Genomic DNA, 422,739 nt, shown 5'->3' on the forward strand with positions numbered 1-422,739 from the left:
CCTGTAACCTTTCAAAGGCTACAAGCTGTGGGTATTTACCTGCTTAGTTGCAAGTACAATATCTGCTAATCAATATGTATACCTGGCCTAACGTCACAAGCGTGGACGTATGCGGTAGCGGAGGGATAACTTGTATTTGCGATCCAGACTTACTAGGTTTTAAAAACTTCGTAAGTCTTAACTCTCTGCAAACCATTTTATATTCAGTAAGTTTACTTAATGACCCAATGACCCAATGACCCAATGACAGTATCCTTAAAAAGCGCCGCAGGTAAATGGGTAATGGTATCAACCATACTGGCATCGGCTATGGCATTTATTGATGGTACCGCGCTAAACGTGGTACTGCCCTCGCTGCAAAAGAGTTTAAATGCCAGCGGCGCCGACCTGTTTTGGATCCTGAACGCCTACCTGTTGATGCTGGCCTCGCTGATATTAATTGGCGGCGCCATGGGCGATAAGCTGGGCCGAAAAAAAGTATTTATGGCCGGCATCTTTATATTCATCATCGGTTCGGCGGCTTGCGGTTTTGCCAGTAGTGTGCTGTTACTGGTTGCTTTCAGGATCATCCAGGGAATTGGCGGGGCGCTGATGATACCCGGCAGTTTGTCGCTCATCTCTACATCCATTAACCCTGCGGAGCGTGGCAAGGCCATTGGTACGTGGTCGGCATTTACAACGGTTGTTACTATGGGAGGGCCTGTATTAGGCGGGGCCTTGGCCGATGCTGGTTTATGGCGGTATATCTTCTTTATCAATATCCCCTTCGGCGTAGCGGCATTGGTGATGCTGTGGCTGAAAGTAAAAGAAACCCGGGATGTGGATGCCGACCGCTCCCTGGATTTTTCCGGGGCTGCAGCTATCGCCTTCGGACTCGCATTTTTAACCTTCGGCTTTTTACGCATCCCGGCGGTGGGTTTGTACCACTGGCAGGCCTGTGGTTCGCTGGCGGCGGGTGTGTTGCTGCTCATCGTCTTTATCATGATCGAACGTAAAAGCAAACATCCCATGATGCCTTTGCAGCTTTTTGCCAACGCCACCTTTAGCGGGGCTAACCTGCTCACCTTCTTTTTATATGCCGGACTGGGTGCTGGTATGCTGTTCCTCTCGCTTAATATGGTGCAGGCGCAGGGTTATAGCCAACTGCAATCAGGATTAACATTTCTGCCTTTTACGGTGCTGATGATCACTCTTGCGCGTTTTGCCGGCGGACTGGCAGATAAATACGGCCCAAGATGGCTGTTGATTGCTGGCCCGGCCACAGCGGGCGCAGGTTTGCTCATCTTATCCTTTGTAAAACAAACCAACGGCCCGGCCGATTATTGGACGACGTTTTTCCCGGGCATATTGGTTTTTGGTTTAGGCATGTCCCTCACCGTTGCGCCCCTGACTACGGCAGTAATGGCATCCGTAAGCGATCATTTTTCGGGTACGGCATCAGGGATCAACAACGCCATGACGCGTATTTCCAACGTATTTGCTAACGCGATATTCGGCGCGCTGGCAGTATTGTTCTTTGCCGGAGCTTTGCAGCAGGAAATTAAACCGCTTAAACTGGATGCTAAAGAAACCCAGTCGATTATGCAGCAAGCCAACAACCTGGGCAATGCCCAAATACCAAAAGGCACCGATGCCCAACACAAAGCAGACTTAGATAAGGCCTTCCGTAACAGTTTTATTAATGCCTACGGCAAGATCATGAAAATATCGGCCGGGTTAGGATTTTTAGGAGCTTTGATGGGGGTTGTATTTATCCGTAAAAAGTGATTAGTCACGGGTTATTAGTCATTTTTTTTCAAATCTGTAAAACAAACTATCATAAGTCAAATTCCACTAATGACTAATGACTAATGACTAATGACTAATGACTAATGACCCATTAGGGTTATAACAAAAAAGAATACCGATTGCTCCTTACAAATTGCTAAATGATTTGTTATTAGGATATTGTAACTAAATCATCAGCCAATTAATCAGGTCAGTCATGAAAAAATATACATCTGTAAATAGTGTATCTGCAGCATCAGTTTGTTTAATGCTACTGGCGGTATTGTTTGTCGCCTGCTCATGTCGAAATAACGGCGACACCGGTGGCGCAACAGAACCACCGGTAACAGGCGGCGGCACAGGCGCGCCTGTAGAAACGGCCGCAAAAGTAGCCCCCAATCAAACACCTGCTTTTGAGGGGCAAACGCGTGTAGGCAGCGTAAAAACCACAGCAGCCATTAAAGTAAGTGTGATCACCAGCGGCTTATCCTATCCCTGGGGACTGGCATTTTTGCCCGATGGCCGCATGTTGGTAAGCGAGAAACCCGGCCGTATCCGTATTGTAACCAGCACCGGCGCCATAGGAAGCCCTATTACCGGGGTGCCGGCGGTAAGCTATGCAGGCGAAAGCGGTTTGCTGAGTATAGCGCCCGATCCTGATTTTGCTACCAGCCGCCTGGTGTTCTGGACGTTTACAGAGGTTGTTACCGGTGGTGTTACCATGAGCGTGGCCAAAGGCAAACTATCGGCCGATGAAACAGCTTTTGAAAATGTACAGGTGATCTATCGGGCCACACCCGCTTATAGCGGCACCACTAACCATAAAGGATCTAATTTATTGTTCGATAGTCAGGGGCGCTTATATGTGAGTTTCGGCGAACATTCTGCCGATGATATCCGTGTGCAGGCGCAATCATTAGGTGCAACCATAGGTAAAATCATCCGTATTAATAAAGACGGTACGGCGGCGGCCGGTAACCCTTTTGCGGGTACTGCCGGGGCTAAGCCCGAGATCTGGTCGCTGGGGCACCGTAACCCGCAGGGACTGGCCTTTAATCCCGTAACCGGCGACCTATGGGAGAGCGAGCACGGTCCGCAGGCAGGCGATGAGATCAACCTGATAAAAGCCGGCAGTAATTACGGCTGGCCAACCATAGCTTACGGACTGGAATACAGTGGCGCCAAAGTGGGCAACGGCACCCAGCAAGCCGGGATGGAACAGCCTGTATATTATTGGGACCCTTCTATCGCGCCAAGCGGAATTACTTTTTATACCGGCAACCTGATACCCGAATGGAAAAACAACCTGTTTGTGGCATCGCTAAGAGGAATGCACATCGTTAGGCTGGTGATCAGTAATAATAAAGTAGTTGGCGAGGAGCGACTGCTCAGCGATCAGGGCCAGCGTTTCCGTAAAGTAGTACAAGGGCCGGATGGCGCTTTATATGCTATTACCGATATGGCCCAGGGGCGCATATACAGAATAGGGATATAGTTTACTAATGCTTACCGGTAAATTTATGCGGGAAACCTGCTTTAGATAAAAATGCGATTGCCAATAATATGGCGGCAATACCAAAAAGGATGCAGCTTAATTTGATTGCGGGGAAGCTGTTAGCATGATTTGCTACTATTAAAATATGTTTCATAGACAGAGGGTTAGGTATAGTTATTAATTGGTTAAAATCACCGCTGATATGGTGCAATTAAGACAATAGCGGCGGTGATTTTACTTATACGATAAGCCTGTAAAAAGGTTTTGGCACATTTAAAATAAAAAAGCCGGGAGCTGATTTGCCTTTAACCCTTAAAGTTTCTTGATCTCGACCCTGCGGTTTAGCGCGCGGCTGGCCTCGTCGGTATTTTTTGATATGGGGTTTTGCTCGCCATAGCCTTTGGTGGTTAGTATGTCGCCGCTTACGCCGCTGTTTACCAGGTAAGTTTTTACCGAGTTGGCCCTTTCTTGCGATAGCGCCAGGTTATGCTCGTCGGTACCTTCGGCAGATGCATAGCCGTTGAGCGCAAACTTGGCGGACGGATCTTTTTTTAACTCCCGCGATGCTTTATCTAAAATAGCATAAGCATTGGTTTTTAATACCGCCGAATTAAACTCAAACTGGATATTACTGAAATTATAATCGGGCGCTGGAGCCGGTGTTGGTGCAGGTGCGGCCTGCTGCTGAACGGGTTCCGGCTTTTTCTCTTCAACAGGCTGGGCAACTGGTTTGGCGGGCTCTTCAACCGGGGCCGACTTTTGCACTAATGGCTTTTTTGATTTACAGGCAGGCGCTAATAATACTGCTAATAATAATAAAGAAAGGATACTGATGTTTTTCAAAGAAGTCATGTTTTAATCGTTTTGGTATGGATTTAAAACGTTTTTTGAGGGAAAGATATTGTAATCCTTTAACAAGTCCGATAGTTTAAACCTGTCGCGCCGCTTCATTTCGGGGTACATGGGCAGGTACACCAGGTCTTCCAGCAGCAGGTCGGTATCGGGGGCAATACTTGCTGGTAAAGCTACCAGGCTGGATGCTTTTTTGGTGGCATCAAAGTCATTGGCTCTTAAATAACTGATCAGGGCATCGGTATCTTTGGTTTGCACCGGCAAAACCCAGTAGGAGTGGCGTAGATTAAACGAACCTATCTTCATGGCATCGGGAACATTCAGCAAAATATCATGTGCTACCTGTTTCCTTTTATTAATGCGTTGCGGATTAAACATCGCGAGTCTTTTCCCCAGTAGTTTTTTGTTAGCGTCACTCAGTCCAAACCTAATACTTTGCAGGATATCCGCCCCTGGGAAGCCACGGGTAAATCCCGAAAGCGCCTGGTCAAAATCCTTACCAAAACCAACCGTAATTTTATAAAACAGGGTATAGATCAATTTGGTAGTGAGTATTTTAGCTAATAAGGCTTTCCATACTTTTTTAATGAAAACTCCTGACAGTTGTTTGGGCAATTGCGCGTTTAATTGCGTGACCTGGTTATACAGACCAGGCTGATTGATTTGCAGCACGGCACCGCTTAGTGTGGTGTTGGTTTTAATAAAGCCAAAGCTAAACATTACCACATCGGTATTGGGGTTGCCTGTGTACCCATCGCCAATAAATGCCTGGGCACAATCTTCAATAATTAGCAGGTTGTGCTTTTTGGCAATGGCCCCTATTTCGGCGGTATCCATAATGCCGCCAAATAAATGGGTAATGAGGATGGCTTTTGTAGCTGGGGTAATGGCGGCCTCCACTTGCTGCGGCGTATGGCTTAAGGTATGCTTGTTTAAACACAGCGGGACAGCCGCCAGGCCATGCGCAGTGATAATGGCAAACATATCCGGGATACTGATGCCGGTTACGATGATCTCTGTACCGGGTGGGTAGTTTAAGGCGCTAAGTGTCAGATCGAACCCGGTACGTACCGAAAGGCAGGTAAGCTGGTTGCTGGGTAAGGCATTTTTGGGATCGCTTTTAGCATTGATCAGTGCATAGTATAGTCCCCTGAAAATATCAGCATAAGTGATGTCGGGTTGACCGCGGGGAACCATGGTTTAAAGATGCGATTAAAAATGGGAATAAGCATTTTCAGTTTACCTACTCCCGAAAAGCCTATTCGCACGTCACTCTATAAATTCTCATCAATAAACCCTACCTTTGCAAAAAATTATTTCTTGAAAAAGGGCGCTTAATTTCGATGCTTTCTGCTTCAACGACAATAAATTAAGATTTGTAATATGAAAAAGATTGTTGATTACAGGAAACTTTTAGGCGTAACCAGGGAAGCAGAACTACAGGAATTGAAAACGGTATACCGCAGTTTAATGAAAACCTGGCACCCGGATAAGTTTAATGATAGCGCCGAACTGAAGACCGAAGCCGAAGAAAAAAGCAAGACCATTATTGAGGCTTACCACTTTTTGGTAAGTATAGCCCCCGAAACAGTAAATCAAACATTGGAGGCTTATACTGAAACCACGCAATCGGGTATCCTGGATTTTGAATATAAATCGCAGGTATTGAGGTTTGATTTTGCCGATGGCAGCGCGTACGAATACTTTGATGTACCGAAAGCGGTTTACACTAAACTCATCAATGCCGACTCGCCAGGACGCTTTGCCCGCCGCCATATTTTTAACGAATACGTTTACCGTAGCGTAAGCAAGCTGGTAGCAAATGCTTAGAACAGTGCCCAGTGGTGTTGAAACAACTGTTTATTAGGTAGCGGCGATTAGCTTATTATTCAATTCAAGAAGTTTACTAATTAAATAACCAAATGATTGGATATGATTATCGTCCCAAAAACGGTTACATAATTGCTCGATATAGGCTTCTTCACAAACTGCTGCTGGTCTCCTTTTTGAATAATTTTTTCTATTCCCCCTAATCATTTGTTTTAGGTAGGAATAATGATATGATGAATGATTGTCAAATTCAGGAGATTTATATCTCATGTTTTCTGGATCATTTATCTTAACGTTATAAAATCTGTTAAATACTAACATATCTTGATTAGTAGAATTCTGTTTGTAATATCTTTTATTTCCTAAAAACCACGTTTCAATACATCTATTTTGTATGATGAGAGTAATCTCACAAAACTCATCTATGTTCAAGCCTTTTTTTATTAAATTATTATAGATTATATCAAATTCGTCTTTTCTTTCTTGTATAGATAATTCGTCTGCGTCTAAGCAAATAAATAAATTCGTATAATCACGATATTGGAGAATATCTCTAATAGTGTCAGTTAAAATATGTGTATAGATTTGTGGGTAACCATTACCACTTAATAAAAAATATGAGTTTTTTATACTATTTACGTCATAGACATGGTCTATTTTTGATAGCCGATCCCCGAAAATAGCCTTGATTAATTCAGGATAAAATTTTGTTTCTGTACTTGCCCCTTCTAATAGAAAATAAATATTCATTACTCTTCTATACCAGTAGTAAATTCGTGCAATTGAGTTAATTGAATAAATGCTTTTTGTTTTGATTTTTCAAAATCTATGTATTTTGATGCATCATAAGCTTTTACCGAGCTTCCATGTCTGGTAACTAATTTCCAATTAGATACTTCAATGCGATTAATAATATAAGGATGATGGCTCGTAATGATAAATTGTAAGTTTCTTCTTTCTCCGCTTAATAGTTCTGAGGTTAATTCATCTAAACAATTCACTCCTAAGCTATTCTCAAATTCATCTATTAATAAAACTGTTCCTTCAGAACACAAGTGTATAGCACTAATTTGCATCAATGTTCTTATCATTCCTGAAGAAATTCTAAAATGAGGAATCCATTTGTCAACATTCATTTCCTTTATTTGAATGACTGGCAAATCTTTAAAGAAAGCAGGGATATTTTTATTTTGATTTTCCAGTGGGGAAAATTTTAAATCAGTAACAAATGGAAAAACATCAATAAATCTATCTTTTATTTGGTTTGATATCCTTTTCGATTTATGAAAAGCTAAATACAATTTTGTTTGTAAATCTTCTTTTGATTCTCTAATACTTTCTACAGTATTGTATTTTTTCAAAAGCTGTTCTTTTTCGATCAAATCTGTGTTAAAGTATTCTCCTCTCTTATTAGATTCTGTATGCTCTGTAAAAATAACGTTTTGTAATGCGGTAAATATCGGTTTTATTAAATCCTCTTCCTTTAGGAGATTTAGAGCACTTAAATGTGGTGCTAATTTTGGAATTTTATAATCGAGGAAAATTATTTTGTCTTTTTCCCTTTCAATGACAGTTTTAGAATTGATAGTGAATTTTTCATCGATTAAGTTTGGTTGATTTTTGTCATTTTCTTCCTTGAAATTAAAATAATTTAAACCTTTACTTTCGTAGTGACCATTCCATATACACGTTTTACCATTATTAGTTGTAAATTCTAATTCCCATTTCACCCCAGAAAAAGCATTTCCATTAGAAATGCTTTTTAATTTCATAATAGATTCTAAAATTTGAGTTTTCCCCACTCCCGATGCCCCAACGAGAAGTGTCGTGTTATGAAATAATACATTGTCAAGTGTCCAGTCACTATCTAAATCTTCATATTTTAAACGAATTATTTTCATTGCTTAAATTTTGCATTGTAAATATATGAAAGTAATTAGCAATGATTAAAGCTATTTAAAGAGTATTAAGCAAATTAGAATATGCCACACGTATCTGTATTATATTCTACATTGGTTTTGTTATAATGCAATTTGGATATACAGTTGATATAGATGCTAAGATATATTATTGTTACATGCATGAAATTTATTTAAATTTCATCGATATTTGATTGTACCGGTAACGCTTACCGGTTTTTGTAAACCGATTACCTAATTTTCAAGAAAAACATTAAAGCATGGAAAAATCACGCCGTACTTTTATCAGGCAGGCTGCAGTGGCCGGTGCCGGTGTATTGTTGACCAAAACCGGTTTTAGCGCCAAAAGCTATAATCGTATTATCGGGGCTAACGACCGTGTGCGGGTTGGCGTTGTAGGCTTTTCCGACAGGCACAAGTCATCGCATATCCCCAGTTTCATGAACCACTATAAAGAATTAAATTTCGAGGTGGTTGCTGTATCTGATATCTGGAACAGGCGGCGTGAAGAAGGCGCGGCTATATGGAAAGAGAAAATGCAGAACCCGGTTAAAGCCTTCCGCAATAACGAGGAGATGTATGATAGTAAATCGGTCGATGCCGTATTTATCAGCACCGCCGATTTTCAGCATGCCCGTCACACTATCGAAGCGGTAAAAGCCGGTTGCGATGCTTACGTGGAAAAACCGTTTGCCGAAACCATGGAAGATAACCGCTTAGCCCTGAAAGCCGTGAAGGAATCGGGTAAAATAGTGCAGATAGGATCGCAACGCCGTAGCGGACAGAACTATCATGCCGCTAACGATTTTATAAAATCGGGCAAATTTGGTCCAATCACCATGGTTGAACTGACCTGGAACGTGAACCAGCCGGGCCGTTGGCGCAGGCCGGAATTGTTGGGCGTTTTAAAAGAACAGGATACCGACTGGAAGCGCTTTATTATGAACCGCCCTTACGAGAAATTTGATCCGCGTTATTATTTGGAGTATCGCCTGTTTTGGCCATATTCATCGGGCCTGCCCGGCCAATGGATGAGCCACCAGATAGATACCGTGCACTGGTTTACTGGCCTTAAACACCCGCGCAGTGTAGTGGCCAACGGTGGCATTTACCAATGGAAAGACGGACGCCGTAACTGGGATACCATTTTAGCGGCGTTTGATTACGGCCCGCTGGACGACCCTTCTACCGGTTTCCAGGTAACTTTTGGTTCGCGCATGCATAATGGCGATGAACACCCTGCCGAAATTTACTACAGCAACGGTGGCGAACTGAATTTAAATACCAATAAAATATCGCCGAAAGGCGGTCTGACCGAAAAAATGGCTGCTGCCATGAAAATGCAGGCCAACCTGCTGCCCGAGATCAGCCTGAAAAACACTGAAACGGTGGTAGCATCGGCCAATACCGGCGGCGATATCCTGACATCAAACCACGTACGTAACTGGATGGAATGTGTGCGCAGCCGCAAAACACCAAACGCCCCTGTTGACGCAGGTTACAGCCACTCGATAGCCAACATCATGACCAATGCCGCCGTACATACCGGCTTTAAAGCTACATTTGATGAAAAAACGCAGGAAGTAATGGCTAATGGTAAAGTGTTTAAATATTAGTATCATGAAGTTTAAAATATTGGGCTTAGCCATAGCTATAACTGGTATGACCATAACAGCCATGGCGCAAAAGCAAGCAGTCACCGTTGTAAAATCCGATAAAGACCGGAAAGTAGATATCCTGATCGGCGGCAAGCCTTTCACTACATTTATGTATCCTGATACGCTGGAGAAACCAGTACTGTATCCCCTGCATGCAGCTAACGGTACGGTGGTTACCCGCGGCTTCCCGCTAAATCCTAAAGCCGGCGACCCAACCGATCACCCGCACCATATCGGCATCTGGTTTAATTTCGAGAATTTGAACGGATTGGACTTTTGGAATAACAGCTATGCCATACCGGCGGCTAAAAAAAGCCAGTATGGGTGGATCCGTACAGATAAGATCCTTGAAGCAAAAGGCGGCCAAACAGGAACCCTGGCTTATCATGCCAACTGGACTAACCAGGCCAAGGATGTGATATTGGAGGAAACCACCCGTTTTGAGTTTAGTGGTGATGCCCACCAGCGCATTATTGACCGGGTGACTACCCTCAAAGCAGATATGGATGCCGTTTTTAATGATGCGAAAGACGGTATGCTGGGCCTGCGCTTAGCGCACGAATTGCAAATGCCCACCAAGCAGGACCAAAAGTTTACCGATGATAAAGGTATTGTAACCATAGTAAAAGGTGGTACGGATAATGTTGCCAATGGTAACTACTTAACCAGCGCCGGCAAAACCGGGGACGACGCCTGGAGCACCCGTGGCGTATGGTGCAAGGTATACGGTAAAATGGGCGCCGATTCGGTTAGCATAGCTATTATCGATCATCCTAAAAACCCTAATTATCCTACCTTCTGGCATGCACGCGGCTATGGCCTGTTCGCTGCCAATCCACTGGGCGAAAAGATCTTTACCAACGGTAAATCAGCCAAAAATCTGACCTTGAAAAAAGGCGAGTCGGTAACCTTCAGGTATCGCGTGGTGATCAGCAATGGCACAGAAACCCTAAGCGCACCAAAGCTGAATGCTATGGCTGAGGTGTATGGGAAGAAGTAGAAGAGAAAATTGAATTAACAGAAAAGCCACCGAAGGGTGGCTTTTCTGTTTAATGTCATGCCGAACTTGTTTCGGTATCCCACTTGCAAGGTGAAATGCAAGGTCGCACTAATCATATAGGGTGCCGAAACAAGTTCGGCATGATCGTGTCAAATCTCAATCCTCCTCCGTATACTTCTTAAAACTATCCAATATCGCTTGCCAGCCGCCGCGCTGCATTTCAATTGGGTTTTGGGTTTCGGGGTCGAAGGTTTCGGTTACTGTGGTGCTGTTGCCTAAATCTTCAAAGGTTACCTTCACCTGGCGGCCGTCGGCCATGGCATAGGCCATCAGTTTGTTTTCCTGTACTTCGCTGTAAACGCCTTCAAAATCAAAGCTAAAGCTACCGTCTTTCGCGGCCATAGTGGTTTTAAATTTGCCGCCGGTGCGTGGGTCATTATCAGCATAAGGCGCATGCCAGTCGGGCGATGCCTGGCACCATTTGGTAATGTGTTCGGGTTGGTTCCAGTAAGCCCAAACTTTAGCTATGGGTGCATTTACGGTTGCTGATACTGTAATAGCGGTGGTGTTTGCTGTTTCCATTTTTTTGTTTTTAATTGATTATAGTTTTGATAATGTAAAGTTAGCACACTATCTAAAACCCTGTGATGGGTAAATGCGACAATTGTGGGGCGTAATTTACAAGCCAAAATCCATCTGTCTATTTTCAAATCATTTTGGGCTTATTGTTGTTTATCTACCAGTAAATTAAAGATATATGCCCATAAGTACGCAGCTTGCCTGGTTGTTTTTGTTAGCCATCCCCATAGCCTGTGTGGCATGGACGGTTACCCACGAGGAAGTTTTTAGGGAAATACGCGAGTATTGCATTAAACGCTGTCACAAAGGTAAAACCATTGCCGAGCGAAAATTCTTTTACCTGTTTACCTGCGAGTATTGCTTTAGCCATTACGTTACCGTGGCATTTTTATTCCTCACTAATTTTCATTTATTATTAGATGATTGGCGGGGTTATGTTATTGCCGGTTTTGCTTTGGTATGGATAGCTAATATATATATGAGTGTGTATGGCCTTATCCGCCAGTTTATTGTTATAGAAAAAGCTGAGGCGGAGATATTAAATGAAAAATCTGAAAACGATGGCTGATATAAACTAATAGTTAAACATAAAAAAAATTGGTATCAGATTGATTTTCAAGACATGTAATTATTTGACAATCAATTTGTTAATTTTTTAAAAATGCGATTATGTTAACTTTGGTTAACTTTCTTTCAGGTTAAATCAGCGTGTTTATGGAGTTAATACCATCTCGGATAAAAATTAAAAAACCATCCTAAATGGATGGCTTTTGATATAAAAGGTATAGAGTGGTGCGTTTATGGTTTAGCTGCCGGATCCACTTCCAGGCGGATCACATCGTAACAGATACCGTTGGCTACACCGCCGGCAGGGATAGTAAGCACAATATTATTCTGACCTGCTTTCAGCAATGAAGCGTCGAAGTTAAAGTCGCGCTCAACCCAGGTGCCCTCAATGCCATCGCGGATCATGCTGGCGCCGCCGCCGCTAATATCAGTGAAAGGGCCAACATCTTTACCGTTAACCGATATGCCTAACGAGCGTGCACCCGAACCAGCTATGCCAAAACGCAGCGTAGCCTTGCCCGTAGTTGGCCCGTTAGCCGGCATGGTAAAGTTAATGGTCCACGGAGTGGCACGGCCCTGGTCGCGGCCATCTTCTTTAAAATCGGTATCATGTGGAACGTGGTAGATATACCAATCCTTAGCCGGGTTTGATTTGCCTACGGTGAAGTTAACATCGTTAGGGAAAAACTTAGCGTACTCAATATACATGCCCCAATGCCAGTGGTCATCGCCCTTGTAAAATTCTTTGGCCGACCGGTTAGGGATCCCCACCTGGAAGATCTGCTGACCGTAATGCACCGGCTTCCACTCAATAGTGCCCAGGTCAATCTTTTGGCCGGGGATAATGGTGATGGTTGCGGTAGCATCATAAGCGCCTAAAACCCCGTCGGCAACGGCATGCAGCTGGTAAGTACCCGGGCGAACGTTAGGGATGGTAAAGCTGCCATCGGCAGCACCGTTAGTCCAAAACTCGTAATGCTTGGCATCGTTTTGCCAGGTAACCGCCTGCGGCTGGAAAGCAAAGGCCGGGCGGGCGGCACCACCTGCCGGACGTGGCGGCAAATAAGTACCACGGTTAGCGCGCTTGCCGTTGGGTAATAGTTTGGGCGTATCGGTAGGCGGGGCAGGTGGTGGTGGCGGCGGTGTTACCGGCGCCGGTGTTTCGGCCCTTGCGGGGCGGGGTATACGGGGTACAGGCGCCTGATCGGGGAAGGATAAACCCACCTGCAGGGTGGTGAATTTACTGATGGTAGCTTGCGGGTCTACCAGTTTTATTTTGCCTTTAACGGTAGCACGTTCGGCTGCTGGGGTATAATCCACGCCTTTTACCCAACTGTAAGGCCAGCGGGCCTGCTCGGCTTTGGCTTGTTTTTTAGCATCGGTAAACAGTGCTTTCGGGTCGTTACCTGTGGGCACGTAGATAAAGATGGGGCCAACTACTTTGGTCCAGTACTCGTTGGCGGCAAAGTTCAGTTCGCTGCCGCCGTAGTGGGTACCGCGCCAGTAATCCAGCAGGGTAGGGTCGCCGCCATCGCCATCGTCCAGGTGACCGGTCAGCTCGTAATGGTTAGGGCCGCTGGACAGGTACTCGAACGATGGGTTGATCAGGTACAAACCCACCTTTTCGGTAGTGGACGACCAGCCGAAGGCCGGGATGAGCGATTGCTTGGCCGAATAATCATACTTATGCTCGGCGCGGCCTTTGTAAGGGCCGGTGGTGAGGCGGCGGGCCTCCTTCATGTTCAGGTCGGTTGCCTCGTCCCAGTCTTTACCCGTAGGCATCAGGAAGTTGCGCTCATCATCTATCGACATCCAGTTAAACACGTTGCCGGCCAGCTTAAAGCCAAAGCGCGACTCGCCAACCGAACCCGCCGGGTAAGTATCCTGGTGGGTGAAAATAGCGTAGGTATACAAGCCATGCGCGCCCCGCTCCAGGGTATAGCGGATCTCCAGGTCGGCAATCAGGCCGCCGCCTTGTCCGGCTGCTGTTGGATTAGGCCCCAGGATAGATTTACCATCCGAAAAACCTTTAACCGACACCTCGCCGCGGTCGCCGTTTACGGTTTTAGGGTCGATGGTGATTGCCGTTACCTCGCGGGCGGCAAGGGCAGGGCTTTGCTCCCAATACCCGGCATGGTGGCCCGAAAGGTAGCCCATCAGCTCTACATTAGGCGTGGTGGTTTTAGGCGTTTTTACCGAGGTAAGGTCGCCCGTGCGCTTGTTTACCTTAACGGTTAGGTAGCCGTTAGAGAGGGTGAAGGTAGCCCCATCATCAGTAACCGTAACCGGCGGATCAGCCGGCGCGCCGGCCCGTTTAGGCCCCGGCCCTAAAATAAACGAGGATAAAGCGACAACCGCCGCCAATAACATCAGTTTGTACTTGTGCTGCATAATAGGATATTTATTAAACCGGCATAGCCGGATGGGTATAATTTGGTTTACAGAAATAAATGTAAACAGCCCGTTTTAATTTGGCATCCTGTAGTGTGCAGGTGAGATGATATTGTTACAATAGGGGTATTGCGGGGACAGGCTACCCAGTTTCCCCCTTCAGGGGCTTAGGTGAAGCGTTACAACTACCATTTGTCATTGCGAGGAGCAGCGAGGGATTGTGGAATAGGGCGACGTGGCAATCTCGTAGTTTGCTTTGATTACTACGAGATTGCCACGCTATGCTACCATGAAGTGTTTGTTTTAGTTTCCCGACAGCAAAGGAGCTTCCGGGCGAAAGCGGGCAGAACAATGGCGGCCTGTGCGGCAGGAGGGCATCAGCGTTTTGCAGAAGCGAAGGTAAGTGGGTGCGACAGCGGGGCAAATAAGCGTAGCCGTGGTTCTGCCCGTTTTGCAGGGTAAAGGCCATGTGCGGCAAAGGAAGCATTTTTGCTGTCTTGAATTTTGCTACTTTTTTTCAAGAAAAAGTAGAAGGCCGCTGCGGCTATAAGCAGACTGACTTTCATAGCGCCCACTTACCTGCCTATGGGATTGCCACGCTATCGCTCGCAATGACAAAATCTATACCTCCCTAAAACTTATACCGCACAAAAGCTTCCATGGCTTCATATTCGGCTAAGCCCAGTTCATCGTAATGGTGGGCGGTTTCGCGGTTGCGGTCTTCGGCGCGTACCCAAAACTCGCGCGCGTCATCACCGGGGAACACGGGCCTGTCTTTTTGCGATTGGTGCTTAAATATGGCGTTCCGCTTGCGGATAACTTCCTGCGGGGATAGGGGTACGGCCATCTCAATTTCGTAGGTGGCAAACTCGTGCCAGGCGCCGCGGTACATCCACAGCCAGCAATCCTTCACCCAATCCTCGGTTTTCTTCAACCGTTCTAAAGCCGCCAGGATAATCTTGAAGCAAACAATGTGCGTACCGTGTGGGTCGGCAAAATCGCCGGCGGCAAAGATCTGGTGCGGTTTTACTTGTTGCAGCAGTTCAACCGTTAAGCGGATATCCTCTTCGCCAACCGAGTTCTTTTTGGTTTTACCGGTCTCGTAAAAAGGCAGAGCCATAAAGTGGATATGATCGTCCTGTAAACCCGCATAGCGTGCGCCGCTGATGGCTTCAGATTTACGGATAAAGCCTTTCACATCACGGATCTCGGGCGTATCTACCTGGTTAGGCTGCTTGCTATCGATAAACTTGCGCATCTCCTCATAGATCTTTTTCAGATGAGCATTATCCTCGCCAATGCTGGCGTTAAAGTCGATAGCAAACTCCATATACCGGAGCACATCATCATCCCAAACGGCCGTATTGCCCGATGTTTGATAGGCCACATGCACATCATGCCCCTGATCAACCAAGCGGATAAAGGTACCGCCCATGGATATCACATCATCATCAGGGTGGGGCGAGAATACGATAGACCGCTTTTTAGCCGGTTCGGCACGCTCGGGGCGCTGACTGTCATCGGCGCCGGGTTTACCGCCGGGCCAACCGGTAATGGTATGCTGTATCTGGTTAAAAATATCAATATTGATGTTGTATACCGGGCCCTGCTCAACAGCTAATTGCGCCATGCCGTGGGTGTTATAATCTTCTTCGGTTAGCTTCAGGATAGGCTTTTTTAGTTCGGTGGCCAGCCATATCACAGCCTTCTTTTTCAGCAGATTATCCCAAACGCAATCCTTTACCAGCCAGGGGGTATCAAAGCGGGTCAGGTCGCTTGCGGCATCCTCATCCAGCACAAACTCCACGTGGTCGCTTAATTGCAGGTAAGTAGCCGGTACCTCGCCCGAGATCTCACCTTCGATAGCTTTTTTAATGATGGGCGCTTTCTTTTTGCTCCAGGCCATCAGGATAATTTCGCGGGCCTTAAATATGGTACCTACGCCCATGGTAATGGCTTTGGTAGGCACGTTTGCCTTACCGCCAAAATCGCGGGCGGCATCGGCGCGGGTAAGGTCATCCAAAGTAACCAGGCGGGTACCAGAGTTAGGCGCCGATCCCGGCTCGTTAAAACCGATGTGCCCGGTACGGCCTATACCCAGTATTTGCAGGTCTAAACCACCAAGGGCCTCTATTTGCTTTTCGTATTCCAGGCACCATTCGGCTACATCATCCGCGGCAAGCGTACCATCGGGGATGTGTACATTAGCCTTGTCAATATCAATATGGCTGAACAGGTTCTCGTACATAAAGGTAACGTAGCTTTGGGCAGCGTCGGGCTTCATGGGGTAGTACTCGTCCAGGTTAAAGGTAATTACGTTTTTAAAGCTCAGTCCTTCCTCTTTATGCAGGCGCACCAATTCGTTATAAACACCAATGGGGGTTACGCCGGTTGCCAGGCCTAAAACGGCTTTTTCATGGGCTTCCTGTTTTTTGCGGATCACCTCGGCAATGCGGCTGGCTACTTTAATTGATGCAACGTGCTGATCGGGGTATACGGTTACCGCGAGTTTTTCGTAACGTGTTTCCTCTAATAGATTTAATCTGGGCATAGGATGTTTTGTTCAATTAACCACGGAGTTCACGGAGAGAGAAACACAAAGGACACAGAGCCTGCTCAAATACTTATTTAAACTCTGTGCACGCTGTGAACCCTCAGTGCGCGCTGTGGTTAAATCATTATTATAATAGATGACGGAGCGGCAAATATATCAGTTAGTACTCAAACAATTGATATTAATTTACAGATTAACGCAGGGTATGGTATATTTAGCTTTTTAACAAACCTGCTTTGAACCGTAACCTGCAGCATTTATTTAATATCGCCCAAAAGCCCGAACGCCTGGCTATCGGCCTGATGTCGGGCACCTCGCTTGATGGGCTGGATATTGCCCTGTGCCGCTTTAGCGGGAACGGCATGGCAACTCAATTTAGTTTACTGGAATTTATCACCATCCCTTACGGGGATGATTTTAAAAGCGAGGTGCAGCAGTTGTTCGCTAAAAAAACAGTCGACCTGGAAAAGCTGACGCTGATGAACGCCTATATAGGCAGCTTCCATGCAGCGTTAATATTGCAGGCCCTAAATCAATGGCATGTTAAACCGGCCGATGTGGATTTTATAGCCAGTCACGGCCAAACCATTTACCATGCGCCACAGCGTTTGCACAATCAACCTAATTACCCCAATGCTACCCTGCAAATTGGCGATGGGGATCATATTGCCGTTAAAACAGGGATTTTAACCATCAGCGATTTCCGCCAGAAACATATTGCCGCCGGCGGCGAGGGTGCACCGCTGGCTTTATACGGCGATGTGATCTTCGGCAGCAAACCCGGCGAGAACCGTGTGCTGCTCAATATCGGCGGCATAGCCAACCTTACCTGGTTACCGGGCAATGGTAATAGCAACGAGGTTATTTGCTGCGATACAGGTCCCGGTAATACATTGATAGATGCCGCCTGCCGTAAATACTTTAACAGGCCTTATGATGAGGATTCAAAAATAGCCTTATCGGGAAAGGTGAACGGGGCCCTGCTGAAAGCGTTATTGGATAACCCCTTCTTTAAAGCCAAAGCACCCAAAACCACCGGACCGGAATTGTTTAGCCTGGACTATTTAGCACAGGCACAGGAGAGATCGGGCACTATAGACTTAACCCCAAATGATATTATTGCTACCCTCAGCGCGTTCACCGTTCAAAGCATTGTCGGTTTTATCCGGGATAACGGCATGCAAACCGCCAGGCGCATATTGGTAAGCGGCGGCGGTGCCAGAAATGTTTTTGTGGTTGATGGATTAACCAAAGCGCTTGCCCCGGCTATCATTAACGATACGGATTATTTAGGCATTAATCCCGATGCTAAGGAGGCTATCCTGTTTGCCCTGTTGGGTAACGAGGCACTGGTTGGCGAGCCGTTAATAATAGGGAATAACCCGGCGGTGCTGATGGGGAAAATTAGTTTTGCAACCTGAAATTTGTCATTGCGAGCGATAGCGTGGCAATCTCGTAGTACGTTTGCATACTACGAGATTGCCACGTCGCCCCATAGCACATTTCCCCGCTGCTCCTCGCAATGACAATCTTATTTATTACGAAAACGCCACCCCGCCGTTAATATCCACATTGGCGCCACTGATAAAGCTGCTTTCGCTGCTGGCTAAAAACACCACCAGGTCGGCTACTTCACCGGCCTGTCCTTCGCGTTTTAGGGGGGTAGCATTGGCTACGTTTGCACGGATCTCGGGTTTGGTAAAAGTATCGTGGAACGAAGTGGCTATCATGCCCGGGGCCACCGCATTTACGCGGATGTTTTTAGGACCAAGCTCTTTAGCCAGTGCACGGGTATAGGTCATTACCGCGCCTTTGGCAGTTGCATAGGCACTGGCGCCACCGCCGCCGCCATCGCGCCCGGCAAGCGACGAGAAGTTGACGATTGCCGAACCCGCAGGCATAAACGGTATCACAGCCTTACAAGCCAGAAATACCGATTTTACGTTAAGCGCCATTACAAAGTCCCAAAAATCGCCATCCATTTCGGCGGTGGGTTTGCGGGCAACTAAGCCGCCGGCTACATTCACCAACAGGTGGATCTCATTACCGAAAGCATCACGCGCTTCCTGCACCATCGTTTCCACATCCTGGTCTTTGGTCATATCCGCGTAAGCGATAATCCCTTCGCCGCCGGCATCTTTTACCAGGTTTAAAGTTTCCAGCGCCTGCTGCTCGTTACCGCGGTAATTGATCACCACTTTGGCGCCTTCCTGTGCTAATTTTACGCATACTGCGCGACCAATATCACGGCTGCCGCCGGTTACTATCGCTACTTTATTTTTTAATCGCATATTGATTTTTTATTTGATCTGATTTGTTTTTGAATAAATGAATTGGATACACAGCCAGCTAACCGGCACCAGTAAAGCGCCCAATACAAAAAAGGAAGTATAGCTGGTTTTGGTTAATACAGGCACCATCCAGGTGGTAATTAAGGTACCAAGCACAGCGGCCGTGCCACCCATGCCGGCTACAGTCCCCACATTTTTGCCGCTGTAATAGTCGGATGGGAGGGTTTGCAGATTGTTGATCAGGAACTGGAAGCCGAAGAGTGTAATGCTAATGAGGCCCATGGCCAGTCCGGGGTTATCCTTTAACCTATCGAGATAGATAACAATACCCGCCAGCGATACCAGCATCAGCGCGCAGCCAATACCGACGGCCAGTTTGCGGGCCTTCACCGGGTCTTTACCTTTGCGAATGAGTTTAGATGAATAGAAACCACCTAACAAACCGCCCATAGCGGCAAACAGGTAAGGCACCCAGGTAAACGCACCGATCTGCTTAATATCGAACAGAAACTGCTCCTTTAAAAAAGTAGGCAGCCAGGTAACAAACAGCCACCAAACCGGGTCGATAAAAAAGCGGCTCAGGATAATACCCCAGGTATTGCGGAATTGCAGCAATTGTTTCCAGGTGTAGGCAGTTTCGGTTCTTACCTCGGTTGTGATAGGTTTGGATAGGATATGCGCGCGTTCTGGTTCGGTCAGCCAGGGGTGTTTATCGGGTGTGTTTTTGTTAATGATCAACCAGGGGATGATCCACAGCAAACCTAACACGGCTATACAGGCAAAGGTCAGTTTCCAGCCTAAGGCTACAAACAGCAGTGCAATAACCGGTGCCGCCACTACCGAACCCAGCGATGCCCCCGCGCCAAATATACCCTGTGCAATGGCCCGCTCCTTTGCCGGGAACCATTCAGCATTGCTTTTAGTGGCGCCCGGCCAGTTACCCGCTTCGCTAAAACCCAGCAAAAACCGGAAGATATTAAAAGATGCGATGCCCCGCGCCAAAGCATGCAACGCGATAGAAATACTCCACAACGAGATCGAGAACACCATGCCCAACCGGGTACCAATGCTATCCATAATTTTACCCATGGCGGTTTGACCGATGGCGTAAGCGATCATAAAAAAGGTGGTAATCAGCGCCAGTGTGCTTTTATTGTCCGCATCGGCAATGCCAAACTCCTTATAAATATAGGGCCACATAATGTTAATGGCGCTACGGTCAATATAGTTGATCACAGTGGCCAACCCAATTAAACCGATGATATACCAGCGCAGGCCCTTCACTTTCATATCCCCACTTCTTTTAGGAATTTCACCACGGCTTTATCCACATCGGCGTTTTGCTCTTTGGTCCATTTGCCATGGCCGCCGCCCTCAACAGTGATAAACTCTGTTTTTACGCCCATTTCCATCAGCTTTTTATGCAGATCGACAGATTGCTGGTAAGGCACTACAACATCCGCATTGCCATGGGCCACAAATGTCGGCGGACTGTTCTTGTTAACATAGGTCATAGGCGAAACCGTTTTGGCAAAATCCGCATTGTTGTTTGTTCCCAGCCAGTTAGTCACCGATTTGCTTTTGATAACCCCGTTGCCCCAATCCCAAACATCGCTGATAGCGTATTTGGAGATAATGGCTGCTACTTTAATATTATCCACACCCGGGCAATTAGTATCAAAGCGGTGATCGTTCATTAACAAGCCACCCATCAAGGCCAGGTGTGCACCGGCTGATGTGCCCGATATGATGATCTTGTTTACATCGATATTCAGCGCTTTGGCATTTTTGATCAGGTAAATGAGCATGCAACGGGTGTCCTCAACCGCGGCAGGCGCTTTGCCCACCTGCATCAGGCGGTATTCCATATTGGCTACAGCGTAACCCAGTTTAAAATACAGCGAGAAGCCCCCCTGTGTTTCCTTATCGCCATGGTTCCAGCCGCCACCATGGATGTTAATAACAACCGGAGTGGGCTTACCGGTGTTTGCAGGCAGGTACAGGTCTGTACGGCCATCCCAGTTGCCAACTTTGGTGTATACAACATTCAGTTGGGCTGTATAGCCACGGGGTAAGGGTACTACTTTTACCGTTTTAGGCGTGTCTATTGCCGTTGTTGTTTGTGCGTAAACGTTGATGCCCATCATCAGCGTTAGCAGTGTTATGATTGTTTTTTTCATGGTTGGATATTGGTTTAATAAAATGTCATTTCGAACGATAGTGAGAAATCTTATACGACATGCTTATCGCGCGTATAAGATTTTTTCGCTCGCTAAAGCCTAACACCGCCCGCTCAAGAAAGTGTTCTCTTTCGCACCCCTGCGCTCAGTCCCTCTCCGGCTCTATCGAAATGACATACTTTTTTTGGTATGGGAGGGGTACCTACAAAAACTCCTCTCTATGCGGACTAAACGCGTCTATCAGCATCCCGGCTTCGGTGCAGGTTACGCCGTGGACTATGTGCGGTGGTACGTAATAGCCATCACCTTTGCGGATGGTTTTGGTTTCGTCGCCAATGGTCATCTCAAACACGCCGCTATCTACATACGTTACCTGCGAGTGCATGTGGCTATGCAGCGGACCAACGCCGCCGGCCACAAATTTGGCCTTCACCAGCATCACTTTATCATCGTAACCAAATATCTGGCGTTGGCAGCCGTTGCCTACGTCTTCCCATTTTACGTCCTGTTCAAACTGAAAAATACTGCTCTGTATCATATTAATTGATCTGTATAAAATTGTTTTTATTGTTATAGTTAATGGTAATTTGATATGCCTTTTGCTTTACCCGGAAACCGATAACGGTTTGCCCTCCATCATCCTTCAATATTTTTAAGCCGCTTACGCTGCTGGCCGCGCCGGTGGTAGTTTCGGCAGTTGGGTCGGTGCTGCCATGTGTTTCGGTAACGGTAACAAAGGTTTGATTGTTGCTTTTTGGTTTAGACAGGATAAAGGCTTTTTCTTCTGTGCGTAAATTCATATTCGGGTCGTTAGCGCCCAGGGTAACATATTTTACCTGCATGGCCGAATCGGCAGCGATGTGTACGGTATAAAAGCGCAGGTTATTCAGGATGGTGATATGGTCATCGCCATTGTGTAAATTGCTTTGGTTGTTTAGCCATAAGTGCTGATAGCCATCCTTTTTGCCCAGCGCTTTTAATCCGTTGGTAACGGTGTTTATTTTAAAGGACTGATCGGTAATATGACCCTGGTACCAGAACGGCAAATCGTACTGATGATCTTTATCAGATAGGCCGCGCATCACATCTATCAGCAGGTCCTTATCCAGTCCAGCCACTTTAAACAGGATGGAGGTGCGCTGCATTTTAATGCCGTCATAAGCATGGTTATCTTCCGCGCTTACCACTTGTAAACTTGCCGTATTAGCAAAATGCAGCAGTTGTGGATGATACTTCTCGGCGTTCTTCAATTCTCCGCTATATTGCGATGTTTCATCAACCACTAATGTGTTGTGTGCCACTGTTTGCTTGGCCCAGGTTTTGTTTTCGGGCAGGTAATCGCCGCCCGATTTAGTTTCGATATTGAGGAAACGTGCCGAGCCATAATCCGAAAATACTTCGCCGCCGTTATCGTAATAGAGCAGGTTCAGCCTGTCAAAGTGCCCATGCCCCATGCCTTGCGAAGCCGCCTTTACCAATATACATTGCTGATCGGTATTCGGCCCGCTGCGCAGGATGCCCAGACCGCCTTCGTCGCCCTTGTTACCATCGCTTAGCCAAACCGAGCGGTACTGAAAGGGTCGTGCTTTTCCTGCTGCTACATCTTTAGCTACCTGCAAACCTGCATCGGATACCATTACGCGCTTTTGCTGTTTGGCTACATCCAGCAGGTCGGCTTCGGGTTTAATATCCGCGTAAGCGATGTCTACGCCGTAAACTAACTCCTCCGACTGAAAAGTTTTATCCTTCATGGCATCATTAATCGGGAAGAAAGCGCCGTTGGTATAAGTGCTTTGCAGCGATGCATCGATGGCTTTACTCAGGATGCCATTATGATACTGGAAAATGTGCATTTGCGGCTGATTTTGCTGGATAGCTTTGGCAAACAGCACAAAAGGCAGCATGGCATAACGCTGGTAATACGGCCCCTCGGTATAATAGCCATCGGGCGAGAATAATTGATCCAGTTGGATCAGGAAGCCGGATTTACCGTCCTTGTTCGATCCTTTCAGCGCCATCTGTACATAATCGGGTTTGTTGATCACGTAGCCCGTCATGCCCACGGCGGCCAAACACCAGGTGCCGTGGTTATGGATCAGATCGAAAGTCTCCTTGCATTCGTTGGTGAAATAATGGAGCACCGGCACAAACAGGTGCTGCTCAATAGTAGCGCGGTCGGCTGCGGGAATGGCATCATGCACCAGATCATACGCCTGTATGGTGTATACCTGCCACACAAAATCATTAAGGCATTGCCAAAAGATCTTACCCGGGATCTGGTTACTTTTCTTTTTGGGGTGCTGCGGCCAGCTCTCGTATTGGGCGGCATATTTCAGCAGCATGGTCTTTACATAATCGGCATATTTTTGCTGACCGGTTACCTGGTAAGCCAGTCCGCAGGCTACCATGGTTTGGTAGTTTTGCTTGTGCTGCTCGTGCGTATAACCGCCCGCACCATCTTTAGGTACGGGGACTTCTATGGGTTTACTCAGCGCTTTATCGGCTTGTAGTTTAACCGTTTGAAAAGACGATTTTAACAATGGGTATTGTACTACACCCTTACGCACCGCCGCTATGTTGGCCTTGGTAAGCATCAGGTTAGGGTGCTGTTGCGCCAAAGTTTGTAAAGCTGTACTTAAAGCCAGCGCCGCTACTATTATTTTTTTTAAACCCATCTTTATTTTCTGTCGATTATTTGCGCGGCGGCATAGCCGGTTTTGCTGAGTTGTAAAATCTCGTCAAGGTGTGTAGCCATGGCGCTTTCGGCGGCTTTAACGTCCTGCCGGTCTATCGCTTTCAGGATGGCCCTATGCTCATCAGCGGCGCGGTAGCCACGGTCGGCCCCGCAAATTTTATTTTCTACAATGTTCTTAATCAAGTCGGGGATCAGCACCATCATCATCGATTCTATCACCGGGTTTTTAGCGGCGGCAGCTATCTTCAGATGAAAAAGCATGTCTTCCTCTACAGCATCGGTGTTGTTTACCACTTTGGCCTCGTAATCAACCAATGCAGCTTGCAGGGTAATCAGGTCATCGGCAGTGCGGCGCTCCGCGGCCAGGCGCACAGCGCTTAACTCTAAATAGTAACGGGCCTCTATCAGCGCGTTAAAATCATCTTTATGGAATTTAACAATATCGCTGATGAGGTTATCCAGCACCTTTATGCTTAAGCCCGATACATAGGTACCGCTTTGAGGCGATGTTTTCAGCAAGCCGTAAAACTCCAGTTTTAAAATACCCTCGCGCACATAACTGCGGCCTACACCAAAGCGCTCGGCCAAAATACGCTCGGCTGGCAGGCGGTCGCCGGGTTTTAATTGTCCCGAAGTAATCAAATGCCTGATCTGGTTGATGATCTGATCAACCGGACTTTCCACTTTGATGGCCTGAAATGTTTTAGTAAGATGATCTTCCATAATTGGTTAACCAAAAATTGGTTGACCAAATGTAATGATAAGTGAGAGATGTGCAAATGTTTTTTTATTTTTTTGACTCATCGTGAAAATGAAAGAATGAACCTCGGGGAAGGCGATGGTGATACCTGCGTAATGCGGATTGTCTTACCTCAATCCCCCATGTATGCTATTCCCTACACACCATTTATTTAAGTAAACACTGCTTTCGTCATCGCAAGGTAAACGGACGGTCATCAGTTAATCAAATGATTAATTAATCATTAATTCTGTTACGATTAAACCTAATTTTGTTCAGCAAATCAAATAAATACAAACAAGGCACAGCATTTGCATCTATCACAATACCATGAAATACATCACAGAAAAAAACAGGCAGATCAAACGCACCATCATCGATTGGATGCTGTTTAAGGGGCCGGAATTGTTTATTACCATATACGGTAAATAATAATTAGTAAATTTGCTTCTTTATGCAGATAGAGAAGTTAGACGTCCATAGAAACAGGATAGAGAAGCTTTACGATAAAGCTTATGATTGGATGCTGGACCACGGACCCAGCATTATAGCCGGACTGATCATATTATTAGTCGGTCTGTGGCTCATCAGGGTACTAAAAACCCGCATACTTGCGCAGATGAGCAAAAAGGAAGTGCATTCTTCCTTACAACCCTTCTTCCTTAGTGTTAGTATTATTGGTTTAAATGTATTGCTTATCGTATCGGTAATGCAAATATGGGGGTTTGGTATCTCTCTGTTTACCACCGTATTGGGGGCATTTACCGTAGCCGCAGGCTTAGCATTATCAGGCACCTTTCAAAACTTTGCCGGTGGGATACTGATACTGTTACTGAAACCCTTTGAGTTAGACGATAGCATTATTGCACAAGGACAGGATGGTAAGGTAATATCCATCCAGATATTTTACACCGTACTGCTTACTGCCGATAACAAAACGGTAATTATCCCCAACGGCAAGCTGTTTAACGAGGTAATTACCAACGTAACCCGCGAGGGTAAGCGCCGCCTTGATTTTGAATTGAAGCTGGAATACGCGGCTGATGTGGACAAGGTAAAAGAGGTAATTAACGCGGCGATTAAAAAAACAAAGAACATACTAACTACACCGGCCTCCAATGTTGGGGTAATCGCGCTGGAACTGGATGGGATCCGTTTTAGTGTTAAGGTTTGGGTTGAGCCGGCTTATTTCCTTTCGGCCAAGCTGGAATTGCAGGAGCAGGTAATTAAAGACCTGAAAGCCGCCGGTGTTAAATTGCCGGGCATGGCTTTGCCCGCATCCCCGCCGCCTGTGGAGGGTGCAGCTGCTGAAGAAAATCAGGCCTGATGCCGTCTCGTATTTCCACATTGATTTTAGGGGTTTAACATCCAAACAATTTGTAAATTGCACCTGATGCATAGAGAACAGATTTCGGTATTTGATATATTTAAGATCGGGATTGGCCCGTCGAGCTCGCATACACTTGGGCCCTGGCGCGCCGCGCAGCAATTTGTACAAACGTTGCAACAGCAGGCAGTGCTGGGCCTGGTTACCGAAGTAAAGATACAGCTGTACGGATCGCTGGCTAAAACAGGCCGCGGCCACGGGACTGATATTGCCATACTGTTAGGCCTTAGCGGCGATGATCCGGTTACCTTTGATGTAAATGCCATTGATTATAAAATATCCCAGATCAAAACTAACCATCAGCTGGTATTGGGCGGGCAGCAACAGATCAATTTCTCGTACGATGATGATTTAATGTTCCTCTTTCTGGAAAGCCTGCCTTTTCACCCTAACGCGGTTACCTTCCAGGCTTTTTTAAACAACGGCAGGGCTGTGTCCGAAACCTATTATTCCATAGGAGGGGGCTTTGTGGTAAAGGATGGCGATACCGGCCAAAGTAAAACCGAGGTAGACCTGCCTTTCCCTATCGAAACCGCCGGCGACCTGCTGCACTGGTGCATTAAAACGGGCCTCAAAATATCCGGGGTAGTGATGGAGAATGAGCTGGCCTGGCGCACCGAGCAGGAAACCCGCAGCGGTGTGCTCAATATCTTCAGGGTGTTGAAAGAGTGCATGTACCGGGGTTGCCATACCACCGGCCATTTACCGGGCGGGTTGAACGTAGCCCGCCGTGCTGCCAGCCTGAACAAACGCCTGATAGGCAATGCCGTTTATACAAATTTCGACGAATGGTTGCTGGCTATCCGTAACACCGGCAGCGGCTTTAAAAATATATTAGACTGGGTAAGCTGTTTTGCCCTGGCTGTTAATGAAGAAAATGCCTCTTTCGGCAGGGTGGTGACCGCCCCCACCAATGGTGCCGCGGGTGTAATACCGGCGGTGCTGGGTTATTATATCATCTTTTGCGATAGCTATGACGATGATAAAGTGATCCAGTTTATGCTGACCGCATCAGAGATTGGCAGTATTTTTAAAAAGGGCGCTACCATATCGGCCGCTATGGGCGGTTGCCAGGCCGAGATTGGCGTATCATCTGCCATGGCCGCCGCGGCGCTGACCGAATGCCTGGGCGGTTCGCAACGCCAGGTATTAATGGCCGCCGAAATTGCCATGGAACATCATCTGGGCATGACCTGCGACCCTATTGGCGGACTGGTGCAGATCCCTTGTATCGAACGTAATACCATGGGCGCCATCAAAGCCATCACTGCATCGCAACTGGCCCTGCAAACCAATCCCGATAATGCCAAGGTTAGCTTAGATGCCGTAGTAAAAACCATGTGGCAAACCGCGCAGGATATGAACTCGAAATACAAAGAAACCGCGGATGGAGGCCTGGCCATCAATATCCCCATCAGTTTACCCGAGTGTTAGTTAGTCATTAGTCATTTCGCTGCGCTGTTGCGAAGGCGAAACCTTTTTTTCTGATACCTTTTGCCTTTCCGCTTTCACCTTTCAGCTTCTTTTTTGCGTAATATTGCGGCGCAATGATCAACGCTTTCAGGAATTATAACCCGATCAATATTTTTTGGCTTGCCGTACTGCTGGTTATCCTGCGGGTATGCTATTTGTATACTGCCCCGGCCCAGGTTAATTTTGTTTTGGTCGAATCGTTTGCCCGCTCGCTGGTGCCCCTTGCCGATCATACCACCCTGCCTTTACCTGTAAATATGCTGTTGGCCGGCATTATTGTATTTGGGCAGGCTTTGTTGTTAAATTATGTGGTTAACTTTTATAACCTGTTAAGCAAGCCGTCGTTTTTGCCGGCCTTAATGTATATCACGGTTTCCAGTCTGTTTACTCCGTTTTTAACCATTAGCCCGCCGCTTATCTGCAACTTTTTGGTTATCTGGATGATATTTAAGCTGCTGGCCTTTTATAAAAGTAACGATGTAAAAGCCATCGCTTACGATTTGGGGATGATTGTTGCGCTGGGCAGTATTTTTTACCTGCCCTTTATCTACTTTTTTTTAGTGATATGGATCGGTTTGCTCATCTTCAGGCCATTCGACTGGCGCGACTGGATAGCCGCTATAATGGGTTATGTTACCATCTTTTTTTTCCTGGCCGTATTTTATTATCTGACAGACCATATCCAAAACTTTTATAAAATATGGCTGCCGCTTGGTACCCGTTTTCCGGCCCGCATCAAAATACTTAATTACTATAATTACCTTTTGCTGATACCTGTTGTTATCATCCTTATCCTCGCTTTTTTCAGGCTGAGGGGTAATTTTTTCAGAAGCTATATATTGGTACGCAAATCATTCCAGCTGTTTTTTTATAGTTTTATTATTGCCGCGCTGGCTTTTTATATCAAAACCGATTTTAAGCTGAACCATTTTTTACTGTGCGCGGTGCCCGTAGCCATCTTTTTTTCCTATTATTTTTTGTATGCCACCACCCGCTGGATATACGAAACTTTGTACTTTTTGCTGTTTGCCGGTATCATTTATTTCCAGTTTAACACTTTTTAACTCTTACATTCTTTCAGGTTACCTGCGTTATATTAGCTTTGTAGCATGAAATTTGGCGTAATTACATTCCCGGGGTCCAATTGCGATGCGGACATTATTTATGTTTTAGAGAAAATAATGGGTCAGCAGGTGGTCCCTTTATGGCATAAGGACCATGATTTGCAAGGTGTAGACTTTGTGATCCTGCCTGGTGGTTTCTCTTTTGGCGATTATCTGCGTTCTGGCGCTATTGCCCGTTTTTCGCCCATTATGCAGGAAGTTATCCGTTTTGCCGAACGTGGCGGTTATGTATTAGGTATCTGCAACGGTTTCCAGATCCTGACCGAAGCCGGCTTATTGCCCGGCGCTTTATTGCATAACAGCAACCGCAAATTTATTTGCCGTAATATTTACTTAAAGCCGCAAACCCGGCAATCGTTATTAACCGCGCAGCTTAATCCCGATCAGGCATTTAAAATACCTATTGCCCATGGCGAGGGTAATTATTTTGCCGATGCGGATGTATTGAAGGCGATTAATGATAACGATCAGATCATGTTCCGCTATTGCGACGAGGCGGGCAATATCACTGCCGATGCCAATCCAAACGGATCTATCGAAAACATTGCCGGCGTAACCAACGCTAACCGTAATGTATTTGGCTTAATGCCGCACCCCGAGCGTGCCTCGGATACTTTAGTAGGTAACCAGGACGGCCTGGCTATTTTTGAATCGATATTGTCGCTGGTTAAAGCTTAAATGACCTGCCTGGTTATAGATATTGGTAACAGCTATACAAAGGCAGCGGTTTTTGAAGGCAGGGAACTGCTGAAAGCAGAACATTATAAAGCACTTGATATACAACAGCTGAAGCAGCTGATAGCCGGCCGCGATATCGGTAAAGCCATTATCGCTTCGGTAAAAAAGGAGAAGGATAATTGGGAGGATGATTTGAAGGCCGAGATCCCGGTAGTGAATTTTACAAGGGAAATGGCCGTAACCATTAAAAACCATTACCGTACGCCGCATACACTGGGTATCGACAGATTGGTAGCAGTTATGGGGGCGCATAGTTTATATCCCGGTACAGATAACCTGGTGATAGATGCCGGTACCTGCATCACTTACGATTTTGTAGATGCCGGTGGAAACTACTACGGCGGCAGCATATCGCCGGGTTTAAATATGCGGTATAAGGCTATGCATAATTATACATCGGCTTTACCGTTAGTAAGTGCAGACGAAAGTTTTAGCCGCCAATTTGGCGACGATACCGAAAGCGCAATGCAATCGGGGGTGCAAAATGGCATCAAACATGAATTAACGGGCTTTATAAACAGCTATAAAAGCAGCCGGCCCGCTATGAATATGATATTAACCGGGGGCGATGGGATTTTTTTTGATACGCTATTAAAAAATAGCATCTTTGCCCCCTATATTAAAAATGAACCTTATTTGGTTTTAAAAGGATTAAACGCAGCGATACAACAGCATAATGATTAAATACTTCAGGGCTTTAACTGTTTTCTTACTGTCATTAGCCGTAACAACGGCCATGGCGCAAACAACCGCAACTACCAGTTCCCCTTATTCAAAATATGGTTTAGGTATAATCGATCCCATTTTGCTGCCCCAAAACGTAGCTATGGGTGGCATAGGTACTGCTACTAACCAAATAAACGGTTATAATAGTGTTAACCCGCTAAATCCGGCTTCCTATTCGGCTTTACGGTATACGGTTATTGATGCCGGCGTATACACCAACTTTGTATCGCTAAGCAAAACAGGTGCTGCCAATCAAACCAATTCAAATTTCAGGTTCAGCCATATCACTTTTGGTATGCCTGTAACTAAAAATTCGGGTTTAAGCTTTGGTTTATTGCCTTACAGCGAGTTAGGTTACCGGTACAAGCAAACGTTAAGCCGTGGTTTTGGCACAGGTTCGCCCACAGATACCAACGTAGTAAACAGCATTTACAGTGGCGAAGGCGGCTTGTCTAAATTTTATCTCGGTTACGGTATCAACCTTAACAGAAACCTGGCTATAGGCGCCAACGCATCCTACATATTTGGTAACCTGAAGCAGTATAGCTCAACCGAGTTCCCCGAACTTTATGGCGCCTTTAACTCGCGCCAGGAAAGCAATAATGTAATAGGCGGCTTAAACTATGATTTCGGCGCGCAGTACACGGTTCGTTTTTCTGACGAACGCCGTATGATATTTGGTTACAGCGGTTCGGCGGCAACCAAACTTAACAGCCAAACCAGCTTTGTAGTAAGCCAGTATGTAACAGATTTTACAACCGGCGATGAAAACTCGGCATCGGATACTGTTGTTAACAGGCAAAATCCAAAGGGCAAAATTCAATTACCGTTAATTAACCACTTCGGCGTATCGTACCAGGTTGACCATAAGTTTTTAGTTGGCGCCGATTACAGCATGGGCAATTGGTCTAAACTTACGGTAAGCGGGGTAAACCAGGGTATGCAAAACAGCCAAAGCCTTAACATTGGCGGGCAGTTTAATCCTAACTCAAACTCTATACACAGCTACTGGGCCCTGGTTGATTACCGCCTCGGCGCGCACTTTGATAAAACTTATGCTAACGTAAATAACCAGAGCATTAATCAAATGGGTGTCACCTTTGGTTTAGGCTTGCCATTGGCAGCTAACGGTACCAGCTTTTACAAAGTAAACTTTGCGGCCGATTTGGGCCGGCGCGGTACGTTGAGCAATGCGCTGGTGAGAGAAACTTATTTAAATATCCATTTAAGCTTTACCGTGAACGATAAATGGTTCACCAAATATAAGTTCGACTAACCCCTCTCTTGATATGTGCAGGCAGGCAAATTATTTGCTGTATGTTTTACTAACGGCGGTAATCAGTTCGCTGTTATTGTTTAGCGCCTGTACAAACGATCTGAAAAAAATTCGGGAAATATCGGCCAAACAGGTGAACAGCCCGGCAGATACCACCCGCGGTGTCGACATGATCTTTAGCGACTCGGCTAAAGTAAAGGCCCGTGTAATTAGCCCATTGATGCTGGAATATCAGTTAAGTAAAGAAATTAAGCAGGCTTATACCAAAATGCCCAAAGGGATCAGGATCATTTTCTTTGATACCGACAAATCTGAAATGGGCAACATTATTGCCGATACCGCTTATTACTACCCGGCTACAAAAGTTTTCCTGCTGTTAAAAAATGTAGTGGTTACCAGCGCCAAAAAAGATGTTTTTACATCTGACGAGTTAAAATGGGATCAGATTACCCATAAAATTACCTCCAGTAAGCCAATTAACGTAAAAATGGCCAACGGTAATATTGTGCATGGCACATCGCTGGAAACCAACGAAAAATTTGATCCCTATACTATTCCTAACCAAACCGGGATCATTTACATCGACCGCAAACTTGGGCAATAGCAGGCTTTTTTTAATATCAAAATTGTGTTATAGATTTTTACTAAAAATTGTATCTTGCGCCCTCTTTTTAAACGAGTTAATATTTTAAAGATTATATGGGTATAATGAATTTTTTGCGGGAACGGATGGGAAAGATCCTCGCAATTGTGATTGGATTGGCGTTGTTTGCTTTTATTGTTAGTGAGGTTGCAAGATCCGGCAGCTCATTTATGGCTGATTCGCGCAACGAAGTTGGTGAAGTATCAGGCGAGAAAATAGCTTACGATCAGTTTTCAAAAAAGGTTGATCAAAATACTAAGAACTTTTTACAGCAATCGGGCCAAAGCCCTACGCCACAAATTACAGGCTACATACAGGAAACTACCTGGAACCAGGTTGTAAGCGAGATCATTCTGAAAAAAGAAATAGAAAAACTGGGTTTAGTGGTTGGTACTGCCGAAGTGCGTTCGATGATCAGCGGAAACAATCCGCACCCGCAAATTATACAAGCGTTTGGCGATCCTAAAACCGGTCAGCTGGATAAGCAAAGGTTAAACATGTTCCTGTCTAATATTCAGTCGGCGAAAAAGGGCGACCCAATGAAAGAACAATGGGAATCTTTTGTAACCTCGATGGTAGAATCAAAAAAAGCGGAAAAATACCTGGCTATTGTACGCAATGGTTTATACATCAACTCGCTGGATGCTAAAGACGATTACGAAGCAAAAAACAAACTGGTTAACTTTAAGTATGCCCAATTGGATTACGCTTCTATCCCCGATAACAAAGTTGTTTTAACCGACGATGATTACAGCAGTTACTATAACGAGCATAAAGCACAGTTTAAAAACCCGCAGGAAGTGCGCAGTTTTGAATATGTTGCTTTTAACGCTTCTCCATCAAAAGAAGATAGCGTAGCGGTTAAAACGTCTATTGATAAAATAGCCGGCGAGTTTAAAACAACTACAAACGATTCGCTTTTTGTACAGATCAATGCCGAAACCAAATCGCCATTAGTTTATCAACATAAGGGACAACTGGAGCCCAAGCTTGATTCGGTAATGTTCAGCGCTGCAAAAGGGACTGTTTACGGGCCTTATTTTAGCAATGGTAGCTATAAGGTAGCCAAGCTGGTTGATAGCCGCGTAGGCCCCGATTCGGTTCAGGTAAGTCATATCCTGATCGATCCTGCTGCCGAAGGTGGCGTTGATAAAGCAAAGGCTAAAGCCGATTCCATTAAAAAACTGATAGTAGGCGGCGCATCATTTGCCGAGCTGGCTAAAAAATATTCTACCGATAAAGCTTCGGCTGAAAAAGATGGCGAAATGCCCGCGTTTGGCCGTGGCCAAATGGTGCCTGTTTTTGAAGATGCAGCTTTTGACGGCAGCAAAGGAGAAATTAAAACGGTAATCAGCCAGTTTGGTGTACACATTTTGCGTATAAACAAGCAAGTGGGATCGTCAAAAGTGGTTAAGGTTGCTATTGTTGATAAACCTTTGGTTGCCAGCAATACCACGCAGTCTGCCGCTTACGCCAAGGCACAAGCGTTCCTGGCATCATTAACAAAAGATAACTTCACCATCCAAAGCCAAAAGCAAGGCCTGCAAATTAAAAAGGCCGAAGATGTTAATGGCGTAGCAGCGGCATTACCTGGCCTGGATAACGCGCGCGAAATTGTGCGCTGGGCATTTAAAGCCGATAAAGGTGATTTTACCGATCAGGTATTCACTGTGGGCAACCAGTACGTTATCCCGCGTTTGGCCGAAATTAAACCTGCCGGCACCCTATCGCTGGAGTCTGTTAAAAAACAGATAGAAGGTGAAGTACGTATTACAGTTAAAGCAAAACAACTGATAGCTAAATTTGAAGCAGCCCTGGGCGGTGCAACATCAATTGATGCGGTAGCGCAAAAAGTAGGTACAGTATCAGTGCCGGTTCAGAATATCGTTTTTGCTAACCCGGTTATCCCAGGCCTGTCGGCCGAGTATAAGGTAGTAGGTACGCTGTTTGGTTTGCAATTGCACAAATTGTCTAAACCTATACAGGGCCAGCATGGTGTATACGTAGTAATGGCCGAAGGCTTTATTAACCCTGCACCGCTTAACCCGGCATTAACTCAAAAGCAACAGGCAACAGTAGCGCAAAACTTACTTCAGCGTGCCGATAATCTGGTATTTGATGCACTGAAAGATAAGGCTAATGTAAAAGATTACAGAGCTAAGTTGTTATAACATTAAATAAAGTAATTTTGTATCCGGGATAAGCGTTAAGCCTATCCCGGATTTTTTTGTTTAGCGGGGGATTGTTATTATGGAAATACAGGAGAACTTTGTTAATAAAGTGGCCCAAAGCGGTTTGGTAACGCTTGATCCGGCTGCGTTTTACCCCGCGGGCGAACGGGTAGTATATGATATTACAGATAACCTGTTCCACGGATTAATGCTGAGGGAAAAGGATTTCAGGGAATTTGTTAAAAACCACGACTGGACGCAATACCAGGATAAAAATGTAGCTATCACCTGCACTGCCGATGCTATTGTGCCCGCCTGGGCCTATATGCTGCTGGCTAACCGGATGGCGCCTTATGCACGCGAAGTTGTTTTTGGTGATGCTGCTGTATTGGAAACCGTTTTGTTTGAAAAAGCAATGGCCGGTGCCGATCTGGAACAATACCGGGGACAAAGGGTCGTTATAAAGGGCTGCGGCGATACCGAAGTACCGGTATCGGCTTATGTTGAGCTAACTAAAAGGCTTACACCTATTGTAAAAAGCCTGATGTTTGGCGAGCCATGCTCAACCGTGCCTATTTATAAACGTAAGGACTAAATTAAATCCGTTAATGAAATTTAAACTCACCGTATTTTTTCTAATCGCTTTTAATTATGCTTTTGCCCAGGGCCTTGTCAAAACAACCGACGAGACTTTTAAAATTGGCGAACAATTAAATTATAAATTAAAATACGGCTTTTTTACGGCTGCAGAGGCTCATTTAAAGGTTGAAGAATCGGATATTAAATTTGATGGGCGGCCTGCTTACCATATTATTGCCGATGGTAATACGGCCGGCACCTTTGATGTTTTTTATAAAGTGCGCAACCGGTACGAAACATTTATAGATAAAGCCACCCTGCTTCCTTTTTTGTATATCGAAAACCGGCACGAAGGCAACTGGAACCATACCGATAAAGTAACATTTGACCATAAAGATGGAAAAATAGTAGCCAATAAAGGCACTTATCCATTTAAAGGGCAGGTTTTTGATTTCCCGTCGGCCTATTATTTTGCCCGTTGCCTGGATGTTACCAAAATGAAGGTGGGCGAAAGGTTTGAACTGCGCTACTTTTTAGAGGATAGTATCCAAACGCTGGGGATTACCTATGTAGGTAAAGAAAAGGTTAAATGCGCTTTAGGTACCTTTAACTGTTTAAAGTTTAATCCTACCATTATACCCGGGCGCATATTTCGTAAAAACAGCAAGCTGTATTTATGGATAACTGATGATAATAACCGCATACCCGTAAAGGCGCATGTAGAAGTAATAGTGGGCAGCTTATCAATGGAACTAACTGACGCCAGGAACCTAAAGTATCCCTTAAACCCAGTCAAGAAATAATATTATGATAGAAGTTGGCAGTACCCTGGTGCATGAAGATGTAGTGAAAGAGAATTTTGTATGTAACCTTAGCCGCTGTAAAGGCGCCTGTTGCCTGGAAGGCGATTCGGGCGCGCCCTTAAATCATGATGAATTGGGGATATTGGAAGAGATATATCCCAAAGTAAAACCTTATATGACCCCTAAGGGCATAGCTACAATTGAGCGTGAAGGCACTCACGTAACCGATTTTGAAGGCGATTATACTACCCCTTGTGTAGATACCAATAAAGAGTGCGCTTATGTAACGTGGGAAAACGGCATTACCAAATGCGCTATTGAAAAAGCGTACGAGCATGGCGATATCAGCTGGAAAAAACCGATATCATGCCATTTATACCCGATCCGCGTTACTAACTACCCCGAATTTGATGTACTGAATTACGACCGCTGGAGCATTTGCAGCCCGGCTTGCAGTTTTGGTAACGAACTTAAAGTACACGTGCACGAATTTTTAAAAGAACCCCTGATACGGAAATACGGAGCCGATTGGTATAAGGAACTGGAAGACCAGATTGCAGGAATTTAGGGACGATTACCTTAGCAGATTTACCGGCAATGGATACACAACACCCTTATGATGTACAGTACATAACTACGTCGGCCGTTAAAATAGCGCTGGGGCTGCAAGCGCATCTATATACAGGCAATTTATCGGATGTACCGGATTGGGATTTTGCGGGTGATCATCCCGGCCCGCTGCAACAGCAAAACCATCAGGCTTTATTAAACATAACAACCCGTGATTTTATAAGGACGGTTTTTGCCATACTTGGTATTGAAATTGAATTCAGCGGGAAAAGCCATCACGAAAAAGGTGTGATCATAGATATAGACGAAGACAGGATAAACGGATTAGGGTTAAATACCGAAACCCTGAAGTTTGGACAGACTATTGTGAAAGTTGATCTGAATTACACTAAGGTACCTGAACCTGACCATGTATACAATGCATTAAAGATGCAGTTAAAGGAAAGTTCCTCTATTCCGGATAATCTTGAGAAGCTGATAAGTGAGATGTTATACAGCCATATTAAGGAGGTTAAAAAGGCAGGCTTTTGAAAATTGTGCGGGCTATAAAGGGGGCCAAAATTATAGTTAAAGCACCATTTTTGTATAAAAGACTAAATAGCGCCAATCAATTGTTTCCTTATACGCTTTTTTGTTAATTATTAATATTTATTATTAAATAATAATTTATTAATAATTCATTAATGATTAATAATTATCATGTGTGGAATATTTATTAACGTTAAAAAACGGTGCTGATACCGTTTTTTAACCCCCTTTTGTTTAAGCAGTAATTGTTTCCTTTGTATTTTAACTACAAAAGGGGTTGTGTTTAAATTAAAAAGCTGTTCGATAGTATATTCACCGATTTTGTAATTGTCTAATAATTAGCACTTTCTGTTTTTTTATTTAAAAATGTTTTTTTAAAGTATTTTTAACAAAACCACTGTTTTATTAAAAAAATGACATTTTTTTTAATTGTTTTATGGCTGGTTTTTAAACGATAGTATTTTTTTTATTTTATTTCTAATAATCTGATTATTGATTATATTTGTAAAAATCCAATGATTTTGAAAAGTTTTGCTAAAATATTATAATTAAATCGCTCTTACCATGAAAAAAAAGTTACTAATTAAATTTTCAATTATTGCAACTGCACTCTGGGGGACCAGTATGTGCGCGTTTGCACAATACCAAACCGTAAAAACCACTTTGGGTTTTAACGTAGGCACACAGGGTGTTGGTATTGAAGGAAAAACAGCATTAAGCAGCCGTTTTGATGCGCGTTTGGGAGTAAGTATTATTCCGATCAATAATATTGAAACAAGGCAATACCTTGGTAGTAACCAAACTACTATTGATCTTCGTCCACGTTTTTCAAATGTACATTTGCTGGCAGATTTTCGCCCGTTTGCATGGAATGCTAACAACCCGCTTACCGGAAACTTTAAATTAACAGCAGGTGCTGCTTATTTTATCAAGTCTGAAGGTACTGCTGATATTTCACTTACAAACTCTTATTTTTACGGGGATATCGAACTACCAAAAGAAGATGTGGGTGTGGTAACAGCCACTGCTAAATGGAGCCATTTTGCTCCATACGCGGGTTTAGGTTTGGATAATATCCCGGTATTTAACAACTTCCTTATAGGTTTTGAGATGGGGTCATATTACATATCTTCTCCATCGGCCTCCATGTCGGGAACAGGTTTTTTAAAGGATAACGATCAAAACCAACCTAAGCTGCAAAGCAATTTAAAATCATACAAGTTCCTGCCGGTTTTCCAGGTTAATTTCAATTTTAATATCAAATAAAGAAAAGTGATGAAAAGATTTATAACAAAATATTATTTCCTGCCGGCAGTAGCGTTATTGACGTTGATTTCGGTGGTGACGGTTAGATGTAAAAAACCGACGGATGGTATCAATATCAACGTAAATACATCAAATTTATTCCATTACACAGGTTTGGTGCAAATTGTTGACCCAAGCGGTAGCGTCCCTAACGGACTTTCCGTAGCAATTACCGGCGCCAATGCTGCTGCTATATATGGCATTGATGGCCGTAAAGCCATGTATGCTCCTGCGGGCATCATTTCATTTGCGGTGCACCCTAAAATGGAGCCAACTGCTTCAAGCCCACTAAAATTTAACCTTGTTGTTACCGGTTCGGGGTATTTACCATTAACTATACCTGTAACTATTACTTCAACCGATAGCAGCCAGATAATAAAAGCCAATATCCTTAATTTGACTGTTCCTACAGCAGGTGTTGGTACCGTTACAACTACAGCTACTACCGTAGTTGCAGGTACAGTAACTGCACCTATTACCGTAACTACACCAACTTCAGGCGGCCCAGAAGCTACTACGGTTGTAGTACCAACCGGCACTAAACTGCAGGATGCCGCCGGCAACACCGTTACAGGTAATAATGTAGCTATTAATGTAAACAACTTTAATACCTCACAACAGACCGCGGTTAACCTGTTCCCTGGTGGATCTTTAGTTGCTGCTAATATCTCCGGAGGATCAGCAACTTCAGGCGTATTCGTGCCTGCTGGTTTTGCAAACATTTCAATGACTGTTAATGGGACTGAGATCAAAAAATTCAGTTCACCTATAAATGTTACTATGACGCTTGACCCGGCGTATAAAGACCCAGCATCTGGTGCAACTATCGCCCCTGGCCAAACAATGGGTTTGTATAGTTATGATACGGGTACCGGTCAGTGGCAATTTGAACAAAATGTTACAGTAGGTGGCACGGCCGCAAACCCTACAGTAGCTTTTACAACAAGTCACTTAACTATATTTTCGATTGGTCAGCTACGTCAGGCTATTGCAGCACTTCGTATCTCGTTTGTTGCTTCTTGGCTTACAGGAGACCTGACATCTACTGTTCGTATGATTGTAGCTATTAATAATGGCCCGTCTTATAGTGTTTACGATCAAACATTCTCGCTTACTCAAACAAGTTTGGCTATTGATCTTCTTAATAAGATACCTACGCCAACTACAACTAACAATATTTCTTTCACTTTCCTAAGCTCTTCAGGTACAACGTTAGCAACAGCTACGCTTACCCCGGGCGCCAGTACATTAAATGTAACATTGTTGCCTCCTCCGGCTGGCCCGTTAACTGATTTGTTCCTGCAACTTGATTGTGGCGGGGCAGGAAGTAACAAGGTAGGTTTATTTACGCCGCCTGATTTTTACCTGTTGTACAAAAAGGCAGGCGATCCTGTTAACAACTATCAGATATTAGGACAGGTAGAAGGTGGTCACTTAATTACCCAGCAGTTGTTATCAACACAAAATTATGATTTTAAAGCTTCTTTGAACCAAAGTGTTAAAGAGGTACTAAACCATAGTATTGCCGAAAACATTCCAGCCAACCAAACAGTTGGTGGTGTTTTCAACGGAACTAAAATTCCTACTAAAAACCAACTTGATATTCAGTCGTTGTGTAATACACTACCATAGTACTGTTTAAAGTATAATATAAAGCCCCGATGTGTTCAATGCATATCGGGGCTTTTTTTATTAGTTTGTCTCTTCCTAAAAAAAATTGACTAAAACTAAGTCAACAATAGAAACCGAAACAATTACATCAAAAAAGGCACCCCCTCATCCACGATTCAGTTTAGCCTTCAAGAAACAAGCAGTAGCCGAATATGAAAGAGGCTTTTTGAACAAGAACCAACTACAAGAAAAGTATGTTTTGGGAGGAAATTCGACAGTATTGAAATGGTGCCGAAAGTATGTCTCGTCCTAAAAAAAGAAATTACGCTGTATGTGGAAACAGAAAGGTAATAGTTAGCTATCACCTTAAATTTAGAACAGAAAAAGGATGGGTATAAATCAGGAAGCGATAATGTGGGCGTTTGGCTTAATGCCCAATGATTTTACGCGGGCGGCAATAGCTGCAGCATCATATCCGCATTCGGCCCATAATTCGGGCTGTTCGCCATGTTCAATTACCTTATCGGGGATACCCAGGCGGATAACTTGCGCGCTGTAATTGTTATCGGCCATAAATTCAAGCACTGCTGTGCCCATTCCGCCTTCAATACAGCCGTCCTCAACAGTAATTATTTTAGTATATTTTTTAAATACTTCGTGCAATAAAGCCCCATCCAGGGGTTTAACAAAACGCAGGTCGTAATGGGCAGGGTATAAACCATCTGCATTTAATTGCGCGGTGGCTTTTACAGCTTCATTACCAATGGCGCCTATGGTTAAAATGGCAACTTCATCGCCGTCGCATATTTTGCGGCCTTTGCCAACCGGGATAGCTTTAAACGGACGCTTCCAATCAACCATAACACCACTACCGCGCGGATAGCGGATCACAAACGGACCGGCGTTATCCAATTGGGCCGTATACATCAGGTTGCGCAATTCTTCCTCATTCATAGGTGATGATACTACCAGATTGGGGATACAGCGCATATAAGCCAGATCGTAAGCGCCATGGTGTGTTCCGCCATCGGCACCTGCTAAGCCGGCACGGTCAAGGCAAAAAACAACGTTTAGCTTTTGAATAGCTACATCATGTATAACCTGATCATAAGCCCGCTGCATAAAGCTGGAGTAGATATTACAAAACGGGGTTAAGCCCTGTGTAGCCAGTCCGGCCGAAAAAGTTACCGCATGCTGTTCGGCAATGCCTACGTCAAACGCGCGGTTTGGCATGGCCTTCATCATTAGGTTAAGCGAGCTGCCCGACGGCATGGCCGGTGTAATGCCCATAATCTTAGGGTTCAGTTCGGCCAGTTCAATAATGGTATGCCCAAACACATCCTGATATTTAGGCGGCTGGGGTTTATCGTAAGTTGTTTTTTTGATCTCGCCGGTTATTTTATCAAACAAACCGGGGGCATGCCATTTGGTCTGGTCCTTTTCGGCTAAGGCATAGCCCTTACCTTTTACGGTAACACAATGCAATAGTTTAGGGCCGGGGATATCGCGCAGGTCGCGCAGTACTTTTACCAGGTGCTTTACATCGTGGCCGTCTATCGGACCGAAATATCTGAATTTTAAAGCCTCAAAGAAATTGCTTTGCTTAAGTAGCGTCCCCTTGATGCTTTTTTCTATCTTTTTAGCTATTTTAAACGCATCGGGCCCTACTGCCGATAATTTACCCAGTACGTATGCAATATCGTCTCTAAAGCGATTATATGACTTAGATGTGGTGATATCCGCCAGGTACTCCTTCAGCGCGCCAACATTAGGGTCAATCGACATATTATTGTCGTTCAGTATCACCAGGATATTGGAGTTTTCGATCCCGGCATGGTTCAGGGCCTCAAACGCCATACCCGCGCCCATAGATCCATCGCCGATAACGGCTACATGCTGGCGGTCGGTTTCGCCCTTGTATTGCGATGCCACGGCCATACCTAAGGCAGCAGATATAGAAGTGGACGAATGCCCTACGCCAAAGGTATCATAAACACTCTCCGAGCGTTTAGGGAAACCGCTGATGCCGCCCTGCAGGCGATTGGTATGAAACACATCGCGGCGGCCGGTTAATATTTTATGGCCGTATGCCTGATGGCCTACATCCCACACTAATTGATCGTAAGGAGTGTTGAGTACATAATGGAGGGCAACGGTTAATTCAACCACACCCAGGCTGGCAGCAAAGTGGCCGCCGTTTACCGATACCACATCAATAATATACTGGCGTAGCTCCTGAGAGATCTGCTCAAGCTCGTCCTCTTTAAATCGCTTTAAATCAGAAGGTTGATTAATGCTTTGTAAAAGTTGGCCAGCGGGTACCTGCATTATTATTAATATACGGATATTTAACTTACAAAGTAATGGAAATAATATTAAATATCATTGATTTTGGCGTTAATTATTGTTAATTACGTTATTTATAAGCAATTTAAATTCAATAGTTTATTTTTGGGTTTTCTATGACGAATCAGGATAGTTTCGAAATAAAATTACCCCAGTTTGAAGGGCCTTTTGATCTGCTGCTTTTTTTTATCGAGCGTGATGAACTGGATATCCATGATATTTCTATCACCAATATTACCAACGATTTTCTGGATTACCTGCACCAGATGACCATCCTGAATATGGAGGTGGCCAGCGAGTTTATTTTTGTGGCCGCTACGCTGATGCGGATAAAGGCTAAAATGCTGCTGCCCCGTTACGAAGCTGATGCCGAAGGAAACGAGATAGACCTGCGCGAGGAACTGATACGTAAACTGGTTGAATACAAAAAAATAAAACAGCTTTGTGAAGACCTGCGCCCCTTTGAGGACGAGCGTTTTAAACAGGAAAAACGCGGCAACGTTAAATACGACCTGGAACAGGTTGAGCGCGTAACCACTCCCGGCGAGGAACTATCCAGCATTAGCTTGTATAAACTGATGCTGACCTTTGAGCGGCTGAACAAGCGCTGGCTAACAAGGGTTGAGCCGGTTACCCATACGGTGGTGCAATATCCTTATACTATTGAGCGGCAAAAAAAAGCGATAAACGATTTGCTGCAGATTAATAAGCGGCTGGATTTTAAATCGATAGCGGGCAACTCTGATAATAAAGTGCATTTTGTTTATAATTTTTTAGCCGTGCTGGAAATGCTGCAGCAGGAGCTGATAGATATACAGGTAGGTTTAGGGTTTAATAATTTTTGGATAGCGCCCAGGGAGATATGAGATATGAGTATTGAGATTAGGATGTCATTCGTTTATATATGATTACTAAGCTACTATCTCAAATCTCATATCTAACATCTCAAATCTAAAACTTAACTTAGCCGCGTTTTAATAATATTATGAAAAGAGACAAACTGATATTTGAATTGTTAGATGAGGAACAGGACAGGCAGGAAGAAGGCCTGGAACTGATAGCTTCGGAAAATTTTGTAAGCAAGCAGGTGATGGAAGCCGCAGGCTCGGTAGCAACCAATAAATATGCCGAAGGCTTACCAGGCAAGCGCTACTACGGAGGCTGCCAGATTGTTGACGAAATTGAAACAATTGCTATTGAACGCGCTAAGCAACTGTTTAACGCTGCATGGGTTAACGTACAGCCGCACAGTGGCGCGCAGGCCAATGCTGCCGTTATGCTGGCGTGCCTACAGCCCGGCGATAAAATATTAGGGTTTGATCTGTCGCATGGCGGGCACTTAACCCATGGTTCGCCGGTAAACTTTTCGGGTAAATTATATCAGCCGCATTTTTACGGGGTTAAAAAAGATACCGGTTTAATTGATTACGAGCAACTGAAGGCCGTAGCCCTGCAGGAAAAACCCAAAATGATCATTTGCGGTGCCTCGGCATACTCGCGCGATTGGGATTATGCCTTTATCCGCGCCGTGGCCGATGAGGTTGGCGCTTTGGTACTGGCCGATATTTCGCACCCGGCAGGCCTAATAGCCCGCGGTTTATTAACCGATCCGCTGCCGCATTGCCACATCGTAACTACCACTACCCACAAAACATTACGCGGCCCGCGCGGCGGCATGATTATGCTGGGCAAGGATTTTGAAAACCCATGGGGACTTAAAACACCGAAGGGCGAAATAAAAATGATGTCGGCTTTGCTGGATATGGCTGTTTTCCCGGGTACGCAGGGCGGCCCGCTGGAGCATATCATCGCCGCCAAGGCTGTAGCTTTTGGCGAAGCTTTGAGCGAAAGCTATATGAAATACATACTGCAGGTAAAAAAGAATGGCGATGCCATGGCCAAAGCCCTGGTGGCGCGCGGCTATGATATTGTATCGGGTGGTACCGATAACCATTTGATACTGATAGATTTGCGTAATAAAAATATTACAGGCAAGGCCGCCGAGAACGCTTTGGTGCAGGCCGATATCACCGTAAACAAAAATATGGTGCCTTATGACGATAAATCGCCGTTTGTAACCTCGGGAATACGTGTGGGAACTGCTGCGGTTACCACTCGCGGAATGAAAGAAAAACAAATGGAGCAGATAGTTGCTTTAATAGACGGCGTGATCAATGCACCCGAAGACGAACATTCTTTGAAGAAAATACGTAAAAATGTGCATGCGCTAACGGAGAAATTCCCGTTGTATAAGTAAAAACAAAAAATCGTAGTGGCAGATCATCTTTCTATTCCTGGTAATGAAGAACAAAGACTTGAAGCACTAAGATCATATCAAATTTTAGATAGTGCGCCGGAGAAAGAGTATGATGCCATCACCCGATTGGCATCATACATTTGCCAGGCGCCTATAGCCATGATAGCCCTGATGGATGCCGACAGGCAATGGCTGAAATCAACCGTAGGGTTGAACGATTTTAAAGAAATAGCACGCAAAGACTCTTTTTGCGATCATATCCTATCCAGTAGTAATATTCTGGAAGTCAGGAATTTACTGGAACATGAAACTTTTTCGGATTTTAAGTATGTAGTTGGCGAGCCTAACGTGCGTTTTTATGCCGGCGCTCCGCTGATTGACTACAACGGTTTTAGATTGGGTACGCTATGCGTTTTAGACACCGTACCGCATACGCTAACAGACGAGCAACGCGATGCCTTACAGATATTAGCCGGCGAAGTGATTTCGCACCTGACACTGCGCAAGCAAAAAAGGGAACTGGAAGCAACCGTTTTAAAGCATAAGGAGTTTTTTAACCTCTTTAATAATTCGCCCGATATACATTGCATTATCAACAGCGAGGCTAAAATTGAAATGATCAATAACGCGGTAACCCCCGTTTTGGGTTACGCGCCGCACGAAGCAGCGGGGATGCCGATCTGGCAATTTTTTAACAGCCATATTGATCTGCAAAAACTGGCCGACCTGCAAAACGAGCCCGAAAAATACCGGTCTGCCGAAATTGAATCGGAAATAACCAGCCGTACCGGCGAGGTGAGATGGGTATGCTGGTCGGTAAGTCTTAAAAATGATAAATGGTATGCCAGCGGCCGCGATATCACCTATCAGAAAAAGCTATTGGCCGAACTGGAACAACTATCTGTTGTAGCCAGTAAAATAAGTAATGGCGTGGCCATTATGGATAAAAACAACCGGGCGGTTTGGGTAAACAGGGCTTTTACCAAAATTACCGGTTTTGAACCGGCCGAGGTGTATAATCAACTGCTAAGTGATGTGCTGAAGGGCGATTATAAAGATCCTGCTATCTTAGCTAAAGTAAATCAGCTGTTAAATACTAAAAAACCGTTTGAGATTGACCTGCAGATTGAAACCAAGAACGGCAACCTGGTTTGGATCTCCTTTATGAATTCGGTAATACTGGATGAGGACGGTAATATTGAGAAATACATTAAGATACTGGTTGATGTTACCGACCGTAAGATTGCCGAAAATGACCTGAATATACTTTCATTCGCGGCGCGTAAATCGCCAAGCGGTTTCCTGGTACGTGATAAGGAAACCCGGGTAACCTGGATGAATGAAGCCTTTGAAAAAATGACCGGCTACACGCTGGCCGAAATGAAGGGCAAAATATTTGGCAACCTGTTAATGGGCGAGGATAGCGATTTGAGTGTATATGAAAAAGCCCGTGACTTAATTGCGCAAAACAAACCTTACGAGGTTGAAATAAAAATATATAAAAAGGATAAAACGCCCATATGGGTATACCTGTCTAACAGCACCCTGTTTAATGATGCGGGCGAGGTTGACCGGCAAATAGCCGTAATGGTAGATATTACCGAACGAAAAGCATCCGAACAGCAGTTAACCATGTTATCTATGGTAGCCAGCAGTACGGTAAGCGGGGTGGTAATTAATGATGAATTTGGCCATGTAGAGTGGATAAATGATGCCTTTACCCGCATAACCGGTTATACCTTAACCGATGTAAAAGATTATCACCTGGGCGATGTATTAAAAGGTGAACTGACCGACGTAAGCATTATTGAAAAAACACGCGAGCTCTCAAAAAACAAGCAATCGTTTGAGGTTGACCTGCTGGTTTACCGTAAAGATGGCCAGCCGCTTTGGCTCTCGGTTATTAACTCGGTCATTGTTAACAGTAACGGTAAGGTAGAAAAGTATATCGAAGTTTTGATCGATATCACCGCCAAAAAGAAGGCCGAGATGGAACTGATTGCCGCCAAAGAAGAGGCTTTGCAGCTGGGCCGGGCCAAAGAGATGTTTATTTCGGTAATGAGCCACGAGATACGTACGCCGCTTAACGCGGTAATAGGCATATCGCACTTGCTGATGAAGGATAATAACCTGCCCGACCAGATGGAAAACCTGAAGGTGCTAAAATTTTCGGCCGATAACCTGATGATGCTGATTAACGATGTGCTGGACTTTACCAAAATGGAAACCGGCAACGTGCAGTTGGAAAAGGTGAATGTTAATTTACGCGAAATAGTGCAGGGGGTAGTTGCTACCATGCAATTTAAGGCCCAGGATAAGGATATATATGTTAAGCACGATATTGATGCCGGGATACCCGAAATTGTGATTGGCGATGGTACGCGCCTGGTACAGATACTGCTAAACCTGGCCAGTAACGCGGTGAAGTTTACCGACAAGGGCGGGGTAAGTATCGACTTGAAAATTGTGGAACAAACCGCCCAAACGGTGCGCATCAGGTTTGGTGTAACCGATACGGGAATAGGTATTGCACCCGACAAGATTAATACTATATTTGAACTGTGGAAACAGGCCGATGCTGATACTACCCGCAAATACGGCGGCACTGGTTTAGGACTGGCCATAAGCAAGCGATTAGTAACTTTACATGATTCGCGGATCAATGTTGACAGTGTTTTAGGGCATGGGTCAACCTTTTGGTTCACAATATCTTTCAATAAAGCTATTGATCAGTCAGTAAACAAAAACAACAAAGTGGAAGAAGGACTTAAAATTCATGCATTAGTGGTTGACGATAATCAGATTAACCGGTTATTGATTAATAAAGTATTAAAAAAATGGGGCGCTACCGCTGATTTTGCCGAGAATGGACTGGAAGCTGTGCAGAAAATACAAGAAAACCGTAACTACGATGTTGTACTGATGGATATCCACATGCCCGAAATGGGTGGACTTGAAGCTACAGAGATAGTAAGAAGCAAACAAGAACCTTATTTTCAGCAATTACCTATCATCGCGTTAACCGCGTCTATGCTGAACAGCCAGATGGACCAGATTGGCGCTGCCGGCATGAATGATTATATCCTGAAACCATTTGACCCGAAAACCCTGTTCGAGAAATTAAGCCGCTATCAAAAGCAATAAAAAAAGGCAGGATATTTTTCAATATGACCTGCCTTAACCAATTATAATTAAACGCTCCGAACACTTATACGGATACAGGTTTTTAAAAGTTCGATTTTTTTTTTAATTATTATTTAAAAAAAAATATTTGTGCCATCACGAATTTATTTCGGGACCTGCAATAGTATTTTACTCATTTATTATCGAGTTGTTCCGCTAAACCAATTAGAAGCCCTTCGGTTCCGCGGATATAGCAGAGCCGATACAAATCCCCGTACTGAACCACTTCGCCAACAAGATGAGCACCATGCCTGATGAGCCTGGTTACCAGGTCGTCAATGTCTTCAACAGTGAACATCACGCGTAAATAACCAAAAGAGTTTACAGGAGCAGTCCGGTGATCTGAGATAGCAGGCGGGGTTAAAAATCGCGAAAGCTCCAGCCGGCTATGGCCATCGGGAGTAACCATCATAGCGATCTCTACATTCTGAGAGCCCAGCCCGGTAACGCGACCAGCCCATTCTCCTTCAATTTTGGCTCGCCCTTCCAGCTTCAAACCAATCTCCGTGAAAAAGGATATGGCATCATCGAGAGATTCTACTACGATGCCGACATTGTCCATTCTTAATAATTTGTTCTTTTTCATTGATTTATCTATAAAAGGGATGATTTAACTCGTATATCTTACTCTCGTAAACATTCCCAACCTATACATCAGCAATTCAGTTTCAATACTATCGGCGCCTAAAGTAATTAGCCGGTAGCCAAAAGTGCTGTTATCTTTTTCAATCGCGTTAGCTTGTTTAATGATCTGGTATGATGATGCCGGGGTAACAATCTGGGTGATATTCAACTTGGTTTGCGTATCTGGCATGTGGTAATGCCCGCAAAAAATGGTAATCTGGTTTGGTGCGCTGCGTAATACATCTGCTATAACATCCCGCCCCTCTAAGGGATATTTCCGGTCTATCGGCGTATCGATATTTAATACCGGGTGATGGATAAACAGGATGATATTTTTATCGGTGAGCAACTCATGTTTTAACCATTGCAATTGGTTTGCACTTATCTTTTCGGTTGATGTGTCCAGGAAAATGAATTTATAGGCGGCTTCATCTGCTGTATAGTATAACGCTCCAAGCCCGGCATTATCAATATCGACATAAGCCGTGGCGTTTTCAAAGGTATCGTGGTTGCCCAGTATAAACCGGAAGTTGTAATCCTTTACCGATTGAAAGAACCAGGGGTAGGCACTGCTGGCTCCAATATCTCCGCCAAAAATAATTTCGGTGATACCCCGGGCTGCAATATCTTTTAAAATCAGTTGCCACTGCTTCCGGCTGTCCACACCCAGTTCTTCAAACAATCCCTCATCTAAATGGATATCGGTTACAAAGGCGATGGTTTTCATACATCAAATATAATAAGCCTAATGTCATCCCCAATTTATTATAGGAACCCATTTGCTTGTTAGTAATAAGTATAGCGCCATTGTTAATGGATGCTAAAGCAAGTTCAGCATAACAGATTATTGAGAATATTATTCGGCATAAGCAATGGTAGCAATGCTTAGCTTTAATCCGGGTACGGTAAGTAAAGCTGCCGCGCAGGCCTCCAGGGTTGAGCCGGTGGTTACCACATCATCAACCAGTAAAACATGCTTACCGGCTAACTGTGCCGGATTAGCCACGGCAAAAACATCCTGCATATTAACAGCCCGCTCAAACCGCGATTTATGGGTTTGGGTAGCCGTAGCTTTTGTGCGGATCAGGTTATCAGTAACCACTTTTGTGGCTAAAGTTTTAGCCATGCCTTCGGCAAAACAGGCGCTTTGGTTATAGCCGCGTTGCCGCAGCCTGCTCTTATGCAGGGGCACAGGTATCACCGCGTCGAAATTATTCAGATGATCGGCCTGCAGGCACTGCGCCCCGGCTATATGGCCAAGCTTGTTGCCAATTTGGGGTGTGTTTTTATATTTAAGGCTGTGCATAATATGCTGCACCTTCCCGCCTTTGGTAAAATAGAGCAGGGCATAAGCGGCATCTATATTAACCTTGCCCCAAAATTGCCGGGCCACAATATTATCGGGTTGTTTATGAAAATTAGTATAAGGTAAATTATACATGCAACCGGTGCAGATCAGGTCCTCATGCGCAACCAAACTATCCCCGCAGGCATGGCAAAGGTCGGGGAAGAGCAGGGAAATGAAATCGGCAAGGTAACGTCGCAATACCATGCCCTTAAGTTAAGCATTATTGGTGAATTTAGAAAATTACCATCATGCCTAATCATCTAATCTTCCAGTTCCAGCTGTTTAATATGCCTGATCAGGTTCACCATCTCCAGTTTCAAGGTGCCGTTATACACACCCCTGATACGCCCCATTTTATCTATCAGCAAAACGTTTTCGGTATGCAAAAATTCATTGTTGTTTTTGCTGTAGCCGGTTTCATCATCGGCAAAATAGGCTTTGCGGGCCAGGGTATAAATAGCGTCCTTGTTACCGGTAAGCAGCCACCACTTTTTATTGTCAATTTGATGATCGGCAGCGTATTTAAGCAATACCGGAACGCTATCCCTTGCCGGTGTTACGCTGTGCGATATTAGTCGTACCCGGTCATCCTGCATAAAGGCCCGCTGCACATCGCTTAAGTTATCCATCATTTTGGGGCAAATGCTGCCGCACTTGGCGAAGAAGAAATTGGCCACATAAATATGCCCCTTTAGTTGTTGATTAGTGATGGTTGCACCCAACTGGTTAGTTAAGCTAAAAGGAGCAATGGTATGGATGCCGGGATAGCTCTCATCGCCGGGAGATAGCCACACCGGGGTAAAATCGGGCGTATTATAAAAAGGCAGGCGGTTATCCGGTTTATGATTCCGGCAGCCGGCCAGTATCAGCAAAAATATCATCGCACAGTATCTCATTGTATCAAATTGCGGCAAAGTTTCCTGCCAATTAAACCATATTGCTGTCCGTCTTTCACCACGTAATTGGCGCGCACGGCGCCGTTATCCCACCACATTTGCTGTAAGCCATCCTCGTGCCCCATGGTGTAATGAAACAGGCGGCAAAGCTTGCCGCTGGCATACCATTCCTTTACAGTGCCGTTGTACTCATCGTCTTTAAAAGTGTATTCAAAACGGGGGGTACCATCGGGCCACCAGCTTTTATGTACGCCCTGTTTTTTGCCATTATCAAAATACCTTTCGGCCTGCAATGCTTTGTTGCTGTACCAGTAGCGCGTATAGCCGTCCTGCTTGCCATTTACGTAGGGGATCTGTTTGGCAAACTCTCCGTTAGGGTAACGCTCATAAACGCACCCGGTTAAAGGCACACTTTTATAGTAACAGATACCCCGCAGCTGCATGAGGTGGCTATCGCCTGTTACCACCCACAGTTGTTTATCCTCTTTTGCCTGTATGTTTATCCAGATTAGGGTAAGCAGCAGCAAAACAAAGCCCACTATAAAAGCATCATTGCGAAACTGTACCCGGCGTTCCATAATATCCATTTCCGTTAATGTAAGGGTCGGCAGATGTAATGTGGTAATGATAGATCCCGGCAGGATAATCGGCAGTTACGCCGGTATGGCCGTGGTACACATCCAAATCGGCATTGGTAATAGTTTTGGTTCCTTCCAGCGGACCGTAAACCGGGAACCCATCCAGCAGGAAGCCAATTAACGCGTCCTTGCCCTTATTGGTTGTAATGTAAGTAGGTTCTACATGGTAATGATATACGCCCTGCTGCTGCGGGTGGCCGCCATATTGGTCAAATCCATTCGCCTCGTTAGTAAGGGGCGAATACATAGCCGCGTATTGGTTAAATATAGATACGCCGTTTACCGCTACGCCCATAGCACCCAGCGGGGTTGCGGAATGTGTAGTGGCTACTTTTGGGTTAAGCGGAATTTTGAAAGTAGCATCGGCCTGGGCTATACGGTTAGGGTTAAGGCCAAACTGGGGATTAGTGCCGTTATAAGCCTCGTACCTGGTAGATGCCCAGGTGGTACCCAAATAGTAAGGCGATTTATGATCAGGGAAACCATTGGTTTTGATCACCACAAAATCACCCTCGATATAAATATCGGTAGCGGCATAAATTTTTTTGTAAACAGCCGGTACCGAGGCTCCTACTGTACCTCCCGTAGCGGCACTGCCGGTACTTGTAGTTGTGTTGGTGGTATCGCCAGTCTTGTCTTTTTTGCAGGCTATAGTAATACCAATCAGTATCAATATAGCTAATAGAGGTTTATAAGGTTGCATATAATTGGAATATTTAACCATTAGATGCCGGTTGTTAAATATTCCTTCGGTGGGATGTGAGATTTTTGTAGCGATATGATAAATGTGTCGTTTACTTAGGAAAAACACAATAGGTCATTGCAAGGAGTCAGGAAGGATTATAGCAGGGCGCGACGTGGCAAGATGACGTGTTTTTTTTGCTTCCCCTCTTGAGAGGGGGCGCGTTGGAAAGTGTAGTGGCAGGGGTATGTCCTAACCGAAGTGTATATCGCCGAAAGGACACACTCTTCCACCCCTCTCAAGAGGGGAATCGCACAACCCCCGATCTCCAACGTCGTACACACCTTTAAAGTTCCGCCGGATTTGATAACTCACAATGACCAATAAGGCTAAGAACTCTGGTTAAGTTACTAAACTCTTACTTTTTATTGCCCATGATATAAGCCACTGCACGTTTTATTTCTCTCCGGTTGTTATCTGATATCGGCGGGATATTCAAATCTTTCTGGTCGCCAAAGCCTAAACTTATTGACCGGACCTGGGTATTTAGCAAAGGTGTTAATTGGTTATCGCTCACCACAGCTACAAGCGATGACCGGAGAAATCCATTAACATCCATGACGGTATACTTAGTAGTATCGATTGGGAAATGATAGACGCTGTCGTTTTTAAGTTTAATATTGATCGACATCTTTCTTAAAATTTTTGCGGGCCACCTTTCCAATATCCTTCCCTCTGCAAATTCAATCAGCTTTTCATCTCCCTTAGAAAAAAAGTTTAATTGCTGCCCCATGCTATTGGCTAATACTACAACTGCCGATTTGATCTCCTTCCCGGTTTTTGTGTCTGTCTCCGTTTTAACAATCTGCGACCATGCCGCTGTGTTTAAAGCAAGGCTAATCAATAACATATAAAAACGTTTCATGATAGTGTTTTGGTTTATTGGTTCAGATTATAAGGTTGGTTTCAAGTGTGAAAATGCTAATTTAAATATTATCGGCAAAATAAAAAAGGCACCGGGTATGGTGCCTCTTCAGTAAATTATTGCTCAGGTGGCGGTGGTCCGTGTTGCGGTGGTGGCCCTCCACCCGGAGGGGGTCCTTGTGGTGGTGGCCCGCTGCCCGGTGGGGGATGGCTTCCCGGTGGTGGTGGCCATGGCCTGCCATCTGGCGGTGGTCCGCCAGGTCTTCCATCGGGTGGTCCGCCGTTTGGCGGTCCTTCCATCGGCCGGCTATCAGGCCCGGGTTTATGTTTGCCGGGTTTCCAGTCTGGGCGGCCCTGGTGTGGGCCATCCATTGGTTTGCCGTTTGGTCCCATCTGTCCGGGTTGCCCGCCCGGTCCTCCGCCTTGCGGGTGCGGCTGCGCCATCATGTGCAGCACATGGTTAATTATGGTATCAAATTTCTGTTGCTGACCGGGGTTTAATATCCCCCTAAGCCGGCGGAAGTGGTAATAGGTAGCTGTATCCAATTTATTTTGAGCAACCAGGATCCGCTGCTCTAACAATTCAACTTCGGCCGGTTTACTGTCCGGCTTTTTAAGGTTATCAAAAAACGAATCGCGCATCATACGCTGCTCGCCGCTTACCTTTTGGGTCAACTCCTGGTGTTGCTTACGCAGGGCCTCGTATTTTTTAACCTGACCGGGCGTAAGCTTTAACTCGCGGCTTAGATACTCAAAGGCGGGGCCTTTTATTTGTACAGGGGGGCGTACTGTTTTATTATTGTTCCGGTGATAATTGTTATACCATAGCATTCCCATTAAAACGCAGTTAGCCACTATCAGTATGGCTACAATTACAACAAGGGTTTTAAAACTTTTCATCTTTCTGCAATTTTAATAACTGTAGGAATTGTTCCCCGGGAAATACTCCTCGCTAACGGCGGTTATACCAGTGGCCGCTTTTTTAACCGGGTTATAAGCGTTAGGCTGCTGAAACCTGTTCAGCAGGTAAAAACTACCGGCGTTAATGAATAAGAACAGCAGCAATGCGGCCGAGAGCTTAAACATTAAACGTGTATGCGCCGCCGCCGCGGTTTGCCGACTTAATAGCATACGGTTCTTTATTTTGCTGTACAGGTAGGCATTAGCCTCAACCGGCTGCAGCTTATCCAGGCTGGTTAAGGCCCGTTCTGCCAGTTCTTCTGTTTCCCGTAGTGTTTTCATATCGATTGATAATAATTAAACAATAATTTTTTAAGGCTTGCCTTTGCCCTTGATAATAAAGACTCCACCGCCCCTTCGCTCAGCTGCATAATTTCGGCTATTTCCCGCTGGCCTTTATCCTGTACCTTTTGTAATATAAAGGCCGTTTTTTGGTTCTCGGGCAGTTGGTTTATGGCCTTAAACAGTATAGCCGATTGCTCTTTATTTTCGGCCAACACCCCCGGGTGCACAAAATCAGGCGGATCGTACAGCATTTCCTGGTTGGCGCCAAACAAACTCAAAATAAAGCCGCCGCGCTTTTTCCGGTTTCGGTAACGGATAAAATCCATAGCCTGCGTAATACTGATGCGGTAGATCCAGGTGCTGAGCTTGGCCTGCTGTTTAAAGCTGCCAATGTTTTCATATATCTTTATAAAAACATCCTGGGTAACGTCTTCGGCATCATCCGTATTCTGTAAAAAGCCCAATACCGTGTTGTATACCATGTTTTTATAGGTATCCACCACTGTTTTAAAAGCGTTTTCGTCGCCTTTAAGCAGTCCGGCAATTAGTTCCTGTTCAGTCAATCCGGGGTTATTATGTGGGTTAGACGAGGTTGATTAGTAATTCCTTCGGAGGGAAGTTAAGAAAAATGTGCAAATGTGCGGATGTGCAAATATGCAGATGAAAGGAATGGGTATTAGATGTGCAAATGTGCGGATGTGCAAATATGCAGATGAATGAAATGGCATTAGATGCGCAAATTAGTATATGTGCAGATGAGGAGTTGGGCTGGCATTTGCACATATGCATATTCGCACATCTGCACATTTTCTCCCCCTTTAGGGGCAGGGGGCTATACAGCAGCTTTATCCTTGATGGCCAGTTGCCCGCAGGCCGCGTCAATATCCTTACCACGGCTGCGGCGCACGTTGGTAATAATGCCCTGCTTACGCAGATAGTCGGCGAAAGCCTCTATCTTATCTACATCGGCATTCATATAGTTGGCAAACGAGATAGGGTTATATTCAATGATATTTACTTTGCAGGGCAGGTGTTTGCAAAACTTAGCCAGTTCTATAGCGTCTTCAATGCCATCGTTAAAATCATTAAAAACAATGTACTCGTAGGTAACGGCGTTTTTGGTTTTGGCGTAGTAGTATTTCAGCGCGTCGGCCAGGGCTTTTAACGAGTTTTGCTCGTTAATGGGCATAATGGTATTGCGCTTCTCGTCGTTAGCGGCATGCAGGGATAGGGCCAGGTTAAACTTTACACCGTCGTCGCCCAGTTTACGGATCATCTTGGCAATGCCCGCGGTTGATACCGTAATGCGCTTTGGTGACATGTTGAGGCCTTCTTCGGATGTGATCTTTTCGATAGATTGCAGTACGTTACTGTAGTTCAGCAGCGGCTCGCCCATGCCCATGTAAACAATATTGCTGAGCGGGATACCATAGTTTTCTACCGCTTGCTGGTGAATAAGTACCACCTGATCGTATATTTCGTCGGGATTTAGGTTGCGCTTGCGCTCCATATAGCCGGTTGCGCAAAACTTGCAGGTTAAGCTACAGCCCACCTGAGATGACACACAAGCGGTCATTCGTTCTGGTGCCGGAATTAAAACGCCCTCAATTAAGTGACTATCGTGTAAAATAAAAGAATTTTTTATAGTTTTATCAGCACTAAACTGCGAGTTATGAATTTTTACGTTATTGATGGTAAAAGTTTCTTGCAGCTTGGTGCGAAGTTCTTTAGAAATATTGCTCATCTCATCGAAAGAAACACAAGATTTTTTCCAGAGCCATTCATAAACTTGTTTAGCCCTGAAGGCCTTTTCATCCATCCGGATAAAATGCTCCTGAAGCGATTGCAGGTTTAAGCTGCGGATATCAATTTTTCCTTTCGTATTATTCACAGATACAAAGGTACTTAAATTTTAAAATCATATTTTGAGATCAATCTTTTTTAATTGTAAAATTAAAAAACAACAACTAAAAGTTAATTGTAACTATCTAAAGTAAAAGTGTAGGTTATGATATAAATTTTTAATGCTGTTTCCGGAGGGAGGTGTGCTTAATCAATACCCATGAAAAGTTTTAAAGCCGATTACATTTTTCCCGTCTATGCCGATCCTGTTAAAAATGGAATAGTTACCGTTGATGACTCCGGTAAAATTATTGCACTATCTGATAATCCTGCAGATCATCACGCCACCCATGTTGAAAAACTGGATGGTATCATTTGTCCCGGTTTTATTAATACCCATTGCCATTTAGAATTATCGCACCTGTTAAATAAGGTTCCGTCGGGTAAGGGGATGATCCAGTTTATAAAGGATATCCAAGCTACCCGCAAAGCCGAAGATAACGAAATAGCTGCCGCCGCCCTGCAAGCCGACCAGGATATGTACGATAGGGGTATTGTAGCTGTAGGTGATATTTCAAATAGCGCCATTACTGCATCCATTAAGGCTAAAAGCAAAATGTACTATCATACGTTTGTAGAGATATTTAGCTTTATGCCCGACCGCGCGCAGGCTGTATTTGATAACGCTCTGGCCCTGTTGGAACAGTTTAAACCGCAATCGGGCTCGATAACCCCGCACGCGCCGTATTCGGTATCTAAAGAGCTGTTTAAGCTAATCAAAAGCTATTCGGAAAAACATCAGAACCTGCTCAGTATCCATAACCAGGAATGCGATGACGAGAATAAATTTTACCGCTATAAACTGGGCGGTTTTGTTGATCTGTATCAGCATTTTGGTATAGATATCAGCTTTTTTAAACCGCAGGCACGTAACTCATTACAATCGGTTTTGCCCTTGCTAACCAGCAAGCAACTCATTTTAATGGTGCATAATACCTGCACCAACCTAAAGGATATTTATTTTATTAAGCGTTTTGATAAGAAGGTAAACTGGTGCTTTTGTCCCAATGCCAACCTGTATATCGAAAAGAAACTGCCCAAAATAAACCTGTTCCTTGATCAGGGTAATAACATTACGCTGGGCACGGATAGCCTGGCATCAAACAGTAAGCTGTGCATTTTAAGCGAAATGAAAACCCTGCAGCAAAGCTTCCCATCGCTTGATACTGCGCGACTAATGCAGTGGGCAACACTTAACGGAGCCAAATTTTTAGGTATCGATAAAGATAAAGGCAGCCTTGAAGCGGGCAAAACCCCCGGCTTGAACCTGATAACCGGGTTGGATGGTTTGAAGCTGACCGCGGAGAGCAAGGTGCAAAGGTTAATTTAAACCCCTCCCAACCCTCCCCGAAGGGGAGGGCTTTAAATCATTTATATTATATTTGTCCAATGTTCCTCCCCCTCGGGGAGGTTAGGAGGGGTATATGAAACATCTGGATATTATAGTTGAAGGCAAGGTACAGGGCGTGGGTTTCCGCATGGCTGCCAAGGCCGTTGCCGATCAGTTAGGCGTACGCGGAACGGTAAAAAATCAAAAAGACGGTACAGTGGCTATAGAAGCCGAAGCTGATAGCACCCTGTTGGATATGTTTCTTGATTTTTGCCGGGAGGGTTCGGATACAGCACATGTAACCGGCGTACAATGCCATGAGGGCGAATTAAAAAACTATCGTAATTTTGAAGTGTTAAAACGCGGGTTATAACCCCACCCAAACCCTCCCCAACCGCGTGCCGCATTAGCTTTAACGGTGGCGCAAGGAGAGGGCTTATAAAACTTAAATAAGCATCATTGTCAACCGCTAAAAAATTTGCCGGGCAAACGGCTATATACGGGCTAAGCACTATAGCAGGCCGAGTGCTTAGTTTTTTCCTAACACCTGTTTATACGCGTGCATATTCTGCTAAAGTGTATGGTATTTTCGGTAGTATGTATGCTTATGCCTCTATGCTTAACGCATTACTGGCTTTTGGAATGGAAACAACTTTTTTTCGTTACCTTAATAAAAAGCCTGAAAAAAAAGATGTAGTATATAATAACTCGTTTGGCGTAATCCTTGTCATGTCTGTTATTTTTCTATTGATCACGTTTCCCCTAAGTAACTTGATCACAAGTTGGATACAAGTCGATTTCAATACACCTTTTGCTGAGTATACTATGTATACCAGATATTTTATTGGGATTTTAGTAATTGATGCTTTATGTGTAGTTCCTTTTGCTAAAATCCGTGCAGATGGACGCCCCGGCCGATATGGTAAAATTAAGCTACTTAATATCATCATATTTGTGGGGCTTAATTTAACTTTTATATATGTACTACCATTTATTGTTTTACATAATCTGCCGGGAAAAAGCATAATAATACCGTGGTTTAAGCATGGTTGGTTAGGATATGTGTTTTTATCAAACCTGATAGCAAGCTTAGTTACTTTGTTAATGCTGTTACCCGAATTAATACAGCTTAGGCCTAAATTTAGTAAAGTACTCTTGGCCGAAATGTTAGTATACAGTTGGCCGGTGCTTATTGCAAATTTCTCTTTTCTTATTAATGAAAATCTTGATAAAATTTTATTAGGAAAATTGCTGCCAGTAAAAGAGAGTGCTACTCAGGTTGGTATTTATGTGGCCTGTGCTAAAATATCTATCTTCCTAAGCATATTTGTTAATGCTTTTAGGTTGGGTGCCGAACCATTCTTCTTTAGTCATGCTAATAATAAAAATGCCAGTCAAAACTATGCTCGCATTATGAACTATTTTGTAATTGCAGTATGTATGATATTTGTGGCGCTGGTAGCTAATATAGATCTGCTTAAATATTTTATAAAAGGGAAAGATGTGGCCCAAACTACGCTTTATTGGTCAGGCTTAAGGGTAGTGCCAATACTACTTTTTGGCTATGTAAGTTTGGGCATCTACATGAATTTATCAGTATGGTACAAACTGTCGGATCAAACTAAATACGGGTTATATATTTCTGGTGTTGGGGCAATACTTACTATTATACTTAACGTAATATTTATTCCCTCGTACGGCTACATGGCATCGGCCTGGATATCGTTAACGGCCTATGCCACCATGATGGTGCTCTCCTACATTTGGGGGCAAAAAAATTATCCTATTCCTTACAATGTAAAAAAGAACCTCGCTTATATTGTTACATCAATAATACTCGTTATTTTATCGTTCTATATATTCAATCGTAATATATTTGTAGGTAATGCGTTGCTGGTATTATTTGCGGGCGGGGCATTATTGATGGAAGGAAAAGAATTAAAAGCTATCTTTATTAAACGATGAAAGTCAGAATAATCAACAATTCAAAAAACTTCCTGCCGGCTTATGAAACACCATACTCGGCCGGGATGGACCTGCGCGCTGATGTAGAATCTACTATCAAATTGAGGCCTATGGAGCGTAAACTGATTCCCACAGGGCTGCATATTGAACTGCCTGAGGGATACGAGGCACAGATCCGTCCGCGTAGCGGATTGGCTTTTAAGCACGGCATTAGCATAGTGAACGCGCCGGGAACCATTGATGCGGATTATCGCGGCGAGATCAAAGTTTTGCTCATTAATTTATCACATCACAATTTTGAGATCAACAACGGCGACCGCATTGCCCAAATTGTGGTTGCCAAATTTGAAAAGGTGGATTGGGAAAAAGTTGACGCTTTAAGTGAAACAGTTAGGGGTACCAATGGTTATGGCCATACAGGGGTTTTGTAGTGTTGAGAGATTTTTAATTAGAGATTAGGTAAGGTATAGTGTTAAGATGTTAAAACGCGCTGTTATATTAGGTTTATTGCTTGCCCCGGTAATTGTTTTTGCACAAAGCAAAAAACCGGGAACCCCTGCGCGTGCAGGCAAGCCCTTAACATCTATCGACAGTGTGATGGTGAAGCAACTGTTTTTTTCGGCCCTGCACGAAAAAACGATCGAGAATTTCCCGCTGGCAGCCGATCTGTTTAACCGCGTACTGCAAACCGACCCGGCCAACGATGCCGCCATGTACGAACTGGCCGGCCTGAAAAAATATCAAAAAAACAACAGCGAAGCCCAGCAACTGCTGGAACGCGCCGTAACTATTAATGCCGATAACGAGTGGTACTGGATATCGCTGGCCGATTGCTACGAAAAAACAAACGATATAGCCAAACTGGAAAATGTATTTAATCAGCTGATCAGGATCAATCCGGATAAGCCCGATTATTACTTTGATAAGGCCAATGCTTACTTTATCCAGAAACGGTATGACGAAGCGCTGGCGGTATACAAAAAAGTAGAAGACATTACCGGCCTTAACGATGATATTGTGGCCCAGCGCCAAAAAATATACCTGAAACAAGGCAAGGTTGACCTGGCGGCATCAGAGATTGAAACCATGATAGCGGCCAACCCCGGCCAGGTAAGGTACTATCTGCTGCTGGCCGAAATATATAACTCGAACGGGTTAAATAACAAGGCCCTGCCCGTATTGCAAAAGGCGGTAAAAATGGATCCCGGCAACGGAATGGTGCATTTGGCTTTAGCTGATATCTACCGCGAGAAGAAAGATGCCGAAGCCTGCTTTAACGAACTGGAACTGGCCTTTGCTATCCCCAGTCTGGAGATTGATCAAAAGATTAGGATCATACTGGGTTATGTCCCCAAATTTCCCGAACCTAATGCTAAGGCCAGCGCGCTGGAGCTAAGCCGTATTTTAACCGTAGCACACCCGTCGGTTGCCAAAGCTTTCGCTATTTATGGCGATATGCTGATGCAGAATGCAAAATATAAAGAGGCAAAGCCCGTTTATAAAAGATCGATAGAGCTGGACGACCAGGTTTATGGCGTACAGGAACAACTGGTAAGGCTTGAACTGGGCGATAACGATATTGATGCCGCGCTAAAGGATGGGCAAAACGCTTTATCGCTTTTCCCTAACCAGGCCTGGATGAATTATTTGGTGGGCGTAGCCTATCTGCAAAAAAAGAATTATACCAAAGCATTAAGTTATCTTAAAAACACAACTTCATTAGAACTTCAGGATAAGGACCTACTTTCGCAATGTTTCTCTGCTTTAGGCGATGTGTATCACGAGCAGAAAGATAATGCGAAGTCGGACGAGGCTTACGACCGTTCATTGACATACAACCCGGATAACGCTTATACGTTAAATAATTACGCCTACTATCTGTCGGTACGGGGCGAGCGTTTGGATAAGGCGGCAGCCATGTCAAAACACGCCAACGAGTTACAGCCCAATACCGCATCGTTCGAGGATACTTACGCCTGGATACTGTTCAGGCAAAAAAGCTATCCCGAAGCAAGGGTATGGATAGAGAAGGCTTTGGTACACGATAAAGACCACAGCGCCGTACAGGAAGAACATTATGGCGACATTATGTTTTACCTGGGCGATACCAACGCCGCGGTAGAGAACTGGAAAAAAGCGAAAGAGAATGGCGCGAAATCGCCTGTGCTGGAAAGGAAAATAAATGAAAGAAAGTACATTGAATAAAATATTAACAGGGTTTTGCATCATCATAGCTTTAGCAGGCTGTAAAGCGCGCAAGCAGCTGGCAGTTACCCGTACACCGGTAAAGCAGCCGGTGGTTTCGCCGGTAAAAACGGCATCGCCGGCTGTTAACGATAAACTGATTGCCATCCGTGCCAAACAGTTTACCTTTAATACTTTCAGTGGTAAGGCTAAAGCTAAACTGGATATTGATGGTGATAAAAATGATGCTACACTTAATATCCGCATCCAGCGCGATCAAAAAATATGGGTTTCGGTTACGGCTTTGTTAGGGATAGAAGTAGCCCGTGCGGTAATTACTCCTGATAGTATTTGGGTAGTGAACCGCCTGCAGGGCGTTTATATGAAAAAGCCGTTTAGCTACCTGTACCAGTATGGAGGCAGCCAGGTAAATTTTAAAACGCTGCAGGCGCTGCTTGTTGGTAACGCCATACCCGAAACACTGGCCGATAACGCTAATGTTGGCACCGATAACGGCAACACACTGGTATCGGGCCAGTTGCAGGACCTGATGTATAATTTAATCATCGGGCCCGATTTTAAAGTGAGCCAGACCAACTTAAATAACCAGCTGGCCGCCTTAACCTTACAGGTAAGCAACAGCGCGTTTATACAAGCCGATAACCGCATTATGCCATCGCAAATAGATATTGTATCTTCGGCCGGGAATAAAAAGGCAAATATTAATTTGCACTATAACAGTGCCGAATATGATAAGGTATTGGAATATCCCTTCAGCATACCCGACAGGTTTACCCCTGTTGACTGATAATATTGATTGATGAGATTTTATAAAATAGTTTTAATTATCGTTTGTTTTTTTGCCGCGGCAACGGCATTCGGTCAAACCAGCAGCGAATTAAAGCGCCGCCGCGATAAACTGAACGAAGAACTGGAACAGTTAAACCACCAGTTAGAAGAAACGCAGAATAACAAAAAAGCCAATCTGAAACAACTGAACCTGATTAAAGCGCAGATCAGTTTACGTACATCGAAGATAAATACCATCAACTCCGAGATCAGGTTGCTGGATAACCAGATCCAGGAAAGTAATAATACCGTACATAGCCTGCAAGGGCAGTTAGACCAGTTAAAAAAGGAGTATGCAGCCATGGTGCTGTTTGCTTATCACAACCGAAGCTCATATAACCAGCTGATGTTTATATTTTCTTCGGGCAATTTTAACCAGGCCTATAAGCGGATGAAGTACCTGCAGCAGTTTGGGGCCTACCGCGAGCGGCAGGCCGAAGCTATTAAAGGCACACAAACCGAGTTGCATGTTAAAATAAACGAACTGGATAAAACCAAAAAAAGCAAAAGCGAGCTTTTAGCCGATCAGGAAAAAGAAAAACAAAACCTGGGTAAGGCTAAAAAGGACGAAGACCAGGTAATATCCGAACTATCAAGGCAACAGGGGCAGCTAAAGCAGCAGCAGATAGAGCATCAGCGCAGCATTACAAAGATGAACCAGCTGATAGCCGCGGTAGTACGTAAAGAAATTGAAGAAGCAAGGCGCAAAGCCGAAGAAGAAGCCCGCAGGCGCGAAGCCGCGGAAGCTGCCAAAGCTAAGGCTGAAGGCAGGGCGGTAGAACCATCTACGGTAAAACGGATCACCAAAACGTCAACCACCAGCGAGGTGCTGAATGCAACTCCCGAAGCCGCAAGGCTTTCAAACGACTTTTTGGGTAACAAGGGGCGTTTACCATGGCCGGTTGCCAACGGAGGGATTACACAGGGCTTTGGTATGTATACCGAAGGCGGTATCCGTAACGAAAGCAAAGGGGTTGATATCCGTACCGAGGAAGGCGCAAAAGTAAGGGCTGTATTTAACGGCGAAGTGAGCCAGGTAGTTAATGGCGGCGGTAGCTACATTATTATTATTAAGCATGGCGAGTACTTTACCGTTTATACTAAATTAAGATCGGCAAATGTATCGCCGGGGCAAAAAGTAACTACCAAGCAAATACTGGGTACGGTTGAAACAGACAGCGCCACCGGTATTGCCACCGCGCATTTTGAATTATGGAAGGGTGTAAATGCAGTAAACCCAACCCAATGGTTAACACCTAATTAATTTAAACTAAGTGTTTTCTAAATTGTTTATATTTGTAAATTAAATAAAGTGAATATGTTAGGCTTAGTTCCTTTATTTCTGAACATTGGATCTTCGGAAATGATATTGATCATGTTTGTGGCGTTGTTGCTGTTTGGGGGCGATAAGCTGCCCGGCCTGGCGCGCGGACTGGGGAAAGGGATCCGCGATTTTAAAGATGCGTCGGAAGGGGTGAAGCGCGAGATCAATAACCAGATTAACAACTACGAAGAGAAAAAAACAACTAACGATATTACCCCGCATACCGAAGTAGAAGAGCACGAAAGCATGGAGGCCGAATCGCGCCCGTTAATTGATACCAGCCCTGTGGCGGGTACTAAACCAATTGGCAGCGATAGCCATGAGGAAGCGGTAGCACACGAAGAGGAAGGCCATGCCGGCGGTTCGGGCATTAATTTAAACAAGCACAATTAAGCGGGTTATCAACACATAAATATATAAATCATACATAAAACATAGGAATCATGGGATTAGGCGCACCAGAAATTATTCTGATTATACTTGCAATTTTATTGCTGTTTGGAGGTAAAAAAATACCTGAATTAATGAAAGGCCTTGGTAAAGGCGTTAAAGAATTTAAGGATGCCCAAAACGGCGAAAGTACAACCTCAGCTACCGAAGAAAAGAAATAATTTCGTCCGTAAGAGATCTTCTTATTTTTAACCGGCATTTGCTGTACAGCTTTTTTTGAAACTTATCTGTTGATAATTTAATTGTCAACCGATAAGTTTTTTTATTTTAGCGCCCATGTCAAAAAACTATACCTCTTTAGTCGAGATTGATGCCGCTCTGCAAAAAGGCGATATTACGGTTGAAGCTTTAGTTGCGGGCTATTTGCAGCGCATTGGGGAATACGAACACCTGAATGCCTTTAACGAGGTTTTTGCCGATGAAGCTACGGCCCGGGCAAAAGAAATTGATACCCGCGTTAAAGCAGGTACAGCCGGCAAGTTGGCGGGTATGGTTATTGCCATAAAAGATAATATCTGCTATAAGGGGCACCAGGTAACCGCCTCATCAAAAATACTGGAAGGCTTTACTTCCATTTTTTCATCAACCATAGTTGAACGTTTATTAGCCGAAGACGCCATTATTATAGGCCGCTGCAATTGCGATGAATTTGCCATGGGCGGCGCAAACGAAAACTCCTGCTACGGCCCTGTACATAACTTCGCCGATGAAACCCGTGTTTCGGGTGGCTCGTCGGGTGGTTCGGCGGTTGCGGTACAGGCCGGTATGTGCCACGCCGCCATTGGTACCGATACCGGAGGCTCGGTACGTCAGCCTGCTGCTTTTTGCGGGGCAATTGGTTTAAAACCTACTTACGGGCGCATTTCGCGCCACGGCATTATTGCCTATGCTTCATCGTTCGATCAGGTGGGGCCTATCACGCAATCGGTAAGCGATGCCGCTCTGCTGCTGGATATTATGGCCGGGCCTGATGATTACGATAGCACTACTATCCAATCCCCGTATCCTACGCAGGGGACGGTTATCCCTTCATCCGGAACGAAAAAAATAGCTTATTTAAAGGAGGCATTGGAAAGCGAAGGCACAGATGCCGAAGTAAAAGCCATGCTGACCGCCAATATTGAAAAACTGCGTGCCGAAGGGCATACCGTTGAGCCGGTTAGTTTTGAATACCTGGATTACCTGGTGCCTACCTATTACGTTTTGGCTACCGCCGAAGCATCAAGCAACCTGGCCCGGTACGATGGGGTGCACTACGGTTACCGAAGCCCCAATGCAACCGATCTGTTAAGTACCTACAAGCGCTCCCGCTCCGAAGGTTTTGGGAAGGAAGTAAAGCGCCGGATTATGATAGGTACCTTTGTATTAAGCGCGGGTTATTACGATGCTTATTATGCCAAGGCCCAAAAAGTACGCCGCCTGATCCAGCAAAAAACCAACGAGATACTGCAGCAATACGATTTTATTATGGTGCCCACCGCCCCCGAACCTGCCTTTGCCATTGGTATGGAAGAGAAAGACCCGGTGGTAAGTTACCTGCACGATATTTTTACCGTACAGGCATCATTAGCGGGTGTACCGGCTATTTCCCTGCCCGCGGGCAATAACAGCAAGGGTTTGCCGTTAGGTTTACAATTGTTAACAAAACAGTACGCCGAAAAGGAATTACTGGAATTTTCCGATTATTTTTTGAAATTAACTTTAAATTAAATAATTTAGTAGTTTCCAAATAACCGTAATTTTTTACGTTGATTAAAACCCTAATAATGAAGAGACTATTTACGATTGTAATCTGCCTTGCATTATCACCAATCACCCAGGCATCCGGGATTTTTACCACCAAAGCCGACTCAAACATTACAGGCGCTAAACGCGATACTTTATTTGTACCCGTTGTTGCCCCGGTAATTTACAGTCCGTACCAAACCACGTTTAAAAAACGGTTAGATTCCATCCAGAAAGAAGTCCCGCTTAACTACAATGCCTTTGTACAAAGCTATATTGATATTTATACTTCGCCCGGCCGCAAAAACGATATAGGCCGCATGCTGGGCCTGGCCAAATACTATTTCCCTATTTACGAGAAAGCTTTCCGTGAGGCCGGTATCCCCGAAGAGATCAAATTCCTGTCGATCGTAGAATCAGAACTGAACCCTAACGCCGTATCGCGCGTAGGTGCAACGGGTCCATGGCAGTTTATGGCCGCTACGGGAAAGGTCTTCGGTTTAGCTATTAACGATGATATTGACGAACGCCGCGACCCGATAAGGGCTAGCTACGCCGCCGCTGCCTATCTGAAAGAGGCCTACCAGGAATTTGGCGATTGGCTGCTGGCCATTGCCAGCTACAACTGCGGAAAAAGCAGCGTGGAGCGTGCTATTGATAAAGCCGGCGCTACCGATTTTTGGGCCATCCGCCCGTATTTGCCAAACGAGACCCGTGGCTACGTACCGGCTTATATAGCGGTATCCTACGTAATGAACTATTTTAAACAGCACAACATTATACCCCAGGCCTGCACTATTGCCAAAACGGATACGCTGATCATTACTAAATCGGTATCGTTAAGTAATATTGCCCGTTTGCTTGATGTGGATGCTAAAGATGTTTACCTGCTAAACCCGGCCTATAAGCGCGGCGTTATTACCGCTACGGCAGCCAACCCGCGCAGGTTAGTGATACCGCAGCCCACCCCCGGCCAGTTCAGCATGATATATGAGGCGCTGAACAGCGATGGCCCGGTAACGTATACCCCGGCTGTTTACGCGGCTGCGCCAACGGTTAATAAATCATCATCGCGCCCGGAGCAAACGCCATCGTACCATACCGTTAAACGCGGCGAAACCCTGGCCGATATTGCCGGCGAATACGGCGTGGATATACAGGACCTGAAAGCCTGGAATAACCTGCATAGCAGCAAAGCTACCGTAGGTAAAAAATTAAGGTTAAGCGAAAGCGCGGCAGGTGACGACAGCCCCGCAGAGAAAAAAGCGGTTAAAAAATACCTTACCTATAAAGTACGTAAAGGCGATACCCTAAGCGCTCTGGCCGAAAAATTTGAAGCTAGCGTAGATAGTATTAAAGAACTGAACGGCTTAAAGAAAAATGCCCTGCAACCGGGTATGACTTTAAAGATTACGAAAGTATAAGGTTAGCTGAAAGCATAAAGACTAAAGCGAAAAGCTAAAAATTGAAAGCCCGGCTTGGATAACAAGGCGGGCTTTTTTGTACCTTGTAATTTCAATGGAAAAATCATCGGTATCAAAATATCAGCTTACCTCGGCAAACGACTGCCAAATTATTAGTATGGGGGGACCTTACATTGGGGATGTAATGTTTGAAGGGAAGGTTATTTCAGAAGGTGGTATTTCAGATAATTATGTTTATAAAGAAGATTCTGGCCTACTTTTTTTTGTGAAATATCATCGTATATCTAAATGGCAAAAAAATAATTATTTCACCATAAACTTTTACAACATCAATAATAACAAGGTTTATGAATTTGATAGGAAGTTTGACATGGTACATATTAAACAATTTATAAGTTCGTCCGAATTGGAAATTTTCCGTGCCTTTCATGATCAGTATTTAAGCAAGAGAGAGATCTTTAATTTGGATGACGAAGAGTTAACCGAAGTATAATTAATACTAATTATTGTAACTTACATCCTCAAAACCAATACCCAATGACCATCCCCGAATACATTAGCCAGCAGCCTGCCGAACGGCAAGCCTTAATGACCGCCCTGCACGAAGCCATTATGACTAACGATAGCACTGTTACCCCGGTAATAGAACCGATGATGGGTAAGGAAATGATCCTGTATAAGGAGAAAGTCTACATGAAATACGGCCTTGCAAGTGTGCAGAAATATATGTCGTTGCATTGCCTGCCCATGTATATGAATGTCCCCTTGCATAGCAAATATGTTGATCTGCTGCCGGATGCTAAATTTCAAAAGGGCTGTATCAATTTTACAGATGCTGCGGCCCTGCCTGTGGAAACGGCTGCTGCACTAATAACCGATTGCGCAGGCATTAGTATTGCGGCATTGTTAGAGAATAGGAACAAGAAGAAAAAATGAGTGCTCTAAGCTGCCGGTTCAGGCGTCCACGCTTGAACTATGAGCGGGGTGAGCGTCCACGCTCACGTTTAATCCTTAAATCATGGGTCAGACTAAAAAAGAATTGTAATTTTGGGGCTTGAATGGAGAGAAGATGAATAAAACCAATCGTAAACAGGACGCGTTAAATTATCACTCAAAAGGCCGTCCCGGTAAAATACAGGTAGTACCCACTAAGCCCACCAATTCGCAACGCGATTTAACCATGGCTTACTCGCCCGGCGTAGCCGAACCCTGCCTGGCCATAGCAAATAATATTGATGACGTATATAAATATACCGCCAAGGGTAACCTGGTAGCGGTGATCAGTAATGGTACTGCCGTTTTAGGCCTGGGTAATATTGGCCCCGAAGCCAGCAAGCCGGTAATGGAGGGCAAGGGCCTGCTGTTTAAGATCTATGCAGATATCGACGTATTCGATTTAGAACTGAACGTAACCGACGTTGACCAATTTGTAAACATTGTTAAAGCGCTGGAGCCAACCTTCGGCGGGATCAACCTGGAGGATATATCGGCCCCAACCTGCTTTGAGATAGAGCGCAGACTAAAGGCGGAAATGAATATCCCCGTAATGCACGATGATCAGCATGGCACGGCCATTATATCGGGCGCGGCGCTGATGAATGCCTGCGAGATCCAAAAAAAGAAACTGGACAAAATTAAGCTGGTAGTGAACGGCGCGGGTGCCGCGGCTGTTTCCTGCACTAAAATATACCTGTCGCTGGGGGTTAAAAAAGAGAACCTGGTGATGTTTGATATCAACGGCCTGCTGCACACCAGCCGCACCGATCTGGACGAAATGCGGATGCAATTCGCTACCGACCGTAAAGATATCAAAGACCTGAAAGATGCCCTGAAAGGCGCCGATGTATTGATCGGCCTGTCGGCAGGAAACGTGGTTACGCCTGATATGCTAAAGGGCATGGCTAAAAACCCGATTGTGTTTGCCATGGCCAACCCTAACCCCGAGATAGCTTATGATATCGCTGTTGAGGCCCGTCCGGATATGATTATGGCTACCGGCCGCTCGGATTTCCCTAACCAGGTAAATAACGTATTGGGCTTCCCGTTCATCTTCCGCGGCGCGCTGGATGTAAGGGCTACTGCCATTAACGAAGAAATGAAACTGGCCGCCACAAAGGCCATTGCCGAACTGGCTAAAAAACCCGTACCTGAAGCCGTTAACCTGGCCTACGGCGCCCGTAACCTGAAGTTTGGTAAGGATTATATCATCCCTAAACCCATGGACCAGCGCCTGCTGATAGAAGTATCATCGGCGGTAGCAAAGGCTGCAGTTGATTCGGGCGTAGCCCGTAAGGTAATTACCGATTGGGACGCCTATAGCGAAGAATTACGGTCGCGCATTAATAAGGATGACAGGCTGATGCGTAACCTGTCTATCAAAGCCAAAGAAAACCCTAAACGGGTAGTATTTGCCGAGGCTGATAACTACAAGATATTGCGTGCCGCCCAGATTGTGAAGGATGAAGGCATCGCCACCCCGATATTATTAGGCAATACCGAAAAGATCAAACAGATTATGCGGGAGAACGAGCTGGAACTGGATGATGTAAAAATTATTGATACCCGCCAGGAGTGCGAGCACGCGCAGGAATATGCCGAGTATTTGTATAGCAAACGTCAGCGCCGGGGTATCACCCAGTACGAGGCTAAAAAAATGATGCGCGACCGTAACTATTACGGCGCCAGCATGGTTCAATTTGGCCATGCCGATGCATTGATATCTGGGCTGACCAAAAACTATGTAACCACCGTAAAACCGGCGCTGCAAATTATCGGTACCGAACCGGGCGTGGCCAAGGTAGCGGGTATGTATATCATGATCACTAAAAAGGGGCCGGTGTTTTTTGGCGATACCACCGTAAATGTCGACCCAACGGTGCAGGACCTGGTAGATATTACCGTGCTGATAGAGCGTTCGGTAAAACGGTTTATCGGTAACCCCCGGGTGGCGTTGCTATCTTACTCCAACTTTGGATCGAATGATGGGGATATCCCCGAAAAAACCCGCGAGGCGGTAAGGATCCTGCACAAGCAATATCCCGATATGGTGATTGATGGCGAAATGCAGGCCAACTTTGCGATCAATACCGAACTGTTAAAAGATAATTACCCCTTCAGCACGCTGAACGGTAAGCCGGCCAATACGCTGATATTCCCTAACCTGGAATCGGGTAACATAGCCTACAAACTGTTGCAGGAATTGGGCGGCGCCGAAGCGGTAGGGCCAATTTTGCTGGGCCTAAAAAAGCCGGTGCACGTATTGCAGTTAGGCAGCTCGGTAAGAGAGATTGTAAATATGATCACCATTGCAGTGGTTGACGCGCAGGCGAAAGAAGAGACGGCTAAAAGCTAAAAGCTAAAAGCTAAAAGCTAAAAGCTGAAAGACTAAAGCAGAAAGCTTTTAGCTTAATTAAACGAAATAAATGAACAACTGGAGAAAGCTTTAAGCCTTGTGCTTTTAGCTTTCTGCTTTAAAGTAAAAGAATGTACGCATACATCGACGGTAAATTAGTTTTTAAAAGCCCTGCTTATGTGGTAATTGACGCGGGCGGTGTAGGCTATCATATCAATATCTCGTTAAATACCTATTCAAAGCTGGGCGAGGGCGAAAAATGTAAATTATTTACATGGCTGCACGTTAAAGAGGACGCGCATACGTTATATGGTTTTATAGAGGAGGCCGAGCGTCGCCTGTTTTTACATTTAATATCAGTTTCGGGCATTGGGCCAAACACCGGCCGCATGATCTTGTCGTCTATTACCCCGCAGGAGATACAGGCGGCCATTGTGGGCGGTAATGTATCGCAGATCCAGCGGATAAAGGGGATAGGGCCAAAATCAGCGCAGCGGATGATCCTGGAATTACAGGATAAGCTGAAAAAGGACGGCCCCGATACCCTAATCAGCATGCCGGTAACGGTTACCGCTAAGGATGAAGCGCTATCGGCACTGGTGATGCTGGGCTTTGCACGTAATACGGCAGAGAAGGTACTTGATCAGGAAATTAATAAAAACGGCGGTAATTTAACGGTTGAACAACTAATTAAATTTGCGCTGAAAAGTTTATAATTACATATCATTATTGAGAAGATTGCTTGGTTAAAATCTTTACTGTCAGGCTGGTGATAAGTGTGTTAGTGGTCTTTGCTATATGCGGGGTTACCACTGCTTTTGCTCAAACCAAACCTAAAGATTCACTGACAGTTAAAGTACCCGTTAAGCCATTCGAGTCGCGCAATATGCAATCCCGCAGGGGATACCTCTTGCCCGATCCGCCCAACCTGGTTACCACTATCGAGTATGATGTTGCCACTAACCAGTATGTGCTGATACAAAGGGTGGGTAATATGATGTACCGCCCGCCGCAGTACCTCACTTTTATGGAGTACCTGCAACTGCAGCAAACCCTAAGCCGGCGCAATTACTTTAAGCAACTGAGCGATAACTACGCCTATCAATCGCAGCAGCCGGGCTTTATCCCGCAGATACAGGTGCGCAGCCGCACCTTCGAGCAGATATTCGGCAGCAGTGTAATTGATATCCGCCCGCAGGGTACGGCCGAGATGATTTTTGCCGGGCAGGTAAACAGCAACCAAAACCCGCTGTTTAATACTAACCAGCGCAAGCAGTTTAACTTTAACTTCGATCAGCGGATCCAGATGAACCTGGTGGGTAATATCGGCGATAAGCTAAAAATATCAACCAATTATAATACCGATGCCCAATACCAGTTTGATAACCAGATTAAGCTGGATTATACCGGCCACCCCGACGAGATCATCCAAAAAATTGAAGCCGGTACCGTAAGTATGCCCCTGCCTACCAGTTTAATTACAGGCAGTCAGGCGCTGTTCGGCGTAAAAACCAAGCTGCGCTTTGGGCGACTGGATATCACCAGTATATTTTCGCAACAACGTTCGCAGGCTAAAACCATTACCATTACCAACGGCGCCCAAACTAACGATTTCAGGCTGACCCCGGTTGATTACGAAGCCAATAAGCACTACTTTTTAGCACAATACTTCCGCGATAATTATAACAAGGCACTGGCTAATATCCCTATCATCAGTTCAAACATCACCATTACCAAAATTGAGGTTTGGACCACCAACCGCACCAACAACACAACCGACTCGCGCGATGTGCTGGGCCTGATTGACCTGGGCGAAAACAAGCCTTATAACACCACATTGGTACAAGGCGGTGCCGGCTTCTCGGGACTGCCGGCCGGGTTTACCGGTCCGGGTTTTACCCAGCGAAGCAATACCTTGCTGAACAACCTGCCTGCCAACGCGCGGCTAACCAACGCTAACGATATTGTACAGTATTTTGGTACTACGGGCGGTACCGATAACTACGCCAAGTTAACCTACGCCCGCAAGCTAACCGACCGGGAATTTGTTTTGCATCCCCAATTGGGTTATATCTCCTTAAACTACCCCCTGAATAATGACGAGGTGCTATCGGTAGCTTACCGTTATACTTATAACGGTGTAGAATACCAGGTGGGTGAATTCTCTACCGATATTTCGGTCGACCCGGCTAACCCCAAAGTGTTGTTCACCAAATTGCTGAAGAACGAGACGCTGAAAACCAAGCTGCCTACCTGGGATTTGATGATGAAAAACATCTATTCCTTAGGCGCTTACCAAATTAATCCCAGCAATTTTAAATTACAGATCTCGCGGCTGGACGAAAAATCCAACATCGAGAAAACTATTATGGACGAAGGGCAGAATACCAAAAGCAAGCTTTGGATCCAGCTGACCGATGTGGATAACCTTGATCAGCAAAATAATAAGCAGCCCGACGGCTATTTTGATTTTTTGGATGGGATTACGATAGATAAGGAGAACGGGCGCATCATGTTCCCGGTGGTAGAACCATTCGGGGCCGATCTGGCTAAGAAATTTGCACCCGGCGAGCAGGCGCTGATTAGCCGGTATACCTATCAGCCGCTGTACGATTCGACCAAGACCATCGCCCAGCAGCTTTTCCCGCAGCTGAACCGGTATGTAATTAAGGGTACCTACTCGGCACAAACAGGCTCACGCTATCAGCTGAATGCTACTAATATCCCGCCGGGATCGGTAGTGGTTAATGCCGGAAGCCTCACTTTACAGGAAGGGGTGGATTATTCGATGGATTATAACTCCGGGTCTATCACCATTATTAACCAGTCGATACTGCAATCGGCACAAAGCATAACGGTTAAAATTGAAAATAACGAGCTGTTTGGCGTGCAGCAAAAATCACTGTACGGATCGCGGTTTGATTACCGGGCCAGCAAAAACCTGGCGCTGGGCGCTACTATTATGCACCTTACCGAGCAGCCCATCACGCAAAAGGAAACTGTAGGCGACGAATCGATCTCCAACACCATTTGGGGTTTCGACGGCAACTACAGCTCGTCGTCCCGTTTCCTGACAAGGATGGTGGATAAGCTGCCTTTCCTTACAACTAAAGCGCCCTCATCTGTAAATATCAGCGGTGAGTTTGCCAAACTAAACCCGGGCACACCCAGCGCGTTAAACTTCGCGGGTTCGAAAAAAGGGACTTCCTATTTAGATGATTTTGAAAACAGCCGCTCGGTAATTGATATTAAAAGCGCGGTTAACTGGCAAATCTCCGGCACTCCGCAATTATTTGCCGAGGCTAAAAATTTTAACGATTTAAGTTATGGCTACAACCGCGCCCGCCTGGCTTTTTATAATATCGACCCGGTATTTTATAACCTGTCGGGATCAAACGCGCCGGCGCTGGCCAACTCGCGTACCGAACTATCCAACCATTACGTGCGCCAGGTTTTAGAGCAGGAAGTGTTCCCTTACAAACAATCGGTTACGGGCCAGGCTTTAATATTGCCAACTTTCGATCTGGCTTTTTATCCAACCATCCGCGGGCCATATAACTTTACGCCAACCGGTATTAATAATAACGGTACGCTGCAAAACCCTAAAAGCAGATGGGGCGGCATCTTCCGCAAGCTGGAAACCAACGATTTTGAATCGTTGAACGTAGCCTTTATCGAGTTTTGGATGATGGACCCCTTCATTTACAAAACAGCATCGCAGGGTGGGGATTTGTATTTTAACCTGGGGAACCTGTCTGAAGATATTTTGTATGATGGCCGTAAAAGTTTAGAAAATGGCCTGCCCGTTGACGGCGACCTGAGCAAGGTAGATGAAACCAACTGGGGCCGTGTACCTAAGCTGCAACCTGTAATTAATGCTTTTGACAGTAACCCCGCCGCCCGCCTATTGCAGGATGTGGGTTTAGACGGTTTGAACGATGCCGATGAACGCGCGAAATTTGCAGCCATCTTACAACAGATCAAAGCGCAGTTAAGTCCGCAGGCCGCCGCCGCGCTGGATGCCGACCCTGCATCAGATGATTATCAATACTACCAGGGGCCAAATTTAGATCAGGCGCAATCGGGGATACTGGCGCGTTACAGCCGTTATAATGGACTGGAAGGTAACTCAAAAACCGCCGAGCAATCGCGTGCCGAACTGGGCCTGGCTACATCGGCCTCTACATCGCTGCCCGATGGTGAGGATATTAACCGCGACAATAACATGAGCCAGGCCGACGAGTACTTCCAGTATAAAGTATCCGTGCGCCCGCAGGACCTGATCATTGGTCAGAACTTTATCACCGATAAGGTAACCTCGCAGGTGAAACTGCAAAATGGTACAACTACGTCGGTCAACTGGTACCAGTTCCGTATCCCCATTAGTAATTACACCGCCAAGTATGGTAACATCCAGGATTTTAAATCTATCCGCTTTATCCGCATGTTTACCACCAATTTTGCCGATACCGCTGTGATGCGCTTTGCTACCCTGCAATTGGTGCGTGGCGAATGGCGTAACTATAATGCCGAGAATAACGCCACCAAAGTAATTGCCGATCCGGCCATCATTAACGCGCCGCTGGATAATTCGACCCTGGATGTGGGTACGGTAAATATCGAGGAAAATGGAACGCGTACACCTATCCCGTATGTATTGCCGCCGGGGATAGACCGCCAGCGCGATTATAACAACCTGCGTACCGATACCCGTTTAAACGAGCAATCGCTGTCCCTTTCGGTTAAAAACCTACGGGATGGCTATTCGCGCGCGGCTTTTAAAACATTTAATAATGATTTGCGGCAGTACAAGCGGCTGCAGCTGTTTATCCATGCCGAGGGCGATCAGCTGAAGGATAATGACCTGAATGCCTTTATCCGTTTGGGTGTGGATTACCAGGATAACTATTACGAATACGAGGTGCCCTTAACCGTAACGCACCCCAATACCAGCGACCCAGCCGCCATTTGGCCCGATGCCAACGCCATGGATATTGAACTGGCCTTGCTGACCAAAGCCAAGCTGGCGCGTAACGTAGCCAAGCTAAACGGCCAGGCCTGGCCGCTAACGGTGCCTTTTACCATTACCGACGGCAAAAACCGCATTACCATAAAAGGCCAGCCCGACCTGAGCCGGCTGCGCGCCATTATGCTGGGTGTACGTAACCCGCTAAAAACATCCATATCGGTGGGGGATGACGGTTTGGATAAAACAGCCATTGTTTGGTTTAACGAGATGCGCTTAACCGATTTTGATCAGCGCGGCGGTTGGGCGGCATTAGGCCGGTTTAACGCCAAGCTGGCTGATTTTGCCGATTTTACCGTATTAGGCAGCAAAAGTACCATCGGTTTCGGGTCGATAGATCAGCGCCTGAACGAACGCAGCCGCAGCGATAACCAAAGCTATGATATATCTACCAGTATGGAGCTGGGCAAATTCTTCCCGGATAAAAAGGGGATCCATATCCCGATGTACATCAACGTATCTACCCAAACCAGCATGCCGCAGTATGACCCGGCCATGCCCGATGTGGAACTGAAACAAACCCTGGCCAATGCCACCAATCAACAGATCCGCGACTCGATCAAAAACGCCGCTATTGATTATACCATCCGCAAAAGCATCAACTTTACCAATATCCATAAAACCCGGGATGTAGCAAAAAAAGCGCATATATGGGATGTGGAGAACCTGAGCGCTACCTATGCTTACACGGCGTATGAGCACCACGATTTTAACGTGCAAAGCGAGCTGCAAAAAACCTACCGGGCGCAGTTTGCTTATAATTACAGCAATCAGCCAAAGTATTACACGCCTTTCAGTAAGATCAAGAGCAATATGCTGGCCATCTTCCGCGATATTAATTATAGCCTGTTGCCGTCGCGATTAGGTTTCCAGATCAGTTTCGACCGTTTTTATTCTGAAAATACCATCCGTAATAACGATCCTAATAATTATATCCCTATCCCAACCACATTTAACAAAAACTTTAATATTACCCGTGTTTACGGCATCGGCTGGAATTTATCCAAATCGCTGACCATGGATATTGATGCTACCAACCTGGCCGTGGTTGACGAACCCGCCGGGCGCATTAACGGCCTTAAACGCGATACCCTTTGGGAAAACCTGAAAAGGCTGGGCCGCACCACCAACTATAACCATACCATTAACTTTACCTACACCACGCCTATTAGCAAGCTGCCCGGTTTGGAGTGGACCAGTATGATTGCCACTTATACCACCAGTTTTTACTGGCAATCGCAACCGGCATTTGCTATTAATTCGCCTGTTTATAATGTGGGCAATACCATTAATAACCAGCGCAGTATCAAGTTAAACCCAACGCTTAATTTTATTGGCCTTTACAACAAATTCCGCGGTATCCGTAATATGAATGCCAAACCCGAGGAGCAAAGCGGACTTAAAAAGGTAATGATGGGTTTGCTGACCAGCATTAAAACCGTAACCGGATCGTACACCCGTAACGAAGGGACTACCTTGCCGGGATACCTGCCAAAATCAAACCTGTTTGGGCAGGACCTGGATTACAGCGCGCCGGGCCTGGGCTTTTTGTTAGGCAGCCAGGCCGATATCAGGCCAAAGGCATTGCGAAACGGATGGCTATCAACCGATACCCTGCAAAACCAGCTGTATACCACTACGCTTAACGAAGTAATAGATTTTAAAAGCACCATTGAGCCGTTTAAAGACCTGCGGATAGATATTATTGCCAAACGCCAGCAGGAGCGCGATTATCAAAGCAACTTTAAATACCTGCCCGCTAATGGCGGCTTCGATAATTTAAGTCCGATCACCTCGGGTAGCTACAGCATATCCTACATGACGCTGGGTACCGCCTTTGCAAAACCTTATGGTATTGATAATAAATCGGGGGTGTTTCAAAAATTTTTAGAAGCCCGGCAGGTAATCTCGCAGCGTTTAGGCCGGCAAAATGCTAACTCAACCGGGCTGGATGCCACTACCGGCTTTTATGATGGTTACGGATCAACATCGCAGGATGTGCTGGTACCGGCCTTCCTGGCGGCTTACTCGGGTAAAGACCCTAATAAAGTAAGCCTGAATAATTTTCCGTCTATCCCCATCCCTAACTGGGATATCAGGTATATGGGCTTAAGCCGGTTGCCGTTCTTAAGCGATATTTTTGATGGCTTTGATATTTCGCATGGTTACCGCTCAACATACGCGGTAAACAGCTTCAGCTCGCTGCTGCGCTACCAGGAACTAAACGGCAGCTCGGTTAACCGCGATGTAAACAGTAACTTTTTACCGGGCTATCAGTTTACCCAGGTAACCCTGCTGGAAACATTTGTGCCGCTGATAGGTATGAATGTGCGCTTTAAAAATGCCGTTACCGCCAATTTTGAGTTCCGTAAAAGCCGGGCCTTAAGTTTAAGCTTACTCAATAGCCAGCTGGCGCAGCAAAACGAAAATACGCTGGTGTTTGGCCTGGGTTATCGTACCAATCATTTCAGGTTCCCGTTTGGCTGGTTCAGTAATGTAAAACTGAATAACGATATGAACTTTAAGCTGGATGTAGCCATGCGCGATAATAAAACCCTCATTTACCGTGCCGACCTGCAATCGGCCGAAATATCATCGGGCCAGCAAAATATCACCATGCGCCCTTCGGTTGATTATGTTTTGAACCAGCGGTTCACCATGAATATCTTCTACGATTCGAACATTACCAAACCCTATACCTCGCAAACCTTTAATACCTCGGTTACCAACTTTGGGGTTAATTTGAAACTGATATTGCAGTAGCGGATGTGCAAATGTGCGTATGTGCAGATGTGCAAATGATTAGAAATGCGCAGATAATCTTTCGGACTTTCGGACTTTCTGTCTTTCAGACTTTTTTCTAAATTAGGCACATGGAACCTGTCACCGTAAAAGCCAAATTAGATCTTAAAACTTATTATCAGATTGCGCTGCTTGTTTATTACAGGCCCAAAAAGCTGATCAGCTTATTAATTGTATTTGCCTGTATTAACGTTTTTATATTTCTGGACCAGGATTTTAGTTGGGCGTCCGAACTGGGCGCCATTACTGCTGTAATTGTTATTTATGGCATCATTATGCCGGCGATAATATGGTTCGGCTGTAAGCGGAACATGCTCACATCGCCGGTATTGCGCGAGGGCATTACCTACTACATTACCGATGAAGGCATTGAAGGGATAGCCCCCGATACCAGCAATAAAACCAATTGGAAACTGATTAATAAAGTGGTTGAAAAGGATAATTATTTCCTGCTGTTTAATTCCGCATCCCAATTTCGCTACCTGCCCAAAAATGGGTTTGAATCGGATACAGATATGGCCCGGTTTAAAGAAATAGTAAAAGAGAATGGGGTGAAGGCTTATTTCAAATAGCTACTCTTCTTTATTTAATCGCTTTTGCTCCTCTTTTGCCCGCTTCTTTTCTTCCCGGTGGGCTTTGCGTTCCGCTTTTTTAACCTGTCGCTCGGCCTTTTGAATGGCGCGGTCGGCCAATTTACTTTTTACTTCCTGTTCCTTTTTTTCACCATAACCCGCGCACGATTTAATGCCGGTTAACAGCGTTTTCCATACGGTTTTAAAAAAGGCGTCTTCTTTTGGCCGCGTAGTATTTACAAAAAAAGACCGCGCGGGTGCGCCTTCATAGTCGGGGTTGTTATGTTTCAGGATAAAAATATTGGCATACATGGATTCGATGGTCATGCGTTTGAGCTGCTTTCGTACGGTGTCCGGCCTTAGTAGTCTGATCTTAAGATCGTTGTACAGGATAGATACCCTGCCTTTTGAGGCGTTTCTATCAGCCCGGATATCAAAATCAAAACTGTTTAATTTGCCCGAAGTGATCTTTACCATAGCTAAGGGCATAGCTGCCGGGTTCACCACCTGCAGGTTAACAGGCTCCAGGTGCCCCCTATAGCTATAGGCCAGGTTGTCATCGGCCATATTAAATTGAAAGGCTACATCCAACTGGCCCTTGTTCATAAAATAAGTGCGCAGGTTAATATCGCAATACTTGTTTTTTTGCAAAGCATCGGCGTTGGTAGCCAGGTTTAAAACCTTGCCACTGGTTTGGTTAAAGCTCACATAACCCGTTTTGCGCGATCTGGCGTTCAGTTCGGTATAGGTTACGTCAATACGTTTCAGCAATACCGAATCAATTTTCAGATTGCTGTTTAATTTGTAGATACCGGCATTAGGAAATGTAGGCGCGCGGTCGGTTTGCAGCGTGGCCTTTTGCAGCAGCTTTTTAAGCATCGGGTTGCTGTATATACCCAGCCGGCCACCGGTTAATATCAAACTCCCGGCGCTGAAACTGCGATACTTATGGTAGCTTAAAAAGTCAAAATGATTAAGCTGCAGCGAATCTATATGCATGGTAAAGCGGTCGTGACTGCTTTTGTAGAAGAACCCATCCGGGTCTATCGGCTCCAGGTTAATATCCTGGCCATTTAGCTGCGCGGTGCGGGTAGATAGCGTAAGCAGCTTCATTTTATAGCGGTACAATCCGTTAAGCGTTTTGCCGTTGAAGTTATTGATCTCCGTAACCACATCGCGGCAATACAAGAAACGGCTCCTGTCGGTCATCGTTGCCGAATCGATGAGCAGATCGGCAGCGCTCAGGTTCATTTCCTTTAGTTCGGATATAACTACCTTGTTGCCGCTGTGATCCTCGTACTTAAACTTTACATCGTTAAGGCCAATACGCCCCACATGTACCGATTTTAATGTTTTGGCTATCCGCTGATAAAGTGTACGGGTATCTTTTTCAGTCGTGTCTTTGGTGCGGTTAAGCTGGTAGGTGATCTGCAACTCGGGCGCGCTTAATACGATCTCGCCAATATCCAGCTTCTTTTTAAAGTATAACCTGAACGGATGGATGCGCTTAAGCACCAGTTTTTTGATGTGCAGGCGGTAAAGGTTATTGGGCTCGGTATGGTTTTTTTTCAGTTGATTATACACCGCCATATTGGGCATCAGGTCGATATTAAAGATCACGATCTTTCCCTGAAACACATGCAGATCGGCCCTGGTGAAGTTGATCTGGTATAAGCTATCCGAACTGCTGAGTACCGTGCTTTTAACAGTGCGGCCCAATATGGGCGAAAAATATAGGTTAATGAACAAGCCGGCTGCCAGCACAATAGCGGCGATAATGATCACTACGCGTGCGGTTACGCGCTCCCACCTGTGCTTTAAAAACCTAAGCTTCATTATTAATCAGGACTGTTTTCTTTTTTATTTTGTTCTTCCTGTTGTTTTTGGAGTTCCTTCGCCTTTTTCTTTTCATCGCGGCGTTTTTTGCGTTGCTCTTTAAACTGGTTAAACTTATCTATTACATGACCGATTTTGATGACGGCCGTATTCACCTTATTCTCGGTAGTTTTATCAAAGCCAACACTTGGCTTTAAACCATCCAGCAGGGCCTTGTATAAAAAGCTGAAAAACGATACCGTCGGCTCGCGTTTCAGGTTGATCGGGCCCGCCCTGAAATTACCTTTTTTATCCGGGTTATCATCCTCAATTATTAAAGTATTGGCAATTTTTGATACCAGGCCCTGTTTTATCAGTCCCACTTTGCCGGTATCTTTCTTCAGCAGATCTACATTCAGGTGCCGGTAATAAAACTCCAGGTGCCCTTTGCCACCATAGTTGCTGGCATCCACGTTAAAATTCAGTTTCTGTATATCTGCCGATTTTACGTGTACCAAAGCCAGGGGCCGCACCAGTTTATCCAGTATCCGCCCGTCAAAAGCACCCAGCGAACCGGAGTAATTGAAGGCGCCATTTTTTGCATTCAAATTAAATTTAAAGTTAAGGGTAAAAGGCGCCTGGCCTAAAAATTTGGTGCGGATATGGGCGGTCATAAAAGGGTTCAGCTTTTTAGCGGCCGCATCGTTGGTTACATTATAAAAAGTACCGCTGGTATTTTCAAAGTTGATGATCCCGGTGTACCCTGATGTAGCGTCCGACTCGGCATAGGTAATGCTGGTGTTATGCAGGTTCAACTTTGTCAGTTTCATATCCAGCGCCATTTTTTGTAATTGCTGATGGGGGTCTTTACCAATTTTGCTGGTCTTTTTACCTTTGTAATGATTATCCGCGTAGATCTCCACCTTACCGCCGCTGATATCCAATAAACCGGCGTATAGTTTCTGATCGCGCAGGAAGCGCTGCAGGTCGATGTCAGTGATCGCGATGCGTTTAAACGACAGATCGAAACGATCATCGGCCCGGCCTATCTTTTTAAAGAAAGCTTTTTTGCTGTAGCGTGGCGTCAGCGCGGCCTCATCCAGCGTCATACTCCGTTGCGCGGTGCTGAATGTCATCTGTTTAACCTTCATGTAATAAAGGCTATCGGCGGTAGCTATACGGTAATCGTGCAGGGTAAACTCTACGCCGCGGGTATAGTAAAAGCGGTTAGGGTCCTGCGATGACAGCGAATCTATCTGGATATCGGAAATATTGATATCTAAATGCCTGATGGCGGTATGCCTGGCAACCGGATTGCTTTTATTGATATAATTAAGGCTGATATCCTTTAAGGCGATTGAATCGATACGCAACCGTTTAAATACTTTTTTAATGATCTCGTAAGGCGTTTGTGGCCGGCCTACCTTCACCGTATCGTTAAAAGGCAGCCGTTTGTTAACAATGGTGAGGCTGGGTTTATCAATAGTGATGTTATCAATATTCAGGATCTTTTGCTGGTAGGCTTTTTTGGCACCCACGTTTTTTATAGTGAGTTTTTTAACCGAAAGGATGAACAGGTTGTCGGGCGCTTTTTTACGGGCTACCAGTTTATTGTAAACGGCGGTATCGGGCACCAGCTTAAAATCGGTAAGGGTGGCATCGCCGGAGGTGATGTTCAGGTCGAAGTCTGAATATTCGATATGGTATAAACTGTCGGATGATCTGGCCACAAGTTCTTTTAGCTGTGCTTGCAGCAGGGGTTTCCACTTATCGCCGGCCAGGTACTTTTGATAAGCATAGTAGGCGCCGGCTACTATTAAAATGATGATCAATGTAAGGATAAGAGGCCAGCGGGGCATTCCTTTTTTGGTAATATGGCCTGTTTCCATGTAGTTAAGATAGGTTAAGTTACTGTTGTATAACAACAAACTTTGGATTTTGTTAATAGCTACAGGTAAACGCGTTAAAAAGGTTTTTAAGGTAGGCTTAGATGCATAAACGCCCGAAAGGGGCTTATTGCGTCAAAAAAAAATGTGTTTTAGGGTTAACACACTAAAAAGTTAAAATGTTGGTTATGAATTATTTATATAAAATTATACTTGAATTATGTTAAGTCGTGTTAACCCCTTGACCAACAAAATTTCCTGGTCAAATGATTGTCGTATTTGTGGTTAACGTGTTTTACTGCAATTGGCTGACAAACTGTCACGCTTTATTTAAAAGAATGTGTATTTTTGCGGGCTTAAGTTTTAAAAAATGATTGATTTAGTTATCCCGGATAAAACGCATGATGAGGAAAGGCAGGGTGAAGCTTTAATGCTGGAGCCTGTTGTGGGGAAAAATAGCGGACGGAAACTTTATATTGAAAGTTATGGCTGCGCCATGAATTTTTCGGACAGCGAGATCGTAGCTTCCATTTTGCAGGATAGCGGTTTTGAAACCACCAAGGATTTTAATAACGCCGATGTGGTGTTTATTAACACCTGCTCCATCCGCGAGAATGCCGAAGTGCGGGTGCGCAACCGCCTGAAAGAATTTAAGGTAGCTAAAGGGAAAAACCCGGGTATGATTGTCGGTGTATTGGGCTGCATGGCCGAGCGCCTGAAATCAAAGTTCCTGGAAGAGGAAAAACTGGTTGACGTAGTAGTTGGCCCCGATGCTTACCGCGATTTGCCCAACCTGATAGATACGGTAGACGGCGGGCAAAAAGCCGTAAACGTGTTATTATCCCGTGAGGAAACTTATGCCGATATCAACCCTGTGCGTTTAAACAGCAATGGCATTAACGCCTTTGTATCCATTATGCGCGGTTGCGATAATATGTGTTCGTTTTGCGTGGTACCGTTTACCCGTGGCCGCGAGCGCAGCCGCGAACCTCAGTCCATCGTAAAAGAATGTACCGACCTGTTTAACGCCGGCTACCGCGAGGTAACCTTGCTGGGGCAGAATGTGGATTCGTATAAATATAAGAAACCTCACCCTGCCCTCTCCGAAGGAGAGGGTTCTGAAATGCGGGAGGGCGAAATCCTCCCCCTCGGGGAGGATTTAGGAGGGGTGGGGGTGGTTACCTTCGCCAACCTTTTAGAAATGGTAGCCCTCATCAGTCCCGAGCTGCGGGTGCGGTTTTCTACCTCGCATCCCAAGGATATTTTGGATGATGTGCTGTACACCATTGCTAAATACGATAATATTTGTAACTACATCCATTTGCCGGTACAATCGGGCAACAGCCGCGTGCTGGAACTGATGAACCGTACATACGACCGCGAATGGTATATGGAACGGGTAGATGCCATTAAACGCATTATTCCGGGTTGTGCCATATCTACCGATATCATTACCGGCTTTTGTACCGAAACCGAGGAGGAGCACCAGGACACGCTAAGCATGATGGATTATGTGCAGTACGATTTTGCCTACATGTTCATGTATTCCGAACGCCCGGGTACTTTAGCTGCCAAACGTTACGAGGATGATATCCCCGAAGAGGTGAAAAGCCGCCGGTTACGCGAAGTAATTGCTAAACAGCAGCATTACTCGCACGTAAACACACAGCGCGAAGTGGGCAAAGTGCAACGGGTACTGATCGAAGGCTTCTCTAAAAAATCAGACAAGGATTACGCCGGACGCAGCGATAAAAATGCCATGGTGATTTTCCCGGTGGATGAAAGATACAAACCAGGACAATACGCCAATGTATTAGTAGAAAAATGCACTACTGCTACGTTGATAGGAAGAATAGTTGAAGCCCCCCAGCCCCCTGAAGGGGGAGCAGAAGGGCTTCTTGAAAATAATATATACACTGCCTCAAATCCTGTTTAGGTTTTGCGGGCTTTACTCCCCCTTTAGGGGGCAGGGGGGCTAATGGAAACACAAGAAATAAAACAACGCTTTGGCATTATCGGCAATTCGCCTTTACTGAACAGGGCTATACATATTGCTAACCAGGTTGCACCTACCGATATTTCTGTACTGATAACAGGGGAGAGCGGTAGCGGTAAAGAGGTTTTCTCGCATATCATCCATCAGATGAGTCCGCGTAAGCACGGGCCGTTTATAGCGGTGAACTGCGGCGCTATCCCTGAAGGGACGATCGACTCGGAACTGTTCGGCCACGAAAAAGGGGCATATACCGGCGCCGTTGGCGAACGTAAAGGATACTTCGAAACCGTAAACGGCGGTACTATATTTTTAGATGAGATTGCCGAAATGCCCCTGGGTACCCAGGCGCGCTTGTTACGCGTGCTGGAATCGGGACAGTTTATCAAAGTAGGATCATCAAAGGTAGAGAAAACCAACGTGCGTGTAATAGCCGCCACCAATGTGGATGTTTTTGAGGCCGTGAAGAATGGTAAATTTCGCGAGGACTTGTACTATCGTTTAAATACCGTCCCCCTTAAAATACCGCCCTTACGCGATCGGAAGGAGGATATTTACCTGATCTTTAGGAAATTTACATCAGATTTTACCGATAAATACCGTACGCCGCCCATCCAGTTGGACGATGCCGCGCGCGAGGTGCTCATCAATTATTCGTGGCCGGGTAACGTAAGGCAGCTCAAAAATATTGCCGAGCAACTGGCTGTTTTAGAACGCGACCGTACCATTACCGCGCAAACGCTGATGACCTATATCCCGCTGGAAAATAACCAGCGTAACCTGCCCATGCGGTTGGATAATCAGCCCAAAGAAGATTTTTCGGAACGCGACATCTTGTACAAAGTATTGTTTGATATGAAGCGCGATATGGTGGAGCTGAAAAAACTGGTGGCCGATATCATTGAACATGGCGGCGTGGCCGCTAATTACAGCAACCACTCGCAAACCATTAACCAGTTATACCGCGATATTGAATTACCGGCAAACGATCATCGCGAAGCGCCACAATTTACCCTGCAACAACCCGTTAATAACAATGCCGGCAGCATTAATAATGGCAATGAGCATTATAACATTACTCAAAACGCCGAAGAGGTAGAGGAATCGTTATCGCTGATAGAAAAGGAATCGGACCTGATACGCAAGGCCCTTAAAAAGCATAAAGGCAAGCGTAAACTGGCCGCGCAGGAACTGGGTATATCCGAAAGGACATTATACCGGAAAATAAAGGAATTAAATTTGTAAGGTAATATCAGGCATGAAAAGGGTTATTTCCGTTTTGGTTTTATTTGTAGTGGTAGGCATGTACTCATCGTGCGCTGTTACGCTTAACGGTTCATCAGTTCCACTCGAAATGAAAACTATTAATGTGGAATACTTTGACAACAACGCCCTGTTGGTGGTAAATAACCTAAGCCAAAACTTTACCGAAGCTTTAAAGCAGCGTATCCGGTCGCAAACCCGCCTAAGTATTGTAAGGGGAACCGCAGCCGACGCGAGTTTTTCGGGCGCAATTGTAGGTTATACCATTGTGCCGGTATCGGTACAGGCTACAGGTAACAGTAACGCCCCGCCAATAGCCAATGCCAGCCGTTTAAGTATTACGGTTAAAGTTAAGTACCAGGTAGATAAAACCAAAAAAGGGCTGGAACATGCCGAAGGATTTGAACAGGAATTTGTAAGGACGGCCGACTTTACCGGCGACATCGCATCGCAGGAACAGGCATTAATATTAAACATTACCAAACAGCTAACTGAAGATATTTTTAATAAGGCTTTTGCAGATTGGTAAGCAATTCGTAGCTTCAACCCCGTGGATGAGCATTTAAATAACAGGCAGAAAGAAATTTTATTGAAGCTATTGGCCAATCCGGCCGATACCGGCAACGCCTATGCCAGTAGTTTACAGGAGTTGGTAAGCTCGTATCCGCAGTCGGGTTTGTTCCGTGCGCTGTATGTACGGGCCACAAATGATGTAAACCCGGTAACCGCCGCCGCCTATTTCGATGGCCGCGCGCTGCACAAACTGGTGAACAATCACGATAATTTATTAGCGGTTGATAAGGCCCAGCTGATCCAGCAATCAGCAGCCCAATACGCAAACGGGCAGGCATCCTATAAAGATGAAGCCACCGCATTTGCTGAAGGGAATGATCAGGCACCGGAAAAAACCGGCAACGAAATTTTAACAGACCAGCCTTTGGGTTTCCCCGATGTGCTGAATATTGAATGGCCGGGAGAAACTTCATCTCAACCTGCACAGGAAGATAAGACGCCAGAACAGGAAGAGCTTTCAAAAACCACCACTGCCGCGGGTAACGCAGACGAGGCTACCGAACCATTAGGCCGCGCCCCATGGGAAATGGACGAGGAAGGGGATGAACCCGGTCCGTATGCAGAAGCACCCGAAGCTACTGCACCCTGGGAAGAAGAAAAAGCCGAAGAGCATATTGCTGAAACCCCTGTTTGGGATTTAGAAATAGCGGAAGAAACCCATGAAGAAATTGCACCCATAGCCGAAGCTCCTGCTGAAACACCTATCTGGGAGTTAGAAACAGAGGAAGAGGCTGCCGGGGGAGATTTGGAAGAGACTAAAACTCCCGAGCGTGCGCCATGGGAAGAATTGGAAGATGAGTATGCCGCGCAGGCCGTTATACAACCGGAAACACCGTATGATACCCCCGAAACGGTTATAGCGGATGAAGGAGCGGGGATAGAAGAAGAAGTTTATGACGAAATAACCGGTATAGACGAGATTGAAATTGCTCAAAATACCGGCGAGGGTGTGGCAGAGCACGATGAAGCCGCTTTGTTTGAGGCCGCTTATAACTTCGACGAGCCTACCGGCCCGGTATACGAAGAGCCTGAAACTGAAACCATATATCAGGACCCGGTTGCTGATACGGAAGAAGCCCGGCCCGCCGCGCATGATGAAGCCGACAGGCTGATTATGGGCAATATTGCCGCTACCGATTACTTCACGTTCGACCGTGCTTTTGGCGATAACAAAAAAACCGAAGCCGAATCTGCGCAGCAGCCGGCCCCGCAGTTTACTGAACCAGCCCCGGCGGAAAGCCACGCGCATCATGATATATCCAAATATCACGATGAAAAAATGCCGTATACCTTTATGTGGTGGCTGGATAAAACCCGTAAGGAACACGGCACCTTGTACCAGCCTTATGTTAAGGCACCGGCAAATAACCAAATGGCCAGGCAGGCGGACAAGCCCAAAACAGACGAGTTACAGCAGCAGTATTTTGAAAATATATTCCATCTGTCAACCGTTGATGAGCTGACTGCCGATGCCGCCGCGCAAACCATAGAGTTTGACATGCAAAGCAAGGAAGACCGCATCATCCAGCGTTTTATAACCGAAGATCCGCATATCCATCCGCCGGTTGGCGAAAAACTGGATTCGGAGAATAAGGCCAAGAAAAGCTCGGAAGACAGTAACGACCTGGTAACCGAAACCCTGGCCCGCATTTATGCCGACCAGATGCTATTCCCTAAAGCAATAGCTACTTACAAAAAATTAATGTTGAAATTTCCGGAAAAAAGCCGTTACTTTGCATCCCGTATTGAAATTTTAGAAAAGAAAACGAATTAATATTAAATAGAAATGTACATTTTATTAGTGATTATCGCTGTTATTGTTTGTGTGTTGTTAGGATTTATTGTGCTGATACAAAATCCTAAAGGCGGTGGTTTGTCATCAAATTTTTCAGCTTCATCGCAATTAATGGGTGTGCAAAAAACCGGCGATTTCCTTGAAAAAGGTACCTGGGTATTGGCTATCACTTTAATGGTATTATCGTTAGCTATTAACGTAACCGCCAAAAGCGGCAGCGCTAAAGAAGATTCGGTTAACAAAGAATTGATCGAGAAAGCATCAAAACCAACCGCGCCAACTTCAGGCTCGGGTTTAATCCCACCGGTACAAAAACCGGCTGATACCACTAAGAAATAAGTTTGGTATAAGATATTTTTAAAAGGCTTCGGGTAACCGGGGCCTTTTTTTGTGGGTAATATTTTTTGCAAAGGGCGGATTAATTACAAGGAGGTGTTAACGTTGTTAACATAACCGTTCAGGAAAACTGCTATTAAGAGCCTTCGGTTCGGAAATGTTGTAGCAACGGGTTTTAACCCGTTGATTGTGGTTGTATGTACGCACAGTGCCATAGGCACGACAGATTTTTGGCGAGTTGTTTAAATGGGCCGAACCGAAGGTTCTTGTTGTTCCTTAGGCATAATTTCCAACGGATTGAAATCCGTTGCTACAAAATAGAACGGGGCTACGCCCCTGTTGAAATTCTTCCGAACACTACGATTACCATACCAACAATCGGTTCATCGGCACAAAAGAGATACACACCCCAACCTGCCAACCTGACACGGCATGTTAAATTAAAATGAAGTGCTAAACCAGCGCTTATCCTAAATCTGACAATAAAACAGTTTTGCTGACAATTATTATTCAATTACCTTGCTTGGCATAATTGATGTGAATAAGGTTAAGGAAATTAAAATCTAAATAAAATAATTATAGTTATGTCGTTAAACGTTAAACCTATTGGAGACAGGATATTAATAGAAGCTGCTCCGGCTGAAACAAAAACTGCCTCAGGTATCTACATCCCTGAAACTGCACAAGAGAAACCTCAACGCGGCACAGTGGTAGCTGTTGGTCCCGGTAAATATGCCGAGCAAACCGGTGTTTTAGTTCCGATTACAGTAAAAGTTGGTGACAAGGTACTTTACGGAAAGTTTGCCGGCCAGGAATTTACATTAGAAGGCAAGGATTACCTGATCATGAGGGAATCTGACATTTACGTAGTTCTGTAATTTTAAATGTGCAGATGTGCGTATATGCAGATGTGCAAAAGAGATAATTAAATTAAAATCTGTGAAATCACACCTTAATCGGTGAAATCAAATAAATAAAAATGGCAAAACAAGTTAAATATAATGTTGAAGCGCGCGACGCCCTAAAAAGGGGTGTTGATATTTTAGCTAACGCGGTTAAAGTAACGTTAGGTCCAAAAGGTCGTCACGTAATTATCGATAAAAAATTCGGTTCACCTGTCATCACAAAAGATGGTGTAACTGTTGCGAAAGAAATTGAACTGAGCGACGCCATTGAAAATATGGGTGCCCAGATGGTGAAGGAAGTTGCATCAAAAACTGCTGACATTGCAGGTGACGGTACAACTACTGCAACCGTATTAGCACAGGCAATTGTTACTACAGGTATTAAAAACGTAGCTGCCGGCGCTAACCCAATGGATTTGAAACGCGGTATTGACAAGGCTGTTGCCGCTGTTGTTGCCAACCTGAAAACTCAAAAACAAGATGTTGGCGACGATTTCAGCAAGATTAAACAAGTAGCGTCTATCTCGGCTAATAACGACGAGGTGATTGGCGAAATGATTGCCGACGCGATGAAAAAAGTTGGTACATCAGGCGTGATCACTGTTGAAGAAGCAAAAGGTACCGAAACTGAAGTTAAAACAGTAGAAGGTATGCAGTTTGACCGTGGTTACCTGTCGCCTTACTTTGTTACCAATGCCGATAAAATGGAAGCAGAGCTGGATAGCCCTTATATCCTGATCTACGACAAAAAGATCTCTTCCATGAAAGAATTACTGCCTATCCTGGAGAAACAGGTACAAACCGGCAAACCACTGTTAATTATTGCTGAAGACCTGGATGGCGAAGCGCTGTCTACCTTAGTAGTAAACAAGATCCGTGGTTCACTGAAAGTAGCTGCTGTTAAAGCGCCTGGTTTTGGCGATCGCCGTAAGGCTATGTTAGAGGATATCGCTATCCTGACCGGTGGTACCGTAATTTCGGAAGAAAGAGGCTTTAAATTAGAAAGCGCTGACCTGAGCATGTTAGGCCAGGCTGAAAAGATCTCTATCGATAAAGACAACACAACTATCGTAAATGGTGCCGGTGATGCTGATAGCATTAAAGCAAGAGTGAGCGAGATTCGTGTGCAGATTGAGAACACTACATCTGATTACGATAAGGAAAAATTACAGGAGCGTTTAGCCAAATTAAGCGGCGGTGTTGCTGTATTATATATCGGTGCTGCATCGGAAGTGGAAATGAAAGAGAAAAAAGACCGTGTTGACGATGCCCTGCATGCTACACGTGCTGCTGTTGAAGAAGGTATTGTTGCAGGTGGTGGCGTTGCCTTCATCCGCGCGGTACAGGCTTTAGCCGATTTAAAAGGTGCTAACGAAGACGAGAACACTGGTATCCAGATCATCCGTCGCGCTATCGAAGAACCGCTTCGCCAGATCTGCGAAAACGCAGGTATCGAAGGTTCTATCGTGGTACAAAAAGTTAAAGAAGGTACCGGCGACTTTGGTTATAATGCCCGTACCGATAAATATGAGAACCTGATAGGCGCCGGTGTTATCGACCCTACTAAGGTATCGCGTGTGGCATTAGAGAACGCTGCTTCTATCGCATCGATGCTGTTAACCACCGAGTGTGTGTTAGCCGACGAGCCTGAAGAAGATAAAGGCCATGGCCACCCACCAATGGGCGGCGGCATGGGCGGTATGATGTAATATACCCCCCTGCCCCCTGAAGGGGGAGTAGGATTTAAAATAAGTAAAGCCTCATTCGTGTAAACGGATGGGGCTTGCTTATTTACAGAGATTCGGGGCAGGTAGCTAATCAAATTTGGCTAATTACGATGTGTTAAAAGCACTTTTGCATTAAACTATTATTAAATAGCATAAATAACTAATAACTTAGGCTTTATAATTTAACAATGAAAAATATGACCCTAAAACTTACCAAACTGTTTATGCTTTGCACCGCCATTTTAATAGGCGCAATAAGCGTAAAAGCACAGCCAAGGCTAAAGCCCGGCTATTTCTGGAAAAAGCTACCCAACGGATTAGAGGTAGTAGTAATTGAAAACAGCAAAGTGCCATTGGCCACTATTGAAATAGCGGTAAAAAACGGCGCTTATACCGAAGGGCCTGAATACAGCGGCCTGTCGCACTTGTTCGAGCACATGTTTTTTAAAGCCAACAAGGATTTCCCTACGCAGGAGAAACTGTTGCACCGTATACAGGAGTTAGGCGCAATTTTTAACGGTACTACCGGTAACGAAAGGGTGAACTACTTTTTTACCTTCAACGCCGATAGCTTAAAGGGCGGCTTGAATTTCCTTAACTCGTGCATCCGCTTCCCTATTTACCGTGCCGAGGATATGGCGAAAGAACGACCCGTGGTTGACGGCGAGTTTCAGCGTGCAGAAAGCGATCCGGGATTTTTACTGGATTACGAAAGCAGCAAATACTTGTGGGGCGATATGATCACCAGGAAAAACCCGATAGGTATCCACGAGATCATTAACACGGCTACGCCCGAGAAAATGATGATCATCAAAGATAAATACTACTATCCTAACAATAGTCTGCTAACCATTTGCGGCGATGTAAAGCACGAGCAAGCCTTTAAACTGGCCGAAGCTATTTTTGGCAGCTGGCAAAGTAGCGGTTTCGATCCGCATGTAAAATACCCTATTCCACCTTTCGAGCCGGTTAAAAAGAGCGTGGCTTTTGTAAAGGAATCGTCTATTGCCCAAACCCCTAACATGAGTTTCGCATGGCAGGGTCCGGCCTTTTCCAAAGATTCGGCAGGTACCCTTGCAGCCGATGTGTTTAACCGTATTTTGGGTTTAAACTCGTCAAAATTCCGCCAGGCATTAATTGATAAAAGGCTGGCTGTTAGCGCGGGTGTTAACTATGGTACCAGTTATTATACAGGCGAAATCAACATGTTTGTCAGGCCAAATCCTGATAAACTGAAGGAGTGCTACGATGAGGTTTACAACCAGTTAGCCCAATGGAATAGTCCGGATTATTATACCGACGAACAACTGGATGATGCTAAGGCCGCGCTGGTGCGTTCGGCATTACGTTCGCAGGAGAAGCCGTCAACCTTAAACAGCCAGTTGAGTTATGCCTGGTGCAGCGAGTCGTTTGCTTACGATACCGACCTGGTTGAGAACTATAAAAAGGTAACCCGCGCCGACATTAAGCGCTACCTGGAAACCTACATTGTAGGCAAACCAATGGTATCGGGCATCATATTAAAGGCCGAGGTGAATAAACAATATAATGTGGCTTCGTTTTTTGTAGCCAAGTAAACCTTAAACTGATTGACAAAATGAAGAAGCGTATGTTTTTGCTGTTACTAACAGCAACCGTATTCAGTATAAACGCGGCGAACGCCCAAAAGCAGCAACCGTATGAAATGACCGTAAGCGGCGTAAAGGTAATTGTGCAGCCCAGCGGTAACGATATAGTAGAGATCCAAACCATTATTAAAGGCGGCGTGCAAAATTATCCCGCGGCAAAAGCGGGTATCGAAGCGCTGGCGATGACGGGGCTGAGTGAGTGCGGTACCCTGAAGCAGGATAAAAACAGCTTTAAAAACAAGCTGGAAAAATTGGGTGCCCAGGTAGGCGCGGGAGCCAGTAAAGATTATTCCATCATCAGGATGAACTGTATCAAAAGCGATTTGGAAGGTTCGTGGGCATTATATGCTGAAGCCATGACCATGCCTAAATACGATGAAAAGGAATTTGCCCGTATTAAACAAAACGCGCTGACCAATATTAAAGCCATGGAATCGGTACCCGACGCGGCTATTGATAACTTTGCCAACAAGATAGCTTTTGAAGGCCGGGATTACGCCACTAACCCATTGGGTACTACGGAATCGGTTACGGCGCTTACCGTTGATGACGTGAAGAAATACTACGCAGGTATCCTCACCAAATCGCGCATGTTTATTGTGGTAGTAGCCGACCTTGACCGCGCCGACATAGAAGCCAAAGTGAAAGGCCTGTTAGCTAATGTTAAGCAAGGTGCGCCATTTACGCTGAAGAAGTCATTCTTCAGGGCGTATAAAAACACCTTCTCAACCGATACGCGCGAACTGGCCACCAATTACATTGAAGGTGTAAGCAGCGGCCCGCAAACCGGCGCGCCGGATTTCGATGCCTTCAATATCGCCATGCGTATCTTTTACGATCGCCACTTTTTAGATGTGCGTACCAACAATGGCTTATCATATGCGCCGCAGGTGCGTTTTGCTACCGGTGCCACCTCGGTTACCAAAATTAACGTAAGTACCACCCAGCCCGATAAATACATAGCCGTATTTGATAAACTGGTTGACAAAACCAAAACCGGCGGCTTTACCGAAGACGAGGTGAAGAACATGAAAGCCAGCTACCTGACCGGCGTATACTATCGTAACGAAACCAACAGCGCCCAGGCCAGCGCCTTAGCCAGCAACGAGTTGTTGTTTAACGATTGGAGGCGCACCAACACCCTGGTTGATCATATCAAGAAACTAACCCCTGCGCAAATCAGCGATGCATTCCGTAAGTATATCGGTAACATTATGTGGGTTTACCAGGGCGACCCTAAAAAGGTTACCCCAACCTTGTTTACCAATGGCACCCTGCATAAGGCAGATAACCCGGTAATGCAGTAACCAGGATCGTTTTTAAATTGAAGGCCCGGAGCATGTGCTTCGGGCCTTTTATGTTTATGGGTAACCAGGGGTTCTTGCTTAAAGGTTGTGGTGAAGAGGGTTAACACAACTTAACATAATTTAGAAAAAATTACTAGTTAAAATGTTTATTATCAATGACTTGACACTTTTTTAGGGTTAAAAAGTGTTAACCCTAAAAATAATCAAATTTGCTTTATCACTTTAGCACTTCGTAGAGGTTAAAGCTTTGTAGAAATAAAATAAAATGTAAGCAACGCCGTCAGGTGTTGAACTCCTTGTGTTGAGTACCTACGGCACTCTAAATCTAATTACGTCTTACTACAAAGCTATTACTCCTACGGAGCATCTAATTGCCGGATAGCTACGATTTCCCTTCCTCGCCCAGCACTGCTTCTTTTTTACTTTTGCTGCCCCAGCGCTGGCCCATGTGGCGGGTGGGTACGTTATCGCCAAGCAGTTTGCCCCAGGGTTTCAGGTTATCAATACGGTCGAAGACGATTTTGAGTACAGCTATGAAGGGGATAGATAAAAACATGCCCGATATGCCCCACAACTGGTTGCCCAGCAATACCACCACAATGGATATTAAAGCGTTGATCTGCACTTTTGACGATACAATACGCGGCACCAAAAAGTTATTGTCAATAAACTGTATCAGGGCATAAGCGCCTACTACCAGTAATGGAGTGGTATAGCCATCTTTAGTTACCAATGCCATTAGTACAGGTAAGGCAATTGCAATTACCCCGCCCAGGTAAGGTATCAGGTTTAATATAGCGCCAATGCAGCCAATCAGCAACCCATACTTAACGCCCAGCAGCAGCAATGCCGCCGAATTGAGAGCAGCAACGATCAGCATCTCTATCAGCAGCCCCACAATATAGCTTTGTATGGCTATTTTGGTTTCGCTTAACACTTCGCCTACTTTTTTTGAATCTTCTTCGGCAAAAACTTCGTACAAAAAATTAAGGATAAGCGCCTTATAAAACAGCAACAGGAAAATATATACCGGCAGCAGGAAGATGATACCCAGCGTACCTAATAACCCGCCCAATGTTTTGCCCACCAGTGATTTACTATTGCCCATGGCCTCTTTTATCAATTGGTTTTGCTTATCAATAGTGTAGCCAAAAGTATTCTGTATCCAGGTTTTAAGATCGGTGGTCATAACGGCGAATTTTTCCTTCAGCATGGGCAGCGAATCGCCAAACTGGATGATCTGCGTGGAGAGGAAGTAAAACACGCTTGCCACTACAAACAAGGCTATCAGCATAGTCAAAATAATAGCGCCTATTTTAGGGATTTTCAGCTGTACCAAACGGTTACAAAGCGGGTTAAGCAATATGGCTAAAAAGGCGGCAAAAGCCAGCGGTACCAATATATCTGCCAGTACCGAAAAAGTATATACCAGCAATGTCAGCCCAAACAAAACAGCGGTACTTTGGATATAAAAAGGCTGGTCCTTAATTTTGATAGACATGAGTTTGATTAGAATTTTGAGTTAAACAAGAAAGAAGTAAATGCTATTTTTGTTTGGCCTTGTGCAAATATCCGCCAGCATAAGTAAATATAGCAATACTATTGGCTTGCTGCAGGTAAGGAAAAACCTAATTGCGTACCTGCGCCGGTGTTGCTTTCTACCCATATCCGGCCCTTATATTTTTCAATAAGGTCTTTGCAAAAAAGCAGGCCCATGCCCGTACCCGTTTCGTTTTCGGTACCGGGCATACTATTTACCCTTATTTTAAACAGGTTGGCTTTTTGCGTTTCGCTTAGGCCTGTACCATTATCCTTTACGATAAATTTAATCTCGTTATCTCCCCGCCATGCTGAGATATTGATCACACTATCGCGATGTGAAAACTTAATAGCATTGGTCAAAATATTATGGATCACTATGCGCACCGAGTTCGGCTCGGCCAATGCTATGGTGTCAGTTGCCATATCGCTATGTATTTGTATCTGTTTACTTTTTAGCTGGTCGTCCAAATAGCTCAGCTCCTGATTTAAAATATGGGCTATGGCGAAGCTTTGGGTAGTGTTTTTAGTATCATCAACCTGGCTGTTGATCCATGATAACAGGGTATCTAAAAAATCGGATGTGGTTTCCAGCTTACCAAATACCCGGGGAATCATCTCAACAAATTCATCGTGGGTAATGCTCTTATCGCTCATTAAGGCAAACAAGCCTCTCAATGTACTTAAAGGCGCACGCAAATCATGTGCTAAAACGGCTATCAGGCGGTCTTTCAACACATTCAGTTCAATTAGTTTATTTGCCTGCTGGTCAAGGTCGGTTTTTTGTTGCAGGATCTCCTTATTCTTATTGGCTAATAACTGGTTTGTTTTTTTATGCCTGAGCCTGGACCGGTAGTATATAATAATAATAACGGTAAGGATGGCGATCACTATGGCGGCAATAATATTGGTATTGCTTTGCCGGGTTATTTTTTGCTGATAAGCAAGGTTAGTTTCCCGCTGCCGTTTTTCAAAATCCAACTCCAGGTTGTACGATGTTAATTTTTGGATATTCTCGTTATTCTTCAGGCTATCCATCAGCGCGTTGTGTAATTGCTGTTGCTGATACGCCTCTTCAAAACGCTTTAGGCCGGCCAGGGCTTTGCTTACCTGCAAGGTGGCATCGGCTTTAGTGTTTAAGCTGCCTAAATTATTAGCGGTTTTTTGCGCCAGCAGGGCATAGGTATAGGCATTGGTATAATCATGCTCCAGGTTGTATACCATAGCCAATCCCAGATAAGCGTAAGCCTTATTGTACTTAATTTTATATTGCCCTGCCGATTGCAGCGACAGATTTAAATAATGCAGGGCACTATCGGGCTGCTGGGTATAGTAATGATACAGGCCCAGATCGTAATAAACCAGGCTGATCCCTTCTTTGTCGCCCATCCGGTGAAAGATCCCGGAAGCTTTATTAAAGTAGCCGATAGCATCCTTATATTTCTTCTGTGCCATCAAAACTTCGCCAATGTTTTGGTAAATGGTGCTAAGCCCCTGGGTGTCGTTTAGCTGATACCATATTTTATAGGCCTTATTATAATAGTTTAATGCCTTTGGATACAACTCCAGGTGCTGCATAATTACCCCTATGTTGCAATAATTATCGGCCGCGGCTAACTCGTCCTTGTGCTTAATATCAATGTTCAGCGCTTTAAAGTAGCAATCCAGCGCTTTAGAGAACTCGCCTTTATTATCGTAAGTGATACCGATGATGCCATAACAATCGGCAATGTCCATTTCCTTTCCTGCTTTTTTGCGAATAGCAAGCGCTTGATCAAAAAGCCGGATCGCCTGGTTATAATTCCCCAAAAAATCCTGCACCCGCCCCAGGCCTATCAAGCTTTCGCTGATGCCGTAGGGATTATTTATTTGCCTGTAAATTTGCAGCGCCTTGTTAAAATTACCGGCCGATGCGACATAATCGCTTCGGAAGGTATTAACCGAAGCTATTTCAACATAGGCATCGGCCAGGCCTTTTTTGTAATTAATTTTATTGGATAAGCCAATGGCTATGTTCGAATAATAAGTAGTGCTATCCGGGTACGATTCAAAATAATCTGCAGCCAGTTTGTTAAGCCGGTTTATGGTAAGTGTATCGGGTGTTTTTTGCTGAGTAGTTAAGGCTGGCGTAACCAGCTTTTTTAAACTATCGATGTTGCCGTGATGTGGTGCTGCCAATAAACAAAGGCCAGCCAGGTTGAATAAAATAAATAATGCGCAGCGATGTTTCAACCGGGTTTAATAAATAGTTTGGACTAATATAGACGTTTTAACCTTTAAACAAAAAAAGAGTACAGTATATCGCACAAAAAAGCCCCGACGATATCGGGGCTAAAATTATTTTATCTGCACATACGCATATTCACGCGTTTGCACATCCACTCCCCCTTTAGGGGGCCGGGGGGTTAAAGCACATTCCTCCAGCTTACCAAAGCGCCAATGATCTTGTCCAGGTCATCGGCCGGTACACGCTCCTGGGCCATGCTATCGCGATGGCGGATGGTTACGGTATTATCTTCCAATGTCTGGTGATCTACCGTGATACAGAAAGGCGTACCAATAGCATCCTGGCGGCGGTAGCGTTTGCCAATAGCATCCTTCTCTTCGTATTGAATATTGAAGTCAACCTTCAGCTTATCCATAATCTCGCGGGCTTTTTCGGGCAGACCATCTTTTTTGGTGAGCGGGAAAATAGCGGCTTTAACCGGGGCTAAGCAGGGGTGCAGGTGCAGCACGGTACGGCTGTCCTGTTTCTCGTCGGTGCTCAGGTCTTCTTCCTCGTAAGCGTTGATCAGCGTAAGCAGGAACATCCTGTCCAAACCAATAGAGGTTTCTATTACGTAAGGGATATAATTACCGTAAGGCTTGCCATCCTCGCCCAGTTCGGGATCAAAGTACTGCATTTTTTTGCCCGAGAATTTCTGGTGCTGGCTCAAATCAAAATCGGTACGGCTATGGATACCTTCTACCTCTTTAAACCCGAACGGAAATTCAAACTCAATATCAAAGGCAGCATCGGCGTAGTGGGCCAGCTTGGTATGCTCGTGATAGCGGTATTTGGTAGCATCGGTACCTAAAGCCAGGTGCCATTGCAGGCGGGTAGTTTTCCATTTCTCAAACCATTCCTTCTGCGTGCCGGGGCGGATGAAGAATTGCATCTCCATTTGCTCAAATTCGCGCATGCGGATAATGAACTGACGGGCGATCACCTCGTTACGGAAGGCCTTGCCAATTTGGGCGATACCGAAAGGGATCTTCATCCTGGCCGATTTTTGAACGTTCAAAAAGTTCACAAATATACCCTGCGCCGTTTCGGGGCGCAGGTAAATCGTGTCCGATTCATCAGCAATTGCGCCTACCTGTGTGCTAAACATCAGGTTAAACTGGCGTACTTCAGTCCAATCCGGTCGGTCTTTACTCAGCGGGTCTTTTATCTCGTGCTCAATAATTAATTCGCGCAGGCGGGGCAGGTCTTCGGCAACCAGTGCCTTGTTCATTTCAACCTCCAGCAATTCCGCCTGATCGGTTTGGCCGGCTTCGTCGTAGGCCGCTATCTTATCTTCCAGTAACTGATCGGCACGGTAACGTTTTTGCGTAACCTTGTTATCAATCATCGGGTCGCTAAAACCATCCACGTGGCCGCTGGCCTTCCATATTTTTGGATGCATAAATATGGCCGAATCAATCCCGACGATATTATCGTGCATTTGCACCATGGCTTTCCACCAGTAGGTTTTGATGTTATTCTTCAGCTCGGCGCCAAACTGGCCGTAATCATAAACAGCGCTCAGGCCATCATAGATCTCGCTGCTGGGGAAAACAAAGCCATACTCCTTGGCATGGGCAATTACATTTTTAAAAAGATCGTCGGTATTTGTACTCATAACGCTGCAAAGATATCATTTAGTCCGAAAGTCCGAAAGACCGTAAGTGTGCACTCGTAATTCACTTTCGGACTTTCCGACTTACGCGGACTTCCGGACTCTTAAAAATACACTATCTTATAAAACAGCACCATGCGGTAGTATTGAATAAACGTAAAAAAGGAGAGTCCAATTAACAGCGCTACAATAATGGTCCAAAAAAGGCGTGGTTTATAAAAGCGGTTAATGGCGAAGCCAGCGTACAAGGCAACGCAAATTTGAGTAATCAGGGCGTAGGCATTATCAAAATTGGGCGAGTAGCTAATATGAGTAATGGCATAAAAAGGTAAGGTAACCAGGTAAAAGCCGGCCAGCGCCAATAATAATATAAAAGCGCAAAAATGAGTGGCAAATACCAGATGCTCTACAAAATATTGCTTCTTCTTAAAAAAGAATAAGGCAAATAATGACCCATAAAACGGGATAAACAAAAAGATATATGTTTTTGACACTTCCTTTATCTGATCATTAAAAACCTGCGTGTACTCGGGCAGGGTAAGGTTTCTTTTGGCCAATAGTTCGGTTATAATATGTTGTGTATTATACCTGATAAAGGGCGTGTAAGTAATGTAGTTATACAAGCTAAGACTGTACATATTATTAAAGGCCAGTACAAAAAACAATAAGTTAATTACCAGAAAAAACGGAACAGGCCGCATAAAATATACCCGCCGGCCTTCGGTATAATCCAGCGTAAGCTGGCCGGGTTGGGTTATCAGTGTTTTAATGGTACGCAAAAACTTATTATCAAAATGGATAAAACTCTCGAAGGTTTCTTCCAAAAAATGTTTTAGCGATAATTGCTTGGTGCTGAATGATTTTTCGCCGCAGGCAGGACAATAGTTTTCGGGGTGGTTATTACCGCAGGTTTTGCAATCTGTAGACTTAGTGATGATCATGGTTTTGAGTTTGCTTATGCAAGATAAAAAGAATGTGCGGATGTGCAAATGTGCGGGTATGCAGATGTATAGAGTATCAATGACCCAATGACAGCGCAGCGTAATGACTCAATGACCATTTGACAAGCCTTGCTCGTACCTCGCTTCGGGGTTTTCCGCTGCTACCGGGTTTAGGTTTGAACGGGTATCGGCTGTTGTAATGATAAATTCGGCTAAAGCCATTTTCTTTGCATCCCAGTTATCCGTCCCATGAATGGGACGGCAATGAATTATAAAAACTATATTTCATTGCCGTTGGCTTCAGCCAACGGAACAGGCAGCCATAAAAGATGGCTTTAGCCAAACCTTCCCAATTTTCTCACATCTCTTATCTCACATCTCAAATCTAACATCTACCTTTGACGGCAATGAGCATCAGCGTGCAATCCCTCACCAAAGTATATGGCAGCCAAAAAGCTGTTGATGGCATTAGCTTTACCGCGCAACCGGGTGTGCTGGGCTTTTTAGGCCCTAACGGAGCGGGTAAATCAACCACCATGAAAATGCTGACGGGTTTTATCCCCCAAACATCGGGCTCGGCTACGGTTTGCGGGTTTGATGTAACTGCGCAATCGCTGGAGGTACGCAGCCGCATAGGCTACCTGCCCGAAAATAACCCGCTTTACCTGGATATGTACGTGAAAGAATCGCTGGCCTTTATTGCGGGCATACACGGCCTGAAAAACCCCGGCGAGCGTATTAAGGAAGTAATTGAATTAACCGGACTTGCACCCGAACAGCATAAAAAAATAGGGCAGCTATCGCGCGGATACCGCCAGCGGGTAGGCCTGGCGCAAGCCATCCTGCACGATCCTGAAGTACTGGTGCTGGATGAACCCACATCGGGGCTGGACCCTAACCAACTGATCGGCATCCGCCAGCTGATCAGTGATCTGGGGAAAACCAAAACCATTATCCTCAGCACCCATATTATGCAGGAAGTAGAGGCCGTTTGCAACCAGGTGATCATTATTAACCAGGGCAAAATAGTAGCCGATGATACCCTGAAAGGTTTAACCGATGCCCACAAAGGCCAATCGCTCGAACAGATATTTATCAGGCTGACCAATAATTAATAGCTATTAAATTATATTTTTGCACCACACCAAATCACTAACACCATGAAAAAACACGTATTATTATTTTTATCAATTGTAGCCTTTACTATTACCGCATCCGCGCAAAAGAAAATAGTTGGCGGTAAATTTAACCTTGCTGCAGAAGGCGCTATCCCTGTTGGCAGCGCCAGTGATGCTTATAGTTTTGGCATTGGCATATCGGGTAAGTTTGAAGCCCCGCTTGCGGACAAGGTAAATTTTACAGCCAATTTGGGTTATACCAGTTTTATGATCAAGGATGATGTTAAAAAATTATTGGCCGCTTTTGGCGATAACTCATCAGCGCGCGGGTTTGTACCGGTTGAGGCTGGTTTAAAATATCATTTTACCCCTATATTTTATGGCGAGGGCCAGATAGGCGCGGCTATTGGCACTAAAAGCGGTGTAGGTACTGCATTTGCCTATACGCCGGGTATTGGCCTTATTTTCCCTGCAAGCAATGGTAATGCTGTTGATGTAGGCTTCCGTTATGAGGGATGGGTAAAAGATGGGGATACATTAGGCTTTATCGGCTTGCGTTTAGCCTATAAATTCAGCTTATAATATTTCATTAATAAAACAGTTTTAAGGGGGATAGCGCCACGGGCATTATCCCCCTTTTTAATGGAATAAATGTATTTTTAACGCTGTAAATCAAATACCCTTATATGAAAAAAATATTACTCATGATGCTCGTCGCATCAGGCATCGCTTTAACTGCAAAAGCTCAGGAATACCCACGCACCGCTTTTAGCATAGGCCCCGAAATGGGCTTGCCATCTAACAGCGTATATAATTTTGGATATGGCGCTTCGGCTAAAATAGAGATCCCGGTAGCGGGTAAAATCGGTCTGTCGTTTACGGGCGGCTATAGCACGTTTAATTATAAAAGTTCGCTCATCGGCGCCTTCGGGCCGCAGGCCCCCAGCAAGTTTATCCCTTTAAAAGCAGGGCTGCGTTATGGCGTTAGCACCGGGCTTTACCTGGAGGTTGAAGGCGGCGATGTCATAGAAACTACCAGCAACTTCACCAACCCCAGCCGCAACCTGTTCGCCTTCTCTATCGGGCCGGGTTTCCTGTTCAGGTTAAGCCAAAAGCAAAATATCGACCTGGGGTTCCGTTACGAACAATGGTCTAAAAACGCGCTGAAACAAACCGCAATCAGGGTAGCGTACCGGATTGGATGGTAAGTATGGTTACAGCAGCTATAGAAAGCTACCGCTCATTTTCAAAAAACGGGCTGGTTAACCATGCGACAAGCTAATGACCCAATGACAGCGCAGCGTAATGACTCAATGACCAATAACTACTCCACCACTATTTCATCCGCGAAAATATAACTCGGGCTGCCCTTGCTTTCGTGCCAATCGGGCAGGGGGCCGTATTGTTTGGCAATGAGCTTAATATAACGGGCGCGGGTGTTGAGCGCGCCGGTATAGGTTTGGGTGGCGATGGTTTCGTCTTTAATATCGGTTTTGGTATCTACACGGGTAACATCGCGGTAGGTTTGGCCGTCGTCGGATACCTGGTACTGTACATACCGGGGGAACACGATCCACGAGCGGGAATCCTGCAGGGTGGTGATGCTGACCTGCTTAATGGGTTTCACCGCGCCCATATCCAGTATGGCAACTAAATCCTTCCCCTGGTAGCCCTGCCAGTTGCCTAAGCGCCAGTTGGTGGTACCATGCAGGCCGTCAATCAAAGCGTCCTGACCTTCGGCGGCATAGTTAGGCAGGTATTTGTTGATCAAACTCAACTTGGCATCGCCCTTGGTTTTGGTGAAGGTGCCTGCGTTTACCTTACTGCTTTTGCCATCCTTAACGGCAATGGCTTTGATGGTAGTTGTAGCGCTGACGGTAACCGGAGCGGTGTACAAGGTAGACGCGGCAGTTGGCATGCTGCCATCGGTAGTATAGTAGAGCCGATCTCCATCCCCGCTGCTGTTAATGGTAACCGTGGTGTTATCCTTAAAGGTGCGGCTGCCCCCGGTAAAGTATGGGTTAGGGACAATCAGGTTATCGGTTACCTTGCTGGTTGGTTTCTCCAGTTCCTGCACAAACAGGCGGTTTGGCAGCCGGCCCGCAAAGTATTCAAAATCGCCGCCTTTGGCCATATCATCGTAATCAATATAGAGCTTGTTGTAGGGTTTTTTGTTAAGGTTCATACCCTGCATATAAATGTTGTTTTGCGATACGGCGCTATTGGTAATGGTAAACTTCTTCCCGTTCTCCAGGCTGATCACCGCCTTATCAAACTGTGGCAAACCTACCATAAACTGCTGCTGACCGGGACTTAGGTTATAGATCCCCAAAGCGCTCATCACATACCAGGCCGACATTTGTCCGCAGTCCTCGTTACCGGCCAAACCATCCGGACCGTCCTTGTACTGTTCCTTCATAATTTTGCTCAGATACAGCTGGGTTTTGGTAGGGTCGTCGGTAAAGTTATACAGGTAGGCCATGTGGTGGCTCGGCTCGTTACCATGGGCATACTGACCAATCAGGCCGGTAATATCAGCCTGCTCGCGGCCGCTTAGCTTGCTGCTGGTGGTAAACAGTTCGTCCAACTTGGCTTCAAATTTTTCCTTGCCGCCCATTTTTGCCATCAGAGTTTCCTCATCGTGCGGAACCAAAAAGGCATATTGCCAGGCATTGCCTTCGGTGTAATTATTGTTTACTTCGGTAGGCTCAAAGGGCAGGAACCAGCCGCCGTTAACGCGGGCCTGCATAAAGCCGTTTTGATTATTGTACTGATTTTTCCAGTACTGCGCGCGCTGAATATATTCGGCATAATCCTGCTGCTTACCCAGCATTTTGGCAAACTGGGCAATGCACCAATCGTCAAAAGCATACTCCAGGGTTTTCGATACCGATTCGTGCTCATCATCGGCCAAAACCACACCGTTCTTTTTGTACGAATCTAAACCGAACTGGTTACGGTTCACCGCTTCCTTCATGGCGCGCAGGGCCTTGTCGGTATTAAAATCGCGCACACCTTTGGCATAGGCATCTACAATTACAGGGATACTGTGGTTACCCACCATGCAATACGTCTCGGATGATCCTACCGGCCATACGGGCAGCAGGCCGCCATCATCATACATAGCTAAAAAGGTCTTGATGAAATCGAGCGTGCGTTTTTTATCGATCAGGGATAGCAGCGGATGCTCGGCGCGATAGGTATCCCACAAACTAAAGATGGTATAGTAGTTAAAGCCGTTAGCTGTATGCACTTTTTGATCCATGCCGCGGTATTGTCCATCCACATCGTTATACACATTAGGGGCCAGCATACTATGGTAAAGGGCGGTATAAAAGATAGTGCGTTTGATCTTGCCGTAATCTATAAACACCGGTTTAACCCGCTGGTTAGGGTTGGGGTTGTAGCCACCATAAGGGTTGTAGCCACCGTAGCTGTTCTGCGCGTTCTGCACCGACTGCGATTGCGGCGGCGCGCCGCCTTCTACCTGGATCTTGGCCAGTTCGTTCATCCACAGGTTATGGGCATCCTTTTGTACCTTTTTAAAGTCGAAGTCGGGTACCTCGGTATCCAGGTTCTTTAAAGCGCCGTCGGTGCTTACAGATGAGATGCCAACCTTGCTGATCACCTCGCCGGGATTGTCAAACACCAGCACCATCTTCACATTTTTGCCTTCAACCCTGGTTTTGCCGTCCTGCGGCTGATCATCCAAGGCAATGCTGTAGCTTTTAAAAGGCTTGCTGAACTTGGCGTAGAAATATACATACTGATCTTTAGCCCATGAGCGCGACCGGCGGAATCCCTTCACCTCGTGGTTACTCACCATCTCCACCCACGATTCTATTACGTTGTCGCGATGTTTCAGGTCGATGATAATATTGGCCTGGGGGGTGCTTGGGTAATCGTAACGGTGCACGCCTACACGGGTGGTAGCCGTCAGTTCCACGCCGATGTTATATTTATCCAGTTTGGTTTTATAGTAGCCGGGCTGGCCTGTCTCGTTCTTCTTTTTAAAGCCCGAACGGTATTCGGTATTCAGCAGCTTTGGCTCGCCGGTGGTAGGCATAAACAGGATGTCGGCATAGTCGGCAATGCCGGTACCGCTCAGGTGCGTATGCGAGAAACCGTAAACCACGGTATCGGTATAATGGTAACCCGAGCAGCCATCCCAGCCTTCTAAACGGGTATCTGGACTTAACTGCACCATCCCAAACGGAACCACTGCCCCGGGGTAGGTGTGGCCATGACCGCCTGTGCCTAAAAATACATTTACATTGGGGGTATTATCCACCTTTTTTTGTGCCAGCGCCGGCAGCGTTAAACAGCCCACGGCCACAGGTAAAATAAAACGGAATAAGAACTTCATTAACAGGTTATTTTAAAGCTTTTTAATAAACGCAAATTAAGGCTTTATTGTTGTTTTTGGGTAATAAAATTGTTGGCGGGCTGCATGGTGGTAATTTAACCACAAAGGGCGCAAAGGTTTACACAAAGAACACAAAGGCAGTACGCAAACTATATACTTACTATTTCGTTTACTTTGTGGCCTTTGTGATTTTTCCCTTTGTGTGCTTTGTGGTTAAATCTTGAAGCAATTATTTAACTTTGTTAGTATATCATACCCCGTAATTATGAAAAATAGAGATTCGAGCCTGCTTTACCTGTTCTTAGGCATTTACGCTATGATGGTAAGCTGGTACTACAACCATTCGCTGATCATCCTGCTGTTAAGCTGGATCTTCTGGCCGGTATACCTCATGTACGAACTGCTTATCGGCCACCTTGCCCACGGCATGTGGAAGACGATACCGTTATCGTATTTTAAGTAGGTTTTTGTGATTGCGGGTTATCAAAGCCCGGCGGGACTTTAAAGGTGTACATGATATGGGAAGCGGGGTTTGTGCGATTCCCCTCTTGAGAGGGGTGGAGGGGTGTGTCCTTTTGGCGATATGCAATTCGGTTAGGACACACCCCTGCCACTACACTTTCCAACGCGCCCCCTCTCAAGAGGGGAATCAAAAACAAACACGTCATTGCGAGCGATAGCGTGGCAATCTCGTAGGTAGTTTAAAAGCGACGAGATTGCCACGTCGCCTCATCACACAAAGTCCTCGTTTGCTCCTCGCAATGACAAATTGTAAATATAAGACACAAAAAAAGAGGCACAACGAATTGTGCCTCTGCGGTATAAATTTCCCCCTTAAGGGGGTAAGGGGGCTATCTAACGGCGCCTATCCGCTTCAGTAATTTGCGGTTTTCCCTGCGATGGATGAGTTTGTACACCATAGCGTAAATAACCGGCAGCAGCAACAGCGTAAGGATGGTGGAGGTCACCAATCCGCCAATTACAACTACAGCCAGGGGCTTCTGTGTTTCGCTGCCTATACCGGTTGATATGGCGGCGGGCATCAGGCCTATGGCGGCCATCAGGGCGGTCATTACTACAGGGCGCACACGCGAGACCACACCTTCCAGTATGGCCTCGTCCAAATGCATACCGGCTTCCAGGTTTTTGCGGAACACTGATATCAGGATCACTCCGTTTTGGATACATACCCCAAACAGGGCAATAAAGCCAATCCCTGCCGATATGCTAAAGTTGATCCCCGTAATATGCAGGGCCAGGATCCCGCCGATGAGGGCAAAAGGCACGTTCAATATCACCAGCGAGGCATCCTTTACGTTACCAAAGGTGATGAACAGGATAAGGAAGATCACCAATAAACAGATAGGCACTACGTGTGCCAGGGTATTTGATGCGCGGGTTTGGTTTTCAAACTCGCCCGCCCAGGCAATGGTATAACCCTGGTCTAAATGTACCATACGCGCTACCTTGGCCTGCGCTTCGGCAATGGTGCTGCCCAGATCGCGCCCGCGGTTACTGAATTTTACGGCAATGTGGCGGGTATTATTGTCGCGGTAAATAAATGCCGGACCAGTAATGGTTTTTATTTGGGCAATCTCCTTAATGGCTATTTTCGATCCGTTAAGCGTAGGCACCATCAGGTTTTCGATCTTATCCTGTGTATCCCTGAAATCCTTTTGATAGCGTACGCGGATATCAAAATGGCGCTCGCCTTCGTACAGTTCCGTAGCGGCTTTACCGCCTATGGCCATCTCTATTACGGCGTTGGCATCGGCAGTAGATACGCCGTACAAGGCCATCTTCCGCTGGTCCAGCTCTATCCTAAACTCGGGCTGGCCTAAATTACGCAGTACGCCCAGGTCATCCACGCCTTTCACGGTTTTCAATACACGGAGCACTTCGTCGGCTTTTTCATCCAGTACCTTAAAGTCCGGGCCGAAGATCTTCACCGCCAGGGCGGCATTTACCCCCGCCACGGCTTCCTCTACGTTATCGCGAATGGGCTGCGAGTAGTTAAATACGGCTCCCGGTATTTTGGTCAGCTGCGCGTCCATCTGGTCTATCAGGTCATCGCCGGAAACGCCTTTGGGCCATTCTTTCTTATTCTTCAGGTCCACCTGGATCTGTACATCAAAGAAACCCTTAGGGTCGGTACCGTCGTTGGTGCGGCCCACCTGTGCCAGCGTTTGCTTCACCTCGGGGAATTTCTCCAATATCTGCATCATCTTTTGGTTAATGCTTTCGGCTTCGGGCAGCGATACGCTCATGGGCAGTTCGGCTTCTACCCAAAGTGCACCTTCATTCAGATCGGGCAAAAACTCCGAACCTAAAAAGCGTGCAGAGAAGAATGTAAGCGCCATAAAGGCTATCGCCACCAGCAAACTCAGCTTTTGGTTACGATAAGTAAAGCTGAACATCCGCTTAACGCCGTTTTCAAAGAAATTAACCACAGGGTTATGTTTTTCCCTCACATTCTTCCTCAACAGGATACTGGATAAGGCAGGCACTAAGGTGAGTGTAAAGATCAAAGCGCCTAACAAGGCAAAACCCAGTGTATAAGCCAGCGGAGAGAACATCTTACCCTCCACCTTCTGGAAAGCGAAGATGGGGATCAGGCAGGTGATGATGATCAGCTTGGAGAAGAAGATGGCCTTGCCCATTTCGGCACCCACGTTTTTAAACAAGCCCAGTTTAGCCAGGCCGTTAAACTTTTGCATGCCTACCTCTTTGGCTTTATGGTCAAGCGCTACAAAAATGCCCTCTACCATCACCACGGCGCCATCTATAATGATCCCAAAGTCGACCGCCCCCATGCTGAGCAGGTTGGCGCTCATGCCTTTTATCCGCATACAAATAAAGGCAAACAGTAAGGCCAGGGGGATAATGATAGCTACGGTTAAGGTAGTGCGCCAGTCGGCCATAAAGAGGAACACAATAACGGTTACCAGCACAATGCCCTCCAGCAGGTTATGGATCACCGTTTCGGTACAAAAATCCATCAGGTTGGTACGGTCGTAAAAGGTGTCGATCTTTACATCCTTGGGCAGTACGTTCTGGTTCAGGTCTTTCACCTTATCGCGCACACGCTCCAGTACCTCGGCCGGGTTTTCGCCCTTGCGCATTACGATGATGCCCTCAATTACATCTTTTTGCTTATCGCGGCTAACTTGTCCCAAACGCGGCAGGCCTGCTTCGTGCACGTCTGCTACGTCTTTAGCCAGGATAGGCACATTATTTACGTTTTTGATGATGATGTTCCTGATCTCGTCCACATTACCGATCAACCCGATGCCGCGCACCACATAAGCCTGGTCGTTCTTTTCTATCACATCGCCGCCCACGTTAATATTGCTGCGGTTAATGGCGGTAAACACATCCAGCGATGTCAGGTTATACTTTTGCAGCAAAGCGGGGTTCACGCTCACCTCATAGCTTTTTTCCTCGCCGCCAAAGCTGTTCACATCGGCCACGCCGGGTACCGATTTAAACTGGCGGTCCAATATCCAATCCTGTATGGCGGTCAGCTCATGCAGGGATTTGGTTTTGCTTTTCAGCGTGTAGCGGTAGATCTCGCCGGTAGGGCCATAAGGCGGCTCAATTTCGGGTTTCACACCATCGGGCAGGTCGGCATTGGCCAGGCGGCTTAATACCTGCTGGCGGGCAAAGGCATCGTCTACATCGTCATCAAAAATAATGCGGGTGTACGATAAGCCAAAGGCCGATGTAGTGCGCAGGTTTGATTTTTTTTGTACCGAATTGAGCACCGTTTCTATCGGGATGGTGATAAATTTCTCCACCTCCTCGGCGCTGCGGCCGGGCCATTGGGCTATGATGATGATCTGCGTATTGGTTACGTCGGGGAAGGTCTCAATTGGCGTATTGCTGTAGCTCCATACCCCGATCACCACCAGAATGGCGGTCATAAAGAACACGAAGTAGCGGTGCCTGAGCGAGAAATAGATAATATTTTTAATGAACTTGTTCATCTTTGTTGGTCATTAGTTATAAGTCAATGGTCGTTAGTCGTTAGTCAAAAGTCATTAGTCCGTTATTACCGACTTCAGACTTAAATCTCAGGACTTCCGACTTAATCAGCCGTTAGCGCATCGTAAAGCAAGAGCTGGTTTTTGGAGATCACCTTATCGCCGGGTTGCAGGCCGCTGCCGATATAGGTTACATCATCCACGGTTTTTATTACGCTTACCTCGCGTACTTTCAGGTCGCATTTGCTGTTATAAACCACCACATAGTTCTTGCTGCTGTCAAACACAATGGCCTTAGCCGGTACCGATACCGATTGCCGGTTCTCGTTATTGGTGATCACTACGTTGGTGAACATCTCGGGTTTCAGCAGCATATCGGGGTTGGGCAGGGCAATCTTGATCTTCATGACCTTGTTATCCGGATCAAGCACCGAGCTTACCTCATTCACCTTACCTGAAAAAACCTTGCCGGGATAGGCGATGGTAGTTACCCGGGCATTATAACCCACCTTTACCTTGCTGATATCGCTCTCGAACACGTTGGCCCAGATCCACACATCCTTCATATTGCTGATGGTGAACATGCTGCCATTATTATCCTGGCGGATAAAGCTACCGGCGGTAATATTCTTTTCGATGATATAGCCGCTTTCGGGCGCTTTGATCACCAGCATGCCGTTCTCGTTGGTATTACCGCCGCCGTTAATAGACAAGGCCGATTTTACCTTGCGGTTAGCCGATACCGCTTTGTTGTAGTTTTCCTTAGCCTCGGTATAATCCCGCTCGCTGCTGATGCCGTTTTTGTACAGGTATTCGGCCTGGTCAAGCTGGCGTTTGGCAATGGCCAGATCGGAATTGGTGGACGACAGATCGGTATAATTACCAGCCACGTCGGCGCTGCGCATGACCGCCAGGGTTTGGCCCTTGCTCACCTTATCGCCCAGCGAAACTTTTACATCGATCACCTGACCGCTGCTGAAGGGGAATACCTTTACCACGTTATTATCATCGCTGGATACCTCGCCCGAAAGACTTAACTCATCCTTCATGGTGGTGGTTTTGGCGGTATCGATAGTGATCATCTTCGCCAGCGAATCGCTGATGCAAACGGCTTTGCTGCCGGTATCTTCCTGTTTTTTCTCGTGGCAGGCCGTCAGGCAAAGTACTGCGGATATGCCGGCCAGGATCATTTCTTTTTTCATTGTGTGTTATATTATGGGGCGTTTAGATTAGGGTTTAATTACGGTTGTGCCGGTAGCGAAGTTGAGATCGGCAATGGCTTTTTGCAGGTTGTATTGCTGCTGTAATATCTTCAGCTTGGTATCCTTATAAGTATCAAAAAAGTCGACAAACTCAATCAGGCCTATCTGCCTTTCCTGAAAGCTTTTCAGCATACTTTTGTACAGCTTATCGTACTGATCGTTAAAAGCGGTTTGCTGGGTGCTGAATAATTGCTGATTGAGATTATACTGGTTCACGGCCGCTACCACATCGTTCTTCAGACGGCTTTCGTTATCCTTCACCACAGTCTCCTGGCTCATCATATTATACTTAGCCGATTTGATATTGCCCTGGTTGCGGTTAAAAAAGGGTAGGGGCAAGCCAATCTGTAAACCGTAATAATTAGGGGCATAGCTGCTGTTTTTGTCGTAAGCTACGCCAATGGTCACATCGGGCGATGCCATAGCTTTTTGTAACGTAAGGTTATGCGTAGCCGATGCCAGCTGGTATTGGTTGCCCAGATAATCGGCGCGGTTGGCCTTGGCCTGCTCTATCAGCGCGGGGATATCCAGCGTTACACTTTTATCGGCCGCATCATTGATTATAGGGGATACAAAGGTAGTTTCCTTAGTTTGCAGCAGCGTTTTCAATTCGGTTTGCAGGTCGTTGATCTGTTTGCTGTTCTCTACCATATCGTTTTGCAGGCCGAACAGGAGGGCCTTAAGGCGGATCAGGTCCTTCATCGAGGTATTCCCCGCATCGTACGATTTTTGAATCGCATTCACCAGGTTGGTAGCTGATGAGATCTCGTTCTGATAAACCTTGCCCTGTTCAATCAGCGTAGCCAGCTGACTAAAATCCAGTTGCAGATTATAGCGCAGGTTACGCATCAGATCGTTAAACTGGGCTTCCTGTACCCGGGCATCGTCCTTAGCCACCTGCACTTGCTTGCCGCGTTTACCGGCAGTTTGGAAAACCTGGCTTAGCTGCACAAATACTTGTCCCTCGCCTAAGTTGTTGTTGTGGTAAAAGAACTTTTTGCTGCCGCCATCATAAATGTTCTGATCGGTGCTTAAAACCGGGTTATCCCACAGTTTGGCCTGATCTACCATGGCTTTACTGGCTTCTATACTGTATTTCTGCGCCAGCAGGGCCAGGTTATTTTGCAAAAACTGCTTTTCAGCATCCTGGAAATTGAGCCTTAGCGTATCTGTTTGCGCATTGGCCGCCTGGGTTAGGGCAATAGCAAGCCCACAGAATAATCCTATTCTTATTTTTTGTTTGAGCATCGGAGTTTAATCAATTCTACCCTACAAAAATTGATAATCAGTATGAAGTTTTTATGAAGTGTAAAATGTACACGTAATGGAGTTATTGGTAAAAAATGATGGCTTGCCTATGGCGGTCTCCGTTTTATAAATTCTTGTGTTGCCTGCACATTAACCCCGCTCTCCGTGGGCTCACTATTTCCATAACGCCGGGAACTTTAAAATAATTAAAACCACATTTTTATACCCCGATAATCTTTTATAGTTTCGGCATGCGATAAATACCGGCCAGGCACAATGAAAGATGAACTGATACTGGAAACCATTTCCATCACCAAAAACTTTTTTGGGAATAAATCTTCCGGCGTTAATAATATTACCTTGTTTATCCCCCGCGGGAAGATCACCGCCATTGTGGGCGAAAGCGGCAGCGGCAAAACTACCCTGCTAAACCTGCTGGCCGGGAAGATGGTGCCCGATTCGGGCGATGTGTTTTTTCACCAGGAGTTATTGCCCGACCGCGAAAATGCCCGGCAGGATGTGCACCGCAGTATTAAATTCCTGACGCAGGACCATTACGAGATGGATCTGAATGCCACCGTTTGGGAAAACGTAAAAGCCGGCTTATCAGACAGCGACCTGCATTACGAAACCAAAAAAGTAACGGAAGCCCTGAATAGCTGGAGCATACAGCACCTGCACGACCAGATTTTTAGTAAACTAAGCGGCGGAGAAAAACAAAGGGTAACCATTGCCAAAGCGTTGATCAGTTTGCCCGAAGTGCTGCTGCTGGACGAGCCTTTTAACCAGGTGGATGCCCGCTACCGCGAAAGCCTGCAGCAGGATATCCGCAATATCGTCACCAAACAAGGCGTAACCGCGATACTGGTATCGCATGACCCGGCCGAACTGCTGAGTATGGCCGATCAGCTGATCGTTATTAAAGAAGGTGAAATTGTAGAAAGCGGCAGCGCCGAAGAATTGTACAAAGAGCCCAAATTGCTGTATACGGCACTGATACTGGCCAGTTGCACGCTGCTAACCCCGGCACAGGCCAGGGTTTGCGGTATTGCATCGCGCCGTGGTAGCGTAGTGGTTTATGCCGAAGATATTAAGATAAGCAAAGGCCTGGCCAATGGCTGGGTGGTGAATAAGGTGCTGTTTAAGGGTGTTTATGAAGAACTGATCGTAGAGCAAAAGAAGGTGCAGGTGCGTGTGCTGAACATGGCCAAGGGAAGGTATAAAGTGGGCAATAAGGTGAGTATCAGCATCCGCAGGTACCACGAGTTTGGCAAGTTCATGCGTTAATATGCAGATGTGCGGATGTGCAGATGATAAGTGTTTTTTAATTCTTAACTTATTCGATCATTTGCACATCTGCATACTCGCACATCTGCACATTCACACGTTAAATTTTGTTAAAGCCGGCATCTTCATATAATAATCACACATAAAGTTTTACCTTTATGCAGGGTTTCTTATTTTCGCGATCCAATAAGACAGTTATGGAAGAATTTGAAGCAAGCGAATCGGCAAAAAAAACCAAGACCATTTACATATCAACGGTATTTGGCATTGCCATGGTTTTATTGATGATAGGGCTATTAGGTTTGATATTGGTACACGCCAATAACCTGTCTAAATACGTTAAGGAAAATATTGTGGTGAACATATTTGTGGACGAGAGCGCCCGCGAAGCCGATGTGGTGCAATTACAGCGCCAGTTGGAGAACAATCCCATGGTAAAGCAATCGCTGTATGTAAGCAAGGAAATAGCCGCTATTAACCTGCAAAAAGACCTGGGCGAAGATTTTGTGAAATTTTTGGGTTATAACCCCCTATCGCAATCCATCGATGTTTACCTGAAAGCCGATTACGCTAATAATAAAGACATTACCAAATTAAAAAACCAGCTGCTGAGCAATCCCATTGTTAAAGAGGTGAAATACCAGCAATCGTTAGTTGATAAGATGAACGAGAACCTGGCATCCATTACCTTAGTGATACTGGCTTTTGCCGCCATATTTGTGGTGGTATCGGTAGGGCTTATTAATAATACCATCCGTCTGGCTATTTACTCGCAACGCTTTTTAATTAAATCGATGCAATTGGTTGGGGCCACACGGTCGTTTATCCGCAAGCCATTTTTATTATATGGTATATGGCATGGCCTGTTAGGCGCGCTGATAGCTATTATTATATTAATGGGAACCCTGTACCTGGCCAACAAAACCCTGCCCGAACTGGTGGTATTGCAAAACTATGCCGAGTTTGGCCTGGTATTTTTAGTGGTAATAGGTCTGGGCATCTTTATATCCGGCTTTAGCACTTACCTTGCGGTAAGCAAATTCTTACGTTCAAAAATGGTTAGTTTATACAGATAAAATATATGGCACAAAAATATACCCGGCCCGCCGCGGCTGCAAAAACCACTACCGATAACGAACCGGTAAATTTCCTTTACAACAAAAGCAATTATACTTTAATCGCTATCAGTGTATTGATAGTGGCCATCGGCTTTGTGATTATGAGCGGCAAAACAGATATTTACAGCACTGCAAAAATTGTAATAGCCCCCTTAGTAGTATTGGCGGGTTTCGGCCTTGGCTTTTATGCCATCTTAAAAAAACCGGTAACCAAATCTTAAATAAAGCATGACTATTTTCCATGCGGTCATCCTTGCTATTATTGAGGGGTTGACGGAGTTTTTACCTGTATCATCAACCGGCCACATGGTAATTGCCAGCGCCGTTATGGGTATTGGTACCGATGAATTTGTAAAACTGTTTGAAGTGGTGATCCAGTTGGGCGCTATCCTATCGGTAGTAGTGCTTTACTTTAAACGCTTTTTCCGCAGTATCGATTTTTACTTCAAATTAGTGGTGGGCGTACTGCCCGCGGTTATTGTTGGCGTACTGTTTAAATCAAAAATTAACGAGTTATTGGAGAGCCCGCTTGTGGTAGCTTTCTCGTTATTAATAGGTGGTATAGTGCTGCTTTTTGTTGATCAATGGTTTAACCGGGCCAATGTTAACGAAGAGAAAAATATCAGCTATTTAACGGCCTTAAAAATCGGCTTTTTCCAGTGCCTGGCTGTAGTGCCGGGGGTATCACGTTCGGCAGCTACTATTGTTGGCGGTATGAGCCAAAAATTAACCCGGACGGCCGCCGCCGAGTTTTCCTTCTTTTTAGCTGTGCCTACTATGCTTGGCGCCACGCTGAAAGAACTGTACGACTTCCATAAAACCCACGAGCATATGTTCACCGGCGACCAGGTTAAACTATTGATCGTTGGTAATGTGGTTGCCTTTATCGTAGCCATGCTGGCCATCCGCAGTTTTATTACCTTCCTGGAGAAAAAAGGCTTCCGCCTGTTTGGTATTTACAGGATAGTAGTGGGTATTGCTATTATCGCCCTTTATTTTACCGGGCATTTTGCCGCATAGATATTAGGTAGAATTTAACCACAAAGGCCACAAAGATTTTCACAGAGAGCACGAAGCCTTTGTGGCCTACAAACATCCTAATAATTAAAGGCTTTGTGTTCTTTGTGATTTAACAACCACGCATATCTCTGTGTTCTTTGTGGTTAAATTACCATCTTGCCCACAGATCAATTCAACGCCGGGTTATCCACGTAAGCCTTCCAAAGCTCATCCAGCGTTTTATTGGTTTGATTAGCCCACACCGCATCGGTATAAGTATGATCACGCATTTGCTTATCCAGTTCTTTAACTATACCGGGTTTAATTTTAGTTTCTATCCAAAGTAAAAAGCGGGCGGTAATACGGTAGCTGTTGCTATAATGCTGCCCGGCCTTATATTCGCCCAAACTCCATTTTGCAGCGGGATTGTTTACTCCAAACTGGTTGCGTGCATAATCGGCAATACCTTCGGTCAACCATCCCGGGCCTACACTATTGCCATAGTTTTGTACAATATGCATTACCTCGTGTGTAATCACATCAATATCTTCCGGGTGCTGGTGCATCCATTTAGGGCTAACACGTACATGCGCATTGCCGGTAGCGGCCACTCCTTTATAAGTGGTATCCAGCATCAGGTAAACTACTTTGTCGGTTTGCTTATTGTATTCTTTAGCCAGTTTAGGATATACCTCAAAAAAGGTTTTAATCAGTTTTTGTTGCAGCGCGCTATCAAGCGTAGCATCGTTGTTTGAATAAATGAGCGTATAGCCTTTCTTTTTGTAAGTGGTAGTTTGCTGTGCCGATACCGCCAGCGTAAACAATACGGCAATTGCGCATAAAATGTGTTTCTTCATAGTGCCGCAAATGTAAGTTTTATAGCTAAAAAACGATTGTTTGTAACAGGAAGAATATAGTAAGGAGAAATTAAACAATCGTCTTTAATTCGGCCCGGGCTTTGGCGCACCAGGTACGGGCGCTTTTGCGTTCCATAGCGCTCAGGTGGGCCTCTTCTTCCAGCATGGTCATAAATACTTTTTCGGCATCTTCATTACGCCCGGCCCTCCGCAAAAACATACCGTACTGGTAACGCTGCTCGTAATAAGAATAACGGCCCTGCATGGCTTTAAATTCGGCCTCGGCTTTATCCGGCTGACCGGCATTTTCTAACGACAACGCATAAAACAAATGCGCCTGCGAGCGTATAAACTGCGGCTGCCTGTATAGTTTACCGGCAATATTAATGGCATCGGCGTAACGTTGCAGTTTATAGTAAGCGATAATGAGTTGCGCCAATACATGCTCGTTCTCGCTAAAAGCGCCGGTCCGGCTACTTTCATATAGTTCAACAGCTTTTTCGGTTTGCCCCGATTCCATGTAGGCATCGGCTAAAAGCACCCGGTTATTAAAGGTATCGGTAAAGCGCAGGTTCTCTTCCAGTTTTTTAATCTTGCCGCCGGGATTAACAATTGCCGCTACATCAACCCGCGGCGCGCTGATACGGCCGGATGGTAGTATCTCCATAAAAAAGTAGATCAGGCTGCCTACCATAGGTAAAAATATGATGATCCATAGCCAGCCTTGCTTACCCCGTTTTAAACAGTGTATGCCGCAGAACACCTGTATGGCAACTGTGATATAATAAATGTAATTGCCCGAAAAAAACATACAAATTGTGACTGGCCTTTAAACTGATAATATTTTACTCAAAAATAAAAAAATGATGCAATCCATCAATAGTTTAACAAGATGATTGTCATGTTAATCCTGTGTTATTTGCAATTAACAATAGCTTCATCTCCTGTTCACAAAAAAGCCTTATTTTTACAGCCGATTGATATATGACCGACATTAACCATTTACATCAGCAGGCGATAAGTTTATTACAGCAATTGATCCGTATCCCGTCCTTTAGCAAGGAGGAAGATAAAACTGCCGGTGTAATAGAACAATTTTTGCAGCAGCAGGGTATTAAAACCCAACGGAAGCTGAATAACATTTGGGCCCGGAACAGGTATTTCGATGCCGCTAAGCCTACCATATTACTTAACTCGCACCATGATACGGTTAAGCCTAATTCGGGCTACACCCGCGACCCTTATGACGCGGCTATTGAGGATGGTAAACTATTTGGCTTGGGGAGTAATGATGCCGGCGGGTGTTTGGTATCCCTGATCATGACCTTCCTGTACTTTTATAACCGGGAAGATCTGCAATATAACCTTTGCCTGGCCACCACAGCCGAAGAAGAGATCTCGGGGATAAACGGACTGGAACTGATTATTCCCGAACTGGGCGAACTGGAATTTGGCATAGTAGGCGAACCTACCCTGATGCAGCTGGCCATAGCCGAACGTGGATTAATGGTATTGGATTGCACCACCCATGGAAAAGCCGGGCATGCCGCCCGCGAGGAAGGCGAGAATGCTATTTACAAAGCTTTAAAGGATATCGAGTGGTTCCGTACCTATCAATTCCCTAAGGAATCGGAAGCATTTGGCCGTATAAAAATGTCGGTAACCATTATCAATGCAGGCTCGCAGCATAATGTGGTGCCTGCCAGTTGTGTATTTACCGTGGATGTGCGTGTTACCGACGCCTACCGTAATGAAGAAGTATTAGAGATTATCCGCCAGCATGTAAGCTGCGATGTAAAGCCACGCTCTATCCGGTTAAAACCGTCATCTATAGATAAAAACCACCCCATTGTACAGGCGGGTGTTAAACTGGGCCGTACTACTTATGGCTCGCCCACAACTTCCGATCAGTCCTTGCTGGATATTCCATCACTTAAAGTAGGCCCCGGCGATTCGGCCCGCTCGCACACGGCTGATGAATTTGTGTATGTAGACGAGATCAAGGAGGGGATTGATTTATATATCAGGATGCTGAGCGAAGTCATTAGTTCTAAGTCTTAAGTTCTAAGTCTGTAGTCTAAAGTCCCTTATTTGACTTAGGACTAAAGACTTTAGACTTACGACTTAAAAAAGCCGTTCATCAAACGTAAAAGGTTCACTTTTTAAAATCTTTACTTCCGTTGCTTTGGGATGCAGCGGATTTATCAGGTAATTGAATTCTTCTTTCACTATGGCCGAGGGAACTTTCATCAGCAAGTGTTCATTTTGTTTCAGAAAGAAATCGCCAGTGCGCTTTAATATTTCAGGTTCAGGATAGGCACTCCAGTTGGGCGGGAACAGGCGGATATCGGCTTCAAATACATCTTCCGGCGCTTCAATAGTGATCCGGCAAAAATCATCAGGAATAATAGCTGTTGGTAAATGCACCAATGCTTCTAAAGTAGCCAGCGACCGGGACGAAGCGGTATAAACCATCGCACGGCCAATATTATTCCAGCGGCCGCCATATAAGCGGGCGCCGGTGCCGCTCATATCGTTAGCGTAAACACAGCGGGTAATACGGTATAATAACATATTTAGGCAAAAATACCGTGTTCGATACGGCCCAACTCCCTTAACACCATATCAAAACCAACAGAGGTATCTAAAAGGGAGATAGGGGTTTCGTTACGGAAAACATGCCCCGGGGTTTTCATCCAGCGTTTAAATTTATCCATCGAGCCAAAAACCTCCTGGCCGCGGGTATATAAACGGGCTAACTCAATGGCTTTTTCGGCATACTCCGTTTTAACCACGGCGTTATCATCGTAGCGTTGCAAAGTACGTTCGGAAATGTGCATGATATCGGCTAACTCCTGAAGGGTTAATGATATTTTTTTAGCCAGCGATGTTAATACCTTTTTAGGCAAGCCTTCGCGGGTGAGTTTTAACAGATCGAAATCGGTATTGAAACGGGCAGGCTTAACCCCGCTTAGCAGGGTATAAAATGAGTTATCGGCACCCTGGGCTATATACACTACCATAGGTTCGTTAACTTCATTTGCGGCGATATGCTTTGTTTTATCAGACATTAATCCAAAAATACAACACATTTGTCGTAATTGCAAATCTATTTTAAATTAAGCTTAAAGCGGAAGGCTAAAAGCAAAAAGCCTCTTGTAAAAGAGGCTAATTTAGTTCAGGAGATTTTTAAAGCTTTTAGCTTTGGTCTTTTCGCTTTCAGCTCAAGAAGCTACAATCAAAAAATAATTCTTTTTACCTTTTTGCGCTACCAGGTATTTACCATTGATCAGGTGCGATGTGTTAAACACATCATCAACCCCGCCAAGTTTAGTCTTATTAATGGCAACCCCGCCACCGGCAATCATTTTTTTGGCTTCTCCTTTTGATGGGAACACGGCAGTCTTTTCGGCCAGCAGATCGATCACGTTGATGCCTGCAGCTATTTCGCTTGCGCTGACGGTGAAATTAGGCACGCCGTCAAACAAACCCAGTACTTCAGCATCATTCAGTTCATTTAAAAACAGGATATCGGTATTACCGAATAAAAACTCGGATGCCTTAATAGCTTTCTCATACTCTACTTCGCCGTGTACCCGGGTGGTAATATCTTTAGCCAGCGCCTTTTGCAAGGTACGGGTATGCGGCGCGGCATCGTGTTCAAGCTCTAATGCTTCAATGGTGTCCTTATCAAATAAAGTAAATATGCGGATATAGGTTTTGGCATCCTCATCGCTGGTGTTCAGCCAAAACTGGTAAAACTTATAAGGCGATGTTTTAGCAGGATCAAGCCAGATGTTGCCGCCCTCGCTTTTACCAAATTTGCTGCCGTCTGATTTTTTGATCAACTGGGTAGTTAAGGCATAAGCCTCGCCCTGGCCTTCGCCCTTACGGCGGATCAGTTCGGTACCGGTTACAATATTTCCCCATTGATCGCTGCCGCCCATTTGCAGGGCGCAGTTGTTGTTTTTCCACAGGTAATAAAAATCATAGCCCTGCACCAACTGGTAGCTAAACTCGGTGAATGACATGCCCGTATCGCCGCTGATGCGGTTCTTTACCGAATCTTTAGCCATCATATAATTAACAGTAATGTGCTTGCCCACATCGCGGATAAAATCAAGGAAGGTAAAATCCTTAAACCAATCGTAATTATTAACCATCTGGGCGCTGTTGGCACCGCTATTAAAATCAAGGAAACGTTCTAACTGGGCTTTAATACCATCCAGATTATGTTGCAAAGCATCGGCAGATAGCAGATTACGTTCGGCCGATTTACCCGATGGATCGCCCACCATACCGGTAGCGCCGCCAACTAAGGCAAACGGCTTATGGCCGGCGCGCTGAAAGTGGATCAGGGTCATGATCTGGGCCAGGCTGCCTACGTGCAACGAATCTGCCGTTGGGTCAAACCCGATATAGCCCGATACCATACCTTTATTCAGCAGTTCTTCAGTTCCCGGCATAATATCGTGCAGCATGCCGCGCCAGCGTAATTCCTCAACAAAATTCATTAGTCAAATGTGTAAATATGCGAATGTGCAAAGCTATAAAAATGTGCAGATGTGCGTATATGCAAATGTGCAAATTCGAGTATTAAGCAAATCATCTACCAATTACATCCATCTGCACATTTGCACATCTGCACATCAAACCTTATCTTGCAATAACAGGCTTATGAATTTTTTATCGCACTATTACTTCGACAGGCAATCTGATAACTGTTACCATATTTTGGGAACGGTACTGCCCGACCTGTTAAAAAATGCCGATAAAAACATCATCCTTCACCCCGAAAAACTGCGGCACCATCAAAATAACATCAACAGTATTATTAAAGGCTGGCAAAAACACCTGGATATCGACCGGCATTTCCACTCGTCCGGTTTTTTTATTCTCCACAGTCGTGGATTAAAAAAGGTATTGCGCCCGGTTATAGAAGGCTCGCCGGTAAAGCCTTTCTTTTTAGGTCACATTGCTATTGAGTTGATACTGGATAACCTGCTGCTCACCACGCATAAAATTACCGTCGATGAGTTTTATAACCACCTGGATAGTTGCGATGAAGAAGTGATCCGCGAATTTTTGAGCTTTAGCGGGCTGCGTAATCCTGATGTATTCCTCACTTTTTTCGAATCTTTTAAAAAGCACCGTTACCTGGCCACCTATACCAATACCGAACAGGTAGCCTACGCCCTCAAACGCATTTGCATGCGGGTATGGCAACACCCATTTACCCCCGAACAGGAGGCCGGTATGAACAATGTAATTGCAGATTATCGCTTAAGCATCCATGATGATTTTATGGAGATTTTTGAGGAGATAGAGGGGAAGTTAAGTTAAACAGAAATGTGCCTGATCTACAAAAGGCGTATAATTGGCGGTGTTTATAATATTATATCATTAAATTTGTATTATGGAAACAGTGATTATTCATCCTAAAAATGACGAGCAATTATCTGCTTTAAAAGCATTCGCTAAAGCTCTTAAAATGGATTTTGAGACAACGAAAAGTCCATATAACCCCGATTTTGTTAAAAAGGTTAAGCAAAGTAAAAAACAAGTTGAAGAAGGAAAATTTATAACCCTTGACCCTGGCAAAACACTATGGGAAAATTTAGGGTAATCGTATCCGACAAGGCCGCTAAAGAATTATTGGCTATTCAAAGATCGGGCAACAAAGCATCCATCAAAAGGTCGAAATAATTATTTCAGAATTACACATCCATCCAGAAACAGGTACAGGCAAACCTGAAAGATTAAAATATGATTTGGCCGGATACTGGTCAAGAAGGATCAATAAAAAGGACAGGCTGATCTATTTTATTGAAGATGAAATTATTACAGTTACCGTGGTTTCCGCGATCGGGCATTATAACGACAAGTAACTGTGCATACGAGATCTATCAGCCTCTTAATCCAATAAATCGAGGTGCTGACGACAGCGACGCCAACATTTTACTTATTTAGAGAATAGCGATTAGTTTCAAATAAAATCGGTAAAATCGATAACTAAGCGACTCAAATCAATCGGTGAAATCCCAAATCCACAACAAAACGCCTTAAAAATCAATATTTAACATTAAAAAAGTTTTTATCAGTCAAAAATATATTCTTACCTTTGCAGTCCCAATTAGGTTGGGAAAAGGAGATAAAATATTTAATGGCAAAAAAACAAGAAGTAGAAAACGAATTAAAAGCAAAAGAGGCTGAACTGGATACAGTTACAGTTACTGCACCTGAAGAAAAGATCGAATCAGAAGCTGATTCACTTTCGATCGAAGAGATCAAAGCAAACATCACCTCTTCAAACCAGGATTTTGACTGGGACGCCGACGACAAAAAGTTTGGCAATTACAGCGCTGCCGACCGTGAAAAGTTAGAAGCAATGTACGATGTAACTTTCAGCTCTATTAACCAGGGTGAAATTATTACAGGTACCGTTGTAAACATCAACAACAAGGATGTGGTATTAAACATCGGCTTCAAATCCGACGGTATGGTATCATTGTCTGAATTTCGCGATACACCTGATCTGAAGATTGGTGATACCGTTGATGTGTTTGTTGAATCGCAGGAAGATGCTAACGGACAGTTAGTACTTTCACGCAAGCGTGCTAAAACACAAAAATCATGGGAGCGCATTAATTCGGCTCTTGATAATGATGAGATCATCACCGGTTTTGTTAAAAGCCGTACCAAAGGTGGCCTTATTGTTGATATTATGGGCGTTGAAGCCTTTTTACCAGGTTCACAGATCGATATCAAGCCTATTCGCGATTACGATGTGTACGTTGGTAAAACAATGGAATTCAAAGTTGTTAAGATCAACCACGAGTTTAAAAACGTAGTGGTATCGCACAAAGTGCTGATTGAAGACGATTTGGAAAACCAAAAAACTGAAATTGTGGCCAAACTTGAAAAAGGCCAGGTATTGGAAGGTACCGTTAAAAACATTACCGACTTTGGTGTATTTATTGACCTTGGTGGTGTTGACGGTTTACTACACATTACAGATATATCATGGGGCCGTATCGAGCATCCGCGTGAAGTATTGGCGTTGGATCAGAAGATCAACGTTGTGGTACTTGACTTTGATGACGAGAAAAAACGTATTGCCCTTGGTTTAAAACAATTAACCCCGCACCCTTGGCAGTCGCTTGATACCGACCTGGTAATCGGCTCTAAGGTTAAAGGTAAAATTGTTACCGTTGCTGATTACGGCGCATTCCTGGAAATTATCCCGGGTGTTGAAGGTTTGATCCACGTATCAGAAATGTCATGGTCACAAAATCTGCGTAACCCTCAGGAATTCCTGAAAGTTGGCGACGAGATTGAAGCACAAGTGTTAACACTTGACCGCGACGAACGCAAAATGAGCTTAGGTATTAAGCAATTAACTCCTGATCCATGGCAACAAGCTGCTGAGCGTTACTCAGTAGGTACACAACACGTTGCTACCGTTAAAAACATGACCAACTTTGGTGTGTTTGTTGAACTGGAAGATGGTATTGATGGTTTGATCCACATCAGCGACCTTTCATGGTCTAAAAAAGTTAATCACCCTAACGAGTTCACTAAAGTTGGTGAAAAATTAGACGTGGTTGTTTTAGAACTGGATGTTGAAAACCGCAAGCTGAGCTTAGGCCACAAACAACTGGAAGAAAACCCATGGGATACTTTCGAATCGATATTTGGTGTAGATTCTCTGCACGAAGGTACCGTATTGAAGGTAACCGATAAAGGTGCAATTGTTGCCCTTCCTTATGGTGTTGAAGGCTTCGCGCCAACCAAACACCTGATTAAAGAGGATGGCAAAGCTTTGAAAGCTGATGAAACTGCCGAGTTCAAGATCATTGAGTTTAACAAAGACAACAAACGCATTGTTATTTCACATTCACGTATCTGGGAAGATGCCCGCACTGAAGCAAGGGTAACCGACTTTGAAAACCGCAAGAAAGAAGCGAAAGCAACTACAAGCGCTGTGAAAAAAGTGAAAGAATCGGTTGAAAAATCAACTCTGGGCGACTTAAGCGTATTAGCACAACTGAAAGAACAAATGGAAGGTGCTGAGAACAAGGCTAAGAAAACCAAACCAGAGGAAACTAAATAAGCATTAAATAGTATCCCTTTTATATAAGGCCCTCCCGATTATCGGGAGGGCCTTTTTTGTGCCAGTACATTTAATTAGATAAAGAGAGTGGCCTGATAAATCAACTTTTAAATTTACTTATTTGTTTGCCTTCAACAGATCTGATTAAAGTATCGATCACCTGACTGGTGGTGGTGCTGCTGTTGTGTGCAGCCATCATTTCTTTAAACAAGGCCCTATGCTGCTTTATCTCTTTCCGGTGTTTGATAAACTGAATATAACTGGTAAGCAGCCATGTTTTACCGGTTAACACTTTAAGGGGTAAATCCAGGAATGTAACCTGCATAAACCATAAAAAGCGGATAATCCCACTTAAATGTAAGGCATGCAAATAATAACGGTTCCTGAAATAGATCATTTTTACCCACCGGGCCGTTTTGTAGTTTTTAGTACTTGCAGATAACTCATGGCCGCAAACAGCATTATGCTCGTAGTAACATGGCCAGTTTAGGCGCCAGGCGCGTAAGCTCAGCTCAAAGTCTTCGCAATAAAAAGGAGAGAACAGCAAATTAAACCCACCCAAAGCTTTTAGCTTAGCCGCGTCAATTAGCGCGTTAGCGCCTGAAAGATAAAGGGTAAGGGATTTATCACTATCCTCCGAATAATAAAAGTAAGCTGTTTTTAACTTTAAAAAATTATCTTTTGGCATTCGGGCGGCATCCTGTATGTGGGGATCGTTTAAATTAGTGATCCGGCCCATTACGCCAAAAGTATCTGCCCTGGCAAAATATGGCCATAGCGGCTCAAAGTAATCTGGCGAAAGCTTAACGTCGGAGTTTAATAGCAGGATCAGTTCCATCCCGGCGGCCTCTATCCCTTTGTTGCAGGTAAAAGAGAAGCCCCTGTTTTGTTCGTTACGCAGCAATTTAACCTGGGGGTAGTTCTTTTGAATGTAATCAACCGAATTATCGGTCGAGCAATCATCCACCACTATGATTTCAAAATCTACGGCAGCGTTTGTAATTGCGGTAAACGTGTAGGGCAAATATTTTTCTAATAACGCTTGTCCATTATAATTAGGAATAACAATAGAAACAGTTTTTGGGGCCGCGTGTGTTAGCATAAAAAACGATGAACTTAACGGCTTTAATCTTAATAGTGATTAAAGCTGCGCTACTGCACTTGTAAAGATGACCAAACCTACTAAAAATTACTGAAGGTTACCGGTCAATTTTCACAGCAAGACTATGCTGGGGTTGCTGCTTTGCAGGTATGATACCACAAATAAGGCTGCCCTTTTATGTGGCAGCCTTGTTTGTTATAAGGAGTATATTCCAATTCTCTGTAATATTACTTCGCTTTAGGGTGCTTGCTCATGTACTGGTATAACTGGGTACCGGTAAGCAAAAATGCGCCTACGCCGTAAACTTCGGTGCTGCTGGCATCTACACTATCAGGCGCTGCGCCAATACGCTGCACATAGCCCAGCATACCATCCGGATGAACCGAACTGGTTAATGCCGCCCATGCTTTTTTAACTACCGGCCAGTAGGTTTTTTGGTTTAATAAGCCATGGTTTAATCCCCATAAAATAGAGTAGCAGTAAAAGCCGGTGCCGCTGGTTTCCTTAACGGGATAGCTTTCCGGATCAAGCAATGAAGCATGCCAGCTGCCATCAGGTTGCTGGATAGTCGCTATTTTGGCTTCCATATCCTTATAAAGCGCTTCAAATTTTTTCCTGTCGGGATGATTGGCCGGCATGTTATCCAGTACACGTACCAGTCCGCCTAAAACCCAGCCGTTACCCCTGGACCAAAATACTTTTTTACCATTCTTTTCCTTTTTTTGCAGGTAACTGCCATCGCGGAAGTACAGGTGCTCTTCATTATCGTACAGATAGTCGGTTGTTTTCCACCACAGCCTGGTGGCGGTATTCAGGTATTTAGGGTCGCCGGTGGCGGTGCTTAGGTAGCTTAACGCGGTTGGCCCCATAAACAAGGCATCGCACCAGGCCCACTCGCGCGATTGGATATGGTTTTTCCACTCCAGGCTTTCATCATGTGGTTTAGCTACAATACTGTCGGCCAGTTTAGTAAAAGCGGCTATCATTTTTGGGTCTTTGTATTTCATGTACAGCAGCGAATACATTTGCCCTATGCAATAATCATCGGCCATAAAGCGGTCCTTGCCGGTGTTCCAGTTCAGGTCGTTGCCTATTTTAACCAACGCGTCCAGGTACCTGTCATTTCCTTTCATCGCGCCAAACGCGTACAAGCCGGTATAAGCGGCGGCATTGGTCCAGTCTACCTTTTTGTGCTTAAAGCCGGTGGTATTCCAGGCGTTCAATTGCCAGTCGGCAACCTTATGCATCATGTTTACAATATATTCCTTTTGCAGGGACGAATCTTTAGCTAAGGATTTATGGCTGGTAAACGCATTGGCGGGGGATTGAAAGCCTATAAAAAGCGATACCGCCATTAGTGCGGCAAGAAATTTGTTTTTCACAGATGACATTGTTTTTTATTGATTTTGATTAGGTTAAGTGGCTAAAGATATATAATAATTGCATTTAGCAGAAATGCAGCTTATTCCATTAATTCAACGTAATTAACTTCAGAAATGGGATAGCTGAATAACATTATTTTGCGGCGCTGTATTATTACGCCTAATTTAGCATTACTGTATTTTATACAGTTTACAATCTGCAAAGTATTAATAGATATGAGTAACAAGATCCGCTTCGGCATCCTGAGCACCGCTAAAATTGGCCGCACGCAAGTGATCCCGGCTATGCACCAATGTAAGTTTGCCGAAGTTGTGGCTATTGCATCGGGCAACAAAGCTAAAGCCGAAGAAACTGCTGCCGACCTGAATATCCCCAAAGCCTGTGGCAGCTACGAAGCCCTGCTGGCCGATCCGGATATCGACGCGGTTTATATCCCCTTACCCAACCACTTGCATGTGCCCTACACGCTAAAAGCCATGGCCGCGGGCAAGCACGTGCTTTGCGAAAAACCCATTGCCATTAACGCCGCCGAGGCTGCCCAGCTGCTGGCCGCCGCCCAACAATACCCTCATTTAAAAGTGATGGAGGCTTTTATGTACCGTTTCCACCCGCAATGGCTGCAGGCTAAACAAATAGTTGCTGATGGCTTGCTGGGCGAGGTAAAGCATATCCATTCCTTTTTTTCCTATACCAATCTGGATGCGGCCAACATCCGTAATAAACCCGAAGCCCATGGCGGCGCCCTGATGGATATCGGCTGCTACTGCATCTCGTGGCCGCGCTTTATTTTTAACCGCGAACCGCAAAGGGTAACAGGACTGGTACACCGCGACCCGGTTTTTAAAACAGACAGCCTTACATCAGGCTTGCTGGATTTTGGCGACGGACATAGTGCCGCGTTCACTTGCTCAACACAGTTAGAACCTTACCAGCGGGTAAATATCACCGGCAGCAAAGGGCGGCTTGAGATAGAGATCCCCTGCAACGCCCCGGCAGATGCGCCCTGCAAACTATGGCTGCAACGCGACAGGGTAATAGAGGAGATCAAAACTGAAACCGCCAATCAATACACCTTACAGGTTGATGCTTTTGCTAAAGCGATACTGAACGATACGCCGGTGCCCACACCATTAACCGATGCCCTAAACAATATGCGGGTAATTGACGCGATATTGAAAAGCGCGGAAGCAGATGAGTGGGTGAGTTTGTAAAGAAATATATCACAATCTAAAGCAGCAGTCGCTCGGCTCCAGCCGAGTGATGATTATTTCCCGGCCTCTGGCCGTTATAGACTATGCTTACTGCGGCCGGAGGCCGGTTGATAAGGTCACTCGGCTGGAGCCGAGCGACTGCAGGGAGATTTTTAGTTCTCTCCCTTGGGAGGGGTGCGGCTGATTGTGGGTGGCAGGGAGGGGTTTATTACGCTTGACGAAACCCCTCCCTACACCCTCCCGATGGGAGGGAATCGCACAATCCCACCCTTTTCTAATCTTCAGAACGCTTGTGGGTTGGAGCCGGGCGACTGCAGGGAGAACATCTTGCGCTCGTCTGTGACGAGTGCTTAACATGGTTTAGCGTCTGCGACGCTTCTCCGCGATACAATCGTACTTCATACAGGCACAACCCCCGATTCCGTAACATCTCAATTACAAACATAGCCCGCTTAAGCTACAGGATAAAATCATACAATAGCTTGAAAATATGCTATATGAAAAGCAATTGGCTATACTGCATATTTGGTTAAACATATTATAACCTATAATATCTGTATATTTTATTGTCATAAAACATGAGCAAGAAACTGGTTGGCATAGCGGCATTAGCTGTTGCCCTGATTACTGTTAAAACCGCGCAGGCGCAGTATCCCAAAATACCACCTGCAATGCAGGCCAGGGCCGATTCTGCACTGGACGCGGCTAAAAAACGCTCGGATATAGCCTGGGCAAAAGCGCTGCCTATTATCCAGCGGGATGAAAAGGCGGGCAAGCCTTATGTACCATGGGCCAATAAACCATCAGATTTACCGCAGGCAAAAATTCCGGCATTCCCCGGTGCCGAGGGTGGTGGTATGTACACAACCGGTGGCCGTGGCGGCAGGGTAATTGTAGTGACCAGTTTGGCCGATCGTGGCCCGGGAACATTTCGCGAAGCTTGTGAGCAGGGCGGGGCCCGTATTGTGGTATTTAATGTATCAGGGATTATTTGGCTGACGGAACCGGTTAGTATCCGTGCCCCTTATATTACTATTGAAGGTCAATCGGCCCCGGGTGATGGCATTTGCATAGCCGGCGAATCTACCTGGATAGATACGCATGATGTGGTGATCCGTTACATACGTTTCCGCCGTGGCGCAACAGAAGTTACCCGCCGCGATGACGCGATAGGGGGTAACCCGGTAGGCAATATCATGATCGATCATGTGTCGGCCAGTTGGGGCCTGGATGAAAATATGTCCATCTACCGCCACGTATACGATAGGGCCGGCGCCAAGCAGGAGAAAATGGCGACTGTGAACGTCACCATTCAAAATTCTATTTTTTCTGAAGCGCTGGATACTTATAACCATGCCTTCGGCAGCACCATCGGGGGGCATAACAGCACCTTTATGCGTAACCTGTGGGCCAATAACATTGCCCGTAACCCGTCGGTGGGGATGGATGAGGATTTTGGCTTTTTTAATAACGTAATATTTAACTGGTGGAACCGCAGCGCCGACGGCGGTGATAATAAATCGCTGTATAACTTTATTAATAATTACTTTAAACCCGGGCCTATTACCCCGTTGAACGAGCCTATCGGGCACCGCATATTAAAACCCGAGGCAGGCCGCGACCCGGCTAATAAAACTCACTATGGCAAAGTATATGTAAGCGGTAATATTATTGAAGGCAATGATAAGGTAACCAAAAATAACTGGGATGGCGGCGTACAGATAGGCGAGGGCCCTGATGCCGGACGATATACCGACAGTATCCGTGCGGATAAGCCGCTGCCAATTATGAACCCGGTAACCATCATCCCAACCATGGATGCTTACAAATATGTGCTGGCTAATGCCGGCTGTTCGTTACCCAAACGCGACCCGGTTGACGAGCGCATTGTGGAAGATGTGCGCACCGGTAAAATTAAATATGCCACCAGTGGTATTGTTGAGCACATTGGCGCCAAATATGTAAAAGAGCGTTTGCCGGATACCTACAAGCAGGGTATCATCAGCGATATTAGCCAGGTTGGCGGGTATCCTGAATATAAAGGGACTCCTTACAAGGACAGCGATAACGACGGGATGCCCGATACTTACGAAACAGCACACGGACTGAACCCTAAAGACGCGTCGGACTCGCCTAAGATAGCTGCGAATAGTGGCGGCTACAGCAATATAGAGGTTTACCTGAATAGTTTGGTGCCGCTAAAAGTAGTTACCCCTGCAGTAAAGAAATAGTTTGGTTTATATAAATTGGTAAGGCCTCCCGTTTGGTTTCGGGGGGCTTTTTTGTTGATGTTACAGATCGGTCACCCGGCCGCGCATACGCTTAACATAATTGCGGATATCCAGCACTATGCCGGCAAAGAAATAAAATATCAGCGGGAAGCCCACTGCCAGGAACGAGGAATAAATGAAGAATAACCGGATCTTATTGATGGAAATATTAAAACGTTCGCCCAGGTAGGTGCAAACTCCGAAAGAGTATCGTTCAAAAAATGTGAGGACACGCTGTAACATATCAGGCCAGTTTTAATATTTTATTACCAACGGCGCATTGCAGGCATTTTTTATGGTTGCAGAAATTATTTTTTAACTCCAGCAAGGCCTGCGATTCAAACGCGGTACTAATTTTCACCCCTAAGGTAACAAAATCATCGGTAATATGGTTTTTTTCGGCAGGTAAATATTCCAGCAAAGCCATAGCGCGACTGATATAATGCTGTTTTTGCAGATGCTTGCCATAGCTGAACAGGGTAATGGCAACGGTATTCAGCAAAATAATATCCACCCCGGCCTGCCCCATGTTTTTGGATGCGGGTTTGCTTTCGGCATCAAAGCGGTAGTGGGTTTCCCAGTATGGGTTCACATGGGCATTGGCAAACAAATCGCGCAGTTGGGCAACATCGCGCACTTCCAATATTTTAGAGAACAAATGGGTGGAGTTAACCACCAAAGCGGCAAACTGCGCCAGCCTGATTGTAGGGAAGTTTTGCGGCCGCATCCGCAGGAATTTCCAAAGGTGCTTTTCGATTGGCGTAAGGTTGTACTTTTTGCGCAGATAGTTGTATTCTTCTTTCAGCTTACGCGGATATTCATCGGTAAGGTCATCTTCTAAAAACCCCGCCTGGCCAAATATCAGTGCCTCAATTTGCATGGGGTTGTTTTTGTGTTTGGCAAAAATGTTTTGCGGCAACGATTTGGCCAGCAACTCAAAGGGCAGGGCATTCACTTTAAAGCCAAAGTTAGCCGCCAAAAAACGGTAAAAGGTTTCCTCCCAATCGCCGCGGTTAACGTTCAATGCTTCAAGCACGGCTGCCGATTTCTTTTCCAGCCGCTTCACCAGCACACGGGTCAACCAGTTGCGCATAGTGAGTTCATCAACGGTATTGATATTCCCCTCGCATGGTATAAATTGCTGGTTACTGAAGATCAGGTTATGATAACGCAGGTAAAGCTCCTCCGGGATCCGGTCGTGCAATTCAAGTGTGGGGATTTTTCGCCCATCGGGCAGTATGATTGGCTGGTCGTCGCGGTAAACTACGTGTAAGATCACGCTGCCATAAGCGCCGTCGGTTTGGTGGCCGTGTCGGTTCCAATCGGCCGATGATACATGCAACTCCACATTGCCCGCCCAGGTAGTTTCGCCAATGCGGATGCGGGCATTCTGAAAATCGGGCCCGCCATCGGTATGCGCCATTCCTGCTGAAAATACCTCTATTTCCTCACCTTCGGTTGTTTGCAAGTTGATGCGGGTAAACAGGCGAAATTTCCACACGTAATGCAAAAAATCCTCGGTGATAAGCATGGTTAAAAATAGTTGTTTGAGGGAATATGGCCAAATGGTTTTTTAACCACAATAGGAAGCTTTTCACACCTTGTCATTGCGAGCGATAGCGTGGCAATCCCATAGGACATTCGTATACGGTAGCAATGACAGGGAGGACGGTAATTCCACCTTGTCATTGCGAGCGATAGCGCGGCAATCCCATAGGACATTCGTATGTGGATAGAAATCAACCATTCTGATCGTACCATCCATCACTTAAATCTTTCCAATTTGGGTTAATAGCATTTATCAACGCTGTTTTCTTTGCACGACTGCCAGCTTTTAATTGCTTCTCACGTGTTATAGCATCCTGTACGTATTGAAACTCTTCGTAATAGACCAACTTATGGCATTCAAATTTAGCACTGAATCCGGGATGGATTTTGTTTTTATGTTCCCAAATCCGTCGCATTAAATTGTTGGTAACACCAATATATAGAACATTATCTGATCTATTGGTAACGATGTAAACAAAATATTGTTGATGATTCATGTGGTTAAGGCAATCTAAGATAACAAATATTACGGCGACTTGTCCTATGGGATTGCCGCGCTATCGCTCGCAATGACAAGCTTTTATTACTTGTCCTATGGGATTGCCGCGCTATCGCTCGCAATGACAAGCTTTTTAGTGCAATCCCTCCACCCCAAACCTCACCGCCAATTCATTCAAATCTTTCACCACGGCATCTACCAAAGGGATACCATTCAACTTCCTGTCCATCTCCGCTTCCAGTTCCGGCTCGCCGGGGATGATCACCTTTTGGTTGGGATCTATCGTTTGGGCCGATTTAAACCGGCTGATCCATTTATCCAGGTTATCTTTAAAATCCTGAATAGGTCTAAAACCGTCTACCCGCATAGCGCCTAAAAAATGGCCGATGCCTTGTCCAACGGGATCGGTAGGCGGGTCTAAAAACGCCACAAAAGGCGGCACCCAGGGGCCATAATTAGCGCCCGACAACACAGCCGACAGAATATCAACCGTAGCGCTCAGGCCAAAACCTTTGTGGCTGCCATGGTCGCGGTCGCTGCCTAAGGGCAGGAGCGAGCCGCCGGTTTTCAGCGCGTGCGGATCGGTAGTATAATTACCATCCGCATCCTGGATCCAGCCTTCGGGTACCTGCTTTCCGCCGCGCTGGGCTATTTCCAGTTTACCGTTGGCCGCGGCCGAGGTAGCCATATCCACAATCAGCGGCGGGTATTTGCCGGCCGGGAATGCGTAACACATGGGGTTGGTGCCCAGCATACGCTCGTTGCTAAAAGTTGGTGCTACCAGCGGACTGGCATTGGTCATGGCAAAGCCGATCATGTCTTTTTCAACCGCCATCAGGGCGTGATAACCCGCTATGCCAAAATGGTTAGAGTTACGCACCGATACCCAGCCTGATCCGTATTGTTCGGCTTTTTGTATAGCTACTTGCATAGCGAAGGGCGCAACCACCAGCCCAAGGCCCGCGTCGCCGTCAACGGTGGCTGTGGTGGGCGTTTCGTGCACCACACGGATATTGGGGGTAGGGTTTATCAGGCCTTTCTCCCACAGCCTGATATAGCCTGACAGGCGTGCCACGCCGTGCGAATCTATCCCCCGCAGATCCGACCGCAACAATACATCCGCCGAAAGGTACGCGTGTTCCTCACTGCAGCCAATGGCTAAAAATATGTTTTGGGTGAATTGGCGGAGCTGGGTTTCGGTAATGAGCATAGTGCAAATATAGACCGCTAATTTTATTGATTCCGCTGATTTCGTTGATTATTTTATCAGGGTGTACGATCAGCGTAATCAACGCCATCATCATTCATCAGCGGTTTGATTTTTTTATCGGCGCGAAAGCACTGTTTTTTATAACTTGCAATTAAACATTCAATCCTGTTATGAAAAACTTTAAGAACTTTCTATCGGTAACGTTATTAGTATTGACTGTGCAGGTTTGCATGGCCCAATCAAAGATCAAAAACGTTATTATCATCACTACCGATGGTTTTCGCTGGCAGGAACTGTTTAACGGGGCCGACCGCGCCCTGGCTACTAATAAAACTTACAGTCACGGCGATTCGGCAGCGATATTGAAAAAATACTGGGATAAAAGCAGCGAGCTTGCCCGCACTAAAATGATGCCTTTTATGTGGGGCACTATAGCCAGGCAAGGGCAAATTTATGGTAACCGGGCTTTGGGCAATTTGATGAATACGGTTAACCCTTACTGGTTCTCGTACCCGGGCTATAACGAGATATTCACCGGTTACCCGGATATCCGCGTAAACGCTAACGATTACCAGAACAATCCTAATCAAACCGTGCTGGAATATCTGAATAAACAAGCCCAGTTTAAAGGGCGTGTGGCCGCTTTTACTGCCTGGGACGCTTTCGACAGGATCCTGAACAAACCCGGATCGGGTTTCCCGATTACGGCCGCGTTTGAAAAAAGCGGCGGCCTGCATCCCACAGTAAAAGAAAGCTTGCTGAATAAAATGCTGGGAGACAGCTACCGGCCTTTCGGCGATGAAGAATGTTTGGATGTGTTTACGCATTACGCCGCTATGGAGTACCTGAAAGTAAAGAAGCCGCGTGTACTGTACATTAGTTACGGCGAAACGGACGAGTGGGCGCATGCGGGCAATTATTACTCGTACCTGAATGCCGTGCACCAGGTAGATAAATGGCTGAGCGATATCTGGAACCAAATTCAAAACGACCCGTTTTATAAAGACCAGACCGCACTGATCATTACTACCGACCATGGCCGGGGTAACGGTACCGAGTGGACCAGCCACGGGCAAAAAATAAAAGGCGCCAGCGAGATCTGGTTTGCCGTAATGGGGCCGGGCATCGCCGCCAAAGGCGAAGTAAAACAACCGATGCAAAACCACCAGGAGCAGCTGGCGCAGACCATTGCATCCTTATTAGGTGTTAAATTTAAGGCCGAGCACCCGATAGCAGAAAAGATCAATTTACAGTAGAAAAATGCTTGCGCCCGTCTGTGACTACAGGTGTTGAGAGGGTTTTTAGTTCCCTCCCTACACCCTCCCGATGGGAGGGAATTGCACAATCCGCCCTTTTTTTAATCTTCCCGATACTTGTGGTGTGTGACGAGTGCTTAAAACTGCCGGGCGATTGTATTGCCCGGCAAGCGTCGCAGACGCAAAACCATATTAAGCACCCGTTAAAAACGAGCGCAGGTTGGCAGGGTCTTAACCAGCTTTTATCACGGCAATTTACCAAAATCAATTACCGGGTGTGCTACATCAATTTGCTGCCGGATGAGGTTGGTTTTCATGGGGGTAAAATCATTAAAAAAACCGCAGTTACCCAGGTAAAACCGGCTTTTTTCGGTACCGCCGCTGTAATCTTTCCGGTAGTTAATATTGGCGGTAGCATCGGCCGTAAACAGGGCGTTGGTAATGGGATACCATTTCCCTGATGTATCTATTACCCATTGGTTGCCAAAGTATGCCATGCGGTGCACATTACCCGTTTCCGGATCAAAATTTTCGACAAAGGAATATAAACCTTTTAAATTAAACCCCGATTGCGGGCGTTTAAAGCTGGCTATCAGCATCCACGTATCCAGATTTTTTTCTTTAAAATAAGCAGTGAAAGTAGTGGTTTTAGCAGTCGCATCAGCCTGGGCATGGATTAAAAACGCGTAGGTTTTACCAGCTACCCAGGGATAGTTGAGGTAGCTTTGTCCACCCGAACCCTCGCTGCCAAACTCGCCGGTGTGCACGCCGGGGCCCTTCTTTAACAACTTTATCTTTAAACTATCGGGGATGCTTTTAGGATCGTCGGTTGTAAATGGGCTCCAGATAGAAAACAATACATGCCGCTCGGTTGGCGAGTTGACCTGCATACCAAAGTAGCCGCCGGTAAAACCATTGGCCATAAAATAAGATCCTTGCACATCATTGCCTTCAGGAACAGTTACTTCGTTATAGAACCACCCGGCAGTGGTTTTAGCGGCATCGGGCAAGGGGAAATTTAAATGTACCGATGGGCCTCGGCGGCCCCAATAAAAGTAATTGCCGTGATTATCCTTCACATAAGCCGCGCCTTTGGCCAGCGCCGTGCCGTTAAGAACTACGTCGGCTACATCCGCGTAAACAGCGCTGGTTTTATTCAGGCCTTTTAATTTGATTTGGATGTACCCGGCTGATTTGACATCAATAGTTCCAAAATTAATAACGGCTATATCTGGATTAGCTACTTGTTTTTTGAATTGAGCTTTATCTACAGTGATTGATATGGTACTTGTGGCACCAGGTACCTTTAGTCTTAGGGCGATATCGAGGGTCCCAGCTTGTTCCACCCGGATGTAAACGCTGACCTCATCTTTTGATGAAACCCAACCCGTTAATCCTTTATTGTCAATTTTTGCCCCGGCATTTTTACTAAGCCAGGCATTACCTCCTAAGGGAACGGTAATAGCCGTATCTGTAGTGGCGGCATAGCTGTTAAAATTTAACAGTACAACTATTGCTAATGTTATTGCGCGTAAAAAACGAAGGTGGGCATGTTTTTGCATGATGCAAATTAATTATAATTACAGTATCAGCGCAAGCAACGAGATCAGAAACACATCAGCGGTCACTTACCGATACATTTTTGTTGTTTATCGGCACATTAACTCATGCATACATATATAGTCTGATATTTAATCCATATTAAAAATGGCCACTATGGAACTGATAAACAAACAAAAACGAATTTTGGTATTGGATAAGGATAACAGGATATTATCTGTTGTTGACGAAATTATGCAGTACGGCGATTGGGAGGTTTCTATCACTTACGATCCGTACGCGGTTTTTGACAAGGCCCAAAGCTTTAAGCCCGATCTTGTTATTATGGATTATTTACTGCTGGATAACGATTGCGCCCTTATTTGCCAGGATTTTAAGGATGATGTCCAACTGCAAAACGTACCTATTATTGTAGTCACCGCCTACAAAACCCGCAAAGCCAACGCCGACTTTTTTAAATGCGACGCGCTGTTTATTAAACCGCTGGATATGGAAGTGCTGGCTTCAAGAATGGAATATTTGATGGCATCATAATAAGGGTGTTTTCTGATACAAGCGGTATCTTAAAGATTTATCTGTCGCTTTTTGGGCTTGCCTACAAAGCGGTGAGCCCCACTTTTAGGTTAAATTCCTCCCGGCTCAATTTCCCCTTTCGTAATTGGTGGATATATTTTAGTGCGCTTAACCTGTCCAGTTCCTCCTGGTATAACCTGCGTTCTTCATCTGTTTGAGGGCTGTTCTGAAGCCTGAGCCGGATGGATCCCCGCGATATTTCCTCCTCCAGTATATCCGGCAGGCAGGTTTGAAAATGGATAAAAGTATTTATCGGGAACGAGATACGAGCCATCATTTTTATGGTATAAGTATAGTACTTACATAATAAAATGGTTTTAAGCCTGCATTACCTTTTTGTTAGCCATGGCTTTTTAAAAGCATAAAGCCTGTAGTGTCACTGCGAGGCGCTGAAAATCAGCAGGCAACAAAGATGGGTATATAGATTGGCGGCTAAGGAATTGATAAATTATTGTTTTGCAGTTAATTATGTGTATTTTGACAGTATAGTTCAAAAGCTTTTAACGCAAAAACCATAACTCACTCATGAGGAAGCTCCTATTATCTCTCTTCTTATTTCTGATTTGCAAAAGTTCGATTTGTCAGACTTTAAAGGTGTCAACCGATTTTGAAAGTGGTTCTGCTAAAGTATTATCACTTAATCAGGAAACGCAAACTATAAGAATTACCCCTGCCGGTGACCCAAAACGGGGAATGCCCAATTGGTGGTATCTTCGCATTGACGGTGTTGGAATGAATAAGCCTTTAACTCTTGAGGTTGCCGCCATAGAAGAGCCGATTCCGATGGGACCACTGGGGCGAAAGATTGCAAAGCTTTCACCCTCATGGACATGGCCTGCACAGGCAGCTTTTTCTACTGACGGGAAAACCTGGAAGCATACAACTGAAGGAAAGAAAACAGGACAATTGATGGTTTATACTGTTGAATCGGCAACCGGTTCTGTTTGGATAGCATGGGGGCCGCCATTTACTGCATCTGATGCTGGTCAGCTTCTTCAACAGGTTTCAAAAACTTACTCATATACTCAATTTTTTACGCTCTCAAAATCCAGGGAAGGACGAAATATTCCTGCTTTGAAAATTGCTGAAGGCAAAAAGGTAGTATCTCAACGTCCGGCAATATGGGTGCAAGCCCGTCAGCATGCCTGGGAAGTGGGCGGGTCATGGGTAGCTGTAGGTTTAATTAATTGGCTGGTAAGCGACGATCCGCGAGCTATCTGGTTAAGGCAAAACGCGGAAATTTATGTGGTTCCGGTAATGGATGCAGATCACGTGGCTACCGGTGACGGAGGTAAACATGCTTTTCCTCAGGATCATAACCGCGATTGGACAAAGACACCGCATTGGCCTGAAGTTGGGGCTGCGCAAAACTATATCAGAGCGCTAACTAAAGAAAACCGGATGAATATTTTTCTTGACCTGCATAATCCCGCAGCGAGTGACAAACAGCAAACTATGTACGTTTTAGATAAGAGTTACATGAATAAGGACGCATTTCCAAGGTACCAACGTTTTGTGGAGTTAATGATTGAAAAATTTGGCGAGATCAAACAACATGTTGATAATAAGCCCAAACCACCTGTTCTTACCCCAGAAGAGTTTGTAAGTGAGGTTTGGGTGCTTGAAAATGCAAATTCAAACACGATCGGTTTTTGTATAGAAACACCATGGAACTTACCCAAAGGCACTATAGACGGCTATGCTACCGTTGGACAAAATATTGGCCAGGTGATACACAAATTATTGTTGGAAGAAAGCAGTAGATGAGTAATGCGATATTAGGGTGTTTGGCAGGCTTATTTACCGATACAAAACTTACTAAATATATTATCCAGCAGATCATCCGTAGTAACGGCCCCGGTTATTTCGCCTAAGTAGTGCAGGCCTTGTTTAATGTCCATCGCTAAAAAATCGGATGTGGTTTGGGTTTGGATGCCGTTGAGTACCTGTATCAGCGCCTGCTCGGTTTTTTGGAGGGCTTCCAGGTGGCGGATATTGGTGATCAGGGTTTCATCGGCACTTAGCTGGCCTTTTATCGTGCGCTGGTAAATGAGTTGTTTTAACTCGTCGATATGCTGTTTCTCTTTGGCCGATACCTGCACCAGGTCGGCACCTTCGGGAAGGGTAACGTTTAAGATCAAGTCGCCGGTCAGCAGATCGGTTTTATTGGCTACGATGATAGCGGGAATACCCGGCTTCACCAGTTCGGCAATGTCGGCGGTTAAATCTGCATCCGATAATTCGTTTACATCATAAACATACAAAAGAACGGCGGTCTGACTGATCTTTTCCATCGTCTTCTGTACGCCTATCTGCTCAATGGTATCGGTGGCTTCACGAATACCGGCGGTATCTATCAGGCGGAAGTTGATGCCGTTAATATTCAGCACCTCTTCAATGGTATCGCGCGTGGTACCGGGGATATGGCTTACAATGGCGCGGTCTTCGTTTAGCAAAGCGTTCAACAGGGTTGATTTACCAGCATTGGGCCGGCCTGCAATTACGGTATTCACGCCTTGCTTAATGGCGTTACCTAACTCAAACGATTGGATCAGCTTGCCGATCACCAGCACAATCTCATGCACCAGTTTGCGCAATTGTTCGCGGTTGGCAAACTCAACATCTTCTTCGCTAAAATCCAGTTCCAGTTCTATTAAGGATGCAAAGGTGACCAGTTGCTCGCGCAACGCCTGTAGCTGGTTACTGAAGCCGCCGCGAAGTTGCTGCATAGCGGCTTGTTGCGCGGCTTTTGAGTTGGCAGCGATCAGATCGGCCACGGCTTCGGCCTGCGACAAGTCGAGCTGGCCGTTTAAAAAAGCCCGCATGGTAAACTCGCCGGCTTTAGCGGCACGGGCCCCATGCCTGATCAGCAGTTTGATGATCGACTCAATAATATAATTAGACCCATGGCAGGAGATTTCCACCACATTCTCGCGCGTGTAGGATTTTGGGGCAACAAACAGCGACATCAGCACCTCGTCCAGTATCACATCACCATCCACCACATGGCCGAAGTGTATGGTATGCGATGGCTGTTTGGTGAGGTCCTTGCCCTTAAAAACGCTGTTGGCAATAGTAATAGCCTGCGGTCCGGATAAGCGGATCACGCCAATGGCGCCAATTCCGTTGGCGGTGGCAAGGGCTACTATGGTATCTTCCTGGTGGGTCATTGAGTCATTGGGTCATTAAGTCATTGCTTAAATCGCGGTGCAAAAGTCGTTATAAAAGCGCAATCTTCCTAAGTGATGCGATAATCCAACCAAAAAATGACTTAATGACCCAATGACTCAATGACATTTCCCTACCTTCGCAATAATTATGGTAACTTATTTCGACGCTTCGCTGGAGACCATCTCCGTGCACCATGTGGGTAATCAATCGCTGAACGAACTGTACGCGCTTTCCAAACAGCCGCTTCCGCTAAAGGACGAAATGCTGTCTAAATTACTGATGCAGTATTTTTTAACCCCATTCGAAAAATCGACCGAGGTTTACCACCTGATGCACCCCAGCGGAGACCTGGCCCTGAACACCATCCACCACTTTGCTACCCAGATTTTTGAAGACCCCGAAAAGTTTCATGAAGCCAGCGAACAGATAGCCAAGTTTTTATATAATGTGACCAATCACCCCAATATTAAATCGGGCGAGTTGTACGTGGCTGCCTTCCGAGATGTGCAGATTGAGGGTAACGCGCTGGATGTAGTGGGCATTTTTAAATCAGAAAACAAGGAAACTTATTTAAAAGTATACCCCGATACCGGAGGCTTCACGGTTGATTACGAGGAGAATGCCATTAATATCAACAAACTGGATAAAGGCGTGCTCATTTTCAATATCGAAAAAGAGAACGGCTATAAAGTAGTAGTGATCGATAAAAACAACAGCGGACAGGATGCCGCCGTTTACTGGAAAGACCAGTTCCTGCAACTGAAAATCCGTAACGATAGCTTTAACCAAACCAATAACACGCTCAGCATCTACAAAAACTTTGTCACCCAAAAACTGGATGACGAGTTTGAAATGAGCAAGGCCGATAAAATAGACCTGCTAAACCGCAGCATGAAATACTTTAAGGAAAAGGAAACCTTCGACCTGGACGAGTTTACCGGCGAAGTGATCGGCAATCCGGGAGCTATCGAATCATTCAAAACCTTCAAAAGTAATTACGAGCAGGAGTTCGACAGCCCCATTGGCGATACCTTCGAGATCTCGGGCAACGCCGTAAAAAAACAGCAGCGGGTTTATAAAAGCGTACTAAAGTTGGATAAAAACTTCCATATCTATATCCACGGCGATAATAAGCTGATTGAAAAAGGCTTTGATGATGATAAGGCCATGAATTATTATAAGGTGTATTTTAAGGAGGAGCAATAACCTAATTATGCCAGTTTAAGCGTCCACGCTTAAACTATAGTCCTAAGTGAGCGTCCACGCTCACGTTTTAAATTAAGCGTGGACGCTTAATTAGTATGAAGTTCAAGCGTGGACGCTTGAACTGGCCTTCTCTCTCCGCCCTTCCCAATAATAATAACCAAACACCAAAAACACACCAACCATTACCGATACATCGGCCATGTTAAAAATCCCGGTTTGCAGAAAGCCGAAACGGATATGCATAAAATCGGTAACCGAACTGTACAGCAGCCGGTCGTAAATATTGCCGATGCCGCCGCCAATTACAAAGCAGGCCGCAATCATAGGGACAACCGCTATTTTATTACGCTGAATAATCAGGTAAACCACCGCGCCCAATAAAACAATTAAAGGCAGCAGGGTAAGCATCACAAATTTTACCGGGCCGGGGATGCTATCGCCCAAACTTAAAAACGCGCCGGTGTTCTCTACCTTGGTCAGCGTAAAATGATCATTCAGCAAACTGATATTTTGATACTCGGCAATCCTTGTCCGCACAAAATGTTTAGATACCTGGTCGCAGCCAATGTTTACCATAATTACCATCACAATCAGTGTGGTTTTAACCAATGTGGATACGCTAAGCTTCATCTGTTTTTTGAAATTTAGATTAAAGGTATTTAAAAGTACCTGTCCGTCCAATCATTTTTGTGCGATTTTTGGGCGTTGCCTGCGGCCGCGCTTTCCGCTCATACGCCTGCAGGCCTTAGCCACATGGCCGGTATCCGCTGCAATCGCTAACGCGGGAAATAAACACTTGCAGGCCGGAGCCGAGCGATTGCGAGGGGGGGCGATTGCGGTGAAAGGACCAGGGTTTTACTAATCTCTAATTAACCAACCTCTAATCCCTATAACGACACCCCCCGTTTCCACGGAATAAAATCATCCTGGCCAAGTAATACGGCTTTGGGCTGCGTATTGCCGCTGGCTACATCGATGATATAGTTCAGGATCCTGTCGGCCGCCTGGGGTATAGTTTCAGTGCCTTCAATAATGCTACCGCAGTTAATATCGATAATATCGGGCATGCGTTCGTAAATACGGGTATTGGTAGATAGCTTAATAACCGGGCTAACCGGGTTGCCCGTTGGCGTGCCCAGACCGGTAGTGAACAGCACAACATTAGCGCCCGATGCTACTTCGGCTGTAGTGCTTTCTACATCGCTGCCGGGGGTACAAAGCAGGTTGAGGCCTGGTTTGGTTACCTTTTCGGGATAATCCAGCACGGCGGTAACCGGCGAGTTGCCTCCCTTTTTAGCTGCCCCTGCCGATTTAATGGCATCAGTGATCAACCCGTCGCGGATATTACCGGGCGAAGGATTGGCGTAAAAACCCGACCCTGATTCCTCGGCACGGGCATTATAGGTTTGCATCAGTTGCATAAAGCGCTTGGCTGTATTTTCATCTACGCAGCGGTCGCTCAGTTCCTGTTCAACACCGCATAGTTCGGGGAATTCAGCCAGTATTACCGATCCGCCCATAGCTACCAGCAGATCAGACACGTAACCCACTGCCGGATTGGCCGATATGCCCGAAAATCCATCCGATCCGCCGCATTCTAAACCAATACACAACTTAGATAGGGGGGCGGGCTGGCGTTCAGTTTTATTGGCTTCTATCAGCGCGGCAAATGTGCGTTTAATGGCTTTTTGCATTAAGGCCGTTTCGGTGCCTTCTTTTTGCTGCTCTAAAATAATAAGCGGTTTTTTAAAATCAGCATCCCGCTTTTTAATCTCGGCGGTTAAAATACTGGCCTGCGCGTGCTGGCAGCCCAGGCTTAAAACCGTTGCGCCCGCCACATTAGGGTGGGTAATGTAGCCGGCTAACAAGCCACACAACGCGTCCGAATCGGTACGGGTACCGCCGCAGCCCAGTTGGTGGTTCAGGAATTTAATGCCATCAATATTAGGGAACAAGCGTTTGGTGTATTGTCCGTTTGGCGTAGCGGCAATATCGGCGTTAAGGATCTCGTCGATAGAGTGGCCGCCTTTGTACAGGTTAATCAGTTGTTCTACATCCTGCTCGTACGCTTTTTCTTTTTTGTAACCCAGCTTTTCAACAAAAGCCTGTTTCATTACGTCAACATTCCTGTTCTCGCAAAATACCAGGGGTATCACCAGCCAGTAGTTGGCTGTACCAACAGATCCATCGGCACGATGAAAACCCATAAAGGTTTTATCGGTCCATTTGCTCACATCGGGGCGTGCCCAGTCCAGCCGGCGCTCATCTAAATGGAAACCGCCCGAAGCATGCGCTACGTTTTTTACCGTAATGGCCGCGCCTTGTGCAACAGGCTCAACCGTTTTGCCTACCAGCACGCCGTACATATAAACGGGGCTGCCCGGTGGCATATCGTTCATCGTAAACTTATGTTTGGCCTGCACGTCTGTTGATAAGGGGAACCGATGACCGTTAAAATCTACAGTTGTATCTTTCAGCATATCTTTCAATGCTACCAGCACATTGTCGTTGGGATGTATTTGTAAATAGGTATATGTTTGGTCAGGCATTGATCTGGCTAATTATATTTTTTTGTTGATACCCAATTGTATATACCTTGCTTGCCATAAAACCACTACGGTATTAATATGGTAAGCTTAATAAATCCTGTTACAAAAGGTGTTTACAATCAGTATTACAAAGAAAATAAGCTGCCTATTTTAAAAAATATTTGAATTAACATTGTTATAAGCTATTTTGGCATATAAATTATTATATTTACCCTTCCAATTGTAAATGAAGCTTAATGAAACCACAGCTGCTTAAAGTATCTACAGGGCCGGCACATTCCTTTAGTGTGCGGCAGGATTTGGTGCCTTACATTAATAACCGCTGGCATTACCACCCCGAAGTTGAACTGATTCATTTTAAAAAAGGGACCGGTACGCAATTCATTGGCGATAGTATCAAGCAGTTCCGTGCCGGTGATATTGTAATGGTAGGCTCGCAATTACCACATTACTGGCGTTTTGACGACGAATACTTTGTAGAAGGATCAAGCCTTACGGCCGATGTGCGTGTAGCCCATTTTTCTGAAAACTTTTGGGGTACGCAGTTTTTGCAATTGCCCGAAAACAAGATGATCCGTACCATCCTGGAGAAATCGAAACGCGGTGTGCTGATAGTAGGTAAAACAAAAAAAATAGTAGCCGAACTACTGGAACGCATGCTAAAGGCCGAGGGCACCGAGCGCATTATTTTACTAATGGAAGCGCTGGATGCCATAGCCGGCTGCAGCCAGATCACGCTGTTATCATCCATTGGTTTCCGGCATAATTTTGAGGAATCGGAAAACGACCGGATTAATGCCATTTACGAATATTCACTGGCCAATTTTAAAAATAAGATCCACCTGGAAGAGATTGCCGGCGTAGCTATGATCAGCCCCAACTCGTTTTGCCGTTACTTTAAATCGCGCACACGCAAAACTTATTCCCAGTTTTTAATTGAAATAAAAGTAGGCCATGCCTGCAAAATGCTCATCGATAATAAGCTCAGCATTAAGCAGCTTTGTTACGAAAGCGGCTTTAATAACTTTGCCAGCTTTCATAAATATTTTAAACAGATCACCGGCAAAAGCCCGCTGATCTATCAGAAGGAATTTATGCAGGCTTGAGTTAGTGATTAGTTAATCAGAGGTTAGAGATAAGCAGGACTTTTTACCTAATCTCTAACCTCTGATCACTAATTTACTTCACCATCCGGCGATCATACCTCACCATTTCCGAACCGGCCAATAACAAAGCACCTAAGCCGTGCGTATCGTTCAGCGCGGTAGGGCGGGTATAGTAAAAGCTGATGGCCTCGTCCATATTAGTGCCAATGCAAACGTCCTGCAGTTGCCCGTCGGCTGTTATTTTGGTCAGCAAGCCTTTCCAGCCTTCGCGGGCGATGGAGATATATTTATCGTTGATCCAGCCCTCGTTAACGGCCGATGCCACGGCGTAAGTATACATAGCGGTTACCGATGTTTCCAGGTACGAGTCTGGCTTATCCAGCAACTGGTGCCACAAACCGGTTTGGTCCTGGTAGCGGGCAAAGCCAACAATCTGGCGTAATAACAGCCTGATCAGCTCCGCGCGTTTGGGGTGATTGGCCGGCAGGTTTTTCAATAGTTCTACCTGCGCTACGGCTATCCAGCCATTGCTGCGGCCCCAGTGGCCAACGCCATTCATTTGCACATCGCTGTAGTAGTTATGCCAGTATAAGCTACTGGGCTGGTCGTAAAGGTATTTGTTAAAGCTTTCTATCTGTTTAACCGCATCATCAAAATATTTACTGTCGCCGGTTAGCTTACCCATGCGGGCCAGGAAAGGGACACTCATATAAGTATCATCGGCCCAAAGGGTCATATAACGGGGTTGCGGGCGCGATAAGGTGCCATCGGGCAGGCGCAGCTGTTTATGCAAAATATAATCGGCCGCGCGGTCCAGGTAAGCGCTGTAATCTTTCCGCTTAGCCAGGTAATTCACATCCATTAAACCGGCCGACATAGCGCCGCAGGCATCCAGGTTACCAATGGCAAATATGGAGTTATACTCGGGTTTCAGCTTGTTTTTGTACATCGCCTCAAAATAAGGCAGGTTATCAAAAATAAAGGCATAGTTATGCTGGGCATAGTCCGAGTACTTTTTATCGTTCAGCACGGTAGCCATTTCCATCATGCCGGTAGCCAGCACGCCGTTTACATAAGCCCATTTGTTAAAGGTGCTTTCGGCTTTAATATCCACGCTTGGGGCCAAACCCTTGGTGTCATTGTATTTCTGTTTGGTTTTGTTGTCTACAAACTGATAGGTGGTTTTCCTGATGATGTTGTCCGCCACGCGGCGCATAACTTCTTCGGTATTTGCTGTAGTTGGTTGCTGCTGTCCGTATGCCAAAGTGGTACAGGCCAGGGTAATGATGGTGAAGATTTTTTTCATTGTTTTTGTGTGATTTCACCGATGGTTTTTGATTTCACCGATGTTAATTTGTTGTCTTTCTTTTTTATTTGCACATCTGCATATCCACGCATCTGCACATTTATTTATTTCAAATGCCTTGCCTTAAACTGCGCCATGTATAGCGATGCCGGCATCAGGCCGTCTTTATTCATGCCTTCCCATTCGCCATCCATGCGGCCTTTAAAACTACCTTCGGCATGTTTGCCATGGAAACCGATGTTATAATTAGTGCCGCTTACCCATGGCTTTTGCACGGCAGCTGCTTTGGCCGTACAATTCCATAACACCTGTGTAACCCCCGACCAGCCATGGCCGCTGCCCATCCACTGACGGTCCTGCACATTAATTTCGCCATCGCTGGTAATATTATCATACAGTGTGCCTGCCGCCCAGCGGTGGTGCGGGCCAATATCGGCATGCTCTTTTTTTGCGGTGGAGTTGTAGAATACGTTGGGCCCGCATACCCGGGCGCCGGTTACATAATCGTGCCGGCCGTCCTCGGCATGGCAATTCATAAACAGGTTAAGCTGACCGGTATTGTTGAACGAGTACCGCCGACCACCGGTAATAACAGATTTGGCATCCAGGCACTTACAATCGGTCACCGTAATATTTCGCGATCCGCCTTCGGTGCTCACACAGGCGTACCCGAAATAGTAGGAGGTAACGTTGCGTACCCATCCGTTCTCTACATTAGCGTAAACTACGGCGGTCCAGCCGTGGTCTTCGTCGGTATCGCCGGCATATTCCGATTCAAAGCGGATATTTTCTATACCCACCTCTTTAATACGGCCTGGCGTACTGTATTTATAAATAGCGCCACCGCCGTATTTGGTTTCCATTTCCATTACTACGGGGTTATCCATATAAATTTTGTTGCCCTCAATTTTGCTGATGTTGCGTTCAAATTGCAGGTCGTACTCGCCGGGTTTCCATTGTTTGGTGCCGCCGGTTTTTCGCTCTTCAATCTGGTCCATCTTCAGGTCGTGGATCCAGGCCTCCGGACTGGGGCGGTACAACATAATCCTGTCGCCAACCTTTAAGCCGGCGGTTGATGCCACGCTGAACGATTTGGCGCCGGTAGGCACAAAATCGTCGGTGATCTTAATCTTATCTCCTTCGGGCGTAATACCTTTTTTACCTACCACATTGATCAGTGTGCGCTGGCCTTTGCCGGCGGCTACCAGTATGGTGCCGTCCTTGCCTTCGCCCTCGCCGCGCAGCACAATGCCGCCGGTGCCCAGGTGTATGCTATCTGCAATTTTGTAGGTGCCCTTTTTTAACAGGATAGCCCCGCGGAAGCCTTTAGCATCGGGCTGGAGTTTGGCCACCTCATTAATAGCATTCTGGATCAGTTGCCGCGCATTACCGCCATCCTTAGGGGCTTCAATGGTTTTTACCACGGGCACATCAGGGATAGGCGCATCCTGCTCGTGGTAGCCTACACGACTAAAATCAGGTATGGTATTACCCTGTTTGTCTGGATGATAGGTGAGGGAACCGTCGGTATTCTGAGTAACGAATTTGGATTGCCATGGGTCCTTGTTTCCGGTTTTAAAAGCCACTGCTGCCAGGGCGGTTAGGCCCAGCATGGCGGCTGATCTGCGTATAGTTAAGTGCATATAAATTGGTTTAATAGTATTGCTTATTTAATGTACCGGGTCTACCCAAATGGTTTTTAGTTTAAACAGTTCCTTACCTTCCCGCATAGGTTTAACACTGATGTTCAATACCCCGGCTTGTTTAAAATGCGTAATAGCCACGGTTTGTTTAATAAACATCAGTGGTTTATGGCTGTCGTAATTGTTAACGGTTAAAGTTTGGAACGGGTAGGCGGCATTGTTAATATTTAATATACCTTCCTGCCCGGCTTGCTTTTCATCGCAGGCATATTCCAGCGTTATTTTATAATCGCCGGGCTCGGTTACCCGTATAAAAAACGATGCCGAATCCTGCGGCGATGCCATGCTGGTAATACAGGTAGTATGTTTCCAGTCGCCAAAGTAATTGCTGTGGGTTATGGGTTTAATTTCGGCTTTGCCGCTCACTTTAGCATTAATTGCGTCCAGCGGGTTTTCGGCAAACTGAGGCGATACGGTAGCCGGCAGATCCAACAAAAACATGTTGACCTTACCGGTATACTCCAACACTACTACCATATTACGGTCGTCGCCGGTTGCAGGTAGTTTTATAGTCACATCGTGATTTTTTTGGGTGAAGGTTAGCGGATGCTTACCGGCAAGGGTATACGCCATAGTTACTTTTGGCATATAGGAGGGGACTAACAGCACCCCGTTTTTTGGGCGGTTAAATACATGCAGATAGGTTTTATGAAATTTATCAGTACTAACACCCCATGGCTGCGGCGGAACCGAACCGGCAGTTGTGCCATAAATCGCATCGCCGTTCACTTTTAGCCACTGGCCAACCTCGCGCAGGTATTTAACGGAGTATTCGGGCATGCGGCCGCTGCCATCGGGGCCAACGTTTAAGATCAGGTTGCCGCCTTTAGATGATACCGTGGCCAACAGGCGGATCAGTTCTTTCGGAGTTTTAAAGTTATAATCGTAGCGGCTGTACCCCCACGAGTCGTTATGGGTGAACAGCGCCTCCCAGGCGCCGGGTACTACGGTTGCCGGTACTTCGCCATCGCCGTAATCTTTAAAATCGCCCAGCCCGTTACCCACGCGGCTACTGATAAGGCAACCTGGCTGTATGCGTCGGGCATCATCAATCAGGCTTTGGGTTTCCTCTTTTGTTAAACCGCCTGGCATATCAAACCATATTACACCCAGCGGGCCGTAATTGCTGAGTAATTCCTTTATCTGTGGGATTGATTTAGTGCGATAGTAGCTTTTGGTGTCTTTTTTTGTATCGTCAAAATCCCATTTGTTGCCGCCCCCGTTTGGTTCGTGCCAATCCAGGTACTGCGAGTAATAAAAACCAAATTTTAGTCCCGCCGCGCGCACGGCCTCACTCAACGGTTTCATGGGGTCTTTGCCATAGGGTGTGGCTTTTACAATGTTAAAATCGCTTACCTGGCTGTTAAACATGGCAAAGCCCTCGTGGTGCTTGGCGGTGATCACCATGTATTTCATGCCGGCATCTTTAGCTACCTGCGCCCACTCCTTCGCGTTAAATTTGGTGGGATTGAATTGTTGGGCAATGGTGGCATAATCGGCGGCGGGTATTTTTCCGCGGTTCATCATCCACTCGGAGATGCCATAAAAATTTTTGCCCTGCCAGGTTCCGCCTGTTTGCGCAAACAGTCCCCAATGGATAAACATCCCAAACTTAGCATCTTTAAACCACTGGATATTAGGGTGCTCCCTGCCCGATACACTTTTATCCCAACGCTCACTCTCCTGTGCTGTGGCACAAAGTGATATAAGGCCGAAAACTAAAAATGTACAGACAGATTTAAACCAGGTCATAAAGGATAATTGGCAATCGAATAGACAAAATATTAAGATAGGATTAATGCATCCGATTGGCTAATTATTCAGCCGGATTGACGGCGGGGTATGGTTAATGCACGGTTATGATGCTAATTGCGTTGAATAATGTAGCGTTGTGGTGCATATCTCACGTAAATATTACAATATTTCAGGTATCGGTGAAATCTCCAAATTAATCGGCAGAATGATGTAACACAATTCGGCAATAAAAATTACGTTTGTTAAATTTGTGCCTGCTGTTAGGTAATAGCGTCATAATTTTCCATATTTACCCAATGTTCAAACGCATCAGTAATAAATACCTGCGGTATTTCACCATATTCGTTTATTTTGTTATCCTGTTTTTTTGTGCTATTGAGTTAAATTTCCTGTGGTTATTTGGCTACACGCCCGATATGCACGATATCCGCAACCCCAGTATCTCGGTAGCCAGTGAGGTTTATACCGCCGATGGCAAACTGATAGGCAAATACTACCACGAGAACCGCTCGCCGGTGGAGTTTAACAAGATCTCGCCTAATTTGATTAACGCCCTGATAGCTACCGAGGATGTGCGTTTTTACAAGCATGGTGGTGTTGATTTTTACTCGTTCACTACTGGTATGCTGGCCACCGCCAAAGGCGATAAGCGGGGCGGCAGTACCATTACACAGCAACTGGCTAAAAACCTGTTCAGTACCCGTAAGCGTAAATCGCAGGGCTTTATTAAGCATATCCCGGTGTTCCGCACCCTGGTTTATAAAATAAAGGAATGGCTGACGGCCTTTAAAATAGAACATGTATACACCAAAAAGCAGATCCTGACGCTGTATTTTAATACGGTTCCGTTCGGCAATAATTCGTTCGGGATAAAAACGGCATCGGTAAAATACTTCAACAAAACCCCTGATGCCCTTAACCCCGCCGAATCTGCCACGCTGATAGGGATGCTGAAAGCTACATCAACCTATAATCCGATTAATAACCCCGAGCGGTCGGTACAGCGCCGCAATGTGGTATTGAGCCAGATGGAAAAATACGGCTACCTGAAAAAGGCAGATTACGATGCCAATGTAAAGCTGCCGTTAAACCTGGACCTGAGCTATGTGGATAATGAATCGACCGGGGATAGCTACCTGCGCCAGGCGGTAGAAAAATGGCTGAAAAAATGGTGCAAGGATAACGATTACGACCTGTACGAAGACGGCCTGAAGATTTACACTACCATTGATAGCCGCCTGCAAGGCTATGCCGAGGAAGCTGTTGCCGAAAAAATGAAAATGCTGCAAAGGCGTTTCTACAGTATTTGGGGCGATAAAAACCCATGGCGCGATAGCAAGGGGGTAGAGATCAAAGATTTCCTGCTGAAGGCCGAGCAACGTTTACCCATTTACGCCGTACTAAGTAAAAAATACAAGGGCGATACGGTGCAGATAAATAAATACTTCACCACCAAAAAGAACATGCGGGTGTTTACCTGGCACGGCGAGCGCGATACGGTGATGAGCAGTGTAGATTCGATAAAGTATTACACCAAACTGTTAAATACTGGAATGATGACCATGGAGCCATCAACCGGTAAAATAAAAGTATGGGTAGGGGGGATAGATTATAAGTTTTTCAAATACGATCACGTAAACCAATCAAAACGTCAGGCGGGCAGTACCTTTAAGCCCTTTGCATATTTAACGGCGTTGGACAACGGCTATAGCCCATGTGATAAATTTACCGATAAGCCGGTATCTATTAACTATACGTACGGGGGCAAGCAGGAAACATGGTCGCCCAATAATGCCGATTTTAAGTTCAGCTATATGGATATGTCGCTGCGCTGGGCTATGGGTAAATCGGTTAACAGCATCACCGCCCAGGTAACCGAAAAGGTAGGCTGGGATAAGGTGGTAAATTATGCTCACCGGGTAGGTATCGAAAGCCCGTTGAAGGCTATCCCGTCGGTAGCGCTGGGATCAAACGATGTTTCGGTTTACGAGATGGTGCGGGCCTACAGTACTTTCCTTAATAAAGGCCAAAAGGTTGACCCGCTGCTGGTGACCAAAATAGTTGACCGGGATGGTAAAACCGTAGCCGAGTTTACGTTGAAACAGGAGCAGGTGATCAGTCCGGAAACGGCCTGGCTGATGCTGTATATGTTCCGTGGCGGGATGGAAGAACCGGGCGGCACATCGCAGGCCCTGTGGGAGTATAACGGCCTGTGGAAAAAGGATAACCAGATAGGTGGAAAAACCGGTACATCAAGCGATTACGTAGATGGCTGGTATATGGGGATCACCAAAGACCTGGTTACCGGGATATGGGTAGGGGCGGATGATCGCAGCGTACATTTTACAACCAGCGAAAGCGGGGAGGGGTCGCATACGGCATTGCCTATTTTCGGCAGTTTTATGCAACGGGTTTATGCCGATCCAAAATCGGGCTATACTTACGGGCCATTTCCTAAGCCATGGGTTAAGATCAGTAAAGATTACAACTGCCCGTCGCCCCGTATGCCCAAGGATAGCGGCGAGGTGGATAGCAGCTGGATACAGGTAGATACATCGGCTGTGCCTTTGCCACAACCTGTTGAACCGGATAAAACTGAAACTAAACCGCCGGGTAGCCGGTAATGTGTTAAAATTTGCAGATAGCTTTAATTAACGGCGCAATAAGTTTAAATTTATACGTTATTACACCTCAATACCTCTTTTTATGGATAAACATTACAAACTATTGAGTAAGGCAAAAAAGTATATCCTGGCATTTTCTTGCTTTATGGCCGCGTTGCTGATTACCCAGCAGGCCAGTGCGCAGTACTTTGGGCAAAACAAGGTGCGATATAAAAAGCTCGATTTTAAGGTGTATAAAACTCCGCATTTCGAGATCTACTATTACATGAAGAACGACAGCCTGCTGAAGCGCTTTGCCCAGGAGAGCGAACTTTGGTACACGCTGCATCAGCAAATATTCAGGGATACCTTCCGTAAAGCTAACCCAATCATCCTGTACGCTAATCACCCCGATTTTCAGCAAACCACCGCTATTGACGGAGAGATTGACGTAGGTACAGGCGGTATTACCGAAGGCCTGAAAAACCGTGTGGTAATGCCGATCATGGAAACCAACCAAACCACCCGCCACGTAATAGGGCACGAGTTGGTTCACGCTTTCCAGTACCATTTGCTGTTAGGTAACGATACTACCAATACCGATAATATCAACAACATACCCTTGTGGATGATAGAAGGTATGGCCGAGTATTTATCTATCGGTAAAAAAGATGCCTACACCGCCATGTGGATGCGCGATGCTTACCTGAATAAGGATATCCCATCGGTAAAAGATCTGACGGAAAGTAATAAATACTTCCCTTATCGTTATGGCGAAGCTTTCTGGTCGTTTTTAGGATCAACCTATGGAGATACTATTATAGTACCTTTCTTTAAAAATACAGCCCGTTTTGGTTTGGAATATGGTATCCGCCGCACATTTGGGTACGATGAAAAAACACTTTCGGCCCTTTGGAAAAACTCGATTGTAAATGCCTATAAACCGTACCTGAAAGACACGGTGCAAAAACCGGTAGGGACAAAGCTGATAGACTATAAAACAGGCGGCGATTACACCGTAGCGCCATCGGTTAGTCCGGATGGTAAATACATTACCTTCCTGTCGTCCAAATCGCTGTTTAGTATCGATCTCTTCCTGGCGGATGCGCATACGGGGCAGATCATTACCAAGCTCACGAGTAAGGTCAGCAATACGCATATCGACGAATTTAACTTTATAGAATCGGCGGGCACGTGGTCGCCGGATGGCAAGAAATTTGCCTTTAGTATCTTCAGTAAGGGCCGTAACCGGATGCTGGTTGTATCCATACCCAGCGGTAAGGTGCTGGATAATATCTCTATGGGCAAAGCCGAGCAGTTCGGTAACCTGTCATGGTCGCCGGATGGTGATCACGTCGTGTTCCAGGCTTTATCCGAGGGGCAGGGCGATTTGTATATGTACAGCTTCCGCGATAAAAAGGTTACCCAGCTAACTAACGACAAGTTCTCTGATTACCAGCCCAGTTTTTCAAGGGACGGCAAAAAGGTCATTTTCGCCAGCGACAGAACAACTTACGATAAATCGCCAAGCCAGGATATTACCTTTAACCTGGCCGAAATTGATATCGAAACCAAAAAGGTAACCGATATTAATGTATTTAATGGGGCTAATAATCTTAACCCGGTTTATTCGTCGGATGGTAAGGCGGTGTTCTTCCTCTCAAACCGGGATGGTTTCCGTAACCTGTACCGTTATACCCTGGCGGATGGAAAGGTAGAACAAATGACCGATCTGTTTACTGGTATCAGCGGTATTACCGAGTTTTCGCCGGCATTGAGCGTATCGGCTAATAACGATGTGGTATACTCTTATTATAAAGCACAAAAATATACCTTGTACACCGCTAAGGATGGCGATTTTAAGCCAACGGTTGTAGATCCGCAGGCCACTAATTTTGATGCCGCCCAACTGCCGCCCTTTAAGGCTGTTGGTGTCGATCTGATCAACGCCAACCTGAATAATTACCTGGCTTATCCGCGCCTGCCTGCAGATTCGGTTAAGCAGATCAAATACCGCCCGCAATTTAAATTGGATTATTTGGCCAGCAGCGGTGTTGGTGTGGGCGTAAGCAATTACGGTACCGGTTTGGCCAGTGGTATACAAGGCGTGTTCAGCGATATTTTGGGCCGCAACCAAATCTATGCCGGTGCCGCTGTTAACGGGGAGATCTATGATTTTGGCGCTGCCTTTACCTATATTAACCAAACAGGCCGCTGGAATTTGGGTACCAGCATATCGCACATCCCATACCAGTATGCTACTTATAACCTGGTATCTACCACTTATAGTTATAATAACCAAACTATCCCGGCTTATGAGGAGCGTTACGATATTGTCCGTATTTTTCAGGATCAGGTGGGTGTGTTTACTTCTTATCCTCTCTCTAAAATAAACAGAATTGAGTTTGGTACCGGTGGCGCCTATTACTCGTACCGGGTTGATCGTTACAGTACTTACTACGATCAGTATGGCAATATCCTCGATTACCAGAAGCATCATATTTCGCGTTCTGAATACGAATCTGACCCGAATAACGGTGGTGTAAGCCTGAAGCCGTTCACCGTGTTTAATGTAAATACCGCTTTTGTGGGCGATAACTCCTTTTTTGGTATAGCCGCTCCTTTGGATGGTTTCCGTTACCGGTTTGAGGCCGAGTATAATTTCGGCACGTTTAATTACTTTGCCCCAACGGTTGATATTAATAAATACCTGCGTGTAAAGCCGGTAACATTTGCAGCAAGATTATATGGTTACGGCCGTTTCGGTCCTAATAACAGTTTGTACCCGCTGTACCTGGGCTACCCCTTCCTGATCAGGGGGTACGAGTCGCAAACTTTTTATAACAATACCAACAAAGTACCTACCAATAATTTCACCATCGATCAGTTATCGGGTAACCGCATAGCAGTTGCCAGCTTTGAGGTGAGGTTGCCTTTTACCGGTCCGGAGAAATTAGCCGCTATCAAATCCAAATTCCTTTTCTCGGATCTGAACGTATTTTTTGATGCAGGCTTAGCCTGGAATGCCGGCGACAAAATTTATTTCCAGACCAATCCGCCTGTAATAGGCCAGCAAAATGTGCTTGATGCTAACGGAAACCCGCAGGTTGTGGGCGGTAAAATAGTAACCACGCCAATTTATGGCCGCGTACCGGCATTTAGTACAGGTGTATCTTTAAGGGTGAACATGTTCGGGTATTTTATCCTGGAGCCTTACCTGGCCTGGCCAATTAACCGTACCGATATCAGTAAGCCTGTGTTTGGCTTAGGCTTTACACCGGGCTGGTAAACTTTACCATCCTACAACAAAACGGCAGCAGTATTGTATTTATACTGCTGCCGTTTTGTTAACTTTGCAGCCTTTTACTTTGTAAGTATGAAATATACCTGGTTAATCATTATATTAAATTTAGTAGTTGGTGCAGCCTTTGCCCAAAAAACGGATAGCGCGGCAGTTAGGCTGTTAATATCTAAAGGGATAAAAACCAAGGTAGTAAATGGCGCTATTATGGCTAATAACCACAACATTATCCAAAATGTAGCAAAGGCTAAGGATTATACCACCTTGCTTGCCGCTATTAAAACCGCAGGCCTAACCGAAACATTTGAAAGCAAAGGCCCTATTACCATTTTTGCGCCAACAAACACCGCGTTTGCAAAACTACCAGCCGGAAAGCTGGATACCTTACTAAAGCCCGCACATAAGTTTGAACTGAGCAGCGTGATCACTTACCACGCCATTGCAGGTAAAGTAAGCGCGCGCGATATATCCCGTAACATTCGCGAGCATAAAGGCATCGCTACCTATATTACCCTGGCCGGCAGTAAGCTGGCTGCTACTATTGATGCCAACCGCAATATTGTACTAACCGATGAAACCGGCGGACAAACCACCATCAGCCAGTTTGATGTGGAACAAAGCAACGGCATGCTGCATGTGGTTAATAGTGTGATCATCCCTAAAACGAGGGCGATATAAGGAGTAGCCGAAAGTTTGCGTTAGATTTTATATTCATTGCAGTTGGCTGAACCCAACGGATAAATCGCCCTTCTTCAGGTTTTGGCCTAACATCATTATTTAAAAATTCCGGAACCTCGGAGAGATTCAAGCTTTGTAGAAAAACAGCAAAAAACGAGCAACGCCGTCAGGTGCTGAACCTCATTTGTTGAATACCTACGGCATTCTAACGGAAAATTGGTTTTTGCACAAAGCTTTTGCTCCTATGGAGCAGGATTTAATTACATTGGGCTTTAGCCTGATTGTCACTTTATAAGTACATTAATTTTCAAGAAAAAATTAATTCTTAATATTGATTAGGAAAAACAGGGCCATATTGTAAGGTTTTAATCGGTGCCCCGACAAAGCATATCTAACAGAATAATGACCATCTGTTAAAAACCATCGTAAAATATTAAACGTATTTAGTAGTATGAAAAAGTTAATATTATCAATAGCAGCCATTATGGCTATCGCGGCTATCAGCTGCCAAAATATCAACGGACAGGTTAAACCCGACCCGAAAAGACCAAAATCAAAAACCGCAGCTGAATGGAAAAAGATCCTGACGCCAAACGCGTTTGATATTATGGTGAACAGCGGTACCGAAGCGCCGTTTAAGAACGAATATTACGATAACCACCAAAAAGGTGTTTATGTAAGCGCTGCCACTGGCGATGTGCTGTTCTCGTCGGACGATAAGTTTGACAGCGGTACGGGCTGGCCAAGCTTTGTTAAACCGGTTAAGCCGGGTTTGGTTGAGATCAAAATCGACCGCAGCTATGGCGAAGTGCGCGAGGAAGTGATTGAAAAAAGCACCGGCCTGCACCTGGGGCACGTGTTTGACGACGGCCCCGCCGATCGTGGCGGCAAACGGTATTGCATGAACAGCGGCGCGTTAAAGTTTATTAAAAAGTAAGGCTTTTACGGGTTGATGTTACGGCAGGGCGCATAGCCGACCTGCTGTACATTTGCTGTTCTATTTGTAAACCCTTGGTCAGGTCCATCCAATCCGAATTGGCCGACCTGATCATTTTTTCTTTTTGGGCGCGGGTAAAGGTGCTTACATATTTAAAGCGGTCCATGGCCTGCGCTTCATTATTGATCTCTTCAAAATAAACCAACCGGGTTAAATGCTTCGAGCTATCGAAGAAAAGGGTGGGCATTTCACTGTAAAACTCCAGTGTTTTTAGCAAATCGCTGCAAAGGCCAACGTGTAAATTATTACGGTTACGGTCGGTGATGATATAAACAAAGTTCTTCATTTTATAAATATTTTTTGGCGTTTCGGATTTTATTACTAATTTTATGAGCATAAAAATACTAATAAATTTAGTAAATCCAAATTTTATGTCAATTATTTCACAAAATATTAAGTTTTTACGCAAGAAAAAAGGTTTAACCCAGCAGGCTTTCGCCGACGAAGTTGGTATAAAACGCTCATTAGTAGGGGCTTATGAAGAAGATAGGGCCGACCCTAAATATGATCTGCTAAAAAAATTAGCGATATACTTTGACGTTAGTTTAGACGACTTTATTAACGAAACTATCGACGAGAACTGGGCGCCCAAACCCAAAGGCGATCCTAATAACCTGCGTATCCTGAGCATCACTGTAGATAAGGAAGATAACGAGAATATTGAAATGGTGCCCGTAAAAGCCAGCGCCGGTTACCTCAACGGCTACGCCGACCCGCAATATGTGGCTAAACTGCCTAAGTTTTACCTGCCTATGTTTAAGCAGGGAACTTATCGCGCTTTCGAGATCAGCGGCGACTCGATGCTGCCGCTGCAATCGGGCAGTATTATAATAGGAGAGTATTTGGAACGCTGGACGGATATTAAACCCGGTGATACCTATGTAGTAGTATCAAAAACCGAAGGTGTGGTATATAAGCGCATTGCTAATAAGTTTAAGGATAATAAGAAACTGAAGCTGGTATCGGACAACCCGGTTTACGACCCTTATGATATTAACGGCGAGGATATCCTGGAAATATGGAAGGCTAAAGGTTACTTCAGTACCCACCTGCCCGAACCGGCCCCTGAGCCTACGATGGAGAATTTAACCGGCATGATGGCGCAAATGCAGCGCTCCATTGCCGACCTGCAAAAGAACAGCAACAATTAAGTTACAAGGTTGCTATTAAACTATAAGGGTATATCTTTATCTAAACTTAAAAAACTGGATAAATAATGAAAAAATTAATGTTAGTATGCTGTTTCGTTATAGGCGCAACAGCAATGAGCTTCGCCCAGGGTGGCGGTGGCCGCGGCCCGCAAAAATCCCCTGCAGAGCAGGCAAAAGACCTACAGGCATCTCTTAAGTTAACAGATGACCAAACAGCTAAAGTAACAGCTATTTATACGGCTAATGCAGCAAAAAGAGACAGTTTGATGAAAGCTGGTGCCGACAGAACAGCCATGCGCCCGTTGCGTCAGGAAGCCACTGAAAAGATCAACGCGATTTTAACAGACGAGCAGAAAGCTGCGTGGAAAAAACAAATGGAAGAAATGCGCGCCAAAATGGGCGGTGGCCAGGGCGGCGGCGGTACTCCTCCTCCCCCTCCTGCAAAATAATTTAATGGAATATTGATAAAAGAAAGCGGCCCAAAAGCCGCTTTCTTTTATTTAACAGGAATGTTACGCAATATTTTAGCATAAATATTGTTCCTATTAGCGGGCATAAGTATCTTTATTTTAAACTAAATTAAAAACTGAATATGAAAAAACTAATGTTAGTATGCTGCTTCGTAATCGGAGCAACAGCTATGAGCTTCGCCCAGGGTGGCGGTGGCGGCCGTGGCATGGGTATGAAACCTGAAGATCAGGCAAAAATGTACCAAACTTCATTAAAACTTACAGATGATCAAACAACCAAAGTAACTGCTATTTTAACAGTGCAAGCTGCTAAGAGAGACAGTTTGATGAAAGCAGCCAACGGCGATATGTCTTCTATGAGAGCTGCATTTGGCCCAATGCGCGAAGCTACCAATGCCAAGATCAAAGCATTGTTAACCGACGAGCAAAAAGCTGAATTTGACAAAATGCAAGCTAACATGCGTCAGCGTGGTGGCGGCCAGGGCGGTGGCGGCGGTACTCCTCCCCCTCCTCCTCCGGCACCTCCGGTAAAATAATTTCATTTTAATATAATGAATAATAGAAAGCGGCTTTTGGGCCGCTTTCTTTATTTTAGCACAAATTATTTGAAGTGAGCAAGGCCGAAGCATTTATCAAAATTAAACTGGAGGAAAGGCGGGACGCGGGTAATTACCGCATGCTGAAGCCCGAAAGCGGTTTGATAGATTTTTGCTCGAACGATTACCTGGGCTTTGCCCGTTCGGTGGATTTGATAGTAACTATTGACTTGGAACTTTCCAATTACCCTGCTGCTCTTACTGGTTCAACAGGGTCCAGATTACTGGCAGGTAATACTATTTACGCCGAAGAATTGGAAGCGGAAATTGCAACTGTGCATGGCTACCCGGGCGGGTTAATGTATAATTCGGGGTACGATGCCAACCTGGGGCTATTCTCGTCCCTGCCGCAACGCGGCGATACCATTATTACAGATGAATTAGTGCACGCCTCTATTATAGACGGCGCACGCTTAAGTTATGCGGATAGGTATAAGTTTAAGCACAATGATATAGATAGCCTTGAAGATAAGCTAAAGCAGGCTAAAGGCAATATATATGTAGGCGTGGAGAGTGTTTATTCGATGGATGGGGATATGGCGCCATTGTTAGAAATAGCAGAGATCGTACAAAAATATAATGCACACCTGATTGTTGATGAAGCCCATGCTACCGGCGTTTTTGGCCTGGGGCTTGTGCATCAGCTAAACCTGCAGGATAAAGTATTTGCGCAGGTGGTAACCTTTGGCAAAGCCTTAGGATGCCATGGGGCTATTGTTTTAGGCAGCGATGTGTTGCGGCAATACCTCATTAACTTTTCGCGTTCGTTTATATATACTACCGCTGCTCCTTTTCATCAGTTAGCATCGGTAAAAATGGCTTATGGTTTATTGCAGCAAAGCGGGTTGGAACAACAAGTGCTGCAAAGCAATATCGCGTTTTTTAAAAATGGCTTCCATAATGGTAATTACCAGTTAATCCTCAGCAGCAGCGCCATTCAGTGCCTGGTGATGGGCAGTAACAAAAGCGCGAAAGCATTAGCCGGCTTACTGCAAAGCAATGGTTTTGATGTGCGGCCGATATTAAGTCCGACAGTTGCCGCAGGTGCCGAGCGCTTGCGCATCTGTATCCATACCTACAATACCGGGCAGGAAATTAGCGGATTGCTCGCCATAATTAATAATTTCGGGGAATGATGAAACCAATTTTTGTTACAGGTATTGGTACCGATGTGGGTAAAACCATCGTATCGGCTATGTTGGTTGAGCAGATGCAGGCCGACTATTGGAAACCCATACAAGCCGGCGACCTGGACAATAGCGACACCATTAAAGTAAAGCAACTGGTCAGCAACCCCGTATCCGTTTTTCATCGCGAAGCTTATCGCCTCACGCAACCTTTCTCGCCGCACAAGGCTGCCGCGCTGGATGGGGTGGAGATTGATTTCAAAAAGATCAGGGTACCCAAAACAGATAACCAATTGATTATTGAAGGGGCAGGGGGACTGATGGTGCCGCTAAATAATACCCATCTGGTGATTGACCTGATAGGAAAACTGGATGCCGAAGTGATACTGGTTTCAAGGAATTACCTGGGGAGTATTAACCATACGCTGTTATCGGTAGAGGCATTGATAGGGCGGGGCATCCATATCCGCGCTATTGTTTTTAACGGGGATACCGATGAGTATACCGAGAACATTATCCGCGAGCAAACCAGGCACGAGATTGCCGTCTGCCATATCACTCATATGCCGGTTATCGACAGAAACAGCATACGAAGTCAGAAAATAGATCTATAACGAGTTTGAATACTCGATCAATTTAGCCAGGTCGGCATCATCCTTTAAGTTAAGGCTATTTGTTTTGATATAGGCTTCCAGTTCAGGCTGCTTTTTCCCAATGCCCGCTATTACCGACTTTTTATCCTTTTTTATTGGGATCATTTTGCCGCCGGTTAAAAGGTAATATTTATCAACCGCTATAAAGTTTTTGCTTGAAACTGCCGAACCATATACCTTTATTTCCTGTATTTCCTTAACCGGTTGTTTAAACAATTTTGTATTACCATCAGCAAGTAATTCATAATAGGCGATATCGTTTGGCTTATTGCCCGGATAACTGCTAAAGTGCCTTGTAATTATTTTATTGCTGATCGTAAACTCAACAACCTGATCAACAAATTCTAAAACCTCGCCTGTTTTCCCTTTAAAATATAGTTTACCTTCCAGCTCGTTATATTTTAAGTAAAGGTTTGAAAACACCTGCGCATTGGCAATTTTAACCGTTCCGCTTGCCCAGTCGTCATATAAATAGGGGGAGCCCTCAATATCGGTATATTCCTTCAACCTGTAGGGGCGTCCGTTAATATCGCTTACAAACTGCGCCTTTACCTCACTGGTTATGGCCGAAATAAAGAGAACTATGATTAGGCTGGCTTTAATTAAATTCTTCATAATATCTCCATATGTAATATAAAAAAGGAGTGCTGAAAGTAAATATACTTAATTCCAACACTCCTTGTAAATGATTGATAAAAACTTATCGCCTTAGGGTAACAATAAACTTACTGTAATTAACGCTTGGCTTAATATCGGCGTTGCCAACCAAATCAATACCAAGGGTTCTTTGTGTACCTACAACTGTCATACTGTTAGGTATTACATCAATAATAATGTATGCCTGCGATGTATTTGGCGCAAAGGTAACTTTGCGGGCACCTGGTGTACGGAAATTGAAGTTAACACCTTCAACCGCGGCTACTATAGTACCTGTGGTTGGGGTAGTACGTAAAGTATAATTGATATCAATTGGGCTGCTGCTTTGCGGGCCAACTAATTGCACCAAAATACTATCAACCGGGCGCGAGTTAATCAGGATCGTCCTTGTTGAATCAGACTGGGCAGTAGTTGTATATATGCCCCTGGCGTTTAACTGCGCGGTAAGTTGCCCCAAAGTTTGATTTTTTGTTTCAACCACAGTTGGGCCTTTATAGGTAAGGCCAGTCTCAGCCTTTTCGGGGAGGCAGCTGCTTATTAAACCGCAAACCGCCAGTGCCAAAATTGTATAAATGATATTTCTTTTCATAATGCTTTTAAATTAATAGTTAGGGTTTTGTGGCAGTGCCGGGTTTAAAGTTACTTCGGCAGCCGGTAAACCAGCCAGTATCCTGTAATCGGTAGCGGCTATGGTACCAACGGCAGTTAAAGCAGGTTTGGTAATGCCATTACCCAGGCGTTTCAAATCAAACCAGCGATGACCTTCAAAAAATAATTCTCTTCTTCTTTCGGTTTGGATAAAAGCTAACAGGGAAGCATCGGTTGGCACAGCTGCTGTTGCGTTACGTGCGGCGCGCAGGGTAGTAACCAGCGCGGCAGCGGCAGTATATTGTGTTTGGTTGGCCAAAGCTTCAGCCTTCATTAAAATAAGATCCGAATAACGCATCATCAGGATATTATCGGTATACGCACCGCCAGCGCCCGAGTATTTGTTGGCCCAGGTATAAACGTTGGCATTGGTAGTGGTACGGCTGTTAAAGAACATCCCCTTACGGTCGTCAGTTGCTTCAAAAAGTGCAACCAGTTCGGCCGATGCTGTCTGGCCTGCAAAAGTTGATAAGTTAGATGAGTTATAACCTGTTGGTTGTGTATAGGTAAAAGGCGCGTCGTTACTACCGGTTACACCCACTACTTCAACCGATTGGTTGTAATACAACTCTAACAACGATTCAGGGTTCGGGATCTTTTTAAATGCCGCAGTATAAGTACCCGCTGTAATTGGCGCTAAGGTATTGGGTGTTATTGCCGGATCAAGCGCGTTATCAAATTCGGTAACAGCCTGGGGGTATTTTTCCCAATACAAATAAAGCTTACCTAAAAACGCGTGCGTAGCGCTTTCATTAATATGGTAAGGATTTACGGGTCTTTTATAATTCCCGGTTTGAGTAGCAATAAACGGATAACTGGCTTTAAACGTAGTGATGGCCTTGGTAAAATCGCTCTCTATTTGGGTATAGGTTTGTGTAATGGTTGAGCGGTTAATAGAAGTAGCATCGCCAAAAGCTGTAGTTGGTGTTAAGCGTAAAACGGCGCTCTTGTCAAAACCCGAACCTAATCCACTGGTTGGCACCTTATTGGGCTCGTAGCCATATACACGGGCAATATCAAAATAGATCATGCCCCTAAGTGCGTAGGCTTCGGCTTTAACCTGGGCCTGTAAAAGCAGTTGGGCATTACCAACGGCTGGTGCAGCGTCAATACCGGCAATAATGTTGTTTAAATCGTTAATGGCGGCATAGGCCTGTGTCCAGATGTTATAAATGGCACCACGTGTATTGGTATTGGTGGTTACATAACGTCCGCCGGCCAGCGCCGATACCGTATAGATATTATCGGCAAGGCAATCACCCTCCAGGGCCATATCACGTCCCCAGTAGGTATATGATTGCAGCCTGTCATAAACTGATATCAATACCGCATAATAACCATTAACATCTTTTAAAGCAGCATCTGTGCTGATTTGATTTTTTGGCTGTATATCTAATATCTTTTTGCACGCGGTAAGCGACGACAGTGCGATGGTTAGATATATTACAAATATTTTCTTGTTCATTTTCATGTCTTTTAGAATTTAACGTTTAATCCGGCGGTAAGAGTCCTCGCGTTAGGATAGAAGTTTAAGTTGTTACCCGTATTTTCCGGATCATCACCCCTGTAATGGGTAATGGTGGCCAGGTTTAATGCCTGCAGGAATATTGATACCGAACCTAATTTCATGCTTTCGGTTACCGATTTAGGCAATTTATAGCTTAACATTACTTGTTTTAAACGGATGTAAGATGCATCTTCAACAAACCTGCTTGACAGGGTTTGTACGTTAACGCCTCCCGGCTCGGTACCTGTACTGCCTACATAAGGGCGTGGTACAGATGTGATTTGCCCCGGAGTGGTCCACCTGCTCAATTGGTTTATGCTTTGGTTGTTGGCCAAATCGCCGGATGTTTCCAGGTATTGCTGGGTTTGCAGGTACGATTTATTGCCGTATTGGTATTGAAATAACACATCCAGACTTACACCAGCATAAGAGAAGGTATTACCCAAGCCACCATAAAAACGGGGTAGTTGGTTGCCAATAATCCGGGCGTCGGTTGTTTTTGGCGAATAAGTGATGTTCCCGTTAATATCATAAAACATCTGGCGCCCGTCGGCCGGGTTAACACCGGCCCATTTTTGGGTGTAAATGTTTTGCAGCGGGCTGCCTACGGTATAAGTAAAGGTGCCTGTTTGCTGCAGGCCGTTAACCAGTTGCAGCAACTTGGTGCGGTTCCATGCTATGTTAAAGTTGGTGCTCCACTTAAACTTACCGTCAAGGTTAACCGTACCCAATTGAATTTCGATACCCTCGCTTTGCGCAGCCCCGGCATTTACAGTGTATGAGGTAAAGCCCGAATCGCCCGGTAAGGTTAAACCTAATATCAGGTCGGTATTCTTTTTACGATAAATATCAAACTGGCCGGTAATACGGTTGTTCAGGAAACCGAAATCTAAACCAAAGTCAATTTGTGTTGATTTTTCCCAGGTGAAATCGGGGTTGGCCAGTTGTGAAGGCCTTAAACCACCCGCTAACGGAGCGCCATATTGGCCGCCACCGCCGTATAGGGCTAAGCCCGTAAAATCGGTACCAGGCTGGCTGCCGGTAACACCGTAGCTAACACGTGGCTTTAACTGGCTGATGAAGGTAAGATCGCGCATAAAGTTTTCAGCAACCATATTCCAGCCGCCCGAGAAGCCGTAGAAAGTACCATATTTATGGTTAGGGCCAAACCTTGATGAACCATCGCGGCGTACATTGGCCGAGAAAAGGTATTTGCCCTTATAATCATATTTTAAATTACCTAAAAAGCCGGCAACCCTAAAGCCTGTAAAGGTTGAAGTTGCAGCTGTAGGGGTTGAACCACTGCTCACTAAAATCAGCAGGGGGCTTGGAAAGCCTTGTGCCGAGGCCGACTCTACCTGGTTGGTTACCGAGCGGTACTCGAAACCCGCTAAGGCCGAGAAGTTGTGTATGCCATTAAACCTTTTGCTGTAGTTAAAGGTACCGCTGGTATTGTAGTTAATGTTGCGGCGGTAGGTTTCAACACCCGAGCCAAGCGGGGCGTAAATAGGAATGGTGGCCGGGCGGTAGTTTAAATCGCGGATATCAGAAAACTCCAGGCCGCCAAATGCCCTGAATGATAGCTCTGGTAAAATATTATAAGTTAAGCCCAGGTTGCTTACAGTTTGGAAGGTACCAGCTGTACGCACTTCCTGTACTACGTTTTGTATAATGTTATTGCCGGCGTTAATACCTACAGTTGCTGTATTGTATGTGCCATCGGCATTATAAATGGGGTTTATAGGCGATGTTAGCACGGCGCCTGTAAACGGCGTATTGGTAAAGAAGCCCGAGTTTGTTGACGGGCCGGCCTCGCCCGATCCGGTTAAGTTGATGGATGCCTGCAGGCTAAAATTGTCGGACACTTTATGATCAACATTGGCGCGGAATGTACCACGTGTAAATGATGAGTTAATAATAGTACCCTGTGTATTATTATATGAACCGGCTACAAAAAATTTGGTTTTTGCATCACCACCGTTAAACGACAGATCGTATTGTGATACCTTGCCTGTTTGTGTAATGCCCCTTACATAATCGTAAGTTGGTATGGTAGCAGGTAAAACACCGCTTGGGAACGACGCGGTTATAGCCGCCGCTGTTCCTACACCGGGTGCGTTACCTATACGCTGGTTATAGTTTTCGTAAGCCTCCTTTTGCAGCATAAAGTAGTCGGAGCCGCTAACGGTTTTGTACGGGTTATAGTTTTTAGCCTGTCCGTATTGTGCCGATAGGTTTATCTGGGTTTTGCCTACCTTACCACGTTTGGTGGTGATAATTACCACACCATTACCCGCTAACGAGCCATAAATGGCCGCAGATGCCGCATCCTTTAAAACTTCGATCGACTCGATATCATCAGGGTTAATGGATGAAAGGGAGTTAACCGATGTTTGGCCCGACAGGCCGCCTGTTGAAAGCTGAACACCATCAACAATGTAAAGTGGCTGGGTGGTACCGTTAATAGTAGCTGTACCGCGGATAATTACAGATAAGCCGCCACCCGGCTGACCGCTGCTTGAAGTTACCTGCACACCCGCTGCACGGCCCTGTAAAGCACGGTCAAGCGTTTGTATAGGTTTGTCTTCAATATCAACGGCCTTCAGGGATACGATAGAGCCTGTCACTTCTCTTTTCTGCTGCACACCGTAACCGGTAACCACAATTTCGCTTAACGCTTTATTGTCCGATTTTAATTTTACAGTGTAAACAGTAGCCGAAGTAATGGCAACCGTAGTAGTGCTGTACCCCAAATAAGAAAATTGGAGTGACTTTGCACCGGCTGGAACATTCAGACTGAAATTTCCATCGGCATTGGTTTGCGTACCTTGTGTGGTGCCCACAATTTTAATGGAAACTCCGGGCAGCGCCTGGCCGTCATCGGCACCAACAACACTACCCGTAATTTTTCTGCTTTGAGCAAATGCACTTGAAAATGCAAAAAAACTCAGAAGAAGAAGATTGAGTAAATTTTTCTTCATTTTTGATTAGTTTTTGTTAAATAATAGTTATGAAACTGTAATGTACAGAAAATTATATTTGTAACAAAAATGTCAAACAAATATTAAAACAATTGCAATTTTATGACCATATTGGTTATAGGTTATAAAAATATATTATATCGATAAATATGGAAAACATCACAGTAATAGGTTCGGGCACTATGGGAAACGGTATTGCGCATACGTTTGCCCAAAGCGGTTTTAAAGTGCAATTGGTTGATATGAAAACCGAAGCGCTTGAAAAGGCTATGCAAACCATCGCCACTAATTTAGACCGGCAGGTTAAAAAAGGGACAATTACCGATGAGATAAAAACAGCAACACTCGGCAACATTACTACCGGCACCAACATGGCCATTGCCGTAAAAGATGCCGGACTGGTGATTGAAGCCGCCACCGAAAACCCCGAGATTAAGCTGGACATATTTAAGCAACTGAGCGACCTGTGCGGTGCCGGTACCATCCTGGCTACTAATACATCATCTATTAGTATTACCCGTATTGCAGCGGTAACCAAAAATCCGGGTAATGTAATAGGTATGCACTTTATGAACCCTGTACCCGTAATGCAACTGGTAGAGGTGATACGCGGCTATGCCACAACCAGCAAAGTAACTAATACGGTGATGGAGCTGAGCCGCCAACTGGGCAAGGTACCTGTTGAGGTGAATGACTACCCCGGCTTTGTGGCCAACCGCATTTTAATGCCTATGATTAATGAAGCGGTTTATACTTTATTTGAAGGGGTAGCCGGCGTGCACGAAATTGATACCGTAATGAAATTGGGGATGGCCCACCCCATGGGCCCGCTGCAATTAGCCGATTTTATTGGGCTGGATGTTTGCCTGGCTATATTAAATGTATTATACGATGGCCTGGGCAATCAAAAATATGCGCCCTGCCCGCTATTGGTTAATATGGTGATGGCCGGGCATTTAGGTGCAAAATCGGGCAGCGGCTTTTATAAGTACACAGCCGGCAGTAAAGAATTGGTTGTGGCTGATAAGTTTAGCAAATAATTAACCCTTTGGGAGATGGGGCTCAATTCCCCAATCCGTGTAAAACCTTACCCCTTTTATTTCTCCACAGTTAATATAAATAGGGGTATTATACACCAAAAAGCAAGTTTTGCATCATGGCATTGGGTTTGCCTTAGGTTTAATACCTTTTAATTAACTATTAAACGAATTAGATTAAATATCCCTTTCCCCTCCGCAGGGGTTCCTGCGGACCAAGGTTTGTTTAAACTATTGATTAGTGCTGAGAGATTTGAAATTAAACGCGGCGGGCATTGGCTTGCGAACCTGCCTGCCGTGTTGTAATTACCTTCCAAAATTTTCCTGAATCAAAATAAAAAAGGAAGCCCCGATCTTTAAGTCGGGGCTTCCTTTTTTATTAGAAAATATTACTTAGACGGCGCTAAAACATTGTTAACGCCATTTACAATACCATTGCCGCCTATCAAATCATAAAGCGTTACTTCGGTAATACTTCCCGCTGCGTTGGTTAATTGCAGCGTACTGGTTTTGCTGATAGAAAGTGTTAATGTTTTCCCGTCAAGGGTAGTCAGCGATGCTGTGCCTTTGCCGGCGGTTAATGCTTTAATAATATCAGCTTTAGCATATTTACCGGTTACAATATGGCCTTTTAACAAAGTACCCAGTTTAACAGGGTCTTTCATCAAACTATCCAGCTGGCCGGCGGGCAGCTTGGCAAACGCGTTATTATTGGGCGCAAATATAGTATAAGGGCCACCAGTTTTCAGGATGCTTTCCAGTCCGGCTGCCTTTACGGCCAGGGCCGCGGTGGTATAATCGCTATTGCTGTTTAAAGCGCCAACCACATCAGTAGCTGCATTAGCCGGCGGGGTAGTAGTAGTTGCTTTTTTTGTAGTATCTGCCTGCTTTTTTGTAGTGTCGGTTTGGGCCATTACCTGGCTGGTTGCCACACAAAATAACATAGACGCAGCGGCTATTAAAAAGGACTTTTTCATGTTTCTGTTTTTTTAGATTTCGATTAATTAAACAATTAGTAGCTGTCTCTTTATAGTACTCCTTTTTATATAACTGTGCTGCAATTTCATTAACTATAACTTAACTGAAACGGAATTGTTTTCAGTTTATTGGCACAGGATTTATAAAAAAGTGCCAATCCGCTGTAAAAGAGCGGTTTTTGGGTTAATCTAACACTGACGATATAGGCGTAAAATATATTGGCTATTTGGGAAAAATGATCCTCATAGCTGATTTCCCGCCGCTGAATAGTTTAGCTGAAACACAGCGACCCTTCCCGGGATTTGAAATGATCGGTTAAGTTATTTGTATAGCGCTATTACGGTATTGAGGATGCCGTCTATTTTATCCATTGGAAGATCTTGTGTGGCATCAACCAGCAGTATTTTCATGCGGGCGCGCTTTTCCTGCAGCAAATCGGGATGATCAATCAGTTTGCCTTCTACAAAACCGATATAAGGTTGATGGTACTTTTTATGCACCCATAAATAGCAACACATTTTCCCTTTGTAGCAATAAACGGGCATACCGTATTTCCAGGTTTCGGTAATATGGGTATCCTGCTTCAGGATATGTTCGCGTAAAAATTGGAGGCAACCTTTTACGGGTTCATCCTTCTGCAGGAAATATTGGTCTATCGGACTAAGCATTAAACCACGGCAATACACTCCACCGATATCAGGATACCGCCGGGAAAAGGCATCACCTGTGGCGCGCTGCGGGCAGGCGGCTCAGTTGGAAAAAATGTGCTATACACTTTGTTAATGATAGCGAAATCGCTGTCGGCGCCTGTTACCATAAATACCGTAGTTTTTACCACTTTGCTGATATCGCTTCCAGCTTCCGCTAAAATGGTTTGGAGGTTATGGAAAGCCTGCATGGCCTGTTCCTCATAACCGGCACCGACTAATTTGCCCGTAGCCGGATCTACCCCCGTTGTGCCTGAAACAAAAATGAGGTTACCAGCAATTACGGCATGCGGTATAAACGGATTAAAGCGTGGCACTTTAGTTGCGTTAAAACTGGTTTTAGTTGTCATGATAATAGGAGTAAATGTGATGGTGGTTAATGAGTACAATTTATGAATAATATTATCATTATGGTTATACGATTTTCTTTAGCTTTATTCTGATGATGAAAATAACCCGCTTAGCCGCCGCTATAATCTTATACCTGCTACTTTCTGCCTATCAGCCGGTAAAACCACCGGGTGTAAGCCTAATGGTTTTAGGTACCATACAGGATGGCGGCTCGCCCCATATCGGCTGCAATAAAAGCTGCTGCAGGGATTTGTTCAGCCACCCCGATTATCGCCGTAAGGTGGTATCATTAGGCTTGATAGATCCGCAAAACAAGCAAACCTGGCTTTTTGAAGCCACACCGGATATGCCTGCACAGGCCAAAATGTTAAAGCGTGCTTCGGGCTTCCAGCAAAAGGAAATGCCCGACGGCATATTTATTACCCACGCACATATCGGCCATTATACCGGCCTGATGTATTTAGGTAGGGAAGCCATCAATAGTAAAGGCGTGACCACTTACGCGATGCCCCGCATGAAAACCTTTTTAGAAACCAATGGACCGTGGAGCCAATTGGTAAACCTGAACAACATCGCGATCCAGCCCCTGCAAAACGAACAGCAATTGGTTTTAAGCAGTAATATCAAAGTAACCCCCATTATGGTCCCACACCGCGATGAATTGTCTGAAACGGTAGGTTACCTTATAGCAGGTCCCAGCAAAAAGGTTTTATTTATTCCCGATATCAATAAGTGGGCGCTGTGGAATAAGGATATCGCGCATGAAATATCGATGGTAGATTACGCCTTTGTAGATGGCACCTTTTACAGCGGCGATGAGATCCAAACCCGTAATATTGCCGAGATACCGCATCCGTTTATCATCGAATCGATGAAGTTATTGTCGGCCTTACCTGCAAGGGAAAAGGGTAAGGTTTACTTTATTCACTTTAACCACACCAACCCGGTTATTAATCCCAAAAGCAAGGAGGCTTTAACGGTATTGCGTAATGGATTTCATATCGCGCAGTTTGGGCAGCGGGTGGGGCTGTAAGCGTTAAAAAGCGGGGCTGAGCGATTCCCCTCTTGAGAGGGGCGGAGGGGTGTGTCCTTTCGGCGATTTGCATATCGGTAATGACACACCCCTGCCATCCCACCCCCTCTCAAGAGGGGAATTAAAAACCTGCCATGTCGAAGGGTGCGTGCGGAGGCCTGCCCACCATGCTTCGACAGGCTCAGCATGACACCTTGCTTCTTAGGGTGTTATCTTAATCCCATACTTATCCAGCAGGCCGCTTACCCCATCCAAACTAAAACTGGCTTTGCTTACGTTATTCAGTTCGGGATCGATGCTGTAATTATACGCGCTGGTAAAGTTAACCGACGACAGATCGGTCTGATTAAAAATAGTACCGGCTAAATCCGATTGCTCAAACACCGAACCTGCAAGGTTAGTCTGGGTAAAATTAGCTTCCTTTAAGGATGATTTGCTGAATTTAGTCTTCACCATCTTTTTGCGCATAAAGGACGAATAATCCATCATGCAAGTATCAAAGCTAACACTGAACAAAAAATCCTGGCACTCGTAAAACAGCACGCCCAATATTTTGCAATGCTTAAACTGCACATCGTTCAGCGTAGCGCCGTTTAGCTTGATCATCGACAGGTTACAGCCATCAAAAATGCAATCCAGGAATTTGTTGCTGCCAAAATCGGCACCGGTAAAATCGCAGCGCTTAAAAGTGCAGCTTTGAAATTCGCGCCCCTTAACCACCATTTCGGTAAAGGATTGGTCTTCAAATTTTTTATCGTCGTATGTTAAGGCATCCATTCTTTCCTAATAATAACTATGTCATTTCGAACGAACCGGGCTGGATGTGTGTGGCGTGAGGAGAAATCTTATACGATATGCCTATCGCACGTAGAAGATTTCTCCTCACCCTTTCGCACTGCCCTTTTCCGTTCGTCGAAATGACACGCTGTGTTTAAAGTTGTACAGACCTACCAGGCCTTATCCCCAACCAAAGGCACAAACCGGAAGGTATCCAATTCCATTTTCTCGTAATCGTTTTCACCAACTTTTAGTACCGTCACCATTTTTTGGGAGTCCGCGTCGCCAACCGGGATCACGATCATGCCGCCTACCTTCAGTTGCTTCAGTAATACGCCCGGCACAGTTGGCGCGCCGGCCGTTACAATTATTTTATCATAAGGCGCATGGGCCGCAATGCCGATGGATCCATCACCTAAAAAAAAGTGCGCCTTATAATCCATTTTATTGGGCAATACCCAGCGGGTGCGTTCAAACAGCTTTTCCTGTCGCTCAATGGTATAAACTTTAGCGCCAAGCTCCAGCAGCACGCAGGTTTGATAACCCGATCCGGTACCAATTTCCAATACCTTATCGCCTTTATTAATATGTAATAATTCGGTTTGGTAGGCTACGGTATAAGGCTGCGATATGGTTTGCCCTTCGCCAATCGGGAAGGCGATATCCTTGTAGGCCTGTGCCCAAAAGGTTTCATCAAAAAAGTAATGCCGCGGAATTTTACCAATGGCCTCCAGCACGCGTTCGTCGGCTATGCCTTTTTTTCTCAGTATCTCCACCAGGCGCTTGCGCGCTCCCTTTTCCCTGTAATTATCAATAAATTTATACGCCATTACAGGTGCTAATTTAGACAAAAAAAACAGGCTATTTCTTTACCGGAATAGCCTGTTTTGGTTAAATATCTGAATATAAGTACCTCTTTATTTCTGCACATCGCAAGTAAATATGGTATCACAAACGTTCCGATGGAACGGGAATATTCGTTTGGTTTCATTGCTACCAACCAGATGTTCCGATGGGACATTGATTGGTAATGATTTGCAACAATTCCCGTCCCATCGGGACGATTGGTTGGTAGAAAACTACGGCATATACTTTATTTTGATCACAATTTTTTTGTCCTTATCAAAGCCATCGGCCTTAATGCTTGGGCGGTGCGCGTCACCCGGGAAAAACAAAAAGAAAGTGCCGGGTACGGCAGTGTAAACGGTTCCCTCGGCTTCATAGCGGGCCACGTCCTTAGTTTCATCGTATGGTACGGTTACCTTAGCCTTAGCCACGGGGAACACACTGATCTTCTCGGCGCCCTGTATCACATATTGCAGGTCTATCACTTTTCGGTGCGATTCCCATTGGGTTTTCTCAAAATCCTTGGTAGGTGTTTCGGTGATCGATGCAATTAGGTCGGTACCTTCTATAGGATACTTGCCCGGCGGGATCTTGTCCAAATCGGTGTTTTTCAGGTAAGCGAATGCTTTGTCCCACTGATCTTTATTGGCCGCGTACTGGCGGGCAAATTCGGCGGCATCGGTAGATTCATGCGGGACCAGTTTCAAACCATTGAGATACGCGCGCGCTTTAAACCATTTTTGGGCATCGGCCTGGGCATGGGCGGTGTATACGGCCACCGACAACAGGAGTAGTAATATCGAAATTTTCTTCATTTGGGGTTAGTAATTGATGGTGATAAATATAGTTAATCCGGGATATTATTGTGGTATGTAGCAAGGTAATTACATGATTATAGTTTGGGATTTATGTAGCGTTAACCTTGTTTTTGGCGTAATGTATATAACTGAAACCCAATATGAAAATCAAACAAATACTGCCATTGGTGATAGCCTGCATAGTTTTTGCAGCCTGTAAAAAAGATAAAAGTGATTCAACGCATCTGGTAAAAACCAACGCTACTGTTTATAATAGCGGGGCAGTTGCTGCAGACGGTTGTAGTTGGACGGTTAATGTTGATGGTATTTCCTATCACCCCGATAACCTGGCCGACGAGTTTAAAGTAGATAAATCAAAAGTGACTATTGATGCTGATATTTTAGAAGAAAAGTTTATATGCGGTTGGGGTACGAAGCTGACCACTATCCATTTGACGGGCATTGTGAGGCAATAGTTGAGACAGGTAGCGATGCTAATTATCCCAACCCCGTTAGGGGTTAAAGGTTTGTAGAAAAAGATGTAAATTTAACAACCCCATCAGGGGTTTAAGGTTTGTGTCGCTATACTTATGCCAAATACCTATACTCAGCTTTATATTCATTGCGTATTTGCTGTAAAATACCGTGCATCTTTAATTCAAACTGATTGGGATGAACGCTTACGACAATACATATCTGCAACTGTTCAAAATCATGGGCATAAATTAATTGTTATTAACAACATGCCCGATCATTTGCATTTGTTTGTGGGATTAAACCCCAATCAATCTATTTCCGATTTGATGCGGAACGTAAAACGCGAATCATCCGAATGGATCAACACTAATAATCTTACGCCATCGAAGTTTTTGTGGCAGGAAGGTTACGGAGCATTCAGCCACAGCAAATCGCAGATTGACAGCGTTGTTAAATATATTATGAACCAACAAGAACATCACAAGCGAATTAGTTTTTTAGATGAATACAAAAAAATGTTGGTTAATTTCGATGTTGATTTTGACGAACGATATATCTTTAAGCTTCCTGAATAAAGCCGGTCTTTTATATTTAAACACAAACCTTGCACCCCTACGGGGTGCAGCCAGCCGTTGATATTTTTTCTGCAAACCTTGAACTCCTACCGGACTTCGCTTACATAAGTAAGACATGCAAGCCTATATTTTGACATTATCCTAACCCCGTTAGGGGTTACAGGTTTGTAGAAAAATAGAAGTGAATTTAACAACCCCGTAGGGGTTGAAGGTTTGTGAATAACGTGAGATGTAACCCTATTTAACACAAACCTTGCGCCCCTACGGGGTGCTGGCGTGGGTGGCAATTTTCTACAAACCTTGAACCCCTGACGGGGTACCATTGTCAATAAGCCTCTAATCCTAATACGGATCCACATCCGGCTGCACAATGCTGCCCTTGCTGAGTTTGGTGGTATTATATTGCAGGATCACTTCGCGGATGGTGGCCTTAACCTTTTGCATGGATACGCCGTCCTTTTCAAACTTCATTAAAATAGATTTGATAAAGTAATTACGGATACGGCCCACCAGCGGGTACTCGGGACCAATCACCCGGTCGTCAAAATGCTTGCGCAGTTCGCGGCCCAGGTATTCGGCCTGATGGTATAGTACTTCAGGGTCTTTATGCTTAATATCTAACTGAATGAGGCGGTAAAAAGGCGGGTACTTAAAGCTTTTGCGCTCTGTCATTTCGGTATTGTACAGGTCTACATAATCGTTCTCTATCACCTGTTTTATTACCCGGTGGCCCGGATCGTAGGTTTGGACCACCACCTTGCCCTGCTTACCGCGGCGGCCAGCCCGGCCGCTTACCTGCGACAGCATCTGGAAGGCGCGCTCATTGGCCCTAAAATCGGGATACTTTAATAAACTATCGGCACTGATGATACCTATCACCGTTACGTTGGCAAAATCAAGTCCTTTGGCCACCATTTGCGTACCGGCCAATATATCAATGCGTTTTTCGTCCAGGTCGTTCAGGATGTTCTGGAAGGCGTTTTTAGACCGGGTGGTATCCAAATCCATGCGGGCTATGCGGGCATCGGGGAGCAGCAGTTTTAACTCGTCCTCCACTTTTTCGGTACCAAAACCCTTATACTCTAACTGGGTAGATCCGCAAGCCGGGCAAACCGACGGCGACTCCTCTTTATAGCCGCAGTAATGGCAATGCAATTTGCCGCTGCTTTTATGGTAGGTGAGGCTTACATCGCAGTTGATACATTTTGGCGTGTAAGCGCAAACTTTACAGATGATGATAGGCGCATACCCCCGACGGTTTTGAAACAGGATCACCTGCTCCTTAGCAGCCAGCGCGGTGGTTATATCATTCATCAGCACACTGGTAAAGTGCGATTGCATGGTTTTCCTTTTGGTTTCTTCGGCAATACTAACTACTTCGGTCGTCGGCATTTCTACACCGCCAAAGCGTTCCATCAGTTCCACAAAGCCGTACTTGCCGTTGTGCGCGTTGTAATATGATTCCATCGAAGGCGTTGCCGAACCCAGCAACACTTTGGCCTTGTACATATTGCCCAGGTAAATGGCCGCGTCGCGGGCGTTATAGCGGGGGGCGGGGTCAAACTGTTTGTAGGATGTTTCATGTTCCTCATCCACCACAATTAAGCCCAGATCGCCGAAAGGCAAAAATACCGACGAACGCGCGCCCAGCACTACGCGGTATTCCCCGCTTAATACCTTTTGCCAAACCTCAACCCGCTCATTATCATTAAAACGTGAGTGGTATACACCTATGCTATTGCCAAAATAGCGGCGCAGGCGTTCAACAATATGGGTGGTGAGCGCAATTTCGGGCAATAGGTAAAGCACCTGTTTACCGCTGTTTACCATCTGCTCAATCAGGCGGATATACATCTGCGTTTTGCCCGATGAGGTTACGCCATGCAGCAGCAGTACATCCTTTTTGTCAAAGCCTTCCCGTATCTCGTCCAGCGCAATTTGCTGGGCGGGGCTTAGTTCAAAATTTGCTTCCAGTTCATCGTCACCGGCATAAAGGCGGCTAACGTTTTTATCTTCGGCAAAAAATACTTCCTTTTCTATCAGTCCTTTTATAATAGCCGCCCCGGCGCCGCTGGCTTCGGTCAGTTCGTTTTTGGAGATGGTTTTTTGCTTGCGCGATAACTGGATGTAGGCCAGCACGGCATCTGCCTGTTTGGGCGCGCGTTTTTCCAGTATACCAAACAATTCTTTTAGCTGGTCGGGGTTATTGTATACGGGGTTTAACGTAATAAAAGTACGCTTACGGGGCTTGTAGCGGTCGCTCACCTCTTCGGATATATGGATGATGTTTTTCTCGAACATCAGCTTCAATATCGGCATCACTGTTTTTTGGCCCAGCAGTTTGGCTATGTCGCTAACGGTTAGTTCGGGTTGCAGCTCCAGCGCATCGACGATCAGGTATTCGCGGTCGTTTAATGTAGTTTTATCTATCTCAAAATCCTTGTTCAGTTCTATTTTGGTTTCGCTGGCCAGCTTCAGTGCCGATGGCAGGGCGGCGTTCATTACTTCGCCCATATTGCAAAGGTAATAATCGGCCAGCCAGGCCCAAAACTGCAACTGAAGCGTGTTAACTATAGGCACATTATCCAGGATATCCAATATGTATTTGGCTTCGTATTTGGCGGGCGCCTGGTCGCTTATGCGGGCAATAATAGCGGTATGCAGCTTGCTTTTGCCAAATTGCACTACCACACGCTTGCCTACCGCCACCTGCCCGTTCATCTCGTAAGGGATGCGATAAGTATAGTTAATAGCAATAGCCAGGGGCAATATCACTTCAACAAAAAGCGTTTTCCTATCGGTATGTTGTGCCTCGGCAAATTCTAACATGGGGTACGGTTTATTTATTGCGGAAAGCCGCCAATGCCAATGTGATCCATCCCGCTATAAACAGAAAGCCACCTAAAGGCGTAACCGGGCCAAGTGCGGTTAACCATGGCCAGCCCAGCGCATCGCGGCACGATAGCAGATACAGCGAACCCGAGAAAAAAATAATACCAAAAGTAAACAGATAATAACTGGCTGAAATTAAGCCGCTTTTAAAACGCGCGAACGTTGACAGGAAAAGCAAGGCAAACACATGGTAAAAATGATACTGTACAGCGGTGTGCCAGGTTTCCAGGTGCTGCGGTGTAAGCACGGCTTTTAAGCTATGCGCGCCAAACGCCCCGAAAACTACGGCCAGCATCCCAAAAAACGAAGCGGTTATGATGATCTGTTTATTCATAGAGGAGATAAAAGGCTAAGTTACCATTTGAAAGTATTAGTTTAATGATAGTACTTAAAAATCATACCTTTGAATGACAGCATTATGAGAAAGATGATCATCGCTACCCTGGTTTTACTCGCCGCTACAGTGGTGATAACGGTGATCTATTTTAAAAACCTGAACACCCCGGCCGCACATGCTACAAAGGTAATGCAAAGCATCCCCAACAACGCGGCGCTGATATTTGAATTTAGTAACGATAACGGATTTTACGATATTTTTAGCGGTAACCAGCTGTTGACCAACCTGGTTGGCGATGAGAAAACTAAGGAGCTATCAGACCTGCGCGATCAGTTGCTGAACGACCGGCTACTTCAAAATTTTTTTACCGGTCAGCATATCTATGTTTCGGTGCATGGGCAGCAACGCGATAGTATTGATTTTTTGCTCACTATTGCCGGCAGCGAGATCTTTAACAGTAACCACCTGGATGAACTGGCAAAAAAAAGTAAACCCGGTATAATCATCAGTCACATTACTTTGGGCGGTAAGGAAGCCTATCATATTTACTTTAACGCGCTTAAAAAAAGCTTTTACCTGGTAAACCATGGTAACCATATCCTTTCGGGTAGTTTTTCAAAAGACCTTGCCGTGTTAAGCGCCCAATATAAGCCTGCAAAAGACGATAAGGATTTTTTACAGATCCCCGATCAGCAAAATACTAATTCGCTGGCTAACCTGTATATCAACTACGCGCAGCTTACTCCGCTGTTCGACCAGTTTTTCATCGCAAAAAATACCGGTCTGTTAAAAAGCCTGCGCATGCTGCCGGCGCTGGGCGCACTTACGTTAAACTATAAAACCGATGCTTTAATGTTTAATGGTTTTAGCAATATACAGCGCAACAAGGCGGCAAGCTATCTTACCTTATTTACTAACCAGCAGCCGGTGGAAGGCAAATTAAAAGATATATTCCCCTCTACAACGGCATTAAGTACCTGCTTTGGCTTATCAGATACCAAAAAATTTGCCGCCGACCTGGACCGTTATCATACCAACGCAAACTTGGGCGCCGAAAAAACAGAACTGTTTACCCGTATTAAAAAGGAAACCGGAATACAGTTGAACAAGGAATTTCATAACCTGCTGCTGGGCGAATTTGCCATGATCATTACCCGGTACGATGAAAAGTTAGGGATCATTGCTTTAAAGGATGGATCGGCCATGCGCCCGCTGATGGTAAATATCAGCACTATGGCTAATGATGATATAGGCCAGTTTAAATACAGTAAGCTGCCATTTTATTTATTGGGTGATACCTTTAGTATTTTGAACCATCCGTATTTTATGATATTGGATAATTACCTTATCCTGGCCAATAGTGCCAATGAGTTGAACAGTTATAAGGATAGCTATCTGAACCATAAGCTGTTAAATAAAACTACTGGTTACACCGATTTTGATAATCTGCTGGCCGAACGCAGTAATGTGGCGTACTTTCTACATTTCAGAAATATATTCCCCATTTTAAAAAGGGAGATGAAACCTTCGTTTGCGCGCCTGTTCAATACCGAAAATAATGGCCCTAATAAATACTACGCCCTCTCGTGGCAATTCAGCGCATCCGACCGTAATTTTTACACTAACTTCTATATGCGCCTTAACAAAACCGACACTATAGCTAACCAATAATTAAGCGCCTCTAAACCAATGGTTAATTTGAAAAAAATAGTAACTATTGGCGTTATTGTTGCGTTAAAGGTTGTATAACAATTTAATTAAAATTGTTGCGATATAATATTTGAATGATATCTTTATCGCTAACCACTAAGCTACTATTGATAACGGAATGAAGAGATTTCTTACTGTTTTATTTTTTTTATCGGCACTTCATTCCCGGCTCTCTGCACAGCAGTTTTCACAGTACAATACAGGTACATTATACGATGCTTTTGAAAATCCATCGCAAAAAACATTTGTTGCCGATACCAGCCGCAGGATAGCCTTTAATATTTTTGTACCCAATTTCAATACCGACGTTACCCTTACCGGCAATGTGCAGGCCGAACTTAAAAACCGGTTGTTTTGGGGCAGATACGGGACCGAGCCATTAGGCATTGGCAATAAAAAATTAAACTATGTAAACCAAAACCTTAATGCTTATTTTTTTATGCTTAGGGTGCATACCAGTTTAGACGGAAACCGGGAGTTTGGGATATCTGCGCAAACACGCACCGAAGCAAGAGGTGTTTTTACGGATGAATCTGTACAACTACTGGCCGATAATACCGAATTTACAAAAGACAGTTATAGCGAACTATTTAACAACAGGTATAACTACCAGGTATATCATCAAATAAGTGCAAGCTATCGGGCAGATGTGGATGATAAACTGGCTTTTGGCGTTAAACTAAGTGCCTTAATGGGTGTAGTGTATAATAAAGTTAATATCAACCACTCCATTATTAACTTCGACCGGGCTAACGATCTGGCTTTTATTAGTTTTCAGGGTAATTATCATGCCAGCTTTGCGCCGGGAAATTTTACATCGCACGATGTATTGCCAACTTTTAAAAACCCCGGGGCAAGCATCAGTTTCGGTACATCGTACCTTACCGATAATAAAACCCATATACAATTTAATATTAAAGACCTGGGTTTTATACACTGGAATAAAATGTCGTATGTCGGCGAATTTAATAATACTGGTGTTGTACAAGGGCTTTCGGAACGCGGGTTGGAAGACAGCGTTGCCAATACTGCCGCCGCCTTAGTTCAAAGTAACTCTATTCAGCATAGTTTTACCACCCCAACAGACAGCCGGATGGAATTTAGCGCGTCAAAAGATTATTGGATTAAAAATGGCGCCATTAAATATACCCCTACGGTTATCCTGTCAAAACAGCTTTTTTATACCGGCTTTACTACGGCCTTAGTTAATCATTTTCAGTACCGTAACTTTGTTGGCACCTTAACCGGAATGTACGATGACAGGAAGACATTTAGCATGGGTACACAATTTATGATCAAATCTCCTAATGCCGAGTTTTTTATCGGGAGCGACCGGATCCTGCAAACGGTCAGCCTGATCAAGGCGGGTACAGCCAGCGAACCGGATCAGACCTATAAAAGCGGACAGTTTACGGGAGCAAATTTTTATATGGGGTTCTCTATAAAATTTGGCCCTGTGCTGGAGCATCCGGCCAATGCCAGCTATATCCCAATGGGCGATAGCCGCAGCTTTATTAAACGCTTTTGGCAGCGCATTACCGGTAAAGAAGATTAAGATTGTTTTTTAACCCCGGCAATAAAATCCTTTAAATAATAAGGCTCAAAATAAGCCACATCTTCAAAATCCTTTTTTTGAAATTTGCTTAGCGCGGCAGCCGTAAGGTGCGCCGCTGAATTGGCAAAATCATTAATAAACCGTGCGTTGGTATGGGTAATCGTTTCCCGGCATTTTGGTGCGCCATCACCAAAAAATATAATTTGATGGTCGTTCAGTAATTCGCCGTAACTCTGTTCGTCAATAATCAGCGCGGTTGTTGGCGCTACTTTATTACCGGCTATGTCAAATACAGCGGTAAAAACTTCCATGCGCCGGGCATCAATCATAGGGCATAGGAGGGTGCCTGCTGTTAGCTCATCGCTTAAGTGTTCCTTTATCCCATCAGCCATGGCTTTTAGTGTTTCTATGGCTATCAGGGGTTTGTCAAGCGCGTAACATAAACCCTTAGCGGTTGATACCCCAATACGCAAACCCGTGTATGAGCCAGGCCCGCTGCTTACCGCCACGGCATCAAGGTCGTGATACTTTACACCTGCTTCGGCACAAACAGCTGCTATAAACAAAGTAATAACCTCGGCATGTACATTGCGCTGGTCCAGTTCCCTTATAGCCAGTACCCGCCCATGCTGAGCCAGGGCAACCGAGCAGGATGTAGTAGCGGTTTCTATTTGTAATATCATTTTGAGTCGTAAGTCTATAGTCTTAAGTCCGAAGTCTTAAGTCCGAAGTCTTAAGTCATCCTTTGGACTTTCGACTCCCGACTTAGGACTTAAGACTTCCGAACTTCAATCCGGTACCGGATCGTGCCCGTGCCCACCCCAGGGGTTGCAACTGGCAATCCGTTTTAAAGTTAACCATCCGCCTTTAAAGGCGCCGTGTTTTTTTATCGCCTCTACACCATACTGCGAACAGGTAGGAGTATACCGGCAAGATGCACCTGTTAATGGCGAAATAAAGTATTGATATATTTTAATGATCAGCAAAAATATAGCGCCGATAATGGCTTTAAATATGTTCCATACCCACCTCATTTTTGCAATTGCTCCATCAGCTGAATAAACATTTTCAGCATTTTTTTCTCCATAAAATCGTACGCGGCAATTTCGGTGCCTACATAAACCAGCGAGAGGGCAATGTGTTTATTGCGCTCTGTAAGATAATCGTACAAAAATTGTTGCTTGTGTAAACGGTAAACTTCGCGCATACGGCGTTTTACCAGGTTACGGTCTACCGCGTGTTTATAGCGTTTTTTGGGTACGCCAAAAACCACCTGCGCCGGCATGGTGCCGCCATCGGTAAACATCCACGAAACTTTGAAGGGGTAACATAAAAAAGAAGAACCGTTATGATAAAGCCCATCAATGAGCCTTTTATTACATAACCGTTCTTCTTTTTTAAAAGTGTACATCATTGCCTTATTGCCCGATATGATTGCATAACCGGTCATATAACTCCATTACCGGAGCAAGCAAATCCGTATTATGCTTTGTGACGACGCTCGTCAGATACAGATAATCTTTTTCTGCCTTTAGCTCTTCTTGAGGCTAAAACCCTTCTGCCATTGGCAGATGACATACGCTCACGGAAACCGTGTTTATTTCTTCTTTTACGCTGAGAGGGCTGAAACGTTCTTTTCATGACTATATATTTCTATTCGTTCCTTTTTAAAACAGGAGTGCAAATGTAGCGTATTTATTTAAAAGTTTCAAGTGAATTTTAAAAAAGTTTAATTGAGGCATTATAGTGTTGTTACTCGGTAGAAACAGATGATTATCTGTTTCCTTATATAGAAGAGCTATATAAAGGTTTTGAAAATGAAAGGTAGTGTTTCATCGGTGCCGATAGTCCTGCTATTCACTGCAAGTCCTCATTCCGCTGCGCTGCATTCCGGGCTTTCCGTTTCTATCAGGTTTAGTTTTGAACAGGCAGTGGTATCATAGCACATCCTTATTCCTTCATTTGCATATCTGCACATCTTCATATTTGCATATCCGCCACTTGCACATCTCAATATTAAGCTTTAATTTAGTTGCAGATTCCATCATTGCATTATGAAACGCCTCATTGGTCTTTTTAGCAACAAATTTTTCCTGGTAACGGTAGCATTTGCAGTATGGATGATATTTTTTGATAAGAACGACCTGTTCTCGCAATACCAATACCGTCAGCAGGCTAATAAGCTGCGCCAGGAACGTGATTTTTATAAAAAGGAAACCGCCGAAGTTAACGCCCAGCTTCAGGCCTTAACCACCAACCAATCGGCCCTCGAAAAATTTGCCCGCGAAAAGTATCTCATGAAAAAAGATAACGAGGATATTTTTGTAGTGGTAAAGGAAGATAAGAAGAATTAAGCGAAAATCTTTTTTAGGTCTGATTTGATACTTACAGAATTAGAAGCAAGGTCAAATTTTATCCCGAAATAAGCTAAAGGTGGGGTAATTATCGCAAGAAATATCACAGGCCATTCCTTACTCGCAATTGCGACACAAATAAATAAAACTTCAAACAAAGCTATAAGGAAATAAGATATTAATATCCTGTAGGTTAATGTAATTCTTATAGAAATTTTACTACCACCTTCATAAGGTTCTATTGCACCCTTAATTATGGGGACTATCAAAGGTGCCCTATAATATTGTATATTACATTGCAGACTAAACTTCCTCTGGTTAACATTACCGATAAACAAGTATGATTTACGCTGGTCATACTGTACAGTGTTTCCCACAGGGTCATAAAGTATAATTTTAGTCCGCAGGGCAAACTCTGCTTCCTCGGGTTTTAGTTTGGTGATAATAGTAAGATCTTCGTGAGGCAGCACGTTCATATAATGCTTGATTAACTTTAAAGCCCATGGCATCCTGAATTTATTTCAGGATGCCATGGGCATAGTCGCCACTAATAAGTTCACCCTGTATGATGGGGTGCTGAAACAAGTTCAGCATGACCTGTTTTACTTTCGGACTTCCCGTCTACCGACTTCCACCTATATTCCCTCCCGCTTGCGCATAAACCACTCGGTGCTGATCAATAGCATAATCAGTACAAATACCCATTTCATATCAATCAGGTCGGTATAGTGCCGGTCTTCGTACTCAACGGTTTTAATGGTCTCGTTCTTGCGGATTAGCTCGGCCAGACGGCTCATTTGCGATGGCTGCAGCATTTCCCCGCCCGATTGTTTGGCCATAGCATACAGCAACTGGTGATTGGCCGTGCTTTGGCGCGCCTCCTGGTTCATGGCTTTAACGGTGAACTGCCCATGGGCGGCCATAGATTTATCGCCCAGCTTTACACCGGCGTTATAGGTATACTCGCCAGCAGGCAAAGTGCCGGCATCCAACTGGTAACTTTGCCCGTTGCGACTGAACAGAAAACTGTAGTTTTTACCCGCGTCGTTTTTGATATCAGTGCGTACATCGGGGGTATTCACCAGTTCAAGCGCGTCGTTATATAGTTCGGCGTTGAGCAGGATATTCTCGCCCTCGTCAAATACGGTTTTAGATGGGTATACCCTAAACCGCTGCTGCCCGGCATTAGCGGTGAGGTATTGTACGCATTGCGTAAACAGCTCTTCTACCGCGCTGTGGGTGCCATAGGTTTGATACTCGGATAATTGCCAGCGCCAGATTCCCTCGGCAGTCATAACCGCTTCGCGGCGGCCGCCTTCATCACCAAAGGTTAACAGCGGATAGGGTGTAGGTACGCTCCCAATTTTTTGCCTTAGCAACGGCGTACCGCCCGCGGGCGAACTGTAGTTGCCATAAGGCGCCAGCAAAGGCGGAAATTTGGCCAGCTTTTGCAAAGTAGAATCGGACAGGGTAAACAGCGAGAATCCCGGTGCCTGCAATGCAAAAACTTCCTGCATATCCTGGCGGTTGGCGCCTATCTGCGCTATCTTTTGCGCCTGGTTCATGGCGTTCAGGTCGGTTTGGGCACCGGCTATAAACCATACGGGTATTTTGCTTTTGGCAGCCAGGCCGGCCATACCTTCGGCAGGTTGGTATAGGATCACCAGGCTGTAATCGTTCCAGTTAATGGCGCCGGCTTCGGCAGCGCGGGTGGTTTTTAGCTCGTAATTTTTGTTGCTTTCTATTGCTTGTTTAATTACGGTAATATCCGGATGCGGACTGTTATATAACAGCAGGATCTTTTGCCGGGCATCCAGCACTTCCACGTAAATAGTTTCGGTATTGTTTTGCAGCGAAATTTCGTTCTTCACCGGCGCAATGCTAATGGTGAATTTGTGGATGCCTTTTTTATCGGCACTTAGCTTTAACGGGATACTTTTTTTAAAGGCGTTATTGGTAACCGGGATAGATTGCGTAGTGAGCGGCCGCCCATCCTCGGCTACGTTCAGGTGAATACTTTCGCCATTACTTTGATAGGCAGCAGCCAATACTTCTATCTCAAAATCATTCCCTAAAAAGGCGGTTTTGTTGTAATTAACGTTAGCAATCAGCAAATCGCGGCGTGGGATGGTATCGCCCAGGGCAATGGTATAAATATTGGTCTTGATGTTTTTAGCTTCGTATTGCGGATCGGCGCCACGGTTGTATAAGCCATCGGTAGCTAAAACTACCGCCCCAATGTTCTGATTTACAAACCGGTCGTTCAGTTGGTGCAGTGCCTGGGCAATATCGGTTTGCTTGCCGGTATAGCCGGTAGTTAGTCCATCGTGCAGGCCGGCATCAAAGTTATATTCGCGTACATCGTAGCCATCGCCCAGGGTTTTCTTTAAAGCAGCCAGGTCCGTATCGAATTGTTTGGGATCAAATCCCGGCGATTTAAACAGTTTTATAGATTCTGAATTATCCTGCGCTATCAATACTAAAGGCTTTTGCGGCTGGTAACTCACCGATTTAACTAATGGGGATACCAGCAAAAAGGCAATGAGGAACACCGCCGTAGCACGCAGCGCCGCCAGTATATTACGGATGGTTGTACTGGTGTTTTGCGGATTGCGGTACATCAGCCAGGCATACAGTACACCCAGTAACAGGCAAACGGGTGTCCACCACCCCGAAACCGAACCCCAGTTGATTGAAAATAAAAACAGCATATATGTATTTGCAATATGCGAAATTATGATGAATGATAGATAAGTGAAATTGGGCTTATATCAGTTATGTTACAACGGGTATTTGTACCAAATAAAAAAGGCGCAAATATGCGCCTCTACATTTATACTTTGATAGCCTAATCTCTGATTAACTAATTTTCAATCACTAACCTACAACATCCCACCATCAACCGGGATTACCTGCCCGGTGATATAGGTAGCCATATCCGATGCCAGGAATACGCAGCAATTAGCCACATCCTCGGGCTCGCCGCCGCGTTTAAGCGGGATGGCTTGTGCCCAGCCTTCAACCACTTTAGGGTCAAGGATCTCGGTCATTTCGGTTTTAATAAAGCCTGGGGCTACCACGTTGGTACGGATATTACGGGAGCCTAATTCCTTTGCGATAGATTTAGAGAAACCAATAATACCCGCTTTTGATGCCGCGTAGTTGGCCTGCCCGGCATTGCCCTGCACACCTACTACCGAACTCATGTTGATAAACACGCCGTTACGGTTCTTCATCATTATTTTAGAAGCGGCCTTGGTTACGTTGAAGATAGATTTCAGGTTCACGTCCAGCACCTCGTCCCAGTTTTCCTCGGTCATGCGCATCAGTAAACCGTCTTTGGTGATACCGGCATTGTTCACTACAATTTGCAGGGTGCCAAAATCGGCAATAATATCATTGATCAGTTTTTCGGCCTCATCAAACTTGGAAGCGTCCGACCGGTAGCCTTTCACTTTGGTGCCATAGCTTTGTAGTTCCTGCTCTAAAGCCTGTCCTTTTTCAACAGACGATAAATAGGTAAATGCCACATTGGCACCATGTTCGGCAAATTTCTCGGCTATCTTGCGGCCTATGCCTTTTGATGCGCCGGTGATCAGCGCGGTCTTTCCTTCTAATAGTTTCATTGTTCCCCTATGATTTCGGGCGGTGAAGATAGTTATTTTAGTCCGAAAGTCGGGAAAGTCCGGAAGTCCGAAAGATATTTTTTCATATTTTATATTGCGCGTTTCTGCAAACCCGCCTTTCTAACATTTTTTACTTCCGGACTTTTCGGTCTTCCGGACTTTCCGACTATCTTTATCTATGCAATCCGTTGAAGATTTTTACGATCAGCTGAGTGGACGGTATACCGAACTGATCAGTCGTTGTGTACCACGGTACGACGAGATATTTTATAACCTGTTTTATTATCTTCCGGATGATCTGCATCCTAAACAAATACTGGATCTGGGCTGCGGCACCGGCAACCTGACAGCCGCGGCCTTGCAGCATTTCCCCAAGGCGGAGATCCACGCGCTTGACCTATCGGCCGAGATTTTGAACGAATGCCGCGAGCGTTTTAAGGACAATAGCAATATCCATTATCATCAGCAGGATTTCAGCCATTTGGATTTTGCCGATGGAAGCTTCGATCTCATTATTTCCAGTATCGCTATTCATCATATTAACGATGATGCAAAAGCTAAGCTATACCACAAACTGCACATCCTGCTTAAACCCGGCGGCGTATTTGTATTTGCCGATCAAACCCGGGGGATTACGGAAGAGATCTACCAAAAGCACATTGCCCGCTGGAAGGAAGAAGCTCTGAAACTGGGATCGACCGAGGCCGACTGGCAATTATGGATGGCCCACCAGGATGCGCACGATTATCATACCCCCGTAGGCTGGCACCTGAAACAACTGGAAACCGCCGGTTTTACCGAAGTAGATGTGATTTGGAAGAATATTATGTGGGTTGTGGTTTGGAGCAGGAAGTAATGACTATATATCTTCCTTTAATTTACGTATTTGCTCAAGTGCAGAGACATCGATTTGATCTTTAGGCCTATTAACTACTTTTTTATTCTCAATCAATTGGTTGATATGTAAGAATGGGATGCTAACATTCTCAATCTCAGCAATCGCCGCCATTTGAAGGCATTCATCAAAAGTGTATCCCTCAAGCCCTTTCATATCAATTAATATATCAAGACGTAGCGTATTATTTAAATGAAATTCCGTCCAGCCGGGTATAAATTGCATGTATTCAATCATTGGATAATCGCCCATATTACAGGCAAAAAAAGCTTTTCGTAAAGCTTGACGGTTTTCTAACGTGTCTTTGATCCAAATATCGATATCGCCAGTAAAACGCTCGTAACCGTGTAAAATAATGGCGTAGCCACCAACCATAATGTATTGAACATTATGATCATTAAGTGCTTTCCAAAATTTTAATATTTCTTCATCAAACACATCCACAATCTTACTTGCTAATAAATGATTTGTGTGTAATTACAGCCTTTTTCAGAGTTTGGCGTATTTTATATAAGCGGGTTCCCATTTCAAAACGCTCTTTATAGCTACGTTTTAAACTTTCTTTTAAAAGTTCTATTTCAGCTTCATCAAATGTTGTCATCTCTTTTTGCATAATAGCAACTTTATATCTTATCAAATTTACATAAAAGACAGTTATTTATCAAAGCTATTTCCGTTTCGGTTAGATTACGGTTGCACTTCCGGCGCCGGGCCATCCTTCTTCCGGTTTTTCTCCAGGGTGTTGCGTCCAACTTTGGTAAAGTTATAGCTGATCGTCATGCTGAAATTACGGGTACGGGTTGATGAAAAGCTTTCGCGCGTAAAGTTAACGCCATCGGTATAGGTGATGTTATTGCTGTTGCTGAAAGGGTTAACGGCCATCATGCGCAGTTTTAGCTTGTTTTTCATAAAGATCTTCCGCATACCAAAACTGGTGCTTACCGAACCCGAGTTGCGCCCCTGTGCCGAGCTGTTGCTGTAGTAGTTCATATTCCCCTCAAAGGCCAGGCGTTTAGGGAAATCTATCGTAATGCCCGCCTTGCCGTTCACACTGTAGCCATTGCGGGATACCGCGTTAACCGATGTGGTTTGATAAATGACACGGCCAATGGTTCCGCCGCCATTCAGGTTGATCTTTTTGTTAGGGCGGTAATTGCCGTAAATATTTACCGTATAATACTGGCTGCTGGCCAAATTATCATAAGTGCTTTGCGATACTCCTGTAGGGCTCACGGTGGTTAGCCTTTCAATAATACTGCTGGTGCTGGAATAGCCCAGGCGCGGATAGATTGACCATTTTTGCTGGAACATCCCAAAGCTGAGATCCAGCTGCCGGGTGTATGACGGACGCAGATTCGGGTTGCCAAAGCTGATATTGGTGGAGTCCTGGGTTTCTATCTGCGGGTTCAGGGCAAATTCGCGCGGGCGGGCAATGCGCTCGCTGTAGCTTAGTCCAAGGGTATACTTTTGCTTAAACATGCGGCTGGCCGACAGGTTGGGGAAAAAGTTGGTATACGGCTTAATGTTAAATTTTTGCGCCACCGACGACAGGTTAAAGCCCATATCCGTCAATTCGCCGCGCCCGCCTATCCTGAATGTCCAGTTATTAGTGGTATGCAAGTTTAAACTTGCATAGGCCGAGTAGATATTGGCATTAAACACAAAGCGGTTGGTTAAGCCGGTATTGGGCAAATACTGTTTAATATTATAGTTATAGTTGTTCACCTCCTGGTCGTTATCATTAGTGCGCAGGTTGGCATCCAAACCCAGGCTAAGGCTGTTTTTTGGTTTTTTTAGGGGTTTATCATAATCCAGCTTAAATATAAAACCGTGATTGGCGCCGTCAATATCATAGGTTTGCTCAACCGGGATCTTGTTGAGGATGGGCAGGCCTGTGCCATCCAGGTAAGCCCGCTGCAGGTAGCGGTTATTGCCCGATGAATTTGAACTGTACGTAGCGCTGGCCTCCAGTTGTTCACCGGCTTTGCTTATTTTCCAGGTATAGTCGGCATCAATATTATAGTTGAAGGAATTGTTGCGGTTGCTGTTATTCTGCTTGTTCAGGTTGCTTTCAACAGACATTTCATCTAAAAAATGGTAATCGGTGTATGACGCGTTTGCCGCATTATTCAGGTTAAGATTGGTTGATAGCCTGAGGTTGCGTGTACTATCGATATCCCAGTTAGCGCCGGTGCGAAAGTTATGGCCAAAGTTATGGCCATCGCGGCCGCTATAATTATTGCGGTAAAAAAGCGTATCGGGAAAAAAGTTTTTACGCAGCGAGTAGCTGTTGCCAATATTCTGGCTTTCGCCGAAGGCATAACTGGAGTTTATAGATAATGTTTTGGTACGATAGGACGCATAGCTGTTTATATTATAGTTGCCTAATGATCCGCCTGTTAAAGAAAAGGTACCATTCAGCCCAACTTTATAACCTTTCTTTAATACGATGTTAATGATCCCTTCCCCATCGGCCGAGTACTTTACCGGCGGATTGGTCATCACCTCAATTTTCTCAATCGCGTCGCTCGGCAGCACATTCAGCAGGTCGGTAATATTAGCTGTCATGTAATCAGACGGCTTGCCATCTATAAATATGCGGGTATTGCGTTTGCCGGCTATGGTGGCGTTGCCGTTAATGTCAACATTTACCATCGGCACGTTTTTAAGGATATCGGTAGCAACGCTGCCTTCGGCCTGTAAACTTTCGCTTACATTATAGGTGATCTGGTCGGCGCTGTACTCTACCTGCGGTTTTTTGTCGGATATCACCACCTCATTCAGCGCGTTGCCGCTTGGCTTCAGCCTGATGGTGCCCAGGTTGGCTACCATGTGCGTTTCGTTCAGTTCCACATGGTCAACAATCAGTTTTTCGTACCCTACAAATGATATGCGCAAACTGTAGCTGCCAAAGGGTACGCTATATAGGTTAAACACCCCGCCATCGTTGCTTGATGTGCCTTTGGCCATATTATCGCTGCCTACTTTGTAAAGCGCTATGGTAGCAAAATCAACCACCTCGCCGCTGTTGGCATCAACCAGTTTACCGCTTATGCGCGCGCCGGCAGGTACCGATTGTGCAAAAACTGGGTTAAAACATAAAGTGCCTAATAAATAAAGGAGTGCGTATAGTTTTTTCAATAACAGATGATTAGATGGTTTCCAAAAGTACGCTTTATTACAAAGTGTATAAAAAACACACCTGTAACATTTTTATTAATAGATGCTTTTTCCCATCAAAAGGATTAATGGCAATTCCGTTTTTTTTGTAAAATTTATAGTACAATCATCCATCATTAGCGGCATGTTATGGCCCGGAGTTAAAATCCTGTTTTTTCATAAATCATTAAAAATTATCTATAATTTCACCTATAATCCAACTCAATTTTGAATAAATGCAATTAATTTTTACTTTTTTTATAAATTATTATGCATTTATATAACATAATTACTAATTTTAGATAATGAACAAGCGGATTTTTAAATATTTACTCCTGGTTTTTGCAGCGATAGCTGTAAAGGTTAAGGGCGAATCAAAAAGTCAGCATCAATCATCCATTTCTCAACGCATTTTCAGGCCATCAGCCAGTTCCGGGTACGAAAATAGCCGTATACCCCATGTTTATTTCCTCGGGACTTATGGATCGGCACAAATTTGCAGGTCGCAAACGCACCGTTCATCCAGCTTTTTTAAAAGCTTTTTTACCAGCTTAAATAAACACAGCGCATACTTTCAGTTTTTAAGTAATACATTCCGGCAAACCCGCGATGGCTTTGCGCAACCGTGCAAACTCATCCTCTTTCCTTTCCACGCCTTTTGGTAAATCGCCGCTTTGAAGATATTTGAACGATAAATTAGACCTCCCGGCTTGATATCCCGGGAGGTTATTATCCCTTTTTTAACAAAAACCGGGGGATAGTGTCTATCATTCAATCCTGTTATCAATCAACTCTGCTTTTTTACCTAAAATCAATTACACTAAACTGCGCTCTGCCGTCCTGTGAAAACCCTGGGCGAATAATTGCACGCGGATACTTTCACCTTAAACAATACTGAAATGAAAAAAATTATACCTTTTAGCATACTTGTCATTGTAGTTATACTGGCATTTATGTTCCCGGGAGCTACAGGAGCAGCAAAAGCTGCCGAATTTGACAAAGCCGATACCGCCTGGCTTTTGATCTCTACCGCACTTGTATTATTAATGACACCAGGCCTTGCCTTTTTTTACGGCGGTATGGTGCGTAAAAAGAATGTGATATCTACCATGTTGCAAAGCTTTGTTTGTATGGGCCTGATTACCATTATATGGGTAGTATTTGGTTTCAGCATGGCCTTTGGCGAAGATGTTGGCGGATTAGGCCTTATCGGTAATCCTAAATCATTCTTTATGATGCAAAACACTATAGGTGTAGCATGGGGTACCATCCCGGTTATACTTTTTGCTATGTTCCAGCTAAAATTCGCGGTTATTACGCCGGCACTTATTACAGGTGCCTTTGCAGAACGTATCCGCTTCAATTCATATTTAATTTTCATCACCCTGTTCATCGTGGTGATCTATATCCCATTAGCACACGCCACCTGGCATCCGGAAGGCTATTTCTTTAAAATGGGAGTGCTTGACTTTGCCGGTGGTACCGTAGTACACATGTCGGCAGGTTGGGCTGCTTTGGCATCGGCCTTATATCTTAAAAAACGTAACGAGGCCGAAGAGGCGCATACACCTGCACGTATCAGCTACGTAATATTAGGTACCGGTTTACTTTGGTTCGGCTGGTTTGGCTTTAACGCAGGTTCGGCCTTAGGCGCTAATGAATTAGCTTCAACGGCTTTAGCTACTACTACTACCGCATCGGCCGCTGCTGCCATGTCGTGGATCTTCTTTGATATCCTGCGCGGTAAAAAACCATCTGCTTTAGGTGCCTGTATTGGTGCTGTTGTAGGTTTGGTTGCGGTAACCCCTGCTGCCGGTTTCATTACCGTTTCAAGCTCGCTGATTGTAGGTATCGTATCTGCTGTGGTAAGTAACCTGGTAGTGATCTGGCGTTCAAAAACAAATATTGATGATACACTGGATGTGTTCCCTTGCCACGGTGTTGGCGGTATGATGGGTATGCTGCTTACCGGCGTATTTGCTACCAAAAGTGTTAACAGCGCCGGTGCCGAAGGCTTATTTTACGGCGAAACCGGTTTGTTTGTAAAACACCTGATTGCTTTGGTTGCGGTGTCGGCCTTTGCTTTTATTGGTTCGTTCATCCTGTTGAAAATAACCGACCTGATCAGCCCGCTGCGCGTTACACCTGAGGAAGAAAAATTAGGTTTGGACGTAAGTCAGCACGACGAAGAGTTGTAATAACAAACCTTAATGATTTATACACAAAAGGCCCCGCATATGCGGGGCCTTTGTTACTTACCTAATATTTGAGAGAGAAAATGATCGCTTACCAAGGCAATACCTCGCCCAGGTGGGTAAAGCTGCCGGTAGGGCCGTCGGCACCATACAATGCGGCTTCCACGCTTGATTTTGCACCGTCAACAATCTCCATCGGAGCGGCATCGCTGCCCATATCGGTTTTAACCCAGCCGGGGTGCACCGAGTTTACTTTGATATTTGTACCCTTCAACTCGTCGGCCAGGTGAACGGTAAACGCGTTCAGCGCGGTTTTTGATGAATTATAAGAGAATGTTTTGAACGAGGCGATAGGACTGTCTTCCAATGAGTGTACACCTAACGAACCTAATATGCTGGATAGGTTAACAATGCGGCCTGCTTCGCTCTTTTTTAACAGGGGTAATAATTCGTGTGTTAAATAGATGGGGGCAAACAAATTTGTTTCGTAAATATAGTGCAGTTCATCGGCCTTTGTGCTGGATGTTTGATTGCCCGGTATAGTGGTTGATTCGGGGGCTACGCCGGCATTGTTTACCAGGATATCCAGTTTACCAAAGGTATCAGCAATATATTTTGCAGCGGCAACGCGTTCGTCGGCCTTGGTTACATCTAATTGAATGCCATAAGCATCAATGCCTTCGGCTTTTAATTTATCGGCTGTTTCCTGGGCCGATTTAATACTGCGGGCCGTAACAATTACGGTAATATCTTTTTGACCTAACTGACGGGCGGTTTCAAAACCTAAACCCCTATTGGCGCCTGTTATTAAGGCTACTTTTTGATTTTTCATTTTTATTTATGATTTGAGTTTGATTAATATAGACCAAATGGTCTTTTTTAATACATTTGATTATTTTTGTTTGACGTGTCAAATGTAATTACATAAATAGACCAAATGGTCTTTTTTGTGTCACAAAAATTACTCTTTTTTCCAGGTATCAATTTCGGCTTTCAAACTGCCAATAACCGTACGCATTTGCGCTGCATCGCCCAATACACGGCAAACAACAGTGGCGCCTTCCACCATGGCAAACATCCTGATGGCAAATTGTTCACCATCAAAACCGGGACTGAATTCATTATCGGCAATGCCCTGGTTAACAATAGCTGCAATGTATTTCTGGGTGGTAAGCATCCGTTCGCCTATTTTATTTTTTAGCGTGGGGTTAGTATCATCAGCTTCTACGCCAAAATTAACCAGGGGGCAGCCGCCCTGGCAAAGGGGCTCCAATGGGTCTTTATAAAAATCGAGCAGGGCAAATAGTTTTAGCCTGGCTGTTTTCTCTTTAGCCACAACCGAACTTACTTTGGTAGCCAGTTTAGCCAATAAATGATCAACAATAGCGGCCGACATATCTTCCTTACTATCAAAGTGACCATATAAACCGCCCTTAGCCATTTTGGTGGCTTGCATAATATCATTAATGGTAGTACCGGCTATACCTTTTTCGTTAAATATAGGGGCTGCCTGTTCTATGATAAATTGCCGCGTTCTTTCTGCCTTCCCCATGATCTGTTTTTGTTTAATATGCAAAAATAAACCTTTTGGTCGAAAATAGCAAGGGTGATGATAAAGCTATCATTATCATTGCTTTATTGTTGAGTGAAATGAAAAACCGGGTATGCCCAACGATTTTACCTCATCGGCTTCGGATATATCGGCAAACTCTCGTGCCCTTCCGCATCTACCGATTGTACAGCGAAAAAATAATTATCCTTCGAGTAGTTAAGTGTAGCCTCCGTGCCGGTTAAATAAAATTTCTTTTCCCAGTAGGGGCTAATGGTTTCCCGCATCAGGATATAATAACCTGCCGGTTTTTTACCGCCTTTAGGTATTTCCCATTTTAGGGTGGTGGTATTGGTTAAACCCGATGTGCTTACCCCAACATTTGCCGGCGCAGCCGGGGCTGAAGCTAAATTAGCTAATACAGACAGGTTCATACGGGCTACTTTTTGGATATAGTTATAATCTGCAAATTCGGGCAGATCGCCGTATACAATGCCTTTTTCGGTACGCAGATCCTGGTGCTGGTGGGTAAAGTCCTCGTTCATTTCGGTAAACCTAACGGCGGTAAAGCCATTCAGTTGAAATGATGTTTGGTCGCCGCCGCGCAGAAAGCGGTCGCGGCGGTAAACCAGCTTTACATCCAGGTGGTCTACATAACGTTCGGCAGTTTCTTTAACATAGCGGGCCAATTCGCGCGATTGACTGTCATTTTCGCCGCCATTGCCAATCATACTGTTAATAGCGGTAATGGCAGTACGGGCCGCGGCGCTGTCGGCCTTTGTAAGCGGTTCAATAATGGCGGCGCGGGTGCGCGGGTTTATACCAAACAAAGCCTTACCGTCGTCTCTGGTTGGTAAAGCAATAGATGGGATGCCCTCGCTAAAAACGCGTACATGGGTATTATCCTTTAAATCGTTATCCAGTCCGTGCGTATTGCCTACAATGTCGTTATTCAGCATGGCATCTACGTTCCATTTTTCATCCCTGGCACGCTTAGCAATATGGGCCGAGCCATTAAGGCCCTGTTCTTCGCCGGGAACGGCCATAAAAATAATGGTAGCCGGGAACGAGTGTTTAGCCATTACCCGGCAAATCTCCATCGAAACGGCCGTGCCTGATGCATCGTCAACCGCGCCGGGTTCAACCGCGTTGGCGTTCATTACGTCAGTCACCCGCGAATCATAGTGGCCCGATACCACGTAGATGCGGGTATCGGTTGGGTCGGTGCCTTTTAATATGGCCAATACATTTTTTAAAACCGTAGGCTTATCAAAACGGCCGCCTGCCGGTTGGGTAAAGGCATCAAACTCCACTTTCATACGCCCGCCCGATGCCGCCGCGTATTTTTCCATCTCGGCCTTGATCCAGTTACGGGCCGCGCCAATACCTTCGGTTTTACTGGTGGTATCGCTTAAGGTGTTCCGTGTTTTAAAGCTGACCAGCTTGCGTACAATAGCCTCCACGTTTTGGGATGATACCTCATCGGCCATTTGTTTAATAGCCATATCCTGCCTGATGGTGGTTTGCGCTACGGCGGGGATGGTGAGCAGGGATAAGAGTAAAAGTTTAATGTATTTCATGTTGTTTAGTTTGTCTTTTTATTTCAATTGTCATTGCGAGCGATAGCGCGGCAATCCCATAGGATATGCGACATGGACCTGCCTATGGGATTGCCACGTCGCTATCGCTCCTCGCAATGACAAACTTTTTACTCTTCCTCCCCCTCTGCCAATTCCAGCATTTTGCCGGGCTGCTCAAAATTGCTGCGTACAAAGTGGCACCAGTCGCATTCTTTTTTGCCGCAGCCGGTGGCAAAATCGTGGGCCATTATTTTTTTGTACGTTTCTGTGATCTGCCCGGTAACGTCGGCTACATCCTGCGGGGTGATCACAATTTTTTCCTTATGATACTCGCCTTCGGCAATGGGTTCCACAAAATCAAAAATGGTGCCTGCAACCTCCCAATCCTTAGTCCGGTCGTGGTCTATCAGCAGCTTATAAAATACCGCCTGCCGCCAGTAATCTCCACCATAAGGGGCCTCGTTTGTGGGGCGCAAAAGTTTGTCTTTAGCATTCCTCAGCTTACCGGTTTTGTAATCAACTACGGTAACTTCCTTGCCATTAAATTCAACCTTATCCAGGTTGCCTTTTACCGGCACACCTGCTATTTCCAGGTTTTTAATAGAAAATTCAACCAGGGTTACTTTGTTCCAGTACGGCACATTCAGCTCGTAATAGGGCGGCAGTATTTTTTCGCCGTATTCTATGCGGCGTTTAAATTCTTCTTTGGTAAAAGCATCGCGGTTGCGGTAAATGTACGACCGGAAATCCTGCATAAACTCATCCGTCGGCGGGAACGGATCGTCCTTATCCTTCACCTTACGGAAAGCCCGTTTCAAGGCCTCGTGCACGGCCGAGCCAAAGGTAGCAGCCGGACTTTTACCCGACGGCACCCTGATCAAACATTGGAAGTAGAACTTCAGCGGGCAGTCCAGGTAATTATTCAGATGGGTTACCGACAGGGTATAGTTTTGCAGCAATTGGTTAATGTAATTGGTATCCAGTAACTGCACTTTTGGCTTGTCTTCCTCCGTAAACTGGGTGAGGTAAAAATCTACCATATCATCCGGTGTTACTTTTGGATACTGTACCTTTAAATGGGTGGTGGCCAGTATCTCACCAATAAATTGCGATGCTTCCTGGTCCTTCTCCTTTTTATCCATAGCCGAGTACGAGATCATCAGGCACTGCCTGGCACGGGTAAGCGCCACATAGAATAAACGCCGGGCTTCCTCCTTTTCGGCCAGTTCGTTTGATGGGGCCTGCATCAGGGTATCGGGGTAAGTGAAGCCCATGTTACGGCCTTTGCTGTCCCAGATCTTTTTGTTACAGCCAATCATAAACACATGCTCAAACTCCAAACCCTTGGAGCCGTGCGCGGTTAGGAAGTTGATGCCATTGTCTGAATAAATGAGCTGGTGCAGATCGAGCCGGATGTTGTTCTTTTTCATCAGGTCGATAATACCGATAAACTCCGCTAACGTGATCTCCGGGTTTTTGCGGCTTTCGCCTTTCAAAAAATCGAAGAAGTTGGTGAGCATCTGCATAAACTTGCCTTTATCCGGCTGTTTCATGATGTATTTCAGGATGCCCATTTTATTGATCACCTGCTGAAATAATTCCTGCAGCGTTACACTTACCGAGTCTTTCAGCAAATCGTCTATATACCTCATCAGGTATTTAATTTCCTGGTTAGGGGCTACATCAAACAAGCCAATTTGCGATGGCATGCGCATTTCGCTGATATATCGCCGTAAAGATGTTTTAGGCTGGCCTTTGTTATTGTTGCTGTAGTTTTCTGTCGATACCGCTATGCTGGCCTTAGCTACATCAATAGGGGGTATGTCGAAGAAATCGTAATGCAGGATCTCAAATAGCATCTCATCGCCGCTGTAAGGCATATCCATCTCGGCAGCCAGGTAGCGTAATATATTGGTGATCTTCTCGCCGAAAGGTTCCGTCAGGATATCAATACGGCGGCGGGTGTTCACCGCTATTTTTTTACTGTCGAGATAATGCAGCAGGTCCTCAGCCTGGTTATGGTTACGGTAAATGACGGCAATTTCGCCCGGTGGTGTACCTGTAGCAACCAGTTTTTCTATTTGCTGCGCGATGTGTACCAGTTCCTGATCGGGGTTGGCATATTCGCGGATCACCGGCTCAACCACTTCCTCATTGAAACGGGGATGTGCCGCACGCAGGTTCTTATCTAAATTCAGTTGACTGGTTAAGCGCTCGTTATTATTATCGATCAGCGAGCGGGAGATATCCAGGATATGCTGATTAGACCGGTAGTTATGTTTCAGCACAATGGTTTTCAGCGTAGCCACGTAATCGCCCGCAAAATCCAGGATATTCTTCATGTTGGCCCCCTGGAAACGGAAAATCGACTGGTCATCATCGCCTACTACAAACACGTTAGGGGTTTCCCAATAGCTGATAATGAACTTTAGCAGCTCGTTTTGCGCGCCGCTGGTATCCTGAAACTCATCAACCAAAACATACTGGTAACGCTCCTGGTAACGGCGTAAAATATCCTCGTTCTCGCGGAAAGCCTTCAGCACCCAAATGATCATGTCGTCATAATCATAGCGGCTTTGGCCATTCATTTTGGTTTGGTAGTTTTTATATTCGCCTACAGCCGCCAGCAATTTGCCCATGCTTTCGTGCGCGGCGTCAATCTCCTTTTGTTTGGGGTCGCCGGCCTTAATGCCCCTGCTGGCATTAGGCCGTTTATAAAAGAAGCCTTCGCGCAGGTGGATATCTGATAGATACTCCTGAACCGCAGCTGCAATCATAGCCTCGTCCCAGTTTTCCTTTTTCATAGTAGAAAAAAGACTTTTCAGCCGGGGGATATCATAGTAAACCTCGCCGGTAAAGCGTTTCAGGATATGATCTTTGGGGAATTCATCCACCAACTCGCGAAACAGCATGGCCGATTCCAGGTCGGAGAGGGGCTCCAGGCTCAGCTTGCCAAAGTACTCCAGGTTTTCCTGGATCACCTCGTTACAAAACGCATGGAAGGTATGGATGTGGATGCGGTAAGCATCGGGCCCGATAAACTCGAACAAACGTTTGCGCATGGCCACCGCGCCGGCATCGGTATAGGTGAGGCACAGGATCTCATTGGGCTGGGCATCAGTATCTATCAATATCTTACCGATACGGGCCGCCAGGATCTGCGTTTTACCTGTACCGGGGCCGGCAACCACCAGCACTGGCCCGTCCATTTTATTAACGGCGGCCAATTGCTCGGCGTTTAACCCGGCTAACACTTCTTCAAATTTCTGTTGATATTTTTGGTGGGCAGACTGCATAGCTTGTTAGGTAAAAATATAGAAAATATAACAGACATTGGTGACGGGAGTGTCAAATGCTGGTTACAAAAATAGGTATAGGTTATTACCGGAAGTTATATTGCTATTAAAATATTTTTATAGGGATTATAAAAACTAATTATTTAGTTATATATTCGTTTTTGTATGAGAGTGTTTAGTTTAATTGCCTTGTTAGTGCTTTCAGCCGGGTTTTGTTGGTGGTATCAATCGGTGCCGCGGCCTATACCCGGCGTGGTGGACTTAAACACCGGCGTAAAATGGCATGACAGCTTATACAAACACCTCCCTGCAAATTTAGATACAACCATTATTGTAAGAGATGCCAATAGCACTCCGCTTAAATTCAGGCAGTACATTAAGGATGTGTTTAATCACGAAGGATATATTTTCCAGGATCGGGGAGTTTGGCGACTGCAGCGTAAAACGGAAGGCGCACGCGATACTTTAAAAAGGGGCGAGCACATCGTATCCCGGATCAACAGGTGGGGAGCATTCAGGCCGGATACCATTAAAAGCTGGCAGGTAAAACTGGATGCTATTGCCCATACATTAGCCCAGGCTGATAGGATCCTGGTGTTGAAAAGCAAACGCCAACTGATCTTGCAGCGTAAAGGGCTAAACACGCTAACCTTTAATATTGACCTGGGTTGGGGACCCACAGGCAGAAAAGAATTTGATGGCGATGGTAAAACACCGGAAGGCGTTTACCATGTTGACTGCAAGTACGAACGTGGTGATGTTTATTATAAAAGCTTCCTGATCTCGTATCCAAACGAAGACGAAAAAAATTATGCTCTTCAGAAAGGGCGCAAACCGGGCATGAGTATCCTGATCCATGGGACCAAGCCGGATAAAATAAACGCCAAAGATTGGACAGCCGGTTGTATAGCCATGCAAAATAAGGATATGGATGCCTTATTTGAACACGTTGCGGAAGGAACGGTGATTGAGATAAGGAAGTAGGTTAATGTAATTAGATAGTGGCAGTATGACTGCAAAGCTTATTTTTTGATTTTTTTTAAAGTCACTACATCGCTGATATCTTGATGTCTTCCACTTGATAACTTGTTCTTTATTAAATCATCAAGGCCAATGTAGTTAACCATCAAGCCGTCAATGTCGATTATGGCTTTATTTTGATAGGCCTCATTAAAACTTACACCATCAATTTCATTCAAAATATCAATGCGTAACGGAGGGTATCCTATCTGAGTAATCAGACCAATTTGTAAAAAATCATCTTTTAGCAACCCCAAAGAGGACATGCCAAAATCGTGTATCACCATTTGCATTTTCCCCGCATTGATGTCTGATATAGCAATCCAAATATCTAAATCACCGGTATGTCGTGGCTTGCCATGGAAGGCCAAGGCATACCCACCAACAATCATATAATCGACCTGGTAATCGTTTAGTAATCGGACAAAGTCTTCAAAATCCTTTTCAAGGTTCATGGATGCATTTGTTTTTGTACCACAAAGGTTTTATCCATTCGCTGTCCGGGTTTTAAACTTTGTCTAATGAGCATAGTTACAGCAGCAATACGTTCGATAGGAGATTTAGAAAGCCAGTAATTGATATCTTCCTGCTCCTCATCAATCTCCTTGAGCATTGCTTTTCTAACAACTGGTACAATCTTCATAGTTGAATATTTACTTAAATATAAGCAATTTGTTTTTAAAATCCAATCCCTACAACCCACTCGCCACAATCCCTGCCCCGTTAGGGAAATAGGTGTTCACACTTACTGATAACCTTCCCACAGCCTTCATTTGTTTGCTGATGATCTTCGCGGCGGCTTTTTGTATGGGGGCTTCCTTTTGGTAACAGGTCAGCAGGGAGCCGCTTTTCTCGATACCTGGTAAGCCGGCAATGGTATACGGGTTGGCAAATACGCTGACAACGGTATTTGGATAGGCAGCCAGGTCGGCTATCATGAGTTTCAGATTACTGCTGTAATCCAGCTTACTGCCCGGGCGGTTGCGTGTATCGTGTATGCCGATGATGATCTGGTCGTAACCTTTTAAATCCTGCAAAATCGAGTTCATATCAGGCACCTGTGCCTCTTTGCTCACAAAGTAGAGTTTGCTGTTGATAAATGTTTTAGCCAGCTCCTGTTGGTAAACGGTTGCGGCGCTTGTGCCAATGCTGATGATCGCCGTTTTTTTGACCGGGTCGAGGTTTTGGATGGTGGTATCGCCTTTTAGCAGGGTAATGGCTTTGTCGGCCAGCTGTTGTTGCAGATCCGTGGCTTCGGGGCGGTTAAGGTCGGCTATAATGCCATCAACGGTTACAGGTTGATAATGATTTAAACCTACCCAATATTTGGCAGCCAATACTTTTTTTACTTTGGCATCCAGTTCCTTCTCATCTGCCTTGTCTTTCCGTATCGCTTTTTTGATCATCTTCATGGCCCGATGCGTATCTTCCGACAGTTCCAAAATGTCATTACCTGCTATAAAGGCACGTACATCAGCCTCCCCGTTAGGGAAAAATTTCACAACACCTTTCATCTCCATAGCGTCGGAAACGATCAACCCTTTAAAGCCCAGCACATCTTTCAATACGCCGGTAACAATTGGCCTTGATAGGGTAGAAGGGAGGTTTTTAGTAGTATCCAGTGCGGGGATATTCATGTGTGCCACCATAATGCCGCTGATACCGGCACGGATCGCTTCTTTGAAAGGGTACTCTTCTAACGAATCTAAGCGCGCGGTATTAAAATTAAGCTGCGGCAGGGCCAAATGCGAATCCACATCGGTATCACCGTGACCGGGAAAATGTTTAGCCGTAGTGAGCAGACGGCCGTTTTGCATGCCCTGCATATAGGCAATGCCCTTTTGTGCCACATTGTATTTATTATCGCCGAAGGAGCGATAGTTAATTACTGGGTTGTTGGGATTGTTGTTTACATCCATATCGGGCGCAAAGTTCATTTGCATGCCCATGCGCCTAAAATCATATGCTACATACTGGCCCATTTTATAAATGAGCGTATTATCCTGGATAGCGCCTAAAGCCATTTGATAAGGGTAGGATATGGTAGAATCAAGCCGCATGCCCAGTCCCCATTCGCCATCCATGGCAATGATCATCGGGATTTTAACCAGGGCCTGGTATTGGTTAGTGAGCACCGCCTGGCGCACGGGGCCGCCCTGAAAAAATACCAGTCCGCCCGGTTGTTCTTTTTTAATGACCTTGGCTACCGAATCTGAATAGCGCTTGCCCAGGTTGGTATGCGCGCGTACAAACAGGAGTTGCTGGATCTTCTTTTTTCGGCTCAGTTTTTTAAATATCGAATCGACCCAGTGGTTTTGCTGATCGAGGCTGGATATATAATCGGTGCTTTGTGCCGAAGCGCCGAACGTTATAAAAGTTGACAGGAGCAGTAAGCAGCTAATTTGCAGTTTATTCATATTGACAAAAGTAAAAAAAAACCTCACCCGGCCTTCAACAACTGTACCCCTGCGGAAAAGTTTTATGAAGACTTGGTTTCGACGTTAAACAAATCTGTAGATGATTTGTCATTACGAGAGAAATTTTAGCTTAGAATAAACCTTTAGGCAAAACGTTATTCTATAGCTGTATTAATTTAATACTTATTTAATTGCCATGAAAAAATTGACATTTTTAGCTATAGCCCTGCTGATTGCGGGGACAGTAAGCGCACAACGACGTTATCCGCCAGCAAGGCGATACCCCAACCAGGGACAAAATCAAAATCGCCAGCGCGACGATTTTTATAAGGTTAAGTTTGGCATAGTAGGCGGGGTAAATATCTCTAACCTGGTCAATGTAAACAACTCCAATTACAGTACTGATACCAAAGCCGGATTAAATATTGGTGGTAGCGTAGATATCCCCATTATTAAACCGTTAACGTTTGAAGGCGAAGTGCTTTACTCGCAAAAAGGGTATCGTGCCAACACTATTGATGGCGATTTTACCCAGCGCAGCAATTTTATTGATGTGCCTTTACTGGCCAAACTGCAACTGGCACAGGGATTTAATTTTGTGATCGGTCCGCAGATCTCCTTTTTAACCTCTACCACAAATATCTACCGTTCGGGTTTTGTGACCACGCGCGAGGAGGTTTATGACCGCGATATAGATGGTTATAACAAAAGCGTAATTGGCGGTGTATTGGGTGTAGGAATTGATTTAAGCCCGAACGTTGAACTGCGCGGCCGTTATACGCTCGATCTGCAAAATAACGACAATAACGGAACCTACGCGCCGCAATACCGTAACCAGGTATGGCAAATAGGGTTAGGCTTTAAATTCTTTTAAGCTGTGATTTTGGCAGTGGTTTAACCACAAAGATCACAAAGAAAAATAAACGTAAAGACCACAAAGGCTTGTATTGATCAGGCTTTTGTGGTCTTTTATATTTGTAGGGTAGCAGGTATTAAAGCATAACAAATTGGCTTTTATTTAACCATATCATTTTTAACGTCGTCTCTTTCAAACTGGTACCACGAAACCCTCTGCATGCTGACAAATTTATCGTCAGGCATCGTCATCCCTAAAAAGATCCCCGGATTGGTGGTATATGCCCCAATTGAAAGTTCGGAGGCACGCATAATTTCAATTGAAGAAAATAATTTGATCAGATCTTCTTTCTTTTTAGCAGTGTTTTGTTTTACAAAATCAGCATGAACGTAACCTTGTTCTTTTTTGTTAACAAGGGTGAAAAAATGAAAGTTTGGGTAGTCTTTTTGCAAATCCTCAATTACAGCATAGTCGTCGGTCAGCACAAAAATATCTTTCAGATCCGAACGGTTAGCCACTTCGTCCATATATCTGCTTACCGGCATAAAGTTAAATTCGGTATCCTTATCGCCTCTTCTAATGTTAACAGATATATATTTAGATGGTAAGTTAACGGCGGCTATCAGCTTTTGAATTTCCGCTTTTGTATCGGTATTAAATCTGTAGATCATTTTAACTATCCCGCGCGAAACTTCTCTAAGGTTACCTTTGAGCCCAAGTTCCGGAAAATCAAAGTTTTCTTTTTCAAAATCTTTGTTGAAGTGCAAATTGAACAGATCGTATGTTAAATAAGTGTCTTTATTAAAAAGTTTAAAAAGATACCATTGAGGGTAGTGCTTTATTTTTATTTTTGGTGCTGCCATCCTTTTATTAAACTTTTTGTGAAAAGAGGAATTTACAGTATCGCAAAAGGGTTCGAAGAAATCTTCCCAGCCATGTTGAGTTTTGAATTTGGAGTTGCCTGAATATAATATAAACTGGTATTTGTATTTTAAACAATAGATCATTCCAAAAACCATATTGTTAAATTCGGAATAAAAACCACCCTCCGAACCGAAATTAAAAATGTATTTTTTGGAGAAAGAACGGTTTAGTTTATTGTAAGCCTCTAACATATCCATTACGCTAAATATTAAAAGATCAACAAATTGAAAGGCCTGTATATGGCTGATAGATGATCGATCTAATTGACCTGGTGTTTGCAATTATATCCAAATAAAACATAATCTAATAATTTTTAGAATACCAATTGGTGTACTTGCTTATCCAAAAACATCCGTGTTCGTTGCAGATAGATTTTTACCGTACTTTTGCCACTTATAATATGCGGAATTTAATAAACGATACGCCTGCAAAACGGAATTATATTTTTATAGATAACATTAGGTGTATTGCCATGATGAGCATTGTGGCCGACCATAGTTTTAATGTGGGCGATTATATTTTTAAGGCTTATACCGCAAGCTTTTGGGTATACGGCATTAATATACAACTGGCCAAATTTGGTACAGTATCGTTTTTTTTGCTGGCCGGTTTTTTATTGGGAGATAAGTTTGCCGAGTATACGCCGGGGCAATACCTGGGGCGCCGCTTTAAAAACACTTTCAGGCCCTGGATCATTTGGTCGCTGATATTTTTACTGGCTATTATGGCTAAATCAGCGGTAATGGCATTTCATATTTATCATGATCCATTTAACTTCTGGACCACATTACTAAGCGCATTGAAAATAGTATACCTGTATTCAAACTACTGGTTCATTATTAATTTTTTAATATGTATAGGCATTTTGCTAATGTTTAAGCGAAGGCTGTATTCGTGGAAATTAGGTGCTGCATTATTAACCTGTACCTTGTTTTATTGCGTAAATGTTTACTTTGAATGGATAGAGCCTATACATACTACTGCGCTGTTTGGCTTTGTGTTTTTTTTATGGCTGGGGGCACAACTGCATAAAAACTGGGAGGTTGTTGAGCGTAAAATACGCGCTACCCCATACCTGGTTTTTATAGGGTTTTTTATACTGTCGCTGGCATTATCAATAGCCGAAGCGCGTTTGCTTTTAGAACGGAATAGTATAGAGCCTTATAACACGCTGCGTTTTACAAATTTATTATATTCGTTAGCAGTGTTTGCTTTGCTGGTTAAAATACGCGACTTTAACCTCATCGCTTATTTTAAGCCGCGCGAAACTACTTTTGGTATTTATCTTATCCACTATATCATTATATATAATATCTTGCCCGAAATTTTGATCCACATGAACTTGGTTAATGCCGAAAATATGTCTGTCGCGGGTATATTTATGTACCAATACGGCCGCTTTATTATTGCCTATGTGGTTGCCTTGTTTATAGTGAAAGGTATAAACCTTACAAGGTTTAAATGGATAATAGGCAATACTGCTAAAAGCTAATTTAAAAATTACCGTATGGGTTTAAGGCGTTATTTTAGGGAATATAAAAAGAATAAAAATGGAATTGTACAGGTACAGGTAGGCAACTACAAATTATTTGCCGATGCCCAACATCCCATTGAAAGTTACCTGGCCCAGCATAAATATTACGCTCACAACCTAACGCGTATCGCTAAACACCTCGAAAGTAAATATCAACAGTATGCTATTATTGATGTTGGCGCCAATATTGGCGATACTATCGCATTGTTCAGAAGCGCGGGCGTTAATCAATTGATATACTTAATAGAAGGTGAACCACTATACTTTAGCCTGCTGAAAAAAAACCTGGAACAATTTGATAATGCCAAAATCTTTGAAACCTTTTTAGGAGAGGATGATTTAGTACAGGAAGGTGCAATTGAATCAGACCGCGGGACAGCGAAAGTTACCGCTAACGTTAACAAACAAATAAGCATAAAAAAGTTAGATAGCCTGGCTGCCGAAAATAATTTTGAACCTGTAAAACTATTAAAAGTTGATACAGACGGGTTCGACTTTAAGGTTTTACGGGGTAGCTTTGATTATATAAAGAAACATAAGCCGGTATTATTCTTTGAATATGTTGCCATTTATTTAAAAGAACAGGGGGAGCACGGTACCCAAACACTTTACAGTTTACAGCAACTGGGTTACAATAAAGCCATTTATTATGATAACTATGGCAAAATGCTGATTAGTATCACACTAGACAATCACCTTCAGGTTGAGCAGTTGTTTATTTACATGAGTGATAAAACCGGCGCTTTTCAATACTATGATGTTTGTGTTTTCCATACAGACGATGACGCTCTTGCAGACGACGTAATAACCAAAGAAATGGCATTTTATAAATAATATATATATATCAGAATATGGGATTAAACTTCATTAAACGGATATCGCAAATAAAGAATATGCTTAACGCGATGATGGTTAAACACGAAGCGGGCCACGGCTTGCAGGTAGCCCAGTTTCTTGAAAGTAATTTGTATCAAAATCCTAAATATGCCAATTCAAAACGTTTGAATAAGCACGAATGCCAGGTGTTTTCGCAATATGGCGAGGATGGTATTATACAAGAAATATACAGCCGTATAGGTACTACCAATAAGTACTTTATTGAATTTGGCGTACAGGATGGACTGGAAAGCAATACCCTCAATTTACTATATAAAGGCTGGAATGGCTTGTGGATAGAAGGCAGCAAGCAGTATACCGAAAAAATAAAAACCACATTTAGTGATATGATAGCGCAGGACCGGCTGACTGTAAAAAACCAATATATAACAGCCGAAAATATTGAATCGATATTTAAAGCCGCTGATGCACCTGCCGAACCCGATCTGCTCTCAATCGATATCGATTACAATGATTATTATATTTGGCAGGCCATTAACAACTATAAGCCACGGGTGATAGTTATTGAATATAACTCAACCTTTAGGCCCGATACGCATTTTATAGTAAAATATAACAGCACGAGTTCTGGTGACGGGAGCAGTTATTTCGGCGCGTCGCTGCTTGCTTTAGAAGGATTAGCTAAAGAAAAAGGTTACTCCCTGGTAGGCTGTTCGTTTGCGGGTATCAATGCCTTTTTTGTACGTAATGATCTGTTAGGCGATCTGTTTGAAGCTCCCTTTACTGCCGAAAACCATTACGAGCCGGCCCGTTATTATTTGTACCATAAAGCAGGGCATCCCAAAAACCACATTCCCGGTTAATTACTTCGTTGCCGCCAGTTCGCGGTAAAGGTCTAGCGTTTGCTGTACCTGTTTTTGTATGGGGAACAATTTTAAGCGTTCGCTGCCTTTTTGAATGTAGTTACTGCACAAGTTGCTGTTAGTAAGCATGCTTGCAATACTATTGTAGATGCTTGCACTATCGTAGGGATTAAAATAGGCTATCGCATCGCCACCAATTTCGGGGAAACAGCTTGTGTTGCTGGCAGTAATAGGGCAGCCTGCTTTAAAAGCTTCCAGTATGGGGTAGCCAAACCCTTCGTAAAGCGATGGGAAAACAAACACCATGGCCTGCCGATACAAATAATTCAGCTGCGCATCGCTCACATTAAACTGGTGGGTACGTTGGCCTATTTTAAGACGGTCTATCACCAGGGCATCGGCAATTTGCAGTGGGCCGCCACCGGCTAATACCAGGTGCAGATCCTTATACTGGTGCAGTATATCTGCGGCAGCCTCGGCAAAACGGAAAAAGTTTTTATAGTTACCGCGCTCACCCACAAATAGGATAAAATTTTCGGGCAGGTTGGGTACCTCTTCAGTAATCAGTGGGGCATCAACGTCAAGCCCGTGATAGATCATGCGGATCTTTTCTGCTGATATACCCAACGTATGGATCAGGTCTTTTTTGGTAGACTCGGATATAGCAATAATGGCAGTTGCACGTTCTGCAGTTTGTTTTTTTTGATGGGGTGTAGGGTCGGTATTTGTAAAATATTCGGGCAGTACCTCATAAATCATATCGTGCATGGTAAGCACAAATGGTTTATTAACCCGCTTTAAAAAATAGGGATGGAAATAAGTAGGGTGGAAAACATCATAATCGCCGTTACCTATCTGCCATTTGCTGTACCACTTGTTCCATCTATAACGGCGCTTGTTATTATTTGCCATTAACCATTGGCCCGCTGCGTTATTTAAGGGCAGGCGCTCGTTACGGATATAATAGTTGTTACTATACAAGGCCGAAAGTTGATACTCAAAATCAGCCTGTTGTTTAATACCCTGCATTACCGCTGCAAAATACCGGGTTATGCCCCCATATTTTTGCTCGCTGAATTTTTGATGATCATATAAAATCCTAACCATTGGTAACCATGCGTATTAGTGTTTTAAACCAGCCCAAAGTACGGTTTAAGTACCTATAGTAAGCTTTTTTACCTAAATATTTCTTAAACAACCTGTCACGGTCACGCTCAAAAACGGGATCGGCAGCAGTGCTGGAAAAACCCCCTTCGGGGAAACCCGCAACCCAATGATCACGATAAACGAACTTAAAATCCTGATCATGCCACAGGCGCAAGTTTAAATGATAATCGGCATAAACCTTATACTTAGTGTCATACCGGTATTTGTTAAATACAGCCCTCGGGTAAAATATAGATTGATGCACCAGGTTTAATTTGGTCAGATAATAATCGTCATAAACCTTACGGTAGGGTGTACCGTAGTAAACCGTATTGCCGTAATAAATGGTACGTGCATCCTTCAAATCGGCCACCATGTTATGGAAACCATCCATCAGGTTATCATCCATCCCTAAAAAAAACATCCATTTACCCTGGCTGTAGGTTATGGCTTTATTCATGGCGTCGTAAATGCCGTCATCGGGTTCACTGCGCCAGTAATCTATCCTATCGTTGTATTCTTGTAATAATCCAAGTGTGCCGTCGGTGCTGTTGCCATCAATCATCACCAACTCAACATCATCATTATTTAAGTAAGGCAAAACGTTAGCCATGTACTGCTTAAACAAAGGTGCTGCATTATATACCACCGTAATGATGCTCACCTTCGGTTGCCCGGCTTGCCCGTTTATGCGTGTGCCGCCTTCAAACATGTTTTAGTGAAATAGTTGTTTTAATTTATATCCCCAGGCAAATTTAAGGCTGAAGTTGAATTTGCTGGCCGCCGATTTTTTCTGAATAAATAACAAAATATCCCGGTTGCTATAAATAAACCAGGCCAGCCCGAACGAAAAATAACTTTGCATGCGCCGCTGCATCAGGGTTAGCAGTTTTTGTTTAAAGGCATCGTCTTTATTATGCGCATAACTTGCAAAGGCATCCATTTGAGCTAATTGCTCCTCTATCTTCGCCAGCGATTCCTTTTTCTTTATCTCGCCGCGGTCCTGTCGCAGTATATTAGTATTGGCCTGCGTATGCTGGCGGTATTTCACCAGCGATTGATCAATATAAGTAATGCCTCCATTGTTGCAGGCCATATAAGCCAGCCAATGATCGTGAAAAATGATGTTGTTAAAGCCGGTGAAATATTGTAGCAGCCCGCGCTTGAATAATAATGCGTGGCCCGAAATGCAATTCTCTAATAAAAAAACATTGGCATTGTTGCCTGCATAAAAATTACGGTATTGGGATAGCTTTTTGTTTAGAGAATTCCCCTGCTCATCTACAAATTCCGAATCGTGATAAACGAGCATATAATCGCCGATGCCTTTCAGCAGTAATTCTATTTTTTTCAGCGCCCAAATGTCATCCTGGTCGGCCAGTGCAATATAAGATCCGGTGGTTAGGGAAATCGCTTTCTCAAAGTTTTTTATATAACCCAGGTTTTGAGGGTTAACATGGATTTTTATAAAATTATGCCTTTCGGTATATTCATGTAAAATTTGCAGCGTATCATCGGTTGATCCATCATCAACCACAATAATTTCCAGGTTAGGGTGGCTTTGGTTAACCAGCGTATCCAGTTGTTCGCGTAAATATTTACTGCCATTATAGGTGCATAAAGCAATGGAAACTAATGGCGCATCCATATTTAGCTGGTAAAAGTTTGCATATCAATTAACTTGCGGTATAAACCGTTTGCTGCTATTAGCTGCGGGTGGGTGCCTTGTTCCACTATTTGTCCATCCTCCAGCACAATAATTATATCGGCGTTTTGAATAGTACTTAAGCGGTGTGCTATAATCAACGAGGTACGGTTCTTCATCAGGTTGTTCAGTGCGTCCTGCACCAGTTTTTCCGACTCGGTATCCAGCGCCGAGGTAGCCTCGTCCAACAGCATAACAGGCGGGTTGCTTAAAACAGCACGGGCTATACAAATACGCTGGCGCTGGCCGCCGCTTAGCTTGGTGCCGCGGTCGCCAATGTTGGTATCATAACCATCCTCGGTATCCAAAATAAAGTTATGAGCGTTAGCAATGCGCGCGGCGGCTTCTACCTGCTCTATGGTAGCGTTGGGCTTACCAAAGGCGATATTATTAAATATGCTATCGTTAAACAAAATAGACTCCTGGTTAACGGTGCCCATTAAGGCCCGCAGCGAGTGCGAAGTTACCCCTTGGATATTATGCCCATCAATCAATATCTCGCCCTCCTGCGGCTCAATAAAACGCGGGATCAGGTCCATTAAAGTTGATTTGCCGCCACCCGAGGGGCCAACCAGCGCTACGGTTTTCCCTTTGGGGATATGCAGGTTAATGCCCTTCAGTACTGGCCGGTTAGGGTAACTGAATACCACATTATTAAACTGGATACCCTCGTTAAATCCGGTAAGCGCTATGGCATCCGGCGCATCAACAATGGCAGGTTTCTCGTCAATCAGTTCCAGCACACGATCACCGGCGGCAAGGCCCGAGTGGATGCTGGTGAAAGAATCGGATATGGATTTTGCCGGGCGCATCAGTTGCGAGAACATGGCCAGGTAAGTAATAAAAGCGCCGGCGGTAAGGCCAGATTGGTTGTTGAAGATTCGCCATCCGCCATAAAGCAGTATAAACGAAAGCATGGTGACGGATAAAGCCTCGGATGTTGGCGATGCCATTTGCTGCCTTTTAGCCATAGCGCGTGTTATTTTTGAATAGCGCACATTTTCTTCGTTAAAGCGGTTTTTAGTATAACTGGTAGCGTTAAAAGCTTTAATAATTTTGACGCCCTGCAAAGCTTCGTCCAGGTAACTGAGCATATTACCGTATGATTGCTGTGCCGATGTAGCCTGTTTTTTTAATTGCCGTACAATACGCGAAATAGCAAAACCCGATATGGGGATGACCAGCAATGAAATTGCTGTAAGCGTTGGGTCTATCATAAACAGCGCAAAAAGCATGGCAATAATGGTAAGCGGCTCCTTAAATATTACCTGTAAAGTACCCGTGACCGAAAATTGCACTACCTGCACATCCGACGATACCTTCGACATGATATCGCCCTTGCGCTCGTTACTGAAAAAGCCAAGGTGCAGATCCATCACACTGTTAAATACAGCACTACGCAGATTTAAAAGTGTGTGTACCCGTAGGTTTTCCATGGTACGGGCCGACAAGTACCTGAAAATGTTTCCTAAAAAAACAGCAACAATAATTACCGCGCACACAAATTGCAGCGCCGCCCAGCGGCCATGCTGGCTCTTAAAGTATACCAGGTAATATTTAAACCAGCCTGTGAGCGAAAACATATCGGGATGGGTACCTGGCTTTGCAGCAGCCTGAACAGTGGCACATGCTTCCTTATCAAATAACACATTTAATAAGGGGCCAAGTAAAACCAGCACCAGTGTACTGAAAATTACATACAGTATGGTATATATAATATAAGGTATGGCAAACTTTTCTATGGGTTTAGCAAAGGAGAGCAGCCTGAAATATGTCTTCATTTAAAAATATAAGTTCTGCAAAAATATTAAATAACGCTGGTTATTTGTGATTATTTGTATGGATGGGTTGTTAGCGTTTAAAATGAGATACGGATGATGTTACGATGGGATATGCCGGGGGCAGGCATCATTACTTCACTATCTTATAATTACGATACTCGCTTACCCGCCAACCCGTTAAATCTTCAATTTTTTGCAGTGCCTTGCGGCGAAAGTTCATCTTTTTGTGCAACGCCTTCAGGTCGATATTCAGGTTCCAGTTGGTGGCGGCTATGCGTTTTTGCATCACGGCCGGGTGTGTGCCGGTAAAATGCACCAGGCGGTCGGCATTTTTATAGTCAAATTCGTAGGTTTCGGGCAGGTTTTCGGCCAGCCAGGTATCATCATGGTAAAACTGGTTAAAGTTGCGCAGCTTATTTTTTAAGCCCGACGGCGGCTTTACCCAGCCATAGTGGTATATATAAGCGTCGATCAGCTTTACGTTGATCTTACGGTTGTTCCACCTAAAACCCTGCGCATCGCGGTAGGAGTGGATGGCTTTATTGTTGCGCAGCACCCTGATCTCGCGGCGATACCAGCGGCGCGAATGGCCATAATAATCATACGAGCCATAAAAGTGCCGGTATTTAAGCAGCAGTCCCTCAACATTGGGGGTGTGCAGGTTGTCTTCCATCTCCTTACGGATCAGCGGCAGGTATTGCTCGTGCACACACTCATCGCCCTGGATATAAAAAGCCCAGTCCGCATCGGGCGATATGGCCGCGAAGGCCTTATCCGTTTCGGCTGCGAAAACTGCCCCGCCTTCGCGGATAGTATCGTCCCAAACCGTGTTAATGATCTTTATTTTGGGTGAGTTGATCCCCCTGATCAAGCTTTCGGTTTCGTCATCACAATTACCCAACGCCACCACAAATTCATCGCAAATGGGCAGGATAGAGGTAATGGCCTCTACCACGGGGTAATCATTCTTTACAGCATTCCTGATAAAAGTAAAACCGGCTACCTTCATAATACGGGCAAATATAATATAATGATAAGACCCGCAACATCGAATATCCTTTATTACTCTCCGCAATATTTTGTTTCTTTACCTTTATTAATATATGCCAGCTCAACATCAAATATTACAGCCTGATTGTGCCGATTTTAAATCGGTAGCCCGCGCGCTGACTGTTGTGGAGAACGATTTGCCCGGTGCTGATGAATTGCTGCGATCTTTAAATCTGGGCAGTAAAGCGCCGGTGGTTGGTATTACCGGCCCGCCCGGCGCCGGCAAAAGCACGCTGGTTAACGCGCTGATCACTGAGTTGGTGGCCGGCGGCAAAAAAGTAGCCGTGCTGGCTATCGACCCTACATCGCCTTTTAACTATGGCTCGCTGCTGGGCGACAGGATCCGGATGGCTGCTCATTTTAACCATCCCGATGTATTTATCCGCTCGCTGGCTACGCGTGGTTCGCTGGGCGGCCTGTCGGCCAAAACTATCGAAATGTGCGATGTGTTGCGTGCCGCAGGCTTTGATTATATCCTGGTGGAAACCGTAGGCGTTGGCCAGTCGGAAATTGAGATTGCCGGCCTGGCCGATGCTACCCTGCTGGTGCTGGTGCCCGAAAGCGGCGACGAGATCCAAAATATTAAATCGGGCATTATGGAAATTGCCGATGCTTTTATCATTAACAAAGCCGACAGGGAAGGGGCCGATGCCTATTATTATACGCTAAAGAAACTCATCCATCAAAAGGAAACCGTTATACCTATATATAAGGCAATCGCATCGCAAAACACAGGTGTAGCAGAAATAGTACAGTTTATCCGTCAATTGCCCAATATCACCAACAGCCGCCGGGAATTACTGCTTGCCGAAAAAGCATATCAATTGATCCGTCATCAGCGTATGGCCGGGGTCGACAAAAAAAAGCTTCAGCAGGATATTGCTGAAGCTATGAATAAGCCGGGTTTTAATTTGTACCAGTTTTTAAACCCCCTAACCCCCTGAAGGGGGAACAGGATTTTTTTAACTCCCCCTTTAGGGGGCTGGGGGGTTAACTATTCATAATCTCTTCAATTTCCTCAGCTTCAACTGGTATATCAGCCATCAGATCAATATTGCCATCTTTAGTGATCAGAATATTATTTTCTATCCGGATGCCCAGGCCTTCGGCAGGGATATATATACCCGGTTCGCAGGTAAGGATATTGCCTGCGGCAAATGGCGTATAACGCCCGGCAAAGTCATGCACGTCAATACCCAGGTGGTGCGATGTGCCGTGCATAAAGTATTTTTTGTAGGCCGGCATTTTAGGGTCCTGCTTTTCTACATCGTGTTTGGTTAACAGGCCCAGGCCAATCAGTTCGCTGGTCATTATTTTGCCTACCTCATCGTGGTATTCATTCCAGATGGCGCCGGTTACCAGCATTTGGGTGGCGGCGCGCATTACCCGCAGCACGGCGTTGTATACATCGCGCTGGCGTTTAGTAAAACGGCCGTTAACCGGTACCGAGCGGCTCATATCAGCATTGTAATTAGCATATTCGGCAGCAAAATCAAACAGTATCACATCGCCATCGTTGCAAACCTGGTTGTTATCAATATAATGCAGCACAATCGCGTTCTTTCCTGATGCGATGATGGGATTATAGGCGTGGCCGGTAGCGCGCTGGCGTATAAACTCGTGTATAATCTCGGCCTCTATCTCGTACTCGGTTACACCGGGTTTCAAAAATTTCAGTACACGTATAAAAGCATCGCGGGTAATACTGCATGCTTTTTTGGTCAGTTCAATTTCTACGGTTGATTTTACCGCCCGTAATTCGCGCATAACAGGCGCGGCACGTTCATAACGATGCAACGGGTATTTAGCACGCAAATCTGCTAAAAAGCGCAGGTCGCGGTAAGGGACGCTGTTGGCATAGCGATCGTTCTCGTTAGTATTAATATATATATTATCGGCATAGTGTATAATACTATGTAATATAGTATCAAAGTCCTGTAACCAATACACTGCTTCAATGCCCGATGCATTCCGTGCTTCCTCTTTTGTATACTTGTGTCCTTCCCAAACTGCAATATGTTCGTTGGTTTGTCTTAAAAAAAGTACTTCTTTGTACAACGGATTAGGACAATCAGGAAATAAAAGCAGGATACTTTGCTCCTGATCTATGCCTGTCAGGTAAAAAAAGTCGGCATTTTGTTTAAAAATAAAGTTCTGATCGCCGCTTCTTACAAATTCATCATTGGCGTTAAATAAGGCTATAGAACGCTCTTTAATGCTCGAAACGAAATTTTTTCTATTTAAAGTAAATAAATCATTACTTATAGGTAGGTATTTCATTATTATCAGATATTTTAATTTACGGCAAACATTTTTTGTATTTATTTGTCGTGTTATTATGAAAAAATTGGAACAGTGTTTGGTAATGAATTTCAAACATAATTACTAATTTTGAAAAAAATCACAATTAATTGTTTAATCTTAAAAACTATGAATTATTCTACATTAAAGAAAACAGTCGCCTTATCATTCGTTGCAGCGCTGGGTTTTGGAGCAGCCAACGCCCAAACAACTGAACCAATGACAACGTCTTCTGCAACTTCTACAGCCAAGGTATTTGGGGGTAGGGGTCAGTACAACACTTTTAGCATTGGTGCCAACGTTGGCCTTGTGTCGCCTTTCCTGGCTATCGGCGGTACTAACGACTACACCGATTTTAAAGCTAAATTAGGTTACGGTATCTCGTTAAGAGACCAATTAGCTCATTCATTTGGTTTGCAACTGGATGTACACGGCGGTACAGTTGCCGGCGATATGTCTGGCGCGGCAGGCGGTGTACGCGGTGGTGTACGCAGCTTCAGCACTAAGTTTTGGAGTGGTACTTTAAGCGGTACAGTTAACGTAGCAACTATCGACTATATCCGTCGTAAAAATGCAGTTAACTTCTTTATTACCGGTGGTGCTGGTTTATTATTTTACAATCCAACCGTTGTTTTAGCAAATAACACTACAGTTGATTATAAAGCAATTTCAGGTCATCAAACTAAAGAATTAATTATCCCTGTAGGTGCAGGTGTTAAATTCAGGTTAACTGATGCGGTTGCCTTAAATTTAGGTTACACTGTTAACTTTATGGATGGTGACAACCTGGACGGGCTTTATCTGAACGGCGCAAGCAACAAGGATAAATACTCTTATGGTTATGGTGGTTTAGAATTCACTTTAGGTCCAAAATCAAAACCAAACCTGGATTGGGTTAACCCTGTAGCTATGATGTATGACGAACTGTATGATGCAGAATTACGTCGTGAAGTTGCAGCTTTAAAAGGCCGTGTTAGCAATGTTGAAAGCGCTGTTAACGACCTGAAAAAAGATTCTGACGGTGACGGTGTATCTGATCAGTTTGACAAATGCCCTAACACTCCTGCAGGTACTGTAGTTGATGGTGCTGGTTGCGAGATCAAATTCCCTGTAATCGACACTTCATTATTTGTACGTAAAGGTGCCGTTGGTACAGTTACTACTGCTCCTTACTCAAACATCCAGTTTGATTTTGACAGCTCGGTATTACGTACTTCATCTTACCCTGTATTAGATGCTTCATCTGCCGATCTGCGCAGCAGCAATGCAACTGTAACTTTAAATGGTTACGCTTCATCAGAAGGTACTGCTGCTCATAACCTGCGCTTATCAAAAGATCGTGCTAATTCAGTTAAAACTTACCTGGTAAATTCAGGTGTTGATGCAAAACGCATTAAAGTTAAAGGCTTCGGTGAAACTCACCCAATAGCTGATAACTCTACTGAAGAAGGTCGTATCATGAACCGTCGCGTTGAGTTCAAAAAATAATAATCTGTAAAAGGTTATTAAGCAAATAAGAAAAAGCCTCCCGGTAATTACCGGGAGGCTTTCTTTTTTTATTAGATTTGTATCATGTATTTCTTTCGAAAAAAAGATCCTAACAGGCCAACAAGCTTTAATCTTAAAGTGATGCATATGATTAATGCCATAGCTATTACTATGTTTTTGTTAGGCATTATTTACAAACTGATAGATTGGTTTGTACTAAAGAAGTAGCAGAAAGTCCGAAACTCCGCATAAGTCGGAAAGTCCGGAAAGCAGGAACAGAACTTTATAAGCAACATACATCATCTAAACTTTCGGACATTCGGGCCTTCCGACTTCCGGACTAAATTAATTTCATGAAAGACATCGTTAGCAAAAACGCCCCCGCGCCGATAGGCCCTTATAGCCAGGCTATAGTAGCCGGTAATTTTTTATTTGTATCGGGCCAGGTGGCCATCCATCCGTCAACCGGCGAGTTGGTATTGCAGGATATCCAGGCAGAAACCACACAGGTAATGGAAAACATTAAAGCCATTTTAACCGAGGCCGGTACCGATTTTAGCCACATTGTAAAAACCACTATTTTTTTAAAAGACATGCAGGATTTTGCCGCGGTGAATACCGTTTATGGCTCATACTTAAGTCAACCTTTCCCGGCGCGCGAAACTGTTGCAGTAGCGGGTTTGCCAAAAAATGTAAATGTTGAAATATCAGTAACGGTGTTATTAGGTTAATGGTGAAAAAACGGGGAAGTATCCTATATCTCTCCTGCGCCATTGGGGCTGCGGTATTATGGGGTTTCTTCGCCTTTCCCTTACGGCGGATACAGCAATATTCGCCTCAGCAAATACTTTATTACCGGGTATTTACTTCCTTTGTTATTGTATGGGCTGTTAACCTGCTGTTCAGGAAAAAGCAGTTATTAAAGGATTACAGGCAAATAAAAGATGCCGATAAGCCAACCCGGCGCAAACTGCTATGGCTGCTTTTGGGTTCGGGAGTGTTTATAACCGGCAACTGGTACTCGTTCATTTATGTAATGAACCATATTAGTTTAAAATCGGCAGCCTTTGCCTATATGATATGCCCTATTATTACGGCTGCCGGAGGCTTTATTTTGCTGAAGGAGCCGGTTACACGGCTAAAGCTGGCAGCCATCGGGATTGCTGTTTTAAGTGTGCTTATCCTGTCCACAGCGTCGTTACACCAGGCCTTATGGTCGGTAGGGGTTGCACTGATGTATGCCTTATACCTGGTTATACAACGGGTGCTTAACCAGTTTGATAAATTAAATTTGCTGGGCCTGCAACTGCTTATTTCGCTGTTGTTATTGCTGCCGTTTTATGTGTACGATGGCAAAGCCGTACCAAATGCTACAGAGTTTTGGGTGGTGATCCTTATTATATCAGTAGTATTAACTATCATTCCGCTGCTTTTAAGTTCGTACGCGTTAAATGGCATACCATCATCTACTTTGGGTATTACCATTTATGTTAACCCAATGATATCCTTTACGGTAGCCTTTATCTGGTTTCACGAGCAGGTTAGTTACCAGCAGGCAGCCGGTTATTTGTTATTAATGCTGGCGGTGATTACTTTTAACTGGTCCATTATCAAAACGGCTTTCGGACGTAAAACAGCCGAAACAGAGCTTACCTAAAATCAGCCCATCTGTGAATCAGTTGTTTCAAACACCAATTGAGTATTTGAAAGGTACTGGCCCCTCGCGGGCCGAGGTGCTGAAGAAAGAATTGGGCGTTTATAATTTTGAGGATATGCTGCGGCATTTCCCGTATAAGTACATCGATCGTACCCGTTTTTATAAGATCAGGGATATTAATATCGAGCTGCCGCATGTGCAGGTAATTGCCCGTTTAACCCAGAAGGAAATTTTAGGCGAAAAACATACCCGGCGCCTGGTAGTACAAGCGCAGGATGATACCGGTGTAATGGAACTGGTATGGTTTCAGGGGATCAGATGGATTGAGAAATACCTGCTGGTGGGCAAGGCCTACATCATTTTCGGCAAACCGGGATCGTTTAACGGCAAGGCGCAAATGGCCCATCCCGAAATTGAGCTATACTCGCCCGAAGCTTTAAAACGTAAAGGCAATGCTACCCTGCAGCCGGTGTACAACTCTACCGAAAAACTGAAACAATATACGCTGGATAGTAAGGGCCTGCAAAAGCTGACCGCCTTTTTAATTGAACAGCACAGCAAGGAGATCCCCGAAAACTTGCCGCTATATATATTAAACAAGCTAAAGCTGATGGGTAGGGCCGATGCTTACCGTCATATCCATTTCCCCGAAAATGCAACTGCACTGGCCGAAGCTACGCGACGATTGAAGTTTGAAGAATTGTTTTTTATCCAGCTAAAATTGCTGCGTAATAAACTGCTGCGCGTTCAGAAATTTAAAGGCAATGTGTTTGATAAGGTAGGTCATTACTTTAATGATTTTTATCAGCATAAATTACCCTTCCAGCTAACCAATGCCCAAAAGCGTGTACTGAAAGAGATCCGTCAGGATACCCAGCGGGGCGTGCAAATGAACCGCCTGCTGCAGGGCGATGTGGGCAGCGGCAAAACCATAGTAGCCTTAATGAGTATCCTGATCGCTTTGGATAACGGTTTCCAGGCCTGCTTTATGGCGCCTACCGAAATTTTGGCTAATCAGCATTTTGAAACGGTGAAGAGCATCATAGGGGATGACTTTATCAATATCGCCCTGCTTACCGGTTCTACCAAACAAAAGGCCCGAAATGTGATCCATCAGCAATTGGAGGATGGTACTTTGCATATCCTGTTTGGTACGCACGCGCTGATAGAGGACAAGGTGCAATACAAAAACCTGGGCTTTATTGTAATTGATGAGCAGCACCGTTTTGGGGTAGAACAGCGGGCAAAGCTATGGCGAAAGAACATCATCCCGCCGCATGTATTGGTGATGACGGCCACCCCGATACCCCGCACCCTGGCCATGACCTTATACGGCGATTTGGATGTATCCGTAATAGATGAACTCCCCGCCGGCCGCAAGCCCATTGAAACCCTACATTTTTACGAGAACCAGCGGTTGCGGATGTTTGGTATGATGAAGGAGGAGATTGCCAAAGGCCGGCAGATTTATGTGGTATATCCCTTGATTAAAGAAAGCGAAAAACTGGATCTGAAAAACCTGGAAGATGGCATTGAGGTAATGTCGCGCGAGTTTCCCTTGCCGCAGTATCGCATCAGCATAGTACATGGCAAAATGAAGGCGGCGGATAAGGATATAGAGATGCAGCGCTTTGTAAAAGGTGAAACCCATATTATGGTAGCTACCACCGTGATTGAGGTAGGGGTGAACGTGCCCAATGCATCGGTAATGATCATTGAAAATGCCGAGCGCTTTGGCTTGTCGCAATTACACCAGTTGCGCGGCCGGGTAGGGCGCGGTGCCGAGCAATCCTATTGCATATTAATGAGTGATCATAAACTGAGCCGCGATGGGCGTATCCGTTTGGATACAATGGTGAAGACCAATAACGGTTTCGAGATTTCTGAAATAGACCTGCAATTACGCGGCCCGGGTAATATTGAGGGTACCCAGCAAAGCGGCGTGCTGGATTTGAAACTGGCCGACCTGGCCGCGGATCAGCAATTGTTAATGCTGGCCCGGCATACCGTTGAAGAGATATTTGAAACAGACCCCCAACTGGCGCACCCTGAAAATATGGTGCTTAATCAGGCGTTCCTATCCAAAAAGGATGGGTTGAGCTGGGATAAGATCTCGTAATACAAATTTCATATTGTCATTGCGAGGTATCAAATCCCGCTGAGATTTTAAAGGTTTGGATGACAAGGAGGAGACTGTCACCCTGAGCCTGTCGAAGAGTGCGTGCGTAGGCCTACCCTCCATGGTTCGACAAGCTCACCATGACACCCTACGCTCGATTTGTCATTGCGAGGTACGAAGCAATCGCACACCCAAAGAGTGGTTGTGTATAGTTCGTGATTGCTTCGTTCCTCGCAATGACAATTCGCTTAATTTTTTTAAATTTGCTTAAACACGCTTTCCTCATCATCCATATGAAAAAAACACTACTCAGCATCTCTCTTTTATTTCTTGGTTTCACCGCGGCAAACGCCCAGCAGGATTCGCTTACGCTACGTAAAATATACGACGAAGCTTTGGTGAACGGCCAGTGCTATCAAAACCTGCGTTACCTGTGCAAAAATATTGGTCCGCGCTTAAGCGGATCGGCCAACGCGCAAAAGGCGGTGGAGTGGACTAAAAAGGTGATGGAAGTCTACCACTTTGATAAAGTGTTTTTGCAGGAAGTAATGGTGCCGCATTGGGAGCGTGGTGCAAAGGAGCAGGGGTATATTATCGATGGCACTAAAAAGGTCCCGGTAGCGATATGCGCTTTGGGGATGGCAGTAGCTACCCCTGCCGCGGGCATAACTGCCAATGTGGTTGAGGTGCATAGCCTGGAAGAGGTAGCCACCCTTGGCGAAGCCGGCATAAAAGGTAAAATAGTGTTTTACAACAGGCCTTTTGACCCCCGGTTTATTGAGACAGGTGCGGCTTACGGCACAGCTGGCGATCAGCGCCGCGCCGGTCCGTCCATGGCCGCTAAGTATGGCGCGGTGGGTGTAATTGTACGATCGCTTACCGAAGCTAACGATGATTACCCGCATACCGGCACAACGCAGTACAGCCCGAATGCTCCCAAGATACCTGCGGCAGCTATATCTACCAAAGGCGCCGACAAGCTAAGCGCCATGCTGAAATTGAATAAAACGCTTAAATTTTACTTTAAACAAAATTGCCGCCAGTTACCCGATGTATTATCATACAATGTGGTGGGCGAGATCACCGGTACCGAGAATCCCAACAAATTTATCACCGTAGGCGGCCACCTCGACTCGTGGGACTTAGCCGAGGGCGCGCATGATGACGGCACCGGTGTAATGCAATCTATTGAGGTGTTGCGCATATTAAAAGCCATGGGCTATAAACCCAAAAACTCCATCAGGGCGGTAATGTTTATGAACGAGGAGAATGGCGCCAAAGGCGGGATGAAATATGCCGAGTTAGCCGCTCAAAATAAGGAGCAGCATATAGCGGCTATTGAAACCGACGAAGGTGGTTTTGTGCCGCGTGGCTTTAGCTTTGACGGCATTAGCACAGATAAATTAAAAAGTATTAACACAAAGTACAAAGCGCTTTTTGAACCCTATGAAGCCGACAGGCTGGTAATAGGCGGCAGCGGAACAGATGTAGGTCCGTTGAAAAACGCGGTGCCGGGTATTACACTAATCGGTTTCAGGCCCGATTCTCAGCGTTATTTTGATATCCACCATACCGCCAACGATGTGTTTGAGAATGTAAACAAACGCGAGCTGGAACTGGGCGCAGCAACTATTGCATCGCTGGTGTATTTGATGGATCAGCACGGATTGTAGATCCCTCTTTTAGATATTCTCTCCGAGAGACCCTGCGGAGACCCGAGGAGGAGGGTGTCACCCTGAGCTTGTCGAAGGGTGCGTGCGCAGGCCTTTGCCCGCCATGGTTCGACAAGCTCACCATGACACCCCTCGCGCCAAATATGTCATTGCGAGGAGCGGCCCGGACTGTGTTGTGGGGCGACGCGGCAATCCCGTAGCTTTAAGAGCAATACTACGAGATTGCCACGCTATCGCTCGCAATGTCAAGTCTTTTTTTGAGGATATCATTGCACCGCTAATCCACATATTGTAATTTAGCGGCATTTTAAAATAAACAAGCCAGTAAGTGCCCGACGAAGGAAATAGTAAACCCCGTAAAGATTCATTTGCAGCGTTGCGATATAAGGATTTTCGCTCGTACCTGGGTATGCGGTTCTTCTTTACGTTTGCTTATCAAATGCAAACCACGGTACTGGGATTCTACATCTATCAACTTACACACAGCACCATAAATATTGCCCTGATCGGTTTAAGCGAGGTGATCCCGGCGGTTGGCATTGCCTTATATGGCGGTTATATTGCCGATAAGTACGAGAAACGTAAAATGCTGCTGCTGATATTTACCGGCGTATTGTTCTCGTCGCTGGTAATGGGCGTTGTAACCCTGAGCAGTCTTGGTCCGCAAATCCCAACCCAGTGGATACTAATAGCCATTTATGCCATGATATTTTGCAATGGCGTATCCCGGGCATTTTATGGCCCGGCCACTTTTATTGTTTATAGTAACAGCATCCCGCGCGAAGTATATCCTAACGCCAGTACCTGGAGCAGTTCCAGCTGGCAGCTGGCTTCTATTTTTGGGCCGCTTACAGGTGGTTTTCTGTATGGGTTTGCCGGTAAAATTATACCCGGCCTGGCAGGTATTACCGCCAACTTCGCGGTGATTGTATTGTTTTTGCTGATAGCCCTGGTACTGGTTTTTCGCCTGCGTAAATACCCGCCAACATTTGTACCTAAAGAGAATATCTGGAAAAGCTTATCAGCCGGATTGCATTTTGTGTTCAATAATAAAATGATGCTGTACGCCATGAGCCTCGACCTGTTTTCGGTGCTGTTTGGTGGTATGATAGCCCTGTTGCCCGTATTTGCGCTGGATATTTTAAAGGTAGGGTCGGAAGGCCTGGGTGTGATGCGGATGGCGGCTTCGTTAGGCGCGGCGCTTACCATGATCGCCATGGTACGCTTCTCGCCCATGAACAGGCCCTGGCGCAATTTGCTGATAGCGGTTGCCGGTTTTGGTGTATGCATTATAGGTTTTGGCCTTTCGCATATCTTTTACCTGTCGCTGGTGTTCCTGTTTTTGCAGGGCGCGTTTGATAGCGTAAGCGTAATTATCCGTGGTACCATTATGCAACTGCTTACACCAGATGATATGCGCGGACGGGTATCAGCCGTAAATCAAATGTTTATTAGCTCATCTAACGAGTTTGGCGATTTTGAATCGGGTATAGCGGCCAAGTACCTGGGTACGGTACCTTCCGTTCTATTTGGCGGATGCATGACGCTTGGGGTGGTAGTATTTACCTTTTTTAAGACCAAGAAAATGCTGCCGCTAACGCTGAATGAAATTCATATGCCGGAGGAGAGCAAGCCGATTGCGCCTCCTGTGGCGTAGCTTTTAACAGCTTGTCATTGCGAGGTACGAAGCAATCGCACACCCAAAGAGCAGCACTCCATAGTTCGCGATTGCTTCGTACCTCGCAATGACAAGTTGGATTTACTTAAGGTAACTCCGCAACTTCCGGTGTAAACTTCTCGCCGATCTGCTGGCGCCACATGGCATAGTATAAACCTTTTTGCTGGATCAGGTCCGGATGCTTGCCCGATTCGATGATGCGGCCTTTCTCCAGCACATGGATGGTATCGGCATGCATAATGGTAGATAAGCGGTGAGCTATCAGGATAGTGATATGATTGGTTTGATCGGATACATCTTTAATCGTTTCGGTGATCTCCTCTTCGGTTATCGAATCAAGCGATGAGGTAGCCTCGTCAAAAACCAGGATATCCGGCTTGCGCAGCAAGGCACGGGCGATAGACAGGCGCTGTTTCTCGCCGCCTGATACCTTTACGCCGCCTTCGCCAATCAGCGTATCCAAACCTTTATCGGCACGTGCCAGCAGGCCCTGGCAGGCCGCACGGTGCAATACATGCATACATTCCTCGTCGGTAGCGCCGGGGCGCACAAACAGCAGGTTCTCGCGGATAGTTCCCGAAAATAATTGCGTATCCTGGGTAACAAAGCCTATGCGTTCGCGTAGCTGGTCGAGGTCAATCTCCTTGCTCAGTACATGATTGTACATAATATCGCCCTCTAATGGCTGGTATAAACCCACCAGCAGCTTCACCAGTGTAGATTTGCCCGAACCCGAGGGGCCTACAAAAGCTACCGTTTCGCCGCTGTCTACCTCAAACCCGATATTGTTTAAAGCGTTGCGGTTAGCGGTGAGGTGCTTAAAACTAACGTTGTTAAATGTTAAAGTTTTTACTCGCTCAATCAGCACCGGTTTCATGGGCTTTTTATCGATAGGCGTATTCAGGATCCGCTCAAAATTAGCCAGTGAAACCTGTGCCTCGCGCCAGGCCAGTATCACGTTACCTAATTCCTGCAAGGGGTTAAACAGGAAGAAGGAGTAAAACAAGAAGCTGAAATACTGACCGGGAGAAATGCTTTTCTCAAATATCAGCAACAGCAAAACCACTACCATAATACTGCGTACAAGGTTAACGGTGGTGCCCTGTATAAAACTCATGCTGCGCACAAATTTTACCTTTTTTAATTCGAGATCTAAAATTTTATAGGTGGTTTTGTTCAGGCGTTCAATTTCCTGTTTTACCAGGCCCAGGCTTTTTACCAGTTCAATGTTCCGCAGCGATTCGGTAGTTGAGCCGGCCAGCGCCGTGGTTTCAGCTACAATGGTGCGTTGTATGGTTTTTATACGCCTGCTTAAAGCGGTGCTTACAAAAGCAATAACCGGGATAGCGCCAAAGTAAACCAGCGTTACCTTATAGCTTACGCTTACCGAATAAATGATCACAAACAACATGCCCACCAGGCTTACAAACAGGATGCCTATAAAAGAGGTGATAAATTTCTCGCTGTCCAGCCTTACTTTTTGCAGTACGCCCAGGGTTTCGCCGCTGCGCTGATCTTCAAAAACCTGGTAAGGCAATTCCAGCGAGTGTTTTAAGCCATCGGCATACATTTTAGCGCCCGTTTTTTGTACAATAACGTTGGTAAAATAATCCTGGAAGTTTTTAGCTATACGCGATACCATGGCCGCGCCAACCGCCAGGCCAACCATGCCTATTACGCCCCATACAAACTGATCGTGGCTTAACACATCGCGTTTTTCGATAAAACGATCGACAATGTGGCCGGTAATATATGGATCGAGCAGGGAAAAGCCGATGTTAAACGCGGCCAATACCAGCGCCATCACAACTATCCAGCGATGATCTTTTAAGTAGTTTAGTAATATTTTCATTCTGTCGTAATCTTTGTTAATTGTGGCTGGAATCACCCTGCAAATCAGTGTTTAGCGATGGGGAATCCGGTTAAAATACAAAAATAAAAAAAGGGAACGGCTATTTGCCTGTTCCCTTTTTTTTGACATTGCGCTGTGCAAATTACACGGTCATGATATCTTTTTCTTTTGCTTCGGTTAATACATCTACCTTAGCTATATAGCTGTCAACCAGTTTCTGCACTTCGGCTTCGCCGGTTTTCATTTCGTCTTCAGATACACCATCAGCCTTTAGCTTCCTGATCTTCTCGTTAGCATCCTTACGGATGTTACGGATAGCAATTTTACCGGTTTCTGCTTCTGCTTTGGCTTTTTTCACCAGGTCGCGGCGGCGTTCTTCGGTAAGCGGCGGTACGTTAATGCGGATAATTACACCATCGTTTTGCGGGTTAACACCCAGGTTGGCTTCCATAATCGCTTTTTCGATAGGGCCAAGCAAGCTTTTTTCCCATGGCTGCACCACAATGGTTTTAGCGTCGGGGGTGTTTACACTGCCCACCTGGTTTAAAGGGGTAGGCGAGCCGTAGTAATCAACCATAATGCCATCAAGCATAGATGGGTTGGCCTTACCGGCACGTATTTTACCCAGCTCGTTGTCGCAGTGGTCAATAGCCTTGTCCATCAGGCTTTTTGCATCAGTTAACTGTTTTTTAATAAGTTCGCTCATGGTGAGATAGTTTTTGCAAAAATAGTAAAAAAGGTGAAAGCGGAAAGGCAAAAGCGGAAGTATGAAAAAGTAAGAATAATTAACCACAGTTCACAAATCACTATTTTTCTTTGTGACCTTTGTGTTCACGGATTAAGCAAATCCTTTGGGTTAATTCTTTACCAAACAAAATACCCTTAATTACCTTTATACTACATTACAATAATCATGGCAAATCAACCAACCGATCATCAACCCGGTCACCGCACCAAAAAAGAAACTACCTACATCCAAAAAGTTTGGCAAACCGTAGCCATTGTGGCCCTGCTGGTGGTAGTAATACTAATTGCCCGGGTAGCTTTTAACGTGGTACTGATGGTAATGGCCGGGGCGCTGATATCAACGTACTTTCACGGACTGGGTGATTTGATACAACGCAAAACAAAACTAAACCGCCGCCCCGCCATGATTATTTCGATTTTAGGATCGTTTGCCATATTGAGTTTGTTGCTGTGGTTTATGGGCACCAAAATACAGCAACAGGTAGCCGAACTAAGTAATACCCTGCCGCACACCATCAGCAATGTAAAAGCTAAGTTATCCGAGTCGCCTCTGGGGCAAAAGTTTCTGGATAGTGTTACCGGCGATAACTCGCAAAAGATCATGACAACGGCACAGTCGTTCTTTAGCACCAGTTTTGGGGTGATCGGCAATATTTATATCATCATGTTTCTGGGTATATTTTTTACGGCTAACCCATCGCTTTATAAAGATGGCATCCTGGTATTAATACCGGCCGACAGAAAAGCGCTGGGCAAACATATTATGGACCGCATCAGCCTATCCCTTAAAGGCTGGTTAAAAGGTATGATGGTATCTATTGTGCTGGTTACCATACTTATTAGTACCGGCTTAACCATTATTGGTATACCGGTAGCCATGGTGTTAGGCCTTATTACCGGCATCCTTGAACTTGTACCCAACTTTGGCTCGATCATAGCTATGATACCCGGTGTTTTACTGGCCCTTACCGTAAGCACCAATACCGGTATTATTGTGGCCTTGTTGTACATCACATCGCAAACCATTACGGCCAATATTGTTAACCCCTTGGTCCAAAAAAAGCTGATCAAATTACCACCGGCTTTGACTCTGATCAGTCAGCTGATTATGGGGGCGCTATCCGGCGCGCTGGGTATCATTTTGGCCGTGCCGCTGCTGGCCATTTTAATAATTTTGGTTGACGAATTGTATGTGAAGAAGATTAATTCAGCCCTCCCGGAAAGAGAGGATGCCACTATCAGCGTAAAATAAATTTTGCAGTTAAATCTTTCCCTTTCGGGAGGTTTGGGAGGGATGTTTGTAACAAGCCCAGCTCCGCCGCGTCTAAAATAGATCAAACCCAATACGATGCAATTGAAAAATATATTCCGTAAGAAAAATAGCGCTGCACAAAAACCAAAAAAATCAAAACTGCGCGAGTGGGGCGATGCCATATTGTTTGCTGTTGTGGCTTCTACCATTATTCGCGGCCTGCTGTTTTCGGCTTATGCCATCCCCTCCGGATCGATGGAAGGCAGCCTGCTTACCGGCGATTATTTGTTTGTCAGCAAAATTAATTATGGCCCGCGCATGCCTTTTACCCCCATAGCTATTCCGTTTACCGAATCGACCGTTTACGGTGTAAAAACTTATTGGGATGCCATCCAATTGCCTTACCTGCGCCTGCCCGGTTTATCGGAAGTTAAGAAAGGCGATATTGTAGTGTTTAACAAGCCCGAGGAAGCCGACCCATCCTATAACCGCCCCGTTGATGTGCGGACCAACCTCATTAAGCGATGCCAGGCTACTGCGGGCGATACCTTGCAGATCATCAACGCCCAGGTTTATGTTAATGGTAAAGCCGCGGTGAACCCGCCAAAATCGCAAACCGAATATATTGTTACTACAGATGGCAACGACCTGAACCAACAGGTTTTACTGGATTTGAGTATCCAGGTAATGCAACAGCAAACGGCCAATTTATATATGATGGTGATCCCCAATGAGCATTTAGCACAGTTTAAAAGCTATACCAATATAAAAAGTGTAGCGCCAGTGAGAGAAGTGGCCGGCATGTATAACCCCGAGGTTTTCCCGCATAACGAATATTTTAAATGGAACCAGGATAATTTCGGCCCGCTGGTGATGCCTAAAAAAGGGATGACCATAGCGCTGAACGACTCGACCATGACGCTATACCGCCGCGCTATTGAACTATATGAAGGCAATAAGGTGGCCGTTAACGGGAAGGAGATCCTGATCAACGGTACAAAAGCTAAAAGCTATACTTTTAAAATGAACTACTACTGGATGATGGGCGATAATCGCCACAATTCGCTGGATTCGCGCTTTTGGGGCTATGTGCCCGAAGACCATGTGGTGGGTAAAGCCATGATCACCTGGATGAGCATCGACTCGACAGGGACGTTCCTGGACAAAGTACGCTGGAACAGGATTTTGCGGGTGATTAAATAAGTGATTTCGGAAGTCGGATGTTTGATTTCGGATTTAGCAGGTAAAAACTGTCTGTGATATCTAAACCCGATAGTAACGGAAAGCCCGGAATGAAGCGCAGCGGAGTGAGGACTTGGAGTGAATAGCGGGGCTACAGAACCTATGGAAAACTGACGCTCATTTTCAAAACTTATAACATTTCAGTATGTTGACATCAATATTTTAATGGAGATGCCGCTATACCAAAAAAGGCCACTCCGGAATAACCGAAGCGGCCTTTTAAAACCTATAAAGGATATATTATAACTGTTTAGCCAGTTTATCAGCCAATACCGATTTTGGTACAGCGCCAATTTGCTTATCAACAATTTCGCCGTTTTTGAAGAACAATAAGGCGGGGATGTTACGGATACCGAATTTCATTGAAATGCCGGGGTTATTGTCAACATTTACTTTGCCAACAACAGCTTTGCCGTCGTATTCTTTTGCAATTTCTTCCACTACCGGGCCAACCATTCTACAAGGGCCGCACCATTCTGCCCAAAAGTCAACCAATACGGGTTTATCAGATTTAAGCACAAGCTCCTCAAAGTTTGCGTCAGTAATTTCTAAAGCCATGATTTTTTAATTTTTTAGTTCAACAAATATATACTATTCAATTTGCTTGCCACAACTACAGGGCTGACAATGTGACAAATTAATTACGTGTTAATAACTTATTTATAATTTGATGACGAATCGTCATATACCGATCGGTATTTTACTGACTAATTAGCGTGTGGTGTTGGTGGTAATTTAACCACAGAGTGCACAGAGGTCACAGAGCGTAAATTTCCCTTCTGTGTGCAAGGCTTTGTGTTCTTTGTGGCTTCTCTCCTTTGTGAACTTTGTGGTTAAACTCTCACATTAAAAATCGGCGCAAAAAAATCATCTCAAAATTCGCTACCTTAGCCTTAATGGCAGCATTAAATAACGATCAGCAGATACGGCACCTGGCTAATCTTGAATTACTGGCGCGGCAGGTAGTAGAGGGCTTTATTACCGGCCTGCATCAAAGCCCGTTCCACGGGTTTTCGGTTGAGTTTGCCGAGCACAGGCTGTATAATAATGGCGAATCAGTTAAAAATATCGACTGGAAACTATTTGCCCGTACCGATAAGCTTTTTGTGAAACAGTTTGAAGAGGAAACCAACCTGCGCAGCTACCTGTTGCTGGATACCTCATCAAGTATGAATTTCCCCGATAAAGGATTAAGTAAGCTGCAGTTTTCGGTTTACGCCATCGCCTCGCTGATGTACCTGTTTAAAAAGCAGCGGGATGCTTTTGGGTTAGCCTTGTTTTCGGATAAGGTAGACTGGCTGAGCATGGCGCGCTCAACCACTACACACCTGTTTTATTTGTTTGCCGAACTGGAGAAGGCCTACAATCAGCCTAAAACCAATACCCTTACCGATATTGGTGAGGTATTACACCATATTGCCGAGGATGTGCACCAACGATCGATGATCATCATTTTTAGCGATATGATGGAAAATAGCCTGAACCCCGAAAAAATGCAGGCACTTTTCGCGGCTATACAACACCTGAAATATAAAAAGCACGAGGTGATCATTTTTAACGTAAGTGATAAAAAGAAAGAGCTGGATTTTGATTTTGATAACCGCCCGCACCATTTTATAGATATGGAAAGCGGCGAGGAAATGAAAGTGCACCCGGGCCGCATTCGCGAAACTTATAAAACCGCTTTAAACGAATACCGCCATCAACTGGAACTAAAATGCGCTCAATATCATATCGACCTGATTGATGCTAACATACACGACGGTTATAACCAGATACTGAAAGCCTATCTGGTAAAACGCGCGGCGATGAATTAAGTGAATGTGCAGATATGCAAATGTGCGTATGTGCAAATGAAAAGCGAAGGGCTGTCACAAACAATGTCATTTCGAGCGTAGAGAGAAATCTTATACGACATGAATATCGCACACAGAAGATTTCTCCTCGCGCCATTACACAATCCCATCCGGCTCGTTCGAAATGACAAGCTATTTTTACAGTGAATACTAAATGAAAAACTACTACTACTTTATAATATTACTCATCATCACCCTCGTTGCCTGTAACAGTGGGAATAACAGCGGCGGCAAAACCATCTTTAATATTAATATGGACGAAGGCCTGACCAGCATGGACCCGGCCTTTTGCCGTAATCAGAACACCATTTTAACCGATAATCAATTATATAACGGATTGGTGCAGATTGATGATAGCCTGATCACCCGGCCCTGTATAGCCAAAAACTGGGAAGCAGATGATGCCGGCCTGGTTTATACCTTCCACCTGCGTAATGATGTTTATTTTCATGATGATCCTCACTTTGCCGGGGGCAAAGGCCGTAAAGTAATTGCGAAAGATTTTGTTTACAGCTTTGGCCGGCTGATAGATCCTAAAGTAGCATCGTCCGGCGCCTGGATATTTAATGATAAGGTAAGCGGTCCGCAGGATTTTATTGCCGTTAACGACAGTACTTTTAGCATCAGGCTAAAACAGCCTTTCCCTCCGTTGTTAAGTTTATTAACAGCGCAATACTGCTCGGTTGTACCTAAAGAAGTGGTGGACTTTTATGGTAAGGATTTCCGCAGCCACCCGATAGGGACCGGCCCTTTCATGTTTAAATACTGGAAAGAGGGAGAGGTATTAGTGTTATTGAAAAATCCGCATTATTGGGAGCGGGACAGTAATGGGAAACAACTGCCTTATTTAGATGCCGTGCGTGCAACCTTTATCAGCGATAAGCAAACGGCCTTTATGGAATTTATAAAGGGCAAAGAAGATTTTTTTAATGATATTGATGGCAGTTACCGCGATGATATCCTCAGTAAATCGGGCCATATTACTAATAAGTATAAGGGCAAGTTTATCATGAATACCCGCCCGTTTTTGAACACTCTGTATATGGGCATGCTGGTTGATACTAATTTGGCTATCGTAAAAAAATCGCCGCTGAGGATAAAAAAAGTGCGCCAGGCTATCAACTACGCCATCAATAAAGTAAAAATGGTAAAGTATCTGCGCAATAGCCTGGGTGTACAGGGCAATTCGGGCTATATCCCTATGGGTATGCCGGGTTTTGATGCCACAAAGGTAAAGGGCTATAGTTACGACCCCGAAAAAGCACGCAGGTTATTAGCCGAAGCCGGTTTCCCAAATGGCAGGGGTATGCCCGAAATTGTATTACATACCACCGTAGGCTACCGCAACCTGATAGAATATGTGCAGGGCGAATTAACCCGCATTGGCATTAACACCCGGGTAGAGATTGTACAGGGAAGCAGCCTGCGCGAACTGGTAGGTAAAAACGGGGTCAACTTTTTTTATGGTACCTGGATAGCCGATTACCCGGATGGCGAGAACTATATGTCGCTTTTTTACTCCAAAAACAAGGTGCCGTTTGGGCCAAACTATACCGGCTTTCATAATAAACAATTTGATGCCTTATTTGAGCAGGCCTACCATGTGAAAGATAACGCCAAACGCTACGAGTTGTATCGCCAGATGGATAACCTGGTGATGGAAGAATCGCCGGTGGTAGTGTTATATTATGATAAACTGGTGAACCTTTACCAAAACAACATCAGCGGTTATAGCAATAATGCCCAAAACTTACTGATATTGAAACGGGTAGTAAAGCACTAAAATAAATCTTCACCTGTATGTAAAGATTTAGGCAGCGGCTATCCAGAAGCCTAATTAATTACAATTTTTGTAAATTAGCTGAATTTATCGGGTCACGGTTACTATGAGTGAAAGAACAATACTGGTTTGGTTTAGGAACGATCTGCGCATTGATGATAATGAAATTTTATTAGAAGCAACGCGCAAGGCCGATCAGGTGATCCCCGTGTATTGTTTCGACCCTTATTATTTTAAAACAACGCCGGCCGGGACGCTAAAAACCGGGCATTTTCGCGCTAAGTTTTTAATCGAATCGGTTGCTAACCTGCGGGCTAATTTACGGGCCATGGGTTCCGAACTGATTGTACGTATTGGTCCGCCCGCCGAAGTGATACCCCAATTGGCTACCGAATACCAGGTGAACGAGGTTTATCATCACCGCGAGGTAGCATTTGAAGAAACCGGTATATCCGAACAGGTAGAGGCCGCCCTGTGGAAGATTAAACTGAACCTGAAGCATTTTATAGGGCATACCCTTTATCATAAAGAAGATCTGCCCTTTCCCATTAAAGATATTCCCGACAGTTTTGCCACTTTCCGTAAAAAGATAGAGCGCGATAGTTCGGTGCGCAGGATAGCGCCATCGCCAGCCAATATTCATACGCCGCCAATTACGGATGCCGGCGAAATCCCTGCACTGCAGGATCTTGGCCTGGATGAACCTGTGGCCGATCCGCGGGATCATTTTCATTTTACCGGTGGCGAAACCGTAGCACAGAAGCGATTGCAACAATATTTCCTGAACTTTGATTATGCTGTTAACGGTAAAAACGTGCGTAATGCCACCTCGGGGTCGCAACTTTCGCCCTGGTTAACGTTTGGCTGCATATCGCCAAGGCAGGTATACTGGGAGGCCATTAAGCACGAGCACCATACCAACCATTCGCTGATACTGGAGCTGCTTTGGCGCGATTACTTTCGCTTTATGTTTAAAAAGTACGGCAACCAGTTTTTTAAAGCCGATGGTTTTAAGGACGAAGCACCTGTTGTAAGCGCGGATCAGCATGCTTTGTTAGAGCAGTGGAAAACCGGTAATACCGGCGTACCCTTTGTGGATGCCTGCATGCATGAGTTAAATGCCACCGGTTATATCAACAATTATTGCCGCCAAACGGTAGCCATCTATTTGGTGCGCGAAATGAAGGTGGACTGGACCAAAGGCGCCGCTTATTTTGAAGAGCAGCTGATAGATTATTCGCCCGCCAGCAATTGGGGCAACTGGGCCTTTATAGCCGGGGTGGGCAGCGATCCGCGCGATAATAAATACTTCAATAGCACCAAACCCGCCGCCGGCCACGATCTGAAAGATGAATTTATACAAACCTGGCTGCCGGCAAGTGGTGCCGAGCTGGATGCGCTGGCTGGATAGTTTTTACAGGGTTTATATTGTACTTGCTAATTATTCATCAAAAAAATATACTATTTCATAAAAACCATCGTATATTTAATATCATGAACCTGTTCGAGCAATTCACGGTTATTATAGGTGGTTTAGCCATTTTATTTGAAGGCTGGGACTACGTACGCAAGTACGTCCATAAATTATTGCACTAATTTCGATAAGAAAATCCCATCCCATAAAAAAAGCGCCGCAATTATTGCGGCGCTTTTTCTTTGTCATTCTGAGCGGGAGCGAAGAATCTAACGTTAGCAGAGCGGATCTGCAAAGTAGAATGTGTTACTGTAGATTCTTCACTATCGTTCAGAATGACATATGGGTCAAAAAAAACGCCCCAAGTATTGAGGCGCTTTTTATCTTTCGGACTTTCGGTCTTCCCGTCTTCCGGACTATATTATATCCCAAACTCGGCCCTTACCTTATCAACGTAATCCAGTTTTTCCCAGGTAAACAGTTCTACTTCTTTGCTTACCGATTGGCCATCGGGGCTGTAAAACGTTTTAGTTACGGTTTGGCTTGGCTTACCAAAGTGTCCGTAAGCCGCGGTTTCGCTATAAATAGGGTTACGCAGTTTAAAACGGGTTTCAATAGCGTAAGGGGTCATGTTAAAAATGTGCTCTACCTTGGTGGCAATTTCGCCATCGGTTAGGCCAACTTTACCGGTACCGTAAGTGTTTACGTAAATACCCATAGGCTGGGCAACACCAATAGCATAGCTTACCTGCACCAATACTTCGTTACAAACGCCGGCAGCTACCAGGTTTTTAGCAATGTGGCGGGTAGCGTAAGCAGCCGAGCGGTCAACCTTTGATGGGTCTTTACCGCTGAATGCACCACCGCCATGGGCGCCTTTGCCACCGTAGGTATCCACAATAATTTTGCGGCCGGTTAAGCCGGTATCGCCATGCGGGCCGCCAATCACAAACTTGCCGGTAGGGTTAATATGGTATTTAATCTTGTCGTTAAAAAAGTGGGCGTATTTGGCATATTTAGCTTTTACACGCGGTATCAGGATGTTGATCATATCCTGCTTTATTTTAGCCAGCATGGCTTGTTCCTCGTCAAAATCATCGTGCTGGGTTGATATCACTATCGCGTCGATACGGATAGGCTGGTTGTTATCATCATACTCCAGTGTAACCTGCGATTTTGCATCCGGGCGCAAATACTTAATATCGGTCAGCTCGCGGCGTATTACAGCCAGCTCCAATAATAAAGCATGGGCAATATCCAAAGCCAAAGGCATATAGTTGTCGGTTTCAATGGTAGCGTAACCAAACATCATACCCTGGTCGCCGGCGCCTTGCTCTTCCTTGCTGGTACGGTCAACACCCTGGTTAATATCCGGCGATTGCTCGTGAATGGCCGATAGCACCCCGCAGCTGCTGCCATCAAACATATACTCGCCTTTGGTATAACCAATTTTATTGATCACATCGCGGGCAATTTTCTGTACATCTAAATAAGCTTTTGATTTTACCTCGCCGGCTAAAATTACCTGGCCGGTAGTTACCAAAGTTTCGCAAGCCACCTTCGATTCGGGGTCGAAAGCTAAAAAGTTATCAATTAACGCGTCTGATATCTGGTCGGCAACTTTGTCCGGGTGCCCTTCTGATACGGATTCTGATGTGAATAAATATGGCATAATTTTTTATATAAGATACTATACGAAAGCAGGCACGAAAGGGATTGCAAAAGAAAAGAGCACGAGTTTTTTTAGCACTTTTTTACGTGGTTGCAATCCAGCCCGGTTAGCAGGGCATCAAATCAGTCCACTTTCAGGCGCAAATGTAAAACAATTTTACAAAAGCCGAAAATAGGTTACTTTTGACCGCTGAAAAAAATGTGGTTTGAAAAGTAAAATATTATTCATTATCAATCCGGTATCCGGGGGCAAAAAAAAAGACGAGGTACCCGCGCTGATACAACAGCACCTGGATGCTGCAAAATATGATTATGCCATCGTATACACCACCGGTGTTGCCCATGCCCGTAAATTAGCTGCCGAAGCCGCGGTGGAATATGATATTGTTGTTGCCGTAGGCGGCGATGGCACGGTTAATGAAATAGCATCGGCCCTGGTGGGTACCGATACCGTACTTGGTGTTATCCCTTTTGGATCGGGCAACGGGCTATCCCGGTTTTTAAGCATCCCCATGGATATTGAAGGCGCTATTAAAAATTTAAATAACCACCGGGTAGAAACCATTGATGCCGGTAAGGTAAACGGAAAATATTTTTTTAATATGGCCGGTATGGGCTTTGATGCCCACATTAGCGAAGTATTCTCGCACGATAAAAAGCGGGGCTTTGGGGCATATATTAAGTCATCGTTCAGGGAGATCACTAACTACAAGTCCGAAACCTACCAGCTGGATATCGACGGTGAAGCTTATACTAAACAAGCCTTTATGCTCAGCTTTGCCAATTCATCGCAATATGGCAATAACGCGCATATATCGCCCCACGCTTCGGTGCAGGATGGTTTGCTTGATGTTTGCGTGGTAAAACCTTTTCCCCTGTATATGTTTATTGTGATGGGGTTACGGATGTTTACCAAAACTACCGAGGCCTCCCAGTATGTAGAGATCATCCGCGGTAAGCAAATTACCGTAAAGCGCGAAAAGGAAGGCCCCATTCACCTGGACGGCGAACCACAGATAATGGGCGCCAATATTGTGGTAGAAGTGTTACCAGCGGCGTTAAAACTAATTACAGGCAGTACTTATAAAGCATGAGTCCGATTTACGTATACATATTGCGAATCAATAAACCCATGTCATTTCGATAGAGCAGGGATGGGATTGTGCGATGGGGCGAAAGAGAAATCGTGTACGCGCGATAGGTAGGTTGTATAAGATTTCTCCTCACCCCAGTCTATAACCCCTGCAGGTTCGTTCGAAATGACATGGGGGCTTATTCCGAACTTAAGTCATAAAGCATAGATAAGCATGTCAAAAAAAAACAAAAACACCGGCGGCATCATGTATTCAACCGATCCGGGTTTTACGCCCAAGGCCGATCCGCAACCATCGTCAGGCACCCTGCCACCCCAACAGCAAAACCTGCGCATTTTCCTCGACCGTAAGGGCGGGGGTAAAATGGTGACCGCCATTGCCGGCTTTGTAGGCAGCGAGGCCGATATGGAAGCGCTGGGCAAAAAACTGAAAAGTAAATGCGGCGTAGGCGGCTCGGTAAAAGATTTTGAGATCCTGATACAAGGCGACCACCGCGATAAGATCCTGACCCTGCTGCAAGCCGATGGGTATAAGGCGAAGAAGGCGGGTGGGTAGGTTCTACCTTCAGAGTTAACCAATTTCTATGTCCCAGAGGGACTACCTGTTTGTAGAAAAAATAGAGAAAGACGATATTGCCCCGGCCAGGGGCTGCCCTTTTGTCTTTGATAGGCTGTCACTATCTATGAAAGGCTTTGTGATATTCAAATTAATTTTGGCGTTGCCTGCGGCCCGGGCTATCCGTTGCAAGTCCTCGCCAGGCCCTCGCACAAGCCAACCGGCTCCGGGCTTTCCACTGCTATCCCTAACGCTTCTTTGTCTGAACCTTGATTAAACGGATTTGTAGAATTGGCAGGATTTAGTATGCTGTAGATTGAATTAGTTGCTCCTTCAATCGCTAAATCAGCGTCAGCACTTTAGAAGCAAAAAAAACCGCAAAATTAAATTATGCCCAACGGGGGCTTTGCCAAATAAACCCTAAATAAAAGCTGATTACTGTATTTATAACAGTAAATATTAAAATTAGCTTAGTGTATTGGGTGTTGTTTGTATATTATTGTTAATCAGTATTTTATGTTAGTGTAAAATCTACATAATTGAAATATTTATTCAAATTTTCTTGGTTGGTGGGCAATATAATTGCTATGTTTGCATAGCTTTTATAAACCAATTTAATGAAGAAAATCGCTAACCAACTACCCGACCTGGATTACTTAAACCTGGGCCGGGCTAAGGAAGTATTTTATCAATTTACCCCTGCCCAACTTGTTCAATCGGCCCTTAAACGGAATGAAGGCGTACTGGCCGATTCGGGCGCTTTAGCTATTGATACCGGTAAATTTACCGGCCGCTCGCCTAAAGACCGCTTTATTGTAGAAGACGATATTACCCGCAACACAGTTTGGTGGGGCGATGTCAACATTAAATTTGATCCCGTAAAATTTGATCAGCTGTTTAATAAAATGACCGATTATTTAAGCAGCCGGGAAATTTTTGTGCGCGATGCCTGTGCCTGCGCTAACGAGAAATATCACCTGGATATCCGCGTGGTTACCGAAACGGCTTATCAAAATCTATTTGTACACCATTTATTCATCCGCCCTGAGCTGATTGACCCCGGGTCTAAACCGGAGTGGACCATCATAGCCGCCCCCGGTTTTATGGCCGATCCGGAAGCGGACGGTACCCGGCAGGCCAATTTCTCTATCATCAACTTCAGTAAAAAAATAATATTGGTAGGCGGCTCGGGCTATACCGGCGAGATCAAGAAAGGGATCTTCTCGGTATTGAACTTTATCCTGCCGCACGATAGAAAGGTACTGTCTATGCATTGCTCGGCCAACGTAGGTGTTAAGGGCGATACGGCCATCTTCTTCGGCTTATCCGGCACCGGTAAAACTACCCTCAGCGCCGATCCTGAACGTAACCTGATAGGGGATGACGAGCACGGCTGGAGCGATTATACCATATTTAACTTTGAGGGCGGCTGTTATGCCAAGTGTGTGAACCTCACGGCCGAAAGCGAGCCGCAGATCTTTAACGCCATCAGGTTTGGATCGCTGCTGGAGAATGTGAACTTTTATAAAGGTACCAGCCGCGTAAACTTTGCCGATATAGCCAAAACCGAAAATACCCGCGTATCCTATCCGCTAAATTATATCAGCAACGCGGTGATCCCATCGATAGGGGCATCGCCAAAAAATATTTTCTTTTTAACTGCCGATGCTTTTGGGATACTGCCGCCTATATCAAGATTAACGCCCGAGCAGGCCATGTACCACTTTATATCGGGCTATACCGCCAAGGTTGCCGGTACCGAAGATGGCATAACGCACCCCGAAGCTACTTTTTCGGCTTGCTTTGGTAAAGCCTTTTTGCCCTTGCACCCGGTAGCATACGCCCGCCTGCTTGGCCGTAAAATAAAAGAGCACCATGTAAACGTGTGGCTGATTAACACCGGCTGGACCGGCGGCGCCTTTGGTACCGGCAAACGCATGCGCCTTAAATATACCCGGGCCATGATAACCGCCGCGTTAAACGGCCAGCTGGATAATGTACATTTTGAACCGCATCATATATTTGGGGTAAACATCCCGTTAACTTGCCCTAACGTACCCGATAATATCCTTAACCCCCGTAAAACCTGGGCCAATCCGGATGAGTATGATGAGCGCGCTAACGACCTTGCCGCCTTATTTACCAGGAACTTTGAACAATACGCTAAATACAGTACAACCGAAATTTTAAATGCGGGCCCCGGTATCACTATATCAGTTTAGTTACATACATTTTTGTTTGTATCCTTGCTAATCTTAAAAAAAATAGTTTTTATTGTAAAAAATTGTCTGTAACAAGACAATTTTTTTATTTGGTGTCGTTATTAAGTCGTAATATTAGCAACTTTCTAAAACGGCAGCATATTAAATTATTATTAATAATAACAGATTGCGTTTTTTTATGTTAATAAAATTATAAATTTGTTATTCGGCTTTCATTAAGCATTTTAATTAACTATAACATATAAACAAAAACTAAAAACTAAATTTTAAAAGTAATGGCAAACGCACCAAAACCAACTACACCTGTTAAAAAAGAAGGCGGCTCAGGATCAGGTATTTTCGCTACCCTGGTAATCCCAATCTGCTTTGTTATCGCATTATTATTATTCCTGTTTGTTTTGGGTGATCCAAGTCACTACAAAGGCGGCGATGTTGTAAATGGCGAACCAACCGACTACTTCGGTACTGTACACAAAGGCGGAGTTATTGTACCGGTATTGATGACCATGTTATTAATGCTGATCGTTTTCTCTATCGAAAGGTTTGTAGTAATTGGTAAAGCATCAGGTACCAGCAGTGTTGATTCATTCGTTCACAAGATCCAGGTTTTCCTTAACCAGGGCAACATTGATGCAGCAAGCGCTGAGTGCGACAAGCAAAAAGGCTCTGTAGCCAACGTAATTAAATCGGGCTTAAAGAAATATAAAGAAATGGAAGTTGAGCCAAACCTGGACGTTGACCAGAAAACTTTAGCTATCCAAAAAGATATTGAAGAAGCAACCGCATTAGAAATGCCAATGTTAGAGCAAAACTTAACCATCATAGCTACCCTGGTATCTATCGGTACCCTGTTAGGTTTGTTAGGTACAGTAACCGGTATGATCAAGGCCTTCCAGGCACTGGGTGCATCAGGCGCTCCAAGCCAGTCGGCACTTGCGGTAGGTATCTCTGAAGCGTTGATCAATACCGCTTTAGGTATCAGTACTTCGGCTTTCTCAATTATCATGTACAACATCTTTACATCAAAAATTGACAGCCTTACTTACGCAATTGACGAAACAGGATTCAGCATTGTACAAACATTTGCTGCATCTCACAAAAACAAATAAAATTTAGTGTATAGTTAATACCCGGCCACGTGCCGGGTATTATATCACCATTCCACTAACTTTTTATTTAATTAAACGACATTATGCCAAGAGTAAAGATTCCAAGAAAGAGCACAGCGATTGACATGACGGCCATGTGCGACGTTGCCTTCCTGTTGCTTACTTTCTTCATATTAACAGCAAAACCCCGTACAGATGACCCTATCCCGGTGGATTCACCGGCTGCAGCCATCACCAATCAATTGCCGGAATCGGATGTTGCAGTACTGACCGTTGGCCAAAAGAAAATATTTTTTGGCGTTGAAGGTGTCGAGATCCGCAAGCAAACGCTGGCCAAAATGGGTGAAAAATACAATATCTCCTTCACGGCCGACGAAGCTAATAAATTTGCGGCGCTGCCTACCTTTGGTGTGCCAATTGGTTCGTTAAAGCAATTTTTAGCGCTGGATGCCGAGGAAAAGAAAGCCTATGTGCAGCCAGGTATACCTATTGATACCACCGATAATAACCAGCTGTTTGACTGGGTAAGGCAATCGCGGATTGTTACTGCAAGTTTGGATGCTAAAGAAATGAAAGTTGCTATTAAAGGCGACGCTAAAGAAGAGTATCCAACCATTGCAATGATTATTAAGGTTTTGCAAAAACAAAAAGTTAACAAATTTGCGTTAATCACTAACGTTAAAACCGTAGCAAAGTAAAAACATGGCAGAATTAGATACCTCCTCCGGTGGCGGTAAAAAAGGCGGCGGGAAAGTAAGAACCAAGAAGAAATCGACACGCGTTGACTTAACAGCGATGGTGGATCTGGCCTTTTTGCTGGTTACTTTCTTCATGCTTACCACCACCCTTAATAAACCCAAGGCGATGGACTTGGTGATGCCTGATAAAGACGAGAAAGTAAAAGATCAGTTAGCTGTACCAGAATCGCGTACGTTAACCATTTTATTAGGTGCAAACAATAAGATAGAATGGTACCGCGGTTTACCCGGTAAATTTATAGGCGCCCCAACTACCGATAATTATGGTAAAAACGGCATCCGTAAAACATTGATAGAACTGAAGCAAAAAGTATTCGAAGAGTCGGGCGGTAAACCGCTGATCGTGCTGGTTAAGCCAAGCGATCATTCGGTTTACAAAAACATGGTTGATATCATGGACGAATTGAATATCGCTAAAATTGATATCCGTGCTATTGTTGATATTTTACCCGGCGAAGTTGATCTTTTGAAAAGGGACGGCAACTATTAAAAAATAAACTAAATATTTAGTTGTTAATTTAAATAATAAACTATATCTTTAGTCGTTAAATAATTAATAAACAAAACATCATGTCCATATTAGGCTCAAAATTAGATATTTTAAAACCAGAGTGGCTTGAGATTGTTTTCAATGATAGAAACAAAGCTTACGGAGCATACGAGTTAAGAAAGCAAAACCCTAAAAGTACCGTTAAGGCGCTTGTTATTACGCTTGTCTTTTTTATTGTAGCAGTTTCGGCGCCAACTATCATTAACAAGATCAAGGGCTTTATACCAAAAGCCAAAGAAAAGGTTAAAATTGTAGAAGTGGTATTACCACCTCCACCCCCGGATGCGGCCAAAAAACCACCTCCGCCACCACCCGAACCACCAAAACCAAAGGTTGACCAGATGCGTTTTCCACCTCCGGTAGTAAAACCCGATAACGAGGTTAAAGAAAAAGATCCGCCAACGGTTGAAGAGTTAAAAGTTGCCGACCCGGGTCAGAAAGACCAAAAAGGCGATCCTACAGCAGCCATCCGTATAGATGAGCCTGTTGGTAATTCGGATACAAAAGCGGTTACCGAAGACGTAAACGAAATTTTTACAGCTGTAGAGCAAAGCGCGGAGTTTCCGGGCGGCCAGGATAAATTTACTGCTTACCTGAGCAGGAATATCCATTACCCTGCAGTTGCACGTGAAAATAACATACAAGGTAAAGTATTCCTTCAGTTTGTAGTGGAGAGAGATGGTAGCTTAACCGACATTAAAGTAGTGCGCGGTATAGGTTCCGGTTGCGATGATGAAGCAGTACGCGTTATCAAAGCTTCTCCAAAATGGAGGCCAGGTATGCAAAACGGCCGTGCCGTTCGTCAGCAATATACTGTTCCGATCAGCTTCACTTTGGCAGATCAGTAAGATATTAATGTCATATTTTTATAAACGTGAGCAAAAATCGCCCCCAAGGCGGTTTTTGCTTATTTTAGGAATTGCCCTGTTAGTGAGTATCACGGCATTTGGGCTAATGATATTGCTTTGGGATAAGTTGGCCCTGGCAATGGGTTTATCAACCTGGCACAGAACGGGTTTTGGAGTATTATGTATACTATACGCCATCCTGCGCAGTTCGAGGCTGATATTTAGGAAGAAGGATGTTGATGAACAGTAAAAGAAATGTATTTCTTATTGTTTTAAGTATAGCGCTGGTGGTTTTGTTTCAGGCATGTAAACAAAACAAAGGTAAAGTTACTACAGACACCTTTATGACGGGAAAAGCCGATTTTTTAATTGACGAATCGTGCGCGCCCATAGTTGATGAGGAAGTTTATGTTTTTAAAGCCTTATATCCGCAGGCTAAGCCCCGGTTACTTTATAAAACAGAGAACGAACTGTTAAGGCTTTTATTAAACGATAGCATTACGTTTGCTATCATGACAAGAAATTTAAGCCCGGCCGAAACTAAGATCATGAAAGATCATACCCTGCCGCCGGAGGTAAACAGGTTTGCAATTGACGCGGTAACACTCATTGTAAACAAAACATCAAACGATACGCTGATAACTGTATCCGAGGTGAAAAACATGCTGGTTGGCAAAGCAAAGACCGATAAGGATATTGTTTTCGACAATCCAAACTCGAGCCTGGTACGCTACCTGAAAGAACTGGCCGGCAGTACCGAATTAAAGGCTAAAAACGTATACGCGCTAAAATCAAACAAAGAGGTGATCAGGTACGTAAGCAGCCACCCCAATGCGATAGGCATTACCGGCTTTGCCTGGTTAAATGACCCGGATGATGATTATAAGGACGCGGTTGAAAAAGTGAAAATAGTAGGTGTAAAAGACGATAGCCGGAAAGATGACATTGGTTTTACTAAACCATCGCAGGAAACCCTGGCTCTAAAACAATATCCGCTTACCCGCGCATTATATATTATTAATTGTTTGGGCAGGCAGGGTTTGGGCACAGGGTTTGCATCCTTTATATTAAGTGACAGGGGGCAAAGGATTATATTAAGATCGGGACTGTTGCCCGATTCTATACCCGGTAGGGAAATAAATATTATTAAACAGTAAACTAAAACTATAAATAGAGCCATGAAAATGATTAAAAGAGTAGCGATGTCGATAACGGCACTGGTATTTATAGGTTCATCAGTTTTTGCGCAAAGTCTCGCCGACGCCAAAAAAGCTATTGACGCCGAACAATATCAGAAAGCTAAAAGTATGCTTAAAAACCTGACAGTAACACAACCCACCAGCGACGAGAACTGGTTTTACCTGGGTTGGGTGTACGTTAAACAGGATTATTCTGATTCTGCTAAAACCGCTTTTAATAAAGGTGTAGCTATTAACCCAAAATCGGCCTTAAACTATGCCGGTTTAGGCGCTGTTGCCCGGTTGGAGAAAGACCAGGCCGGCGCAACATCAAACTTTAACCAGGCTTTAACCTTAGCCGGTAAGGATAGCAAACCATATTTATATGTAGGTAAAAGCTATTTGCTGCTGGTTGCTCCGGCTACCGTAGTAACGCAGGCTAACGCCGATGCAGCTATCGCCGTGTTGGAAAAAGGTAAAACGGTTAACCCTAAAGTAAAGGATGCCGACCTGATGGTGACCCTGGGTGATGCTTATGTATCGCAACTGAAAAGCACCGACGCTTACAAAAATTACTCGGACGCTTTAGCCGCCGATCCAAAATCACTGACAGCTAATGTAGCCGAAGGTGTATTGTGGAGGCTGGCTAATAACTGGGAGTCGGCCGCTAACCAGTTTAAAGCTGCACTGGCTATCGACCCTAACTACGGTCCCGCTTACCGCGAATGGGCTGAAACCGATTTGCGCCAGGCAAAACTTGATATGAAATCAGCATCCGAAAAAGTAAAGGAAGCGGTTGAATTTTACAGGAAATATCTAAGCCTGACCGATATGTCGTTAGAGTCGCAAATGCGTTATGCCGACTTTTTGGTGAACTTAGGCGATTATAAAGCTTTACAGGAAACAACCCAGCAGTTAGCAAAATATGCTAACAGTAACCTGCGTGTTTACCGTTATTTAGGTTACGCGGCTTATGAAAATAAAGATTATCCGGCCGGTTTAACAGCTTTAAACAAATGGATCAGTCAGGCTGGCGAAAAACGCATCCTGCCGCGCGATTATCTTTACTTAGGCCGCCTGCAAATGGCATCAGGTAATGATTCGCTGGGTATCCAATCATTGAAAAAAGCTTATGATATGGATACTACCCAGGCTGATGTGTTCCTTGAAATTGCAAAAAATAACTACGCTAAAAAGAAATATGTAGCTGCTGCCACTGCTTATCAGGATTACTTCGATAAATCTCACAAAGGTTTAGTGTTGGAGCATTTTTACCAGGCTAACGCCTACTATTACGGTTTCTTATACCCGGCACCTGGTGTAAAACCTGACAGCACCCTTTTAACAAAGGCTGACTCTGGCTATAGCTATGTGAACCAAAAATTGGGTAAACCAAATGCTTCGGCAGTACAGTACAGGGCTTTTATTGCCGATTTAAAAGATGCCGACCGTAACAACATTAAAGGTTTAGCTAAACCTTTTTATGAACAATACATCGCATTAGTTACAGCAAAACCTACTTTAACAACATCTGATAAAGCAGATTTGGCTGATGCTTATGTTTACTTAGCACGCCTTTATGAATATAAGGATAAAGATGATGCTAAAACGCTGGAAGCTTATACCAAGGCTAAGGAGTATGACCCTGCAAACAAAGGTGTGGTTGCCTATTTCTCGCGAAAGCCGGGCGCTAAAACAGCTAAATAAGTATAAATTTTAATACAAATAGGAAAGCTCCCCGGTACTATCCCGGGGAGCTTTTTTTATAAGCAGTACATTATTATATTTGCGACATGGAAGCACAGAGTTCGGCAATTAATTATTTGCCTATCATAATACAAATGCTGGTAGCGGTTGGTTTTGCGGTTGGTACCATGTTTGCCACCCACAAGCTTGGCCCTAAACGCCAAACCAAAGATAAGCTAACGCCATTTGAATCGGGTATTGAAGTAATTGGTAACGCGCGTACACCCATATCCATCAAATATTTTTTGGTGGCTATTTTATTTGTGCTTTTTGATGTAGAAGTAATATTTATGTATCCATGGGCAGTAAATTTCAGGGAATGGGGAGTGAAGGGTTTGATAGAGATGTTTATTTTTATGGGTACCCTGTTGCTTGGCTTTATCTATATCCTGAAAAAGAAAGCGCTGGATTGGGATTAATACAGCCCTCCCAACCCTCCCCGAAGAGGAGGGCTTTTAGAAGGGTTACGTTTAAGTCTCCGCTTCGGGGAGATTTAGAGGGGTATTCTTTAGATTGATTCTAAATACGTTGGTCCTATCATAGTGTACTTTTAACAACGTTTAATTATTGTAAATTTGCAAGTCGGTTTTTTTGCCGGCAAGCTTTATTATTTGTTGGAATTCATGAGTGATATTCAGATTGTTGAAGCTCCTCCGGGTGTAGAAGGTTCCGGTTTTTTTGCCACCAAGCTGGATCAGGCTGTTGGTTTGGCCCGGTCATACTCTTTATGGCCATTGCCGTTTGCTACCTCGTGCTGCGGTATCGAGTTTATGGCTACCATGGCATCTCATTACGATCTTTCCCGTTTCGGCGCCGAGCGTTTAAGCTTTTCGCCCCGCCAGGCCGATCTGCTGATGGTAATGGGTACCATATCTAAAAAAATGGGACCGGTTTTGCGCCAGGTTTACCTGCAAATGGCAGAGCCACGCTGGGTAATGGCCGTTGGCGCCTGCGCATCAAGCGGAGGTATCTTTGATACCTATTCGGTTTTACAGGGTATTGATGAGGTGATCCCGGTTGACGTTTACGTACCCGGCTGCCCGCCCCGACCTGAAGCTATTATTGATGGCTTTATGCAGATCCAAAAACTGGTTCAAACCGAATCAGGCCGCAGGCGCGAGTCTCCGGAATATCAGAAACTATTAGCATCATACGGTATCCAGTAATGAGCACCATCACAAACGAAGAAATTATCGGGCTGATAACCGCTAAATTTGGCGACACCGTAATAAGTGAAGGCGAACCATACGGCTTGTTAACTATACAAACCGGCCGCGAGCAGATCATCGACCTGCTGACTTTCTTAAAAGAACACGCTACACTTAAATTTGGCTTTTTAACAGATATTACCGCCATACATTATCCCGAACTGGAGAAACCTATCGGGGTAATTTATCACCTGCACAGCCTGCAAAATAATATTCGCATCCGCATTAAGGTTTTTATGGCCGATGGCGATGTGCATATACCCAGCGCTACCGTTTTATGGGATGGCGCTAACTGGATGGAACGCGAGACTTACGACTTTTTTGGCGTGAATTTTACCGGTCACCCGGATTTAAGAAGAATATTAAATGTTGACGACATGACGGTTTTCCCGATGCGCAGAGAGTATCCGCTGGAAGACCCTAACCGTGTTGATAAAAAAGATTACTTTTTCGGAAGATAGCAAATGCATAACCATCCTGTATTTACAGATAACGACCCGCAAAGCGAGCTTTCTACCCTTAACCTGGGGCCAACCCACCCGGCCACGCATGGCGTTTTCCAAAACGTGCTGCAGCTGGATGGCGAGCGTATTGTAAGCGGCGTATCTACCATTGGGTACATTCACCGGGCATTTGAAAAAATTGCCGAACACCGCCCGTTCTACCAGATCACCCCGCTGACAGACAGGCTGAACTACTGCTCGTCGCCCATCAATAACATGGGCTGGCACATGACGGTAGAGAAGCTACTGAACATCCAGTTACCTAAACGGGTAGATTACCTGCGTGTAATTATTATGGAACTGGCCCGTATTGCCGATCATATTGTATGCAACGGTGTATTGGGTGTTGATACCGGCGCTTTTACAGGTTTCCTGTATATGATGGAGCACCGTGAAGCTATTTATGAAATTTACGAAGAGATCTGCGGATCGAGGCTGACCACTAACGTGGGCCGTATAGGCGGTTTCGAGCGTAATTTTAACGATATATTTTTCCGCAAGGTGCGTAAGTTCCTGGTGGATTTCCCCGCAGGACTGGCCGAGTTTGAGGCGCTGTTTAACCGTAACCGCATTTTTATCGACCGTACCAAAGGCGTGGCCGCGGTTACTGCCGAAGCTGCCCTAAGCTATAGCTGGACAGGCCCGCTGCTGCGTGCTGCCGGTGTAGATTATGATGTGCGGGCGATGAACCCATACTCCAGCTACCAGGATTTGGATTTTGAAGTGCCCGTAGGTACCAGCGGCGACGTTTACGACCGCTTTTTGGTGCGTAACGAAGAAATGAAGCAAAGCATGCGCATGATTGAGCAATGCTTAAAGCTGATTGAAAAAGAAGACAGCACTATTTTCCACGCGGATGTGCCGGCTTATTACCTGCCCCCGAAGGAAGAAGTTTATAATAATATGGAAGCGTTGATCTATCACTTTAAGATAGTGATGGGCGAGGTAGAAACCCCTGTTGGCGAAGTTTACCATTCGGTTGAGGGCGCTAACGGCGAGTTAGGTTTTTACCTGGTTAACGATGGCGGCCGATCGCCGTACCGTTTGCATTTCCGCAGGCCAAGCTTCATCAATTACCAGATGTATGCGCCAATGAGCCGCGGCATGCTACTGTCTGACGCGATTATTAACATGAGTAGTTTAAACGTTATAGCCGGAGAGTTAGATGCTTAAAGTTGAAGATACACAAGCGCCTGTAACATTTAGCGCAGGGCTGATTGCCCAGTTTGCTGATGTAGTGAGCAGGTATCCGGAAGGTAAGCAAAAATCGGCCCTGTTGCCTATCCTGCATATTGTGCAGGCCGAATACGGCTGGTTAAGTGCACCTGCCATGGATAAGGTGGCCGAATACCTGGATATTTTACCAATTGAAGTTTACGAGGTAGCTACCTTTTACAGCATGTACTTTATGCGCCCGCAAGGCAAATATGTGCTGGAAGTTTGCCGCACCGGCCCCTGCGAAATTGTTGGCGCAGGCAAGATCATGGATCATATCGAAGCGGCATTAGGTGTTAAGGAAGGCGAAGTTACTGCCGATGGCCTGTTTAGCTGGCGCGGGGTAGAGTGCTTGGCTGCCTGCGGTTACGGCCCGGTTTTACAGATCGGCCCTGAATATACCTTCTACGAGAATTTGACTAATGAATCGGTTAACCAGCTAATTGGTGACCTTAAAGCGAAAGCAAAAAACTAAGACTACCCGTCATCCCGAACTTGTTTCGGGAACCCACACGGCAGGCAACTATGCATGTGGGGTGCTGAAACAAGTTCAGCACGACATATAGAGATAAATAAGATGAAGGAATTAAACGGAAGGACAACGCTGATAATTTGGGATATTGCCTTAATGGTTGGCATTATGCTTTTGGTTTTTAAATTTATCCCTGAAAATTATAGCGTAATGACGGGCTTTTTAACTGCCATTATACTATCAACTTGTGTAAGAAATCATATTGCCGCTTATAAATTAACCGGTAAAATATATTAGCCGTAATGGGACGCAAATTATTATTAGAACATATCAACGTACCCGGCATCAATACTTTTGATGTTTACCGCCAGAAAGGCGGTTATGCTGCTGTGGAAAAGGCTTTGAAAAAACTGACCCCCGAAGAAGTGGTGGAAGAGGTGAAAAAGTCGGGTTTACGCGGCCGTGGTGGTGCAGGTTTCCCTACCGGGATGAAGTGGGGCTTTTTGGCCAAGCCGGAAGGTGTTGCCCGTTACCTGGTTTGTAATGCCGATGAATCAGAACCCGGTACTTTTAAAGATCGTTACCTGATGACCTATATCCCTCACTTATTAATTGAGGGGATGATTGTGGGTAGTTACGCCTTAGGCGCTAAGGTATCGTACATATACGTTCGTGGTGAAATGATGCCGCAGATCCGCATCCTGGAAAAGGCCATTGCCGAAGCCAAAGCTGCCGGATTTTTAGGTAAAAATATATTAGGCACCGGTTACGACCTGGAACTGTACGTACAGCCCGGTGGCGGCGCCTACATTTGCGGCGAAGAAACCGCGTTGCTGGAATCATTGGAAGGCAAGCGTGGTAATCCGCGTATCAAACCGCCATTCCCGGCTATCGCCGGTTTATATGGCTGCCCTACGGTAGTAAATAATGTGGAATCAATTGCTGCGGTTGTGCCTATTATTAATGATGGTGCCGATGAGTATGCTAAAATAGGTATAGGCCGCAGTACCGGTACTAAACTGATATCAGCCGGTGGCAATGTCCGTAAGCCTGGTGTTTACGAAATTGATTTAGGCTTACCCGTTGAAGAATTTTTATACAGCGACGAATATTGCGGCGGTATAGCCAATGGCAAACGCCTGAAAGCGGTTGTGGCCGGCGGTTCGTCGGTGCCCATTTTGCCGGCTAACCTGTTTATGAAAACCGTTAATGGCGAAGCACGCCTGATGAGCTATGAATCATTAGCCGACGGTGGTTTTGTAAGCGGCACCATGATGGGTTCGGGTGGCTTTATCGCTTATGACGAAGACCAGTGCATTGTGCGCAATACCTGGAACTTCACCCGTTTTTATCACCACGAAAGCTGCGGACAATGTTCGCCCTGCCGTGAGGGTACCGGCTGGATGGAGAAGGTTTTGCACCGCCTGGAATACGGCCACGGAAAAATGAGCGACATGGACCTGTTGGTTGATGTATCTAAAAAAATTGAAGGTAATACGATTTGTCCGCTGGGTGATGCGGCTGCATGGCCGGTGGCCAGCGCTATCCGCCATTTCAGGGATGAGTTTGAGTGGCATGTATCACACGCAAGTGAAGCGACAACACGTAATTTTGGATTAGCGCATTATGCCGATCCACTACCGAAGCCGGAAGAGAAGGTGGCGTAACAGGATTTCGAATTTCGGAATGTCGATTTCGGAATTGAAAACAAAATAGTTTGTCATTGCGAGGTACGAAGCAATCGCGAACTATGCATTACCGCTTTGCTTGTGTGCGATTGCTTCGTACCTCGCAATGACAAGGTGGAGAATAATAAAAAAGAAAAACTTTGACTAAGAAAAATGTCAGATAAACATAAAGTAACCATAGACGGGATAGCCATTGAGGTAGATGCCGGGACAAGCATCCTGAATGCCGCGAGGCTGATAGGGGGCGATATTGTTCCGCCTGCTATGTGCTATTACTCTAAGCTGGAAGGCAGCGGCGGTAAATGCCGTACTTGTTTGGTGCAGGTAAGCAAAGGATCAGACAAAGACCCGCGGCCTATGCCTAAGCTGGTAGCCAGTTGCCGTACCACGGTAATGGACGGCATGGAAGTAAAAAACATCACATCGCCCGAGGTGATTGAAGCCCGTAAAGGTGTGGTGGAAATGCTGCTGATCAATCACCCGCTGGATTGCCCGATATGCGATCAGGCCGGCGAATGTGACCTGCAGAATTTAGGCTATGAGCATGGCGCGGCTAAAACCCGTTACGAGTTTGACCGCCGTACATTTGAGAAAATCGACATTGGTGATAAGATCCAGCTGCACATGACACGCTGCATTTTGTGCTACCGCTGTGTATTCACTGCCGATCAGATCACCAATACCCGTTTGCACGGGATCTTAAACCGCGGCGACCATTCCGAAATTTCTACCTATATCAGCAAGGCTGTTGATAACGATTTCTCTGGAAACGTAATTGATGTTTGCCCGGTTGGTGCTTTAACCGATAAAACTTTCCGCTTTAAAAACCGGGTTTGGTTTACCAAGCCGGTAGACGCACACCGCGATTGCGACCACGAAAACTGCAATGGTAAAGTAACCCTTTGGTACAAAGGCGAAGAAGTGATCCGCGTAACAGCCCGTAAGGATGTTTACGGCGAGGTTGAAGAATTTATTTGCAATACCTGCCGCTTTGATAAAAAGAAAACCAGCGATTGGGTAATTGAAGGCCCGCGCAATGTTTCCAACAAATCGGTGATCAGCAGTAACCATTATACCATGCTGCACCCGCTGCCGGTGGTAAAAGCCAACCCGCTGCTGCAGGAAGCCAATAAAGAACAATTTGAACGAGATACACGCTTATAATGGGATTATCTGAATTATTGATTAAAGCAATCCTGGTGGTGATCATTTTCGCCATTAGTTTGGTAGTGGCCATGTACAGCACCTATGCCGAGCGTAAAGTTGCCGCGTTTTTGCAGGATAGGGTAGGCCCTAACCGTGCCGGTCCGTGGGGTATTTTACAGCCATTGGCCGATGGCGGCAAGATGTTTATGAAGGAAGAAATTATCCCCACAAGGGCCAGCGGTTTCCTTTTTATAGTAGGCCCTTCGCTGGCTATCATGACGGCCTGTATCGGTTCGGCAGTGATACCGTGGGGACAAAAAATTGTTGCCGGCTCGGTTGTGATCGATCTGCAGGTGACGGATATTAACGTAGGCATCCTGTATATCTTCGGTGTGGTATCCTTAGGTGTTTATGGCGTAATGATAGGCGGCTGGGCATCCAATAATAAATACTCGTTGCTGGGCGCTATCCGTGCGGCATCGCAAAATATCAGCTACGAAATTTCGATGGGCCTGTCCATCATCGCTTTACTGATGGTTAGCGGTACTTTAAGCCTGAAGGAAATAGCTGAAAATCAACATGGCTTTTGGCATGATGGCTGGTTTAGCTGGTACGCGTTTAAACAACCTTTAGGCTTTTTACTGTTTTTAGTTTGCGCTTTCGCGGAAACTAACCGGTCGCCGTTTGATTTACCCGAGTGCGAAACCGAACTGGTAGGCGGTTATCATACCGAATACTCATCCATGAAACTGGGTTTTTACCTGTTTGCCGAGTATATCAACATGTTTATTTCATCGGCAGTAATGGCTACGCTTTATTTTGGTGGTTATAACTATCCGGGTATGGATTGGGTGACCGCTCATGTGGGGCCTGTTATTGGTCCGCTGGTGGGTACGGTTGTGCTGTTTGCAAAAATATTCGCGTTCATCTTCTTCTTTATGTGGGTACGCTGGACTATCCCGCGTTTCCGTTATGACCAGTTGATGGACCTGGGCTGGAAGGTATTGATCCCTTTAGCTATCGCCAATATTGTGCTTACCGGCGCCTGGATCACCGTTTACGACAAAATTTTTAAGTAAGAGATTGAGATGGAACCACTAAGTAATAAACGGAAAGTTTTAGAAGTAAAGCCACTTACCCTGGCCGAGCGGTCGTATTTGCCTGCTATTGTTAAAGGCATGGCAATTACCATCAAACACTTTTTTAAGAAAGACGTAACCATCCGTTACCCCGAGCAAAAGCGTGAGTTCTCTGAAAACTTCAGGGGGATGCACTCGTTAAAGCGCGATGAAAATGGCGCCGAGCGTTGTACGGCCTGCGGCTTATGCGCACTATCGTGCCCGGCCGAAGCGATTACCATGACGGCTGCCGAGCGCCAGAAAGGTGAAGAAGGTTTATACCGCGAGGAAAAATACGCTGCCGTATACGAAATTAATATGCTGCGCTGCATTTTTTGCGGCCTGTGCGAAGAGGCTTGCCCTAAAGAAGCCATCTATCTTGACGGGGATATTGTACCATCTGATATGCTGAGGAAAGACTTTATATACGGTAAAGACAAATTAGTAGAGGCGCCCTTAAATCAATAGAGAAGTTTTATACCTTTGCCCGGCAATTATAAGCGGGACCAGGTAATATTTAACACAAACATGAGTATATTTTACTTCATCGCATTTTTATCCATACTGTTTGCAGTATTGGTGATAACTGCAAAAAACCCGGTGCATAGCGTACTGTACCTCATCCTTACGTTTTTTACCATTACCATCCATTATATTTTACTGAACGCGCAGTTTTTAGCCATTGTAAACTTTATTGTTTACATGGGCGCCATTATGGTATTGTTCCTTTTTGTGCTAATGCTGCTAAACCTCAACGTAGAATCGGAACCGGCCAAAAGCAATATTGTAAAATTTGCCGGTGTTATTGGCGGTTGCTGTTTATTAGCTACGCTGTTTGGGGCACTTAAGTTATCAGCGGTATCAAAGCCAGTTGTACTGGATAACCCCGGCTTAGGATTAGTAAAAAATTTAGGTAAAGTATTATTCGACGAATTTTTATTGCCGTTCGAGATTTCGTCCGTCCTGCTGTTATCAGCCATGGTGGGCGCGGTTTTACTGGCTAAACGTGAAAAGCAACCCGATGGAAAGTTTTTTTAATACGGTTAAATACGTGCCGCTTAACCATTACATATTGTTAAGCTGCATTTTGTTCTCGATAGGGGTTATCGGGGTGTTAACACGCCGCAACGCTATTGTGATCTTCATGTCGGTTGAGCTGATGCTGAATGCGGTGAACCTGCTGCTGGCCGTATTCTCGGTTTATCGCGGCGATGCCAGCGGACAGGTATTTGTATTCTTTATTATGGCCCTGGCCGCCGCCGAAGTAGCGATAGGTTTGGCCATCATCGTTATGATCTATCGTAATACAAGTTCGATAGATATTAATGTGTTGAATAAATTGAAATGGTAAAGCCCCCCTGCCCCCTGAAGGGGGAGTTTGGAAGGCATTGTTAAATATAAAATTAAAGACCACTTTGTTCCCCCTTTAGGGGGTTAGGGGGCTAAATCTATGGATAAATATATCTGGCTTATTCCTTTATTACCGCTGTTAGGGTTTGTGTTTAACGGACTCGGCCGCAATGTGCTGTCAAAAGGTGTTATCGGCTTTGTCGGTACCTTCCTGGTATTCGTATCATTCGGTATCAGTTTAAGCGCCTTCATGGAGATCCATTCATCCGGCAAGGCCATCAACGTGGTACTGTATAACTGGATAGATGCAGGCACGCTGCATATTCCGTTTGCCTTCCTGGTCGATCAGTTGAGCGCTATTATGCTGCTCATCATTACCGGCGTAGGTACGCTCATCCACTTATATTCTATCGGTTATATGCATGATGATGCCGGCTTCGGTAAGTTTTTCGCTTATCTAAACCTGTTTATCTTCTTTATGCTGCTGTTGGTATTAGGCTCAAACTATGTCATTATGTTTATCGGTTGGGAGGGTGTAGGCTTATGCTCATACCTGTTGATCGGTTTCTGGTATACTAATCCGGCCTATGCCGATGCCGCTAAAAAAGCCTTCATCATGAACCGCATCGGCGATTTGGGTTTCCTGATCGCGATATTCCTGATGGCTAATATGTTTGATAGCGTGCAATTTGCCGGCATATTTCCAAAGGCTCACTTAGTGCCACACGGTTATTGGACAATTACTTTGGTTACTATGTTACTGTTTGTGGGCGCAACCGGTAAATCGGCACAGATCCCGTTGTTTACCTGGTTGCCCGACGCGATGGCCGGCCCAACTCCTGTATCGGCGCTGATCCACGCGGCTACCATGGTTACTGCCGGTATTTATATGATAGCCCGCTCCAGCGCGCTGTTTGTTTGGGCGCCAACTACTATGGATGTTATTGCCATTGTAGGTTTAGCAACGGCTTTATTTGCCGCGCTGATTGCCCTAACGCAAACTGATATTAAAAAGGTACTGGCTTATTCAACCGTATCGCAATTAGGCTATATGTTTTTAGGTTTGGGCGTAGGTGCTTTCACCGGCGGCTTCTTTCACGTAATTACGCACGCGTTCTTTAAAGCATTATTATTCCTGTGCGCGGGTTCGGTTATCCACGCGGTAAGCGGCGAGCAGGATATGCGTAATATGGGCGGCCTTTGGAAAAAGCTCCCCGTTACGGCCTGGACCATGCTCATCGGTACCATCGCTATTGCAGGTATCCCGCCATTCTCGGGCTTCTTCTCTAAGGACGAGATACTGGCCCATGTTTACGAGCATAGCAAAGTAATGTACGGCATCGGTGTATTTACCGCAATGCTCACATCGTTCTATATGTTCCGCCTGATCTTCCTGACCTTCTTTGGCAAGTTCCGCGGGACAAGTGAGCAGGAGCACCACCTGCATGAATCGCCGGCCAGTATGACTATTCCGTTAATTGTATTAGCTATACTATCTATGGTAGGCGGTATGATCGGCGTGCCACATGCCTTGGGTGGGCACCACGAGTTAGCGCACTTCCTGGCGCCTGTGTTTAAAAGTGTTACGGGTAAAGAAGTTGCAGAATTACCGGCCAGTACCGAAATGACCTTAATGGCTATTTCTGTTGGCGGCGCCCTGCTGGCATTAATTTACGCTTATATAAAATACATTAAAAACAGCCATGTACCGGTACGCGACGGTGAAGAACGCGGACTGCTGGCTACCCTATCATACAAAAAATTCTATGTAGACGAATTGTACGATATGCTGTTCCGCAAACCGCTGGATGCCGCGTCCGATTTCCTTTATAAGGTGGTTGATAAAATGGGGATTGACGGTTTAGTGAATGGGATAGGCGCTGCCCCGGTTGAGGGTAGCAAAAGCCTGCGCCTGCTGCAAAGCGGCAATGTAGGTTTCTATATTTTTATGATGGTAGTGGGCATTATTGCCGTACTGGTTTATAGTCTGGGATTAACGGATATGCTGCATATAACAAAATGACGGTTACGATTTTAATTTTTTTACCACTGCTGGCTGCCCTTGCCCTTGTTTTCCTGAAAAATGAAACGGCAAAGTATGCGGCCCTGTTTTTCGCTGTTGCCGAACTGGCGCTGTCTGTATTTTATTTAGCTAAGTTTGTTCCAAGTGCTACAGCGCAGTTTGCGGTAGATTTGCCCTGGATACCACAATTTGGCATTTATTTTAGCGCAGCTATTGATGGGATCAGCATTATCCCGGTGATGTTAACCACGCTGATGGTGCCTGTTATTATCCTCACCACCTTTAAGCACGATTATTCAAAAGCCAATATATTTTACGCGCTGATATTGTTTATGCAAACCGGTCTGCTGGTTGTATTTACCGCGCTGGATGGCTTTTTGTTTTACGTAGGCTGGGAAGCGGCATTGATACCGATCTATTTTATATCGGCCCTATGGGGCGGCGAGAACAGGATAAAGGTTACGCTGAAGTTCTTTATCTATACTTTTGCCGGTTCGCTGTTTATGCTGATAGGCTTGTTATACCTGTACAGCATCAACCCCGAAAGAACATTTGATATACACCAGTTTTATAGCCTGAATATCCCGGCTAAAAACCAGATGTGGTTGTTTGGGGCTTTCTTCCTGGCTTTTGCTATTAAGATGCCGATATTTCCATTCCATACCTGGCAACCTGATACTTATACAGAAGCACCCGCAGGCGGTACCATGATGTTATCGGGTATTATGCTCAAAATGGGTATCTACGGTGTTATCCGTTGGTTGATCCCCATCGCGCCAAAGGGTTTTAACGAGTATTATCCCATCGCTATCACTTTATCGGTTATCGGTATCGTATATGCTTCCATCATTGCCTTCAGGCAAAAGGATGGTAAGCGTTTGGTGGCCTATTCATCTATAGCGCACGTTGGCCTGATATCGGCCGCAATATTTGCCTGGAATGTAAACGGTGTGCAGGGCGCCATGATCCAAATGCTGAGTCACGCTATTAACGTGGTTGGATTATTCTTTGTGTGGGATATCATCAGCCGTAAGCTCAATACCCGCGATATCGCATCTTTAGGCGGCATTGCTAAAAATGCGCCGTGGTTTGCCACTTCATTTTTAATTATTACGCTGGGCACAGTGGCATTACCATTAACCAACGGCTTTATCGGTGAGTTTTTATTGCTGAACGGTGTGTACTATTATAACATCAAACTGGCTGTTGTGGCAGGTACTACTATTATATTAGGCGGTGTTTATATGCTGCGCATGTACAAAAATGTAATGCAGGGCCCAACTAACGACCTCACCATTACCTTTACCGATATTACCGGCAGCGAACGCGTGGTGATGGTGATTATTTGCGCGCTGATCATCGTAATTGGTTTTTATCCGCAGCCTATCCTGCATTTATCCGAAGCTTCAGTAACGCAGCTGATCAATAGTGTTAATCAAAAATTAGGTCCGGTTGGCGCTGCAGTAAATTTGCCGCATTAACCCAGCCATAATTAAAATATAAAAATGAATACCCTCATCCTCATATCTGTTTTACCGATACTGCTGTTGTACATGGGCTTGTACAAAGCTAAAAACGCGCTGTTGCCGGTTACCGTTATTGGTTTGCTGGTTGCGTTGGGTTTAGCAGTTGCGCAGTGGAACACAACTGCCTTGCCCATTTATCATGGTATGATGATATTTGACAGGTTCGCCATCGCGTTTTCGGCTATTACCATCCTGTCAACCATATTGATCCTGATGCTCTCGAAAGATTACTTCGAGCGGATCAGCAGCCATGTGGCCGAATATTATGCTATTATTTTATTTGCCCTTGCGGGGATAGTGGTGATGGTATCGTACCATAACCTGACTATGCTGTTCATCGGTATCGAAATCATGTCGGTAAGTTTATATATCCTCGCCGGTATCAAAAAGAATGATTTCGCATCGAATGAATCGGCCCTGAAGTACTTTTTAATGGGTGCTTTTTCAACCGGTTTCCTGTTATTTGGTATTACCTTAATTTACGGCGCCACCGGTTCGTTTGACCTGGATGTGATCCGCAATTGGGCCCTTACCCATGCCGGCAAAACGGTTGACCCGATGTTTTATACCGGCATTATGCTGATGATAGTAGGCCTGTGCTTTAAAATAGGCGCCGCGCCATTCCACTTCTGGACACCGGACGTGTATGAAGGTGCGCCAACGCTTATCACCGCGTTTATGTCAACCGTAGTAAAAACCGCGGGCTTTGCCGCCTTTTTAAGGTTGTTCTCTACCTGCTTCGGCTCCTTGGCTGATCTGTGGGCGCCGGTGTTAATGGTAATTACCATCCTTACTTTGTGCATTGGTAATATCACCGCTCTTTACCAGCATAGCTTTAAGCGGATGCTGGCATTTTCCAGTATATCGCACGCGGGTTACCTGCTGTTTGCTATCGTAGCTTTAGGCGTTGGTTCAAACAGCGCCGTGTTTGTGTATGCAACAGCTTATTCGGTAGCATCTATTATTGCTTTCGCGGTGCTCATCTTAGTTCAACAGCAATCCGGTAACGATAATTTTGAGAGCTTTAATGGTTTAGGCAAACGTAACCCTTTCCTGGCATTTGTACTAACGGTGGCTATGCTGTCGCTGGCGGGCATCCCGCTTACGGCCGGCTTTATGGGCAAGTTCTTTATGTTCTCAGGCGCTATGGCTAAAATGCAGGTATGGATGATCGTTATAGCGGTGGTAAATGCCATTATCAGCATCTTCTACTATTTCCGGGTTATCGTGGCGATGTATTTCCGCAGTGCCGAGCGTACCGAATTAAGTATACCGGCTTATTATCAGGTGGTGCTGGCTTTATCAGCTATTATCACCCTGGTTATCGGTATCTATCCGGGCTTTATATCCAATCTTATTTAATCTTAAGTATTGATTACAAATTAAATAATATTTGTAGTTTTACTTAAATACGAATGGAAAGTATCTGGGAGCACCTGCAAAATTTAACCGACGCTAATTCCATCATAAGTACTGGGGGATTCTATCTTTTACTTATTGTTGTGTATGCGGAAACGGGATTGTTCTTCGGGTTTTTTCTACCCGGCGATTATCTCTTATTTATGGCCGGATTGTTTTGCGCCACCGGTGTTTTAGATGTCCCTATTTATTTACTGATCGTTTCGCTAATTGTTGCAGGCATTTTGGGCAACTATACCGGCTACTGGTTTGGCTACCGAACGGGGCCCCTGCTGTTTGCCAAAAATGAATCTATCTTCTTTAAAAAGCGCTATGTAGTAATGGCAGAGGCCTTTTATGAGAAATATGGAGGCATGGCGCTGGTTTTAGGCAGATTTTTCCCCATAATCAGAACTTTTGCACCTATCTTTGCAGGTGTTGTAAAAGTAGATCTTAAAAAGTTTACCCTATACAACATTATAGGGAGTGTAGCATGGGTAACTATCCTTACTTTAACCGGCTTTTTTTTAGGCCTTAAATACCCCGGGTTAAAGGATTACCTGCAGTATGTTGTTGTTGGCCTGATTGTGCTGACCAGCATACCGCTTATTATAGCATTTGTAAAGCGAAAAAGCCTTTCGGATACGCAGGACGATAAAACAAATAAAGAATAATAATATTTAATATAAAAATGAGTACACAACACCCATGGCACCAGGTATCGCCAGGAGAGAATATCCCTAATTTTGTGAACGCGATCATCGAGATACCAAAAGGCTCAAAAGCTAAGTATGAGATTGATAAGGATTCGGGCTTACTGAAATTAGACCGTATACTGTTTTCATCGGTAATGTATCCGGCTAATTATGGCTTTATTCCACAAACTTATTGCGATGATAAGGATCCGCTGGATATATTAGTACTTTGCAGTGCCGATGTTTACCCTATGTCTATGATCGAAGCCAAAGTAATTGGCGTAATGCACATGGTGGATAACGGCGAGCAGGATGATAAAATTATCGCGGTAGCAAAAAACGATATGTCGGTTAACTATATCGACGATTTGAACGAGCTGCCGCCGCATGCCATGAAAGAAATCGTCCGCTTTTTCCAGGACTATAAAGCGCTGGAAGAAAAAAACGTAACCATAGAGCACCTTTTAGGTAAGCCTTATGCGTATAAAGTAATTAAGGAAAGTTTAGAACTTTATAAGTCTACTTTCAAAGTCGAACAATAAAAAAAATTAATGGCTCCCCCGGATCATCACATTAGCTTATTATACGTTTTCCTAACAATCTTCCTTGTTCTGCTGAACGGGTTTTTTGTAGCTGCTGAATTTGCTATAGTTCGCGTTCGTGGTTCGCAGATAGAGTTACAGGTTAAATCGGGCAGTACCGTTGCCAAACTGGCCCGCAAAATTATGCACAATATGGACGGCTACCTGGCCGCAACCCAGTTGGGCGTAACCATTGCCTCGCTGGCGTTAGGTGTCTTCGGCGAGGAAGTGGTAACCAACATTATGCTCAACGCGTTTGAGTTTTTTGGCGTTGTTATCACTTCTAAATTTGTGATTAATACCTGCCATGTTGTAGCGTTTATTACCATCACCATTTTGCATATTGTGTTTGGCGAGTTAGCCCCTAAATCTATCGCTATTCAGCGTTCGGTGCGCACTACGTTGGCTATAGCGGCACCATTGCGTTTCTTCTTTGTGGTATTTAAACCGGCTATATGGTTGCTTAACGGCTTCGCCACTTTCCTTTTAAAGCTGGTGGGCATTAACAGTGTAAGCGAGGAAGCCCATCATAGTTCGGAAGAACTACAGTATTTATTAGAGCAGGGTAAAGAAAGCGGCGCGCTGGATTCAAACGAGCACGAACTGATCAAGAACGTGTTTGATTTTAACGAGCGTGTGGTGAAAAATATCATGGTGCCCCGTACCAAAATATCGGGTATGGAAATAGATACACCTAAGGCCGAATTGCTGGAACTGCTGATTACCGAAGGTTACTCGCGCATGCCTGTTTACCAGGATAGCATTGATAAAATTGTGGGCGTGGTACATGCCAAAGATATTTTACCCTTGCTGGCCCGTAACACTAATTTTGAACTCAGGGATATTATCCGCAAGCCGTACTTTATCCCTGAAACCAAGAAGATTAACGACCTGATGGCCGAGCTGCAGCAAAAGCGTATGCAGATAGCCATTGTGCTGGATGAATTTGGCGGCACCGCCGGGATGGTTACCCTGGAGGATATTGTGGAAGAACTGGTAGGGGAGATCCAGGACGAATTTGATGAGGAAAAACCTATTGTAGATAAGGTGAGCGACCGCGAGTTTATTGTGAACGCGGTAGCATCTATATATGATGTGAACAGCCACCTGCCGCATGATTTGCCCGAGGACGGCGACTTTGATACCGTAAGCGGATGGGTAAGCGAAATTTTTGGCAAGATACCCGAAGTGGGCGAACAGCGGGAAGCCGATGGCTATAATATTACCGTCCTGAAAAAATCAGACCAGAATATTGAATCTGTTAAGCTGGAACTGCTGCTGAACGAAGAAGACGCGGTAGACCTGCATTAATTTGCCTGCCGATGCACCTGTTTTATACCCCCGATATTACCCCGCAAAACGAAGCCTGGTTTTTAACCGAAGAGGAAAGCAAGCATTGCGCCCGGGTGCTGCGCCTGGATAAAGGCGACCAGGTTAACCTAATAGACGGCAAAGGCGGTTTATACACCGCTACCATATCCGACGCGCATCCCAAACGTACCATCCTGCATATTAACTCGGTGATTACTGAATATGGTAAACGTAACCATTACCTGCATATAGCTGTTGCGCCCACCAAAAATTTAGACCGGCTGGAGTGGTTCCTGGAAAAGGCAACCGAGATTGGTATCGATGAGATCTCATTGATCATCACCCAACGTTCCGAACGTAAGGAGGCTAAGGTTGACCGGTTGAATAAGATCATTACATCGGCCATTAAGCAATCCTTAAAAGCTTATCATCCCATATTGAGCGAAGCGGTTGGCTATAATAAGTTTCTGTCGCAACCATTTGCCGGGCAAAAATTTGTGGCCCATTGCGCCGATGGTGAAAAGGTGGAAATGAAAGATCAGCTGCAGCTAAACGGTAACTATTTAGTGATGATTGGCCCTGAAGGCGATTTTACCGAAAAAGAAGTAGCCGATGCTTTACAAAATGGTTTTAAAGCCATAACTTTAGGTGAAAGCAGGTTGCGCACCGAAACCGCCGCGCTGGAAGCTTGTTTTGAGATAAACTTTTTAAACCGCTAACCATAGATATGAAGTTGAAGATAGGGATTGCGCTGCTGTTGATGTTTGGGCTGTTTACCGGCTTTAATACCCCCGGCTACCGTATGGCTAAGCTAAAGTATAGTGGCGGCGGCGATTGGTATGGCGACCGTACGGCCCTGCCCAACCTGATTAAGTTTTGTAATGAGAATTTAAAGACTAATTTCCAGGCCGATGATGAGGTGGTGGAAGCGGGCAGCGCCGAACTGTTTAACTACCCCTTTGTGTTTATGACCGGGCATGGCAACGTAATATTTAGTGATGTTGAGGTGCGCAATATGCGCAAATACCTAACCGGCGGCGGCTTTTTACATATCGACGATAATTACGGACTGGATAAATTTATACGCCCGCAAATGAAAAGGGTATTCCCCGAACTGGATTTTGTGGAACTGCCGGTTAACCATCCCATCTACCACCAAAAATATGATTTCCCGGCAGGGCTGCCTAAAATACACGAGCACGATGGCACCCGCGCGCAGGGTTTTGGCCTGATATACAAAGGACGACTGGTATGTTATTATACCTATGAATGCGATTTAGGTAACGGCTGGGAAGATTTTGGCACCTATGCGGGCGATACGCAGGAAGCCCGCCTGAAAGCGCTCAAAATGGGCGCGAATATGATTCAATATGTATTAACACAGTAATGGCCCATGTACCAGATAAAAGTAAACGATAAGCTAAACTTTGAGGCTAAAAGGGATAAGGGGGTACTGACTGTTAATGGCAGCCCTGTCCATGCTGATATCAGGCAATTAGGTGCGCTTAGTTATCATATCATCCATGAGATGGCTTCATATACCGTTGAGGTGGTTGGCCTTGATACAGCGGCTAAAACAGCCGAAATAAAGGTTAATGGCAACACTTACGAAATATCAGCTAAAGACCAGTTTGACCTGCTGCTGGACCAGTTGGGGATGAGCAGCAAGGATAGTTCGAAAATAAGCGAAATAAAGGCCCCCATGCCGGGCATGGTGCTTAAAGTATTTGTAAACGAAGGCGACGAAGTAAAGAAGGGCGATAACCTGTTTATCCTGGAAGCCATGAAGATGGAAAATATTATTAAATGCCCTGCCGATGTAACCATTAAAACCATAAAAATAAAGCCGGGTGATAAGGTAGAAAAAGGACAGGTGCTGATGGTGTTTTAGTGAGCTGTGCGCAGAGATTAGGGATTAGTTAATTAGAGATTAGTTAATTTGAGATTGGTAGCCTAATCACTAATCTTTGATTAACTGATCACTACAAACGCAAAAGGCCTCCGATGAAAATCGGAGGCCTTTTGCGTTTGGTTATTTCTTCGGGTTAAAGTTCTTTTGTTTTTTTATACTGAACTGTGGTTTACCGGATGGGTTAATTTCGGGCGGGCCATCATAATTCATGGCGCAACGGAAACCAATTTCGGCGCTGGCATCATCTTCATCCAGGTAACGGCGGGTAGCAGGGTTTAGCCAGTATGCCCTGTCATTCCATGAACCACCTTTGTATACCTTAGATTTATCGCTGATCAATGTAGTAACACCGTATAATGTAGTGTTAACAGTATCATTATAGCCACGTACATCAGCTGTATAAGCTTTACCTGCTATTGGATTTTTAGGCGTTACTCCGGGAATTGCCGGTGCATTGGTAGCTGCTGGCGCACCGGCTGCTTTACCCGAGGCTGCCTGTTGTTCGGCCACTAACTCTTCCCAGGTTTGTTTCCTGGTGCCTTTAGCAGGTGTTTTTATTGGCCGTCCGTATTTGTCTTTTGCATATACGCCTTTTACCGCGTCGGCATAAGCCTTGTTGGTAAACTGGTTACCACGGAAAGGGTTAAAATCGTCGGTCTCTTCAAAAGAAGTTTGGCGGTAAGTATCGTTGGTCCACTCGTTTACGTTGCCGGCCATGTTATACAAGCCAAAATCATTAGGCTGGTACGAACGTACGGGGGCTGTAATGTCGGCTTTATCATTCAGGTAACCGCCTACACCGGCATTGTCACCGCCGCCGCGTTTAAAGTTAGCTAATATTAAGCCACGTGTCCGGGCTTTAGGCGAACGTACCCCCATGCCATTCCATGGATATACTTTACCATCGGTAATATTTTCGTATTGGGTATTGCCAATAAGGCCCATAGCCGCGTATTCCCACTCGGCTTCGGTTGGCAGGCGGTAGCCGGGGCGCAGGATCCCGTCTTCTTTACGTACAGGCCTTCTTGCTTTGCCTTTGCCCAAGGCCGATGTATCATTACGTGGGTTAAGGTCTTTCGGCATTTTTTTACCATCGATACCTTCACCTTTGTATTGGCCGTTAAGATATATTTCTGTATTAAAGGGCTGTGTGGCTGGGTTAACAGTGCCAGTTGTTGTTGTTGTTGCTGTTGCCGTAACAGGAGCGGCCCCATTAGCCGCGTTAGCAGCATTGGCATTTGGGTTATTAGCTGTAGCCTTTTGTTTCCAGGTTGTCAGCTGGCCCTGGTTACGCAAAATGTTTTCGTTCATGCGCTGGGTACGCCAGTCGCAGTAATCCTGCACCTGGTCCCAGGTTACACCCACAACCGGGTAATCCTGGAATGCCGAACCGCGCAGGTAATTATCTACATAAGGTTCGTTATAGGATAGCGGCCTTCTCCAAACCAGTGTATCAGGTATGGCATTATAGTAAAGCTCGCGGTCTTCGGGGAAATTGGTTTGCAGCCAGTACAGGTATTCGCGCCAGTCGTTGTTAGAAACTTCGGTCTCGTCCATGTAAAATGTAGAGATCGATTTCCTTTTACGCACATTGTTATACTCGTAGGTAACGTCTTCGCCTGCGCTTCCGCCCAATACAAAGGTGCCGCCTTCAATTGCAACCAATCCAGGGCCCGGGGCCGGATGTGTTTTCCTGAATACCTGGAAACCGCCATTGTATTTGTCATTATATCGCATCCCTGTAGTTGGCGATTGTTGTTTTGGCGAACAACTAACCAGCAACAATCCAGAGCCCAACAGCACTAATGCATACCTGCTAAAAATCATTTTCATGCAATTACAATTAATCAGAGCGTAAATTTAGTTAAAAAATTGAAATTTAATACCAATTCTAAAATAGGCTTTATTTTTTAAATGGTACTACAATAATTACCGTTTAACGAAAATTAAAACTTTAAGTTATAAATAATGGAATAATTTTGATTGGCAATAAGTTATTTTATATTTATACGTTATTTTCGCACGGTAAGGAATGTACCGGCGCGTAAAAACTGAAACAAGTTAATATGAAGATTTTTTCCCCTGGTTTTATAAGGATTGGCTCTTTTATCGCGATTATGCTGCCCTTAGGTTTAAGGGCGCAGGTAGTTGGGCCAACCGGTACAAATACCAATGGCAGCAGTTCAAATGCCATTGTAACCGGGGTGCCTTTTTTGTCTATCTCGCCCGATTCCCGTTCGGGTGCCATGGGCGATGCCGGGGTAGCCTTATCGCCGGATGTAAATGCCAACTACTGGAACCCATCAAAGCTGGCTTTTATTGAAGGGGATAATAATCTGTCTTTATCATACAGCCCATGGTTAAGGCGCCTGGTACCCGATGTTGACCTGGCCTATTTAAGCTTTGCCCATAAACTGGATAATCGTAATACCTTAGGCGCGTCCCTGCGTTATTTTAACCTGGGTTCTATCCAGCTGGTTGATGTAAACCAGAACGACCAGGGTACCTATCGCCCAAGCGAATTTTCATTCGATGTTTCTTTAGCCCGTAAGTTTGGCGAAACTTTTTCGCTGGGGTTAACCGGGCGGTATATCCATTCGAGCCTTTCAAACGGCGCGTTTACATCCGGACAGCAAACCAAACCGGCCAGTGCCATAGCTGCCGATGTTTCCATGTATTATAACAAAAAGACCCAGCAATTTGGCCGCGACGCGCTTTTTGCCTTTGGGGTTGATATTTCCAACATTGGCACCAAGATCAGCTACTCGGACGGCGGTGTGAAATACTTTTTGCCAACCAACCTGAAGATAGGCGCCGCCAACACCTGGTATATTGACGATTATAACGAATTTACGCTGACGTTTGATATCAATAAGCTATTAGTACCAACGCCCCCCATTCGCGATAACAGCGGCAACATCATCAGCGGTACAGATGATAACCGTTCGGTAGTTTCGGGCATCTTCGGCTCGTTCAGCGATGCGCCGGGTGGTTTTAGCGAGGAGATGAAAGAGATCAGCTACTCGCCCGGACTGGAATACCGATACAATAAGCAATTTTCCCTGCGCACCGGCTATTTTTACGAAAATCCGGCCAAAGGCGACAGGCAATATCTTACCCTTGGCGCGGGGTTCAGGTATGATATCTTTAATATCGATTTTTCTTACCTGGCTGCTAACCAGCAAAAAAGCCCGCTATCAAATACCCTGCGTTTCTCGGTATTGGTTAACTTCGGCGGATCGAAAAATGCAAATAAGTAATAATGGCTAAAATTAAAGTTGGGTTTGGGTTTGATGTGCACCAGCTAAAGCAACAGCACCCTTTTATTATGGGCGGGGTAAACCTGCAGCATACATCGGGCGCTTACGGGCATTCGGATGCTGATGTGCTTTTACATGCCATTTGCGATGCCTTGCTTGGCGCGGCTAACCTGCGCGATATTGGGTTCCACTTTAAAAATACCGACGACCGCTGGAAAGGCATCAGCAGCCTGGTGCTATTGCAGCATGTGATGGTGCTGCTGAAAGATAAAGGTTGGGCAATTGGCAATATCGATGCCATGGTTTGCCTGGAGGCGCCAAAGATAAACCCGCATATCCCCGCCATGAAGGCCAATATTGCCCGGGCAGCCGGTATTGACGAGGACGATATCTCCATAAAAGCTACCACTAACGAGCAAATGGGCTTTATAGGCCGCGAAGAAGGCGTAGTGGCTTATGCGGTTTGTTTGATCGAGAAGATCTAACCTACTTGTGTTTGAGCTTAACTTTTACCGAATCAGCTGTAAAAGCCTTGTAAGCATCCGGAAATTTCTCATCGTCCAGGTAAATTTCAATTACCCCATTTTTGGCTATACCGCCGTATTTACTAAGCGATACGCTATCCTTCAGGATATTAATAGATTTGAAGTGCTGTGGATTTAAGGCATTAAGCGGTGCCGTATTTGCGAATGTATCCGATTTAAAGATCAACCGGTTGTGCGAATAAATGAGGTATAATGGCGGATGCAGTAATTCCCCCTTACTGGGCGCGCATATCCGGATAATCACATCTTTTCCCGGTGTACCCGGATCTATCAATGGCTTCAATTCTTTTTGTGCTGAAGCGAAGCCGGATATAAGCAACAGGGCGATAAGTGGTAAAATGAATTTCATGGTTTGATATCGTTTATACCGGTAGGATGCAGGGATATGGATAATTCCATAATTAAAAATAAAAATTTGATGTATGATCGTAAAGTCCCTGCCTAATCCCTGGCGGTCGACAAGCAATAATCCTTCCCAATATGCTTAAACGTAAAGTGGTGATACCCCACAAAGCTTTTAATAATGGCTTGTAGTTTACCGTTTTTGTTATAATTATTGGGGGTGAAGATATAAAGCGTACCCGCTTTGCCGGCAAACTTTTGTGTGGTATAGATGCTTTCGGGTGTTTCATCATCGATGGTGATCACACGGTTTTGTTTAATCTCCATGGCCATGTCCGGCCCTGTTACCACAAAAACGGCATTGTTGCGGTACAGGTTATCTAACCGTAGCAGTTCATCAATTGTAGCCTTGTCATATACCTGCTGGCTTAATCCAGAAGGGCCTTTTGGCGATAGCTTATTGCCATTATAATTGACATAAAAAGTAACAACCCCTATGCAGATATAAGCCCCCCATAGCATAAAAAACAGTACCCTGGTTAGTTTGGTTTTAAATAACAGGTAAATAAAACCCGGCATAAACAACAGGCCAATCATCCGGAAGTGCCGCCCCTCGTACGATATGGTTGCCTGTTTGAGGTACATATAACTAAAGAACAGGGTGCCTAAAACATAAAAGCTAATCACTACGATCACATATTTTTTATCGGGCGAAAGCCTGCCGATAAAAAATAGATAAGCGATGCAGCAAGCCGAAAAAACAAATAATAGCATTACCGCCCAGTGATAAGAGATGGTTGGCGCATCGGTTTGATAGATCAGTCCGTGAAATAATTCATCCACTGAAAAACCGGCGACCATAGGCGATGCCAGCGGAAAGCCAAAAGTTTCGGGCCGGATAAGGACAGGGCCCTGGTCGGACGTTGGATTGTCGCCTTTGGAGAGGTAACAAATATAAATAACCGCTAAAGCGCTGATAAACGGAATGGCCAATAACAAGCCGTTTTTTAACCAGGTCCACAGGGTTTGCTTATGATCCCATAATGTTTTTTTGTTGCTGTAAAAGGTTTGGTTAAGCGATACGTTTACCCATATACAGCCAACAGCCGCGGCAAACATCCATAATACCGACGATTTTGCAATAAAGCCGATCAGCCCGCCAATAAACACATAGATTAAAGCCTGCCAGTTTATATTTTTAATGCCGAAGCAGCCATATAAAAACCAGCCCAGGAAAGCAAAAAGCAAAACTTCGCCGCCGGTAAAATAGGTAAATGCCATAAAAGAAAATAGCTGGCTGGCTATAAAAGCCACACTGATGGCCGATAGCCATTTAGAAAATCCCAGCCGCGTAAACAGCTTATAAAACCCGGCAATGCCCAATAAACCGCAAGTGGTAATGGTTAACGCTACGGCACGGCCGTTATTAACCCCGAATAGCGTTTTGAAAAAATAAGGCAAAAGATATTGCCCCGGCGACCACCAGGCTAAAAACTCATAGTGATCTTTGGCAATATTATGCGGATCGGGGCTTACCAGCATATTAAAAGGATGGCCTTGCTCCATGCCATGCATAACTAAAAACCCCCAGCAGGGGTCGGGGTCTATACCGGGCGGCGTTATAAAGGCCATAGTGCCCAATACTACTACAAACAGGCAGGTAATTAATATTAAAATGCGGTGCTGATCTTTTTTAAAGTATTGCAGGATAGGGTTGAGGTTCATTTATTAAGCCGGGGTTTTGCTTTTTTTTGAAGGGAATATTTGCTTGAGATTTGGTTTACTAACCGACTAATTTAAACTAAAAAATTAGTATTTTAAAATGGGGTTGAAATATGTGATATAACTGTTTAAAGTACCGGTAGGTTAGAATATGTGCGGTGTATTGATACGTTTGGCCGTATGCTGGCGAGGTAAGGCCTGATTATTGGTTTTAATGCCGTATGCGAACTTATATCAAATATCTGATGATGTTTATAACCAGCGAAATTATCCCAAGGCCAACCAAATAAATCCAGTACTTTTTAACCGAACTCCATCCATCATTATGGGAATATTTTGCCATTAAGCCCATTCCCACAAACAAAATTGATGTAAGTACTTTGAGGAAAATTCCAAAAGTCATAAAAGGATGAGTTAAATATTTTGTCTGCTACTTCCCCGTCTCCGCCTTTTTCATCGTTACCGTCCCCGTACGTTTTAATACGCCCCAGCCGCTCAATTCGCCTTTGAGGGCACGGCGAATGGATTTAAACAGTACCCAGTACATCAACTGGCGCCATACAAAGCGCTGCGGAATAATATAAACCAGTTTTTTGTAATCTTCCTTTTCCATCCAGAAAGCCAGCAGGGATACCAGCAGGTCAATTACAATAAATGCCACATAATAATACACTATTTTAAGCGGATTATCGCTAAACAAGCCTACTATCATCATCAGGTCGGCCAGGGGCGAGAAGAGCGGTAATATGATCTGGAACAGCAGGATATTGGGCATACCCACCATACCGAAGAACTTGTACTTTTTGTTAAACAGCGCGTCTTTGTTTTTCCAAAAACTTTGTATCACCCCAAAACTCCAGCGGAAGCGTTGCTTCATCAGCGCGCTTAATACTTCCGGCGCTTCGGTATAGGCGATGGCATCGTCGCAATTGCGCACAATGTAGCCCAGTTTCAGGATCCGCATGGTCAGGTCGCAATCCTCGGCCAGGGTATCGGTAGTGAAGCCGCCCGCCTTAAAAATGGCCGATTTCCGGAACGCGCCGATGGCGCCCGGCACAACGGTAATGCTGTTGAGCAGATCGAAGGCACGGCGGTCCATATTTTGGGCGGTAATATATTCAATGGCCTGCCAGTTGGTGATCAGGTTATGGGCGTTACCTACTTTAACGGTACCGGCCACAGCGCCAATCTCATCATCGGTAAAATACCGCATCAGGTGATATACGGCATCATTTTTTAGCTGGGTATCGGCATCAATACAAATAACATAATCGTATTTAGAATGGGTGATACCAAAGTTAAGCGCCGATGCTTTGCCGCCATTGGGTTTGGTTAAGATCTGTACCAGCGGATGATCGCCATAGGCTTCCTGCACAATTTGATAGGTATTATCCTTTGATCCGTCGTCTATAAATATGATCTCGAAAACAGGATAGTCGATTAACAATAAGCTTTGTATGGTATGCAGAACGGTTACTTCTTCGTTATAACCCGGTACAATAATGCTCACAGGCGCCAGTGTCGAAGCATCGGGCATGTGCTTTTCTTCATTTTTATTATCAATATACTGCCTGATGGCCAGTATAGCTATTAAGATAATACGGCCTACTGCCAGGAAAATGGCGGTAAAAAAGATAAACTGCAATACATAATTGCTATAAAAATAACCGGTAATAAATATATCGTACATTTTACCGGTAATGCTACCAGCGCCTTCATCCTTAACTACCGGCATCAGGTCGTCACGGGTTTTATCCAAAATATCGGCTATGGTGGTAAACTGGTAACCATGACTTTTAAAATAATGGATAATGCGGGGCAGCGCCTTCACGGTTTCTTCGCGGGTATCGCCGCCGGCATCGTGCAGTAATATCACCGAACCCAAAGTATGGTAACGAATGGTACGGGCTACAATGCTATCAGCGGTTACGCCCGGCTGCCAGTCCCAGGGGTCAATACTTTCGCCAATATTAATATAGTTTTGTTTACGGCTTTCAGCAACGGGTATCACCTCGGCCAGGGTTTGCGGCTCGGCATCGGCATTAAAAGGCGGCCTGAACAGGATAGTGCTGCGGCCCGTAACCGATTCTATGAGTTTACGGGTAGCATTGAGTTCCAGCTTTACGCGCTCAATACCAATAGTTGATATATCGGGGTGAAAATAAGTGTGGTTACCTATTTCATAGCCTTCATCATAGATCCGTTTCAGCAGGGGGATATTTTTTTCGGCCATCGACCCTACGATAAAGAAAGATGCCGGGACTTTTTCCTTTTTCAGGATATCCAGGATGCGCGGGGTATAAGCCGGATCGGGCCCATCGTCAAAAGTGAGTACTATTTTGCCTTCTTTATAACCATATTTCCTGATCACATATTTAGTGGGCAGTTTTTTATATTCCTGGTGGGTAATAGTGAAGGTTTTAGGGTCCATTGTTAACCTGATCACGCCGGTATCGGGCGTAGTGATCAGGTCCAGCACCTCGCCATCGCCGGCATAATCTATATGGTCATTTAAGCCTACTTTGGTTAAGCTGGTCTGGTCGATCCCGGTTTTGCGCAGCGAGTCAATGGAAAGGTTTTTTTGGAAGAAGGTCCATAAGCGGGGGTCTTCAAAGCCGATCCGCCACAGCGCTACACCTCCTGTGGCCCAATCATCGGCCATGCGGATAATATTAAAGTTAGCCGCGGCATCGGTAAAATATACGGTGTGTTTACTGCTATCCAGCGCGGTGTACGAATAATGGAGGTTAGCCGATTCGGGATCGAATATCACTTTCTTTTTATTCTCGTGCGCGGTACTGATGGCCTGCTGGTAGCCTACAGCAGTGCCCTGGCTATTTTCGGGCCAGTCAAAACCGCCACCGGCTATGGTTAGGATAACCTTGCTGCTGGGTATTTCTGTACATACCTTATCCAATATTTCCTCTACCCAATGCTGGTGCGAGATATCGCCCGCATCGCTGCCGTCGTTATGCTGGTCTACCGCGAAAATAAACAGGAAATCATTATATTTTGCCAGTGTTTTCAGATCGTACGAATCGTCCCCGGGCATCACATTATGGGTAACCAGGAACTTTTGCGGATGCAGGGTTTCATACAATTCCTTTACAAAGGCAACATAATCTTTACTCCGGCGGTTGGCCACGTCCTCCAATTCAATATTAATACCCTGAAGGTTATATTTGGTTAGCTTGGCTGCAATATCATTGATTAAAACGGTACGTAACTTTTTGCTTTTAATAATGCGGTTTACATCTTTTGAATCCATGTAACCGTTTTGATTATCAACGTTGATATAGTTATTAAAAGATATCAGTAAAGGTTTGTTATAACGCCTGTTTAGATTGATCAGCCCCGTATCCAGCTTAACTGTTATGGTGTCTTTTTTTGGTGTAATTACAAAGCCCTCGCTTACAATCATGTCCAGCTTGGCAATATGGTCAACCAGCGATGTATAGGCCTGCGGCTCCCAGGGGCGGTAAAAGCCGGCATTAATACGGTCTTTATTGTTAGGATGTTTAAGGCGGTGCAGGCGCAGGTTGTGGCGCAGTTTGGCCAACTCCTCGGTATCCATTTTAAAAGCGTCAAACTTCCTGGTCTTTTTAATATAATCAAGATCGGACTTTGAGAGTTTTTTTGGCGCCTGGTTAAGGTAAGGCAGGGTAGGGTAGCTGGTTGAGTTAATAGTTATAATTACAGCTACGATGCCAAAAAGAAGGATGAGGATCAGCGCGCGGCTAAGCCACTTAAAACGGTTCCACCTACCTGGGGTATCAGCTTGAAAAACCTGTTTGTCAGCCATTAAAGAATGTAATTAGCTATTCAATAGAGTGTTATAAATACAGGGGCTGAATTATTTATGTGCAGGCTTGCCTTGTTCGACATTTGAAAAATCAACACCGCACTTACAATTACTGCCACATCCCTTTTTTACAAACAGCTGGTTATAAAACATTCTGCCAATATAAAGTAGCGCCAGCGCAAACAATACCGCAATGATGATGCCTTGTATCATGGTGCAAATTTAATATAAAGTATATATGATATACGATAATATGGCAATAATAGTATTAAATTATGATTTTTTGATGAAGGCTACCGTGCCGCCAACCCAGTCAAAATCCTTATTGTAGCGTACACCGATCATTTTACCACGACTTAAACGGCCCAGTGTAATGGCCAAAGTGGGCTTTTCGTCGCCGTCGGGCCACAGGTATAAAACCCTGATCTCGGCCTTTACACCGCCATCCGGAGCTTGTATAGCCGGTTCGTAATTTACTTTTTCCTGCAGGATCCAGTTTTCGGGGTCCTTAATTGCTTTAATGTCTTTGTGGGCTACGTCTATAATTACGCCTTGTCCGGCAAACGAGAACAGGGGCTTCAGAACGTAATTTTCCAGATCTGCGGGGATAGCCTCTACCTCATTCAGGAATTGTGTTTTAGGGACATAATCGCCCGTTAAAAACGGCATGGTAAATTTACTGATGCGATAAAACCAGTTGGGGTGGGTTACCCATTCCACATCCAGCGGCTGGCGGATATCAACTACTTTAGTAAATAGCTCAGGGTCGCCGTCTATCTCGTCAAATATCAGCCGGTTATAAATGCGCCTGATCCTTTTTAGTTCACCATCGGCCTGGTAATAAAGTTCGTCGCCTTTCTGGATCAGTTGGTGCAGGGATACCACGGGTATACCCAGCATATCCTGTGTAATATAAAAATCGACCGCAGTTTTTTGCTGAGGCGCGTTCACATCCATCAGTACCACTTCATCAGGCTGATGAGGGCCAATAATGGTTTTGCGCAGCAGTTTCAGGTAGCTGGTTTTATTCAATTTACCTAAATAGCCGGTCCACTTTTTGGGAATATTAAATGCCTGGTGATAATGCTCATCGGCATAAGCCTGGAAACCGAATAACGAGGGAAAGCCCTGCAATTCTATCAGTTTTGGGGTGAGCTGGCCATTTTCATCGCGACAAACGCCAAAATCCAGCGCTATTACATGGGGGTGATCGTTCTCATTAGCTACCCACCATTTGTTAGGGATGGCCCTTTCGGTGATCTCTTTAAAACCGGGTTGCATAATGGTGTCAATAATATCGTCCCCGGCGCTTAGCAGCTTAGCATAAAAATCATCCGAAATAAAAATAGGCGTTTCGGCCATCCTGAAAGGGATAGGTTCACGCAGGCCGGCATTAATATCAGTCAGGAACTGACGATATTTTTCACCGGTGAATTTAGCGTTGAATGCTTTGCGTGCTGATGGATCCATTTTTCTTGATTATTTAAGTCATCCCGAACTTGTTTCGGGATCCCACACAATAAGTGACCTGTATGATGAGTTGCCGAAACAAGTTCGGCATGACATAGTGACTAAACAAAACTCAAAACCGCTTCATCCAAAAAATTCGGGATCAGTGTGTTTTGCGTATGCATGATCTTGTCCGGATCGTCCAGGCGTTCCAGCATATCGTTGTATTTGTCCCTTCCGTGTTCGCTGATCACTTCGTGCTTACGGTCATCGTTCATCAGGTGCATCTTCATGCCCTGCGCATCGGCTTCGGGATGAAATTGTGTGCCGATAAAATACTCGTTAAAGCGGATAGCCATCATGGCGCGGGGCAGATCGACGTAAGGGCGTTCCTTTTCGATAGCCAGTAACTGCATGCCCAGTTCGGTAAAACGCTTTTCATCAGGATGGATCACCTGCCAACTGCGGGAATCGACGGTGTAGAATAGATCGGACAGGTTATCCAGCACAGGCTCGTTTTTGCCGGCCGGGGTTAAATGCACCGGCAAGATCCCAAAAGATGGCGACCGGCGCTTGTTGATCAACCCCAACTGATACCTGCGGCACATCATCTGGAACGAGTGGCATACAAACAACACATGTTTTTTCTGCGGCGCGTCTGATTGATTGTGGGCTTCCAGTTCGTCCATCAAAGCCATAAAGCCGATATCCCATGGCTCTGTCTCGCTGCTCAGCGGATCGCCGGGGCCGCCGCTGCAAATGTAAATGTCAAATCCGGTACCCGGTATTTCGTTATTGCCACGGGTATCAAAAACCTGGTATTGCAGGTTCAGGCTGTGTTTAGTACGGTATTTATCCAAAATCTCCTGGAAACCGCGCATGCCCTGGTTGGCAATACCGGCGTACAGATCGATAATGGCTACCTTAATAGTTACCCCCTCTAAATTTCCCCCGAGAGGGGAGACTTCTTTATTTGTTTTAATCTCTTTTAAATCCACTTCTATTCCTTATTTCTTAAGCCCTCTCTTTTGGGGAGGGTTGGGAGGGGGGTCTATAATCCCTTCAATGTTTGCGATGTGATAAAGTCTACCACATCTGCAAAGTTATTATTTTGGTTGTAAACCGCTAACTGCCTGTCGGCGCCGGTGCCATGTTCCAGTATTTTTAAAACATAATTTAAATGGTGGCGGCTGCCCAGGTCATCTACCACGTCATCAACAAAATCCAGCAGTTCCATAATCAGCGCGCGGGTATTCACTTCCATTTCCTTACCGAAGTCGATCATTTTCCCATCGATACCGTAACGTGCGGCCCGCCATTTGTTTTCGTTAATCAGGGCGCGGTTATACGTAATAAAGGTCATGTTCTGCATACGCAGCTTATATAGTTTGGCGCAAAGAGCCTGGAACAGGGCGGTAAAGGCCATGGTCTCATCCACCAGCATCGGGCAATCGCAAATGCGGAACTCGATGGTTTCAAAGAACGGGTGCACCCTGATATCCCACCAGATTTTTTTGGCGTTATCAATACAGTTGGTTTTCACCAGCAGCTTCACGTAGTTATCGTAATCTTCAATACTGGCAAAATAATCGGGGATACCCGTGCGTGGGAATTTATCAAACACCTTGGTGCGGAACGATTTATAGCCGGTATTGCGCCCCTCCCAAAACGGCGAGTTGGTTGAAAGCGCATACACATGCGGCAAAAAGTACCGTACCTGGTTGGCAATATGGATAGCCATATCGCGCGATTGGATACCTACATGCACATGCAGGCCGAAGATGAGGTTACTGCGCGCGGCTTCCTGCAACTCATCCACAATATCAAAATAGCGCGGATGATCGGTAATCAACTGGTGCTGCCAGTGCGAGAACGGGTGCGTACCCGCCGCGCCGATGCGCAGACCCAGATCACCGGCCAGTTGGGCAACGGTGAGGCGTAGCTTGGCTACTTCCTTGTGCGCTTCCTCGGTGTTGCGGCAAATGTGGGTACCCACTTCTACCACGGCCTGGTGCATTTCGGCCTTTACCTGGTCTTCGTGGATCTTTTGCGCGCCGTCCACAATTTTTTGCTCGTGCGATGTTAGCTCCCGCGTAACGGGATCAACCACCATAAATTCTTCTTCAACACCTAAGGTAAACTCGTTCATAATTGGTTAGGTTATTAGCCTCACCCTAAGTCCCTCTCCAGAGGAGAGGGACTTAGAGGAGGAATTGTTCTTTCATCTTTGCCTCCCTCTCCAGAGGAGAGGGAGGGGGTGAGGCTCTTATTTCTTAACAGCCGGCTTCTTCGCCGCAGCTTTAGCCGGTGTTTTTTTAGCCGGTAATTCGCCAACGCTTGCATCTCCTTTAACCGCTTTAGCTGTAGCTATCAATGGCTTGCCCGCGGCCGATGTTTTTACATACTCGCCCCAGGTTAAATTGTCCTGGTTGTCTTTTTGTTTTTTGGCGCGTTCGATGGCGTAATCGGCCGATGTTTCCACCACCCAGTCAAAGTTTTCCTGGCCTACACTGGTCACTTCGGCATCGGGGGCGGGGTTGCAAAAGTCGATAGCGTAAGGTATGCCGTTGCGCACGGCAAATTCTACCGTGTTAAAATCGTAACCTAAATATTGGTTTAGTTTCAGCACGTAATCTTTAACGGTATCCAGCAGTTTTTTTGATGCCGGGGCTTTGCCATGCTCGTAACGCAGGTTATGTGGGTTGCGTGGCTCGTACTGCATAATGCGCACGTGTTTGCCGCCAATGCAATAGCAGCGGAAGTAATCGTCAAAAATAATTTCCTCCTGCAGCATCATTACGTATTGTTTGGTTGTATTTGTCCCAAAGGTCATCCAGACTGTTGATCTGGTAAACTTCTTTCCAGCCGCCGCCGTCAAAAGGTTTCATATAAGCCGGGAATCCCACGTAAGTGAAAATGCCTTCCCAATCCAGCGGGTAAGCCAGGTTGCGGAATGATTTTTCGGTGGTATCATCCGGCAAATCCTTTGATGGCAGGATAACCGTTTTTGGTACCGGTACGCCAATCTTAACGGCCAGGGCGTTGTTAAAGAACTTCTCGTCGGCGCTCCACCAAAACGGGTTATTGATAACTGCGGTACCGCACATGGCGGCATTTTTTAACGCCGCGCGGTAAAAAGGCACATCCTGCGAGATCCGGTCGATAATGACGGAGTAGCCCAGCGATTGGGCCTGCATTACCTTATCTATGCGGACAAACTCGGCGCTAATGTCCTTGCCTCCTGTTTTCTGGTTCACGCGATCGACAAATGCCTGCGGGAACGAATTTTCCTGTCCGAAAAGGATGCCTATTTTTTTCATATGGTAGTTTATGTTATCCTGTTAATTCCTGATTCTTGTATCTATATTCTTGCTTCTTACTTTATCATCGACAAATAATGCGGGAACATCTCGCGCCAGATGGGCCAGTCGTGGTTAGCAAACGGGCGTACATCCAGCCAATGATTAATATGCTTAGCGTTCAAAATGTTTGACATGGTGATATTATAGTCTTTACACATATCATGTTCGGATGTACCCAGTATGATATTCATTTTCCACAGGTCGGGGTTATTATCGCCTGGCATAAAATCAACCGGGTTATTGTAAAAAATGTCGTCGTTATAAAAGCCGTCGGTAAACTGCTTAATATCAAAAGCGCCGCCCATGGTAAACAGGTTGCTCACCTTATCGGGATGCTTAAAGGCAAAGTTGGCCGCATGATAGCCGCCAAAGCTGCAACCGGCAACGGCCACTTTATTTACCCCGGTTTCGTGCATAGCCCAGGGCGCCAGTTCTTCGTTCAGCATCCTATCGTACCACATGTGATTATAGGCGCGGGCGGCGGGGTGTACTTCTTTGTTGTACCAGGTGAGGTGGTCTATACTATCCGGACAGTAAATCTTTACCAGTCCCTGCTCAATAAACCAGCGCGCGCTTTCAATCAGGCCCTCGTCCTTGTTTTGAAAATAGCGGCCTTTGGTTGTAGGGAACAGGATCAGCGGGTAACCTCTGTCGCCAAAAACCAGCATTTCCAGGTCGGTACCCAGGTTGTGCGAATACCAGCGGTGATATTGTTCTGTCAAAATAATATTATTTTATGATGGTAATATAACTGCTTTGTTTTAAAAAGACAATGGTTTGAAGATAATACTCCATTATTGCACGAATGTTTTTTGAGTTGACACGAATATTTATGAAACAAACACGAATGCTTTCGAATTGGACGAATGACACGAATTTTTATAAGCATGGTAATTAATTCGTGAAATTCGCTTAATTGTATCAGACCTGCAGATAATTCGTGTCTCGTTCCAATTGTTTCGTATAAGTAATATTACCATGTTTAATTTTATGTTTAGGCCTATAAGCGTACTTTTGCAGCTTTAAATAATATGACCATGTATTTGTGCTGGCCCGATATAGAGATGACCGTTACTGAAACCCCGATCACCCTAACATCCGAACACCTGAGCCGTGAGGTTACCTGTACGCTATTGATGCCGGATGAACTGACCGGCACCGAACCGTTAAATCTGCTGTTATTAAACGACGGACAGGAAGCTGAAAACCTGAAACTGAACGATACCCTGCAGGAATTATATAACACCGGCCGCTTAAAACCAACTGCCGTAGTAGCTATTAATTGTGGCGAGGAGCGCATACAGGAGTATGGTACCGCCGGTTTTCCGGATTTTAAAAAGCGGGGGGCAAAAGCAGAGGCTTATACCCAGTTTATCCTGGAAGAGTTATTGCCCGAAGTAAAAAAACAACTGGAAACCGAAGAATTTGATACGGTGGCTTTCGCCGGATTTTCGTTGGGGGGACTTTCCGCGCTGGATATTGCGTGGAACCATCCGGATGTGTTTGATGTGGCAGGTGTATTCTCCGGCTCGTTATGGTGGCGCAGTAAGGACCTGGGCAAAGGCTATACCGAAGATGACCGCATTATGCACCGCATTATCCGCGATACAGATGGCAAACCCGAACTGAAATTCTGGTTCCAAACCGGCACCAAGGATGAAACCGCCGACCGTAACCGCAACGGTATTATCGATGCTATTGACGACACTATCGATCTGATTAAAGAATTGCAGGCCAAAGGCTATACCCGCCAGGATATTACCTATTTAGAGATGGTAGGCGGCGAGCATAACGTAGCTACCTGGGCTAAGGCTATGCCAAAGTTTTTATGTAAGGCGTTTGGGAAGTAGGGTTATTTGGTAAATGTTGCTGAATTAAGAAAAGCCTCCCCGGCCTCTGCTTTAGCTTTTTGCGGAACTATAGTAAAAAAATTATAAATTTTAGTGCCGTATATTACCATCAACATTTTAAATTGCTTATGATCGGCATCAATGCCTGAAGACGTATAACTGGTTAAACCTTGCCAGGTGCCCATTTTAAATGGTTGTAATTGCAAATTGCCGGCACCTTGCTCTATGCCCATTCGTAATTGATCAGCAAATTCGGGGCTTTCCTTTATCGTGGCTACAGTGGCAGAATCTACATTAGCCATTTTATTTAAATCTATTACCGTAATTCCGTAGCCAACGCTGTCAACCCCTACAGCACCCATAGTCCCCGGAATCAGCTCTGCGGGCTGTTTGGGAAATTTAATTGAAATATGGTTGTCTGCTTTGTAAGTGATCCAACCGTCTTGTGCCTGGGCAATAAAAGTTGTTAATAATACAAATGTGATTAAGGTAAATAGTTTTTTCATGAGCTGAAAGATAGATAATTTCCTAATAAGAGGAAACATCTGCAAAAGAAACTTCTTATTAATTTGTCATTCTCCACATTACCTTTCTGTTAATCCCGCGCCGATGTTGGTGTTGTCACCAACATCAATAAGGCCCGCTTTAAGATATCCACCACTGTTGTTGGTGACAATACCAACAAGGGCACAGGGGGTACTTCCCAGCAGGAAGCTATTTACTAAAGGTCATCGAATCAAAAAAACTATCGGCTGTTTTACTATCAACTTTCGCGGGTGTTTTTGCTGATAGGCTATATATAGTAGTTCCGTATACTACCATGAAGAGTTTATACTGCGTATTGGCGGTACCCGTACCCGATGAGGTATAGCTGGTTAAGCCCTTCCATGTGCCCAGTTTAAACGGCTGCAGTTCAGCACCCTTGGCTGTTCTTTGCATCCCGGCCCGTAATTGGTCAATAAATACCGGGTTTTCCTTCATTGCTGCCAGGGTAGCGGAATCAAGATTAGCCACTTTATGCACATCTATTAAGGTAATTCTGCAGGCAACACTATCTGCAGTAACTGCTCCAACAGTACCGGGCTGTATCTCTGCCGGTTTTGACGGGAATTTTAGAGAAACGTGGTTATCAACTTTGTAATCAACCCAGCTGCTTTGGGCTTTGGTAATCACCGAGGTTAACAGGAACAGCGCGATAAGGTTAAGGATATTTTTCATTCCACCAAAATATAAAATATTTATCTGCATCTATTCAATTATTTCAACATTGTAACAGGTTCTCTTCATTTTGTATTAGGGTAAAGGTGATTTGTATACATAGATGGACTAATTTGTAAATCAGGCAGGTTTTTTGTAAATTAGCATTATCATGAGTACTGCAGAGTTAATCGAGTTGATAGAAAAACTACCTGCTGATAAGCAAAAGGAGGTGGAGGATTTTATCCGTTATAAAATTGTTGCGGACGCTCAACCTGCACATGTTGTAGCCGAACCGCAGCCAAATAATGGCAGGGGGTATGGTAGTTTGAAAGGATTAATAACCTATATTTCAGATGACTTTGATGAACCACTGGAGGAAATGAAAAAATACATGTAATAGCATTCGGATCCTTCCCATCGAAACACAACATCTCAATTCACTTTTAACTCTCCCTCAACATCATAATGATCCCTTCGATAGACTTATGATCGCTCAGGCCATCTCAGAAAATTTAACAATTATTTCTGCTGACCGGCATTTTCCGCAATATCCTGTTAACCTAATCTGGTAATTAATTTGTCATTCTCCACATTACCTTTCTGTTAATCCTTTTAAATCCCATATATTAACCCTACCTTTGCGCAAAATTTAAGAGGCGCATTTCAATGCAAAAAATCAGAAATATTGCGATTATCGCACACGTTGACCACGGCAAAACTACTTTGGTTGACAAAATCCTGCACAGCTGTGCAATTTTCCGCGAAGGCCAGGAAACTGGTGAGCTGATACTGGATAACAATGACCTGGAACGTGAGCGTGGTATTACCATCGTATCTAAAAACGTTTCGGTAATGTACAAAGATGTTAAGATCAATATTATTGATACCCCTGGTCACGCCGACTTTGGCGGCGAGGTGGAACGTGTATTGAAAATGGCCGACGGCGTATTGCTGCTATGCGATGCCTTTGAAGGCGCCATGCCGCAAACCCGTTTTGTAACCCAAAAGGCTTTGGCTTTAGGCCTAAAACCAATTGTGGTTGTAAACAAGGTAGATAAAGAGAACTGCCGCCCCGAAGAAGTTTACGAACAGATTTTTGAATTATTCTTCAACCTTGAAGCAACTGAAGACCAACTGGATTTCCCGGTGATCTACGGTTCGTCTAAACAAGGCTGGATGAGCACCGATTGGAAAAAACCAACGGAAGATATTTTCCCTTTAATGGATTGCATCCTGGAAAACATTCCGCCTGCACCTATTAATGATGGTACCCTGCAAATGCAGATCACTTCGTTAGATTATTCGTCTTTCGTAGGCCGTATCGCTATTGGCCGTGTGGCTCGTGGTACTATTAAAGAGAACCAACCGGTATCTTTAGTAAAACGCGATGGCACCATCCAAAAATCACGTATAAAAGAATTGTATACTTTTGAAGGCTTGGGTAAAGTGAAAGCTACATCGGTAAGCGCCGGTGATATTTGCGCGGTTGTAGGTATTGATGGTTTTGATATTGGCGATACCATTGCCGATTTTGAAAAACCGGAACAACTGGAAGTTATCCATATTGACGAGCCTACCATGAACATGCTGTTCACCATTAATACTTCACCGTTTTTTGGTAAAGAAGGCAAGTTTGTAACCTCGCGCCACTTACGCGATCGTTTGTACAAAGAGATGGAGAAAAACCTGGCGCTGAAGGTTGTTGAAACCGAATCGCCTGACTCATATTTAGTATACGGCCGTGGTATCCTCCATTTATCGGTACTGATCGAGACCATGCGTCGCGAAGGGTACGAATTACAGGTAGGCCAGCCACAGGTTATTGTTAAAGAAATTGACGGCGTTAAATGCGAGCCGGTGGAAACATTGATCGTTGATGTGCCGGGTGAAGTTGCCGGTAAGGTAATTGAACTGGTTACCCAACGTAAAGGCGATCTGTTAGTAATGGAGCCAAAAGGCGATTTACAGCACTTAGAATTTGATATCCCCGCACGTGGTATTATCGGCCTGCGTAACAACGTATTGACGGCTACCGGTGGCGAGGCTATTATGGCCCACCGCTTTAAAGCTTACGAACCATGGAAAGGTGTTATCCCTGGCCGTTTAAATGGTGTACTGGTATCTATGGATACAGGTAAAACCACTGCTTTTGCTATTGATAAACTGCAAGATCGTGGCAGGTTCCACATCGATCCGGGAGTTGATGTTTACGAAGGACAGGTATTGGGCGAGCACATCCGCGATAACGATTTGGTGATCAACTTAACCAAAGGCAAGCAATTAACCAATATGCGTGCTTCAGGTAGCGATACCAACGTTAGGATTGCACCGGCTATCAAATTCTCGTTAGAAGAATCGATGGAGTATATCCAGGCTGATGAGTACATTGAGGTAACCCCGCAAAGCATCCGTCTGCGTAAGATCTTCCTGAACGAGAACGAGCGTAAGATTAACGCTAAGAAATTTGTGAATCAATAAAAAATAACCAGATCAGGGTAACTGGTCGCATCATATTACAAAGCCCCCGAGTACAAACGGGGGCTTTGCTTTTTAACAGAAACTTTACACTGAAACTTAAGAATTAATTTTAAATTTATTGGAAAAATAAAATAACACCCCGTGAAGAAAAACCTACTCCTTTATTTACTCGCAATTATCAGCTTAACTTCGTGCCTTAAAAAGGAAGAGACCGGGGATACGCTTAAATCGATATACATTGGCCAGGATACGCTGAAGCTTAATGTAGGCACAACCTTACAGGTGCCATTAACCATTACCCCTTCAACTTACGATAAAACTTTACTGGTTTGGAAATCGGCCGATACCTCGGTGTTATCCATCAGCAATACCGGTTTGTTGAGCGCCAAAAAAATGGGGCTTTCTAAAGTGACCGTCAGCAATCAAAAAAGCACCATATCTATCAGTTGTATGGTGTCGGTCATTGATAGTTTAAAAATGAACCTGATAGCTTATTATCCGTTTGATAACAGCCCTGACGACCTATCGGGTAATGGCAACAACGGTACGCTTTACAATGTTACAGCTACTGCAAACCGCTTTAATAAAGCTAACAGCGCTTATTATTTTAACGGCACCACAAGCTATATCACCGTGCCTGATAAGCAATCGCTGCGCTTAAATAACACCGACTTTACCCTGAATGCCTGGGTTAAGCTGGATACCTATAACGTTTTCTACGGATCGAGCATTTGGGATAAACGCGTTACCGATAACGATAACGGCTGGAGCATGATTGTGGGAGGTTATACCCAAAGCCCTGTCGGCACTATTGTGTTCGGCCCGGGCGGTACCAGTGTAAATGCTTTCGGCGCTAAAGTGCTTAACTTTAATAATTGGTATATGGTTACCTGCGTATATAAACTATCAACCAAGCAATTAAGCATTTATGTAAATGGTGTGCTGGATAGGGTTACTACTAATTTCCAATCGCCAAACGGTACCATAAGCACACTAATGTATATTGGTAAGGATAATCCAAGCATCCCGGCAAACGGATATTATTTACAAGGCGCACTTGATGATATGCGCATGTACGGCAAGGCATTAAGTACCAGCCAAATACTGCAGCTATATGCGGCAAGTAACTAAAAGCTAATCCCAACAATTAGCTGTAAAAAAGATTAAGAGCCCTGTATATCGGGGCTCTTTTGTTTTTTTATACCTTTACGGCCTGTATGCGTATCCCCAATATCCCCGGCTTCGATCAGCAAGCATTTGAAAAGTATTTTAAAAATACGGGTATGATGCTGTTTGGCAAGGTGGGCAGCCTGCTGATAAAAATGTTGGTGAACATTAAAATAGCCAATTACCTGGGCAGGTATGATAATGGCGTGTTAACGGGCTGTTTAACCTATGTTTTCTTCTTCTCGTCCATAGCCTCGCTGGGTGTAGACTTATATGTTGTAAAGGAATTGCATAGCGAGCCGCAAAAGCGCGATACTATTTTAGGTACAGCTTTTTGGTTGAAGGTGATGGCTGGTATCATCTGCCTCCCTATCATCATTATAGCGTTTTATATTTATCCGCTTAAGGATCTAACGTACCACTATATATTTGTACTTTCATTTATTGGCATTGTGCAGGCATTTAACGTAATTGATTCCTATTTCCAGTCTGAGGTAAAATCAAAATACATTATGCAGGTGCAAATTATAGGGATCGTCATATCTTCTGTAATTAAATTTATCCTTATTTATCTGCATCAGCCTATCCAGTGGTTTGTGTATGCCGGCCTGCTTGATGTTGTATTGTATTCAGCGGGATATTTTATCGCCTACCAGTCAAGGAAACTAAGTGTTTTTAACTGGTCGTTTAATTATGAATTGGGTAAAAGGCTACTTTCTTATTCATGGCCGTTAATTATTTCGGGTATTATGGTATCGGTTTATATGAAGATAGACCAAATAATGTTACTGCAAATGATGGGGGCTAAAGAGCAGGGTGCTTATGCAACAGTGGTTAGTTTAAGCGAAGCCTGGTATTTTTTCCCGTCGGTTATTGTGGCTTCGTTGTTTCCGGCCATATTAAACGCCAAAAGAGACGATCCTGAACGGTACAAAAAACGGATACAGCATTTGTACGATTTAATGACCTATATCAGCGTGTCGTTAGCATTGGTCATTACATTTACATCACATATCATATATAAACTCTATAAAACCGAGTATGCTTATGCTGCACCTGTTTTATCAGTACATATATGGGCAGGCGTGTTTGTATTTTTAGGGGTGGCCAGTACACAATATTTGATAGCCGAGGGGTATAATAAGCTTACTTTTATCCGTACCGGTTTTGGGGCTATTGTAAATATTGTATTAAACTTGCTGTTGATACCCAAAATTGGCATGATGGGTGCGGCTATTGCAACGTTGGCGGCTTATGCCAGTTCAACCATGTTTTTAATTTTTATACCTAAGGTAAGTAACCAGGCCATTATGATGTTAAAATCATTATTCCTATTTTCACTTTTTCAAAAAAACACCAAGCGTTGAGTAATTTATCATCTATTATTGAATTGCTGGCTAAGCCGGCAAGGTTACGTTCCATATTGTCGTTTAACAAAAAGGGATATTTAAAGGAAATAGGCTGGTTTAGCGCGCTGGAAGGCGGTTCGCCTGTCGATAGGCACGGCAATCCAATACCCTGGGTTACTTACTCATTTATTGATTTTATTAAGGAGCGACTTAACAAACAACATACTGTTTTTGAGTTTGGGTCAGGCAACTCCACCTTCTTTTATGCCAAATATGCAGGTAAAGTGGTATCGGTTGAGCATGATGAGCAGTGGTATAACAAAATTGTAAATGCCAAGCCCGAAAACTCGGACATGATACTGACCGAACTTAAAACCGACGGCGACTACTGCCGCGTACCGTTAACGCTAAATACTAAATTTGACATCGTTATTGTTGACGGCCGCGACCGCGTAAACTGCTGCAAGCAAGCTATAGAGGCATTGACGCCGGCCGGCGTAATTGTACTGGACGATTCGGAAAGAGAGTTTTACGTTGATGCGGTGGCTTTTTTAAAAGATAAAGGCTTTAAGCAATTATCGTTTAGCGGGATATCTCCGGGCTTATTCTACAATAAGGCAACATCGGTATTTTACAGGGCCGATAATTGCCTTAGCATATAATTTGCAATGGTTATATTTGCATTTTGATATTGATTTAAATGACAGATAAATATTTTTCGGGCAAGGTTTTATATGGGGATGATTTTACCAAAGAGCAGATCCAGCAATGGTATAATGAAGAAACTGAAGCTTACGCTGATTTGGGCAGTAAGGACGAAGAAAACTACTCCTACGGTTATCATCCGCTAAATACCCTGCACGGTTTTAGCTATCTGCCGGCCAATAAACGTTTTGAAAATGCCATGGGTATGGGCGCAGCCTGGGGGCACGAGTTTTATCCGGTGATAGATCGTATCGATAACCTCCACATGATCGAGCCGTCGGATAACTTACTGTCGGACAAGATCGCGCATTTAAAACCTATTTATACCAAACCCACCGTTGACGGGGTGATTACTTACCCCGATAATTTTTTTGATCTGATTACCTGCTTCGGTACGCTGCACCATATTCCTAATGCGCTGTTTGTATTAAAAGAGCTGTATCGCGTTACCAAGCCGGGGGGATACTTACTCATCCGTGAACCTGTAATTTCTATGGGCGATTGGCGCCAGCCACGCAAAGGGCTTACCCGTAACGAGCGGGGGATTCCTTTAAACCTTTTCCGCCAGACATTTAAAGAACTGAATGCCGAAATTGTTAACGAGGCGCTTTGCTTCAGCATGACCGCTTTTTTTCAAAGGGGCTGGAGTAAGCTTTTTAAGCGGCCTGTTTATACTTATCCGGCTTATATTTGGTTTGATAAATGGTTCTCTAAAGCACTAAGCGGTAATCTGCATTATCATGCCACTAAAAAACTGGAACGCATTGCCCCGCAAAGTGTATTTTATGTGGTGAAGAAACCATAATAAAGCCATTAGTATACCGTTTATCAACACAAACCTTTTATAGCTAACCGCATATAATGCAAAGCCTGGCACCAATAGCCTTATTTGTTTATAACCGGCCCGATCATACGCGCCGCACATTGACCTATCTGCAAAAAAATGTACTGGCCGATGAATCCCGCTTGTTTATATTTTCGGATGCGGCAAAAACAGCGGCCGATAAGGATAAGGTAGATGAGGTGCGGCAGTTGATCAAAGAGGTATCAGGCTTTAAATCGGTAAAGATAACCGAGCGTAAAGAAAACATGGGCCTGGCCCGCTCGGTAATTGACGGGGTTACCCGTTTGGTGAATGAATACGGCAAGGTGATTGTTTTTGAAGACGATTTGCTGTCATCGCCCTTTACCCTGCAGTATTTTAACGAGGCCTTAAGCCGCTATGCAAACAATGAAAAGCTGATGCATATTGGCGCTTATATGTACCCGTTAAAGGATAAAACCTTGCCGCAAACTTTTGTGTTTCGCGCGGCTACCAGCTGGGGCTGGGCCACCTGGGCACGCGCCTGGAAAAACTTTGAACCTGATATTGATGTGCTGATGGCGCAGTTTGACCAGCAAAAGATCAATCGTTTTTCGATAGAAGGCACGATGAACTTCTGGAAGCAGATGCTGGGCTTTAAAGCGGGCAAAAACGATTCGTGGGCCATACGCTGGTATGCTTCTATATTTTTAAAAGGCGGACAGGCGCTGCATCCATCACGCTCGTTGATCCAAAACATCGGGAACGATGGATCGGGTATACACTCCAATAACGAACAGATGTACCAGGTACCCATTGCACAGCAACCTATTACACAGTTTCCTGATGAGATAGTGGAGAACCCGCAGGCTTATCAGTCCATTAAACATTTCCTGCGTCACCGTAAGGGGAGTATCTGGCAAAGGGTGGTGAGGTTTGTGCGACAGAAGATTAAATAATGTGCAGATGTGCGTATATGCAGATATGCAGATGATCAGTTGTAATTAGAATATCAATCATTTGCACATACACACATCTGCATATTTGCACATTAATCAATCCTCCCGCAGCCGCTCATCGGTGTAATGGATCTCGGTTTTGCCGTGTGCCACAGGTTTACCGTTTTCATCCACACTTACAAATACAATTTTATCTACGGTTAGGATCACACGCTGACTGATCTTGTTACGCACCTGGCAGGTAAGGGTTAACGAGGTATGGCCAAAGTGGATGGCTTTAATACCCAGCTCAATAATATCGCCCTGCTTAGCCGAACTGATAAAGTTGATTTCGGACATGTACTTGGTTACGCAACCGTTGGTGCCTAATTGTATAATGGTATATATAGCAGCCTCTTCATCTATCCAGCTTAATATCCTGCCGCCAAATAAAGTGCCGTGGGCATTCAGGTCTTCGGGTTTAACCCATTTACGTGTGTAGAAATTCATGAGTGTCTTGGTATAATCGGTAAAAGTAAGTAAGATAGTTATTTGACAACTATTGCTTAGCGTTATTTGCATTTCTGCTAATTGAAGTTAATTTAGCTAACGCAACAAATTGCCTTTCATGAATCAATTTACCACCAAATGGAAATTAATAATTATGCCTTTGATAGTTGTTTCGGTAAGCACAGCTATTATTTACACATTTTTAAATTGGTTGCTGCTTATTAAACTTCAGGTTTTTAATGTTGAGGATATTTATGTTAATCTTATTCTTCCCGCAGTACTATCGTGGGGGCCAATTTTAATTTGGATAGGGCCACGTATAAAGCTGCTTAAGCTTAACAGTGTTAGGGATAATAATCTGGTGATGGGTTTACTTATAATTACTTGGTTGACCATGACACTGCCAATTATGTTTGCTCAATCTTATTTGGTTACAGCAACAGGTAAGTTAACCCGGTTAAACCGGATGAGTGAAATAATACATTTGCCCGCAACCAGGTATTACACAGTTAAGCAATATTATATTGGAAAAAGATTTGTGCACGTTAAACCTGTTTTTGCTGTAACGGGAAAAGGTAAAAGTACTTTTGAAATTTCAATCTACGCCAGTATTCCTGTTTTTGATCATCTTTTTCCGGATACGATGTTAATTAGCAGGATAAGGGATAGTAACGCTAAAGCTATGGTAATACTAAATAACAAAGTATCTACCATGCAGGTACTTAAAAAATTACCGGCTGATTCCATAAACATTATGCGTTATTTAAACCCAACACTTGTTATGCCCAGATATGGCGATACGGGAAAATACGGAGCGGTATTGGTACTTACAAAGGGGTTTAAATTAAAAGATAGTTGGAAACTCCCCCCTTTTAAAATATACCCATCAGCGTGGCTGGCATTTAAATCTCAAAGTTCCATTAGTAATTCGTTATCAATAGATGAAAAAAAGAAATACTATCAGATTTTCTTAAAGCAATCTGAAAAAGAATTTCGGGAAAAGAAGTTTGATCGTTTTGTTTATCTGCAGCGGCTATCTGACAATTACGATTATCGGAATTATAAAGAGGCGATTAACTTAGGTAATGATATTGTTGATTTTGATTTGCCGGTACTTGAAGCTATAGATGAACCATTTTCGCAACGTAATGGTAATAAATTAGCCTGGATGTTTGGTTCCTTTAGTGTAGGCACAATATTTTTTTCTATTATTCTGTTTCTTATTAAACCGCGAACAGAGCCGAAGACGAGGAAGAGGGCAGCCAAAAAGAAATTACCCGAACCAGATGAACCAATAGCTGATTAATCATATTCCCCGGCTTTACCACCTAAAACCAATTTAATGTGCTATTTGGGCAATTCCTGCAATCAATCCTTGTAGATATCACCCAAAATCACCCCTCAAATATTTATGAAAAAATAACTTGCTAACTATTTGACAATTAATCTAAAGTTGCTATCTTTGCCGTCCCTTAACGGGGGATAATATGTCTTGAACGAGGCCCTACTGCTTCGATGGACAACAAACAAATAAAGAAAATGTCAGGATTAATTGGTAAAAAAGTAGGTATGACCAGCATATTCGACGAGACAGGGAAGAACATCCCATGTACCGTAATCGAAGCTGGCCCTTGCGTGGTAACCCACGTTAAGTCTGTAGAAACAGACGGATATGCAGCTGTTCAGCTTGCATATGGTGAAGCAAAGGACAAACACACTACAGCCCCTTTAAAAGGTCATTTCACTAAAGCCGGCACTACGCCAAAACGTAAGCTGGTTGAATTTAAATCATTCGACGAAGAAAAATCATTAGGCGACACTGTTGCTGTTGATATTTTTGCAGTTGGCGATTTTGTGGATGTGGCCGGTACATCAAAAGGTAAAGGCTTTCAGGGTGTGGTAAAACGTCACGGTTTTAGTGGTGTGGGTATGCAAACCCACGGTCAGCATAACCGTTTACGTGCGCCGGGTTCATTGGGAGCATCATCATGGCCTTCACGTGTATTCAAAGGAATGCGCATGGCTGGCCAAACAGGTAATGTACGTGTAAAGGTTCAAAACCTTGAAGTAGTGAAAGTATTTGCTGAGCAAAACCTGTTAGTAGTTAAAGGTTCCATACCAGGAGCTAAGGGTTCATACGTTATAGTGGATAAATAAGATGGAAGTTAAAGTATTAAATGTTTCAGGTAAAGAAACAGGTGCCAAGGTGCAGCTTCCTGAATCGATCTTCGCTATCGAGCCTAATGATCATGCTATCTATCTGGATGTTAAGCAATTTTTAGCTAATCAACGCCAGGGTACGCATAAAGCAAAACAGCGTAACGAAATTGCAGGTTCAACCCGCAAATTATATAAACAAAAAGGTACAGGCGGTGCCCGTGCCGGTAGTGTAAAATCACCATTATTTAATGGTGGTGGCCGTGTATTCGGTCCGCAGCCGCGCGATTACAGCTTTAAACTGAACAAAAAGTTAAAATCACTGGCTCGTAAGTCGGCTTTAACCTACAAAGCTCAGGATAACAGCATTTTAGTATTAGAGGATTTTAGCTTTGATAGCATCAAAACTAAAAACTACATTAAAATGGAAGCTGACCTGAATGTTACTAATGATAAAACATTATTAGTAATTGCCGGTGCCGAAAATAACAATGTGTATTTATCAAGCAGGAACCTGAAGAAAACTAAAGTAATCTCGGTTGAGCAGCTAAACACTTACGATGTGTTAAACGCTGGTAAACTATTACTTACTACAGGTGCTGTTAAAACTTTGGAGGAAGCATTCGCTAAGTAATTATGCAAGTATTAACAAAACCCTTACTTACCGAAAAAGTAGCTCAGTTAACTGAGAAACTTAACCGCTTTGTTTTCAAGGTTGATCACAGGGCGAACAAAATACAGATTAAAGCCGCAGTAGAAGAAATGTATGGTGTAACAGTAGTTGCCGTAAATACAATGAAATATGCCGGCAAATTAAAAAGTCGTTCAACCAAGGCAGGTGTAGTAACCGGCCGTATCGCTACTTACAAAAAAGCAGTGATTACGTTGAAAGACGGTGAAACAATTGATTTTTATAACAATTTATAAAAAGGGAGATGGCAGTTAAAAGATTTAAACCGGTTACCCCGGGCACCCGCTTCCGGGTAGGTGCCGATTACTCTGACGTTACCACCAACGTTCCTGAAAAAACGTTAGTAGTATCTATCAAAAAGTCAGGCGGTCGTAACAATAGCGGTAAAATGACCATGCGCAACATGGGTGGTGGTCATAAAAAGTCATATCGTTTGATTGATTTTAAACGTAACAAATTTGACATCCCTGCAAAGGTTGCTACAATTGAGTATGATCCAAACCGTTCGGCACGTATTGCTTTATTAGTATACGCCGATGGCGAGAAAAGATACATGATTGCACCTACAGGTTTAACCGTAGGCCAAACAGTATTATCAGGCGATGCAGTAGCGCCAGAAGTTGGTAACACTTTACCATTAAAAAGCATACCACTGGGTTCGTTAATTCACAATATCGAATTAAACCCGGGCCAGGGCGCCATCATGGCACGCTCGGCAGGTACTTACGCGCAGCTTTCTGCGCGTGATGGTAAATACGCGATCATCAAATTGCCTTCAGGCGAAACCCGTATGATCTTAGCTACTTGTTTAGCTACTATCGGTACAGTTTCAAATGCCGAAAAAGCAAACGAGGTGTTGGGTAAAGCCGGCCGCAAGCGCTGGTTAGGCCGTCGTCCACGTGTACGTGGTGTAGCAATGAACCCGGTAGATCACCCTATGGGTGGTGGCGAGGGCCGTGCTTCAGGTGGTCACCCGCGCTCACGCAAAGGTTTACTGGCTAAAGGCTTTAAAACCCGCGATAAGAAAAAAGGATCAGATCGTTACATCATTGAAAGAAGGAAGAAATAATGGCTCGTTCAATTAAAAAAGGACCTTATATTGATCATAACCTGGATAAGAAAGTACTTACCCTGAATGAATCAAATAAAAAATCGGTTGTAAAAACATGGTCACGCCGTTCCATGATCTCTCCTGATTTCGTGGGTCATACATTTGCAGTGCACAACGGCAACAAGTTTATACCCGTGTACGTAACAGAAAACATGGTAGGACATAAGTTAGGTGAATTTGCACCAACCCGTACCTTCCGTGGTCACGCAGAAAAGAAAAAATAACAGGCAATGGAAGCAACAACAAAAATTAAAAAGTCTGTATTAATCAGACAACGCAAGGAAGCGGCGAAAGCCCAGGTAGGCGGCGCTTCTGTTGCCAAGTTACAGAACTGTCCAACATCACCGCGCAAAATGCGTTTGGTAGTGGATTTGATCCGTGGCGAAGGCGTTGAGAAAGCGTTATACATCTTAAAGTTCCTTAATAAGGAAGCGGCTATCCGCGTTGAAAAATTATTGCTGTCGGCAATTAAAAACTGGGAAGCAAAAAATGAAGGTAAACGTGTTGAAGACAGCGCTTTAATAGTAAGCGAAGTATCAGTAGGCGGTGGCCGTCAGCTGAAAAGGTTACGCCCTGCACCACAAGGAAGGGGATACCGTATCCGCAAACGCTCCAATCACATCACCCTTATTGTGGATAGTAAAAACGTTAACAATTAATTTGAAATGGGACAAAAAGCACATCCAATAGGTAATAGGTTAGGCATCATCAGAGGATGGGATTCTAACTGGTTCGGTGGAAATCACTATGCCGACAAATTAGTTGAAGACGAAAAGATCCGCAAGTACATCTCGGCCCGTATTTCAAAAGGCGGTGTATCTAAAGTGGTTATCGAACGTACTTTAAAACGTATTACAATTACTATACATACTGCCCGTCCGGGTATCGTTATCGGTAAAGGCGGTCAGGAAGTAGATAAGATCAAAGAAGAGTTAAAGAAACTGACTAAAAAGGACGTTCAAATCAACATCTTCGAGATCAAACGCCCTGAGCTTGATGCTCAGTTAGTAGGCGAAAGCATTGCAAAACAACTGGAAGCCCGTATCTCTTTCCGTCGTGCCATGAAAACTACCATCGCTTCAACCATGAGAATGGGTGCCGAAGGTATCAAGGTAATGACATCAGGCCGCTTAGGTGGTGCCGAAATGGCCCGTACAGAGCAGTACAAAGAGGGACGTATCCCATTGCACACTTTCCGTGCCGATATCGACTACGCTTTGGCTGAAGCCTTAACTACCTACGGTAAAATAGGTGTTAAAGTGTGGATCTGTAAAGGTGAAGTTTACGGCAAACGCGACTTATCGCCAAACATTGGCGCAGCAAGCAGCGCAAGCGGTAAAGGCGGCAGGCCGGAAGGCGCAGCAGCATTTGGTGACCGTGGCGGTCGCGGCGGTAATGACCGTGGCGGAGATCGTCGTGGTGGTCCGGGTGGCGATCGTCGTGGCGGTCCGGGCGCTGGTGGTAATCGTGGTCCTGGTCAGGGCGGCGGTGCAAACCGTGGCGGACAAGGCAGCGGCAACCGTGGCGGTGGCCAGGGTGGCAGAAGATAATTAACAGAATCAAAGTCGAGATAGACATCGTTAGAATATAAAAGCTTAAAAAAATGCTACAGCCAAAAAGAACGAAGTTCAGAAAGATGCAAAAAGGCAAGATGAAGGGTAACGCCAGTCGTGGTGCTGAACTGTCTTTCGGATCTTTCGGTATAAAATCACTCGAGCCGGCCTGGATCACCAGCCGTCAGATCGAGGCTGCGCGTATCGCTGTAACACGTTTCATGAAACGTGAAGGACAAGTTTGGATCAGGATTTTCCCTGACAAGCCTGTAACCAAAAAACCAGCCGAAGTACGTATGGGTAAAGGTAAAGGTGCTCCGGAATATTGGGTAGCGGTAGTACGCCCCGGAAGGATCATTTTTGAGGCAGAAGGTGTGCCATTAGATGTGGCAAAAGAAGCACTTCGCCTGGCCGCGCAAAAATTGCCGGTACAAACAAGGTTTGTAGTTCGTAAGGATTACGCCGAAGCATAAACCCTGGTAGCTACAGGTGGTAAACAACATAAAATTGAATACCTGTAGTGATCATTAAACATTGTAAGTTGAAAAGTTGTGAGCTTAAGTTGGCTTACAGCTCACAATTTACAGCAAACAAAAAGTTAAAAAATGAAAAACTCAGAAATCCAAGAGCTTTCAACTGAGGAGTTGACAGCGCGAATTGGCGAGGAAAAGAAGAATCTGAATAAGCTGAAATTCGCCCACGCGGTATCGGCTATTGAGAACCCTACCCGTATCACTAAAGTACGTAAGGACATCGCTCGTTTAAATACCGAATTAACCAAGCGCAAAGCGGCGCCAGCAGTTGAAACCAAATAAGCCGAAGGACATGGAAGAAAGAAATTTAAGAAAAACCCGTACCGGCCTGGTAGTAAGCAACAAGATGGAAAAATCTATCGTTGTAGCCGTTGAACGTAAAGTAAAACACCCGATCTATGGTAAATTCGTAAAGAAGACTACCAAGTTTATGGCACATGACGAAACTAATACCTGTGGTATTGGCGATACCGTATTAATTATGGAAACTCGCCCGTTGAGCAAAAGCAAAAATTGGAGATTGGTTCAAATTTTAGAGAGGGCTAAATAAGATGGTACAACAGGAATCAAGGCTGAATGTAGCCGACAACAGTGGCGCTAAAGAAGTGCTGGTGATCCGTGTTTTGGGTGGTACCGGTAAAAGGTATGCCTCAATAGGCGATAAGATTGTAGTTACCGTAAAAAGCGCATTGCCATCAGGCAACGTTAAAAAAGGTACAGTATCTAAAGCCGTAGTGGTTAGGACTAAGAAAGAAATTCGTCGTAAAGATGGTTCTTACATCCGTTTTGACGATAACGCAGCCGTTTTGTTAAACAACCAGGACGAGCCAAGGGGTACCCGTATCTTCGGCCCGGTAGCCAGGGAATTGCGTGAAAAACAATTCATGAAAATTGTATCATTAGCTCCGGAGGTATTATAATATGAAAAAGAAAATAGAAGTATCTGCCAAACTAAAGATCAAAAAAGGTGATCTGGTTAAGGTAATTGCCGGCGACTCTAAAGGTACACAAGGCAAAATAGTTGAAATTATTATAGCTAAAAACAGGGCTATTGTTGAAGGTGCCAACATGGTATCAAAACATACCAAACCTAACGCTGCTAACCCTAACGGTGGCATTGTTAAGCAGGAAGCCGCTATACATATCTCAAACCTGGCTTTGGTTGATCCAAAAACAGGCGCAACAACCCGCGTTGGCCGTAAAAAGAACGATGCAGGTAAATTAGTAAGGGTAGCAAAAAAATCAGGGGAGGAAATTAAGTAATGACTTACGTACCAAGATTAAAAACAAAGTATTCGGAAGAGATCCGTACCGCGCTGAAAGATAAATTTCAGTACAAAAGCGTAATGCAGGTTCCGAAACTGGAAAAAATTGCCATCAACCAGGGTGTTGGTGCTGCTACAACTGATAAAAAACTGATTGATGTAAGTATCAGCGAACTGAGCACCATTACCGGTCAGCAAGCTGTATCTTCAAAATCTAAAAAAGATATCTCAAACTTTAAGTTACGTAAAAATATGCCGGTTGGCGTACGCGTTACTTTAAGAGACAATACCATGTATGAGTTTTTGGATCGTCTGATCTCTGTTGCCCTGCCGCGTATCCGCGATTTTAAAGGCATCAACGATAAAGGTTTTGACGGCCGTGGCAACTATACATTAGGCGTTACCGAGCAAATCATTTTCCCCGAGATCAACATTGACAAGATCAACAAGATCATGGGTATGGATATTACCTTTGTAACATCGGCAAAAAATGATGTTGAAGCATTAGAGTTGCTTAAACAATTTGGTTTACCATTTAAAAATCAAAATAACAATGGCTAAAGAAGGCGTAAAAGCACGTGAAGTAAAACGCGCTAAGTTGGTTGCACAATATGCTGAGAAAAGAGCAGCACTTAAAGCAGCCGGTGATTATGAAGGTTTAGACAAATTGCCTAAGGCTGCATCACCAGTGAAATTGCACAACCGTTGCAAACTGACCGGCCGCCCACGCGGTTATATGCGTCAGTTCGGTATCTCGAGGGTAACTTTCCGCGAGATGGCACTGGCCGGTAAAATCCCGGGAGTGAAGAAAGCAAGCTGGTAATATAAGGCGTAAAGGTGAAAGGTAAAAGGCGAAAGGTTTGATATGAAAATCTTTGACCTTTAGCCTTTCACCTTTTACCTCAATAAACGAGTGGAAGGTATTCAAGATATGCAGTAGTATATTTTGAATTTTTTTGTACCTTTGCGGCTCGAAATTTAAAAACGAATACGAACCGATAGAAGGTCGCCCCGGATGTTACGGGAAGGAAACCACTATCATAAACAATAAAAATGAATACAGATCCAATCGCAGATTATCTTACACGAGTAAGGAATGCTATTAAAGCCAACCATAGGGTTGTTGAAATTCCTGCATCAAATCTGAAGAAGGAAATCACTAAGGTGCTTTTCGACAAAGGTTACATTGCCAATTTTAAATTTGAGGATAATGGCCCTCAAGGCATCATCAAAGTTGCTTTGAAGTACCACCCGATCACTAAAATCCCGGCTATTCGCAGCATATCGCGTATCAGTAAACCAGGTTTGAGGAAATACGCAGGCGCGGATACCATGCCACGTGTATTAAATGGTTTAGGAATCGCTATCGTTTCCACATCAAAAGGTGTTATGTCTGACAAAGAAGCACGTCAGCAAAACATAGGTGGCGAAGTTTTGTGCTACGTTTATTAATAGTTAAGAGGAGGAATTAAGCAATGTCAAGAGTAGGAAAAGCACCTATAGCAATCCCCGCAGGCGTTACTGTAACTGTATCAGGCGATAACCTGGTTACCGTTAAAGGCCCCAAAGGAGAGTTGCAGCAAGCAGTTGATAGCGATATCACTATTGCACAGGAAGACGGCCAGTTAGTGGTTCAACGTCCTTCCGAGCAAAAACGTCATAAAGCGCTGCATGGTTTATACCGCGCGTTATTAAATAACATGGTAGTTGGCGTAACCGACGGTTACAAAATACAGCAAGAATTAGTTGGTGTAGGTTACCGTGCTACTAATACTGGTAATACATTAGATTTAGTGTTGGGTTACTCTCACCACTATGTGTTTGAATTACCAACCGAAATTAAAGTTACCACCACTGCTGATAAGGGTAAAAACCCAACTATCATCCTTGAATCAATCGACAAACAACTGATTGGACAAGTAGCGGCAAAAATACGCTCGTTACGTACACCAGAGCCTTACAAAGGTAAAGGTATCAAGTTTGTTGGCGAAGTGTTAAGAAGAAAAGCAGGTAAATCAGCATCTAAAAAATAATCGTCATGGCAGCTAAACTATCAAGAAGAGACAGAATAAAAAAAGGCATCCGGAAACGTGTTTCAGGATCAGCCGAGCGCCCGCGCTTATCAGTGTACAGGAGCAACAAAGGTATTTACGCCCAGATCATTGACGATGTAACCGGTAAAACATTAGTATCAACATCATCTTTATCAAAAGATTTTGCAGCTGATGGTACCAAGTCAGATCAATCAGTTGCCGTTGGCAAAATGGTTGCTCAAAAAGCTATCGCCGCAGGTATAACTGCCGTAGTTTTTGACCGTAATGGTTACTTATATCATGGCCGTGTTAAATCACTGGCTGAAGGTGCACGTGAAGGTGGTTTAATTTTTTAAACGGAACAGAAGATGTCAACAATCAACGTAAAAAGAGTAAAAACAAGCGAGATCGAATTAAAAGACCGCTTGGTAAGCATACAGCGTGTTGCCAAAGTAACCAAGGGCGGCCGTACTTTTAGCTTCAGTGCCATTGTGGTAGTGGGCGATGAGAATGGTGTAGTTGGTTACGGTTTAGGTAAAGCAAAAGAAGTAACCGAGGCAATTGCCAAAGGTGTTGATGATGCTAAAAAGAACCTGGTAAAAGTGCCTATTATTAACGGTACGGTACCTCACGAGCAATATGGTAAGTTTTCGGGCGGTTTTGTGTTTATCAAACCAGCTGCAAACGGTACCGGTGTTATTGCCGGTGGTGCAATGCGTGCCGTGTTAGAATCGGCCGGTGTGCACAACGTATTAGCTAAATCAAAAGGATCATCAAACCCGCACAACGTGGTTAAAGCAACTGTATCGGCCTTATCGCAAATGCGCGATGCTTATACAGTAGCACAACAGCGCGGTATTAATTTAGGTAAAGTATTTAACGGATAATCAGTCATGGCAAAAATCAAAATAACCCAGATTAAAAGCGTGATCGATAGAAGTGAGCGCCAGAAAAGAACCGTAGAAGCATTAGGTTTAAAAAAAATAAACCAAAGTGTTGAGGTTGAAGCTACACCTGCTATTATTGGTATGGTGCGTAAAGTAAATCATTTGGTAGCAGTAGAAAATATTTAATATTATGAATTTAAGTAATTTAAAACCTGCAGAAGGTTCTACTAAAAATAGAAAAAGAATAGGCCGTGGTACAGGTTCTGGCCGTGGCGGTACATCAACCCGTGGCCATAAAGGCGCAGGTTCGCGCTCTGGTACCAGCACAAAGGTAGGTTTTGAAGGTGGCCAGATGCCATTACAACGCCGTGTACCTAAGGTGGGCTTTAAAAACCCTAACCGTGTTGAGTACGTTAGCTTAAACCTGGATGCCCTGCAAATTTTGGCAGACACTTACAAACTTGCCGCAATTGATTTTGAGGTAATGAAAGAGCACGGTTTGGCTTCAAGAAACGACCTGGTTAAAGTATTGGGCCGTGGCGAACTGACAGCTAAATTAGAAGTTAAGGCACACGCGTTTTCTGCTACTGCACAAAAAGCTATTGAAGCAGCCGGCGGTTCAATTGTAAAACTGTAAATTTCGATGAAGAAATTTTTCACAACATTATCCAATATCTGGAAAATTGAGGATTTAAGAGTGCGTATTACTAACACACTCTTATTTCTTTTAATATACCGTATAGGTTCATACGTAGTGCTGCCAGGTGTAGACGCGAATGTGCTGAACAGTCAACAGGGTAAAGAAGGTTTATTAGGCTTATTAAATATGTTTGCCGGCGGTTCATTCTCGCGGGCATCCATTTTTGCTTTAGGTGTAATGCCGTATATCTCCGCATCCATTGTGGTGCAGTTATTGGGTATTGCTGTGCCTTATTTCACCAAAATGCAAAAGGAAGGCGAAAGCGGCCGCAACAAGCTAAACCAGTGGACCCGTTACCTAACCATTTTTATTACCGCCGCACAGGCAGTTGGTTATGTACGTTCACAGATCCCGTCTAACGCGCACCTGATCGCTGATCAGTTTGTGTTTACTTTGGTAACTACTGCTGCTTTAACCGCGGGTACATTATTTGTAATGTGGCTGGGCGAAAAGATCACCGATAAAGGTATTGGTAATGGTATATCGCTGATCATCATGGTAGGTATCATTGCTTCGTTACCTGGTGCAATTGTCGAAGAGTTTAAGTCGAGAGTGATTAGCGGTGGCGGTGGCCCGATCGTATTTATTGTGGAAATGGTGGCTTTAATGCTGGTGGTAATGTTTACCATCCTGATTGTTCAGGGTGTACGCAAAATTGCCGTGCAGTATGCTAAACGTATAGTAGGTAACAAACAATACGGTGGCGTGCGTCAGTACATCCCGTTAAAAGTTACTGCAGCAGGCGTTATGCCTATCATTTTTGCCCAGGCATTAATGTTTATCCCTGCAACTATCGGATCGTTTTTCCCTAAGATAGCTTCGAGCAGCATTGTGATCAATCTATCAAACGCCACTTCATGGCAGCATAATTTGTTGTTTGCGATATTGATCATCCTGTTTACTTTCTTTTATACAGCTATTACGGTTAACCCTAACCAAATGGCCGATGATATGAAGAAGAACGGTGGCTTTATCCCCGGTGTTAAACCAGGGCAGGCAACATCCAGCTTTATTGATGGTGTAATATCAAAAATCACTTTACCGGGTTCAATATTCCTGGCTATTGTGGCTATTATACCGGCATTTGCCAGCATGGTGCATGTTAACAGCCAGTTTGCCCGCTTTTTTGGCGGTACTTCATTAATCATTTTGGTTGGTGTGGTATTAGATACTTTGCAACAAATAGAAAGCCATCTGTTGATGCGTCATTACGATGGTTTAATGAAAACCGGGAGGATAAAAGGCCGTACCGCAGTACCAACTGCAGCCGGTACTACCCCGCCCGCTATCTAATAGACATAATTAACTATGCCAAAGATCCATTATAAGTCTGTCGAAGAGATAGAACTGATAAGAGAAAGTTCTTTGCTGGTTTCAAAAACACTGGGCGAAATTGCCAAGGTAATTGCGCCCGGTGTTAAAACAATTGAACTGAATAAACTTGCAGAAACCTTTATCCGTGACAACGGAGGGATCCCTGCATTTTTAAACTACAGCGGTTTCCCTTACTCATTGTGCATCTCCTTGAATGACCAGGTAGTACATGGCTTCCCGGGAACGTATGCTTTGAAGGAAGGCGACCTGGTATCGGTTGATTGCGGTGCCATACTGAATAAATACTATGGCGACTCGGCCTATACCTTTGCCATTGGCGAGGTAAGCGATACGGCTAAAAAACTGATGCAGGTAACTAAAGAGTGCCTGGCGAAGGGAGTAGAAAAAGCGGTAGTAGGCATGCGTATCGGTGATATTGGTTATGCTGTACAGGAACATGCCGAAAAGAATGGTTTTGGCGTAGTAAAGGAATTGGTTGGCCACGGGGTAGGTTTACGTCTGCACGAAAAGCCTGAAGTACCCAACTACGGTAAACGCGGAAGCGGCATCAAACTGGAAGAAGGAATGGTAATTGCCATTGAACCTATGATAAACGCCGGCAGGGCAGGAGTAAAATTCTGGGACGACGGCTGGACAGTATCAACCGTAGATGGGAAACCATCGGCACATTATGAGCATACGGTAGCTGTAAAAAAGGGCAAAGTGGACATACTTTCAACTTTTTCATATATTGATGAAATTTTGAAAGAAAAATAAATTAATTTAAATTATTTTATTTAATTTTGCGTCCCGCTTTGGGAGGCGGATAATTAGGTGTAACAGACAATAGATGTGAGATTTGAGACGTGAGACCCTGTCTTAAATCATATATCTTACAAGAAAAAGATAAAGAAGCAGGTTTTTGGTGTGGGTTGGAGAAAATCTCAATACTCATATCTAACATCTCAAATCTAAAAGAAAAATATGGCTAAACAGTCCTCAATTGAGCAAGACGGTACAATTAGAGAAGCATTATCAAATGCTATGTTTAGGGTTGAATTGGAAAATGGGCACGAAATTATAGCGCACATATCAGGCAAAATGCGGATGCACTACATCAAAATTTTACCTGGTGATAAAGTGAAGCTGGAAATGAGCCCATACGATTTAACAAAAGGCAGAATAACCTACAGGTATAAATAATATATAAAACGAGATGAAAGTTAGAGCATCCATTAAAAAACGCAGCGCCGATTGCAAAATCATTCGTCGTAACGGTAAACTTTACGTGATCAACAAAAAGAATCCGAAGTTTAAACAGCGTCAGGGATAATTAAAGATATTGTTTACGATTCGTACAACGGTAGCCGCCGTTCGGTCGTTTACTTAAAAAAACAAAAACAGGCATATGGCAAGGATAGCAGGTATTGATTTACCAAAGAATAAAAGAGGTGAGATTGGCTTAACATACATTTACGGTATAGGCCACACTACTGCTCAGGGAATTTTAACTGAAGCAGGTATTGATTTCAATACTAAAGTACAGGATTGGACAGATGAGCAATTAACTGCCATCCGTACTATCATTAACGATCGTATCAAAGTTGAAGGCGCACTGCGTTCTGAAGTACAGTTGAACATTAAACGTTTAATGGATATTGGTTGCTATCGTGGTACCCGTCACCGTAAAGGTTTACCATTACGTGGTCAGCGTACTAAAAACAACTCACGTACCCGTAAAGGAAAACGTAAAACAGTTGCTAACAAAAAGAAAGCTACTAAATAGTGATTAGTGATAGGTGAGTAGAGATTAGTTCTTTGCTCACTTTCATTAGGAATATACAATACAAATTAATAGTTATGGGTCCGGGTTAATCAATAACTCAATAATTCATAACTCAATCATTTAAAAGAAAATGGCTAAAGCTAAAAAAGTAACCAAAAAGCGTGTTGTAGTTGTCGAGTCTGTAGGTCAGGCACACATTAACGCTACCTTTAACAACATCATCATCACCCTGACCAATAACAGCGGCCAGGCTATATCATGGTCATCTGCCGGTAAAATGGGTTTCAAAGGTTCTAAAAAGAACACCCCTTATGCAGCCGGTCAGGCAGCATCAGATTGCGGTAAAGCTGCATACGATCTGGGCTTACGTAAAGTTGAAGTGTTTGTAAAAGGCCCTGGATCAGGTCGCGAGTCGGCTATCCGTACCTTGCAAACTGCAGGTATCGAGGTTACCACTATTAAGGACATTACCCCACTGCCACACAACGGCTGTCGTCCTGCAAAAAGGAGAAGAGTTTAATTAACTAAATTTTTAAAGCTAAGATTCAGCGGCTGCGGGCCGTTTGATACTTTAAAAGCACATAACAATGGCAAGATACACAGGTCCAAAATCAAAAATTGCGCGTAAATTCCGCGAGCCGATCTTCGGTCCGGATAAAGCGCTGGAAAGAAAAAACTATCCTCCCGGCATGCACGGTCCCTCTAAGAGGAGAGGAAAAGAGTCAGAGTACTCTGTACAGTTGAAAGAGAAACAAAAGGTTAAATACACTTACGGTGTATTAGAGCGTCAGTTCGAAAACCTGTTTCACCGTGCTTCTGCTAAAGAAGGCATCACTGGCGAGAACTTATTAAAATTCCTGGAAGCACGTTTAGATAACGTTGTTTACCGGTTAGGGATTGCCCCAACCCGTTCTGGTGCACGCCAGCTGGTTGGCCACAAACACATCACTGTTAACGGCGAAGTAGTGAACATTGCTTCATACACCGTTAAACCTGGTGACGTGATTGCAGTACGCGAAAAATCAAAAACCTTAGAGGCTATCACTGCATCAGTTGCAGGCCGCAGGGTTAGCAAGTATAACTGGTTTGAATGGGATGCAAATACCTTAACAGGTAAATTGCTGAGTTATCCAAACCGCGATGAGATCCCAGAAAACATCAAGGAAAACCTGATCGTCGAGTTGTACTCTAAATAATAAGATATGAGATTTGAGACATGAGATTTGAGATTAGATCAAATCTCATTTTTCAGTTTCATGACTAAGGAAAATAAACAGGGTTTTAGATTAGATGCGATTTAAAAGACAAAAGTCTCATATCTCACATCTCACATCTCAAATCTATTAACAAGCAAACAATTAACAAGGATATAAATGGCAATATTAGCATTTCAAAAACCAGACAAGGTTATCATGCAGAAGTCGACCGACTTTGAGGGCACGTTTGAATTTCGTCCGTTAGAACCAGGCTTCGGTGTAACTATTGGTAATGCTTTACGTCGTATCTTACTTTCATCGCTTGAAGGTTATGCGATCACTTCTGTTCGTTTTTCAGGTGTTACGCATGAGTTTTCAACCATCAAAGGTGTTGTTGAAGACGTTACCGAGATCATCCTGAACCTGAAACAGGTTCGTTTGAAAAAAACAGGCGAATCAGGCGACAGCGAAAAAGTATTTGTGATCATCAATGGCCAGGATAGTTTCAAGGCTGGTGATATCACCAAATTCTCGAACAACTTTACCGTTTTAAATCCCGACCTGGTGATCTGTAACATGGATTCATCGGTAACGCTTGAAATTGAACTTACGGTTAACAAAGGCCGTGGTTACATTGCCAGCGAGGAAAATAAAAACCCTGACGTTGCTGTAGGCGTTATCGCTATCGATTCGATCTACACCCCGATCAAGAACGTAAAATATACGATTGAGAACTATCGTGTTGAGCAAAAAACCGACTATGAAAAATTAGTATTGGATATTGCTACTGATGGCTCGATCCATCCTGAGGATGCGCTGAAAGAAGCTGCTAAGATCCTGATCCAGCACTTTATGCTGTTCAGCGATGAGAACATGATGCTGGAAGCACAGGCTAAAGAAGAAACTAAGGAAGTTGACGAAGAGATCCTGCACATGCGCAAGATCCTGAAAACCGAACTGGTTGACCTTGACCTGTCTGTACGTGCGCTGAACTGCTTAAAAGCAGCAGACATCCGCAGCCTGGCCGATCTGGTTTCGTACGATGTTGCTGATATGTTAAAATTCAGGAACTTTGGTAAAAAATCACTGACTGAAATTCAGGACCTGGTTAAATCAAAAGGATTATCTTTTGGCATGAACCTGTCTAAATTTAAGTTAGACGAAGAATAATTAGTGAGTAGAGGTTAGAGATTAGTTAATTAGGCTAATATCTAACCTCTTCTTATTTGATAAGAAAAATGGGTTTGAGTAAGAATAGTGACTGATCTTTAACCTCTAATTAACTAATCACTAAAATACGCGTAATTCCGCGGGCTCGACTGAAAAGCCGCCCAACGGTATGCACGTGCCACAAACAACAATACAATGAGACACGGAAAAAAAGTTAACCATTTAGGCCGTACCGACAGTCACCGTAAGGCGATGTTGAGTAACATGGCTACTTCACTGATACTGCACAAGCGTATCACTACTACATTGGCAAAAGCAAAAGCGCTGCGCGTTTATGTTGAGCCCCTGATCACTAAATCAAAATCAGACACTACCCACTCACGCCGTACTGTATTTAGCTACCTGCAGGATAAAGATGCAACCAGCATCCTGTTCCGCGAAATAGCTGAAAAAGTAGCAAGCCGTCCGGGTGGTTATACCCGTATCATCAAAATGGAAAACCGTTTAGGTGATAACGCGGAAATGGCCATGATTGAATTGGTAGATTACAACACAGTTTACACTAAGGATGGTGGCGCTGCAGTTGCTAAAAAATCAACCCGCCGTCGTGGTGGTAAAGGCAAAGCTACCGAAGCCGCTCCTGCTGCTGAAGTTAAAGCCGAACTAGTTGCTGAAGTTAAGGAAGAAACAGTAGCAACACCAGTTGCTGAAACCCCTGTTGCAGAAAAAGCTGCACCGGCTGTTGAAGAAACTCCTGAAGCACCAGCTGCTAACGAAGAAAACGCTGAAAAAGGAGAATAATTAATTCTGCTTTAAGCATAAAGAAAACGCCCTGTTCTATTTGAGCAGGGCGTTTTTGTTTACAAAGCTTTGTGTGTATTGTGAAACTTATTAATCGCTTAACATTCAATTGATATGTTACCTGTTCCTTTGCCGGTGAGTAATTCTTTAATTTAATGAACGTTTAGTTAGTTTGGGACCGGCGCTTAATTTATTAGGCGCCGGTTTTTTGTTGGATGGATTTTTCCATAATAATATACTCAAAACCATTTTTGCTGAACCTCCCGCCCGTTTGGGTAAATCCTGCTTGAGCATAAAAGCCGGTAGCCGTGGTACGCGCGTTGCACCATAGGCGGGTAGCGCCCTTATTGGCAGCCTCATCGGTTATATATTGGAGTAGTTGTTTGCCGATCCCCATTTTTTGGACCGTTGGATCAATAGCGAATTTGCGGAACTGGAAATCACTACCCTGGTGAAAAAGCGAAACCACACCCACCAGTTTCCCCTCATAAAATGCCCCGAAATGGGTGCCGTGTTCATCTTCGGGCATGCCCATATCATGTTTGTATTCGCCTGGATAAAGTACATCACGGCGCAGCTGCCAGGTAAGTTCGGGGGTAATTTGCTCTATATCTGCAATCGCCATGTCAGGAATTAGTTAAATAACACTGCAAAAATGTTAAATGTAAAACCAATATGCAATTAAGCAGGTTGTTAGTATGTAACTTGTTGCCATGAAAGCGAAATATTTTGTCCTTGTTATCCTGCTATTTGCCATAAGGCCGCTGTATGCGCAAACTTTAAAAGGATCGGTTATCGAATCGGGGAGTACGGAGCGTATCTCTAATGTTTTTATCAGGGATATCAATAGTAAATCAGTTACGCTAACCGACAAAAAAGGGAACTTTGTAATTGCAACCCAACCGGGGCATACCTTAATATTTTCGTCGCCGGGATATGTATCCGATACGTTATATATAACAGATATGGATCCAAAACGGGTTAAATTGTTGGTACAGGGTATTACTTTGAACCAGGTAAATATATCATCAAACCGGCTGCCTTTTAACCCACGGGTTGAATATGCCGATGTTTACCGCAAAAGCAAGGTGTATGTCATGTCACCCAGTACCTGGTTCAGCCGCGAGGGTAAAAATGCACGTCGATTAAAACGTTATTTCGCCCGGGAAGAGCAGGAACGCCATATCGATTCGGTATTCAGTCGTGTATATGTAAGCAGCCTGGTTCCGTTGCGTGGCCGCGATCTGGAAGACTTTATGACACTCTACCGCCCAACCTATGCTTATGTAATGAATAATAACGGCCCCTCGCTGGCCGTGTATATAAACGATTCGTATAAAAAATGGAGGGCCTTGCCGCCTGAAAAAAGGAAGGTACAGGAGTTGACGCCGTAAATAAAAAAGTTGTCATTGCGAGGAGCGAAGGGTGAGGCTATGAGATGGGGCGACGTGGCAATCCCATAGGTAGGTACTCACTGTTTGTCCTATGGGATTGCCGCGCTATCGCTCGCAATGACAACTAGTAAAACGTTATTACTACTCCCCCAGTAACCCCATATCATCCTTCAAATTCACTCCTGATAGTTTCCTTCTGAAGGCTTCCTGTGTTAAATGGCCGATCTTAATGGCCGCCTGCTTAAAAGGCAAGCCTCCGGGGCGGATATTAGAAACGCAATTGCGTGCATCATCTGTTAAGCCGGGCTGTGGATTATAAGTAATATATGCCCCGATACTATCGGCACTGCTCAGGCCCGGGCGTTCGCCAATAAGGATGATACTTAATTTTACTTTTAACCCGGCGCCAATATCGTCGGCTATAGCTACGCGGCCCTGTTCAACCAGGCATATGGGCGCTATAGTTAGTCCCTGGTTTTGTATTAAGGGGATCAGTTCCTGTAACAGCGGCAGGCTATGGGCATTTATTCCGCTCGCAGATAACCCATCGGCAATAATAATAGCTATATCTGCAGGATACTCCCCAAAGGCAGGCAGTTGTTCAACGGATACCGGATGCAGCCGTCGCCCCAGATCAGGCCGCTGCAAGTATTGGGCGCGGTGTGTAGCCATACTTTTAAGCTGTAGAACAACCAGGTTAAATGATTGCAGTTGTTGTTCAATCGTATCCAGGGCCAACTCAGCATAAACCGCGTCGCGGGCATGGGCGTGGGCCATGTTCAGGTCGAGCGTTTGTTTGGTGGGTACACTGCAACCTGTGCGGCCCAAAGCAATCCGCGCCTGCGTAAACTGTTTCAAGGGCGACCATGGATCATCATCCACACCAAAATTCTGCCGGGTTATTTTATCCATAGCTGATCGATTTTTTGCCAGATCTGCGATTGGCTGCCAGCAACAGGAATTCCATTAGTATCGGTTATTCCTTGTTTAATCAGCCAGGCCTCAAACTCAGGCGCGGGCTTTAAACCCAGAGTTTGCCGCAGGTATAAAGCATCATGAAAAGAGGCCGATTGGTAGTTCAGCATGATATCATCCGCACCGGGCACACAGATAATAAAATTGCAGCCGGCCACACCCAGCAGGGTCATCAGGCTATCCATATCATCCTGGTCGGCTTCCGCGTGATTGGTATAGCAGGCATCAACACCCATGGGTAAACCCATCAGTTTTCCGCAAAAATGATCTTCCAGCGCGGCACGGATAATTTGTTTGCCATCGTACAAATATTCGGGACCAATAAAACCTACTACCGTGTTTACCAGCAGGGGTTTAAACTTACGGGCAACAGCGTAAGCCCGGGCCTCGCAGGTTTGCTGATCGACCCCATGATGCGCGTTTGCTGATAACGAACTCCCCTGGCCGGTTTCAAAATACATGACGTTGTTGCCTACTGTGCCTCGGTTTAAGGATAGCGTGGCTTGGTAAGCCTCATCTATCAAGGCTAAATTGATCCCAAAACTGCTGTTGGTTTTTTCGGTTCCCCCGATAGATTGGAAACAGAGATCAACCGGCGCGCCGCGGTTCACTAAATCAAGCGTAGTAGTGATATGGCTCAATACACAGGATTGCGTGGGGATGTCAAACTGCTGGCGGATGTTGTCTATCAATACCAAAATATTGGCGATAGCGGCGGCATTATCGGTAGCCGGATTAACACCTATCACGGCATCCCCGCTGCCGTAAAGCAAGCCATCAATCATAGACGCAGCTATGCCTTTCGGGTCGTCCGTTGGGTGGTTGGGTTGCAGCCGGGTAGCCAGATGTCCCCTTAAACCAATGGTGTTGTTGAATTTGGTGACCACTTCCCGCTTTTTAGCCACGGTGATGAGATCCTGGTTACGCATGAGCTTGGACACGGCCGCCAACATTTCGGGGGTGAAGCCGGGGGTTATTTTTTCAAGCGTTGATGTATCGGCTTTTTCACTCAATAACCAATCGCGCAATTCCCCAACCGTAAAATGGCTGATGGGGTAAAAGGCGGTATAGTTATGATCGTCAATGATCAGGCGGGTAACTTCATCCTCTTCGTAAGGGATAACAGCTTCATTCAGAAAGTTTTTCAGCGGCACATCGGCCAGCGCCATTTGGGCGGCCACGCGTTCCTCGGCGCTATCAGCACAAACGCCTGCAAGGGCATCGCCGCTGCGGCAGGGGGTAGCTTTGGCCAGCAGGTCCTTCAGGCTGGCAAACCTGTAAGTATGATGCTTAACCGAATGCTGATAGGCCATAACAATTACGCTAAGGTTTCTAATAAAAGATCGTCGGTAATAGGCTGTTTATGCTTGCCGGTTATGATATAAGCCAGTGCAATTAACAGCAGACCGCCAAAAAACGCCGCGCTAAGCCAAAAGTTATAATAGATAATGGCGACCATACAAACTACTGTAAGTAGTAGCGCAATTGCCGGGAAAGCAGGGTAAAACGGGGATACAAATGGCCGCACCATATCCGGCTGTTTTTTGCGTAAGATAAACAGGCTGATCATGCTCATCAGATACATCATCAAGGCCCCCAAAACCGATAGGATAATGATCTGATCGGTTCTTTGTAAAATGATCAGAACGGCAAAGCCTACCAAACTGCCTGTAATAGTGGCCCAATGTGGTGTTTTAAAACGGGCATTTATTCCCGCTAAAAATTTAGGCAGATACCCGCTTCGCGCGATAGCGAAGATCTGCCGCGAGTAAGCCAGTATCGTCCCATGAAAGGAAGCGATTAAACCGAACAGACCAATACCGGTAAACAGCTGTGTCCAGCCGCTGCTTTTGCCCAATACAATGCCAATGGCTTCGGGCAGGGGATAATCGATATTGGATAGTTTATGCCAGTCGGTAATGCCACCGGTAAGGATGCTTACGCCTAAAGCTAAAAATACTAAGGTGGCTAATCCGGCTATATATCCTTTCGGAATATCACGTTTGGGGTCCTTCACCTCTTCGGCAGTCATGGCTACGCCCTCAATGGCCAGGTAAAACCAAACGGCAAAAGGTAGCCCGGCAAAAATACCTTTCCAGCCGAAAGGCATACCATCGTTTAGGAAGTTGGCGCTTTTATAGTGGGGCGCAATAATGCCCATAAACAGCAGTAATTCGGCAATAGCCAAAATAGTAATGACCACCGAAAACACCGCCGATTCCTTTACACCCACAATATTCAGGATAGTGAAAACCAAATAAAAAGCCAGCGCTACCCCAAGCACCGGCAAGTCCGGATACAGGAAATGCAGATAACTCCCCAGGCTGGACGCGATAGCCGGCGTAGCCAGCACAAAATCTATTACGGTGGCATAACCGGCAATCAGGCCGCCAATTGGGCCCATGGCTTTGTAGGCATAGGCAAAAGCCCCGCCGGCGTGGGGGATGGACGTAGTTAGCTCTGTATAGCTAAAAATGAAAGTGATATATAGGAGGGTGACTGCTATAGTAGCGATGAGGAAACCTACCGTACCGGCTGCCTGCCAGCCATAGTTCCAGCCAAAATATTCGCCCGATATCACCAGCGCTACGGCTATGGCCCACAGGTGGATGGGTTTTAATACTTTTTTTAGCTGGGTAGTGTTGGCCGTCATTTCTTCAGCGGTAAATGTTGCCTTTAAGATACTTAGAAGCGCTGATTAATCCTTGATTTTTTTTGTAATATTGAGTAAATGAATTTGGAATATATCAATTAGATAGTCTAAATGTTCCATAGGAACATCTGGTTGGTAGAAAAAAGAAATCCCGCCCTTTTTTCGTTCCGTAGGAACGATTGGTGCTCGTAAATTGCAATTACAAAATATGCCAAATAGCTACACACAAGTCCACATTCAATTTGTATTTGCTGTGAAATATCGTACAGCACTTATCGATAAGCAATGGAAAGAAGCCCTGCATCAATTCATTGCCGGAATTTTCCGGGAAAACAATCACAAAGTGCTTCAAATAAATAGCATGCCCGACCATATCCATATTTTTATTGGGATGAGGCCGCATCAATCCATGTCATCATTAATACAAAATGTAAAAACAGAAAGTAGCAAATGGGTGAAAACACAGGGCTTGTCTGTTAAATCGTTTGCTTGGCAGGAGGGGTATGGTGCGTTTTCCTATTCAAAAAGCCAGGTGAATGATGTTGTCCGTTATATTGCAAACCAGGAGCGACACCACCAAAAGGAAACGTTTTTAGATGAATATCGAAAATTCTTAAGATTATTTGAGGTTGAATGGGATGAGCAATACATATTTAAAGAGTTAGAATAGCCGAACACCAGGCGTTCCTAAGGGAACGCGCAATTATAAATAATGTATGCATGCTACCAACCAGATGTTCCTATGGAACATTAGAAAGAACGTAAGTGAACCAGCTATAAGCCAAATGGTCTTGAGGCGGTTAGATTATCGTACAAGTGCATTTTTTTAAGTAACGAATTTATACCTAAATTCGTTATATCTTTAATCAAATAAACCATTATGCATCGCCGTCAGTTCATTAACACCAGTTTATTATCAGCGGGCGCGCTGGCACTGTTTAACAAAAGCAGTTTTGCCAGTTTATTGTCCCAGCAAGCCTACCAGTTTAAGTCCCTGCGTAATAACATGGGCATATTTACCGAGCAGGGCGGCACCATTGCCTGGCTATCAAATAAGGATGGCATTGTGGTAGTTGATGCCGAATTTCCCGCCCCGGCAAGTCACGTAATTGCCGAGCTGCAAAAGCAATCGGATAAACCTTTCCAGTGGCTGATCAATACACATCACCATGGCGATCATACATCGGGCAATATCTCTTTTAAAGGGATCGTGAAAAATGTAGCTGCACATGCTAATTCATTAGCCAACCAAAAGGATGTGGCGGTTAAAGCCAATAGTGAAGATAAACAGCTTTACCCGGATACCACCTTTACCGATCAATGGAAAATGAAGGTGGGCGACGAACGGATCCACGCCTATTACTGGGGGCCGGGACACACCAACGGCGATGCCATGATCCATTTTGAGAACGCTAATATTGTGCACACCGGCGACCTGGTGTTTAACCGCCGCTACCCGGTGGTAGATCCCGCGCATGGCGCTTCCATCAAAAACTGGTCGGTTGTATTGGGTAAGGCGCAAAAACAATTTAATAAGGATACCCTGTTTGTGTTCGGCCATGCTTTCGATCCGCAAAAGGTAACCGGAACTATGGACGATCTGAAGGCCATGCAAAACTATATGGACCGCCTGATTGATTTTGTAAGCGCCCAGATAAAAGCCGGCAAAACCAAAGATGAAGTTGCCGCGGCTACCGCCATCCCCGGTGTAACCGATTGGCAGGGAAATGGTATTAAAGCAAGTTTGAATGCCGCTTTTGATGAATTGAGCAAAGGATAATCGCGTTAAAAAGAATAATAAGAGGTTATAAATCATCGATATGTCATTAAATAAAAATACATTGACATATTTCGATATATCTATTTACATTTGAATCGGAAAAGGAAATAGTTGTGGACTTAAAAAAATTTGAGCGTATATCCAAGGCGCTGAGCGACCCCAACCGGGTATGCATACTGCAGGAGATCAAGAAAAAGAATAACTGCTTGTACTGTACAGAGATACATGATTTTGTTACACTGGCACAGCCGTCTATCTCTCACCACGTGAAGCAGTTAACAGATGCCGATCTGATCATTCCTGAAAAGGAGGGACGTAACCTTAAATATACGCTGAACGAGGAAGTGCTGAACGAGTACATCGACTACCTTAATAAACTAAAAGGTTAAAATTGTTGATATTATTCTCAGTCTGCCGATCAGAAATAATATATCGAAATATTCAAATTAATAAATATATGAAAAATCAATTACTTCGCTTAATCACTGTGGCACCAGGTTGCGGCATGGTTAACATTGCCTGTTAGGAGCAATCCATTAATTCCTTATCAATTACATATCGAAACATTTAAATAAATGAATAAATGAAAACTCAACATAATCTTAAAAATACCCTGTTAATTTTAACCATACCCGCCTTGCTGTTTGCACTGGCCGGGTGTAATACCGAAGCCAAAAATCCGCCAGCGGAACAAAAAGCAGCTGCCGCGCCGGTAGGCGTTCCGGTTGATGCTATCATACTGAAATCGGAAACCATTAAAGACGAAATGGAAGCCACCGGTACCCTGATAGCCAACCAGGCGGTAGACATTGTAAGCGAATTGAACCGCAAGGTGATCCGTGTGAATGTAAAAGAAGGCAGCGTAGTAGGTACTGGCGCTTTATTATTCCAGTTAGACGATGCCGATCTGCAAGCACAATTAGAACAATTGATCCAGCAGCAAAAACTGGCTAAACTGAACGAGCAGCGCCTGAAAGACCTGATCGAGCATCAGGCCGTTATTCAGCAGGATTACGATCAAACCTTTACCAACCTGAAGGTGATTGACGCGCAGGTACAACAATTAAGGGTGATGATAGCAAAAACCCGCATCCGCGCGCCATTTAGCGGCCGCATCGGTATCATCAACGTTTATCCCGGCTCATTTGTAACCCCGCAAACGGTAATGACCAACCTGGTTGATTATACCCGCCTAAAGCTGGACTTTAGCGTGCCCGAAAAATACGCGGCCATTTTGCACGAAGGCAGCAAGGTTGATTTCACGGTGGAATCGAACGAGAAAACCTATAGCGCCATCGTACAGGCACATGAAAGCAAGCTGGATCAAAACACCCGCACGCTGCTGATCAGGGCCATCAGCGCTAATCCTAAAGAGGAGATCCTGCCGGGCCAGAGTGCACGGCTGAAGATCGCTTTAAACTCGGCCGCTAACTCGCTGATGGTACCTTCGCAGGCGCTGATGCCATCGTCGCAAGGCTATACCGTATACGCGGTTAAAAACAATAAAGCTGTCATGATCCCGGTGCAAACCGGTCAGCGTACCGACCGTAATGTGCAGGTATTAAGCGGCTTAACAGCAGGCGATACCCTGATCACCAGTAACTTAATGCGCCTTTCACCCGGCGCGGCTGTACAACTGGCCACTATTAATTCAACTCAAAACTAATTATCATCATGAGTGCTATATCACAAATGAGTATATCCCGGCCGGTGCTGGCAGGAGTAATGTCAGTTTTACTGATCCTCTTCGGCATCGTCGGTTATACCTTCCTGGGTACCAGGGAGTACCCCGTTACCGACTCGCCGATAGTAACCATCACTACGGTTTATCCGGGAGCCAGCGCGGATATCATCGCGTCGCAGGTAACCAAACCATTAGAAGAAGCCATTGCCGAAGCAAACGGCATCCGCGCCATATCATCCGTATCACGCGAGCAAGTGAGTGTGATTACCGTAGAGTTTAACCTGAGCACCGATCTGGAAGCCGCCGCTAATGATGTGCGCGATAAAGTTTCCAAATCGCGCCAGCAATTGCCTACAGATATTGAACCTACTATTGTAGAAAAATCGGGTCCGCCGGATATCCTGGTGTTCCTTACCGTAAAAAGTAAAACCAAAAGCCTGGAAGATGTAACCGACTTTGTGAACATCAACATTAAAGAAAGCCTGCAATCTATCCCCGGCGTGCGTTTGGTAGATAGTTATGCCGGCCGCAAGCGCTCCATGCGTTTAAGGATGGATCCGGTTAAAATGGCATCGTACGGCTTAACCCCATCCGATATCCAGGACGCCCTGCAACGTGAGAACGTGGATTTGCCCAGCGGACGTATTGAAGGACAGAACAGCGAAGTTACCCTGCGTACACAAGGCCGTTTGGTAACCGAGCAGGATTTTAACAACATGATCCTGAGCCAAAAGGACGGCGCTATTGTGCGTTTCCGCGATATTGGTACGGCAGTAATGTCGTCGCAAAACGAGCGTACCGCTATGATAGAGTTTGACGGCAAAAGCGCCAGCTACGGCGTAGGTACAGGTGTACAGCCCCAACGCGGCGCCAACTCGCTGGCTATTGTAGAGGAATTTAAGAAGAAGTTTGAAGAGATCAAGAAAAGCGCACCTAAAGAATATGATATTGCTTTGGGTAAAGACTTTACCGTTCCTGTGCGTAATTCCCTGTCGGAAGTAAAGGAAACGCTACTCGTCGCATTTGGGCTGGTGGCATTGATCATCTTTATCTTTTTACGCGATTGGCGCAGTACCATTATCCCGCTGGTTGCTATCCCGGTATCTATTATCTCGGCCTTCTTTATTATGTATATCGCCGGGTTCTCTATCAACGTACTTACCCTGTTGGGCCTGGTATTAGCCATAGGCCTGGTGGTGGATGATGCCATTGTGGTGCTGGAAAACATCTACAGCAAGGTAGAAAAAGGCATGTCGCCTATCGAGGCCGCCCGTAAGGGTTCGGACGAGATCTACTTCGCCGTTATATCAACCACGGTTACGCTGGCCGCAGTGTTCCTGCCTATTTTATTCCTTGGCGGGATAACCGGTCGCCTGTTCCGCGAGTTTGCCATTGTGGTATCGGGTTCAGTACTCATCTCGGCCTTTGTGGCGCTAACCTTATCGCCTATGATGAGCGCCTATCTGTTGAAAGCAGGATCGGCACATAGCTGGCTGTACCGCAAAACCGAACCATGGTTTATAGCTATGAACAACGGTTACGGTAAGTCATTAGCCCTGTTTTTGAAATACCGGTGGACAGGTTTCGCCCTGCTGATCGCATCGTTTGGGATCGCTTACCTGATCCTACCCAAATTGCCGTCAGAACTGGCCCCGCTGGAAGACAGGTCGATGATCGGTTTAGCGGTTATCGCGCCCGAAGGTACATCTTACGAAAGTATGGAAAACACCATGAAGCAGGTAGGTAACTTTGTAAACGACTCGGTACCTGATTTGAACGGCGGCCGTACCTATTCGGGTATCGCGGCATCGGTAGGTACGCTGGCGCAGCCGGTTAACGGCGGTTTCCAGTGGATCTTTTTAAAGGACCCTAAAGATCGCTCCAGCAAACTGAGCCAGATGCAGGTATACCAAAAGCTGGTTGCCGCTACGCAGAAGTTCCGCAATGTGATCATTATCCCGATACAGATCCCAACTATTGGTGGTTTTGCAACAACGCAGCCGGTTCAATATGTAATTAAGGCGCCCGATTTGCAACAGCTGATCAACGTGATGCCTAAAATTATGGGCGCAGTTTATACTAATCCTAAACTGACTTTCCAGGACCCCGACTTTAAAGTGAACCGCCCGGAGATCAGCATATCGATAGACCGCCAGCGTGCCGCCCAGTTGGGCATATCCACACAGGAAATAGGTAAAACCCTGCAACTGGCGCTCTCAGGCCGCCGTTATGGTTACTTTATTTTTAACGACAGGCAATATGAAGTAATTGGCCAGTTAGACCGGAAAGAAAGGGCAGCCCCTTACGATCTGCGCTCACTATTCCTGAAAGCAGGTACCGGGCAAATGGTATCGTTAGATAACCTGGTGAATTTGAAGGAGGGGATTAGTCCGCCGGCTATTTACCGGTACAATCAATCATACGCTGTAACTATTAATGCTACTCCGGCTGCAGGCGTAAGCCTGGGCGAAGCCATTAAGGAAATGGATAAGATAGCCGCAAAAGAGCTGCCTAAAGGTTTCACCACCGCGCTGGCCGGCCAAAGCCGCGATTTTAGCGAAAGCAGTTCGAGTTTGATATACGCGTTTGTATTTGCCATTGTGCTGATCTATCTGGTACTGGCAGCGCAGTTTGAAAGTTTGGTAGATCCGTTCATCATCCTGTTAACCGTGCCGATGGCCGTTACCGGGGCGGCGCTGAGTTTGTGGATCACCGGGCAAACCGTAAATATTTTTAGCGAGATAGGTATTATCATGCTCATCGGTCTGATCACCAAAAACGGGATCCTGATCGTTGAATTTGCCAACCAGAATAAAGAGGAAGGCCAATCTATTATGGATGCGGTGCGTAATGCCTCTATCTCCCGTTTCCGCCCGATATTGATGACTACGCTGGCCATGATATTTGGTACCCTGCCTATCGCCGTTTCAACAGGCAGCAGGCAATCTTTAGGTATTGTGGTAGTAGGCGGGTTAATCTTTGCCGGTATCCTTACCCTTTATGTTATCCCGGCTGTATACAGCTTCTTTAGCAGGTCTGTGCGCCATAAGGCAGCAGATCAGCATCCCGGAGTTGCAGCAGCTTCACCAGTTCAGTTAAAAGAATATGAAGAATCAATTTAATGCACACCTGCTTGCGTGGGTAGTGATACTAATATTTGCTTTGGCCGTGTCCAAAGCGCATGCCCAGTCCCGTGTGGACCTCAGCATGAACGATGCCGTAAAATTAGCCGGCACACATAACCGCGAGTTAAAAAGCGACTCGCTGAACATTGGCAGGGCGCAACAGCAAACGGTGATATCCCGCGCCTTGTTGTTACCTAATATTGCCATTACCGGGCAGTACCAGCGCTACTTTCAAAAGCCTGTATTTTTTGGGCTGGGCGGTGCGCCAACTACATCGGGCGGTATACCTTACAGCCGCTTTGGCGGTGACGACCAGGTAGGGGCGCAGGTAGGTTTAACACAATCATTATATAACCCATCGGCAACAGCCGGTTTGCGCCAGTCTAAACTGTACGAAAAGCAGGCGGGCTTGCTTTACCGCGATAAGGAAGCCGACGTAACCGCTACCGTTAAACAGGTTTACCTACGGATGCTGGTGCTGGCCAAAAGGCTGCAATTGCAAAAGGAAAGTATTACCCGTAACAAAAAAGCGCTGGAAGATTCGCGCTCGCTGCTGGCACAGGGTAAGGCCCTGCGTGTGGATACCCTGCGGGCTTTTACCAACCTGAAAAATCTGGAACCGGATATTTCGCGGCTCACCTACGCTATTGAAGTAAGCCGCCAGCAGTTAAAAGTTTTGCTTGCGCTGGATGAGAAAACGGAACTTAATTTAACCGATAGCTTATCTTACCACACCGGCGACGTATTGCCGGATGAAGCAGGCCTGTACAACGAAGCGTTGGCCCAACGCCCCGACTTAAAGGCGCTGGAGCTTAATAAAACCATCAGCCAAAGCCAGGTTGATATAGCCAAAGCCGGTAAGCTGCCTGTATTAAACTTTATCAGCCAATACCAGTTGCAAAGCCAGGCCAATGGTTTTAAATGGGGCAGCAGCAGCTGGCCGCCGGTATCATTCGCGGGTTTGCAGTTTGCCATCCCAATCTTCTCGGGCAATAGCAACAAAGCCAAAGTGGCCCGGGCTAAGATAGAGGTAGAACAATCTACCGTAAACTTTACCAATGCGCAGGAGCAATTGCGGGTAAATGTAAAACAGGTAATAGCTAATTTAGCCGAGACCACTCAACGGATCCAGGTACAAGCCAAGGTATCAGAAACAGCAGCGTTAAGCTACAGCATTACCCAATACCGGTACGAAAGGGGAGTAGCATCGCGCCTGGAATTGCTGGACGCCGAACTGGGGTTAACCACCGCTAAATCCAATTATTTAGAGGCCGTGTACGATTACCAATCAGCAAAAATTGATTTAGAGCGTGTACTGGCCAGCAAAAATTAATATAAACTGCCTATAGATCTCCTCTTGAGGGAGCTACAGCGTATGCACAATTGTAAGTAATCCATATCTCCTAAAAGGGGTATGGATTACTTATTATAAAGCGACCCCTTCTTCAAAATAAGCCAGGCGCATGAAGTTTAATACTTCGTCGTTCAGGTCATCTATCAAGTTCATCCTAAAATGGTGGTTAAATTGGTTCTGCCCCGGCACCTGCGCCATTTTGGTGAAACAAAGGTTATCGGGATATTCCTTTTTAAAGGGGAACACCACGTGGATAAAGTTTTTACCCAATTGTGTTACCCAGGCAATACGCTTATGGCTGTTAGATATGCCGATCATGGTTTTAGTAGGCTCTACCGTGATATGGCCTATCTCCTGAAATTGGGAAATAAAATGATGGAACAAAGCTAAAGTGTGTTCACTTCTGCCTGATAGAAATTGGGACAAATGGAGTTCTTCGCCGGGTGTCAATGGTATTGTATTTGGATGAATTTGTTAACAATCAATATAATAACATATTTGCGTCATTGTAGCAACTAATGCTTAATTTTCTTTAATGCTAAAGCCTCCTTAAAACCATTATTATAATCTTCGATGGTTTTTGCTTTAATAGTTGCCCACTGTTCTTTCGGCAAGCTTAACGATTCATTTTTATGATCGGGGTTTAGGGCCGAGTCAAAAACTCCCATTCCTTCCATATTGATCCACCGTTGATCATAATTTTCATTATTGTTTTTAACAAAATCTATCACTCGTGTTATAATTCGTTCTAATGTATCTAAATGTTCAAATGCGTATTGGTTAATTGGGGGGCCAATCATTTGATTATACCGTGCAGCCGATGCAGTTTTATCGGCGCAGCGATTCACATCATACCGAGCTCTTAATTGTGCAACATAAAACCAAAACATCCCCTTTTCTTTTTGGTTATCACTAAACAGCACCGACGACATAATATACAACACTGACGGTGTGAAATTATTAGCTGCGGCTTCAATCGAGTCAATTAAAGTTGCTTTCTGTTTGTTTTGGGGATCGGTAATTCTACTTATCACCAGTAATTCCCTGCTTAAGTTAATTTGTTTATAGTTGCCCGTGGGCTCTACAATATGCTGAGTTCCAATTTGTGCTTTTGCCGTTAGTACACAACAGAAACAAATGATGGGTATGATCAATTTCATGAAAAGGTTTGTTTAATTTATTTATCTACAAAATGAAGATAGATAAATGTCCATTAAAAATACACATCTTGATTTTATTTCGCGCTGTGCACATCCGGGCGTCCACGCCCGGGTGTTATGTTAATGTAAGCGTCCGCGCTTACATTATTATTAATGAGTTACGTGAGCGTAGACGCTCACAATAAGATAATTCAGGCGTGGACGCCTGAATTTGCGAAAGCAGTCAAGCATAGTCTGGGATCCTTCGCTATCGCTCAGGATGACGGTGTGGGGGAAAGATAACTGCACACAAAAGAGCCGCCCCTTAACAGGAGCGGCTTGTGTAATTTGCAAAGGCCTTTAACCTTTCAGCTTTAACCTTAATTAGCCATTTGCGCACGGATAATATTCAGCGCGCCGCCGGCTTTAAACCATTCTATTTGCTGTGCATTATAGGTATGGTTAACCGGGAAGCTATCGGTAGTACCATCGGCATGGTGCAGGGTAACACCTAACTGTTTGCCCGGGGCAAATGTAGTTAAGCCGGTAATGTCGATTGTATCATCTTCCTGAATTTTATCGTAATCGGCGGTATCGTTAAACGTGATAGCCAGCATACCTTGTTTCTTCAGGTTGGTTTCGTGGATACGGGCAAACGATTTTACCAGTATGGCACGTACACCAAGGTGACGGGGCTCCATAGCCGCGTGCTCGCGCGATGAGCCTTCGCCGTAGTTTTCGTCGCCTACTACAACTGTGCCTATGCCATGCGCCTTATAATCGCGCTGAGTGGCCGGTACAGGGCCGTACTCGCCGGTTAGTTCGTTCTTCACGCTATCGGCGGTATTGTTAAAGTAGTTGATGGCGCCAATCAGCATGTTGTTACTGATATTATCCAGGTGGCCACGGAATTTCAACCACGGGCCGGCCATAGAAATATGGTCGGTAGTACATTTACCTTTAGCCTTGATCAGCAGTTTCAGGCCGCTCAGGTCGGTACCTTCCCATGCCTTAAACGGATCAAGCAATTGCAAACGTGCCGATTTAGGGTCAACAATCACACTCACTACGCTACCGTCTTCGGCAGGTGCCTGGTAACCGGCATCCTCCACAGCAAAACCTTTTACCGGCAGTTCTATACCCAGCGGCTCTTCCAGTTTAACACGCTCACCGGCCTCGTTGGTCAGGTAATCGGTCAGCGGGTTAAAGGTTAAATCACCTGCAATCGCGAAAGCGGTCACAATCTCCGGCGAAGCCACAAACGCGTGGGTATTAGGGTTACCGTCCTGGCGTTTAGCAAAGTTACGGTTAAACGAAGTAATGATAGAGTTTTTACGGGTAGGATCGTCGGTATGACGGGCCCACTGACCGATACACGGACCGCAAGCATTAGCCAATACCACGCCGCCAATTTTCTCGAAGGTATCTAAATAACCATCGCGCTCAACGGTATAACGTACCAGTTCCGAACCCGGGGTAACGGTATACTCGGCTTTGGCCTTCAGGTTTTTATTGATAGCCTGTGTGGCGATAGATGCCGCACGGGTAATATCCTCGTAAGATGAGTTGGTGCACGAACCGATCAAGCCAACTTCCAGTTTTGCAGGCCAGCCATTTTCTTTAACAGCGGCAGCAAACTTGCTGATAGGCCAGGCCAAATCCGGGGTGAACGGACCGTTTACATGCGGCTCCAGTTCGCTCAGGTTAATTTCAATTACCTGGTCAAAATATAACTGGGGGTTAGCGTAAACTTCAGGGTCGCCGGTTAAGTGCTCGGCAACGGCATCGGCTAACTCGGCAATTTCGGCACGTTTGGTGCCTTTCAGGTAATCGGCAATTTTGCTATCGTAACCAAATACCGATGTGGTAGCGCCAATTTCGGCGCCCATGTTACAGATAGTACCTTTACCAGTGGCCGACAGCGATTGCGCACCTTCGCCAAAATATTCAACAATAGCGCCTGTACCACCTTTAACGGTTAGGATACCGGCCACTTTCAAAATAACGTCTTTAGCTGATGTCCATCCCGATAATTTACCGGTTAGCTTAACACCAATCAGTTTAGGGAATTTTAGCTCCCATGGCAGGCCGGCCATTACGTCGCAAGCGTCGGCACCGCCAACACCAATGGCTATCATGCCTAAACCACCCGCATTAGGGGTATGCGAGTCGGTACCGATCATCATACCGCCCGGGAAAGCGTAATTTTCTAACACTACCTGGTGAATGATACCTGCACCGGCTTTCCAGAAACCGATACCATATTTATCAGATACCGAGGCCAGGAAATCGTAAACTTCTTTATTAATATCCACAGCGGTATGCAAATCCTCAACAGCGCCAATTTTAGCCTGTATCAGGTGATCGCAATGCACGGTTGAAGGTACAGCTACCTGCGGGCGGCCTGCCTGCATAAACTGCAGCAGGGCCATCTGGGCGGTAGCATCCTGCATAGCCACACGGTCGGGTGCAAAATCCACATAATCTACGCCACGGCCATAAGCTGTTTTAGCATCGCCTTCGGAAAGGTGGGCGTATAAAATTTTCTCGGTTAAAGTAAGTGGTTTACCGGTAGCGGTACGGGCAGCCTCAATACGGGTGCTGTAACGGTTGTAAACCTTTTTGATCATATCTAAATCAAAAGCCATCTTTCTTGTTGAATTTAGTGAAAAGAAATAGCTGCGGCGGGGTTTAAAGCTGCCTACAGCCCTAAGGTGGCGAAGCTACAAAATTTACAAAGAATTTTGTAACGGATAGCAGGGTAAATCTTATTTGGATATATTCTAAATAAGTGATTAGTTAATTGGTGATTATAGATTAGGTGTTAGCAACTTTGGGCGTTGCCTCCGGCCCGGGCTTTCCGCTGCAAGTCCTCGCCAGGCCCTCTCACAAGCCAACCGGCTCCGGGCTTTACGCTGCTATCCCTAACGCTGGCTATCGCCCGCCGGTTTTTACATACATATACACAATAGCCACAACCACTAAAATAGCCAGCACCACCAAACCGGTAATGCCCATTTTTTTGTTTTTGTCCTGGCGGATCAACCAAACCAGAAATACAACCAGCGGCAGTACAAACACTACCCAAAATATTAATGATGGAAAACTCATATATAGCCCCCTAACCCCCTAAAGGGGGAATGATTGTTAAAATATTTAATTTTTCAAAGTTAGCATTAATACAGATATTCTCACTCCCCCTTTAGGGGGCCGGGGGGCTTGCATTAGAAAGGGTATCTTGCCAGCGGGGCTATTTCCTGGCCAACAAATTCGCCTTTCAGGTATTTATAGTAACCTGCAATGGCAATCATGGCGGCGTTATCGGTACAGTATTCAAATTTGGGTATAAAGGCGTTCCAGCCTTGTTGGGCAGCCAGTTGCTGCAAGCCCTCCCTTAAACCGGTATTGGCCGATACACCGCCGGCCAGGGCGATATCCTTAATCCCGTATTCAGTAGCCGCGCGTTTTAACTTATTCAGCAAAATGGTAACCACCCGGTATTCTACCGAAGCGCAGATATCGGCCATATTCTCCTGCAAAAAATCAGGATTGGTTTTTACATTATCACGGATGAAATACATGATGGATGTTTTCAATCCGCTAAAGCTAAAATCAAACCCGGGGATCTGCGGCTCGGGGAATTTATAGGCATCGCGGTTACCCAGGCGCGCGTATTTATCAATTAACGGGCCGCCGGGGTAGGGCAGTCCCAGCACTTTACTGGTTTTATCCAGTGCTTCGCCGGCGGCATCGTCGGTGGTTTGGCCAATGATCTCCATATCAAAATAGTCCTTCACCAAAACTATTTGCGTATGCCCGCCCGATACCGTGAGGCACAGGAAGGGGAATTGCGGTTTAGGTTCGCCTATAAAATGTGCCAATACGTGGCCCTGCATGTGGTTTACCTCTATCAGCGGCTTACCCAGCGCCAGCGCGAACGATTTGGCAAAGGATACCCCAACCAGTAAACTGCCTAAAAGACCGGGCCCGCGTGTAAAAGCTACCGCATCAATATCATTTTTGTTTACTTTTGCGTTAAATATGGCTTGTTGAACGGCGGGAATGATATTTTGCTGGTGCACGCGCGAGGCCAGTTCGGGCACAACGCCCCCATAAGCCTCGTGAATGGTTTGATTGGCAATCACATTGCTCAATATCTTACCATCAACGCAAATAGACGCGGATGTTTCATCGCAGGATGATTCTATTCCTAATATTACAGGCACGTATACAATTTTTGAATGAATGAATTATTGAATTATTGATTTTTATACCGGATAGTTAAACTATCTTGTACAAATGGTGTTAAACCAAAACAATCGGTAACCCGATAAATCAGTAATTATTTCTAATCTGCAAAGTTATTAAAAAAGTACTCAAAATAGCGCTTGGTATTGTTCTGCTCCTATTGCTGATGGTCAGCGTGCTATTATTGGTATTTCAATATAAGCCGGTGCAAACCTGGGCCGCAAAAAAAGTAGCCGATCATTTCTCGCAAGAGTGGAAAACCAAGGTATACATTGGCGGCATTTACATTAAACCGTTCTCATCGGTTGTGCTGGATAGCCTGTACGTGCTCGATCACCAGAACGACACCTTAGTCAGCAGCCCCAAATTAACCGTCGAACTGAACGGGTTCTCGATCTTCAGCAGCATTGGCGAACGTAAAATCGATTTCAGCCGCATCCAGTTAGATAACGGCTCGGTTTACCTTAAAAAACTGAACGATACTACCAGTAATATCGATTTTATTGTTGATTACTTTAATAAGCCCGATACCGCCAAAAAAGTAAGCAAGCCCTGGACACTGGTTTTTGAAAAAACAGTGGTGAATAATTTTCACTTCCGTTTTAAAAACATGTTGCATAAAACCATTAACAGCAGCAGCATTGATTTTGACGATATTGATGTAGACCACTTTAGCACAGATGTGCGCAATATGGACCTGGTGCACCACATGTTTAAAGGCGATGTACGCAGCCTTACCCTTCGCGAAAAAAGCGGCTTCTATATTAAAAATTTTAAAGCCCTGGCTACGGTAGATAGTAACCAGATCCTGGCCCAAAACATGCATATCTTAACGCCTCACTCATCGCTGAAGGACTATTTCAGGATGCGGTTTAAGCATTTTGGAGATATTGGGGAAGAATTTGAAAACCGTGTACTGCTGGATGCTGATTTTAAATCGTCGAAGATCTCATCGGCCGATATTGCTTATTTTACCACCACGCTTGATAAAAGCCAGTTTGATTTAGGTGTAGACGGACACATAAAAGGTTTGGTAAGTAACCTGAAAGCCACTCACCTGACCGTGACAGCCGGGCAGGCCACCTATTTAAAAGGCGATTTTAAACTAAAAGGATTGCCCGATTGGGAAAACACGCTGATGGAATTAAGTTTCGATCAGATAGCTACCAATAAAAAAGACCTGGATTTCCTTTATAACCGCTTTAGCGGCACTAATAACAAAAAGCTGCCTGCCATTATTCAAAAATTTGGTAACGTAAACTTTAAAGGCAAGTTTACCGGCGTTCAGAATGATTTTATTGCCTACGGCGATTTTAAAACCAAGCTGGGCAGGTTTGAATCGGATGTGAACCTGAAGATCAGCAAGGCCGGTACACCCAGCTATAGCGGTAAAATAAAAGCTTACGATTTTGATTTAGGTACGCTGATAGATCAGCCCGACCTGAACCGGATCACCTTTGCAGCTGATGTTAAAGGTAGCGGAGATGAGCTGAAAAACCTGACTGAAAAGGTTAATGCTAAAATTACCTATATCGATTATAAAAACTACCGCTATAAAAACGTAAACGTTAATGGCTCGGTTATTAAAAAGGTATTTAACGGTACGGTGGCCATTAATGATAATAATATCAAGCTTAATTTAAAGGGCACTGCCGATCTTAACCCGGCTTTGCCGGCCTATGATCTGACAGCCACTGTTACCGATGCGCACCTGAACACTATTCACCTGTTAAATGATACCATTACGCTAAGCGCTAACCTGAATACCCAGTTTACCGGCAATAGCCTGAGCAACCTGACAGGTAAAATATCACTTTCGCCTATCCGTATAGTTGATCCCCGGCATAATTACCTGGTCGATTCTGTAATCCTGACCTCGTCGGGGACTGGCCGCGAAAGGCTGATCAGCCTGCAATCGCCAATGGCAGATGGCAGTATTAAGGGGAACTTTGATCTGGCTACGTTACCCTCTTATTTTAAGGCTATCGTTAAAAAGTATATTCCATCGTTAAAAACCACTATTGTACCATTTAATACCCAGCAGTTTGATTTTAATTTCAAAATAAAAAATATCGATCCGCTGATAGCCATGTTTGAACCGGACCTTAAAATACCTGATCAGGGTAATTTTGTAGGCCAGTTTAATTCGGCTGATAAAACGGCTACTTTAAGCGGTTTTGTAAAAACCATTAACTATGGCGGCCTGGTATTTCATGACCTGATCCTGGATGAAAACACCAGCGACGGCTTCCTTGGCCTCAACGTATCCTTAAGCCGGGTTGACCTGAATAAGGACCTGTACATAAAAAATATAAACATTTCCAATTTCTTAAACAGGGATAGCCTTAAATTCAACGTAAAACTATCCGATAAAGACGCGATAAATCAACTGGACCTTTACGGTTTGGTAGAATTTGGCCGTGATACGACCGCCAAGCTGAGTTTATTACCATCCGACGTGATATTGGAACATCAGCGCTGGAAGATCCAGGAGCAGGTGCGCATCCGCTTGCTGGATGGCAAAACGCAGGTATCGGGCTTTGAGCTATCGCGCGGTGTGCAAAAAGTACGTATTAATGGTTTTATATCTGATAATTTGGAAGATAAGCTAAAAGTAGAGTTTGAAAAGTTTAGCATGGCTACACTAAATCAGCTCACCAAAGCATCGGGTATTATGCTGCATGGGGCTTTAAACGGGGATGTGGTACTGAGCGGTATTACCAAAGCGCCGGGCGTAGATGCCCATTTGGGTATCGACTCGCTGGCTATGAACGAGACATTGATTGGCAACGTAAAGCTGGTATCAAGCCTGGATAACGAACGTAAACAGGCTAATGTTAAATTAAACATCCTGAACCGTGGCCTGGAAACCATGAATATTGCAGGAGTTTATAACCTGGGCAAGGACGTAGGTAATGTGCTTGATTTTGATGTAAAGATGAACCAGACCGAAGCCATCATCTTTGATCCGTTTGTGAAGGATTTGGTATCAAACCTGAAAGGGCATATCTCAACCGATCTGAAACTGACAGGTACACCATCCGCGCCACAACTTAACGGTAAGGTTACCCTGGTAAATACAGGCCTTACGGTGAATTATTTAAAAACCGCCTATACGCTTAATGATGAGTTAACGGTAGATAAAAGCGTGATTAAGATAGACAAGCTATCGCTTAAAGATATTAAGGGCAACGAGGCCACAGCCACCGGTACGGTTGATTTAAACAATATATCAAACCCAACATTGGATGTTACGGTAAAGGCCACCAACTTTATGGCGCTTAATACTACTTTTAAGGATAACCATATTTATTTTGGCACAGCCTATGGTACCGGTACATTTACTTTTACCGGCCCAACCGATAATATGAACATTGATATTAAAGCTACTACAGGAGATGGTACTGTATTTAATATCCCGCTAAACACTTCATCAACCGCCAGTGATTATGATTTTATCAGGTTTGTGAGCCATAGTGATACCGCTAAAGTAGAGGAGCAGGTAAACGCGTTTAAAGGCGTTACCCTTAATTTGCAACTTACCGTTGATGAAAAATCGTTGGTGAAGATATCAACCGATTATGGCCGTTTGGAAGGCCGGGGCGTATCTAACAGGCTGCAACTGAAAATTAACAGCCTGGGCGATTTTGAAATGTTTGGCGATTTCCTGATCTCATCGGGTAAGTTTGAATTTACTGCCAAGGATTTCATCAGCAAAAACTTTACGGTTGACCAGGGCGGTACCATCCGCTGGACGGGCAGCGCCGGTAATGCCGATATTAACATGAAGGCCATTTACGAGGTACGTACCGATATTAACAATCTGTACAGGGCGGCCGGTTTAACATCGCCCACAGGCAGCCAGCAAAAATTGGTACAGGCACAATTGATATTAACACATACCCTGTTACAGCCAAAAATTAGTTTTGATTTTACTTTCCCAACCGATCCATCCATCAAGGATGATCTGGCCACCTATTTAACCGATGAAAGTAACCGTAACCAGCAAGCCCTTAGCTTAATTATACGCAGGCAATTTGCCGCCGGTACCGATAATAATTTAACTAACCAGGTATCGCAAACGGCCGAACAGGCTTTAAGCGAGTTTGCGTTTAATAAACTGAATACTTTTATTTCGCAATCGAATATTAAAAATGTGGATATCAACATCCGGTCTACCAGTGATGCCAGCGCCACCTTACATTTCTTAAAAGACAGGCTGATATTGACCGGCAGCCTTTACAATCCTAACGGGAACAATAACATATTCGGGTCATCGGGCAGTTTCCTGAATACCGATATCAGTAGTTATACGAAGGATTTTGAGGTTGATTACCTGTTACGGAAAGACGGGCGTTTAAGGGCACGCTACTCGTACCGGGTACTAAGCGGCACTACGCTCGATCTGTATAATAATTTAAACGTGCAATATGTAAACGGGCTTGGCCTGATTTACCAGCGCGATTTTGATACCTTCGGCGAGTTTTTCAGAAGCTTGTTTAGCAACCGCCGGCGCAGGCAGGCCAATGGCACAGGTACAACACCTGCCCCCGCAAACAATGATAGCGACGTTCCGGAAGAAAAATAATTAGTGGTTTTGCTTTTGCATAATGGAATGATCCATCTTATCCCTTTTAGTGCGCAGGTAACTTTCGTTATGCGGATTTGATGCTATCTCGATAGGGATGTTTTCAACAACCTCCAGTCCGTAACCAATCAATCCCGCACGTTTTTTAGGATTGTTGGTAAGCAGGCGCATTTTAGAGATCCCCAAATCGCGGATGATCTGCGCGCCGATACCATAATCGCGCTGATCCATTTTAAAGCCTAACTGGATATTGGCTTCAACAGTATCAAAGCCATTCTCCTGTAAATGATAAGCTTTCAGTTTATTGATCAGGCCAATGCCGCGGCCCTCTTGGTTCATGTAAATAATAGCGCCTTTGCCTTCTTTTTGGATAATTTCCATAGCCTTGTGTAACTGCGGGCCGCAATCGCAACGGCACGATCCAAAAATATCGCCCGTAATGCACGAGCTGTGCACACGCACCATCACCGGTTCGCCGGGTTCCCAGGTGCCTTTAATCAGGGCCAGGTGGTTTTCGCCGGTATCTATCTGGGTATAGGCTATCATATCAAAATCACCCCATTGGGTAGGCATTTTAACGGCTACCTCTTTAGTTACCATGCTTTCGGTACGCAGGCGGTAAGCAATCAGGTCTTCAATAGAGATAATAACCATGTCGTGCTCCTTAGCCATCTCCAGCAAATCGGGCAGGCGGGCCATTTCGCCATCCTCCTTCATAATTTCGCAGATTACGCCGGCAGGTTCAAAACCAGCCATCACTGGCAGGTCTATAGCCGCTTCGGTATGGCCTGAGCGGCGCAGTACGCCGCCATCTTTAGCTATCAGTGGAAATATATGCCCCGGGCGGCCCAGTTCGGCAGGATCAAGGTTATCGTCTATCAGCGCCAATACGGTTTTTGAACGGTCGGACGCAGAGATGCCGGTTGTGCAGCCATGCCCCAACAGATCAACCGATACGGTAAAATTGGTAGCGTGCGATGTAGTATTTTGCAATACCATCGGCTCCAGCCCCAGCTTTTTAGCACGGTCGACAGTAATAGGGGCGCATACCAGGCCACGGCCATATTTCACCATAAAATTAATGGTTTCGGGTGTGGCGTTACGTGCGGCAGTTAAAAAATCACCTTCATTTTCGCGGCCTTCATCATCAACAACAATAATAGTTTTACCGGCTTGTATGGCAGCTATTGCTTCTTCTATCGTATTCAGCATTTTATCATGCGGGTTTAATGGCCTTAAATACCATTTTGTAATTACTACGTACAAATGTACGTTAAGGTGGCTTTATTATGGGTCTTTGATTTGTAAAAACAATACTGCGGATACTCCAGCCGGCCTTTGCTCCGCCTTCGGCGTAAACAGGGGGATTAGAAACTTAATCATCACACAACTAAATCAGCAAAAAAATGGCATTTTTATGTCAACCCTGAAAATGAGTTAAAATATTGATTATCAATTAATTAAATAGTGAAAATTTTGAATTATGTTAAGTTGTGTTACCCCCCCCTGCCACTCCAGGTTTTCAGAGCCGGTTTAAACTACAGCGCTTTCTTCTTTGCAAAAAAAGCGGTTACTTTCTTTATAAATTTATTGTATGCCTCCACATTAAACAGCTCCGAATCGTTAGCTGCTTTGTACGACAGGAAGATCCCGATGGGTGTTAATATAATAATAGCCACCCACATACCTATTAAAGGTGAAACACCCCCATCCTTCACAAATTTTTCGCCAATGGTTGATATGATATAATAGATCAGGAAGAACGCTATAGCTACCACCACAGGCAGCCCAAGGCCACCTTTACGGATAATGGCGCCTAAAGGTGCCCCGATGAGGAACAAGGCCAGGCAAGCGGCGGATAGCGTAAATTTCTTCTGATATTCTACCCTGTTACGCCGCGTTTCGAGGGTTAGCTCTTCATACCGTGTGGCGCGCTGTTTTACCTGGTCTTTAAAACCTTTAGCCTCATTTAAGGCATTCCCAATAATCGAAATTTGCTTCTCGTGCGGCAGGCCTTTCAGGTAATCGGGACGGCCTTTATCGTATGGTTTACCCTTCAGCATTTTATGTGGCATCATAAAGTACTTGAAATAGGGGGAAAGGAGCTGATAATTACGATCGAGGCCTACAAAAACCAGTTTTTTTGTCGAGTCCTGCGTTTTATTGAGCAGCTTCAGGTCCATCATTTGGTAGGCGCCCCTAAATTCGTTTTCGTCTGTATGGGCCATTTTAAAGCTTGATAAATCAAACTTTTGCACCCGCTCACTAAAACGGAAACGGGTCAGTTGCTGCCGGGGTATGCCCGAGCCGTTTTCGGGGGCTCTTTCCTCATAACGGATGCCATTTTTCAGTCTTAATATCAGCGACATATTATCCGGCGAACGGTACATCACACCTTCCTGTGCAAATATGGTATTCATATTAGTTTGCCCGTCGGTTTTTTCATACAGCATAATTTCGTGCAGGGTTTGCCCGTCCGGATCTTTATGTTTTACGCGGATAGAGTAACCCGGGAAGCTGTTATTAAAAACATTTTCGTTGATGAGGAATGCTGTTTTTTGCTTGCGGGCATCATACAGCAGGTTATAATACTTAAGATTGGCTACCGGCAGCATATAATCAGAAAAGAAAAATGCCGATACGCTAAGGAAACATACCGCGATGATCATTGGGTAAAGCGCCCGGCCCAGTGATATGCCGGCCGATTTGATGGCCACCAACTCGTAATTTTCGCCAAGGCTGCCGTAGGTCATGATAGATGATAACAGCACCGATAGGGGTAGCGCCATAGCCACATTAGTAGCCGACGAATACAGCATCAGCTCCATAATAATATACCATTCAAACCCTTTACCTATCAGGTCGTCGATGTATTTAAATAAAAACAGCATCAGCAACACAAACATTACAATGAAAAAGGTAACGATAAAGGGCCTTATAAACGACTTAAGAATTAAGAGGTGTATCTTTTTCACGGTGCAAATTTAGAGAAACGACGAGGAAAGATGCTATTACAAATGGATTTTGTTAAAATGTACTGGAGTAACGGAGATATCGGGCAAGTATTACATCGGTATAAAAACAAAAAGCCACCCCTCAGGGTGGTTTATAATAACAAAATAGATTGTGCTGCAGTTTACAGCGGTTTTTTATGCCCCTAATACGCTAATCAGGTAATCAACCTGGTTATCCCATATCAGCTTGCGCTCGGCTATGGTATCTTCGGTAGCAAAATCGGTAACGCCCAGGGCTACATCATTAGTTAGCTCGTCCTGCAATATTTCCATTTCAAAATAACAAGTGGGGTCGTCATCCATCCATTTAAAGCGCACCAGCTTGTTCTCCTTCATTAGCAGCAGTTTAGCTTTTTGCGCTTCGCCATCCCAGGTAAAAGTATACATCTGATCTTTAACAGTTACATCATCAGCAAACCATTGGGTTAATCCGTTAGGTTCGCTTAAAAATGTATATAGAATGCGGGGAGATGATTTTATTTCATACTCAATATTAAATTTTTTCTTGTCAGACATGTCGGTTCAAATCAATTGGTTAGCCCTTGATGGCTATAAATGTTAACATTTTTTCTAAAGAAAACTAATTTATCCTATATTTGCAAACCTTTTTAAAAAGGATGTTTGTTAAGTGCCTGTAGTAATGCAGTATAGCAAATAAAGATAAATAAGAATAACCCGGCGGGGTAGCTCAGATGGTTAGAGCGTAGGATTCATAACCCTAAGGTCGGCAGTTCGATCCTGCTCCCCGCTACCTGAAGACAAGGCTGTTACAAGAAATTGTAACAGCCTTTGTTTTTTCTGTTAAAACAATGTTTAAACAAACCAATAAAATGTCATGCTGGTTGGACCGTTTAACGCATGAAAGATGCCTGGACAGGATTCAGGTTGATTTAATGGGACACAAGTTTGATCGTGAAAAGTATGGTATTGGTGCTTCCCTCGAAGAAAAATATATTGAACTGAAAAAAATCCAGTTGAAGCCTGAATAAAAAATAAAATCCCCTAACACTCGCTACCTGTAAGAGAGAAGGTTTTTATTGTTCGAAATATACTGGCAGTTATCAATTAATATTCCTGATCAGGCTTTTGGTAACCCTCTGTAAAACGGTAATATCCTGTGTAATAATTTCTGCACTCCCGGTCATCCAGCTTTTGAGTTTTACCGGTGATTTTGCACCAGGGACATTTAGCTTTACCTTGATCGTAAACAAACCTTGTCCATTTGGACTGTCAGCTATATTGCTGACCATTCCTTTTACAGGTTCATAGGCATCAGACGAATATACTTTTAGATGAATAAGTACCTGCTGTCCTATTTTAACTTTGGTAAAATTATCCTGTGTAATTTCAGCTAACGCAAATGCATCGGCAGGGTTATTCGTGGTTTGGATTTTTACCGGTAATTTAATTGTTTCAGGATAGCGGATGATGGCTGAAATCGAAAGTGTCATTACTAATATCGCCCCGAACATGACAATGCCCCATCGCACAATCCACGAGGGTACTTTCGTGATGATATCGTGTATCTCGTCTGAATGCCTGTTGCTGATGGTGTGGTCTTGCATATTACATTCCTAACTCTAACTGGTTTTTCACTAAGCTATAGTATTCGCCTTTCATGGCGGTCAGTTCGTGGTGTGTGCCTTGTTCAATAATACGGCCCTTGTCCAACACAATAATATTATCGGCATTGCTGACGGTGCTTAAGCGGTGCGCTACCACCACTACGGTGCGCCCGGTAAAAAACTCGTTCAGGTTATCCATAATTACCCGCTCGTTATTAGCATCCAATGCATTGGTAGCTTCGTCAAAAAATAAATAGTCGGGATTTTTATATACGGCTCGTGCAATCAGCAGCCGCTGCTTTTGTCCCTGGCTGATGCCATTACCTGCCGAGCCTATTTTTGTGTGCAAGCCAAAGGGTAGTTCGGCAATAAAATCGCCGATGTTGGCTACGTGAATAGCTTGCTGCAATTTTTGCGGGTCGGGATACTCGTCTCCCACAGCAATGTTGTTTTGTATAGTATCGGAAAAGATAAAACCGTCCTGCAACACCGTACCGCAGGCATTGCGCCATGTTTTAAAGCTAAGTTTGTTTAAGTGTGTCGTGCCTATGTGTATATCGCCCTTGTCAGGTTCATAAAAGCGTAGCAGCAATTTCAATATGGTGGTTTTCCCGCTGCCGCTCATGCCGACAATGGCCGTAGTTTTGCCTTGCGGGATAGACAGGTTGATTTGTTCGAGCACCGGCTCGTTTCCGGCACCGGGATAGGTAAAGGTCAAGTCTTTTAGGGTGATACTTTTGTCGGCCGGTAATTCGTGCAGCCAGTGTTTTTCAACCGGTTCTTCATCGGGCAAATGGTGGATCTCGTTTAACCGCTCCAAACTGATTTTGGCATCCTGATACGATTGTACAAAGCCCAGCATTTGCTCAATGGGACTGCTGACCTGCCCTACAATGTATTGTATGGCCATCATGCCGCCCAAAGTAATCTGTCCGTCTATCACCGCCTTAACGCTTAAGAATGTGATGAGGATATTTTTTGCCTGGTTGATAAACATCGAGCCGCCTTGCTGGTATTGGGTAAGAGCCAGGCTTTGCGTTTTAAACTTGAATAGCTTTGCCTGGATATGCTCCCAACCCCAGCGCTTTTGCTGTTCGCAGTTGTTGAGTTTTATCTCCTGCATGCCGTTCACCAGTTCTACAATGGTGCTTTGGTTGCTGGATGCGTTATCAAACTGTTTATAGTTTAACGCCCGGCGGCGTTTCAGGAACAGCACAATCCAGGCGGCATAAATGACAGTGCTCACCAGCGATACGATAAAAATAAGGGTGTTATAGTACACCAGTACCACGGTAAATACGACTAAGTTCACCACAGAAAACAGTGTGTTCAGTGTGGTACCTGTCAGGAAGCTTTCTATTGTGCGCTGGTCGTTCATGCGCTGCATGATGTCGCCGGTGGTTTTGGTCTCGAAGAAACTCATGGGCAATTTCATGAGCTTGATAAGGAAATCCGTCAGGATAGAAAGATTGATGCGGGTGCTGATATGCAGCAGTATCCACGAGCGGATAAAGTTGACGCTGGTACTGCCGATAAACAGCATGACCTGGGCAATCAGTATCAAATAGACAAAACTGATATTGCGGGTATTGATACCGATATCAACAATGGATTGGGTAAGGAACGGCGTAATTAAGGAAAGCACTGTGCCAATACTCAAACCAATCACCAACTGAATAAACAGCCGCTTGTACACATAAAAATAGCGCAGTATGGATAGCCAGGATATTTTTGTGTCTGTATCATCTTCCTGCTCATAAAATGTTGGTGATGGACTTATTAACAAGGCAATGCCGGTGCTTGCCTCTTTGTGGCTATACCAGCTTTTCAGAAAGTCAGCTTCTTTGACGATAAATAAACCCTTTCCTGGATCAGCTAAGTAGTACTTGCCTTGCTTAATCTTATACAGCACCACAAAGTGGTTTTGTCCCCAATGCAGTATGCAGGGCAGCTCGGCCTGGTTCAGTTGTTCTAAAGATATTTTAACTCCTGTTGTGCGGAAACCGATTTTCTCGGCGGCCTCGCTAAGTGCCAGCAAATTTACCCCGCCCCGGTTGACAAAACACAGCGCCCTTAGCTTTTGGATTGCGATAGTACGGCCAAAGTGTTTGCATACCATACGCAAGCACGTAGGGCCACAGTCCATTTGGTCTTGCTGTTTGTAATAGGAAAATTTCAAGGATTAGGTTTTTTTTGCCAAAGTATATTCACCCCAAAAATTGGTAACGGTTAAACGGAATAAGTCATCATCGCTTACACGTACGTCGTCACCAGATTTCATTGGCATTTCAGTACCAGGCGACAGTTGTGTGACGGGCAAGTTTATTTTATAACTAAACCTTCTATCTGAAGTTGACTTTAAATGTAAGTACTTTAACGGCACAGCCATCTCCAAAACCGGTTCTCCATTCAAAAATTGCAGTCGTGCTTTGATCCCTGTATCGTTATAAACTGATAAAGTTGAGTCATGAATTTCTTTAATGCCTTTTATCCTGATCTCTTTAGCAAGCTGATCAACGCGGATATTCGTGATCGCGTTTAGCGAATCAATTTCTTTTTTATTTTTAGCGGGGTTTGATAAATATAACTTGTTCGCCCGAAGGGCGGCATACATAATAGAAGAAACAGTGGGTGCCCACTGGGTAGTTGGGAACCTGACCGAAACATTATTGGTATCAATTTCCGCGAACTTTTTATCAAAAGAATGGCTGATTGTAAAGATCAAGCCTTCTTTTAGGATCTTGCCACCACACCCGGGCCCCATCCCACGTACAGTGAGATACAAATTGTCATCGTCGTTTGAAATGACATAGAATATCCTGGTTAAAGGGTTAAAGGCACTTAATTTCTGATTTGGCCATTCAGCTAATTTCCCATCAATTTTAATAGTTGAAGGTGCCCAGATGCTAACATTTTGAACTCGTGGTAGCTTTTGTGCAAAAAGTCCGTCCGTAAAAAAAATAACGTTAGCGATCACTAAAATAAAACACTTCAAATCTTTCATAGCTTACTATCAACAACAATCATAAAATCAAAAAAGTCTGAGGCAAAAAGCCTCAGACTAATGGGTTTAACATGGAGCACAGTCACCGTTTGATAAGGTACCGCAGCCATTACAGCCAAGCACACCGGGGGGGTTACCTACGCAACAATAAGATACCGGAATACCTGCTATGCAACCACCGTTACCCGAAGTATCACATGGAGTGCAATTGATATAATCCGAGGTGCAACACATGTAACAGACATTATTTTCTTCTTGTGACTGCTTTAAAGCTGCAACGTTGGAGGAACTTCCCCATAGCGCTTTCATTTGGTCTTTTGTTAAAATTTCCATTGGAGCTCCAAATTTTGGAACGGTTTTCTGTGTCATAATTTTAATTGTGTTTAATTATAGATTTAGTTAAATATTTCCTTTTAAAGAAGTGATCGAGAGCAAGAACGGTGAAAAAATAAGGTGTTTGGTATTTACAAATCGAAAAATAACGGCTTAGATCCTTTGGTAAGATAAGCAAAAAATCAAAATAAAAAATAAGTTTTTAACAATAACAATAAACGAAAAAAACTATTTATGCTACCGATAATTAATTAAAAATTAGCAATACTGTTTATTTATTGAAGTAGCTCTGAAATCAAGTTCACTTAAATTAAATAAGCAATATCCTCAATATCATAGTGGTTAGACAGTTTATACCTATTTATAAAAACGGTAGGCGTTGCCGTTATTCCGTGAGCCTTGCACCAATTTCGTTGTGAGCTCAAAAAATTCACGGTATCACTTGTATTATCTACCGGGAATTTTTGTCTCCATTTTTTGTAATTTTTATTTTTGTCACCATACCATGCGTCAAGCGCAACCAAAACTTTCTCACTGCCGCCAAGCATGTATATATCAGTTAGATCGGCTGCAAGTTTCGTCTTATCCGAATTTTTGTCATCCGGTGTACGAAAAACTATTTGCAACCTAATATTATTATTGTAACGGAGTAAATGATCTAATTCTTTATGCGTTTTGAAGCAGGCTATGCAAAAAGGGTCGGTAACCAATGTGATAATTTTTTCAGCATCACTGTTACCTAAAATGATGGTCCTGTTTTCTGGCAGTAATTCAATTTGTTGTGATTGCTGGTTTAAATAATTAAATGTCTCAACATTGAATTTTAATGCTGTCAACTTATCTTGTAAATACTCCGCCTTAACTGAACGGGCAAAGTATGGTTTGACAAATGCCCAAAACAGAACTGGTGTTAACATTTCGACAACCCAAAGGTCTAATTTCAGGCTACCGAGCAACTCGAAATGATTCAAAAAGGGGATAAAAAACACAAACTCCGTCCAAAGCAAAACTTGAACTACACAGCACAGGACACACCAATTTTTCGCGATGCGCCATTGATAGTAAATTGAAAATACGGTATAAGGAAGGCACATCAAATTAAGAAGAGCCATCAGTTTAAGTATCGGCAGTTGGCCAATATTCAATAAACATGTCAACCAGGTACCAGCGAAATAAAAAAAACCAACCTCGCTCCATGACAACCAACTGGTTATTTTTGCGGCGCTGGTCATCATTAACGAATTACAATCGTTCTTACCAACCCTGCAGATCTTTGACAGAACATTATTTTCAATTCCAGCAAATCGCAATAACAAAAGTATAGAAGTGAACACCCCCAATGTTTTAACTGCGATCAAAGCATAAAATCCCCAGCCAGTAAAATTTGTAATGGCTGGTTGTTTATTATATAATATTACTAAGAACAATATTACACCCATAATTATAGCGGGTGTCCGTGCAGCGGTTAGCCATTCAAGCGCGCGTTTTTCTTTGTATTCTTTTTCGCCAGAGCCGCTGCTTTTTTCAGCAATAAATACCCAACCCTGGTAGTCCGCCTTAAGTTTCTCCGATTCGATCGTGTAATTCTTTTTATCATCATCACCTACAATAAAGTTGTTTTGATCATAACCTTTAACAACAATGAATTTATTTTCGCCCACACTGGTGATGTAAGGGTGCGGCATTTCTGGTTTAAGCAATTCATCAAAACTAAGTCTATAGGCAGAATTAGGTATCTTCCAGGTATCCATCAACTCACTAAAACCCAATATCGTGTTGTTATGGGGATGTTTAAAAGTTTCATTTTTAATAGTTGTTGAACTTACTGGGACTTTGAGTTCTTTTAAAAACAACTGAAGTAAATTAGCCGGATATTTAAGTTTCATTTTTGTGATTATTCAGGTAAAATTCACTCAATACTACGGTTAATTTATAATTAGCTCAAAAATAAAACCATATAAATTTAGGTTTGACTCTTATATTATTTTAATTGCTTAACCGTATTTTGATGGAAAGATAGCTACATTATTAGTACTATTAGTACTGAACTATTTTAATATGATATCTGGAAATTATTATTCATATTAGCAATATGGAAGAGGTAACCCCATTTGTTATTTATAAAAAGCGTATGATTAGTAAGTTTAAGGTGTGTTTGTTTTTGATTATGGTTGGGTTATCACTTAAAGTGAATGAAGTGAATGCGCAAACTGTAAATAAAAAGTCTGATGATTCGGTGCGAATAGCTAATGGCCCTAAATCCATCCAGCTAATTCCTGCTTTTCCAGGTGGGGTTGCAGGCTATGGTTCATTCTTAAGATCAAACATCCAATATCCTTTAGCAGCATTAAATAAAAAAGTTCAAGGGATGGCTTTTATACAATTTATTGTTGAAAAGGACGGGGCCCTTTCCAATATAAAACTAATGAGGGATCCGGGAGAAGGTTTAGGCGCTGAGGCCATTAGGGTAATAAAGCTATCTCCAAAATGGTCGCCGGGTAAAGATAACGACGTTCCTGTCAGGGTTCAGATGACCATCCCGGTTATGTTTAGTTTACCTAAAGCGCCGGCCTCCAATTAATTGTTAACCCTTACGCGATGAATTTGGTAAGAAATGGCGGGATAAGCGAAAGCAATGTACCTACACCCAAACCTATAACCAGTTGGGTAAACAACCGTTTAAGTATTCCTCTTTTACATTAGTCCATCTAATTTTAGCCATATATACTAAAGTTAGTGTTTTAGATTAGCTGTTAACAACAGCTCTATGCTAATTTTTAACGAGTTCAACTGTTCCATGAACAATACTTTCATTTTCGTGACCAAATCCAACAAACTTACCATTCAGCTTTTTTACATCCGCTGAGAGTTTCAACACTATTGTTCCAAACTGCCAAATCTCTTTCTTTTGGTTCTCGTACTTCAAGGTTAAAGAAAAATCGTGTTGAAATGTTCCTTCTAAGTTTAACGTTTGTGCGGTATTTCCAGTTACAGTAGCTGTACCTGTTATTTTGCGTTCGGTAACTATTAGATTTATAATGATTGGATAATCAGATGTTTTGTCGCGGTCCACATATTGAAAGACCTTTCCATCCCATTGACCTTGTAAAGCAGTTTGCCTATCAGCCTTAATTTTCGGTAATCGCCTGTTCTCTATCCAGTTTTTGACAAAAACACCAATCAAAGCGCCAGTTATAGTGGCACCTGCGCCTATTAAAGCATTTATGGTTGTAATTTCCATTGATATGATTGTGATATGATTTAGTTATATAAATGTAAGATAATGATATGATAATGCAAATCAGAAATGCTCAAAGTTATATTAAAAACAAAAACCCCAAACACTCGCTGCTCGGGACTTTCAACCTAAACCTTATCACAACATGTTTATTTTAAGATAAATATGTTTTTTAGGATAGAAGTCTAATAGTATTCATAACCCTAAGGTCGGTAGTTCGATCCTGCTCCCCTCTACTTGAAAACAAGTCCATAGCTGCTCTTGCTTAATTCAAAAAATGCAAATTTTGAAATGTACAAATGACTAACCGGTTAATTGATTGAAAAGTGGGGATTAATGGAACCTAATAGAAGCATGTGAATAGATACGATTTAGGGCGTTTAACCAACCAATGCCCATTTGCTCAAATTGCTTATCTTGGCCAATCAATCCTTTTCACATGTTAAAAAAAATCCAGCTCACTTTTATCGCTTGCCCGTTGGCTATCTTTTCTTTTGGACAATCGGTTATCCCCGCTAAAAATCTGAAACTGCCCAAAGACAGCCTGGCGCTGATTGCCGGACTTAATGGTTTCGTGGAAAAACGGGCCGGTGCCGACCCTGATCTTTTTATCGAAACCACTGCGCTGCTGGATGAAATGAAGGGCCAAACTTTTACCCTGATTAATGTATCGCCAGTCGATAGTTCAGGTTATTTGGTACAGATGGCCAATGGCTTGCGTGCCAGTTTCAAGTTGATGGCCAAAAAGGCGAATGGCGGTTTTGTTTTCAGCTCGCCGCTGCGGCGGAATACGCTGACCTGGAAAAAGCAACAATCAGGGAGCTTTACTATTTATCGCAATTCTGTCACCAGCGTGCCTTTGCTGGACCGTTATATCAGGATGGCCAAATTTTTTGATCAGAAGTTGAAGGCGCCGGATTACCCGACCGAGATCTTTTATTGCGATAGTTTTAGTGACGTAATGGCTTTGCTGGGCGAAGAGTTCCGGGTGGAGTATAACGGCTATGGCAGTTTAAATAATTCATGGTACGAAAAGGGCCATAGCCTGATGCTGATCGGTGCAGCTACCAATGATCTGGCCGCTTTTGATCTGCATGATCTCTGGCATACACGGCTGCACCACGTGGTTAGCACGGCTATCATTAATCGCCCCATCGATGAAGCCTGCGCGTATTTATATGGCGGCAGTTGGGGCGTTTATACCTGGCCGGATATTCTGCGGGAGTTTAAAGCTTATATGGGTACCGACCGTGACTGGCTGAAAGCCTTTGATGAGCACCGCAAGTTCGGCGGCGCGAAGACCCCGCTTTATACAGATTATGTATTGGATGCACTGATCGTGCAACAGATCGAAAAGGAGCAGGGTTTCGCTAAAGTCATCGAATTCCTCAGCTGCGGCAAAAAGCAAGACGATAATGCCAATTACTTCCAGTCTTTATCAAAGATAACCGGCATTACGCGCGCAAACTTCAATGCCCGGCTGGATGAATTGCTGAAAAACTGATTAACGGGCTATGTTTTTTTGAGCAGGTACTTTAGTAATTCCACGTAACCCTGGGGGCGTAAAAGCGGTGCGCGGCTTCCCTCCGCTGGCCGCGCACGCTTTCGCCTACTGTGAGTTAGCTGATGATGGCAAAATCTCCCGCCAAAGCAATCTGTGGGACGAAGCGGATAGCAATCATATCAGCGGCCCTCCGATTAACAATTATCACCACCCGGCTTTGGTGTCATCGGCACGTGGGTCGGCGCCACCCTGGTAGCCGGTGGGCGTTTTTAAAATGGCATCTACCCTGCCAATGCCGTTGCTGCTGTTCAGCTTGTAACCCTTTTGCGTCAGCTTGCTTTGGGTAGCTTCGCTAAATGCGCCTTTTTCCACCGAAACATTATCGGGCAACCACTGGTGATGGAAACGTTTAGAAGCGACAGCCTGCTGCATGTCCTGGTCAAACTCTATCACGTTTAATATCGTTTGAAAAACGGAGGTAATAATGGTCGATCCACCCGGTGTGCCTACAACCATAAATAACTGCCCATTTTTTTCAATAATGGTTGGTGTCATTGATGATAGCATCCGCTTATTGGGCTGTATACTGTTAGCTTTACCGCCAACCAGGCCGTACATATTTGGCACACCCGGTTTCGAGCTAAAGTCGTCCATTTGATTGTTCAATAAAAAGCCCGCTCCCTTTACAACTATCTTTGAACCAAACGAACCATTTAAGGTGGTGGTAACCGATACCGCGTTCCCTTCCTTGTCGGTAATAGAATAGTGTGTGGTTTGGTCACTTTCATAACCCGTAATGGTACCCGGCCGGATGCTGGTACTTGGTGTAGCGGCATCCCAGGTAAAACTACTCATGCGGGACAGGATGTATGATGCTCTTAATAAACTATCTACCGGGACTTTGAAAAAATCCGGGTCGCCTAAATATTTAGACCGGTCGGCATATACCCGGCGTTCAGCCTCTACCATCAATTGTACAGTAGAATCCTGGTTATATCCCCAACGGTGCAGGGGGTATTTTTCAACCGATTTAAGCAGGGAAATTAAGGCAATGCCCCCGCTTGACGGCGGAGGCATTGTAATGATCTTATAATCCTTATACGTACCGGTAATGGCCTTGCGCCATACAGAATGGTAAGCCTTAAGGTCGGCTTTCGATATCAGGCCGCTGCCGCTTTTCATTTCTTCAACAATCTGTTCGGCAACAGTACCTTCATAAAAGCCTTTGCGGCCCTTGTCACGTATTTGCTCCAGCGTTTTTGCCAGATCTTCCTGTATCAGCAGATCGCCTTCTTTCCACGGCGTTTCTTTTAAAAAATAAGATTTGCCGGGGTTAGCTTTTGCAAAAGCATTTGCGCCCCTGGTTAAACCGTCGGCCAGCCGTTTGGTAATCTTAAAGCCATTATGCGCCAGATCTATTGCAGGTTGTACCAGTTCGGCCCATTTCAATTTACCGTATTTACGATTAGCTTCCACCATTCCGTCTACCGATCCCGGCACGCCCGATGCCTGGTGCGAACTGGTGCTCATACCGGGTATAACGTTTCCGGAAGAGTCTAAGAACATATTGGCGCTGGCGGCAGCCGGGGCTTTTTCCCTGAAATCTAACGTATTGGTTTTCCCCTTTGCCGAGCGGTATACCATAAAGCCGCCGCCGCCAATATTGCCCGCTTCCGGGTAAGTTACGGCCAGCGCAAATTGTACGGCTATCGCGGCATCAACCGCGTTGCCTCCTTTTTTTAATATGTTGAGCCCAACCTGTGCGGCATCCGGATAAGCGCAAACCACCATTCCGTTGGTATAATGATCAGCTGCCTGTGCCTGTGCCGTTAATTTTTGAATAAGGATTAACAGCAGCAGGCCATACCTTTTTATCATAGATGTATATTTATAAGTTAATTAATCGGCTATCATTCATTAATAATTGATCATGTCGTTAAGGAAATCCATATCTGGCATTCCTATCGGCGCTCCCGGCGGCATGGTCAGCGCAGGATCGGGTACGAATTTGGATGGTGTTTCATGAAATTCCGCGATCTCGGCCAGGGCAAATAAAACATTGGCCTTTTGCTCGCCCTGTATCCCGGGCAGTTTGGCGGTCAGCCAATCCTTCAATTCATCGATCTCTAAAAGCGCCTGCCCCCGTACACTTTCTGATGTACGCGTGTCGGCTGCCAGTTCCAGCAAATATTTAAGGGTGAGGTTATTAACCAATATCTGCAATTCGCCTTTGTAGCCCGGCAAAACCGGCGCTTTCCAGGTTTGTTCCAGCAGTTTATTGGTGATAGCGATAAAGCCAGGCTGTTTACTGTCGCGGGCATGATATTCAATAAGCCTTGCCGCACGCTCTGAATTCAGCAACGATGAAAGTGTTTCGGCCGCTGCTGATTCGGCCGCGGCGATCGGGTCGAATGTTGGCCCGGTATAACCCGTAAAGGTTTCTACGCTGGACGGGTAGCCGGTAGGGCGCGGTGGAATTTTAGAGATCAACCCCTCGGGCAAGGCCAATGCTTCCGGCGAAACGGTGGCCATTAAAGCATCAAAGGCCTGCCACTGCACAGCGGGATCTACCATTTTGGTAGGTTCCTGGCCGTCATTTTTAATGGCATGCGTAAAATATAATCCGCCTATGGATTTTGCTACAGCCTCTATCTGGTAACGGTGTAACAGGTAAGTAGGCACCAGTACTTCTTCCAATGTTGCCAAAGGCGCGTTTTTGACAATGGCTTTTTCAGAGAAACGGTCTAAAGCCAGCCGGCGGATCTTCATCAGTTTATTCAACTCGGCTATGGGGTCTGCGCCGTCGTCCCATTGGTGCGATGCGGGATGGGTATAGCCGCCAATATCCGGGATATACTTAAAGCCTAATTTGATGGTTTCGTTCATGATCTTATCCAGCGCGGCATTTTCGTCTGTACCTTTCGGGAAATCACTATAACCCCACATTACTGCGCGCTTGTCCCAACTGCCAATCCCTTTGGCATAAGCGTCTGACACATCGATAGTGCCATCAGCTTTGATAGAAAGGCGCGGGAAAGGGTAATCCATTACCGATGCCCTGTCTTTTTCGCTGGCGGCAAAATTATGCGTAAAGCCAAGTGTGTGGCCAATTTCATGAGCTGCCAATTGTCTTAAACGGGCATAAGCCACTTGTTCCGCTCTTTTATCAAACGGTTTACCATCATCGTAGGGTTGTAGCAAACCTTCCATAATCAGGATATCCTGCCTGTGCCTGTCGGAACCCAGCGTAACCACGCCTTTGATGATCTCGCCGGTACGCGGATCGATATAAGACGCGCCCGAAGAAAAAGCGCGGGTGCCGCCTGACCGGTTGATCCAGTTCACCACATTATAACGGATATCCATCGGATCGGCGCCTTCAGGTAGCTCTTTAACAATAAACGCGTTTTTATACCCGGCCGCTTCAAAAGCCTGGTTCCACCAGGAACCGCCCTCGATCAGGGCTTTCTTGATCAGTTCGGGCGCGCCCCTGTCTACATAATAAACAATGGGCTCTACGGGTTCACTCACCGCTGCATTCGGGTCTTTTTTTGCCAAACGGTGACGGCGGGTAAATTTCTTTTCCAGCGGCTCATTCAGGGGCGAGGCAAAATCAATATAGCTAAAGATGTTAAATGACGAGCGCGGATCAAACTTCCTAAGCTTGTAGTTGCCATCGGGCAACTCAATAAATGACTGGTGCATTTTAACGGTAACCGCTGTAGGGTCTGGCGCAATGCCATCTCCGCCGCCGCCGCCAAACCTACCACCACCTGCCGATCCGCCGGTTAGGGTGATCAGCGCTTCAAATTCGGTATTTTTGGGGAAGTTTTTTGTATTGGGCATATATACACCCGAGCGGGTTTCATCTATACGGTAAGCCGCGGCAGCGCCGCCACCACCTGCTGCAGGGGCTGCCCCGCGGCCTCCACGACCGCCGGCGGCCGGTGTTGCCCCAAGCCGGCTGCCTATGCCCTGGCTATCGCGTACAATAAAAGGGGTAAGGTCAATCAGTACCTTATCGCCTTCTACGGCAAGCGGCGCAAAGCCCCAGATTACAGATTTAGCAAAAGCGTTTTCTACCGCTTTAATCTCGTCGGCATTGGTAGTATTGGCCCGGTAGCTATAGTTGGGCTCAACAAGCAGTACTTTGGGGCCTATTTTGATAAATTTAGCGATCGCGTCCGAGGCTTGTCCGCGTTCCGCGCTTCTTCCCGCGCCATCGGTTAAGGATTTAAAATAGAGAAATTCTGTATCAAATTTATCTACCTCTAATAAAACGCGGCCGGTTTTATCATCATAATAAAAATTGAAATAGCCGTCAAACTTTTTCATCCCCTGCGTAACAGCGGCAATGCTGGCCGCAGGTGTGCCCGCGGCATTCCTGCCTGCCCCGCCTCTGCCGCCTGCGGCAGGCGTGGTTTCCTGCGAGAAGGAATGGGTGCCCATGGCCATCATTCCGGCAAATAATAAAATATATTTCTTCATCACTTTAATTATTGAGGGTTTTGTACAATTAACGGGTTAATAGCGGTCTCGGCGCTGGATATCGGCCAGATGTACCGGTTATCTGTAGCCAGCACGGCCGGTGCATTGCCCGCCGTGCCTGATTTTGCCGGCAAGGTGAGGCGCAGGCGCTGCAGATCGGGAACGCGGAAGCCTTCGCCCAAAAACTCGATCTTTTTCTCCTGTAAAATAGTAGCGATTAAAGCCGGTTGCGTAGCAATGCTTGCCGGCGGGAATACATAAGTAGCATCCGAACGGTTCCTCACCGCACTAAGCAGGGCGGCAGCTTTAGTCATGCTGGCTGCATCGCCGGTACGGGCCAAAGCTTCGGCAAAATTCAGGAGTACTTCTGCATACCGGATCACCGGGACCCAGTCGGAATACGTACTGGCCACTTTGTATTTACTGAGCCATTTTTGCCCGGTATTGGTAAATACAAAGTTCTTGCGTGCATCTGTCGACGCCGAACCATATACCGGATCGGAAATGGTGCCCGCCGGGTTCAGATAGAATTCGCCGTTACCGGGAGAAATATTAAAGTAATAGGCCAGTTGGTTCTGCGTACCAGGTGTTTCGGTAGCGGTGAACGGCAGTGAGAAAACAGATTCGGGACCGGCATAGCTCCCCAGAAAAACGGTAGCGATATTGGCCTCCAGTTTATTGCTGACACCACCAGACGGCGCCTGATAGGGGGCTGTAGCCGATACGATCTTGTTGCACTCGGTAATCACCCCGGCATAGTCGCCTTTAACCATGTCAACCCTTGCCTTCAGGGCAATAGCCGTATTTTTAGTGGCCCTTGTTGTATTTAAAATAGTGGTTGTATAGTTAGCGGGCAACCCGGTTTCGGCAGCGTTCAGGTCGGTTAGTATCTGTTTGTAAATGTCGGCAACCGTACTTCTGGCCAGTTGATTGTTGGCATTAGAATTTTCTGCATTTAAACGCAGCGGCAGGCCCAAACTTGTACCACCATTTAGGGTATAGGACTGGGCATAGGTTTGTACCAATGCAAAATAGCATAAAGCCCGGATAAACTGCGCTTCGCCGATGTAGTTGGCATACTGCGCCGATGTAATTTTACTTTGGTTAAGATTGAGGCCCGCAATAAAAGTGTTTACGGCGTTAATTGTAGCGTAACCAGCGCTCCATAAAGTACCTACTTCGCTTGTGCTGGAGTTAACGGCCTGCAACCAGGTTTGCTGCCCGGTTACGATATTAGGTTTGTTCATAATAAACTCATCCGCTCTCAGTTCATTGTAAATGATTAGTCTGCCGCCATAAAAGCTGCCGCTTTTTAACGAGGCGTACAGGCCATTGATCTGCGCCACAATCCGTGTAGGGTTGTCAAACGCATTGGCATCAGATATACTGGTGATGTTAGTGGGCTCGAGCAGGTTTTTCGTACAAGCCGTCCCGCATAATAGTAAGCAGCTTACCATCGAAGCCCTTAAAATCAGTGTGCTATATTTCGTTTTCATCGTCGTCTAATTAAAATCCTACGTTAATACCCAGTGTGAATGATTTACCGGCAGGCACAGAGTTCTTATCCCGGCCGGATGCGGTATTGGAATCGCCGTTAGCAGAGATCTCAGGATCTGAACCGGTATATTTGGTATACAAAATGATGTTGCTTGCAGACCCATATACCCTGATGGAAGAAACCCCTGTTTTTTTGTACAGCTTAACAGGAAAGGTGTACCCAAGCGAAGTAGTGCCCAGTTTGATATAACGGTCACTCTCCACGTTAAAGGAATTGGGTAATACAGAACCACTGGCCTGCTGATCGTTATAATGCAGGGCCGGGATATCGGTGACCTGGCCGGGGGTTGTCCAACGCCTTAAAATATCTACCTGATTATTAAAAAACCGGTTATCTAACAGGGTGGCTTTGGTACCGTTATAGATCTGGTTACCGCCCGAGTACACGATGTTGGCATAAAGATCAAAGTTTTTATACTTAAAAGTATTGTTAAAGCCACCATAGTAGGTGGGCAGGGTGGGGCCCATTACTACACCATCGCCATAAGCGTCTAAAGCCGGCGCTGTCGTCCCGTCCAGGTATGTCCAGGCAGCGGTAACCGGGTTGTATTGCACCGTTGCGCCATTTCTATTTAAATAAGTGCGCAAGCCGTTTGCCGGGTTAACGCCGGTGGTTTTAACAACGTAAACCGAGCCTACCGAATAACCTACCCGTGTAATATTGGTGGTTTCCAGGCCGCTGGTCCATATATCGGTGCCATTAGCCAAAGCCGTAACCCGGTTTTTTAAAGTACTGAAGTTAAAGCCTACCGTCCATCTGAAAGGGCCTTTATCGATAACATGTGCCTGGATATCGAACTCAAACCCACGGTTATACATGGAGCCGATATTCGTATTGATGGAGTTTCCGGGGATCCCTTTAGATGGCGATTGCGGGGCCGCTAAAATCAAACCATCGATGTTGTTATTATAATAATCGGCGTCCAGGGTGATCATATTTTCCCACAAACCAATGTTTAACCCGATGTCTGTTTTTTTACTGGTTTCCCATTTTAAAGCCTCGTTACCGGTTTGGGAAAGGGCCAGGGTAGCAACGCCGCCATAAACACCGGGGCTGTAAAGGGATGATGAGGCATAATCGCCAATATTAACGTTGCCTACCTGGCCGTAGCTTGCGCGCAATTTAATGGACGAAACCGTTTTGGCCAAAGCAGAGTTCAGGTAAAAACTCTCTTCAGAAAGGTTCCAGCCGATAGAGGCACCGCCAAAGTTGCCATATTTATTGGTTACCGAAAGGCCGGAAAAGCCGTCCCTGCGAAAACTGGCGCTTAACAGATACTTTTTCTTGTAATCGTAAAACATGTTACTGAAATAGGAGCGGATGCCATTTTCGGTATAGTTGCCCGTAGCCGCGCTTACCGTAGTAAACCCACCGGCAAAGGTTTCAAAGTAGGGGTCGGATAAGCCGGTGCGCGTGGCGCTAAAACCATTGATAACGGTATGGATCTCCTGATAACCGGCTAAGAAACTGAGGTGATGATCGGTAGCAAGCGTGGTGGCATAGTTTAGGGTATTGGTAAAATCGGTACGGTAGTTTGTGGTATACCGGCTGGTAGCCGAACCGTTGGTTGCAAAACCGCCGGCCTGATACGGGTTACTAAAGCTGATGTTAGATACGTTAAGACTATTAATACTGTAATTTGTTTTAGCCTTAAACCCTTTAAATAACTCCCATTCGGCATAAAGCAATCCTAAAAAATTGTTGCTCTGCGATGAGAATTTATCATGCTGCAGCTGCGGTAAGGGATTATAATAACCGGTTAAGTTGGTGTTGGGCCCAAGGCCTAAACCGCTGCCGCTGATATTATAAGAACCATCAGCATTAAATGGCAGCACGTTTGGCGGCAACACCATCGATTCGCGCACCAGGTTGTTCAGTCCAAAGGTATTGTTAACGCCGCTGGTCAGGTTGTTATTGAGTGCATCGCCATAGGTGAAATTTGTGCCGATATGCAGCCCTTTGATCAAACGATGATCCAGGTTAACCCTGGCCGACTTACGGGCAAAAGTGTTTTTAACCAAAAAACCTACCTGATTGGTATAACCCAGCGAGATGAAATAGCTGGTAGATTCGGAAGCGCCGGAAACGCTTAGGTTATGATTTTGCGCATGCCCGGTTTGATAAACGTAATTGTACCAGTTGGTTTCCTGTATGGAACCGTCGGCGTTTTTCCCCAGAAAATAAGTTGGCGCCAGTCCTGAATTGACCTCCGACTCGTTCTTGATCATTACATAATCTTCCGCGCCTAACAGTTTGGGTAGTTTTGGCCTTTTTGTAATACCATAATAGCCATCGTAAGTAACCTTTGTTTTACCGGCTTTGCCTTTTTTTGTGGTGATCACTACCACACCGGCTGATGCCCGCGAGCCGTAAATGGCTGTTGCCGATGCATCCTTCAGTACTTCGATAGATTCGATATCATCGGTATTAACGGTTGACAGCGGGTTATTCTCGGCCGAGTTGCCCACGTCGCCGGTAAACGAGGTGATCCCATCAATGATGATAAGCGGGTACGAACTTAGGTTAATAGAGTTAGTCCCCCTGATCCGGAACACGGGCACGCCGTTCAATGAACCACCGTTCGAGGTGATCTTAACACCTGCGGCTTGTCCTGCCAAAGCCTGGTCGAAACTGGGTAAGGGTCGGTTTTCGATGTCTTTGCCGCCGATGTGGGCAGATGAGCCGGTAAACTCCGCCCGGTTTTGAACGGTATAGCCGGATACCACCACTTCGCTAATCTGATCTGTCCGCGGAGTAAGGGTGATGTTAATAACCGTTTTTGTGCCTACTGTAACTTCCTGCCGTTCATAGCCAATAAAGCTGAAAACCAGGATGCTGCCTTCATCAGGAACGCTAAGCGTATAAGTGCCATTAACGGTTGTTTGCGTGCCTGTTTTTGTCCCTTTTATCAGTACGGAAACACCCGGTAGGGGGAGGCCTTTTTCATCGTTTACGGTTCCCTTAACCTGGATGGCAACCTGTGCTGCCGGTGTGGTTACAGCTGCTTGTGCCGGTTTGTTTGCATAGTTTTCTTTTAATTTAAGAACTATTGTTTTGTTTACGATAGCATAAGTAAGCGGCTGATTGCTGAAGCAAGCGTTCAATACCTCTTCGAGCGGTGCTTTATTGGCAACAATATCTACTTTGCGGGCCATGGCTATCCACTCCTGGTTATACAAAAAAAGATAACCGGTTTGCTCCTTAATTTTGCCGAATACTTTGGCCAGTGATGCATTGTGCTCGTTCAGGGTCACTTTTTGGGCGTAGCTATCTGCGCTTACCTGAAAGAAGGTTGTAAACATCAGTAAAGCAATTATTTTCATACGCAACAGTATCCGTTTATTAATACTAAAAATTGAAAAGCCGTTAAAAGCGCCGGTCTTTTCTAAATTCTCATCGGCCAGGGATAAGGCCGGAAACCTGGGGTTAATTATATTCCTTTTTAAGGATGGTAATGCGTAAACGACCGTTTTGTAACAATGTACAAGCGCGTTTTTGCAAATAGCAGTTAAATGCATAATTTTGCAGGATTAAGGTTAAACATTAAATTTCGGGAAGAAAGATTTTTTTTGATTGGCCTCAATCTAATAGCCGGGACGCTGCGAACGTTCCGGTTTTTTTATTGAGGTAATGGGTGAGTAATTATGGATCCATAGCCTGTTTTGCGTTTAATTAGTTAATTTTAATTAGTTGATTATTGTAACCGTATTTTCTTTCAGCGTGCTTTTTACCCCGCTTATTTCCAGCATCTTTAAAACCTCGGTTAAATTAGATGCACGGGCAATATACCCCGTTAGTTGATTGGCTGGCACCTTGCCCTGATAAGCAATTTCAACACCATACCATCGCCCTATTTGCCTCATGATAGTTTTAGTATCCGATTTATCAAAGCTAAACAGTCCGTTTTTCCAGGCGATACTTTCCTGCGTATCCACGGCCGAAACTTTGATCTGATCTGTGATTTCCGCCTGTTGCCCCGGGGTAATCATTTGGTTTGCCGCGCCTTTTTTAACTTTGATGGAACCTTCCAATAAGGTGGCGTTGATGTTTGTTTCATCCGGGTAAGCCATAATATTAAAATGGGTTCCTAAAACCTCTACCGATGTATGATTTGCCAGCATAACCTTAAATGGTTTGTGCTTATTTTTTGCCACCTCGAAGTAGGCCTCGCCGGTTAGTTCCACCACTCTATCGGCCCCGTTGAAGGCGGTTGGGTATTTTAGGCTACTCAGGGCATTTAACCAAACTTTAGTACCATCGGCTAAACTCACTTCATACTGGCTGCCCACGGGTGTGGCAATGCTGTTATATTGTATGCCCAATGCCGCTATGCCTGTGCCGCTGTTGTGGTAGCTTAGTGCCCCGTTGCCGGTTTTGTTTACTTGCGCGCTCCCTTGTTTAGCTATCAGCCCCTTATGGGTTTTATCCAAAACCACTATCGAGCCATCGGCCAGTGTAAGTATAGCTTTATTATTATTTTTTGTTCCTGATAAAATAGCCTGGTTATCGCCTGTGTTATTTTTATTAAAGGGCGACAGGTAATAAAACAAGCCGGCGCCCGCAAGCAAAAGCAGGGTGGCCGCCAGCTTCCGGGTATGGCTTAAAGCTATTTTAATTCTGAAACGCTTATGCCTGTCCAGGTGTGTTTCCTGCGCTTCCTGTATCCTTTCAAATAAACGTTCCCCTAATTCAAATCCATTCCTGTCTCCGCTTTCCCAGTTAATGGCACCGGGCAACTCCTGGTTATACCATTTATCCAATTTCACCCGCTCTTCGCAGGTAAGGTTGCCACTTAACCATTTGTCAGATAATTCTTGTAATTCTTTTTCAGTCAAGTGCAGCATTTAGAAATGATTTACATTTATTACATAGCGTGTAAAACCAGTGCACTACCCTTAGTTGGTAAGAAAATATTTTTTACCAGCCGGCCAGGTAAACCAGGGTGCAGGAGAAAAGCGTAAGGCAAATGAAGTTATTAAGACTTAAGCGCAGGGTTTTAAGCGCTTTACTGATATGAGCTTCGACTGTTTTTGGAGATATGGTCAGGCTTTCAGCAATCTGTTTATCAGAAAGTCCTTTATCCCGGCTTAGTTTGAATACCAACCGGCACTTATCCGGCAGTGTATCTACCAACGATTCTATTTGCGATCTTAATTCGTCAAAATCAAGCCATTGCTGTGTACTATGATCAGCAACTGCCGGAATTTCCAAATCATCAATATATAGTGGTTGTTTGTTCTTTTTCGCCAGTTGAGTCATTACTTCATATCTTACAACTGATGCGATATAGGTATGAAAAGTATATTTGAGCGTAATGGTATGCCGGCGTTTCCAAAGGTTAATAAAGGCGTCCTGAACAACTTCCTCGGCAATAGTGTAAGATTGTAATTGGGCATAAGCCTTAACCAGCATTTTTTTCCAGTACCTGTTGTAAAGCATTTTAAAAGCAATGGCATTGTCCCTGGCTATTAGAAGGATCAATTCTTCGTCTGAAAGGTTTTTTGACAATTCCATTTGCTATATCGATAATGCATCTAAGTTTATATTGCCTTTATCTTAAATTAACACTATAAATTTAGCAAATTCATTATATAATTAAGCATGCAGACTCAAAATATGTAAAAATATTACGATTTATTGATTTTTTAACTGAAAATACCAATAAAAATTATATTTTTTTCATTAAAAACATCAAAAAACAAAAAAATTTAACAAATGATTTATATTTTAATAAAATTCATATAGAAAAATAGTGCTTTTAGGTCGAAATATTACTTTTTAATGACCTGATGAAAGTAAATTTAATGATTTCATTGATTTAATATCATATCAAGCGCAGTATTTGCCATAGTAACCAGTAAGACAGGGGGCAAACACCAACAGAAGATGAAACCCGAAGTAGTACTCTGGAAATGGTTATTGTGCTGATTCCCAACAGGTGGGAAATATGGCAAATTAGCCAATCATTAACGATAGTTGGCAAATTGTTGATTGGGTTAAAAAGCCGTTTCAATCTATTGTTACAAATATCAACAGGCCATTAAATCGATACTATAAGGGTTTGGTGCTTATTCAGGTAAGCTTTTTAAAAAGATTATCTAAATAACCCCGTTAACCACACACGCTATTACGGTTAATTTAAAATACCACTGCCGGGGGCGAAGTTGGTTTAATACAATTATTTATTTTAATTTGTATCATCAAGCACTTGTCTGTCACCTTGATAAACCTTACTAATAAAATATAAACGTCCCTGATGCCCGAGAACATATCTGATTTAACGGATATAGTAAATGCTATAGCTATACATGATAGTTATGGCGCTTATAAGAAGTTATTTGGATTGCTTTTTCCATCAATCAAACGCTTTTCCTACAGTTTATTAAAGTCGCCCGAACTGGCAGAAGAAATTGCATCTGATGTAATGATCACTTTATGGCGAAAGCGAAAAATGCTTACGTCCATCAGTAATATCAAAGCGTATTCTTTTGTTATAGCTAAAAACCTATCCTTAAATATCATAAAGAAGAATTCGGGCGGCAGCGTAGTTTCGCTGGACGATGTTTCCATTAATCTGCAGATAGACAATACTACCCCCGAGTGGATATTGATTAATGATGAATTACGGAAAAGCCTCAATGATGCCATTAATGAATTACCCACTCAATGCAAAATCATTTTCAGACTGGTTAAAGAAGACGGACTGAGTTATAAGGATGTTTCTGAAATTCTGGATCTGTCTGTAAAAACTATTGATTCTCAATTGGTTATTGCCAACAGGCGACTTTCTTTTGCTATCCGGAAGGAGTTTAATCTGACTCCGATGAAAAAAAATTAAATTTCTTTTAGGGAGAATTTATTTTTTCGTTGTCATCTGCTTAAACCATTATAGACTCATCATTGATGGAGCACAAGCGGATTATACAATTATTGACCAGGAAACTGGCCAACGAAGCCACCCAAAAAGAAATTGAGGAACTGGATGAGCTGATGGCGCTTTTTCCTGAAGCAGTATATTATGAAGAAACGCTGAAACAGATCACCTTTAAAGACGAGCTTCCCGAAGAAACTGATATAGACCAGGCTTTTGAACTACATGAACAACAATACGGCTACGAGTTTGAGGCTTATCAAAACCATCCCTCCAACCACCCAAACAAAAAATATTTTAAACGCTGGCTGGTAGCTGCCACATTATTAGTAACCTGTGGTTTCGGCACCTATTTCCTGATCCGCAGTAATTTATTACATCGTAATCCTATTTCGTACGCGCCTACTACAGAAATTGTTTGCGGCAAACACATGCGCAAAAAAATCACTTTGCCTGATGGTACCAGTGTATGGCTCAACACCAACAGCAAGATACAGTATGATGATGCCATGCTGCAAAAAGAACACCGGGATGTAAGGCTTTATGGCGAAGCTTTTTTTGACGTGGCTAAGGATAAAAAGCATCCGTTTATTATTCATACCCAAAAAATAACGATCAAGGTTTTAGGCACAGCGTTTAACGTAAAAGCTTATCCCGGCGATCATATTACCGAAACAACCCTGATAAGGGGCCTGATAGAATTATCGCTTAACAGTAACCCGCAGCAGCGCATATTGCTAAGGCCGAAGGAAAAGCTGGCGTTAAAGGAAGGCGTTTCGGTTAAACATACCGATGAAAGCGATAAGGCGCAAATTCATAAAAAATTGGTTATTGAAAATATCGAACCTGTTGAAATATCGAACAAGGATTATTTTGAAGAAACTTCATGGGTGCAAAACAAGCTGGTTTTTAAAGACGAATCTTTTAAAGATCTGGTCCCCAAATTAGAGAAATGGTATAATGTCACCTTTCAGATCAATAATAAGGTGGCCGAAGACTACCGGTTTACCGGGATCCTTGAAAATGAAACGATAAGCCAGGCATTATCAGAAATGCAAATAATACGACCGTTTAAATTTAAAATAACCGCCAATGACAAAGTAATCATTAATTAAAAAAAGAGGATTGAAATAAAAAGCGGGAAATACGCCAATACTCCCCGCCCAATATCGATCCATTAAATCAGCAACGGGATGTTGCTGACAACTAACCGATTATTTAATTATTAACACCGTAAAATTATGAAAAAAGAAATACTTCATGATCAAGTATTTTCTGTACACTATTACCGAAAATTTTTATTGATGCTCAACTGGATTTTTGCCCTAAGTTTTCTGTTTTGTCTGAATGTATCCGCAAGCAGTTATTCACAAAATGTGAAGGTCAGCTTTAGTCTAAAAGATGCGTCCCTGAAAAAGGCGATCTATACCCTTGAGCAAAAGGGGAAAACCCGTTTTTTATATAGCGAGCAATTATTGCCGCAAGACAAGCAAATTACACTTAATGTTAACGATGTCCTTTTATTGGATGTATTAGATAAGATACTGGAAAATACCAACCTTGATTATCAGGTAACAGATGCCGGACTGGTGGTTATAGCGCCAAAGGGTTCGGTAGTCAAAAACATCAAGGTAAAAGGTACAGTTGTTGATAACAACGGCGAATCGTTGCCTGGTGTAAGCGTAAAGGCGCTTGGCACAGGTGCCGGCACCGTAACCAATGCAAAGGGCCAGTATGAAATAACGGTTCCAGAGGGCGCTTCTCTTGTGTTTTCGTATATCGGCTTTCTTTCTCAAACCGTACCGGTTGGTACCCTGACAGAAATAAACATCACATTAAAGGTGGATGAAGCGCACCAGAAACTGAACGAAGTAGTAGTAGTTGGGTACGGAACACAGCGTAAAAGCGACCTTACCGGCTCTGTTGCTTCGTTAAGTGGGAAAGACCTGGATAAAACTCCCGTAATAGGGGCCGATCAAATGCTGCAAGGCCGGATCAGCGGTTTACAGCTTACCCAATCAGACGGGCAACCGGGTAGCCCAACCTCTATCCGCATACGTGGTACTAACTCTATCAACTCCGGCAACGAGCCTTTATATGTGGTAGACGGTTTTGCAGGGGTTACCAACCTCACATCTATCAACCCAAGCGATATACAATCTATTGAGGTTTTAAAAGACGCGTCGGCAACTGCTATATATGGTAGCCGCGGCGCCAATGGCGTAATACTGATTACCACCAAAAAGGGAAAAGCAGGGCAGCACAATATCAATTTTGATGCCTATAGCGGTTTACAACACATCGCTCATAAAATTCCCCTGATGGATGCCACACAATTTGGCCGGTATTTGAACCAGTATTATACCGAATACAACGCGGCCAACCCCAGTACTGCTAAAACTTTGCCCTATACCGATGCGCAGATTGCCGGCTTTGGCACAGGTACCGACTGGCAGGATGCATTATACCGTACAGCGCCTATACAAAATTATCAGTTGAGTTTTGGCGGCGGCAGCAACGAAGCACGCTATTACCTTAGTTTAAACCATTTTGACCAGGACGGTATTATGAGAAACACCGGTTTCAGGCGCGAACTGGTTAGGTTAAACCTGGACAGGAATATAGGGAAGAAAATAAAGATGGGTTTTTCTTCGCAAATCTCCTACAATGTTCAGGCGGTTGACCCAACCATAACAGGTGTTGGATATGGTGCCGCTGGCGGTGCACTGAGTATGAGCCCTATTGTGCCGGTGTTTGATGCAAGCGGAGCATATACATTTGCAAACGGGCCAAGCGCTTATGTTGGTACTTATGGCAACCCGGTTGCCGGTGTGGAGCTGGCTACTGATCAGATCACCAATTCGCGCGGGCTTATCAATACCTTTGGCGAGTATGAATTTATTAAAGGGTTTAAATTAAAAACCAGTCTGGGGATCGACTATAATAACGCCGGCGAAAAATACTACCTGCCTACCACTATTTACATCGGGCAGCAAACCAACGGATCGGCTTACTCATCTAATAGCGTGAGCTATAGCTGGTTAAACGAGAACACCTTATCCTATAATAAAGTGTTTAACAAAATGCACGCTATTGATGCGGTGATTGGTTTTTCGTTGCAGGAGTTTAAAACCAAGGCGTTTAGCGCCGCCGCTCAGGGATTTTTTACCAATAACCTGGGTACAGATAATTTAGCCTTAGGCGCTAATGTTTTAACACCGCAATCCAATACGTATAAAAATACCATTGCATCATATTTCGGCCGGCTTAATTACCGGTTAATGGAAAAGTACCTGTTTACTTTTACCATGCGCTCTGATGGATCTTCCCGTTTCGGCACGACCTCGAAATGGGGTTACTTCCCGTCGGGGGCATTCGCATGGCGGGCATCCGAGGAGGATTTTATTAAAAAAATAAAGCAAATATCCGATTTGAAGGTGAGAGCCAGCTACGGCGTTACCGGTAACCAGGAGATAGGCTCGTACCAATCCTTATCTCAATATGCTATTAACAGCTACTCGTTAGGTACTACTCCTACACGTGTGGTAGGCGTGGGGCCCAATAATATTTCTAACCCTAACCTAAGCTGGGAATCTACCGCTTCGTTTGATTTGGGTGCCGATTTTGGATTGTTTAATAACCGTATTTCCATAACTGCCGATTATTACCGCAAAACAACCAGCAACCTGCTGCTTAATTTTTCCATACCTCAGTCATCCGGGTATTCCAATATCCTGCTGAATGCGGGCAAGGTACAGAATCAGGGATTTGAGGTTTCTTTAACTACCAGAAATATCGAGGCGAAAAATTTCAACTGGACATCAACGCTTAACTATGCCACTAATAATAATAAGGTATTGGATATGAATGGTACCAATAATATATTGGTAGGCAGCACCGGTTCGTACATTGTAACCAATGGCCTTGCACCTTCCATTTTGCGCGTTGGCCAGCCAATAGGCTCGTTTTATGGCTATCATTTTGATGGTATTTATCAAACCCCGGCACAAGTTACCGCTGCCGGTATATCGGGCGTGGTACCCGGCGATGCCATTATTCGGGATGTTGACGGCAACAAGATCATTAACGGAAACGACCGCGAGATTATCGGGCAGGCAGCTCCTAAATTTATTTATAGTGTAACTAACACTTTATCGTACAAACACTTCGATCTCTCCATCTTTGTTCAGGGTGTACAAGGTAATAAAATACTCAACCTTACCAAATACGCGCACAGCGGCGGCACTACGGCAAACGAGTATACTTTTATGGCCGATGCCTGGAATGGCGCGGGAAGCAGCAATACCGTCCCAAGAGTTTTCAGTCCATCTATACATAATGCCGGTGTGGTAGATAACTATCTGGAAGACGGAAGCTATTTAAGGGTGCAAACCGTGTCGTTAGCATACAATATACCGGTTTCGCCAAAATCGCGGGTATTTAAAAGCTCGACGGTGTATTTTACGGTCCAAAACCTGCACACCTTTACCAAATACACTGGTTATAACCCGGAAATAAACAGCTATGGCGCCCAAAACCTGAATGCAGGTACGCAGAATTTGAACCCCGGCAGCCAAAACCTGAACCTTGGGGCAGATATCAACTCGTACCCGCCGCCAAGAACCCTTTTACTAGGAGTTAAATTAGGATTTTAAACAAAGAACTCATATTTAATATCAAATTATGAAAAGAAGAATTTTAATGACTGGTGTAATAGTTGCACTAAGTTTTACCTCGTGTAAAAAATTCCTTACCGAGCAGCCTTATAGTTTTTTAACACCGACAAATTTTTACAAAAACGAAGGAGATGCAATTGCGGCGTTAAACGGAGTATTCAGTACCATGCAACCTCAAACGTCTTATCAGCGTACGGTTTATACCGTGTCTGATAATGCTTCAGATCTGATGTATGCCGCGCCAGGCTCTTCAACCGACCGGAACTCGCTGACCGACCACACCTTTGCCGCTGTAAACGGCGAGATTGGCAACTGGTATATCAATAACTACAAAATGATCAAGAATGCGAACGACGTGATCAAATATGTTCCGGCAATATCAATGGATCAGGCAAAAAAGGCAAACATTATTGGTAATGCTTACTTTTTACGCGCCCTCGGTTATTTTAACCTGATGACCGCTTTTGGTCCGGTACCGCTTATTACCGAGCCTGTTACTGCCGCCGACCCTAATCTGTATCCCAAAAAAGCTGCAATTGCCGCCATTTACGATCAGATTGTTACCGACCTTCAGTATGCCGAAACCAATTGCTATGCCGAAAAAAATATCGTGGCCGGCGATAAGGGAAGGGTTTCTTCCGGCGCGGCGTCCGCGTTATTAGCGAAGGTATTATTAACACGTGCAAAATCAACCGCTGCTAAAACTACCGATAGCCAGGATGCGCTAACGGAGTGTAATAAAGTGATTGGCGATACCGGCTCATACGGGCTGCTCAGCAATTATGCCGACATCTTTAGCTCGGATAATAAATATAACAAGGAGATAGTTTTTGCCGTGCGTTTTGGTACTGCCCCCAATGTTGGTAATATTATATTACGTATGTTTTACCCAACGGTGTTAGGCGGATACGGCTCGTTTTTTGTCCAGAATAATTTTTTTAACAATGGCTTTCCGTCAGGTACCAGGGATATACGTAAAACCTATAGCGTATCTAACCAGGCGGTTGACAGCAAAGGGGTAACGCAAGCCGTAACTCCGTTTTGCTACAAGTTTAAAGACAGCCAGTGGCGCCAGGATAATAACTCCAGAAGCGACTGGTTTGTATTGCGCCTGGCCGAAGTTTACCTGCTTCAATCAGAAGCGATGAATAATATAAACGCGGCCGACCCTAACAAGTTTAACGGTATAAATATAGTAAGGGCCCGTGCCGGACTAAACCTGCCGACGGATCAGTTTAACCTTACCAATACGCCAACTTCAGATAATTTTGTAGATGTTTTGCTGGCCGAACGGGCACGCGAACTTTGCGGAGAAGGGCAGCGCCGCTGGGACCTGCTGCGTTTGGGTAGGTTAAAATCGGCTATGGCCACTGTGAGCGTTACTGTTGATGACAATCACCTGTTATTCCCGATACCGCAATCAGAACAGGATGTAAATCCAAATTTGAAATAGTATTTTTTTGTTATTTATATAGCAGAACGTTTTCGCAAAAAAAACTTCATACCGTCATTAAATAGCCTTTGAGGATCTCGAAAGTGTCCGGGGCCGCATCATTCATAACGATGCGGCCTTTTTTTATTTGAAATGCATTTACGTCCTGAATGGTATAGGGCACCATAAATTAATAAATGCTACAAATACTAATTCAAACTTTTTGCAGTGTAATACGTAAAAAATTATTGTAATTTAAGTGAAATTCTTTTATTTGCCATTCATGAAACCGAACCTTTTTTTCTGCACAATTATTGGCGTTTTTATTATAGGATGTTTAGCTTCCTGCAAAGACATTATAGAACCCGATATCAGTAAAAAAACAGTTGAGTTACAAGCACCTGGCCCTAATTATAAAAGCACATCTTACAATATTAATTTTTGGTGGGAAGACGTTGAGGACGCCTTAACCTATCATTTGCAGGTGGTTTCCCCCAAATTTGATTCCATTGGAAGCCTGGTGTTGGATACTACACTTAAAAGCACTAAGTTTTCCATCAACCTTAGTCCTGGTAATTACGAGTGGCGGGTGAGGGCCGAAAATGGCAGTTACAAAACGGCGTACAGCGCTGCCCGGAGTTTTACTGTTTTGCAGTCTTCCATCAAAAATCAAAAGGTACAATTGCTGGGGCCGGCCAATAACACGTTAACCAACCAGGCGGCGGCAACTTTTTCATGGGGCGATCTGTATGGCGCCACTAAGTACCGGCTGCAGATAGATACCAATAACTTTATTAACGAAGCCCTGGTTGTTTATAATCAGGTGACGCCCAACCAGCAAATGAATTTTACTTTTACTAAAGACCAAATCTACCAGTGGCGGGTAAGGGCCGAAAATGATACCGCGCAGGCGCAATGGTCGGCCATTAACAGTATTAGCTACGATCATACACCACCGGCCAAAGTAACCCTGGTGGCCCCGGCAAATAACCAAACGGTTACGCTGCCCGCTACCCTGCAATGGAATACCGCGTTAACCGCCGCCAAGTACAAACTATACGTTTTAAAAAGTGATTCCACCACTTTATATAATTCAACATTTCCGTTAACTACCACCAATACCAGCTACAGCTTTAATATGGGCAGCTTTGGTGAAAAGGTATACTGGAAAGTAGCCGCGATTGACGCGGCGGGTAATGAAGGCGCGGTAAGCGACTTAAGGAATTTTGTCCACCAATAGCAGAAGATGAAGAATAAAAAAATGACTTATGTGTTGGGCTTGTTGGTGCTGGTGGTGTGGGGCATGATCATTTACCGCATATTTTCTTCGGTTAACCGGGACGATGACTATAAAAGCAATTTGATCAAACCATCTGAAAAGGAACCGTATAATGATTACGCCATTAAAGACGACACCACAAAATTAAGGTTAAACTACCGGGACCCTTTCAGCCCGGCCGGCCATGATACAGTCCCCCAGGTAGTTGTAAAGCGGAGCATTAGTACTATCAAAAGCTTGCCTCAGCCAGCTTTTAACTGGAGTTTTGTCAGGTATTCGGGCTATATCCGCAATCCCGATTCAAAAAAACTGATTGCTATTATGAGCATTAACGGTAAAAACACCATGCTGGCCGAAGGTGAAACCGAAGGGGATGTAAAACTGTTAAAAAACATGAAAGACTCTGTGAAGATCAGTTTTAAAAACCAAACTAAATTTATCATCATGAACGCCGCTTCTTTATGAAATTACCATTATTAATTGCAGGACTGTTTATAACAATTTCATCTTTCGGGCAAAAACTACCTGAAGTAGGCACTAATGTCAGGATAAATGAAGCCGATAAAACTATCGTCGCTGAAATCCGGCCGGTTAATTCAACCCCGTCAATGGACCCTTCAAATACCTATTACTGGTACGGATCGGGACTGATACGCCATACCCAGGGCGGCTATAGCGGGCGGCTGTTAAACGGCACTTATAGTGAATACTATTTAAATAAAAACCTGAAAGAACAAGGCGCATTCACTAAAGGGCTAAAAACCGGCACCTGGAAAACCTGGACCGAAAACGGTGTGTTAAAACAATTATACACCTATCAGTTTGGGGTAAGATCGGGTTTCTTCAGTCTTTATGACGATGCCGGAAAACCAATACAATCAGGCAATTATGATAGTAATGAATTGAACGGGAAAATAACTTTTTTCAGTAAAGATTCTGTTAGGGTTGTAAAGTATAAAAATGGCCGCGAACAGCCTAAAAAACAGCCCTCGCATTTTTTTGATAAACTCAATATCTTTAAAAAACATCAAAAAACAACAAATAGTAGTAAGCCCCCTGTTAAACCTTAATATATGCTTAAGGCTTCTGCTTTGTACATGGTTATTATTATTGCTTTAGTGATAGGCGTATTATGCTCGGCCGTTATCGTGGCAGGATATTACTACCGCTCGGTTTATCAGCAAAATTTCAGATACGACCAGTTGAAAAGCAATATACAGTCGGGCATAAACTTATTACTTACCAATAGCAACGAATATACAACAGAAAAAAAGATCAGCCTTTTTGGCAATGATCATGATAGCCTGATTTTGAAGCAAAACAACTGGGGGGCATTTGACGTGGCGACTGCGAGGGCATTTATACAAACCGATACTATAAACCGTGCTTTTTTAATAGCCAACGGCGTCGATTCGGCTAAATGGGCGGCCTTGTATTTAATTGACGAAGACCGGTCGCTTTCGGTTAGCGGTAATACGCATATACGTGGTGTGGCCTATTTACCTAAGGCCGGTATAAGGGAAGCTTATGTAAACAACCAGGCTTATACCGGCGATAAACGAATTGTGATTGGCGTTAAAAAAAATAGCGAAAAAAAACTACCCTCACTTTCAGATCAGCGGATCCAAAGTATCGAAAATCTTTTAAAAGCCCCGCGAAGCAACACTAACAACCTGGTTAAAAAAGATTCGGTTATCGTTTCTTTTTTAAAACCCACCTATACGGTCGACTTAAAAAAAAATGCGACCACGTTAAGTGATATCAGCCTTAAGGGTAATATCATATTATACTCGGATACTACTTTAACTATCGACAGTACAGCCAAATTGGATAACGTGATCATATTTGCCCGCGGCATTATGGTAAAAAGCGGTTTTAAAGGTAACTGCCAGCTTTTTGCATCCGATTCTATTTATATTGATAAACGCTGCGTGTTTGAATATCCTTCGTGCCTGGGGGTTATTAATTTGGATGATAACAATAAACTGATCAAGAAACTCAGCATCAATGATTTTTCGGAAATTAAGGGCACTGTTTTTATTTATGATCGTAAAAAAGATAACCTGCCGCCTCTCATCAGCTTAGGGCAGCAGGTAACCGTTGCCGGCCAGGTTTATGTTCAGGGCATGGTGAATTTAAAAGATAAGGTGCGTATTTACGGCAGTGTTTTTACCAACAGGTTTATCTACCAAAGCACCTACACCCGGTATGAAAATTATTTAATTAACCTGGATGTCGACCTATTAAAATTGTCTCCTTATTATCTGTCGAGTGATTTGCTGCCGGTAACAACCGGTAAAAAAAGAAAGGTATTGCAATGGCTGCAATAAATATACTCAGTAAAAAAGCCCGGGCATCAAGTGTGCTTGAAGTGATCATCTCTATGGTGATCATATTAATGGTTTTTGGTATAGCCATGATGATATTCACCAATGTAACCCGCACCTCGCTATCAGCCAAAAAACTGCGGGCCGAAGCGCAGATCAGAAAAATAATGCTGCAGACGGAACAATTGGCCCAGCCGGCTGATCAATCCTTCCAGATCGATGATTTCAACATCGAGGTGAAGATAAAGCAGCTTGAACAAAACGATAAACTGAACGAAATAACCGTTACCGCTTTCGACGGAAACCAACAAAAAGTGGCCCAATTGCAAAAGTTGATCATCAGTCATGATAAATAAGCGTATAAAAGCATTTACCATAATGGAAATAACGGTTGCCATGCTGATAGCAGCTATTGTAATTGCTATTACCTATACCTGTTATACCATTATTTATAAAAGTTATTTAGCGTTTAAAACCAGGCAGCATGAATTGGTAGAGATAAGCCAGCTAACGCAATTAATTGGGAAAGATATAGAGCGGGGCGACCTGATTTTACAGCGGACAGATGGCTTAGCGATTAAACACGATACCACTACCATTACTTATAGCATACAGCCCGATTATGTTTTAAGGATCACCAATGTGGCAGATACTTTTAAAGTGAAAACGGAAGCCTTAACAAAGTATTTTGAAGGATTACCCTTAACCGATAAGGCAGAAGCGGATGAGCAAAACAGGATGGATGAATTGAGTTTCACTATTCTGTTAGGCAATGATAAATTTCCGTATTATTACTACAAGCAATACAGTTCTCAAAACCTCATCAATAGAAACCCCAATGCCATCAATTGATATCAGCAGATACAAGCAAAAGAAGCCGGCGCCGCAAAAAACAAGTGCCGGAGAAGGGATTTTTGCTTTTTTAAACAAGGATATCAGCTTTGGGAAAAAAGAGTGGAGTGATAAAAAGAAAGAAAGCCTGTACCTGGAGTTAAGCTCGTTACTGCATGCGGGCATTAATCTTAAAAGCAGCCTGGAGCTAATTACTTCAGATCAGACGAAAGAACAGGACAAACAGCTTTTCCAGAGCATTCAAAAGTCTGTAATTTCAGGCACCAGCTTTTCCCAGGCGCTTAATCAAACCGGTAAATTCTCATTATACGAGATCTTCAGTATTCAAATTGGCGAGGAAACGGGTAAACTGATAGAGGTATTACAGGATCTGGCCAAGTTTTATCAAAACAAGATTAAACAACGCCGAAAGATCGTATCGGCACTGACCTATCCTTGTATCGTATTGTCCTCGTCACTGGGAGCGGTATTTTTTATGCTGAAATTTATTGTGCCCATGTTTGGCGATGTGTTTAAGCGCTTTGGCGGCCGCCTGCCCTGGATCACCGAAAAGATCATTGGCATATCGCAGGCGATGGAAAATGGCTTCCTGCCTTTTTTTATCTTCATATTGGTTGTTATTGTGTTTATTACAGCATTTCGTAAAAAAGATACATTCCGTAGGATAGCGACTGGCCTATTGGTAAAGCTCCCGGTTGTGGGCAGCCTGGTCCAAAAAATATATCTCGCACGTTTTTGTAATTCTATGCGATTGTTAATTAACGCCAAGCTGCCGCTATTAAGAGCCATCGGCCTCATCCGCCAAATGATCCGTTTTTATCCTTTAGAAACCTCGTTAAAACAGGTGGAGGATGATATTATGAAAGGGCAATCGCTGCATCAAAGCCTGCAGCAATTTGATATTTACCCTTCAAAAATGATACAGCTGATAAAAGTGGGCGAGGAAACCAATCAGCTGGATTACTTTTTTGAAAAAATATCTGAGCAATATATAGATGAGGTAGAATATCAAACCTCAACCCTCAGCAGTATGATGGAACCTTTGATCATCATTTTCCTGGGGTTTATTGTTGGTGTTATCCTGATATCGATGTACCTGCCCTTATTCCAAATGAGTAATAGTTTCCAATAGGGGGGATGCTACCGGTATATTTCCATATAGATTTCCAAGCTTAGTTTTTTAGATTTTTCATCAGCGGGCGATTGCTTCTGCGTTTTCCAGGAAGCCGACCTGAGCATGCCGATACCAGGGGTACTTTGCAATTTATCAGCCAGTTTTAATAAAGCAAAAAAACCGCCTTCAAAATTGAGTTTTTGAATAATGAAATGCGGGGTATGATATATCGCATCATCTGTTGGGATAACGGTTAGTTTTACCTGCTCCTGTTCGGCTAAGCGGGCAATGGTATTAACCGCGTTGTTCCTGAAGGTAACCGAATCCAGTTGATAGGCTTTGATGATCTGATCCAGGTTCCTGTTTTTCCGGGCTACGTAAGCTGGTTGGGTACTGATATCTGTAGATTGGGACAAGTCCTGCTGCAATTGCCGGTGAAGGCTCCACGCGTTCAATGTGTTTTTAAACGCCAGTTGATAGCTGAGCGCCAAAAGCAAAATAGTGCCGCCTATCAGCAGATATTGCTTATTTATCTGAGCCAGCCTGTCCATTAATAGTTAATTGTAAGTGTAAACGCCCCTGTATTTAATTCGTTGTTAAAAGCATAACTATCCAGCCTTGCGCTTTTAACCCAGGCTTTTGTTTTTATCCTGGCCAGCCATTCATTTACTGATAATACCTTCTCGGCTAAGCCGCTTACTTTAATGGTATTATTCAAAAAAATAAGCGACCGGGCCTGCTGACTGCCCCCCGCATCAAGCGGATTGATGGTGACGCCTGTCCAGCTAACATCATGAGGTAAAACAGCAGCTACTTCATCAATCAGCAAACTTTTTTTTACGTTATTATCCCAGCCCAGTCCCTGTAGTATGGCTTCTTTTTCTTTCACCTGGTCGCTGTTCACTTTTACATCGTTGGTGTTTTGCTGGGTCCGGCTTAACTGGGTATTTAGCTGCATGTTTGATGATTGCAGCCAGGAGAACAAAATAAAGTTAACCACTAAAAGCAGGAAGACCGTTATCAAAACCAGCATGGCACTGGCCTTAAATTTCACATCGGCCTGTTTGCCTGCCAGCAAATTGGTATATGGTTGTGCTGCGGCGCTAACAGGCGCTATCTGTTCATTTAAAATAAGCTGAAATGCAGCCGCATAGGGTAGTAAAAGCTTTTCGTCGATAGTTTCGGCCTGTATCTTTATTTTATATTCGGCTTTTGCTGAGGGGTCGTAATGGTAATTTAGCCATTCGCCGTGCTCATCCCGGGCAATCTGGTGCCCGTTAAAAACAAAATCACCGCCGTATACATTTAACTCGCCCATGATGTTTTTTACGGCAAACGGGCCCAGGCTTAATATAACCGGTTGGTAACCCAGCTCTTTTAACTGGTTAAACCATTTATCGGCTTCGGCCTTACGAATAACCGAAACAAAAGAATAATCGGCGCTGATGAGGTTTTGTACATAAAAATCATCAATGTTGGCATTGGGTAATACCTGATTAAAGTTTGCAGCGTTTATTTCATCCGCTTTTTCAATACGCTTACTTAAAATACCCTTGCCCGACAGGTTTACGGCAAGCAATTGTTTACCCGGCAAATGCTTGTTTAACTCATTAATGTTGTTGCATCCCAAAAACTTTTGCTCAAGCTCAAGCTTTTGTTGCTTTATCGAAAGCAGGCAACCATCCATAACAAAGCTGCCATCCTGTTGAATATGGATGGCTAAACCTGCCGCCTGGTTAAACCTGTAAAGCTGTTTTAACATGAGTTTATCGTAAAATAGTTGGCTTGATAAAAACCAGCGTAACCACTTTTGAAGTAGTTTTATTACGCGTACTGAAAATATATTTCAAAATAGGTATCCGGGAAAGTATAGGCGTGCCCGAATTATCTTCGCTCTCCAATGTCCTTTCCAGCCCGCCTAATACAATCATATCCTCGTTATGCGCCCGTATCAGCGATTCAAATTTACTGGTCGAAGTAGGCGCCGGGGCATTAGCAGGCGGCGTACCAATAAAATCGGTAATATCAATTTTAATGCCCAGTGTTACCTGATCATCGCCGGATATCATGGGCTTAATATTGATAACCATATTAGCTTCAATAGAGTTGTATTGCTGCGTATAGTTTATGGTTGGAGAAGCCAGAGACGGTATAACGTTTTGTGTTTGCACCAGGTAATAGCGCTTGCTGCCAATAGTTAACGATGCCGTATGCCCGTTTAAAGTCGTCAGTTTAGGGATGGAATGCACCTCCACATTTCCCTGCGATTCCATGGCGCTGATGGTGGCATAGAAGTTAGGTACCACATGGCCAAGGTTCAGGTACGATCCGCCCAGTTTATCCAGTAAATTATTGATAGAAGAAGCCCCGAATGTAAAGTTGACGCCCGGCAGGATGGTGCCCCCGGTTTTTACGCTATCGGCAACGCCTAATTTAATACCGGTGGCGGTAGTCCGGGATTTATTAACGTCGATCATCGTCACCTCTATCATAACCATGGGGACTAACAGGTCTATTTGTTTAACCAGTGATTCTATCTCCAGTATTTGCGGTCCCGATCCTGAAAGCAGTAAGGTGTTTTGCTCGCGAAATTCACGGATCTCAACGCCCTTTTGCCACTCTTTCGGTATCATGGCCAGTACCGTATCAATTGACCGGTTTTGCAATTGGATAACTTTTTGAGCCCTTAAACCTTCAATCTTACGGTCGCCGATCAGGTAAATACCGTTTTCCAGCCTGAAGGTATATTCTGTGCCCGAAAATAAGGACGTTAAAAAGTTATCATACGTGATATCGGACACATGCGTGCTGATATTTCCCTTAATATCGCTGTAAAGGAAATAGTTTTTCCCTAACTCCTGCGACGCGGATTTAACCAGGTCGGATATGGTAGCGTTGGTAGCATCGGCCGAAATTAGTTTTTGCCCACCCGCCATTTTGCTGAACAGGTTAATATTACCGCCGCCTATATTGCCTGCTGGTTTAAAGGTCCGCCTGACACCTGTGTTTTTCTCTCCGTTGACATAAAGCTCTTCCCCATCGGTAAGTGATTGAAAAAGGTAAAAACTATCGCTGGTTTTCACCATTTTTAGTTCGTTAGAGAATGCCAGCTTTTCTAATGCCGCGTCAAAAGGGGCGCTTTTAATAAAACCCGATACTCTTTTGCCCTGCAGGGTGTTAGGTACCACCACGTTTTTTCCCGAAAGCTGGGTGATCTTCCGGGCTGCCAATACCAGGCTGTCGTTGTTTAATTCAAACGAGAGGGAGTTGGTTAACTGATCGTATTTCGCGGTTATTTCTTTCACAGGCGGCTTAACCAGCAGGCCGGGGTCCTGGTAGGGTGTGATCATGAGTATAGAGCCGACGTTTGTGATATTGAGGTTATAGGCCTTGGCTAAAAAAAGCAGCACGTTAATTGCCGTTACATTATTTAAATTATTGTTAATCCTGAAATTGAGCTTGGGGTCGACATTAACGCTTAAATTGTTTGATTTGGCCAGGGCCGACAAATAATCCTGTATCAATACATTATTTACCGAAAACTGCACTGTTTGCTTTAAACCGGGCACGCTTGCCGAAAGGGCGTTCAACCTTTCCTCAATAGCGGATAGCCGGTCTGTACTTTGCGAAAAGCAATGTGCGGCTATTAATAATATCAGAAGTAAAAGAGTAAATCTTTTTTGCATAATAAGGTTTAGTAATTAAATAACAGCGGATATATTTCTTCCAGCGATGTTAAACCTTCGCTAAACAATTGGAAAGCATTTTGGGCCAGTGTTAGTATTTTCCGTTCGTTTAACAGGTCCTGAATATACATATTTCCATTCTTGATTTCAAAAGCCAGTTCCTGGTCTATCGGGATGATCTCGTAAACGGCTTTACGGCCTTTATAACCGGTGTAATAGCACTGCTCGCAACCTTGCGGCGCATAGTGATATTCTACCTTGCTGTAAGGCTTAAACTGTTTGGGATATAAGGAAGTATCCAACGCTTTTTCGGCTTTGCAATGCGGGCATAGCAAACGTATCAGGCGTTGTGCCGCGGTGGTATTCAGGGTGCTGGCCACTAAAAAAGGAGGGATCCCCATATCAATTAACCGCGAAACTGTTCCCCAGGCCGAATTGGTGTGGATGGTTGACAATACGAGGTGGCCGGTAAGCGCGGCACGTATAGCCATGTTTGCCGTTTCGGTGTCCCTGATCTCGCCCACCATAATAATATCCGGGTCCTGGCGCAAAAAAGTACGGAGCGTAGCCGCGAAGGTAAGCCCTATCGATTCCTTTAACTGCACCTGGTTAATGCCTTCCAGCGTATACTCTACCGGGTCTTCAATGGTGAGGATATTACGTGTTTCCTTGTTTAGTAATTTCAGGGTAGCATACAGCGTAGTCGTCTTCCCCGAACCTGTCGGTCCGCTGATCAATACAATACCGTTTGGCCTTTTAACACCCTGAAGGTAGTTATCCAAATCAAACGATGAAAAACCCAGGTTATTCAGGTCAATTTCGGTAGCGTCGTTATTTAACAAACGCAGCACTACCTTTTCGCCATGCAATGTGGGCAATATCGAAACCCGGATATCAAACTGCAATTGCTGATGTTTAAAGTTAATACGGCCATCCTGTGGCAGCCTTTTTTCGGCAATATCCAGGTTAGCCAGGATCTTTATTTTGTTGATGAGTGCCGGGTATTCGTCCCGCTTTAATAAATACCGCTCCACCATCATCCCGTCGATACGGATCCGCACCCTGCATTTATTCTCGTAGCTTTCGATGTGGATATCACTGCTTTTCAGGCTTTTTGCCTCGCGGATCAGGTCGGCCAGGAAATCATCCGGGTGATTAGACAATTGAAACTGTTGCTGTCCTTCCATCCCGTTTTCCTTCAGGTAATGCCGGGAAAGCAGCCGGGCTATCTGCACAACCGGGAGTGGCTCCAGCAAGATGGTGAGGCCCAGCAACACTTCCAGTTCGCTGGCCAGTTCATCCTGGTTGGCCGAATCTTCACAATACAGGGAAAAGGTATGCGCGGCTTTAGCTTTCGGCAATACGCGATAATGCCAGGCCTGCTCTTTGGTAAGCCAATGGAGCTGATCGGAAAGCAGGTTGATCTCTTCGGTCTCTTTCATGATTGCAGGGCCTGAAGTAACCATTCATCCGAAGTAATATTCATCCCGGGCTTTAACCAGGTTGTTACCAATACAGCTATTAATACCAAAGATTGTAAGCCTGCAAGCGGGATATGCCGGGTATTTTTAAACAGTAATTGTTTACCCGCTAACCAAACCATCAGTACAATGATTAAGCTAACAATATAAAACAACACAAAATTGACGGGCGAAAAACAGGCGGCCAGGCAAATTAAAAACAGGATATCGCCCCAGCCTAATAAGCTTTGGGTTATGTTTACCCAGGTTTTTTGCCGGATAGAAAACCAGGCCGAAACAGCCAGTAACTGCACCAATATAAAAAGCAGGTTAAAAAAGGCCAAAGGCCACAAGCCGGCCAGGCTTCCGTATTTGAGGCCGTACATGGCCATGAATAACAGCGCTAACGCCGGGAAACATATCCAGTAAACCGAACGGCTTTTTATATCCTGCACAAAAATCATCAGTAATATCAGAGTGATCAATATTTCTACGAGTAGCAGCACTTAATCGGCGGTAACTTCTTTCATCGTTTTGTCCTGGTCAACCGACCATACATTAAACGTACCGTTGCCATTAAAATCAACCACTGATGTGGCTTTGGCTGTAAAGCCGGTATTGCTGGCATCGGTAATTTCTATGCGGTAATTGGCACGGCCGTTTGGCTCGGTGCTGAGTTTTTCCTGGATGAATCCAATCTCGGTCAGATCTTTAGAGTATTTGGAATGCTCGTAAAAATAGGTTTTCTCCAGCATCTGCACATGTTCTAACTGTTCTTTAGCTTCGGTGGTTTTGGCTTTGGTAATCAGCGGCAGCAGGTTTGGCAATGCTAATAATACTAAAATGCCGATAATAACCAATACTACCAGTATTTCGGTAAGGGTATAGGCGTTAAGGCGTTTGTTTAATAAGGACTTAGGCAATTTCATGATTGTGTAATTGGAAAACCAAGCTAAATTAAATAAAAATACTTATACGGACAGCCAGTTAAGAAAGTTAATTTAAAATATATTAATGATTTAAAAATCTGCTATATCTTCAATCTTACATGCACCTTTTCCAGTAATCCCGCTAACCATATCATTAAAAGGGAGAATACCAGGCATTTGATCAGGCCGCCGGTGCCCTGGCTCAGGTATTGGGGATATCCCAGGTTGCTCATTTGATATAGCGGGTAAAAAATAAAGGGCACCAGGTAGCAGGTAAAGGTGTTGGTACCTGCCGGTCGGATAACTTTAAACCAATGATACTTCTTTTTAAAATCTACCAGGAAAATAAAAAAGGCATAGGCAATTAAACTGATACCCGTGCAGATGAGCACCCACGAGGGGGTATCCCTGGCCTTGGAAATACCGCCGCTGAAGTAGCGCACAATAAAGCCCAAATTAAACAGGATAACGGCCATCAGGAACAGGCCTATCCACAGTAATTTTAACTCTTTCGATTCGGCCAGGCGCATATATAGCACCGAGGTAAAAACCCCGGCCATAGTAAAGGCCTGCATGGCCCCATTGCCCGATAGCCAGACATAATTGCGGATACCATCTAAAAAATGCAGCATGCCGAAATGAAAATCAATGTTAAAGAACATAAAGAAAATCCATGCGGCAGCCTGGATCCACAAACGCCCTTTGCTGTAGTAGTAAATAAGCGCGCATACCAGGTACGACCAGCCGATAAGCCCCAATATACCCCACCAGGTTAAATGCAGCCAGCTATGGCCGGGATCGCTGCTGGTGTAGATAGCCGACATGCCAGCAATCAGCAATACGCCTATGCCCTGCAAAATATAGCGTTTGGTAGCACTGGTAACATTGCGGTAATCCAGAAATAAGAAAAAGAAACCAAAGGTGACCAGGCTTTCCCAAACAGGCTTGGGCAAAATGGCTGTCGCCTCGTTATAGGTTTCCATATTGGCATGGTAAAAGCCAATGAATATTAAGGCGAAGGAGCGCATAATGATACGGAGCACCAACTTGCTACTACCTTTTTGCAGGCGGTTATGAAAAGCAAACGGAATAGCCAGCCCCACGATAAACAGGAAAGCCGGGAAAATGGTATCGGCCAAACCCAGGCCGTCGGCATTTTCCTGTACATGTTTTATCCATTGCGGCACGCCGGGGATGCCGTCAATGTCATTCACAAATATCATTAAGAACATAGTAACCGCCCTATAGGCGTCGATGGAATGGATCCTGCTAAAATTTAAATTCATTACCCTTTTAAATGTTGTAGCGCCTAAATTGTTTGCTTAATTAAACGGCAATATTTTTAATTGCGTATTAATTTTAATGAACAAGTATAAAATGAGGGTTAATACAGGTGATTTTATGGCAGATGGTGATGATCATTAGTGCCGGTATGGGTGTTTCGGTAAATACCGGCTACCCCATGCTGCAGGATGCCAATTTAAAACAAGCTCTCTATATTTAATCCTGTAAACCAATTACTAACCGTTAAGCACGGGTAAATCTAAATGATCATGCAAAACAAGTATAAACTCCTGTTGGTAGCGGCCATTGTAGCGCTATCGTCATTTGTTGTTTTAAAGCCAAAGGAAAAACCTACACTTTGGCTCATCGGCGATTCTACCGTGCGTAACGGTACTTATGGGCGCGGCGACGGCGGCTTGTGGGGCTGGGGCTCGTTTATCCAAAACTTGCTGGACACCAACAAAATTTCGGTACAAAACAAGGCCTTCGGCGGTACCAGCAGCCGCAGTTTTTGGACCGGCGGTTTTTGGAATAAGGCGGAGCCTTATATTAAACCCGGCGATGTAGTGCTGATACAGTTTGGCCATAACGATGGTACGGCCAGCACCCTGAAAGGCACCAGTGATGATAGCGCCGAAGTGGTTAATCCCCGCACCCAGAAGGCCGAAATGGTGCATACCTTCGGCTGGAACATTCGTAAATACATCAGGGAAACCAAGGCGAAAGGCGGTATCCCCATTGTGTTGTCGCTGGTGCCGCGCAATATGTGGAAAGATGGAAAGGTTGACCGCGTAGGTGCTAATTATGTACAGTGGGATAGGGAAGTGGCCGAACAGGAAAAAGTTGATTTTATAGATCTGAATAAAATTATAGCCGACCATTACGACGAGCTTGGCGCTGATAAGGTAATGGCCGAATACTTTACGGTAAAAGATCATACACATACCATTGAGGCCGGCGCCCGATTTAACGCGGCCTGTGTGGTGGAAGGACTAAAAGGACTGAAGCGCGATCCCCTGAAGAAGTTTTACCTGAATTAAAAATACACATTTAGCCATCATACGGGCATATGCTTTTTCCTGTTTATTTTAATTGCACATGTAAATGATCGTCATGCCTTACCGCACCGCAGCCATGAAACCTGATTTTTGGTGTGGTGAGGTTTAACCTTATTTTTAAATGCGGCTCAATAAATATTTTACCAATAGCCGGTTGCGCCGCAAAAAGGTTTACCAGTGTTTTTGTACGGGCGCTATCAAATGTAAAATGTATTTTATTGCCTTGCGGGACAATTTTGGTAAGCATACTATAACGCCAATAACCCTTTTGCCGGCAAAGATCGGCCGTATTAATTTCGCCGGGACGGGGCATTTCGCTAATGCCATATCCAATTGCCGACGGTACTTTGTTGCTTGCTTTGCCGGTCCTGTTATCAATATAATAAAAAGCAAGATCCAGTTTTTTGCCGTCATTATGGCTTAAGTGTGGTAGCAGGGGAAATTTATTGATGAAAGGAAAGCAGGCATCTAAATAATTAATAATGGTGCCAGGGTACTGTTTATTTAGTTGTTCAGCTACACTAAAAGCGGCGTCTTTTAATTCCGGGCGCACATAATTGCGGTTTAGTAAGCATGTAAGCCGGTTTACCGGTTTTAAATGATCAGTTTCTGAAAGCGGGAGCGGCACACGGCCAAATAGGGGAGCTATTAGCGGGACGATCAAAAAGGTAGCTAACAAGTACAGCAATAAAAAAGAACCGAACTTTAAAGCCTGTTGCAACCATTTATTAGGGGTACCACGGCGTATATATCGATGGGTAGCAAATGAAACCAGGTATATAATTCCGCCTATTTGTGTAAACGCAGTCAGCAGGCAAAAGATAAAAATGATAAGCAGGGTTTTTACTATGCGCACGGTTGTGTTAAGGTAATCAGAAATTTTTATAACAAACAAAAAAAAGGATCGTACACCAAATGTACAATCCTTTTTATCTCATCTATTTAAACCTATTTACCACCAATGGTAATTTTCTGGGTTTGATAACCTACAGTACCTTTCAGGTCGGTGCCTTCCAGCGTAATGGTGTATGTTGCAGGTTTATCGGCTGCATAGAATGATATGGTGGTTTCTCCCTGCTTATTGGTTACCACGGTTGGGTCCCAGTGTATAGTAGAACGCAGATCGGCAAATTTGGCGGCCACGTTTTTAACCGGGTAGCGCGGGCGGTAAAATGCGGCGGCTACGGTGTTCCTTAATGGCTTGTATACATAAATGCCATTGGCCCTTTGCGTAAAAGGCCCGTTGCCGCTGCGGGTAGTGATCTCCAGGTAGGCAGTAGCCGAACCACGCGCGCCGGCCGGGCTTTCGGCCAACAGCTCTTCGGTGGTTAAATTCTGGGTATTATAGTTAGAACTGTTTCTTTGACTGTACATTACTTCAATTCCTTTAATATCTTCGGCGGTAAAGTAATCCAGGTATTGTTTAATGTAATTGTAATACTCGTTGGTTTGGCCACCACCGCCGTCGGTATCCATCGGTTGATAGAAACGGTTAAGATCAACGCCGTCAAATACAAAACGCACCTTTTTATCCTTTATAAAATAAGCCAGTTCGGGCGGTGCCTTAGGCATTCCGGTACCGCGTCCGCCACCGGGTTTACTCAGATAACCTATCCTGAAACCAGCCACTTTTTGTTCCAGCAGATCTCCTAAGCTCATTTTATCGGCATTTTCAATAGTAGCTTCGTCAATTACCTGGTCGGCCTCGCCGGCGCCATTTAAATTGGCCGATCCTTTAACAATGGCCCTGTTACGTATGGTTACTGTTTTTAATAACCGTCCCTGGGGGCCGTATTGGGCTTTATCCAGTTCGGTATGGTAAGTGGGGTTTGTTTTTACAAAATTAAGCATGGCCGCGTCGCTGTTTACATACCATGGTGTTGCGTGCAGTGTATTGGCCTTAATCACATCCGGGGCCACATTCTCATCAACCGTAATACCCGCGTTAATTACTTTATGCCTTTTGTTTTGCGCCTGTAGCACAAATGTAACACTATCAATAGGCGGGAAGTTGCGGAAGGTAAAGCGGCCATCGGCATTGGTAACGGTATCTTTTATGTAGTTGTACCGCCCCTTTGCCAGTAATACCACACTGGCATTGCTAACAGGCTTGTTCAGCAGGTTGCCCACCCTGCCATTAACGGTATACTGGTATTCGGGCTGGAAGGTGGGCTTAGGCGGGTTTTTGATCATATTCCAATCGTAACCTATCCAGCCCTGGGTAAGCAGTAAAGCATCCAGCGCCTGCCAGGCGGTTTTATCGCCGGTAAAATAATAAGCAGGGTTTTCAACAAAGCCCTTCAGGTCTGACGACAAGAGGAACCGGGTCATGATATTATCGTTACCGGCACTATCGGCCTGTATTTGCGAATCATCTGTAACGGCTACCGAAAAACTGCCTATAACAGGTTTCCCTGATGGATCGTTCACGGTTATTTTAACGGGAACACTATCGCGCGGCGAGAATTTTTGCTGACCCGGATCAAGATTGATCTTTAGATTATCGTGATGATCAACAAAGGTCAGTCTTTCATTCAGCGGCTGGTTTTGCATGTTAAAAAGGGTGAAATGCGCAATGCCGGTAGGGAACAGGCTTTTGGCCACATGTGCCGTGGCAAAAGCCCGGCCTGCAGTTATGCTTGCGCCAAAACACACCACCCCGCGCGATTGCCCTACCAGGTAATAAATACCGCCGGGTTTAACCAGGTCGGGGCTCATAAATACCGAAACGTCCATGGTATCGCGGTTGGCAATATTGCGCACCCGCAGTTCTGTGCCCGATAGTTTAACAACAGGTAAGGGTACATCTTTGGTTTGCCCGCCGGGTAAGGTCAGTTTGGCTGTGTAAACATCGCCGGCTTGCGGGGCAAGGTCAAATGTGCCAATGCCTTTGTAAAACGATTGCAGGCTAACCACTTCTTCGCCGGCGGCATTTACTATTTTACCACTCACGTTTACCCCGCGGCCGTCATCGCCAATGGCTTTAAAGCCGATATGTGATGGCAGGCCGGCTATGATATAACCGCCTTCGGGCATAAACTGTACATCTACATCTTTGGCACGGTGGGTACTTACAGGTATGGCGGCTTGTTTTTTAGTATCCAGTTTATCCTGCGCCACCAGCACCAGGTTTTTAACAGGCGTTTTATCGGGCAGCGGGAAATTTACATCCAGCAGGCCATCGGCCGTGGTTTGGCTGCTGCCTTTAAATAACACCTTCTTGCCGTCGAGCACCCGCAGCTGCATTTGCCGTAACCCTGTGGGCTGGCTATCCAGGCTGGTGAACTTTACATTCATTTTGATATTATTGGCTTCAGCCAGCTGGCTGTTGGCATTAATTAGCCAGGTTTGCTTTTGCGGGTTGGATATGTAAAAGGCGCGGTTAAAAAAATAGTCCTGCCCAAAGTTGCGCATCCAGTTGGTATAGGCCCTGATGGTGACAGAACCTTCGCGCATCCCCTCCAGGGATATATTGCCCCACGAGATCCCTATACCCATGGGGAAGGCCATGCGCCTGATCACTTTGCTGCTATCGTTAAGCACTTCCACATACAGGCGGCTGCTTAAAGGCGAGTAATTGAGATTAGCATTGAGCAGGTAGGCCTTAAACCAAATGGTATCGCCAACGGCATAATAGGGTTTATCAAACTGCATGTACAGTTTTTCGGCAGGGAGGCGGTTATTAAAGGTGTCTATTTTAGCAATAACATCTTTAATGTTGTTTTGCGGCGATTGCGCTTTGGCTACCTGTGCTGCGCCAAGCAGGATGATCACCGCTAATGATTTAAGAACGGGGTATTTTAATAAATTCATAAAAGGGCAGGATGTAAGGTTAAATTAGCTGGTTTGACTTGTTGATACTGTAAAGGTTTAACATAAAACTTAATAAATAAATACATGCAACAACATTTTTGCATGACGGAGTATATTTAAATAAATGTGGGATTTAAGTCGCAAGTCAAAAGTCGTAAGTCAGAAGAGTTTCGACAAGACTTATGACTTACGACTTTCGACTACAGACTTAAACCGACCATCCTGATACCCATCTGCCAATATAGCTTAGTGTTTTGATAAAAGGTTAAATAAGGTTATAATTAAACTTTATTTACTTGCAGTCGCATTTATAAACCAGATTAATAAACCTGTTCAATGGCATCGTTAACAAATAAATCTTATCGCTTCGCGTTCATCCTTATTACATCCCTGTTTTTTTTATGGGGTTTTGCCCATAATCTTGATCCGATCCTGATCCCGCATTTAAAGCGGTCGTTCACGCTGTCAACGTTACAGGCTTCGCTGGTTGATTCGGCTGTGTTTATCGCGTACTTTTTGATGGCGCTGCCTGCCGGGTTTATCATGAAAAAATATGGTTATAAATCAGGTATCATCACCGGGTTAATGCTGTTTGCTTTAGGCTCTTTTTTATTTATTCCCGCTGCCAATACCCAGCAATACATTTTCTTTTTAGGCGCATTGTTTATTATCGCCTGCGGGTTAACCATCCTGGAAACAGCCGCTAACCCTTATTCCTCGTTATTAGGCGATCCCGAAACCGCTACCCAACGCCTCAATTTTTCGCAATCGTTTAACGGACTGGCGGCAACTATGGCACCTATTCTTGGCGCCAGGCTAATACTAACAAAAGGCCTGACAGATGAGCAGCTAAGCACAATGACCGAAGCCGCCCGCAAGGTTGCTTTAGCATCAGAAGCATCATCGGTTAAGCTGCCTTACTTTATTTTGGGCAGTATTATATTACTGATAGCCATTGCCTTTTACTTCACCAAACTACCCGAAATTAAGGACGGGGACGACCAGGTGAGCGGAAAGAATGTGTTACATGCCTTTAAGCACAAGCACTTAAGCTGGGGTGTAGCCGCGCAGTTTTTTTATGTGGGTGCGCAGGTTTGTGTGTTTAGCTTTTTCATTTTATTTGCATCAAAAACTATCCCGCCGGGTACACCTAAAGATGCCCTGATCATTTGTATAGAAAAAGTATTCATGTTCCTGCATCTGATTACCGAAGCAAAGGCCTCTGATTATTTTTCTTATTATCTGGCTACAGCCGGCCTGGTTTTTATGTTTGGCCGTTTTATAGGCACCTTTATTATGCAATATGTTAAGCCTAATACGCTGCTGGCCATATATGCCGCCATTTGCGTTGCACTTTGCGTGGTAGCTATGAACACGCATGGCACTACACCGGTTTATTCGGTTATTGTTATCGCGTTCTTTATGTCGATCATGTTCCCAACCATATTTTCTTTGGGGATCCATAACCTGGGCGGCGATACCAAATTCGGCAGCAGTTTAATTGTAATGTCGATAGTAGGCGGCGCTATACTGCCACCGGTATTTGGCTATATTACCGATAAAACCGGCAATATCCAGTACGGTTACATTGTGCCATTGGTATGCTTTGTAATAGTTATGTTATTTGGTTTAATTGGATACAAAACAACAGTAAAGGAAGTGCAAAACGCCCCTAACGAAATTTTATGATAAGATACTGCTTAGCCCTCGACCTGGTAAACGACGACACCCTGATAGCCGAATACGAAGCCTATCACCGATCTGTTTGGCCCGAAATTAAGGACAGCATCACCACATCGGGCATTACTGATATGGAGATCTACCGGTTTGGCAACCGCCTGTTTATGATTATGGAGGTGAACGATACCTTCAGCTTTGATAATAAAGGCGCTATGGATGCCGTTAACCCTAAGGTGCAGGAATGGGAGAAACTGATGTGGAAATACCAGCAAGCCATCCCCGGCGCCAAACCCGGCGAAAAATGGGTGCTGATGGATCGGATATTTAAACTTTAGCTTAAAGCCGAAGGCAGAAAGCTTAAAGCGAATTTCACCCAACCAGCTTTAAGCTTTCTGCCTTTACCTTTAAGCTACTTTCTCTCTGCTACACCTTGTTGTAGTTATTACACCACTCCTCATCTAAACTTCATTAACAAATAATATATTTACAAACCAATTTATACGTTTTTAAAATCCTGTTGTAGTTTCTGAGATCATGTCTGCCTGGGCGGTTATCCTTTTAATTATGCGGTTTTAAAACACTTGGCCTTGTAACGCATGAAATATTTATTGCCCCTGTTTGTTTGCTTTTTGCTGTTTTGCAACGCAATCGGCTATGCGCAATCGCAAACCTGCACAGGCAGCCTGGGCGACCCTATTGTTAATGTTGATTTTGGGACAGGTACAAGCGGTGTAAGAGGAGCGCCCTTGTCCACTACAATAACCAATTATACCTACACTTCGGGTACACCCAATGATGGGTTTTATACCATCACCCAATCCACAGCGGGTATGTACGATTGGTGGTCTGCTACCGATCATACGGGCAACACAGGAGGCTATATGATGGTAGTTAACGCAAGTGTATCCAAATCAGATAAATTTTACGAACAGCAAGTAACCGGCTTATGCCCTGGAACAACGTATGAATTTGCAGCCTGGATATTGAACATGGCAAAAACTGTAAAAGCTGCCACACCAAACCTTACATTTAAGATACAAGATGCAACAGGTACTATAACACTAATAAATACTGGCGATATACCCCCGGGTAGAAATGCTACAGATTGGGTAAAATATGGAATTTTGTTTACCACGCCAGCTGCAGGCGGAGATATTACCTTAACCATAACCAATAATGGTGCGGGCGGCACCGGCAACGATATAGCGCTGGATGATATCACCTTTCGCCCCTGCGGGCCAACTATTATACCTAAGTTCGACTTAACAAATTCGTTTGATGCCGGGGGCTGTGCGGGTACCAATCAAAGCTATACCATGAGCGCGCAGGTTTCCGCCGGCTATAATACACCAATGTACCAATGGCAGGAGTTTAAAAATAATGCCTGGGTAGATATTGCAGGCGCTACAAACACAACATATACGGCAAATTTTACACCTGCTGTAGCAGGAACTTATAAATACCGGATGGCTTGTGCTAATGGCAGTAATATTAATTCACCAACCTGCCGTGTTGTTTCGCCCGAGCTGATCCTCACTATTAACGCTGTGCCATCCGCGACCGCCCCATCAGCCCTGACTTTTTGCCAGGGCAAAGATGTATCCCTTACTTTACAGGGGGGCGTAGCACCCGGTACCACCTACATTTGGACTAAAAACGGCGGCGGCTATACACCCACATCGCCCAATCTGATCATCAATAACGCGCAACCGGCCGATAACGGGGATTATACCGTTACCGTTACTAACGCGGCAGGCTGTTCGGCTACTAAAACGGTTAACATTACTATTACGCCCATGCCAACGGTTGCGGTCAGTGGTGATGTCAGTATTTGCCAGGGCGACCCAACGCAATTACAAGCCACCGGTTCGGCGGGGGTAACCTATTCGTGGCTGCCGGTGACAGGACTGTCGAATCCTGATATAGCTAATCCTATAGCCACACCAACCAGTACTACCACCTATACGGTTACTGTTACAAGCGGCACTTGTACCGTCACGGCTTCGGTTACCGTTACTGTGATCCAATTGCCGGTAGTTACGGCCGGCGCCGATCAAAAAATGACCGAAGGACAGGCCATCACGCTTGACGGAAGCGTAAGCGACCCCACTGCTACTTATTACTGGACACCCACCACCGGGCTGAGCGACCCCAACAGCCTGCATCCCATTGCTACCCCAACCGAAGATATTACCTATACCCTGCATGCCACAACCGGTTCGCCCTGTAATTTTGCCCCGACAGATGATGTGTTTATCCGCGTATATAAAAAGGTGGTGGTCCCCAATACATTTACACCCAATGGCGATGGCGTTAACGACACCTGGGGTATTGTAGCGCTGGAAACCTATCCCGAATCGTACACGCAGGTATTTAACCGCTTTGGTACCGTAGTATACCAAACCCGCGGCTATACCAAGGCCTGGGATGGCAGGTTTAATGGTGAGCCCCTTCCAGAGGGTACCTATTACTATAAAATAGACTTGAAACCCGGTACAACATTATCGGGCTGGGTGGCGATATTGAGGTGAGGCCCCCTAACCCATAAACCCCCTAACCCCCTGAAGGGGGAACCGAAACCACATAGTATTTTTCTTATCTGGCACATCTGCATATCCGCACATTTGCACATCCGTTCCCCCTTTAGGGGGTTAGGGGGTTCAAATACCTGTCCATCCTATCCAGATCAATCGCATCATTCATAAACCCGATGTGCATATCCGGGCGTACCAGCAGGGATTTATGCTGGCCTTTGCCTACTTCAAAGGCATCGAACACATGCTGGTTTTTGGCAGATAGCGGCAGATAGAAAAAGTTAACATAGCCGTTATAGTTTTGGGTAAGCCATTTAGCTATCTTGAATAATTCTTCCTCAATCACCAAACCTAAAATAATGAGGGTATAGCCCGGTTTAGCACACCATTGATGCAGGTCGGTTTCTTCCAGTTTCTTTTCGTCGTATACTTTCAGGCAGGGGAGGCGGTCGCCGGCTTTAATGTTTTTGGCCTGACTTAGGTGCAGGCTCAGTTTGCTATCGTGATAGCTGATGCCTGTTTGCGATACGATGAGAAAAAAGAATTTACGGATGCTTTCTTTCCCCCATGCAAAATGCAGCAGGCGCGTCATAATGTATTTTTTAAAGATACGGGCAACAATACTGGTCGACATACCGAACTTAAAAGCTCTGTCAGTAGTCCTTAGCAGGTTTTGGGCTACCGGCATGCGCTCGGCGGCATAGCTGTCTAACAATTGCGCATCTGCTTTTTTGTTAATAACAGCAGCCAGTTTCCACGCCAGGTTATAGGCATCCTGCAGGCCGGTGTTCATACCCTGTCCGCCAACCGGCGAATGGATATGCGCCGCGTCGCCAATTAAAAAACAACGGTTCAACCTAAACTGATCGGCCATGCGGTGGTGTAATTTATAAGTGATCAGCCAGCGGCAATCGGTTATCTCAACTTTATGGCCAACTATGGCGTTTAATGATGGCAGGATCTCATCTAATTCCAACTGCTTGTTCTCGCCGTCAACACCATCGGGCATATTGCCGATGATACGGTAATACCCTTCATCAGGCATGGGGAAAAAACCGGCCAGTCCTTTGCTTGACAGGAAAACCCGGATCAGGTCGATATCAAAATTTTCAGATACTTTGCCGTCAATCAAATAAAACAAGCTTTTATAAGTATCTCCGTTAAACGGGATATTGAGCGATTTACGAACCGGGCTATGCGCGCCATCGGCACCAATTACCCAATCGGCCGTGATGGTTTGGGGGCTGCCATCGCTTGTTAAAACGGCAGTAGCCATTTCGGTGGATTGTGTAAGGCTGGTTAGCGTTGTGCCCCAATAAACGGGGCAGCAATTCAGGGTAAGATAATCAAGCAGGGTGCGCTCGTTACTGCTTTGAGGGTATAGTAATATATAAGGATAAATGGTAGTTACATCGCCTACGTTGCCCAGCAGCAGTTGGGCCCCGGGTTTGCCATCGTCGTAAAAGGCGATGCCTTTGCCGGGTTTGCCGCCCGCAAGCGCCTTATCAACAATGCCCATCTGACGGTAGATCTCCAGCGACCGTGCCTGTACTGCCAATGCTTTGGAGTGGTTGGTTGGCCCCTGCCGGCTATCGATAATCAGCGGTTGTATCCCATAACGCAATAATTGGCCGGCCATCATTAATCCCGACGGGCCGGCGCCTACAATTAATACCGTATGATGTTGCCCGTTGATGTTCATGATGATGACGTTTTATCAGGGATGAAATATCAAAAATATACAGGGTTTTTTATGCAGTTCGGGTACCTGTTTTTTCCAGGCGGCAATGCTTTGGGTTTTCACCATTTCATCGGCACCGGTTAAATTACAGGCAATGCAAAGCCTTGTGTTGGGTTTGCAGCTGCGTAATATCTCTTCCAGCATAGGGTTATTGCGGAAAGGGGTTTCAATAAACAGTTGCGTTTGCTTCAAACGCTCGGCCTGGGCTTCCAGCTCTTTAATCCGGTTGGCTCGCTCTATCTTATCAATAGGCAAATAGCCGTGGAAGCAAAAGCTTTGCCCGCTAAACCCCGATGCCATAAGCGCTAATAAAATAGAACTTGGCCCTACCAACGGCACCACCTTAATCCCTTTGCGGTGCGCTTCGGCTACGATCTCCGCGCCGGGGTCGGCTACTCCCGGGCAACCGGCTTCGCTCATCAGGCCAACATCCTTACCAGCCAGCAGGCCTGCAAAAAAGTCGTTATCCTTTAAATCGCGGTTATGCTTACCATAATCGTGGATCACCAGCTCGCTTTGCGGAGTTTTCAGTCCGGCCTCTCTTAAACAGCGGCGTGCGGTTTTTTCATTCTCCACAATATACTCGCTAATGTGGTTAATGGTATCCACCAAATATGGTGTCAGCGATTTGCCCGCGGCCTCATCGGCTAATGGTACAGGGATCAGGAAGAGGGTTCCGTTGGGCATGGGTTATTTTATAAATAATTGTCATTGCGAGGTACGAAGCAATCGCGAAAATGCAAGATTGCTCTTTGTGTGTGCGATTGCTTCGTACCTCGCAATGACAAGGTGTTTTTTTATATAATATATAAGACTTACGAAGTTTTAAAAACTTCGTAAGTTTGAATAACTTACTTTAATTTCAACAAAGCATCCTTAATCCTCGGGATCATCTGCTCAATATCCTGTAACGAACTTGCGCCTACCGATGCCCTGAACCAGCACATGCCATCCTCGGTACCGAAGGCTGAGAAGGGCACCAGGGCCACCTTTGCTTCCTTGATCAGGTAAAAGTTCACATCGGCCGAATCTTTGATCAAATCGCCATCCGGGGTAGTTTTACCGGCATAATCAACTTTCACGGTCAGATAGATCGCGCCCATCGGTTCAATCGAATCCACTTGCAGGCCTGCCGATTTTAATTGTTGAAAGCCCTCGTGCAGGGTAGTTAAACTGGCCTGGATCTTTGTTTTCAAATCGTCGAGGTATTCATTAACCGGGCCTTCCTGGCGCAGGAAATCGGCCATGGCCACCTGCTCGGCCTTGGGCGACCAGGCTCCCATGTGGCCTACAATGGCTTTCATATTATCAATAATTTTAGCCGGGCCAAAGCCCCAGCCTACACGCACACCTGTCGCGGCAAAGCATTTTGACGCGCCATCTACAAACACGGTCACATCGCGCAGCTCGGGGCGCAGGGTTACCGGGTTATAATGCTGATGGCTGCCAAAAGTCAGCTGCGAATAGATCTGATCGTACAGGATATACAGCGGCTTTTCACCAGCCTGGCGGGTTTTGTTTTCGGCAATCACCAGGTCGCAGATCTCTTCCAGGTCTTTCTTAGTGAACATGGTACCCGTAGGGTTCAGCGGCGAGCACAGGGCCAGCAAGGTAGCGCCTTTTAAATGCGGGCGCAATTCATCAGCCGTAGGCATAAAGTTATTTTCGGGCCTGGTTTGTACAATCACCGCGTTGGCGCTGGTTAAATCGCTATAGTGATTGTTATTCCACGATGGGGCCGGGAAAACCACGGTATCGCCGGGATCAACAATGGCCAAAAAGATGGAATAGATCAGCGGGCGCGAGCCGCCTGAAATTAAAATCTCATTAGCCTTATAAGATAAACCCATGCGGTTTTGCAGAAACTCGCTTACGCTTTCGCGCAGATCGAGCACACCGTCGGCAGGGGGGTAGTTGGTTTGGTTATGGCCGTAGGCCGCTACAATGCCGGCTTTCAGATAGGCAGGGATAGGGTACAGGTTCGAGTCGAAATCGCCGATGGTCAGGTTGGCAATATTTTGCCCTTGTTTTTTTAATTCGTTGATCTCGCCGGCAATTTTAATGATCTCGGAGCCGCGCAGGTTTTGCGCCAATACAGAAATACTCATTTATTCAGGGTTATGTAACAGGGGCAAATATAGGTGTTTTATTTGCGTAGTAATGAATTAACCACAAAGGGCACAGAGGTTTTACACAAAGGACACAAAGCTTTGCAAGCCCCTAAAATAAACTTTGTACGCTTTGTGAAATTTTTTCTTTGCGTGCTTTGTTGGTAATTTAGCTTTGAAATTTATTTATCCTTTAACCCATGACCTCTAAAATATCACCCCTTTACTTCACCAGCGTATTGCTTTTTATGCTTGTTTTGCCGGTATTGTTTATTCTATATCAATGGCAATATTTACATGCGCCTTTGGGCTGGGCGCTTAATGGTAAGTGGTTTTTGTTTTGGGCGGTAGGTGTCCGGCTTTTGGTGGCAGGGCTAAAGCAAGTCACCCAGCCCGCTTTTACCGCGAAGCAAATATTTCATATTAATGGTGATGAGGCCAATGTGGTTGTCCGGGAATTAGGTTTTGCCAATATTTGCATGGGGCTGATGGGGATGTCCTCCTTGCTTAAACCACAATGGGCAGCCCCGGCAGCTGTCACCGGAGGCTTATATTTCGGGCTGGCTGCTATTCAGCATGTTTTTAAAAAGCCCGATAGCATCAATGAAGTAATAGCAACAGTATCCGACTGGTTTATTTTCCTGGTTATAGGCGCTTATTTAATTTTTACGCTGTGATAAGAAATTAGCCACAAAGCGTACAGCGTTTTTACACAAGTTTCACAAAGATATACCATGCTGGTAATGCAAATAAACCGCGAAGTAAACTTGATTTTTTTATATTTACATTATCTGCCGCTACCACGCATCTATGAACATCAGCGAAATTTTAACCATCACAATTGTATTAGCGGCGGTGTTTGCCTATATCAATCACCGGGTAATTAAGTGGCCGCCCACTATTGGCATTATGGTGTTATCGCTGGGTACATCCATATTACTGGCAACACTGGGTAAGTTTTACCCGCCGCTATCGGATAAGGCCGTTAAACTGGCTGCCTCTATTGATTTCAGGGATGTGCTGATGAACTTTATGCTGAGTTTCCTGCTGTTTGCCGGGGCCATACATATCGACGCGGGCAAGCTAAAAAAAGAACGCTGGCCTATTATCGCACTTTCAACCCTGGGTATACTCATATCTACCACGCTGGTAGGCGGTATGGTATGGTACCTGTTCCAGTTATTCCATTTGCCAATACCGTTTATTTATTGCCTGCTGTTTGGTGCATTAATATCACCTACCGATCCTATCGCGGTGCTGGCTATACTAAAGGAAGCTAAGATCCCTTCGTCGCTTGAGTTAAAGATCTCGGGCGAGTCCTTATTTAATGATGGGGTGGCGGTAGTAGTTTTTGTAACACTAATGGAAACCGCCCGTTCGGGTGCATCAGCTTTTGATATGCTGGCCATCAGTAAATTGTTTTTACAGGAAGCCATCGGCGGCTTGCTGTTTGGCGGCTTATTAGGTTACATCGGATATTACGCGCTGCGATCTATAGACGATTATAAGGTTGAAGTTTTGGTTACCCTGGCCATTGTAATGGGCGGCTATTTTATTGCCGGTTACCTGCATGTTTCGGGTCCGCTGGCTATGGTGGTTGCCGGCATTATTACCGGTAACAAAGTGAAGCACGAGGTATTATCCGACATTAGCCGGGATTACCTGGGCAAGTTTTGGGAACTGATTGACGAGATCCTGAACGCGGTGCTGTTTTTACTGATCGGCCTGGAAATGCTTACCATTAAGGTCAATAGTATTGTTTTGATCATCGGCGGCATCGCTATCCTCATCGTGCTATTGGCCCGCTGGGTTTCGGTGTTTTTCCCGGTGCTGTTGCTGAAATACAAGATCACGTTTGAAAAGAACGCGGTAACCATTTTAACCTGGGGCGGTTTAAGGGGTGGTTTGTCTGTAGCGCTGGCCTTATCGTTAGGCCCCGCCATGTACCGCGACGAATTTGTGCTGATCACTTATATTATTGTAGTATTTTCGATATTGGTACAAGGTTTAAGCATTGGCTGGGTAGCCCGCAGGTTAATGCAAAAGGCATAATAAGCCCGCTTTCCCGGCCGTTTAGAAACTGTACTGATGGTAAAATCGTATTTTTTGTAAGGATTGATCAAAAAACCCGACAAAGGGCTAAATATTAAATCATGAAACGCCAACACTTATTGCTTATAGCCGGTTTGCTGATCGTCAGCCTGGGCTTTGCATTTACACAGATCCATCGTACAGGAATAAAAAATACTGCAGCCAATCCCGGCTTTGCTTTAATAGAACTATATACATCAGAAGGTTGTTCCAGTTGCCCGCCCGCAGACAAGCTTTTGGCTAAAATTGCTCAGGAGTATAAGAACAAGGAAGTTTACGTTTTGGCTTACCATGTAGATTACTGGAACCACCTGGGCTGGAAAGATGGGTTTAGCAGTCCGCAGTATTCGCAAAGGCAACGCGATTATTCCCGCTATTTAAAGCTGGACGGCGTTTATACCCCGCAGGCTATTGTAAACTGGCGCACGGAGTTTGTTGGATCGGATGAAGGGAAGATGCGCGGCGCTATTCAGCAGGTATTGGCTAAAGGTACAACTACTGCATTGGCGATCAATAATGTAAAGATAAGCGGTGGTAAAGCCACTTTGCAATACCAGGTAAGCGGTGCGCAGGCAAACAGTAACCTGATGCTGGCCGTAATAGAAAAACATGCCCAAAGCCAGGTAAAGGCAGGCGAGAATAACGGACGGATGCTGCCACATATTAATATTGTGCAAAGCTTACAAACCATCAGTCTTAAAAATGACATGGGGAGCGCCCAGATTAGTTTGCCCAACGGCTTTAATGTTAAAGAATGGGATATGATAGGTTTTGTACAAAATAACCACAGCGGCGAAATACAAGCGGTTCAGAAGATAACCTTAGCCGATAAAGAATTAGCGGCCATTAAATAAGCAAAATGAAAATAAAAGAGAAACATACGCTGGCTATGCGATGGTTCCATTGGATCAATTTTCCATTGCTCACGATTATGATCTGGAGCGGTATGCTGATCTATTGGGCAAGCGATACCTATTACATCTCTTTATTGGGCTATAAGTTCCATTTTTTCCCGGAAGGCTTTTATAAGTTCTTTCATATCGTACACCGCTTGTCCGAAGGGATGGCTTTTCATTTCCTGTTCATGTGGTTTTTTGCGTTGAATGGCGTGCTATATGTAGGTTACACGCTGATATCTGGCGAGTGGCGTAAACTGGTGCCCAATCGTCATTCCTTTAAAGAGGCCTGGCTGGTGCTGCTGCATGATCTGCATATCCGCAAAACAGCCCCGCCCCAGGGCAAGTATAATGCCGCGCAGCGCATTGCCTATACGGCTATTATTGTAATGGGTTTTGGCTCACTCATCACCGGGATAGCTATTTATAAGCCGGTGCAATTTTATTGGGTATGCTGGCTGTGTGGCGGCTACCATTTTGCCCGCATCCTGCATTTTGCCCTCACCATTGGCTATGTACTGTTTTTTGTGATCCATATTGTGCAGGTAATATTGGCCGGCTGGAATAATTTCCGTTCGGTGATATCGGGCTTTGAAATAGTTGAAGATAAACCCCTAACCCCAGCTAAAGATGAAAAGAACGCCTAAGCCCATTAAAAAAGAAGCTCCGTTGGTAGAAAAAGAAGTAAGCGGCAAGCAGCTGAACCGGCGCAACTTTATCGCGTTTGGGGCCTTCGCGGGCTTATCTGTTATTGGTTACGGGGGCTGGCGCTGGTTGTATCAGTCGCCGGTCGAGGCCAGAACCGCTACCGCCGGGGCGCGTGCCCCGCTGCGTAAGGCGCTTAACAAAAACGAGCTGATTATGCGCCGCCTGTTTAGCCGTAATCATCTGGTTAAAACATATCCTAAAAGTATGGCCGTTAAAAACGTGCGCGAGAATGGCGACATTGGCATGGAAGGCAAATTTGACCCAACCACCTGGAAGCTGACCGTTAAAAAGCAAAGCGGCGATACCCTCACTTTTACCTATAATGATTTAATGAAGCTGCCCAAAACCGAGATCGTTTTTGATTTTAAATGTGTGGAGGGCTGGGACCAGGTACAGCACTGGGGCGGTGTAAAGTTTACCGATTTTATAGATCAGCTGGGATTACAGGATGAAGCCAAAGCCGGATACGTTGGCTTTGTGACACCCAATAAAAAATATTATGTAGGTATTGATATGCCCAGCGCGCTGCACCCGCAAACCATACTGGCTTACGAGATGAACGGCAAACCGATGCCTATAGCCCACGGCTTCCCGTTAAGGTTAATTATCCCCGTAAAATATGGGATCAAAAACCTGAAACGGATCGATACTATCAACTTCAGCAATACCCGCCCGCCCGATTACTGGGCCGAAATGGGGTATGATTATTACTCGGGGTTGTGAGTTAGTGATTCGCTGCGCTATCATTGGGTCATTACGCTGCGCTGTCATTGAGTCATTTGTATTGAGCGTTAGCGATTGCAGCGGATACCGGCCATGTGGCTAAGGCCTGTGTAGTATGAGCGGAAAGCGCGGGCCGTAGGTAACGCCCTAATAATTTAAAAGATCGTGGTTGCTTTGGGTGTCCTGGTCAAATTTTCTTTCCCAGTCAGATATTGCTATAGCGGTTTCTCCAATTTTATCTTCAAATATGATCCAGCTATTAGTTTCTTTAGACAAGAGTTTCATTATATCGATATCCCGTTGAGTTACCATATCAAGGCCATATTGCCTTTCACCCTTTATTGTAATATCCCACAGCACGTATTCTAAGTTTTGCATCCAGCCGGCACAATAACAGCGTTCAGAAATATCACTTATTACCCTGGCTAATAATTCTTGTTTTATGGTGAGGTTTTCAAGCATGTTTTTCCCCTAATCTCTAATTAACCAATCTCTAATCACCAACCTCAATTATCCCCATCCTGCACCGTATACTGCCAGGTTTCACTGTTGTTAACCGGCAGGGCCGACATATCGCCGCGGGTCATTTGCCACCAGAAGTGCAGGCGTGGTTTATCGCGGTTACCTATCTCGTTCATGCTGTCCGAATCGTACAGGCGGCCGTTCACCATCACATATTTTATTTTTTCGCTGTTGCGGATATCATCCAGCGGGTTCTCGTTCATGATCACCAGATCGGCCAGTTTGCCCGGTTCCAGCGAGCCGATCTCTTTATCCATGCCTAAGTAAGCTGCACCGTTAATAGTAGCGCAGCGGATGGCCTGCAACGGGGTCATGCCGCCTTGTGCCAGCATCCACAGTTCCCAATGCGCGCCTAAACCCTGGATCTGTCCGTGCGCCCCCAGGTTAACTTTGGTGCCGCCGTCGGCAATCTTTTTTACATATTTAGATACTTCGATATGTCCATAATCGCCATACTCGGATGTTGTACGCCTGCGCGAGCGGGCATCCAGAATACCGGTAGGGAAAAAGGTTTGCAGGTGCTCGTTCTTCCAAACGTTGGTACGGTCGTACCAGTAATTTTCGCCAAACTGGGTGCCATAGCTCACAATGAGGGTAGGGGTATAGCCTGTTTTGCTGGCGTTCCACAGGCTGGTTACATCCTTGTACACCGGCCAAACAGGGATGTTGTGCTCAATGCCGGTATGGCCATCCAATATCATGGTCATATTAGTGAAAAAGGTTGAGCCGCCTTCGGGCACTACTTCCATGCCCAATTCGCGGGCGGCCTCAATGATCTGCTGGCGCTGCTCGCGGCGGGGCTGATTATAACTTTTTACCGAAAAGGCCCCAACGGCCTTCATGCGGCGCAGGTTGCTGCGGGCATCGTCCATATTATTGATCACCACCTTAAAATCGCCATCGGCACCGTATAAGATACTGCCGGTTGAGTATACCCGCGGACCAACCATGCGGCCGGCCTTCAGCATTTCGGCCTGACTGAACACCATTTCGGTATTGCTGGACGGATCGTGAGAGGTGGTTACCCCGTAGGCCAGGTTGGCATAATAGCTCCAATCCTGCTGCGGCGAAACACCATCCGGGCTGGTATGCAGGTGGGCATGTACATCTACAATGCCCGGCATCATGGTTTTGCCGGCTACGTCTATCACTTTGGCATCGGCGGGTATGGCCACATCTTTACCAACGGCAAATATTTTATTATGATCAATAATGATGGTGCCTTTTTCTATCACTTCATCGCCCCGCATGGTAATAATGCGGGCGTTAGTGAACGCTATTTTGCCATCGGGTACATCGCTCAATAATTTCAGGCCTATATCAGTACCCGCGGTATCAACAGGCGGGGTTTTATCGGGGCCACCCTCTACAAATGGGAAGGCATTGCGGATATCGCGCGTGAAATATTTAGGTCCCAGCGTCCACATCAGTTTCTGGCTGTCCTTGCTCCAGTGCAGGTAAGTACCGGCATCGCGGGTAAGCTTGCTTAAGGGGATAGCCTTATTGGTGGCCGATAGGTTTTGTGACGCGCCGGTGTTCACCATGGGGGTAATGTAGCAGTTAAACAACTCGGTAAAAGCCATCCATTTACCATCGGGACTTGGCGCAAACTGCGTGGCGTATTGCGATGTATACAAGGTGCGCTGGTTGGCGCCGCTCAGGTCCATTATTTTATAGGCCTTTTTATCGCCCTCGCTGCTTTGGTAGTAAATGTGACTATCATCAGCGCTGAATTGTGGACGGATGCCGTTGTCTATCACCAGTTGCGGGGTGCCTGCTGTTAAGGCCAGTGTACCGCCAATGGGCGCCATTCCCGTACTGGTTAAAGGCATAATATAAATGCCGGGGTTTTTACCGAAAGCATAACCCAATTGCTCGTTACCCTCACCTTTGCGATAGATGATTTTATCGCCTTTATTAGAGAATTTGGGCGAATAATAAAAGCCCTTTTCGGTAGTAAGGCGGGTAACCAGTTTGCTGCTAAGGTCTACAACATTGATAGATCCTTTTAGTTCATCGCTCCAGTTTACATAGATTAACGATTTGCCATCCGGACTAAATTCGGGCTCAAACTCAAAATCGTTGGTGCTGCTGATCCGTTCGGGCTTGCCGTTGGGCAGTACTTTGGTATAGATGTAGCCAGCCGCGTTAAAGGCAATCACTTTTCCGTCGGGCGATGTTGTAGTCTGGCGGATCATCTTCACCGTAAACTCATCCTGGAAAACCTTTTGCTGAAAATGTACCGCGTCGGTAATAGTTTGGGTGGATGTTACTTCGAAGGGGATATTTGTAGCGTTCAGGCTTTCCACATCCAGGTTCCAGATTTTGCCTTTGGCGTAAAAAATGATATTCTTGCTGTCGGGTGTCCAGCTAAAGTTGGGGTATACGCCAAATATAGCCCAGGTTTCCTGCTGATCATGCGATAGCTCATCATACACGGGCCACTCTTCGCCGGTTTGCAGGTTTTGCAGGTATAGCACCGATTTTAGCCTTACCCGTTTCACAAAAGCCATTGTTTTACCATCTGGCGAGATCTGCGGACGGCAGGCCCCACCAGCACCTCCACTAACGGTTTCAATATTACCGGTAATGCGGTTTAAACGCTTAATGGCGTAAATGCCCTGGTTAGGGTCTTTATTATATTGAAAATTGGGGCCGGGGGTAACATCCTCGCTCCAGTATACATATTTGTTATCGGGCGATATGATGGGTTCGCCGGCATCCTGCTGGTCGTTCTTCTTTTTTGTGAGTTGGATACCTTCGCCGCCGTTTTTGTTGTACAGCCACATTTCGCCCGCGCCCAACGATCGTGTAGCCGTAAAATGCTTACGTGCCACCAGGTACTGCCCATCAGGCGACCATGACGCGTTATTTAGTAAGCGGAAACTCTCTTTAGTAATGGAGTGCTTGTTGCTGCCATCGGCATTCATGATCCAGATATTATCGCCGCCTTCCTTATCGCTGGTATAACTGATCTGCTTGCCATCGGGACTGTAACGGGGCTGCACCTCGTACGATCGGCCACCGGCCAGCAGCGTGGCTTTGCCGCCTTTAACGGGCATAGTATAAATATCACCCAGTAAGTCGAATACGATGTTTTGCCCATTAGGGCTCACATCCAGGTTCATCCAGGTGCCTTCATCAAGTGTAAACGAAACTTTTTTAGCAGGGCCGGGAGGGGCTTCCACACTCCATTTGGTTTGGGCGCCGGCCATAAATGAAATAACAAGAAGGGACAATATCAAGAACGAGCGTTTTTTCATATCGGTGGTAAAAATGCAAATTTAGAAAAGAATGGTGCATGTGATGGTTTTGTATTCTATTTTTATGCAATCTTTAACCTTGTAACACAGAATGGCAACCAGGAGACAAATTATCAGGAGGGTATTTATTATATTAAGCAGCCTTGCGGGCATATATCTATTATTGCTGATATACAACGCCTTTACCATGGCCTCTGCTTTTGGTATGTTTGATAAGGAATACACCACCACCGGGTTGATCAGCAATTTCTATGAAAAAAAAGCGGAGATATACGAACTTAAAAGATATTTCGCTTCGAGGGTACCTGCAAAAACCATTGTGGAAATTGAATTTAAGGATGATGAAAAAATAGCGCGGTTTGGCGTATATCCCGGTAAGGATGAAGCAGATCAAACAGTAAAATTTTTAGACTGGAACCTGGATGTAAACTCAAAAAAGGTAGCGACGGTATTAAAGACGATAGGCTGGACACCACAAACGCTGAAAATGATCAAACGGAAATTAGATGCCGCCAATTGCATCTCCATACAAAGTGGCGACCCTGCCAAAATAGGTTTTAAACGAAGCGGAATGGGGATGTACTTCTTCGATGTATTTGATAAGCCTGTATCCGATAGCTTAAAGGCGCGTTATAACGATAGCTGTACTTATATATATGCTAACCGTAAGTTGGTGTTAGAGTATGGCGGCGGAGCGGTGGGGAGCCAATGTTTTCCGCAGGGGAAGTAAATGAAACACGAATGTTGTTAAACTACCCGCAATTAATCGAATTTCACGAATTTCTTGTACACTATATAAATTCGTGAAATTCGATTAATTCGAAAAAATTAGTGCTATACTTATCAATCAATGACCATACAAGAGATCCTGAAACATTACTGGCAGCACGATACCTTCCGCCCCATGCAGGAGGAGATTGTCCAGTCCGTTTTGTTGGGGTACGATACTTTGGCGCTGCTGCCTACTGGTGGGGGTAAATCGGTGTGCTTCCAGGTGCCGGCTTTGGCAAAAGAGGGGATCTGTATTGTCATATCGCCGCTGATCGCTTTGATGAAAGACCAGGTAGAAACGCTGAAAGCTAAAGGCATCAACGCTATCTCCATTGTTTCGGGCATGAGCAAGCGCGAAATAGATATAGCCCTGGATAACTGCATTTACGGTCCGGTGAAGTTTCTGTACCTCTCGCCCGAAAGATTGTTATCCGATCTGGTACGCGAGCGGATCAAGTACATGAAAGTAAACCTGTTTGCCGTGGATGAGGCACATTGTATATCACAATGGGGTTATGATTTTAGGCCGCCCTATTTGCACATTGCCGATCTGCGGGCCTTGCATCCTAAAGTGCCGGTGCTGGCATTAACCGCTACCGCTACTGTAGATGTTAAATTTGATATCCAGGAAAAGCTGCAATTTAAGAATCAGAGCATTTTTCAAAAAAGCTTCGAGCGGAAGAACCTGGCTTACGTAGTACAGCAGCACGAGGATAAGCTGCGCAAAATGCTGGATGTGGCCCGTGGGATAAAAGGCAGCGGTATTGTATATGTGCGCAGCCGTAAAGAAACTTTTGAGATTGCTAAACATTTTACCCAACACGGCTTTAAGGCCGATTACTATCATGCCGGTTTGCCGGCCGACCAGCGCTCGGCCAAACAGGAGGCCTGGAAAAGCGGTAAGGTGCCTATTATTGTTGCCACCAATGCCTTTGGGATGGGGATTGATAAGCCTGATGTAAGGTTTGTGGTCCATGCCGATGTGCCTGAGAGTTTGGAAGCCTATTACCAGGAAGCCGGTCGCGCCGGGCGCGATGAGCAAAAGGCTTACGCGATATTATTATATGGCCCGGCCGACAGGATGAAGCAGGAACGCAAGTTTATTTCGGCCTTCCCAACGTTGGATGAAATAAAAGCCACCTATCATTATATAGCTAATTACTACCAGATAGCCTACGGCGCAGGCGAGGGCCTGAGCCTGAACCTCGACCTGGCCGAGTTTTGTTCGCGTTTTAAGCTGGAACCGATAAAGACACTGAACGCGTTGAAGTTTTTAGAGAAGGACGAATACCTGGCCTTTAACGAAAGTGTTTTTCTGCCATCACGTTTCAGGTTTGAGGTGATGAACGAGGAGTTGTACAACTTTCAAATTCAAAACCCTGGTTGGGATGCCTTTATTAAGATCCTGCTGCGATCGTACGCCGGGGCCTTTGATAATTATGTGCGCCTGCGTGAATTTGATTTGGCCAAACGCACCCACATGAATGTGCAACAGGTAATAGACGCGCTGAACAAGCTGCAAAGCTTCGGCGTGCTGAACTATCTGCCCCAAACCGATCAGCCGCAGGTAACCTGGACCCGCGCCCGGCAGATCCCCGATAACCTGACGATTAATACCTTATATATAGAAGAGCGTAAGGCTACCTACCGCCGCAAAATGGAAGCCGTATTTGCTTATGCCGAACATCAGCGTTGCCGCAGCCAAATGCTGTTAAGCTACTTTGACGAGCAGAACGCGCCCAAATGCGGGGTATGCGATATTTGTATCGCCGAAAGGCGACAAAGTAACGCCGCTTCTATTGCGGATGATATCGCTAACGAATTGCTGCAGTTGTTACTCACCGCCCCATTAAAGCTGGACGACCTGGTATCATCCATCCACACCGGCACTGATAAAGAGAAAATCGAAACCCTGCGCCTGCTGCTGGATGCCGGGAGGATAAAGACCGACGGAGTACGGTATTATATTTAATCATTACGCTGGCTGTCATTATGCTTCGCGTCATTGAGTCATTACGCTTCGCTGTCATTGAGTCATTAAATAGTTAGTAAAAAAAATGCCGCAGGCATTTTGACCCAATGACCCAATGACCCAATGACCCAATGACCCAATGACCCAATGACCCAATAGTGTGTATAATACAATAAGCTTTAATTTTCTCCAATCCCCAAACCTTGCCATCTTTTTAATTTAGGGTGCCAAATCATGTTAATTTTTTAATTAAAATATACAATGCATGCATAATATTATAAGGATGGAAATTGTATTGTATATGACAATTAAATGACACAAAATATGATGTAAATAATCATACCTTTGCGGCCTCAAAACAGGGCAGAAAAATAATATAATAAAAAAAATTAAATTATCTGTAACGTTTCTGAAAATACATCGTCTTATAGGTGTATATAAATTACAAAAACTATATAATTAATTGACAATCAACAAAATACCAAATATCATGAAAACTAATATCATCACCATCGCCGCACTGCTTACTATAGCAACTATAACAAATACAGCATTTGCTACAACAAAAAAAGATCAGACTGCAACCGTATTAACAGAGGTTAAAAACTTCAATAAAATCGAAGTTCGCGGTAACGTAGAAGTATATTTAACCAATGGCGACGCCAATAACGTAAAAGTTTTTAATAACTATTACGGCGAAAGCGCCCTGGTTCAAAACCAAAACGGTACCCTGCGTATCTCTTCATACACTAAAGAAGCTTTAGTGGTTTATGTAACCGCTGCCGATCTGCGTACTTTATCACTGTATGATAACGCGGTTGTTAAAACCGGTAAAAACTTCTCAGCTATCGAACTGGATGTTAACGTGTACAATAACGCTACCGCAAACTTAGACCTGGAAGCTTTCAATGCTACCATCACTGTAAATGATCGCGCTAAAGCTAACTTAACCGGTAACGTAACTAACTGCGATATGCAGGTTAACCAGTCATCAACTGTAAACAGCACCAATTTTGTTGCCGAGCGTTTAACTAAAAAAGTAAACGGTTTGGCCGTAGTGGTTAAAAACGACCAGGAACTGGCTATTATGTAATCAGTTTCCTTCCTTATATAACCCACGGAAAGCCTCCCGATATTCGGGAGGCTTTTTTTTGTGGGATTAGATTTTACCGTTGATTTTTTTGATTTCGTTGATTGCGCTGATCTTCGATAAGGGGATTAAGAGTGATATGCCCCATCGGGGCTACCTGTTTGTAGAAGAATAGCAACAAGAGTATAATGCGCCGTAGGTGCTACCCTTAACCGTATAGGGTAGCACCTACGGCGCAAAACACAGGTAGGGTTAATAGGCTACAAACAGGTAGCACCTACGGTACATGAAATCGGGTATTGCGTTAAAATCCCCTGTGGAAACAATTAAGCAACAATATCCATCCCCAAACACTACCTTTAACCCGTTATTTATCATTAAAATCCATCTCAAATAAAAAATATGACAGCATAACCGATTAGTTATTTCAACCAAAAAGTGGGGTAAAATGCCATTTTTTAAATGTTGAAAACTTTTTGTGGGTGAAAGTGGTTGAAAGTGGAGTAATCTGCTTTACTTTTACATTACCAATAATGGTATAGTTGTGCCCATGTCATACTTTTTCGGCGATTATTCTTGTAAGCTGGATGTCAAATCACGTTTGACATTGCCTTCTGCGCTTAAGCAGCAGCTTCCTGGCGACGGGAAAGAGCCGCTGATGATCACCCGTGGGTTTGATAAAAACTTGCTGATCTACACCAAAAAAGAATGGGACGAAGTGGTTGCCGAGTTGCTGAAGCTGAATCAGTACGAGCGCGAGAACCAGCAATTTATCCGTCACTTCACCCGTGGGGCTACCAATGTTGAGCCTGATGCGGCCGGTCGTATCTTGTTGCCAAAACTGTTATGCGGCCACGCCGGCATCGATCCTGATTCGGCTAACGAGATCATTATCAGTTGTCAGATCAATAAAATAGAAGTGTGGGAGAAAAGTGCGTACGATGAAATGGTAGCTAACGAGCCTGCCGACTTTGCCGCGCTGGCCGAGCGCGTAATGGGTGGGAAAGGAAGGAGGGGCGATGAGTAATTACCATACCCCCGTAATGCTGCAGGAATGTATCGACGCGCTGAATATTAAGCCCGGCGGTACTTACGTTGATGTCACTTTTGGCGGTGGCGGACACTCGCGCGAGATCATGAAGCATTTGGGTGCCGATGGCAAACTGCTGGCCTTTGACCAGGATGCCGACGCGCAGCAAAACCTGATAGATGATGAGCGTTTTATTTTTATAGACCAAAACTTCCGCTATCTCAAAAACTTTTGCCGTTTGCATGATGCTGTTCCGGTGGATGGGATCCTGGCCGATCTGGGGGTTTCATCCTTCCAGTTTGATCAGGCCGAGCGCGGCTTTTCCATTCGCTTTGATGCCGAATTGGATATGCGCATGAATCAGGCATCAGACCTGAGCGCTAAAGAAGTGGTAAATACATATGCCGAAGCCGACCTGCACCGCATTTTCGGGATGTATGGCGAGATCCAGAATTCAAAATCCTTAGCAAAAACAATAGTTACCGCAAGGTTAAACACCCCGATAAATACAGTGGCCGATCTGAAGAATGCCATACAGGGTTTAATCCCGAGAGGGAAAGAAAATAAGTACCTGGCGCAGGTTTTCCAGGCATTGCGGATAGAGGTGAACCAGGAACTGGAAGCGCTGAAGGAATTTTTAATTCAATCGGCCGAAGTATTGGTATCGGGCGGCAGGCTGGTGGTGATGAGCTATCATTCGCTGGAAGACAGGCTGGTGAAAAACTTCATCGCCAAAGGCAAATTCAGCGGCGAAGTGGTGAAGGACCTTTATGGTAACGACCAAAAACCGCTGGATGCGGTTAGTCGCGGCGCCATAGTAGCAACCGAAGAAGAAATACAATTAAATAACCGGGCACGCAGTGCCAAATTAAGGATAGCTGTAAAAAAATGACCAATCGTTTACGTACAGAAATTCAGGAGGAGGAAGCTGAAAACGAAGCCGTAATGGAGGAGTCCCCTAAAAAGGAGATCCCCGAAAACTGGTTTATTACGTTTTTAAGCAACGGGGTGATCTCGACCGAGACCGCCACCGGTGCGCTGCCTTTTATTTTGTTTCTGGCGTGTTTGGGTATGATCTATATCGGCAATATGCATATCGCCGAAAACACTATCCGCGATATTGATAAACTGAGTAAGGAAGTAAAAGAATTAAGCTGGGACTATAAAACCACCAAAGCCGAGCTGGCTTTTAAAAGCACATTGAACGAGGTGACCAAATTGGCGGATACGCTGGGCCTGAAAGAACCCGTTGCGCCGCCGCAAAAGATCATCGTAAAAGTGGAGGAACCGCAATGAACATCAGGGCAAACATATTAATGCGTGTTTACATCGCCTTCGGACTCATCGTATTGTTCGCCGGGGCTGTTGTTGTGCAATTATGCCGGGTGCAGTTTATCCAGGGTAAAAAATGGCAGGCCATGGCCGATAGCCTTTCTACCCGGTACTTTAATGTAGAAGCATCAAGGGGTAACATACTGGCGCTGGATGGCAGCTTGCTGGCTACGTCGGTGCCCGAGTATGAACTGCATATGGATATGCTGGCTGCCGGTATTGAAAGCGAAAAAGCGTTTAATTTAAGGATCGATTCGCTGGCGGCAAAAATGTCAAGCTACTTCGGCGATAACTCGGCCCAGGCTTATTCCCGCGCTTTGCGCACCGCCCGTAAAGATAGTTCGCGTTACTTTTTAATTCGCCGTAAGGTAACTTATCAGCAACTGAAGGAGATCAGGAAATTCCCGGTTTTTAATTTAGGTAAATATAAGGGCGGTTTGATTGCCGTGCAAAAGAACAAGCGCATATTCCCTTTTAAAACATTGGCGCTGCGTACTATTGGCTATAATAACGAGAATGTAAAGAATGTAGTTGGCCTTGAGGGCGCCTACAAGGACTATATTAACGGTGAGAATGGTAAACGCCTGATGCAGCGCATGGCCGGCGGTGTGTGGCGGCCGGTGAACGAAGACGATGAGATTGCGGCAAAGGATGGCGCGGATATCATGTCGACCATTGATGTGAATTACCAGGATGTTGCCCAAAAAGTGTTGAAGCACCAGTTAGATAGCCTGCAGGCCGATTTTGGTACCGTGGTATTGATGGAAGTAGCCACCGGCGAGGTGCGCGCTATTGCCAATTTTACCCGCACCAAGGATGGTGACTACCAGGAGAAATTTAACTATGCTATTGCAGGCGAGGCCGAACCGGGGTCAACTTTTAAACTGGCCAGTTATATGGCTTTATTGGATGATAAAAAAATAGATACCAGTACACTGGTGGATATGCAGCATGGCCGTTATGATATGGTTAACCCTAAAAACGGTAAAGTATTTCTGCATATAAAAGACGCGGAGGATGAGGGCGGTGTGGTAAGCGCCCGCCGCGCCTTCGAAAAATCATCAAACGTGGCTGCGGTAAAGCTGGTGTACTCAAACTATATCAATAACCCCCGGGCGTTTACCGATAAGCTGTATAGCTATCACCTGAACGAACAGAATGGTTTGCAGATACCGGGTGAAGGCCGCCCGCTGATCAAAAATCCGGATTCGAAACATTGGAACAAGCTGCAAAGCCTGGCCCAGATGGCGTACGGCTACGAGTTAAAACTATCGCCATTGCAAATGCTCACCTTTTATAATTCGGTAGCAAATAATGGCAAAATGATAGCACCGATTTTTGTAAAAGAGATTCGCCGGATGGGTAATACGGTAGAGCGTTTCCAGGCAAGGGTAATCAACCCGAAAGTATGTTCGGACGAGGCTTTGGCCAAAGTGAAAGGCATGTTAGAAGGTGTAGTACTGGAAGGTACCGGCCATATCGTGATTAAAAATAACCTGTATAGTGTAGCAGGTAAAACCGGTACGGCGCAAATAGCCAATGGCTCATTGGGTTATGGCGAAAAAAATTCGCACCAGGCCTCGTTTTGCGGGTACTTCCCGGCTGACAAACCAAAGTATTCGATGATCGTAGTGATTAGTAACCCGCGTGTTGGTTTGCACCTGGCCGCCTGGGTGGCCGGCCCGGTGTTCAGAAGAATAGCCGACCGGGTATATGCAAACGATTTAAGCATTAACCGCCCTGCAGCCCAGCTGCATTTGGTGGGCAATACGCAGCCGCCAAAATTTAAGGATGGCGATTACAAAGCATTGAAACAAGTGTATACTAAGCTGGGCGTTAAGCCGCTGTATGCAAATGCCAACCCGGCCGATGGTGCCGACACCAGCGCTGGTATTGTGTTTGAGGAAGCAAAATATAAAAAAGGTACAGTGCCGTCGGTGACGGGCATGGGCCTTAGCGATGCCACCTATATACTGGGCAACGCGGGATACAGAGTGAGTGCAAAGGGAAGTGGCGTGGTGCTTAACCAATCGGCAGCGGTTGGCAGCGTGATGCCGAAGGGATCAACCATAACATTAGTGTTGGAATGAAATATTTAAGCGAGTTACTGGAAGGTTTGCCATTTACCGAACTGCAGGGCAGTGCCGATGTAGAGATATCGGGCGTGGTTTTTGATTCGCGCAAGGTGGTGCCGGGCTGTTTGTTTGTGGCTGTAAAAGGTACGGCTGTAGATGGGCACGATTTTATAGAACAAGCCGTAAAAGATGGCGCCGCAGCTGTGATATGCGAAGAACTGCCGGGACACACAGCAGGCGGCGCGGACTTTTTAATGGTGCAAAACTCGGCCGTGGCGCTGGGTATCGTATCGGCTAATTTTTATGATAACCCGTCCGATCAGTTAAAGCTGATTGGGGTGACCGGTACCAACGGTAAAACCACCATTGCTACGCTTTTATACAAGCTGTTTAGGGATATGGGCTATAAATGCGGCCTGTTATCAACGGTAGAGAACCAGGTGAACGGTAAAGTGATCCCTGCCACCCATACCACCCCCGATCCGGTAGCGCTGAACAGTCTGCTGAACGATATGGTGGAACAGGGCTGCGATTATTGCTTTATGGAAGTCAGCTCGCACGCGGTTGCGCAGCACCGGATTGAGGGCCTGAAGTTTTCGGGCGGGATCTTCTCTAACCTGACGCATGATCACCTGGACTATCACAAAACTTTCGACGCTTATTTAAAAGCTAAGAAAACATTTTTTGATACCCTGCCCAAAACGGCTTTCGCGCTGACTAACATCGATGACAAAAACGGCAGCGTAATGCTGCAGAACACCAAAGCACACAAAAAAACCTACGGCCTAAAAAATATGGCCGATTATAAGGTGAAGATCTTAGAGAACGAGTTTAACGGCTTGTTGCTGAATATTGATGGCGAGGAAGTTTGGTTTAAACTGGTTGGTAATTTTAATGCCTATAACCTGCTGGCAGTTTATGCCGCTGCTATGCTGCTGGATCAGGATAAATCAAAAGTACTGGTTAGCCTGAGCAAATTAAGCGGTGCCGAAGGCAGGTTTGATGCCATCATGTCGCCTAATAAGGTGATTGGGATTGTGGATTATGCCCACACGCCCGATGCCGTGCAGAATGTGTTAACCACCATTCACGATTTGCGCAAGGGAACCGAACAGGTGATTACCATTATTGGCTGCGGTGGCGACCGCGACCGTACCAAGCGCCCGGTGATGGCAGCCATGGCCTGCGAGTGGAGCGATAAGGTGATCCTGACATCGGATAACCCACGCTCGGAAGACCCGGCAGAGATCATTAAAGAAATGGAAGCCGGTGTTACCGGAGCCAACAAGAAAAAGACGATCAGTATAGTTGATCGCCGCGAGGCCATAAAAACAGCCTGCCATTTAGCTAAACCCGGTGATATTATACTGGTAGCAGGTAAAGGACACGAGAAATATCAAGAGATAAAAGGTGTGAGAAACCATTTTGATGATCGGGAGGAGTTAGAGGAACTCTTCAAGTTGATGAGTTAATGTGCAGATGTGCGTATATGCAGATGTGCAAATGAATGAGAAAATATGTGGATGCAGATATGCACATTAAGAGAATAAAGAAAATTATAAATTGAAATAATAGGAATGGTTGGTAAGCCGAATTTGATAGTTGACCTGACGTTCGCGTTCTCGCTGAAAATAGTTGAGTTCACAGAAGAATTAGAGGCACGGAAAAAATTCAACATGGCTAACCAATTATTCAGAAGCGGTACGTCGGTAGGTGCGAATGTAAAAGAAGCGCAAGGGGCAGAAAGTAAGGATGATTTTAGGCATAAATGTAAAGTGGCTTACAAAGAGGCAGAGGAAACAGAATACTGGCTAATGATATGCAAACACGCCAAAAATTATCCATTTGAACAAAACATGCTGGATGATATCCAGTCAATTATAAAAATATTGGGTAAGATAATTTCATCTACAAAGAAGTAATAGAGAGTAAATAATTAGTAAAGAAACCAGCATTTGAGCATCTGGGCAATACGCAAATCAAATCATTTGCATATCTGCACATACGCACATTTGCACATTAGATCACCAGCATTTGAGCATCTGGGCAATACGCAAATCAAATCATTTGCATACCTGCACATCTGCACATCTGCACATTAAATGAGCCAATGCTATATTACCTGTTTAGCTATCTGAATAAAAACTACAATATTCCCGGGGCGGGGGTGTTTCAGTACATCACGTTCCGTACGGCTATGGCAGTCATTATATCGTTGCTGATTACAACGGTTTACGGCCGCCGGCTGATAGATTATCTGCGTTTTAAACAGGTGGGCGAAACGGTGCGCAATTTGGGTTTAGAAGGCCAGATGCAAAAAGCCGGTACCCCAACTATGGGCGGTTTAATTATTCTATTGGGTGTACTGGTGCCAACTTTACTGTTTGCCAAGTTAGATAATGTTTATATCATCCTGATGTTGGTTACCACCGTATGGCTGGGCGCGATAGGCTTTTTAGACGATTATATTAAAGTATTTAAAAAAAATAAAGAAGGGCTTGCCGGCAGGTTTAAAATTATAGGTCAGGTTGGCTTAGCGCTAATAGTGGGGTACACCATGTATTTCCACACCGATATTAAGATCAGGCAGGAAGTGAAATTGCCGGTTAAGTACGATGCGCCGGTTGATTTCCACATGAAGAACGATAAGCCGATCTACACACAGGATATCAAATCGACCAAAACCACCATGCCTTTCTACAAGAACAACGAGTTCGATTACGGAAAGGTGCTGAAATTTTTAGGTCATGGGTACGAGAAATATACACTGGTGGTGTTCCTGTTCTTTGTGATCATCATTATCACCTTTATATCCAACGGGGCTAATATAACGGACGGGATAGACGGCCTGGCGACGGGCACCTCGGCAATTATTGGTATCACGCTGGCTATACTGGCTTATGTATCGGGTAACATCTTTTTCTCCGACTACCTGAATATTATGTATATCCCCAACTCGGGCGAACTGGTGGTTTTTGCCGGCGCATTTGTGGGGGCCTGTGTAGGTTTCCTATGGTATAACTCGTATCCGGCCCAGGTATTTATGGGCGATACCGGCAGTTTGGCCATAGGCGGTATTATAGCGGTGTTTGCCATTATGATCCGTAAGGAGTTACTGCTGCCCGTATTGTGCGGGGTATTTGTGATAGAAAATGTATCGGTACTGATGCAGGTAGGCTGGTTTAAGTACACCAAAAAGAAGTTTGGCGAAGGTCGCCGTATTTTCCTGATGGCACCGCTGCACCACCATTACCAAAAGAAAGGCTTCCATGAAGCCAAGATTGTTACCCGGTTTTGGATCCTGTGTATTATGCTGGCCATTATAACGGTGATAACGTTGAAGTTGAGGTAGCCCCCCAGCCCCCTGAAGGGGGAGTTAATGTGCAGATGCGAGGATATGCAGATGTGCAAATGAAGAAATGAATGAGATGATTTAATCGGTGAAATCAAAAAGCAATCGGTGAAATCACAAAAATAAAAATGAACGAAAACAAAGACATACACGCAAACTCACTCCCCCTTCAGGGGGCTGGGGGGCTGCTATGCATCCTTGGTGCTGGCGAAAGCGGCGTGGGGGCGGCATACCTGGCGCAACAGCAGGGGTATGATGTTTTTGTATCAGATTTTGGGCCTATTGCCGATAAATACAAACAGCAGCTGCAAAGCTGGAATATCCGCTTTGAAGAAAACCAGCATACCGAAGCCGAAATATTAAACGCGGTTGAGGTGGTTAAAAGTCCGGGGATCCCCGATAAGGCGCCGATGGTGAAAAAACTGCGCGAAAAGGGTATCCCGGTAATATCCGAAATTGAATTTGCCGGGCGTTATACCGGTGCGAAGATGATCTGCATCACCGGGTCGAATGGGAAGACAACCACTACCACGCTTACTTACCATATCCTAAGCAAAGCAGGGTTAAATGTGGGTTTGGCGGGTAACATTGGCAAAAGCTTTGCCTACCAGGTGGCTACCGAAAAGTTTGACACCTACGTGCTGGAGATCAGTAGCTTTATGCTCGACGATATGTACCGGTTTAAGGCAGATATAGCGGTGCTGTTAAACATTACACCCGACCATTTGGACAGGTACGATTATAAACTGGAAAACTACGCGGCATCCAAATTCAGGATAACGCAGAACCAGACGGCGGCCGATTATTTTATTTACTGCGCCGATGATACCGAAACGATTAAAGGCATGCAGGGGCACACTTTCGCGGCTAAGCAACTGCCATTTTCTATCGAAAAAACTATTGAAACGGGAGCATATCTCGAAAACGACAATATTGTCATAAACGTAAACCAGGAACATTTTCAAATGTCAATCACAGATCTGGCCCTTCAGGGCAAGCACAACATCTACAACTCTATGGCCTCGGGCATTGTATCCCGCGTATTAGAGATCCGCAACTCAACCATAAGGGAGAGTATGATGGATATCCAGCCGATAGAACATCGCCTGGAGTTTGTAGCGAAAATTTCGGGTATCAAGTTTATTAACGATTCCAAAGCTACCAACGTTAACTCAACCTGGTATGCGCTGGAAAGCATGAGCGCCGGTGTGGTGCTGATACTGGGCGGTGTTGATAAAGGCAACGATTACAGTATGCTGAAAGAACTGGTGAAGCAAAAGGTAAGCGCCATAGTTTGCCTGGGTAAAGATAATAAGCGTATCCACGATGCTTTTGAGGACGATGTAGAAGTAATTGTCAATACTTCATCAGCAGCCGAGGCCGCGCAGATAGCGTTTCATCTGGCTAAAAAAGGCGAAACCGTATTGCTATCGCCGGCCTGTGCCAGTTTCGATCTGTTTAAGAATTATGAGGACAGGGGCAGACAATTTAAGGCTGCGGTGATGGAACTTTAACCCCCCGGCCCCCTGAAGGGGGAGTTTGGGAGGCAGAATATAGAAACTGAATGATATAAAGATGTACAGTAGAATAAAAGTAAACATTAACAAAACTCCCCCTTTAGGGGGCTGGGGGGCTTATGAACAAAATACTCAATAATACCAAAGGCGACCGCTGGATCTGGCTGATCGTTATTTTATTGTCTATTATTTCTATGCTGGCTGTTTACAGTTCAACCGGTACGCTGGCATATAAGCAGGGTAAATCTACCGAGACCATCCTGTTTAAGCACATGCTGATGATCTTCGCGGGGATTTTCCTGATGTATGTATCGCATAAAATTGATTACCGTTATTATGCGGGTATTTCAAAAGTGTTTATGATCATTACCATACCGCTGCTGTTTGTTACGCTTATTTTTGGCAACAATGTAAATGGCGCCAGCCGCTGGTTAGCTATCCCCGGTACTGGCTTCACATTTCAAACATCAGACTTTGCCAAGCTGGCGCTGATCACTTACCTGGCACGTATGTTATCGCGCAAGCAGGAGAATATTAAGAATGTAAAAGAATCATTCGCGCCAATTATGGGGGCGGTTTGCCTGGTGTTCGTACTAATCATGTGGGCCAACATGTCAACCGCTTTAATGCTGTTTGGCGTAAGTATCCTACTGCTGATTATGGGTCGGGTTAGTATCAAACAAATAGCCATAACCTGCGCGGTTGGTGGTGTTTTAGTGGTAATGGTGGCCTTATTAGGTCCGCGCCGCCACCTGTATATGACCCGTATCGAAACCTGGAGGCATCCTGAAAAAGCGTCGGTAGAGAAGAAATTTCAGGGCGACCACGCCAAGATAGCCATAGCAACCGGCGGCGTGTTTGGCAAAGGCCCGGGCCGCAGTACCGAGCGTAACTATTTGCCCGAATCGTATTCGGATGAGATCTATGCCATTATTGTGGAAGAATACGGGTTGATAGGCGGGGTAACCTTGCTGAGTTTATACCTGTTCCTGTTGTACCGGTGCGTCAAGATTGTCACGAAGGCGCCAAAGGCATTCGGGGCATTGCTGGCGGCTGGTTTGAGTTTTAGCTTATGTATCCAGGCATTTGCCAATATGGCTATCGCGGTAGGTTTGGGGCCGGTAACCGGGGTACCGTTACCGCTGGTGAGTATGGGTGGTACATCGATACTGTTTACCAGTATCGCCTTTGGGATCATCCTGTCGGTAAGCAGGCATATTGACGAGAACGAGGAGTTGAAAAATATAGGAAAAGCGGAAGGCAGCACCAATAAAAGTAATAAAGTAGTAGTTGGCGATTTAACAATGGGGTAGCCCCCTAACCCCCTGAAGGGGGAATTAATGTGCAGATGCGGGGATATGCAGATGTGCAAATGAAGGACAACTTGTCATCCTGAACTTGTTTCAGGAACCCATCATACAGGTCACCTTTGTGATGGGATGCCGAAACAGTTCGGCATGACGGGATAATATAGATGAGATTATAAAAGTAAAAGATGAGCGGTAACAAAAATACACCCAACAAAAAACTCCCCCTTCAGGGGGCTGGGGGGCTGCGCATCATTATCAGTGGCGGTGGCACCGGGGGGCATATCTTCCCGGCTATTGCTATTGCCAATGCTTTAAAACGGCTTGATCCGGCTACCGAAATACTGTTTGTAGGCGCTAACGGCCGTATGGAGATGGAGAAGGTTCCGGCCGCTGGTTACCGCATTATAGGTTTGGACATACAAGGTATCCAGCGCAAATCTATCTGGAAAAATCTGATGTTCCCGGTAAAATTGCTGGGCAGTGTGCGCAAGGCATTGCAAATTATAAAAGAGTTTAAGCCCGATGCCGCGGTTGGTGTGGGTGGTTATGCATCTGGCCCGCTGTTATACGCGGCGGGGTTAAAGGGTATCCCTTATTTAATCCAGGAGCAAAACTCGTACGCGGGCATCACCAATAAATGGCTGGGAAAAAAAGCCAAAAAAATATGCGTGGCTTTTGATGGGATGGATAAATTTTTCCCGGCGGATAAAATCATAAAAACGGGCAACCCTATCCGCAAGGAGTCGGTTGATATTGCCAACAAAAAAATGCAGGCTACCGAGTTAATGAAGCTATCGCCCAACAAAAAAACCATCCTGGTAACAGGTGGCAGCCTGGGGGCGCGTACGCTGAACAATAGCGTAATGGCCGGACTGGATACATTAGTAAAGGCCGATGTGCAGGTGATATGGCAAACAGGCAAGTTCTATTATAAAAGTATTATGGAAAAGTTGGGCGAAAACTATCACCCGAACATACGTGTGATGGAGTTTTTAAACCGTATGGACCTGGCTTATGCCGCGGCGGATGTAATTATTAGTCGTGCCGGGGCGGGTACCATAGCCGAGCTTTGCGAAGTGAAAAAGCCGGTGATCCTGGTGCCTTCGCCAAATGTGGCCGAAGACCATCAAACCAAAAACGCGCTGGCCCTGGTACAGGAAAATGCCTGCGTTTTTGTGGCCGACCGTGATGCCGAAGAGAAATTAGTAGATACAGCAATTGAATTATTAAAAGATAAAGAGAAGCAGAAAACATTAAGCACCAACATTGCCAGGCTGGCTATGCCCAATGCCGATGATGTGATAGCTAAAGAAGTTACCCAAATAACAATCAACAATTAAGAAGGCGATCTGCCCCCTTGTGGGCAGACGCCTTTTTTCAGAGATTAGTTAATTGGTGATTAGAGATTAGAAAGAGATAATCGGTGAAATCAAAAAAACATCGGTGAAATCATAAAAATAAAAAAATGGAATTACGCAACATACAACGGGTTTACCTGGCAGGCATTGGCGGCATTGGCATGAGTGGCCTTGCGCGCTACTTTAACCGCCTGGGTTGTATTGTATGCGGTTACGATAAAACAGCTACCGACCTGACCATGGCCCTGCAAAATGAGGGGATGCAAATTATTTATGACGACCGTGCGGAATTTATCCCCATGAGTTTTCATAAACCTTGCGATGGTACGCTGATCATCTACACCCCGGCTATGCCTAAGGATTCGGCCATTATGCACTTCTTTAAGCAAAAGGGGTTTGAGTTATACAAGCGTTCGCAGGTGCTGGGGCTGATCAGTAAGGGCATGTATACGGTGGCGGTTGCGGGTACGCATGGTAAAACCACCACATCGTGCATGATCGCGCATATCCTGAAAGATTCGGGTACGGATTGCTCGGCGTTTTTAGGGGGTATCGCGGCCAATTACCAAAGCAATGTGCTGTATGGCGATAATGATATTATGGTGGTGGAAGCCGACGAGTACGATCGCTCGTTCCTGACACTGCACCCCGATGTGGCTATCATTACATCCATGGATGCCGACCATCTGGATATTTATGGCGATCATTCGCACCTCACCATGTCGTTCCAGTTGTTTGCTTCGCAGATAAAAGACGGCGGCACGCTCATCTACCGCAAAGGGTTAAACCCGCAGCATGAGGGGATCACCTATGCATCAGACGAAGAAGCCGGGGCGATGGCCAACCATATCCGTATTGAGAATGGGGACTTTTATTTCGATTTCAAAAATGCAGCATACCAGATAAATGATATTAAAATGGGTATCGCTGGCATGCATAATATCGAAAATGCTACCGCTGCCATCCAGGCTGCATTGCTGCTGAATGTTGATCCGCAGGCGATAAAAAGCGCGCTGGGCAATTTTAAAGGTGTAAAACGCAGGTTTGAATATATTGTAAAGAACGAAGGGCATATTTATATAGACGACTACGCCCATCATCCTGAAGAATTACGGGCGGCCATATTATCGGTAAAGAAATTGTATCCCGGTAAAAAGCTGACCACAGTATTTCAGCCACACTTATACACCCGTACCCGCGATTTTGCGGATGGCTTTGCCGAAGTGCTGGATATGAGCGACGAATTGCTGCTGCTGGATATTTACCCGGCCCGCGAACTGCCGATTGAAGGTGTGGACGCCGATATGATTTTAAACCGCATGAAGCTGGGCAATAAGCGTAAGTGCGGCAAGCAGGAATGCCTGGATATAGTTAATAAAGAGAAGCCCGGACTATTGTTAACAGTAGGCGCGGGCGATATAGATCAGTTAGTGCAACCATTAAAAAATATACTGGATCATGTTTAAGAACAAACGGCTCTGGCGTAATATTTTGTTTGGGTTTACCTGGGTGGTATGCCTGAGTGGTTTGGTTGTGCTGATGAGTTTTATCAAAGTGAAAAAATCGACCATGGTTTGTAAGGGTGTACAGATCATTATTCCGGGCAACCAGTACTTTATTGATAAGCATGAGGTGGATAATATACTGGACCTGAATGGTACATCGCTGGTAGGCCTTCGGCTGGAAAATATTAATATCCAGGCGCTGGAAAACAAATTGAGGCATAATCCATTTGTTGAGTCAGCCAGCGTATATGCCGATATGGATGGTGTGATCATGGTCGAGATCAGCCAGCGCCAACCGATGATGCGGATCATGAGCCAAAACGGCCGCGATTTTTATGTAGACCAGCATGGATTAAAAGTACCGCTCTCCAATAACTTCACCGCTAAGGTGCTGGTGGCAAACGGGTTTATAGAAGAGCCGTTTGGTGGTAAGGTAGATACTTTGTTTTCGCCCATAGCGCGCAGCGTGTTTAAAACAGCCGATTTTATCCGTAAGGATAGCCTGTGGGCGGCGCAGATAGCGCAGATCTATGTGAACGAGCAGCACGAGATTGAACTGATACCACGTGTAGGCAACCAGCGCATTTTGCTGGGCAATGCCGACTCGCTGGAGGTGAAATTCCGTAACCTGCTGGCCTTTTATAAGCAGGCTATACCACAGGTAGGCTGGGTGGCTTACAAAACCATCAACATAAAATACATGAACCAGGTAATAGGTATTAAAAACGATAACCTGAAAAGAGATACAGCAGTTAATAAAATAAAAACAGACTCGCTAACAACGGCTGTTAAGGACACAACATCTATTAATATAAAACAATAAGGGATATGGACAAAAGCTCAACTCACGAAAAAAGTGCACCAATTGCAGTTGGATTGGATATTGGGACCACTAAAATTTGCGCTATTGTTGGCCGTCGCAGTAAGAATGGCAAAATTGAAGTATTAGGTATAGGCAAAGCCGAAAGCGCCGGGGTTACCCGCGGGATGGTTTCTAATATCGATAAAACCGTGCAGGGTATTATCCAGGCGGTGGAGATAGCGGGAACGCAATCAAACGTGGAGATAAAGGTAGTGAACGTAGGTATTGCCGGTCAGCACATCAAAAGTTTACAGCACCGCGGGCTGATTACCCGGCGCGCGCTGGATACCGAGATCAGCCGCAAGGATATTGAAAAGCTGGTAGAAGATATGTACAACCTGGTGATGTCGCCGGGCGAGGAGATCATCCACGTGCTGCCGCAGGAGTTTACCGTGGATAACGAGCCGGGTATTAAAGACCCGGTTGGTATGGCCGGCGTACGTTTGGAAGCCAACTTCCATATTATATCAGGCCAGGTAACCGCCATCAAAAATATTGTAAAATGCGTTAACAAAGCCCACCTGGACAGCCAGGAGCTGATATTGGAGCCGCTGGCTTCTTCCGAATCTGTTTTGAGCGACGAAGAAAAAGAAGCCGGTGTGGTACTGGTAGATATAGGCGGTGGTACTACCGACGTGGCCATCTTCCACGAGGGGATTATCCGTCACACAGCCGTTATTCCGTTTGGTGGTAACAGCGTAACCGAGGATATCCGCGAAGGCTGTTCGGTAATGCGCAACATAGCCGAGCAATTGAAACTGCGTTTTGGTTCGGCCCTGGCAGATGAGAATAAAGAGAACGAGATAGTTTGTGTACCGGGCTTGCGTGGCCGCGAACCTAAAGAGATCTCGGTGAAAAACCTGGCCTTTGTGATCCAGGCCCGTATGGAAGAGATTGTAGAGCATATCTATTACGAGATCAAATCATCGGGTTACGAGAAAAAACTGATTGCCGGTATCGTGATCACCGGTGGCGGCGCGCAGTTGAAACACCTGTCGCAACTGGTAGAGTTTGTTACCGGGCTGGATTGCCGCATAGGTTACCCTAACGAGCATTTGGCAAAGAACGAAGTATTGCCAAAACCAACTTACGAGGAGCTGCAAAGCCCGATGTTTGCCACCGGTATCGGTCTGCTGATAAAAGGGATCCAAAAGATGGAGTACGAGATGCAGGGTCAATCGCCAAGCAGCGAACTGAAGCCGGAAAAACCAAAATACGCCGATGAAAAGAAGTTCGGTTTGTTTGGTAAACTACTGGAAACAGGCAAAAAGTTTATTAAGGATGACATTAAAGACGAGGACTTTTTGCAATAATTATTAACAAGGGGTAAATTTTCCACATATTAACGATTGTTAATAAACTGTGTGGAAAAAGCTATATTATTACGATAGCTAAAACTAAATATTCATCAGATTATACATAGCTGAAAACGAGGATTATGAAGTTTGAAATGTTAAAAGAAAAATCGTCCATCATCAAAGTTATTGGTGTTGGCGGTGGTGGCGGGAACGCGGTGAACCACATGTACAAGCAAGGTATAACAGGCGTTGATTTCATTATCTGTAATACCGATGCGCAGGCTCTGGAGTTAAGCCCTATCCCCAACAAAGTACAGTTGGGCGCAAGTTTAACCGAAGGAATGGGTGCGGGTTCAATCCCCGAGGTGGGCAAAAACTCGGCTATCGAAAATATCGATGATATTAAGCAAATGCTGGGCGTTAATACCCGTATGCTGTTCATTACTGCCGGTATGGGCGGTGGTACAGGTACAGGCGCCAGTCCTATTATTGCTAAAGCAGCCCGCGAACTGGATATCCTGACCGTAGGTATTATCACTACACCTTTCAGCTTTGAAGGCAAACGCCGTAAAATGCAGGCCGACGAAGGTTTGGAAGAACTGAAGAAATATGTGGATAGTTTCCTGGTGATCAGTAACGACCGCCTGCGCCAGATCTTTGGTAACTTAACCCTGGGTTCGGCATTTGCGCAGGCTGATAATATCTTAACCACGGCCGCCAAAGGCATTGCCGAGATTATCACACTGCCCGGCTATATCAACGTGGACTTTAAAGATGTGCGCACCGTAATGAAAGACAGCGGTGTATCCATTATGGGTAGCAGCGCCGCCGAAGGCGAGAACCGCGCACTGAAAGCAGTGGAAGGCGCTTTGGCATCGCCATTGTTGAAGGATAACGAAATTGAAGGCGCGCGTTATATCCTGCTCAATATCAGTTCGGGCACGATGGAAGTAACCATGGACGAGGTAAGCATTATTACCGATTACATACAGGAAGAAGCCGGTTTAGCTGCCGACCTGATATGGGGTAATTGCCAGGACGATTCGCTGGGCGAAAAGCTATCGGTAACTATTATTGCTACCGGTTTCCAAACTAAGGACGAACGCGAGAAAGAACAAAGCACCAAACGTGTGGTATCAATGCTGGTACCCGACGATAAGGCCGCGCCATTGGTACGCCCTGTTAACGAGTTTATTACCCCGGTTGCGCCTCCTGCCGAAGGATTTGCTACCGAACCTTATATGAAAGGCAGCGAGCCGAAACAACAAACCGGTTTATTCGACCTGTTTGCACCATCGGCCGGTGCTGCTGAAGTTGAAAATAACGATACCGTGAAATTTAACTTATCCGAAGAAGAGCCGGTTGCCCAGGCGAACGAGCCCGATTTTGGCGAGTTTACCTTTAAGGTATCGGACAGCATGATGGAGTTTGAATCGTTTAAGGAAGAGGCATTAGCCGAGCCTGAACCGGAGCCGGTGCAAGCCCCTGTTGCCGGCGCCGACGACCATAAAACTGCCGAAAGCGTGGAAGAGCAAATGCGCAAAGCCCGCGAGCGGATTATGCGCCTGAAAGACCTGACACTGAAAAACCGTAACGGTAATATCCAGGAGCTGGAAAATGTGCCTGCTTATAAACGTAAGGAAATAGCGTTACAGCAAACCCCGTCATCATCAGAGAGCGAGATCTCAAGGTTCTCCTTATTATCTGACGATGAAGGTAATACCGAAATTAGAAGGAATAATTCGTTCCTGCACGATAATGTTGACTAACCATCAATAAACCTTGATTAAACCGAAAGCCTTTGTATAACTATACAAGGGCTTTTTTGTTATAACCTATAATAAAAAGTTATAGCCTTGTAGTGGCCTGCTTTAAAGATTATATTTGTATATTGGAAATTTAATAGAGTAAGCATTTTGGATTTATTTGATAAAATATCAAAAAACATGGGCGGGCCGCTGGGCCAGCATCAAAAATGGTCGCATGGGTATTTTTCGTTCCCTAAATTGGAAGGCGAAATAAAACCGCATATGATGTTTAAAGGTACCGAGCACCTGGTTTGGAGCCTGAATAATTATTTGGGACTGGCCAACCACCCCGAAGTGCGAAAAGCCGATGCCGAGGCTGCTGCCGAATTTGGCATGGCTTATCCAATGGGCGCACGCATGATGTCGGGCAACTCCACTCATCACGAAGAATTGGAAACCGGACTTGCCGAATTTGTAGGTAAGGAAGATGCTTTCTTATTAAATTACGGTTACCAGGGTATGGTATCAATTATTGATACATTGGTTGACCGTAACGATGTAATTGTATACGATGCCGAATCGCACGCCTGTATTATTGACGGTGTACGTTTGCACATGGGCAAGCGCTTTGTATATCAGCATAACGATATGGAAAGCTGTGAAAAGCAACTGAAAAGCGCAACCCGCCTGGCCGAACAAACCGGCGGAGCCATCCTGCTGATCACTGAAGGTGTATTTGGCATGTCGGGCGCGCAGGGTAAACTAAAAGAGATCATCGCGCTGAAAGATAAATATAATTTCAGGTTACTGATTGATGACGCGCATGGTTTTGGTACCATGGGCAAAACCGGCGCCGGTACACACGAGGCACAGGATTGCATGGATGGCGTTGATGTGTACTTTGGTACCTTCGCTAAATCAATGGCCGGCATTGGCGCTTTTGTAGCTGCCGATAAAACCATTGTTGATTACCTGCGCTACAATATGCGGTCGCAAACCTTTGCCAAGGCCCTGCCTATGCCAATGGTTATCGGCCTGAAAAAACGCCTGGAACTGCTGCGTTCGAAACCCGAACTGCGCGAAAAGCTTTGGGAAATAGCCAATGCCCTGCAATCCGGCCTACGTGAACACGGCTTTGATACCGGCGTTACCAACAGTATGGTTACCCCCGTATTCCTGAAAGGTGATTTGCAGGAAGCCACCAGCCTGATTATGGACATGCGTAAGCGATTCCATATTTTCTGCTCTATTGTGGTGTATCCGGTTATCCCTAAAGGCTTAATTTCATTAAGATTGATCCCAACCGCGGTGCATACCCTCGAGGATGTAGAGCGCACCCTAATAGCTTTCAGTGATATTGCTGAGAAGCTAAAAGCAGGTTATTATAAAGAAGAAAAAATGGCTGTAGCGTAAGGTTGCAGTGAATTGATATTTTAAAGGCTATTCAACAATGTTGGATGGCTTTTTTTGTTATCTCATATCCTGCCGAACTTGTTTCGGCACCCCACAAGACGGTAACATAGCGGGATATTGGGCTACCAATCCTATGCCCCAGAGGGGCTACCTGTTTGTAGAAAAGTTTAAAAAAGCGCCAATGCCCCGTAGGGGTTACCCTCTCATCGTCAATCGTACGGTTTGGGTAGCCCCGATGGGGCATGTAATATCGGGTTGATTTATTGCTACAAACAGGTAGCCCCTCCGGGGCAAGAAGTTTTATCAGATTACCGCATCCCCAGCAACAACTCCGCGATAGCGATATCCTCGGGATAGGTGATCTTGATATTCTGGTAACTGCCTTCGCAAATGTGGATCGGTGTGCCGGCTTTTTCAACAACGCTGGCATCATCGGTAAAGCCTTCATTAAACTCCTGCAAATACGCTTTCTTTAGCAAGCCCGATTGAAAGGTTTGCGGGGTTTGCACCAGGTAGATCTCATCGCGCAGCAAACTTTCCGATAACCCGTTGCGCAGGCTGCGTACCGAATCGCGGCTTTTAACGGCCACTACGGCGTTACCGTATGCGGCAGCTTGCTGGTAGGCATTGTCTATAATATCCACGCCTGTTAACGGTCGTACAGCATCCTGAACGGCTACCAGGCTGTTATCATCAACCAAATCCAAGCCTCGTTTTACCGAATGGAACCGCGTCTCGCCACCATCAACAAGGGTATGGGAGATGGTAAAGTTATGCTCGGTACATAACTCCTGCCAGTAACTGTGATAGTTGGTGTGCAATACCACAATAATTTCGGGCCGATAGCTTGACGCGTAAAAGGCCTCAATGGTATACATCAGCACCGGCCTGCCATTCACTAACAGGAATTGCTTAGGCACTACAGCCTGCATGCGCGTGCCGGAGCCGCCGGCTACTATAATGGCGTAAGTGGAGATGTGGGTATTGAGATTTGAGATTTGAGACATATCGAATTACAAACAAATCTAAAACAAAAATGTGAGACTGGTCACCCTGTCTCACATCTCATATCTAACCTCTCACATCTAAAATATTAGATGATCAGCATGGCATCGCCATAGCTATAAAAGCGGTATTTCTCTTTAATGGCTACTTCGTAAGCGTTCATCACGTGGTCGTAACCGCCAAATGCGCAAACCATCATCAACAGTGTTGATTCAGGCGTGTGGAAGTTGGTGATCATCGAGTTGGCAATGCTAAACTCGTACGGTGGGAAAATAAATTTGCTGGTCCAGTCGTTAACCGGTTTAAGCGTACGGCCGGCCGATACAGCCGATTCAACCGCGCGCATAGAAGTTGTACCCACAGCACAGATGCGTTTTTTGCGCTCAATACCACGGTTCACAATATCCGCTTGTTTTTGCTCGATGATGATCTGCTCCGAGTCCATTTTGTGCTTGGTCAAATCCTCTACCTCAACCGGGCGGAAAGTGCCTAAGCCTACGTGCAGGGTAACCTCGGCAAACTCCACACCTTTCAGTTCAAGGCGTTTCATCAGTTCGCGGCTAAAGTGCAGGCCGGCGGTAGGGGCGGCAACAGCGCCTTCGTGCTTGGCAAAAATGGTTTGGTAGCGCTCCTTATCTTCGGCAGTGGCTTTGCGTTTAATGTATTTTGGCAGCGGGGTTTCACCCAGGATCTCAATGTTGCGGCGGAATTCCTCGTCGGTACCGTCAAACAAAAAGCGGATGGTACGGCCACGCGATGTAGTATTGTCTACCACTTCGGCAATCAGCAGGTCGTCATCGCCAAAATATAATTTGTTGCCAACGCGTATTTTACGGGCCGGATCAACCAGCACGTCCCATAAACGCAGTTCCTTATTCAGTTCGCGCAGTAAAAAAACTTCAATAGTAGCACCAGTTTTTTCCTTGTTACCGTACATACGGGCCGGGAAAACCTTGGTGTTGTTCAGGATCATTACGTCCTTGTCATCAAAATAATCCAAAACATCTCTGAATATTTTATGCTCAATTTTACCTGAATCCTTGTGTAAAACCATTAAACGTGCTTCATCACGACTGCCTGCCGGGTTATGGGCAATCAGCGATTCGGGTAAGTTGAATTTAAATTGAGATAATTTCATGTTTGTTATTTAAATAAAATTTTAGCGGGCAAATGTATGAATTTTTAACTAATATTAAACGGATAAACCCCATGTTTGTGTGGCGATTAGGTCATAATAAATAAAATTGCTAAAAGCTGTAACCAAAGGGGCCATTAGGTGTCTAATTTAAACACGGCATGATATTTTTAAAACTCTTTAGGGAAAGCTTTTTGTTCGCGTTTGATGCGTTGAGGCAAAATAAGCTGCGCACCATGTTATCCCTGTTGGGGGTAACCATTGGTATTTTTGTAATTATATTCGTTTTTTCGGCTGTTGATACTTTGCGGAACAACCTGCAAACCAGTATTGATAAGTTAGGAAGTAACAGTATTTACATCCAAAAATTTCCCTGGATGATGGATGGTGATTCGCCGTGGTGGAAGTATATGCAGCGCCCTACCCCAAACATGCGCGATTATCAAAAGCTGAGCGACCGCTCGCAAACCGCACTTGGCGTAACCTACCAAATTGGTATTGATAACCGTACCATAAAATATAAAAGCAATTTTGTGGAGAATGCCCGCATTAGCGCGGTTAGCTTCGATTATTACCTTACCCGCAATTTCGATCTGCAAAACGGGCGCTACTTTACAGAAAGCGAATCGCGGACAGGTGCGCCGGTGGTGTTAATAGGTGCCGATATAGCTACAGGCCTTTTCCCGTATGAAGACCCGGTAGGGAAGCGTATTAAAGTGATGGGCCGTTACGTAACTATTATTGGGGTATTTGCTAAAGAGGGCGAAAGTATGATAGGTATGACGGCCGACCAGCAGATACTGATGACGGTAAACTATGCCCGTAATATTATTGATATACAAAGCGACAGGTATAACGCGCAGGTGGTGGTAAAAGGTAAAAATGGTATCACCGAAAACGAGGTAGAGAGCGAACTGAAGGGATTGATGCGATCCATCCGTATGTTAAAACCGGGGCAGGAAGATAACTTTGCCCTTAATAAGGCCACCATATTATCAAACGGATTAGATCAGCTGTTTGGCTTTGTAAACATAGCCGGTTGGATCATCGGCGGTTTTTCGATACTGGTGGGTGGTTTTGGTATTGCCAACATCATGTTTGTATCGGTTAAGGAACGTACCAATATTATAGGTATCCAAAAATCATTGGGTGCTAAAAATTACTTTATCCTGTTACAGTTTTTAATTGAAGCTATTATCCTGTGCCTGCTTGGCGGCCTGATAGGGCTGGGGTTTGTTTACCTGCTCACGCTGGCCATCAAAGCCGGGGCCGATGTAGCCATTGTGCTGGATGTAAGCAACATGGTATTAGGTATTAGTATATCGGTAACTATAGGGATCATATCAGGCATTGTACCCGCCTGGTTTGCCTCCAAACTGGATCCGGTAGAAGCGATCAGAACTAATTAGGCGTTACGCTATGCTGTCATTTGCTTCGCGTCATTGAGTCATTACGCTGCGCGTCATTGAGTCATTACGCTTCGCGTCATTGGGTCATTAATGGGTAGTGAAAAAATGCCGCAGGCATTTTGACCCAATGACCCAATGACCCAATGACCCAATGACCCAATGACCCAATGACCCAAT

The 422,739-nt window shown here is 44.8% G+C and carries 378 protein-coding genes and 1 tRNA gene; 230 read left to right on the top strand and 149 right to left on the bottom strand.

Annotated features, from left to right (window positions below; translation table 11 throughout):
* Positions 1–243 precede the first annotated feature (243 nt).
* Positions 244–1,767: an MFS transporter gene (locus AC07M6_RS14530; RefSeq protein WP_494890577.1), complete on the top strand. Its 1,524-nt coding sequence runs from the start codon at positions 244–246 to the stop codon at positions 1,765–1,767.
* Positions 1,768–1,984: 217 nt separating this feature from the next.
* Positions 1,985–3,262: a PQQ-dependent sugar dehydrogenase gene (locus tag AC07M6_RS14535; protein WP_494890578.1), complete on the top strand. Its 1,278-nt coding sequence runs from the start codon at positions 1,985–1,987 to the stop codon at positions 3,260–3,262.
* 4 nt (positions 3,263–3,266) lie between these two features.
* Here the strand turns inward: AC07M6_RS14535 and AC07M6_RS14540 are convergent, their stop codons facing one another.
* The 3 genes from AC07M6_RS14540 to AC07M6_RS14550 all read right to left on the bottom strand — a co-directional run bounded on the left by AC07M6_RS14540 (position 3,267) and on the right by AC07M6_RS14550 (position 5,311).
* Positions 3,267–3,416: a hypothetical protein gene (locus tag AC07M6_RS14540; protein WP_494890580.1), complete on the bottom strand. Its 150-nt coding sequence runs from the start codon at positions 3,414–3,416 to the stop codon at positions 3,267–3,269.
* A gap of 158 nt (positions 3,417–3,574) precedes the next feature.
* Positions 3,575–4,114, bottom strand: coding sequence for an OmpA family protein (locus AC07M6_RS14545; protein WP_494890581.1), 540 nt, complete (start codon positions 4,112–4,114; stop codon positions 3,575–3,577).
* Between the two features lie 3 nt (positions 4,115–4,117).
* The gene (locus AC07M6_RS14550; protein ID WP_494890582.1) at positions 4,118–5,311 is read right to left on the bottom strand and encodes a DegT/DnrJ/EryC1/StrS family aminotransferase; all 1,194 of its coding nucleotides are present in this window, start codon (positions 5,309–5,311) and stop codon (positions 4,118–4,120) included.
* A gap of 186 nt (positions 5,312–5,497) precedes the next feature.
* Here AC07M6_RS14550 and AC07M6_RS14555 point away from each other — a divergent pair, with 186 nt between their 5' ends.
* Positions 5,498–5,944: a KTSC domain-containing protein gene (locus tag AC07M6_RS14555; protein ID WP_494890584.1), complete on the top strand. Its 447-nt coding sequence runs from the start codon at positions 5,498–5,500 to the stop codon at positions 5,942–5,944.
* 33 nt (positions 5,945–5,977) lie between these two features.
* Here the strand turns inward: AC07M6_RS14555 and AC07M6_RS14560 are convergent, their stop codons facing one another.
* Together AC07M6_RS14560 and AC07M6_RS14565 are read right to left on the bottom strand one after the other, a co-directional pair.
* Positions 5,978–6,694 (bottom strand): hypothetical protein, encoded by a 717-nt coding sequence (locus AC07M6_RS14560; protein WP_494890586.1) that lies wholly within the window; start codon positions 6,692–6,694, stop codon positions 5,978–5,980.
* Positions 6,694–7,845: an ATP-binding protein gene (locus AC07M6_RS14565; protein ID WP_494890588.1), complete on the bottom strand. Its 1,152-nt coding sequence runs from the start codon at positions 7,843–7,845 to the stop codon at positions 6,694–6,696. Before AC07M6_RS14565 ends, AC07M6_RS14560 begins: the two co-directional genes overlap by 1 nt.
* Before the next feature lie 278 nt (positions 7,846–8,123).
* Here AC07M6_RS14565 and AC07M6_RS14570 point away from each other — a divergent pair, with 278 nt between their 5' ends.
* Together AC07M6_RS14570 and AC07M6_RS14575 are read left to right on the top strand one after the other, a co-directional pair.
* Positions 8,124–9,479 (top strand): Gfo/Idh/MocA family protein, encoded by a 1,356-nt coding sequence (locus AC07M6_RS14570; RefSeq protein WP_494890590.1) that lies wholly within the window; start codon positions 8,124–8,126, stop codon positions 9,477–9,479.
* Positions 9,480–9,483: 4 nt separating this feature from the next.
* Positions 9,484–10,521: a DUF6807 domain-containing protein gene (locus AC07M6_RS14575; protein WP_494890592.1), complete on the top strand. Its 1,038-nt coding sequence runs from the start codon at positions 9,484–9,486 to the stop codon at positions 10,519–10,521.
* Positions 10,522–10,677: 156 nt separating this feature from the next.
* On the opposite strand, the gene AC07M6_RS14580 is transcribed toward AC07M6_RS14575, so the two are convergent.
* Positions 10,678–11,103, bottom strand: a complete 426-nt coding sequence (locus AC07M6_RS14580; protein WP_494890594.1) for an SRPBCC family protein — start codon at positions 11,101–11,103, stop codon at positions 10,678–10,680.
* Positions 11,104–11,278: 175 nt separating this feature from the next.
* Here AC07M6_RS14580 and AC07M6_RS14585 point away from each other — a divergent pair, with 175 nt between their 5' ends.
* A complete protein-coding gene (locus AC07M6_RS14585; RefSeq protein WP_494890596.1) occupies positions 11,279–11,668 on the top strand; it encodes a hypothetical protein in 390 nt (129 codons plus the stop codon).
* 230 nt (positions 11,669–11,898) lie between these two features.
* On the opposite strand, the gene AC07M6_RS14590 is transcribed toward AC07M6_RS14585, so the two are convergent.
* The 3 genes from AC07M6_RS14590 to nagB all read right to left on the bottom strand — a co-directional run bounded on the left by AC07M6_RS14590 (position 11,899) and on the right by nagB (position 16,609).
* A complete protein-coding gene (locus AC07M6_RS14590) occupies positions 11,899–14,058 on the bottom strand; it encodes a polysaccharide lyase family protein (protein ID WP_494890598.1) in 2,160 nt (719 codons plus the stop codon).
* A 377-nt stretch (positions 14,059–14,435) separates the two neighbouring features.
* Entirely contained in the window at positions 14,436–14,624 is a 189-nt protein-coding gene (locus AC07M6_RS14595; protein ID WP_494890600.1) for a hypothetical protein, read from the bottom strand.
* Between the two features lie 65 nt (positions 14,625–14,689).
* On the bottom strand, positions 14,690–16,609 hold the full coding sequence (gene nagB / locus AC07M6_RS14600; RefSeq protein ID WP_494890602.1) for a glucosamine-6-phosphate deaminase: 1,920 nt from the start codon (positions 16,607–16,609) through the stop codon (positions 14,690–14,692).
* Positions 16,610–16,848: 239 nt separating this feature from the next.
* On the opposite strand from nagB, the gene AC07M6_RS14605 reads away from it, so the two are divergent.
* Positions 16,849–18,033, top strand: a complete 1,185-nt coding sequence (locus AC07M6_RS14605; protein WP_494890604.1) for an anhydro-N-acetylmuramic acid kinase — start codon at positions 16,849–16,851, stop codon at positions 18,031–18,033.
* Between the two features lie 117 nt (positions 18,034–18,150).
* Here AC07M6_RS14605 and AC07M6_RS14610 read toward each other — a convergent pair whose 3' ends face one another.
* The 6 genes from AC07M6_RS14610 to AC07M6_RS14635 form a co-directional block, all read right to left on the bottom strand.
* On the bottom strand, positions 18,151–18,903 hold the full coding sequence (locus AC07M6_RS14610; RefSeq protein ID WP_494890606.1) for an SDR family NAD(P)-dependent oxidoreductase: 753 nt from the start codon (positions 18,901–18,903) through the stop codon (positions 18,151–18,153).
* A 9-nt stretch (positions 18,904–18,912) separates the two neighbouring features.
* Positions 18,913–20,193 (bottom strand): MFS transporter, encoded by a 1,281-nt coding sequence (locus tag AC07M6_RS14615; RefSeq protein ID WP_494890608.1) that lies wholly within the window; start codon positions 20,191–20,193, stop codon positions 18,913–18,915.
* Positions 20,190–21,083: an alpha/beta hydrolase fold domain-containing protein gene (locus AC07M6_RS14620; protein ID WP_494890610.1), complete on the bottom strand. Its 894-nt coding sequence runs from the start codon at positions 21,081–21,083 to the stop codon at positions 20,190–20,192. Before AC07M6_RS14620 ends, AC07M6_RS14615 begins: the two co-directional genes overlap by 4 nt.
* Before the next feature lie 202 nt (positions 21,084–21,285).
* Positions 21,286–21,621, bottom strand: a complete 336-nt coding sequence (locus AC07M6_RS14625; RefSeq protein ID WP_494890612.1) for a cupin domain-containing protein — start codon at positions 21,619–21,621, stop codon at positions 21,286–21,288.
* A 1-nt stretch (position 21,622) separates the two neighbouring features.
* Positions 21,623–23,758, bottom strand: a complete 2,136-nt coding sequence (locus AC07M6_RS14630; RefSeq protein WP_494890614.1) for an alginate lyase family protein — start codon at positions 23,756–23,758, stop codon at positions 21,623–21,625.
* A gap of 2 nt (positions 23,759–23,760) precedes the next feature.
* Positions 23,761–24,501: a FadR/GntR family transcriptional regulator gene (locus tag AC07M6_RS14635; RefSeq protein WP_494890616.1), complete on the bottom strand. Its 741-nt coding sequence runs from the start codon at positions 24,499–24,501 to the stop codon at positions 23,761–23,763.
* Positions 24,502–24,971: 470 nt separating this feature from the next.
* Between AC07M6_RS14635 and AC07M6_RS14640 the strand changes: the two genes are divergently transcribed.
* The 14 genes from AC07M6_RS14640 to AC07M6_RS14705 all read left to right on the top strand — a co-directional run bounded on the left by AC07M6_RS14640 (position 24,972) and on the right by AC07M6_RS14705 (position 39,472).
* Positions 24,972–25,844, top strand: coding sequence for a mechanosensitive ion channel family protein (locus AC07M6_RS14640; protein ID WP_494890618.1), 873 nt, complete (start codon positions 24,972–24,974; stop codon positions 25,842–25,844).
* Positions 25,845–25,910: 66 nt separating this feature from the next.
* The gene (locus AC07M6_RS14645) at positions 25,911–27,338 is read left to right on the top strand and encodes an L-serine ammonia-lyase (protein WP_494890620.1); all 1,428 of its coding nucleotides are present in this window, start codon (positions 25,911–25,913) and stop codon (positions 27,336–27,338) included.
* 113 nt (positions 27,339–27,451) lie between these two features.
* Entirely contained in the window at positions 27,452–28,441 is a 990-nt protein-coding gene (locus AC07M6_RS14650) for a DUF6427 family protein (protein ID WP_494890622.1), read from the top strand.
* Between the two features lie 45 nt (positions 28,442–28,486).
* Entirely contained in the window at positions 28,487–29,179 is a 693-nt protein-coding gene (gene purQ / locus AC07M6_RS14655) for a phosphoribosylformylglycinamidine synthase subunit PurQ (protein ID WP_494890624.1), read from the top strand.
* Entirely contained in the window at positions 29,180–29,923 is a 744-nt protein-coding gene (locus AC07M6_RS14660; RefSeq protein WP_494890625.1) for a type III pantothenate kinase, read from the top strand. It abuts the gene before it with no gap.
* The gene (gene bamG / locus AC07M6_RS14665; protein ID WP_494890627.1) at positions 29,916–31,241 is read left to right on the top strand and encodes a BamG family beta-barrel-assembly machinery protein; all 1,326 of its coding nucleotides are present in this window, start codon (positions 29,916–29,918) and stop codon (positions 31,239–31,241) included. Before AC07M6_RS14660 ends, bamG begins: the two co-directional genes overlap by 8 nt.
* A gap of 13 nt (positions 31,242–31,254) precedes the next feature.
* On the top strand, positions 31,255–31,845 hold the full coding sequence (lptC, locus tag AC07M6_RS14670) for an LPS export ABC transporter periplasmic protein LptC (RefSeq protein WP_494890629.1): 591 nt from the start codon (positions 31,255–31,257) through the stop codon (positions 31,843–31,845).
* A 104-nt stretch (positions 31,846–31,949) separates the two neighbouring features.
* Complete coding sequence (locus tag AC07M6_RS14675) at positions 31,950–34,055, top strand: SurA N-terminal domain-containing protein (protein WP_494890631.1); 2,106 nt, start codon at positions 31,950–31,952, stop codon at positions 34,053–34,055.
* Between the two features lie 79 nt (positions 34,056–34,134).
* A complete protein-coding gene (locus tag AC07M6_RS14680) occupies positions 34,135–34,650 on the top strand; it encodes a DUF2480 family protein (protein WP_494890633.1) in 516 nt (171 codons plus the stop codon).
* A 13-nt stretch (positions 34,651–34,663) separates the two neighbouring features.
* The gene (locus AC07M6_RS14685; RefSeq protein WP_494890635.1) at positions 34,664–35,437 is read left to right on the top strand and encodes a DUF3108 domain-containing protein; all 774 of its coding nucleotides are present in this window, start codon (positions 34,664–34,666) and stop codon (positions 35,435–35,437) included.
* A 4-nt stretch (positions 35,438–35,441) separates the two neighbouring features.
* On the top strand, positions 35,442–36,005 hold the full coding sequence (locus AC07M6_RS14690; RefSeq protein ID WP_494890637.1) for a DUF3109 family protein: 564 nt from the start codon (positions 35,442–35,444) through the stop codon (positions 36,003–36,005).
* 29 nt (positions 36,006–36,034) lie between these two features.
* Positions 36,035–36,538, top strand: coding sequence for a hypothetical protein (locus AC07M6_RS14695; protein ID WP_494890639.1), 504 nt, complete (start codon positions 36,035–36,037; stop codon positions 36,536–36,538).
* Between the two features lie 561 nt (positions 36,539–37,099).
* Entirely contained in the window at positions 37,100–37,801 is a 702-nt protein-coding gene (locus AC07M6_RS14700) for a hypothetical protein (protein WP_494890641.1), read from the top strand.
* Between the two features lie 9 nt (positions 37,802–37,810).
* A complete protein-coding gene (locus AC07M6_RS14705) occupies positions 37,811–39,472 on the top strand; it encodes a hypothetical protein (protein ID WP_494890643.1) in 1,662 nt (553 codons plus the stop codon).
* A gap of 378 nt (positions 39,473–39,850) precedes the next feature.
* On the opposite strand, the gene dxs is transcribed toward AC07M6_RS14705, so the two are convergent.
* A complete protein-coding gene (dxs, locus tag AC07M6_RS14710) occupies positions 39,851–41,779 on the bottom strand; it encodes a 1-deoxy-D-xylulose-5-phosphate synthase (protein WP_494890645.1) in 1,929 nt (642 codons plus the stop codon).
* Positions 41,780–41,913: 134 nt separating this feature from the next.
* On the opposite strand from dxs, the gene AC07M6_RS14715 reads away from it, so the two are divergent.
* From AC07M6_RS14715 to AC07M6_RS14725, 3 genes are all read left to right on the top strand, one after another.
* Positions 41,914–42,663: a segregation and condensation protein A gene (locus AC07M6_RS14715; protein ID WP_494890647.1), complete on the top strand. Its 750-nt coding sequence runs from the start codon at positions 41,914–41,916 to the stop codon at positions 42,661–42,663.
* A gap of 119 nt (positions 42,664–42,782) precedes the next feature.
* Positions 42,783–44,054 carry a serine hydroxymethyltransferase gene (glyA, locus tag AC07M6_RS14720; protein ID WP_494890649.1) on the top strand — a complete coding sequence of 424 codons (1,272 nt, stop codon included), beginning with the start codon at positions 42,783–42,785 and terminating at the stop codon, positions 44,052–44,054.
* Between the two features lie 15 nt (positions 44,055–44,069).
* Positions 44,070–47,198, top strand: coding sequence for a PAS domain S-box protein (locus tag AC07M6_RS14725; protein WP_494890651.1), 3,129 nt, complete (start codon positions 44,070–44,072; stop codon positions 47,196–47,198).
* A gap of 172 nt (positions 47,199–47,370) precedes the next feature.
* On the opposite strand, the gene AC07M6_RS14730 is transcribed toward AC07M6_RS14725, so the two are convergent.
* From AC07M6_RS14730 to rlmN, 11 genes are all read right to left on the bottom strand, one after another.
* Positions 47,371–47,823, bottom strand: coding sequence for a VOC family protein (locus AC07M6_RS14730; RefSeq protein WP_494890652.1), 453 nt, complete (start codon positions 47,821–47,823; stop codon positions 47,371–47,373).
* 24 nt (positions 47,824–47,847) lie between these two features.
* Positions 47,848–48,588 carry a metallophosphoesterase family protein gene (locus tag AC07M6_RS14735; RefSeq protein ID WP_494890654.1) on the bottom strand — a complete coding sequence of 247 codons (741 nt, stop codon included), beginning with the start codon at positions 48,586–48,588 and terminating at the stop codon, positions 47,848–47,850.
* A 129-nt stretch (positions 48,589–48,717) separates the two neighbouring features.
* A complete protein-coding gene (locus AC07M6_RS14740; RefSeq protein ID WP_494890655.1) occupies positions 48,718–49,413 on the bottom strand; it encodes a ComF family protein in 696 nt (231 codons plus the stop codon).
* Between the two features lie 56 nt (positions 49,414–49,469).
* A complete protein-coding gene (locus AC07M6_RS14745) occupies positions 49,470–50,105 on the bottom strand; it encodes an SCO family protein (RefSeq protein WP_494890656.1) in 636 nt (211 codons plus the stop codon).
* Complete coding sequence (locus AC07M6_RS14750) at positions 50,102–50,683, bottom strand: toxin-antitoxin system YwqK family antitoxin (protein WP_494890658.1); 582 nt, start codon at positions 50,681–50,683, stop codon at positions 50,102–50,104. The genes AC07M6_RS14745 and AC07M6_RS14750 overlap by 4 nt, the downstream gene beginning before the upstream one ends.
* Positions 50,655–51,446: a YHYH protein gene (locus AC07M6_RS14755; RefSeq protein WP_494890660.1), complete on the bottom strand. Its 792-nt coding sequence runs from the start codon at positions 51,444–51,446 to the stop codon at positions 50,655–50,657. The genes AC07M6_RS14750 and AC07M6_RS14755 overlap by 29 nt, the downstream gene beginning before the upstream one ends.
* Before the next feature lie 397 nt (positions 51,447–51,843).
* Entirely contained in the window at positions 51,844–52,350 is a 507-nt protein-coding gene (locus AC07M6_RS14760; RefSeq protein ID WP_494890661.1) for a hypothetical protein, read from the bottom strand.
* A gap of 116 nt (positions 52,351–52,466) precedes the next feature.
* Complete coding sequence (locus AC07M6_RS14765) at positions 52,467–53,249, bottom strand: Spy/CpxP family protein refolding chaperone (protein WP_494890663.1); 783 nt, start codon at positions 53,247–53,249, stop codon at positions 52,467–52,469.
* 12 nt (positions 53,250–53,261) lie between these two features.
* Positions 53,262–53,591 (bottom strand): hypothetical protein, encoded by a 330-nt coding sequence (locus AC07M6_RS14770; RefSeq protein ID WP_494890665.1) that lies wholly within the window; start codon positions 53,589–53,591, stop codon positions 53,262–53,264.
* Positions 53,588–54,157, bottom strand: a complete 570-nt coding sequence (locus AC07M6_RS14775) for an RNA polymerase sigma factor (protein WP_494890667.1) — start codon at positions 54,155–54,157, stop codon at positions 53,588–53,590. The genes AC07M6_RS14770 and AC07M6_RS14775 overlap by 4 nt, the downstream gene beginning before the upstream one ends.
* A 269-nt stretch (positions 54,158–54,426) precedes the next feature.
* A complete protein-coding gene (rlmN, locus tag AC07M6_RS14780; protein WP_494890669.1) occupies positions 54,427–55,485 on the bottom strand; it encodes a dual-specificity RNA methyltransferase RlmN in 1,059 nt (352 codons plus the stop codon).
* Positions 55,486–55,656: 171 nt separating this feature from the next.
* On the opposite strand from rlmN, the gene AC07M6_RS14785 reads away from it, so the two are divergent.
* The 17 genes from AC07M6_RS14785 to AC07M6_RS14865 all read left to right on the top strand — a co-directional run bounded on the left by AC07M6_RS14785 (position 55,657) and on the right by AC07M6_RS14865 (position 78,499).
* Positions 55,657–56,826, top strand: a complete 1,170-nt coding sequence (locus AC07M6_RS14785; protein WP_494890671.1) for an amidohydrolase family protein — start codon at positions 55,657–55,659, stop codon at positions 56,824–56,826.
* 94 nt (positions 56,827–56,920) lie between these two features.
* Positions 56,921–57,199 carry an acylphosphatase gene (locus AC07M6_RS14790; RefSeq protein ID WP_494890672.1) on the top strand — a complete coding sequence of 93 codons (279 nt, stop codon included), beginning with the start codon at positions 56,921–56,923 and terminating at the stop codon, positions 57,197–57,199.
* A gap of 86 nt (positions 57,200–57,285) precedes the next feature.
* A complete protein-coding gene (locus tag AC07M6_RS14795) occupies positions 57,286–58,791 on the top strand; it encodes a lipopolysaccharide biosynthesis protein (RefSeq protein ID WP_494890673.1) in 1,506 nt (501 codons plus the stop codon).
* Positions 58,788–59,222, top strand: a complete 435-nt coding sequence (gene dut, locus AC07M6_RS14800) for a dUTP diphosphatase (protein ID WP_494890675.1) — start codon at positions 58,788–58,790, stop codon at positions 59,220–59,222. The genes AC07M6_RS14795 and dut overlap by 4 nt, the downstream gene beginning before the upstream one ends.
* Before the next feature lie 46 nt (positions 59,223–59,268).
* Complete coding sequence (locus AC07M6_RS14805) at positions 59,269–60,996, top strand: tetratricopeptide repeat protein (RefSeq protein WP_494890676.1); 1,728 nt, start codon at positions 59,269–59,271, stop codon at positions 60,994–60,996.
* A complete protein-coding gene (gene lolB1 / locus AC07M6_RS14810) occupies positions 60,974–61,783 on the top strand; it encodes a lipoprotein insertase outer membrane protein LolB1 (RefSeq protein ID WP_494890677.1) in 810 nt (269 codons plus the stop codon). The genes AC07M6_RS14805 and lolB1 overlap by 23 nt, the downstream gene beginning before the upstream one ends.
* A gap of 12 nt (positions 61,784–61,795) precedes the next feature.
* Positions 61,796–63,088, top strand: coding sequence for a murein hydrolase activator EnvC family protein (locus AC07M6_RS14815; RefSeq protein ID WP_494890678.1), 1,293 nt, complete (start codon positions 61,796–61,798; stop codon positions 63,086–63,088).
* A 54-nt stretch (positions 63,089–63,142) separates the two neighbouring features.
* Positions 63,143–63,541, top strand: coding sequence for a Sec-independent protein translocase subunit TatA/TatB (locus tag AC07M6_RS14820; RefSeq protein WP_494890680.1), 399 nt, complete (start codon positions 63,143–63,145; stop codon positions 63,539–63,541).
* A 50-nt stretch (positions 63,542–63,591) separates the two neighbouring features.
* The gene (tatA, locus tag AC07M6_RS14825) at positions 63,592–63,759 is read left to right on the top strand and encodes a twin-arginine translocase TatA/TatE family subunit (RefSeq protein WP_494890682.1); all 168 of its coding nucleotides are present in this window, start codon (positions 63,592–63,594) and stop codon (positions 63,757–63,759) included.
* A 115-nt stretch (positions 63,760–63,874) separates the two neighbouring features.
* Positions 63,875–65,308 carry an Asp-tRNA(Asn)/Glu-tRNA(Gln) amidotransferase subunit GatA gene (gene gatA, locus AC07M6_RS14830; RefSeq protein WP_494890684.1) on the top strand — a complete coding sequence of 478 codons (1,434 nt, stop codon included), beginning with the start codon at positions 63,875–63,877 and terminating at the stop codon, positions 65,306–65,308.
* Between the two features lie 56 nt (positions 65,309–65,364).
* Complete coding sequence (locus tag AC07M6_RS14835; protein ID WP_494890686.1) at positions 65,365–66,747, top strand: lytic transglycosylase domain-containing protein; 1,383 nt, start codon at positions 65,365–65,367, stop codon at positions 66,745–66,747.
* 94 nt (positions 66,748–66,841) lie between these two features.
* Positions 66,842–67,240, top strand: a complete 399-nt coding sequence (locus AC07M6_RS14840) for a hypothetical protein (protein WP_494890688.1) — start codon at positions 66,842–66,844, stop codon at positions 67,238–67,240.
* A 44-nt stretch (positions 67,241–67,284) separates the two neighbouring features.
* Positions 67,285–67,683 carry a hypothetical protein gene (locus AC07M6_RS14845; RefSeq protein ID WP_494890690.1) on the top strand — a complete coding sequence of 133 codons (399 nt, stop codon included), beginning with the start codon at positions 67,285–67,287 and terminating at the stop codon, positions 67,681–67,683.
* Between the two features lie 133 nt (positions 67,684–67,816).
* Entirely contained in the window at positions 67,817–70,099 is a 2,283-nt protein-coding gene (locus tag AC07M6_RS14850) for an NADP-dependent malic enzyme (protein ID WP_494890692.1), read from the top strand.
* A 131-nt stretch (positions 70,100–70,230) separates the two neighbouring features.
* A complete protein-coding gene (gene ruvA / locus AC07M6_RS14855; RefSeq protein WP_494890694.1) occupies positions 70,231–70,815 on the top strand; it encodes a Holliday junction branch migration protein RuvA in 585 nt (194 codons plus the stop codon).
* Between the two features lie 26 nt (positions 70,816–70,841).
* Positions 70,842–77,888 carry a T9SS outer membrane translocon Sov/SprA gene (gene sov / locus AC07M6_RS14860; protein WP_494890696.1) on the top strand — a complete coding sequence of 2,349 codons (7,047 nt, stop codon included), beginning with the start codon at positions 70,842–70,844 and terminating at the stop codon, positions 77,886–77,888.
* A 110-nt stretch (positions 77,889–77,998) separates the two neighbouring features.
* Positions 77,999–78,499: a YcxB family protein gene (locus AC07M6_RS14865; RefSeq protein ID WP_494890698.1), complete on the top strand. Its 501-nt coding sequence runs from the start codon at positions 77,999–78,001 to the stop codon at positions 78,497–78,499.
* On the opposite strand, the gene AC07M6_RS14870 is transcribed toward AC07M6_RS14865, so the two are convergent.
* Together AC07M6_RS14870 and AC07M6_RS14875 are read right to left on the bottom strand one after the other, a co-directional pair.
* Positions 78,500–80,335, bottom strand: a complete 1,836-nt coding sequence (locus AC07M6_RS14870) for a hypothetical protein (RefSeq protein WP_494890700.1) — start codon at positions 80,333–80,335, stop codon at positions 78,500–78,502.
* Between the two features lie 2 nt (positions 80,336–80,337).
* Positions 80,338–82,203 (bottom strand): hypothetical protein, encoded by a 1,866-nt coding sequence (locus tag AC07M6_RS14875; protein ID WP_494890702.1) that lies wholly within the window; start codon positions 82,201–82,203, stop codon positions 80,338–80,340.
* Between the two features lie 367 nt (positions 82,204–82,570).
* Between AC07M6_RS14875 and AC07M6_RS14880 the strand changes: the two genes are divergently transcribed.
* The 9 genes from AC07M6_RS14880 to AC07M6_RS14920 all read left to right on the top strand — a co-directional run bounded on the left by AC07M6_RS14880 (position 82,571) and on the right by AC07M6_RS14920 (position 93,727).
* Positions 82,571–84,136, top strand: coding sequence for a MiaB/RimO family radical SAM methylthiotransferase (locus tag AC07M6_RS14880; protein WP_494890704.1), 1,566 nt, complete (start codon positions 82,571–82,573; stop codon positions 84,134–84,136).
* A 42-nt stretch (positions 84,137–84,178) separates the two neighbouring features.
* Positions 84,179–85,438, top strand: a complete 1,260-nt coding sequence (locus AC07M6_RS14885; protein ID WP_494890706.1) for a sigma-54 interaction domain-containing protein — start codon at positions 84,179–84,181, stop codon at positions 85,436–85,438.
* Between the two features lie 13 nt (positions 85,439–85,451).
* Positions 85,452–85,985, top strand: a complete 534-nt coding sequence (lptE, locus tag AC07M6_RS14890) for an LPS assembly lipoprotein LptE (protein WP_494890708.1) — start codon at positions 85,452–85,454, stop codon at positions 85,983–85,985.
* 21 nt (positions 85,986–86,006) lie between these two features.
* Positions 86,007–87,803, top strand: coding sequence for a hypothetical protein (locus AC07M6_RS14895; protein ID WP_494890710.1), 1,797 nt, complete (start codon positions 86,007–86,009; stop codon positions 87,801–87,803).
* A 12-nt stretch (positions 87,804–87,815) separates the two neighbouring features.
* A complete protein-coding gene (gene secG, locus AC07M6_RS14900) occupies positions 87,816–88,163 on the top strand; it encodes a preprotein translocase subunit SecG (protein WP_494890712.1) in 348 nt (115 codons plus the stop codon).
* 581 nt (positions 88,164–88,744) lie between these two features.
* Positions 88,745–89,038 (top strand): co-chaperone GroES, encoded by a 294-nt coding sequence (locus tag AC07M6_RS14905; RefSeq protein WP_494890714.1) that lies wholly within the window; start codon positions 88,745–88,747, stop codon positions 89,036–89,038.
* Between the two features lie 101 nt (positions 89,039–89,139).
* A complete protein-coding gene (groL, locus tag AC07M6_RS14910; RefSeq protein ID WP_494890716.1) occupies positions 89,140–90,774 on the top strand; it encodes a chaperonin GroEL in 1,635 nt (544 codons plus the stop codon).
* Between the two features lie 215 nt (positions 90,775–90,989).
* Positions 90,990–92,369 carry a M16 family metallopeptidase gene (locus AC07M6_RS14915; protein ID WP_494890718.1) on the top strand — a complete coding sequence of 460 codons (1,380 nt, stop codon included), beginning with the start codon at positions 90,990–90,992 and terminating at the stop codon, positions 92,367–92,369.
* A 20-nt stretch (positions 92,370–92,389) separates the two neighbouring features.
* Complete coding sequence (locus AC07M6_RS14920) at positions 92,390–93,727, top strand: M16 family metallopeptidase (RefSeq protein ID WP_494890720.1); 1,338 nt, start codon at positions 92,390–92,392, stop codon at positions 93,725–93,727.
* Positions 93,728–94,109: 382 nt separating this feature from the next.
* On the opposite strand, the gene AC07M6_RS14925 is transcribed toward AC07M6_RS14920, so the two are convergent.
* The 4 genes from AC07M6_RS14925 to AC07M6_RS14940 form a co-directional block, all read right to left on the bottom strand.
* Positions 94,110–95,228, bottom strand: a complete 1,119-nt coding sequence (locus tag AC07M6_RS14925; protein WP_494890722.1) for an AI-2E family transporter — start codon at positions 95,226–95,228, stop codon at positions 94,110–94,112.
* Between the two features lie 98 nt (positions 95,229–95,326).
* Complete coding sequence (locus AC07M6_RS14930) at positions 95,327–97,444, bottom strand: tetratricopeptide repeat-containing sensor histidine kinase (protein ID WP_494890724.1); 2,118 nt, start codon at positions 97,442–97,444, stop codon at positions 95,327–95,329.
* A gap of 227 nt (positions 97,445–97,671) precedes the next feature.
* Positions 97,672–99,150, bottom strand: a complete 1,479-nt coding sequence (locus tag AC07M6_RS14935; RefSeq protein WP_494890726.1) for a glycine--tRNA ligase — start codon at positions 99,148–99,150, stop codon at positions 97,672–97,674.
* Positions 99,151–99,251: 101 nt separating this feature from the next.
* On the bottom strand, positions 99,252–100,088 hold the full coding sequence (locus AC07M6_RS14940) for a DUF3667 domain-containing protein (protein WP_494890728.1): 837 nt from the start codon (positions 100,086–100,088) through the stop codon (positions 99,252–99,254).
* 407 nt (positions 100,089–100,495) lie between these two features.
* Here AC07M6_RS14940 and AC07M6_RS14945 point away from each other — a divergent pair, with 407 nt between their 5' ends.
* The 3 genes from AC07M6_RS14945 to AC07M6_RS14955 all read left to right on the top strand — a co-directional run bounded on the left by AC07M6_RS14945 (position 100,496) and on the right by AC07M6_RS14955 (position 102,414).
* Complete coding sequence (locus AC07M6_RS14945; RefSeq protein ID WP_494890730.1) at positions 100,496–101,203, top strand: ATP-binding cassette domain-containing protein; 708 nt, start codon at positions 100,496–100,498, stop codon at positions 101,201–101,203.
* A gap of 45 nt (positions 101,204–101,248) precedes the next feature.
* A complete protein-coding gene (locus tag AC07M6_RS14950; RefSeq protein ID WP_494890732.1) occupies positions 101,249–101,788 on the top strand; it encodes a hypothetical protein in 540 nt (179 codons plus the stop codon).
* 104 nt (positions 101,789–101,892) lie between these two features.
* The gene (locus AC07M6_RS14955) at positions 101,893–102,414 is read left to right on the top strand and encodes a hypothetical protein (RefSeq protein ID WP_494890734.1); all 522 of its coding nucleotides are present in this window, start codon (positions 101,893–101,895) and stop codon (positions 102,412–102,414) included.
* A 116-nt stretch (positions 102,415–102,530) separates the two neighbouring features.
* On the opposite strand, the gene AC07M6_RS14960 is transcribed toward AC07M6_RS14955, so the two are convergent.
* On the bottom strand, positions 102,531–105,572 hold the full coding sequence (locus tag AC07M6_RS14960; protein WP_494890736.1) for a GH92 family glycosyl hydrolase: 3,042 nt from the start codon (positions 105,570–105,572) through the stop codon (positions 102,531–102,533).
* Positions 105,573–105,837: 265 nt separating this feature from the next.
* Between AC07M6_RS14960 and AC07M6_RS14965 the strand changes: the two genes are divergently transcribed.
* A complete protein-coding gene (locus AC07M6_RS14965) occupies positions 105,838–106,035 on the top strand; it encodes a hypothetical protein (RefSeq protein ID WP_494890738.1) in 198 nt (65 codons plus the stop codon).
* 388 nt (positions 106,036–106,423) lie between these two features.
* Here the strand turns inward: AC07M6_RS14965 and AC07M6_RS14970 are convergent, their stop codons facing one another.
* The 3 genes from AC07M6_RS14970 to AC07M6_RS14980 all read right to left on the bottom strand — a co-directional run bounded on the left by AC07M6_RS14970 (position 106,424) and on the right by AC07M6_RS14980 (position 112,065).
* On the bottom strand, positions 106,424–109,558 hold the full coding sequence (locus AC07M6_RS14970; protein WP_494890740.1) for an efflux RND transporter permease subunit: 3,135 nt from the start codon (positions 109,556–109,558) through the stop codon (positions 106,424–106,426).
* Between the two features lie 101 nt (positions 109,559–109,659).
* A complete protein-coding gene (locus AC07M6_RS14975; RefSeq protein WP_494890742.1) occupies positions 109,660–110,757 on the bottom strand; it encodes an efflux RND transporter periplasmic adaptor subunit in 1,098 nt (365 codons plus the stop codon).
* Between the two features lie 27 nt (positions 110,758–110,784).
* Entirely contained in the window at positions 110,785–112,065 is a 1,281-nt protein-coding gene (locus AC07M6_RS14980; protein WP_494890744.1) for a TolC family protein, read from the bottom strand.
* 276 nt (positions 112,066–112,341) lie between these two features.
* Between AC07M6_RS14980 and AC07M6_RS14985 the strand changes: the two genes are divergently transcribed.
* From AC07M6_RS14985 to AC07M6_RS15000, 4 genes are all read left to right on the top strand, one after another.
* Positions 112,342–113,352 carry an ABC transporter ATP-binding protein gene (locus AC07M6_RS14985; protein WP_494890746.1) on the top strand — a complete coding sequence of 337 codons (1,011 nt, stop codon included), beginning with the start codon at positions 112,342–112,344 and terminating at the stop codon, positions 113,350–113,352.
* A 197-nt stretch (positions 113,353–113,549) separates the two neighbouring features.
* Positions 113,550–114,428, top strand: coding sequence for a cell division protein FtsX (locus AC07M6_RS14990; protein ID WP_494890748.1), 879 nt, complete (start codon positions 113,550–113,552; stop codon positions 114,426–114,428).
* 5 nt (positions 114,429–114,433) lie between these two features.
* A complete protein-coding gene (locus tag AC07M6_RS14995; protein ID WP_494890750.1) occupies positions 114,434–114,691 on the top strand; it encodes a DUF3098 domain-containing protein in 258 nt (85 codons plus the stop codon).
* Between the two features lie 7 nt (positions 114,692–114,698).
* On the top strand, positions 114,699–115,490 hold the full coding sequence (locus AC07M6_RS15000) for an undecaprenyl-diphosphate phosphatase (protein WP_494890751.1): 792 nt from the start codon (positions 114,699–114,701) through the stop codon (positions 115,488–115,490).
* 167 nt (positions 115,491–115,657) lie between these two features.
* Here AC07M6_RS15000 and AC07M6_RS15005 read toward each other — a convergent pair whose 3' ends face one another.
* Complete coding sequence (locus AC07M6_RS15005) at positions 115,658–116,326, bottom strand: basic secretory protein-like protein (protein ID WP_494890752.1); 669 nt, start codon at positions 116,324–116,326, stop codon at positions 115,658–115,660.
* Positions 116,327–116,396: 70 nt separating this feature from the next.
* A complete protein-coding gene (locus AC07M6_RS15010; RefSeq protein ID WP_494890753.1) occupies positions 116,397–117,137 on the bottom strand; it encodes a PLDc N-terminal domain-containing protein in 741 nt (246 codons plus the stop codon).
* A gap of 173 nt (positions 117,138–117,310) precedes the next feature.
* Here AC07M6_RS15010 and AC07M6_RS15015 point away from each other — a divergent pair, with 173 nt between their 5' ends.
* Positions 117,311–118,387, top strand: coding sequence for a M20 family metallo-hydrolase (locus AC07M6_RS15015; RefSeq protein ID WP_494890754.1), 1,077 nt, complete (start codon positions 117,311–117,313; stop codon positions 118,385–118,387).
* Between the two features lie 63 nt (positions 118,388–118,450).
* Here the strand turns inward: AC07M6_RS15015 and AC07M6_RS15020 are convergent, their stop codons facing one another.
* From AC07M6_RS15020 to tyrS, 3 genes are all read right to left on the bottom strand, one after another.
* Positions 118,451–118,900 (bottom strand): RES family NAD+ phosphorylase, encoded by a 450-nt coding sequence (locus AC07M6_RS15020; protein WP_494890755.1) that lies wholly within the window; start codon positions 118,898–118,900, stop codon positions 118,451–118,453.
* Positions 118,901–118,902: 2 nt separating this feature from the next.
* On the bottom strand, positions 118,903–119,397 hold the full coding sequence (locus AC07M6_RS15025; RefSeq protein WP_494890757.1) for an Xre family toxin-antitoxin system antitoxin: 495 nt from the start codon (positions 119,395–119,397) through the stop codon (positions 118,903–118,905).
* 153 nt (positions 119,398–119,550) lie between these two features.
* Positions 119,551–120,840 (bottom strand): tyrosine--tRNA ligase, encoded by a 1,290-nt coding sequence (tyrS, locus tag AC07M6_RS15030; protein ID WP_494890759.1) that lies wholly within the window; start codon positions 120,838–120,840, stop codon positions 119,551–119,553.
* Between the two features lie 163 nt (positions 120,841–121,003).
* On the opposite strand from tyrS, the gene AC07M6_RS15035 reads away from it, so the two are divergent.
* The 4 genes from AC07M6_RS15035 to rpsA all read left to right on the top strand — a co-directional run bounded on the left by AC07M6_RS15035 (position 121,004) and on the right by rpsA (position 124,439).
* Positions 121,004–121,669: an ACP phosphodiesterase gene (locus AC07M6_RS15035; protein WP_494890761.1), complete on the top strand. Its 666-nt coding sequence runs from the start codon at positions 121,004–121,006 to the stop codon at positions 121,667–121,669.
* A 73-nt stretch (positions 121,670–121,742) separates the two neighbouring features.
* Entirely contained in the window at positions 121,743–121,952 is a 210-nt protein-coding gene (locus AC07M6_RS15040) for a DUF2683 family protein (RefSeq protein ID WP_494890762.1), read from the top strand.
* Between the two features lie 97 nt (positions 121,953–122,049).
* Complete coding sequence (locus tag AC07M6_RS15045; protein ID WP_494891243.1) at positions 122,050–122,214, top strand: Txe/YoeB family addiction module toxin; 165 nt, start codon at positions 122,050–122,052, stop codon at positions 122,212–122,214.
* A 275-nt stretch (positions 122,215–122,489) separates the two neighbouring features.
* The gene (gene rpsA, locus AC07M6_RS15050; protein WP_494890763.1) at positions 122,490–124,439 is read left to right on the top strand and encodes a 30S ribosomal protein S1; all 1,950 of its coding nucleotides are present in this window, start codon (positions 122,490–122,492) and stop codon (positions 124,437–124,439) included.
* 100 nt (positions 124,440–124,539) lie between these two features.
* Here the strand turns inward: rpsA and AC07M6_RS15055 are convergent, their stop codons facing one another.
* Positions 124,540–125,541 (bottom strand): glycosyltransferase family 2 protein, encoded by a 1,002-nt coding sequence (locus tag AC07M6_RS15055; RefSeq protein ID WP_494890764.1) that lies wholly within the window; start codon positions 125,539–125,541, stop codon positions 124,540–124,542.
* A 227-nt stretch (positions 125,542–125,768) separates the two neighbouring features.
* Entirely contained in the window at positions 125,769–126,932 is a 1,164-nt protein-coding gene (locus AC07M6_RS15060; RefSeq protein ID WP_494890765.1) for a glycoside hydrolase family 88/105 protein, read from the bottom strand.
* Between the two features lie 207 nt (positions 126,933–127,139).
* Between AC07M6_RS15060 and AC07M6_RS15065 the strand changes: the two genes are divergently transcribed.
* On the top strand, positions 127,140–128,135 hold the full coding sequence (locus tag AC07M6_RS15065; protein WP_494890767.1) for a Gfo/Idh/MocA family protein: 996 nt from the start codon (positions 127,140–127,142) through the stop codon (positions 128,133–128,135).
* Between the two features lie 578 nt (positions 128,136–128,713).
* Positions 128,714–130,366 carry a pectate lyase family protein gene (locus tag AC07M6_RS15070; protein ID WP_494890768.1) on the top strand — a complete coding sequence of 551 codons (1,653 nt, stop codon included), beginning with the start codon at positions 128,714–128,716 and terminating at the stop codon, positions 130,364–130,366.
* A gap of 60 nt (positions 130,367–130,426) precedes the next feature.
* Here the strand turns inward: AC07M6_RS15070 and AC07M6_RS15075 are convergent, their stop codons facing one another.
* The 4 genes from AC07M6_RS15075 to AC07M6_RS15090 all read right to left on the bottom strand — a co-directional run bounded on the left by AC07M6_RS15075 (position 130,427) and on the right by AC07M6_RS15090 (position 133,662).
* A complete protein-coding gene (locus tag AC07M6_RS15075; RefSeq protein WP_173413445.1) occupies positions 130,427–130,648 on the bottom strand; it encodes a PspC domain-containing protein in 222 nt (73 codons plus the stop codon).
* Between the two features lies 1 nt (position 130,649).
* Positions 130,650–131,936: a DUF2851 family protein gene (locus tag AC07M6_RS15080; RefSeq protein WP_494890770.1), complete on the bottom strand. Its 1,287-nt coding sequence runs from the start codon at positions 131,934–131,936 to the stop codon at positions 130,650–130,652.
* Positions 131,937–132,144: 208 nt separating this feature from the next.
* On the bottom strand, positions 132,145–132,450 hold the full coding sequence (locus AC07M6_RS15085) for a GIY-YIG nuclease family protein (protein WP_494890772.1): 306 nt from the start codon (positions 132,448–132,450) through the stop codon (positions 132,145–132,147).
* 135 nt (positions 132,451–132,585) lie between these two features.
* Positions 132,586–133,662, bottom strand: a complete 1,077-nt coding sequence (locus tag AC07M6_RS15090; RefSeq protein WP_494890774.1) for an Ldh family oxidoreductase — start codon at positions 133,660–133,662, stop codon at positions 132,586–132,588.
* A gap of 170 nt (positions 133,663–133,832) precedes the next feature.
* On the opposite strand from AC07M6_RS15090, the gene AC07M6_RS15095 reads away from it, so the two are divergent.
* Entirely contained in the window at positions 133,833–134,918 is a 1,086-nt protein-coding gene (locus tag AC07M6_RS15095; RefSeq protein ID WP_494890776.1) for an alkaline phosphatase family protein, read from the top strand.
* Between the two features lie 245 nt (positions 134,919–135,163).
* On the opposite strand, the gene AC07M6_RS15100 is transcribed toward AC07M6_RS15095, so the two are convergent.
* Positions 135,164–136,480, bottom strand: a complete 1,317-nt coding sequence (locus AC07M6_RS15100) for a DUF3472 domain-containing protein (RefSeq protein ID WP_494890778.1) — start codon at positions 136,478–136,480, stop codon at positions 135,164–135,166.
* Positions 136,481–136,634: 154 nt separating this feature from the next.
* Here AC07M6_RS15100 and AC07M6_RS15105 point away from each other — a divergent pair, with 154 nt between their 5' ends.
* Positions 136,635–137,012, top strand: a complete 378-nt coding sequence (locus AC07M6_RS15105) for a response regulator (protein WP_494890780.1) — start codon at positions 136,635–136,637, stop codon at positions 137,010–137,012.
* Between the two features lie 61 nt (positions 137,013–137,073).
* Here the strand turns inward: AC07M6_RS15105 and AC07M6_RS15110 are convergent, their stop codons facing one another.
* Positions 137,074–137,328 carry a hypothetical protein gene (locus tag AC07M6_RS15110; protein WP_494890782.1) on the bottom strand — a complete coding sequence of 85 codons (255 nt, stop codon included), beginning with the start codon at positions 137,326–137,328 and terminating at the stop codon, positions 137,074–137,076.
* Positions 137,329–137,576: 248 nt separating this feature from the next.
* Here AC07M6_RS15110 and AC07M6_RS15115 point away from each other — a divergent pair, with 248 nt between their 5' ends.
* Entirely contained in the window at positions 137,577–138,818 is a 1,242-nt protein-coding gene (locus AC07M6_RS15115) for a M14-type cytosolic carboxypeptidase (protein WP_494890784.1), read from the top strand.
* A 29-nt stretch (positions 138,819–138,847) separates the two neighbouring features.
* Here the strand turns inward: AC07M6_RS15115 and mnmE are convergent, their stop codons facing one another.
* A complete protein-coding gene (gene mnmE, locus AC07M6_RS15120; protein ID WP_494890786.1) occupies positions 138,848–140,221 on the bottom strand; it encodes a tRNA uridine-5-carboxymethylaminomethyl(34) synthesis GTPase MnmE in 1,374 nt (457 codons plus the stop codon).
* A 148-nt stretch (positions 140,222–140,369) separates the two neighbouring features.
* On the opposite strand from mnmE, the gene AC07M6_RS15125 reads away from it, so the two are divergent.
* A complete protein-coding gene (locus tag AC07M6_RS15125; protein WP_494890788.1) occupies positions 140,370–141,428 on the top strand; it encodes a nucleoid-associated protein in 1,059 nt (352 codons plus the stop codon).
* 102 nt (positions 141,429–141,530) lie between these two features.
* Here AC07M6_RS15125 and lspA read toward each other — a convergent pair whose 3' ends face one another.
* The gene (gene lspA / locus AC07M6_RS15130) at positions 141,531–142,058 is read right to left on the bottom strand and encodes a signal peptidase II (protein ID WP_494890790.1); all 528 of its coding nucleotides are present in this window, start codon (positions 142,056–142,058) and stop codon (positions 141,531–141,533) included.
* A gap of 257 nt (positions 142,059–142,315) precedes the next feature.
* On the bottom strand, positions 142,316–143,977 hold the full coding sequence (locus AC07M6_RS15135) for a UxaA family hydrolase (protein WP_494890792.1): 1,662 nt from the start codon (positions 143,975–143,977) through the stop codon (positions 142,316–142,318).
* Positions 143,978–144,213: 236 nt separating this feature from the next.
* On the opposite strand from AC07M6_RS15135, the gene AC07M6_RS15140 reads away from it, so the two are divergent.
* Positions 144,214–145,083 (top strand): AraC family transcriptional regulator, encoded by an 870-nt coding sequence (locus AC07M6_RS15140; protein ID WP_494890793.1) that lies wholly within the window; start codon positions 144,214–144,216, stop codon positions 145,081–145,083.
* Positions 145,084–145,156: 73 nt separating this feature from the next.
* On the opposite strand, the gene AC07M6_RS15145 is transcribed toward AC07M6_RS15140, so the two are convergent.
* From AC07M6_RS15145 to AC07M6_RS15155, 3 genes are all read right to left on the bottom strand, one after another.
* Positions 145,157–146,389, bottom strand: a complete 1,233-nt coding sequence (locus AC07M6_RS15145; RefSeq protein ID WP_494890794.1) for a glycoside hydrolase family 88/105 protein — start codon at positions 146,387–146,389, stop codon at positions 145,157–145,159.
* Positions 146,390–146,493: 104 nt separating this feature from the next.
* Positions 146,494–148,032: a hypothetical protein gene (locus AC07M6_RS15150; RefSeq protein ID WP_494890796.1), complete on the bottom strand. Its 1,539-nt coding sequence runs from the start codon at positions 148,030–148,032 to the stop codon at positions 146,494–146,496.
* Between the two features lie 27 nt (positions 148,033–148,059).
* Positions 148,060–149,844, bottom strand: coding sequence for an alpha-L-fucosidase (locus tag AC07M6_RS15155; RefSeq protein ID WP_494890797.1), 1,785 nt, complete (start codon positions 149,842–149,844; stop codon positions 148,060–148,062).
* 299 nt (positions 149,845–150,143) lie between these two features.
* Here AC07M6_RS15155 and AC07M6_RS15160 point away from each other — a divergent pair, with 299 nt between their 5' ends.
* The 4 genes from AC07M6_RS15160 (at position 150,144) to msrB (ending at position 157,366) form a co-directional block, all read left to right on the top strand.
* The gene (locus AC07M6_RS15160) at positions 150,144–152,471 is read left to right on the top strand and encodes a penicillin-binding protein 1A (RefSeq protein ID WP_494890798.1); all 2,328 of its coding nucleotides are present in this window, start codon (positions 150,144–150,146) and stop codon (positions 152,469–152,471) included.
* A gap of 82 nt (positions 152,472–152,553) precedes the next feature.
* The gene (locus tag AC07M6_RS15165; RefSeq protein WP_494890799.1) at positions 152,554–155,739 is read left to right on the top strand and encodes a peptidase MA family metallohydrolase; all 3,186 of its coding nucleotides are present in this window, start codon (positions 152,554–152,556) and stop codon (positions 155,737–155,739) included.
* An 87-nt stretch (positions 155,740–155,826) separates the two neighbouring features.
* Positions 155,827–156,429, top strand: a complete 603-nt coding sequence (locus AC07M6_RS15170; RefSeq protein ID WP_494890801.1) for a fasciclin domain-containing protein — start codon at positions 155,827–155,829, stop codon at positions 156,427–156,429.
* A gap of 451 nt (positions 156,430–156,880) precedes the next feature.
* A complete protein-coding gene (gene msrB / locus AC07M6_RS15175) occupies positions 156,881–157,366 on the top strand; it encodes a peptide-methionine (R)-S-oxide reductase MsrB (protein WP_494890803.1) in 486 nt (161 codons plus the stop codon).
* Here msrB and AC07M6_RS15180 read toward each other — a convergent pair.
* Positions 157,356–157,712 (bottom strand): GIY-YIG nuclease family protein, encoded by a 357-nt coding sequence (locus tag AC07M6_RS15180; RefSeq protein ID WP_494890805.1) that lies wholly within the window; start codon positions 157,710–157,712, stop codon positions 157,356–157,358. The genes msrB and AC07M6_RS15180 overlap by 11 nt on opposite strands.
* 85 nt (positions 157,713–157,797) lie before the next feature.
* Here AC07M6_RS15180 and AC07M6_RS15185 point away from each other — a divergent pair, with 85 nt between their 5' ends.
* From AC07M6_RS15185 to bioD, 5 genes are all read left to right on the top strand, one after another.
* Positions 157,798–158,577, top strand: coding sequence for an XRE family transcriptional regulator (locus AC07M6_RS15185; protein ID WP_494890807.1), 780 nt, complete (start codon positions 157,798–157,800; stop codon positions 158,575–158,577).
* 65 nt (positions 158,578–158,642) lie between these two features.
* The gene (locus AC07M6_RS15190; protein WP_494890809.1) at positions 158,643–159,026 is read left to right on the top strand and encodes a hypothetical protein; all 384 of its coding nucleotides are present in this window, start codon (positions 158,643–158,645) and stop codon (positions 159,024–159,026) included.
* Between the two features lie 191 nt (positions 159,027–159,217).
* Positions 159,218–159,583, top strand: a complete 366-nt coding sequence (locus AC07M6_RS15195; protein ID WP_494890811.1) for a hypothetical protein — start codon at positions 159,218–159,220, stop codon at positions 159,581–159,583.
* 74 nt (positions 159,584–159,657) lie between these two features.
* Entirely contained in the window at positions 159,658–160,779 is a 1,122-nt protein-coding gene (locus tag AC07M6_RS15200; protein ID WP_494890813.1) for an aminotransferase class I/II-fold pyridoxal phosphate-dependent enzyme, read from the top strand.
* The gene (bioD, locus tag AC07M6_RS15205) at positions 160,776–161,384 is read left to right on the top strand and encodes a dethiobiotin synthase (RefSeq protein ID WP_494890815.1); all 609 of its coding nucleotides are present in this window, start codon (positions 160,776–160,778) and stop codon (positions 161,382–161,384) included. Before AC07M6_RS15200 ends, bioD begins: the two co-directional genes overlap by 4 nt.
* Here the strand turns inward: bioD and AC07M6_RS15210 are convergent.
* From AC07M6_RS15210 to AC07M6_RS15225, 4 genes are all read right to left on the bottom strand, one after another.
* Positions 161,379–162,038, bottom strand: a complete 660-nt coding sequence (locus AC07M6_RS15210) for a hypothetical protein (RefSeq protein WP_494890817.1) — start codon at positions 162,036–162,038, stop codon at positions 161,379–161,381. The genes bioD and AC07M6_RS15210 overlap by 6 nt on opposite strands.
* An 85-nt stretch (positions 162,039–162,123) precedes the next feature.
* A complete protein-coding gene (locus tag AC07M6_RS15215; protein ID WP_494890819.1) occupies positions 162,124–162,669 on the bottom strand; it encodes a hypothetical protein in 546 nt (181 codons plus the stop codon).
* A 12-nt stretch (positions 162,670–162,681) separates the two neighbouring features.
* Positions 162,682–164,199 (bottom strand): RagB/SusD family nutrient uptake outer membrane protein, encoded by a 1,518-nt coding sequence (locus tag AC07M6_RS15220; protein WP_494890821.1) that lies wholly within the window; start codon positions 164,197–164,199, stop codon positions 162,682–162,684.
* A 5-nt stretch (positions 164,200–164,204) separates the two neighbouring features.
* Positions 164,205–167,216: a SusC/RagA family TonB-linked outer membrane protein gene (locus AC07M6_RS15225; protein WP_494890823.1), complete on the bottom strand. Its 3,012-nt coding sequence runs from the start codon at positions 167,214–167,216 to the stop codon at positions 164,205–164,207.
* Positions 167,217–167,365: 149 nt separating this feature from the next.
* Between AC07M6_RS15225 and AC07M6_RS15230 the strand changes: the two genes are divergently transcribed.
* Positions 167,366–168,256, top strand: a complete 891-nt coding sequence (locus AC07M6_RS15230; protein ID WP_494890824.1) for a 3-hydroxyacyl-CoA dehydrogenase family protein — start codon at positions 167,366–167,368, stop codon at positions 168,254–168,256.
* Positions 168,257–168,642: 386 nt separating this feature from the next.
* Here the strand turns inward: AC07M6_RS15230 and AC07M6_RS15235 are convergent, their stop codons facing one another.
* The 3 genes from AC07M6_RS15235 to AC07M6_RS15245 form a co-directional block, all read right to left on the bottom strand.
* Positions 168,643–169,230: a fasciclin domain-containing protein gene (locus AC07M6_RS15235; RefSeq protein ID WP_494890826.1), complete on the bottom strand. Its 588-nt coding sequence runs from the start codon at positions 169,228–169,230 to the stop codon at positions 168,643–168,645.
* Positions 169,231–169,551: 321 nt separating this feature from the next.
* The gene (locus AC07M6_RS15240) at positions 169,552–169,899 is read right to left on the bottom strand and encodes a DUF1801 domain-containing protein (RefSeq protein ID WP_494890828.1); all 348 of its coding nucleotides are present in this window, start codon (positions 169,897–169,899) and stop codon (positions 169,552–169,554) included.
* Positions 169,899–170,288 (bottom strand): RidA family protein, encoded by a 390-nt coding sequence (locus tag AC07M6_RS15245; RefSeq protein ID WP_494890830.1) that lies wholly within the window; start codon positions 170,286–170,288, stop codon positions 169,899–169,901. Before AC07M6_RS15245 ends, AC07M6_RS15240 begins: the two co-directional genes overlap by 1 nt.
* A 92-nt stretch (positions 170,289–170,380) precedes the next feature.
* Here AC07M6_RS15245 and AC07M6_RS15250 point away from each other — a divergent pair, with 92 nt between their 5' ends.
* Positions 170,381–171,322 (top strand): MBL fold metallo-hydrolase, encoded by a 942-nt coding sequence (locus AC07M6_RS15250; RefSeq protein ID WP_494890832.1) that lies wholly within the window; start codon positions 170,381–170,383, stop codon positions 171,320–171,322.
* 201 nt (positions 171,323–171,523) lie between these two features.
* On the opposite strand, the gene AC07M6_RS15255 is transcribed toward AC07M6_RS15250, so the two are convergent.
* The 3 genes from AC07M6_RS15255 to AC07M6_RS15265 form a co-directional block, all read right to left on the bottom strand.
* Positions 171,524–172,099 (bottom strand): pentapeptide repeat-containing protein, encoded by a 576-nt coding sequence (locus AC07M6_RS15255; protein ID WP_494890833.1) that lies wholly within the window; start codon positions 172,097–172,099, stop codon positions 171,524–171,526.
* Positions 172,100–172,269: 170 nt separating this feature from the next.
* Complete coding sequence (locus AC07M6_RS15260) at positions 172,270–172,929, bottom strand: protein-L-isoaspartate(D-aspartate) O-methyltransferase (RefSeq protein ID WP_494890835.1); 660 nt, start codon at positions 172,927–172,929, stop codon at positions 172,270–172,272.
* Positions 172,930–173,178: 249 nt separating this feature from the next.
* Positions 173,179–173,760 carry a NanQ anomerase/TabA/YiaL family protein gene (locus AC07M6_RS15265; protein ID WP_494890837.1) on the bottom strand — a complete coding sequence of 194 codons (582 nt, stop codon included), beginning with the start codon at positions 173,758–173,760 and terminating at the stop codon, positions 173,179–173,181.
* A gap of 143 nt (positions 173,761–173,903) precedes the next feature.
* On the opposite strand from AC07M6_RS15265, the gene AC07M6_RS15270 reads away from it, so the two are divergent.
* Positions 173,904–174,218, top strand: a complete 315-nt coding sequence (locus AC07M6_RS15270; protein ID WP_494890839.1) for a hypothetical protein — start codon at positions 173,904–173,906, stop codon at positions 174,216–174,218.
* Positions 174,219–174,332: 114 nt separating this feature from the next.
* Positions 174,333–174,794 (top strand): IS200/IS605 family transposase, encoded by a 462-nt coding sequence (gene tnpA, locus AC07M6_RS15275; RefSeq protein ID WP_494890841.1) that lies wholly within the window; start codon positions 174,333–174,335, stop codon positions 174,792–174,794.
* Between the two features lie 342 nt (positions 174,795–175,136).
* Here tnpA (AC07M6_RS15275) and priA read toward each other — a convergent pair whose 3' ends face one another.
* Together priA and AC07M6_RS15285 are read right to left on the bottom strand one after the other, a co-directional pair.
* Positions 175,137–177,623: a replication restart helicase PriA gene (priA, locus tag AC07M6_RS15280; protein WP_494890842.1), complete on the bottom strand. Its 2,487-nt coding sequence runs from the start codon at positions 177,621–177,623 to the stop codon at positions 175,137–175,139.
* A gap of 10 nt (positions 177,624–177,633) precedes the next feature.
* Complete coding sequence (locus AC07M6_RS15285; RefSeq protein ID WP_494890843.1) at positions 177,634–178,020, bottom strand: DUF423 domain-containing protein; 387 nt, start codon at positions 178,018–178,020, stop codon at positions 177,634–177,636.
* A gap of 84 nt (positions 178,021–178,104) precedes the next feature.
* Here AC07M6_RS15285 and AC07M6_RS15290 point away from each other — a divergent pair, with 84 nt between their 5' ends.
* Together AC07M6_RS15290 and AC07M6_RS15295 are read left to right on the top strand one after the other, a co-directional pair.
* Entirely contained in the window at positions 178,105–179,694 is a 1,590-nt protein-coding gene (locus AC07M6_RS15290; protein WP_494890845.1) for a hypothetical protein, read from the top strand.
* Positions 179,695–179,851: 157 nt separating this feature from the next.
* The gene (locus AC07M6_RS15295; RefSeq protein WP_494890846.1) at positions 179,852–181,288 is read left to right on the top strand and encodes a DUF5723 family protein; all 1,437 of its coding nucleotides are present in this window, start codon (positions 179,852–179,854) and stop codon (positions 181,286–181,288) included.
* On the opposite strand, the gene tsaB is transcribed toward AC07M6_RS15295, so the two are convergent.
* The 4 genes from tsaB to rpmH all read right to left on the bottom strand — a co-directional run bounded on the left by tsaB (position 181,285) and on the right by rpmH (position 182,929).
* Positions 181,285–181,971: a tRNA (adenosine(37)-N6)-threonylcarbamoyltransferase complex dimerization subunit type 1 TsaB gene (tsaB, locus tag AC07M6_RS15300; RefSeq protein ID WP_494890847.1), complete on the bottom strand. Its 687-nt coding sequence runs from the start codon at positions 181,969–181,971 to the stop codon at positions 181,285–181,287. The two genes, AC07M6_RS15295 and tsaB, sit on opposite strands and share 4 nt — an antisense overlap.
* Positions 181,972–182,076: 105 nt before the next feature.
* The gene (gene yidD, locus AC07M6_RS15305) at positions 182,077–182,322 is read right to left on the bottom strand and encodes a membrane protein insertion efficiency factor YidD (RefSeq protein WP_494890849.1); all 246 of its coding nucleotides are present in this window, start codon (positions 182,320–182,322) and stop codon (positions 182,077–182,079) included.
* Complete coding sequence (locus tag AC07M6_RS15310) at positions 182,319–182,738, bottom strand: ribonuclease P protein component (protein WP_494890850.1); 420 nt, start codon at positions 182,736–182,738, stop codon at positions 182,319–182,321. Before AC07M6_RS15310 ends, yidD begins: the two co-directional genes overlap by 4 nt.
* A 32-nt stretch (positions 182,739–182,770) precedes the next feature.
* The gene (rpmH, locus tag AC07M6_RS15315) at positions 182,771–182,929 is read right to left on the bottom strand and encodes a 50S ribosomal protein L34 (RefSeq protein WP_079701901.1); all 159 of its coding nucleotides are present in this window, start codon (positions 182,927–182,929) and stop codon (positions 182,771–182,773) included.
* 413 nt (positions 182,930–183,342) lie between these two features.
* Here rpmH and AC07M6_RS15320 point away from each other — a divergent pair, with 413 nt between their 5' ends.
* The gene (locus AC07M6_RS15320) at positions 183,343–183,642 is read left to right on the top strand and encodes an FtsB family cell division protein (protein ID WP_494890853.1); all 300 of its coding nucleotides are present in this window, start codon (positions 183,343–183,345) and stop codon (positions 183,640–183,642) included.
* A gap of 635 nt (positions 183,643–184,277) precedes the next feature.
* Here the strand turns inward: AC07M6_RS15320 and AC07M6_RS15325 are convergent.
* On the bottom strand, positions 184,278–186,353 hold the full coding sequence (locus tag AC07M6_RS15325; RefSeq protein WP_494890855.1) for a hypothetical protein: 2,076 nt from the start codon (positions 186,351–186,353) through the stop codon (positions 184,278–184,280).
* A 171-nt stretch (positions 186,354–186,524) separates the two neighbouring features.
* Complete coding sequence (gene fabG, locus AC07M6_RS15330; protein WP_494890857.1) at positions 186,525–187,268, bottom strand: 3-oxoacyl-[acyl-carrier-protein] reductase; 744 nt, start codon at positions 187,266–187,268, stop codon at positions 186,525–186,527.
* Between the two features lie 178 nt (positions 187,269–187,446).
* Here fabG and AC07M6_RS15335 point away from each other — a divergent pair, with 178 nt between their 5' ends.
* On the top strand, positions 187,447–188,124 hold the full coding sequence (locus tag AC07M6_RS15335; RefSeq protein WP_494890859.1) for a class I SAM-dependent methyltransferase: 678 nt from the start codon (positions 187,447–187,449) through the stop codon (positions 188,122–188,124).
* 3 nt (positions 188,125–188,127) lie between these two features.
* On the opposite strand, the gene AC07M6_RS15340 is transcribed toward AC07M6_RS15335, so the two are convergent.
* The 3 genes from AC07M6_RS15340 to AC07M6_RS15350 form a co-directional block, all read right to left on the bottom strand.
* The gene (locus tag AC07M6_RS15340) at positions 188,128–188,607 is read right to left on the bottom strand and encodes a hypothetical protein (protein ID WP_494890861.1); all 480 of its coding nucleotides are present in this window, start codon (positions 188,605–188,607) and stop codon (positions 188,128–188,130) included.
* Positions 188,608–188,611: 4 nt separating this feature from the next.
* Entirely contained in the window at positions 188,612–188,776 is a 165-nt protein-coding gene (locus tag AC07M6_RS15345) for a hypothetical protein (protein ID WP_494890863.1), read from the bottom strand.
* Between the two features lie 74 nt (positions 188,777–188,850).
* Positions 188,851–191,304, bottom strand: a complete 2,454-nt coding sequence (locus AC07M6_RS15350; protein ID WP_494890865.1) for a TonB-dependent receptor — start codon at positions 191,302–191,304, stop codon at positions 188,851–188,853.
* Positions 191,305–191,627: 323 nt separating this feature from the next.
* Here AC07M6_RS15350 and AC07M6_RS15355 point away from each other — a divergent pair, with 323 nt between their 5' ends.
* The gene (locus AC07M6_RS15355) at positions 191,628–191,987 is read left to right on the top strand and encodes a hypothetical protein (RefSeq protein ID WP_494890867.1); all 360 of its coding nucleotides are present in this window, start codon (positions 191,628–191,630) and stop codon (positions 191,985–191,987) included.
* Positions 191,988–192,221: 234 nt separating this feature from the next.
* Positions 192,222–193,520, top strand: coding sequence for an ammonium transporter (locus tag AC07M6_RS15360; protein ID WP_494890869.1), 1,299 nt, complete (start codon positions 192,222–192,224; stop codon positions 193,518–193,520).
* Between the two features lie 88 nt (positions 193,521–193,608).
* Here the strand turns inward: AC07M6_RS15360 and AC07M6_RS15365 are convergent, their stop codons facing one another.
* From AC07M6_RS15365 to AC07M6_RS15380, 4 genes are all read right to left on the bottom strand, one after another.
* Positions 193,609–194,349 carry an SDR family oxidoreductase gene (locus AC07M6_RS15365; RefSeq protein ID WP_494890871.1) on the bottom strand — a complete coding sequence of 247 codons (741 nt, stop codon included), beginning with the start codon at positions 194,347–194,349 and terminating at the stop codon, positions 193,609–193,611.
* 129 nt (positions 194,350–194,478) lie between these two features.
* Positions 194,479–195,069: a TetR/AcrR family transcriptional regulator gene (locus AC07M6_RS15370; RefSeq protein ID WP_494890873.1), complete on the bottom strand. Its 591-nt coding sequence runs from the start codon at positions 195,067–195,069 to the stop codon at positions 194,479–194,481.
* Between the two features lie 125 nt (positions 195,070–195,194).
* Positions 195,195–196,646: a M28 family metallopeptidase gene (locus tag AC07M6_RS15375; RefSeq protein WP_494890875.1), complete on the bottom strand. Its 1,452-nt coding sequence runs from the start codon at positions 196,644–196,646 to the stop codon at positions 195,195–195,197.
* Positions 196,647–196,774: 128 nt separating this feature from the next.
* Positions 196,775–199,942, bottom strand: a complete 3,168-nt coding sequence (locus AC07M6_RS15380; protein ID WP_494890877.1) for an ATP-dependent helicase — start codon at positions 199,940–199,942, stop codon at positions 196,775–196,777.
* A 165-nt stretch (positions 199,943–200,107) separates the two neighbouring features.
* On the opposite strand from AC07M6_RS15380, the gene AC07M6_RS15385 reads away from it, so the two are divergent.
* Positions 200,108–200,926: a L,D-transpeptidase family protein gene (locus AC07M6_RS15385; RefSeq protein WP_494890879.1), complete on the top strand. Its 819-nt coding sequence runs from the start codon at positions 200,108–200,110 to the stop codon at positions 200,924–200,926.
* 38 nt (positions 200,927–200,964) lie between these two features.
* Here AC07M6_RS15385 and AC07M6_RS15390 read toward each other — a convergent pair whose 3' ends face one another.
* The 3 genes from AC07M6_RS15390 to AC07M6_RS15400 are packed head-to-tail and all read right to left on the bottom strand — an operon-like array spanning position 200,965 to position 203,379.
* The gene (locus AC07M6_RS15390; protein WP_494890881.1) at positions 200,965–201,417 is read right to left on the bottom strand and encodes a nucleotidyltransferase; all 453 of its coding nucleotides are present in this window, start codon (positions 201,415–201,417) and stop codon (positions 200,965–200,967) included.
* Positions 201,414–201,605 carry a hypothetical protein gene (locus AC07M6_RS15395; RefSeq protein ID WP_494890883.1) on the bottom strand — a complete coding sequence of 64 codons (192 nt, stop codon included), beginning with the start codon at positions 201,603–201,605 and terminating at the stop codon, positions 201,414–201,416. Before AC07M6_RS15395 ends, AC07M6_RS15390 begins: the two co-directional genes overlap by 4 nt.
* A 49-nt stretch (positions 201,606–201,654) precedes the next feature.
* A complete protein-coding gene (locus tag AC07M6_RS15400) occupies positions 201,655–203,379 on the bottom strand; it encodes a glycoside hydrolase family 3 protein (protein WP_494890885.1) in 1,725 nt (574 codons plus the stop codon).
* Between the two features lie 196 nt (positions 203,380–203,575).
* On the opposite strand from AC07M6_RS15400, the gene AC07M6_RS15405 reads away from it, so the two are divergent.
* The gene (locus tag AC07M6_RS15405; protein WP_494890887.1) at positions 203,576–204,253 is read left to right on the top strand and encodes a porin family protein; all 678 of its coding nucleotides are present in this window, start codon (positions 203,576–203,578) and stop codon (positions 204,251–204,253) included.
* 140 nt (positions 204,254–204,393) lie between these two features.
* Here AC07M6_RS15405 and AC07M6_RS15410 read toward each other — a convergent pair whose 3' ends face one another.
* A complete protein-coding gene (locus AC07M6_RS15410) occupies positions 204,394–205,356 on the bottom strand; it encodes an O-fucosyltransferase family protein (RefSeq protein WP_494890889.1) in 963 nt (320 codons plus the stop codon).
* 203 nt (positions 205,357–205,559) lie between these two features.
* Here AC07M6_RS15410 and AC07M6_RS15415 point away from each other — a divergent pair, with 203 nt between their 5' ends.
* From AC07M6_RS15415 to AC07M6_RS15425, 3 genes are read left to right on the top strand one after another with little or no spacing between them, the layout of a single operon-like run.
* Complete coding sequence (locus AC07M6_RS15415; RefSeq protein WP_494890891.1) at positions 205,560–206,651, top strand: acyltransferase family protein; 1,092 nt, start codon at positions 205,560–205,562, stop codon at positions 206,649–206,651.
* Between the two features lie 15 nt (positions 206,652–206,666).
* Positions 206,667–207,527 carry an FkbM family methyltransferase gene (locus AC07M6_RS15420; protein ID WP_494890893.1) on the top strand — a complete coding sequence of 287 codons (861 nt, stop codon included), beginning with the start codon at positions 206,667–206,669 and terminating at the stop codon, positions 207,525–207,527.
* A 17-nt stretch (positions 207,528–207,544) separates the two neighbouring features.
* Positions 207,545–208,393 (top strand): hypothetical protein, encoded by an 849-nt coding sequence (locus tag AC07M6_RS15425; protein WP_494890895.1) that lies wholly within the window; start codon positions 207,545–207,547, stop codon positions 208,391–208,393.
* Here AC07M6_RS15425 and AC07M6_RS15430 read toward each other — a convergent pair whose 3' ends face one another.
* From AC07M6_RS15430 to AC07M6_RS15450, 5 genes are all read right to left on the bottom strand, one after another.
* A complete protein-coding gene (locus AC07M6_RS15430) occupies positions 208,394–209,500 on the bottom strand; it encodes a glycosyltransferase family 4 protein (RefSeq protein ID WP_494890897.1) in 1,107 nt (368 codons plus the stop codon).
* On the bottom strand, positions 209,493–210,251 hold the full coding sequence (locus tag AC07M6_RS15435; protein WP_494890899.1) for a glycosyltransferase: 759 nt from the start codon (positions 210,249–210,251) through the stop codon (positions 209,493–209,495). Before AC07M6_RS15435 ends, AC07M6_RS15430 begins: the two co-directional genes overlap by 8 nt.
* Positions 210,252–210,254: 3 nt before the next feature.
* A complete protein-coding gene (locus AC07M6_RS15440) occupies positions 210,255–211,187 on the bottom strand; it encodes a glycosyltransferase family 2 protein (RefSeq protein ID WP_494890902.1) in 933 nt (310 codons plus the stop codon).
* 2 nt (positions 211,188–211,189) lie between these two features.
* Positions 211,190–213,025, bottom strand: a complete 1,836-nt coding sequence (locus tag AC07M6_RS15445; RefSeq protein ID WP_494890904.1) for an ABC transporter ATP-binding protein — start codon at positions 213,023–213,025, stop codon at positions 211,190–211,192.
* Between the two features lie 130 nt (positions 213,026–213,155).
* The gene (locus AC07M6_RS15450) at positions 213,156–214,034 is read right to left on the bottom strand and encodes a glycosyltransferase family protein (RefSeq protein WP_494890906.1); all 879 of its coding nucleotides are present in this window, start codon (positions 214,032–214,034) and stop codon (positions 213,156–213,158) included.
* Positions 214,035–214,128: 94 nt separating this feature from the next.
* Between AC07M6_RS15450 and meaB the strand changes: the two genes are divergently transcribed.
* The gene (gene meaB / locus AC07M6_RS15455; protein ID WP_494890908.1) at positions 214,129–215,019 is read left to right on the top strand and encodes a methylmalonyl Co-A mutase-associated GTPase MeaB; all 891 of its coding nucleotides are present in this window, start codon (positions 214,129–214,131) and stop codon (positions 215,017–215,019) included.
* 46 nt (positions 215,020–215,065) lie between these two features.
* Here meaB and AC07M6_RS15460 read toward each other — a convergent pair whose 3' ends face one another.
* Positions 215,066–216,355 carry an aminopeptidase P family protein gene (locus AC07M6_RS15460; protein ID WP_494890910.1) on the bottom strand — a complete coding sequence of 430 codons (1,290 nt, stop codon included), beginning with the start codon at positions 216,353–216,355 and terminating at the stop codon, positions 215,066–215,068.
* 150 nt (positions 216,356–216,505) lie between these two features.
* Here AC07M6_RS15460 and AC07M6_RS15465 point away from each other — a divergent pair, with 150 nt between their 5' ends.
* The 7 genes from AC07M6_RS15465 to AC07M6_RS15495 all read left to right on the top strand — a co-directional run bounded on the left by AC07M6_RS15465 (position 216,506) and on the right by AC07M6_RS15495 (position 224,970).
* Positions 216,506–217,864, top strand: a complete 1,359-nt coding sequence (locus AC07M6_RS15465; protein WP_494890912.1) for an OmpA family protein — start codon at positions 216,506–216,508, stop codon at positions 217,862–217,864.
* 84 nt (positions 217,865–217,948) lie between these two features.
* Complete coding sequence (locus tag AC07M6_RS15470; protein WP_494890914.1) at positions 217,949–218,092, top strand: DUF6728 family protein; 144 nt, start codon at positions 217,949–217,951, stop codon at positions 218,090–218,092.
* A gap of 125 nt (positions 218,093–218,217) precedes the next feature.
* Positions 218,218–218,595, top strand: coding sequence for a RidA family protein (locus AC07M6_RS15475; protein WP_494890916.1), 378 nt, complete (start codon positions 218,218–218,220; stop codon positions 218,593–218,595).
* The gene (locus AC07M6_RS15480; RefSeq protein WP_494890918.1) at positions 218,595–219,521 is read left to right on the top strand and encodes an EamA family transporter; all 927 of its coding nucleotides are present in this window, start codon (positions 218,595–218,597) and stop codon (positions 219,519–219,521) included. Before AC07M6_RS15475 ends, AC07M6_RS15480 begins: the two co-directional genes overlap by 1 nt.
* Position 219,522: 1 nt before the next feature.
* On the top strand, positions 219,523–221,640 hold the full coding sequence (recG, locus tag AC07M6_RS15485) for an ATP-dependent DNA helicase RecG (RefSeq protein ID WP_494891245.1): 2,118 nt from the start codon (positions 219,523–219,525) through the stop codon (positions 221,638–221,640).
* Positions 221,641–221,933: 293 nt separating this feature from the next.
* Positions 221,934–223,313, top strand: a complete 1,380-nt coding sequence (locus AC07M6_RS15490; RefSeq protein ID WP_494890920.1) for a M20/M25/M40 family metallo-hydrolase — start codon at positions 221,934–221,936, stop codon at positions 223,311–223,313.
* Positions 223,314–223,641: 328 nt separating this feature from the next.
* Positions 223,642–224,970 (top strand): MFS transporter, encoded by a 1,329-nt coding sequence (locus tag AC07M6_RS15495; protein ID WP_494890922.1) that lies wholly within the window; start codon positions 223,642–223,644, stop codon positions 224,968–224,970.
* Between the two features lie 106 nt (positions 224,971–225,076).
* Here the strand turns inward: AC07M6_RS15495 and AC07M6_RS15500 are convergent, their stop codons facing one another.
* Together AC07M6_RS15500 and frr are read right to left on the bottom strand one after the other, a co-directional pair.
* Positions 225,077–226,843: an ABC transporter ATP-binding protein gene (locus AC07M6_RS15500; protein ID WP_494890924.1), complete on the bottom strand. Its 1,767-nt coding sequence runs from the start codon at positions 226,841–226,843 to the stop codon at positions 225,077–225,079.
* 142 nt (positions 226,844–226,985) lie between these two features.
* Positions 226,986–227,549, bottom strand: coding sequence for a ribosome recycling factor (gene frr, locus AC07M6_RS15505; protein ID WP_494890926.1), 564 nt, complete (start codon positions 227,547–227,549; stop codon positions 226,986–226,988).
* 207 nt (positions 227,550–227,756) lie between these two features.
* Here frr and AC07M6_RS15510 point away from each other — a divergent pair, with 207 nt between their 5' ends.
* Positions 227,757–228,842 carry an AI-2E family transporter gene (locus AC07M6_RS15510; protein ID WP_494890928.1) on the top strand — a complete coding sequence of 362 codons (1,086 nt, stop codon included), beginning with the start codon at positions 227,757–227,759 and terminating at the stop codon, positions 228,840–228,842.
* A gap of 96 nt (positions 228,843–228,938) precedes the next feature.
* Positions 228,939–230,045 carry a signal peptidase I gene (gene lepB / locus AC07M6_RS15515; RefSeq protein ID WP_494890930.1) on the top strand — a complete coding sequence of 369 codons (1,107 nt, stop codon included), beginning with the start codon at positions 228,939–228,941 and terminating at the stop codon, positions 230,043–230,045.
* Positions 230,046–230,324: 279 nt separating this feature from the next.
* Here the strand turns inward: lepB and trxA are convergent, their stop codons facing one another.
* Positions 230,325–230,642 carry a thioredoxin gene (gene trxA, locus AC07M6_RS15520; protein WP_494890932.1) on the bottom strand — a complete coding sequence of 106 codons (318 nt, stop codon included), beginning with the start codon at positions 230,640–230,642 and terminating at the stop codon, positions 230,325–230,327.
* Between the two features lie 338 nt (positions 230,643–230,980).
* Between trxA and AC07M6_RS15525 the strand changes: the two genes are divergently transcribed.
* The 3 genes from AC07M6_RS15525 (at position 230,981) to AC07M6_RS15535 (ending at position 235,131) form a co-directional block, all read left to right on the top strand.
* A complete protein-coding gene (locus tag AC07M6_RS15525; protein ID WP_494890934.1) occupies positions 230,981–231,901 on the top strand; it encodes a DUF58 domain-containing protein in 921 nt (306 codons plus the stop codon).
* 193 nt (positions 231,902–232,094) lie between these two features.
* Positions 232,095–233,723 (top strand): ABC transporter substrate-binding protein, encoded by a 1,629-nt coding sequence (locus AC07M6_RS15530; RefSeq protein ID WP_494890936.1) that lies wholly within the window; start codon positions 232,095–232,097, stop codon positions 233,721–233,723.
* 103 nt (positions 233,724–233,826) lie between these two features.
* Entirely contained in the window at positions 233,827–235,131 is a 1,305-nt protein-coding gene (locus AC07M6_RS15535; RefSeq protein ID WP_494890938.1) for a DASH family cryptochrome, read from the top strand.
* Positions 235,132–235,555: 424 nt separating this feature from the next.
* On the opposite strand, the gene metK is transcribed toward AC07M6_RS15535, so the two are convergent.
* Entirely contained in the window at positions 235,556–236,806 is a 1,251-nt protein-coding gene (gene metK / locus AC07M6_RS15540; RefSeq protein WP_494890939.1) for a methionine adenosyltransferase, read from the bottom strand.
* A gap of 205 nt (positions 236,807–237,011) precedes the next feature.
* Between metK and AC07M6_RS15545 the strand changes: the two genes are divergently transcribed.
* From AC07M6_RS15545 to AC07M6_RS15695, 31 genes are all read left to right on the top strand, one after another.
* Positions 237,012–237,899, top strand: coding sequence for a diacylglycerol/lipid kinase family protein (locus AC07M6_RS15545; protein WP_494890940.1), 888 nt, complete (start codon positions 237,012–237,014; stop codon positions 237,897–237,899).
* Positions 237,900–238,112: 213 nt separating this feature from the next.
* Entirely contained in the window at positions 238,113–238,454 is a 342-nt protein-coding gene (locus tag AC07M6_RS15550) for a translation initiation factor (RefSeq protein ID WP_494890941.1), read from the top strand.
* 617 nt (positions 238,455–239,071) lie between these two features.
* Positions 239,072–240,676 carry a phosphoenolpyruvate carboxykinase (ATP) gene (gene pckA / locus AC07M6_RS15555; RefSeq protein ID WP_494890942.1) on the top strand — a complete coding sequence of 535 codons (1,605 nt, stop codon included), beginning with the start codon at positions 239,072–239,074 and terminating at the stop codon, positions 240,674–240,676.
* Positions 240,677–240,951: 275 nt separating this feature from the next.
* Positions 240,952–241,785, top strand: coding sequence for a MotA/TolQ/ExbB proton channel family protein (locus AC07M6_RS15560; protein ID WP_494890944.1), 834 nt, complete (start codon positions 240,952–240,954; stop codon positions 241,783–241,785).
* Between the two features lie 83 nt (positions 241,786–241,868).
* On the top strand, positions 241,869–242,483 hold the full coding sequence (locus AC07M6_RS15565; RefSeq protein WP_494890945.1) for an ExbD/TolR family protein: 615 nt from the start codon (positions 241,869–241,871) through the stop codon (positions 242,481–242,483).
* Positions 242,484–242,487: 4 nt separating this feature from the next.
* On the top strand, positions 242,488–243,033 hold the full coding sequence (locus AC07M6_RS15570) for an ExbD/TolR family protein (RefSeq protein ID WP_494890946.1): 546 nt from the start codon (positions 242,488–242,490) through the stop codon (positions 243,031–243,033).
* Positions 243,034–243,113: 80 nt separating this feature from the next.
* Entirely contained in the window at positions 243,114–243,941 is an 828-nt protein-coding gene (locus AC07M6_RS15575) for an energy transducer TonB (RefSeq protein ID WP_494890948.1), read from the top strand.
* A 7-nt stretch (positions 243,942–243,948) separates the two neighbouring features.
* Entirely contained in the window at positions 243,949–244,191 is a 243-nt protein-coding gene (locus AC07M6_RS15580) for a hypothetical protein (RefSeq protein ID WP_494890950.1), read from the top strand.
* Positions 244,181–245,098, top strand: coding sequence for a PstS family phosphate ABC transporter substrate-binding protein (locus AC07M6_RS15585; RefSeq protein ID WP_494890952.1), 918 nt, complete (start codon positions 244,181–244,183; stop codon positions 245,096–245,098). Before AC07M6_RS15580 ends, AC07M6_RS15585 begins: the two co-directional genes overlap by 11 nt.
* A 21-nt stretch (positions 245,099–245,119) precedes the next feature.
* Positions 245,120–246,826, top strand: coding sequence for a tetratricopeptide repeat protein (locus AC07M6_RS15590; protein WP_494890954.1), 1,707 nt, complete (start codon positions 245,120–245,122; stop codon positions 246,824–246,826).
* Positions 246,827–246,912: 86 nt separating this feature from the next.
* Positions 246,913–247,284: an NADH-quinone oxidoreductase subunit A gene (locus AC07M6_RS15595; RefSeq protein ID WP_494890956.1), complete on the top strand. Its 372-nt coding sequence runs from the start codon at positions 246,913–246,915 to the stop codon at positions 247,282–247,284.
* 204 nt (positions 247,285–247,488) lie between these two features.
* Positions 247,489–248,031 carry an NADH-quinone oxidoreductase subunit B gene (locus AC07M6_RS15600; RefSeq protein ID WP_494890958.1) on the top strand — a complete coding sequence of 181 codons (543 nt, stop codon included), beginning with the start codon at positions 247,489–247,491 and terminating at the stop codon, positions 248,029–248,031.
* Positions 248,031–248,534: an NADH-quinone oxidoreductase subunit C gene (locus AC07M6_RS15605; protein ID WP_494890960.1), complete on the top strand. Its 504-nt coding sequence runs from the start codon at positions 248,031–248,033 to the stop codon at positions 248,532–248,534. Before AC07M6_RS15600 ends, AC07M6_RS15605 begins: the two co-directional genes overlap by 1 nt.
* 3 nt (positions 248,535–248,537) lie before the next feature.
* Positions 248,538–249,749 (top strand): NADH-quinone oxidoreductase subunit D, encoded by a 1,212-nt coding sequence (locus tag AC07M6_RS15610; protein WP_494890962.1) that lies wholly within the window; start codon positions 248,538–248,540, stop codon positions 249,747–249,749.
* Positions 249,742–250,266 (top strand): NADH-quinone oxidoreductase subunit NuoE family protein, encoded by a 525-nt coding sequence (locus AC07M6_RS15615; RefSeq protein WP_494890963.1) that lies wholly within the window; start codon positions 249,742–249,744, stop codon positions 250,264–250,266. Before AC07M6_RS15610 ends, AC07M6_RS15615 begins: the two co-directional genes overlap by 8 nt.
* A gap of 102 nt (positions 250,267–250,368) precedes the next feature.
* Complete coding sequence (locus AC07M6_RS15620; protein WP_494890964.1) at positions 250,369–250,560, top strand: hypothetical protein; 192 nt, start codon at positions 250,369–250,371, stop codon at positions 250,558–250,560.
* Positions 250,561–250,565: 5 nt separating this feature from the next.
* Complete coding sequence (nuoF, locus tag AC07M6_RS15625; RefSeq protein WP_494890965.1) at positions 250,566–251,930, top strand: NADH-quinone oxidoreductase subunit NuoF; 1,365 nt, start codon at positions 250,566–250,568, stop codon at positions 251,928–251,930.
* A 174-nt stretch (positions 251,931–252,104) separates the two neighbouring features.
* A complete protein-coding gene (locus AC07M6_RS15630; RefSeq protein ID WP_494890966.1) occupies positions 252,105–253,115 on the top strand; it encodes an NADH-quinone oxidoreductase subunit G in 1,011 nt (336 codons plus the stop codon).
* The gene (gene nuoH / locus AC07M6_RS15635; RefSeq protein WP_494890967.1) at positions 253,115–254,176 is read left to right on the top strand and encodes an NADH-quinone oxidoreductase subunit NuoH; all 1,062 of its coding nucleotides are present in this window, start codon (positions 253,115–253,117) and stop codon (positions 254,174–254,176) included. Before AC07M6_RS15630 ends, nuoH begins: the two co-directional genes overlap by 1 nt.
* Positions 254,177–254,185: 9 nt before the next feature.
* The gene (locus AC07M6_RS15640; protein ID WP_494890968.1) at positions 254,186–254,683 is read left to right on the top strand and encodes a NuoI/complex I 23 kDa subunit family protein; all 498 of its coding nucleotides are present in this window, start codon (positions 254,186–254,188) and stop codon (positions 254,681–254,683) included.
* Positions 254,684–254,743: 60 nt separating this feature from the next.
* A complete protein-coding gene (locus AC07M6_RS15645; RefSeq protein ID WP_494890969.1) occupies positions 254,744–255,253 on the top strand; it encodes an NADH-quinone oxidoreductase subunit J family protein in 510 nt (169 codons plus the stop codon).
* The gene (gene nuoK / locus AC07M6_RS15650; protein ID WP_494890971.1) at positions 255,237–255,566 is read left to right on the top strand and encodes an NADH-quinone oxidoreductase subunit NuoK; all 330 of its coding nucleotides are present in this window, start codon (positions 255,237–255,239) and stop codon (positions 255,564–255,566) included. Before AC07M6_RS15645 ends, nuoK begins: the two co-directional genes overlap by 17 nt.
* A 99-nt stretch (positions 255,567–255,665) precedes the next feature.
* On the top strand, positions 255,666–257,588 hold the full coding sequence (gene nuoL / locus AC07M6_RS15655) for an NADH-quinone oxidoreductase subunit L (RefSeq protein ID WP_494890972.1): 1,923 nt from the start codon (positions 255,666–255,668) through the stop codon (positions 257,586–257,588).
* Complete coding sequence (locus AC07M6_RS15660) at positions 257,585–259,069, top strand: complex I subunit 4 family protein (protein ID WP_494890973.1); 1,485 nt, start codon at positions 257,585–257,587, stop codon at positions 259,067–259,069. Before nuoL ends, AC07M6_RS15660 begins: the two co-directional genes overlap by 4 nt.
* A 24-nt stretch (positions 259,070–259,093) precedes the next feature.
* Positions 259,094–260,476, top strand: coding sequence for an NADH-quinone oxidoreductase subunit N (locus AC07M6_RS15665; protein WP_494890974.1), 1,383 nt, complete (start codon positions 259,094–259,096; stop codon positions 260,474–260,476).
* A 53-nt stretch (positions 260,477–260,529) separates the two neighbouring features.
* The gene (locus AC07M6_RS15670) at positions 260,530–261,186 is read left to right on the top strand and encodes a DedA family protein (protein WP_494890976.1); all 657 of its coding nucleotides are present in this window, start codon (positions 260,530–260,532) and stop codon (positions 261,184–261,186) included.
* Positions 261,187–261,203: 17 nt separating this feature from the next.
* Positions 261,204–261,749, top strand: coding sequence for an inorganic diphosphatase (locus tag AC07M6_RS15675; RefSeq protein WP_494890977.1), 546 nt, complete (start codon positions 261,204–261,206; stop codon positions 261,747–261,749).
* A gap of 9 nt (positions 261,750–261,758) precedes the next feature.
* Positions 261,759–263,099, top strand: coding sequence for a hemolysin family protein (locus AC07M6_RS15680; RefSeq protein WP_494890978.1), 1,341 nt, complete (start codon positions 261,759–261,761; stop codon positions 263,097–263,099).
* Between the two features lie 11 nt (positions 263,100–263,110).
* Positions 263,111–263,818, top strand: coding sequence for a 16S rRNA (uracil(1498)-N(3))-methyltransferase (locus tag AC07M6_RS15685; protein WP_494890980.1), 708 nt, complete (start codon positions 263,111–263,113; stop codon positions 263,816–263,818).
* Positions 263,819–263,826: 8 nt separating this feature from the next.
* A complete protein-coding gene (locus tag AC07M6_RS15690) occupies positions 263,827–264,486 on the top strand; it encodes a DUF4159 domain-containing protein (protein ID WP_494890982.1) in 660 nt (219 codons plus the stop codon).
* Positions 264,487–264,492: 6 nt separating this feature from the next.
* On the top strand, positions 264,493–264,990 hold the full coding sequence (locus AC07M6_RS15695) for an acyl-CoA carboxylase biotin carboxyl carrier protein subunit (RefSeq protein ID WP_494890984.1): 498 nt from the start codon (positions 264,493–264,495) through the stop codon (positions 264,988–264,990).
* A 141-nt stretch (positions 264,991–265,131) separates the two neighbouring features.
* On the opposite strand, the gene AC07M6_RS15700 is transcribed toward AC07M6_RS15695, so the two are convergent.
* Positions 265,132–266,844, bottom strand: a complete 1,713-nt coding sequence (locus AC07M6_RS15700; protein WP_494890986.1) for an SUMF1/EgtB/PvdO family nonheme iron enzyme — start codon at positions 266,842–266,844, stop codon at positions 265,132–265,134.
* A gap of 233 nt (positions 266,845–267,077) precedes the next feature.
* On the opposite strand from AC07M6_RS15700, the gene porV reads away from it, so the two are divergent.
* Both porV and ispF read left to right on the top strand, forming a co-directional pair.
* Entirely contained in the window at positions 267,078–268,271 is a 1,194-nt protein-coding gene (gene porV / locus AC07M6_RS15705) for a type IX secretion system outer membrane channel protein PorV (RefSeq protein ID WP_494890988.1), read from the top strand.
* A 2-nt stretch (positions 268,272–268,273) separates the two neighbouring features.
* The gene (ispF, locus tag AC07M6_RS15710) at positions 268,274–268,756 is read left to right on the top strand and encodes a 2-C-methyl-D-erythritol 2,4-cyclodiphosphate synthase (RefSeq protein ID WP_494890990.1); all 483 of its coding nucleotides are present in this window, start codon (positions 268,274–268,276) and stop codon (positions 268,754–268,756) included.
* Between the two features lies 1 nt (position 268,757).
* Here ispF and AC07M6_RS15715 read toward each other — a convergent pair whose 3' ends face one another.
* The 10 genes from AC07M6_RS15715 to AC07M6_RS15760 all read right to left on the bottom strand — a co-directional run bounded on the left by AC07M6_RS15715 (position 268,758) and on the right by AC07M6_RS15760 (position 280,215).
* Positions 268,758–269,165 carry a hypothetical protein gene (locus AC07M6_RS15715; protein ID WP_494890992.1) on the bottom strand — a complete coding sequence of 136 codons (408 nt, stop codon included), beginning with the start codon at positions 269,163–269,165 and terminating at the stop codon, positions 268,758–268,760.
* Positions 269,166–269,257: 92 nt separating this feature from the next.
* Entirely contained in the window at positions 269,258–270,883 is a 1,626-nt protein-coding gene (locus tag AC07M6_RS15720) for a glycosyltransferase family protein (protein ID WP_494890994.1), read from the bottom strand.
* Between the two features lie 427 nt (positions 270,884–271,310).
* Positions 271,311–274,682: a trifunctional glycoside hydrolase family 18/polysaccharide deacetylase/glycosyltransferase family 2 protein gene (locus tag AC07M6_RS15725; RefSeq protein WP_494890996.1), complete on the bottom strand. Its 3,372-nt coding sequence runs from the start codon at positions 274,680–274,682 to the stop codon at positions 271,311–271,313.
* A 51-nt stretch (positions 274,683–274,733) separates the two neighbouring features.
* Positions 274,734–274,895, bottom strand: a complete 162-nt coding sequence (locus AC07M6_RS15730) for a FeoB-associated Cys-rich membrane protein (RefSeq protein ID WP_494890998.1) — start codon at positions 274,893–274,895, stop codon at positions 274,734–274,736.
* A 60-nt stretch (positions 274,896–274,955) separates the two neighbouring features.
* Positions 274,956–276,152, bottom strand: coding sequence for a hypothetical protein (locus tag AC07M6_RS15735; protein WP_494891000.1), 1,197 nt, complete (start codon positions 276,150–276,152; stop codon positions 274,956–274,958).
* A 101-nt stretch (positions 276,153–276,253) separates the two neighbouring features.
* Entirely contained in the window at positions 276,254–277,129 is an 876-nt protein-coding gene (locus tag AC07M6_RS15740) for a type 1 glutamine amidotransferase (RefSeq protein WP_494891002.1), read from the bottom strand.
* A 53-nt stretch (positions 277,130–277,182) separates the two neighbouring features.
* Positions 277,183–278,280: a carboxylate-amine ligase gene (locus AC07M6_RS15745; RefSeq protein WP_494891004.1), complete on the bottom strand. Its 1,098-nt coding sequence runs from the start codon at positions 278,278–278,280 to the stop codon at positions 277,183–277,185.
* Between the two features lie 117 nt (positions 278,281–278,397).
* Positions 278,398–278,928 (bottom strand): ATP-grasp domain-containing protein, encoded by a 531-nt coding sequence (locus AC07M6_RS15750; RefSeq protein WP_494891006.1) that lies wholly within the window; start codon positions 278,926–278,928, stop codon positions 278,398–278,400.
* Positions 278,900–279,451 carry an ATP-grasp domain-containing protein gene (locus AC07M6_RS15755; RefSeq protein ID WP_494891008.1) on the bottom strand — a complete coding sequence of 184 codons (552 nt, stop codon included), beginning with the start codon at positions 279,449–279,451 and terminating at the stop codon, positions 278,900–278,902. The genes AC07M6_RS15750 and AC07M6_RS15755 overlap by 29 nt, the downstream gene beginning before the upstream one ends.
* A gap of 56 nt (positions 279,452–279,507) precedes the next feature.
* Positions 279,508–280,215 (bottom strand): alpha/beta fold hydrolase, encoded by a 708-nt coding sequence (locus tag AC07M6_RS15760; RefSeq protein ID WP_494891010.1) that lies wholly within the window; start codon positions 280,213–280,215, stop codon positions 279,508–279,510.
* A gap of 309 nt (positions 280,216–280,524) precedes the next feature.
* On the opposite strand from AC07M6_RS15760, the gene AC07M6_RS15765 reads away from it, so the two are divergent.
* A complete protein-coding gene (locus tag AC07M6_RS15765) occupies positions 280,525–281,343 on the top strand; it encodes an alpha/beta hydrolase (RefSeq protein WP_494891012.1) in 819 nt (272 codons plus the stop codon).
* 2 nt (positions 281,344–281,345) lie between these two features.
* Here the strand turns inward: AC07M6_RS15765 and AC07M6_RS15770 are convergent, their stop codons facing one another.
* Both AC07M6_RS15770 and AC07M6_RS15775 read right to left on the bottom strand, forming a co-directional pair.
* Positions 281,346–281,849: a hypothetical protein gene (locus tag AC07M6_RS15770; RefSeq protein WP_494891014.1), complete on the bottom strand. Its 504-nt coding sequence runs from the start codon at positions 281,847–281,849 to the stop codon at positions 281,346–281,348.
* A gap of 208 nt (positions 281,850–282,057) precedes the next feature.
* The gene (locus tag AC07M6_RS15775; protein ID WP_494891016.1) at positions 282,058–282,561 is read right to left on the bottom strand and encodes a hypothetical protein; all 504 of its coding nucleotides are present in this window, start codon (positions 282,559–282,561) and stop codon (positions 282,058–282,060) included.
* Positions 282,562–282,712: 151 nt separating this feature from the next.
* Between AC07M6_RS15775 and vapB the strand changes: the two genes are divergently transcribed.
* The 8 genes from vapB (at position 282,713) to AC07M6_RS15815 (ending at position 290,003) form a co-directional block, all read left to right on the top strand.
* Positions 282,713–282,940 (top strand): type II toxin-antitoxin system VapB family antitoxin, encoded by a 228-nt coding sequence (vapB, locus tag AC07M6_RS15780; RefSeq protein ID WP_494891018.1) that lies wholly within the window; start codon positions 282,713–282,715, stop codon positions 282,938–282,940.
* 10 nt (positions 282,941–282,950) lie between these two features.
* Positions 282,951–283,115 (top strand): type II toxin-antitoxin system VapC family toxin, encoded by a 165-nt coding sequence (locus AC07M6_RS15785; protein WP_494891247.1) that lies wholly within the window; start codon positions 282,951–282,953, stop codon positions 283,113–283,115.
* A 94-nt stretch (positions 283,116–283,209) separates the two neighbouring features.
* Positions 283,210–285,021: a translational GTPase TypA gene (gene typA / locus AC07M6_RS15790; protein ID WP_494891020.1), complete on the top strand. Its 1,812-nt coding sequence runs from the start codon at positions 283,210–283,212 to the stop codon at positions 285,019–285,021.
* Positions 285,022–285,162: 141 nt separating this feature from the next.
* The gene (locus AC07M6_RS15795) at positions 285,163–286,152 is read left to right on the top strand and encodes a LamG-like jellyroll fold domain-containing protein (protein ID WP_494891022.1); all 990 of its coding nucleotides are present in this window, start codon (positions 285,163–285,165) and stop codon (positions 286,150–286,152) included.
* 86 nt (positions 286,153–286,238) lie between these two features.
* Positions 286,239–287,555 (top strand): flippase, encoded by a 1,317-nt coding sequence (locus AC07M6_RS15800; RefSeq protein WP_494891024.1) that lies wholly within the window; start codon positions 286,239–286,241, stop codon positions 287,553–287,555.
* A complete protein-coding gene (locus AC07M6_RS15805) occupies positions 287,552–288,199 on the top strand; it encodes an FkbM family methyltransferase (protein WP_494891026.1) in 648 nt (215 codons plus the stop codon). Before AC07M6_RS15800 ends, AC07M6_RS15805 begins: the two co-directional genes overlap by 4 nt.
* A gap of 38 nt (positions 288,200–288,237) precedes the next feature.
* Positions 288,238–289,047 carry a methyltransferase domain-containing protein gene (locus AC07M6_RS15810; protein WP_494891028.1) on the top strand — a complete coding sequence of 270 codons (810 nt, stop codon included), beginning with the start codon at positions 288,238–288,240 and terminating at the stop codon, positions 289,045–289,047.
* 56 nt (positions 289,048–289,103) lie between these two features.
* Positions 289,104–290,003 carry a glycosyltransferase family protein gene (locus AC07M6_RS15815; protein WP_494891030.1) on the top strand — a complete coding sequence of 300 codons (900 nt, stop codon included), beginning with the start codon at positions 289,104–289,106 and terminating at the stop codon, positions 290,001–290,003.
* Between the two features lie 96 nt (positions 290,004–290,099).
* Here the strand turns inward: AC07M6_RS15815 and AC07M6_RS15820 are convergent, their stop codons facing one another.
* Positions 290,100–290,492, bottom strand: a complete 393-nt coding sequence (locus tag AC07M6_RS15820; protein WP_494891032.1) for an acyl-CoA thioesterase — start codon at positions 290,490–290,492, stop codon at positions 290,100–290,102.
* Between the two features lie 118 nt (positions 290,493–290,610).
* Between AC07M6_RS15820 and AC07M6_RS15825 the strand changes: the two genes are divergently transcribed.
* The 30 genes from AC07M6_RS15825 (at position 290,611) to rplQ (ending at position 307,689) form a co-directional block, all read left to right on the top strand.
* Complete coding sequence (locus AC07M6_RS15825) at positions 290,611–291,798, top strand: hypothetical protein (protein WP_494891034.1); 1,188 nt, start codon at positions 290,611–290,613, stop codon at positions 291,796–291,798.
* 233 nt (positions 291,799–292,031) lie between these two features.
* Entirely contained in the window at positions 292,032–292,649 is a 618-nt protein-coding gene (gene rplC, locus AC07M6_RS15830; protein ID WP_494891036.1) for a 50S ribosomal protein L3, read from the top strand.
* Position 292,650: 1 nt separating this feature from the next.
* The gene (gene rplD, locus AC07M6_RS15835; RefSeq protein ID WP_494891038.1) at positions 292,651–293,283 is read left to right on the top strand and encodes a 50S ribosomal protein L4; all 633 of its coding nucleotides are present in this window, start codon (positions 292,651–292,653) and stop codon (positions 293,281–293,283) included.
* A gap of 2 nt (positions 293,284–293,285) precedes the next feature.
* Positions 293,286–293,576 (top strand): 50S ribosomal protein L23, encoded by a 291-nt coding sequence (rplW, locus tag AC07M6_RS15840; RefSeq protein ID WP_194107143.1) that lies wholly within the window; start codon positions 293,286–293,288, stop codon positions 293,574–293,576.
* Between the two features lie 8 nt (positions 293,577–293,584).
* Entirely contained in the window at positions 293,585–294,409 is an 825-nt protein-coding gene (gene rplB, locus AC07M6_RS15845; protein WP_494891041.1) for a 50S ribosomal protein L2, read from the top strand.
* A complete protein-coding gene (gene rpsS / locus AC07M6_RS15850) occupies positions 294,409–294,675 on the top strand; it encodes a 30S ribosomal protein S19 (protein ID WP_194107141.1) in 267 nt (88 codons plus the stop codon). The genes rplB and rpsS overlap by 1 nt, the downstream gene beginning before the upstream one ends.
* Positions 294,676–294,681: 6 nt before the next feature.
* Positions 294,682–295,110, top strand: a complete 429-nt coding sequence (gene rplV / locus AC07M6_RS15855) for a 50S ribosomal protein L22 (RefSeq protein ID WP_494891043.1) — start codon at positions 294,682–294,684, stop codon at positions 295,108–295,110.
* 6 nt (positions 295,111–295,116) lie between these two features.
* On the top strand, positions 295,117–296,001 hold the full coding sequence (gene rpsC / locus AC07M6_RS15860; protein WP_494891045.1) for a 30S ribosomal protein S3: 885 nt from the start codon (positions 295,117–295,119) through the stop codon (positions 295,999–296,001).
* A 53-nt stretch (positions 296,002–296,054) separates the two neighbouring features.
* Positions 296,055–296,477, top strand: a complete 423-nt coding sequence (rplP, locus tag AC07M6_RS15865; protein ID WP_494891047.1) for a 50S ribosomal protein L16 — start codon at positions 296,055–296,057, stop codon at positions 296,475–296,477.
* A 132-nt stretch (positions 296,478–296,609) separates the two neighbouring features.
* The gene (gene rpmC, locus AC07M6_RS15870) at positions 296,610–296,819 is read left to right on the top strand and encodes a 50S ribosomal protein L29 (protein ID WP_494891049.1); all 210 of its coding nucleotides are present in this window, start codon (positions 296,610–296,612) and stop codon (positions 296,817–296,819) included.
* Between the two features lie 10 nt (positions 296,820–296,829).
* On the top strand, positions 296,830–297,087 hold the full coding sequence (gene rpsQ, locus AC07M6_RS15875; protein ID WP_494891051.1) for a 30S ribosomal protein S17: 258 nt from the start codon (positions 296,830–296,832) through the stop codon (positions 297,085–297,087).
* 1 nt (position 297,088) lies between these two features.
* Entirely contained in the window at positions 297,089–297,457 is a 369-nt protein-coding gene (gene rplN, locus AC07M6_RS15880) for a 50S ribosomal protein L14 (RefSeq protein ID WP_073405786.1), read from the top strand.
* A gap of 1 nt (position 297,458) precedes the next feature.
* Positions 297,459–297,800, top strand: coding sequence for a 50S ribosomal protein L24 (rplX, locus tag AC07M6_RS15885; RefSeq protein WP_494891054.1), 342 nt, complete (start codon positions 297,459–297,461; stop codon positions 297,798–297,800).
* A complete protein-coding gene (gene rplE, locus AC07M6_RS15890; RefSeq protein ID WP_494891056.1) occupies positions 297,800–298,363 on the top strand; it encodes a 50S ribosomal protein L5 in 564 nt (187 codons plus the stop codon). Before rplX ends, rplE begins: the two co-directional genes overlap by 1 nt.
* Positions 298,356–298,625: a 30S ribosomal protein S14 gene (gene rpsN, locus AC07M6_RS15895; RefSeq protein ID WP_494891058.1), complete on the top strand. Its 270-nt coding sequence runs from the start codon at positions 298,356–298,358 to the stop codon at positions 298,623–298,625. The genes rplE and rpsN overlap by 8 nt, the downstream gene beginning before the upstream one ends.
* A 230-nt stretch (positions 298,626–298,855) precedes the next feature.
* On the top strand, positions 298,856–299,254 hold the full coding sequence (gene rpsH, locus AC07M6_RS15900) for a 30S ribosomal protein S8 (RefSeq protein WP_494891060.1): 399 nt from the start codon (positions 298,856–298,858) through the stop codon (positions 299,252–299,254).
* Between the two features lie 23 nt (positions 299,255–299,277).
* On the top strand, positions 299,278–299,835 hold the full coding sequence (gene rplF, locus AC07M6_RS15905; protein WP_494891062.1) for a 50S ribosomal protein L6: 558 nt from the start codon (positions 299,278–299,280) through the stop codon (positions 299,833–299,835).
* Positions 299,836–299,840: 5 nt separating this feature from the next.
* Positions 299,841–300,191: a 50S ribosomal protein L18 gene (gene rplR, locus AC07M6_RS15910; RefSeq protein ID WP_494891064.1), complete on the top strand. Its 351-nt coding sequence runs from the start codon at positions 299,841–299,843 to the stop codon at positions 300,189–300,191.
* A gap of 12 nt (positions 300,192–300,203) precedes the next feature.
* Entirely contained in the window at positions 300,204–300,722 is a 519-nt protein-coding gene (rpsE, locus tag AC07M6_RS15915) for a 30S ribosomal protein S5 (RefSeq protein WP_194107129.1), read from the top strand.
* A 6-nt stretch (positions 300,723–300,728) separates the two neighbouring features.
* Positions 300,729–300,908, top strand: coding sequence for a 50S ribosomal protein L30 (gene rpmD, locus AC07M6_RS15920; RefSeq protein ID WP_494891066.1), 180 nt, complete (start codon positions 300,729–300,731; stop codon positions 300,906–300,908).
* 4 nt (positions 300,909–300,912) lie between these two features.
* Positions 300,913–301,359: a 50S ribosomal protein L15 gene (gene rplO / locus AC07M6_RS15925; protein WP_494891068.1), complete on the top strand. Its 447-nt coding sequence runs from the start codon at positions 300,913–300,915 to the stop codon at positions 301,357–301,359.
* Between the two features lie 6 nt (positions 301,360–301,365).
* Complete coding sequence (secY, locus tag AC07M6_RS15930; RefSeq protein ID WP_494891070.1) at positions 301,366–302,715, top strand: preprotein translocase subunit SecY; 1,350 nt, start codon at positions 301,366–301,368, stop codon at positions 302,713–302,715.
* Between the two features lie 15 nt (positions 302,716–302,730).
* The gene (gene map, locus AC07M6_RS15935; protein ID WP_494891072.1) at positions 302,731–303,513 is read left to right on the top strand and encodes a type I methionyl aminopeptidase; all 783 of its coding nucleotides are present in this window, start codon (positions 302,731–302,733) and stop codon (positions 303,511–303,513) included.
* A gap of 207 nt (positions 303,514–303,720) precedes the next feature.
* Positions 303,721–303,939 (top strand): translation initiation factor IF-1, encoded by a 219-nt coding sequence (infA, locus tag AC07M6_RS15940; protein ID WP_100342660.1) that lies wholly within the window; start codon positions 303,721–303,723, stop codon positions 303,937–303,939.
* A 13-nt stretch (positions 303,940–303,952) separates the two neighbouring features.
* Positions 303,953–304,069 (top strand): type B 50S ribosomal protein L36, encoded by a 117-nt coding sequence (ykgO, locus tag AC07M6_RS15945; protein WP_022833269.1) that lies wholly within the window; start codon positions 303,953–303,955, stop codon positions 304,067–304,069.
* A gap of 75 nt (positions 304,070–304,144) precedes the next feature.
* Positions 304,145–304,522 (top strand): 30S ribosomal protein S13, encoded by a 378-nt coding sequence (gene rpsM, locus AC07M6_RS15950; RefSeq protein WP_494891076.1) that lies wholly within the window; start codon positions 304,145–304,147, stop codon positions 304,520–304,522.
* A 130-nt stretch (positions 304,523–304,652) separates the two neighbouring features.
* On the top strand, positions 304,653–305,042 hold the full coding sequence (gene rpsK, locus AC07M6_RS15955; protein WP_494891078.1) for a 30S ribosomal protein S11: 390 nt from the start codon (positions 304,653–304,655) through the stop codon (positions 305,040–305,042).
* A gap of 67 nt (positions 305,043–305,109) precedes the next feature.
* The gene (gene rpsD, locus AC07M6_RS15960; RefSeq protein WP_494891080.1) at positions 305,110–305,718 is read left to right on the top strand and encodes a 30S ribosomal protein S4; all 609 of its coding nucleotides are present in this window, start codon (positions 305,110–305,112) and stop codon (positions 305,716–305,718) included.
* 177 nt (positions 305,719–305,895) lie between these two features.
* Complete coding sequence (locus AC07M6_RS15965; RefSeq protein WP_494891082.1) at positions 305,896–306,888, top strand: DNA-directed RNA polymerase subunit alpha; 993 nt, start codon at positions 305,896–305,898, stop codon at positions 306,886–306,888.
* A gap of 195 nt (positions 306,889–307,083) precedes the next feature.
* A complete protein-coding gene (rplQ, locus tag AC07M6_RS15970) occupies positions 307,084–307,689 on the top strand; it encodes a 50S ribosomal protein L17 (protein WP_494891084.1) in 606 nt (201 codons plus the stop codon).
* A gap of 193 nt (positions 307,690–307,882) precedes the next feature.
* Here the strand turns inward: rplQ and AC07M6_RS15975 are convergent, their stop codons facing one another.
* On the bottom strand, positions 307,883–308,314 hold the full coding sequence (locus AC07M6_RS15975) for a GNAT family N-acetyltransferase (protein ID WP_494891086.1): 432 nt from the start codon (positions 308,312–308,314) through the stop codon (positions 307,883–307,885).
* A gap of 88 nt (positions 308,315–308,402) precedes the next feature.
* Between AC07M6_RS15975 and AC07M6_RS15980 the strand changes: the two genes are divergently transcribed.
* Positions 308,403–309,083, top strand: a complete 681-nt coding sequence (locus AC07M6_RS15980; protein ID WP_494891087.1) for a peptidase associated/transthyretin-like domain-containing protein — start codon at positions 308,403–308,405, stop codon at positions 309,081–309,083.
* Between the two features lie 141 nt (positions 309,084–309,224).
* On the opposite strand, the gene eutC is transcribed toward AC07M6_RS15980, so the two are convergent.
* Genes eutC through eat form a run of 3 tightly spaced genes read right to left on the bottom strand, consistent with a single transcriptional unit; the run spans position 309,225 to position 312,711 of the window.
* Positions 309,225–309,995, bottom strand: coding sequence for an ethanolamine ammonia-lyase subunit EutC (gene eutC / locus AC07M6_RS15985; protein ID WP_494891088.1), 771 nt, complete (start codon positions 309,993–309,995; stop codon positions 309,225–309,227).
* Entirely contained in the window at positions 309,983–311,371 is a 1,389-nt protein-coding gene (locus tag AC07M6_RS15990) for an ethanolamine ammonia-lyase subunit EutB (RefSeq protein ID WP_494891089.1), read from the bottom strand. Before AC07M6_RS15990 ends, eutC begins: the two co-directional genes overlap by 13 nt.
* Positions 311,372–311,376: 5 nt before the next feature.
* Positions 311,377–312,711 (bottom strand): ethanolamine permease, encoded by a 1,335-nt coding sequence (gene eat, locus AC07M6_RS15995; RefSeq protein WP_494891091.1) that lies wholly within the window; start codon positions 312,709–312,711, stop codon positions 311,377–311,379.
* Positions 312,712–312,919: 208 nt separating this feature from the next.
* On the opposite strand from eat, the gene tnpA (AC07M6_RS16000) reads away from it, so the two are divergent.
* The 6 genes from tnpA (AC07M6_RS16000) to AC07M6_RS16025 all read left to right on the top strand — a co-directional run bounded on the left by tnpA (AC07M6_RS16000) (position 312,920) and on the right by AC07M6_RS16025 (position 320,633).
* Entirely contained in the window at positions 312,920–313,381 is a 462-nt protein-coding gene (gene tnpA, locus AC07M6_RS16000) for an IS200/IS605 family transposase (RefSeq protein ID WP_494891092.1), read from the top strand.
* Between the two features lie 210 nt (positions 313,382–313,591).
* Positions 313,592–314,491, top strand: coding sequence for an MBL fold metallo-hydrolase (locus AC07M6_RS16005; protein ID WP_494891094.1), 900 nt, complete (start codon positions 313,592–313,594; stop codon positions 314,489–314,491).
* Positions 314,492–314,604: 113 nt separating this feature from the next.
* The gene (locus AC07M6_RS16010; protein WP_494891096.1) at positions 314,605–314,880 is read left to right on the top strand and encodes an ArsR/SmtB family transcription factor; all 276 of its coding nucleotides are present in this window, start codon (positions 314,605–314,607) and stop codon (positions 314,878–314,880) included.
* A 194-nt stretch (positions 314,881–315,074) separates the two neighbouring features.
* Positions 315,075–316,157 carry an efflux RND transporter periplasmic adaptor subunit gene (locus AC07M6_RS16015; RefSeq protein WP_494891098.1) on the top strand — a complete coding sequence of 361 codons (1,083 nt, stop codon included), beginning with the start codon at positions 315,075–315,077 and terminating at the stop codon, positions 316,155–316,157.
* 8 nt (positions 316,158–316,165) lie between these two features.
* Positions 316,166–319,297, top strand: coding sequence for an efflux RND transporter permease subunit (locus AC07M6_RS16020; RefSeq protein ID WP_494891100.1), 3,132 nt, complete (start codon positions 316,166–316,168; stop codon positions 319,295–319,297).
* Complete coding sequence (locus tag AC07M6_RS16025; protein ID WP_494891102.1) at positions 319,281–320,633, top strand: TolC family protein; 1,353 nt, start codon at positions 319,281–319,283, stop codon at positions 320,631–320,633. Before AC07M6_RS16020 ends, AC07M6_RS16025 begins: the two co-directional genes overlap by 17 nt.
* A gap of 93 nt (positions 320,634–320,726) precedes the next feature.
* Here AC07M6_RS16025 and AC07M6_RS16030 read toward each other — a convergent pair whose 3' ends face one another.
* The 5 genes from AC07M6_RS16030 to tsaD form a co-directional block, all read right to left on the bottom strand.
* Positions 320,727–321,104, bottom strand: a complete 378-nt coding sequence (locus tag AC07M6_RS16030) for a DUF5655 domain-containing protein (RefSeq protein WP_494891104.1) — start codon at positions 321,102–321,104, stop codon at positions 320,727–320,729.
* Between the two features lie 65 nt (positions 321,105–321,169).
* A complete protein-coding gene (locus AC07M6_RS16035) occupies positions 321,170–321,814 on the bottom strand; it encodes a hypothetical protein (protein ID WP_494891106.1) in 645 nt (214 codons plus the stop codon).
* Positions 321,815–322,173: 359 nt separating this feature from the next.
* A complete protein-coding gene (locus tag AC07M6_RS16040) occupies positions 322,174–324,441 on the bottom strand; it encodes an aconitate hydratase (RefSeq protein WP_494891108.1) in 2,268 nt (755 codons plus the stop codon).
* Between the two features lie 286 nt (positions 324,442–324,727).
* Positions 324,728–324,904, bottom strand: coding sequence for a hypothetical protein (locus AC07M6_RS16045; protein ID WP_494891110.1), 177 nt, complete (start codon positions 324,902–324,904; stop codon positions 324,728–324,730).
* Between the two features lie 113 nt (positions 324,905–325,017).
* On the bottom strand, positions 325,018–326,019 hold the full coding sequence (gene tsaD, locus AC07M6_RS16050; RefSeq protein WP_494891112.1) for a tRNA (adenosine(37)-N6)-threonylcarbamoyltransferase complex transferase subunit TsaD: 1,002 nt from the start codon (positions 326,017–326,019) through the stop codon (positions 325,018–325,020).
* Positions 326,020–326,207: 188 nt separating this feature from the next.
* Here tsaD and AC07M6_RS16055 point away from each other — a divergent pair, with 188 nt between their 5' ends.
* Complete coding sequence (locus tag AC07M6_RS16055) at positions 326,208–330,629, top strand: translocation/assembly module TamB domain-containing protein (RefSeq protein WP_494891114.1); 4,422 nt, start codon at positions 326,208–326,210, stop codon at positions 330,627–330,629.
* Here AC07M6_RS16055 and AC07M6_RS16060 read toward each other — a convergent pair whose 3' ends face one another.
* From AC07M6_RS16060 to AC07M6_RS16070, 3 genes are all read right to left on the bottom strand, one after another.
* On the bottom strand, positions 330,630–331,841 hold the full coding sequence (locus AC07M6_RS16060; RefSeq protein WP_494891116.1) for a bifunctional 3,4-dihydroxy-2-butanone-4-phosphate synthase/GTP cyclohydrolase II: 1,212 nt from the start codon (positions 331,839–331,841) through the stop codon (positions 330,630–330,632). It abuts the gene before it with no gap.
* A gap of 326 nt (positions 331,842–332,167) precedes the next feature.
* Positions 332,168–333,604, bottom strand: coding sequence for an LptF/LptG family permease (locus AC07M6_RS16065; RefSeq protein ID WP_494891117.1), 1,437 nt, complete (start codon positions 333,602–333,604; stop codon positions 332,168–332,170).
* 174 nt (positions 333,605–333,778) lie between these two features.
* Entirely contained in the window at positions 333,779–334,159 is a 381-nt protein-coding gene (locus tag AC07M6_RS16070; RefSeq protein WP_494891118.1) for an START-like domain-containing protein, read from the bottom strand.
* A gap of 161 nt (positions 334,160–334,320) precedes the next feature.
* On the opposite strand from AC07M6_RS16070, the gene AC07M6_RS16075 reads away from it, so the two are divergent.
* Positions 334,321–334,394 (top strand) — tRNA-Met (locus AC07M6_RS16075).
* 58 nt (positions 334,395–334,452) lie between these two features.
* Positions 334,453–334,632 (top strand): hypothetical protein, encoded by a 180-nt coding sequence (locus AC07M6_RS16080; protein ID WP_494891119.1) that lies wholly within the window; start codon positions 334,453–334,455, stop codon positions 334,630–334,632.
* 72 nt (positions 334,633–334,704) lie between these two features.
* Here AC07M6_RS16080 and AC07M6_RS16085 read toward each other — a convergent pair whose 3' ends face one another.
* The 4 genes from AC07M6_RS16085 to AC07M6_RS16100 all read right to left on the bottom strand — a co-directional run bounded on the left by AC07M6_RS16085 (position 334,705) and on the right by AC07M6_RS16100 (position 340,431).
* On the bottom strand, positions 334,705–335,208 hold the full coding sequence (locus tag AC07M6_RS16085; RefSeq protein WP_494891120.1) for a hypothetical protein: 504 nt from the start codon (positions 335,206–335,208) through the stop codon (positions 334,705–334,707).
* A gap of 1 nt (position 335,209) precedes the next feature.
* Positions 335,210–337,387 (bottom strand): peptidase domain-containing ABC transporter, encoded by a 2,178-nt coding sequence (locus AC07M6_RS16090; protein WP_494891122.1) that lies wholly within the window; start codon positions 337,385–337,387, stop codon positions 335,210–335,212.
* Between the two features lie 3 nt (positions 337,388–337,390).
* Positions 337,391–338,212, bottom strand: a complete 822-nt coding sequence (locus AC07M6_RS16095) for a hypothetical protein (RefSeq protein WP_494891123.1) — start codon at positions 338,210–338,212, stop codon at positions 337,391–337,393.
* A 638-nt stretch (positions 338,213–338,850) separates the two neighbouring features.
* Entirely contained in the window at positions 338,851–340,431 is a 1,581-nt protein-coding gene (locus tag AC07M6_RS16100) for a cysteine peptidase family C39 domain-containing protein (protein WP_494891124.1), read from the bottom strand.
* 206 nt (positions 340,432–340,637) lie between these two features.
* Between AC07M6_RS16100 and AC07M6_RS16105 the strand changes: the two genes are divergently transcribed.
* Positions 340,638–341,126 (top strand): energy transducer TonB, encoded by a 489-nt coding sequence (locus AC07M6_RS16105; protein ID WP_494891125.1) that lies wholly within the window; start codon positions 340,638–340,640, stop codon positions 341,124–341,126.
* Between the two features lie 189 nt (positions 341,127–341,315).
* Here AC07M6_RS16105 and AC07M6_RS16110 read toward each other — a convergent pair whose 3' ends face one another.
* On the bottom strand, positions 341,316–341,786 hold the full coding sequence (locus tag AC07M6_RS16110) for a hypothetical protein (protein ID WP_494891127.1): 471 nt from the start codon (positions 341,784–341,786) through the stop codon (positions 341,316–341,318).
* A gap of 436 nt (positions 341,787–342,222) precedes the next feature.
* On the opposite strand from AC07M6_RS16110, the gene AC07M6_RS16115 reads away from it, so the two are divergent.
* Positions 342,223–343,287 carry a hypothetical protein gene (locus AC07M6_RS16115; protein ID WP_494891129.1) on the top strand — a complete coding sequence of 355 codons (1,065 nt, stop codon included), beginning with the start codon at positions 342,223–342,225 and terminating at the stop codon, positions 343,285–343,287.
* Between the two features lie 204 nt (positions 343,288–343,491).
* Here the strand turns inward: AC07M6_RS16115 and ggt are convergent, their stop codons facing one another.
* From ggt to AC07M6_RS16145, 6 genes are all read right to left on the bottom strand, one after another.
* Entirely contained in the window at positions 343,492–345,165 is a 1,674-nt protein-coding gene (gene ggt / locus AC07M6_RS16120; protein WP_494891131.1) for a gamma-glutamyltransferase, read from the bottom strand.
* A 39-nt stretch (positions 345,166–345,204) separates the two neighbouring features.
* The gene (locus tag AC07M6_RS16125; RefSeq protein ID WP_494891133.1) at positions 345,205–347,775 is read right to left on the bottom strand and encodes a zinc-dependent metalloprotease; all 2,571 of its coding nucleotides are present in this window, start codon (positions 347,773–347,775) and stop codon (positions 345,205–345,207) included.
* A gap of 8 nt (positions 347,776–347,783) precedes the next feature.
* A complete protein-coding gene (locus AC07M6_RS16130) occupies positions 347,784–349,271 on the bottom strand; it encodes a RagB/SusD family nutrient uptake outer membrane protein (protein ID WP_494891134.1) in 1,488 nt (495 codons plus the stop codon).
* A 10-nt stretch (positions 349,272–349,281) separates the two neighbouring features.
* A complete protein-coding gene (locus AC07M6_RS16135; protein WP_494891135.1) occupies positions 349,282–352,656 on the bottom strand; it encodes a SusC/RagA family TonB-linked outer membrane protein in 3,375 nt (1,124 codons plus the stop codon).
* Positions 352,657–353,019: 363 nt separating this feature from the next.
* Positions 353,020–354,177 carry a FecR family protein gene (locus AC07M6_RS16140; RefSeq protein ID WP_494891137.1) on the bottom strand — a complete coding sequence of 386 codons (1,158 nt, stop codon included), beginning with the start codon at positions 354,175–354,177 and terminating at the stop codon, positions 353,020–353,022.
* Positions 354,178–354,250: 73 nt separating this feature from the next.
* Positions 354,251–354,847, bottom strand: a complete 597-nt coding sequence (locus AC07M6_RS16145; protein WP_494891138.1) for an RNA polymerase sigma factor — start codon at positions 354,845–354,847, stop codon at positions 354,251–354,253.
* Between the two features lie 742 nt (positions 354,848–355,589).
* Here AC07M6_RS16145 and AC07M6_RS16150 point away from each other — a divergent pair.
* The 11 genes from AC07M6_RS16150 to AC07M6_RS16200 all read left to right on the top strand — a co-directional run bounded on the left by AC07M6_RS16150 (position 355,590) and on the right by AC07M6_RS16200 (position 367,902).
* Positions 355,590–356,171: an RNA polymerase sigma factor gene (locus AC07M6_RS16150; RefSeq protein ID WP_494891140.1), complete on the top strand. Its 582-nt coding sequence runs from the start codon at positions 355,590–355,592 to the stop codon at positions 356,169–356,171.
* Between the two features lie 65 nt (positions 356,172–356,236).
* Entirely contained in the window at positions 356,237–357,319 is a 1,083-nt protein-coding gene (locus AC07M6_RS16155; RefSeq protein WP_494891141.1) for a FecR family protein, read from the top strand.
* A gap of 126 nt (positions 357,320–357,445) precedes the next feature.
* Positions 357,446–360,859, top strand: a complete 3,414-nt coding sequence (locus AC07M6_RS16160) for a SusC/RagA family TonB-linked outer membrane protein (protein WP_494891143.1) — start codon at positions 357,446–357,448, stop codon at positions 360,857–360,859.
* Between the two features lie 28 nt (positions 360,860–360,887).
* Positions 360,888–362,333: a RagB/SusD family nutrient uptake outer membrane protein gene (locus AC07M6_RS16165; protein WP_494891145.1), complete on the top strand. Its 1,446-nt coding sequence runs from the start codon at positions 360,888–360,890 to the stop codon at positions 362,331–362,333.
* Positions 362,334–362,595: 262 nt separating this feature from the next.
* On the top strand, positions 362,596–363,552 hold the full coding sequence (locus AC07M6_RS16170; protein WP_494891147.1) for a fibronectin type III domain-containing protein: 957 nt from the start codon (positions 362,596–362,598) through the stop codon (positions 363,550–363,552).
* 6 nt (positions 363,553–363,558) lie between these two features.
* Positions 363,559–364,056: a hypothetical protein gene (locus tag AC07M6_RS16175; RefSeq protein ID WP_494891149.1), complete on the top strand. Its 498-nt coding sequence runs from the start codon at positions 363,559–363,561 to the stop codon at positions 364,054–364,056.
* Entirely contained in the window at positions 364,053–364,661 is a 609-nt protein-coding gene (locus tag AC07M6_RS16180; protein ID WP_494891151.1) for a toxin-antitoxin system YwqK family antitoxin, read from the top strand. Before AC07M6_RS16175 ends, AC07M6_RS16180 begins: the two co-directional genes overlap by 4 nt.
* A 3-nt stretch (positions 364,662–364,664) precedes the next feature.
* Positions 364,665–365,921, top strand: coding sequence for a hypothetical protein (locus tag AC07M6_RS16185; RefSeq protein WP_494891153.1), 1,257 nt, complete (start codon positions 364,665–364,667; stop codon positions 365,919–365,921).
* Positions 365,909–366,274 (top strand): hypothetical protein, encoded by a 366-nt coding sequence (locus tag AC07M6_RS16190; protein WP_494891155.1) that lies wholly within the window; start codon positions 365,909–365,911, stop codon positions 366,272–366,274. The genes AC07M6_RS16185 and AC07M6_RS16190 overlap by 13 nt, the downstream gene beginning before the upstream one ends.
* The gene (locus AC07M6_RS16195; RefSeq protein WP_494891157.1) at positions 366,264–366,770 is read left to right on the top strand and encodes a PulJ/GspJ family protein; all 507 of its coding nucleotides are present in this window, start codon (positions 366,264–366,266) and stop codon (positions 366,768–366,770) included. The genes AC07M6_RS16190 and AC07M6_RS16195 overlap by 11 nt, the downstream gene beginning before the upstream one ends.
* The gene (locus AC07M6_RS16200; RefSeq protein WP_494891159.1) at positions 366,757–367,902 is read left to right on the top strand and encodes a type II secretion system F family protein; all 1,146 of its coding nucleotides are present in this window, start codon (positions 366,757–366,759) and stop codon (positions 367,900–367,902) included. Before AC07M6_RS16195 ends, AC07M6_RS16200 begins: the two co-directional genes overlap by 14 nt.
* A gap of 8 nt (positions 367,903–367,910) precedes the next feature.
* On the opposite strand, the gene AC07M6_RS16205 is transcribed toward AC07M6_RS16200, so the two are convergent.
* From AC07M6_RS16205 to AC07M6_RS16235, 7 genes are all read right to left on the bottom strand, one after another.
* Positions 367,911–368,435, bottom strand: a complete 525-nt coding sequence (locus AC07M6_RS16205; protein WP_494891161.1) for a hypothetical protein — start codon at positions 368,433–368,435, stop codon at positions 367,911–367,913.
* The gene (locus AC07M6_RS16210; RefSeq protein WP_494891163.1) at positions 368,435–369,646 is read right to left on the bottom strand and encodes a hypothetical protein; all 1,212 of its coding nucleotides are present in this window, start codon (positions 369,644–369,646) and stop codon (positions 368,435–368,437) included. The genes AC07M6_RS16205 and AC07M6_RS16210 overlap by 1 nt, the downstream gene beginning before the upstream one ends.
* Positions 369,647–369,650: 4 nt before the next feature.
* Positions 369,651–371,570, bottom strand: coding sequence for a type II secretion system protein GspD (locus tag AC07M6_RS16215; RefSeq protein WP_494891165.1), 1,920 nt, complete (start codon positions 371,568–371,570; stop codon positions 369,651–369,653).
* Between the two features lie 8 nt (positions 371,571–371,578).
* The gene (locus tag AC07M6_RS16220) at positions 371,579–373,012 is read right to left on the bottom strand and encodes a GspE/PulE family protein (RefSeq protein WP_494891167.1); all 1,434 of its coding nucleotides are present in this window, start codon (positions 373,010–373,012) and stop codon (positions 371,579–371,581) included.
* The gene (locus AC07M6_RS16225; RefSeq protein WP_494891169.1) at positions 373,009–373,536 is read right to left on the bottom strand and encodes a hypothetical protein; all 528 of its coding nucleotides are present in this window, start codon (positions 373,534–373,536) and stop codon (positions 373,009–373,011) included. Before AC07M6_RS16225 ends, AC07M6_RS16220 begins: the two co-directional genes overlap by 4 nt.
* On the bottom strand, positions 373,537–373,959 hold the full coding sequence (locus AC07M6_RS16230) for a type IV pilin protein (protein WP_494891171.1): 423 nt from the start codon (positions 373,957–373,959) through the stop codon (positions 373,537–373,539).
* 101 nt (positions 373,960–374,060) lie between these two features.
* The gene (locus AC07M6_RS16235) at positions 374,061–375,245 is read right to left on the bottom strand and encodes a DUF5009 domain-containing protein (protein ID WP_494891173.1); all 1,185 of its coding nucleotides are present in this window, start codon (positions 375,243–375,245) and stop codon (positions 374,061–374,063) included.
* Between the two features lie 261 nt (positions 375,246–375,506).
* On the opposite strand from AC07M6_RS16235, the gene AC07M6_RS16240 reads away from it, so the two are divergent.
* Entirely contained in the window at positions 375,507–376,283 is a 777-nt protein-coding gene (locus AC07M6_RS16240; RefSeq protein WP_494891175.1) for a rhamnogalacturonan acetylesterase, read from the top strand.
* A 43-nt stretch (positions 376,284–376,326) separates the two neighbouring features.
* Here the strand turns inward: AC07M6_RS16240 and AC07M6_RS16245 are convergent, their stop codons facing one another.
* Positions 376,327–377,157 carry a hypothetical protein gene (locus AC07M6_RS16245; protein ID WP_494891177.1) on the bottom strand — a complete coding sequence of 277 codons (831 nt, stop codon included), beginning with the start codon at positions 377,155–377,157 and terminating at the stop codon, positions 376,327–376,329.
* A gap of 92 nt (positions 377,158–377,249) precedes the next feature.
* Positions 377,250–380,114, bottom strand: coding sequence for a carboxypeptidase-like regulatory domain-containing protein (locus AC07M6_RS16250; RefSeq protein ID WP_494891179.1), 2,865 nt, complete (start codon positions 380,112–380,114; stop codon positions 377,250–377,252).
* A 336-nt stretch (positions 380,115–380,450) separates the two neighbouring features.
* Between AC07M6_RS16250 and fucP the strand changes: the two genes are divergently transcribed.
* From fucP to AC07M6_RS16265, 3 genes are all read left to right on the top strand, one after another.
* Positions 380,451–381,803, top strand: coding sequence for an L-fucose:H+ symporter permease (fucP, locus tag AC07M6_RS16255; protein WP_494891181.1), 1,353 nt, complete (start codon positions 380,451–380,453; stop codon positions 381,801–381,803).
* On the top strand, positions 381,800–382,129 hold the full coding sequence (locus AC07M6_RS16260) for an L-rhamnose mutarotase (protein WP_494891183.1): 330 nt from the start codon (positions 381,800–381,802) through the stop codon (positions 382,127–382,129). The genes fucP and AC07M6_RS16260 overlap by 4 nt, the downstream gene beginning before the upstream one ends.
* Positions 382,130–382,390: 261 nt before the next feature.
* On the top strand, positions 382,391–384,325 hold the full coding sequence (locus AC07M6_RS16265) for a T9SS type B sorting domain-containing protein (protein WP_494891185.1): 1,935 nt from the start codon (positions 382,391–382,393) through the stop codon (positions 384,323–384,325).
* A 112-nt stretch (positions 384,326–384,437) separates the two neighbouring features.
* Here AC07M6_RS16265 and AC07M6_RS16270 read toward each other — a convergent pair whose 3' ends face one another.
* The 3 genes from AC07M6_RS16270 to AC07M6_RS16280 all read right to left on the bottom strand — a co-directional run bounded on the left by AC07M6_RS16270 (position 384,438) and on the right by AC07M6_RS16280 (position 388,177).
* Positions 384,438–386,030: an FAD-dependent monooxygenase gene (locus tag AC07M6_RS16270; protein WP_494891187.1), complete on the bottom strand. Its 1,593-nt coding sequence runs from the start codon at positions 386,028–386,030 to the stop codon at positions 384,438–384,440.
* Between the two features lie 15 nt (positions 386,031–386,045).
* A complete protein-coding gene (locus AC07M6_RS16275) occupies positions 386,046–386,756 on the bottom strand; it encodes an SAM-dependent methyltransferase (protein WP_494891189.1) in 711 nt (236 codons plus the stop codon).
* A gap of 164 nt (positions 386,757–386,920) precedes the next feature.
* Positions 386,921–388,177, bottom strand: a complete 1,257-nt coding sequence (locus AC07M6_RS16280) for a pyridoxal phosphate-dependent aminotransferase (protein ID WP_494891191.1) — start codon at positions 388,175–388,177, stop codon at positions 386,921–386,923.
* A gap of 200 nt (positions 388,178–388,377) precedes the next feature.
* On the opposite strand from AC07M6_RS16280, the gene AC07M6_RS16285 reads away from it, so the two are divergent.
* The 5 genes from AC07M6_RS16285 (at position 388,378) to AC07M6_RS16305 (ending at position 392,595) form a co-directional block, all read left to right on the top strand.
* The gene (locus AC07M6_RS16285) at positions 388,378–388,854 is read left to right on the top strand and encodes a DUF6790 family protein (protein ID WP_494891193.1); all 477 of its coding nucleotides are present in this window, start codon (positions 388,378–388,380) and stop codon (positions 388,852–388,854) included.
* A 133-nt stretch (positions 388,855–388,987) separates the two neighbouring features.
* Positions 388,988–390,229 carry a cation:proton antiporter gene (locus AC07M6_RS16290; RefSeq protein ID WP_494891195.1) on the top strand — a complete coding sequence of 414 codons (1,242 nt, stop codon included), beginning with the start codon at positions 388,988–388,990 and terminating at the stop codon, positions 390,227–390,229.
* Positions 390,230–390,330: 101 nt separating this feature from the next.
* On the top strand, positions 390,331–391,122 hold the full coding sequence (locus AC07M6_RS16295) for a DUF1223 domain-containing protein (protein WP_494891197.1): 792 nt from the start codon (positions 390,331–390,333) through the stop codon (positions 391,120–391,122).
* A gap of 5 nt (positions 391,123–391,127) precedes the next feature.
* Complete coding sequence (locus AC07M6_RS16300) at positions 391,128–391,811, top strand: cytochrome b/b6 domain-containing protein (protein WP_494891199.1); 684 nt, start codon at positions 391,128–391,130, stop codon at positions 391,809–391,811.
* Complete coding sequence (locus AC07M6_RS16305) at positions 391,795–392,595, top strand: molybdopterin-dependent oxidoreductase (RefSeq protein WP_494891201.1); 801 nt, start codon at positions 391,795–391,797, stop codon at positions 392,593–392,595. Before AC07M6_RS16300 ends, AC07M6_RS16305 begins: the two co-directional genes overlap by 17 nt.
* Before the next feature lie 147 nt (positions 392,596–392,742).
* On the opposite strand, the gene AC07M6_RS16310 is transcribed toward AC07M6_RS16305, so the two are convergent.
* Both AC07M6_RS16310 and AC07M6_RS16315 read right to left on the bottom strand, forming a co-directional pair.
* The gene (locus tag AC07M6_RS16310) at positions 392,743–393,057 is read right to left on the bottom strand and encodes a hypothetical protein (RefSeq protein WP_494891203.1); all 315 of its coding nucleotides are present in this window, start codon (positions 393,055–393,057) and stop codon (positions 392,743–392,745) included.
* A gap of 44 nt (positions 393,058–393,101) precedes the next feature.
* The gene (locus AC07M6_RS16315; RefSeq protein WP_494891205.1) at positions 393,102–396,380 is read right to left on the bottom strand and encodes an amidohydrolase family protein; all 3,279 of its coding nucleotides are present in this window, start codon (positions 396,378–396,380) and stop codon (positions 393,102–393,104) included.
* 91 nt (positions 396,381–396,471) lie between these two features.
* Between AC07M6_RS16315 and AC07M6_RS16320 the strand changes: the two genes are divergently transcribed.
* The 18 genes from AC07M6_RS16320 to AC07M6_RS16405 all read left to right on the top strand — a co-directional run bounded on the left by AC07M6_RS16320 (position 396,472) and on the right by AC07M6_RS16405 (position 419,013).
* On the top strand, positions 396,472–397,110 hold the full coding sequence (locus tag AC07M6_RS16320) for a hypothetical protein (RefSeq protein WP_494891207.1): 639 nt from the start codon (positions 396,472–396,474) through the stop codon (positions 397,108–397,110).
* Positions 397,111–397,230: 120 nt separating this feature from the next.
* Positions 397,231–399,123 (top strand): RecQ family ATP-dependent DNA helicase, encoded by a 1,893-nt coding sequence (locus tag AC07M6_RS16325; RefSeq protein ID WP_494891209.1) that lies wholly within the window; start codon positions 397,231–397,233, stop codon positions 399,121–399,123.
* 490 nt (positions 399,124–399,613) lie between these two features.
* Positions 399,614–400,216 (top strand): GIN domain-containing protein, encoded by a 603-nt coding sequence (locus AC07M6_RS16330; protein WP_494891211.1) that lies wholly within the window; start codon positions 399,614–399,616, stop codon positions 400,214–400,216.
* A gap of 547 nt (positions 400,217–400,763) precedes the next feature.
* Positions 400,764–401,240: a division/cell wall cluster transcriptional repressor MraZ gene (locus tag AC07M6_RS16335; RefSeq protein WP_494891213.1), complete on the top strand. Its 477-nt coding sequence runs from the start codon at positions 400,764–400,766 to the stop codon at positions 401,238–401,240.
* Positions 401,233–402,135, top strand: coding sequence for a 16S rRNA (cytosine(1402)-N(4))-methyltransferase RsmH (rsmH, locus tag AC07M6_RS16340; RefSeq protein ID WP_494891215.1), 903 nt, complete (start codon positions 401,233–401,235; stop codon positions 402,133–402,135). Before AC07M6_RS16335 ends, rsmH begins: the two co-directional genes overlap by 8 nt.
* Complete coding sequence (locus tag AC07M6_RS16345; RefSeq protein ID WP_494891217.1) at positions 402,132–402,539, top strand: FtsL-like putative cell division protein; 408 nt, start codon at positions 402,132–402,134, stop codon at positions 402,537–402,539. Before rsmH ends, AC07M6_RS16345 begins: the two co-directional genes overlap by 4 nt.
* A complete protein-coding gene (locus AC07M6_RS16350; protein ID WP_494891219.1) occupies positions 402,536–404,665 on the top strand; it encodes a penicillin-binding protein in 2,130 nt (709 codons plus the stop codon). Before AC07M6_RS16345 ends, AC07M6_RS16350 begins: the two co-directional genes overlap by 4 nt.
* Positions 404,662–406,122 (top strand): UDP-N-acetylmuramoyl-L-alanyl-D-glutamate--2,6-diaminopimelate ligase, encoded by a 1,461-nt coding sequence (locus AC07M6_RS16355; RefSeq protein WP_494891221.1) that lies wholly within the window; start codon positions 404,662–404,664, stop codon positions 406,120–406,122. Before AC07M6_RS16350 ends, AC07M6_RS16355 begins: the two co-directional genes overlap by 4 nt.
* Positions 406,123–406,227: 105 nt before the next feature.
* Positions 406,228–406,572 carry a four helix bundle protein gene (locus AC07M6_RS16360; protein ID WP_494891223.1) on the top strand — a complete coding sequence of 115 codons (345 nt, stop codon included), beginning with the start codon at positions 406,228–406,230 and terminating at the stop codon, positions 406,570–406,572.
* Positions 406,573–406,760: 188 nt separating this feature from the next.
* Positions 406,761–408,002, top strand: coding sequence for a phospho-N-acetylmuramoyl-pentapeptide-transferase (gene mraY, locus AC07M6_RS16365; protein ID WP_494891225.1), 1,242 nt, complete (start codon positions 406,761–406,763; stop codon positions 408,000–408,002).
* Between the two features lie 128 nt (positions 408,003–408,130).
* A complete protein-coding gene (gene murD, locus AC07M6_RS16370) occupies positions 408,131–409,516 on the top strand; it encodes a UDP-N-acetylmuramoyl-L-alanine--D-glutamate ligase (protein ID WP_494891227.1) in 1,386 nt (461 codons plus the stop codon).
* Between the two features lie 122 nt (positions 409,517–409,638).
* Positions 409,639–410,832, top strand: coding sequence for an FtsW/RodA/SpoVE family cell cycle protein (locus tag AC07M6_RS16375; protein WP_494891229.1), 1,194 nt, complete (start codon positions 409,639–409,641; stop codon positions 410,830–410,832).
* 182 nt (positions 410,833–411,014) lie between these two features.
* On the top strand, positions 411,015–412,169 hold the full coding sequence (gene murG, locus AC07M6_RS16380) for an undecaprenyldiphospho-muramoylpentapeptide beta-N-acetylglucosaminyltransferase (protein ID WP_494891231.1): 1,155 nt from the start codon (positions 411,015–411,017) through the stop codon (positions 412,167–412,169).
* 125 nt (positions 412,170–412,294) lie between these two features.
* Positions 412,295–413,653 carry a UDP-N-acetylmuramate--L-alanine ligase gene (murC, locus tag AC07M6_RS16385; protein WP_494891233.1) on the top strand — a complete coding sequence of 453 codons (1,359 nt, stop codon included), beginning with the start codon at positions 412,295–412,297 and terminating at the stop codon, positions 413,651–413,653.
* On the top strand, positions 413,646–414,515 hold the full coding sequence (locus AC07M6_RS16390; RefSeq protein WP_494891234.1) for a cell division protein FtsQ/DivIB: 870 nt from the start codon (positions 413,646–413,648) through the stop codon (positions 414,513–414,515). Before murC ends, AC07M6_RS16390 begins: the two co-directional genes overlap by 8 nt.
* A 5-nt stretch (positions 414,516–414,520) precedes the next feature.
* Positions 414,521–415,867, top strand: a complete 1,347-nt coding sequence (ftsA, locus tag AC07M6_RS16395) for a cell division protein FtsA (protein ID WP_494891235.1) — start codon at positions 414,521–414,523, stop codon at positions 415,865–415,867.
* Positions 415,868–415,992: 125 nt separating this feature from the next.
* A complete protein-coding gene (ftsZ, locus tag AC07M6_RS16400; protein WP_494891236.1) occupies positions 415,993–417,621 on the top strand; it encodes a cell division protein FtsZ in 1,629 nt (542 codons plus the stop codon).
* A 147-nt stretch (positions 417,622–417,768) separates the two neighbouring features.
* Positions 417,769–419,013 (top strand): aminotransferase class I/II-fold pyridoxal phosphate-dependent enzyme, encoded by a 1,245-nt coding sequence (locus tag AC07M6_RS16405; RefSeq protein ID WP_494891238.1) that lies wholly within the window; start codon positions 417,769–417,771, stop codon positions 419,011–419,013.
* A 308-nt stretch (positions 419,014–419,321) separates the two neighbouring features.
* Here the strand turns inward: AC07M6_RS16405 and AC07M6_RS16410 are convergent, their stop codons facing one another.
* Both AC07M6_RS16410 and queA read right to left on the bottom strand, forming a co-directional pair.
* Positions 419,322–420,020, bottom strand: a complete 699-nt coding sequence (locus AC07M6_RS16410; RefSeq protein ID WP_494891239.1) for a 2-C-methyl-D-erythritol 4-phosphate cytidylyltransferase — start codon at positions 420,018–420,020, stop codon at positions 419,322–419,324.
* A gap of 86 nt (positions 420,021–420,106) precedes the next feature.
* A complete protein-coding gene (gene queA, locus AC07M6_RS16415) occupies positions 420,107–421,156 on the bottom strand; it encodes a tRNA preQ1(34) S-adenosylmethionine ribosyltransferase-isomerase QueA (RefSeq protein WP_494891240.1) in 1,050 nt (349 codons plus the stop codon).
* Between the two features lie 158 nt (positions 421,157–421,314).
* On the opposite strand from queA, the gene AC07M6_RS16420 reads away from it, so the two are divergent.
* A complete protein-coding gene (locus AC07M6_RS16420) occupies positions 421,315–422,562 on the top strand; it encodes an ABC transporter permease (RefSeq protein ID WP_494891241.1) in 1,248 nt (415 codons plus the stop codon).
* The last annotated feature ends 177 nt before the right edge of the window (positions 422,563–422,739 follow it).

It is taken from the genome of Mucilaginibacter sp. GW821-FHT07H05 (assembly GCF_059418485.1).

Bases quoted from the DNA above. Each gene is read 5' to 3' on its own strand.
- AC07M6_RS14530 (WP_494890577.1), top strand. From the start codon at position 244: ATGACAGTATCCTTAAAAAGCGCCGCAGGTAAATGGGTAATGGTATCA.
- AC07M6_RS14535 (WP_494890578.1), top strand. From the start codon at position 1,985: ATGAAAAAATATACATCTGTAAATAGTGTATCTGCAGCATCAGTTTGT.
- AC07M6_RS14540 (WP_494890580.1), bottom strand. From the start codon at position 3,416: ATGAAACATATTTTAATAGTAGCAAATCATGCTAACAGCTTCCCCGCA.
- AC07M6_RS14545 (WP_494890581.1), bottom strand. From the start codon at position 4,114: ATGACTTCTTTGAAAAACATCAGTATCCTTTCTTTATTATTATTAGCA.
- AC07M6_RS14550 (WP_494890582.1), bottom strand. From the start codon at position 5,311: ATGGTTCCCCGCGGTCAACCCGACATCACTTATGCTGATATTTTCAGG.
- AC07M6_RS14555 (WP_494890584.1), top strand. From the start codon at position 5,498: ATGAAAAAGATTGTTGATTACAGGAAACTTTTAGGCGTAACCAGGGAA.
- AC07M6_RS14560 (WP_494890586.1), bottom strand. From the start codon at position 6,694: ATGAATATTTATTTTCTATTAGAAGGGGCAAGTACAGAAACAAAATTT.
- AC07M6_RS14565 (WP_494890588.1), bottom strand. From the start codon at position 7,845: ATGAAAATAATTCGTTTAAAATATGAAGATTTAGATAGTGACTGGACA.
- AC07M6_RS14570 (WP_494890590.1), top strand. From the start codon at position 8,124: ATGGAAAAATCACGCCGTACTTTTATCAGGCAGGCTGCAGTGGCCGGT.
- AC07M6_RS14575 (WP_494890592.1), top strand. From the start codon at position 9,484: ATGAAGTTTAAAATATTGGGCTTAGCCATAGCTATAACTGGTATGACC.
- AC07M6_RS14580 (WP_494890594.1), bottom strand. From the start codon at position 11,103: ATGGAAACAGCAAACACCACCGCTATTACAGTATCAGCAACCGTAAAT.
- AC07M6_RS14585 (WP_494890596.1), top strand. From the start codon at position 11,279: ATGCCCATAAGTACGCAGCTTGCCTGGTTGTTTTTGTTAGCCATCCCC.
- AC07M6_RS14590 (WP_494890598.1), bottom strand. From the start codon at position 14,058: ATGCAGCACAAGTACAAACTGATGTTATTGGCGGCGGTTGTCGCTTTA.
- AC07M6_RS14595 (WP_494890600.1), bottom strand. From the start codon at position 14,624: ATGAAAGTCAGTCTGCTTATAGCCGCAGCGGCCTTCTACTTTTTCTTG.
- nagB (WP_494890602.1), bottom strand. From the start codon at position 16,609: ATGCCCAGATTAAATCTATTAGAGGAAACACGTTACGAAAAACTCGCG.
- AC07M6_RS14610 (WP_494890606.1), bottom strand. From the start codon at position 18,903: ATGCGATTAAAAAATAAAGTAGCGATAGTAACCGGCGGCAGCCGTGAT.
- AC07M6_RS14615 (WP_494890608.1), bottom strand. From the start codon at position 20,193: ATGAAAGTGAAGGGCCTGCGCTGGTATATCATCGGTTTAATTGGGTTG.
- AC07M6_RS14620 (WP_494890610.1), bottom strand. From the start codon at position 21,083: ATGAAAAAAACAATCATAACACTGCTAACGCTGATGATGGGCATCAAC.
- AC07M6_RS14625 (WP_494890612.1), bottom strand. From the start codon at position 21,621: ATGATACAGAGCAGTATTTTTCAGTTTGAACAGGACGTAAAATGGGAA.
- AC07M6_RS14630 (WP_494890614.1), bottom strand. From the start codon at position 23,758: ATGGGTTTAAAAAAAATAATAGTAGCGGCGCTGGCTTTAAGTACAGCT.
- AC07M6_RS14635 (WP_494890616.1), bottom strand. From the start codon at position 24,501: ATGGAAGATCATCTTACTAAAACATTTCAGGCCATCAAAGTGGAAAGT.
- AC07M6_RS14640 (WP_494890618.1), top strand. From the start codon at position 24,972: ATGCAGATAGAGAAGTTAGACGTCCATAGAAACAGGATAGAGAAGCTT.
- AC07M6_RS14645 (WP_494890620.1), top strand. From the start codon at position 25,911: ATGCATAGAGAACAGATTTCGGTATTTGATATATTTAAGATCGGGATT.
- AC07M6_RS14650 (WP_494890622.1), top strand. From the start codon at position 27,452: ATGATCAACGCTTTCAGGAATTATAACCCGATCAATATTTTTTGGCTT.
- purQ (WP_494890624.1), top strand. From the start codon at position 28,487: ATGAAATTTGGCGTAATTACATTCCCGGGGTCCAATTGCGATGCGGAC.
- AC07M6_RS14660 (WP_494890625.1), top strand. From the start codon at position 29,180: ATGACCTGCCTGGTTATAGATATTGGTAACAGCTATACAAAGGCAGCG.
- bamG (WP_494890627.1), top strand. From the start codon at position 29,916: ATGATTAAATACTTCAGGGCTTTAACTGTTTTCTTACTGTCATTAGCC.
- lptC (WP_494890629.1), top strand. From the start codon at position 31,255: ATGTGCAGGCAGGCAAATTATTTGCTGTATGTTTTACTAACGGCGGTA.
- AC07M6_RS14675 (WP_494890631.1), top strand. From the start codon at position 31,950: ATGAATTTTTTGCGGGAACGGATGGGAAAGATCCTCGCAATTGTGATT.
- AC07M6_RS14680 (WP_494890633.1), top strand. From the start codon at position 34,135: ATGGAAATACAGGAGAACTTTGTTAATAAAGTGGCCCAAAGCGGTTTG.
- AC07M6_RS14685 (WP_494890635.1), top strand. From the start codon at position 34,664: ATGAAATTTAAACTCACCGTATTTTTTCTAATCGCTTTTAATTATGCT.
- AC07M6_RS14690 (WP_494890637.1), top strand. From the start codon at position 35,442: ATGATAGAAGTTGGCAGTACCCTGGTGCATGAAGATGTAGTGAAAGAG.
- AC07M6_RS14695 (WP_494890639.1), top strand. From the start codon at position 36,035: ATGGATACACAACACCCTTATGATGTACAGTACATAACTACGTCGGCC.
- AC07M6_RS14700 (WP_494890641.1), top strand. From the start codon at position 37,100: ATGAAAAAAAAGTTACTAATTAAATTTTCAATTATTGCAACTGCACTC.
- AC07M6_RS14705 (WP_494890643.1), top strand. From the start codon at position 37,811: ATGAAAAGATTTATAACAAAATATTATTTCCTGCCGGCAGTAGCGTTA.
- dxs (WP_494890645.1), bottom strand. From the start codon at position 41,779: ATGCAGGTACCCGCTGGCCAACTTTTACAAAGCATTAATCAACCTTCT.
- AC07M6_RS14715 (WP_494890647.1), top strand. From the start codon at position 41,914: ATGACGAATCAGGATAGTTTCGAAATAAAATTACCCCAGTTTGAAGGG.
- glyA (WP_494890649.1), top strand. From the start codon at position 42,783: ATGAAAAGAGACAAACTGATATTTGAATTGTTAGATGAGGAACAGGAC.
- AC07M6_RS14730 (WP_494890652.1), bottom strand. From the start codon at position 47,823: ATGAAAAAGAACAAATTATTAAGAATGGACAATGTCGGCATCGTAGTA.
- AC07M6_RS14735 (WP_494890654.1), bottom strand. From the start codon at position 48,588: ATGAAAACCATCGCCTTTGTAACCGATATCCATTTAGATGAGGGATTG.
- AC07M6_RS14740 (WP_494890655.1), bottom strand. From the start codon at position 49,413: ATGGTATTGCGACGTTACCTTGCCGATTTCATTTCCCTGCTCTTCCCC.
- AC07M6_RS14745 (WP_494890656.1), bottom strand. From the start codon at position 50,105: ATGAGATACTGTGCGATGATATTTTTGCTGATACTGGCCGGCTGCCGG.
- AC07M6_RS14750 (WP_494890658.1), bottom strand. From the start codon at position 50,683: ATGGAACGCCGGGTACAGTTTCGCAATGATGCTTTTATAGTGGGCTTT.
- AC07M6_RS14755 (WP_494890660.1), bottom strand. From the start codon at position 51,446: ATGCAACCTTATAAACCTCTATTAGCTATATTGATACTGATTGGTATT.
- AC07M6_RS14760 (WP_494890661.1), bottom strand. From the start codon at position 52,350: ATGAAACGTTTTTATATGTTATTGATTAGCCTTGCTTTAAACACAGCG.
- AC07M6_RS14765 (WP_494890663.1), bottom strand. From the start codon at position 53,249: ATGAAAAGTTTTAAAACCCTTGTTGTAATTGTAGCCATACTGATAGTG.
- AC07M6_RS14770 (WP_494890665.1), bottom strand. From the start codon at position 53,591: ATGAAAACACTACGGGAAACAGAAGAACTGGCAGAACGGGCCTTAACC.
- AC07M6_RS14785 (WP_494890671.1), top strand. From the start codon at position 55,657: ATGAAAAGTTTTAAAGCCGATTACATTTTTCCCGTCTATGCCGATCCT.
- AC07M6_RS14790 (WP_494890672.1), top strand. From the start codon at position 56,921: ATGAAACATCTGGATATTATAGTTGAAGGCAAGGTACAGGGCGTGGGT.
- dut (WP_494890675.1), top strand. From the start codon at position 58,788: ATGAAAGTCAGAATAATCAACAATTCAAAAAACTTCCTGCCGGCTTAT.
- AC07M6_RS14805 (WP_494890676.1), top strand. From the start codon at position 59,269: ATGTTAAAACGCGCTGTTATATTAGGTTTATTGCTTGCCCCGGTAATT.
- lolB1 (WP_494890677.1), top strand. From the start codon at position 60,974: ATGAAAGAAAGTACATTGAATAAAATATTAACAGGGTTTTGCATCATC.
- AC07M6_RS14815 (WP_494890678.1), top strand. From the start codon at position 61,796: ATGAGATTTTATAAAATAGTTTTAATTATCGTTTGTTTTTTTGCCGCG.
- AC07M6_RS14820 (WP_494890680.1), top strand. From the start codon at position 63,143: ATGTTAGGCTTAGTTCCTTTATTTCTGAACATTGGATCTTCGGAAATG.
- tatA (WP_494890682.1), top strand. From the start codon at position 63,592: ATGGGATTAGGCGCACCAGAAATTATTCTGATTATACTTGCAATTTTA.
- gatA (WP_494890684.1), top strand. From the start codon at position 63,875: ATGTCAAAAAACTATACCTCTTTAGTCGAGATTGATGCCGCTCTGCAA.
- AC07M6_RS14835 (WP_494890686.1), top strand. From the start codon at position 65,365: ATGAAGAGACTATTTACGATTGTAATCTGCCTTGCATTATCACCAATC.
- AC07M6_RS14840 (WP_494890688.1), top strand. From the start codon at position 66,842: ATGGAAAAATCATCGGTATCAAAATATCAGCTTACCTCGGCAAACGAC.
- AC07M6_RS14845 (WP_494890690.1), top strand. From the start codon at position 67,285: ATGACCATCCCCGAATACATTAGCCAGCAGCCTGCCGAACGGCAAGCC.
- AC07M6_RS14850 (WP_494890692.1), top strand. From the start codon at position 67,817: ATGAATAAAACCAATCGTAAACAGGACGCGTTAAATTATCACTCAAAA.
- ruvA (WP_494890694.1), top strand. From the start codon at position 70,231: ATGTACGCATACATCGACGGTAAATTAGTTTTTAAAAGCCCTGCTTAT.
- AC07M6_RS14865 (WP_494890698.1), top strand. From the start codon at position 77,999: ATGGAACCTGTCACCGTAAAAGCCAAATTAGATCTTAAAACTTATTAT.
- AC07M6_RS14870 (WP_494890700.1), bottom strand. From the start codon at position 80,335: ATGAAGCTTAGGTTTTTAAAGCACAGGTGGGAGCGCGTAACCGCACGC.
- AC07M6_RS14875 (WP_494890702.1), bottom strand. From the start codon at position 82,203: ATGGAAACAGGCCATATTACCAAAAAAGGAATGCCCCGCTGGCCTCTT.
- AC07M6_RS14880 (WP_494890704.1), top strand. From the start codon at position 82,571: ATGATTGATTTAGTTATCCCGGATAAAACGCATGATGAGGAAAGGCAG.
- AC07M6_RS14885 (WP_494890706.1), top strand. From the start codon at position 84,179: ATGGAAACACAAGAAATAAAACAACGCTTTGGCATTATCGGCAATTCG.
- lptE (WP_494890708.1), top strand. From the start codon at position 85,452: ATGAAAAGGGTTATTTCCGTTTTGGTTTTATTTGTAGTGGTAGGCATG.
- secG (WP_494890712.1), top strand. From the start codon at position 87,816: ATGTACATTTTATTAGTGATTATCGCTGTTATTGTTTGTGTGTTGTTA.
- AC07M6_RS14905 (WP_494890714.1), top strand. From the start codon at position 88,745: ATGTCGTTAAACGTTAAACCTATTGGAGACAGGATATTAATAGAAGCT.
- groL (WP_494890716.1), top strand. From the start codon at position 89,140: ATGGCAAAACAAGTTAAATATAATGTTGAAGCGCGCGACGCCCTAAAA.
- AC07M6_RS14915 (WP_494890718.1), top strand. From the start codon at position 90,990: ATGACCCTAAAACTTACCAAACTGTTTATGCTTTGCACCGCCATTTTA.
- AC07M6_RS14920 (WP_494890720.1), top strand. From the start codon at position 92,390: ATGAAGAAGCGTATGTTTTTGCTGTTACTAACAGCAACCGTATTCAGT.
- AC07M6_RS14925 (WP_494890722.1), bottom strand. From the start codon at position 95,228: ATGTCTATCAAAATTAAGGACCAGCCTTTTTATATCCAAAGTACCGCT.
- AC07M6_RS14935 (WP_494890726.1), bottom strand. From the start codon at position 99,150: ATGAGTACAAATACCGACGATCTTTTTAAAAATGTAATTGCCCATGCC.
- AC07M6_RS14940 (WP_494890728.1), bottom strand. From the start codon at position 100,088: ATGATCATCACTAAGTCTACAGATTGCAAAACCTGCGGTAATAACCAC.
- AC07M6_RS14945 (WP_494890730.1), top strand. From the start codon at position 100,496: ATGAGCATCAGCGTGCAATCCCTCACCAAAGTATATGGCAGCCAAAAA.
- AC07M6_RS14950 (WP_494890732.1), top strand. From the start codon at position 101,249: ATGAAAAAACACGTATTATTATTTTTATCAATTGTAGCCTTTACTATT.
- AC07M6_RS14955 (WP_494890734.1), top strand. From the start codon at position 101,893: ATGAAAAAAATATTACTCATGATGCTCGTCGCATCAGGCATCGCTTTA.
- AC07M6_RS14960 (WP_494890736.1), bottom strand. From the start codon at position 105,572: ATGAAGTTCTTATTCCGTTTTATTTTACCTGTGGCCGTGGGCTGTTTA.
- AC07M6_RS14965 (WP_494890738.1), top strand. From the start codon at position 105,838: ATGAAAAATAGAGATTCGAGCCTGCTTTACCTGTTCTTAGGCATTTAC.
- AC07M6_RS14970 (WP_494890740.1), bottom strand. From the start codon at position 109,558: ATGAACAAGTTCATTAAAAATATTATCTATTTCTCGCTCAGGCACCGC.
- AC07M6_RS14975 (WP_494890742.1), bottom strand. From the start codon at position 110,757: ATGAAAAAAGAAATGATCCTGGCCGGCATATCCGCAGTACTTTGCCTG.
- AC07M6_RS14980 (WP_494890744.1), bottom strand. From the start codon at position 112,065: ATGCTCAAACAAAAAATAAGAATAGGATTATTCTGTGGGCTTGCTATT.
- AC07M6_RS14985 (WP_494890746.1), top strand. From the start codon at position 112,342: ATGAAAGATGAACTGATACTGGAAACCATTTCCATCACCAAAAACTTT.
- AC07M6_RS14990 (WP_494890748.1), top strand. From the start codon at position 113,550: ATGGAAGAATTTGAAGCAAGCGAATCGGCAAAAAAAACCAAGACCATT.
- AC07M6_RS14995 (WP_494890750.1), top strand. From the start codon at position 114,434: ATGGCACAAAAATATACCCGGCCCGCCGCGGCTGCAAAAACCACTACC.
- AC07M6_RS15000 (WP_494890751.1), top strand. From the start codon at position 114,699: ATGACTATTTTCCATGCGGTCATCCTTGCTATTATTGAGGGGTTGACG.
- AC07M6_RS15005 (WP_494890752.1), bottom strand. From the start codon at position 116,326: ATGAAGAAACACATTTTATGCGCAATTGCCGTATTGTTTACGCTGGCG.
- AC07M6_RS15010 (WP_494890753.1), bottom strand. From the start codon at position 117,137: ATGTTTTTTTCGGGCAATTACATTTATTATATCACAGTTGCCATACAG.
- AC07M6_RS15015 (WP_494890754.1), top strand. From the start codon at position 117,311: ATGACCGACATTAACCATTTACATCAGCAGGCGATAAGTTTATTACAG.
- AC07M6_RS15020 (WP_494890755.1), bottom strand. From the start codon at position 118,900: ATGTTATTATACCGTATTACCCGCTGTGTTTACGCTAACGATATGAGC.
- AC07M6_RS15025 (WP_494890757.1), bottom strand. From the start codon at position 119,397: ATGTCTGATAAAACAAAGCATATCGCCGCAAATGAAGTTAACGAACCT.
- tyrS (WP_494890759.1), bottom strand. From the start codon at position 120,840: ATGAATTTTGTTGAGGAATTACGCTGGCGCGGCATGCTGCACGATATT.
- AC07M6_RS15035 (WP_494890761.1), top strand. From the start codon at position 121,004: ATGAATTTTTTATCGCACTATTACTTCGACAGGCAATCTGATAACTGT.
- AC07M6_RS15040 (WP_494890762.1), top strand. From the start codon at position 121,743: ATGGAAACAGTGATTATTCATCCTAAAAATGACGAGCAATTATCTGCT.
- rpsA (WP_494890763.1), top strand. From the start codon at position 122,490: ATGGCAAAAAAACAAGAAGTAGAAAACGAATTAAAAGCAAAAGAGGCT.
- AC07M6_RS15055 (WP_494890764.1), bottom strand. From the start codon at position 125,541: ATGCTAACACACGCGGCCCCAAAAACTGTTTCTATTGTTATTCCTAAT.
- AC07M6_RS15060 (WP_494890765.1), bottom strand. From the start codon at position 126,932: ATGTCATCTGTGAAAAACAAATTTCTTGCCGCACTAATGGCGGTATCG.
- AC07M6_RS15065 (WP_494890767.1), top strand. From the start codon at position 127,140: ATGAGTAACAAGATCCGCTTCGGCATCCTGAGCACCGCTAAAATTGGC.
- AC07M6_RS15070 (WP_494890768.1), top strand. From the start codon at position 128,714: ATGAGCAAGAAACTGGTTGGCATAGCGGCATTAGCTGTTGCCCTGATT.
- AC07M6_RS15075 (WP_173413445.1), bottom strand. From the start codon at position 130,648: ATGTTACAGCGTGTCCTCACATTTTTTGAACGATACTCTTTCGGAGTT.
- AC07M6_RS15080 (WP_494890770.1), bottom strand. From the start codon at position 131,936: ATGCTTATCACCGAGGATTTTTTGCATTACGTGTGGAAATTTCGCCTG.
- AC07M6_RS15085 (WP_494890772.1), bottom strand. From the start codon at position 132,450: ATGAATCATCAACAATATTTTGTTTACATCGTTACCAATAGATCAGAT.
- AC07M6_RS15090 (WP_494890774.1), bottom strand. From the start codon at position 133,662: ATGCTCATTACCGAAACCCAGCTCCGCCAATTCACCCAAAACATATTT.
- AC07M6_RS15095 (WP_494890776.1), top strand. From the start codon at position 133,833: ATGAAAAACTTTAAGAACTTTCTATCGGTAACGTTATTAGTATTGACT.
- AC07M6_RS15100 (WP_494890778.1), bottom strand. From the start codon at position 136,480: ATGCAAAAACATGCCCACCTTCGTTTTTTACGCGCAATAACATTAGCA.
- AC07M6_RS15105 (WP_494890780.1), top strand. From the start codon at position 136,635: ATGGAACTGATAAACAAACAAAAACGAATTTTGGTATTGGATAAGGAT.
- AC07M6_RS15110 (WP_494890782.1), bottom strand. From the start codon at position 137,328: ATGATGGCTCGTATCTCGTTCCCGATAAATACTTTTATCCATTTTCAA.
- AC07M6_RS15115 (WP_494890784.1), top strand. From the start codon at position 137,577: ATGAGGAAGCTCCTATTATCTCTCTTCTTATTTCTGATTTGCAAAAGT.
- mnmE (WP_494890786.1), bottom strand. From the start codon at position 140,221: ATGACCCACCAGGAAGATACCATAGTAGCCCTTGCCACCGCCAACGGA.
- AC07M6_RS15125 (WP_494890788.1), top strand. From the start codon at position 140,370: ATGGTAACTTATTTCGACGCTTCGCTGGAGACCATCTCCGTGCACCAT.
- lspA (WP_494890790.1), bottom strand. From the start codon at position 142,058: ATGAAGCTTAGCGTATCCACATTGGTTAAAACCACACTGATTGTGATG.
- AC07M6_RS15135 (WP_494890792.1), bottom strand. From the start codon at position 143,977: ATGCCTGACCAAACATATACCTATTTACAAATACATCCCAACGACAAT.
- AC07M6_RS15140 (WP_494890793.1), top strand. From the start codon at position 144,214: ATGAAACCACAGCTGCTTAAAGTATCTACAGGGCCGGCACATTCCTTT.
- AC07M6_RS15145 (WP_494890794.1), bottom strand. From the start codon at position 146,389: ATGAAAAAAATCTTCACCATCATTACCCTGGCCTGTACCACTTTGGCA.
- AC07M6_RS15150 (WP_494890796.1), bottom strand. From the start codon at position 148,032: ATGCACTTAACTATACGCAGATCAGCCGCCATGCTGGGCCTAACCGCC.
- AC07M6_RS15155 (WP_494890797.1), bottom strand. From the start codon at position 149,844: ATGACCTGGTTTAAATCTGTCTGTACATTTTTAGTTTTCGGCCTTATA.
- AC07M6_RS15160 (WP_494890798.1), top strand. From the start codon at position 150,144: ATGTTCAAACGCATCAGTAATAAATACCTGCGGTATTTCACCATATTC.
- AC07M6_RS15165 (WP_494890799.1), top strand. From the start codon at position 152,554: ATGGATAAACATTACAAACTATTGAGTAAGGCAAAAAAGTATATCCTG.
- AC07M6_RS15170 (WP_494890801.1), top strand. From the start codon at position 155,827: ATGAAATATACCTGGTTAATCATTATATTAAATTTAGTAGTTGGTGCA.
- msrB (WP_494890803.1), top strand. From the start codon at position 156,881: ATGAAAAAGTTAATATTATCAATAGCAGCCATTATGGCTATCGCGGCT.
- AC07M6_RS15180 (WP_494890805.1), bottom strand. From the start codon at position 157,712: ATGAAGAACTTTGTTTATATCATCACCGACCGTAACCGTAATAATTTA.
- AC07M6_RS15185 (WP_494890807.1), top strand. From the start codon at position 157,798: ATGTCAATTATTTCACAAAATATTAAGTTTTTACGCAAGAAAAAAGGT.
- AC07M6_RS15190 (WP_494890809.1), top strand. From the start codon at position 158,643: ATGAAAAAATTAATGTTAGTATGCTGTTTCGTTATAGGCGCAACAGCA.
- AC07M6_RS15195 (WP_494890811.1), top strand. From the start codon at position 159,218: ATGAGCTTCGCCCAGGGTGGCGGTGGCGGCCGTGGCATGGGTATGAAA.
- bioD (WP_494890815.1), top strand. From the start codon at position 160,776: ATGATGAAACCAATTTTTGTTACAGGTATTGGTACCGATGTGGGTAAA.
- AC07M6_RS15210 (WP_494890817.1), bottom strand. From the start codon at position 162,038: ATGAAGAATTTAATTAAAGCCAGCCTAATCATAGTTCTCTTTATTTCG.
- AC07M6_RS15215 (WP_494890819.1), bottom strand. From the start codon at position 162,669: ATGAAAAGAAATATCATTTATACAATTTTGGCACTGGCGGTTTGCGGT.
- AC07M6_RS15220 (WP_494890821.1), bottom strand. From the start codon at position 164,199: ATGAAAATGAACAAGAAAATATTTGTAATATATCTAACCATCGCACTG.
- AC07M6_RS15225 (WP_494890823.1), bottom strand. From the start codon at position 167,216: ATGAAGAAAAATTTACTCAATCTTCTTCTTCTGAGTTTTTTTGCATTT.
- AC07M6_RS15230 (WP_494890824.1), top strand. From the start codon at position 167,366: ATGGAAAACATCACAGTAATAGGTTCGGGCACTATGGGAAACGGTATT.
- AC07M6_RS15235 (WP_494890826.1), bottom strand. From the start codon at position 169,230: ATGAAAAAGTCCTTTTTAATAGCCGCTGCGTCTATGTTATTTTGTGTG.
- AC07M6_RS15240 (WP_494890828.1), bottom strand. From the start codon at position 169,899: ATGCTTAGTCCGATAGACCAATATTTCCTGCAGAAGGATGAACCCGTA.
- AC07M6_RS15245 (WP_494890830.1), bottom strand. From the start codon at position 170,288: ATGACAACTAAAACCAGTTTTAACGCAACTAAAGTGCCACGCTTTAAT.
- AC07M6_RS15250 (WP_494890832.1), top strand. From the start codon at position 170,381: ATGATGAAAATAACCCGCTTAGCCGCCGCTATAATCTTATACCTGCTA.
- AC07M6_RS15255 (WP_494890833.1), bottom strand. From the start codon at position 172,099: ATGGATGCCTTAACATACGACGATAAAAAATTTGAAGACCAATCCTTT.
- AC07M6_RS15260 (WP_494890835.1), bottom strand. From the start codon at position 172,929: ATGGCGTATAAATTTATTGATAATTACAGGGAAAAGGGAGCGCGCAAG.
- AC07M6_RS15265 (WP_494890837.1), bottom strand. From the start codon at position 173,760: ATGAAGAAAATTTCGATATTACTACTCCTGTTGTCGGTGGCCGTATAC.
- AC07M6_RS15270 (WP_494890839.1), top strand. From the start codon at position 173,904: ATGAAAATCAAACAAATACTGCCATTGGTGATAGCCTGCATAGTTTTT.
- tnpA (WP_494890841.1), top strand. From the start codon at position 174,333: ATGCCAAATACCTATACTCAGCTTTATATTCATTGCGTATTTGCTGTA.
- priA (WP_494890842.1), bottom strand. From the start codon at position 177,623: ATGTTAGAATTTGCCGAGGCACAACATACCGATAGGAAAACGCTTTTT.
- AC07M6_RS15285 (WP_494890843.1), bottom strand. From the start codon at position 178,020: ATGAATAAACAGATCATCATAACCGCTTCGTTTTTTGGGATGCTGGCC.
- AC07M6_RS15290 (WP_494890845.1), top strand. From the start codon at position 178,105: ATGAGAAAGATGATCATCGCTACCCTGGTTTTACTCGCCGCTACAGTG.
- AC07M6_RS15295 (WP_494890846.1), top strand. From the start codon at position 179,852: ATGAAGAGATTTCTTACTGTTTTATTTTTTTTATCGGCACTTCATTCC.
- tsaB (WP_494890847.1), bottom strand. From the start codon at position 181,971: ATGATATTACAAATAGAAACCGCTACTACATCCTGCTCGGTTGCCCTG.
- yidD (WP_494890849.1), bottom strand. From the start codon at position 182,322: ATGAGGTGGGTATGGAACATATTTAAAGCCATTATCGGCGCTATATTT.
- AC07M6_RS15310 (WP_494890850.1), bottom strand. From the start codon at position 182,738: ATGACCGGTTATGCAATCATATCGGGCAATAAGGCAATGATGTACACT.
- rpmH (WP_079701901.1), bottom strand. From the start codon at position 182,929: ATGAAAAGAACGTTTCAGCCCTCTCAGCGTAAAAGAAGAAATAAACAC.
- AC07M6_RS15320 (WP_494890853.1), top strand. From the start codon at position 183,343: ATGAAACGCCTCATTGGTCTTTTTAGCAACAAATTTTTCCTGGTAACG.
- AC07M6_RS15325 (WP_494890855.1), bottom strand. From the start codon at position 186,353: ATGCTGTTTTTATTTTCAATCAACTGGGGTTCGGTTTCGGGGTGGTGG.
- fabG (WP_494890857.1), bottom strand. From the start codon at position 187,268: ATGAAACTATTAGAAGGAAAGACCGCGCTGATCACCGGCGCATCAAAA.
- AC07M6_RS15335 (WP_494890859.1), top strand. From the start codon at position 187,447: ATGCAATCCGTTGAAGATTTTTACGATCAGCTGAGTGGACGGTATACC.
- AC07M6_RS15345 (WP_494890863.1), bottom strand. From the start codon at position 188,776: ATGCAAAAAGAGATGACAACATTTGATGAAGCTGAAATAGAACTTTTA.
- AC07M6_RS15355 (WP_494890867.1), top strand. From the start codon at position 191,628: ATGAACAAGCGGATTTTTAAATATTTACTCCTGGTTTTTGCAGCGATA.
- AC07M6_RS15360 (WP_494890869.1), top strand. From the start codon at position 192,222: ATGAAAAAAATTATACCTTTTAGCATACTTGTCATTGTAGTTATACTG.
- AC07M6_RS15365 (WP_494890871.1), bottom strand. From the start codon at position 194,349: ATGAAAAATCAAAAAGTAGCCTTAATAACAGGCGCCAATAGGGGTTTA.
- AC07M6_RS15370 (WP_494890873.1), bottom strand. From the start codon at position 195,069: ATGGGGAAGGCAGAAAGAACGCGGCAATTTATCATAGAACAGGCAGCC.
- AC07M6_RS15375 (WP_494890875.1), bottom strand. From the start codon at position 196,646: ATGAAATACATTAAACTTTTACTCTTATCCCTGCTCACCATCCCCGCC.
- AC07M6_RS15380 (WP_494890877.1), bottom strand. From the start codon at position 199,942: ATGCAGTCTGCCCACCAAAAATATCAACAGAAATTTGAAGAAGTGTTA.
- AC07M6_RS15385 (WP_494890879.1), top strand. From the start codon at position 200,108: ATGAGAGTGTTTAGTTTAATTGCCTTGTTAGTGCTTTCAGCCGGGTTT.
- AC07M6_RS15390 (WP_494890881.1), bottom strand. From the start codon at position 201,417: ATGAACCTTGAAAAGGATTTTGAAGACTTTGTCCGATTACTAAACGAT.
- AC07M6_RS15395 (WP_494890883.1), bottom strand. From the start codon at position 201,605: ATGAAGATTGTACCAGTTGTTAGAAAAGCAATGCTCAAGGAGATTGAT.
- AC07M6_RS15400 (WP_494890885.1), bottom strand. From the start codon at position 203,379: ATGAATAAACTGCAAATTAGCTGCTTACTGCTCCTGTCAACTTTTATA.
- AC07M6_RS15405 (WP_494890887.1), top strand. From the start codon at position 203,576: ATGAAAAAATTGACATTTTTAGCTATAGCCCTGCTGATTGCGGGGACA.
- AC07M6_RS15410 (WP_494890889.1), bottom strand. From the start codon at position 205,356: ATGGATATGTTAGAGGCTTACAATAAACTAAACCGTTCTTTCTCCAAA.
- AC07M6_RS15415 (WP_494890891.1), top strand. From the start codon at position 205,560: ATGCGGAATTTAATAAACGATACGCCTGCAAAACGGAATTATATTTTT.
- AC07M6_RS15420 (WP_494890893.1), top strand. From the start codon at position 206,667: ATGGGTTTAAGGCGTTATTTTAGGGAATATAAAAAGAATAAAAATGGA.
- AC07M6_RS15425 (WP_494890895.1), top strand. From the start codon at position 207,545: ATGGGATTAAACTTCATTAAACGGATATCGCAAATAAAGAATATGCTT.
- AC07M6_RS15430 (WP_494890897.1), bottom strand. From the start codon at position 209,500: ATGGTTAGGATTTTATATGATCATCAAAAATTCAGCGAGCAAAAATAT.
- AC07M6_RS15435 (WP_494890899.1), bottom strand. From the start codon at position 210,251: ATGTTTGAAGGCGGCACACGCATAAACGGGCAAGCCGGGCAACCGAAG.
- AC07M6_RS15440 (WP_494890902.1), bottom strand. From the start codon at position 211,187: ATGGATGCGCCATTAGTTTCCATTGCTTTATGCACCTATAATGGCAGT.
- AC07M6_RS15445 (WP_494890904.1), bottom strand. From the start codon at position 213,025: ATGAAGACATATTTCAGGCTGCTCTCCTTTGCTAAACCCATAGAAAAG.
- AC07M6_RS15450 (WP_494890906.1), bottom strand. From the start codon at position 214,034: ATGAAGGTAGCCGGTTTTACTTTTATCAGGAATGCTGTAAAGAATGAT.
- meaB (WP_494890908.1), top strand. From the start codon at position 214,129: ATGCCAGCTCAACATCAAATATTACAGCCTGATTGTGCCGATTTTAAA.
- AC07M6_RS15460 (WP_494890910.1), bottom strand. From the start codon at position 216,355: ATGAAATACCTACCTATAAGTAATGATTTATTTACTTTAAATAGAAAA.
- AC07M6_RS15465 (WP_494890912.1), top strand. From the start codon at position 216,506: ATGAATTATTCTACATTAAAGAAAACAGTCGCCTTATCATTCGTTGCA.
- AC07M6_RS15470 (WP_494890914.1), top strand. From the start codon at position 217,949: ATGTATTTCTTTCGAAAAAAAGATCCTAACAGGCCAACAAGCTTTAAT.
- AC07M6_RS15475 (WP_494890916.1), top strand. From the start codon at position 218,218: ATGAAAGACATCGTTAGCAAAAACGCCCCCGCGCCGATAGGCCCTTAT.
- AC07M6_RS15480 (WP_494890918.1), top strand. From the start codon at position 218,595: ATGGTGAAAAAACGGGGAAGTATCCTATATCTCTCCTGCGCCATTGGG.
- AC07M6_RS15490 (WP_494890920.1), top strand. From the start codon at position 221,934: ATGAAAAAAACACTACTCAGCATCTCTCTTTTATTTCTTGGTTTCACC.
- AC07M6_RS15500 (WP_494890924.1), bottom strand. From the start codon at position 226,843: ATGAAAATATTACTAAACTACTTAAAAGATCATCGCTGGATAGTTGTG.
- frr (WP_494890926.1), bottom strand. From the start codon at position 227,549: ATGAGCGAACTTATTAAAAAACAGTTAACTGATGCAAAAAGCCTGATG.
- AC07M6_RS15510 (WP_494890928.1), top strand. From the start codon at position 227,757: ATGGCAAATCAACCAACCGATCATCAACCCGGTCACCGCACCAAAAAA.
- lepB (WP_494890930.1), top strand. From the start codon at position 228,939: ATGCAATTGAAAAATATATTCCGTAAGAAAAATAGCGCTGCACAAAAA.
- trxA (WP_494890932.1), bottom strand. From the start codon at position 230,642: ATGGCTTTAGAAATTACTGACGCAAACTTTGAGGAGCTTGTGCTTAAA.
- AC07M6_RS15525 (WP_494890934.1), top strand. From the start codon at position 230,981: ATGGCAGCATTAAATAACGATCAGCAGATACGGCACCTGGCTAATCTT.
- AC07M6_RS15530 (WP_494890936.1), top strand. From the start codon at position 232,095: ATGAAAAACTACTACTACTTTATAATATTACTCATCATCACCCTCGTT.
- AC07M6_RS15535 (WP_494890938.1), top strand. From the start codon at position 233,827: ATGAGTGAAAGAACAATACTGGTTTGGTTTAGGAACGATCTGCGCATT.
- metK (WP_494890939.1), bottom strand. From the start codon at position 236,806: ATGCCATATTTATTCACATCAGAATCCGTATCAGAAGGGCACCCGGAC.
- AC07M6_RS15550 (WP_494890941.1), top strand. From the start codon at position 238,113: ATGTCAAAAAAAAACAAAAACACCGGCGGCATCATGTATTCAACCGAT.
- pckA (WP_494890942.1), top strand. From the start codon at position 239,072: ATGAAGAAAATCGCTAACCAACTACCCGACCTGGATTACTTAAACCTG.
- AC07M6_RS15560 (WP_494890944.1), top strand. From the start codon at position 240,952: ATGGCAAACGCACCAAAACCAACTACACCTGTTAAAAAAGAAGGCGGC.
- AC07M6_RS15565 (WP_494890945.1), top strand. From the start codon at position 241,869: ATGCCAAGAGTAAAGATTCCAAGAAAGAGCACAGCGATTGACATGACG.
- AC07M6_RS15570 (WP_494890946.1), top strand. From the start codon at position 242,488: ATGGCAGAATTAGATACCTCCTCCGGTGGCGGTAAAAAAGGCGGCGGG.
- AC07M6_RS15575 (WP_494890948.1), top strand. From the start codon at position 243,114: ATGTCCATATTAGGCTCAAAATTAGATATTTTAAAACCAGAGTGGCTT.
- AC07M6_RS15580 (WP_494890950.1), top strand. From the start codon at position 243,949: ATGTCATATTTTTATAAACGTGAGCAAAAATCGCCCCCAAGGCGGTTT.
- AC07M6_RS15585 (WP_494890952.1), top strand. From the start codon at position 244,181: ATGAACAGTAAAAGAAATGTATTTCTTATTGTTTTAAGTATAGCGCTG.
- AC07M6_RS15590 (WP_494890954.1), top strand. From the start codon at position 245,120: ATGAAAATGATTAAAAGAGTAGCGATGTCGATAACGGCACTGGTATTT.
- AC07M6_RS15595 (WP_494890956.1), top strand. From the start codon at position 246,913: ATGGAAGCACAGAGTTCGGCAATTAATTATTTGCCTATCATAATACAA.
- AC07M6_RS15600 (WP_494890958.1), top strand. From the start codon at position 247,489: ATGAGTGATATTCAGATTGTTGAAGCTCCTCCGGGTGTAGAAGGTTCC.
- AC07M6_RS15605 (WP_494890960.1), top strand. From the start codon at position 248,031: ATGAGCACCATCACAAACGAAGAAATTATCGGGCTGATAACCGCTAAA.
- AC07M6_RS15610 (WP_494890962.1), top strand. From the start codon at position 248,538: ATGCATAACCATCCTGTATTTACAGATAACGACCCGCAAAGCGAGCTT.
- AC07M6_RS15615 (WP_494890963.1), top strand. From the start codon at position 249,742: ATGCTTAAAGTTGAAGATACACAAGCGCCTGTAACATTTAGCGCAGGG.
- AC07M6_RS15620 (WP_494890964.1), top strand. From the start codon at position 250,369: ATGAAGGAATTAAACGGAAGGACAACGCTGATAATTTGGGATATTGCC.
- nuoF (WP_494890965.1), top strand. From the start codon at position 250,566: ATGGGACGCAAATTATTATTAGAACATATCAACGTACCCGGCATCAAT.
- AC07M6_RS15630 (WP_494890966.1), top strand. From the start codon at position 252,105: ATGTCAGATAAACATAAAGTAACCATAGACGGGATAGCCATTGAGGTA.
- nuoH (WP_494890967.1), top strand. From the start codon at position 253,115: ATGGGATTATCTGAATTATTGATTAAAGCAATCCTGGTGGTGATCATT.
- AC07M6_RS15640 (WP_494890968.1), top strand. From the start codon at position 254,186: ATGGAACCACTAAGTAATAAACGGAAAGTTTTAGAAGTAAAGCCACTT.
- AC07M6_RS15645 (WP_494890969.1), top strand. From the start codon at position 254,744: ATGAGTATATTTTACTTCATCGCATTTTTATCCATACTGTTTGCAGTA.
- nuoK (WP_494890971.1), top strand. From the start codon at position 255,237: ATGGAAAGTTTTTTTAATACGGTTAAATACGTGCCGCTTAACCATTAC.
- nuoL (WP_494890972.1), top strand. From the start codon at position 255,666: ATGGATAAATATATCTGGCTTATTCCTTTATTACCGCTGTTAGGGTTT.
- AC07M6_RS15660 (WP_494890973.1), top strand. From the start codon at position 257,585: ATGACGGTTACGATTTTAATTTTTTTACCACTGCTGGCTGCCCTTGCC.
- AC07M6_RS15665 (WP_494890974.1), top strand. From the start codon at position 259,094: ATGAATACCCTCATCCTCATATCTGTTTTACCGATACTGCTGTTGTAC.
- AC07M6_RS15670 (WP_494890976.1), top strand. From the start codon at position 260,530: ATGGAAAGTATCTGGGAGCACCTGCAAAATTTAACCGACGCTAATTCC.
- AC07M6_RS15675 (WP_494890977.1), top strand. From the start codon at position 261,204: ATGAGTACACAACACCCATGGCACCAGGTATCGCCAGGAGAGAATATC.
- AC07M6_RS15680 (WP_494890978.1), top strand. From the start codon at position 261,759: ATGGCTCCCCCGGATCATCACATTAGCTTATTATACGTTTTCCTAACA.
- AC07M6_RS15685 (WP_494890980.1), top strand. From the start codon at position 263,111: ATGCACCTGTTTTATACCCCCGATATTACCCCGCAAAACGAAGCCTGG.
- AC07M6_RS15690 (WP_494890982.1), top strand. From the start codon at position 263,827: ATGAAGTTGAAGATAGGGATTGCGCTGCTGTTGATGTTTGGGCTGTTT.
- AC07M6_RS15695 (WP_494890984.1), top strand. From the start codon at position 264,493: ATGTACCAGATAAAAGTAAACGATAAGCTAAACTTTGAGGCTAAAAGG.
- AC07M6_RS15700 (WP_494890986.1), bottom strand. From the start codon at position 266,844: ATGAAAATGATTTTTAGCAGGTATGCATTAGTGCTGTTGGGCTCTGGA.
- porV (WP_494890988.1), top strand. From the start codon at position 267,078: ATGAAGATTTTTTCCCCTGGTTTTATAAGGATTGGCTCTTTTATCGCG.
- ispF (WP_494890990.1), top strand. From the start codon at position 268,274: ATGGCTAAAATTAAAGTTGGGTTTGGGTTTGATGTGCACCAGCTAAAG.
- AC07M6_RS15715 (WP_494890992.1), bottom strand. From the start codon at position 269,165: ATGAAATTCATTTTACCACTTATCGCCCTGTTGCTTATATCCGGCTTC.
- AC07M6_RS15720 (WP_494890994.1), bottom strand. From the start codon at position 270,883: ATGAACCTCAACCCTATCCTGCAATACTTTAAAAAAGATCAGCACCGC.
- AC07M6_RS15725 (WP_494890996.1), bottom strand. From the start codon at position 274,682: ATGGCTGACAAACAGGTTTTTCAAGCTGATACCCCAGGTAGGTGGAAC.
- AC07M6_RS15730 (WP_494890998.1), bottom strand. From the start codon at position 274,895: ATGATACAAGGCATCATCATTGCGGTATTGTTTGCGCTGGCGCTACTT.
- AC07M6_RS15735 (WP_494891000.1), bottom strand. From the start codon at position 276,152: ATGGATCCATCAGCACGCAAAGCATTCAACGCTAAATTCACCGGTGAA.
- AC07M6_RS15745 (WP_494891004.1), bottom strand. From the start codon at position 278,280: ATGAACGAGTTTACCTTAGGTGTTGAAGAAGAATTTATGGTGGTTGAT.
- AC07M6_RS15750 (WP_494891006.1), bottom strand. From the start codon at position 278,928: ATGATGCTGCAGGAGGAAATTATTTTTGACGATTACTTCCGCTGCTAT.
- AC07M6_RS15755 (WP_494891008.1), bottom strand. From the start codon at position 279,451: ATGAAAAAAATAGGCATCCTTTTCGGACAGGAAAATTCGTTCCCGCAG.
- AC07M6_RS15765 (WP_494891012.1), top strand. From the start codon at position 280,525: ATGACCATGTATTTGTGCTGGCCCGATATAGAGATGACCGTTACTGAA.
- AC07M6_RS15770 (WP_494891014.1), bottom strand. From the start codon at position 281,849: ATGAAAAAACTATTTACCTTAATCACATTTGTATTATTAACAACTTTT.
- AC07M6_RS15775 (WP_494891016.1), bottom strand. From the start codon at position 282,561: ATGAAAAATATCCTTAACCTTATCGCGCTGTTCCTGTTAACCTCGGTG.
- vapB (WP_494891018.1), top strand. From the start codon at position 282,713: ATGAGTACTGCAGAGTTAATCGAGTTGATAGAAAAACTACCTGCTGAT.
- typA (WP_494891020.1), top strand. From the start codon at position 283,210: ATGCAAAAAATCAGAAATATTGCGATTATCGCACACGTTGACCACGGC.
- AC07M6_RS15800 (WP_494891024.1), top strand. From the start codon at position 286,239: ATGCGTATCCCCAATATCCCCGGCTTCGATCAGCAAGCATTTGAAAAG.
- AC07M6_RS15810 (WP_494891028.1), top strand. From the start codon at position 288,238: ATGACAGATAAATATTTTTCGGGCAAGGTTTTATATGGGGATGATTTT.
- AC07M6_RS15815 (WP_494891030.1), top strand. From the start codon at position 289,104: ATGCAAAGCCTGGCACCAATAGCCTTATTTGTTTATAACCGGCCCGAT.
- AC07M6_RS15820 (WP_494891032.1), bottom strand. From the start codon at position 290,492: ATGAATTTCTACACACGTAAATGGGTTAAACCCGAAGACCTGAATGCC.
- AC07M6_RS15825 (WP_494891034.1), top strand. From the start codon at position 290,611: ATGAATCAATTTACCACCAAATGGAAATTAATAATTATGCCTTTGATA.
- rplC (WP_494891036.1), top strand. From the start codon at position 292,032: ATGTCAGGATTAATTGGTAAAAAAGTAGGTATGACCAGCATATTCGAC.
- rplD (WP_494891038.1), top strand. From the start codon at position 292,651: ATGGAAGTTAAAGTATTAAATGTTTCAGGTAAAGAAACAGGTGCCAAG.
- rplW (WP_194107143.1), top strand. From the start codon at position 293,286: ATGCAAGTATTAACAAAACCCTTACTTACCGAAAAAGTAGCTCAGTTA.
- rplB (WP_494891041.1), top strand. From the start codon at position 293,585: ATGGCAGTTAAAAGATTTAAACCGGTTACCCCGGGCACCCGCTTCCGG.
- rpsS (WP_194107141.1), top strand. From the start codon at position 294,409: ATGGCTCGTTCAATTAAAAAAGGACCTTATATTGATCATAACCTGGAT.
- rplV (WP_494891043.1), top strand. From the start codon at position 294,682: ATGGAAGCAACAACAAAAATTAAAAAGTCTGTATTAATCAGACAACGC.
- rpsC (WP_494891045.1), top strand. From the start codon at position 295,117: ATGGGACAAAAAGCACATCCAATAGGTAATAGGTTAGGCATCATCAGA.
- rplP (WP_494891047.1), top strand. From the start codon at position 296,055: ATGCTACAGCCAAAAAGAACGAAGTTCAGAAAGATGCAAAAAGGCAAG.
- rpmC (WP_494891049.1), top strand. From the start codon at position 296,610: ATGAAAAACTCAGAAATCCAAGAGCTTTCAACTGAGGAGTTGACAGCG.
- rpsQ (WP_494891051.1), top strand. From the start codon at position 296,830: ATGGAAGAAAGAAATTTAAGAAAAACCCGTACCGGCCTGGTAGTAAGC.
- rplN (WP_073405786.1), top strand. From the start codon at position 297,089: ATGGTACAACAGGAATCAAGGCTGAATGTAGCCGACAACAGTGGCGCT.
- rplX (WP_494891054.1), top strand. From the start codon at position 297,459: ATGAAAAAGAAAATAGAAGTATCTGCCAAACTAAAGATCAAAAAAGGT.
- rplE (WP_494891056.1), top strand. From the start codon at position 297,800: ATGACTTACGTACCAAGATTAAAAACAAAGTATTCGGAAGAGATCCGT.
- rpsN (WP_494891058.1), top strand. From the start codon at position 298,356: ATGGCTAAAGAAGGCGTAAAAGCACGTGAAGTAAAACGCGCTAAGTTG.
- rpsH (WP_494891060.1), top strand. From the start codon at position 298,856: ATGAATACAGATCCAATCGCAGATTATCTTACACGAGTAAGGAATGCT.
- rplF (WP_494891062.1), top strand. From the start codon at position 299,278: ATGTCAAGAGTAGGAAAAGCACCTATAGCAATCCCCGCAGGCGTTACT.
- rplR (WP_494891064.1), top strand. From the start codon at position 299,841: ATGGCAGCTAAACTATCAAGAAGAGACAGAATAAAAAAAGGCATCCGG.
- rpsE (WP_194107129.1), top strand. From the start codon at position 300,204: ATGTCAACAATCAACGTAAAAAGAGTAAAAACAAGCGAGATCGAATTA.
- rpmD (WP_494891066.1), top strand. From the start codon at position 300,729: ATGGCAAAAATCAAAATAACCCAGATTAAAAGCGTGATCGATAGAAGT.
- rplO (WP_494891068.1), top strand. From the start codon at position 300,913: ATGAATTTAAGTAATTTAAAACCTGCAGAAGGTTCTACTAAAAATAGA.
- secY (WP_494891070.1), top strand. From the start codon at position 301,366: ATGAAGAAATTTTTCACAACATTATCCAATATCTGGAAAATTGAGGAT.
- map (WP_494891072.1), top strand. From the start codon at position 302,731: ATGCCAAAGATCCATTATAAGTCTGTCGAAGAGATAGAACTGATAAGA.
- infA (WP_100342660.1), top strand. From the start codon at position 303,721: ATGGCTAAACAGTCCTCAATTGAGCAAGACGGTACAATTAGAGAAGCA.
- ykgO (WP_022833269.1), top strand. From the start codon at position 303,953: ATGAAAGTTAGAGCATCCATTAAAAAACGCAGCGCCGATTGCAAAATC.
- rpsM (WP_494891076.1), top strand. From the start codon at position 304,145: ATGGCAAGGATAGCAGGTATTGATTTACCAAAGAATAAAAGAGGTGAG.
- rpsK (WP_494891078.1), top strand. From the start codon at position 304,653: ATGGCTAAAGCTAAAAAAGTAACCAAAAAGCGTGTTGTAGTTGTCGAG.
- rpsD (WP_494891080.1), top strand. From the start codon at position 305,110: ATGGCAAGATACACAGGTCCAAAATCAAAAATTGCGCGTAAATTCCGC.
- AC07M6_RS15965 (WP_494891082.1), top strand. From the start codon at position 305,896: ATGGCAATATTAGCATTTCAAAAACCAGACAAGGTTATCATGCAGAAG.
- rplQ (WP_494891084.1), top strand. From the start codon at position 307,084: ATGAGACACGGAAAAAAAGTTAACCATTTAGGCCGTACCGACAGTCAC.
- AC07M6_RS15975 (WP_494891086.1), bottom strand. From the start codon at position 308,314: ATGGCGATTGCAGATATAGAGCAAATTACCCCCGAACTTACCTGGCAG.
- AC07M6_RS15980 (WP_494891087.1), top strand. From the start codon at position 308,403: ATGAAAGCGAAATATTTTGTCCTTGTTATCCTGCTATTTGCCATAAGG.
- eutC (WP_494891088.1), bottom strand. From the start codon at position 309,995: ATGGATAAAATAACCCGGCAGAATTTTGGTGTGGATGATGATCCATGG.
- AC07M6_RS15990 (WP_494891089.1), bottom strand. From the start codon at position 311,371: ATGGCCTATCAGCATTCGGTTAAGCATCATACTTACAGGTTTGCCAGC.
- eat (WP_494891091.1), bottom strand. From the start codon at position 312,711: ATGACGGCCAACACTACCCAGCTAAAAAAAGTATTAAAACCCATCCAC.
- tnpA (WP_494891092.1), top strand. From the start codon at position 312,920: ATGCCAAATAGCTACACACAAGTCCACATTCAATTTGTATTTGCTGTG.
- AC07M6_RS16005 (WP_494891094.1), top strand. From the start codon at position 313,592: ATGCATCGCCGTCAGTTCATTAACACCAGTTTATTATCAGCGGGCGCG.
- AC07M6_RS16015 (WP_494891098.1), top strand. From the start codon at position 315,075: ATGAAAACTCAACATAATCTTAAAAATACCCTGTTAATTTTAACCATA.
- AC07M6_RS16020 (WP_494891100.1), top strand. From the start codon at position 316,166: ATGAGTGCTATATCACAAATGAGTATATCCCGGCCGGTGCTGGCAGGA.
- AC07M6_RS16025 (WP_494891102.1), top strand. From the start codon at position 319,281: ATGAAGAATCAATTTAATGCACACCTGCTTGCGTGGGTAGTGATACTA.
- AC07M6_RS16035 (WP_494891106.1), bottom strand. From the start codon at position 321,814: ATGAAATTGATCATACCCATCATTTGTTTCTGTTGTGTACTAACGGCA.
- AC07M6_RS16040 (WP_494891108.1), bottom strand. From the start codon at position 324,441: ATGGCTTTTGATTTAGATATGATCAAAAAGGTTTACAACCGTTACAGC.
- AC07M6_RS16045 (WP_494891110.1), bottom strand. From the start codon at position 324,904: ATGAGTTTTCCATCATTAATATTTTGGGTAGTGTTTGTACTGCCGCTG.
- AC07M6_RS16055 (WP_494891114.1), top strand. From the start codon at position 326,208: ATGGTCAGCGTGCTATTATTGGTATTTCAATATAAGCCGGTGCAAACC.
- AC07M6_RS16060 (WP_494891116.1), bottom strand. From the start codon at position 331,841: ATGCTGAATACGATAGAAGAAGCAATAGCTGCCATACAAGCCGGTAAA.
- AC07M6_RS16070 (WP_494891118.1), bottom strand. From the start codon at position 334,159: ATGTCTGACAAGAAAAAATTTAATATTGAGTATGAAATAAAATCATCT.
- AC07M6_RS16080 (WP_494891119.1), top strand. From the start codon at position 334,453: ATGTTTAAACAAACCAATAAAATGTCATGCTGGTTGGACCGTTTAACG.
- AC07M6_RS16085 (WP_494891120.1), bottom strand. From the start codon at position 335,208: ATGCAAGACCACACCATCAGCAACAGGCATTCAGACGAGATACACGAT.
- AC07M6_RS16095 (WP_494891123.1), bottom strand. From the start codon at position 338,212: ATGAAAGATTTGAAGTGTTTTATTTTAGTGATCGCTAACGTTATTTTT.
- AC07M6_RS16100 (WP_494891124.1), bottom strand. From the start codon at position 340,431: ATGAAACTTAAATATCCGGCTAATTTACTTCAGTTGTTTTTAAAAGAA.
- AC07M6_RS16105 (WP_494891125.1), top strand. From the start codon at position 340,638: ATGGAAGAGGTAACCCCATTTGTTATTTATAAAAAGCGTATGATTAGT.
- AC07M6_RS16110 (WP_494891127.1), bottom strand. From the start codon at position 341,786: ATGGAAATTACAACCATAAATGCTTTAATAGGCGCAGGTGCCACTATA.
- AC07M6_RS16115 (WP_494891129.1), top strand. From the start codon at position 342,223: ATGTTAAAAAAAATCCAGCTCACTTTTATCGCTTGCCCGTTGGCTATC.
- ggt (WP_494891131.1), bottom strand. From the start codon at position 345,165: ATGATAAAAAGGTATGGCCTGCTGCTGTTAATCCTTATTCAAAAATTA.
- AC07M6_RS16125 (WP_494891133.1), bottom strand. From the start codon at position 347,775: ATGAAGAAATATATTTTATTATTTGCCGGAATGATGGCCATGGGCACC.
- AC07M6_RS16130 (WP_494891134.1), bottom strand. From the start codon at position 349,271: ATGAAAACGAAATATAGCACACTGATTTTAAGGGCTTCGATGGTAAGC.
- AC07M6_RS16135 (WP_494891135.1), bottom strand. From the start codon at position 352,656: ATGAAAATAATTGCTTTACTGATGTTTACAACCTTCTTTCAGGTAAGC.
- AC07M6_RS16140 (WP_494891137.1), bottom strand. From the start codon at position 354,177: ATGCTGCACTTGACTGAAAAAGAATTACAAGAATTATCTGACAAATGG.
- AC07M6_RS16145 (WP_494891138.1), bottom strand. From the start codon at position 354,847: ATGGAATTGTCAAAAAACCTTTCAGACGAAGAATTGATCCTTCTAATA.
- AC07M6_RS16150 (WP_494891140.1), top strand. From the start codon at position 355,590: ATGCCCGAGAACATATCTGATTTAACGGATATAGTAAATGCTATAGCT.
- AC07M6_RS16155 (WP_494891141.1), top strand. From the start codon at position 356,237: ATGGAGCACAAGCGGATTATACAATTATTGACCAGGAAACTGGCCAAC.
- AC07M6_RS16160 (WP_494891143.1), top strand. From the start codon at position 357,446: ATGAAAAAAGAAATACTTCATGATCAAGTATTTTCTGTACACTATTAC.
- AC07M6_RS16165 (WP_494891145.1), top strand. From the start codon at position 360,888: ATGAAAAGAAGAATTTTAATGACTGGTGTAATAGTTGCACTAAGTTTT.
- AC07M6_RS16170 (WP_494891147.1), top strand. From the start codon at position 362,596: ATGAAACCGAACCTTTTTTTCTGCACAATTATTGGCGTTTTTATTATA.
- AC07M6_RS16175 (WP_494891149.1), top strand. From the start codon at position 363,559: ATGAAGAATAAAAAAATGACTTATGTGTTGGGCTTGTTGGTGCTGGTG.
- AC07M6_RS16180 (WP_494891151.1), top strand. From the start codon at position 364,053: ATGAAATTACCATTATTAATTGCAGGACTGTTTATAACAATTTCATCT.
- AC07M6_RS16185 (WP_494891153.1), top strand. From the start codon at position 364,665: ATGCTTAAGGCTTCTGCTTTGTACATGGTTATTATTATTGCTTTAGTG.
- AC07M6_RS16190 (WP_494891155.1), top strand. From the start codon at position 365,909: ATGGCTGCAATAAATATACTCAGTAAAAAAGCCCGGGCATCAAGTGTG.
- AC07M6_RS16195 (WP_494891157.1), top strand. From the start codon at position 366,264: ATGATAAATAAGCGTATAAAAGCATTTACCATAATGGAAATAACGGTT.
- AC07M6_RS16200 (WP_494891159.1), top strand. From the start codon at position 366,757: ATGCCATCAATTGATATCAGCAGATACAAGCAAAAGAAGCCGGCGCCG.
- AC07M6_RS16205 (WP_494891161.1), bottom strand. From the start codon at position 368,435: ATGGACAGGCTGGCTCAGATAAATAAGCAATATCTGCTGATAGGCGGC.
- AC07M6_RS16210 (WP_494891163.1), bottom strand. From the start codon at position 369,646: ATGTTAAAACAGCTTTACAGGTTTAACCAGGCGGCAGGTTTAGCCATC.
- AC07M6_RS16215 (WP_494891165.1), bottom strand. From the start codon at position 371,570: ATGCAAAAAAGATTTACTCTTTTACTTCTGATATTATTAATAGCCGCA.
- AC07M6_RS16220 (WP_494891167.1), bottom strand. From the start codon at position 373,012: ATGAAAGAGACCGAAGAGATCAACCTGCTTTCCGATCAGCTCCATTGG.
- AC07M6_RS16230 (WP_494891171.1), bottom strand. From the start codon at position 373,959: ATGAAATTGCCTAAGTCCTTATTAAACAAACGCCTTAACGCCTATACC.
- AC07M6_RS16235 (WP_494891173.1), bottom strand. From the start codon at position 375,245: ATGAATTTAAATTTTAGCAGGATCCATTCCATCGACGCCTATAGGGCG.
- AC07M6_RS16240 (WP_494891175.1), top strand. From the start codon at position 375,507: ATGATCATGCAAAACAAGTATAAACTCCTGTTGGTAGCGGCCATTGTA.
- AC07M6_RS16250 (WP_494891179.1), bottom strand. From the start codon at position 380,114: ATGAATTTATTAAAATACCCCGTTCTTAAATCATTAGCGGTGATCATC.
- fucP (WP_494891181.1), top strand. From the start codon at position 380,451: ATGGCATCGTTAACAAATAAATCTTATCGCTTCGCGTTCATCCTTATT.
- AC07M6_RS16260 (WP_494891183.1), top strand. From the start codon at position 381,800: ATGATAAGATACTGCTTAGCCCTCGACCTGGTAAACGACGACACCCTG.
- AC07M6_RS16265 (WP_494891185.1), top strand. From the start codon at position 382,391: ATGAAATATTTATTGCCCCTGTTTGTTTGCTTTTTGCTGTTTTGCAAC.
- AC07M6_RS16270 (WP_494891187.1), bottom strand. From the start codon at position 386,030: ATGAACATCAACGGGCAACATCATACGGTATTAATTGTAGGCGCCGGC.
- AC07M6_RS16275 (WP_494891189.1), bottom strand. From the start codon at position 386,756: ATGCCCAACGGAACCCTCTTCCTGATCCCTGTACCATTAGCCGATGAG.
- AC07M6_RS16280 (WP_494891191.1), bottom strand. From the start codon at position 388,177: ATGAGTATTTCTGTATTGGCGCAAAACCTGCGCGGCTCCGAGATCATT.
- AC07M6_RS16285 (WP_494891193.1), top strand. From the start codon at position 388,378: ATGACCTCTAAAATATCACCCCTTTACTTCACCAGCGTATTGCTTTTT.
- AC07M6_RS16290 (WP_494891195.1), top strand. From the start codon at position 388,988: ATGAACATCAGCGAAATTTTAACCATCACAATTGTATTAGCGGCGGTG.
- AC07M6_RS16295 (WP_494891197.1), top strand. From the start codon at position 390,331: ATGAAACGCCAACACTTATTGCTTATAGCCGGTTTGCTGATCGTCAGC.
- AC07M6_RS16300 (WP_494891199.1), top strand. From the start codon at position 391,128: ATGAAAATAAAAGAGAAACATACGCTGGCTATGCGATGGTTCCATTGG.
- AC07M6_RS16305 (WP_494891201.1), top strand. From the start codon at position 391,795: ATGAAAAGAACGCCTAAGCCCATTAAAAAAGAAGCTCCGTTGGTAGAA.
- AC07M6_RS16310 (WP_494891203.1), bottom strand. From the start codon at position 393,057: ATGCTTGAAAACCTCACCATAAAACAAGAATTATTAGCCAGGGTAATA.
- AC07M6_RS16315 (WP_494891205.1), bottom strand. From the start codon at position 396,380: ATGAAAAAACGCTCGTTCTTGATATTGTCCCTTCTTGTTATTTCATTT.
- AC07M6_RS16320 (WP_494891207.1), top strand. From the start codon at position 396,472: ATGGCAACCAGGAGACAAATTATCAGGAGGGTATTTATTATATTAAGC.
- AC07M6_RS16325 (WP_494891209.1), top strand. From the start codon at position 397,231: ATGACCATACAAGAGATCCTGAAACATTACTGGCAGCACGATACCTTC.
- AC07M6_RS16330 (WP_494891211.1), top strand. From the start codon at position 399,614: ATGAAAACTAATATCATCACCATCGCCGCACTGCTTACTATAGCAACT.
- AC07M6_RS16335 (WP_494891213.1), top strand. From the start codon at position 400,764: ATGTCATACTTTTTCGGCGATTATTCTTGTAAGCTGGATGTCAAATCA.
- rsmH (WP_494891215.1), top strand. From the start codon at position 401,233: ATGAGTAATTACCATACCCCCGTAATGCTGCAGGAATGTATCGACGCG.
- AC07M6_RS16345 (WP_494891217.1), top strand. From the start codon at position 402,132: ATGACCAATCGTTTACGTACAGAAATTCAGGAGGAGGAAGCTGAAAAC.
- AC07M6_RS16350 (WP_494891219.1), top strand. From the start codon at position 402,536: ATGAACATCAGGGCAAACATATTAATGCGTGTTTACATCGCCTTCGGA.
- AC07M6_RS16355 (WP_494891221.1), top strand. From the start codon at position 404,662: ATGAAATATTTAAGCGAGTTACTGGAAGGTTTGCCATTTACCGAACTG.
- AC07M6_RS16360 (WP_494891223.1), top strand. From the start codon at position 406,228: ATGGTTGGTAAGCCGAATTTGATAGTTGACCTGACGTTCGCGTTCTCG.
- mraY (WP_494891225.1), top strand. From the start codon at position 406,761: ATGCTATATTACCTGTTTAGCTATCTGAATAAAAACTACAATATTCCC.
- murD (WP_494891227.1), top strand. From the start codon at position 408,131: ATGAACGAAAACAAAGACATACACGCAAACTCACTCCCCCTTCAGGGG.
- AC07M6_RS16375 (WP_494891229.1), top strand. From the start codon at position 409,639: ATGAACAAAATACTCAATAATACCAAAGGCGACCGCTGGATCTGGCTG.
- murG (WP_494891231.1), top strand. From the start codon at position 411,015: ATGAGCGGTAACAAAAATACACCCAACAAAAAACTCCCCCTTCAGGGG.
- murC (WP_494891233.1), top strand. From the start codon at position 412,295: ATGGAATTACGCAACATACAACGGGTTTACCTGGCAGGCATTGGCGGC.
- AC07M6_RS16390 (WP_494891234.1), top strand. From the start codon at position 413,646: ATGTTTAAGAACAAACGGCTCTGGCGTAATATTTTGTTTGGGTTTACC.
- ftsA (WP_494891235.1), top strand. From the start codon at position 414,521: ATGGACAAAAGCTCAACTCACGAAAAAAGTGCACCAATTGCAGTTGGA.
- ftsZ (WP_494891236.1), top strand. From the start codon at position 415,993: ATGAAGTTTGAAATGTTAAAAGAAAAATCGTCCATCATCAAAGTTATT.
- AC07M6_RS16410 (WP_494891239.1), bottom strand. From the start codon at position 420,020: ATGTCTCAAATCTCAAATCTCAATACCCACATCTCCACTTACGCCATT.
- queA (WP_494891240.1), bottom strand. From the start codon at position 421,156: ATGAAATTATCTCAATTTAAATTCAACTTACCCGAATCGCTGATTGCC.
- AC07M6_RS16420 (WP_494891241.1), top strand. From the start codon at position 421,315: ATGATATTTTTAAAACTCTTTAGGGAAAGCTTTTTGTTCGCGTTTGAT.